Raw genomic sequence first — 449,262 nt, forward strand, 5'->3', positions numbered from 1 at the left:
CATAGCGGGTGACAGCCCCGTATAGGAAGCTTTGATGGACGTATTAAGTAGGGCGGAACACGTGAAATTCTGTCTGAAGATCGGAGGACCACCTTCGAAGGCTAAGTACTCCTTGCTGACCGATAGCGAACCAGTACCGTGAGGGAAAGGTGAAAAGCACCCCGACGAGGGGAGTGAAACAGTACCTGAAACCGAACGCCTACAATCAGTCGGAGGCTCCTTGCGAGCTGACGGCGTACCTTTTGTATAATGGGTCATCGACTTGGTCTCACGAGCAAGCTTAAGCCGTTAGGTGTAGGCGTAGCGAAAGCGAGTCTTAATAGGGCGCATGAGTTCGTGGGATCAGACCCGAAACCGAGTGATCTAGGCATGGCCAGGTTGAAGGTAAGGTAACACTTACTGGAGGACCGAACCCACATCCGTTGAAAAGGATCGGGATGAGCTGTGCCTAGGGGTGAAAGGCCAATCAAACTCGGAGATAGCTGGTTCTCTGCGAAATCTATTTAGGTAGAGCGTCATCCGAATACCCCGGGGGGTAGAGCACTGGATGGGTAATGGGGCCCCACAGGCTTACTGATCCTAACCAAACTCCGAATACCCGGGAGTACTAGATGGCAGACACACTGCGGATGCTAACGTCCGTAGTGGAGAGGGAAACAACCCTGACCTACGACTAAGGCCCCCAATTCATGGCTAAGTGGGAAAGCAGGTGGGACGACCAAAACAACCAGGAGGTTGGCTTAGAAGCAGCCATCCTTTAAAGATAGCGTAACAGCTCACTGGTCTAAATAAGTTGTCCTGCGGCGAAGATGTAACGGGGCTCAAGCCATGAGCCGAAGTCTAGGGATGCGTAAGCATCGGTAGCAGAGCGTAGTGTGACATAGCACTTATCTTGTATTATCGCCGGTCATTTGGTGCGAGCAATCGCGCTCAAGTAGCCGAATAGGCGGTAGCGCAAGATAAAGTGCTTTCGATGAAGCCGGGGCGTGAGCCATCCGGTGGAGAGATCACTAGTGAGAATGATGACATGAGTAGCGACAAAGAGTGTGAGAGACACTCTCGCCGAAAGTCCAAGGGTTCCTGCTTAAAGCTAATCTGAGCAGGGTAAGCCGGCCCCTAAGCCGAGGCCGAAAGGCGTAGGCGATGGGAACTAGGTTAATATTCCTAGGCCAGGAGGATGTGACGGATCACAGGTGTAGTTCAATCTTATCGGATTGATTGGGCTGCTGAGTGGTTCCTGGAAATAGCCCTCCATCAGACCGTACCCTAAACCGACACAGGTGGACTGGTAGAGCATACCAAGGCGCTTGAGAGAACGATGTTGAAGGAACTCGGCAAAATACCTCCGTAAGTTCGCGAGAAGGAGGCCCGGTTCCTAGGCAACTAGGGGCTGGGGGCACAAACCAGGGGGTGGCGACTGTTTATTAAAAACACAGGGCTCTGCGAAGTCGCAAGACGACGTATAGGGTCTGACGCCTGCCCGGTGCCTGAAGGTTAAAAGGAGAGGTGAGAGCCTTGAATTGAAGCCCAGGTAAACGGCGGCCGTAACTATAACGGTCCTAAGGTAGCGAAATTCCTTGTCGGGTAAGTTCCGACCTGCACGAATGGCGTAACGACTTCCCCGCTGTCTCCAACATCGACTCAGCGAAATTGAATTGCCTGTCAAGATGCAGGCTTCCCGCGGTTAGACGGAAAGACCCCGTGCACCTTTACTACAGCTTCGCACTGGCATCAGGATTGTGATGTGCAGGATAGGTGGTAGGCTTTGAAGCAGGAACGCAAGTACCTGTGGAGCCTCCCTTGAGATACCACCCTTCGCACTCTTGATGTCTAACCGCGGTCCGTTATCCGGATCCGGGACCCTGCGTGGCGGGTAGTTTGACTGGGGCGGTCGCCTCCTAAAGCGTAACGGAGGCGCGCGAAGGTTGGCTCAGAGCGGTCGGAAATCGCTCGTTGAGTGCAATGGCAGAAGCCAGCCTGACTGCAAGACTGACAAGTCGAGCAGAGTCGAAAGACGGCCATAGTGATCCGGTGGTCCCGAGTGGAAGGGCCATCGCTCAACGGATAAAAGGTACGCCGGGGATAACAGGCTGATACTGCCCAAGAGTCCATATCGACGGCAGTGTTTGGCACCTCGATGTCGGCTCATCTCATCCTGGGGCTGGAGCAGGTCCCAAGGGTACGGCTGTTCGCCGTTTAAAGAGGTACGTGAGCTGGGTTTAGAACGTCGTGAGACAGTTCGGTCCCTATCTGCCGTGGGTGTAGGAGACTTGAGAGGAGTTGCCCCTAGTACGAGAGGACCGGGGTGAACGATCCACTGGTGGACCAGTTGTCGTGCCAACGGCAGTGCTGGGTAGCTATGATCGGACAGGATAACCGCTGAAGGCATCTAAGCGGGAAGCCCCCCTCAAAACAAGGTCTCCCTGAGGGCCGTGGAAGACCACCACGTCAATAGGCCGGAGATGTAAGCGCAGTAATGCGTTCAGTTGACCGGTACTAATCGCCCGATAGGCTTGATTTGATCCAGTAATGGAAAGACAAGACCAAAGCATACACCAACCTTGACAATGGATAACACTGATTGATGTGAAACCCCGTAAGGGGTGACATAACAACCGAGTGGCACCGCGCATTTGCATGCAAATACGCTGCCTGCCACCCGTCGCTTTTGCTCCGCAAAAGTCGACGTGGGGATTTTCCTCGGTTTGGTGGTCATAGCGCAAGTGAAACACCCGGTCCCATACCGAACCCGGAAGTTAAGCACTGCCGCGCCAATGGTACTTGGGCTTAAGCCCCGGGAGAGTAGGTCACCGCCAAACCTAGAAAAATCCCCAATCTCTCTAATACGATATCAAAATTACCGACCCTGGCCTCAAGCAGCGTAAGCGATAGGCCAACAATGGTCTCAAGTAGCCGAATAGGCGGTAGACCAACGCAAAGTGTCGCGGGATGGAGCAGCCCGGTAGCTCGTCAGGCTCATAACCTGAAGGTCGCAGGTTCAAATCCTGCTCCCGCAACCAATCTTTAACGAACTTTCGTTAGCATCACCGCGCTCCGACAAAAGACGCTTGCGCGCAGACACGCCGCGCCAGCCTTCTCTGTCAAAGCAGACATTCGGGATTAAGCAAGGCGCAGCAGAGTCATTATATAAAGAACTCTACGATCTGCAGGGACACGAAAACAATCTTGCATCAATATGACTAAAATATCGTAATAATGACGACCATCACGCGCTTTTCGTCAAGATATACCCTGCATACCGAACAAACTGGGCTTCATACTCGGAAGAAACAAAGTATGGAGGCGTGTTTTGGGTTGGAATGTTTGCGTAGTCGGAGCGGGGAAGATCGGTCAGATGATCGCGGCCTTGCTGAAATCCTCGGCTCATTATTCGGTGACGGTAGCGGATCACGATCTGGCTGCATTGGCGGCTTTCAAGTCGTTCGGTATTCCCACAAGACAGATTGATGCGACTGATCAAAAGGCGCTTGAGCATGGTCTTTCAGGATTTGATGCCATCATCTCGGCCGCCCCGTTTTTTCTTACACCGGCTATTGCGGGCGCTGCCAAAATCGTCGGTGCGCACTACTTTGACTTGACCGAGGATGTTGCGGCAACAAATGCCGTGCGCGAACTGGCGCGGGACAGTGAAACGGCGTTCATGCCGCAATGTGGATTGGCCCCCGGCTTCGTGGGTATAGCGGGTGCGGCGCTTGCGGCTGAGTTTGATGAGATCGACAGCCTGCATATGCGGGTGGGGGCTCTGCCGCTCTATCCGACAAATGCGCTGAAATACAATCTCACCTGGTCGACGGACGGGCTGATCAACGAATACTGTAATCCGTGCGATGCGATCGTGAACGGGGAAGGTACGAAGACTGCACCGCTCGAGGATTATGAACTGATCGGCCATGATGGTGTCGAATATGAGTGTTTCAACACCTCCGGCGGGCTGGGCACTTTGCCGGAAACGTTGGAAGGTAAAGCGCGCGCGGTCTCCTATCGTTCGATCCGGTATCCCGGGCATCGGGATATTCTGCGCCTGCTTCTGAACGATCTCGGGCTGGAGCGCCGTCGCGATCTGCTGAAGGAAATCTTCGAGACCGCACTGCCGCGCACCGACCAGGATGTGGTGCTGGTATATTGCACCGCCAGGGGTATGGTTGATGGGACACTGCGCGAGAAATCCCTGATCAACAAATCCTTCTCCCGCACAATCGATGGACAGGTCTGGAGCGCGATTCAGGTCACGACCGCCGCAGGTGTGTTGGGCGTCGTCGATCTGATGCGGGCTGGCGTTTTGCCTGCGAAAGGTTTTGTTCGGCAAGAGCAAGTGAAGCTTGCCGACTTCCTGAGCACCGAATTTGGCCGGCTCTATCGCGCCGGTGATGTCACTGAACAGAACAAGGCAGCCTGAGATATGAAAGACGTTGTGATGACTGCGGAAGCGACACTTGCGAAACTGGATCTGTCGGCGGCAGAGCTGACCGGCGGCACGTTGCGTGTGACCTCTCCGATAGACGGCAGCCTGTTGGCCGAGGTGCATGAGACACCGGTGTCAGAGATGGACGCCATCTTTGCCCGCGCGAAAGCGGCGTTCAAAGCGTGGCGCGTGGTGCCTGCACCGCACCGGGGTGAGTTGATCCGCCTGCTTGGCGAGGAACTGCGTGCCGCCAAAGATGATTTGGGCGCGCTGGTCAGTTGGGAGGCCGGCAAGATCACCTCGGAAGGTCTGGGCGAAGTGCAGGAGATGATCGATATCTGCGACTTTGCCGTGGGCTTGTCGCGCCAACTTTATGGTCTGACCATAGCATCGGAACGCCCCGGCCATCGGATGATGGAGACATGGCATCCGGCGGGTCCGGTTGGTGTGATCTCGGCCTTCAACTTCCCCGTGGCGGTTTGGTCGTGGAACGCGGCGCTAGCGTTGGTCTGCGGCGATCCGGTGATCTGGAAACCGTCCGAGAAAACACCGCTGACAGCGATGGCCTGTCAGAAGATATTCGAGCGGGCGCTGGCCCGGTTCGGCGATGCGCCCGAGGGTCTGTTGCAGACCCTGATCGGTGGTGCCGCACTGGGTGAGGCTCTGGTTGCCAGCGAGGATGTGCCGGTGATTTCAGCCACCGGGTCTACCCGGATGGGTCGCGCGGTTGCACCGATCGTGGCACAACGCTTCGGCAAGTGCATTCTTGAACTGGGCGGCAACAATGCGATGATCGTTGGTCCCTCGGCCGATCTGGAAATGGCGGTACGTGCGATTGTGTTCTCGGCTGTTGGTACGGCTGGTCAGCGCTGCACCACGTTGCGTCGATTAATTGTGCATAATTCGATCCGCGAAGAGCTGGTTGCGCGCCTGAAGAAAGCCTATGCAGGTCTGTCCATCGGCAACCCACTGACCGAGGGCACATTGATCGGCCCGTTGGTGGATGAGGCATCCGGCAAAGCGATGATAGCAGCCCTTGAAGCCGCCGAGGCCGAAGGCGGTGCGGTGTTCGGTGGCAATCGCATGACCGAGGGTGTGCCGGGTGGCGTCTATATGGAACCCGCTATTGTCGAGATGCCGGGTCAGACCAAGACGGTGAAGACCGAGACCTTTGCGCCGATCCTCTATGTCATGGGCTACGACGATTTTGCCGAGGCGATCGATCTCCAGAACGACGTGCCGCAGGGTCTGTCGTCCTGTGTGTTCACACTGAATATGCGTGAGGCCGAACAGTTCCTGACCGCTGCCGGATCGGATTGCGGCATCGCCAATGTCAATATCGGCCCGTCGGGGGCCGAGATCGGCGGGGCGTTTGGCGGTGAAAAGGAAACCGGCGGCGGGCGTGAGAGCGGCTCGGACGCGTGGAAGTCCTATATGCGGCGTCAGACCAACACCGTGAACTATTCCGCCGAATTACCGCTGGCGCAGGGCGTCAAGTTCGATATCTGAGTTCAAATCCGGCGGCGTTCGGTACGTCGCCGGACTCAGTCCGCGAACAGATATTCCAGTCGCATCACAGCGCGGGCCTGATCAGGCGCGAGGTCCAGAAATTTGCTGATGGCAACTTCGTTTGCCGCACGGTCTGCGGCCTCGCGCAGATGGAACAGGCCGTCATTCCGGGTGCCCCGGATCAATTCGGATTCGTAGGCCAACGCATTGCGCAAGGCTGGCAGCAGCCGCGCGATGGCGGCGTCCGAGTTGGTCTGCCCGGCCAGTCCAACACGATGGGCGTGGCCTTTCAGATAGTCGTCGGAATAGTCGCACTCGATTTCCAGAATGCGCGTGATGGCCTGATCGGCGCAGAAATCCTGGATGACATCCAGATTGGCAGGATCAAGGCACAGCACCAGTCTGCTGTCCCCGAAATGGTCGAACAGCATGCGCAGAACGGCCCGCCGGTGGCGTGTGCGTTTCTTCAACGTTGTTTCGATGCCGCCGAGGTCAGGCAGCGGCGTGTCCTGTTCGTCGAAGATGTATTCGATGCACGGTGTATCGGTTTCGGACGCGATCTGATCGACCAGCCGTTTGGCAACGTGCCATTTCTTGCAAACGATCAGACACACCTCGCGGTTTGGGCCCAGAGTATTCCCGGCCTCCCAAAACCGCTGCGCAAAGCGCCGCCCGACCCGTCCGCGGCTCGTCAGAAAGTGATAGAGGTTGCGCCCTTCGCCCGAGATATCGAATGAGACCCCTTCGCTGGCATAAAGCTGCCCCAGCCGCTGTTTCAATTCATGCGCTTCGGGGCTGATCTTGCGCGCGAACAGGTAATCCTGCCCCAGCAGCATGTCGTAGTGATCGTTGTAGAAAGTCACTGGCATGCCGTAGTCGGAAAACATCAGGAATGTCAGTGTGCGGTTATCGATCTCCTGCCTGGGGATCAGGTGGCGGACCAGGGTTTGAAAGAAGGTCTCGTCCGGTATCCAGGTGGTCGAGAAAAACCGGATCACATCGCGGCGCTGGCGCAGAAAATCCAGAATCATCTCGACCGTGCGGCGACGCAGACACCACCACTGGCTTCCAATCATGATCTGCAGGTTAGCGGGGATATCCCGCGTCAGGCCAAATCGCTTTTGGGTTTCATAAGAGCTGTAGAACAGGCGCGCTTGCGTGCGTTCGTTGAAATAGTGGCGATAGATCAGCCGGTCCTCTTTCATACCGGTCTTGATCCAGTCGCTTTCAAAGAAATCGTGGCTTTCGATGAAATCCATGTCGCGTTCATCGAGAAAGCGATGCGCGTATTCCGCTGTCTTGATCGCCATGCAATCGCCCGAAAGCATGTAAAAATGCGTGGCTCGCGGAAAGGCTTCCGCTGCGGCCTGCAGCGCATTCAGCGTGGCCTGAACCAGCGACCATTCTCCCCAGCCGCATTTGATCCGTTTGCGGGCAAAGGTGACGTTCGGGTTGTCCTTCAACGCGTCGCGGATGCGCGTATAGGCTGCCTCGCTGGCGCGGGCGTCGAAATGGATCGCCATGCAATCCCCCGCCGCCGTCAGCTGCCCGGCCTGATCAATGATCGCGTCAGGGTCTTTGTGACACAGCAGGATATAGGCAATCTTTGCCATCAGCTTTTCGCTATTCCCCGTTTCTACCGTTCGCGACCGTGATACTGAGGATGAGCGATTGAATAAACAGAATATTTTTGGTTCTTTGAGCCAAGACGTCCAGGTATCACTCCGATATCCGGCCAAGGAGGCGCAGCAGATGGGTTTTCCCGGAACATGGATGACCGAAAGCCAGAGCATGGTGTACCGGGTGGTGCCGAAATGCGCCTGCTCGACCATTGGGCAGATCATGTATTACTCGGATCATGGCCGGTTTTTCGATGGCGACATCCATGACGCAAAGGACGGAATGCACAAATGGGCCTTCGGTGCCAGCCAGGATCCGATTTCCCGCAACGTGCGATCACACGAGTCCTATACGTTCACCTGTGTGCGCAATCCTTACACACGCATCCTGAGTTCGTTTTTTGACAAGATCTGCGGCATCCAGCGCAATGGCAAACGCTATCGCGGCAATCTGGTACCGACACTGGTTTATAATTACGGCATCGAAGTGGGCGGCGAGGACGGTAAGGGTGAGTTCGACCAGATCGCCAGTTTCCGCCGCTTTCTGTTGTTCGCGCGTGATACCATCCGCTGGCGGCGCCCGATGGACCCGGATATCCATTGGTCGGCCATGTCCGGCCATGTCTCGACCCTGATCGCAAATGGCGGTCGCTATGATCGAGTTTTCTGGACCGAGAAGTTCAACGATGGGATGCAGGGCGTTCTGGATCACCTCGAAACCGCCCATCCTGTGACCCTATCCGAAATTCCGCGCTTCAACGAATCCGAAGGCCATGGCCCCAAACGCGCACATCCGGTCGAGGATTACTTCGACGATCTGTCGATGCATCTGGTTTATGAGATCTACAAGCAGGACTTTGAACTGTTCAGGTATGATTTCGAAAACCCCGCAAACAAGATGCCGATTGGCGAAATCGATCTGGATGAGATTCACGCCAAACTGGGTGACTGATCCGCAGCGGGGTGCTCCCGCCCATCGTCAATGTTTCTTGCGAAACATCTCCTCTGGTTGGGCCCGGCGCCGCGCAATGCGCGGCGCCGGCCCAAGACCGTAAGGGGTATCGGCGAAGCCGATGGCACGCAGCGGGCGCGGGAGTGCCCCGCCCGCTTGAACCTCAGACCTGACGCACAGCACCCTTGGCCGCACTGGTCGCCAGTTTGGCATAAGCTTTCAGGGCGGTAGACACCTTGCGCTTGCGCGGTGCGGCGGGTTCCCAGCCTTTTTCGTCCTGCGCTTCGCGTCGGGCAGCCAGTTCTTCGTCGGATACCGCCAGATGGATCGAGCGGTTGGGGATGTCGATCTCGATCCTGTCGCCGTTCCGCACCAGCCCGATCTCGCCACCCTCGGCCGCTTCGGGTGAGACATGGCCGATCGACAAACCGGACGTACCGCCCGAGAAGCGCCCATCGGTCAGCAATGCGCAGGCTTTGCCCAGCCCTTTGGATTTCAAATACGAGGTCGGATACAGCATCTCCTGCATCCCCGGTCCGCCGCGCGGACCCTCATAGCGGATCACCACCACGTCGCCTTCTTTTACCTTGCCGGTCAGGATGTCGTTGACCGCCTGATCCTGGCTTTCGCAGACATAGGCCGAGCCGGTAAATTGCAGGATATTCGCATCCACACCCGCTGTTTTCACGATACAGCCGTCCCGAGCGATGTTCCCGAACAGCACCGCCAGACCGCCATCCTGACTGAACGCGTGTTCCTTCGACCGGATCACGCCGCCTTCGCGGTCGGTATCCAGTTCCTTGAATCGGTTCGACTGGCTGAACGCTTGTGTGGTGCGCACACCGCCCGGCGCGGCTTTGAACAGTTCCTGCGCTTTGGGGTTGTTGGCGACCTTGATGTCCCAGTTGGCAATCGCTTCGCCCATTGTGCCGGAATGCACGGTACTGCAGCCCTCGTGCAGCAGGCCTGCGCGGCTGAGCTCGCCCAGGATCGAGAAGATGCCACCGGCGCGGTGGACGTCTTCCATATGTACATTCTCGGTATTGGGCGCGACCTTGCACAGGCAAGGCACGCGACGGCTGAGGCGATCCATATCGGACATGGTGAAATCAACCTCGCCCTCATGCGCGATGGCCAGCAGGTGCAGAACCGTATTGGTCGATCCGCCCATGGCGATGTCCAGCGACATGGCGTTCTCGAACGCGTCGAACGTGGCGATCTCGCGCGGCAGGAAGCCTTTTTCATCCAGATCGTAATGCCGTTTGGTGATCTCGACGATGCGGCGACCGGCTTCAAGGAACAGTTCCTTGCGGTCCGCATGTGTCGCCAGTGTCGAGCCGTTGCCCGGCAGTGCCAGACCCAGCGCCTCGGCCAGACAGTTCATTGAGTTGGCGGTGAACATGCCCGAACACGAGCCGCAGGTGGGGCAGGCGTTTTCCTCGATATGCTGGACCTGTTCGTCGGTGAACTTGTCATCGGCTGCGGCAACCATCGCATCCACAAGGTCGATCTTCTTGGCGTCCAGATCGGCGATATCGATCTTGCCGGCCTCCATCGGACCACCCGAGACGAAGATGGCGGGGATGTTCAGGCGCATCGCGGCCATCAGCATACCTGGGGTGATCTTGTCGCAGTTCGAGATACAGACCATCGCGTCGGCGCAATGGGCGTTGACCATGTATTCCACCGAATCCGCGATCACCTCGCGCGAAGGCAGCGAATACAGCATCCCGTCATGACCCATGGCGATGCCGTCATCCACCGCGATGGTATTGAACTCTTTCGCAACGCCACCCGCGGCCTCGACCTCGCGCGCGACCATCTGGCCAAGATCCTTCAGGTGGACGTGACCGGGCACGAACTGGGTGAACGAGTTAACGATGGCGATGATCGGCTTGCCGAAATCATCGTCACCCATACCGGTGGCGCGCCACAGGCCGCGGGCACCGGCCATGTTGCGGCCATGGGTTGAGGTTCTGGATCGGTACAATGGCATGATGCTGTTTCCCTATTGCCTCGGGTTGCATGTCTTGGGGTTCGTACGTTATAGCGCACGTAGCATATGTGCGTTATAACGTACAAGACAATTTGCAGGGCGCAGGCATGGACGCGGACAACATAACGCTGAAGCTTCGGGACGTACGGGCCGCATCCGGGCTGAGCCTGTCGAAAGTCGCCGAGTTGACGGGCGTCAGCAAGGCGATGCTGGGCCAGATTGAGCGGGGCGAATCCAGCCCGACCATCGCCACCCTGTGGAAGATCGCCAAAGGGTTCCAACTGCCGCTTAGCGCATTGATCAACAGCGGCGCGGATGACCGGGCCGTATTCCAGACGGTCACGTTCCCCGGCAGTATCGAGGTCAAGATCGTCTTTCCCTTCGATCCGGCGCTGGGGGCGGAGACCTTTCATGTCAACCTGAACCCGAACCAGAGCCACGAATCCCCCGCCCATGCCGCAGGAGTGACCGAAGAGGTGTTTGTCCTCAGCGGCACGCTCGAGATTCTGCGAAGCGAAGACTGGGTGCCTTTGCAGGCCGGGCAGGGGTTGCGCTTTGCCGCAGATCTGCCACATGGCTATCGCGCCGGAGCGCAGGGGGCGGCGTTCCTGAACATGCATCACTATGCGACGCACACCGAATTTTCCCTGAACGGCAAGGCCCCCTCATGACCGCATTTTTCAACACACTGACCATCGCAGATGCCATCGGATCTATGGGCGCTCTGGTGGTGGTTGCCGCCTATTTCGCCACCCAGATGCGGATGATGAATTCCGACGATCTGGCCTTTCCGGTGATCAACCTTCTGGGTTCGGTGCTGATCGCCTATTCCCTGATGCACAATTTCAATCTGGCCTCGGTGCTGATCGAAGGGTTCTGGATAGTGATCAGCCTGATCGGCATTATCCAGTATTTCCGCCTGCGCAGGGCCCGGTAAATCCTTTCGTTCAGGGGCGCTAGCGCTATCCAGCCTTGAACCCCTATGCTGCCGGGTATAGGGAAAATCCAAGCTCGCTTAGGGGAGGCTTTGATGCAGGACGATCCAAAAACCCTCGTATCCACTGACTGGCTGGCCGCGCATATCAAGGACCCGGATCTGCGGATTCTGGACGGGTCGTGGTATCTGCCCGCGCAGAACCGTGATGCCAGGGCGGAATATGACACAGGCCACATCCCCGGTGCGCGGTTCTTCGATATCGATGAGATATCTGACCACCGCTCGGACCTGCCGCATATGGCCCCCCCGGTCGAGAAATTCATGTCGCGCCTGCGGGCGATGGGCGTGGGCGACGGCCATCAGGTGGTGGTCTATGACGGCGCCGGGCTGATGTCGGCAGCGCGTGTCTGGTGGCTGTTCCGGCTGATGGGGCAGGAAAACATCGCCGTTCTGGATGGCGGCTTGCCGAAATGGCAGGCCGAGGGCCACGAGGTCGAGGACCTGCCCCCCGTCATCCGCGACCGTCACATGACGGTGCGTGTGCAGAACCATCTGGTGCGCGATGTCACGCAGGTGTCGGCTGCCGCCAAACTGGCCGATCACGAAATCATCGACGCCCGTTCCGCCCCCCGGTTCGCCGGGGCCGAGGCCGAGCCGCGCGAAGGTCTTCGTTCGGGTCACATTCCGGGCTCGCGCAACGTGCCTTTTGGTCAGTTGCTGAACAGGAACGGCACCATGAAATCACCCGAAGAATGCCGCGCCATATTCGAGGCCGCCGGTGTCGATCTGTCGAAGCCCGCTATAACCTCGTGCGGGTCGGGCGTGACCGCCGCGATCCTCAGCCTTGCGCTTGAGCGCATGGGCAAGAAAGACCACTCGCTTTATGACGGCTCCTGGGCTGAATGGGGTGCCTTCCCGACCCTGCCCGTCGCAACCGGAGAGAACTGATGTTCGAGAACCTCAAACCGCAGCCTGCCGACAAAATTCTGGCGCTGATGCAGATGTATAAAGACGACCCGCGCGATCAGAAGATCGATCTGGGCGTTGGCGTCTACAAGAACGCCGAAGGTGTGACGCCCGTCATGCGCGCCGTTAAGGCTGCCGAGCAGCGCATCTGGGAAGAGCAGCAGAGCAAGGCTTATACCGGGCTGGCCGGTGATCCGGCCTTTGCGGATGCGATGATCGGTCTGATTCTCGGCACCTCGGTTGAACGCGGCAACATCGCCGCCGTGGCAACGCCGGGCGGCACAGGTGCCTGTCGGCAGGCGTTCGAGATGATCCGCATGGCCAACCCCTCGGCCCGTGTGTTCGTGTCGAACCCGACCTGGCCGAACCACCTGTCGATCCTGAACTATCTGGGGATGGAGACGGTGCAGTACCGTTATTTCGACAGCGAGACTCGCGGCGTCGATTTTGACGGTATGATCGCGGACCTGAAAACCGCCAATGCGGGCGACGTGGTGCTGCTGCACGGTTGCTGTCACAACCCGACCGGTGCCAACCTGAACATGGTGCAATGGCAGGAGGTTGTTGACCTGATCAACGCGCGCGGCCTCGTGGCGATGATCGACATTGCCTATCAGGGCTTTGGCGACGGTCTGGAGGAAGATGCGCAGGGCGCGCGGCTGGTGGCGTCTTCGGTCAAGGAGTGCCTGATTGCGGCGTCCTGCTCGAAGAATTTCGGCGTTTATCGTGAACGCACCGGGTTGCTGATGGCGATCAGTGCGGATGCGGGGCAGACGGCCTTGAACCAAGGTACACTGGCGTTCCTGAACCGCCAGAACTATTCCTTCCCGCCCGATCACGGCGCGCGGGTGGTGACCACGATCCTGACCGATGACGCGCTGCGCGCCGACTGGTCCGCCGAGTTGGAAGAGGTCCGCCGGTCCATGCTGGGCCTGCGCCAGCAATTGGCCGACGAGCTGCAACGCCTCAGTGGCTCTGACCGCTTCGGCTTCATCGCCCAGCATCGCGGCATGTTCTCGCGCCTTGGCGCGGCACCGGAACTGGTCGAGAAACTGCGCAACGATCACGGCATCTACATGGTCGGCGACAGCCGCCTGAACATCGCCGGTCTGAACGCGACGACGGTGCCGATCTTGGCCAAAGCGATTGTCGACGTCGGCGTTTGATCCCGATGCCAACAAAAAACCCGGGCAATTTGCCCGGGTTTTCTTTTTCAAGAGGCGACGATCAGCCCTTTGAGAATTCGGGGTAAGCTTCCATCCCCAACTCGCCCATATCCAAGCCATTGATCTCTTCTTCCTCGCCAACCCGCAGGCCAACGGTGGCCTTGAGGATCGAGAACAGTACAAAGCTGACCACGAAGACGAAGATGCCGATGGCGGCGAAGCCTATGATCTGGGTGACGAAACTGGCATCGCCATTGGTCCACGCAACGATGAAGGTGCCCCAAAAACCGGCGATCAGGTGAACCGGGATGGCGCCGACCACGTCGTCGATCTTCATGCGGTCCAGCATCGGCACGGCGAACACCACGATCACGCCGCCGATAGCCCCGATGATCAGCGCCTGAAACAGCGACGGTGCCAACGGTTCGGCTGTGATCGAGACCAGCCCGGCCAAGGCGCCGTTCAGCACCATGGTCAGGTCGACCTTGCCAAACATCACCTGCGTCAGGATCAGCGCGGCGACGGCTCCGGCGGCGGCGGCCATGTTGGTGTTGGCAAAGATGCGGCTGATATCGGCGATGTCACCGATGGTGCCCATGGCCAGTTGCGAGCCGCCGTTGAAGCCGAACCAGCCCAGCCACAGGATAAACGTCCCCAGCGTGGCCAGCGCAAGATTGGAGCCGGGGATCGGCACGACCTTGCCGTCCTTGTTGTACTTGCCGATGCGCGGACCCAGCACGATGGCCCCGGCCAGCGCCGCGAATCCCCCTGCGGCGTGTACCAAAGTCGAGCCTGCAAAATCGCTAAACCCCAGTTCGGACAGCCAGCCGCCGCCCCACTGCCAGGACGCCTCGATCGGATAGATGATGCCGGTCAGGACGATCACGAAGATGAAGAATGGCCACAGCTTGATCCGCTCGGCCACGGTACCCGACACGATGGAGGCGGTGGTGGCGCAGAACATAAGCTGGAAGAAGAAGTCCGAACCAACCGTCGCATAAGACAGATCGGCGTTCACGCCATCCAGCCCGACCGGTTCGAGCGCGGCAGGAGAGATCGCCCCCAGCACGCCGGTGATCATCCAGCCATCGCCGGGATACATCAGCCCGTAGCCGACCAGCCAGTACATGATCGCCGCGAAGGAAAATAGCCCCATGTTCTTGACCAGTTGCATGGCCACGTTTTTGGAGCGCACCAGCCCGGCCTCGAGCATGGCAAAGCCTGCGGCCATCCAGAACACCAGAAAGCCGCCGACCAGAAACAGCAGCGAGGTCAGAATAAATTGCGTATGCTGCGCGGTCTCGCCGACGGCGGCCTCTTGCGCAACGCCCATTTGCGGCAATGCGGCAAGCGCTGCGGCAGGGATAAGAGATTTCATCAGGTTCATCTGTTTTCCTCGAATGATTGGAATGGGCGCGCTTAAAGCGCCTCTTCGTTGGTTTCCCCGGTGCGCACGCGCATTGCCTGCTCGACATCGAGGACGAAAACCTTGCCGTCACCGATCTTGCCGGTCTTGGCGGTTGTGGTGATGGTCTCGACGATCTGGTCGGCCATCGTGGCGGGCACCACGATCTCAAGCTTGATCTTGGGCACGAAGTTCACCGCATATTCGGCCCCACGATAAATTTCCGTGTGTCCCGATTGCGAGCCGAAGCCCTTGATCTCGGTCACCATCATGCCGCGCACGCCGGCCTCGGTCAGTGCCTCGCGCACCTCCTCAAGCTTGAACGGCTTGATTGTTGCAATGATCAGTTTCACGTCTTTCCCCTCTGATTTCCCGGACGGGCCGGTATTTCGCACCTGCAGAAAAATGCGCGACCTGAGGCTTTAGGGAACGCTTTCCGAGGGTGAAGGGGTGGGGAAAATTGGAAATATTGCACATTTTTTGCACAATTCACGGCGTTTGGTGAAATTATGGGCAGGCTTGAGAGGGGAAATACCGGAATTTCACACCTCTACATGGCCGTGCAGCCGGGGTATGGTGCCGCAAAAGCATAAACGGGCAGAGTTTGAGCATGACTGAGTCCAAGCGCCGCAAACCGACATTGGTCGCGGATAAGAGATACCCGTCCAAGGGCCGCAAGCCCTCGGCAACCAAGCGGGCTGCGAAGCCGGCGGGCAAGAAATCAACCGCGCGCAAGACAGCGACGCGCCGGACGGCACGCAAGAAAACGCGTCGCAGTTCCGGTGGCAAGGGCGGAGGCATTTTCCGCCGCCTGTTCCGCTGGATCTGGCGCCTGTTCTGGGGAATCACCTGGCGCGTGGGCGCAATTGCGGGCCTGCTTCTGGCGCTGGCGGTTGGCGTCGTCTACAGCTCATTGCCCGAGGTCGATGCACTGCTGGATGGGCGGGCAAAGGGATCGGTGACCCTGCTGGATCGCGATGGCAAGGTCTTTGCCTGGCGCGGGGATCAGTTCGGTGGGGTGATCACGGCGGATACAGTATCGCCCCATCTCAGGAACGCGGTGATCGCGACCGAGGACAAACGGTTCTATCGTCATTTCGGCGTCAGCCCGCGCGGTGTGGCCAGCGCCGTACGCATCAACCTCAGCGAAGGGCGCGGACCGCTGTCGGGCCATGGCGGCTCGACCATCACGCAGCAGACGGCGAAACTGCTATGTCTGGGCGTGCCCTTTGATCCAACCGCGTGGGAGTCCGAGGCCGCGTATGAGGCGGATTGCCGACAGGGGTCGCTGTGGCGCAAGGCCAAAGAGGCCGTCTACGCCATTGCGATGGAGGTGAAATACTCCAAGGACGAGATCCTGACCATCTATCTGAACCGCGCATTCCTGGGTGCAGGTGCACGCGGGTTCGAAGCGGCCAGCCAGCGGTATTTCGGTATTTCGGCGGCCGAGATCAGCCCGTCCGAGGCCGCCATGCTGGCCGGACTTCTTGTCGCTCCGACGCGCTATGCGCCCACCAACAATTTGCAACGTTCGCAGGATCGGGCGCGGCTGGTTGTCGGTCTTATGGAAGATCAGGGCTATCTGAGCCAGGCGCAGGCCAGCGAAGCGCGCAGCCGCCCTGCCGAGCTGTCCGAGGCTGCTGCGGCGCGTGCAGGTGGGTATTTTGCCGATTGGGTCATGGCCAGTGGACCCGAGTTCTTTACCCGCAACACCACCGAGGATGTGGTGATCCGCACGACGCTGGATCAACGATTGCAGAAATCGGCGGAAGAGGCCCTGCAGTTCATCTTTCAGGAAAAGGTGCGCGAAGGATCAAAGGCGCAGGCAGCGATTGTGGTGATGTCTGCAGATGGGGCGGTGCGCGCCATGGTCGGCGGGCGCAAGACTCGTGTGTCGGGTGCGTTCAACCGGGCCACGCAGGCATTGCGGCAGACCGGATCGTCATTCAAACCCTTCGTCTACGCCACCGCGCTGGAGCTTGGGTATTCACCACTGGATACGGTGATGGACGAACCCTATTGCGTGGACATCCCCGGTTCGGGCCGGTGGTGCCCCAAAAACTACACAAACAAGTTCTATGGCCGGGTGACGTTGGCGGATGCGTTGAAGAACTCGCTGAATATCCCCGCCGTGAAGGTGGCCGAGATTTCGGGGCTGGAAAACGTCCGCACCGTGGCCAGCGGTTTTGGCATCACCAGCGATCTGGCGCAGGGTCCGGCACTGGCGCTGGGCGCGTCGGAAAGCACGCTGATCGAGATGACCGGCGCTTATGCGGGTATTCTGAATGGTGGCTCGTCGGTGGAACCGTATGGCCTGACCGAGCTGAAGCTGCTGGGCGAAACCGAGCCGGTGATGGTGACAACCACCGGCATTGGTGAACGGGTGATCAACGACAAGGCCGCAAAGCAGCTGACCTGGATGATGGAGCGTGTGGTGTCGGAAGGCACCGGTGCGCGCGCGCAACTGCCGGGCTGGCAGGTGGCGGGCAAGACCGGAACGACTCAGGCCGCACGGGATGCGTGGTTCATCGGATTCACGGCGGATTATGTGACCGGTGTCTGGATGGGGTATGACGACAACACCCCCCTGTCTGGCGTCACCGGAGGCGGGTTGCCTGCGGAAATCTGGCAGGAAACCATGGCGCGCGTGACCGAAGGGATGACGCCCACCCCGTTGCCGATGCTGGCACCCGATCCGCCGGTGCGAACGGAACAGCCCAGAAAGCAGCGCCGCAAAAGCAACAACTTTGAAAATGCGATCAACAACCTGCTGAACAACATTTTCGGGAACTGAGGGATCAAAGAAAAAGGCGGTGCACCCGACACCGCCTTTTTTGTCTCAGACGCTGGCGTCCAGTGCGGCGACAATCGCGTCGCCCATTTCCGAGGTCGACACCGGCTGCACACCTTCGTCGGCCAGCAGATCACCGGTGCGGACACCATCGGCCAGAACCTTCTCGATCGCCGCTTCCAGACGATCTGCCTCGGCACCCTGATCAAAGCTGTAGCGTAGCGCCATGGCGAAGCTGAGGATACAGGCAATCGGGTTAGCCTTACCCTGGCCCGTGATATCGGGGGCCGAGCCATGGACGGGTTCGTACATCGCCTTGGGGCGGCCATTGGCCATCGGTGCACCCAAAGAGGCAGACGGCAGCATCCCCAGCGAACCGGTCAGCATCGCGGCACAGTCCGACAGAATGTCGCCGAACAGGTTGTCGGTCAGGATAACATCGAATTGCTTGGGTGCACGTACCAGCTGCATCGCACCGTTGTCGGCATACATGTGCGACAGCTCAACCTCGGGATAGTCCTTGGCCACCCGCTCGACAACTTCGCGCCACAGGATGCCCGATTCCATCACGTTGGCCTTTTCCATCGAGCACAGCTTCTTGTTCCGGCGCATCGCCAGTTCAAAGGCCGAGCGCGCGGCGCGTTCGATCTCGGATTCAGTGTAACGCTGGGTGTTGATGCCGACGCGTTCGTTGCCTTCCTCGAAGATGCCGCGCGGCTCGCCGAAATAGACGCCCGAGGTCAGCTCGCGCACGATCATGATATCCAGACCGGCAACGATGTCCTTTTTCAGCGACGAGAAATCGGCCAGCGCGTCAAAGCACTGCGCGGGGCGCAGGTTGGAATACAGGTCCATTTCCTTGCGCAGGCGCAGCAGCCCGCGCTCGGGCTTGAGGCTGAAATCCAGATCGTCGTATTTCGGGCCGCCAACCGCACCCAGCAGAACCGCGTCGACCTCTTGCGCCTTGGCCATGGTCTCGTCCGACAGGGGCTTGCCGTGGGCATCATAGGCCGCACCGCCCACCAGATCCTCGCTCACGTCAAAGTGAAGGCCGCGATTGGTGCCGAACCAATCGATGATTTTGCGCACTTCGGCCATAACTTCCGGGCCAATTCCGTCTCCGGGCAGGATGAGGAGCGAGGGGTTGGACATCGACAGTCTCCTTGCGTTTTGTCGCACAGGCCCTAGCGTTTGCGGCGCATCGGGTCAATGAGACGATCCCGCCTAAATCTAAGGAAAAGACATGCTGACACCCGGAAACCCGGCCCCATCACTGAAAATCGAAACCGTGGCCCATGGCAGCTTTGATCTTGAGCGCGACACGGGTGAAAACGGAACGCTGGTGATTCAGTATCGTGGCCTGCATTGCCCGATCTGCATTCGCCAGATGAGCGAGGTCGAAGCCGCGCTGGATGATTTTGCCGAACTGGGGGTCGAGGTGATCATGATCACCACGGATACCGGCGACCGTGCTGCTGAGGCAGTCGAGAAAGCCAGGGTCTCGAATTTGCGCGTGGGTTATGGCCTGCCCATGGCCGATGCGCGCGACAGCTGGGGGCTGGATATTTCGGTGGCGCGGGAAGGCAGCGCCGAGCCCGCACTGTTCGCCGAGCCGGGGCATTTCTACATTAAGCCCGATCAGACCGTGTACTACGTGTGGCAGCAGACCACGCCCTTTGCGCGGCCCGCTATGTCGGACATTGTCGGCGGTTTGAAATTCACCCTCGCCAATGATTACCCAGCGCGCGGGACCTACACGGGCGCGCTGTAGCGGGTTTCACAATCTAGCCTTCAAGCCATCAGCCAACATATCCCAGACCCTGCGGATGCGCGGGGTCTGACGCATGGCCTGCGGGGCCGCCAGCCAGACCGGCAGCACCGGTATCTCGGCTTCAATATCCAGCACTTCAACATCCGGGTCGGACTGCGCGATACTGAGCTGGCTGAATCCGACACCGCAGCCCGCGCGGATCAGCTCCCAATAGGCGGTCTGGTTGTCGCAGCGGGTGGCAAAGCTGTCACGGCTGGCAGGCCAGCCCTTGTTGCGCATGGCGGTGATGATGTCCGGGTTGCTGTCAAACCCCACCAGATCGTGCTGCATCAACTCCGCCGGGCTGGTCGGGCGGCCGGCACGGTCCAGATAGGATCGGGCGGCGCAGAAACACAGCGGGACCTCTCCGATATGTTTGGCCACGATGTCGACCTGTTCGGGCCTGTACATGCGCACGGCGATGTCGGCCTCGCGAAACAGCAGGTTCTCGCTGGCGTCCGATGCAACCAGTTCAAGCTGAATTGCGGGCTCTGCCTGACGGATCGTGGCCAAAATTGGCGGCAGCAGATGATGAGACACAAAGACCGAGGCGGTAATCCTGACCGACCCCTCAAGCTGCTGCGCCTGCCCGGCGGCGGTGAGCCCAAGCGCGTTGACCGCGCTGTACATCTGCTGCGCCATCGGCAGCACCTGTTGCCCTACCTCGCTGAGCGTCAATCCACGCGCATGACGGTCGAACAGCGGCACGCCAAGCTCTTCCTCAAGCGCGTGTACCTGCCGCCCGAGCGTCGGTTGACTGCGCCCCAACTGCCGCGCGGCAGCAGAAAGAGACCCGGTTTCGGCCACCGCCAGAAAACTTTGAATCAGGGACCAGTCGGAAAGTTGCAAGGAATTTCCCATTCAAAAATGAATACATCATCTGTGTTTATTGGCAATTCATCAATGCGTGCGAATGAATAAATTGAGGCCAACAGGAGGGACAGATGCAACAGACAGCACTTATCCTTGGGGCCTCGGGGCGATTTGGCCGCAACGCGGCAACCGCGCTTTTCGATGCGGGCTGGGCGGTACGCCGCTTCTGCCGCGCCTCGGACAATCTGGAGACTGCGGCGCGTGACGCGGACGTCATTGTTTACGCCTGGAACCCGGCCTATCCGGACTGGGCGCGCACGGTGCCGGTGTTGCACCGCAAGGTGATTGCAGCAGCGGAAAACAGCGGGGCGACGGTGATCGTGCCGGGCAATGTCTATGTCTTCGGCCCGGGCGCGCCCGGCCCTTGGTCGGCTGAGACGCCGCATCTGGCCCGCAATCCACTGGGGCGCATTCGGGTCGAGATGGAGGCCGCCTACCGGGCCTCATCGGCGCAAGTGATCCTGCTGCGAGCGGGGGATTTCATCGACACCACTGCGTCGGGGAATTGGTTTGATCAGGTGATGATCAGGCACCTGCACCGTGATCGTTTCGTCTATCCCGGCGACCCGGATGCTCCGCACGCCTGGGCCTATCTGCCTGACCTGACGCGTGCCGCCGTAGCCCTGGCCGAGAAGCGCGCGGAACTACCGCGATACAGTGACATTCCGTTCGCCGGGTACACGCTGACGGGCAATGATCTGGTACAGGCGCTGTCGCAGGTCACCGGGCGAGAGCTTGAGTTGCGGCAGATGGCGTGGTGGCCGCTGCAACTGGCCCGCCCGGCCTGGCGGCTGGCACCGCATCTGCTTGAAATGCGGTATTTGTGGAACACGCCACATCGTCTGGATGGCGCGCGTTTTGAAGCTTTGTTGCCGGGATTTGCACAGACCGATCTAGGCGCAGCGTTGCAAACCGCCATTCCGGAAAAGGCCTTTCAGCGAATCACAGATGCGGATGGCGCGCCCCTTCGGACGTAGCGACCTCTGTGGATCGTGGGGCAGTTATTCGTCCAGCAGATCGACCCAAACCAGTCGATGGCGGCTGGCCGTCTCCGCAATAGTCCGTTCCGGAGCCGGCGGCCAGTACACGCCCGCATCCTGAACCTGCCAGTCCGCCGAGGGCAGTACGTAATCGACCCGCATCTCGCTCACGCCTTTCCAGTGAACCGTTGCCGCAGACCCTTCCGCATCTGTGGGTATTGGATCCTGCAGCTGCGGGTGCGCAAGAAGGTCCCGGATGGCCTGCCTGTGCCCTTCGCTGCGATCCGGGTCGAGATTTGCATCCCCTGCAATGACGAACCGGTTGGCCGGGGCAGGCCCCAATTCCTTGTCCATCAGCAGCGACCAGAATCGAATCTCGTCCCTGTTGCGCAGCCCGTTGCGGTCTTCCGGGCCGTCAAAGACCGGCGGGCTGGCATGAAAAGTCATCAGGTCTAGGCGACCGTTCGGAGTGTCGATCGGAACGATCCAATGTGCGGTGTAAGAAAGACGTTGAATGGCCTGCGCTTCCTTGGAAGGATATGGCGCGCCTTCGGCGCTGGGCAGGGTTGCGCCCGGAAGGTCGCGCCACAGCAGGGAGGTGTAAGATTGAACCTGATCCGTCGCGATGGGATAGCGTGACAACACGGCCAAGCCGCTTTGACCCGTGAACCGGCCCCAGCCCTGTGCATCGCCCGACCCGCCCGTTTTGCCATCTCCATTCAGATCGACTGTAGTTTCGACCCCGGAATTGGGTTGTGCTGAAAAGCTGTGGTCGAGGTCCAGCCCCGCATCGCTCAGCGCCTGCTGAAACGCGGACAGAGCGAGCCTTTCCAGATCCCAGTCGACCCCTTGCAACGCCACAATGTCAGGTCGCGTTGCCGTCAGCACAGCGATCACCGCATCAACCTGCGGATCGCCACGTCGGATATCACGCAGCAAAAGGCCCGGCCCATCGCGGCTGAGGTCTGCGTTATAGGTGGCGACGCGTAATGTCTCTGCCTGCGCCGCGAAGGGCAGCAGAAGTAGCACCAAAAGGGCGCGGATCATGCGATCTGCGTGGCCTCGGATGTGGAATAGGCGCGGCGTTTTTCGACGATCAGCCCGGCGATTCGCAGTGTCGCGATGCCGCGCATGATCATGCTTGCGGGCAGGAAAGCCCAGGCGCAGAGCGTCCAGATCAGTGTCTGGGGATTGCTGAGCGCAATCGGCGTTGCAAAGGTGGCCAGAAATTTGATCAACGCCGGGATCAGGAACGGCAACAGCGCCCCGATGGTGATGTTCAGCCGCCCGTCGCGCTGCAGGCGGGTGACGACATCTCCGCCCTTGGTCGGATCGAACAGCGGCAGGTTGGTCCAGACATTGAACGCGCCGTTACCAGTGGGCCAGCCCCGCAGTTTGACCGCATAGACAAAACTGCCAATCGTCACCAAAGCGGCGACATAGGCGATGCTGGCGGAAATGCGCACAAGTTCGATCAACGGCTGGCTGGCATTGCTGGGCAGCATCAGAACGACAAGGCGTACCGGCGAATAAGGAAAATCCGCCACATTCGCGACCATCAGGCCGGTCGAATAGAACAGGCTGGTGGTCTGAGTCGGCGCATAGACGTTTTTGCAGATCATCGTCAGGAACGTGACCATCGAGACCAAGCCCACAAACCGCAAACGGTTCACCGGCGGTGCATCGCGGAATTCGATAAAGCTGGGAAAGGCGGAATTGTATTCGGAAAACGTCAACAGGAACGCCAGAATGGCGAGAAATACGACAATCTCTGTCCCATTTGTCGTCGAAGCTGGCAGATACAACGCGGGGGTGAGCACCATCAGTGCTACCAATATCCCACGTATCGCCGCTCCTGTTGTGCGTGCAATCACAATCCGAACCCTTTTTTCAAACCAGAGTGGCCGATCTGAAGTCGGCTTCACTTCCAACTTGTGCTCACCGTTCGTTTGATGACGGTTACCTCGTTATCGCAAAGATTGACGATAAGCGGTATTTCGCTCAAGCCGATGTGCAGAAAACACGCAATTTCGGGCAAAATGATGGCGCAACTGGTGCGGGATTGCATCATTTTTGACGCAAATCCGACGTGTATCTCAAAATGAGACCTATATGTGGTAGTTTCGGGATTTGCAACCCCAAGAATGCGAACGGGGCCGCTCTTGCGACCCCGTCAGGTTGAGTATCCACAGATTCTCCACAGAATCACACCCAGGGGCGTGCCTGGCTCGCGTGGTCCTCGAATTTGTCGATGTGGTGGTCTTTTTCCATCGTCAGGCCGATATCGTCCAGACCGTTCAGCAGGCAGTGTTTGCGGTGCGGATCGATGTCGAACGCGATCTCGACGCCATCTGAAGTAGTGATCTTCTGATCCTCCAGATGCACGGTCATGCGGGCGTTTTCACCTTTATGCGCGTCATCCATCAGGATCGCGTGATGTTCTTCTTCGACCACGATGGGCAGGATGCCGTTCTTGAAGCAGTTGTTGAAGAAGATGTCGGCAAAGCTGGTCGAGATCACAACCTTGATGCCGAAATCCTTGATCGCCCATGGTGCGTGTTCGCGCGACGAGCCGCAGCCGAAATTGTCGCCGGCCACCAGAATCTCAGTTTGGCGATAGGCGGGTTTGTTCAGGACGAACTCTTCATTCTCCTGCCCGTCATCGTGATAGCGCATCTCGTCAAACAGCACGACACCAAGGCCAGACCGTTTGATGGTTTTCAGGTGGACTTTGGGAATGATCATATCGGTGTCGATATTGATCAGCGGCATCGGGGCGGCCACCCCGTGGACTTTTTCGAACTTTTCCATGTCTACACTCCTGCGGGAGAGGGTCGCGCCCATGCCCCGCGATTAAGCCTCTTTTGTTTCGTCTTTGGGTGCGTTCCTGACAAAGAACGCCATGAAGACCAATCCAAGCCCGTTGAACAGCATCTCGATGCCCAGCAGGATGCCCAGCAATTGAAGCAGCACGGCAGGGTCCGTGGCCGCAAAGCGCCAGATCAGGATCGCCAGAACGATCGACATAATCCCCGAGATCAGTGTCGCCCAGAAATACTGTGTGCCCTTCATCTGGAACGACAGGATGACCCGGGCAATGCCGCCGGCCATGAACAGGATCAGCATCACGGTAGCCAGCGTCAGCGTGCCCTGCAGCGGGTGATCCAGAAAGGACCAGCCCAGGAACAGCATCACCGCACCCATGATGAGTGAGAGGATCTTGTTGCCGAGGCCTTCAACGGTAAACCCGCCGACGACTTGCAACGCGCCCGAGATCAGCAGCAACACGCCTGTCACGACGGTCACGGCAATTGACGCCACTGCTGGCGCGCCCAGCACAAAGATGCCAAACGCTATGGACAGAAGCCCCAGCAAAAGCCATTTGATCCAGTCACTCATGTTTTCAATCCCTCAAATATCTAGATATGAGGACACCTTACATCAGTTCGCGAACGTCTGTCAGCCGTCCCGTGATTGCCGCAGCGGCAGCCATCGCGGGGCTCAGCAGATGGGTGCGCCCGCCACGTCCCTGACGGCCTTCAAAGTTGCGGTTCGAGGTCGCGGCACAGCGCTCGCCCGGTTGCAACTGGTCGGGGTTCATCGCCAGACACATCGAACATCCCGCCAGACGCCATTCGAAACCGGCCTCTTTGAAGATATCCGCCAGACCTTCTTCTTCGGCCTGAGCGCGGACCAGACCCGAGCCGGGCACGACCATGGCGCGCATCCCGTCCTTGATCCTCTTGCCTTTCAGGATCTCGGCCGCGGCGCGCAGGTCCTCGATACGGCCGTTGGTGCAGGATCCGATAAAGACCGTGTCGATTTCAACATCGCTCAGCTTTTGACCGGCTTCCAGACCCATGTATTCGATAGACCGGCGGGCGGCATCGACCTTGCCGCCTTCGAAATCTTCGGGGTGCGGAACGGTTGCGGTGATCGGCAGCACGTCCTCGGGGCTGGTGCCCCAGGTGACGACCGGGGCGATGTCTTCGCCGCGCAGGGTGATGATCTTGTCGTAATGCGCACCTTCGTCGGTGTAGAGCGTTTTCCACCAGTCCATGGCCGCTTCCCATTGCGCGCCTTTCGGGGCGTGGGGGCGGCCTTTGACATATTCAAAGGTGGTTTCGTCCGGCGCGATCAGGCCCGCACGGGCGCCGCCTTCGATCGCCATGTTGCAGACAGTCATGCGGCCTTCCATCGACAGATCGCGGATCGCTTCGCCGCAATATTCGATGACATAGCCGGTGCCGCCGGCGGTGCCGGTCTCACCGATCACGGCCAGAGTGATGTCCTTGGCGGTCACGCCCGGCTGCAATTTGCCGGTGATTTCCACCTTCATGTTCTTGGATTTCTTCTGGATCAGGGTCTGCGTGGCCAGAACATGCTCGACCTCAGACGTACCAATGCCGTGGGCCAGTGCGCCAAACGCGCCGTGGGTGGCGGTGTGGCTGTCGCCGCAGACAACGGTCATGCCAGGCAGGGTCCAGCCCTGTTCCGGGCCGACGATGTGGACGATGCCCTGACGGACGTCATGCACGGGATAGTAGTGAATGCCGAAATCCTTGGCGTTTTTGTCCAGCGCTTCGACCTGAATGCGCGATTCCGGGTTTTCGATCCCGTTTACGCGGTCCGGCGTGGTGGGGACGTTGTGGTCCGGCACGGCGATGGTCTTTTCCGGCGCGCGCACCTTGCGGCCCGCCATGCGCAGGCCTTCGAACGCCTGCGGGCTAGTCACTTCGTGCACCAGATGGCGGTCGATATACAAAAGGCAGGTGCCATCATCGGCTTCGTGCGCGACATGGGCATCCCAGATCTTGTCATAGAGTGTTTTGGGGGACATGTGTCCTCTCCCCGTATGTAGATGAGAAATAGCTGGCGAGTTGGCTCAGGCGACGGGTAGGCGCGCCAGAACCGTGCGGGCCGCCCCAAAGAACCGTTCGCGCAGGCGCGCGCGGTCTTCCAGATTCTGGATTTGGGCTACGGTGAGTCTCATGTGCTCCAGATATATCGGGCTTTCGCGTCAATCAAGGTTCAATAGGCGCGGTCTTGCATCGATGCGCGCAGATGGCCAAGCTGACAGTCATGAACCAGGACCTGCTACCGGAAACGCTTTCCGAGCTTTATGCCAATATGACGGCGGCGTTTTCGTCGCAGTTTGAAAATCTGATCGAGCTGATTGTGACCCCGGGCTGGCGACAGTACCAGCTGGTCATCATCGTGGTTCTGTGGGTGCTGGCCTATCTGCTGCGGCTGCTGACGCAATCCCGATGGGAGGCATGGGCCCGGGCGCGCAGCGGCTGGCCGAAATGGCGGTTGCGGACACTGATCCAGCTGATGCGCCGCCTGACCCTGGTCTATTTCGTGCTGCTGTCCTGGGGCCTGTATCTGCTGATGCAGCACCTCACATGGCCTTCGCGCAGTTACATTATCGGAGTGTTCGCCACCCTTGCCGCCGCATGGCTGGCGATTGCGCTGGTGTCACGGCTGGTGCGCAACCGGACGCTGCGGCAGATCTTCAAGTGGTCGATGTGGGTCTATGCAACGCTGATTGCCCTGGCTCTGACCGATGACGTGGCCGGGTTTCTGGACGGGGTGGCGATTTCTATCGGTGATCTGCACATCTCGGCACTGGGGATCATCAAGGCTGTTCTGCTGATCGGAGTGCTGCTGACACTGGCCCGCGTCGGCACCCGTGCGGCCGAACGCGGGTTGAAAAGCAATGACGACATCACGCCCTCGATGCAGGTGCTGCTGGCCAAGGGCATTCAGGTGCTGCTCTATGGTGCTGTCTTCATGGCTGCAATCCGTACGCTTGGGTTCGATCTGACCGGCATTGCGCTGCTGTCCGGTGCAATTGGTGTGGGGATCGGGTTCGGGCTGCAAAAAGTGGTGTCGAACCTGATCTCGGGCATCATCATCCTGATGGACCGGTCGATCAAGCCAGGCGATGTGATCTCGCTAGGCGACACCTTCGGCTGGATCAATGCGCTGGGCGCGCGCTATGTCTCGGTGGTGACGCGGGACGGACGGGAATACTTGATCCCGAACGAAGACCTGATCACCAATCAGGTGGTGAACTGGTCGCATTCCGACAAATTCGTGCGGCTGGATCTGGAGTTCGGCACCAGCTACGGCGATGACCCGCACAAGGTACGCGCCACGGCGATCCGGGCCGTGAAAACGGTTGGCCGGGTGCTGAGCGGAGGATCCCATGAACCCGTCTGCCACATCACCGGTTTTGGCGACAGCAGCGTGGATTATGTGTTGCGGTTCTGGATCAGCGATCCGACCAAGGGGCTGACCAATATCCGGGGCAATGTCTATCTCGCGTTATGGGACGCATTTCAGGCCGAAGGTATTCAATTGCCCTTCCCGCAGCGCGAGGTGCGCCTGCTGCCGGACGACGCAGACGCGCAACAGCTCGCCAAAGAGTGAGCTTGCGTCACTACCTGAAACAGCCCGTTCATTGAAATGTTGCATTCCCCTTGTTACCTTATTAGTACCCCAGCGCCGGGGATTTGGCGGCGCGCAGCAAAGGAGGACTATGTCCTGTCTCTACATACACAGGCGGGTTTGCCCGCCGAAGATGGGGCCGGTGTAATGGCCCACTCTCAGTCAATCAGCGACAAGCTGCTTGAACGTATCCTTTCCTCACTTTCCGATGACAAGGCCGAAGACGTCGTGCAGATCAACCTGCAAGGCAAATCTTCTGTTGCGGATCACATGGTGATTGCCTCGGGTCGGTCGACCCGTCAGGTCTCGGCCATGGCGGAAAAGCTGACGGATCGCATCAAGCAGGAATTCGGTTTCACCTCGAAGGTCGAAGGCAAGGATGCCGGCGACTGGGTGCTGATCGATACGGGCGACGTGATCGTCCATATCTTCCGCCCCGAAGTGCGTGAATTCTATCAGCTGGAAAAGATGTGGCTGCCTCAGGGCGGCAGCGCCTCGGCGAATTGAGGCGCCATCCCGGCCCGTATTGAGGGGCCGGAGGCGAGAGAGATATGCGTATCAGCATAGTTGCGGTCGGGCGATTGCGTGCCGGACCGGAGAAATCCCTGCTTGACGATTACCTGACCCGGTTTGACCGGACTGGCCGTAGCCTGGGCCTTGGTCCCGCGCGGGTGATCGAGGTTGAGGACAAGAAAAACGCCGGCATGGGGGCCGAGGCCGCGCTGCTGCGCAAGGCGCTGCCCAAGGGCGCGGTGATTTGCACGTTGGATGAACGTGGGCGGGTGATGTCTTCGCCGGATTTCGCGCAGAAGCTGGGTAGCTGGCGCGATGCCGGGCGGCAGGATTTGGCACTGATCATTGGCGGCGCGGATGGAATAGACCCTGATCTGCGCGCCGAGGCTGACTTTTCGCTTTCATTTGGCGCAATGGTCTGGCCGCACATGCTGGTTCGTGTGATGCTGGCGGAACAGTTATACCGGGCCGCAACCATCCTGTCTGGCGGCCCTTATCACCGGGTCTGACATGGCGCAGCTTCTGATCGTCTATCACTCGCGCACCGGCGGTGCCCGGCAAATGGCTGAGGCCGCTGCGGACGCGGCACGTGATGAGGCGGAGGTCGTTCTGAAGTTCGCTGATCAGGCCGGGCCTGAAGATCTGCTGAAGGCGGATGGCTACATCTTCTGCGCACCCGAGAATCTGGCGGCGATTTCGGGTCTGATGAAAGAGTTTTTTGACCGCAGTTATTATCCGGTGCTGGGTGGGATCGAAGGTCGCCCCTATGCGCAGATGATCTGCGCCGGGTCCGATGGCCAGAATGCCGCCCGTCAGATTGCCCGCATCGCCACCGGCTGGCGGCTGAAAGAGGTTCAACCACCGTTGATCGTTAATACCCGTGCGCAAACGCCCGAGGCTATTCTGGCCGAAAAAACCATCCCGCAAGATCAACTGAACCAGTGCCGCGAGATCGGTGCGGCGCTGGGTGCGGGGCTGCAGTTGGGCGTGTTCTGAACGTTAGTTCAGCGGGACAATTGTGGTCTCGTCCCCCCAGCCATCGACATTGCAGCGCGCCTGTATCTGCACCTGCGTAGCGCCATCGGGGATGGAAACGCCCGAGAGTGATCGTGTGAACGGCTGCTCAGTTTCATGCGGGTGGTGCAATACGCGCATCCCCAGCTCGTTGCCGTCCATATCCAGCACGCGCCAGCCATCGGCATAGTGATCCCATCCTGTGTCGGGGTGCCGGATGGTGACGTCGAAACGCCAGCTGTCTCCGCTGGGTGTGGCCCGGACCTGTTCGATCATTGATGGGTCGGCAAGGGCGGGGCAGGCCAGAAGGGCGCTGAGAATCACATATCGCATGGCCTGAATGTACGGTGTGGCGGCTGTCATTGGTATCACGTCTGTGTGTGGCAGGCTCGGGCGCAACAGCCGTTTGGGGATGATACTTGCCAGCACATGAAATTGGTAATAATATTTTACCAAACGGAGGATCAGCCATGGAAATGCCCCAGCCAAATCCGGATGTGCTTGCCCGCAAAACCACGGTGCTGGCGCGGTTGCGCCAGGTCCTGCCCCCCGATGCAATCATTCATGATGAGGTCGAAACGCGTGCCTATGAATGCGACGCGCTGACCGCTTATAGATGCCCGCCCATGTTGGCCGTGTTGCCATCTTCAACGCAGGAGGTCTCGGACATTCTGCGCATCTGTCATGATGAAGGCGTCCCGGTGGTGCCGCGCGGTGCGGGCACCTCGCTGGCGGGCGGAGCCTTGCCGACGGCGGATTGCGTGATCCTTGGCGTTGCACGCATGAATGAGGTGCTGGAGACGGACTATGACAACCGCTTCATCAGGGTGCAGACCGGACGTACCAATCTAAGCGTCACCGGCGCGGTTGAGGAAGAGGATTTCTTCTATGCCCCCGATCCGTCCTCGCAGCTCGCCTGCGCGATTGCGGGCAATATCGCAATGAATTCCGGCGGCGCGCATTGTCTGAAATACGGGGTGACCACAAACAACCTGCTGGGCGTGACCATGGTGATGATGGATGGCCGCGTGGTCGAGATCGGCGGTGCACATCTGGATGCGGGTGGGCTTGATCTGTTGGGTGTGATCTGCGGGTCCGAAGGGCAGTTGGGTGTCGTGACCGAAGCGACCCTGCGCATCCTGCGCAAACCCGAAGGCGCGCGACCCGTGTTGATGGGGTTCGATGACAACGCGGTGGCCGGTCAATGTGTCTCTGACATTATCAAATCGGGCATTTTACCGGTGGCTATCGAATTCATGGATCGGTTGTGCATTCAGGCCTGCGAGAACTTTGCCCATGCCGGATATCCCGACTGCGAAGCGCTGTTGATTGTCGAGGTTGAAGGCTCGGAAGCCGAGATAGATTTTCAGCTGTCGAAGATTATCGAGATCGCCAGGCGTCACAACCCGGTCGAGCTGCGTGAAAGCCAGTCTGCCGAGGAAAGCGCAAAAATCTGGCTGGGACGGAAATCGGCTTTCGGCGCCATGGGGCAGATGAACGATTATATGTGTCTGGACGGGACCATCCCGGTTTCTTCCCTGCCTGCGGTTCTGCGCCGGATCGGTGAATTGAGCGAGCAGTTTGGTCTGCCCGTTGGCAACGTTTTTCATGCGGGTGATGGGAACATGCACCCGCTGATTTTGTTCGACGCCAACAAACCCGGTGATCTTGAGAAATGCGAGGCCTTCGGGGCCGAGATACTGAAGCTCTGCGTTGATGAGGGCGGATGTCTGACGGGGGAACACGGGGTGGGGATCGAAAAGCGTGATTTGATGCACCATCAATATACCCGGATCGATCTTGAGGCGCAGATGGCGGTAAAGGATGTGTTCGACCCCGTGTGGTTGCTGAACCCGGCGAAGGTTTTTCCTTTGGACACGTCCGAGGGACGGCGGATAGCGGCGGAATAGGGGGCTCTGCCCCCGTCGCGTAAAACGCGACACCCCCGGAGTATTTTTGAAAAGATGAAGAGCATGAAACCTGAGACAGAGGCCGATCTGGCTGAGATGGTGGCAGGGCTGAGCGGCCCGGTGCGAATTGTGGGCGGTGGAACGCGTGGGGTGACCGGGGCGGCACCTGTGCTGAGTACTGCCGGTCTGAGGGGCATTACCCTGTACGAACCCGGTGCCTTGACCCTTGTGGCCCGGGCGGGAACGCCTTTGGCCGAGGTTGAGGCGGCATTGGATGCCGAAGGGCAGCAACTGGCCTTCGAGCCGATGGATCATCGCGGGTTGCTGGGCGTCGAAGGCACGCCGACCATTGGCGGCGTTGTGGCGGCGAATGTTTCAGGCCCTCGTCGAATCCAGGCGGGGGCGTGTCGGGATTTTCTGCTTGGTGTGCGCTATGTCGACGGGCTTCGGCAGGTGGTCAAGAATGGTGGTCGGGTGATGAAGAACGTCACCGGCTATGATCTGGTCAAGTTGATGGCCGGATCCTGGGGCACTTTGGGGGTGTTGACCGAGGTCTCTCTGAAAGTGCTGCCCAAGCCGGATCGGGTGGCGACCTTGTCGATCTCGGTTACGGATGCTGAAGCCGGGGTGCGGGTGCTCTCGGCTGCGTTGAGGTCTCCGTTCGAGGTAACGGGTGCAGCTTATGATCCGGATGCTGGAAAAGCCTTGATTAGGGTCGAAGGTTTTGCGGATTCGGTCGCTTATCGGGCCGAAAGACTGACATCGAAGCTGGGCCATTTCGGACCTGTGTCAGAAGAGGCTGATCCGGTGTCGATATGGTGTGCCATTCGCGATGTTCAGGCGTTTCACGGTAAAGCGGGGGATGTCTGGCGTTTGTCCATCAAGCCCGGCGATGCGCCACAGATTGCGGCCCGGATCGGAGCCGATCAGTTGCTGTTCGATTGGGGCGGCGGGCTGATCTGGGTGCGCGTACCGAGTGATACCGATCTGAGAGAACGGTTGGGCGCGTTTTCGGGCCATGCAACGCTGGTGCGCGCCGATCATGGGACGTTTGAAAGACTGGGGCGGTTCCAGCCAGAAGGTGCAGTTATTACGGCTCTAACAAAGGGAATTCGGGCTAGATTTGATCCACGCGGCGTGTTCAATCCGGGGCTGATGGGGTAGGCAATGCAGACGACTTTCACCGAAAAGCAGTTGCAGGATCCGGCCATCCAGCGATCAAACGAGATCCTGCGCAGCTGCGTGCACTGCGGGTTCTGCACGGCAACCTGTCCGACTTATCAGGTGTTGGGGGATGAATTGGATAGTCCGCGTGGGCGGATTTATCTGATCAAGGACATGCTAGAGAATGCGCGTGTTCCGGATGAGAAAACGGTTAAGCATATCGACCGGTGCCTGTCTTGTCTGGCCTGTATGACCACCTGCCCATCGGGGGTGCATTACATGCATCTGGTTGATCACGCCCGGGAATATATCGAAGCGAATTACAAGCGTCCACTGACAGATCAGATGCTGCGCTGGGTACTGGCGCGTATTCTGCCTTATCCGATGCGGTTTCGTTGGGCCCTGATCGGGGCCAAACTGGGCCGTCCACTCAGGTTTCTGATGCCCGGCGCGCGGTTGCGGGCGATGCTGGAGATGGCGCCGAAACATATCCCTCCTGTCAGTCGCAACGATAATCCGCAGAGTTTTGCGCCAGAGGGCCCACGGAAAAAGCGGGTGGCGCTGATGACCGGCTGTGCGCAGAAGGCACTGAACACCGATATCAATGACGCCACGATTCGGTTGCTGACCCGGTTGGGCTGTGAGGTGGTGGTGGCCGAAGGGGCAGGTTGCTGCGGTGCGTTGACCCATCACATGGGAAAGACCACCGAAAGCCACCGCGCCGCCGCCGCCAACATTCGCGCCTGGGTGCATGAGATGGATGCGGGCGGGCTGGACGCGATCGTCATCAACACATCCGGGTGTGGTACGACGGTGAAAGACTATGGCCACATGTTCCGCAACGACCCGCTGGCACAGGACGCCGCTCGTGTCTCAGAGATCGCGGTGGATATCAGCGAGGTGTTGGTACAACTCGACCTGCCGCAGTCGGCAGGCAGAGATCTGGTGGTCGCCTATCATGCGGCATGTTCGCTTCAGCATGGCCAGCAGATCAAATCGCATCCAAAAGAACTGCTGAAACGAGCCGGATATACTGTGTTAGAGCCTGTTGACAGCCATTTGTGCTGTGGCAGTGCCGGGACATATAACCTGATGCAGCCCGAGATTTCGACGCAACTGAAACAGCGCAAGATACGCACGCTTGAGGCGAAGAAACCGGATGTGATCGCGGCGGGGAATATCGGCTGCATGATGCAGATCGGTTCCGGTACCGAGACACCTGTGGTGCATACGGTTGAGCTCTTGGACTGGGCGACCGGTGGGCCGCGTCCGCGCGCCATGAACTCAGGACAGCAGGAGATACCAGTTCTGCGCTGATCCCAACGGATCAACATCGCGCCTAAAGACCAGCAGATCCGCGCCGGACTGAGACTGCCCTAATTTTGCCGCACCTCGCGCGTAGGACTCGGGGCCGGACCCAATGACCGGAGACCCACGTGCGCAACTGGATCACGGCCCTTGCTCTCAGCCTGCTTCCCTTGGCCACGCAGGCGCAGGATACCGGGCTGGAACGCCTTGAGACCTCGCATGCCGGGCGGGCTTGGATGGCTGTGGGACGTCTGGATATTGATGGAACCGGGTTTTGCACCGGGGCGTTGATTTCCCCCACCTTGGTGCTGACCGCGGCGCATTGCCTGTTCGACAAGGTAACGAAGCAACCGATTGATCCGGCGAAGATCGAGTTTCTGGCCGGTTGGCGACTGGGCCACGCCCTTGCCTATCGTGCCGCGCAGCGCACCGTTGTGCATCCCGATTATGAATATGATGGCGGATCCTCGGTGACCCGGGTGCGCCATGACATTGCCCTGATCGAACTGCGGCAGCCAATCCGGAACACCGCCGTCATCCCATTTGAAACGGGTCAACGCCCCTCGCATGGCGAGGATGTGGGTGTGGTGTCATATGCCCATGACCGGGCCGAAGCACCGTCATTACAAGAGATTTGTTCGGTCATGGCGCGGCAAGCCGGCATTCTGGTGATGTCCTGTGATGTCGATTTCGGGGCGTCCGGCGCGCCGATATTCTCGTTTGAAGGGGATCGTCCGCGCATCGTTTCGGTGGTGGCAGCCAAGGCCGAGATGGATGGCAAACGCGTGGCGCTGGGCACCGCTTTGGAACAATCGCTGGAGCTGCTTCAGGCGGAACTGTCGCAAGGGCGCGGCCTGAACGCGTCAGCCGTCAACGGCTCAAAAAATCTTGGAGCGAAATTTCTGAAACCATGACCCGATCCTTTGTTGTTTTTGCATTGATTTTTTCCTTTCTTTTCACAGCCGCGCAGGCGCAGAACAGCGGCAAGCGCCGTCTGACCGACCGGGATGATCTGTATGGCTGGGAGGCGGTAGGTAGGCTGGATATCGGCAAGAGCGGCTTTTGCACCGGTACCCTGATCGCAAAGGACATGGTGCTGACGGCGGCCCATTGCGCGTTGGACAAGTCAACAGGCAAACCCTATGCCCCCGGCGAAGTGACATTCCGGGCGGGGCTGAGCGATGGCGAAGCGCTGGCCGAGCGCAAGGTGATCCAGATCGCGGCCCATCCGGATTTTGTTGCCAACGCTCCGGTGTCCATCCCGCGCATCCGCGTTGATGTGGCTCTGATGCGGCTGGAAGAGCCTATCCCTTATGCCATCGCCGACCCGTTTGCCTTGTATAGCGGCGGCGCGAACGGCGGTGAGATCAGCGTCGCCTCTTACGGGCGCGGTCGGGCCGAGGCGATCACGCGACAGCGGTCGTGCCAGATTCTGCAGCGGGGACAGGGTCTGATCAGTTTCGATTGTGATATCACTTTCGGTTCATCCGGTTCCGCCATTCTGGCCAAGAACGGGCCGCGCTGGCAGATTCTGTCGGTTGTGTCTGCGGGCGCTTCTGACGGCCGTCGCAAGATCGGATATGGGATGGAGCTTGCGGGCGTGGTCTCGGAGCTCAAGGCCCTGATGCGCCGCGATGCCCCCCGCCCCACGGCGACGATCCGCAGGCTTCAGCCCGGGTCTGACAAATCGAGCTCGGGCGCGAAGTTTATCAGCGCAGGCGGGTCTTGAACCCCGCCAATCCTCTTCCCATCTGAAATGTATCGGGTCGCCTGAACAGGGGCCCGTCGCAAACCAGCGCCCGTCCGAAACGGAGGGCAGATTCGCAAATCGCTCAGTGAAGAGGATATGACACATGCGTACATTTGATTTTGCACCGCTGCACCGCGCAACCATCGGTTTTGACCGCGTCGCAGACATGATGGACCGCGTTTTGACCAACGACGTGGCCCAGCCCAGCTATCCACCTTACAACATCGAAAAGACCGAGGCCGACACCTATCGCATTTCGGTGGCCGTCGCCGGTTTTTCCGAGGCCGATCTGTCGGTCGAGGTGAAAGAGAATTCCCTGGTCGTCTCGGGCAAGAAAGCCGCCGAAGACAAGGACCGCAGCTATCTGCACCGTGGCATCGCCACCCGCGCGTTCGAGCGCCGCTTTGCGCTGGCCGACCATGTCCGTGTCACCGGCGCCAGCCATGAGGATGGCATGCTGAACATCGACCTCAAGCGCGAGGTGCCCGAGGCCCTGAAACCGCGCCGGATCGAGATCGCTTCGGCCAAGGCCATTGAAAAGGATGTGGTTGACGCAAAAGCCGTCAACTGACGCCTCTGAAAACCCTGCGGCACTCTACGTTCCTCCCAGAGTGTCGCGACACTCGCCTCGCGTTCCTCCAGACGCGGGGCGATGTTTTTTTTGGGGGGGGTCTTGCCTTGACCGCTGTCAGTGATCCTGATGCGTTGCACCGGGAACGCGCACAAAGCTTTCTGTACATCGCAGGGTTGTCCTGCCTATCTTTTCACGCCTGAGTTTGCGAAACTTCGCAGGATTTTGGTGCTCAGGGGGATGTAAAATGGCGTAACATTCCCTATCTTATTGGGTAGATAAGAAAAAAAGGAATAGGACAGATGTCGAACCAGCAATTCGAAGCTTTGATTCAGGAAACGCAGACCAAGGTGCGCGAAAGTCAGTCGCAAATCGAAGGGCTGACGTCACGGATCGAGGCCGCCCGAGCCAAGATCGGCACCGCCGAGGCGGATATCGACATCGAAAATGCCACGCTCGAAGACGTGCACGCCCATACCGAGGTGATGAACGCGAACATTGCCGAGCTGATCATGGGGCTGGACGACGTCACCAATGCGTTTTCCAAGGATTTCGACGAGATGCGTTCGAAAACCGGGTGGGAGTCGTTTGTGGGCATCTTCGCCAAAGCCAAATCCGAGTCGATGCGGCAGGAGCGGATGCGCACAGCAAATATCGACGACAAGCTGCAGGACCTGATCGCCAAATCCGACGTGATCGTGAAGCTGCTGGAGGGGCAGTTGTCGGTGCTGGAAGAGCAGCGTGTGAAGGTCGAAGATAACCTGAGTGGCACTTTGGACGACCGCGAAGCCACGGTGGCCGAACTGGAGGCTCTGCGCGCCGAGATTCAGGGCATGGACCCGACGATCATCACGCTGGAAAACAAGATCAGCGTCGAACAGGACGCCGCCGCGCGGACCCAGTTAGAGACTGAATTGGCCGAGCTGAATAAGCAGTACAACGCCAAGGTTCAGGAAGAGCAGGTCAAGCTGGCCAAGTCGCAAACGCTGGAGCGTTACATCGAAAAGGGCAAAACCTGGGTCGATTCCCTGCAGAACCAGGCGGCGACGCAGATGGTGCTGATCAACAAGCTGCAGACAGACACCCAACAGCGCGTGGTGCTGTATGACGCCCTGACCAAATCGCTGAAAACCGCGCAGCAACAGGACGTGGCCCACCGCATCAACGAGATCGGCGTGCAAACCGACCAGGAGGCGCAGACGGCCATGGCCGCCATCGGCACCGCGACCAACCAGAAAATGGCCGACATGCTTGAGGCGCACGAAGACCACATGGTCTTTGCCCGCGACGTGCTGGAGAAAAAGGCCAAGGCGGATGAACGCTTTGCCCGTCGGTTTGCCTCGATTGTCGAGAAGCATGATAAGAATTTGTATGGCGGATGAGTTTTCGTGTCCGATCTTACCTATTTGTCATGATTGGTCTTGGACTTGGGATTTACGCCTATCACCTTGATCCGTGTGCATTTGGCAATGGTCCGTGCCCTTCAAACGCAAGGCCCGTTGGCTTTATCTCATTCGTTTTCATCATCTTTCTAGGGATAGGGCAGCTGTTGAATAGGTTCATTTGGAAGGCAACCAAGATGTCTGCCAACGAATACCAGATGGTTAAATGGAAATGTAAATGTGAGGGGCCGATGGGTGGACTTCTGATGTGGTGGTCAGGAATTCGAGAGGACGGAAGCACTAAGGAATGACTGATCCAACCCAAGACCATGTCGGCCTGACCGACACCTTCGCCTCGCGCCGCTATTTCCGCAAATTCGAGGTGATCACCGTCCACCTCCTGCGCGTGGCGGCGACGATGGAGGCGGAAGGGGCGATCAGCAAACAAGAGGTGCGGATCGTGTCGCGTTACCTCTCGGGGCTGCTCTACACCTTCCGCGCGCTCAGCATGAAATACCTGCTGGTCGGGCGCGATACGGGGCGGTTCTTTGGCAGCCTCGCCATGGACAAGCGCGACAGCGGGTTTCCGGTGGCGGCCGAGTTGCTGACTATGGCCAATGATGCGCAGCAGGCGCAGGTGCATCTGGCGAATATGCCGTCCGAAGATGACCTGAAAACCGACATGGTGCGCACGATTATTGGCGACCGGGCAATCCCCACCAAGCTGCAATTCGCGCTGTCGCAAAGGCTCTATTACGAGGAATTGCTGAAAGGTCAGCTGTTCTGGGCCCGCAACGATCCCGAATGCCACTGGATCGGGAATGAGGGCGAGCGGCGCAAGTTCATGATCCACTGGGCGGTCTATGACAGTCAGATCAACCTGCCGGTCATCTATCTAATGCAGCTTGAGGACAGCGGCAAAACCGCCCTGCCCAAGGATCAGCGCCGCTGGCCAGAAGTGCAGGCGCATCTGATGGCGCAGTCGCTTGGCGGTTTGAAACTGGTGACCATTGCCAAAGGCTTCGATCAGGATTTCGACGACCTGCACCCCAAACACCTGCGCCGTATCCATGTGGGGCCGATGTATTCCTCGGCCTATACCGAGCAGTCCGGCCCCCTGCGGCAGGTGCTGGAGGATGCGCAGGCACCCGAGGGTCAGGACTGGGCACTGGCCTGGACCACCGAAGAGTTGCAAAGCGAACAAGTCATCGAGGAGCGCGCCGGTTGGTTCTCGACCGTTGAGCGCGAGGTCTTTGCGCTGGACCCGTTCGCCGGGCAGGGGGCTGAGACCGGGGCGACGCACACGCAGCGCTCGATCATCCTGCCCCAACGCCCGTTTCAGGTGCTGGCCGAACGCAACCCGCCGGGTTTCGCCGATGTACGCAAGTTCGTGGTCAGCAAGGCGGGGCAGGTGTTGCGCTATTGAGTTTTTCGCCTTCGGCGACCGTATTTTGAACGAGAAGAAGCAGGGTTGAGCAAATGTCTTTGACGTCGGATCAGATGGAATTGCGCGAGGCGGATATTCGAAAGCACTATCCGGCAGCGACCGCTTTGCTGAACGGGTTCGAGCATGCGCCGAGGATCGCAAAACCGGCCGAGGCCGCAGTTGAGCGATCTCCGGGCGTGTCGACCGGACGGCGATTTCGGTCCACCACACCGGGGTTGGTGACGCGGCGCACCGTGCGCGCGGACGGGGTACATCTGGTCGAGCGGATTGAGGCGTCTGATGATGGCGATACGCTGGTCTCTCCTCCGCAGGCGACTGTGCAGCAAGCTATTCGGCGCGCCATTGCAATCGCTCTGACCGTGGCTGAGGCTTATGCGGAACAGACCCCGCTGGCCGATCTGAAACGCGCCAATCTGGCCGGAGACCTGCCTGCCGCACGCAAGACCGAATTCTCGGAACTGCTGACGGCTGAGGCTCTGATCACGTCGCACGTGTTCGGCAATGCACTGGCTTACCTCTTGTCCTCGCATCTGGGCGAAACCACCGTTGATCTCGGCGAGATCGAAGAGGTTCTGACCGACAACGGCCAACTCGCCTTGCACGGCGCGCTGTGGGAACTGGACCAGACGCTGGCCAAACACGCCCCAGATGATGCCCACCTGATCGCCGCCACCAGCGCCTATGCCGAACAGTTGATGGAAAAGGCCGCTCTGCGCGCCCAATCCGCAGGCCATCTGGCCCCGTTCCAGAACGCCGCCTGGCATATCGAAGCCGATGACCTGACCATTCGTGGCTTTGAACCGGCCTCCAAGGCGAAATCAACAACCCTCACCATGACGTTCAAAAAACCGAACGAAGTGGTCGGCAACCATATCGCCAAATATCAGGCGATGAAGCTGGCCAAGATGGTCATGGCCTATGACTTTGACCGTCGTCTGAACCCGTTCGCGGAACTTGGCGGGTTTATCTTTACCTTCATGGGCGACGGCAAACCGGGCACTGGTAAGACCACTCTGATTCAGATGATGGCCGGGCTGATCAACGATTACTGCCATAACGCGGGCTATCCGTTCCGCTATCAGAACCTGAGCACCGACAATATCGACAGCTATCAGGGCAAATCCGGCCAGAACGCCAAGGCCTTTATCAACACGATCATCGACCCCTCGGTTATCGGTTTCGGCACCATCGACGATATCGACCAACTGGCGGGCAAGCGCGGCGACCGGCAGTCCTCAGCCGGGCAACTGGAAATCACCGCCGTGCTGATGGAGAGTTTTGCGGGTGCCAACACCGTCGTGCGCGGCAACTGCACCTTTGGCATGTTTTCGAACTACCCTGAGAATGTGGACGACGCCCTGCGCCAGCGGGCGGGCGCGCGGTTTCTGGTGGACGGGCCGCAGACGCGCGAGGATTACATCGACATCCTGCACCTGCTGATGGGCCGCAACCACGACATCCCGCTGGGCGAGCACGAAGCCTATGCCGCGCAGGAAATCAAGAAGGCCGTCGCCGCCAGTTTTGAAAGCCACTCGCGCCCGCATGAGGATGCTTTGCTGCAGGTCTATGAGCGTGTTTCTGGTGAGACCGGCCAGATGGACACGATCGCCAAGCTGGGCACCTACCTCAAGGCGATCCAGCAGGCGGATGAGCGTTTTACCGGCCGCGCGATCAAGAACATCACCGACGCGGTCAAGGTCCGCGCGATGGATTTCGAACTGCCCGACGAATGGATGGAGAACCCAGACCTATTCCTGTTCCGCGACTACGATACCAAGAAGGCGATGATCGAGGACCTGCGCCAGCCGATCACGGTCGAGATGGTGATGCAGGAGATCAACCGCTACGCCGACAGCGAGTTCCGCTATGCCGACAAGAGCGACGAGGTCGCCATCGAGAATGCAGTGCGTGAGATGGGCCGGATGGAAGAGGCCAAGCGGCGGTATCTGGAGGGGAAGGGATAATGCTCGTCTACGCGATTTCCGGTTTTGCGCTCGTAATGGGCCTGATCCTGCCCCTGCGCTGGGGTGTCGTCGGATTTCTGGGCGCTGTGACGGTTCTGTTCCTGACCCAGTTCGGCGTGAACGCGGGCAGCGGGTTCGAGGGCACCTCTTGGGAAGAGTCTCTGATCCTGTTTGAGGGAAGTGTAGTGTCTTACATCGGGTTCAACCTGCAGATCACGGCTCGGGCGTTTGCGTTGCCGTTGTTGGTGTTGGCGGTAGTTTATGTTGGTCGAATTCGCAGGAGTGTAAGCTGAGTGGAGCACAATCTCGAACCGAAAAGAGGGACCGTCTGAGTGCTTGATATCCTATTCCTGATAGCTTGTGCGCTACTGGCTTATGCTGGTACCAAATTTGTCCTTTGGGTGATCCGCCGCAGTTTGCCTGTTCCCTTAGGCGGGTTCATGTGGCTGAGGTTCTTGTTCTGGTGGATAGCCAGTTTATTCGCCGCAGTCGTTGTGTTTTTTGGTTTGGTTACGGCGTCTGGCATTTTTGTTTTTGATGTCTGGGGGCTGGGTGAAAGGCTAGACCCTTCCATTGTGCTGATCGGAAGCCTCATCTTGTCTGCACCTTATTGGATTGGTTTGATCAAGGGGATAGATATTCAAGTCAAGCATAGGTGGTCCGAATGATCCGCCTCATCGAAAAAGGCCTGATGTTCGGCAACCTCGTCCACATCTCCAGCCCGGCTCTGGTCGAGCGGTATAACCGCGCGTTGCAGCATCTGGCGGGCAAGACCACGGCGCTGACGGACTTCCATGTCGATATCTCGGGCTATTCGCCGGAGGTGGGGATTGAGCTGGAGGATGAGCTCTACCTCAATCCAAACGGGGTCAACCGGCAGTTCATCCTGCTGACGACCGAGCAGAAACGCGCACCGCTGCTGAACGTCAAATTCTCGACCTCGCGCGATATCCTGCGCGAGTTCATCGAAATGAACGAGGCGCAGCTGTTCGCCCTCACCGCCACTGATGCGGTGGCCGGAGAGCTGGTGAACTCGGTCATCAAACTCACCACCCCCCGCGACCTGTTCAACCTGCGCAAGATCGAGATTGAGGCCGACACCGCAGGCGGCACCTTGCGCAAGGCCCAGCAGCTAGCGGGCATGGTCGAACGCTTTAAAACCGAAGAGGACGCCTGGTTCGACGACGTGCTGATCGCCAAGATGATCGAGACAGCCAAGGAAACCGGCGACGTCACCCGCAACCCAGTCCGCCTGCGCCATACCGCGTTCGAGCAGCGCAATTTCTGGACAGCGCATTTCGGTGGACTCTATCTGTTCCCGGATGTGGACCATCCGGCGGCGATTTGCATGAGCGACAGGCCGGGTGATCTGCCGATCAAGTACATTTTTGACCAGTCGCAGCGAAACCAGATTGCAAAGTTCCTCGAATACAACGATCTGGCCGAACCCATCGTCAAAGCGCGTGGCGTCGATGCTGCCGCGATCCTGCAGCAGAAGATGGATTTCCTGACCATCGCCGCCGCCGCAGATGCCGATGTCGACCTGACCGGGTTGGATCGCAGCGATATGCGACGGCTGGCGCGCAACCATGCGAATCATCTGCCCGAGGCCTATCATGGATTGGCGCAACTGATGCGCTGGGCGACCGATGGCGGGCCCTGGCCGCGTATATCCTCGGACCACCCGGCCTATTTCTATACGTTGCGTGCGGCCAATACACCGCATCGCGATCTGGTGAACATGCTGCTGGCCGAACTGGCACCGCTGGACCCGCGCCAGATGTTCATCTGCCACAAGGAATTGTTCTACGCGACCTACGCCAGATGGCCCGAAAGCAAAAAGGCCTATGTTGCCGACTTCCTTGCGCGCGAGTATCAGGTGGATAAGGCCGGTGCGCGCGCCGCCTTGTTCGGGCATGAGCCAGATATGAGTGGCGACGACGGCATCACGGATGACCTGATCAAACGGGTCGGGCCGTGGGGCTCGGTCAGGAAGGGTTGAGATGTTCGGAGCGTTACGCCTTGTTTTGATCCTGCTGGTCCTGCAGACGGTTGCCTATGTCGCGCTGTCTTTGTATTCGCGCGGCGTCCGGCGGCGAAAGCTGGAAAGCTGGTGGGACGAGAAGGGCAAAACCGGCGACAAGGCGGCATTTGTCGCGCGCGGCCTGCACGTCTATGACAATTCGTTCCGGCGTAAATTGATACTGGGCGTCTATATTGTGCCATGGATCGCAATCGGCGCGCTGATCTATATTGTGAATTACATGTGAGGGATATGGCATGGCCTATCTGAAATGGGCGTTCATTCTGGTTTTCTGGATCACTCTGGGAACGATCCTGCAATATTCGCTGCCGCAACACGATATCGTGCGGATCGTAAACACCTACGAAGAACGTCAGGACCTGACCGACTGGACCCGGATTTTCTGGTCCGAGCCCGAGGATCAGTCGACCAGCCTGTCGAACCGGGACGTTCAATTCATCCAGGCCGTGCGCGCCAATGGCAAACCCATCGTGTACCGCAACGAGGATACCGGCTGGGGCTGGCCACCCTACTTCAAGTTCGACACCGCGAACCTCTATACCGAAGCCAATGATGCCAAATCGACCAAAGACAACCCCGAGTGGGTCGTCGTCACCCATTATGGATGGCGTAATGAATTCATGTCGATTTTCCCCAATGCCATCCTGCTTCGACCTGTCGAGGGGCCGGATGTGCGCATCATCCCGTGGTTCAACATCATCTTCCTGACCCTGTTCGCCGCCATTGTCTGGGCGCTCTGGGTCCGGTGGCGCCGCTTCCGGCAAAAACGGATCGATCCGGTTCTGGAAAACATGGAAGACGGCCTGTATGCCGCAGGTGATGCCATTGATGAAAAGCGCCAGGGCTTTCGCCGGTGGTTGGATAGCTGGAAATCCAAATAAGTCTGAGGCGGTGAGCGCGGCCCATTTGAGGCCGCCGCTTACCGGACGATAAACTCTGCATGAAGCGCCCCTGCCGCTTTGATCGTTTTCAAAATGTCGATCATGTCACGCGGCGATACCCCCAGCGCGTTCAGGCCCGCGACAACTTCTGACAGCGTTGTTGCCTCGGGTATTTCGGCTAGACCGGTGCCTTCTTCCTCTTCGATACCGGCGAAAGTGCGCGGGACCACCACCGTTTCACCCCGCGCGAACGGGTTGGGTTGTACGGCAATCGGCGCCTCTTCGACGGTCAGCGTCAGGTTACCTTGTGAGACGGCCACCCGAGATATCCTGACATCCTGACCCATGACAATGGTGCCGGATCGCTGGTCGACAACAACGCGCGCTTTGCCTTCTGGTTCGACCAGAATGTTCTCGATCCGGCCAATCGCATGCGCGGTTGAGATTGCCTGCGTCGCCGCAACGCTGAGTTCAACCGTGCCGGAATCCCGCATGATTGCGACGGTTCGGTTGAACTCCGCATTGATCGCCGCTTCGATGCGACCGGCGGTGGTAAAATCCGGTTCCCGCAACGCCAATCGGAGCTGCGTCAGATCGGAGAGTTCAAAATCAATCTCGCGTTCAACCCGAGCACCCGAGGGGATCACGCCCGATGTCGGCACTCCGCGCGTGACAGTGGCCGCTTCGCCCTCGGCAACTGCGCCGCCGGCCAGAACCGTGCCCTGCGCCACCGCATAAATCTGGCCATCCGCTGCGTTGAGCGGGGTCATTACCAGCGTTCCGCCCAGAAGGCTCTTGGAATCTCCGATCGCAGAGACCGTGACATCAATCTGCCCCCCGACACGCGCGAACGGAGGCAGGCTGGCCGTGACCAGCACGGCGGCTACGTTTTTGGGGCGAAAGTCTTCACCGTTCACGTTGACGCCAAGCCGTTCGAGGATGTTCGACATGATCTCTTCGGTAAAAGGCGAATTGCGCAGGCCATCACCGGAGCCGTTCAACCCGACAACCAGGCCATAGCCCACCAGATCGTTGCCGCGTACGCCGTCAAAATTCACCAGATCCTTGAGGCGGATCGCCCCGGCAGTGGCAAGGCCGGGCAGCAGCAGAAGAAGGAATACAAGAATCTTCATCTCAGGAAATTCACCAGTGACAGATTGGCGTTGCGAACCGTAACGGAATAGAGGTTATCCAGTTGAAATTGCACGGTTTGCAACCGCGCCGCAGTCTCGTAAGGATCAGCCGAGATCAATTCGTTCCGTGCGCTCTGTGTACTGATTCTGGCGGCGGCGTTGCGCGTTTCAGCCTGCTCGATCCGCGCTTCGGCAGCCCCCACTTCGGCGCGCAGATTTACCGTGCCATTTTGCGTGTTCGCAAGCTCGACCCCTAGTTGGGTGAACATCGACGTACGCAGTTCGAGTGTCCAGTTCAGCGCATCGTCCGAGGCCAGTGCAGCCAGAGCAACATCGCGCATGGCAGCTTTCAAAGTGGGGTCGGTTGCGGTAATCGGCAGGTCGATCCGCTCTGAATCCGAGATTTGTATCGGCGACAGTGGCGTGGCGTTGCCCTGATAGATCGCGGCGTCAAAACCGGCGGGATCATTGAACCAATCCTCGGCGGCCTGTTTGACATCCGTCGTGGTTACCAGGCCGGTCAGTTCCGCCTGCAACGCGCCCAGCAACGCGTCGGCCGACAACAGCGGTGCGGCATCCGTCGCGGTGCCGGAAAACAGGCTGCGCCCACCCGCCCGTCCGTTCAATGCCGAAATCATCGTATCCAGTTCATTGCGCGCCTGCGCGGATGCCTGTTCATGGGTCACCGTCTGATTGGATGTTCCAAAGGACAGCAGGGACGATGATACCTCGGTCACCGACTCGCTGAACGTCGTCAGGCTTAACTGCATTGAATCAGTGAAAAGGCGCGCCTCGGCTGTGGCGACCGAAAAAGCATCAAGCCGTTCGATGTTGCGTTCCAGATCCAGCAGATGAGAATAATCGCCAGCCAGTCGGCCCGAAATGTCCTGCACTTTGCCCGAGGACATTTCGTAGGACAGCGTTTCGATCTGCGATTTGATCTCGGTGCTGCGGGTTCGAAGGGTCAATCCTCGGGCAAGGTCACCGATAGAAGTCAGGGTCATGTTCAGAGCCTCAGCAATGTGTTCATCAGTTCATCAACGACTGCCACGATGCGGGCATTGGCGGCATAGGCCTGCTCGATCTGCATCAGGTTCTGCAACTCGGTATCGCTGTCGACGCCCTGTTCGGCCACCAGTTGCTGCATCTCTTGCTGCGCGTTTGCCGCAAAAGTGGTGCGCGTGTCTGCGGCATGGGCATTTGCACCGGCCTCCGCAAGAAGCGCTTCGGCGAGTTCAGCGGCACGCATGTCACCGGTGCCGAAACTTGCCCCGGCTACAGGCTGTGCTTCGGTCAATATGGCGCCGAAGGCCTGCAACTGGCGCGCCTCTCCTGCGGCGCCGGGCGTGGTGGCGCCGAGGCCTGCGCGCAACCTCCAGCTGTCGCCACCCTCTAGGGGATCGACAACTGTGTTGAGTGATATTCGCGAGGCCAGACCCGTTTGTGCGACAGGGTCAAAGCGGTTGCCTTCATCCGTGAACAGGCCCGGGTCGGTCGCGGCCATAGTCGGGTCAAGGCCTGTTGTTTCAAACCGTTCGATCAAATCACGCGCAACCGTATCGAGATCAGCCTGCGCCTCGACCGCCAGAGTATCGCGAATTTCGAACTGGGCCTGCAGCGCACCGCCGCGAATTTGCGCGTAATCTCCGGTAAGGCGCACGGGCTGGCCATTGAATTCCAGCCCCGACAGCAGCCCGTTGCCGAGTGTCATATGCGGCATGGTCTCACCCGTTGTGGAAAACGAGAATTCGGCGGCACGCCCTTCCAGCAGGATCAGACCACCGTCGGAATAGAGCGACACCTGATCATTATCACGCGCGATGGCATTCACGGGGACCAGTTCGTTCACCTGATCGATCAGAATCTGACGCTGGTCCAGAAGTGCGTTGATGTCGCCGCCCGAGTTCCGAATCGACGGAATGCGCGCGTTCAGCTGTTCGATATCCCGTAGCGCCTGATTCAGGGTATTGACCTGTTTCCCGATTGTCCGGTCCGCGTCCGACCGCATGTTCCGCACACCCTCGGACGCCTGATTCAGCTTGGTGGCCAAATCGCGCGCGGATTGTGCGACCTGATCCAGTCGCTGGGCCGAACCGGGAAGGCTGGCCGCAGTGGTGAGGCTGTTCTCAAATCCTGTCAGCCGGGCCGCGATCGACGTTGAATCGTCAGCAGTGCCCACAAGATTTTCGAAACCGGAGTGGAAAGCGGATAACGCCTTGTTGGCGGCAAGATCCGCATCGGTGGCGCGGCGATTGGCCAGCAGAACCGGATCCTGATGCCGGGTGATCCCAGCCACGCGCACCCCATTGCCCGAGATTGCGCTGGTGGCCAGCTCAAGCGACCTGCGGGCATAGCCGGGGGTCAAGGCGTTCGCGATATTTCCCGAGACCACCGCAGCGCCGCGACTTGCTGCGCCGAGCCCGCCGATGGCGTTGTTCAGTGCTGTGGACATACTCATCAGGCCATTCCCATTGCTTGGCTAATCACCGGATCAGCGTTTGATATTGGTGGTTTCCTGCAGCATCTCATCCACCGTCTGAATGACCTTCGCGCTTGAGGAATACGCCCGCTGGGTTTTGATCATCGAAGTCAGCTCGGTTGCGACATCGGTGGTCGATTCCTCGCGTGCGAAGGACACAAGATCACCCGTTGGGCCTTCGCCGGCGTTCCACAGGAAGAAAGTTCCGCTTTCGCGCGACGGTGCATAGGTCTGGCTGTCCAATGCGGTAAGACCATTCGGGTTCGGCACGTCAGCCAGCGGAATCTGGAACATGCGGCGGCTTATGCCAGTGTCGTAGAATGCGTAGACATATCCGCTCTCATCGACCTGAACGCTGGTCATTGTTCCCACGGCCGAGCCATCGCGTGTGATGGACACCGGCGCAAACGTATCCGACAATTGAGTGATTCCGTCCGCATCACCGATCTGGCCGATATTGACCTCCATCGGGCCACCCGCCACGTTGACGACAACGCTGCCCGTTGCGGGGTCATACGCTCCGCCGGACACCGCCGTGACGCTGGCCAGAGTTCCCCCTGCGGTCCGGCTGTCAGTGAAGGTCAGAGTGTATTCCCCGATCACAGCGCCGCCCGATGCCGAATCGCGCAGCGTCATGGTCCATTCATTGCTGGATCCGGTTGCCGGGACGGTGGGCACCAATTCAATATCCACGCTTTCGGATTTACCCAGATTGTCGAAATATTCGACCGACAGAGGCTGTGTGTCGCCCGGAGCTCCAGCATCGGTCGCGGTGGCGGGCAGGTTCATCCGCAGATTCATTGCGGTCGTCGGTGCACCGGACAGTTGATTGACGCTCAACTGTATGGGTTCCAGCGCGGCCGGTGTGTCCCGCGGCACGCTGGGGATCGAGCCGTCCGGATTTGCACGCCACCCCAGCAGGACAAGGCCGGATTCGGTGACCAGATACCCTTCTTCGTTTGTGCGGAACGATCCGGTCGTGGTCAGCAACATCTCGTTCGAGCTTGCGCCGATCTGAGAGCTTGGCCGCACCGGCAGCATGCCCCGTCCACGAACGGCAAGGTCGGTGGAGTTGTTGGTGGTCACCAGCGCCCCGCCCTGATCGATCATGCGCTGGCTGGTGGTGCGAACGCCGCCGGCAGAATAGCTGCCACCCTGACCCGAGGTGACCATCGAGTGAAAGTCGGTCTCAACCCGCTTGTAACCAAAGGTCGAAGAGTTGGCGATGTTGTCGGAGATCGTGGCCAGCCTGTTGGCATTGGCCTTCAACGCCGCCACACCGGCATTCAGCGAAGAGGAAATGGTCATCGGCACGCCCTTTTATTGCATCGGTCCTTGATGCAACACGTACCGCACCGGCTCTTAACAGCGCGCTAACAGCTAAAATGCGCCCTATCCTTTCCGGGTCAGGGAGAGCGCAGAAAGATGATTTCGATCCGGTTATTGCGCAGCGCCATCGGGTTTTTGACCGTCAGGTGCCGGTCGGCATGGCCCGTCACCCGATCCAGACGCAATGGCCTGACACCCTTGTCCTGAAGCAGTTGGCGCGTGATTTGTGCGCGCGCGGTCGACAGATCCCAGACCGGGTTGTCCGCCAGCACGATGGGCGAAGACCGCACATGCCCCTCAACCGCGATGGCGTTGGTGACCAGATCCGATGAGCGTGCAACCAACAGCGCCAGAGCCCGCATCATCTGCGTCGGCTTGTCGGTGCCTGATTCGAACAGAGGCTGTTCTTCGGTCGCGAACAGTTCCACCACCAGCCCCTCGTCGGTGACGCGGGTCACGATGTGCTTTAGCATCTTGTCCGAAACCAGGCTTTCCCCGCTTCGGCCCAAAAGCTGCGCTTCGAGTGATGAGAAATCCTCGAACGCGCCCTTGCCGCCGCCTTGGGCATCGACACCGGTCGAACCGCGCGCCTGTTTTGCCTCGGTCGGGTTGCGATTGCTGGCGCCCGAGCCATCCATGACCAAGGTCTTTTCCGAGAACATGTTGTCACCGCCAAACGCGCCATCGCCGCCGCCTGAAACCGGATTGACCGGAATCGTCGGCGAGAAGTAATCTGCCAGCCCTTTGCGCTGTTTTTCGGTCGTTGCATTCAGCAGCCACATCAACATGAAGAAGGCCATCATGGCCGTCACGAAGTCCGCATACGCGACCTTCCACGCGCCACCGTGATGGCCATCGCCACCCGAAACGCGTTTCTTCTTGATGATGATTGGCGCCGCATTGGTTTGCGCACCCATCTCCACCACCTTTATATCACCCGATTACCGGGGTAGCAGGGCAGGTCTTAAGGCGGGCTTAACACATGAAACTGTCTCGAAATCCCTAGCGTGGCAGGTTGGCTCCGGCCCGGCGCAGGATCAGTTGCAGGCGGTTGAAACTGTTGGCAACGCTGTCGGTTTCGGCTTTTCCGAAGAACGCATCAAGGTCCTCATGCACCCGCACGGCCTGATCCAGAAGCGGGTCAGAGCCTTCGGAGTAGAGCCCGGCCTTGATCATGACCTCTGATTGCTCATAGCTGCCGACAAGTTTTCGGGTTTCCGCAATCAACTGATTTTCCTCGGCGCTTGCGGCACCGGGCAGGCTGCGCGACACCGAGCGGCTGAGATCGATGGCGGGAAAGCGGCCACGCTCGGCAATCTCGCGGCTCAGCACGATATGTCCGTCGAGCACGCCGCGCAGGATGTCGGCTACGGGCTCATCCATGTCTGAACCTGCAACCAGCACGCTGAATACGGCGGTGATGTCGCCCTGTTCGGCGGTGCCGGGTCCGGCGCGTTCGCACAGATTGGCGATCAGCGGAGTGACCGAGGGCGGGAATCCACGCAGCGACGCGGCTTCGCCCATGGCGACGGCAATCTCGCGATGCGCTTCAGCGAAACGTGTCACCGAATCGGCCAGGAACAGGACATTGAGCCCTTCGTCCCGCAGGGATTCGGCCACTGACATCGCCGACCAGGCGCAGCGCCTGCGGGCCAGGGCGGACTGATCCGATGTGGCCGCCACCACGACCGACCGTTTCATCCCTTCCGCACCCAGCGCGGTTTCGACGAACTCATTCACCTCGCGCCCGCGTTCGCCGATCAGCGCGACCACCACCGCATCGGCCTGCATGGACCGGGCGAGCGTGGCCAGCAGGGTTGATTTGCCGACGCCCGAACCCGCAAACAGCCCCACACGCTGGCCCTGCACAATGGGCAGAAGCGTATTGAGCATGGCCAGCCCGGTCTCCATCCGCTGTCCCAGCGGTTTGCGTGCGACGGCGGCGGGCGGGGGCTGCATCAGATCGCGTTCCTCGACCCCCGGCAGCAGCGGCTTGCCGTCCAGAGGGTGCCCGAACGGGTCGATCACCCGGCCCAGCCAATGCCGCCCCGGGGCAAATACCGGCATCGGTTCCAGTATCACCTGATCCCCCAGACACACGCCATCGGGCGCTGAACCGGGCATCATGTGGATCAGATCAGTTTCGACATGCAGCACTTCTCCGGTCAGATCAGGGCCAGTGCTGCGGCGGAGTGTCAGGTGATCGCCGATTCGGGCCTGCCCGGCCAGACCTTCGATTTCGATCACACCGCGCGCAACGCCGGTGACGCGCCCCATATGACGGTGCGCCGATATCCTGTCGAAAACGGTTTTCAGACGTGCCGGATCGAGATCAGCCATCGCGGGCCCTCCAAATTGGTTTCTCGAAAACGGTTTCTAAAGGAATCGGGGTTAAGCCTTGATTGAAATAGATCGAGGGAGAAGCCCCGATGTTCACTGACCTGAACGTCTTTAAGACAGCGTACGCAATGGCAACGCATGCCGGACAACGGCAGGCGGTCATCGCGCGCAACATGGCGAATGCGGATACGCCCGGCTATCAGCCCCGCGATATCGAAGCCTTCAAAACAGCTTTTGAAAAGACCGGCGGTGAGGTGGCGATGACCGCCACTCGCACGGGCCATCTGCATGGCGCTACGGGCGGTCAGCCCTGGGCGGAATATGAGGCCGATCCATCTGGCGACCCCAATGGTAACGGTGTTTCGTTGGAAGAAGAGATGCTGAAGGCGGTTGACGTCAAGCGGCAGCATGAGCGGGCGCTGGCGATCTATCGCTCTTCGATCGGCATTCTGCGCACCTCATTGGGCCGGGCATAGGGGCTGGGGTATGAGCGATTTTTCCCATTCTCTCACGGCGTCTGCCAGTGCGCTCAGGGCGCAGGCCGCGCGGCTGCGGCATGTGTCCGAGAATATCTCGAACGCCGATACGCCCGGATACCGGCGCAAGACGATTCCCTTTGAGGCGGTCGACAAGGGCGGTCAGCAGATGGTGCAGGCGGGCCGGGTCAAGTTGGATCGCCGCGATCTGACCCGCATCTATGATCCGGGCCATCCGATGGCGGATGAAACCGGGCATTATCGCGGCTCGAATGTCGATCTGATGATCGAAATCGCCGACGCGCGCGAGGCACAGCGCAGCTACGAAGCCAATTTGAAAATGTTCGATCAGACCCGGCAGATGTCGTCGAGCCTGATGGATTTACTCCGCAAATAAAGGAAAGCCAGAATGGATATCCGATCTCTTACCGCTGCGCAGAACTATGCCGGCGCCCGCCCGGCCACGCAGGCCGACCCTGATCATCAAGGTGCCGGGAAAGGGCTGCAATCCACCTTTCGGGATTTTGCGGCAACGCTGAAAAACAGCGAGCAGGTGGCGCAATCCTCGATGGTGGGGCAGGCCGATCCTCACGCGCTGGTGCAGGCGCTGGCACAGACAGAACTGGCGGTGGAAACCGCGGTGATCGTCCGTAACAAGGTGGTCGAGGCCTATCAGGAAATCCTGCGGATGCCGGTCTGACACGATGCTGAGCGAAGGGTTGTTCTATGACATCGTACGCCAGGCGCTGTGGGTCGCGGTAATCACCTCGGTCCCGATCCTCGCGGTGGCGCTGATCTCGAGTCTCACAGTAGGTCTGTTTCAAGCGCTGACCTCGGTGCAGGAAATGACGTTGACTTTCGTGCCCAAGCTGATCGCCATCGTCATCGTGTTCTGGATCTCGATGGGCTTCATGACCCAGACCCTTGTCACTTTTTTCACCGGGACGCTGATCCCCCTTGTTGCAGGAGGTCGCTGATGGACACGGCCTATGTCACCCTGTCCCGCCAGTCGGGTCTGATGAACGAAATGCGGCTGGTGGCCAACAATATCGCCAACGCCAACACCACCGGCTATCGCCAGCAGGGGCTTGTGTTTTCGGAGTTCGTTCGCGACATGCCGGGCGGCCCTTCGATGTCGCTCAGCCGGGCGCAGGTGCGAAATACCTCATTGCAGCAGGGTGTGCTGACCGAAACCGGTGGATCGTTTGACTTTGCCATCGAAGGTGATGGGTTTTTCATGATCGAGACGCCTGCTGGCAACCGCCTGACCCGCGCCGGAAGCTTTTCGCCAAGCGTCGACGGCGATCTGGTCACAATGGATGGCCACCGGGTTCTGGACAGCAACGGTGCCCCGGTCTTTGTCCCGCCCGATGCCGCCACGATTGACGTCGGCAGCGATGGCACACTCAGCGTTGATGGCCAGCTTTTAGGGCAGATCGGTGTCTATTCGGTTGCCGATCCCGAAAATCTGGTGCGCGGGGGCAGCACTCATTTCCGACCCGGAGGACAGGTCGACCCGGTGGATGAGCCGGTTGTGCTGCACCGGTTCCTTGAAGGCTCGAACGTGAATGCCATCGGACAGGTTACGCGAATGATCGAGATCCAGCGTGCCTATGAACTGGGACAGAGCTTTATGGATGCCGAGGACGAACGGGTGCGTGGCGCCCTCAAGGCGCTGATGCGCTGATCTGAACAGGAGAAACTGACATGCGGGCCTTGAAAATCGCGGCGACGGGCATGACGGCACAGCAGATGCGGGTCGAGACCATCTCGAACAACCTCGCAAACATGAACACCACGGGCTATGACGCGCGCCGGGCCGAGTTCGCCGATCTGCACTACCAGCAGATGGCGCGGGCGGGGGCTGTGAATGCCTCGGACGGAACGGTTCTGCCGACAGGCATTCAATTGGGGCTGGGCGTGCGCCCCGCTGCGGTGACCGTGCAACTGGAGCAGGGCGGGTTGTCGGCAACCGGCAGCGATCTGGATGTGGCGATTGAAGGGCGCGGCTATCTCGAGGTGACGCTGCCCAACGGTCAGTCCGCCTTTACGCGGGACGGCAGTCTGAAACGGTCTGCGGAAGGCCTGATCGTCACCTCGGACGGCTTCGCCGTCGCCCCCGAGATCACCATCCCCGATGACGCCAGGTCGATCTCGATCAACGCCGCGGGCGAGGTTTATGCCTATTTCGATGACACGGCCGAAGGCCAACTGCTGGGTGAGTTCACCCTGGCGAGTTTCTCGAATGCAAAGGGGCTGGAGGCGGTAGGCAGCAATCTGTTCAAAGAAACCGAAGCCTCGGGGGCACCGGTGGTCGGAACACCCGGCGAGACTGGTCTGGGCACTCTGCGGCAAGGCTATCTCGAGGACAGCTCGGTCGATGCGGTGCGCGAGGTGACGGAACTGATCGAGGCGCAGCGCGGATATGAGATGAACGCCAAGGTCATATCGGCGGTGGACCAGATGATGGGCGCCACGACGCAGGTGCGGTGATGCGTGTTCTGATTTACCTTCTCGCGCTGATTCCCAGCGCCGCTTTCGCCGAGATCGTTGTGCCAACCAGAACGATCCGCGCGAAAGAGGTGATCTCCGCCTCGGATATTGAACTCAAACCGACAAATGCGGCTGGTGCCGTAACGCAGCTGTCCGATCTGGTCGGGCAAGAGGCACGGGTGGCGCTTTATCCGGGCAGGCCGATCCGTTCGTCGGATATCGGCCCGCCCGCGATCGTGGACCGGAACGATCTGGTGACGCTGGTATTCGGCAACGTCACGCTTTCGATAACCGCCGAGGGCCGCGCATTGGGTCGCGGCGCGGCGGGTGAGCGTATCCGGGTGATGAACCTTTCGTCGCGCACAACGGTAACGGGCGTGATTCGCCCCGATGGTCAAATCGAGGTCAAGTGATGTCAAACCTATCGAAACTGCTGCTTTTCACGGTGTTGGCCGTCGCGGCCTGTGGTCGGCTGGATCACCTGGGCAAACCGCCCAGTCTGACGCCCAATACAGAATCGCCCGAACATGTGGCGATGCTGTGGCCCGGTTTGCCGCTGTACAGCCAGCCGCAGCGCTCCGTCGACCGTGCCTCGCTGTGGAGCGGTGGACAGCACTCCTTGCTTGGGGATCAGCGGGCAATGAAAAAGGGCGATATTCTGACCGTCGTGATAGAACTGGATGAAAAGGCCGAGATATCGAACGACACCAACCGCTCTCGTACGGGATCCGAAAGTCTGTCGGTCCCCGGCCTGTTCGGGTTGCCGCAACGTGCGGCTGAACGGTTGCCGGTCGGGGCCTCGCTGGATGAGGCGGTATCGATCGATTCAGCGTCGAACAGCAAGGGCAAGGGTTCGGTCAAACGCAAAGAGAAACTGACCCTTCGCGTGGCGGCGACGGTTGTCGATGTGCTGCCCAACGGCGTGCTGTCGATCAGCGGCTCGCAGGAACTGCGGGTGAATTTCGAACTCCGAGAGCTGTTGGTCGCCGGATATGTCCGGCCCGAGGATATCTCGCGCCAGAACGAAATCACCTATGACAAGATTGCGTCGGCACGCGTGTCTTATGGCGGTCGCGGCCAGATCACGGATGTGCAGCAACCGCGATACGGTCAGCAGATCCTCGATACCGTATTGCCGTTCTAAGATGGGCGCATGATGGGAAAACTATTGCCAATCATTTGCCTGGCGGTGGGTCTGGCTGCAGGCGTTGGGGCCGGGATCATTCTGGCCCCTGAGGGGAAAGCCAAGGATCAGGCTGAAGGCGCAGCAGCCAAGCCAAAGCCTGAACAGGAAAAGGCCGGGTCGTATGAATCCGGCACTAAAAAGAAAGACGGTGAGAAATCACAAGAATACTTGAAGCTTACCAAGCAGTTCGTGGTTCCAGTTGTGGCGGAGGATGAGATTTCGGCCCTTGTCACGATGTCCCTCAGCCTTGAGGTGCGACCGGGGATCGAGGATTTTTTCTATGAGATTGAGCCGAAGCTACGGGACAGGTTCCTGCAGGTGTTGTTCGACCATGCCAATAGTGGCGGGTTCGATGGGGCGTTCACGCGATCGGATAACCTTGAGGTGTTGCGCAACGCGCTGCTTGAAGTCGCGCAGAAAGACCTGGGCGAGGATGTCTCGAAAGTGCTGATCATGAGTGTCAGCCGGCAGGACACCTGAACCCAGCCTACTCGTTTGGTCTGCGGCGCCTAGCTTGTTGTAGGCGCTGCGACACCTCCGCAATGGCCTGTTTGCGCCCAAAGGCCTGGAGCAGGTCCTCCATTGCCGAGAGCTTCTGGGATCTCAGGCGCGCCAGGTCCGTATTCAGCTGCCTTCGCGTGGCGGATTCCCAGCTGTGCCACAACAGATCGGTGCCGGTCACCCGGTATCCTTTGGTTGCTGTACTGTCTGTCTTCACCTCGCTCAACTGGCTATCCAGCAGTGCCAGTTGCTTCAAAATCCGTGCCTCCTGCTGCAAGAGCGGGCGCAGTTTCTGATGTTCGCGCTGATAGACGGCTTCGGTCACGGTCATAAGGTCTGAAACCCGTTTGCGCATCACGTGACCTGCCCCTTGGCGCGCTTGCGCATGGCTTCGGCAAAGCGGATGGCCGCCGCTACCGGGCGATAATACTCTTCGCTGATCTCCTGGCCGATTTCGACCGTTGCATGAAGTGCTCGCGCGGTTGGCGGGTCGGAATGTATGGGCACACCGGCCTCACCCGCTGTGGTTCGGATGGTTGCGGCGACCTCGTCCACCCCCTTGGCGACACAGACCGGTGCCGATCCGCTGGCGCGCGACCATTGCAACGCGACCGCGTAATGCGTCGGATTGACGATCACCACATCGGCCTTGGGGACGTCGGCCATCATCTGATTGGTGGCGATATCTTGTGCGCGTTGGCGGCGCTGCTGTTTGACATGCGGATCGCCCTCGGAATCCTTTGTCTCATCCTGGATTTCCTTGCGCGACATCCGGTTCTTGCGCAGATGCTCGGCATGTTGCCAGAGGAAGTCGATGACGCCGATGGCCAGAGCAATTGTTATGACGATGAACATGAAGCGGAACAGCAGGTTCATCATCAGCACAACAGACGCGCGTGCGGGTGCTGCGCTGGCCGACAGAATCTCGGGCAGGTTGGCGTAAAGAAACAGGGCCAGGCAGGTGCCGTATATCAGCAGCTTCACGAAGCTCTTGGCAAATTCAAACAGACCGCCGCGTCCAAATTTGTTTTTTGCATTGGAGACCAGCGAAATACGCGAAGGTTTGGGTTTCAGCTTCTCAGGCGCAAAGACCAGAGCACGCTGCGCAATCAGGCTGAGGATCACTGCCGCGGCGGGTACCACGAACAAAGCAGCCACCGGCACGAGTGTGGCCCGCAGGATGCCGGTCACCGGTGCGGTGGCGGGGCCCGTTGTCAGCAACCCGGGCAGGCGATCAGATTGATCAATCAGAACCACAAGCAAAGTCCCGAGATGCTGCGCCGTGTATTGCCCTGCCAACACGAGCGCGATCAGCAGTCCAGCATAGGCGGCCACTGCCGACAGATCGTTGGACTTGGCGACCTCACCCTTCTTGCGCGCCTTTTCCAGCTTTTGAGGGGTGGCCTCAAATGACTTGTCGCTGTCATCGTCCTGTGCGCTCATCTGGGTCCTCCGAGGGGATCGCCAAGAAAAGCAAACAGGGCGTCTGACCAGACGGACAGGATCAGCGGCGCGCCTGCGAACAGCAGAAACAGGCCAGCGAACGTGATCGCGGGGGCACCGACGAAAGCGACCATCAGCTGGGGCATGGCGCGGTTGATGACACCCAGCGCGAGGTTATAGATGAGCGAGGCGATGACGAAGGGCATCGCCAGGGCAAAGGCGAGCCCGAAGCTGCGCGATATCTGCGCGACACCCCAGCGCGTCAGGTCCGGGGCAAGCGGCAAGCTGCCCATCGGAAACAATGAATAGCTATGGATCATGAATTGAGCGGCCCGGATATGCAGGCCCAGCAAGGCTGCCAGGGCCAGCCCGGCCAGCGTCAGAAGATAGCCCATCGCGGGCACGGGCTCGACGGCCGCTCCACCCAATATCTGCGACAGCGAAGTGGCTTGAGCCGCGATTGAGCCAGCGGTTTGCAAGGCCAGCACAAACAGACGCAACCCGATCCCCAGCGCCAGTCCGGTTGCAATCTCTGTTCCGGTCAGAACGACCATTCGTCCAAAGCCTGGCGCTATGTCAGTGACCGGAACTGCCGGGGCTACGATCAGCGAAAAGGCGACGGCAAGCCCCAGCTTGACCCGCGTCGGGATGCTGTGCTCACCAAAGGCAGGCAGCAGAGAGACGATGGTCGAAATGCGCAGGAAAACAACGAAGAGATGCCACAGATTCTGACCCAGATGCGGCAACAGCTCGGGTGGCAGGGCGATCACGCGGCCACCGTTCCCACCAGCGCGGGCCGCGCCTCGAGCCCGATTTCCTCGAAGGACAGAACCGGATTGGCGATGCCCCGCGCATGCATGATGGTGCGCAGCAATCGCCGCCGCCGGGTCGAGGTCACCACCGCCGGGAACAGCCCGTGATCGGCGGATCTGGCGACGCTGTCATGCACCCCGTCCGCAAGCTTATTGAACAGGTTCGGCGGCAGTGCCACGTCCAGACCGGCATTGGGCGCGTCGATCTGATAGCTGGCAAAGGTGTCCTCCCATTCCGGGGCCAGTTGGATCAGCGGGATCGAGCCGTCTTCGCGTTTCATGTCGGCCACCAGTTGAAAGCCCAGCCGCTGACGGACCAGTTCGCAAATCCCTTCGGGCTGGGTGGTGGTCAGCCGCGCCTCGGCCACGCTTTCCAGTATCAGCGCCATGTTGCGGATCGAGACCCTTTCTTCCAGCAGCAGGCGCAGCACCGCGTGCAGCGTGTCGATTGGCACCTTGTCGGGGATCAGCTCGTCCAGCAGCTTGCGGTTGGCCTCGGCCCGTACCGGATCGCTGAGGCGGGTCATTTCGGTCAGCAGGCGGCGCAGCGATTTCAGCGTCAGCAGGCGCGAGAAATTCTGTTTGATGATTTCAAGCAGATGGGTCGCCAGAATCTCGGGCGGGGTGACGATGGTGGCGCCGTTCATGGCCGCCGCCTCCTGATCCTTGGGCAGAATCCAGCGTGCGGGGGCACCATAGACCGGTTCGGTCACATCGGTGCCGTCGGGCAGCAGATCCTGCCCCTCCTGTACCAGCGCCAGCACCAGTTCCGAGTTCAGAACACCGCGCGCCTGTTCCACCCCCTGTACCTTGATGACATAGGTCCCGGTGGGCAGATCGGCGCGGTCGGTCAGGCGGATCTCGGGCAGGATCAGACCGAAGCTTGAGGCTACATAGGTGCGCATATTGGCGATCCGCGCATCGAGCCCGGTGCCGGGGTTCAGCACCATGCTGACCAGATCGGGGGCGAATTCCAGATGCACGTCGTCCAGGTCAAGCACATCGCCGATGGCTTGTGAGACGGGGGTGTCCGCCTCGGTCGTGGCAACCTCGGTCCGGGTCTCTTCGGCCTTTCGTTTCTTCAGACCAGCGTAGGCGGCATAGCCCAACGCGGCCGCACCGAGAATGAAGGGCAGGAACGGCAGACCGGGCACCAGCGCGAACAGCACCATCAGAACCGCAACGGTCGCCAATGCCGCCGGATGCCGCCCGAGTTGCGAGAAAATTGCGCTATCGGTGGCGCCCTGCGTGCCGCCGCGTGCCAGCAGCAAGGCTGAAGCAATTGAGATGATCACCGCCGGAATCTGCGACACCAGCCCGTCGCCGACGGTCAGGATCGCATAGGTTTCAAACGCGGAGGAGACCGGCATTCCGTGCACGATCACACCCATCACCAAACCCATCACCAGATTCAGCAAGGTAATCAGCAGACCGGCAATCGCATCGCCTTTGACGAATTTCGACGCCCCGTCGAGCGAGCCGAAGAACGTCGTCTCCTGCTGCTCGCGCTCGCGCCGTTCCTTTGCCTGCTGGTGGTCGATGGCCCCGGCGGACATGTCGCTGTCAATGGCCAGCTGTTTGCCGGGCATCCCGTCCAGCGCAAAACGCGCGCCGACTTCGGCCATGCGGGCGGCGCCTTTGGTGATGACCATGAAGTTGACGATCAGCAGAACGCCGAACACCACGAGGCCCAGAAAGATACTGCCGCTCATGACAAACTGAGCAAACCCCTCGATCACATCACCCGCCGCATTCGTGCCGGTATGCCCCTGACCAATGATCAGCTTGGTTGACGACACGTTCAGTGACAGGCGCAACATCAGCGAGGCCAGAAGGATGGTCGGGAAAGACGAGAAATCCAGCGGCCGTTCGATGAACAGGGTCAGGGTGAAGATCAGGATCGCCAGTGCGAAGGACGCGGCAAGGCCCACGTCCAGCACCCATGCGGGCATCGGCAGGATCATCATCACGATGACCGTCATCAGCGCCAGTGCCAGCAGGACGGTCGGAGAAAACAGGGTGCGGATATCGATCCTGGGCACGGGGACCTCTTAGTTGAACGGGATGAACGCGGTGACGGCGGCGGATTGTGGGACCAACGAGCCCAGCGCAGTGCGCGCGGCAGGTTCCGGGGACCCGGGGATCAACGGCGACACCGAGGTGGTGAAGGGATCGCTGTCCACAAGCGGGTCCTCCATCCGGGCCAGAACTGCCTGAAAGCGGCTGGAATAGGCAGCAGCGAGGTGTTCGGTGCGCGAATGATAAGCTCCGGCGGCAGCGGGCCAAGAGCCAAGCTCGGCGTACAGTTGGTTCAGGAACCGGGCGGCGTAGGTGGCGTTTTCGTCCGGGTCGAACATCGCCTCGATCGAGCGGAAGGCCTTGCCGTGCCAGCGGTAATTGATCTGGAAACAGCCGACATCAAAGCTGCGGACACCGGTTTTGAAGATGTTGAACACATAGGATTTGGCCTCGGTCGCCGAGGCAAACCAATATCCCTGCCCCTCGCGGTTGACGGTCCAGGGCCACGGGTGCAACGCACCGTCGACAGTGCGCCCTGTCTCGACCCGCGCGATGGCCCTGAGCACCGCCAGCGGTACGCCTTCGGCGCGTGCGGCCCGTTGAGCGGCCTGATCGCAAAGGGCCGCCGTCTCAACCCCCGGCGCGGCGCGGCCGGGTTTTGTCAGAGCGATAAGCGCCATACACAGCGCAAACAGGATTTCACGATAGGGCATTCTGCCGGTCCGGGATTCTGATCAATCCGGGCCAAGCTAGTCCGCCTTCGGTTTACATAGGGTTAGCGCGCCTCAGCTGCGGTCGATTCTGCGCCCAAAAACCACGCTGGTATTTGTGCGCAACACGCCGGGGATACGGGCCAGTTCATCCACCAGGATATCAAGGTCCTCGATCCGGGGCGCTTCGGCGGACAGAAGCAGGTCAAACTCACCGTTGATCGACAGGCAAAGTTTGACCTCGGGATAGGCCTCAAGCCGTTTTATGATCCGCGTGGTTTCCTTTTGCTGTACTTCCAGCAGGACAACGACCTGAACGCGGGGCGTATCCTCGGTTTCGCGCAGGACGACAGAATAGCCCGCGATAATACCGCGCTCTTCCATTCGGTTGATGCGTTCATGCACCGTGGTCCGGGCGACGCCCAGCGTTGCCGCGATATGGGTGGTCGACGCGCGTGCGTTATGATGCAGGGCGGCGATGATGCGGCGGTCAAGTTGATCCATGCGGGCTCCGGACATCTTTTGGGCGTGTCCCGGTTTACGGCAGTTTGCGTTGCAGGCTCAAGACTGGCGCGGGATGTGAGGGTGCAGCTCGTCGATCACGATGGGGTGGGCGTGCGGGCCGGACCCGGCGAGATGCGGGTGATCTGCCGGCAGGTCGGGGTGACTGTGTTCGACCGCTGCGCGGCTGTCGCGTGGCCAGAGTCTGATTGCCAGCGCCAGGCCCAGAACCGCTGCGGACGCCATTACCGCCAAGACGACCGTCGCTCCGAACCGGGTCATCAACCAGCCGGCCAGCGGGTAGAGGACCAGCCAGCAAGCGTGCGACAGGGTGAATTGCGCGGCAAACAGGGCAGGGCGGTCTTCAGGATGAGCAGAGCGGGTCAAAAGACGGCCCGATGGGGTCAAAGTGGCGGAATAACCAAAGCCCACCATCGCCCAGATCACGGTCAGCAGCCCCAGCGTCATGGGTACCGTTGCGGACAGCACTGCGGCGATGGCCATGGAACCCGTTGCCAGCGCTGCGCCACAGAGCATTACGGGACGGTCTGGCAGACGTTCTAGCAATCGGGGCAATGCGAAGGCCGCCAGCATCGATCCGCCGCCAAAACCCGCCAGGGCGATGGCCACAGCGCTTTCGGACAGGCCCAGATCGGCGCGCACGATCACCACGGTGTTAACGATCACCATCGCGCTCAGCGCCGCGGCGCTCCAATTCAGTGCCAGCAGGCCATGCAGGCGAGGGGTTTTCAGATAGATGCGAATCCCGCGTGTGGTCCGGTCATAAATGCCACGTCGCGCCGTCGGTTTGGGCGAGGGCAACGCAACGGAAACCACCAGCACCGCCGAGGCGGCGAACCCAATGCCAGTGCCCAGAAACAGGGTATCGAAGCTGACCAGCAGCAACAGGACCGCGGCCAGCATCGGGCTCAGCAAGCTTTCAAGATCATAGGCAAGCCGCGATAGCGACAAGGCCTTGGTATAGTCCTGTTCTTCGGTCAGAACATCAGGGATGGTGGCCTGAAAGGTCGGCGTAAACCCGGCAGAGGCCGATTGCAGCACGAAAATCAGCACATAGACCTGCCAGATCTCGGTCACGAACGGCAGGCAGAGCGCGACTATGGCGCGGACCAGATCCAGAGCCACCAACATCCGCCGACGATCCAGCCGCTCGGCAAAGGCGGCGGCCAGAGGCGCGATGGTGACATAGGCCACCATCTTGATGGTCAGCGCGGTGCCCAGCACCATCCCGGCGGCCTCTCCGGCCAGATCGAAGGCCAGAAGGCCCAGTGCCACGGTGGCCAGCCCGGTTCCGGTCAGCGCGACGACCTGCGCGGCCAGAAGATGTCGGTAGGTACGGTTTTTCAGGACGCTTAGCATGGGTCAGAGGTACTTTGTGATGGTTTTGAAGTCTTCGGCGCTCTGGCCGTCGGCGTTGTTCGAGAGACAGTGGTCGACATGGTCGTGAATCAACGCGCGCTTGGCGTTGGTGATGGCTCTTTCCACGGCGAAAAGCTGCTGAGCGATATCTGTGCAGGGGGCTTGCCCTTCAAGCATCTCGATAACTTTGGCCAAATGCCCATGCGCGCGTTTGAGGCGCGCAGCGATCTGCGGATGCGATTGATGGGTGTGAGTCGACATGACTTATCCTTATCCTCCCCTAGGGGATATATGAGGCTTGGCAGAGTTGCAAGAGCAACCCCGCACGTGATGACGTTGAGTTTGGATGCGAAACCTCCTATTTCGGGGTGGAAAGCGCACAAAGGACATCTCCGTGGCGAACCACTTGTATAAAAATGACCTGCCGGACGGGCTGGATCTGGGCCCGGTTGTGGCCATTGACTGTGAAACCATGGGGCTGAACCCGCATCGGGATCGCCTGTGTGTGATCCAGATGTCCGGCGGGGACGGCAACAGCCATATCGTGCAGGTCGAGAAGGGGCAGACGCAGGCTCCGAATCTGTGCGCGATGCTGGAAAATCCGAATGTTCTGAAGCTGTTCCACTTTGGCCGTTTCGATGTCGCCGCGATGTATCACAGCTTTGGCGCGCTGGCGGCACCGGTCTATTGCACCAAGATCGCCAGCCGTCTGGTGCGCACCTATACCGACCGGCACGGGCTTAAAAACCTGTGTCAGGAACTGATCGGCGTCGATATCTCGAAACAGCAGCAGATGAGCGATTGGGGCGCCGAGACCCTGACCGAGGCGCAGCTGGAGTATGCGGCATCGGACGTCCTCTATTTACACCGCCTGCGCGACGCGCTGAACGGGCGTCTGGCCCGCGAAGGCCGCACCGAGATGGCGCAGGCCTGTTTTGATTTCCTGCCGATGCGTGCGAAGCTTGACCTCGCCGGTTGGCCCGAAACGGATATCTTTGCGCACTCATGACCGATACCGAAGCATTCCTGAGAACCGCCCGACAGGTTGTCACCGACGAAGCCCGCGCGCTGGACGTGCTGGCCGACAGCCTGAACGAAGACTTTGCCGAAGCGGTACAACTGATCCTGCAGGCCACAGGCCGCATTATCATCAGCGGTATCGGCAAGTCGGGCCATATCGGTCACAAGATCGCGGCCACATTGGCCAGCACCGGCACGCCCGCCTATTTCGTCCACCCGGCCGAGGCCAGCCATGGTGATCTGGGCATGGTGTCGAAATGCGATGTGGTTCTGGCGATCTCGAACTCGGGCGAAGCACCGGAACTGGCCAACCTGCTGGCCTTTACGCGCCGCTTCGGCATTCCGCTGATCGGACTGTCCAGCAAGCCGGAAAGCACGCTGATGAAGCAGGCCGACGTGCATCTGTTGATCCCGTCGCTGGGCGAGGCCTGCGGTTTTGGCATGGTGCCCTCGATCTCGACCACGCTGACACTGGCGATGGGCGATGCGCTGGCGATTGCGCTGATGAAATACCGCAATTTCAAGCCCGAGGATTTCCGCGCCTATCACCCCGGCGGTAAGCTGGGGGCGCAACTGTCCACCGTGCGTGATTTGATGCACGAAGATCTGCCGTTGGTCATCGCAGGCACCCCGATGAGCGAAGCGTTGCTGGTCATGAGCCAGAAGAGCTTTGGTGTTGTTGGCGTCACCGATGAGGCGGGCCGTCTGCTGGGCATCGTGACAGATGGCGACCTGCGTCGGAACATGGATGGATTGCTGGACAAAAGCACCGAAGAGGTCATGACCGAAAACCCTCTGACCATCGCACCGAATGCCATGGCAGAAGAAGCGGTTTCCATCATGAATGATCGCAAGATCACCTCGCTTTTTGTGGTGGATCCCGAAACCGGGGGCGCGGCCCAGGGCCTGCTGCACATCCACGACTGCCTGCGCGTCGGTCTGGGTTAAGGAGGCCGCCGGTGGACCGTCATTCCCGATGGGTGCAGTTTCTGAAGGTGGTGTTGCCTCTGGCCGCCATCTTGCTGCTGTCCACCGTGTTCCTTCTGTCCCGCAGCATCGACACCAATGTTTCGGTCCCGTTCAGCGGTCAGGAGATTGACGAGCGTCTGACCGATCAGGTCATCACCCGGCCGGATTACAAAGGGGTCACCCGCAAAGGCGAAGAAATTCGTGTCGAAGCGCGGCGCGCCAGTCAGGTTGGCGAGGGTGACAACCCCACTGCCGCCGAGGTGCAGGGCAGGTTCGCTCTGAGCAACGGGGGCGAGATCACGCTGGAATCCAACACCGGTATGATCCGGCCCGACAAGGGCACCGCCACTTTCTCGGGCAATGTGATCATCACCACCGCCGATGGCATTCAGGTCACCACCGACCTCTTGAACACATCGCTGGAAGAAATACGTGGTGATAGCCCGGGTCAGATTGACGGCACCGGTCCGATTGGTGACTTTACAGCCGGGGGAATGACTTTTGGAACGGAAAAAACGGACGGCCCGGTCCATATTCTTTTTACAGATGGCGTGAAGCTGATATACGAGCCGCAAAAAGCTGAAAGATAACCCGTGTTTGATTTTCGTGTCGCCTTTGTGTGTTTTGCTCTGATCGTAGGAGCCCTGCCTGTTTCGGCGCAAGAAGCGCAAGTCGCGTTTGGTGCTGTCAAAGCCGACCCCTCCCTGCCGGTCGAGGTGACCTCGGAAACGCTGAACGTGAATCAGGAAGACGGTTCGGCCGAGTTTCTGGGCAATGTGATCGTCATCCAAGGCGAAATGCGCCTGACCGCCGAACGGGTGCTGGTGATCTACAATCAGGAACGCTCGGCCATCGAACGGATGGAGGCCACCGAAAACGTGGTTCTGGTCAGCCCGCCGGATGCGGCCGAGGGTGACTGGGCCGAATACACCATCGATACCGGCGTGATCGAGATGAAGGGCAATGTGCTGCTGACGCAGGGCCCCAGCATCATCAGCGGCGATCAGATGATTGCAAATCTGACCTCGGGCACGGCAACGATGACGGGACGGGTCAAGACCATCCTGCAGCAGGGTCAGAATTGATGAACCGCCCGAACCTGTCTGTCGCTGAAGGCACCTCCGGTCTGAAGATCGAGAAGCTGCGCAAATCCTACCGCAAGAAGACGGTGATCCGGGATGTCTCGATGACTCTGGACCGGTCCGAGGTGGTGGCGCTGTTGGGGCCGAACGGCTCGGGCAAGACCACAACCTTCTATTCGGTTGCCGGGCTTGTCTTTCCCGAAGCAGGCAGTGTGACGATCGACGGCCAGAACGTGACCACCTTGCCAATGTATCGCCGCGCGCGGCTGGGGATCGGTTATCTGCCGCAGGAAATGTCGATTTTCCGTGGCATGAGCGTTGAAGACAACATCGCCGCGGTGCTGGATATCACTGTCAAACATGCCCATCGCCGTAAGGAACGGCTGGAAGAGCTGTTGTCGGATTTCTCGATCGAACACCTGCGCCGTGCGCCCGCACTGGCCTTGTCCGGCGGTGAACGGCGCCGGGTTGAAATCGCGCGCTGTCTGGCTGCGGACCCGAAATATCTGTTGCTGGACGAACCCTTTGCCGGGGTTGATCCGATCAGTGTGGGCGATATCCGCTTGTTGGTGGCAGATCTGAAAAAGCGCGGCATCGGCGTTCTGATCACCGACCATAACGTGCGTGAAACGCTCGAGATTGTGGATCGCGCCTATATCCTGCATGACGGTCAGGTTCTGATGTCCGGATCGCCCGACGAAGTGGTGGAAAACGAAAACGTGCGCCGAGTTTATCTGGGAGAAAACTTCCGTATTTCATGAACTTGCGCGGGATTGCGCCGAGTGCATGCCGGAAATCTGGTATATACACACCTGTTTTGATTGACTCTTCCGCCGTCTCTTGCCTCAATTGGGGCATGGCAAGTCCTCGGTTCCAGTCTGGATCGCGATGCCCCTTCTTGGAAGGGCTGGATCAGCGGCAACCGCAGACTCTGCCGCGACCCCCCACCCGATAAAAACAGGTCAGCCGTGCATCGCGGCGTCAGAATGGGTGTGAATTGTGAAGGAGATCACATGCGTTACCAAATCAGCGGAAAACAGATCGACATCGGTGCGGCCCTGCAGACACACGTGCAGACCGAACTGGGCGAGGTCGTGGGCAAATATGCCCAGCGGCCGACGGACGCCAACGTCGTCTTTTCCCGTTCGGCGCATGAATATGTATGCGAAACCACCGTGCATCTGTCGACGGGTCTGACCGCTCAGGCGAAGGCACATGCGACCGAAATTTATGCAGCATTCGAAGGTTGCTGCGACAAGATGGAAACACAGCTGCGCCGCTACAAGCGCCGGTTGAAAGACCATCACAAGGATCGGTCCGAGCCGGTTGAACTCTTTGGTGCGTCCTCTTATATCCTCGCCTCTGACGAGTCGGATACGGCTGACGAACCCGAATCGCTGCAGCCTATGATTGTGGCTGAGATGGAGACCAAGATCCCTTCGCTGAGCGTTGGTGAAGCCGTGATGCAGATGGAACTCGCCGGGGCGCCGGTTCTGGTGTTCCGGAATGAGAACAAGGACGGATTGAATGTCGTTTATCGGCGCGATGACGGCAATATCGGATGGATCGATCCGTAACAGGCAAGAACAATTGGCCTGCCCCCGGTTCCGGGGGCACGGTCTGGGAGCAAGATCATGGAGCTTTCGAGCATTCTGAAGCCCGAAGCCGTACGTGTGCTGTCAGCCGCGTCCAGCAAGAAGCGTTTGTTTCAGGAAATTGGCGATGTTGCGGCTGCGACCCTTGGGTTGGACGCGCAGACCGTCGTCGACAACCTTCTAGAACGCGAAAGCCTGGGTCCGACAGGCGTGGGCCATGGCGTGGCGTTGCCACATGCGCGCCTGTCCGAGCTGGAGGCGGTTTCAGGTGTCTTCGTGATGTTGGAAAAACCCATCGATTTCGGCTCGGTCGACCGTCAGCCGGTTGATCTGGCGTTTTCGCTGTTTGCGCCGGAAGAAGCGGGTGTGGAACACCTGAAAGCACTTGCACTGGTGTCGCGCACACTGCGCGAACAGACCGTCTGCGCCAAGCTGCGGGCCAATCCCGATCCGGTCAAACTCTATGCGATATTGACGGAAGCTCAGTCAATGCAGGCCGCATAAAGGGCTGACCGGACATAAAAAAGCCCCCGTAGATCGGGGGCTTTGTCGTCTCTGGAAGGTTGTTCAGCCGCCGGCTCCCATTTCCAGCGTCCACCAGATTTTGCCGCCGCCCTCCTGGTGCCAGGAAAACCCCATCTGCGTTGCTTTGGGGTCCATGATGACTGCGCGCGATCCCGGTTCCTGCATCCAGGCGGCCAGCGTTTCGGTTTCCGTCTCATAGGTTTCCGAGATCGCTTCGCCAAGGAACGTGCCAAGATATCCGACCCGCGCGGCCCGGTCGATGGGCGAGGACCCGTCCGATCCGAAATGCCAGGGGCGGTTCTGGCGCGCCATGTCCTTGGAATGTGTTGCCGCGGCCGCGTTCAACTGCGCGTTCAGCTGTACCGATTGCAGCCCCGAGGCCTGCCGCAGCGCATTGACCGAATCCAACATGCGGAACTGCAGCTTTTCCGGGTTGCCACGGATCTTGTAGACCGAGGGCAGTGGTCGGCCATCGGCCCCGATTGCCGAGGTTCCCGAATCGGTGCATGCCGCCAGCGCGACGAGACAAATTGCCAGAAGAGAAAGAATACGTGTCATGATCAGCCTGAATTCTGTGTTTCAACGGAAATATCGCGCTTGAAGGCCGGGAGCAAACCTACAATGGCCATAGTTTGCGTGAATCTGCCGGTTTGATTTGCGACTGAAGCATTCTGGCCATAAAATGTGCCGGAATTTGCATGTTCTATTAGCAAAGGACCGCTCGACATGGTCAAGAAGCCCCTAATTACCGCGACACGTCGCGGATTTTTGGCAGGCGCAACTGCCAGCCTCGCCTCGCCTGCACTGGCCCAATACATACCCGGCGACCCGCTGCGCCCCGCGCCTGAACCCGAAGCTCCGGTGCGCCGCAACGTCTCGGGATTCCGGGCGCTGGATTGGCAGCCTTATTTCTCGAATACGAGAAACGGCGCCATTTTGGTCGATACGGTGTCGCGGGCGCTGCATTATTGGTCAGATGATCAAACAGTGTACAAACTCTACCCGTCTTCGGTGCCGCTGACCGAAGAATTGACCCGCCGTGGGCGCACCAGCGTCATCCGGAAGGTCGAAGGGCCAAGCTGGTCGCCGACGCCGTCGATGAAAAAGCGCAACCCGGAATGGCCGGATTATATCCCGCCGGGCCCCGATAACCCATTGGGAACGCACGCTTTGTATCTGAGCTGGAAGTATTATCGCATCCACGGCACCCATGATACGCGCAAAATCGGGCGTCGGTCGTCCAACGGCTGCATCGGTCTGTTCAACGAAGACATCGCCGAGCTGTTCTCGATGGCCAAGGTTGGCACGCAAGTGTTGCTAATTTGACGACATTTTCGCGCACGAACCCGCTTGCGGCGTAAGTTGCAATTGCATTCCGCTGGTATAGCTGATTAGAAAAAACTACGAGGTAAGTCTTAGATGCGTGGTTTCGCTATTGGGAATCGCGCAAATTCTGGAGGTTAATATGAAGAAACTCGTTCTCGCTGCTGCTCTGACTGCTGCTGCTTCGACCGCATATGCTGGCAACCTGGAAGAGCCGGTTGTTGAAGCACCTGTTGTTGTCGAAGAAACCCAAGGTTCGTCGCAGGGCATCATCCTGCCGCTGATCCTGCTGGTTGTTGTTGCTGCAGCTGTTGCCGCAAGCTAATTCGACGAGCATTATCTGAAGAAAAGGCGGTGGAGCTTTCCACCGCCTTTTTTTGTGCCTGATTTTCAGTCGCCGGTCACTCCAGCCAGCCGCGCAGATTGTCCTCGATCACTTTGCCCAATGCCGCGATATGCGCGTCCTCATCGTTGAGGCAGGGGATATAGGTGAATGATTCGCCACCAGCCTCTTCAAAGCTTTCCTTGATCTCTTCGTTGATCTCTTCCAGCGTTTCGATGCAATCGGCGGAAAATGCCGGTGCGATGACGGCGATGTTCTTTTTGCCCTGACGGGCCAGATCGGCCACGTGATCGACGGTATAGGGTTTTAGCCACTCCTCAGGCCCAAAGCGGGACTGGAAGGTCGAGACCAGTTGATCATCCGACCAGCCCAGCCGCTCCTTCAGCAGTCTTGAGGTTTTGACGCATTGGCAGTGATAGGGATCGCCCTGCTGCAAATAGCGTTCGGGCATGCCGTGGTAGGAGCAGACCAGAATGTCGGGTTTGGTTTCCATTGCCGCATAGGCGCGCTCGACCGACCCGGCCAGCGCATCGATATAGGCCGGTTCGTCGAAATAGGCAGGTACCGTGCGGCTGGCCGGTTGCCAAGCTTCCTGCATCAGCGCGCGGAAAAACTGATCATTGGCGGTGGCCGTCGTGGCCCCTGCATATTGGGGATAAAGGGGGAAGAACAGGATCCGATCGCAGCCTTCGGCAACCATTTGCCGGACCTTGGACGTGGTCGAGGGGTTGCCATAGCGCATGCAGAAATCGACCATCACCCGATCGCCATAGCGCGCCTGCATCGCCTCGCGCAGCTTGGCAGTCTGGTCCTTGGTGATCGTCATCAGCGGGCTTTCGCCCTTGTCGTGGTTCCAGATCGACCTGTAAGCCTCGCCCGAGCTGAAGGGCCGCTTGGTCAGGATGATCCCTTGCAGGATCGGCTGCCATTTCCACGCCGGATAGTCGATCACTCGCTTGTCCGAAAGGAATTCGTTCAGATAGCGGCGCATCGGCCAATAGGTGTAATCATCCGGTGTGCCCAGATTGGCCAGCAGGACACCAACGCGTCCCATCTTGACCTTGGGGTGGTCGGCCGGTGCATGGGTGGGGCGAGTGGCATCAAACATTTGAAGCTTCCTGAGTTTTCGTGTTCCGGCCTGAGATAAAGGGAATTGTCCGGTCGTCAATCGGGCAGTTTGCCCTCTTCCGTCTTCAATGCGTCCGCCAGACGCATTTGCGCCGATCCCGGGCGCAGCGGTTTGGGTTGGCTGGCATCGGGGGACCAGCCGGTCAGGCACACCAGTTCGAACGTGGCAGCCAGACGGCCCGAGGGCGTCGAGAAGTGGTCCGCATAGATCCGCTGTGCGGCCTCGAAAACCGCGCGTTGCGTCGGGCGTTTCAGCCGCCCGCTGAGCGCGTTGGCCTCGCCCATACCCCTCAGGTCTCGCATCAGGTGCCAGATATCGCGGTATTCCGCCGTCAGTGGCACGGCATCCGCCACCGGCAAGGCCAGCCCGGCCCGTTGCAGCAGCGCCCCCAGATCGCGCAGCTCACCCATGGGTGCGATTCGCGGGCTGAGGCCGCCGGTCACCTCGATCTCGGCCTGCCCAAGGGCTGTGCGCAATTCATGCAGGGTTTCTCCGCCCAGGCAGACCACCAGCAGCAGCCCATCGGGCTGTAGTGCGCGATGGCATTGGATCAACTGCCCGACCGGATCATTGGCGCAATGCAGCGCCATGGCGTGAATCACCAGATCATGCGCACCGGGCTGCAGCGGTAACAGGTCTTCATCCTCCACCATCGTCGCATCTGGCAGAACATCTGACCATAGATGTGGAAACGGGCTTACAATCGCTGGCGTCGTAAAGGTTTTGTTAACCATGGAGAGCCGATCCTGCACCTCATCAACTGCAGCGTGGTGCAGGAACAGCGCGTCTTCCTGCGCGCGGGCGCGATGCAGCCGGATAGCGGCGCGGTCAAACAACGAGGGTGCAGTGGACTCGGGCAGTTTCATAGCTCGCAATTATCGCATGGCGCAGCGGATTCAAACCGCTATCGAGCTGATCTATCCGCCGCGTTGCATGAGCTGTGGAGAGCTGACGGACGCCGATTTCGGCCTGTGCGGTCCCTGTTGGCGTGACACGCCCTTCATCGGCGGCACGGTCTGTGACAGCTGCGGTGTGCCGGTCATTGGTGATCGCGATGGGTTCCGAATCGAATGTGACGACTGCCTCAAACGATCGCCACCGTGGCAAGCCGGGCGCGCGGCGATGTTGTATCAAGGCAAGGCGCGGTCACTGATTTTGGCGCTGAAACATGGCGACCGCCCCGAACTGGCCCACCCGGCGGCGCGCTGGATGGCGCTGGCGGGGCGCGAATTGCTGCGACCCGATATGCTGATCGCACCGGTGCCGCTGCATTGGACGCGTCTGCTGAAGCGACGCTATAACCAGTCGGCCCTGCTGGCGCAGCATTTGGGTCGCCAGATCGGTCTGGACTGCATACCTGACCTTCTGCAGCGCACCCGACGTACCCCGGTGCTGGACGGCAAAACCGCACAAGAACGGACAGGTATCCTTAGGGATGCAATCTCGGTCCATCCTCGGCGGGTGCAGCATTTGCAGGGACGGGACGTTCTGCTTGTCGATGATGTCATGACCTCGGGCGCGACCCTTTCGGCCTGTACCCGTGTGTGTCAGGCCGCAGGGGCAAATCATGTTTTCGTGTTGGCTCTGGCGCGCGTTGCCAAGGATGCCTAATTCGCCCAAGATTGCGCGAAACCCAAAGGGAACGGAATATGAAACCGGTAGAAATCTACACCTCGCCGCTGTGCGGCTTTTGCCACGCGGCCAAACGGCTGCTGAAACAGAAGGGCGTCGAGTTCAAGGAGGTGGACGTTCTGATGCACCCCAAACGCAAGCCCGAGATGATCAAGCGCGCGGGCGGCAAGCGCACGGTACCGCAAATCTTTATTGGTACGCAGCACGTGGGCGGCTGTGACGATCTGTACGAGCTGGAACGGCAGGGCAAGCTGGATCGCCTGCTGGCGGCCTGATGAAAACCGCACTGCTGCAGATCACCGCGTCGGACGACCCGGCGCAAAATCTGGACCTGGTGCGCGCGATGATGGCCGAGGCCGCCGCCGAAGGTGCGCGTTTTATCCTGACGCCCGAAGTGACCAACTGCGTCTCGACCAGCACCACGCGGCAGCGCGCGGTTCTGCAGCACGAAGAGGATGATATCACACTGGCCGGTCTGCGCGCGCAGGCCGCCGAATTGGGTGTTTGGCTGCTGATCGGCTCTCTGGCGATCAAGACCCATGACGCGGACGGGCGTTTTGCCAACCGATGTTTCATGATCGACCCGCAGGGGCAGATCGTGGCGCGGTACGACAAGATTCATATGTTCGACGTGCAGGTGACCGATTCTGAGACCTTCCGCGAATCTAAAAACTACCGCCCCGGCGATAAAGCCGTGATTGCCGAGACCGATTTCGGCAAGGTCGGCCTGACCATCTGCTATGACATCCGCTTTCCGCATCTCTACGCGGCGCTGGCGCAGGCTGGGGCGCGAATACTGACCGTCCCGGCGGCGTTTTCACCGGTCACCGGTGCCGCGCATTGGCAATCGCTGTTGCGCGCACGGGCGATTGAGACAGGCTGCTGGGTACTGGCACCGGCGCAGACGGGTGAGCACCCGAAAACGCGCGGCAAGACCCGGTACACCTATGGCCACAGCATGGTTGTCGCCCCGTGGGGAGAGGTGCTGATCGACGCAGGTACCGATCCGGGCATTCACATTTTTGATTTGCATGATAGTTCTGTGACAGAGGCGCGCCGCCGCGTGCCTTCCTTGACTCATGTGCGGCCTTTCGACGGGCCCTGATCCAGAACCGAACCATGACGGACGAGAAAAATGCCCTGGCGGTCACGCTGTTCAGCGAGATCCTGACCGCCGATCAGCTATTGCGCAACCGGCTGAGCCGGGTGCTGCCCAAGGGCATGGAAATCTCGCATTTCTCGGTGCTGAACCATCTGGTGTTTGTGGGGGACGAGCGCAGCCCGGCGCAACTGGCCAGCACCTTCCATGTGACACGCGGGGCGATGACCAACACCTTGGCCAAGCTGGAATGGGCCGGATACATCCACATCCGCCCCGACTGGGACGACGCCCGCCGCAAGATGGTCGCCATCAGCCCCGCCGGTCGCCGCGCCCGCGATCAGGCGATTTCCTCGATAGCGCCGCTGATCAACCGCGTGGTCGGAGAACTTGGGCTGGAGCGGGTGAGGAGCACGCTTCCGGTGCTGCGGGATTTGCGTTTGCAGTTGGAGGGGGAGTAGGGGCATCGATCCGTTGCCCTAAGTCAGATCGAAGACTGGCGCGGTCGAACATAGGCAGACGTGGTGCCCAGAAACCTAAGTAGTTTTCAGACGTCTTGCGATCTAGAGGGTCGCTGCGCACCTTGTATTTTTGGATTTGGAAGCATGCCTGTTTTCGCAGCGTGAAATACTTCTAGGCACCTGTTTGTATATTCATCTCAATCCTAAGATCATTGAATCAAGGAGCTGCCGTAAATCACGGGGATCCAAAGCTGGAAAATCAGCTAACCAAATTCCGGCCGAAGCCGCCGCCGCAAAAAGAAGGCAAGATTCAATTCCTTCTTTGCCCTCATATTGGCCACCATGGACTAGCCATATTAAATAGTCCCCTTTTTCATCTTCATTCGTGGAGCTTATTTTTCCGATGTTGCATCCTTCGTCAGAGAGTTTGTGTTTAGAAAATGGTTCTGTCATCTCCTCCGTCAGTTCTAAATCGACTGGTTTCACAAACTTGCCATGCGAAACTATCTCGGGGTCAATAAAGACGAAAAAATACAACGCCCTTACCAGATCATAGTTGTTCGAGTTCGAACCCAAGTACCGATCTGCTATTTCCTGAACCGCCTCAGAGACTTCAGGATCGCTAATGTAGCCAAGAAGCGGAACGCCTTCATGTTCGTACACGAACACGCCCGCATTCTCTTCTGCTGTGGCTAGCGTGTTATTGAACAAGGTCGCAGCGGAAATTGCCGCACCAAAAAATACCGCGCGCCACGGCGCGTAACTTAAAGATCGAATCAAAAAACCTACCTCACCCCGGCTTCACACTCGCCGTCACATAATTCACGCTCAAATCCCGGTCCGAGATCGACCAGCTCCACAGGATCGGGTTGAACACGAACCCCTTGCGGTCCACCGGCTCCAGCCCGGCCTGGCGCAGCAGGTCGAACAGCTCATCGGGGGTGATAAACTTGTTCCATTCATGCGTGCCGCGTGGCAGCCAGCGCATGACGACCTCGGCCCCAAAAATGGCCATCGCATAGGATTTCGGGTTTCGGTTGATGGTCGAGCAGATCAGCAACCCCCCCGGTTTCAGCAAGTGCTGCGATGCGGTCAGGAACCCCAACGGATCGGCGACGTGTTCGACCACTTCCATGTTCAGCACCACGTCGAACTGTTCGCCTGCGGCGACCATGTCCTCGGCAGTGGTGTGGCGGTAGTCGATTTGCAGCCCTGATTGTTCGGCATGGATACGCGCGACGGGCAGGTTGCCCCCGGCGGCGTCGGCGCCCACGACCTCGGCCCCAAGGCGCGCCATGGGCTCACTCAGCAACCCTCCGCCACAGCCGATATCCAGCAGGCGCAGGCCCTCGAAGGGATTCGCCAACTTCAGGTCGCGGTCAAACTCCCCCGCGATCTGCTGTGTGATATAATCCAGACGGCACGGATTCAGCATGTGCAGAGGTTTGAATTTCCCATGCGGGTCCCACCATTCTGCGGCCATCGCCTCGAATTTTGCGATCTCGGACGGGTCGACCGTGTTCGGATGCGCTTGCATTCCTGTCTCCGTGTGCTCTTTTACGCTTAAGGACTATATAGGGCCGTAATGGATAAGTACCCGGACCAAAAGCGCGCAGTTCAATATCTGTACCCGCCGATCGATCCTTTCGATCAGCGCGTGGTCGATATGGGCGATGGGCATCGCATTTATGTGGAACAATGCGGTAATCCCAATGGGATACCCGTGGTGATTCTGCATGGCGGGCCGGGCGGTGGCTGCAGCCCTGCGATGCGGCGGTATTTCGACCCGCAGGCGTATCGGGTGATTCTGTTTGACCAGCGCGGGTGTGGACGGTCGCGTCCCACCGCCTCGGTCGAAAACAACACGACCTGGCATCTGGTGGCGGATATCGAGCGTCTGCGTAAACTGTTCGATATCGAAGACTGGATCGTCTTTGGCGGCAGCTGGGGCGCGACGCTGGCGCTGGTTTATGCCCAGGCGCATCCCGAGCGGGCCAACCGTTTGGTGCTGCGCGGCGTGTTTCTGGCCACCGAGGCCGAACTGGACTGGTTCTATGGCGGCGGCGCGGGCAAGTTCTGGCCCGAGCAATGGGCCAAGTTCACCTCGCTCTTGCCCGAGCATGAGGTGCAAGATGCCATCGCCGCCTATAACAAACGCCTGTTTTCGGGCGACCGCGCGACCGAGATCCTGTATGCCCGCGCCTGGTCGCATTGGGAAAACGCTCTGGCCTCGATCCACACCAACGGGTCGGTGGGCGAAAGCCCGGGTGAGTATGCGCGGACCTTTGCGCGGCTGGAAAACCACTATTTCGTCAACAAAGCGTTTCTTGAGAAAGACGGCCAGATTCTGGATCAGATGGATCGGATCGCGCATATCCCCGGCCATATCGTGCAGGGACGCTATGACATGATCTGCCCACCGCAGGCCGCGTGGAACCTGTCGGAACGCTGGCCCAATGCTGAACTCAAGATGGTGCGGCAGGCGGGTCATGCTTTGTCTGAGCCCGGGATCAGCGCGGAACTGGTTCGGATCATGGATCGCGTGGCGGAGGGGACGGCATGACCCGAATCGATCGCCGTGCATTATTTGCCTCGGGTGCCGCAGCTGCGTTGCTGGCGGCGACGGGGGCGTCTTTGGCCGATACGCCGAAACAGGGTGGTACGCTGCGGCTGGCGGTGCCGCGCGACAACAGCCTTGAACAGGTGGCGCGCGGGGCGGTCTTCGACACCCTGACCGAGATCGCGCCCGACGGCACGCTGCGCGGAGAGTTGGCGACCGGTTGGCAGACCGACGCCGAAGCGCGCGTCTGGAGCTTTGATCTGCGTGACGATGTCGTGTTTCACGACGGCACTGAACTGGACGTGAATGATGTTCTGGCCGTTCTTGGTGAGGTTGGGCAGGTCGAGGCTGTCGCCTCGCGCCGTGTGCGGCTGCAACTGGCCGAGGGCAACCCGGGCCTGCCGTTCCTGCTGGCGGAGTCCCGTTTTGTTATCACCCGCGACGGCGAAGGTGTGACGCCTCTGGCACAGGCCAACGGTACCGGATGCTACCGGGTCGAACGGGCCGAGGATGAACGCCATTTCCTGGCGCACCGTATACCGGATCACTACAAGAGCGGCACAGCAGGCTGGGCCGACGCGATTGAGATCATCGTGATCCCGGACGCCAGGGTACGGGCCGAAGCATTGCGCGATGGTTTTGTGGACGTTGCCGCTCTGCCAGCCGGCGAGGACCTGATCGCGCAACGCGGACTACGATATCATCCGTCACAGGCCGAAATGGCGCTGGCGGTGGCCGCGCATGTCGGTATGCCGCGCCAGATCAGCAGGGCCGCGTTGGATGATGGGCGCATTGCCGAACGGTGGTGGTTGGCGTAAATCCGATCACGATGTGCGCCGGGGGTTGCAGACTCGGGAAACCCTGCGTATATGCAGTTGCAACAGCGGCGCGTTGGACTTCTGGTCCAAGGCTCCACCGGAAAATTCGACGGGCCGCGCGCCCGTTTTTTTGTGCCCGATGACAGGGTAGAGAACCTGATGACAAACGACCTGATAGCCAAAGCGGCGATTGACCGGCGACTGGCCGAGATCATCACCCCCGTGATCGAGGATCTGGGGTATGAGCTGGTCCGCATCCGCCTGATGAGCGGCAAGCAGACCACGCTGCAGATCATGGCCGACAAGCCCGATGGCGGTATCGAGGTGGATGATTGCGCCGAGATTTCCAACGCGGTCAGCGCCACGTTGGATGTCGAGGACCCGATCCTCGACGCCTATACGCTGGAAGTGTCCAGCCCGGGCATCGACCGGCCTCTGACCCGTCTCAAGGATTTCGAGACCTTCGAAGGATATGAGGCCAAGATCGAGACCGGGGAACTGATCGACGGCCGCCGCCGCTTTAAGGGTGAACTGGCCGGGATCGAAGGGGATGAGGTACTGATCAATATCCCCGAAGGGGACGAGACGATCACCATCGGTCTGCAATTCGACTGGCTGAGCGACGCCAAGCTGGTCCTGACTGATGAACTGATCAAGGAAATGCTGCGCCAGCGCAAAGACGCCGGTGCCCTGAACGAAAACGCTTTCGACGAGATAGAGACCGAAGGGTCCGAAGAGGAGACGAACTGATGGCAATCACCTCAGCCAACCAGCTGGAGCTGCTGCAGACCGCCGAGGCCGTGGCCCGCGAAAAGATGATCGACCCCGGTCTGGTTGTCGAAGCGATGGAGGAATCGCTCGCCCGTGCCGCCAAGAGCCGCTACGGCGCGGAAATGGATATCCGCGTGTCGATCGATCGCAAAACCGGCAAGGCGACCTTTACCCGCGTCCGTACCGTGGTTGAAGATGAAGAACTTGAGAACTATCAGGCTGAGTTCACCGTTGAGCAGGCCAAACAATATATGGAAAACCCTGAGGTCGGTGATGTCTTCGTTGAAGAGGTTCCGCCGGTTGAGATGGGCCGTATCGCGGCACAATCCGCCAAGCAGGTGATCTTGCAGAAGGTCCGCGAAGCAGAGCGCGACCGTCAGTACGAAGAATTCAAGGATCGCGCGGGCACCATTATCAACGGTGCCGTCAAGCGCGAGGAATTCGGCAACGTCATCGTCGATCTGGGCGGTGCCGAAGCCGTTCTGCGTCGCAATGATAAGATCGGCCGCGAAAGCTATCGCCCTAATGACCGTGTGCGCGCCTATATCAAGGAAGTCCGCCGTGAGGTGCGTGGTCACCAGATCTTCCTGTCGCGCACCGCGCCGGAATTCATGGCTGAGCTGTTCAAGATGGAAGTGCCCGAAATCTATGATGGCATCATTGAGGTCAAGGCCGTGGCTCGTGACCCCGGCTCGCGCGCCAAGATCGCTGTGATCTCGTATGACGGCTCGATTGATCCCGTGGGTGCCTGCGTTGGTATGCGCGGCAGCCGCGTGCAGGCCGTTGTGAACGAGCTGCAGGGTGAAAAGATCGACATCATCCCGTGGAACGAAGATCAGCCGACCTTCTTGGTGAACGCTCTGCAGCCTGCAGAGGTTTCCAAGGTGGTTCTGGACGAAGAAGCCGGTAAGATCGAAGTGGTTGTACCCGAAGAGCAGCTTTCGCTGGCCATCGGTCGCCGCGGTCAGAACGTGCGTCTGGCCAGCCAGTTGACCAATCTGGACATCGACATCATGACCGAAGCCGAAGAATCGGCCCGCCGTCAGAAAGAGTTCGAAGCCCGTACACAGCTGTTCATGGAAACGCTGGATTTGGACGAGTTCTTCGCGCAACTTCTGGTTTCGGAAGGATTTACCAACCTCGAAGAGGTGGCCTATGTCGAAATTGAGGAACTGCTGGTCATCGACGGTGTTGACGAAGGCACCGCGCAAGAACTGCAGACCCGTGCGCGCGAATTCCTGGAAGCACAGGCCAAGGCCGCGCTGGATGCGGCGCGTGCGCTGGGCGCCGAGGACAGCCTTATTGAATTCGAAGGCCTGACACCCCAGATGGTAGAGGCGCTGGCCAAGGACGATGTGAAGACGCTGGAAGACTTCGCAACCTGTGCCGACTGGGAACTGGCAGGTGGCTGGACCACGGTCGATGGAGAGCGCATCAAGGATGATGGTGTGCTCGAGCCCTTTGGCGTAACCCTCGAAGAGGCGCAGGATCTGGTCATGACGGCCCGCATCATGCTGGGCTGGGTTGATCCGGCCGAGCTGGAACAGGCCGAAGAAGACGACGATGTAGCGGAAGAGGAGGCCGAGGCCTGATCTCAGGGCCTCGGGTGGCTGACATGGGTCGCGGTGGCGTCCATAAGGATCGGTCTGACGGACCTGAACGCAAGTGCATTGCCACAGGCGAGGTACAGCCTAAATATGGCTTGATCCGCTTCGTGACCGGCCCGGACGGTCAGGTTTTTCCGGATGTCGCGTCAAAATTGCCGGGGCGCGGGGTCTATGTGGCGGCGGATCGCGCCGCTTTGGACAAGGCCGTAGGCAAGAAACTGTTCTCGCGCGGGTTCAAGGCGCAGGTGAGTGCACCGAAGGACCTGACCGATGAGGTCGAAAAACAGGTGGCGCGGCGGGTGATCGAGTTGATCAGCCTGGCGCGCAAGTCCGGCGATGCGGTCGCCGGGTACGAAAAGGTCAAGTCCTGGCTGGACCGGGAAGAGGCTCAGGTGCTGATTCAGGCCTCGGACGGATCGGGGCGCGGCAAGTCGAAACTCAGCACGCCGCATTTCGGCAAATACATCGGCTGGCTGACTGCGGACGAACTTGGGCAGGCATTTGGGCGCCAAACCGTGATTCATGCGGCCTTGGCCTCTGGCGGACTCGCCAAACGTGTTGTAGAGGAAGCGCAGCGCCTGCGTGGCTTGCGCGAAACGGATGACGGCGGCAAGGGCCGCGCGGAAGGGTAAGAAGCTTTATGAGCGATAGTGACGGCAAAAAGACATTGGGTCTTCGTGGCGGGGCACGCCCCGGAAATGTGAAACAGAGTTTCAGCCACGGACGCACCAAGAATGTCGTGGTGGAGACCAAACGCAAACGCGTGGTCGTACCCAAGCCGGGCGCGACCAAACCAAGTGGTGGTGCGGCACCCTCGGGTGATCCTTCGCGTCGTCCGGCGGGCATTTCCGATGCGGAAATGGCGCGTCGCATGAAAGCGTTGCAGGCCGCCAAGGCGCGTGAGGCCGAAGAGGTCGCCGCCCGCGAGGCACAGGAAAAGGCGCGCGAAGAAGAACGCGCACGCCGCCGGGCCGAACAGGAAGCCAAGGAACGCGAGCAGCGCGAAGCCGAAGAAAAGGCACGTGCCAAGGCCGAAGAGGAAGAGCGCAAGCGCAAAGAGGCGGAAGAAGCCGCCAAGCGCGCTGCTGCGGCACCCGCGGAAGAACCCAAACCCGCACGCAGCCCGGCCAGCAAACCGGCCCCCGCAGCCGCCCCGCGCAAACAGGAACGTGAACGCGAACAGCGTGGCCGTGGCAAAGGCCGCGATGACAACCGCCGTTCGGGCAAGCTGACATTGGGTCAGGCCACTGGTGGCGAAGGAAACCGTCAACGCTCGATGGCGGCGATGAAGCGCAAGCAGGAGCGCGCGCGTCAGAAAGCCATGGGTGGCCCGGTCGAGCGGGAGAAGGTGATCCGCGACGTACAGCTGCCCGAGGCGATCATGGTCTCGGAACTGGCCAACCGTATGGCCGAGCGTGTGGCTGACGTTGTCAAATCGCTGATGCAGATGGGCATGATGGTCACGCAGAACCAGACCATCGACGCCGACACCGCGGAACTGATCATCGAAGAGTTTGGCCACAAGGTCACTCGCGTGTCCGACTCGGATGTTGAAGACGTCATCAAAGAGGTCGAAGACAGCGATGACGATCTGCAGCCGCGTCCTCCGGTCATCACCATCATGGGTCACGTCGACCACGGCAAGACCTCGCTGCTGGATGCGATCCGCGACGCGCGCGTTGTGGCTGGTGAGGCCGGTGGCATCACCCAGCATATCGGCGCCTATCAGGTGAAAACCGATGGCGGCACCACGCTGACCTTCCTGGATACGCCGGGTCACGCGGCCTTTACCTCGATGCGTTCGCGCGGGGCTCAGGTCACGGATATCGTTGTGCTGGTTGTGGCCGCCGACGATGCGGTGATGCCGCAGACCGTCGAGGCGATCAACCACGCCAAAGCCGCTGAAGTGCCGATGATCGTGGCGATCAACAAGGTCGACAAGCCGGGCGCAAACCCGGACAAGGTCCGCACCGATCTGCTGCAGCACGAAGTCATTGTCGAGAAGATGTCGGGTGAGGTTCAGGACGTCGAAGTGTCAGCCATCACCGGTCAGGGTCTGGACGAACTGCTGGAAGCCATCGCGCTGCAGGCCGAGATTCTGGAACTGAAAGCCAACCCCGACCGCGCCGCTCAGGGTGCCGTGATCGAGGCGCAGCTGGACGTGGGCCGCGGCCCCGTGGCCACTGTTCTGGTTCAGAACGGCACGCTGCGTCAGGGCGATATCTTCGTTGTGGGTGAGCAATACGGTAAGGTCCGTGCACTGATCAACGACAAGGGCGACCGCGTCAAGGAAGCCGGTCCCTCGGTTCCGGTTGAGGTTCTGGGTCTCAACGGTACGCCCGAAGCGGGCGACGTTCTGAACGTGACCGAGACTGAAGCGCAGGCCCGTGAAATCGCCGCCTATCGTGAGCAGGCCGCCAAGGACAAACGCGCCGCCGCCGGTGCCGCGACCACCCTTGAGCAACTGATGCAGAAGGCCAAGGAAGACGAGAACGTGGCCGAGTTGCCGATCCTCGTCAAAGCCGACGTACAGGGTTCTGCCGAGGCCATCGTTCAGGCGATGGAAAAGATCGGCAACGACGAAGTGCGCGTGCGCGTGCTGCATTCGGGTGTTGGTGCGATCACCGAAACGGATGTCGGTCTGGCCGAAGCCTCGGGCGCGCCGGTCATGGGCTTTAACGTCCGTGCCAACGCCTCGGCCCGGAATACTGCGAACCAGAAGGGCGTGGAGATCCGTTATTACTCGGTGATCTATGACCTGGTGGATGACGTGAAAGCAGCCGCATCGGGCTTGCTGAGCGCCGAGATCCGCGAGAAGTTCATCGGCTATGCCGAGATCCGCGAAGTCTTCAAGGTTACCGGTGTTGGCAAGGTTGCCGGCTGTCTGGTCACCGAAGGCGTGGCGCGCCGGTCCGCAGGCGTCCGCCTGCTGCGCGACAACGTGGTGATCCACGAAGGCACGCTGAAGACACTGAAGCGCTTCAAGGACGAAGTGGCCGAGGTTCAGTCGGGTCAGGAATGCGGTATGGCGTTCGAGAACTACGACGATATCCGCGCAGGTGACGTGATCGAGATTTTCGAGCGCGAGGAAGTCACCCGGACGCTCGACTAAGTTCGGCAAAATCGAATACCAAAACAGCGGCCCCTCGGGCCGCTGTTTTCATTTTGGGGTCACTCGCTGCGTGACGACAAGAACGTGCCCGAAGGCATGATGATGTCGAAATGGTGTTTGCCCCGCTGCAAATCGAAACTGACCGAATGTCCCGCTTTGCGCAGCAATTCCGCATAATCCCGGCTCTGACGGATGAACTCGGGCGTATCCCGCTCCGCCACCGTCACCCTGTAACGCGGCCCCGGTGCGGGCAGGTTGAGGCAGGGGGAAAGGTCGTGAATTTCCACCTTGGTCAGTTGCAGGGGATCATTCACCGGGGTCAGGCTGATCGGCTCAAGATCGTACACCCCGCTGATCAGAATGACATTGCGCACCCGCAGACCTGCCTGTGCAAACGTATTGGAAGAGGTCGCCATCACCATCGCCGCCAGATGCGCGCCCGCGCTGTGGCCGGATAGAATGATATTCGATGGGTCAAAGCCCAGCGCCCGGGATTGTGACGCCAGCCACAGCAGAGCGTTGCGGCATTCCTCGACCATCTGCCCCATCCGCGCGCCGGGAGCGAGCGTATAGTTCAAAGTCGCAAAGGCCTGCCCGTTTTCGTGCAGCACCGGCGCCATCAGGGCAGACTCGCGCTGGCTGAGCGCCTGCCAGTACCCGCCATGGATGAAGATATGCAAAGGCGCGTCCGCACCAGCCGCCGGGAAGAAATCCAGAACCTGCGCCGGGCTGTCACCATAGGCGAGGTCTTCTTGAACCTCCAGCTCGGCCCGCGCCTGCGCGCTGAGCGCCGCATAGCTGGTCAGGTACGGCGTCAGATCGCCGCCGATCATCGAGCTCGGCGCGTATTCCTGTTCCAGTTCAGCCTGTGAAAAACCGCGATACAGCATCAATCCCCCGCATACATCAGCTCGGTCCGCACATCATAGAGGTCATGGAAGAACCGTAATTCCAGCGCCTTGCGCAGAAACGCCACGCCGCTCGAGCCTCCGGTGCCGGGCTGCATCCCGATCACCCGTTCCACCGCCGTGGCATGATCGAAACGCCAGCGCTGGAACAGGCTTTCCACATCCATCAGCTTTTCGGCCAGCGCATAGAGGTCCCAGTATTTGTCGGTGTTGCGGAACACTTCGACCCAGATTTTGACGATGCGCGGATCGCCAGAATAGGGATGGGCAAAATCCCGGTCCAGCAGGTCCTGCGGCACGTCAAACCCCTGCCGGGCCAGCATGTACAGCACTTCATCGTAAAGCGAGGGTTTGGTCAGGGCTGCGTTCAGCATCTCCATCACTTCCGCGTCATGTTCATGCACCTTCAGGGTCGAGGCGTCCTTGTTGCCCAGAATGAACTCGATCTGCCGGTAGCCATAACTCTGAAATCCCGAGGAATTGCCCAAGGCCTGACGGAAGGTCATGTAATCGGCAGGCGTCATGGTCAGCAGCGTTTCCCACGCCGCGATCAACTGCCGCTGGATCGCTTTCACCCGGTCGAGGTTCTTCATCGCGGGGCCGAAATTATCCTGTTGCAGGAAACGGCGCACCTCGACCAGTTGGTGATGCATCAGTTTCAGCCACAGCTCGCTGACCTGATGGATGATGATGAACAGCATCTCGTCCGGCTGCGCGGGGTCTTGAAAGGTCTTTTGCAAGTTTAACAGCGTCTTGAGCTGCAGGAAATCGCCATAGCTTTTGCGATGGGTCTGCGCGAAATCGGTGACCAATGTCTCTTCGATTCCGCGTTCCAGAAACCGTTTGTCCTTGTCGCTCATGTGCCTCTCCAAACGCCTGTTTCAGATCCTGTTTAGGCTCTGAGACAGGCGTTTGCCAAGGCGTCAGGTCCAGTCCAACACAACCTTGCCGGACTGCCCGGACTTCATCGCCGCGAATCCTTGCGCGAAATCGTCAACGGCAAAGTGGTGGGTGATCACGCGACTGACATCCAGCCCGTTCTGCAACATGGCGATCATCTTATACCAGGTCTCGAACATCTCGCGCCCATAGACGCCCTTGATGGTGATGGCTTTGAACACGATGCGCGACCAGTCGACCGGAGACTTGCCGGGTGGAATACCCAGCAGGGCGATCTTGCCGCCCATCACTAGCGCCTCGACCATCTGGTCCAGCGCCGCTTGCGAGCCCGACATTTCAAGGCCCACATCAAAGCCCTGGGTCATGCCCAGTTCGGAAATGACATCCTGCAGGTCCTCGCTGGACACATCGACGGTGCGCACCGTCGGCACCACATGTTCGGCCAGATTCAGGCGGTCGGGATTGATATCGGTGATCACCACCTGCCGGGCACCGGCATGTCGGGCGACGGCGGCGGCCATGATGCCGATGGGACCCGCGCCGGTGATCAGCACATCCTCGCCCAGCAGATCGAAACTCAGAGCCGTATGCACCGCATTGCCCAGCGGGTCGAGGATGGCGCCGATCTCGTCGGGCACATCGTCGGGTAGGGGGACAACGTTGAAGGCGGGCAGTTTCAGGTATTGTGCAAACGCGCCCTGTTCGTTCACACCGATCCCGCGCGTGCCGGGGTCCAGATGAAACTTGCCCGCGCGGCTCTGGCGGCTGTCGGTGGTGATCAGATGCCCCTCGCCCGAGCAGCGCTGACCGATCTCAAGCCCCGTCACGTTGCGCCCGATTTCAACGATTTCCCCGGCGAATTCGTGGCCGGTGATCATCGGGTAAGGCACCGTGGCGGCGGCCCAGTCATCCCAGTTCCAGATATGAATGTCGGTGCCGCAGATGCCGGTCTTGTTGATGCGGATCAGAACCTCGTCCGGGCCGATTTCAGGCACCGGGGCCTGTACCATCCACAACCCCTCCTGAGGTTTTGATTTTTCCAGCGCTTTCATTGTGTTGGGTCGCATCAGGCTCACTCCCACAGATCGGTGGATAGGTATTTCAGGCCGCTGTCGCACATGACGATGGCGATGCAGCCGCCCTTTTCGGGGCCGTTCAGCAGATCGATCGCTGCGGCAAGATTGGCACCCGCAGAATAGCCGGCGAAAATGCCCTCGGTCCGGGCCAGAAGCCGGGCGCAATCGCGCGCGGCCTCGCTGGAAACCGTCAGATGTCCGGCCAGCAGGGTGCCATTCAGGTGAACCAGATCATCCATGGCATAACCGCCGCCTTGAATCGGGTGATCCGGGTTCGATACTGTCTCTCCGGCTAGTGCGCGCGCGCCCATCGGTTCAACGGCGTAACACCGCACATCGTGGCGGTTCAGAAACGCGGCGGCCCCGGCCAATGTGCCGCCGGAACCGGCAAAGTCGCAAAACGCCGTTACGGTGCCATCGGACTGGGCCCAGATTTCCGGCCCGGTCCCGGTTTCATGCGCCGTGGGGTTACCCGAATGCCCGAACTGATCGGCGCGATAAGCCCCGCGTTCTGCTGTGAGACGTCGGGCCTCGATATCGACCAGCTCAAGATCGGCGCCCGAGACCTCACCGGGTTTGCTGCCCTCGGCCTGAGGGACAATGACAACTTCGGCCCCCAATGCCCGCATCATGCGCGCGCGTTCGACCGAGTTTCCCGCGCTCATCACAGCGACAAACGGATGCCCAAGGATGCCGCAGACAATCGCCAGCCCTGTGCCCATATTGCCCGATGTCAGCTCGACCACCGTCTGCCCCGGTGTCAGCGTGCCGTCGGCGCGGGCCAGTTCGATGATCGATCTGGCCGCGCGGTCCTTTTTCGAGAACCCCGGCAGCAGATAGTCCAGCTTGGCCACGATGCGGCCGTCCAGTTTCAACTGCGCGCACAGGCGCGACAGCTCAACCAAAGGCGTGTCGCCGATGGCGTCGATCACCGAGGGAAGGATCATGCGATGATCCCCAGCTCTCTGCCGACTTTGCCAAAGGCGGCCAGCGCGCGGTCCAACTCGTCCCTGGTCAGAGCCGCATTCATTTGCGTTCTGATCCGCGCCTGCCCGCGCGGAACCACGGGGAAGAAGAAGCCCGAGACATAGACGCCCTCGTCAAACAGCTTCGCTGCCATTTCTTGCGCCAGCGTTGCCTCACCCAACATGACCGGGATGATCGGATGTTCGCCGGGCAGCAGGTCAAAGCCCAGCTTTTCCAGCCCCGCGCGCCAGTATTTGGCGTTGCCGAACAATTGCGCGCGCAGCATGTCGCCGTCTTCGACCAGACGGATCGCTTCCAGACCGGCGGCGACGATGGAGGGCGGCAGCGAGTTCGAGAACAGATAGGGCCGCGCCCGCTGCCGCAGCAGGTCGATCACTGGCTGCGGCCCGGCGATATAACCGCCGATTGCCCCCCCAAGTGCCTTGCCCAAGGTTCCCGTCAGAATGTCGACGTCGACGCCGTAGTGATCCGGTGTTCCTGCGCCGTTCGGCCCCATGAAGCCAGTGGCGTGGCAGTCATCGACCATTACGATGGCATCGTACTTGTAGGCCAGTTCGCGAATCTTCGGCAGGTTGGCAAGATAGCCGTCCATCGAGAACACGCCGTCCGTGGCGATCATGATATGCCGCGCCCCGTCCTCGCGCGCCTGCTTCAGCCAGGCTTCGAGGTCGTTCATGTCATTATTCATGTAACGATAGCGCTTGGCCTTGCACAGCCGCACCCCGTCGATGATCGAGGCATGGTTCAGGCTGTCCGAGATGATTGCGTCCTCAGGCCCTAACAGGGGCTCAAACAGCCCTCCGTTCGCATCGAAACAGGCGGCGAACAGAATGGCGTCGTCCTTGTTCAGAAACTTTGCCAGCCGCTGCTCCAGCTCGCGGTGAATGTCCTGCGTGCCGCAGATGAACCGGACCGAGGCCATGCCGAACCCCTTGGGTTCCATCGCGTCCTTGGCAGCCTCGATCAGCGCAGGGTGATCGGCCAGACCTAGGTAATTGTTGGCGCACAGATTGATCACCTGCTTGCCGCCAACTGTAATCTCACCGCCCTGAGGCGAAGTGATCATGCGTTCGCGCTTATACAGCCCTTCCGCTTCGATCTGCGCGAGGGTGTCCGTGATATGGGACAGGAATGCATCAGCCATGGCGATCTCCGTTCAACTGAGTCGCACATCTAACATAGCGGATAGAATTCCCAAATAGGGGAATTACAGTATGCAGGAAAAAGATCCGTGAAGATGGAATTTCATCCGTTCAGGCGTTTTTTACGATCAGGAAAACCCGGGCCGGGCCTTTGGCACTTATCGAATGGGCGATATCGGCGGCATATCGGGCGGTATCCCCCTGTTTCAGATCGCTGACCGCCGTGCCCGAGGTGACACGAACCACGCCTTCCAGCACCGTCAGTTGCTCGCGCGCACCCCGTGCATGAGGCTGGCTGTTCAGGCTCCCATCGGCCTGAAACTGAATGTCATACACCTCGTGCCCGCCCGCTTCTTCCGGGGGGGACAGGATGCGAATCCGGCATTTCTCGCCCATGTTGTCGATGCTGGGCACTTCTGCCTGACGCAGGACTTCGATCTGGTCGGTGGTTTTGGCGTCTTCCAGCAGGCCGGCGAAATCCACCTGCAAGGCGCGCGTCAGGTTCCACAGGGTCGAGATTGTGGGGCTGCTTTCGCCACGCTCGATCTGGCTGACCATGGACCGGGATACGCCGCTGAGATTGGCGACCGCCTCAAGCGACAGACCCTTGGCGCGGCGCGCCTCTTTCAGGCGGGCGGGCAGGCGTGTCAGGATATCGTCTGTGTTTTCCGTCATGACGGAATCTCATGCGCGTTGCGCAACGTAATGTCAATTCCGGGCGTGACAGTGAGTCTAATATGAAGATCATGCTGCAAGTGCATAATGCGCGCGGGATTTGGAGGAGAGAACATGACGGACATTGTAATTCTGGACGGTGCGCGCACGGCCATCGGGACCTTTGGCGGTGCGTTGGCCTCGACCGCACCGATTGATCTGGCGACGGTTGCAACCGAAGCGGCGATGGAGCGGTCGGGCGTTGAGGGCGCGCAGATTGATCATGTCGTCTTTGGTCATGTGATCAACACAGAACCGCGCGACATGTACCTGTCACGGGTTGCCGCGATGCAGGCGGGTATTCCGAACGGGACCCCGGCGATGAATGTGAACCGGCTGTGCGGGTCGGGAGCTCAGGCGATTGTGTCGGCGGTGCAGGCGCTGATGCTGGGCGATGCCGAGTTTGCGGTGGCAGGTGGCGCCGAGAGCATGTCACGCAGCCCCTATGTCGTGCCGCAGGCCCGTTGGGGGGCCAAGATGGGGGATGTCAAATCGCTCGACATGATGCTGGGCGCGCTGAACTGTCCGTTCGGCACCGGGCATATGGGTGTGACCGCCGAGAATGTGGCGGATGAACACCAGATCAGCCGCGAACAGATGGATGAATTTGCGCTGACCAGCCAGACCCGTGCGGCGGCAGCGATCGAGGCCGGGCATTTCGACAGCCAGATCACGCCAGTGCAGGTCAAGGTCAAGCGGGACATGGTTGACTTCAAGGTCGATGAACATCCCAAAGCTACCACCGCCGAGGCATTGGCCGGATTGCGCCCGGTGTTCCAGAAGGATGGGCGGGTGACGGCGGGCAATGCCTCGGGCATCAATGACGGCGCGGCGGCGATGGTGCTGGCGACGGCGGATGCAGCGGCGAAAGCGGGTCTGAAACCCAAGGCGCGCGTGATCGGCTATGCCCATGCCGGGGTGCGGCCCGAGGTGATGGGCATCGGCCCTGTCCCGGCGGTGCAGAACCTGTTCAAGAAGACCGGTCTGTCGGCGGATGATTTCGATGTGATCGAAAGCAATGAGGCGTTTGCCGCGCAGGCTTTGGCCGTCAATCAGGAATTGGGTCTGGACGCCGCAAAGGTGAACCCGAACGGCGGCGCGATTGCGCTGGGTCATCCGGTGGGTGCCACCGGGGCGATTATCACGCTCAAGGCACTGTATGAGTTGGAGCGTGTCGGCGGATCGAAAGGTCTGATCACTATGTGCATCGGCGGCGGTCAGGGGATTGCCATCGCCATCGAGCGGCTCTGATCGGAGGTCGGGCAGGGGGGCTATCTGCCCCCCATCGCGCGGGGCGCGATTCCCCCCGAGGATATTTTCGGCCAGATGAAGCGGGCGGGTTGGTCTAGCTGAGCGCGAAGATCACCAGCGTCGCAGCTATGCCTGCGGCCGCGCCGATCGCTGCCGGCAACAGATTTGCGATGAAGCCCGGGGTCTTTGGGTCGTCTTTTTGGGTCTGGGCAATCAGGGCATTTTCCACCAGTCCCGGCAGGCGGGGGCCGAACCGGGCCAGCACCAGGGCGGTTTTGCCGAAATCGCGCAGGGCAGCGCGGGGGCCAATGGATTGTTTGATGTAATCCTCGACCACCGGGCGGGCGACCTCCCAGATGTTCATGTGATCATCAAGCGAGCGGGCGACGCCTTCGACCACCACCATGGTGCGCTGCAGCAGGATCAGCTCGGTGCGGGTTTCCATGCCGAACCGTTCGGTGACTTCGAACAGGTAGCTCAGCAACCGGCCCATCGAGATATGGGTGGCGTCCATGCCGAAGATCGGCTCGCCCACGGCGCGCAGGGCGCGGGCGAATTCGTCGACGTCCTGATTGGCCGGAACATAGCCCGCTTCGAAATGCACCTCGGCCACGCGTTTATAGTCGCGACGGATGAAGCCGAACAGGATCTCGGCATAGACCCGGCGGGTGTATTCGTCGATATGGCCCATGATGCCGTAATCATAGGCGATGATATCGCCGTTGGCGGCGACCTTCAGATTGCCCTGATGCATGTCTGCGTGGAAATAGCCATCACGCAGGGCGTGCAACAGAAACATGCGCAGGACGCGTTCGGCCAGATCGCGGCGGTTGTGACCGGCAGCGTCCAGCGCGTCATTGTCGCCCAGCGGGATGCCATCCGCCCAACTGAGCGTCATCACCCGGCGCGCGGACAGAGACCACACGACGGGCGGCAGCCAGAATCCGGCGTCGTCCTTGGTGTTGGCGGCGTATTCCGAGGCGGCGGCGCTTTCCAGACGCAGGTCAAGCTCACCGCGCACCACGCCGTCGAAATGCTCGATCACCTCCATCGGGCGCAAGCGGCGCGCGCCGGGCGCGAACAGCTGCACGATGCGGGCGGCGAAATAGAAGGCATCCACATCCTTGCGGAAGGCGCGTTCGATCGCCGGGCGCAGCACCTTGACGGCGACATCTTCACCGGTGCTGACCAGTTTGGCCTTGTGGACCTGCGCGATGGATGCGGCGGCGATGGGCTCGCTGAAATCGCTGAACATCTCGGCGACGGGCTGGCCCAGTTCCTTTTCCACCTCGGCCATCGCTTCGGCCTTCGAGAATGGCGGCAGCTTGTCCTGCAGCACGCGCAGCTGCTCGGCCAGTTCGTTGCCGACCACGTCAGGGCGGGTCGAAAGTACCTGACCGAACTTGATGTAAGCCGGACCCAGCGCGGTCAGCGCCCGCGTGGCAGGCGGCATGTCGGGATCGCCCTTGTAGCCCAGCCATTGGAACGGCTTGCCCAGCGTATGCGCCAGGATACGAATGGCGCGCGGCGCTTCGAACGCGTCCAGCACCACATTCATGGCGCCCGTACGCTCCAGCGTGGCGCCCGTGCGGATCAGGCGGATGATGTTATGGGGACCGCGCATCTAGATCTTCCAGCCGGAATGCAGCGCGGCGATGCCCATGCTCAGATTGCGGTACTTGGCGTTTTCGAACCCGGCGGCGCGAACCATGGCCAGAAACGTTTCCTGATCGGGGAATTTGCGGATCGACTCGACCAGATACTGATAGCTGTCATAGTCATTGGCGATCAGTTTGCCCATGCGCGGGATGACGTTGAAGCTGTAGAGGTCATAGAGCTTCTGCAACCCGTCATTGGGCAACTGGCTGAACTCCAGCACCATAAGGCGGCCACCAGGTTTCAGCACGCGGAACGCCTCGTTCAGCGCCTCTTGCGGGCGGGTGACGTTCCGGATGCCGAACGAGATGGTGTAGACGTCGAAGGTGTTGTCCTCGAAGGGCAGGGACATCGCGTCGCCCACCACCCAGTTCAGGCTGTCGGACATCTGATCGGCCTCGGCGCGCTGGCGGCCTTCGATCAGCATCGGTTCGGTCAGGTCCAGAACGGTGGCATGGCCGTGGCCTGCGCGTTTCAGGAAGCGGAACGAGATATCGCCGGTGCCGCCCGCCACATCCAGCAGCCGCTGACCGGGGCGCGGGGCCAGCCAGTCCATCATCGCGTCTTTCCAGACCCGGTGGATGCCCATCGACATCACGTCGTTCATCACATCGTATTTCGAGGCGACCGAGTTGAACACGCCCTGCACGCGCCCGGCCTTGTCGGCCTCGCGCACGGTTTCGAACCCGAAATGAGTGGTCTTGTCGTTGGTGTCGGACATTTGCCTTGCCGTTCGTCGAATTTCGCCTCTGTTATAGGGCGATAAGAGGCGGGCACAATGCGGCCCTTTGGAATAGGAGCCATGTAATGCCTGAATTGCCCGAGGTCGAGACAGTAAGACGCGGCCTGAGCCCTGCGATGGAGGGCGTGGTGATCGAAAAGGCCGATGTGAACCGCCCCGATCTGCGCTGGCCCTTCCCCGACCGGATGGCCGAGCGTCTGACGGGCCAACGGGTGGAGCGGATGCGTCGGCGGTCGAAATACATCCTCGCCGATCTCAGCAGCGGTGAGACGCTGTTGATTCATCTGGGCATGTCGGGGCGGATGACGGTGTCGGGTGACCCGCTGGGGCAGTATGCGCATGAACATCCGATGGCGCAAAAACATGATCATGTGGTGTTTCACATGGCCAATGGCGCGCGCGTCACCTTCAACGATCCACGCCGGTTCGGGGCGATGGATCTGCTGCCCACGGCGACGGCAGAGCAGCACAAGCTGCTGTCGGTTCTGGGGCCGGAACCTTTGGGCAATGATTTCCACGAACAGCACCTGATCGACGCGTTCAAGGGCAAGAACAGCCCGGTCAAATCGGCGCTTCTGGATCAGGGAATCGTTGCCGGATTGGGCAATATCTATGTTTGTGAGGCGCTTTATCGCGGCCGAGTGTCGCCACGTCGCAAAGCCGGACAGATTTCTGCACCCCGGGTTGCGGCGCTGGTTCCGATCATCCGTCAGGTGCTGCGGGACGCTATCGAAGCGGGTGGATCATCGCTTCGCGATTTCCGCCAAGCCGATGGAGAACTTGGATATTTTCAGCACAGCTTTGATGTCTACGGGCGCGAAAACGAACCCTGTCGCACCGATGGATGCGGTGCGCCAATTCGCAGAATCACCCAGTCCGGTCGCTCATCCTTCTATTGCGCGCAATGCCAAAGATAACTTGATCCAGCGAAATCGCGTGGTAAGGAATCGTACCTGAACGGAACAACCGAAAGCTCAGACCTCATGGCTTTTGAGACGATCATCGTCGAAATCGAAGACCACGTCGCCCTTATCAAGCTCAACCGCCCTGACGCGATGAACGCGCTGAACACCCAGCTGCTGAGCGAGCTGTGCGAGGCGCTGGAAGACGCGGATGGCAATGACAAGGTGCGCTGCATCGTCATCACCGGATCGGAGAAAGCCTTCGCCGCCGGAGCGGACATCAAGGAGATGTCCGAGATGAGCTTCGTTGATGTATTCAACGTCAACCTGTTTGCCGACGCCAATGATCGTGTCTCGGCCATCCGCAAACCGATTATCGCCGCCGTTGCCGGTTACGCGCTGGGCGGCGGGTGTGAACTGGCGATGCTGTGCGATTTCATCATCGCGGCGGATACAGCCAAATTCGGCCAGCCCGAGATCAATCTGGGTGTTATCGCAGGCCTTGGTGGCAGCCAGCGTCTGACGCGCTTTGTCGGCAAGTCCAAGTCGATGGACATGAACCTGACGGGCCGCTTCATGGACGCGGAAGAGGCCGAGCGGGCCGGGCTGGTCAGTCGTGTGGTTCCGGCCAAGAAACTGATCGAAGAGGCCACCGGGGCGGCGCAGAAGATCGCCGAGAAATCTCAGATCACCGCGCTGGCGGCCAAAGAAGCGGTCAATCGCAGCTATGAGATGCCGCTGAGCGAAGGCATGCTGTTTGAGCGCCGGGTGTTCCATTCGATGTTTGCAACAGAAGATCAGAAAGAGGGCATGGCCGCCTTCCTTGAAAAACGCGCGGCCCAGTTCCGCGATAAGTAAATCTCATTGCGGTTTCGGGATCAGGCGGGCGTGGCCCGCCTTTTTCATACCTGCCATGCGGGACGGAAGAATCGGCTTGGCAAACCCCGACAACTTGGATAGTAAGCGCCGCTATACATGCGCGTGCGGCCCGCCTGGCCCGACTCACACTCGTGATTTCTGATCCGGTGCGGACAATTCCGTGGCGCGCAACCCAAGATAACCGTACCGAACACGAAGGTCAGAGACACATGGCAAATTCGCCCCAGGCAAAAAAGCGCGCCCGTCAGAACGAAAAGCGTTTCGCCGTAAACAAAGCACGCCGTTCGCGCATCCGCACCTATCTGCGCAAAGTTGAAGAAGCGATCGCATCCGGTGACAAGGACGCGGCCACCGCAGCCCTGCGCGCCGCTCAGCCCGAGCTGATGCGCGGCGTCACCAAAGGCGTCTTCCACAAGAACACCGCATCGCGCAAGATGTCGCGCCTGTCGGCACGCGTCAAAGCGCTGGGCTGATTCTGTGGGAAAACGCGTCAAGCGTTGATCTGTAAAAAAGGCGCCGCTCATTGCGGCGCCTTTTTCATTGTTGCCGGAAAGCCGCGCCTTCACGAAACCGAGAGATTCTTTCGGTGTGAACCGCGAGTCAATATCAGAGTTTCGTTGCCCGCCCCCATCGCCTGTTGTTACCACTGTATCAGCGATTCACTCGCTTGGGGGGACAGGCTGTTCCATTGATCTGACCGACGGGCATCGGTGGGATCAGGGGACGAATGTTCGAAAACCGGCTGCGGTCGGGTGGACGATCTGCTCTGGATATCGGGTTTCCCGGCTATCCTAGCCCTGTCGAAAAATTGGAATGTCATGCACATCCCGGGCACAGGGTGTGCTCCCTTTTTGGGGATGATGCGTATTGGTTTACGCTGATGTTCAACTTTACCCGCCAAACCATGCGGTTTGGTGCAGGGTACCCGTGTGTGTGAGCGCCATAAGACCGGAAGACCGGGACATATCAATAAGGCCGGAAGGCCAATAAAGATGGGATGCGTGAGGCGCCGAATGACACAAGAGAAGTGGGGACAGCTGCGAAACAAGTTGATGAAGGTTGTTGGTAAGAACAACTTCACCACCTGGATCGAGCCTCTGAAGTTTGAAGAGCTGCAGGACGGTGTGGCGGTTTTTTCGGCACCGACCAATTTCATGGGCAATTACGTCAGCCAGAATTTCGCCGACCTCATTCTGTATGAGCTGAACACCGCGGGCGAGTCTGTGCAACGTCTGGCCTTCCGCACTGCGGCCAATTCTCCGGCGCGCCCAGCGCAGACCGAAGCCCCTCAGCCCGAGACCGCCCCGCGCCCCGCGATGGTCGATACGTCAAATGATGCGCTTGAGGCGCTGCAGGCCGCGCCGCTGGATGCGCGCTTTACCTTTGACAGTTTCGTTGTCGGCAAACCCAACGAACTGGCCCATGCCGCCGCGCGCCGCGTCTCCGAAGGTGGCCCCGTCACCTTCAACCCGCTGGTTCTGTATGGCGGCGTTGGGCTGGGTAAGACCCACCTGATGCACGCCATTGCGTGGGAGCTGAAGACCAAACACCCCGAACTGAACGTGCTCTACCTGTCTGCCGAACAGTTCATGTACCGCTTTGTCCAGGCCCTGCGCGAACGCCGGATGATGGATTTCAAACATCTGTTCCGTTCTGTCGATGTGCTGATGGTCGATGACGTGCAGTTCATCGCAGGCAAGGATTCGACGCAGGAAGAGTTCTTTCACACGTTCAACGCGCTGGTGGATCAGAACAAGCAGATCATCATCTCGGCCGACCGTGCGCCGGGTGAGATCAAGGACCTTGAGGATCGCGTGAAATCGCGCCTGCAATGCGGGCTGGTCGTCGACCTGCATCCCACCGATTACGAATTGCGTCTGGGCATTCTGCAGAACAAGGTGCAGCAATACAGCACCACCTATCCCGATCTGACCATCTCGGACGGGGTGCTGGAATTCCTTGCCCATCGTATCTCGACCAATGTGCGGGTGCTTGAGGGGGCGCTGACCCGTCTGTTTGCCTTCGCTTCGCTGGTTGGGCGCGAAATCGACATGGAGCTGACGCAGGATTGTCTGGCCGACGTGCTGCGCGCGTCCGAGCGCAAGATCACCGTCGAAGAGATCCAGCGCAAGGTGTCCGAATATTACAACATCCGCATGTCCGACATCATCGGCCCCAAACGCCTGCGGTCCTATGCCCGCCCGCGTCAGGTGGCGATGTACCTGTGCAAGCAACTGACCAGCCGCTCGCTGCCGGAAATCGGCCGCCGCTTTGGCGGGCGCGATCACACCACGGTCATGCATGGCGTCAAGCGCATCGAAGAGCTGAAGACAACCGATGGCCAGATCGCCGAAGATGTCGAGATGCTGCGCCGGTCGCTCGAAGCCTGATCCGCGCCACTTTCCAGAAAACGCCCCGGATACTCACGCCCGGGGCGTTTTCTTGTGCGCCATAATCCACGGTTGGCCCCGAACTGACGTCTTGCGGGCACGCGCCCCTTGACGCTGTGGGTAATCCGACCCAGAAATCCATAAAAAATCCTTGTGCCTCAGGGCTGAGACGCTAACGTGCCAGTCCCGCCCATGTTGCACGCAAGTCAGAGGAATTGAGGGTATGAAGATCAGCATCGAACGCGGCACCCTTCTCAAGGCCGTTTCGCAGGCCCAATCCGTGGTGGAGCGTCGCAATACCATCCCGATCCTGGCCAATGTGCTGATCGAGGCCGAAGGCGATCAGGTACAGTTCCGCGCCACCGATCTGGATATCGAAGTGGTCGACAAGGCCCCCGCGCAGGTCGAAAAGGCGGGCGCAACCACGGTGGCCGCCACCACGCTGCATGAGATCGTGCGCAAACTGCCCGACGGCGCGCTGGTGACCCTGACCGCAGACAGCGCCGCAGGGCGTCTGACGGTTGAGGCAGGGCGGTCGAATTTCTCTCTGGCGACGTTGCCAAAAGAGGATTTCCCGGTCATGGCGTCCTCGGAATATGCGTCCAACTTCACCGCCTCGGCAGCGCTGTTGCGGCGGCTGTTCGACAAATCGAAATTCGCCATCTCGACGGAAGAGACGCGGTACTATCTGAACGGTGTCTATATGCATGTCACCGATGGCCCCGAAGGCGGCAAGGTGCTGCGCTGCGTGGCCACCGATGGTCACCGTCTGGCCCGCATCGACGCCGATTGCCCCGAGGGTGCGGCGGATATGCCCGGCGTCATCGTGCCGCGCAAGACCGTAGGCGAGCTGCGCAAGCTGCTGGACGATGACGAGATGGACATCGCCGTATCGGTCAGCGAAACCAAGGTGCGCTTTGCCACGCCCGATATCACCCTGACCTCGAAAGTGATCGACGGCACCTTCCCCGACTACACCCGTGTCATTCCGCAGGGCAACACCCGCAAGCTGGAAGTGGACGCCGCTGAGTTTGCGCAAGCCGTGGATCGGGTGGCGACGGTTTCTTCGGAACGCTCGCGCGCGGTGAAGCTGCAACTGGATGGCGACAAGCTGGTGCTGTCGGTGAATGCTCCGGACAGCGGCGCGGCTGAGGAAGAGCTGGCCGTAGCCTATGGCGATGAGCGGCTGGAGATCGGGTTCAACGCCAAATATCTGCTGGAGATTGCATCTCAGGTAGATCGTGAGAACGCGGTGTTCATGTTCAACTCGGCCGGTGATCCGACGCTGATGCGTGAGGGCAATGACCAGAGCGCGGTTTACGTTGTCATGCCGATGCGCGTCTGATCGCGCTGGCGCGCGATGCCTCCGGCGGGAGTATTTTTGAAAAGATGAAGGGAGGGGTCATGGGATTGGCCCTGACCGAGCTTACGGTCTCGCATTTTCGGTCTCACAAGCTGGCGCGGTTATCTTTAGATGGGCGGCCGGTGGCGATTCATGGGCCGAACGGGGCGGGTAAGACCAATATTCTGGAAGCGGTGTCTTTGTTTTCGCCGGGGCGCGGGATGCGGCGGGCAAGTGCGGCCGAGATGACGCGACGCCCCGAGGCGCTGGGATGGAAGCTGTCCGGGCTGTTGCAGGCGCAGGGGCAGCAATACGAGATCGAGACCTGGTCCGAAGGTGGCGCAGCGCGTCAGGTGCGCATTGACGACAAGGCCGCCAGCCAGATTGATCTGGGCAAGCTGGCGCGGGTGGTTTGGCTGATGCCATCGATGGACCGGCTGTGGATCGAAGGCGCGGAAGGGCGGCGGCGGTTTCTGGACCGGATTGCGCTGAGTTTCGATCCCTCGCACGCCGAGGCCTCTCTGACCTATGAAAAGGCCATGCGCGAACGCAATCGGCTGCTGAAAGAACAGATTCGGGATGCCCATTGGTATGCCGCCCTGGAAGGGCAGATGGCCGAGACAGGGCACCGGATACACGCGGCGCGGTTGGCCGCACTGGATCATCTGCGAGCGGCGCAGGAACAGGCCGAGACCGCGTTTCCATCGGCGGAGTTGGAACTGATACTGACCGAAGGCGCGATGCCAGCGACGCCGGAGGATTTGCGCGAGGCGCTGAACGAAAGCCGGTTTCGCGATCTGGCGGCGGGGCGCACTTTGGTCGGGCCGCATCGGTCGGATTTGTATGGTGTGTTTGCCGCAAAGGGCGTGCCTGCCAAGGATTGTTCGACCGGCGAGCAGAAGGCGCTGCTGGTTTCGCTGATCCTGTCCAACGCGCGGGCGCTGGCCGGGATGGTGGGGGCACCTCCGATCGTGTTGCTGGATGAGGTCGCCGCGCATCTGGATGCCGGGCGGCGCGCGGCGTTGTTTGACGAGATCTGCGCGCTGGGCGCTCAGGCCTGGATGACGGGCACCGGGCCTGAGCTGTTTGCGGAACTGGGTGACCGGGCCCAGACGCTGGTTGTCACCGAAGGCGACGCGGGCTCGGTCGTGGCCGCTTAGGCGGGTTCGCCGACTTTGCGTTCCCACAGGAAGCCGCGCATCACCTCATCAACCGGGGTTTTGGCCATGTGGTTGACGTAGTTCGACATGGTTTTCTGCGCTAGGCCCAAGACCACATCCAGCACCGCGCGGTGCGAATAGCCGGCATCGAAAAAGGCCTGCATCTGTTCGTCGGTGACGTTGCCGCGGGTTTCAATCATCTGCAGGGTGAAGGTCCGCAATGCTTCAAGCTTTGCCGACGGCAGCGGGGTTTCGTTGCGCAGCGCTTCGGTGATGTCGTCCGAGACCTTCATCATCTTGGCAATGCCGGTATGGGCGGGCACGCAATAGTGGCATTCGTTTTTCACGTTGATGGTCTGCCAGACAACGGTTTTTTCGTCATTGTCGAAATCAGTCTGCAGGAACAGGTGGTGCAGAACCTGATAGCCTTCCAGATGCTGGGGGCTTTCGGCCATCACCTTGTGCAGGCCGGGCAGGCGGCCAAAGGCAGCCTGCGACTTTTCCAGCAGCGGTTTTGAACCTTCAGGTGCAGTGGTCAGATCGTGCGAAGGGAAGTTGGCCATGTCGGAACTCCTGATTTTTTGGGTAACAGGTCGTATCTAGGGTTTCTTGAGTGATCACTCAAGTATATATTTGAGCGAGCGTTCAAGAATTGGTGCCAGCAATGCCCCGCAAACCTTCCTATGACCGAGACGTGCTGATCGCGCAGGCCCGAGATCTGTTCTGGCGTCATGGCTGGGCCGGGACGTCGCTGAAAGATCTGGAAAGAGAGTTGAAGCTGAGGCCCGGCAGCTTCTATGCGGCGTTTGGATCGAAAGATGCGCTCTACGCGCTGGCGCTGGAACGCTATGTGCTGGATGGGGTGGCGCGCTTGACGGCGCTGGCGGATGAGTTGGGGCCAAAGGCCGCGCTGCAGGCCCAGCCGCGCCGGGTGATCGAGGATACAACCTCGCCAACGCGGGCCTGCATGCTGGCCAAGACCTATGCCGAACTTCAGGCCAAAGACCATGCGCTGGCGGCAAAGGCCAGCGCCTCTCTGGGGCAGATGAAAGCGTGTTTTGCCGACCTGTTCCGCCGGGCGCAGAAGGCAGGCGAAATTGGTGCGGATCACGACCCTGAGCGCCTTGCAGCGCGGTATCAGTCCGACCTGCTGGGCCTGCGCTTGTCGGCGGAACGCAGCGATGTGGATGCGCAGGCGATTGCGGCGGATATCGCGGCGGATATCGACCGTTTGTGACGCGCGGATTTTCCTCCGAAACAACCACAAAATATTGGGGTACCACGTGACATTCCCCACCAGAAAACGTATAAATTACCAAAATAATATAGGTACTGACTGAATGTCCGAAGACGCACAGGCCCCACAAGAATACGGCGCAGATTCCATCAAAGTTCTCAAAGGGTTGGAGGCGGTCCGCAAACGCCCCGGCATGTATATCGGGGACACCGACGATGGCTCGGGCCTGCACCATATGGTGTATGAAGTTGTCGACAACGGAATTGACGAGGCGCTGGCCGGTCACGCCGACCATGTGACAGTGAAAATCCACGCCGATTCCAGCGTTTCGGTCAGTGACAACGGGCGTGGAATTCCGGTCGATATCCACCCCGAAGAGGGCGTTTCGGCGGCCGAGGTCATCATGACCCAGCTGCATGCGGGCGGGAAGTTCGACAGCAACTCGTACAAAGTGTCGGGCGGTCTGCACGGTGTGGGCGTTTCGGTGGTGAACGCCCTGTCGAATTGGCTGGAGCTGCGCATCTGGCGCGCGGGTAAGGAACATGTCGCACGCTTTGAGGGTGGAGAAACGGCAGAGCATCTGAAAGTTGTCGGGGAATGCGGCGACCGGACCGGGACCGAGGTGCGGTTTCTGGCCTCGACCGATACGTTTTCGAACCTCGAATACTCGTTCGAGACGCTGGAAAAGCGCCTGCGCGAACTGGCCTTCCTGAATTCGGGCGTCCGCATCATCCTGATCGACGAACGCCCGGCGGAACGGCTTGAGACCGAGCTGTTCTATGAAGGAGGCGTCAAGGAATTCGTCAAATACCTCGACCGGTCGAAAACCCCGGCCATGCCCGAACCGATCTACATCAAGGGCGAGCGTGACGATATCGGCGTCGAAATCGCCATGTGGTGGAATGACAGCTATCACGAGACGGTGCTGCCCTTCACCAACAACATCCCCCAGCGCGATGGCGGTACACATGTGGCGGGTTTTAGGGGTGCGTTGACCCGGACGATTAATAACTACGCCCAATCAAGCGGGATCGCGAAAAAAGAAAAAGTCAGCTTTACCGGCGACGACGCGCGGGAAGGTCTGACCTGCGTGTTGTCCGTCAAAGTGCCAGATCCTAAATTCTCGTCCCAGACCAAAGACAAGCTGGTCAGTTCCGAAGTCCGCCCGGCGGTTGAAGGGCTGATGAATGAAAAACTGGCCGAGTGGTTCGAGGAAAACCCGAACGAGGCCAAGGCAATTGTCGGCAAGATCATCGAGGCCGCGCTGGCTCGTGAGGCTGCCCGCAAGGCCCGTGAACTGACCCGCCGCAAGACGGCTATGGATGTGAACTATCTGGCCGGCAAGCTGAAGGATTGTTCCGAGAAGGACCCATCCAAGACCGAAGTCTTTCTGGTCGAGGGGGACTCGGCCGGTGGTTCCGCCCAGACCGGCCGCGACCGACTGACTCAGGCGGTTCTGCCCCTGCGCGGGAAGATTCTGAACGTGGAACGGGCGCGGTTCGACCGGATGCTGTCGTCTCAGGAAATCGGCAATCTGGTGATGGCGCTGGGCACCGGCATTGGCCGCGATGAGTTCAACATCGAAAAACTGCGTTACCACAAGATCGTCATCATGACTGACGCCGATGTGGATGGCGCACACATTCGCACCCTGCTGCTGACCTTCTTCTACCGGCAGATGCCGGAACTGATCGAGGGCGGCTATCTCTATATCGCCCAACCGCCGCTGTATAAAGTTTCCCGTGGCAAATCAGAGGTTTACCTGAAGGATCAGGCCGCGCTGGATGATTATCTGATCAACCAAGGCGTCGAGGGCGCGGTGCTGAAACTGGGCTCGGGCGAGGAAATCATCGGGCAGGACCTGACCCGCGTGGTCGACGAAGCGCGTCAGCTAAAGCGCGTGCTGGACGCCTTCCCGACGCATTACCCACGCCACATTCTGGAACAGGCCGCCGTTGCCGGGGCTTTCGTGCCCGGCGCGGTCGATGCCGACCTGCAAGGCGTGGCCGACAAGGTCGCCACCCGTCTCGACCTGATCGCGCTGGAATACGAACGCGGCTGGCAGGGTCGGATCACTCAGGATCACGGCATCCGTCTCGCCCGCATCCTGCGCGGCGTCGAAGAGGTGCGCACGCTGGATGGCCCCATGCTGCGCTCGGGCGAAGCGCGCAAGACCGGCAGTTTCACCCAAAGCCTGCAAGAGGTCTACAACACCCCCGCAACACTGATCCGTCGCGACCGATCTCAGGTTATCCACGGCCCGCTGGACCTGCTGCGCGCCATTCTGGACGAGGGTGAAAAGGGTCTGTCGCTGCAGCGCTACAAGGGTCTGGGCGAGATGAATCCCGATCAGCTGTGGGAAACCACGCTGGACCCCGATGCGCGCACCCTGCTGCAGGTGCGGGTGGACGACATGGTCGAGGCCGACGATCTGTTCACCAAGCTGATGGGCGACGTTGTTGAACCGCGACGGGAGTTCATTCAGCAAAACGCATTGAGCGTCGAGAATTTGGATTTTTAGGAGATTGTAGGTGCGCCCATAGCTTTGCATTTCGCCCAAAGAATTGCATTTTTGGCCCAAAACTTTGGGCGCATTAACCTTCAACTTTCTTGGTTCGAGGCTCCATATCTTCGGGTCTCATTCTTTGCTTGTTTCGCGCCATCGCCGTATTGCCGGGGAAGGTTTTCGGATGGCCGCTTCCAGCCCACTGCGGACATCCTCAACTAGAAGATCGGGCGGCAAGCGGGAGTTCGCTGCGGATAGCATGGAGGTCTCCTTTCCCATCGATTGCTCCCCGCGAAGGGCTCGCCGGTTCATGCATCTCTTCGGCATTACCATTGGCGACCGAGGTTCCAAGAGATTGCGGTAGTCGAGAAGTCGCAGCGGGGTCAGGCTAATCTGCAGGCGCTCCGGCAATTTGGGCCTCTTGTGCCTCCTTATTGCGCCAATCTTTCGGGGATATGCCGAAGTTCCGCGTGAAGGCTCGGGTGAGTGCCGATGTTTCGGACAAGCCGACCAATTGGGCGATCTCCTTGATCGAATGATCAGATGTGGTGAGCAGTTCGGAGGCCTTTTCCATCCGCAGCCGGTTGATCACCTTGGACGCCGTTGTTCCGTAGGAGGACAAGCGCTTGTTCAGCACCTTGGTGGTGATGCTGCACATCCGGGCGGCCTCGCTCACCGTCAGCGCCGGATCGGACAGCCTTGATCGCACGAGAATTTCGAAGCCTTCGAGGTAGTCCAGGGGCACATCGACCTGAACCGGTTCTTCGATATCATTGTCGTGGTTCACGAGGAGTTCGGGGTTGATTGGAAGCGACAGCCAGGCCGCCGGAAAGCGGATGGAGAATCCCCTGTTGTTGCACTTGATGCCCCGCACGCCATGAAACTGCTCCGGCAGCAGGGTCGGATCGCAGAGGCGCAGAACAACCTGGGTTGGATCCCATCGGAAATCGAGAACACGGTGCAGCAGGGAGATCCAGATCCCGACGAGAAAGGCGTCCGAATGGCCCGGCGACACCTCGGGTTCGAAATTGCGACTGGTGGTGAAGTAGGCGTGTTCCTCCTCGATCAGGAGCCGGAAGGACACCGCGTTGCTTTCCTTCGAGACGATCTGGGTGAACCGGGTGAAGAAATCGCCAAGGGTCACCGACTGGCCGAGGAGCGCCCCACGCGGCAGGAACTTCAACAGGTCTGTCTGTTGTCCCGCCAAGGCGCAGATATCCGGCCGGGTGATGTCGGCGATGGAGGCCAGCGCCGCATAGACCGTGTCATGCGGGATGAACTCGGCCGGGTTCAGGACCTGTTCCTCGCTCAATCCATGCAGCCCGAGCGCAAAGGCCGGATCCGCATCGAGCCGCCGCATCATCGCTACGACGGGGCCGAGGACCGTAGCACGTACGAGGGACAAACCGTCCTTTTGTTCTCCTTGCGGCATCCACATCACCCTTTCGCTCTCCGACACGCTACGGGCGCGGGCGCCTGACGGCCAAGCAGAAATTGGCTGAAATTGACCGGATCGGGTCAGAAAAATGCACCACGGGATCAGCGGGTCAAAAGAATCTCGGGGCACATGTGCATAGTGGGAGGATCGGTCCGCAGGAAGACCGACCCCTGGGAGGACACCGAATGACAACACTCAACCTGAAGGCGTTGCTGCCGGCCATGTCAATGGCAATTGCGCTCACGACGCCTGCCATTGCGCAGGATATCCCCAACATTCCCTCGGAGGTCACGCTGTTCAAGAACGTGATGGTCTTCGACGGGGTGAATGACGGCTTGAAAGATGTCGACGTGCTCGTCGTCAAGAACAAGATTCACAAGATTGCAGAGGACATTCCCGAATCCGGCACGTGGGAAGTCGAAGTTCGAACGGGCGGAAGCAAGCGCCTGCCCGATCCTGTTGGCGGTATCGACGGCTATTCTTTCACCATCCAGACCGAACGCGGTATCGAGACCAAAGAGGTCGAGGTCAATGTGATCGACGGCGGCGGACGCACCTTGATGCCGGGACTGATCGACAGCCATGTGCATGTGAATATGTACAAGGATGGCACGATCCCGGGCCTTCAGGACACGACATGGGAGGAGATCGGCGCACGTTCTGCGGCCTTTGCGCAGGAAATGCTGGCGATGGGCTTCACAACCGTGCGCGACATGTGCGGTGCACATGGTGGACTTCGTGCGGTAATCGACGAGGGTTCGCTTCCGGGCCCGCGGATATACTCGTCCGGCGCCTGCCTCAGCCAGACCGGTGGTCATGGCGACTGGGGGATCGCCGGGCAACGCAAGAACGAAAGCAATCTTGAACGGCTGGAGATCACGCGGCTTGTCGACGGCCCTGCCGAAGTGCTCCACGGCGCGCGGCGGAACTTTGCGCTTGGGGCCAACTACCTCAAGATCATGGTCAGTGGTGGTGTGACCTCCATCAAGGACCCGATCTACCAGTCCGCCTTTACAGACGAAGAAATCGCCGCTGCCGTCGAGGTGGCCGGGGACATGGATTCCTATGTCGCCATGCATGTCTTCATGGATAGCGACCTGTCGCGCGCGCTCGATCTCGGGGTCAAAGTGGTGGATCACGGCCTGACCATAACGGAACCGACGATGCAGAAGCTGGTAGAGAAGGAAGCGTTCTTCTCGCCCAACCTGACCGCGTTGGCGCCCGAGGCGCTTGAGCATCCGATGCACCAGGACCCGACCTTCCCGCCGACGGCGAAGTTCCTCTGGTTGCGGAAAAACAGCGAGCAGTTGTTTGATCTGGTGCGGAAGTACAAGCCGAAGATGGTGTTCGATTCCGACTACGTGCTGCTGACCGGTGTGCCGTACCGCCAGTCGATGGACTTCACCAAGGCTTTCATGGCGCGTGAGTTCGGCAACCTCTGGGCCTTGCAGATGATGACCTCGAATGGCGGCGAACTGGCCGCACTGACGGGGCGCGGAAACCCCTATCCCGAAGGCAAGCTCGGCGTGATCGAGGAAGGTGCCTATGCCGATATCCTCATCGTTGACGGAAACCCGCTCGAAGACATCACTGCCATCGGCGCTGTCGATACATGGTTCGATGCCGAGCCACGCGGGCAGGACGTGCCGAGCATTCGCGTCATCATGAAGGACGGCAAGTTCTACAAGAACACGTTGAACTGAACTTTCGGCGGGGCGCTGGCCCCGCCGTCAACATTGCGGAAGGGCAAACTTATGAAGCATCTTTTCAAGTCCACATTACTGGCGGGCGTGGTGTCGCTCGCTGCCGGCATGTCCTCTGCGCAGGACGAAGCGCTGCCGCAGACCCTGTTCACCAATGTCCATGTTTTTGACGGCGTGAACGAGGCGCGGATCGAAAACGCCAGCGTTCTGGTCGAAGGCAACCTGATCAAGGAAATTTCGACGGACGGGATCGAAGCGCCCAACGCAACCATGATTGACGGCGGCGGGCGCACGCTCATGCCGGGGATGCATGACCAGCACGTGCATTTGCTGGTGTTCAACCCGCTCAGTGACGGGTTGCGCCAGAACATCACGCCCTTCCATCTTGGTGGCGTTGCAACGATCCGGTCCGAGCGCATCCTGATGAACGGGTTCACGACGGTTCGTGACCTCGGCGGACCGGCAAAGTCCATCGCGCGGATCATCGATACCGGTATGTTCCCCGGCCCGAGGATCTATTCCTCGGAGGCCTTCATCACGCAGACATCGGGCCATGCCGATTTCCGCAAGCTGAACGACCGTCATCCAACCCTGTCGGGGCAAGGCCCATCGCATTGGGTCGACACGGACATGAGCTTCATCGCGGATGGCCCGGAGCAGATCCGCATGGCGGTGCGCGAGAACCTGCGGCGCGGGGCAACCCAGATCAAGGTCATGGTCAGCGGTGGGGTCACGTCCGAGTTCGACCCGCTGCATTCGCTTCAGTACCAGGCGGACGAGATCCAGATGGCGGTCAAGACCGCCGAGCAATGGGGCACCTACGTCACCTGCCACGTGTTCACCGAGCAGGCGATCCGCAACTGTATCGACAACGGTGCAAAGACCGTTGAGCACATCCCGTTCCTGACCAAGGAGGCCGCCGAGATCATGGTCGAAAAGCAGATCATGTTCGCGACGGCGGTAGCCCCGGTCTACTCGGTGACGACCGAACAGGCGGAAGCCTTCTACACGCCAGCCTCGTTCGCCAAATGGAAGAGTGTCCGTGACGCCGCCGCCAACATGATCGAGGTGATCCAGACGACACCGGGCATGATCGACCTCTACACTCTGGGCACCGATCTCATCAACAACTGGGACCAGACGCTTGAGCAGGACAAGAAGATGAACGACGAGTTCAAATACCTGCACGAGGCCAAGTTCAAACCCTTCGACATTCTGCGCATGGCCACATCGAACGGCGCCCGCATGAACCGGCTTACGGGCTTGAACAATCCGTATCAAGACGGCCCGCTCGGCGTGGTCGAGGAAGGCGCTTACGCGGATCTCCTGCTGGTCGATGGCAACCCGCTCGAAGACATCCTTCTTCTGGCCGATCCTGATCCCAACCTGAAGGTCATCATGAAGGACGGCGTGATCTACAAGAACACGCTGGACTGAGGAGAGCGCGGGGCGGTCTCCCTCGTCCGCCCCGCGTTTTTTTGCCCGACGCAATCATCCCGGAAGGACTGACCGTGAAACACCTCACTCTTGCCACTCTCATGGCCCTCTGCAGTTCGATGGCGGTTGCTCAGGAGTGCGACGTCGCGCTTCTCAACGGCCGCGTCATGGACCCGGAAACCAATCTTGATGCCGTGCGCAATGTCTGCGTGACCGGCGACAGGATCACCGCGATCACCGAAGATGCCTTGACGGGCAAGCGCGAGATCGACGTTTCCGGGCATGTAGTCGCGCCGGGATTCATCAACACCCATTCGCATTCCTTTGGCGGCTTCGATCAGAAGATGATGGCCCATGATGGCACGACGACGATCCTCGATACCGAGAGCGGCGTGGCGGATGCCGACCTGTTCTACGACAAGTACGAGGGCAATTCCTTTCTCAACTTCGGTTCCGGGATGGGGCACGAGGAGATCCGGCGTGTCGTGATGGATGGGGTTTCAGTCGAGCTGGCATCCGATCCGACCTACATCCTCAAGTCACGCGGTGCAGCCGAGGAAGAAGACGGACATGCCAGCTGGGCGCTGGATATTCCGACTGCGGATCAGCTCGTCGAAGTCATGACCATGTATGAAAAGGGTCTTCGCGCCGGGGCGATCACCGTCAACACGACGGTGGGATACATGGGATACAACACCTATCCGAAGGAGATTTTCGCGCTTCAGAAAATGGCGAAGAAGTATGACCGCTTCTTTGGCGCCCATACCCGTTTCGGTCCGACCGAGAGCCTGCCGCTCTACTATTCCCTGGGCGCAAACGAGGTGATCGCAAACGCCGTTGCGCTCGACGGGGCCCTGATCCTTTCCCACATCCAGAACCAGGGGTGGGAAGAAATCTACGAGCTTGCGCGCCGCCTGCAAATGCGCGGAATGACCATCTTCGCGGAATACTACCCGGCCATCACCGGCAATCCGAACATCGCGACACCGCAACTGCTGCCGGACAAGATCGAGGCGAACAATATCGTTCCGACCCGCGATATCTTCGATACCAGCACCGGCGAACTCTACGAGTCCGACGAGGAGTTCTTCCGGCAGCAGAAGGAGGATCCGAGCAAGCCGATTTTCATCACAGTCCGCCCCGAAGCAGACCTGGAGCGCTGGATCCACATGAAGGATATTGCGATCGCCAACGACATCGTCGGCTTCACCGTCGATGGCGAACCGCTGCCGATCGAGGCCGATTTCACGGAGTACGGGGGGCACCCGCGCAATGCCGGCACCTATGGCATCGTGTTCCGCGAGGCCCGTGAACAGGGCATCGCGCTGATGGAGATGGTGAACAACGCCTCCTACATTCCCGCGAAGTACTTTTCCAAGGTGGGCCTGAAGGCGATGCAGGAACGCGGCCGGATGCAGGAAGGCATGATCGCGGATATCACGATCTTCGACCCCGACACGATCACCGAAACATCATCGATGAAGAAGGGCATGAACGGCTCCTTCACCAAGGGAATCCCCTACGTTCTGGTGAGCGGGCAGGTCATTATCGACGACGGTGTCGCTAATATCGACCTGCGGCCCGGGCAGCCGATCCGTTACCCGGTCATCGAAGGGGGCGAGTTCGATCTGGACCTCGGGGACAAGGAATTCACCTGGCACGCCGACATCGAAACGCCAGAGGATGAGCATTCCGAGTTCCCGCTCCGCCCTGCCGAGCTGGAACACTCCATTCCCGGAGCTCCGGGGCATTGAACCCACAAGAACGGTCAGGGCAGCCATGCTGTACTGACCACAACATCGAAGCAATTCCGGGTGGCAAGATGAACAGGATCCTTCTTTCGACAGCCCTTTGCGTCTCTGCGACAGTTGCAGCGGCGCAGGACACAAAAGACATGCGCACCTTCCTGTTTATCGGCGCATCCAACAGCGCCGCCTGGGAGATGCAGATCGCCAATCCCGGGGACCGCGCGGCCTCGGTGAAGGGTGGGATCGAGGCGCTCGGCGGCGAGCTTTTGAGCTACTATTGGGGGCTTGGGAACGGGAAGAATTACATCACCGTCGCCCTGCCGGACGACCCCACCTTCATCCAGGCCTTCTATGTCAGCCGTCTCGGTGACGGGTTGCTGGAGGATTACCAGATGATCGAGTTGATGAGCAGCGCCGACATGGCCGAAGCCTTCGCCCGTGTGCCGGAGATCAAGGCGCAGGACGATCTCAAGTAACCGGACTGCACACTCGGGACGATCCAGAAGGGAACATCAAATGAACTTCAGCCCTGTGTGTGTCGGCGGAGTCGTATTATGCAAATAGTTGCCATTGGCCTGCTGTCCGCCTTCTTTCTCTTCGCCAGTTCGATCAAGATCCTTGGCTGGCAGAAGCTCATCTTCGAAACGCAACTGGCGATGTTCGTCAAATACGGGCTGAACCGTCAGATCATGGCGCTTGTCGGTGGTGTCGAGCTTTTCGGGGCGGTGGCGATCTGGTTTCAAGGCAGCTTGCTCGGGCCGCTCGGGGCCGCTGCCCTTCTGGGCACGTCGCTTGGCGCAATCGGTTGTCATCTGATCTGGGACACTTGGAAAGACGGTGTGCCTGCCATGATCACGGCTACGCTTTCGGCCTTCGTCCTCTGGACGGGCCGGGATGTCGTACTGGCGATACTTGCATGAGCGGGCCGAAGAAGAATCAAGAGCAACAAGAGAGACCTCATATGGGACAGGCAAGGCTTCTCGGTACGGTCATCGTCGCTGGCTTCTGGTTATCAACCGGAGCCTTGGCGCAGGAAAGCCGGCCAACGTCCGCCCTGGAGGCCGCCGCAGCGGTCTCGCTCGGTGGCCCGGCATCCACGCAGGCCCAACTGGAACAAGACCGAGTGCGGCGGTTGCAGGACTCTCGCTGGCCGGGGCTGGATGCGGCATTGGACCCCTTGGAGGCATCGCGGCAACGCTTTGCCGAACGCACCGGCCTGAACCTCTCCTTCGACTACCAGGCCTATTACCAGTCCGCGACCGAGAGCCTGACCGATATCGACGAGGCCGCCTTGGGCCAGGCGCGCATTCTGGGCCAGTGGACGCTGCTCAATCGCGGCGGCGAAAATCCCGGGCAATTGGTCTTCACATTGGAGAACCGCCATCTGCTCGGCACGGACATCGCGCCAAGCGGGCTTGCCGGGGAAATCGGCTATGCGGGCGTCACCGCAACGACATTCAGTGACACCGACACGACCCTCTCCGTCGCCTACTGGTCCCAGACGCTCGCTGGCGGGAAGGCCGGTTTCGTGGCCGGCCGGATCGATCCGGGAGACTACTCGGACATCCTCGGCTACGTGAACCCACGCACGACTTTCTCCAATTTCTCGATCCTGTTCAGCCCGGTCCTGCCGATCCCCGATCCCGGCTTCGGCATTGCGGGGGGCGGTTTCCTGACCGACCAGATCTATGCCCTCGGTGTCCTGTCGGATGCAAACGGCTCGCTGACCGATGTCGAGTGGTTTCCCGGTGGCCCCGAGTTCTACAAATACGCCGAGATCGGATGGACGCCCGAACGCTCGAAGCGCTTTCTAACCAACGTTCACCTCGGGGTATTTCACGTCGATGAACGCACCGAGGCAGGCGTGCCGGAGAGCTACGGGGCGATCCTGTCTGCCAACCACACGATCAACGAGGAATTCATGATCTACGGACGCCTCGGCTGGTCGGAGGGTGAGGCGCCGATCGCCCGACGCGCAGCCAACGCTGGACTTCTATGGCGGCCGGGCCTCTATGACGACCTCTTTGGGTTTGGCGCGACCGTTGCGGACCCGGTAGATGAAACGCTCGACACCCAGACCACAATGGAGGCCTTCTATCGGTTGGACCTGTCGGACAATGTCGCCCTGACGGCGGACGTCCAGCACATGATCAACCCGGGCTTCAACGATCAGGACACGACCGTTTTCGGCTTGAGGCTGCGGATCAATCTTTGACCTGAGTAGCGGCGGATAGAATGCCGTCTGGTTGGGAGTGTCGTGCCTGCGCCGGAACGGCCCATGCAGCCATCGCGGCCAAGGAGGCGACCCCTTGGATGATTGGCATTGCGTCAGGCGAAAGTCTTGACGGCAGAACAACCGTCGAATTTGGCTTGTTGCTCTGCAATGTCAGCCATTCCAATGAAGCTGTCGGATGCTCTCAAGCGGGGGCATGGCGGTTCGCTTAGATCTTTCCACAGAAGGCGGCCACGGAGGTCGCCACCGTCAGAAAGGTTGGAACCGATGACAAACACCCTCAAGAACACCGTATTCGCCGCCCTTGCCGCCTCACTCGCCCTCGCTGCCCCGATGGCCGCCAATGCCGGTGACATCGGTGAGAAAGCCCTCAAGGGCGCTGTGGCCGGCGCCGTGCTGACCGAAATCACCGGCGGCGACGCCAAGGACGGCCTGGCCCTCGGCGCAGCCGCCGGTGCGCTCGGTGGCAAGATCGCCGAAGACCGGGATCGTCAAGATCGCAAGGACGATCGCAAGAAGGGTGGCAACAAGCACAAGCGCTGATCCCGCAACGAGACAACCGGAACGGTTTACCCCTTCCAACCGACGCTGGAGAGATCCGGCATCTGCTTCAAACCCGTTAGGCCTCATGCCTGCCGGGTTTGTTGCGTCAGGGTGGTTCAGGAAGACGGAGAAACGTGAAAGTGCGGGCCTATGATCCGAGCAGTCCGGCCTCTACTCAGATCGTTCGCCCTATGCCAGGGGCGCTTCTGTTGCTGGCTGCTCCCTGAAGTCGCTGGGGGGCTGTCCGTACCATCTTCGGAATGCCGTGCTGAAGGTACTGGCGTCGCTATATCCGAGAAGATAGGCGATCTCGGTGAGCGGAAGCGTGCTGTTGAGCAGATAGTCCCGGGCCAGTGCCTTTCGCAGATTGGCGACGACCGCTGCGAAGCTCGTGCCCTCGTCGGTCAGTCGGCGGGCCAGCGTTCGGGCGCTCATCCCAAGTTCCGCCGCAATTGCGTCCTGCTGGGCCGTGCCGGCTGCAAGACGCGCTGTGATCTGCCTCTCAACAACCCGGGCCACACTGTTGGGTGTCTGCGGCATCCGAGCCAGCGTGTTCTCGCAAATGACCGAAAGCGTCCGCTGCAAGTTGTCGTCGGCCGTCAACAGCGGCACATCCATATCAGCCGCCTTGAAGGCAATGCTGTTCTCCGCGGCACCAAACAGGACATTGCAGCCAAAGAACCTGTCGAGGGCCTCGGTGCCGGTCAGCCGCTGATGCGCGAACCGAACATGCGTCGGACGGATTTGCCGATTGGAGTAGTCCCGCAGGGCGAAGACCGTGCCAACGGCTCCAAACTCGGCATATTGCCCGGTCGGAATGCTTGCTGGCACATCGTAGTGCCAGGTCAGCCGGGTGGCTTCCGGGCCTTCTTCCATGGCCGTCTTGCTCGCGTCACCGATCACGCGCTGAAAACGGGTGATGTTTCGAAGGTAACCGCCAACGGTAGGTGCCGAAACGCCGACATAGGCGAGCAACCCGGCCTTCCTGACCAGGTCCGGCGACTGTGCCAGGCGGTATCCGACAAGGTCGTCCCTGGTCAAAGCGCTCGCCTTTTCAAACAACCAGGCAGTCTTGTCGAAGGACCAGCGAGCATCCGGGTCTTCGAGTTGAGATCTGGTTATCCCGAACTCCTTTCGGATATCCCGCTCGGAAAGGCCTGTTTTCTTCAACTCACCGACAATGATCTGTCCCCAGATTGCGCTGTGTTTTGGAATCTCGGATTTCATTTCTGGTCCGTAGTCTCGGTGTCTGACGTGTTGCGCCACGTTAAGGCCCGTCTGACCTTCTTGCCAGTTGCCAAAGCCAACGTTCGAACAACGCAACGCCCGTTTCGTTCAATACCCGCAGTGCCTTTCACACACTCGCCACCAAGGTAGGCGCGACGTCGGTCGCGAGTAACTCGAGATCCGTGCGGTGTGACACACCGAGTAGCGGCGCACATCGTCCGGGTTGGGCAGCTTGCTTGTTCGCTGTGGCTTTCGAAGCCGCCATTCTCGGCGCGCTACTTAAAAGTCCGCTCTGGGCCGTCCGCAAGACTTTGCAAAGACCGCTTTCTGCGCATTGCAGACCTTCGCGCACGGCATAACACCCAACATTAGAGAGTGCATCATCCCAGAACTTTTAGATCTTTTGGTGCGAGCCGACTTTTCTCCGGCAATGTCCCAAATTTAATTCCTTCGATTTCGAGTTTGTCTCGTATCGCTACAAGTTCACCCAGTTTGTACTCAGATTGCTCAGGAACAACGTATAGTACTTGAGGAACCTTTCTCAAAAGAAGTGCTGCTCTTGCCAGTTGGTCAATCAAGTAGCCAGGATCAATTCTATTCCTCGGGCCTTTGATCTCAATCGCCGCAAAAGGCTCCGAGCCTTTGTATACGATTAAGTCTGTGGCAAGAGGCTCGAACGTTCTGCCTTCTCGAACAGTCAAATTTTCCACATTGAAGATGTCACTAGTGTTCTGTTTGAAAAGCATTTTTGCGTTTACTTCGAAGTCTCGGGCTCTTCGCTGGCCGCCAAAACCACCTCTAGCAATCACGACCGCAGGCTTCTCCGCCAATCGAACTTCATCAAGAATAGACTTAGTTTCCGCCTGAGATAACTCCCCTGAAAGAACGGCATCAGCTATCTCTTTGGATTTCCTAGGGTCATACCGATCTATCCTTGAAAGCAAAATAACTTGCATCATGGCCAGCCAGTCGGGCTTTGATTCAAAAAGATCTGGTCGGTTCTGTTCTAACCATTTCGCCGCGGACATCGGATTGCGAAGGCTTGCAGGCTTTGTGCCTCTAATAGCGGCAACGCTTTGGAGTGCATCGTCCGGAAACGCGTACCCGCAGGCTTGGCTGTCTTGGACAACGCGATTCAGCCACGCTCCGAGGGCAATCCAGTTTTCAGTTTTGGCCAAATCTTGAAATTCGTCTTCAGTCATCATCGGTCGCAATCATTTTATTCGCATCGAGCCCATTGCCAATGCGAATGGATGCATGTATAGAGCCCGTATGAGGATGGATCGACACGCACCCCCGACGGCCCGACGCGTTCACAAGCGCGGAATGAAAAAACGCGCTGGCAAAATGTCTGGCGTCAAGTTCCCAGGCGTCATTCAGCTCGAAAGCCAAATGGAAGCAGCACTGGTTCGTTGCATGCAGGTCGACCCTCGTGTGGTCTCGCTTAAGCCACAGCCTTGCACAATCGACATGGGAACCGGAAGAGCATTTGCAAACAAAGAAGCGGCGCTAGTGGCTTATGAAGGGCGTCGGTACAGGCCTAAGCTTTATACACCAGACCTAGAAGTTAAACTTGTCGACGGCCGTTTGTTCTACTTGGACGCCAAACACAGCGCTCACATAGATAAGAAACCTGAGTACCTGGACTATCCTTCACTTCTTGCCGAAGTCGGAATCTCGCTTGTCATTGTAACTGAGTCCTTATTGCAGGGGCCGATTGATCGAAATGCTTGGCTGCTATTGCAAGGGCAAGCCGAAGAGACCGCCCCTAAACTTGCAAGCAAAATAGCGTGTCTCAAACAGCAACGTGTGACGTTCAAAGAACTAAGAGAGAATATTGGCATCCCCCAAGCGAAGATTCTTCGCCTTATTCTTGATGGCTATCTGGTGTTCGATTTTTCATGTGAAGCTCTTGGGCCATCCACGAACCTGAAGACTGCAAACCGCGACCGAAGACATCTGGAGGTAATCGAATTTTGAAGCAGATTGTCAAAAGGCGGCACCAGAGAACCATTAAATATAGGGGAGAAACCTATGCTGTCGATGGAGCGATAGCTGGGCGGGATGCATATCAGATATCGAACTCCCAAGTTGATCCTTTTGAGATATCTGGACAAGAATATCGTGACCATGTGCACGATGGGCTAGTGAAGGAAGAAGGCTTCGACAAACGTCCTCGTAATGTAACCGCTAAAGATGCACGTGAAGCTCAGCTCAGACTACGCATTGTGGAAAATGCACTAAAGCTTGGGGAGGAAGGCGTTCATTGGGCAAAACGCATACCGATACTTCAACGCGAGTTCGCCGAAGAACCCACCTTCAAAATCAAGGGTAACCGTTTTCCGAGGCAATCGACTGTTCAGAATTGGGTCAAATTGTATCGGCGCGGCGGGCCGGACGCGCTTTTGCCCAAGCACAGCAATTCAGGAAATCGTATGCCAAGGTTTGACAGCGTTTTCCACGAGATAGTGCTCGATCTATTGGAAATGCAATATACGTCGTCGGACAGACAAAATCTAACAAGTCTGTCTAGCGACGCTTATAATCAATACCAGTTGGTTTGCCATGAGAATGGCATAAAACCTGGGTGCTGCGGACGCAAGGCAGTCGAAGCGATTGTGCACACAATCCCTCATTTTGACGTTCTAAAGTGGCAACTGGGCAGTAACGAGGCGCGCCAACACATGCGAATTGCCCAAAAATACTATGATATAACAGCACCTTATGATCAAATAGAATTGGACTGCACAAAAGCTGACATAATGCTGGTTGATGATAGCGGGGAGGTAATAGGTCGGCCGTGGATTTGTGCAGCGATTGACTGTGCTACTAGTTGGATTGTCGCATTTCAGATCTTCCTACCAGATCCATCATCAGAACATGTGGCCAAAGCTCTAAAGGAGATGATTAGCTACCCAGAGGAAGACTTTTTCGAACAGCACGAAATTGTAAACAGGAAAAAAATCGCCGCACTGCCGAAAGTGGTTGTAATGGATCAGGGTTCAGAGAACGTGGGCGAACCCATCGATGCTTTTATCGAAGTTGCTGGTGTCCATGGCCATTGGGCGCAACCTCGAAAACCCCAGGAAAAGCCGTTTATCGAAAACTTGTTCGGGGCAGTTCGAAGCAAAGTCAGCCAGCTTCCGGGTGCGACTAAGTCAAAGGCATATCCCGACCGGGATCGAACCAAAAAAGCAATGGATGAAGCCCGTCTGACGCTAAGAGTGTTCAATTCAATAATGCAACGCTGGCGCTACGACGAATATGGAAGAACTCCGAGGAGAAAAGTCCAAGACATCTTTAAACGGGGTGAAACACCTAGCGCCGCTTGGGACAGATTGGCAGATGAACACATAGTGCCAGAACCCCCGTCTTTGGACGAGCATCACGCAGCGCTGATGATCCAATCCGAATCTCGAACTCTGTGGCACTACGGTATCGAATTCGAGAGTATGCAATACAACTCTGAAGACTTGGCAAGGCTGTACCGACGACTAGGCCCGCGCCAGCGTGTTGAAATACGCTATGCTCCACTTGATGCTAGGGAAATTTTGGTCGTGGATCCGCATACAGGCGAGTTGGTGCGCGCGTCCAACAAAGCAAAAGACTTGGCAGCACTTTCTTATCGTGAGCTAAGAGAATGCCGGTCACCCAAGGCGAAACACAACGGACCAATCAAAACGGCTTTGGAGATCCACAAAGATATCCAAGCGCGCAGGACGTATAAGCAGGGCAAAAAAACTAAACTGCAAAGGAACCGCTCTGCGGAAATCGACAAGTTGCGGGCCGCTGATATGCAGAACAGAAGTTTGAAAGAACCACAACTAATTGACCAAATACGGTCAGAGGTTGGTCACAACAAGCTCGCAGTTACGAGATCAAAGAACTTGCCAAGGGTCGAAAGAAAAGATGCTGGACCAAACAACTAGTAGAGCTCTGCAAGGTGCATTCATCCGACATAGCCGCCACGAATGGGCTGTCTCGGAGATAAAACGTCTTTTGAATATTGCAGCAACCGAGGGTGGACGGATCATACCAATCTTGGGGCCGACGAGATGTGGAAAGACAGAACTGACAAAGGACTTGAAGGCACAAGTTGAAAATGACCGCCACGGCCCAAGTGCTATTCTGGTATCTTCAGATGTCATTCTGGGCCGACTTGCGCCACGGCCTTCCGAGCGGGATTATTACGGTTCCTGCTTGCGAAGCATGGGCTTTGATTTCGTAGAACGAGAGCGACCTGCCCAAATTCGAGAACGTCTCTTTCGGCTCGTAGCTGAGCACGGCATTCAAACAATCATTATCGACGAAGTGAACCATTGCGCCGAAACTCTGACTAGGCACTCGCGTCGACAAGCCGCTGATCACTTCAAGACTATTGTTGATGAAACCTCAGTCACTCTGATTTTAGCTGGGTTGCCAATGTTCGAAGCGGTTATGGACAGCAACGAGCAGTTTGCGGGACGCTGTTTGAACACCATTCGAATGAACCCCTATTGGTGGAGCGTTGAGGCTGATCGTATCGCGTTCTGCGATGCAATCTTTGCTGCCTTCTATTGTCTTGAGGAGTCCGGCATCCTTTTGGAATTTGACCAAGACGATATGGTACGGCGATTGTACGGTGTTTCCGGCGGACGTGTGCCAGTGGCGTTGGAAGTGCTGCGCGCGCCCCTGGCATTGGGTGCCCAAAATTCAAAATACAGCACCAAAACGATTGCCAGGGCAGCGACGGATTCAGGCCTGGAGCGAGATCCGTATCAGTCGTTTTTTCAAGAAGAACCACCATCGGATACTGAGCTGATCAGGTCATACATCAGAGTCATGGCAGATGCTGGTCTCGAAGTAGAGCCTATGACGTCGCATGAGCTTGCGATTATGCGAGGTGTATGAGGTGCCGGGTTTGTTTGCAGTACCACCATTGAAAGGCGAGAGCCTTATCGGATACTTGCGTCGTCTAGCCCATGTAAATGGATACAGAGATGTCTCTGAATTTTTGACACGGTTCCGGCGGAAGTATGGGCGAATTCTAGTCGAGAACATCGAGCACTTTGAGCAAGAGATGGGCTTAGAGAAAGGTTTGTTGGTTGCTATCTCCCCTTCTGCCAAACCTGAGTCACCCAGCTTAAACTGGCGTTTCGAGCGGCATCATAGCGATCCGATTTGCCCTTCATGTCTTGCCGATGGCTTCCCCTTTCAACAAACTTGGCGTCATTACTTGGTGACAGCCTGTCACCATCACAAAACGCGTCTTCAAGATGTTTGCCCTGTCTGCAAAACCACATTGCGTCCGACGTCCGGCGGCTTTGATAAATGCAGATGTGGCTTTAGCTACTCCAATTTCCCACGGGTGGCAGCAAAGGACCACGAAGTGATCATCTCCGCCTTGATTGCGGGAGATTCAACGGTTGGCAAGCGGTTTCTTGACCTTGCAGGAGGGCGTCAGGTCCCAAAAGACATTGGCGCTTTTATTAATTTCCTAGCGAGTGGTTTCGCTCAGAACCGCACGGGCAAGTCTGGGAAAACACAAACACCCAAAAGCGTTGCAGATTCGTTGGAACTGATTGAGCCGTTGGCAACTGTATTTGACCATTGGCCAAATGGGTTCGAAGAACACGTTCGAGGGTTGATACTGGCAGGAAATTCAGAATCCAACTCTGTGCCGTCCATGCTCGGAAGCTGGTATCAAAGACTTATGAAGTTCGAAGATGATGCGTACCAGCCTTTCAGAGATGCAGTGTCGCGTGCTGCTTCAACCGAGTTCAAGGGAACCTACCTGGGAAAGCTAACGCCGTTGCAAGCTCGGGAATGGGTCTCGGCTAAACAAGCGGCCAAGGAACTGGGAATTTCTGCACAGCGCTTGGTGGCTGAGGTTCAGTCAGGTCAAATTGCCGGAAAGCAAGCCCGTAGCGGGTATGGGCACCGGCATACGATGATTCCACGCTTCGAAATTTCGAACATCTATCTGGATAGGAAGCGGTATTGGGATGGGTTGCAGGCCAGAGACTACCTTGGTGTTACAAGAAAGCAATTTGATCTGCTTCGCGCGTCAGAATTGATCCACGAGGTTGCTGCTGAATACCGTCCTCCACTTGTTGATGGCTGCATTGACGGTGAAAGCCTTAAAGAGCTCACAACAAACATTCGAAACTGCACTAAAGTTCAAGCGGGAGAAACTATTCCGTTCAATCAGCTCAACCTGAGGCGCACAACTGATCGAGCTGCTTTGATGCATGTTCTTCAGAAAATCTCCACAGGCGTTATCAAACCTGTTGTTGCGGAAGAAAACATGCGACTTGGTGAGTTTCATTTTTCAGTTTCCGACATCGACCGCGAACTTGGGACGCAGCGGTTGTCAAAAGACTGGACCGCAAATGATGTCGCGAAGTTAACGGGTTGGAAGGCTCAGGCGGTGACACATTGGTGCAAGCTGGGCCTGCTCGGATCTCACAAAGTTCCGCACGGCCCAAGCGAGTCTTTCTTGGTCAGACCACAGCACCTTGCGATCTTTCAAAGCGAGTACATGCCCGTCGCGACACTGGCGAGGTCAAGAGGTACAACATCCCGAAAGCTACTGTCCGATTTTGAGAGCAAAGGGATTGAGACACATGGCGCGCAAATTGAAGGTAAGACGACGCGAGGGCACCTAGTAAAGCTAAGTGACCTGGCTTCGCTGCTGTCTGAGGCCGCCTAGTGCTCGCCTGCACCATCCGAAAAGAACACCACTGAAATGCGTTGTCCAATTGCGGGTTCGTGGTCGCGTGATACCTGCTCGGCTTCTTCGATGACCCGGACCATCTTTTCATGGATCTCAGCGGACGCCGGATGATCGCTTTCGAGCTTTTCCAAGATAACCTGAAGCGCGATGTACCCCTTGGGAAGATCCTCATAGGCGAAGCTGTCACGCACTTCGTGTTTCGCTTGTTCCCAGAAGGGATCAAGCTCACGGCTCCACGCCTCGCACACCATTTCCACGGCAGGCAGTGACAGATGGCCAAACCACTCTTGATCACTGAGTTCTACACCACCTTTGCGTCCCATGAACTCGGCGCAAGCTTTCATGAGGCTCTCAACGCGAGCGGGGCGCAAGTCCCACTCGGTCAGCTTGCCGATCTGCTCTGAAATCGTCTCTAGCGCTTCGGAGAGATCTTCCAGAGACATGTGGGCGTGTTCCATGCCCAGGCTTCTGGTCCGTTCGTATGCAGTCTCCAGAGATTGGACGCAGGCCAGCTGGTCGCGTTCCAATATCAGGCCTGGCGCAGTATCCTTTAGAAGCAGCAGGCGTGGCGGAAAGAAGCTATTGCTCTTGCTAAGTCCTTTGAGATGTAGCGCCGTGAATTTCTCACGGGCCGATAGGAGCGCCAACTCCGCGCCCCAGGTTCCCTGGATTTTGGCTTTGTCGATGAGTTTGTAGCGGTCTTCGGGGATTGTTTGTTTGGTGCGTTCCAGAACGTCGTGAAAGTTGTTGTCGCGAAGCTGCCTTGGGGATCGCAGATACTCAACAACACTTGCAAGGATCACTTCTGCGTCTTCCCTACTTTCTTCCAGGACAGCATCGATTAACGCTTCCCCAGCCAATGTCTTATAGTTCTCTATGCGCTGGGCGATTTTTTCGTCAGATGCAAACTGACCTACTGGCACATCAACAAGGTGGTAATTGACGACCCCGAACTCACTATCGATCCTGTCGATCCTACCCAGACCTTGGATGAGCTCTTTCAGGTTCGAGGTCAGACCAAGCAACACCAGCGTGTCTGACGACTGAAGGTTGATGCCTTCAGCCATCTTGTAAGTCAGAAAAACCGATGCGGATCCTTTTGGTTCGTTCTTTCCTCCAGGTCGGAAGTAAGACTCCACGGACTTGCCCTGTTTGATACGCTTGAAACTGTCGGGGCCATCTCCAAAGATCGCCTTCACGGCGCGATCTTCACCCTTGGTTTGGTTTCCCACGACATAGTTGGTGTGGTGACCTCTGCGCGAAAGCGCTTCTGCAAAAATCTCGAGTGTGTCCGTCCGTTCTGCGAGAAAGACGACCCTGTCTTTTTCATTTTGTATTCTCAGGCACGCCTCATACCGCTTCTCATCAAGCTCCTTGAGAACACTGAGACCCAGTTTTTGGTTTAGAGCGTCGCATTTCTTTGTGGGTTCAGGCGCTTCTATTCCCAGTGCTGCGAACATGTCGGACTGGTCGCGGTGGGATACCTTTTTCTTCGATTTTCCACCACGCTCGAAGTCGCGAAGCGATTTGCCAATAGCTCCTTGAGACATCTCCCAATGGGCTTGGGCGGCACTCACGCGCAGAATGTTCAAAAGGTTTCGGATGTGGAGCTGATCCTGCGTGCTTTGTTGCGTGCTGACGTGTCCGAAGCGGCTTTTCTCGACTGCGGTCACCCGACCGCCAGGCGCAAGTTCTTTGCAGAGAGCAACAATCTCATCCAGGCGCGTTTGCTGAGGCTTTGTCACCTTAAGTTTCTTCGGGCGCCCGTGGTTTTCTAGTCTTGGATAACTGTGCTTGGTCGGATCTTCGTCCTCGCCAATGCATTTCCGTTGTCTGCGTGTCAAAAACGGCGAAACCAACTGAGCGAGTGCGTTGCGAGCCTCTCGCGTGAGCGTCGTGTCAGGCTCCGATAGGACGGCCAGTTGCGCATCCTGGTTGAAGATATCCTTAGGAACTTGGGTTTCGCGCTCGAACAACTCGCCCATGGCCTGAATGAAAGTCGGCGTCATGAAAATGGACGCGCGTTTCTCCTGCATATGGGTCAACCAATCGACATCGCGGTTCCCAAGTAGGGTTGCGGACAGGCAAACATTCCAGCTCGGCGGGGCAAGCTCAATAGCGGATGCCATTTGAGATGCCTGCTCAAAGCCCGGTGTAACAGTATGGCTCTCATCAATGATCAGAATGCCATATTGTTCGAGCCTGAGCCCGGGTTCCTTGTCATCCCCAGCGCCTCGCAGGTTCTGTTTTGCCAACTTGGTATTCGGCTTCGCGTCCAGAGATGGAGTTGAGTATTTTTCCCAACTTGGGATGACCTTAGGGGGTGCAATCACCACCGCATTATTGCGCGCGACACCATGCACCGGAGAGCTGGGCACGACCTTTGAGTAGGTCTTCGTCAAAGCTTCTCCCAAGTGACATCCGATCTCGGTTTTGCCCGAGCCGGTTGGCGCTTCTACGAAAGCGATACCATGGTCATAGACGATGGAACACGCCTCATAGGTCAGGTCCTGTTGATACCCAAACAGGGTATGACCCGTGATCTCTTTTCGATCACCGGTGAGCCAGGGTTCAAACCCCTTTTGCTCCGAGATCGTACGCGCCATCGCGTCTTCGGCGGTCACCGGTTTGATAAGCTTTTCGAGTATCTCCAGCGCTTCGGTATTCCAATCGACAGATACATCCCAAGCCTGCTCAGCGGCTTCTGTGCGTTCGACCTGAAGTTCATGAGTGCCCGCATCCAGGTCATCGGCATACTCGATGTTTCTGTAGAGCCCTGAGTAGGAAAAGTTTGCGGATCCGGCGACGGCACCTTTTGGCGAGCTGACGATTTTTGAGTGTAGCCGCCGATCCCCAGATATCCCCAACTTGCGTTTTGCGAGTTCCGGATCGAAGACACGCAAATCTATTTTCCCGCTTTTGATGGCGTGTTTTGCCAGCACCGCGATAAGATCGTGGTCCTCTTCCACTTGAAGCCCGGAGCGCTCCAGCCAGTAGAGTTTCATTTCTTCGGTGACTGGTTTGGGGTTGGTCAGCCTTTTGGTATTCGCTGTGTCGATCCCGAACGATATCCGTATCCGGATATCGCTGTCGTTTTCCAGAACCCGCAGTTCGGGCAATTCTTTCATCAAAATCGACAGCGAAGACAAGAAATCCTGATACCCAGTGACAATCAGACAATCCCCGGAGGTGATATGGGGTCGATAAAGATTGATGACCGGCCGGTCGATATTGGTGCCGACCTTCGCAACCGGTTCGGCATCAAGCTCGCTTGCGGGCTTTTGATTTGCTTCGGTGAGCTGCTGTGGCTTGGAACGCAGCCAATCAGGGAGTGAAAACAATGAACAAGACTTGGTTTTAGGACGCTTAGTCTAATAGTGATACTGCGCACATCGTCCTTCAAGACATCACCGGAAGAAACATTCGTTTTCCTGAAACTGTCGAAAACGCGCACCGGTTTTGTGGCAGAAAGCCGGGAGTTCGAGATTTAACATAAGTCGCAATTATAGAGCGTTTGGGCTCTCGTCGGCCAACCACCGCCGCACGAGAAAAACGGCCAGTCGTGAGTACACTTTCAGTGGTTACCTTGAGCCCAAGGTACAAAATGTTTCACCGGAAACTAAGGTCAGCTATGCGCAGAAACCAGACTTTGCAAACTTTGGCCGACGAGCCAATGCGGACAATCAACACCTTTCTTGGTTGTTGCGGTTGCGGCCCCGCTTATCCACAACGGCAGTCACCTAACTGTATTGGCGGGCACGGGACAGTTGCGTAGGAACAAAAAACACAGCAATCGCCTTCTAACGGTTTCAAGACTGCCTTGCACGATTTGCATTCATAAAACCACTGGCACGAGTCAGTTGGCATTTTCTCGGTTTCAACGTGTCCACACCGAGGACAGGTCAAAGTGCTATCCAGCACCACAGTTTGTTTTGTCATTGTCTCACATCTGCATGATTAGATAATCGTTGATTTGAGCCTCATTGAACACGATGACCCATGCCAACGCGGTAATCGCCGTGCTTCCAACAAGCCACCATTTCAGATTTGCCAACGTCCTGTTTCGAAGCACGACGAACCACGAAACCGCGATCAGCGCTGTTGAGATGGCGAGAACATAGTAGCTCGCTTCCGCTATTTTTCCGAATATCGCCAACCAACTGCCACCCAAGCCGAGCAACATCATGGCCATTGGAAGAATACAGCATGCCGCTACCCCCAGAGCGGAAACCGATCCCAGGTAGCTGAGTGTCACATACTTCTTCATCTCTCGCTCCTTGGGTAAATGACCAGTTTAGTGGGAACTAACCCCGTCACCCTTCAACTCGTCATCAGGTTCGAGGTGAATGACAAAGACGGAACCCGGATACAAACGATCCAATTCTTCCTCGATGTCATTGCATATATCGTGCGCCGCGTTGACTGGCATTGTGCCGTCCACAACAAGGTGAAACTCCACGAAAATAACATTTGCGGACCTGCGCCCTTTGAGGTCGTGGTATTCTAAGGCTGCGCCGAGGTTTGCTTCGATTGCTTTAGAAACGGTCTGCAAGTCATGCTCCGACAGTGTCACATCCATCAGACCATCGACGGAATCCCGAATAACTTTCCATCCCTCCCACAAGATGTTCAGCGCAACAAGAATTGCTAGGATTGGGTCGAGGATCAACCAGCCGGTGACAAGCGCCAGTACCAGACCTGCGATGACACCAACTGAAGTCATGACATCTGTAAAAATGTGCCGGGAGCTTGCCTCCAATGCAGGCGAACCCTCGCGCCTGCCGATTTTGAGCAATAGGTAAGCCCATGCGCCATTCACACCAGTTGCAATGACATTGACGACGATTCCAAGAAGTGGCGCATCCTCAAGATGCGGGTTCGGGAGTGCCAGCACAGCTTCTCTGATGATCAAGAACGCCGCCAGCACAATCAGCACGCCCTCGACGACGGCGGAAAGATACTCGGCTTTTTTGTGACCAAAGGGGTGGTTTTCGTCAGGGGGTTTATTGGCAACCCGAACAGCGAAGTATGCCAGCAACGCCGCAACGACATTCACGGTAGATTCCAGTGCGTCTGACAACAACGCCACCGAGCCGGTCAGCCACCAGGCCAGCAGTTTCAGGGCCAGTACCGCAATGGATATCGGTATGGACCAAAGAGCGATTTTTCGTGTCATTCGGTCACGACCCTCAGTCAATCGTTACAAGAGATCCTGGGAACAGATGAGCTATCGTGCTTAACACGTAAGACAGGATTAGGGTAAAGATAAACAGGGCCACAGGGTTGGTCATGCTCGACCGGCTGTAGTGAATGGCGCTGGCACCACAGTGTCATACATCTGTTACTCGGATGGACCCGATTGTTACATACGGCTAGCATCAGTGATCACATAGCACGAAGGGAGACATATATGTTGAAGTTCACCGACAAAACAACTGTTCATGGAGTTGCTGCACTTCTAACCTTCTGTTTCGCGGCGACCGCACAGGCACAATAGGCAGGCGAGGAGATGTCATTTTTCATCACTAGCGTGGGCAAGGGGGATGGTGCCAATCTAGGCGGCCTCGAAGGTGCCGATGCTCATTGCAATGCACTTGCTTCCGCGGCCGGTTCTTCCAAAACTTTTGCGGCCTATCTGAGCACCTCAATGTCCATTGATCGCAGCACCGACCCGATGACAATCACCAATGGCATTTCTGCGCGCGACCGGATCGGGTCGGGTCCTTGGTACAATGCCAATGGAGAGCTCATCGCCAATAATGTTGAGGAGCTGCACAGTGACGGCGTGAATATTAACCTTCAGACCGCGCTCGACGAAAATGGTAACCCTGTCAATGGGCGTGGCAGTCAACCGAACAAACATGACATTTTGACGGGCTCCGATTCCGCCGGGCATTTCTCAACGGCAGGTGGTGACACAACATGCAGCAACTGGACTTCGAATAGTGAAGACGGGTCTGCGATTGTTGGGCACCATGACCGTGTAGGTCTCAACGATGCCCGAAACATGTTGTCCTGGAACTCATCGCACGGCTCGCGCGGTTGCGGAGAGGAACATCTGCCACGTTCTGGCGGGGCGGGTTTGTTTTATTGCTTCGCAGCGGACTAATCGGGCAGCATTGGGACGCGTGTCACCCGCATTGAACCTGATATTGCCAAGTCAGTTCTGGGGATTGCGCTGTGGACGCGGGCTTTGGGCGGAAATAGTCTAAATTCAGCTTCGTTGCGAGTTTACTAAACTGCAAAACTTGGTTGAAAAGGTCCGCTTCGGGCTGCCTCCAGTCAATAGTGCGAATAATGGCGAACGCGACTTAGATCCTAACGCTGCTTATTCGCTGGAGCGGCAAACTCTCTATTCCGAAGTTGTATTGGGCCGCAGCCAGCGGTGATGCCGCCACGGCCCGCGTGGTAAAACGTCAATTCGTTGGGGTCACATCGACCAACGTGGGTTCGCGATCACCGCTAGTTTCAAAGCTGATCATCTCGTCTCCCATAGCTTCGAAGTCAATCTGCTTCATATCAACCATGTGCACCGTTCTGTCGTACATCGTGTGATAGTAGTAGACGAGGTTCAGAGAGTCCGCAGCGGTCGTGATCTGTGTTGCGCTATAAAGCAGGTCATCCGATTGTACGTCGTCTTGGGCACCCTCAGCGGCATCGGCAGGAATGTTGAAGTTGTCCAGAATACGGAACGCCTCGCGCACGGTGTCATAGCCACCTTGCGTTTCCCGCGCTGTCTGTGAAAAGGCGACTGCACGGACAAAGCGGGATGGGGGTGTGAAGTCACCAGGCAGCCCTATCATGCCGCTCCCGGCGCCAAGGGGCGCGAAGGTCACGCCGCTTGCCTCAACTTCCGGAAGCCCGAGTGCTGACAGGTTTACGTAGTTGTTTAGGTTGGTCATGTGCCAATCGTAGTTTGGCGAATTGGTGATCACCCCAAGCGGAGCATCGAAAATCGTCAGTTCGCCATCAATGTACTCTACAACGATCCTTCCGCCGAACCGGTCAGCAACCAACATATGAAATGGGAAGGGAAAACCGAGAGTCTCATCCACGACCCCGACCACACGGACATTCGCCAACCCGGTGGCAGCCTCTTCAACTGTCTCAAATTGGGAAAGGACATAGCTGGCTAGCAAATCGCCGGGAATCGTGTTGCCGGAAAGGTCAGGGTCGTACTCCTGATACTCGGTGAAGCCGGGCAGATAAAACAACCCGGCGGTCAACCCAGCTTCGTTGATCCCATCTGCGGGAGCCCCATGATCCAACATGCTGATACCGACCATTCCAAATCGGCCGGTCCAGTTTGCTCCGTCTCGCTCATCTGGCATTTCGCCTGCGGTATAAGTGAAACCTCGCGGAATAATGTTGATCTTTGTCTCAAGATCGAACGGCCCCCATTCGGCGGTCCTTGCGCGAACGATGCTTCCATCCTGCCCTGTCAACATGATGCCAGTGCATCCCCAGGCCATCGATACTGAAGCCACAAAGGCTATGGTCGCTTTTGGTAATATCCGAAATAGCTCGATATGACGCATGGTCGTACTCCAATTGGACTGATCTGATCTCATGAACTCGCTCGACCAAGCTACCACACCGGTTCTCAAGTTGAATGAAGTTTGCATGATCTTCAAATAGGCAAGAAAGTCCGCCTATTCCTTCCGTCGGACTTTGCAAAGTCCGACTCTGAATGTCTGGTTTGGGCTGGAAACAGTCGTCGCCGATTGAAGCAATGAGCGATTGCTTAGAACCTTTCGAGGACATTGCGCTAAAATTGGATTGGCCCTTGGCACGATTTGTCTGCGATAGTTTCGAGCTTTGGCATCCTGACCAACTCTACGGCTTAACACCAGCTTTCTTCAAGCCTTCGACCAAAAGCGCATTGTGTTCGGGTAGACGGAAGAGGATCAAAGCTCCGGAGACAATGCTGTCTAGGAACGCTGGGGCGAAATCCGCCAGCGCCTGCTCATGTGGCAGGCCTGCTTCGGCGCGCCCGAGGTGGGCGGCACTGGCGATCATAAGAGCCCGGCGGATCGGCGCACGCGGCGTCATCTGAATGGCGTGCTCACCCCAACGCATTGCGTCTTCAAAATCAGCGTCGGCGAAGGCAGCTTGGGCGAGCGCCAGATAGGCGTCTCCTACCCAGAGGTCAGTGTCGCGTGGGGAAAGCTGGAGGGCAAGGTGGGCATGTTCGCGCGCCTGTGTGGTTCGGCCGACCAAAGATTCATGCCAGGCCATGAAGAAGATGTTCCGGGCAAAGTTCGGGTTCAGTGTGAAGCCCAAACTGAAGTCGGCGTTGGCCCCGTCAAAATCTCCACGGAAATGACGAACCATACCGCGAACGCATAAGGCGCGCGGGTCGAGTTGACCACCAAGAAACAGAGGTTCAACGCTTTTATCAGCTAGGCCCAGGTTTTCGGTGGGGTCCTCATCGAACTGGTATAGATAACGCATCAGGTAGGCAAACGCTTTGATCCAATGGGCCTGGACGTTGCGCGGGTCGAGATCAATGGCGCGATCAGAGACCGATATGACCTCATCGAACTTATCCTGAGAGTAGAAGCCTCCCGCGTAGAAGATCGCCATTGCACGTAGCGAGAGGTCGTAGGAGTTGAAGTCGATATCTCGAGCCACAGACGCGCGATCTATTTCGGCAATGGATATCTGGGGGGCGATGGCGCCGACCACGCTGCGTGTAATCTCATCCTGTAACGCGAAGATGTCGTCTAGCGTGCGGTCGTAGCGCTCGGCCCAAACATGGGCTCCATTTGTGCAGTCGATGAGTTGGGCAGTAATGCGTACGCGGTTTTGGGCTCGACGGAGGCTACCCTCTAGCATGTAGCGAACACCGAGTTCTCGAGCGATATCTATATGGGTGACGGGGCGACCCCTGAACGAAAATGAGGAGTTGCGGGCGATGACGAAAAGCTCGGGAAAGCGCGAGAGCTCTGTGATGATGTCTTCGGAAACGCCGTCACAGAAGTATTCCTGTTCTGGATCATTGGACATGTTCTGGAAGGGCAAGACAGCGATGGAGGGTTTGTCAGTGGGTTGAGATTGGTTTTGCGTGGAATCTGATTTGCCCTCCATCGCCAATTTGTAGGCGCGAACTGGCTCGGAGATGTTTTTGAGCGCTACTTCGCCAAGGTCTATGATGTCGTGTTCGATTTTGCCTCGAACCTGCCGGCATGCGTCGTCAGACAGTATGACACCGCCTGGGTCAGCGATGCCTTCGAGTCTTGCGGCAAGATTAACACCCTCGCCATATATGTCGCCCTCGTCCAAGATTACGTCTCCAATGTGCAAGCCTATTCGGAAGCTGATCCGGCTTTCGGTGGGGCTCTCGGCTTCGGCGGCGTGCAGCGCCTTCTGGAGCGTCGCTGCGGCCTCAACGGCAGAAACGACCGAGCTAAAAAGTGCAAACAGGCCATCACCGGTAAGCTTGATAATCTCACCTCCGGCACTTTCGATACTTGGATTGATGATGTCCCGTCGTAGGTCTTTGAGACGAGCAAGTGTTCCCGCCTCGTTAGCCGCCATAAGCCGTGAGTAGCCGACCATATCGGCGGCAAGTATGGCGGCAAGTCGGCGTGTCATGCGCATTTCCCAATAGCAACCTTTTTTTGAATCTATCAAGTTCGGCAGTAGTGTGCCAACTTTCGAGAATGTCCGCTTCGGGCTGCCACCGGTCATTAATGTGAAAAGTAACGAAAGGCGACAACAAGCCCAATGCGGGCTTTGCCAACCTTTCAAATCAGCATCATCCCCGACCATTTCAGTTCGAGTTTCAATCCCTAGCGGGCAAGGCAACCTCGCCTTCCCAGTCAGAAATACGGTGCGGTAGCGCCAGGAATTTTGACGCCACACGTGTTTTGGTCGTTCCACTTCCAGTCATCCCCGAATATTTGCCGGTGGAGGAAACAATCCGCCAGTTGTTGACGCCGAAGGCAACAACCTCCCATCTCATGGTGAACGTGTCCTCTTCTTCACCATAAACACAGACGCCACCGCCGCTGACACCGCTGGGTCCGCCGAAACCCGAGCCCACGCACCGGACAAAACCAGGATCGATTGGTCCCTCGTCAACGGTATAAGTCCCATAGTTGTCCTCTTTCCAGAACACGTCCTCGCCCGCGGAAATTTGCTCTTGGTTGACGACATAGAAGTTCGTTGCCGACACTTTCTCTGCAGCAGTCAGACAATGAGGCGCAAAGAGAACTGCGGGGATAAGCATTGAACGCAACATGTTGTTTCCTTCGACAGTGGGGCAAAACCAGCATGATAGAGACTACGAAATTTATTGCTAGGAAAGGAACGCATAGCCGGACCTGAAAAGTCAGCTTCGTCCCGCATCTCAGAGATTGCAAAGCTTAGTGATGAAGGTCCGCTTTGGGCTGGTTGCGGTCAACCATACTCATAGTAGAGACTGGTGGTACATAGTTCCGCAGAGCAGTGCTGGCGAAGTGCTTATCTGGGGCGCTTTGGTTCCTAGCAGGAGAGGAGCTTAGAAGAAGCACGCACTACTACGACGACAGTCGCCATAGACTTCTTATGTCAAATATTGGTTAAGAGCGGCAGGTAAGCTGTACTAGCGGTCTGGGTATGTATCGAGTTTGCCCCAGAGATCATCAACCAGATCTGAGAAGCCATCATTCGAGGCCTCCTTGTGCAGTAGACCAGCTCTTCGCCGGCGTTCGACCTCGGCCATTAGTTCTTCCTGTGTGGCTGTCTCAACCACATCACATCGAAGAGCTTCAATCTCGTCCGCTGTCCACGACTCAAATTTGTCAGCGTAGAAGCCCAGGGAATACGGCTCGTCATCAGAAATCTGCTTGATCACAGCATTCCAGTCTTCGCTCTGGTTCGATGCCTTTTCGATCCTCTCGTCTGGTTCGCGAATGGACTCACGGATCAACGGCAGCAGCTTTGCCTGAGCGCTTTCTTCACCAGCACCAGTCCCTGCAAGCCAAAGGTCTGCGATCTTGCGAACAAGCGACCAAACAGTTTGATTTCGTGGGTGGTCTTCGATTCTGCCGCCAAGGCCTCGTTCTTCAACACCGAGCTGTTCAGATGCCCTCTCATTCATGCGGATATCGTAATTAGACACGTCAGCCAGATCTGAAGCGTTCTCAGCCACAGCTCGGGCGACCTCTTGATCACCAACATAGACAACCACCTTCAACATCCCGCTACCTCTTCCTTCGCCGGTTCATCACTCGGTCCAGGTGGCTGTAGTCTAGATCTCGCATTATCCTTTGAACTCGCTTTGGATCGACTTCGCGATCTTTTCCGGCAGTTTGGACGATGTGTCTGACGTAGATCGTCAACGCGACAATGATCACGGCGGATAAGATCAAGCTGATATGCTCCGCCCCCATCACTAAGTCTTCTTCCTTGGGTCTTCGATCCCGAGGTCGTCGAACACGTTGCCGCTACCATCAGTGATCTCGACATCATCGTCGTCAGTCACTAGATCCCAGGTGTTCTCTTTGACCCATTCATCCCGCCATTTGGGCGCATCGGCCGGACGCTGTGCAAAATCGGCGATTTGCTCGAAAATCATTTTGCGCAATGCAAGCCAGACCTCCGGACCCTCTTTGCGACGAGCTTGCAACTCTGCGATCAAGTCATCCAGAGGAACATCCTGTAACGGGCGCCCGAAGATCTCGTCTTCTGAAAAATCATCTGTCATCGCTCAACATCCTCGACACTGATCGCCAAGACTAAGATCTTGTTTGGTTTTACAGTGATTTCTTTTCCTTCAATCTCTCGAAGTTTGCCGTTCACCAAAGTCTCGCAGATTACGAAAATTGGGATTTCCTCTTCTGAAGTCTCGTCACTCATCTGGCTTACCCTCCGGATCAGGCACCTTTCGCGACCGGATCTCATCCGAGGTAATCGGCTTGGTAAGTTTTGCTCGACCGGCCGCAATTTCAGCCTCCCGAAGCCTAAGCAAACGCAAGGTTTGTTCATCCAGCTCAACGTCGTCGTCATCACCCACCAGACTTCTCCCGAGTACAGTAACAGTGAGAACAGAGCACTTGAGACCTGTCGGCTGTCCGAACGATGTCACCAACGTGGCCACACTCTTCACACGTCACACCGCATCGAAATTCCATCCAGTCAGCGTACTCCTGAATGAGATCGTGGTATCGACTGAAACCGATGGAAATCTGGCCATCCTGGCCTTTCTTAATATCCGAGATCTGAATAGTTCCAGGGTCCAGTGCCCTGAAATCCTGACTGAAGGAAAGCTTGTGGAGTGCTTGCGAAATCATCACGAGCCAGCCCTTTCCGACAGCAGGAACAAGAGATGCGCAATCCGGAGAAACGAGGTCTGGATAGTTTTTCACAATGTCCAGCCTCAGGCTGTCGGGCCAGGATTCTTCGGCGCCCTCAAATCGCCGCCGCAGAGCATCATTGTAGCACCAGCTGCAAAGCGTCGTCACAAACCCAAGGATGGTCTGGCGTTGGGCAGAATTAGAACAACCTTCACAGGTTTGCTCAATCTGAGCGACACGCCATTGAATCTCTTCACTCGTAGCCTGGTTGCAGCCTGGGCCCTCATAGACGCGCATGCCTCCCAATTTCTGTTTGATCTGAACGATGGACGGGTGTTCATCACCAAACAGGTCGGGCTGCTCGTCGATCAACCTCTTCACTTTCTCAAGTGCAAGCGTAAGCTGCTCCACCCACCCGGCACGATACTCACCAAGCTGCTTGAAGACGCTTCCATGAATATCATTCCAGTCGACAACACTGCCCATCACTGACCTCCGGGCCCGCGCCTCTTTGAGATCGTGTGAAACCTCCGCCATAGCATTCATCATACGGTCGACCACTTCGCGGTCTTCACACTCGACATGCAGACACTCCGCCGACCATGTGACGTCAGAGACGTGCGGAGCTGGGTAGTTGTGCGCCATCACCAAACGCATCTCTTCGGCGTACCAGGCGTCAAATGAGCGGAGATCATCTGGAGCTCCATGCTCCTCGATCACACCTCGAACCTTTTCCCGGAATTCCTTCCAACTCTTTTCGACATCATCCATCAGTCACATTCTCCAGAACTTGGTCTTGTTGAGATGGAAGACCCCTCTCGAGATCTGGCAAAGGGCAATCAGCGGGACATGACCGGTGGCCAGTGAGCCCGTATTCATGAGCTTCCGGGCGTAGTTCTCATCATCGTAGTCTTCCATAATCTTATTGAAGGTCACTTGTTGTTGGGCGGTCATCACCATTCCTTCTTCACGCACGCAGGGCACCGATTACGGTCATCCGTTCGGTCGATCTGACCGAAATAACCACAAACTGAGCAGGTCATTCGATCTCGAGCAGGCTTTTTTCGAACGCCAAAAAGCCTCTTCCTTTTAGGGTGGCGCTTGCTCGCGACATCATGCGCGCACCAGCAACAAAGTGTCTTGTACCAGCCGTCCAGAAGTTGGGTCTCGGCACTATTCCCGCATCGTTCACAGCTGTGATTTGCACGCGCAATCGTCGCAGCGATCATCGACTGAATTTGTCGATCATCACACCGGTGGTAGATGCGGAGCTCGCCGATTTTCTCTTTGATCTGAAGGACAAAGGGGTAGGTGGCACCCTTCAGATCGCAGTATTCCTTAACCTCTGTGAAGAGCACCGTGACCAAGCCGGACCAGCCTTCGGGTGTGCTTCCGAGGTTCTCCTCGACCGATTGCTTGATGTCGTTGAAATCAATTGCGTTCGTGACGTCGTCCGCCATGTTGGACACCTCCTGAGAATGGTAGGAGGCGTCGGAATCGAACCGACTCGTGCACTCTAATCTGGAGCAATTACAAGGATATAAGCCTCGCCCGCATACCAATGCTGCCTCCCACGGATTTTGCGTGGGTTATCGACCTCAGGCCGATATTCGATGGCAGTGGATGCGTGTGAACGTCATGTCCGCAAGCTGAACCAGTTCGTATAACCATGTCAAGACGGAGCGTGCTGTACTTAGAAATTCACCGCGTAGTTCTGGGAACCTTCTAGCTTAGCGTGTGCCCGATACACTGATGCATGTTATTTTGCGGGTCAGTACAGCATCGAGTAGCTCTCAGACAGCGAAGCGATTCGATACCCTGTGATCCGGAATCGAACTCAGAAACTCCGTCGATAGTTCGCTCTGAACCGACGCGCGTCTTTTTATCTGCGTCTAATGCGCTCCGTTCTGGAGAAATACAAAAGTCTTGATCTGACCAAACCTCAGCGGCGGCATTGACCTGCATCTTTCGAAAATGGAGATCCCGGTTGCAAGACCTTGTAAGTCTCATTCCATTTAGCGTCTCGAGTCATTTGTGATGATACGTTCCTCACCTGAACTGCTGGCAGTTTCGAGGCGTTGGTATGAAATACTCAGAACCAAGAAGAATACTGACGAGTTGCAGGATTTTCTGTCGAAAGCAGATGAACTACGGTTCGTTGGGACAGGAGAAGGTGAGTTTTGGAGCGGGCAAGCAGTTCGCGATGGGGTTAGCGGCTTTTTCGCGGAGATCCCGGCACCAGTCGTTTTCGAAGAAGTTGAAGCTGAGGCCTTCGAAAACGGAGAGACGGGATGGTCATCCTTCGTCCACAAGATTCAGTTTGTCGGCTTTGATGAAGCCGTCTTTTACCGCACCGTTCTGATTTTTGTCCTGGAGGGAGCAGCCTGGAAGATCATCAATCGCCACGCTTCAGTGCCAACTCCAAATATTGAACTCGTGGGTAAAGAGCAGCTGGCCATCCAAAAACTGGTTGATGCTGCGCGCGAAGATGGACCCGAGCTGATCCAAACCGAAGGTTTGGCTTCGGTACTTTTCACTGATGTGGAGGGCAGTACAACGTTGGCGGAGGCGTTGGGCGATCAGCGTTGGTCGGTGCTGATCGAAAACCACTTCCAAATCTTGGCGGCGATCATTGAAAAGTATCATGGCCAGTTCGTGAAATCCCTTGGAGACGGAACGTTGTCCGTCTTTCCGTCCGCGAAAGAAGCACTAACGGCCGCTATCAAGATTCAGGGGGCCATTGCATCGGCATCCGCGGAGCCATCTTTCGGTGTTCGGATTGGGATTCACACTGGTGATGTCGTGCAATCTCGAGGAGATTTTTTCGGTACGGTGGTCAACAAAGCGTCACGCATAACGACCGTTGGTGCGGCGGGGGAGATACTCGTTTCAGATGCGACTCGCGCCATGGTCGGAGGACGAACTGATTTCTCTTTTTCTGAAATAGAACCCAGACTCCTGAAAGGTCTACGCGGTCGCCACGTTTTGTATCGGCTGGATTGGCAAGATTAAGTGTTGGGGGCGCCGTAACTCCGGTAAATCGCCTAGTCTCCTTGGGGAGCAGCACCGCAAGTTGTTTTGAGGTTAGCACCATAGCTCACATCGCCAGCAATTCCCGATGAATGGCGACCATTGCCCAAGTGTCGCGCGTACAATACGCAACGAGATCAGAATAGACCTTCTCGCGCTCTGGATCATCCGGTTCGGTCAGTGTTACGTCCTTCCAAAGGCGAGACGCGCTCGCCCCCTCTTTTATGTCCAGATCATCGTATGAAAGTTCTGGCAAAAACGCTGGAAGAACGGCCTTGATAGAGGCGCTTCCCTTGAACGCGGGATCGTTGATCACTTCATCTGCAAACGGCTTCATAAGATCTACAACGCGGACGTTTAGGCCTTCCAGGAACTCTGCATGCTCTGGATAAGTTTCCGCCATTTCCGTATTGCGCGATTTCTCGAACGGAGCATACCAAACCACAACGGAGCCAACGTCTCCCATGTCCTCACGAAGCCTTTTCAGCAAGGCTGGCATTGGGTTACTGGCGTCTCGGTGGAGATACTTCCTGTGCTCAATTTCTCCGCCGGGCTCATGCTGGATATGCAAGGAATACTGGAAAGCCACTTGCTGATAGGGACGCGTTCCGTCCCAGGGTGGCAGCAAACTCTGAGACGTCTCGTAGTCAAAGTAATAAACCGGATACACAATCTCGCTCAGAAACCTGCTTAAGTCTTGATGATCGATTGTGCGTTCACCGTTCGCCAGAGCTCTCAAGTAGCGCTGTGTCGACTTGCCTAACACAGATGGATCACTGATCTCGTCAATCTTTGTGATCCCATTTGCGATGAGTCCCGAGGCTTTTTCCGCATTCATGAACGGAATGCGGTGGATACTGTCCTGCGCGAGAGGTGGGTCGAGTTTTTCGCGGATCTCCAGCCATTCACCATAGGAATTAAGGCGCGCACGTTCGGGGGACGGATCAGGCATCGTACCGCTGGCAACGACGCTCAATGCCTGATCGATACGCGTGCGTGTTTTTTCGAGCTGCTCAGTCACCGCATCCGTGATGTCAGAGATGCTGACAAGCTCTTGCGGATTGATTTCGCCGTTTCTGACGTAATCACGGTTCACATGTGCCACTTCGCAGCGCGCAATGGGGAACCCGGCCGCCTCAAGCACGACACGCTGGAACGCGAGATCAAAAATGTGCTCGGGCTTTGCAGAAGTCCCGCTCTTGATCTCTTTCAGAACGTACCCATCGTCACTGCGGCTCACGATGTCGGAGATGCAAGTTATGGTTCCATCTTCATAGCGTCCCTGCGCCACTGCGTTTGCACCGTTTCTCCAAGCCTCCAAAGTACGCGCGGGCAGAGCCTGGTATTCTGAAAAATCTGAAAAACCGAGGCGAACGAGATCACCAAATAGCTCCTCAGCATAAGGCTCAAACGCGTGCCCCTCGTCAAAACGCGCTTGCAATGAGGGGTCAATTGGCGGCAACAGATGCCTGGCGTGTTTCTTGATCCATAGCCAGGCAGGGTGCCTAAGAAACATCATGTAATCTGATTTGGATAGCATCGTTTAATTTGCATCCCAGAATTGATGAAACCAGTGGAAGACCATCATGGTCAGCTATTGAGAGCAACATTTCTTTGGTGCAGTCGGCGTCACCACTCTACCAAAGCCTCATGTAAATCGTACCGAGAGCTCGGTGTTCATCACGCCACCAAAACCAGCTGACCATTCTTCACCCGGAGACACTGGCCATGCGTCTGTCAAAGTACCGGTTGTAACCAGCTCGCCTGCCTGAAGCTGGTCGGCTTGTGAGAGTAGAGACACAAGATGAGCCAGGACTTCAATTGGGCCTCCAAGCGCGTTTTCACCTTTGCCGGACTCGATGGCCTCGGCGCCCTTAAACAATACTAGTGGCACTTCGGCTAAGCCGGTCAAGACATCATGCGTAGCCGCGATTTTGTCGCCAAGAATAAGGCAGCCGTGCAATCCTTGTGCTGCGATTGAGTCTTCGACCGAGAATTTCCAGTTGGGATAAATCGATTGAACAATTTCAAATCCCGGGGCAACCCAATCCACGCAACCTGCCAACTGCTCATTGTTCATTTCAGCCGTCGGCGCATCGCCGAGGCCAAGTACGATTTCTGGCTCGATTCTCGGTTCTGAATACCTTGCCAAGTTTACCGGCTGATCAGTCGAAAACAGCCCATCTGAGTGAACCTCTCCCCAAATGGGTTGATCTACACCATAAACAGGCCAAATCGCGCGGTTCGTGAAGCCGACTTTTCTACCAACTCTCTTTTTGCCCTGAAGCTTTCGGACGCGTCTTGCAATCGAATAAGCGTCATCCAGCGTTAGCTGTTCTGCCTCTGAAGACAGTTTAGATATCTGCTGGGCAGAGGTCAGGGCATCAGCGATTTTCTGAGCGTTTGCTTCAACATCTCTTGTCATATTCGCATTATACGGACCAAGGGCTGGATTACGATGCAATCCAGATTTTGAAGGTCTATAATCGAAAACTCAAAGGTTAGCACTGAAAGTGTCGATACCTTCTGCATCAAATGGGCAAGTCCAAGGCGTTCTGGCGACAAAAAACTCCACCCGTTGCTGCACCCTAAAAATTATGCACCCCAACTGGTACTAACAGTTCAATTGCAACTTAGAGCGACGAGATGGAATTGATCACTGCTTCTCTGCTCTGAACAGCGCCGGTTTGTAGATACTCCATAGCTTTGAGAGCAGCTTCATGGGCTTGGAAAGATGACCCGCCAACGCAATCTTCTACAACGCGGCAGAAGTAGTCTGATTGGTGGCCATCGACGAATGTGTAGTGCACACAAACATCTGTCAGCCCGCCGCACAACAAAAGTGTGTCCACCTTTAAACCGCGCAGCAGGATTTCGAAATCGGTTCCAAAAAACGCAGAATACCGTCGCTTCGAGACGATGTAGTCACCTTTGCGATATCCCATCTCATCTTTTGCAACTTCCGTACGTGGATCACCTTCGAGACAGTGTATGTCTTCGTCACCATCCAGTTCCCTGCCGAAGTCGATCTGATCGGGACGATGGACTTCCTGAACGAAGATGACGGGCACATTGTTGTCATGCGCAGCGTCAACCAAATCGCGCGCAGCGATCATGCGCTCTTTGTAGCCCGGCATGTTATCGATGGAGCGTACTTCGCTGTCATCAATAAACGTGCTCTTTTGAATGTCGATTACGATCAGGGCAGGTCTACCTTCGATCAGTTTCCTGGCTTGTTTGGTTTTAGTTGTCATGTTCGACCTCTAATTTGCCAGGTCGTCCTGAAAAAACGCCCTTGCTTGGCCGGGCCGTCCCAGCGGGCAGATCAATTTTGACTAAATGTGCAACTAAGTATGGTCAAGGCTGTGCTGCGTTGTTTTGGAATGAATACTGTATACTCGCGCCCAGGGCAACATTGCCCGCAAATTGCCGTTAGGGTTTAAGTGTAGAGATGGTCTGTACCCAGCCCAGAATGGGCAGCTAAATACGGAATATAGCAATTCAGAAAAATTGTGACTTCCAACCAGCGGCTACTCAATTGCAGTGCGAAATGTTGAGGTAAGCCGTTTGTTCAAACCGTAATGAGGTTCGGCTGAAGAACCGTAGTGCAATTCCGCCAAGGCAGCGATGTCATTGAAAATCACTACGGAGCCGCCTTCTTCATTCGCGTAAACTAGTAGTTTTTGGCAAAAGGCATCCAAACCAATTGCCGGAAAGCCCGCCATAGCTACGCCACCGGGTGCTGGTCCGCCGAACAGTAAAAGTACCGCCTCCGGCAGGTCCACCCCCAGTTGGGACGCTTCGGTCGCAAAATCGATTTCCCCAAACCACACAGTATCGTCCTGCCCCATCACAGCTGTCCTGAGACGTTCGACTGCCTCTGGTACGCTGAGCAGAGTTTGCAGTTCGATGACCCCATAGTCGGCAAACAATCCGCTGGTTGGCGCTGGTGTTGCATCCAAGTCGTTTAGAACTTCGAGCATCTTGCTCTCAAATGCATTTAACGCTTGGGTGTCATTCAGACCATGCCGCACTTTGAGAAATTGAGAGTCTGTGTAAGCGATCTGTGGGTTACCATCCTGATCGAAGGAAAGTACGCGAAAAGGAAGGTCCAGACCTGCTCGCACGGTCTCTTCCAGAATTGGCGTGTTTATCTCAGGATCAGAAAAAATGAGTACACGAGACGCTGGCATTTCTACGCCTTCGGCTTTGGCCAGTCGCGCGTGATCTATCGATGCGATTGGAGTATCTCCCGCTTTGGCAACGACAGTCTCAACCGCTAAGAAGTTTTCGTCCACCGCAGTCTGGATGGTTGACGATTGTGCCAGAGCGGATGTCGACACAGATGAAGTCGCAACCATCGAGAGAACGAAGAAAAACCTCAGCATTTTACCACTTCCTGTTTCATCGTACTTTTTTCAGCGAAACCGCCGCCAGAGCTGCAAAAGCTATCTCGGCCGCAAGATAAAATAGAAGTATCCCGTTCGGAACTCCATCGATAAGAATGCTTAGTATGCGTCCAACGGCCAGTCCCGACATAAACAAAAATAGAACCCACAGCGCGGGGCGTTGTAATTCTGGTTTCGAAGCGGCCGCCAACCAGAACAATGCGTTTGCCAGGTAAAGACCCATAATCGCTCGGAACACGTGGGTTTGGTTCGTCCCTTCCACCGGAAATCCCAGCAAAACTGGGATCGAACTGCCGGGCATCAGACCGTATGACAACGCAATTGGCACGAGGCCAACGGCAGCAAGCAGAAGGACCAATCTAGCACTCATGGAGGACTCCTTCTCGTAGAGGTTTCGCTTTTTTGCGAAATTCCTAGTCGGTTTTTTGGGGCATCCGATGATCCGAGCCGGATGCCCAAACAGCACTCAGAAAGGCATATTTTATGCCTCATTAACCTTCTGAGCGATGACACCTTCGGTTGATGTCTATTCTTCAGCTTAACCTTGGTCGGAAACCAGCTTCCCACTCGGAAGAATTCCTCTAAGGTTTCAAGATGTGCCTTTACCAGACTGGCGCTACTGCTGCTTTCGTTTGACCGAAATAATGCAGCCAGAGTGTTTTGGATGTCGTGCCGGTACATCGCGTGCCATTGCGTCCACGTTTCCGAGGTGCCGCAACGCTCCGTTGTTCAGCAACACGCCTCGCCCAGCATCATACCGGCGCTGTCCAAATCCGCTGGCAACGCATTCCCAGTCTTCCTTGGCCGCCGCGTTGCGGAACCTCGGTAGGTCGTGCGGGTCATGTCGTCCAGGTGTTGCTGCGACGTGATCGTGTTTCTTCGCATTACTTTGGTGGGTTAAATGGTGGGTCACTTGTGTTGTGCCAGGTTGTTGGACAGTACCGGTTGTCGGCCTCGGCTTTGGGCGCATGATTGTCACGACGCCTTGTGGTTTCGGATGTCCTGGGACGGCCACGTGAGTTGCCGTCGGTTTTGGTGTCAACTGTGGAACCTGGCCAGGAACCGCCGTTGGAACCTGATTGGGGGTTGCGGTTGGGACAAGCGGTGGTGTCGCCGTAGTACCGCTGGGTTGCGGAACACGGCCGGGCACTGCGACCGGAATCTGGTTTGGTGTTGCAGTCGGGACGAGCGGTGGCACAGCAGTTTGTCCAGTGGGCTGAGGTGGGACCTGACCAGGAACTGCGACTGGTATTTGGTTTGGTGTTGCGGTGGGCACAAGTGGCGGCACCGCTGTCGGGCCGGTGGGTTGAGGCGGAACCTGGCCAGGGGTAGCGACCGGAACTTGATTGGGAGTTGCAGTCGGAACTTGCGGGGGCACCGCGGTGGGACCAGTAGCCAATGGCGGAACCTGATTTGGAACAGCTGTCGGAACCCGGTTTGGTGTCGCGTTTGGTGCCAGAGGCGGAGTTAGGGTCGGCGCTACTACCGGCGTGGGAACCTGACCAGGAACCGCTATCGGTGTCGCAATAGGAACCTGACCGGGAATTGCGTTCGGGACCGCGCCCGGCGCAAGGACTGGAACAGTAACGGACGTGGGCGTTTGCTGCGTTCCCTTAGGCGGCAATTGATTTGCCACCGGCTGAGTTGGACCAGTAACTTGATTACCTGCCCCTTGCCCGCCAGCCTGCCCGCACCCTTGGCTCGACTGGTGTGGGTTCCCTACGCCTCGGCACCACCCGTAGTGATTTCCGCGGGCAAAGACCTGAGTAGCGGCCAGTTCTGCAATTAGACAAGTTGCGGTAAGTACAGCAATTCGGTTCAGTTTCATAACATCCTCACCAACTTGTTGTCAGAGCAAGATACGCGCCAGGATCGCCAGAGTCGGTCAAAGGGCCGTCTCTCAAAGGGACACCGACATATCCGGACAGGAATAGATTTTGCTTAAACTCAATGTCCAAACCCAGACCTGTCGACGCCAGTGTAGCATTATCAACTTCGAAACTCGCAGGGTCATTGTTCGAGATGTAACCCACGTCGAAAAAGGCAAAGGGCGTTAAGCGATGTATGCTCTGGGAACTGGGGAAGTAGGAATGAGACACTTCGAAAATCGCTGAAATCCCGGAATCACCATCCACTTCGTCAAAACGATATCCGCGCAAAGCGTAGCGATCACCAAGGAAGTACTCTTCGACAGAGGGCAGCCGGTCTGTTGTGTACTGCCCCCAGATCTCGGTGCGCCAAGCTGTGTTGGGCGACAAGCCCGTTAGTGGGCTTTCGTATCCGATGCCGCCTCGTAGATGCCAGAACGAAGAGTCCCCGTCGTCAAAATTCGCATCTGTCGTTTCATTGTCATTATCGCCAAAAGATAAGGTTAGCCCCGCTTCCAGAGCTTGTCCCTTTGGATAGTTTTGCCCGTAAAGATAAGTAAGGCCAACGACACTCGCGTCACTGGATAATGGAACGCCGCCACTGACTGAGTCCGCTTTTGAAAGGCGATAATCCAGCAGAAAGTATCCATATCGGGCTACATCTCGGATTACGGGGTAACCCATCGCGACGGTGAAGTTCTCGCCGTCAATATCTGTTCTCGCAAAATTTCCTGAGAGGTCACGTTTTGCGTTTATGTTCCCGTAGAAGATCTCACCGTACAGACCATTACTGTTCAGCGGGGTGCGATAGGTAAGAGCGCCCCATAAAGAGTGTTCATCGTCTTTGTCCCAATTGTAATTGCCTGAACCCTCAAATCGCAGCAGATCCCCAACGGTCAGTGTCGAATAAAACTCTTGTACGACATAGAAACTGAGCGCTTCCCCAAGCTCACGCGGAGGGTTGTCTAGTGTCGCACTACCGGCTTGTTTGCGCAGAGGTTCTCCCAATACTCTCAGCCGAGCACCAGCCTGATCCGGGTAATCAAGTTCGGTCGACACGTCCAAATCGGGTATGTCCTCGGCTAGCATAACCGCCCGCTCAAATCGTTTGAGAGTTATTGGATATGCGGTGGTGAGGGGCTGAAAAATCTTCTCTAGTGTTTGGAACGTGCGAGTATCTACGCCTTCAATTTCGATGGTTTGAATGCGCCCTTCATCAACAATTATGCTCTGCCCATCGGGACCGGGCCAGGCCTCAGCCAAGAAGTAACCGTCTTCTCGGTAGATCTGAGTAATCGTTGATGCGACCTCCACCGCTGTGATGCGCCCAGACCGATTGAAGGCCAATTGACCGGCAAAAGTTAACAGCTCATCCGCATCATACACCGTTACGCCGCTGACCGAGTGCTGGGACGCGATGTCCCAGGTTTGGGCAATGCTGCTTCTTGGAACTGATGCAGTGGCCACAAGAGTGCAAATGATCGCAAAAACAACTGAGCTGAATATGCGCATTTTTGACAACCTTAAAGTGACTGAGCATGTTGAAGTCCAATGTTATTATGTGGTTCGCATGTGTGAACCTGACGCTACTCGAATGTATTGATGGGTGATGTTTTTAAGAAACACAGTGAACAGAACGCGGATTTACTTAATATGCCGCACATACGACGGCGCTCAATTACACAACCCGGCTTTTCAACAAGTTAGAGTAGAGAACTAGTAGAACAGTCCTCACAATTCCGGTTGCTCAAAAACATAAAGCCGCGATTTCTTGGCATCGTCTGTCAGGATATAGAGAAGCCCTCTGGTCTCATCGAGGGCGATCCCTTCGGGATGTTTAACTTCTTTTTGTTTTCCATCTTCTGTGAACGTCAAACTGATAGACTTTACGGACTTGGACTCTGGATTGTAGACGAAGATCTGACGGCTTTTGTCACTCACAATCCAAAGAGAACGCGAGGACCGGGACCATGCCAGGCCACTCAAATCCAGTTCATCATCATCTATACGCTCGGAGATAAAACCTGCATCGCGGGCTAAAGGAATGATCTCAATAATTTCGTCTAGCTCTGGCGATAACACCATTAACAACCTTGGTTGTCCCTCAATGCCAACGAAGACCCGCCCGGATTCCGGGTCAACGGCGATGCCTTCGGGTCCCTTGTTCAATGGGTTGCCGACGAGTAATGCAGCGGCGGTCGGGTAACCTTTAAGAGATGCGAGAGGTATTGTCGTCAGTTGAATGGGGTCAGTTGGGTGAACGACTAGGATTGATCGGTCAGTTTCTTGAAGCACCAAAACAGACCCATCCTTTCGAGGTGCAACACCCTCCAAATCTGATCCTGCCAATGCTGGCAACTTGAAAGAGTTTCCTAATACCCCGTCGACTCCGAGTAGGTGCAGTTTAGGTTCGGCATCACTTACAGACCACAAGAAGCCTTCAGCGTTAGACATTGCCAAACCGGAAGGCTCTGAAAATCCCTCTGATTTGTCTGCCACCTTGAATTTATCGACCAGAACCAAACCAGCACTTTCGGCGTAGGCAAAATCGGTCCAAGGCAAGAAGGCTTCCGCAACCAAGCTGGCCGTAAAAGCGAATCGTCTAAGTTTGCAGAAACACCGGGAAATTTCAGCTTTTGACGAAAACACTCTGTTTTCTGTCATTGGATTCTCTCGCGCTTGGACCACATCCCTGTATCAGCGTTCGTATCACAGTCCGGATACGATGTCCGAAGAATGCACTGTAATCTCTTTACCTGATCCCGCCTGTTGCGATTGAATTGAATAGGGCACGATGTGCTTTTGTTAAGCGTAAGCCTTTGGCTTGAGCAGGAAGGAAGACAAGTTGAATACGACCCTCACACTTGTGACCGTGTTGTTGATGCTGCTGTTGCCAGGTGCTGCGGTGTCACAAGTCGACCCTGCGACGATGCTGGCCGGGGCTTCGGGGTCAGAAATCGTTATCGAACGCCGGTGGACGCAGTTTCGTGGCAAACAGGAACTGTATTTCTTTACTCTCGATGTGATCGTCACGATCATTCTGGCTGGCTTGATCGTCTATCATCCGGTGAGACGTAAAGCCCGTAGAAGCGTCCGCGACATAGTTATGCCAAGGCTTTTCTTCCTGTATGCGCTTATCGGCATGGCGGTTGGTTTTCTGGTGGTTCAGCACGGGTCAATGATCGGTTTTGTCATATTTGGAATCGGAGCGTTGCTCAGGTTCCGCTCCAATCTCGATGATCCGGTGGACACTGTCGAAATGATAATCGTGACTGTTCTTGGTCTTGCGGTCGGTTTGGGCTTGCCGCTGATGGCCACACTGGTGGCGGTTGTATGTTGGTGTTTCATTTGGCTCGGTGGACGAAACAAGGGTGTGGAAATTTCGCTCAAAGCTTCAGACGAAGAACACTCATTGAACGTCAGCGGGGCCATTGAAGCTATGGCCGCAGACGCTGGCTGGAAGCTGGTCAGAAAACACCACGTCCCCGGAAAGTCTCGCGTCTCATTGCTTTTCATCACCTCGGGAGGGCTTTCAGAAGCCCGGATAGAAGAGATGATAAACGATCTGGTCCCTGATAAAGTTGAGCTGAAACTCAACCTCTAGTCATTTAACAAGGTCCAAACGTTTCAACACCGCGTTCGGGGATCTGATCTCTTTCGGAAGCGACTTGAAGTTTACCGACCTTTCGAAATCGGGTCCTCGATATACTGCTATCCCAAACTCTCCGTTCGGCTGGAACGTAACATGAGTGAAGCTGTGAGGTGATCTGGCGCTATCGCCAATAAGCCGCCGCGGACCACCTCCCAAACAAGCTTGAGAGACATAAGCCACACCGTCTTTCCAACCGGGATAGAAGGCATGATGGTGGCCTGACAGATGCAGAACGACACCGCTTTCCAAATAGATTTTTTCAAGTGTCGGATCACCGATGATTTCGCGCTCGCGCTGGATCGCGAAGGGCCAAAGTGGGAGGTGACTGAAAGTGACAATCGGGTCCCCGTCTGCACCCAGTTCCTGTAGCCGGTCCTGCTGATCACCGGATAGCGGGCCCAGGGTCGTTGCATCCAGAGACGCAAACGTAATGCCCTGCATCTCAAATGCGTAGAAGAACGGGTAGTCATCCGAAACCAGGAAGTCGACGCTTGGTTTTCTCGGAGTCCATTCCTCTGCGTATATTTTTCTTTCACGCTCGAACCCTCGGTAGGCGGAGGCATCATGGTTTCCTGGTGTGACCGCAAATGGAATGCCGGCAGCCTCTAAAGGATCTGATACGGCCTCGTGAAACGCCTTCCACATCTCTCTGACCTGTTTGTCTGACAAGTTGGGAATGCGCTGTCCCGCGACCATATCGCCCGTCGAAATCACCAGATCTGGATCAATCTCGACTATCCGCTTAATCGCCTTGTCGACGCGGGCATCGTATTTCACCGAACCATAGCTGCCGTTCAGATCCGATATGACGATAACATCCAATGCCGCCGCTTTGCAGGCGATCAGAGTGGTCCAAATGAACGCCGCGAAAAGCGTAGAAAGCCTACGGGTCATTACAATCCACTGTCTCTACCTCGGTGTTGTTTCTCAAAAAGAATGCGACAGGATCCAAGTCGAACATCAAATCGCCATTTGAGCAATTGTCCTGGAGAATGGACGTTGCCAGCTCGGTGTTTTTTACAACTTGTGCAATCTGCCTGTCTGACAACCCAAGGCTTTGCGATAGCCAGCCGTAGACGGGACCTTGAGATTGAAGATCACTATTCAAAGCGACCAAGCGCCGATACACGCTTGGAGAGAAGTGCCGCATTTTCTCCAGCATTTGAGTGGATTTCGCGAAGTTGGCATACTCGACACGCCCGCCAGCATCGTTGTCGTTTAGATTGCTGCGACGGATCAATAACGCGTCGGCGGGAACGTCTCCATCGTTTGGCTCATGGTGCTTGGCTTTCTTATGCTTCAGCTTTCCGTCTTCGACCCAATACCAATAGGGTGTGAAGTCTATGTTTCCTACGCGGTCCTGCTGGCTAAAGATGAAATCGAGGAGTACAATCTCGGTAAGTTCTTGCATCCAAAATGCCATCTGTTGGTCGCTGACATCGGGACCGAGATCCTTGTTGATCATCCGGTCTCTTCGACCTTCTCCGACGCCCACTACAATGGCCTCTGGCAAGGGTTTTGAAGAACGCAAAGCCAAGAAAGCAGGAGTTTCCTGAAAATCGCGGTTCTGACCTTTTCCCCAACCAGATTTACGGGTGCCGTTGATTTCCGAGCCGTATCGATGCCCAGGGCTATCAAGCAGCACACCGAATATTTGCGTTCGATCTGCGGTGAACAGATCGTCGGTTGGCTGGTATGAGTTCGGGTCAGCATCCGCAGCTGCGAAGACCCGCCAGCCTTCGTGGTTCATGCGCCCGCCATGAGAGCCACCAGAAATCGCAAGGCCAGGCTCGGCGACCTCGGAAAAATGCGCCTGGGCGTCCATGCTACGCCAAACGGCGACTGGAACTTTTACAGTCGCGTCGAAATATCTGGAGAAATGATAGTAAAGCAGTGAAGACGTGGAAAAGGTTCCACTGGTGCCTTTTTGGTTCATGGTGGACTTGAATTTAGCCACCCTGTCCTTAGCCAGATCTTTTGCCGCCTTCCCCTCTTTGCAAGCGTTTCTCTCGAATTCAGAACGGTTCCCCACGTAAGGTCCTTCCGAAATATCGTAGACTGCCATTCCTGGGCTGGTGCTCCAGGTTTTTGGGCAAATAGCAATTTCGGAGGCATAGAAATCGATCTCGCAATAGGCCGTTTCTTCCTCAAGATCGCTTTTCTTATACTCGCCCGATGGAACTTTTTCGATCCGAATACAGCGTTCAGTAACGCCGTTGGGACTATCAAATGTCGTGGCTTCACCGAGAACATCGTCGTTCGCCCACAAGACAGTGGGTGCAATTAAAGCAAGTGACCCCAGAAGATTGAACTTCATTTGGATAGTCCTCCCAATATCATTTGGGGCAAATCGCTGCCTGTTGCTCGTTGGAGATCTTCAATTTTGGGTCGACACTGAAGTTGGAAAATTTTGAGTCAATCCACTGGTCGCACCCGCCTGAACAAGGGGCTCCGTTTCGGGCATCATTCCAATATTCCTTGGCCCTTTCTTCTGTCCAACCGCAAAACTGAACGAGCGCCATCGCCGACAATGCACCTGAGGAATGAACGCCCCACATGCAGTGCACCAGAACAGGGCCCTTTCCAGGGTTTTTAATCACCTCGTGTATGGACGCCATGACAGCATCGGGTCGAGAGGATCTGGCGCTCTGATAGTCAAAGGATCCGTTTCCGCAGCTGGTGCGACCGTATTCAGTGTTTTTGCCGAAGTCGGCATAAAACCCGGTTGAAAACCCTTCGCCGCACAGAGTTTCGCGTTGACCTTCACTTAGGCCAGTTCGATCCTTGTCGCCGCCCTTGAAACCGGATCGATACAACACTCCGCTTAAGACTGGGCGAAAGAAAGCGACACCATCAATGCCTCCGTCACCACCCTTTGAAAGCATTTGACTGTTGCTTGGACCGCCATTTCGACTGGTCACGTCAGAATTCGCAGCGGTTGCGAGAACACCAATGAATATGAGGGACGCCAAAAACCGCATGCCAAATCCTTTCTATTCTTGAACCTTTAATGCTCAAACTCTTGCGACCTGATAGTCTCTCGGAAAGGCTAGTTCATGACAACCATATCAAGTGGGCAAATAGCTTTCCGCTGTGAAACTTTAGATGGGCCACACGAGATTGATGATAACGACGACTACGAAGTAGGCTAGAACAACTTTCCAGTTCCATTGGTGCTTGTTTTCTTCGTTGATCACGCCAGCCGATTTCAATACCAGGTTAGTGATGATTAAGGCGACAACGATGACCGCCGCGTGTGCCAGGTCGAATTGCAAGTTTGGGCTCCTTCTCTTGGATTTGGGATTGATGGAAATTTGTCAGCAGTCACCTGATGGCAGCATAGCTACATCTGAGTACCTTCCCTCAGACGTCGTGATCTGAGCACATGCACCTGTATCCTTGTTAAACCAGTACGAGGTCAGCCCTTCGCTTCGGATGAGTTCAAATCCGAGACTTTGGATGCCCATTTCAGCTTGGCCCGCTCTTGCCCCTTCAAATGGCGAAAGATCGCTAGAGCTGCCCACAGTTGGTGCACTTGAATCCACCGATCCGCCACTCTCTTCGCATGCTGCAAGTGCAGAAATACATACCGCGCCGATCACCATTAGGACATTGGTTCTCATGTGTTTTTCCTGGCTGTTTTGGGAACGTGTTCAAGGGCTTCTCGTCGATCACCTATTCAATTCCGAAAATTACGTTGTAGCCGACGGAAGAGTTGCTGCGATTGATAACCTCCACAACATGATCACCAGATTGCCAAAGCTGCCCTCGATACTCCTTGTCCGCCGACATTAATCCCAACAGTTCAGAACCATCGGGGTTACGAATAACGTAGTCTAAGGAGCCATTTCGCGGAGCAACGCGGACGTAAAGAAACTGTTCGTTTTTTGCCCCGAGAACATATTGCTGTGACGCTCCGGGCGCGAGTTCACCAACGAGTTCGGCGCCGGTGGAACCAGCATCGAATTTGACACGTTGGCTACCAGTAGACCCGGCGGCGCCTGCCATGGCTCCACCGCCATCATCCATCGCTTCGACAACCGACATCTCGCCGATGCTACCATCCTTGTACGCGATGCAGCGCCAAAGTGTTCCGCCTGCGTCTCGTAGCATGACGAGCGTGCCCGCTTCTGAGAACTCTGAGCTTTCAATCGTACCTGATTGACCGTCTGGTCCTCCAACCTGTCGCAAATGATCGATACACGCGTCGTCTGCTTCAGACATTGCAAAAGAAGCCGTGCCTGCGATTGCGAACATCGGTGCGAGGAATTTGAGTACAGCGAATTTCATCAGATGGTCCCTTGCTGGCTGATCCTTAGAGTTTTGTTCCGTGCAAAGCGGAACCTCACTTCGTTTCTCGTAACTTTGACAGAAACTCGTCGCATGCCTGTGCGCTGCCGACGATCTCGCCTGTCGTTTCAATTCCTTGCAGAGATGCCATCTCGGAATTTACGCGATTGAGGATTTGATCCGCTTGCTCGGCGGTGATCAGGTTCTCGGCTTGTGCTCCTTTCAATGTGGTGCAAACACCGGCGGACAAGCCTGTCGCAACGCCGACACCTATCGCGGCACCGCCACCCATGGTCATCGCCCCAACCACGCCGAGGGCGAGCCCGATCACGATACCCAAGATCACTTTTCCCAAGTTTTCCTCCCTTTTGGTGAGAAAGAGTTCAGCCTTCACTGCTGGCGCAAACCGCGTGCCCACCTGCAAATCAAAACCAGCGCCAACAGGTTGAGCACCGGTGCAATCGCCGCGAACCATGGTTTGGCCGACTCAAAGACCAAGTCCGCTACAAGTATCCAAGGTAGTCCCAACGGCAAAAGGAACACCCCGGACAAAGGGTCTCTTTCTTGCCCCAGCCAACCAAATGTACCCGTCAAGAATGCAAACAAGGCCAGCAGGTAAAGGATGGCGAATACGATGGTGGTTATTCTACAAACCAAGTCGAACTATCCGAAGAGTGAGCCAGTGCTGCGTAGCCGTATTCAGCTACGCACCAAACAGGTCACAATGCGCCTTCGTCGCCAAGGAACTCGATACCAGCTGTCGCGCCATCACTGTAAGCAATGCAATTCCAAGGAGCACGATCCTCGCCAACGCCGACTGTGACCTGTGTTCCCGCCTCGCTAAACGCGGATGAGAGCACCACGACTTGCGAATTGTTCGTCGTGTTAGCTACATCTCGCAAACACGCCTGCTGAGCCGGCGTGAGCTCGGCGGACGCGCTTGATGTACTCGTGTCGTCGCAGGCCGCAAGCAGTGCGAAACATGTCGCGCCTGCAATCATCACCATCTTGTTAGACATTTTCTTCTCCCTCTGGTTCCCTTGAAATTAGTGAAATTGGATGCGCTTGTTTGAAGCTCTCGCGTCTGAGTACCCAACAGAACATGCTTCCATCCTGTGACTGTCTTACCCAAAACTTGCCGCGGAGGGCTTGGTCGGCGGAACGATTTTTCGTTGACTATCGAGACCGCCAACAACGCGTGATGGCAGAATGGCGTCACTGCAAAAAGCTAGAGCGAACTCTGGAGGGAGGGCTAGTTCGTTGAGTCTAAGCATGGCGTCCTCCCAAGGCTCAATCATTGTAAAGTGCCTTCCGACCGCCAGCACTCACTCTAGCAGTCGGAAGGGCCCGACACATCGGGCGACAGCGACAACAACGGAGGTAAAATAAAGCTGTGTCGAATTCGCATGTTTGAATCTAATTTTTAATAAATCAACATTTTTTCCGCGCGTGAACTTCTTTACGCTCTCATGCGATAGGCTTCTACTTTCAAACAAAAAGGTAAGTGGGAGCATCCGTAGGGGCGAGTGCGTTCTCCTGAGCGGCAAAGCGTTTGAGGCCGCACAGAAATTAAGAAAGGATTGAAAAATGGGATTTGGTGAAGCCGTTAAATCGTGTTTCTCGAAATACTTCCAGTTCTCCGGTCGGGCGATACGCTCAGAATACTGGTGGTTCTTCTTGTTTGTGGTTCTCGTGAGTGCTGCTTTGGCTGTGTTGGATACAATCATATTCGGGACCGACCCCGAAACAGGGCAAGGATCTCGGGTTCTGTCCTCTGTTTTCCAACTGGCCGTTATCATACCTATGCTGGCCGCCGGTTGGCGGCGGCTGCATGATACGGGACGACCTGGTTGGTACTTGCTGCTGCCGATGGCGCTCAGCATTATAACGCTTTTTGTTATGCTGGGTGGGGTAGCGTTCTTTTCGGTATTGGAGCAAGGGACCGAAAACCCCGATGCGTTGCGAGGACCGGCGGCAGTCCTGGGCGTAACCGGTTTTGTTGTTGTCTCAATTCTTCAATTGGTTCTGTCCATCCTTATGATCTGGTGGCTGACGCGCCCTTCGGTAGAAGGAGCGAACGAGTACGGTGCACCTGTTTCCTGACCTGGTTGCCCGGGCAACGGCCGGAATCTCTGCTGAATGAAAGTGCGAACCGCAACACCATGGAGAGAGAAAATGAGTTTCAAGACGATTTCCATTGGAACGCTTATGATGGCAATGGCGACCACTGCATCGGCTGAGTGGTCCTTCAGTTCCGGTTCCAGTCCCAATGCATTTATTCAGACCGGAAACATGACGCTGGAGCTTCAGTGCAACCGTATCCGCTTTGCTCCGGCTGGATACGAGGACAGCCAGGACATTGTGCAGAAGCAAGGGCTTTCCATTCGGTTTTTTAAGAGCGGCACCACCGAAGTTGGGGCTTTTCAGGTTGGCGCAGAAAACGCTGCTTTGCAGATCGTCGACAACTATCCCGTCGAGGCCAGTTTCAACAGTCAGCAGGATTATGATTTTGTACTGGACCAGCTTGCAGCAAATGCATCGGTTAATCTGTCCATGATTGATCAAGACGTCAGCTATGGAATCTTTGACTTGAAGGGTTCCAGCGCGGCAATTCGATCCCTTCGTTCTGCGTGCAACTCGAATGTTAGCCAGGAGGCCTCCTACGAAGCACCCGAAGGCATCGTCTATTGTGGTGGCGGAGCGATAAAACGCGTGATCGAACCCGTAATTTTGGAGAACCCGGACGGAGAGTGGGACGCGCGAGTAACGGTTAACGGCGAGACGATCAGAGCCATGACGGCCTACAGTTACTTCGGAAACTCTGAGCCGCCGGCCGGATTTGTCGTTGCCCTGCTTGGGGAAGACAGGTCCGAGTTTTTGATTTTTAGCGAAGGCTCGGCAAACTGGCTGGAGTACGGGGACTATAGGTATGATCAATGTAACTGACGCCACCCTCCAACCTGCTTCCCCAAAAGTGCGCCTGTTGAAAGGGCTGGCATCAGGGATTGTGCTGGTTTCGGGCCTATTTTGGACCTCACCAGCTGTCGCTGCTGATGTTTCACAACTTCCGCCCGGTTTTCAGGCGAAGGTTGATCTGGCGGCACAGGCTTGCGCGGAGTTCAACGACGGTCAGTTTGATTTAGATTGGGGTGCGGTCGAGAGAGTGGATCTCGACGGGGATCTACAACGCGACTGGGTTCTGAACGAATCTGGTTTCGCGTGCTCGAGCGCCGCATCTCTTTTTTGCGGAACTGGCGGATGCATGTCGCACTTCTTGATTGAAGAGGAGGTTCACTCCTTGCTTAACCGAGGCTGGACGGTCGTTGACTTCGGGCGTCAACGCATTGTCCTTGCGGATGTCCACGGAAGCAATTGTGACGGAATAAACCCGACGCCTTGCGCATCAGCCAGTGTTTGGGATGCGGACGCTAAGACGTGGCGCTCGTCTGCTGGCGATTGGGAATAAGTTGCATTTGAGAATTGCAGATAAGCCATAGGAGCTGGTTTGTTCGATGGGTTCTCTGTGGCACGCAAACTTATGGGCAAATCGTGCAATGTTATGCGCAAATACCGCGCAGAGTTATGGGCAATCTTCCAAGATTTTCTTCAATGAAATCAATGTTGGGAGTGCAGCGTTATGAGCGCACCTACAGAGATTTGTAGGGACGCGCACAAACCTTCACGCACCCCATAAGTTTGCACGATTTGCCCATAAGTTTGCACTGTTTCACGACAATAGTGCAGAGGAGATCAAGTAAATCGCCTTATGCGGGTGTCGAAGGATAGGTTTCAGTTGCTCAAGTATTGAACACCTGATCGCGATACCAGATCAGGTTCTCCTTGTGCCCAGCAGTTTGACCAGAGATCTGCTTGGAATGTCCAGAAAACGAGCTCATTGCCGGTGCGGACAATTTACTCGAAAACCTAGGTGTCCCGTCGTCCTTGAAAGTCACCAGACCCTTGTCAAATGCTGTATCCCATGATGCTGACAGCAAGTAGCTTTATTCGGATACCCTAAGGTCTGTAGCTCGTTCAGCTCTCTTTTCGGGCAGTGTCGCAAAGCGAATACCCTTTAGGAAGAGTTTGTCGCGCAAATCATTCATCCGACGCAAGTCATATGCGCTTCCTTCGGGCACGATCATGAGAATTTCTGGCACAAGCTTTTCGATAAGGGCCAAGTGCCCCAGTGTACCGATGATATCGCGGCGGTTTACTTGACTACGATATGCTTTTGTTTCGATTGCAAACCGGCGTCCGTCTGCGCAATCCACGACTAGATCGGGGCTGACCGGTTCTATAACTTTGCCTGAACGAATGGTGACATGACTTGTGTTGAACAACTGCACCCCAAAGCGTTCGAAGTAGTTGGTCACGATGTTATCGAACTGCTGAGCTCTTTCTGGTGCAGAAATCGCAGCACTGGTAACTGAATTAGACGCCTGCTTTCTCTTTTTTCGTAGTTCGTCATACTTTTTCTTGAGCGCAACCTGACCGGAATGGCCCGCAAAGACTTCGGCGGCCGATTTTTTGGCTTCCGAAGGGTCCAATTCATTCATTTTCATCAGGAACATCACCAGGGTCATGCCGAGCCATGGAGGTCTCGCGGCAAAGATATCCGGGTAATTTTGCTTTAACCAAGCGCTTACATTCATAGTTTTCTTTAAGCTATCCGATTGTTTTCCTTTGATATTAGCAACACTTTGGAGAACTTCACTCGAAGTTCCGAGCCCGTAGAGTTCTGGTTGGCTCATTGCCTCTGAAAGAGCTTCGCCAAGCTCGATCCAGTTTTCTCTTTTTGCCACGCCTTCGAGGCTGCCGGATTTTTCCGCCATTTTTTTCCTTGTATTCTGTGTCCGAATATCCGGCTGTCCTACTATGGCGGCAATCTGGTTGGAAACCTGCATGGTCATCACGGCTGGGAAGATCGCAGCTATTTCCCTGAACTATCGGATGCGGACCCTCGTTTTGATGCGGGGCTTGAGTTGCTGGAGCAGGATCACTCCGATCTGGATAAGGTGCTGAGTGACTTCACCGGCACTGCGAACCGTGTGATCAAGCTATCCGCACTTGATGAGGCGCAAGCTTACGACGAAGCCGGACAGCTTCATGCGACGAGCGATACGATTGAAGCGTTCCTGAAACGGCATCTCAGCGATGAAGAGGAATTGGCCGTGCCAATCGTCTTGCATCACCGGCTCAGAGGATGATGCTGAAGTCATGACGGACACATCTACCGAAGAAGACCAGACCGATATCAATAAGCGCCGCGCACGGGGTGAATTCGTGCGCGGCGTTAGCGGCTTTCGCCACGCCATTGGCGATCCAGTGTTTCCGGCAGAACCTGATCGCTATCACCTGTTCGTAGCACTGAATTGCCCGTGGTGTCACAGAGTGACGCTGGCGCGAAATGTGTTGGGCCTTCAAAACAGCATCACGATGGACGTTGCATTTCCAAACCGCACCGGTGACGACGATCCGGAGGCGCCAAACCTATGGGAGTTTGCACCTGATCGGATTGCATCTCTCACAGGTGAGACTTTGCCAGAATGCACGAGCGAGACCGGCACCGGCACAGGATTTCGCCTTGCCAAAGAGATCTATCGTGCCGAAGGCTCTGAAGAGCAATCCCTTCCAATCCTGTATGACAAGATACAAGGGCGCATTGTTAACAACGAAAGCGCTGAAATTGTCCGAATGCTGGACGCTGCAGCGGATTCACTTGGCAGCACAATCCCGGCAGCTGAACGCGTTAGGCTTTACCCAGACGAAGTGCCGCGTCACGAAATTCACGACCTGAACGAACGGATTTATACTGCGATTAACAATGGTGCCTACAAGGCCGGGTTTTCGTCTGATCAAAGGATCTATGAAACAGCCTTTGACGCCTATTTTGAGACACTCGAATATTTGGAGGAGCATCTCTCAGATGGTAGGCCCTATTTGACAGGCAAACACTTTTCAGAAGTAGATCTTCGCCTGTTTCCAACTCTCTATCGCCACGATCCCGTCTACTATGTGAGAATGAAGCTTAATGGTGCGAGAATTCTAGATTACCCATACTTGTGGCGGTGGCTGTGCCGTGTATACGCGTTGCCCGGAATTGCCGAGGCAGGTTCTCTTGTACACTGCCGCCAGGGTTATTTCGGACGCAGTTGGAATAGCGTTGTGCCCAATGGGCCTTTCAAGCCAATGTCGTATCCAGAGGCCTATCGCCACCCTGACCTCGCAACACTGTAGGCCTCGTCAAGGTGTATTGCCTTCGCAGCATATGCTTTTTTCGCCCAAGATGACGAAAGTGAGCTTCCTGGCCAAGTCGTTCGGACACTTCGCAATACCGCTAGTTCGTTTGGTTGAGCATCTCAGCCCGAAGCGGAACTGGAAACTTTCAGCGTCAACTTGGTGGGAGTGTGTTTAGGTAAGCATCTCGAAGTTTGGCACTTCGACGCCCAACAATTGAATTGGCTACATCCGAGCAATGCAAAGTCCAGACCCCGAAACCAGTGTATCTCTGGTGAGCTCCAAGAAACTTGAGGCCAAGATCCTCACACAATTGCCTGCCAAGACTGTTCACTGAGATTGCCCCAATCTCACGAATAAAGATCTCTCTTTCGAGAAGCTCTTCCAGCTCTGAAACAAAACCTGAGAGGAGCAAGCGAGTTGCATTCTCATGTCCACGCGCAACATAAATCGCTGGGCAATATGCGAAGTAGTCCCCTGGTAGCAAAGGACGTTTCAGATGATCCGGTGTAAGCTCCGCTTCATCGAACAGCAGTTCAAAGAAACGTTTTTCGGGATCAGACTTTGGAAATATCAAGCCAACGTGTCCAACGATTTTCGACCCAAGCATTACATAGGGTCCAGACAAAAGGCCCGATTTTTGTATGTCACGCCATACCGTATCAGCGGCTGAAAACCCACTGGGTAAGCGATCTCCATGGTCCACCTCCATGCATGCCACAGATTGTGTTACCGCAGATGAGGAGCCACCGAATTCGTTAAGCACTTCCTGATTGTTTAACAAACGATAGGCAGACCCTGAATGTTGTGGTCGCCCGGCCTCCCAATCCGCTCGGCAAGCAACCACATCCTCTAAGCTCCAACCGAGCTTTTCTTGCAGTTGGTACTCAAGATCACCACGAATATACGACAGCGACCGCTCATATTTGCTAATGGCGTCAACACTTACGTTGAGTATCATCGCCAGTTCCTCTTGCGTCATACGGCCATGGCGACCGCTGCCAATTCGATGGGAACGTAGTTTCTGAGCAAAAAGAGACGTCCAATTTTTCATTTTGGTATTGGTAACTGCTGGGTTCAACAGCACCAGCATGCCAAAAGTCTTCGCTTTGCCCAAGCTTCTTACGGGTTTCTTACAGGTTTCTACGGTTGTGGTCCGTGGGTTTCGGCCACGGGCTCGGGCAGCGTGAGCATCGTCGACCTTTGTTATGGAGAAAGACTATGCCCTACTGGACGATACCCTTTGCGTCACTTTTTGAAATGCTATGCTTTGCGGGACCGCGTGGTCGAAAAGGTCATGGACGACGAGCAAAAGAGGCAAGAAAATAGAACTAATAGGCAGTCGATCATGATATCGGGGCTCAGCAAAAACGTTCAGCTTGCAATGCCCTTATGACCCGCATTGCTCGCAACACTTGAATTGCAAAGTTGGATATTAAAGGTCCGCTTTGGGCTGCCACCTGTCATTAATGTCAAAAGTAACGAAAGGCGACAACGAGCCCAATGTGACCGATGCTTCATGGCAAACAATTTTCGGAGTGGGTGAAAGGACGAAGCCGCTATCGCGGCAATGGCGCCTTTGGCCAGCGTTGAGCGCTGATCCGGCCGTTTTGGGATTTGGCGGACCTGTCTGACGATTGAGGTTTCTCAATTTGACGACAGGAGATTCCAATGAAGGAAAAGAAGACGACCCCGCTGCGTGAGCGGATGATCGAGGACATGCGCATTCGTGGCATGTCGCCGAAGACCCAGCAGGCTCATATCCGGGCGGTCAGGTATTTTGCCGAGTTCATCGGGCGGTCCCCTGACACAGCAACGCCGGACGAGCTGCGCGCGTATCAGCTTCACATGACCGACACCGGGGTCTCGACCGGCGTGTTCAATGCCAGGATCGTGTCTTTGCGGTTCTTCTTCGGCATGACCTGCGGTCGTGAGGAGATGAAGCGATACATGCAGTTCCGGCGCAAGCCGAAGAAGTTGCCCGTTGTTTTGAGTGTCGAAGAAGTGGGCGATCTGCTGGCGGCGGTTCCAGGGCCGGGGCTCAAATATCGTGCGGCTTTAGGCATCAGCTATGGTGCTGGGCTGAGGGCATCCGAGGTCTGCAATCTCAAGGTCTCGGACATCGACAGCGACCGGATGTTGATCCATGTGGATGAAGGTAAGAATGACAAGGACCGCAAGGCCATGTTGTCGCCTGCATTGCTTGATTTGCTCCGCGACTATTGGCGGGAAGCGCGGCCTGAGGGATGGTTGTTTCCGGGCAAACCCAAGATCATGGCTTTGTCACCGCGTCAGCTGAACCGTGCGTTCACGTCGGCCAAACACATGGCCGGTATCAACAAACCCGCTACGCTGCATACCCTGCGCCACAGCTTTGCAACGCACCTGCTCGAGGCCGGAACGGATGTTCGAGTGATCCAGGTGCTTTTGGGACATTCCAAGCTCAGCACGACGGCGCGCTATACGCATGTCGCGACCAAAACCATTCGCGGCACCGTCAGTCCCTATGAGATGTTGGAGAAACTGCAGGATCACACCGTCAGGCGAGGACTGGAGTAGCGGCGCGGGTGGATGCCGCGCCCACGGCTGGAGATCGCAGATATCTTTCGGAACTATGGGCCTGCGTATCGGCAGGCCAATGCCGGGCATGTCAGCTTCGGTCAACTGAAGGTGATGTCGGCGATTGAGGCTTGCCGAACCGAAGCGCTTGGCGGGCATGTGGCGGGATGCGCCAAATGCGGCCACCACCACATCGCCTATAACTCTTGTAAGAACCGGCATTGTCCGAAGTGCCAGGGCCCCGCCGCGCGAGACTGGATGGAGGCGCGTGCTGAAGACCTGCTGCCCGTCGAATACTTCCACGTCGTCTTCACGATGCCCGCCGAGATTGCACGCATCGCCTTTTGGAACCAGAAGGCGGTCTACGGCCTGCTGTTCCGCGCATCAGCGCAAACGGTGATGACCATCGCAGCCGATCCAAAGCGACTGGGGGCGAAGGTCGGCATGACCAGCGTTCTTCACACCTGGGGATCCGCGCTGACGCACCATCCGCACATCCACATGATCGTCCCAGGTGGCGGCTTGTCACCGGACGGCACCAAATGGGTGGCCTGCAAGCCCGGGTTCTTCCTGCATGTTCGGGTGCTGGCACTGCTGTTTAGACGCCTGTTCCTGAAAGGGCTGATGGAGTTGCATCGAGCGGGGGCCCTTGTGTTCTTCGGTGACCGCGCAGGACTGGCGGATGCTGCTGCCTTCACCAATTGGATTGCCCCGTTCCGCAGGTCCGAATGGGTGGTCTACGCCAAACCGCCCTTGGGTGGCCCTGAAGCAGTTCTGGCCTATCTCAGCCGCTATACTCATCGGGTTGCAATCTCGAACCATCGACTGGTCAGTATGGATGCCGAGACCGTAGCTTTCCGCTGGAAGGATTACCGGATCAAATGTGGTGACCGCCAAAAGGTCATGCGCTTGGCTACACCCGAGTTCATCCGCCGCTTCCTGATCCACGTTCTGCCTGACGGGTTCCACCGCATCCGCCACTACGGCCTGCTGGCCAGTTCAGCGCGCAAGACGAACATCAAGAAGATCCGGACGTTGCTTGGTGTTCAACGCACCGACGAAATCACCGAGCCAGAGCAGGAGTCCGAGGTCACCCCGCTCACTTTGCGCGAGCCATGCCCCTGCTGCGGCGGTCCAATGCGCATCATCGAGATCTTCCGGCGTGGTCAGACACCGATGTCGCGTGCGCCACCACGGGAGCAGGCCGCATGATCCGATGCTTGACCACACACTTCGATATGCTCCGTTCGTCTTTGGCTGATCGGTCAAATCCACTTGCGGTCATCACTCAGAATGAATGCTGTGACTCACAGCACATGGGCTCAATCGGCAAAATGCCCGCGACCAAGGTGGCAGAAAATGACCGCAGCTGGCGCATCAAACACCGTCAGCTGCGCGTCTGTGGCAAAGTCAGCCTCATCCGTCTGCGCTCTTTCCCCATAGCATGATCCCAACCACCGCGGCTTCCTCCTTCCGAGGTTTGTCAACGCGGGCCGCCGAAAGCTCCTGACGGCAAAGTTGCACCTCGGCCCGCATCGAAAAACCTTCAGAAATGCAGACGTTCGCTACACTTTGTCATCTCCCAGCAAAGCGGGACAAACTGGTCGCCATCCGAATTCAGCTCAATCTTTCAATGTTGCGAGATATGCAATGATATCCACGCGATCTTTTTCATTTTCAATTCCGAGCATCACTTTGGTCGTCCCGGGTAAAAACTGATATGGGCTAGCGAGATAGCTATTCAGTGTATCTGCATCCCACACCAAACCTAATTCGCGCAAATAACTTGAATAAGAAAACTCGGGATCGGACGCAGTGGGTCGTTCGAATACTCCCCAAAAGTTGGGCCCATTATCACCTGTTATCCCCGTCGACGAAGGTTTGCCGTGGCAGACTTCGCACCCCTTGGCTAGAAACTCTCCATTTGAAACATTGGCACCTTGCAACTTATCGGCAATCGGTTGGCTCTCTACTCGCTGTGGCGCTCCCGCTTCGATGAGCACCTCGGCGATTTCTATGTGCCCCGCTCTCAGCGCCTGATGCAAAGGAGTTGAGATATATGGTTCATAGCTGGCTGGATCCGCCCCAGCCTCAATGAGCACTTTTACTACTTCGATATGACCATACCCGGCCGCATGGTGGAGAGCGGTTCCAACCGTATAAATATCATTTCCCTGATAGAAAAAAATTGTGGGATCGGCACCTCGCTCAAGAAGAAGTACAACCAACTCAGTATGGCCGAATTTTGCCGCAACAAAAAGCGGTGTAACGCCCGGTGCACTTGTCATGTTCGTACTGCGAAGTTCGAGCGGCACACCCTTTTCTAGCTCCGCGAGAACGCCCTCAATATTTCCACGTTTGGCGTGAAGATGGATGATTTCCGCCAATGCCTTCTCAAACGGAAAGATGAACAGCGACAGAGTAACTATAATTAGTCGAAACATATGCGCCTCCGAATTCAACGGCTTAAGCCAATCATAAGCAGATTGAGTCGTTGTACCAAATTCTACGGAAGAAATGGGTTCCTGTGCGACGTTCGCGCCAGTTCGTCAGCTTTGTGGTCGCTCGCAAAAGAAGTATTACCACCATCGCAACGCATGATGGCTAAGCGGGCTGCATCCGCAGCAATTGAGTCAATTTATGGATGTCGGCTCGGGGTCAATTTCGAGGGCCTGCTGCTTCGCACAGAACGACAGCATTTTCCGCACTGCGGTCGTTGAGTGGAATTCACTCAAAGTCTCCACTGAGCCCAAAGTACCGGATACTGCGCAACGATCACTTGGCGGGTTCTGCACCGTAGTCCGCCTCCGATCGGTCTCAGGTCGAAGGTGCAACATTTTTGGTGCATACTTCCCTGCCTGTTTGCATTTGCGCGCGCTTACATCGCCGTGTGCTAGCTACAACTGCGTGACACCGGCACCCGGCTCTGTTTATCCGTCGAGCATCGCGAGCACGGCGTCGCGTTCGGACAGGACCAACAGCAAGGCAAGATCACCCGGTTCCAGCTTTTCCAATATCATCGAGGCAGCTAGAGAGGGCGAAGATGCTCTCAGGACTTGTTGCGCGTCATATCCCTGTTCTAAGGCGGATTTTTTGATCAGGTCCGGGATTTCTCCCAATTCGCGACCTCTTAAATACCCTTCCAGTTCGGCTGCGACGACCACGTCGGGCTGGAAATTTAACGCCGTCGCGGTAACGTCCCGAATATCCTGATCCGACCGATCGCCAGCATGGCTGAGCATAATGTAACGCCGTTTCGCCGGTAGGCTTGACAGCGCATCGCAAACGGCCGAAATTGAGTGCGGGTTATGCGCAAAATCCACAAAAACACGCGCATTATTGTAACTAAACTCGTTGCAGCGTCCGGGGTTGTCCTTGGCGTCGGGTTTGAACCCGGCCAACCCATCCCGAGCCCCCTGAACGGGCAAGTCCAGAGCCAAGGCAAGGCACAGGGCCGCCAGCGCGTTCAGGATATTGTATTTCGCAGCGCCGCCCATGGTCAGCGGAACATCGGAAACTGCAATGACTACCTGTTCGACCGCACCGTCGAAAAAGACGATATCTCCCTCCTGCACATAGGCGCAGCACTTGCCCGCATCACGCGCCTGACGGACAAGGTTGTTCTGCGCATCCAGCGAGAACCACCAGATATTTGCGGATGTATTTTCCGCTTCTGCGCGGACATACAAGTCATCGGCATTCAGTGCCAGCACGCCACCCTCGGCCAGCGTGCGATGCACGGCGAATTTGGCCTGAGCCAGTTCTGGCACCGTGTTGACCCCGTATTGCCCCAGATGGTCGTTTGCCACATTGGTGACCGCCGCTGCCGTTGCCGCGCGGGTCGGCAGACCCCGGCGCAGGATACCTCCGCGCGCGACTTCCAGACAGGCGACCTCCAGCCTTTTGTCACGCAACAGCATTCGCCCGCCGCCGGGGCCGGAATAATCGCCACGGTCGAGAATGTCGTCTCCCACCCGCACAAATTCGGTCGAGGTCAGCCCGGCAACCTTGCCCGAAGCGCGGGCGATCGCCTCAAGTAAACGGGTTGTGGTTGTTTTGCCGTTGGTTCCGGTTATGAAGGCCACCGGGATATTGTGCAGAGCCGACCAGTCCAAGTCATCGGGGGTAGGCAGCGCATCGACCGGCCAGGTCTGACTGCCAGTACCGTGCCCGATCGACACTTCGTCATCATCGCACAGGATATCCACACCATGCGCTTCTGCTGCCGCAATCAGGGCGATCAGCGCGGGATTGGCTTCCTTCTCCATAACGCTTTTGACATCCGCAACCATCTGATCGAAATCGCCGGGCTCGGATGCCAACAGTTCGGCAGCACAGAAATGCCAGACGGTTTGCACCGCGAAGATAGCGGAATAGAGCTGATCCATCGGTGCTGAAATCGCCAGATTGACGCCACCGGTGAAACTGCGGTGGGTTACGTCCTGATCCTGCCAGCCAAGTGCGTCCAGCACGCGGCGCGCGTGTTTTTCCCACAAAGCAGTGACCTGCGCGGTGCCGGTATCGGTGAAAAACACATCCATCACCGCGCCGGGGCGGTTCCACAACAGTCCCGGCCCGGTCAAGCGTCGGGCATCGTCTACCCGGATATGATCGGCGTACGCGCTTTCAATTGTCAGCGCGTTTTCAAGCTCTTCGATCCGGTCCATTCCGGTACCCCCGCTTAATCCGCGTCTTCGCTGATGTCGCGGGCCAGGCGCACGCCGCGCGCATCCCGGATCAGGTTCTGGTCGCTTTCGAACATGTCCTCGAACGAGGTGTCGATGGGGCTTGCCACCGGCGCAGCCTCTGTGACCGGCGCTTCGCTATCGGAGTTGAAATAGATGATCTGCTTCCAGCAGCGCGTTGTGTCATCACCGAAAATCACCAGCAGATCGCCCGGTGCGGCCTGTTCCAACGCTGCAGTCACCGCTTCGACCTCATCCGGGATGATCGTGATCGCGGCATCATCGACGCCGTTGTCGATCAGGGCCTGCCGCATCATTTGCGGTACTTCGTCGTGTCCACGGCCCCGGCGGCGGTCATCTGCCTTGCAGATGAAATGATCAAAATGCCCGGCCAATGCGGCGGCCCCGTCGATGATATCCTCATCGCGCCGGTCGCCGGGCATCGCAACAACGCACAGCCTTCGGCCCTTGACCTCCAACTGATCGGCCAGAGCCGCCATCGCCTTGAGCGCGGCAGGGTTGTGGCCATAGTCGAGGATCACCTTGAAGGGATGCTCGTCATAGACATTCATCCGCCCGGGTGCCTGGAAATAGCTGGTGTCGAAGGTGCGCAGCCCATGGCGGATATTGTCCAGATCCACTCCGAAACTATAGGCCATCGCGGCGGCGAACATCGCGTTCTGGACGTTGAAAATGGCCTTGCCTTCCAATGCCGCTGGGATCAGATGCGACCACAGCACCGGGATATGAAGACCGTTGTCATAAATGGTCAGCATGTCACCATTCATGCCCTTTTCAAGCACAATTGCCTTGCCGCCTGCCTTGATATGTTCCTTGACCAGGCTGTGCCCCGGATTGGTGGTGACATAAAAGATCTGATCCGCACCGGCATAGTCGGCCATTTTCAAACAGTTGATGTCATCGGCATTCAGAACTGCGGTGTCGGTGGCGCTTTCCACCACCACGCGTTTGACAACGGCCAGTTCCTCAACCGTGTTGATGCCGCCAAGACCCAGATGATCTGCCGAGACGTTCAGGCAGGCCGCTACGTTCGAGCGCTGATAGCCCAGACCCGAGCGCACAAGTCCGCCGCGTGCGGTTTCCATCACGGCGAAATCGACCGCAGGATCACGCAGCACGATCTGTGCCGACTTAGGCCCGGTCATGTCGCCCTTGACGCTCAGCTTGCCGTCCACATAGACACCATCGGTCGAGGTCATGCCAACGGTCTTGCCGCTGGTTTTCATGATGTGCCCCAACATCCTTGAAGTGGTCGTCTTGCCGTTGGTTCCGGTGATTGCCGCGATGGGAATGCGGGTTTCCTCCGTGGCCGGAAACAGCATGTCGATCACTTTGCCCGCCACGTCGCGCGGCTGACCTTCGGACGGTGCCACGTGCATCCGGAAACCAGGGGCGGCGTTCACCTCGACAATCGCGCCGCCGATATCCTTGTAGGATTTGGTGATGTCGTCGATCAGGAAATCGACGCCGCCCACATCCAGCCCGACGGCCATGATGGCACGCTCGGCCATGTCACGGTTGTCAGGGTGCACCACATCCGTCAGATCAATGGCCGTGCCGCCAGTCGACAGGTTCGCCGTCGAACGGAGATAGAAAACTTCGCCATCCGGCAAAACGGTCTCTTCGTTAACGCCCGCATTCTCCATCAGGCGGTTGGCTTGATTGTCAATCTCAAGCATGGTCAACACTTTTTCGTGCCCGATGCCACGGCGCGGGTCCTGGTTCACGATGTCAACCAGTTCGGAAATCGTGTGCGTGCCATCGCCTACCACATGGCCCGGCACGCGCTTGGCTACAGCGACCAGCTTGTTGTTCACCACCAGCATCCGGTGATCGAACCCGGTGATGAAGCTTTCCACCAGAATGGCGCGGCTGCGGGAATGTTCCTTGGCTTCGGCAAAGCCTGCCTCGACCTCTTCATCCGAGTTCAGGTTGATCGAAACACCACGCCCATGATTGGCATCGAGCGGTTTGACCACCACCGGGTGCCCGATCCGTGCGGCGGCGCGCACGGCTTCACGCGCGGAATAAACCATGCGTTGCTGCGGCACAGGCAGGCCCAGATCGTTCAGCAGATTGTGGGTGTCTTCCTTGTCGCAGGAAATCTCGACCGAGATATGCTTGGTCTCAGAGGTTATGGTTGCCTGAATGCGTTTCTGGTATTTGCCGTGCCCGAACTGAACCAGTGACCCAGAATTCAGCCTGATCCAAGGGATGTCACGCTCTTGCGCGGCCTTAACCAATGAGCCGGTAGAGGGACCAAACTCCTTGCGCTGCGCTCGCAGCACAAAGCTACGCAACTCGTCATCCCAGTTGAATTCCGGGTCGAAGTCGTAGTCCACCTGTTCCTTGAGGGATTGCGGCAATAGATGCATCAGCAGCCGCATTGCCAGCTTGCCTGCGTCCAAACCAACATCGCGCTGGCGATATTCGTAAACCATGTTGTATTGGCCGGGTTCGCCTGTGCCGCGCGTGCGGCCAAAGGTTACATCCGAACCGGCCACGTTCTGCACTTCGATGGCACAATGTTCCAAAACATGACCAAGCCAAGTGCCTTCATCTTCGCGCAATCGGCGGATGAAACCACCGGGTTCGCGGTAGGAACAGCCATGTTCCGCCAGACCGGGAAGGGCCTGGGTCAATGCATCAATAAACTCGGAACCAATTTTGGCCGAAGGCCAATCTTCCAGAACGCCCAGATCAATGACGTGGCGAATGACCGGAAAACTTGCCCAGACATTCGGGCCGACAAAGACATTGGTCGAGATTATTTTCATGAGGCTCCCCGTTGGTTAGCTTATTGTTTCCCCCCGCTGGCGGCCTCATCCTCGGACAGATCCGGCAATGTGCAGAACGCCATATGCTCATCCGGCGGAAAAGCCTGGCGAGCCGTCAGATCATAACGGCACCCTTCACCCAGAACGTCAAGCCGAAGTCCAAGAAGGCTGAGTGCTTCGCCGCGACGGGCATCCCACATCGAAGAATGGGTCAAATGGCTGGCATCCACCACGGTAACCGTTCCGCTGCCGATTACTTCAAAGACGTTATCGGGCCCAATGAAGGCCGCCGTGTCTTCGTCAACGCCCAATCCGATTAGAAAAGGGTTAAAAGATGAAGCGGTTAGCAATCGACCCAGGCGGTTGCGTTGGGTGAAGTGCTGATCAATGATGACGGCGTTGGTCAGACCCATACCGGGAGCCAGCGTGATGTTACCTTCGGCTGGACCAGAGTTGCTGCTGCCACCTGCTACCATATGCTCGGACATGATCGAAGCACCGGCCGATGTTCCTGCAACCGGCACCCCTGCCGCGTTTCGGCGCCGGATTTTCTGGGCGACCAGCGTGCCTCCAAGAATCGCTGACAGGCGCAACTGGTTCCCACCGGTCATAAAAATTCCGGTAGCACGATCCAGCATCCCCGCGTAATCCGGGTTGTCGCAATCGGCGCGGCGCGAGATAGGCAGGAATTCAACCTTGCCTGCACCAAGCTCGGAAAAGATGCGGTTATAGTCCGGTCCGGTTTCTTCCAGCATCGAGGCTGTTGGGATTACGATGATATCAGCGTCGGCACCGCCGGACAGTTCTACGAACTTTCGGTGAATCTGCATTTCCTTGACGCGGTCTTCACCGCCGCCGATCGGAATGATGAACCCGCGCGGGGTTTCTGCATCAACGGGTGCAGGGCACATATCTTAACTACCTTCCGGTGCTATAGCGGGCAGCCGCCGGGGACCGCGCGGACGCTCAAACCTGTTCATACATGCCGCGTCGGGCTATCTGGCCGTCGCGTACATGCCATTCCCCCCGGGCCATCACATGCCGCACGGCAGTGTTTTCGTCAAGAACGACCAAATCAGCGTCCATACCCACGTTCAGACGACCTTTTTGGTGCAGCTTCAGCAGGTCGGCGACATTTGAGGTCAGCGGAGCCAGAGCTTCGGGCATTGGTACTCCTTTGTTGGTGAGTTCGCGCAGCGTGTCCGGCAAAGTGTCCGACAAACCCACACCAAACCGTGTCAGATTGCCTTCATGGTCAAAGGCGGGCAGGCAGCCACCACCGTCAGAGCTGATGGTGAACCGGTCGGCGTGACCGCCCAAATCGCGAAACTGAATGTAGGCCTCAGTAGCAGAGATGCCCGGCTCGACATGTCCGCAGGGGAATGCGGTAGCGTCGATGTAACATCCGTGCCGTGCTAGCGCCACGGCCTGTTCGAAGAGTGGTTTGTTGCGATTGACATGGGTTGGATTGAAGACGCGTGCGGGGATTTCGCAGGTCGCGATAGCTTGTTCCAACATTGACAGCCCTCGCTCGCCATCTCCCATATGGCAATGCACAATCCCCGCCTTGCCAGTCATCAGGCCTGCGACATGCGCTTCGCTTGCGATCCGCAGAAACTCGTCCAATGTCGGTTGGCTCGACCGGTGATCACTGATCGCCAGTTCCCCAACACCGATGACCGGATCAAGGAACACAATGTCTCCACGGGCTGAACCGGTGAGGGTGGTCAGTGGGACGTGATAGCCACCGGTGTGACACCAGGCTGAAAGTCCTTCTTCGCGCAACCCATAGGCCTGTTGCACCAGCGTCTGCGTGTTGCGGGTCAGATCGTCCGTGCCCAATACTCCAACGACTGAAGTGACACCGGCACGCGTGAAAGAGGACAGGACAAGCGGCGGCACCCGACTGGCTGGTCCGGTTTCACCGCCACCGCCAGTTATATGCGCATGCCCATCAATAAAACCCGGAACAACCGCTGCGCCTTCGACGTCAATGATCTCTGCCTGAAGCTGTACAGGCAATTCGGGTTTATTGCTGCCGAGGTAAATGATGCGTTCACCCGCAGTGAGAATATGGCCCAAACCAACAGGTTCAGGTGAATAGAGGCGCGCATTCTTGATGAGCTTCAACACGTTGCAAATCCGTCAGTAGGAGCGAAGACGTCCTTCTTTGCACCAAATGGCAGCAGAAGAACCATCCCCTTTTTCGGGGAAAGCGTAGATGTCGGTCGTACGCCACTAGCAGACAATGAGAAAAATGAAGCGGATGGCAAGGTTGTCCGCGAAGTAGTCGTGTTTAAGGGTTGCGGCGAACGGTTGCTCCGAGCCCAATCTGTCTTATGCTGCGGAACAGCCGAATGTCCGCTTTTCTCCCGGGCGACCATCACGGTACGCGCCATCGCAATGACCTTAAGCCAGCGTGGAATAAACCTCGGCAACTCGCTGAAAGGTCCAATAGCAGGCGATAGCCGCACATCGTATACCGTTTGGGATCCGAGAACGTCTAGGGTGAATTCCAAATCCGGATTCCTGGACCCAAAACAATTGAGATTGTAGAAAAATTACGTCGCTTTCAGCCTCTTAGCTCGAAAACAGCGTAGCGCCATCTGTGCGTTTTGGCAAAATCCAGTTCCAATCAAAAATGGTGTACAGAATGCTGGAAGTTCATTCGATTCCCGGTGCATTTACCGCGCGGGAATGTGAGCAGATTGTTGCTGCATCACAAAAAGCCCCGGCGAACGAGGCTCTGCTTGTCGGGCAAAACAAGGATCATAATCTGCGCAGAGCGGATGTGACCTGGCTGGACGACGTCGAAGGCTCTGATTGGGTGATGTCACGCCTGATCAATGTTGTCCGTCGCTCCAACACCGACAAGTTTGGCTTTGATCTGAGCGAGTTCGCCGAAAGTCCGCAGATTGCCTGCTATAAAGCATCAGATGGTGGTCATTTTGCGTGGCATTCCGATATCGGCGACGGGCCTGTTGCCCGAAAAAGAAAGCTGTCGCTGGTGGTTCAACTCAGCAAACCCGGAATGTACGACGGCGGAGACTTGGAGATAATGCCGGGCGCTTATGCTGTAACGGCCAGCCGACATCAGGGCAGCGCGACCATCTTTCCCAGCTTCTTGTTGCATCAGGTGACACCGGTTGAGAATGGTGATCGGTATTCGTTGACGGTCTGGGCGCATGGCCCGACGTTTCGGTGATGATTTCCGTACTCGTTTGATTAAGAGTCCGAGACTACAAGGCTAACGGTTCCTTTCGTGTAGGAAACAGAGTCGAAAGAGTTAAGCTTGCCTTTAACACATTCGCTGAAATGGCATTTCTTGTAGTCCAACGTCTCTACTAAATCCTAGAAGCTGCACGGTACTGACGCCTGAGTTGCTTTGGTCACTCAATGGCTGGCTTCTATTATGTATCAGTCGGTAAGCGACTGGCGACTGATTTCTCATGGACTAAGTTTGGCAGGCTCACCATATCAGAAGCAACTTTGCCTGCTTCCTTTGAAGTACTTTCGACAGATATGCGTGTCTGGCCCAACCGGGGTGCAGCTTACGAGCCAGAACCCACGTCCAAAGCAAACCTGCGCCACCCGCAGCGAACACGCCAGAGAGCGGTGCAGCGAGAAGAACCAGCCAGGCGGCACCAGGTGTAATAATACCCGAAACGTCGCGAAAGCTCGAGTATATTGCTGACATCTCAGTTCGTTCGGAAGGTTTGACTGCGAGAAGGAACGGCAAACCAGCGGAAACATCGAGCAAGATCAGGAAAATCGAGCCCATCATTAAGAATGCGATTGTGACTTCAGGGATTCCGAATGGAAATCCAGCAAAAAGAAACAGCAGCCCGGACATGAGGAATCCGGTTCTGACTGCTGCGCGTACCGAACTGCGCTGCATGAAACGAAGCATCAGTGGAGTGCAAAACAGGGCGGCATTGGAAATCGATAAAGCAATCCCTCCAAGCTGGCTGCCTAGCCCGTTCTGAACCGCATAGATGGGCAGGTATACGACATAAATCCACCACCCACAGGAACGAACGACTGCGAATACCCATCCGGCAACCAATCGCGGTTGCGCAAAAAACCTCCCGAAATAGGCGAACGGATTTGCGGGAGCGCTTTGGCTTCTGGTGATGAGCCTGCCGTTTCCGAGGCGCATAACAAGAAAGATGAGCAGCATGACAATCGCCGCACCGGCTGCAATCAGGAACGGCGCAGGTCGCCACCATTCGTACAATATCGCGCCAAGTGCAGGCCCAGCCGTCCAACCCAGCGCGCTGTAAAAAAGCCGCGATGTCTCAAAACGTCCCAGTTCAATCCTGGCAACATGGTCGAGTACATAGGCGTTGAAGCACACAAATGTCGTCACAACGGCGAAAGTTGTGAGTGCGAGCCCCGCAATAACGGCAGCAGGGGTCGCAACGGTCGTCACAACCGCACCCGCGACGTACGAAAGAGTGCCGAACACATAGACCCATCTCCGTGGGACAAACCGGATCAGGTAGGGAACCAGAAGACCGATCAAGAGTGATACCGCGCCAATGGCGAAATAAATTTCGGATACAAATCGCGCATCCTTCAGCGCGTTGTACATCGCTACCGGAAAGACAGAGATCAAAATACCCCTGGCAATCGCCTCCGTTCCCGCCAGAATGGCGAATCCCCGCACGCTGGGTGCTGGCGCATGGCGAAGCCATTCTGGTATTCGACGTTCGTGCATGAGAAGTGCTCAATGGACTGGGAACTAGTCAAACCTGTTTCCTCATTTTATCTTTCCTGCCAGCGACCCGATGTCGTTTTTGCTAATCGTGCAAGTTACAAAAATTCAAAAACGGAATTTCGTTTTCTCTTTTTGGGAGCCCGCTTCGCTGGCGTTCAATTTTCAACGCTGATTACACCGAAAGGATAGCTTGAACTCGGGCTGGATTAGCCCAGCAGAATGGCCGCATACCGGAAATCATTGCTCAACCGAAAAATCTACCGCTGCGGATGCAAGCACTTTCAGTATGAGCAATAGTCGTGGCTACAAAAGTCGGTTTTGTCCGCATAGTGGTCAGTTAAAGTCGGGAGTGCGATACCCGCCCGATCCAGGTATGGATGAAAGCCTTTGTGGCGCGCGGTCAGAGTGGCCTGGCAAGGTCACCAATATCCCAGAAAAGACCGGCCATTGCCCGCAATGCATCACGCGACACCGACTTCAACACGTGTTCGTTTGGCGCGTGCTGTGAACAGCCACGATAGGAATGAGGCACCCAAATCGTTGGGAGGCCGAGCACATCGGAAAAGACCTCATTGGGCAGGGAACCGGCGAGATTTGGCAGAATATGTGGCCGCTTTCCAGACGTTTCTTCCAGCGAACGCGCGACAAACGACACCCAAGGATGCTCCGGCGATGTCCGCGTCGCATCGAAAAATCCGCGGTCGTGAGGTTTGATCTTAACGATCTGAAATCCTCTTGCATCAAGGTGGCGACGAAGGGCCGACAGGATACCGGCTTGATCGGTGCCAACAACGAAGCGGAGCTGACAGGCGGCCTTGGCATATCCCGAGATCGCGTTAACCGGCTCTTCGGGGACACCGCTTTTCATTGCGAGGATCGCAAAGCTGTTCCAGCCAAAGACCCGTTCGGCCGGTGTCAGACTTTCTTCGCCCCAGTCTTCGTCAATCTTCGGACCGCCATCTCCGCCTACCGGCAAATTGCGCAGGGTATGCCGGATGTCTTCGGTTAGGCTGGTCGGCCGCCACTCTGGTATTTGGATTTGGCCCCTCACATCGGTGATCGTCGAGAGGGCTTGCGCAAGGATCATCGCGGGGTCGGCAAGCAAACCGCCCCAGTTACCGGAATGATGCGCGCCGTCTCGAAGGTCAACGATGAGGTCGAACGAATTGCCGCCCCGTGCACCCATGAACATCGTCGGCGTGTCTGACTGAAGGCGTGGTCCGTCCGATGCGATCAGGACATCCGCGGCAAGGTTTTCTTTGTGCGTGGCGCAAAACTCCGACAGCCCCGGCGACCCCATCTCCTCACCCATTTCAATAAGGATTCGAATGTTGAAGCCGAGTGATCCACGAGCGTCGATGACGGAGCTCAACGCAGCCAAGTTGATGAGGTGTTGTCCCTTGTTGTCAGCGGTACCGCGTCCGAAGAGGCAATCGCCCTCATCCACAAGACGAAACGGGTAAAGCCCGTTGCGCCACTGATCGGTTTGGGCGCGGATCACGTCGCCATGCCCATAGGACAGGATCGTTGGGCCTGTGTCGTCCTCGATGCGTTCAGCGACAAGGATCGGACCTGCATCCGGCACAGGGTTCGGGTGGATTGCACAGGAGAACCCAAGACTGCGCAGGCGCGGAACGAGGGCTTCTTCAAGATAGCGCGGAAGTTCCGTGGCTTTCTCTGGTGTCTGGCTCTCTGTCTCATGGGCAACCAGTTCGCTAAGATCGGTTGCAAATCGACCGCTGTCAAAATATTCGGCGGCGTTGTCTATAGCAGCAGCGCGGGTCATGGTCACTTTCCCTCAGACAGGTGGGCGCACGTCTGCAGGGATCGGACATGTGTACGGTGTTTCGCCCAGATGGTCTTGATGCGTCGCGCGTGCAGCTTCAATGCGTGAGGGATCCTCAACCAGTCGACACACAGTCGCGGCCATTGCTTTTGCCGCGTAGACCATGCCTTTGTGAGCCGCGGGTGCCTTGCCTTGAGCAACTGTTTGCCACGTATGAAACGGCGTTCCTATGGCACAGGTGGCAACTCGTGCCTGAACTGTCGGAACTGCCCAACTCACATCCCCTACATCTGTTGAGCCTTCGCCACCATCGCTGTGGCGATCAAGAGGTGCGATGAAGTCGCAGAGTGCGAGATCCTTTTTGGGCTTGGCTCCGATCCGCTTGAAGGTCGTGTTGATGTCAGCCTTGGTCAACGTAGTCTGAATCTCACGGGCAAAGCTGAGGTCTGACTCGTCAAAGGCGACGGGTCCGAGTTTCTCTAGCTCATGCTGCATGGTTTCTTCCAAAGGACGGTTTCCAAGCAGGTTTGAAACGCCGGAAAAGACCTGACTTGTGACCTGCGTTCCGGTCATCAGCGCCGCACCATCTGCAATCTTTCTGACACGCGTAACCAGATCGGCGAGGTCGGGTAGCGAACTGGCGCGGACGAGCTGGCGCACCGTGGCCTTGGCCTGCACCACGTTCGGTGCAACGCCACCCGCATCGAGATAGGCGTAGTGCACCCGGGCGCTGTCGGGCATGTGCTCGCGCAGGTAATTTACACCGATATTCATCAGTTCAACCGCATCAAGCGCCGACCTACCCAATTCCGGTGCGCCAGCGGCATGGGCAGCTTTTCCATGAAAAGTGAAGTCGATCCGGGTGTTCGCGAGCGATCTGGCCTCATTCACGCCTGTGAAGGTCGCTGGATGCCACGAGATGGCCGCGTCGACATCATCGAACAGTCCTTCGCGCACCATGTAAGTCTTGGCCGCGCCCCCTTCTTCAGCGGGGCAGCCATAGTACCGCACACGGCCCTTGATGCCGTTTTCGGCCAGCCAGTCTTTCACCGCCGTCGCGGCCAAGAGTGCGGCGGCGCCCAGCAGATTGTGACCACACCCATGCCCGTTGCCGCCCTCTTCAAGTGGCTGATGTTCAGCCACACCTGGCGCTTGGCTCAGATATGGCAGCGCATCGAACTCGCCGAGGATGGCGATCACCGGACCCTCGTCTCCCGCTTCGCCAATCACGGCCGTAGGAATGCCAGCTGCATTCTCTGTTATCTTGAACCCCTGAGCGCGTAACATCTGCACATGCTCAGCGACGGACTTGTACTCGGTGTAAAGCGTTTCGGGCGTGTCAAAGACGCGATCAGACAATGCGATAAAATCATCACGATGGCGGTCAACGTGGTCCCAGATCGGATCGGCGTTTTTCAAGGGGCTCTCCAGCTTCTCGTTCAAACGGTTTCTGCGTGTTCCAGCAGGCAGGCTGTTTCGCGCCCGCCGCGCCCGGCTTTCAGTTCAGGAACGGTGGTGCGACACTCAGCTGTCGCCACCGGGCAACGTGGATGAAAGGTACATCCCGGCGGCGGATCGAGCGGCGACGGAATTTCACCCTCGATCGGCGCAAACTCGCGGCGCCGCTGATCAAGGCGTGGAGCCTCTGCAAGCAACGCTTTTGTGTAGGGATGGCGTGGGTCAGAAAAAATGTCCTCAGTCGAGGCACTCTCGACTATGCGGCCCAGATACATGATCGCCACGCGGTCGGCGATGTGTTCGACGACGCTCAGGTCATGGCTGATAAACAAATATGTCAGACCCAGTTCCTCGCGCAGGTCCATGAACAGGTTGATAACCTGCGCCTGGATCGATACGTCCAGCGCAGCGATGGCCTCGTCGCAAACAAGGAACTTCGGCTTCACGGCGAGCGCACGCGCGATCCCGATCCGCTGCCTTTGCCCGCCGGAAAACTGATGTGCGTAGCGCCGCTTGAGCGACGGGTCGAGGCCGACCTTACGCATCACGTCGTCTACGTAGTCAGCACTCTCCGCCTTGCTGACAATCCCGTGCATGCGCGGCGCTTCACCGATGATATCTTCGACACGCATACGCGGGTTGAGGCTGGCAAAGGGGTCCTGAAAAATCATCTGAATTGCGAGGGTCGCCGCGCGTTTATCGGCGCCGCTCAATGTCATGACATCTTTGCCTTCATAGAACATCTGCCCATCGCTAGCGGCGTGAATGCCGGCCACAACACGTCCCAGCGTGGACTTGCCGCAGCCAGACTCGCCGACCAATCCCAGAACCTCGCCCTTTTGGATCGACAGGTTTACATTATCCACCGCATGGACTGTTTCTTCACGGATGTTTGCGCCAAGTCGCTGCGCGATTTTCCCCGCTACGTCCAAACGCTTGGTGAAGCGCTTCGAAACGCCTCGGATTTCAACGAACGGCTCAGTCATAGCGTCGTCTCCTCGGTGCTTTGCGGGTGGAAACAGCGAAGGCGGCGGCCATCAACGTCCTTTATCGGGGGGTGTTCGGAACAAGCTGCCGTCCGGGCCTGACAGCGTGGACCAAAGGCGCACCCTTCAGGCAGGGCGAGCATGTTTGGCGTCATTCCTTCGATCTGGAACAAACGCTGCCCACGCCGGTTTGCGGTCGGAACCGATCCAAGAAGCCCAACCGTATAGGGATGCAACGGACGGTCGATAACATCGTCGATACCGCCTTGCTCAACGATCCGTCCTGCGTACATCACCGAAATCCGGTCCGCGAGCCCTGCCACAACGGCAAGGTCATGCGTGATCCAGATCATCGCGGTTCCCGTGCGTTTCGTCAGCTTCTGTGCCTCGTGGATGATCTGCGCCTGAATTGTCACGTCGAGCGCTGTCGTCGGCTCGTCGGCAATAATGAGGTCCGGCTGGTTCAAGAAGGCTGTCGCAATCGCCACGCGCTGCCGCATCCCACCGGAAAGCTGATGCGGATAGGCTTGCAATCGCTCTTCCGGCGATGGGATGCCAACCAAACCAAGCGCATCACGGCTTCTTTCCCAGGCGGTTTGGCGGCTTACGTTTTCATGGGCGAGAATGGCCTCGATCATCTGCGTATCGACGCGCAGGACCGGGTTGAGCGTCATCATCGGATCCTGAAAGATCATCGAGATTCGGTTGCCACGCAAGGTCTTGAGTCGCTCTTCCGGTGCGTTCGCGATCTCGTCACCATTAAAACGGATTGACCCATCGACGATGCGCCCGGGAGGATCGATCAGCCCAAGGATGGAAAACCCGGTGATCGACTTGCCCGACCCGGACTCACCCACCAGACCCATTACCTCGCCCTTGGAGACGGTGAAATCCACACCGTCTACGGCCTTGACCACACCCGCGTGCGTGAAGAAGTGGGTCTTCAGCCCGCTGACTTCGAGTACTTCCGTCATCTCTTCAACCTCGGGTTCAGAACATCGCGCAAATGGTCGCCAACAAGGTTGATGGACACCACTGTCATTAACAGCGCGACGCCGGGAAACACGGAAATCCAGTAGCGTCCTGAAAGCATGTACTCGAATCCATTTGCGATCAGCACCCCAATCGACGGCTCAGTCTGTGGAAGGCCTACGCCAAGGAACGAAAGCGTCGCTTCCAATGAGATCGCACTGGCGGTTTGTACCGTGCCAACGACAATCAGAGGCGCCATGCAATTCGGGAGAATATGCCGAAAAACGATCCGCGAACGCGAAATGCCGAGACATTGTGCGGCTTCAACATATTCCTTTCCACGCTCGACAAGCGCGGTCGCGCGCACCGTTCGGGCGTAGTAGGCCCATTGCGCAATTACGAGGGCAAGAATGATCTTGTCGACACCCTTACCAAGTGCCGCAACCATCATCAGCGCAACCAGCGATGCCGGGAACGACAGTTGAAGATCCACGATGCGCATAATGAACGCTTCGGTCCGGCCACCAGCGTAGGCCGCGACCAGACCGATCGCCATACCGATCAGAAGGGCAATCACTCCAGATGCAAGCCCAACGGTCAAAGAGATACGCAAACCATAGAGAATTGCCGAGTAGAGATCGCGCCCAGACCCGTCCGAGCCGAGCCACATTGTGTATCCGTCGAAGGCTTCGGAACCTGGCGGCAAGCGCCCATCCATGACGCTGACCTGACCAAGATCGTAGGGGTTCTGCGGTGTGATCCAGGGTGCCAGGATGGCCAAAAGAACGATGATCAGGAATATGCCGAGCGCCGCTGTCGCGATCCTGCTTTCGAAGAACTCGGCCCGAAATCGCTGGAACGGCGTCTCGACCTTCGGGGATTTGGCGGTGGTCAGCGAATGATCTGTGACGGTGTCGGTCATGCGCCCTGATCCTGCAAACGAACCCTCGGATCGAGGATCGAGTAAAGTATGTCGACGATCAGATTGATCAGCACGAAGAACAGTACGATGATCATCAGATAGGCGACGACGACAGGCCGATCCAATTGCAGTATTGCGTCGATCAGCAGTTTGCCCATTCCCGGCCACGCGAAGATCGATTCAGTCACCACCGAGAACCCGATCAAACTGCCGAATTCGAGGCCCATGACAGTCACTACCGGGATCATGATGTTCTTCATTACATGCACCAGAATGATGCGTCGGGTCGAAAGCCCTTTGGCCCGGGCATATTTCACGTAATCCTGCCCCATCGCTTCCCGGACACCCGCTCGGGTGAGACGGATTGCCAGCGAAATCTTAAGAAGCGCCAGGTTGAGAGCAGGCAGGAAGATGTGGCTCAATCCATCGAGCGTAAAAAGGCTGCTGTGAATCCCAAGAAACGAGCCGATATCGCCGCGCCCTGTCGCTGGGAGCCATCTAAGTTCTACGGCAAACAGCATGATGAGCATAAGCCCGACCCAGAAGGTCGGCAGCGAAAACCCGAGGATTGAGCCAGCCATGATGCCCTTGGACAGCGGGCTATCAGGATAGAGCCCGGCATAAAGCCCCAATGGAATACCAATCAGGATGGCAAGAAAGAGTGCACTGAAGGCCAGTTCCATCGTGGCAGGCATATGGTGCAGGATCAGTTTGAGCGCGGGCTCACCGAAGACGAAGCTATCGCCGAGGTCACCCTGTGCCGCACCTTTGAGGAACAACCAGTACTGTTCCCAAATAGGCCGATCCAATCCAAGCCGTCGAATGGCCGCTTCGATGTCAGCCTGATCCGCGTCGGGGCTTACCAGCATGTAGACCGGGTCACCAACGATGTTGACGCCAAAAAAGACAATCACCGACATCAGGAAGACAACAAGCATTGCTTGCAGCAATCGGCGAATGACAAAAACGGTCATGAGGACATTCCCTGGGCAAAGGCTGCGGGCCGCTGCGAAGGCGGCCCGGATGCATTGCGGTTACTCTTTCACGACGCCTGTCGCGAGAGTGTATTCGTCGGTCCGAGGGATGTAGCTCAGACCTTTTTTGGCCGCCCAGGTGTTGACCTGGAAGTGCGTCGGAATGATCGCCACGTTCTCGATCGCGCGCTCTGTTGCCGCAGCGAGCAGTTCCTGCCGCTTTGCGTCATCGACTGTTCGCAGGGCTTCTTCGATCAACGCGTCGGTTTCAGCATCCGAGTGTCGGCCACGGTTTGATGATCCAAAGCCCGCATCCTTGTCATGGGTGTGGATCAGCGATTTGAGAGGCGAAGACGCTTCGCCGGACCCTGCGCCCCATCCGACGAGGATAAAGCTGAACTCCGGCAGACCCTCTGGGCTGCCTTTGGAAGCGCGCCCAAAATATACCGAACGCGGCATGGTTTCGACGGCTGTCTTGATGCCAACACGGGTCAACATTTGCGCAATTGCCTCGGCAATTTTGGCGTCGTTGATGTAACGGTCATTCGGCCCATGGATTGTCATTTCAAATCCATCGGGATAACCGGCTTCAGCCAGAAGCGCTTTAGCACCGTCTGGATCATAGGCCACGACGTCCAAATTGTCAGACACGCCAAAGAACCCCTCGGGCAGAAGCTGACCGGCGGGCAGGGCAACCCCTTCCATGACACGCTCAACGATTGCATCGCGGTTGATCGCCATGCTGATCGCCTTACGGACGCGGACGTCCATGAGGGGGTTCTTGATATCGCCGCCACCGTTGGCCTTCACAAAGGGTGAATCCTCGCGGAATTGGTCCATGTGAAGATAGATCACTCGGTTGGACACGCCCTGGCTCAACTGGATACCGTCATTGCCCTGAAGTGTTGTGATATCGGTCGTTGGTACGCCCGATATCATGTCCACGTCACCGGCAAGAAGCGATGCAACACGGCTCGGACCGGACGTGATTGGGCGGAATTCCACCTCGGACCAGATCGGTGCATCACCCCAGTAGTCGTCGTTCCGTACCAGCACGATGCTTTCACCCGGCGTGTAACTTTGGAACTTGAACGGCCCTGTGCCGATGGCGGCCGTACCCGCGTTGAAGTCTTCCGTCGTTGCTTCGCAGCCCACTTCTGAGATCACAGGGATCGTGGAAATGTCGTTGCCCATTAACGGATAAGGTGCGGCCGTTTTGAAATGCACCGTGTAGTCATCGATTTTGACGACTTCCTTACCCTTGAGATAGGTGCCGTATCCCGATGGAGAGTTCGGTACGTCCGGCGCGCGCGCCATGGTGCAGACTACATCGTCTGCCGTAAAGTCACTTCCGTCGTGAAACTTTACGCCCTCACGCAGCTTGAACTCCCAAGTCAATTCATCAATCGGCTCCCATGACACGGCAAGACCCGGCGATAGGCGCTGCTTCTCATCTTGCGCGATCAGCCGGTCAAAGATGTGCACGGACATCGCGTTGTTCGGACCCAGGTTGTGAAAATGCGGATCGAGTGACGTCGGCTCCGAAGCGAGGCCGATCGTTAGTTTTTCGGCCGAAACAGCACTGGCGCCGAAAGCCAAAATGCTGACAGCGACGGCTGTCGCAGATGTGAGTTTCCTCATCAAAAAGACTCCCTGTTTGTTTGGCGCTTGTGAATGGGCGAATCTTTGGCCGATCCCGCGCCCTATTAAAAAAGGCTAGCTACCGCAAAAATCATTGCCAATACTTATTGCTATGCGTCTTTGCATAGACCAATCCAAGAGTTTGGATGTTCAGCCGCTCGTACCGGGGGAGTAATGTAGCATGACAGAACACAGACACAGACTGCGCGAGTTCGAGTCGCTAAGAGCCGTGATCACGACTGGGACAACCATCGGCGCCGCGCGGCGTCTCGGGATTTCGCAGTCTGCCGTGAGCCGGTCCTTATCACAACTCGAGGCCCGTGTTGGGCGATCGCTCTTTCTCCGGCGATCGGGACGTATCGACCCAACAGACGAAGCCTTGCGTCTCAACGAAAAACTGGACCCAATTTTCGAGACGCTGGCGGACATTGAGGGCGCAGAATGGGCTACTCCGGATAACGAGCCGTTACGCCTGATCGTGCCGCCGACTCTGGCACATCACTTTGTCATCTCCAGGGTGGCCAGTTTTCTCAAGAAGAATGAAGGAAAGCAGCTTCAATTGGATATTCAGGCCACGGACGTGCTGGTCGCCGGCATTCTCGACCTCCGCTATGATCTTGGTTTGACGAGTGCGATGATCCAAAGAACTGGTGTTCATCTCATGCCTTGGCGCCGCAGTCAGGTGGTCTGCGCCATGCCGAGCAACCATCCGCTATCGGAAAAACGAGTGGTGACGCCGCACGACCTTGAAGGCGTCGCGCTGATCGAGTTTCTGCGAAGGCTGGGGACGCGAGCGATCACAGAAAAGATCTTTGCGCGCGCTGGAATTCGGCCGAAACAAGTCGCAGAAACGGCAACGAACATGGCCGCACTGGAGCTCGTCCGCGAGGGTTTGGGCGTGACGCTGATCAATCCCTTCCCGTTGTTGTCGTCAGGGATGGAAGGTGTCGTCGTCAGGCCATTTGACGCCGCCATTTTTTATGACACGAGCTTTGTACTTCCATCAGGCAGGCCACCTTCTCAGCTTGCCCGCCAGTTCATGCAATTTGTCAAGTTGACGACGCCGCAGGACAAATACTCAGAGCCCGTCTAGCGCAGCATCTTAGCCGACCACGAGGTGTCGACGTCCATCGGAAAGTTCGGTCGTGGCAAATTCGCAAACGGCCAGCGGTCGTGAACTGGCGACGTAAGCCCGCCCGTGTCGACCTCAAATACCTGGTTTGGCCCAAACCAGTTGGAAAACCCGGCCCGAAAGTGGCCTCTGGATTTCACAACAACAGTCCGGGCAGACGCAATATCCAGCCCGAACATATGAAAGAACACGGGGTCGGCAGTCTGTGTGCGATCGGTGATCACCACCACGGTGATACCACCAATACGAAGCGCAGCGGATGGCCCTAGGGCCAATCTCCGACCTGCCGTCATGCCCAGTTCACCTACCACATCTCCATTATGGAGACCCAAGACCTCTGCATCCGCCTCAAAAGGCACATCCCATTGCGCCCAGAAAGCGCTGGAATCGGAAGACCGGTTGAATCGTGCCCTGAATTTGCCGCCGACACCGATGCCATGGGCTTCGTTCGCAAGTTCCGGATCACAAAAGGAACCGAATAGGCATTCTTCGACTTTTGCCGCATGAAGAGCGGCTAACAGTTCCGTCGTCCTGCCACTGCCGCCGCCACCAGGATTGTCACCGGCATCGGAGAAAATCACAGGCGTGCGCGCTTGGTCAGCGGAAATTGAGATCGCTTCCGTCACGGATGTCAGTTTCCGAACGAAATCCTTCCTCAATGACCAGGCCATGTCTGCCAATTCTTCCGCCAGTGCATTGGCCGCCTTCTGGTCCTCACGCGCGGTGACAACGATGCTCAGACCGTTGTCGGGTGTGTCGGAGAAAAGGAAATTACCGAAGATCGATACGTTTAGAATCTCACCTCGACCTTCGGCTTGTCGTCGCTGACCATGGTCGATCAGCGTGCCATACGGGTGCTCGGCACTTAGCAGGGTCACGGATGCCGGAACAAGAGGCAGTTTGACATGCGCGGTTTGGGGCCGAACGCCCGACGCCAAAACCCGGCGCAGCGAAAAGGCGGCTTCCTCGCCACGTTCTATCTGATCGACGTGAGGATTGGTCCGATAGCCGACGATCAGGTCACAGGCATTGACCATCCGTTGTGAGATATTTGCATGCAGATCGAGTGTCGCAATGACAGGTATGTCCGGTCCTACAACTCCCCGAATGCGTGACATCAACAAACCGTCGGGGTCGTGGTCATGCTCGGCAACCATCGCGCCATGGTTGCAGATGTAGACTGCGTCAACAGGGCCAGCTGAGCGCAGCATGTCTTCCGAAGTCGCTATGACCTCTTCGATTACAGATTTTCGTACTGGACCCGCCGGGTGGCTGGCTGCCAAGATACAGGGTACCGGCGTCCAGTCGCCCGTGGCATCCATCGCCCTGACAAAGGCTGCAAATTCTATTGCCAGCTTTGGTGTCGCGGATCTCGCTTCAGACATCAAAGCATCGCCTGAAAGCCATGTCAGAGACTTAAAGTCCGACAAATCAGCCGGCGGTGCAAAACGATTTGACTCGAGAATTGCGCCAAGGAGGGCGATCTTTGGAACCTTCATGCGAGAGGCCTTTGGAAATGCAACGCAATACGAGGAAACATGAGTAGGTGATTTCAATCAAGGTATCATGCGTCTTCTCTTTTCTAGGAAAACCCCTGCCGCCCTGCGTCTTTCCTATAGCGCGACGCGCAAACGATCAGTGCCACCCATTATGCTGACAGAAGTTTCCGGAGAATTCGTAAAAATTGTTTGGGCCGATGACCCAGACGTTCACCTCATGCGCGGCGCACCGGATCGCCCACCTGCCCGGTTCAATCGCCGGGGGCAGGACGCTTTGTATCTGAGCCCTGATGTCGAAAGCGCAAAAGTCGCTATTGGGCAGGACGTCAGGAAGGATGATCGCCCGCGGGTTGTGCTGACCTTCGAAGTGGAACGATGTGCGTTGTTCGATTTGCGCAGCCCCGAAGCCGCAGATATCTATGCGCTTGCCAGTCAACCCTGGCGCAAACTCGTAGCTGCCGGTAGGGATCCGTCCTCATGGTTCGCTGCTGATCGGATCAGAGCAGACGGGCATATCGGATTGATTGATCCCTCACGAAGGCGCCCGGGCCTTTGGCACATCACTCTTTTTCGATGGAACGAGGCGAGCGCACCTGGCGTATTTCGGCGTAGTGAAGTGAAACCGGTTACCGTCCTGCCGGACTATCGATGACTTTTCGCTTTGCTTTTTCCTGTCGCAGCGAATGGCGGCTTTGCGGATTGCGACCGCAGTAATGCTAAAGGCTGCTGATAATCCGTTAAGGGCCTATTTTGTTGAAAAACTCCTGTTTTGCGCAGTTCCGAGTGAAAAATTGCCCGTACAGGCCCGGAAGAATTTTTCAGCTGAGGGGTCGGCCAACATCTGATGCTGGCGGCCAGCGGCCGTCTCAAAGCCCGCCAATGATGGTGGCAGTGGACTTTCTCGATTGATCGCCGTTTCGCGAAAGTCGCCGCTTTCTGTATTTTGGAGTTTTTCAACAGTATCGGCCGTTTGTTGACGTTGAGGCTTGCGACCCGACTGTCTTGTTCGTCCCGCGCCTTTCGAGTTCATGACCCGCGCAGCGAAGGTCGGGAATGCCTTATGATACGATTCCGCCCCCTACCGGATCAGACCCCAAGAGGGGAAAAGAGCCCAAAGCGGACACATACGCATATTGAATTTCTTGGCCGTATCTACGGAAACCACAACCCATTGGGTGAATGATCACCAGCGCGATCGTCGCTTGGACTCTCCACTTCGCCTGAAAACTAGCCAACGAGAAATGCGGCGTGACGCCAAGGCAAAACAATCAACATCAATCTGGATCAATTTATGCAGTTCTGGATTTCATCACGCAGGCAAGATATTGTGGTTTACCCTGAACAAGTTGGTTGGGTCGTATGTGCCCTTGATTCTAGAAAGCTTCTCACCATTGTCACCATATGCACCTGCCATGTGGTCCGCTTCGTCTTCGGGCATAAAGTTGACATACGCACTTCCGGTCGCGTGCGGTTGCATCTGGTCGTAAAGATCTCGCGCCCAAGCAATACATTCGGCATCCTTGCTGGGATCCTCCCAACGCGTGTGAACGTTCATGATGAAGTGAGCAGATCTTTGGGGATAAGCGGTTGAACCGGCCTCGACGCGCGCCATTGCTCCGCCCACATGGGCAATAAAAACTTCACAAGCCGGGTCAGGAAGGCTGGAAATCGCTTCCAAGAGTCCTGAGATTGCATCCGAAGAAAGTGCATCGAAATCATGGCTCTTCCAGTAATTCCTGGCGCCTGGCGTCAACAAAGGATCAAAAGCGGCTTGCCAGTCTACGAACTTGTGGGGAGATATCACATCGGCGATTGGTTCACCTAGCGCGCGTAATGCCGCCATAGCTTTTTCACCTTCTTCCATCGGCCCGCTGTAGCAGGCTGCAAAAATCAGCACCTCCCGCCCATGCCACTCAGTTGGCAGGAACGGTAGAGGAGGCGCTTTTCGTATCACGCTCCAGACGGTCAGCTCATCCGGGGAATTGTCTGCAATCTTGGCAAATTCAGCGAGGAGCTCTAGCGCATTTTCTATCGGATGAACAATGAGGCCCGACAGCACATCGGGTCCCAGCTCATGCAGTTGGAATTCAAATGAGGTGACGACACCAAAGTTTCCACCCCCACCGCGGATAGCCCAGAAAAGTTCTGGGTGGCTTGTAGGAGATGCAGTTACAATGGCTCCGTCCGCAGTCACGACTTCCGCAGAGAGCAGGTTGTCGATCGTCATGCCAAATTTCCGGGTGGTCCATCCAAAGCCACCGCCAAGGGTAAGGCCTGCGATGCCCGTGGTCGAGTTGATGCCAACGGGAACGGCAAGTCCATGTGCCTGGGTTTCAAGATCCACATCTCCAAGCAGTGCTCCCGGTGCAACCCGAGCAGTCTTGTTAACAGGGTCTACGTGAACCGACCGCATCTGGGACAGATCGAGCATAACTGTTTCATCTGCGACAGCGTGCCCTGCAATCTGATGCCCACCTGACCGTACTGACATTACGATACCGGTATCCCGTACGAAGTTCACTGCCTTCTGTACATCGCTTGCCCCCAGAGCGCGGATCACGAAACCTGGGTAACGCTCAAACATGCTGTTCCACGTTGTTCTTGCGTCTTCGTATTCCGGAGTGCCTTTCTGGTAGACCCCGCCGCGAAGAGATGCATCAAGAGCGTCCAAAGTGTCTTGAGTCACAATAGCTGTACTTCCGTCGAGTGCTTTCAGATCGAACATGCGTAAGCCTCCCAATAGTCAGGTCAGGCTTCTTGCAGGGCTGCCTCAGCTAATTGCTATTTCCGTCGCGTTGTCTCGCGAAGTTGTTTCATTGAGTTTGGTATAAATGGCTGCTGGTTAGGCGAATATTCCCGGATCAATCTGATCCACGGGCGTTATGACATCGGCAGGAATATTCAAGCGCTCAGCCGCCTTCCGGAGGCTCTCTTCATCAGGGGCTTCGTACAAGCAGTATGTTTTGCGCTTATCTGCACTGAGAAACGAAAAAATCCATTCGACGCCGACTTCGTCATTGATTTCTTTGATGTGAATTTTGTCGTCATCGCTAACATTTAGCTGCTCGGCAAAGTTTCTTTCAATTATGTACCTAGGCATAAAGTCCCCCACAAAATTCAAGTACCTTAACTCGCTACTCCTTCGAGCTTTGACCTTAGGGAAACCATACCCAATTTCTGCGAAATTGCCAACGCTTCACCTTCCAGTTGAAACGCCTGTTCCACATCATTCGGGCGTCCTCGTCGCCTCAATGCAGTCGCATACGCCGCCTTGCTATGCGCAATCCACGGCGGGCATTTCATGCGGGTGTCTATTTCTATGGCCTTCTGGAACATTGCCTCAGCGGCATCCCAGTCTTTCAATACCATGCCCAGACTGCCTAAGCGTCGCGCAGCTGCGCCCGTACAAACTGTGGTTGCCCCTGCGGTGATCGTCAGTTCTTCGTAGGGAGCAAGTATTTCATATAGAGTCTCGGCGTAGTCCTGATGCTCAATAGCGACACATATGTCAGCCAGATATGACACTGTCGTTGAATACATGGCGTCGGGTGGAAGATCGAAGCCGTTGGCGGCCATTTCATTCAGTATGCGTTCAGCAGGATCTTTGTATCCAAGCTCGGCAGCGATAAGACCAAAACCCGGCTTCCAAGAAATGTCTTCGGGGCTGTCTGTCATCAGTTGCTTAATTACGGGCGCGACCTCGTGCAGTCGGTTTTGCTCACGGCGGATGGTAAACATCTGAACCCCGAAGACGCCCTCAACATGATCCCCATGGGTTTTTCGACCAATCTTTACCGCCTCCGTAGCGTGTTTCTCGGCTTGCTCAAAATCGCCGTCCATAATTGCAACCATGGCGCGTGCGTGCTTTTGCACCCAATAGAGTTGCAGATGATTGTCCTTTTCCGAAATCTCAGTGAGTAAACTCAGAGAATGATCCATCAACTCCCGGTCGGCCATCTCGGCGCCCACAAACAAGCTCAGAGTTCGGTCCCGCCCTTGATCGATACTGCCAAGATGCTCAGCCACACCGTGCATGGCCTCCAGATTTTCGCGCCAATGGTGGGCTTCTTTTCCCTTCCGCGCAACAAATGGGGCCCCAAAATGCATCATCATTACTGAGAACTGGGATTTATAGTCGCCTAATTTTGCGGCCAGTTCCATGGATTGCTGGCCGTAACGCGCACCTTCGGAAAACTGACCTACGAACATATGCGCGCGCGCAAGTTGGCTCATCAATCTGCACCGACGGACTTCATCATCATCGGGCAAATCTTTCAGTGCGTTATCGCAGAGTTCGATCGCCTCGCTGTGCCTTTCGCTGGACATCATGCATGAGTCAGCGAAGTGATTGGCCGCGTCAGCCGCTAGCTCCACGTTGCGCACCACCCGGGCAGCATTGGAAGCGTCCTTCAGAACTGCTATCCCTTCTGGCAATTGTCCCAGACTGTCATGGCTGCGGCCGACCAGAATCTTGCCTTTGATCAATTCTGTATTGGAGTCTGAGCCAAGTTTTTCGGCAGCTCTTAAAGTTTCCTTGGCGTTCGTCATCGCTTCTTGGCTCGCGGATCGCACCAACGCCATTTCTGTCGCAATCTGCCATTTCTCAAACGCGGCACTCCAGTCCTCAGCCTCTGAAAGGTGGCGCGCGACCAGTTCAGGGCGACGCTCGATCTCAGATGACCTTATCCGCATCAAAGCACGCGCCACGTCTGCGTGCTGTTGTCTCCGAGTTGTACTCAACATGGATTGATAGGCGGTATCGCGAATAAGGGCATGGCGGAAAACGAAGTGCCCGCGATTGTGTCCGCTTTCAAAGATCAAGCCTGTTTGAGAAAGCTCTTCGAGACATTTGTTGATATCGGATTCTTCAAGGCCCTTCGCGGCACATAATATGCTCGGCTCAAACTCCCGGCCAATAACCGATCCAGTAAGGGCGACCTGTTTTGCCTCTGACGAAACTGCGTCGAGCCGCGCCATCAACGCGCCTTTCAATGAGGATGGTATGTAGCCTTGCCCCTGCTCGCCGGATTCGACAATGGCTCGGGTCACTTCTTCCACGAACAATGGAACACCATCTGTTTTTTCAATTATTGTGGTGATCAGCGTATCGTCCGGTCTCTTGCCTGTAATGTTTTCGACAAGGTTTGAGACATGCACAGAATCGAAACGGCGCAAAATCAGAGACTGAACGTGTGTGTCCCCATCATCACGGGCCAATTCCCACCCGGGTCTATGGGTTATCAGGATCATGAGAGGAAGATCGGTGCATATCGTCTTAAACCGCTCCAACAATGCTTGTGTGGAAGGATCGATCCAATGAGCATCTTCTACGCACAGCATAACCGGACGTACGCTTGACCGCACCTGCACCGTGTGGATCAATGTTTGGATTGTTATGTCGCGCTGCTCCTGCGGTGACATCTCGAGCACCTTTTGGGCAAGGGCACTACGAGGTGCGACCAACGCCGCAAAGACGGGCAGAACTTGTTCCCAGTCCAACCCTTGCCGTCCTTCAAGCATCTTTCTGACATGCTCAAGGATCATATTGTCATCAAAGTCCGGTTCAACACCCGCATCCTGGGATATTCGTTGGGCTACTGGATGAAATGGGCTGCTGCTGAGATAGGGGGAACAGTTCAGCCTTATGACGTCGACTTGGTCATTCTCAGTGATTTCTGTAAGGATTTCCTCTGTAAGCCGTGATTTTCCAATCCCGGCTTCACCGGAGAGCAGTACAACATCTCCGTGACCATTCTGAGCACGTTGCCATGATTGCAGTAGGATACCCTTTTCGTAGTCCCGGCCAATCATGACGCTGTCTACATCGTCTCGATGTGAGGCGCGAAACCGGCTTTCCGCGCTGCGTTCCGACACCACTTTCTGCAGAATACGTGGTTTAGCAAACCCCTTTAACTCAGCCTGCCCAAGAGATTCAAACTCGAATATCTGATGTAAGGCTGTCTCGGTTTCCTCTACTGACAAAACGACTGAGTTTGGCTCTGCATGTTCTTGAATTCGCGCTGCAAGGTTGACGATCGGACCAGTCATCGCCCCCTCTTCATAAGTGTTTTCGCCAATGGTATCGCCGACCACAACATCACCGCTCGCAACTCCCAGTCTGACTGACAAAGGCTCTCCGTCAGGCGTTTTGAGTTCTTTAACACGGTGAACAGCCTCAAGACTGGCTTTTACCGCCCGAATCGCGTGATCTTCGTAAGCCCGCGGCCATCCGAAAAACACGAGAAGACCATCGCCCAAGTACTTGGCAACGTAGCCACCATATCGGCTTACGGCTCCTGCGACGGCATCTTGATAGTTCTGTAGCAAGTCCCGCATGTCTTCGGGATCAAAGCGATTGGTGAGTTCAGTCGAACCTACAAGATCGGCAAACAAAACAGTTACGTGACGCCTCTCTGCAGTAGGCGGTTCAATATGCTTTTGTTTGCGCAGATCATCACTTTGTGAATTGTCTGAGGTGGGCGCTTGTTCGCCATCGGGCATTTGTTCACGAACTGCTTGTGACGGCGAGGTTGCGTGCTGTTGGTCGACTAGCTCGTGAATTGCAGCGAGGATGATTTTGCGATGACCAAGGCTTACTCCGAGCTCTTTTAAGTCGTCGCCAGATAGTAGTGGCAGAACACGCGCATCAATATCGTTTTCCGCAAAAACATCTGCGTACTGACTCAGGTCGAGATCGTTTAACCATTTGTCTATTCCAGCCGACATCTTTGGATCATGCTGAGATACGCGACACTAATCAAGAAAACGCTTTCAAAATGAACTAACTATTCAATGAATGGCGTCTGCTTTCATTTTTCTTCAGGTCACTTTACAATTCCGGTTCTTGCCACCGCGTTCTAGATTTACACGACTGGCTGATTGGCTGCACGCGTTTGATGTTTTGCCTTTGAAGGCGACTTGTCCGCAGAGAAGTCATTCATGCTTGGTGCAGCGAATTTCTACTTCGAGCCCATTTTCCCGGATGCTGCACCAACCTCGAAAGACAGCTTTCGCGTTTGGAGGCAAAGTCGCACGAGCTACGTTGGCCTTTACTTGACATTCATCGTGTAGGAACACGTCGCAGTACAAACTCACCGAAACAGCCATTCGTCGCGCCAGCGAGACCGACAAGACGCCCGAGGTGTACGGAGCGGACCAAGCCGCCACTCGTTACAGAGCCGCTCTGAAACAACCGGGTCTGACAAGCCGGCGCGATTTCGAGACAGCCTCCAAGTGCGAATGATCCACTGATTGGCACTAGATCGGCCATGTTACCAAAATCCAAAGAGCCGTTTTATCAATATTCGGCCAGATCTTCCGAGATCTCGACGCTGCCAGAAAATTTGGCCGAAATTCTGGTGACATATTTGGCATCTTCACTGGCACTTTTCGCCAGAAACGGAATGTGAGTTGCCACCAATTGCTTGGCGCCCGCGCGTGACGCGAGTTCGCCCAGATCCTCGGGCGTGAGGTGATGTTCGGTGAAATGCTGGCGCATCATTTCCAACGACTGATCCGACATGTCCGGGTCTTTGGAACGCAGGCGATTAACGATACTATCGGCGTCGATCAGTTCACCCACCAAAAGGTCGGCTCCCCTGGCCATATCTTCGAGCGCCCGGCAGGGTCCGGTATCGCCCGTGAACACCATTGACCTGTCGGGCGCGTCAAACCTGTAGGACAGCGATATAGGTCCCTCCTGACCAAATTGATCCTCGGGGCGGTAATGCGTGTTCTCGCAGCAGGAGATGCGGATTGCGCCTATGTCGACGACATCGCCCGGCCGTATGTCACGGCTGGCAACAAAGTCACGCGGGTGTGGCAAAGTCTGGCCCGGCACACCAAAGCCAATCGCCTGAGGAATATCGCAGGCGGCGATCAGGTGGCTTAGAATTTCGCGTGTTCCCGGTGGTCCATAGATATTTAATGGCTGATCCCGGTGCATCATCATGTTGAGACCAAGACCGGCGAAGAGGCTGCCGATATGGTCAAAATGATGATGCGTGATGAAAAGTTCACGCACCTTTCTGAGGTCAAAGCCCGCGCGCGCCAGCTGTTGAAAGGCGCCTTCACCGCAATCCACAAGAATTGTGCCGCCATCGTAGGAAATTGCATGTGCAGGGGGCATGCGGTTCGGTTTCGGGGTCGGCCCGCCCGCGGTTCCGAGCGTTATAAATTTGGTCTTGAGCATTGATCTATTCCGGCAAATAATTGTCATGGCACACTGCGAACAGTTTCCTCACAGATCCAGCGTAATCTCCTGGCATCCTTCCGCGGCGCGGGATTGGCAGGTGATGATCCCGGTCTCGCGCTGCTTCTTTGACAGTACAAAGTCACGGTGTTCGACCTCACCTGCAAGGATGCCGCATTTGCAGACGCCACAGATACCGTCGGAACATTTCACGTCGACGGGTATGCCGTTTTCCTGCAGCACATCCGAGATGGATTTATCCTCCGGAACCAGCAATTCTTTGCCCGATCCCGCAAGTTTGACAGTGAACGCTTGATTTACGTAGTCGGGTTGTTCGGGAACCGAGAAATACTCTAGATGTCGCGCCTCTTCGGGGAAGCCCTGCCGCTCTGCCGCCTGCATCACCCCGTCCATGAACCGATCAGGTCCGCAGGTATAGACATGCCAGCCAGACTGGTAGCCAGACAGGACCTCGTCCAGATCAGCACGGGTTCCCTGATCGGAGAAGTGGTAGCGTACCCGGTCAGCCCAGGGCATTTCCGCTAAGTCATCGAGGAACCCGGCATCTGCCTTGCGGCTGGCCGAGTAGTGCAGTTCGAATTCCGCGGCAAGGGCGTGCAATCGATGCGCAAAAGCGATCATCGGGGTGATGCCGATGCCGCCGCCCATCAGTAAGGTCCTGGTGGCGCCCTCGTCCAGCTCGAAATGGTTGATGGGTTTGGAGATAAAGACCCGACGACCTTCGGTGAAGATCCGGTGCAACATCTTCGAGCCGCCCCTGCCTTCATCCTCACGAAGGACACCGATCTGATATTTGGATGTATCGGCCGGATTACCGGACATTGAGTATTGCCGCAGGAATCCGGGCGTCACCACCACATCGAGATGCGCGCCAGCAGTCCAGTCTGGCAGGGGTGCGCCGTCCCAGGTGGAGAACTCGTACTTGGTGACGCCCACGCTCATTTTGTCGACCTTGGAAACGCGCGCCATGATTACCGGGGCGTCGCCGAAATCTGGGCGCTCATGCGCCAAGCCGTCTGTCTGACCGCGCGCCAGTCGCGCCTTGTATTCCAAGGCCGTAATCATCTTCTCGTAGGCATTGATGCCGGCTTCCCGATCCATTGGAAACGGGTATGGCCAGGGCCATGGCGCGAGGTTCGCCGGGTAAACTGCCAGTGTCTGGTCTTCATATTTCAGGTCGAGATCAAGCTGCAGTTCGCGACGGTTCACCGGCTCGGCTGGTTCCTTGTAGCCGCCGTCGTCTTTCAGCTCCAAATCCCACCACCATTTCTTGACGTCGTTCAGACCGCCATGTCCCAGCTTATCGTCAAGCTTCGCCAGCACCGGCGCGGCGGCGGGCACATTCGAGGCGAGCCAGCGGAAGGGTTTTTCGGCAAAAAGTCCCTCAAGGTTCCATGGGCAGGTCTTCATGCAACGTCCGCACATTGCCCCGCCCTCTGTGGTGACGCGGTAAGTGGTGCATTTCTGGCTATCCGACTTCCAGATCTCATAGCCGTTGAACATCAGCTTCGGCCCGGCCGAGATTGCGCCCGAAGGACATTCGCGCGCGCATTTGTTGCAGCTTTCGCAGAATTTCTGCAGGCCGAAATCAATGGGCTCATCATGCGCCAGCGGCATGTCTGTGGTCACCACACCGGATTTCAGCCGCGGCCCGAGCAGCGGGTTCAAAATCACCTCGCCAATGCGGCTAACCTCGCCTAACCCGGACAGCAGCAGTAAGGGCGGCTGCAGCACTTCGCCATCGCGCGAGGTATGTGCCTTGGCCGAGTAACCCATATTGCGGATCTGCTTGGCAATCACACCACCCAGAAGTGAGAACCTCAGATAGGCGCGCATCGATTGTGCCACGGCAATCCAGTCGTCACCAGAGGCCCCCTCCATCGTCTCGAACCCCTGATCGATGATCATCGAAATCGCCTGATCATGGCGCGGGATCAGTTCGGCGCCTGTGGCGTCGTGGCTGTACCAGACCCAGTCCGGGCAACGGGAAATGCCGACAGCATCGACACCCAGAAAATACCCCGCCGCCTTCACATTGGCGGCATTACGCTCTGCCTCGGTCGGTTTCTCCGCCACTTTTGCCGGCTCGCCGTCCTGAAGCAAGACGAAAGCGCTCAACATGCGACGTTGGGCGAAGGACGGGGCGCATTTTTTGGCAAACCAGCCGCCAGCGGCTGATGCCTGCACTTTTGGTCCGAGGTCGCCGAACTGGGAGCGCGCGAACATGTCCGCGCGTTTGGGCACGCGCGCAACCCGCTCTTCATCAATGTATGTTGTCGGTTTGTCGACGCGCTTAACCGTCTCGAATGGATATGCGCCGTTCACATAGTCGCGACGTGCATAGGGATCACGATTGAGCGCGCTCTTCGAAGATCCCGTGCCGAGCCACCACGCAGGACCCTTGGTCTTGAACCAAGGCTGTTCCGAACCCGGCGCAAGTGGCTGGTCCGGTGCCAGCTCCATATCCGTGGTAACGACGGTCAGACCGAATCTCTCACCCAGATAAGGCGCCAACAACCGGCCATCCTCGACGGAGCAAACCCCTGCAGCCACCGCGAGCTTGTTCAGGTCGACATCCGAACTTGTCGCTGAATGGGCGCGGGCGCGATAGCCCAACAGGTGCAGGTAACTGGACAGGATCACCGCGGCTTCCGTCGCGCGCAACGCCGCACGGTGGGCTTCTGCCCCAAGTATCCACTCTGCTCCGGGCTCATCAGGCCGTGCCGGACGGTTCTGCTCAAAGAGAATGACAATCGCGTGGGTCTGACCCTCGATCGAGGTCTGGGGTGTGTCGATGGATTCCCTCAACGACGCCATGATCTCATCGATTCCAGAGGCGAGGGTCTTGGTCTGCTTGGTGCGAATGTCATGCGCCAACCGGTCGATATCGGGGTTGCGCGTCGGCGTCTCAAGCAGCGCCCCGTCAGGTACTTTACAGATGCCCATCATGGAGGCGTCCTGAAAATACCCGAATGATTTCAGGTGCCTGCTACGCTCCTCCGGCTCGGTTGGCGCCGCCGCTAGTTCCGGATTCACGAGACCGTCGCGGATCACATCCATCATCGCCTGATACTCGCCCATCGCATTCACCAGCGAATGCGGCGTATCGAGCTGGCGGAAATCAAGCGTTTGCATGGCCGGAACCCGCGACAGGTCGGGCGCCTGCGCGACCCGCTTCAGCCGCTCCAGCGGATAGGGGCCAAGATGAAATGGCCGATCCTTGGTCGAAAAAAATCGTTGGCCCATGATTTCGATCCTTCAAGCGGAGTTTCTTCCGACCGTATCCGGTCTTTTTCGCGACGGCTGAGACTGATCTGCAAAGCGTTGTCGGAGGGCAAGAATGGCGCGGGCGCGGGCCACGATTGGCGCGTCAATCATCTGGCCGTTTCGGGCTGCGATGGCATCGCCGCCTTCACTGGCCTGATCTGCCAGCGCGACAATCTCCTGCGCTGCGCGAAACGCGTCATCGCTTGGTACGAAGACTCTGTTCAAAACCTCGATTTGCCCCGGGTGGATCGCGAAACCGCCCGAAGCCCCCATTGCGCGCGCTCTAAGTGCAGCCGCCTCAAACCGTGCCAGGTCCGCGTAATCTGCAATCGTGTCAGGAACTATCAGGGGCGCACACCCCGCGGCGCGGGCAGCCTGAATCACCTGGAATGCCGCCGGGATCAGGAGTTCGGGCGTGGGTGGGGCACCCATCTCGGTTGCGTAGTCTTCAACGCCAAGGCCCAAACCGACAACGCTTGGTGCCGCTTCTGCAATGGCAAGCGCATCAATCACGCCGCGCGGAGACTCGATCAGGGGAATAACCGGTGCGCCGCCCGCCAGATCAGCAGCTTTTCGGGCCGAGGCGGTTGTCGCTTGAGGCAGCACGATCAGATCAGCGCCCGCCTCGAAGGCCGCAGCTATGTCTTCGACGCCTTCCGCCGAGAGCGGGTTCACCCGGACGGCAACGTCCAGCCGGTCTGATTTCAGACCGGCAACAATTCCAGCCAGACCAGCGCGCGCTTCCTCTTTCCGCTCCTGCGGGACCGCAGCCTCCAGATCAAGAACAACCGCATCCGCGCCGCGCCTTGCCGCGCCTTCGACCAATCGGTCGTTCAGAACCGGTACAAAGAGAAGTGAGCGCCACATCAGACGATCCCTTTATCTCTTAGTGCGGTGATTTGATCCGCGCTAAGACCAATCTCGGCCAGCACTTCGTCGCTGTGCTGCCCCTGCTCGGGTGCGGGCGCCCGAACTGTCGCGGGTGTCTCGGAAAGCCGGGGAAAGGGCGCGTGCATTGGCAAAGTCCCATGGTCCGGGTCGGCGTAGGTTTTGATCACCCCGCGCCCTAGGGTGTAGGGGTGCGCTATCAGATCAGAGATGTCGCAGATAGGCCCAACGGTGATCCCGCGTTCCTCGAAATAGGCGAGGTTCTCTGCCGCTGTCCGCCGTGTAAAGAACGCGCTCACAATGGCCTCAAGCTCAGCGCGATTCTGCACCCTATCTGGGTTGGTCAGGAACCGCGGGTCTTCGACCAATTCGGGTTGCCCAATCGCCTCAGCCAGCTTCTCCCACATCGACTGCATCGTGGCCGACATCGCGACATAGCCGCCATCCGCGCATTCGTAGACGCTGCGCGGCGCGGCCACATCACCCCAATTGCCGCTGCGCTTCGGGACAGAGCTGTCGATGGCGTAAGCAGTCGCGGTAGGACCGATCACGCTGAAAAGCGGTTCAAAAAGCGACAGATCCACAATCTGTCCGCGCGCCAGACCTTGATCGCGCGCCCGCAGCGCCGCCAGCACCGCGCCATACCCCGCCAGCCCCGCGATCATATCCGCAAGCGCCAGGGGCGGCAGCAACGGCTCGCGATCCGCAAAGCCCGTCATGGCGGCAAAACCGGACATGCCCTCAATCAGGCTGCCGAACCCAGGCTTAAGCGCGTAGGGGCCGGTTTGCCCCCAGCCAGAGACACGAACAACCACCAGATCAGGGTTCCTTGACATCAACACATCTGGCCCGATGCCCCATTTCTCCAGCGTACCGGGAACGAAGTTTTCGACGAAGACATCGGCTGTCTCAACCAGCTTCAGCAGGATCTCCTGCCCTTCTTCAGAGCGGGGGTTCAGCGACAGCGACCGTTTCGAACGGCTGTATTCCTTCCACCAGCTCTCGTGCTTGCCAAACCGACGCAGGTCATCGCCTACGCCCGGACGCTCGACCTTGATCACATCCGCGCCGAAATCTGCGAGCATATGCGTCAGCATATTCCCGGCAGCAAGCCGCGTGAGGTCCAGCACGCGCAGCCCAGAAAGTGGCGAACGAGAGCCATCGTCAAATGGTGTGGGTTCGGTCACCTGTTCATCCCTTCCGCGAACGCGCGTGCTTGATCCAGGTAGGCTTGTTCCGCTGCGCGTTGCTGAGGTAACCCGACGAGGTCGGTATAGGCCTCAAAGCCCAGACCGTGGTGCATCGCGTCGCGCAGATCACCGTTTTTCATCAGATCGCCATAGAACCCCTGAAGCGCTTTCATGACAGCATGGGTGGCCGTGACGGGCATAGCAGAAGCTGCGTAACCCAAGTCCTGCGCTTCGGCAGCGGACAAAATCGGGGTCGCGCCGCCATCAATCTGATTGACCATGCAAGGGCCGTCAAGCTCCTTGGGGATCCGGCGCAACTGGTCGAGATCGGTCGGGGCCTCGACAAAAAGAATGTCCGCGCCGATCTCGCGGTAGAGTGCCATGCGGTCCATTGCCTCCTGGAACCCGTCCGTCGCGATGGCATCCGTGCGCGCCATGATCATCGTGTCACCCTGGCGCGCGTCCAGTGCGGCCTTCAGCTTGCCTGCCATCTCTTCGACGCCAACGATGGCCTTGCCTGCCATATGGCCGCAGCGTTTGGGAAACACCTGATCTTCGATGAAGAACCCTCCGACGCCCGCGCGCTCCAAAACTTTCACAGTGCGCCCCACGTTGGTGACATTGCCAAAGCCCGTGTCGCCATCGGCCAGCATCGGGATCTCCACCCGCTCCGCAATTCGGGCATAGTAGTCGCCCAACTCGGTGAGCGACAATTGCGAGCTGTCTGGCCGCCCGAGCAGGGACGCCGTCGCCGCGTATCCGCCCGCCGCGATGGCTTTCGCGCCGCAGCTTTGGGCGACCAGGGCGCTTAGGGTGTCATGAACGCCGGGCAAGATCGTGATCTCAGGGGCGTCAATGAGTGCGCGCAATTGCGCTCCGGCAGTTGTCATGTCTTGAACTCCATATTGTTATTGGCACGCGCCTTGCATCGCATGCGGTTTTTGTGGGCTGGATTGCAGTGTCGGTGGCACCACATCAGGTCGCTCGCCTTGAGGACGATGCGCGCGAAGGGCGAAGAAAGTAAAAGAGCGTCAAGCCCGAAAGCGCCAAAAGAACAATGGCGATGGGATATTCCACGATCCGGCTCCAATCTCCGCTCATAAGCGCGGTGCTCTGTGCCAGCGAAATCTCGAAACGGGGGCCAAGAAAGAATGCGATGATGAAGATGACGATGGAAAACCCGTATCGGGTCATGACGTAACCAAGGGCTGCGAAAATCAGCATGACCACCACGCTGAACAAACCGCCTTCCGAGATGGACACGCCGACAATGCAGAGCAGAATGGCTGAAACATAGATGAAAGATTGCGGCGCAGAGACGACCTTGACCCACAGCCTTAGTCCCAATTGCCCAATCCACAGGTTCAGGAAATTGGCCATGATCATGGCCCCGAACAGCCCGTAGATCAGACGCCCCTGGGTCTCAAACAACAGCGGTCCGGGCTGAATACCGTGAATCATGAAGGCGCTGATGATCAGCGCCGCACTCACACTGCCGGGAATCCCAAGGGTCAGAAGCGGGATCAGGTTGGACCCGACCACCGCCGAGTTCGCCGATTCCGTGGCAGCGATGCCGTGAATATTGCCTTTGCCAAAACTTTCGGGGTCCTTCGAGGCGGCCTTGGCCGAGGAATAGGACATGAACGCAGCTGCGGTGCTGCCGATCCCGGGCGTGGCACCCAAGAGCGTGCCGACGACGGCCCCCCGCAGCAATGTGTAGCGACACGCCCAGTATTCGGCCCAGCTGACCCGCTGGTCCGCAGGATCTCCGTCGCCCGACAGCTTGATTGCCGCGTCAACGTCGCCCTTGTGCCGCGCAAGCCGGGTCAGGATTTCGGATATGGCCAACATGCCTAGGGCCACGGAGGCGAGAGGCAGTCCGTCGTAAAGCTCGAAATTCCCGAAAATAAGACGCGGCGAATAGTTTTCGGGGTCTGCGCCGATCGTGGACACAAGCAGCCCAAGCGCCGCCGCAATCGCCCCTTTGATCAGGGATTTTCCAACCAGACCGGATATGACCGCAAATGCGAACACCATCAGCGCGAACACTTCGACAGGTCCCATTCTCAAGGCGAGGACCGCCAGTGGAGCGGAGACGGTGATCAGCACGATGTCGCTGAACGTGTCCCCGGTTACCGAGGAAAACAGCGCCATTTTCGTGGCCTTGAGCGGTTTGCCCTGGCGCGCAAGCGGGTGCCCGTCGAGCGCCGTCGCTGCGGAATCTGGTGTTCCCGGTGTGTTGATCAAAATCGCAGGAATGGCCCCACCAACCGTGCCCCCTTTGGCCACGCCAACCAGAAAGGCAATCGCCGGAAGTGGATCTAGCGCGAATGTAAAGGGAATGGCAATCGCGATTGCCATAACGGGGCCGATGCCGGGAATTGCGGCCACGAGCTGGCCCAATGCGACGCCGGAGATCACGAAAGCCAGGTTCCAAAATGTGAACGCATCACTGAATCCGGCAAGAATTGTGGCCAGGTCTACCATGAAGTCACCTCAGGGGAGCGGACGCTCGAGAATTTGTACGACCAGCAACCAAATGATCGCTGGCATTCCGACACAGCCCAATGCCAGCCAAAAAGGGCGCCGTTCGCCAAAGAGCAGCATGATTGCCAATGCCAGGACCGGGGAAACGATGACAAACCCGAAACGGGACATGGCAAAAAGCCCAAGCGCCATGACGACAATGTAAAGCAGCACCATCATCAATTCCTGAGGGTCTCGCGCAGACGACTCGCCGGGTTTGAGCGCCAACAAACCTCCGCAGATCACCAGAAACCCGGCAACGGCATTGGGGAGTGTGTCCGGCTGAATGGACCCGCCCTCGACGTCTTCGATCGCAATTGGAAAAATCACGAACAACAACATCAAGCCAAGGGTTGCAACGATCAGTCCCACAATTCTGTCTGTTTGGAATGTCATGTTGGCCCGCAAAACAAGGGCGCTCTGCTCACTTGGGCAAGCAGAGCGCGGTTTCATTACTTACCAACAAGCTTTTCGATGACCGGCAAACCGTCGATCATCATCGCTCTTGTTGCTTCCGGATCGTAGTCAAGGACCTTGGTTTTGGCCGCATTGCGCACGATTTCCACCACCTCATCGGATGCCAGCGCATTGCTGATAGCATTGCTCAAGGCGTCCTGGACGACCGGGTCGGTGCCTTTGGTGGTTGCAATATAGAAGTAAGGATCAAGGTAGACGTCATATTGTTCGGCGACGGTCATGACATCGGGCGCATAGTCGTGGCGCTCGGCATTGGCGACCGCGATCATTTTCACATCACCTGATTCAAGATAGGCGGCATGCGAACCGCCAGCGAACGAGACCTGTACCTGCCCGCCCAAAAGAAGCTTCATGCTTTCGGCTCCGCCTTTGGTCGAGACGAATTGGAACTCCGCACCAGTCTCTCGACCGACAGCACCCAACACCAGTTTGTGCGGGCTGGCGTTCATTGCGACCGCTACCGGGCCATTGGCTTTGGCATAGTCGACCAGGCTGTCGAGATCGTCAAAAGGAGCGTCCGTCTTTGCCACGATCGCAAGTTCGCCGCGTGCAACGCTGCTGAGATAGTCAAAGTCATCCGCCTTGAACGGCAGCTGATCGGGGCGCGTGACCAGTTGCAAAAGGATCGGCGTGCTGACGCCCATCCCGATCACCTGCCCGTTTGGTTTGGATTTGGAGATGCCTGTGAACATCGCCACGCCGCCGGCACCGGGTTTGTTCTCGACGACGACATTCCAACCGGTCTGTTCTTCCATCACTTTGGCGATGACACGGCCCATCGCATCGGTCGAGCCACCGGCCCCAAAACCAATCTGGAACATCAAGGGACCATCCGGGGCCCAATCTTCCGCGCTGGCTGCCCCGGCGAACGCTGTGACCGCGGCAAGCATAAGGCCCGCTAATTTGGATTTAAATTTCATTTGCTTCCTCCCATTGCCCCGGCGCACAAGGTTTTTCGCCCCTTGAGCCGAGTATTGTCTGTTGCATCACCAGCTTGGCACTTTTTCACCCATCTGAAAAATATATTGTGTGGATCGGAGCTATCTGCATTTAAGATAGGCTTTATGGATTACGATCTTCGTCAACTGCGCTACTTTGTAACAATCGCCGAAGCAGGCAGCTTTTCCAAAGCCGCTTTGCAGCTTGGAGTCGCCCAATCCGCGCTCAGTCATCACATCAGTCAGATGGAGGCCCGCCTTGGAGTCGCCTTGTTCTCGCGTAGCTCAAAGGGCGTTGAGAAAACCGAAAGCGGCACCAGATTTCTTGACCATGCCCGCGCTATCCTTGCCGCCGTGGACGCGGCAACCATTGATGTGCGCGACGACGCCAAAGAGCCGGGCGGACTTGTCCGGTTGGGCGCCACCCTGACCGTCGCGCCAATGCTGGTTGAGCCATTGATGGACAGGTTGTCCAAGGTTGCACCGCGCATTTCGTTACGTATCGAAGAACGCCTTAGCCCGCCACTGGTGCAAGCTGTCGCCAGCGGTGAACTTGATATCGCCGTGTGTTTCAACGCTGGCGAAGATCGGCGGATCGACGGTATACCTGTTTTGGAAGAAGAAATTTGCCTTGTCGGCGTGCCGGAGCTTGTGGGCGACACAGAAGACCCAATCAGATTTGAAGACGCGCTGTCCTTCCCGCTGCTGCTGCCCGGACGCGACCATATTCTGCGTGGGATGATTGATCGTGTCGCCCTGTTCCGAAATCGCCCGATTGAGGTGCGGCATGAGTGCCTGTCGCTGAATTCGCTGCTTGCCGGGTTGCGCCTTGGTCTGGGGGCCACGCTGATATCCCGGCTATCAGCACTTCCCCTCACTCGCAGCGGTGAAGTCCTGTGCCGCCCGATCAATGATCCGGTTGTGTCGCGTCAGCTCTTTATTGCGTCAAGTTCCGAACGGCCTAAAACAACAGCGCAACAGACTGTGGTCCGCGTGGTACAAGATCTTTTTCTCGAAAATCTTGCCTCTGGGAATTTGCCAGGGGCCAGAGCAACGACGCTCAGTCAATAAATAAAGTTGCAGGAGTCTAATTACTGCATCACCCTCACTCTGCGTCGCTTCACGATCAGTGATGTGGGATCCGAACCATCACGCAGTGGCGCGAAAGTGACACCGTTTTCATAACCAAGCGAATGTCGGCTTTCTGAAGGTTTTTCGATGCGGGCCGAGGTGCAACTTTGCCGTCAGGAGCTTTCGGCGGCCCGCGTTGACAAACCTCGGAAGGAGGAAGCCGCGGTGGTTGGGATCATGCTATGGGGAAAGAGCGCAGACGGATGAGGCTGACTTTGCCACAGACGCGCAGCTGACGGTGTTTGATGCGCCAGCTGCGGTCATTTTCTGCCACCTTGGTCGCGGGCATTTTGCCGATTGAGCCCATGTGCTGTGAGTCACAGCATTCATTCTGAGTGATGACCGCAAGTGGATTTGACCGATCAGCCAAAGACGAACGGAGCATATCGAAGTGTGTGGTCAAGCATCGGATCATGCGGCCTGCTCCCGTGGTGGCGCACGCGACATCGGTGTCTGACCACGCCGGAAGATCTCGATGATGCGCATTGGACCGCCGCAGCAGGGGCATGGCTCGCGCAAAGTGAGCGGGGTGACCTCGGACTCCTGCTCTGGCTCGGTGATTTCGTCGGTGCGTTGAACACCAAGCAACGTCCGGATCTTCTTGATGTTCGTCTTGCGCGCTGAACTGGCCAGCAGGCCGTAGTGGCGGATGCGGTGGAACCCGTCAGGCAGAACGTGGATCAGGAAGCGGCGGATGAACTCGGGTGTAGCCAAGCGCATGACCTTTTGGCGGTCACCACATTTGATCCGGTAATCCTTCCAGCGGAAAGCTACGGTCTCGGCATCCATACTGACCAGTCGATGGTTCGAGATTGCAACCCGATGAGTATAGCGGCTGAGATAGGCCAGAACTGCTTCAGGGCCACCCAAGGGCGGTTTGGCGTAGACCATCCATTCGGACCTGCGGAACGGGGCAATCCAATTGGTGAAGGCAGCAGCATCCGCCAGTCCTGCGCGGTCACCGAAGAACACAAGGGCCCCCGCTCGATGCAACTCCATCAGCCCTTTCAGGAACAGGCGTCTAAACAGCAGTGCCAGCACCCGAACATGCAGGAAGAACCCGGGCTTGCAGGCCACCCATTTGGTGCCGTCCGGTGACAAGCCGCCACCTGGGACGATCATGTGGATGTGCGGATGGTGCGTCAGCGCGGATCCCCAGGTGTGAAGAACGCTGGTCATGCCGACCTTCGCCCCCAGTCGCTTTGGATCGGCTGCGATGGTCATCACCGTTTGCGCTGATGCGCGGAACAGCAGGCCGTAGACCGCCTTCTGGTTCCAAAAGGCGATGCGTGCAATCTCGGCGGGCATCGTGAAGACGACGTGGAAGTATTCGACGGGCAGCAGGTCTTCAGCACGCGCCTCCATCCAGTCTCGCGCGGCGGGGCCCTGGCACTTCGGACAATGCCGGTTCTTACAAGAGTTATAGGCGATGTGGTGGTGGCCGCATTTGGCGCATCCCGCCACATGCCCGCCAAGCGCTTCGGTTCGGCAAGCCTCAATCGCCGACATCACCTTCAGTTGACCGAAGCTGACATGCCCGGCATTGGCCTGCCGATACGCAGGCCCATAGTTCCGAAAGATATCTGCGATCTCCAGCCGTGGGCGCGGCATCCACCCGCGCCGCTACTCCAGTCCTCGCCTGACGGTGTGATCCTGCAGTTTCTCCAACATCTCATAGGGACTGACGGTGCCGCGAATGGTTTTGGTCGCGACATGCGTATAGCGCGCCGTCGTGCTGAGCTTGGAATGTCCCAAAAGCACCTGGATCACTCGAACATCCGTTCCGGCCTCGAGCAGGTGCGTTGCAAAGCTGTGGCGCAGGGTATGCAGCGTAGCGGGTTTGTTGATACCGGCCATGTGTTTGGCCGACGTGAACGCACGGTTCAGCTGACGCGGTGACAAAGCCATGATCTTGGGTTTGCCCGGAAACAACCATCCCTCAGGCCGCGCTTCCCGCCAATAGTCGCGGAGCAAATCAAGCAATGCAGGCGACAACATGGCCTTGCGGTCCTTGTCATTCTTACCTTCATCCACATGGATCAACATCCGGTCGCTGTCGATGTCCGAGACCTTGAGATTGCAGACCTCGGATGCCCTCAGCCCAGCACCATAGCTGATGCCTAAAGCCGCACGATATTTGAGCCCCGGCCCTGGAACCGCCGCCAGCAGATCGCCCACTTCTTCGACACTCAAAACAACGGGCAACTTCTTCGGCTTGCGCCGGAACTGCATGTATCGCTTCATCTCCTCACGACCGCAGGTCATGCCGAAGAAGAACCGCAAAGACACGATCCTGGCATTGAACACGCCGGTCGAGACCCCGGTGTCGGTCATGTGAAGCTGATACGCGCGCAGCTCGTCCGGCGTTGCTGTGTCAGGGGACCGCCCGATGAACTCGGCAAAATACCTGACCGCCCGGATATGAGCCTGCTGGGTCTTCGGCGACATGCCACGAATGCGCATGTCCTCGATCATCCGCTCACGCAGCGGGGTCGTCTTCTTTTCCTTCATTGGAATCTCCTGTCGTCAAATTGAGAAACCTCAATCGTCAGACAGGTCCGCCAAATCCCAAAACGGCCGGATCAGCGCTCAACGCTGGCCAAAGGCGCCATTGCCGCGATAGCGGCTTCGTCCTTGCGCAGAAAACGGACTTTGCAAATTTCCGCTGTCGGCCCTTAGCGGACATTCAACACGGCACCAATATTCTGCGGGCGCAGCCCGCATTGCCGCCTTTCGCTGTAATTGCAAATTCTCGACGTCAGCGAATACACAGGATGCGGACTTTGCGACCATCCGCATTTTCACTCCAAAGGACCGAAGTACAGCCCAAAGCGGACACTTCAGATCTGCGGTTCCAATGGAGAGCCGAGCTTTGTTGCGCGCAAAGACCAAATAGAGCGCGGGCAAGTAAGCCGACATTCAAAGGGTGGCTGTTTCAAGATTTTAGCTGCGCTTCCGCAAGTCGGTTCTACATCCAATGCAAACAGAAATTAGAGAACTATCGATCGGGAGATTGATCGCAGAGAATATCGTAGACACTAGGAACTCAATGTTTGTGGAGCCAATATTGGCACCTGAAGCAAGCGAAAAGGCTATGTGGTTGCCTAGTCTTCGCTTGGCCTACAGTGTTGTTGGGAAACTCTCCAACCGAAAAAGGAGCACCTATGTCTCGACTTTCAGAACGCAGAGACTTTGCCACTGAAGTCTGCGAGGAGGCTGGGCGACTTGCCAAAAAGTTCTTTGCAGATCGGGTCAATCTTATAGTTGATCAAAAAGGCGCTCAGGACTGGGTGAGCGAGGCGGACAAGAACGTCGAGACTTTCATTCGTCAAAGGATCGCGGAGGCGTGGCCCAAAGATGGCGTATACGGTGAAGAGCATGGCGCGGTAGCGGGAGAGAGTGGCTTTGACTGGGTTATTGATCCAATTGATGGGACCACGAATTTCGTGAACGGTATTCCTGCGTGGACCATTGTTCTGGCTGGTGTCACTGAGGGCCAAACGGAGATTGGTGTGATCCACGATCCAAACGTGGATGAAACTTTTGCCGCAACTCGCGGAGAAACTGCGACACTTAACGGATCACCGATAAGCGTCGCGTTAGGAGTGCCGTTGCAAGATGGAACAGTGGCTGTGGGATACTCGAACCGGATTGAGAGCCGTCACGTCTTACCTGTTATTGAGGATCTGATCGAGCACGGGGCGATGTTTCACAGAAACGCCAGCGGAGCGCTTTCATTGGCTTACGTCGCTGCCGGGCGCCTTTTGGGTTACGTGGAGGAGCACATGAATGCATGGGATTGTCTGGCTGGGCAATTGCTGGTCTCGGAAGCGGGTGGCGTTGTCGAGGATCAGGACGCCGATGCGATGATCCGAGACGGCGGGCGCGTGATCGTGGGGACACCAGATGTGTTCGAGACGTTGCGTGAGATCGCAGAGAACGCTTGGAACGCTTAGCTCCTACGTCAAAGAGACCCAATATGAATCAGGCTTGAGCGTAGCTAAATCTGCCTGCCAGAAATGGCCTTGTGAGGGTTGGTCGTGCCTGCGGTCTATCGAACAATTCGAGAGTGCGCACCAAAGCAACGTGCCCACTGCTCCGTGCGTCACAATTGCAAGATCCCCGGCATCATGCGACCGGATAATCTTAGTGACTGTCCGATGAATGCGTATCTGTGCTTCGATCGCTGGTTCCCAACCGCGATAGCTACTTTCCGGCTGAGCAAAGAAAGCATCGGCCGCGGCTTCGAAATCTTTCAGCGGCAAGTAACCGGTTGCGCTGCGATCATTCTCACCGAGACCCAAGTTGCATTTCACGGATAGCTTTCGTGGTGCAGCAAGAATCTCGCCTGTTTCGCGGGCCTTCCGCTCGTCGCTGGTCCATATCTGAGTGACGTTGGACAAGATTCCACTGGATGCAAATTCAGTAGCGCGCTTACGGCCCACAGCATTCAAGCCCCACTCAGTTATAGGGACGGCCGGATCGATAGAGACCTCGGGGTGTGTGATGATAATGAGTTTCGGCATTTAATCCGGCAAAAGAACGGGCCCTTTGTCAGCAAAACCCATTCTGATTTCGGCTCCGGGATCAAGCGGCGCATCGACGTCATCGTGTACGGCAAAAACCTGACCGAATGCACCGATCAGTGTATATTCCATTCGAACGCCAACATAGGTCGCCTTCGCCACCTTGGCTGCTATGCCTTGGTCTGAGTCGATAACCAAACGTGAGGGTCGCACTGCAATGGTTGCGTTTCCTTCGGACAAACCGCGACGTGGCAGCGTGTGGCGGTAGCCTTCTATTTCTATCGTTGCCACGTCACCATTGATATCGACGATTTGGCAATCCAATAGGTTTGCCTCACCTATGAAATCGGCGACAAAACGATCGTTCGGGGCATCATAAAGCTGGCGCGGTGTGCCCATTTGGGCAATCGCTGCGTTGCGCATGACGACAATCTCATCCGAGACTGCCAGTGCCTCCTCCTGATCGTGGGTCACGTAAACAACTGTCAAACCAAGATCTTTCTGGATTGCCCGAATGTCCTCTCGCACCTGACGGCGAAGCTTGGCATCGAGATTGGACAGCGGCTCGTCGAACAGCAGAACCTGCGGCTCAAGAACCAGCGCGCGGGCGACGGCAACACGTTGTTGTTGGCCCCCTGACAGTTCCGAGGGAAGACGGTTGTCGAACCCCTGAAGACCGACCAGTTCCAATCCATACATAGCACGGCTGCGGGCTTCATCCTTTGCAAAACCCGAGAATGTGAGGCCATACATCACGTTTTCCAGCACGCTCATGTGAGGGAAAAGCGCGTATGACTGGAAAACCATGGATACGTCGCGGTCGGTGGCAGGCAATTTGGTCACGTCCCGATCACCAATTAGGATCTTGCCCGAGCTTGCCATTTCCAACCCGGCAATCATGCGCAGAGTCGTTGTTTTCCCACAGCCTGACGGACCAAGCAGTGTGACGAGTTTTCCTGCATCGACATGCAGGTTGATGTTGTCGACGGCGACGACGTCTTTACCGAATACTTTCGACACGTTCTCAAAGCGCACCGGGGCGGCCTTGGAACCGATTTTGGCGTCGGTCATCGCGATGCCTCCGTTCCGTGTTGCGTGCGCCGACCAATCTGGACCCGGCCAACGAGTAGTTGCAGTAAACCGACCGCTGCGAGCATCACAAAGATCAGCGTTGTCGAATAGGCGATCGCAAGGCCATAGTCGTTATTCTCGACCCGACCGATAATGTAGCTGGTCGCCATGTCATATTCTGCGCTGACCAGAAATATGACAGCCGAGATCGCCGTCATGGCACGGACAAAACTGTAAACAAGCGCAGCAAGTATCGCAGGGCGCAATAGCGGCAGGATGACGCTTCGGAACGTCTGCCACGAGTTTGCACCAAGGGTCAGCGAGGATTCATCAAGGCTGCGGTCAAGCTGCGACATGCTCGCGATCCCCGCACGAACGCCAACCGGCATATTACGGAAGATAAAGCTGACAACGAGAATGACACCAGTACCCGTGATTTCAATTGGCGGAACGTTGAAGGCTAGGATGTAGCTGACGCCTATCACTGTTCCGGGGATAGCGAAGGACAACATTGTTCCAAATTCGAAAGCGTTCTTGCCTGCAAAACTTTGCCTGGTCAGCAGATAAGCGGTCACCAGACCTACGGCGGCAGTCAATGGGGCAGCAATGGCCGCGATCGTTATGGTGGTCCAGAAACTGTCCCAAGCGGCTCCGGTCCAGCGAATGCTATCTTCTTCGAAACGTACGGAGAATGCGGTGACATAGTGTTTGATAGTTAGCGAGTTATCGACACCCCACAACTCGACGACACTGCCGTAAATGATCATCGCATAAACAACAATTGTGAACAGCGCCCAGCCCAGAGCGATGAGTAGCACCGGAACTGAAAGGCCAGTTGGCATCAGAGGATGAACGCCGGCATCCCCTTTGCCGGTGACGGTTGTGTAGCTTTTCTTCCCCAGCCAGACACGCTGCGCATAAAAGGCGGAAAGAGTAAAGAACAGCAGCACCATGGCCAGAACCGCGGCCCTGCCTTGATCGTATTGAGCACCAACGATTGCGAAGAATATCTCGGTCGACAGCACGTCGAAATTTCCGCCCAATACAAGCGGGTTTCCGAAATCAGCCATGCTTTCGATGAAGCTCAGAAGAAATGCGTTCGCAAGACCCGGTCGCATCAGGGGCAAGGAAACCGTCTTGAATGTCTGCCATCTGCTGGCGCGGAGCGTCTGCGCCGCTTCTTCCATCGATGGCGAGACGCCTTCAACCACGCCGATCAGAACAAGAAATGCAATTGGCGTAAACGCGAGTGTCTGCGCGATCAGGATGCCCGGCATTCCATAAAGCCAGCGTGTCGGCTGCGTGCCGAACATTTCGGCAAAAAAACGGGTGACAGACCCGGACAGGCCAAAAAGCAGGATCAGAGCCAGGCCGATCACGAATGGCGGGGTAATAATTGGCAGTACGGTCAAGGCCCGCAATGCGCGCTTGTAGCGAAAGCCCGAGCGCGTCACGACCAACGCGAAGCACAGACCCAGGACCGTGGTGATGACGCCGACAAGGATGGCGAGGAACAGTGAATTCCAGGCGGCACCGCAGCGCGCGCCCTTAAAGCACCCCAGACCCCACAGTCGATCATCAAAAAACTTTGAGAAGAAAACCGCGATGGAATACGCACCGTCTTCGGTGATGAAGGCTGCGAAAAGCATCTTGGCGATGGGGAAAAAGACAAACGCGGTGACAATTGTAATTACGCCACCGATAGCGCTGACAACAAAGACATCACCGTTAATGGCACCCCTTGCCGCGATCCCCTGAGTAAGCAGGAACAGAAAGCTCGAGGCACATATCATTGCACCATAGCCCATGCCGAACTGGCGATCGCCAAGTTCGCCAAACATCGCCTCCAACCAATCGAAGTTGAAGCCCCTGATACCGATGCTGAATCCCTGAGCGATCAGCCAGCCAAAGCCGAGCGCTCCGGACAGGATCAGCATGCGGGCATAAAGCGGGTCAGATTTGGTGCGCTTCAACACCAGAAGCGGGAGGGCGAGAGCGATTAGAAGCGGAGCGAGCCAAAGCTTTTCGCCCTGTCCGATCAGAAACGCAGCGGGGGCATAATCCTCATCGAACGGGTAGCCATCCAATAGCCACTCAAACGACCACAGGCCGCCGTCAACCATGTACCAGGGCAGTAGGCAGAATCCGACCCACCCGGCGATGATCCAAAAGATCAGGACCGGATGGGACGTTTTTGAAGTTTGGTCAGTCATTTACTGCGGCAGCGTCGAAACCTCTTCGTCCCATTTCTGCAGCAGACGCTTACGTTCGTCTGAGGAACCATACTTCTTGAAGTCATAGTCAATCAGCTTGATCTGACTCATGTCAGGCGCGCTTTCCGAAGTTTCCGCGCCCTTGTTCGATGGCACCTGAAACGCGTTGACTTGAAGGGCAAGGTTCTGAGCTTCGGGCGACAGGGCCCAGTCATAGAACTTCTTCGCCTCTTCTTCGTTGCGCGCTCCGTCAATAATCGACATTGAGCCAATTTCGTACCCGGTGCCTTCACAGGGTGCGACGACCTTGATCGGGAACCCGGAAACGGCCTGCTTCACGGCGTCATGCATGAAGACGATACCAATTGTGTTCTCGCCACGACCGGCGGCCTTGATCGGCGCCGAGCCTGACTTGGTATATTGGTTGATGTTCGAATGCAGGCCCTTCATGAACTCAAAGCCTTCATCCTCACCGAAAATCTGCACCATTGAGGCCAGCGTCGTATAGGCCGTGCCTGACGAGTTCGGGTTGGCCATCTGAACGTGCCCTTTGTATTCGGGCTTCAACAGGTCTTTCCAGCAGGCAGGTTCGGGCAGGTTGTTTGCCGCCACAAGATCGGCGTTGTAGCCATATCCAAGCGCGCCCGAATAGATGCCAATCGTCCTATTGCCAGCACTCTCGGCCTGAGAAATCGCCCAATCATGAAGCTGGTCGCGCATTGGCGATATATATTCCATTGTCAGACCTTCTTCAGCGGCCTGCAAATGCGGATCACCCGTGCCGCCCCACCAGACGTCTCCTTTCGGGTTCGAGCTTTCGGCGCGGATTTGTGCAAAGGTCTCACCTGACGATTTTCGCGTCATGTTGACGTCGATACCGGTCGCGTCTTCAAAGCTGCGCGCCATGAGTTGGCACCAATCTTCTTGCGCCGAACAATAGAGGGTCAGCTTCTCGGCCTGTGCTGCCGACAGTGACGCGGCAAGGGCAATCAGTGATCCGACCGCAGTGGATGTCAATTTTCTCATCTTTTCCTCCCTTTTGTGCTTAATGCATCCCGGCTTCCCGGTCTTTTATGTCTTTCCTCACGCAGCTTTTCGAAGCTTCTTCACGACAGATTTGACTTCTTGATCGTCGGTTAGATTCTTCAGCAATTGTGACAGGTCTCTTTCTTCGACCAGCTTTGCGGCTTTTGCCGGCGAAAACCAGTGACGCGTCCGCTCACCTTCTTCCTTCCAGCGTCGCTGCAGCTTTTCAACGACCATTGGATAAAGGGTGACGCGGCAACGAACGCTGCTTCGGCCTTCGTACCGCTTGTCGTAGAAAAAATGGCCGATTGACCGTTTCGAGATCGTACCGACTGCGCCCGCTTCTTCCTGAGCTTCTATTTCAGCGGCATGCCATGGCTTTTTGCCGTCCATCAGCCATCCCTTTGGGATAACCCACCGGCCAGTATCTCGTGAAGTGACCATCAAAACACGCAACTTACCAGCCTTGTCCCAGCGCATCGGAAGCGCCGCAATCTGATCTGCCGTTTCGCCGTCGCTCATACTGTCTCTCAATGCCACATGATCAAATCCCAAAGGGAAACTGTCTTATTCGCAACTTGGCTGGTTAAGACGTCCCTTCGATTTTCATTCTGAATTTGATCAGTCTGTGCATCTTTACTCTGTGCTTTGAAATATTTGGAACTTCTCGAACTCTCACAACCTTTCGTGGGTTATGCAACATAAATTATTGCAAAATGTCCGAAAGCCCACAAAAGTAGATTTCGAAACCTAGTCGGGTCGCCGGATGTCCAAAACCAAAACGCGCGGTAAAATGTCTGAAAAGAACCAGAGCCGGGTCAAGAAGTCCGACCGGCGCCAACAGATATTGTTGGAGTTGAAGCTGCGCCCGCACGTTCGCATCAACGAACTCGCACAACGGTTCAACGTCTCTAACGAGACGGTACGTAGGGATTTCGATGCCCTGTCGAATGACGGCTTGATCGCGCGCGCGCATGGGGGGGCATCAGCCCCTGCGCAAGGGCACTATCCGGGTTTGGATGAACGGACAAACGCGCAGGTTGAGGAACGCGAGCGGATAGGTGTTACGGCGGCAGAAATGATCCGAGCCGGTGAAACGGTCATGATCGATTCCGGCTCGACCACCATCGAGATGGCGCGTGCGCTGGCTTATCTCGGCACTCATTGCACGGTGATCACCAATTCAATTCCCGTTGCGATGACCCTCGGCCATGGGGCTGCGCAGGTCCTGTTGTGCCCGGGGGAATATCTGGCAACTGAATCTGCAACGATCGGAACAGAAACGCTGGAATTTCTGTCTCGTTTCAATGTCGACAGGTGCATGATCGGGTCCTCGGGCTTCTCAGCCGAAGGTCCGTCAGAGACAGTGCGGGGTTTTGCTGCAGTAAAGAGGATGATGCTGACGCGTGCCAAAAAGCGGCATCTTCTTATTGATTCCGGGAAGTTCGGCCGCAGGGGCCTCTCCCAAGTGGGAGATATCAACGGCCTGGATTCCATAGTTACCGACAAAAAACCAACAGGAGAATTGCGTAACGCTATTGAGGGCGCCGAGGTCGATGTTCTCGTCGCCGGGTAGGCAAGACATTATTCATTAACAGCGGATCGATAGAGGACCGCGAATGACTGGGAGGAAAATATGAAGATCGATATCAAACTGTTGATTGGGGCATCCGCAATCGCGCTCATGTCGCTGAGCGGGACAGCGTCGGCGCAGGATTGTCCGCGCGGTGACCTGGACGAGCGTTTTTGTGACGCAGACGGGGATTTGATTGCGGATATCCCCACCGATCCCTCTGAACAAATTGATCCTGACACCCTGATTTTTGCATATACACCGGTTGAAGACCCCGCCGTATACAAAACCGCCTGGTCTGATTTTCTTGACCATTTGAAAGCGGAAACCGGCAAGGACGTTGTCTTCTTTCCGGTTCAGAACAATGCGGCCCAGATCGAAGCGATGCGTTCGGGGCGTCTGCATATTGCGGGCTTCAACACCGGCTCTAACCCATTGGCGGTAAACTGCGCCGGGTTCCGGCCATTCACGATCATGGCTTCGAAAGACGGTAATTTCGGTTATGAAATGGAAATCATCACTTATCCGGGTTCGGGCATCGAAAAGGTCGAGGACATCAAGGGCAAGCAACTGGCCTTTACCTCACCCACATCCAACTCAGGCTTCAAAGCGCCCTCGGCAATCCTGAAAAGCGACTTTGATCTTTTGCCCGAGCGCGATTTCGAACCTGTCTACTCGGGCAAGCACGACAACTCGATCCTGGGTGTTGCCAACAAGGATTACCTGGCGGCCTCGATCGCGAACTCGGTAAAATCGCGGATGATCTTGCGTGACGTGATCAAGGAAGATGATGTCGTAACGATCTACAAGTCGCAGACCTTTCCAACCACCGGGTTTGGTACCGTCTACAACCTGACGCCCGAGCTGCAGGAGAAGATCCGCAACGCCTTCTTCAACTTTGACTGGGACGGCACGACCCTGGAAGCTGAGTTCTCGAAATCGAACGAAGGCCAGTTCCTTGAGATGACCTATCAGGAATTCTGGGATGTCATCCGTAAGATTGACGCAGCAAATGGCGTCTCCTACGCCTGCCAGTGATCTTTGGCTAATTCGGCGGGCCTGAAAGGGCCCGCTATTCACCCTAATCTGGGGCATTTTATGCTGCGTCTTCAAAAGCTGACGAAAACATACAAAACCGGAGATCAGGCCTTGAAGACCATTGATCTTGAGGTTCCAAAAGGACAGGTTCTTGCGTTGATTGGGCCCTCGGGGGCAGGCAAATCGACTATGATCCGCTGCATTAACCGGTTGGTTGAACCCACAAGCGGTGGCGTCCTTCTGGATGACGTGGACCTGACCAAACTCGGATCGGGCGCTCTGCGGAAAGCGCGCCGCGAAATGGGCATGATCTTTCAGGAATATGCCTTGGTCGAACGCCTTACGGTGATGGAAAACGTGTTGTCGGGACGGCTGGGATATGTAGGGTTCTGGCGCAGCTTTCTGCGGCGATATCCGCAATCGGATATCGACGAGGCCTTCCGCCTGCTTGATCGGGTGGGGCTTTTGCACATGGCGGATAAACGAGCGGATGAACTGTCGGGTGGTCAACGCCAAAGAGTCGGCATCTGCCGCGCCTTGATTCAAAACCCCAAACTGTTGCTGGTCGATGAGCCGACCGCGTCGCTGGATCCAAAGACCAGTCGCCAGATTATGCGCCTGATCACCGAGCTATGTCAGGAACGCGGACTGGCGGCCATTATCAATATCCATGATGTGGCGCTTGCCCAAATGTTCGTTCCGCGCGTCGTGGGCCTCCGCTTTGGCGAAATCGTTTATGATGGTCTTCCAACAGGTCTTACCCCCGAGAAGCTGACCGAAATCTATGGGGAAGAGGACTGGGAAGCGACCATCGAAAAAGTCGACGAAGATGAAGATGTCGAGGCTGCGGAATGAGCCATCGAGAATTAGACCACATGTTGGGAAAGGGTTGGCGTAAGCCTGCCTTTGTCAAAAACCCCTTGCTCCGCTGGGCATTGTTGCTGGGTTTTTTCGCCTACCTGATCGCGGCTTTCATGACAATCGAAGTTGATTGGGGCCGGGTCTATGAAGGACTGGACCGGGGGTGGGCATTTGTACTTGCGTTTACCAGCCCGGACTTCATTTCACGGTGGTCGGATATTTGGAGTGGCCTTCTGGAAAGTGTCATAATGACCGTGGCCGCGTCGGTCGTGGGCATCCTGATTTCGATCCCGATTGGATTGGGAGCGGCCCGCAATATCGCCCCACTGCCAATCTACATAATTTGCCGGGGCATTGTCGCGATAAGCCGGGCATTGCAAGAGATCATCGTCGCCATTTTGCTGGTGGCTATCTTCGGCTTTGGTCCGCTGGCAGGGTTTCTTACGCTTTCCTTCGCGACCATTGGGTTTCTCTCCAAACTTCTGGCCGAAGATATCGAAGCCATGGACAAGGTTCAGGCCGAGGCGATCAAGGCCTCCGGGGCACGCTGGCCACAATGGATCAACTATGGAGTTCAGCCGCAGGTGATGCCACGACTTGTGGGGCTTTCGATGTATCGCATCGACATTAATTTCCGGGAAAGCGCAATTCTTGGCCTCGTGGGGGCTGGCGGTATCGGTGCAACGTTGAACACAGCGTTTGATCGCTATGAATACGACACGGCAGCAGCCATTCTGATCCTCATCATCGGGATCGTCATGGCACTTGAATACCTTTCGGGAATTATTCGGGCGAGGGTTCAGTAATGCCGGTGCTTGAACGCGATGATGCGCAAATTTGGCGCAGGCGGACAACGGGTCAGAGCCTGGTGCGATGGTTCGGCTGGCTGCTGGGCGTGGCGGTCTTTGTTTACTGTTGGCAGCTGATTTCGGAATCCACGACCTGGTTTTTCGTCTGGGACGCGCCCCGTATCGCCAACGATATCTGGACCCGTGCAACGCCTCCCAAATGGGACTACATCACCCAACTGGGCCGCCCGATTTGGGATACTCTGAACATCGCCACCCTGGGTACAATCATCGCCCTGTGCATGGCGGTGCCGGTTGCCTTCTTGGCGGCCCGCAATACCACGCCATCTGCTCTTTTCATTCGACCCATCGCCCTGTTGATCATTGTCTCGACCCGCTCAATCAACTCGTTGATCTGGGCGCTTCTGCTAATCGCGATTATTGGTCCGGGTGTCTTTGCTGGTGTCATAGCAATCGCCATCCGTTCAATCGGGTTCTGTGCAAAGCTTCTTTATGAAGCAATCGAGGAAATTGATCACACTCAGGTCGAAGCCATCACGGCAACCGGAGCATCGCGTTGGCAGGTCATGGCTTACGGAATCGTTCCGCAAATTCTACCCGCTTTTGCAGGCATCGCTGTCTTCCGTTGGGATATCAACATCCGCGAGTCCACAGTGCTTGGGCTGGTCGGAGCCGGCGGCATCGGGTTGCAATTGTCAGCTTCACTCAACGTTCTGGCTTGGCCACAGGTCAGCCTGATCCTGATTGTAATTCTTGTCGCGGTCATGATCAGTGAATGGGTTTCGGCGAAAGTACGAGGGGCCATCATTTGACCGGTTTCTCTGCGCAAGAGGCTTTTGAAGCCTACGAGGCGGTACGACACCGCCTTCCGAAAACCAGCACAACTGAAGTGAACTATCGTCAGGTCGAGACGCTAGAGGATATCGCTTCTGAGTTCGACGTGTTCCTCCTCGATGCTTTCGGAGTTCTTAATATTGGCGATACGGCGATCCCGGAGACACCAGATCGGGTCAGGTCACTGCAAGCCGCCGGCAAGCGTGTTCTGGTCGTGTCGAATGCCGCGGGGTTTCCCCACGCAACTCTTTTGGAGAAATATACCAGGCTTGGCTATGACTTCGCACCACAGGATGTGATCACTAGCCGGGCCACATTGTTGTCTGAGCTAAACGGCCAAAGTGAATTGCACTGGGGATTGATGGCAACCCCCAGCACTGGTCTTCGAGATTTGGAGGGGCTGAAGCTATCCTACCTGGAAGATGACCCGACGCCCTACGAAACCGTCGACGGGTTTCTGATGATCGGGTCGGCAGTCTGGACCGAAGCGCGTCAGGCCATGTTGGAGGCCGCCTTGCTGGAGCGTCCCCGTCCGGTAATGGTCGGAAACCCCGATATTGTCGCTCCTCGTGAATACGGTTTTTCCCAAGAGCCCGGCCTTTTTGCGCACCGGCTGGCAGATCGGACAGGTGTCGTCCCTCAGTTCTTTGGCAAGCCTTTCGCCAACATCTATGACCTTGCGTTCCAACGCCTCGGGCACATAGACAAGTCCCGCGTTCTGATGGTTGGTGACAGCCTGCACACCGACGTTCTGGGCGCACGAAATGCAGGCATAGCTTCCGCACTCATCTCTGGATTCGGGTTCTTTGCAGGGCATGATGTTGAAGCAGCAATCACGAAGGCGGGGATAGTACCGAACTTTGTTGTAAGTCGGCCTTGATATTAGGGTGTTCCGCTTAGATACGCCTTTCTGCTAACTCGAGTGTCGGGTGAATCTGCGTTGAGAACATGCCGACCATGTGAACGAAGCGCCGTGTGTGAACGGCAGCTTTGGAGAACCCTCCGCAACAACTTACCTCTAAACTCACGTTCGGATTTAGCCGCACTCCGAACTTTGCAAAGCCCGCTTTCTGCGCATCGCTCATGCTGGTGTGATCCCGCAGTTCATGCAGCCGTATTGGTGGGACACTTCACAACACGGGTGAAGTCCATTCAGAACCGTCACCGAAATACCGGACCCCGCCATTCAAGGTCCCCAATTGAATGGCGGGTTCGTTCTGTGTGGTGAGAATTAGCGAGGCTCGCAATGGACGGCACGTCTGTCCGTTGTCAGATAATTTGGGTCAGTCGACGGTCTTGGCTAATGGAAAATTCCGACCATCTTGTTTCTGACTATGTGGCCTGGCTCGATTGTTCAATCGGCACTGGCCTTCGCCAACAAAATGGACCAGTGCAACTGCGTTCAGGACTTCCAAGCACACAACGTGGCCCCGCCATTTTGCCAGCAAGCACCATTGCGGTACAGCGTACCCAGATTATGGTTGGCTTTGCTTTCGCGATCACTCCACATCGCGGTCCCGATGCCAGCATCATCAAGATAGAAGTAAACGAATGCCAGCCTGTCGTCTTCGTCTGCGACAAAGAAGTCACCGCCGCCGATTGGATCGAAGATGCAGGGACCTTGCATCTCGATGACGCCGTCAATTTCCAGGTAGCAGATTTCTGCGCTGGCGACCGTGCTTGTAAGAAGAAAGGCAACTGCGGAAGCAATGGTGTTTTTCAAATCCAGTGTCCTTTAAAATGCTCGTTTCTCCCGCTAGTTGCACTCAGAATCTGACCAAATTTTGGCTGCTGGCACGCAATAACCATCCCCACTCAGGATCGGAAGAACGCGCTGCTTGATCTGATCGCCGAGCAAAGTGTGTGAGCAATACCGGGCTATCGTCGTGTCTTGAATGAAAGTCTACAAAGCGCATCAAATCTTACGCCGCTCTCTAAGATCTATGCCCGTTTTGCGGGCAAAGCGGACATCGTACTCCTCCAAAGACGGGCGCAAGGACGAAGCCGCTATCGCGGCAATGGCGCCTTTGGCCAGCGTTGAGCGCTGATCCGGCCGTTTTGGGATTTGGCGGACCTGTCTGACGATTGAGGTTTCTCAATTTGACGACAGGAGATTCCAATGAAGGAAAAGAAGACGACCCCGCTGCGTGAGCGGATGATCGAGGACATGCGCATTCGTGGCATGTCGCCGAAGACCCAGCAGGCTCATATCCGGGCGGTCAGGTATTTTGCCGAGTTCATCGGGCGGTCCCCTGACACAGCAACGCCGGACGAGCTGCGCGCGTATCAGCTTCACATGACCGACACCGGGGTCTCGACCGGCGTGTTCAATGCCAGGATCGTGTCTTTGCGGTTCTTCTTCGGCATGACCTGCGGTCGTGAGGAGATGAAGCGATACATGCAGTTCCGGCGCAAGCCGAAGAAGTTGCCCGTTGTTTTGAGTGTCGAAGAAGTGGGCGATCTGCTGGCGGCGGTTCCAGGGCCGGGGCTCAAATATCGTGCGGCTTTAGGCATCAGCTATGGTGCTGGGCTGAGGGCATCCGAGGTCTGCAATCTCAAGGTCTCGGACATCGACAGCGACCGGATGTTGATCCATGTGGATGAAGGTAAGAATGACAAGGACCGCAAGGCCATGTTGTCGCCTGCATTGCTTGATTTGCTCCGCGACTATTGGCGGGAAGCGCGGCCTGAGGGATGGTTGTTTCCGGGCAAACCCAAGATCATGGCTTTGTCACCGCGTCAGCTGAACCGTGCGTTCACGTCGGCCAAACACATGGCCGGTATCAACAAACCCGCTACGCTGCATACCCTGCGCCACAGCTTTGCAACGCACCTGCTCGAGGCCGGAACGGATGTTCGAGTGATCCAGGTGCTTTTGGGACATTCCAAGCTCAGCACGACGGCGCGCTATACGCATGTCGCGACCAAAACCATTCGCGGCACCGTCAGTCCCTATGAGATGTTGGAGAAACTGCAGGATCACACCGTCAGGCGAGGACTGGAGTAGCGGCGCGGGTGGATGCCGCGCCCACGGCTGGAGATCGCAGATATCTTTCGGAACTATGGGCCTGCGTATCGGCAGGCCAATGCCGGGCATGTCAGCTTCGGTCAACTGAAGGTGATGTCGGCGATTGAGGCTTGCCGAACCGAAGCGCTTGGCGGGCATGTGGCGGGATGCGCCAAATGCGGCCACCACCACATCGCCTATAACTCTTGTAAGAACCGGCATTGTCCGAAGTGCCAGGGCCCCGCCGCGCGAGACTGGATGGAGGCGCGTGCTGAAGACCTGCTGCCCGTCGAATACTTCCACGTCGTCTTCACGATGCCCGCCGAGATTGCACGCATCGCCTTTTGGAACCAGAAGGCGGTCTACGGCCTGCTGTTCCGCGCATCAGCGCAAACGGTGATGACCATCGCAGCCGATCCAAAGCGACTGGGGGCGAAGGTCGGCATGACCAGCGTTCTTCACACCTGGGGATCCGCGCTGACGCACCATCCGCACATCCACATGATCGTCCCAGGTGGCGGCTTGTCACCGGACGGCACCAAATGGGTGGCCTGCAAGCCCGGGTTCTTCCTGCATGTTCGGGTGCTGGCACTGCTGTTTAGACGCCTGTTCCTGAAAGGGCTGATGGAGTTGCATCGAGCGGGGGCCCTTGTGTTCTTCGGTGACCGCGCAGGACTGGCGGATGCTGCTGCCTTCACCAATTGGATTGCCCCGTTCCGCAGGTCCGAATGGATGGTCTACGCCAAACCGCCCTTGGGTGGCCCTGAAGCAGTTCTGGCCTATCTCAGCCGCTATACTCATCGGGTTGCAATCTCGAACCATCGACTGGTCAGTATGGATGCCGAGACCGTAGCTTTCCGCTGGAAGGATTACCGGATCAAATGTGGTGACCGCCAAAAGGTCATGCGCTTGGCTACACCCGAGTTCATCCGCCGCTTCCTGATCCACGTTCTGCCTGACGGGTTCCACCGCATCCGCCACTACGGCCTGCTGGCCAGTTCAGCGCGCAAGACGAACATCAAGAAGATCCGGACGTTGCTTGGTGTTCAACGCACCGACGAAATCACCGAGCCAGAGCAGGAGTCCGAGGTCACCCCGCTCACTTTGCGCGAGCCATGCCCCTGCTGCGGCGGTCCAATGCGCATCATCGAGATCTTCCGGCGTGGTCAGACACCGATGTCGCGTGCGCCACCACGGGAGCAGGCCGCATGATCCGATGCTTGACCACACACTTCGATATGCTCCGTTCGTCTTTGGCTGATCGGTCAAATCCACTTGCGGTCATCACTCAGAATGAATGCTGTGACTCACAGCACATGGGCTCAATCGGCAAAATGCCCGCGACCAAGGTGGCAGAAAATGACCGCAGCTGGCGCATCAAACACCGTCAGCTGCGCGTCTGTGGCAAAGTCAGCCTCATCCGTCTGCGCTCTTTCCCCATAGCATGATCCCAACCACCGCGGCTTCCTCCTTCCGAGGTTTGTCAACGCGGGCCGCCGAAAGCTCCTGACGGCAAAGTTGCACCTCGGCCCGCATCGAAAAACCTTCAGACAAGCGGAAGTTAGCTGCGGGTGCGAGATGGACAAACGCTCCAATGTGTAAGACAGGAGCAACCGGATGCGAATGTACTCAGCGAACTGCTGGCAGAAATCTCTGTGGAAATCTCCGAGATAACACAAACTGAGGCGGAAAATTTGAGGGCCAGTGACAGTGAAATTGAGGGGCACAAAGAGGACTCTTTGAATCCGGAAGTTAAGAAAGAAAAATTTTCTCAGATTCAGGTTTCTCCAGACCAAATGGAACGCAGTTTTCCACGGCTATGCTCAGAACTACGCTTTGCAAAAGATCAGCACCACTGTGATCGGCTTATGGATGATATCGCAGAGTATCTACGGCTTGGCCAAACCTGGTATGCAATGAAATCGACGTTTGGCCCAGCTATTCGCTTCATTGTTCTCGGATACATCTTTCAACGTGCTGAGAACATACGGTCTCCAGGGGCTTACCTGATTTCGTTGCTGGCTAAAATCGAAAAGGGAGAACTGTCCCCAAAGGCAATGCTGTCGCGGACCTCCAATGCTACGTAGATTTGGGAAACGGGACGAGATTTACCGTTTTCAGATTATACGCCAATCGATGAATGGATCGAAAGGCTTGAAAAGGTGAGCAATAGGATTGACCTCTATAAATCACATAACCATAAATAGTGAGCTATAGAAAAGGGGGCTTATACATCACGATGTGGAACTGGCAGAACCTTGATTGGCCGACTTTTCGTTACGATGCCGCAAGACTCGAACCCTACGAGCAACAGTTCATGTTGTCCGCAGGGGAAGTTCTTGGAGCGGTTCATCATGTGAACACATCGGATCGAGATCAATTGCGTATCGACCTGCTAAGCGAAGAAGCGATGAAGACCAGCGCGATCGAAGGTGAGATGCTGGATCGTCTCAGCGTGCAATCTTCCTTGCGTCGCCATCTTGGACTGACGCCAGACAGCTATCCATCCAAACCGCGCGAGCAGGGCGTTTCTGAAATGATGGTGGATGTTTATTCCAACTATTCGGACCCACTGTCACACGACACCTTGTTTCGGTGGCATGAAATGCTTCTGTCCCATGACAGGTATCTGGAAACGATTGGATCATACCGGAGCCATGAGGATGCGATGCAAATCGTTTCAGGCAGGCTCGACCGCCCAATTGTCCATTTCGAAGCGCCACCTTCACATCAGGTTCCGGTTGAAATGGACCAGTTCGTGACCTGGTTCAACCGGACCGCACCGGATGGTCCCGAACCCTTGCACGCGCTGATCCGAGCCGGATTGAGCCATCTGTATTTCGAGAGCATTCATCCCTTTGAAGACGGCAATGGCCGATTGGGCAGGGCGCTGGCTGAAAAGTCCCTGGCGCAAAACATTGGTCAGCCAAGCCTGATTGCTCTTGCTTTCACGATCGAGCGAGAGCGGAAGGCTTACTACGACCAACTCGAACGCCACCAAAAGACACTGGACGTCACACCATGGCTCGTTTGGTTTGCCGATACTGTCCTTACAGCGCAGCAGGTGACACTTGAGCGCGTCGGCTTCTTTATTGCCAAGACGCATTTCTACGACCGGTATCGTGATCAGTTCAACACCCGCCAAAGCAAGGTAATCGCCCGTTTGTTCAAGGCTGGACCAGACGGGTTCAAAGGGGGGCTCAGCGCGGAGAACTATATCTCGATCACGGGAACGTCGCGCGCCACCGCGACGCGGGATCTCCAGGATCTGGTGGAAAAGGGTGCTCTGACCCGAACAGGTGAACTCCGGTACACGCGATATTGGTTAAAGCTGAATCGGGACGGGTAGCGAGCTAAAACACGGCACGAAGGGCGGAAAGCTGCCTTTCGCTGCGACTGCAAAGCAGTTGTTTTGAAATGGAGTCAAAGACCGTTGGCTTGTGTGCTTCTTCGCTATCAAATGCGATAGAAGCGTTTTGACGTGCAATGGAACACGTCTTCTTGGATTGAGCTCGGAATGAGTTCCTGGTGCAGGGAAACAACCTCCTTGTAAGTTGAAGCGAGGCTATCGACCGGGAAATTCGATCCGAACATGCAGCGATCGGCGCCAAACTGGGACAAGCAGTTTGAAACGATAGGCGCGACACTTTCAGCGCTCCAGTTGTGATCGAACATTCCGAGGCCGGAAAGTTTGCAATAGATCTGCGGTAGGCTTGACAGTGCGGTCAACTCATCTGCCCACCTTCGCAAGCCTTGCGGAGTCCGGTCATGTGGCGAGCCTGCGTGGCACAGAGCAATCTGGGTTTCCGGAGCTTGCGCAAGAATATCTGCGGCTTGATCCATTAGTTCAGGCAGCAATTGAAGATCAAAGGAAAGGCCGCGAGTACCCAGTTGTTTCAGACCGGCCAAGAACATTGGGTCTTTAAGCAGTGAGTTCGTGCCAGTTGAGGTATCTTCGCCTGGGGCACGGCCAATAATCTGACGAACGCCGCGCACCGAAGGCAGGGTTTGAAGACGGTCGAGTTGTTCGTCGAGATTATCAGCGGTCAGATCGCAGAAAGCCACTTGCACCAACGGCCAGTCAAGGCTGTGGTCGGCAACGGATTGCACCCATTGAGCTTCGGCCCAGGGGTCAGCAGCACCGACCTGAATGTGTACCGAAGCGGCGAAGCCCATGGCCTCGGCATCTGCGCGAAATTCCGGCAGCAAATAGTCCCGCTGGATGGAAGTCGGGTCGCCAAAAAATCGAACGGTGCCTTTCTCCATGAGCCAGGGGTAGTTCACTGCAGAGAGATCCCACAGGTGGTGATGCGCATCTATCTTCATGGTGTTTCGATCCCTGTGGTGCGGGCCAAAATATTAACGCCTTGCCCCTTCCAGAAGTGGAGCAGGTCGATGAAAATCCAGTTTTCGGCCAGCTTGTCGCCAACGCGGCGATAGATGTCGATCACCCTAAACTCGCCGGGTTTATCAGTGGCAGGCATACCCATGAACCCTCCCGACGGAGTAGCCGTGAAGTTGGGCCAGCCGAAGAAGCCGCCATAACGCCCTTCGGCCAGTCGGCAGACATGTTCGGTCTTTGATCGGTCTTTGAAAGCCGCGCGGAACGGTCCAGAATGTTGCTTGGCATAGCGTTCTATCGTGTAGGTTGCGCCGATCCCCTCGGGTCCCCACCAGATCATGTCCTGATGCCAGGTTCGGGCTAATTCATCCTCAAGCGACACCCCACTGTCCCATTGGCCAAGATCCGAGATCATCGCATTGATGACCGCCAGCGTCTTCTTGCCTTCTTGAACGGGGTGTTCGTTCAATAGCAGGCCGTCATGGGGCATTGGTCCAGGTTGCACCAAATGCGCTGCCGTTTGTGGCGGAAACGGGTTCTGTCCGGCTTGCACCATAAGGTGAGGTATGTCGAAGTACATTGCTGTTTCGACAATCCTGTCACCGGCGACTTTGTGGAACGCGCAATATCGCAGGAATGTCAATTTACCGGTTGGGCGAATACCCAACCACGGACGGTCGAACAGCCCCATCAAATGCCCCATGGACACGACCCAGACATCGGCCTCGTCCCTCAGTGAGTTTAGCCCTGCAAACAAGATATCCACACGGTTCTGCATGTGGGTAAGGCTGAGCTTTAGCGGTTGCCAGAATTGTAGGGCAACCTGTTCGGCGCCGTTGATTTCGTTGAATGGATGAAAGCCGCGCCACTTCAGTTCTGGGGCGCAGAATTGGCTCATTACCTTCGGAGATTCTTGCTCTGTCGCGGAATCCAGGGCGGTGTGAAACGCGGAGACCAGTTTTTTTTCTGTCTGAAAGTTCACGGTGTTTACCATTGAAGTCAGGGTTTTACGAGAGGCGCGAGGCCAGAGTGAGTCGGATATCAACTGCATTTTTGCATACGTATGCAAAAAAGTCTTGCCTGATTTGATATATGCGAATTACAGTTTTGCAAACGTATGCAAAATGATTCCTTGCAGGGGGCACCATGGCGGAAATTCAATTGCGGAACGTCGGCAAACGATGGGGCTCATTCGTTGGGGTTCACAATTTCGATCTGACGATCGCGGATCGCGAGTTTCTGGTGCTGCTCGGCCCCTCAGGCTGCGGCAAGACCACCACGATGCGCATGATTGCCGGTCTCGAGGACGTGACCGAGGGTGAAATCCTGGTCGACGGCAAGGTGGTCAACGACCTTGAACCCAAAGACCGCGACGTGGCGATGGTGTTCCAGAGCTACGCGCTTTATCCCAACATGAACGTCTATGAGAACATCCGTTTCCCGCTAAAAGTGCGCGGCATCGACTCTTCGACGCATGACGACAAGGTGCGCCGTGCCAGCGCAATGGTCGAACTGGACGATTTCCTGCATCGGAAGCCTGCCGAATTGTCGGGTGGTCAGAGGCAACGTGTGGCACTCGCCCGTGCCATCGTGCGCGAGCCGAACGTGTTCCTGATGGATGAGCCGCTATCGAACCTAGATGCCAAGCTTCGGGTTTCGACGCGGGCGCAGATTAAGAACCTCAGCCACGAGCTGGCGGTGACCACCATCTACGTGACCCATGACCAGATCGAAGCCATGACGCTGGCCGACCGTGTCGTGGTGATGAAGCAGGGTGTGGTGCAGCAGGTCGGCAGCCCGACCGAAATCTATGACCGTCCAGCGAATACTTTCGTGGCCAGTTTCATCGGTTCACCTGCGATGAATTTGATGGATGGCGAGGTTTCGGGTGGCGTGTTCCGCGCCGAACATGTCGAGATTCCGGTCGATGCACCGGACGGGCCTATGACGCTGGGCTTCCGAGCAGAGGATGCCAGCCTTGCAACAGGGCGGGGCCAGATCACCGCACCGATCTACACGCTGGAATTGCTGGGCGACGCCACCATGATCTCAATCCGGGTCGGTGGCGCTCTGGTGTCAGTCAAAGCAGACAAAGCCTTTCGCGCCGAGATTGGCGAGCCGGTCTCGTTCTCGGTGCCAACAGAAATCTGTCACCTCTTTGAAGCTGAAAGCGGTGCGCGGATCGGGGAGCAACAACCCCACGAACAGCCCAAACGGGCTTAACACCGGTCCGGACGTCGACGACGGACCGATCCTGACAGGGAGAAACGCATGAAACTCAAGACGATCCTCATGGCAGGTGCCATGTCCATCGCCGCAGCTGGCGCGTGGGCTGATTGTGCCTTTGAAAACGAAGTACCGCTGAAATCGTTGTCCGCCGGGTTTGAAGCCTGGAAAGCGGTCACCGATGCGATGGCTGAATGCGGCAATTTCAGCGCCTCGCTTGACCAGGAATTCCGCGAGAAACAACCGGAAGCTTTTGCTGCCGATCCCGCGCTGTATCAAATCGGTGGGGTGTCCAATGCGACACTGGTACCATTGCTAAACGCCGGCACGATCCGCCCACTGGACGATCTGGTCGAGAAGTACGGCCAGGATTTGCTGCCCAACCAGTTGATCAAGGTGGACGGCAAAACCATGGCCATTGCGATGATGGTAAATGCTCAGCACCTGATGTATCGCGACGATGTTCTGGCGGAGCTGGGCATCGAAGAGCCCAAAACATATGGTGACGTTCTGGCTGCCGCTGCCAAGATCAAAGAAGCCGGAGTGATGGATTATCCGATCGGTGGGACTTTCAAGACCGGTTGGAACCTCGGACAGGAATTCGTCAACATGTATCTCGGCGAGGGCGGGGCGTTCTTTGGCGATGGCAACATGCCCGCAATCAACAATGAGCAGGGCGTTGCAGCGCTTGAGACCCTTAAAGCCATGACCGAGTACATGGATCCAGAATATCTGGTCTCAGACTCGACCTATGTTCAGCAGCAGTTCCAGCAGGGCAAGATCGCCATGGCGAACCTGTGGGCCAGCCGTGCAGCCGCGATGAACGATGAGGCCGAAAGCCAGGTCGTTGGCAAGGTTACCATGGCCGCAGCACCGATGGGTTCGGCTGTTCCCGCAACCACCGTCTGGTGGGACGGTATCGTTTTGGCCTCGAACATGAGCGACGAAGAGGCGGATGCGGCCTTCCGCGTAGCACTCGAGGGCATGGACAGCGACATGGTCAGCGCCAACAATGATGTCGCCGTTTGGTTGAGCCCGGCCTATTCAGCAGGTGCTTTGGCAGCGGGTGCTGCAGCTTCCGCTGAAGGGGGTGCAAAGGCCTACCCGGCATCTGGCCCGATGGGCATCATGCATACCGCTCTGGGTAACGGTCTGGCCGATTACCTGACTGGCGCCAAGGATGCGCAGACCACGCTGGCCGATATCGAGGCAGATTACATCACCGCAGCGAAAGAAGCTGGTCTGATCAGCAACTGATTCTTCCTGCGGGAGGGCTGCGGCCCTCCCGCCATTTTCCTTGAGAACCATGAGAAAGGCAGAGCCATGAATTTCCGGACATTTGCCGCCTTTGTTGGCCCCTCTGTCTTTATGATGCTTCTCTTCATCGCGTTTCCGCTTATCAGCGTGTTCAAACAAAGCTTCTACGTTACCCAGCCGATCTATGAGACGGTTGAAAAGGAAACCTGCACTCCGGGATTCCTGACCCAGACCTGTGTGACCGAGCAAGTGTCGCAGCCAATGCTGGATGAGCATGGTGAGATTATTACGCAAACCCAATATGTCGGGCTGCAAAGCTACCGTAACGTTCTGGAGCCCGAACGGGCATGGCGCGCCATAAGCGATGGCAGTTGGCATGTGCTTTCGACGATCAACTTTTGGAAGGCCCTTCGATTCACCCTGACCTTCACGCTGATCACCTTGCCATTGGTGGTAGGCTGCGGGCTTGGAATTGCGGTTCTGATCAACAATGCGGCACGGTCGATCCGGGGGCCGGTGATCTTTATCTCGTTGCTGCCGTTCATCATCACTCCGGTGATTGGTGTGCTGTCGATCAATTGGCTGTTCCGCGGCGACGGCATCCTGACCGCAATGATGGAATGGTGGCTGAACCGCGATATCGCCCTATTCGCGCAGGCGTGGACCATCGAGGTTCTGATGATGCTGTACCGTGTCTGGCACGTGGCCCCCTTCGCGGCGATCATCTTCTATGCCGGTCTGCAAACGGTCAATCAGGACAGTCTGGAAAGTGCTGTAATAGACGGGGCAACCCGCTGGCAGCGGCTGAAGTACATCGTCATTCCGCATCTGATGCCCTTGATCATCTTTGTGGCGATGATCCACTTGATGGACAGCTACCGCGTCTTCGAAGAGATCGTTGGTTTCTCAAGTCAGGGCTACGTCATCTCATTGCAATGGCTGACATTCGACTATCTGACCCCGGATCAGGCGGGCAACCGGTCGATCAGCCGGGCCTCGGCCAACTCGATGCTGACCATGATCGGTGTTGTCATCCTTCTTATCCTGCCTCTGCGCCGCACGTGGCGCGATCACAAAGGAGGTCACTAATATGTCCTCGCGCGCGCTTCGCCAGCCCCTTAGCCTGCGGCTGACCTCGAACGTCTTTCTGGCAATCTGGTGCCTGATCGCAGCCTTCCCCATCTTCTGGATCGTTGTGATGAGCTTCAAGTCACCGGTCGATGCCTTCGACAGCAATGCGTTGAACGTGATCTTTGGTCCTGCGACGCTGGGGGGCGGCAAAGGCCTTTCGCTGCTGGATATCATTCTGGGAATTGCTGTGATCTGGGGTGCGATCCTCGCGGCTACCAGGACACTACCTTCAATGGTGAATTCTTACACCAAACCCGGGCAAGAGTGGTTTGGTTGGCTGATCGGGGTATTGGCTTTGCTGGTGGGATTCCTGTTGGCCTTCTTTGTGATCCTGCCTGCGATCCTGAACGTGATGAATCCGCTCTTCGGCCCTCTTGGACGTGACGTACTTGGCCTGACAACAGAGCATTACAAGACTGTCTGGATCGACCGGGGCTTTACGAACAACTTTAAGAATTCTCTGATCGTGACGACTGGCGTGGTGACGGTATCACTAACCGTGGGCACGTTGGCAGGGTACGGTCTGGCGCGGTCGGGGTCGACTTTGGCTTTCTGGATTCTGATTGTCGCGTTGGTGTTCCGTGCATTGCCACATTCGGTGCTGGTTGCAGGTTATTTGCCGGTTTTCATCAACTCGGCCGAATGGCTCAGCCCCATTCTTGGGGAAAACGCACCGACGCTTTACGGCAAGCCCCTTGCGGTTATTGCGGTTTTGGTTGCGATTAATCAGCCATTCACCATCTGGATGCTGCGCTCGTTCTTCCAGAACATCCCCGCTGAACTGGACGAAGCCGCACGGGTGGATGGCTGCAGTCATTTCCAAGCCTTCCGTCGCGTGATCATGCCGGTGATGTGGCCAGGGGTGATCACCACAGGTCTGTTCAGCTTTTTGCTGGCCTATAACGACTTTCTTGTCACAGCATTGCTGTTGGACGCCCAAAACCAGACCATGGTGCCCGCCATCGTTGGGATGTTCAACCGCGAGACCACCACAACCGACCAGGTTGTTGCCGTGGCCGCCGCCGTGTCGATCACTGCGCCGCTGATCTTCCTTGTTCTGATCTTCCAGCGTCAGATCGTCAGCGGCCTTACTGCCGGGGCGGTCAAAGGCTAATGAGTAACCACGCCCGACATAACGCCATGTCGCGCCACCCGGCGTTGAACAGGATGCCAAGGGATTTTCTGAGCCTTGGGGTACCTGCCCTCAAACTCTTCCCTAAGCAACCTGAAAGGACATGAGACATGAAAGGTTCTCGCCCCGAACAAGCAGTACTGACCCGCGACACGGATCTCAGCAAAACTGAAGACACGCGCCGTGTGATTGAAACCATGGTGGATGGTCTGAATGACCATCGCATTGACGACATAGGTGAGTTCTTTGCCCAAGGTTTTCGCTGGATGGGCAATCAGGGCTGTGGCACCAAGACTGGCCTGAAAGAGTTTCAGGACAATTGGCAGCGCCCGTTTCAGGCTGCGTTCTCGGACAAGACCTGCATTGATGAAGCCCGCCTGTACATGGGCGAATGGGCCGCAGCGTTCGGTCGTCAAGAGGCAACCCATTCGGGTGAGTTTCTGGGCATCGCGCCCACCGGCAAACGGGTCGAGATCCGGTACATGGATTTCTGGAAAGTGGTCGATGGCAAAATTGTCGACAACTGGGTGAATGTCGACTTCGCGCATGTCGCGGCGCAGCTGGGCGTGGACCTGTTCAACGGCGAAGGCTGGGAAGCATTTGACCGGGGTGAAAAAGTAGCGCCCCGGCCCGAAAACTGAGGATTGGAAACATGACAATCGAGTATCTCAAACGCGGTAAATCCGATGCTGACCGGGCCGAAGACGACGCCAAAACCCGCGCTGTGGTCGAAGAAACCCTAAAAAACATCGAAACCCGTGGTGATGCGGCCGTGCGGGAGCTGAGCGAGAAGTTCGACAACTATTCGCCGCCTTCTTTCCGCCTGTCGCAGCAGGACATTGACGACCTCATCGGCCAACTGACCGATCGCGAATTGGCGGACATAAAATTCGCGCAGGAACAGGTGCGTAACTTTGCACAGGCGCAGCGTGATTCAATGCTGGATATCGAGGTTGAAACCCTGCCGGGTGTTATTCTGGGTCACAAGAACATCCCCGTGCAGTCGGTGGGTTGCTATGTACCCGGCGGCAAATTCCCGATGGTTGCATCGGCGCATATGTCGGTGGCGACAGCCTCGGTGGCGGGCGTGCCCCGCATCATCGCCTGTACGCCTCCGTTCAATGGCAAGACCAATGCGGCGGTGATTGCCGCGATGCATCTGGGCGGTGCGCATGAGATTTACGTCATGGGCGGCATTCAGGCCATTGGTGCGATGGCGCTGGGCACGGAAACGATTGACCCTGTGCATATGCTGGTCGGACCGGGCAACGCCTTTGTAGCCGAAGCCAAACGCCAGTTGTTTGGCCGTGTTGGCATCGACCTATTCGCAGGCCCGACTGAGACCATGGTTATCGCTGATGAAACCGCCGCCGATGCCGAGCTGTGCGCGACCGACCTGCTGGGTCAGGCCGAGCACGGTTACAACAGCCCCTGCGTGCTGCTGACCAACTCGCGCAAACTGGCCGAGGATACGATGGCCGAGGTCGACCGTCTGCTGGGTATCCTGCCCACGGCTGGCACCGCGAAAGTGTCGTGGGACGAATATGGCGAGGTGATCGTCTGCGACACCTATGACGAGATGCTGCAGGTCGCCGATGACATCGCGTCCGAACATGTTCAGGTGATGACGGACCGGGATGACTGGTTCCTTGATAACATGACCTGCTATGGTGCGCTGTTTCTTGGCCCGCGTACCAACGTCTCGAACGGCGATAAGGTGATCGGGACGAACCACACTTTGCCGACGAAGAAAGCCGGGCGCTATACCGGAGGTCTTTGGGTTGGGAAGTACCTGAAAACGCACAGTTATCAAAAGGTTCTGACTGATGAAGCGGCGACGCTGATCGGCGAATATGGGTCCCGCCTGTGCATGTTGGAGGGTTTTGTGGGTCACGCCGAACAATGCAATGTGCGGGTGCGCCGTTATGGTGGCATCAACGTGCCCTACGGCGAGCCCGCCCCATACCGGGATGCCGCTGAATGAGTGACAGGCACACACAGCACAAGGCTCTGATCGCTCTGCTCAGGGCCGCGATGTACGACTTTTCCGAGGCTGGTGTACGCAAGGCGCTGGCTGAGATGACGGTGTCAGACGCTGTATTTCATCTGTGCCATCCTTTTGGAGATAGCATCGGTAGTGATGTATTTTATGATTGCGCCTATAAGGACCTGTTGGATGCATGGCCCGATCTGGAACGCCGCGACTATATCGTCATGGCGGGGCCTGACGAGGATGGCGCGGATTGGGTCGGCTGCGGTGGTTATTATACCGGCACCTTTACCGGGCCGTGGCTGGATATACTGCCGACGGGCCATCAGGTGACAATGCGCTTTCACGAGTTCTTCCGCTTTGTGGACGGCAAAGTTGTTGAGGTTCAGGCGCTTTGGGACATCCCCGAGGTGATGATGCAGGCGGATGCCTGGCCAATGGTGCCCAGCCTTGGCCACGAATGGCATGTGCCTGGCCCGGCAACACAGGACGGGTTCGTGCCTGGTCCCTATGATGCAGCGAAGGGTAAGGCGACCTGCCAGCATATTATCGACATGCTGGAGCATCTGAAAAAACATCCGTCACAAGGTGGCCCCGAAGTGATGGAGATGGAACGGTTCTGGCACCCACGCATGAACTGGTACGGGCCGTCTGGTATCGGCACCGGGCGCGGGTATGCGGGTTTCCGCAACTGGCATCAGATTCCGTTCCTGAACGGGATGCCGGATCGCGGTCAATATGTGGACGACATCACCTATCACTTCTTCGGTGATGGCGAATACGCAGCCGTGACTGGCTGGCCCAACATGATCCAAACTGTGACCCACGACGGTTGGCTGGGGATCGCCCCTTCAGGCAAGAAAATCACCATGCGCAGCCTCGATTTCTGGCGGCTGGAAAACGGGCGCATCCGGGAAAACTGGGTTCTGGTCGATTTGCTGGACGCCTACCGGCAGCTTGGCGTTGACGTCTTTGCCCGTCTGCGGGAATTCAATAAGGCCCGAAACATGGGTCGCATTGAAATACCGGATGGAATGAGTTGATGACAGAATTGCCACGCACCCCTTCGTTTTCCCTGAACGGAAAATCTGCCCTCGTTACCGGAGCCTCCTCAGGCATCGGGCAGGGTTGCGCGGTGGCTTTGGCCGAGGCAGGCTCGCATGTCGTCTGCGCGGCCCGAGGTGCGGACCGGTTGAACGACACTGTCGCTGCACTGCAGGGACATGGCTGGTCAGCCGAGGCCCTTGTGTTGGATCAGGGCGATCTGAGTGCGTTAGAACAGCTATTCTTAACGCGCAGCTTTGACGTCGTGGTGAATTCGGCCGGGGTCGCACGGCACAGCGCCGCAATTGAGACAACGCCAGAGGATTTCGATGTTGTCACCAACGTCAATCTGCGCTCGGCCTATTTCCTCTCAAGCTATGCCGCCCGCGCTTTGATCGAGGCCGGTAAGCCCGGTTCGATCATCCACATCTCAAGTCAGATGGGACATGTTGGAGGTGTCGACCGAGCACTCTATTGTGCGACGAAACACGGGTTGGAGGGCATGGTCAAATCAATGGCCATCGAATGGGGCAAACGGGGCATCCGGATCAATACGGTCTGCCCGACGTTCATAAGAACGCCTCTGACCCAATCCACCTTTGACAATCCCGAACGCGCCGCATGGATCTTGGAAAAGATCAAGCTGGACCGGGTGGGAGAGGTCGAGGACATTATGGGCGCGGTCCGTTACCTCGCCTCGGACGCCTCTGCGCTGGTCACGGGCACTTCGATGTTGATTGACGGAGGTTGGACGGCAGACTGATGGCCGAGAAAGTAACATCACTCCAGGTCGCCCAGCTTGCAGGAGTCAGCCAGTCTGCGGTTAGCCGCGTCTTCACGCCCGGGGCTTCGGTCAGCAAGAAAACAGAAGAGAAAGTGCGAAAGGCAGCTACTGAATTGGGCTATCGCCCCAATGTGTTGGCACGTGCGATGGTGTCCGGCAAAAGTCGCATCATCGGTTTGGTGGTGGCCTATCTGGACAACTATTTCTACCCCGAAGCACTCGAGAAGTTGTCGAACGAGTTGCAGGAGCAGGGTTATCACGTCCTGATCTTCATGGCCTCCAGAACAGCCGGAAACATTGACGACGTGATGGAGGAAATCCTCGATTACCAGGTTGATGGTGTCATTCTGGCCTCGGTCGCGATGTCGTCTGATATCGCAACGCGGTGCCAACAGGCCGGTGTACCGGTGGTGCTTTTCAACCGTAGTCAGGACATAGACGGGATCACATCGGTCACGTCTGATAACTATGCGGGCGGTCGCAAAGTGGCCGAGTTCCTTATCGCGGCAGGTCACAGCCGCATCGCTTACATCGCCGGGTGGCAAGGTGCATCAACCCAGCGAGACCGCGAAGCTGGCTTCCGGGCAGCTCTGAGCGATGCGGGCCAGGACCTGTACGCTCATGAGATCGGAGAGTTTCACACCGAGAACGCGCGATTGGCGGCACGTCGTATGTTCGATGTCGAGCCGCACAAACGGCCCGACGCGGTTTTCGTCGCCAATGACCATATGGCTCTTGCCGTCATGGACGTTATCCGGTTCGAGCTGGGATTGCGTGTACCCGAAGACGTATCAGTCGTTGGGTATGATGACGTCCCACAGGCAGCTTGGCTTGCCTATAACCTCACCACCATTCGTCAGCGGGCCAACCTGATGGTTGCCGAGACCGTTGACTCCCTTTTGGACCATATTGAAAACCCGACAGCCGCCACGGCACGCAAGGTCGCGATTGATGGGCCGCTGATCGTGCGCACATCGGCACGGCTGCCCAAAGGCTGGACGCCGCAAAGGATGAAAACATGAAAGGCTTTGATCCCAAATTCCGGAACTTCCCCGACTATATCATCGGAATCACTAAAGAGATTTGGGAAGACCGGGGTATCGCGACCCTGCACGACTATTACAGCGAAGATATTGTCGTGCGCTCGCCCGGTTCGTTGGTACTCGGCAATCAGAATGTGATTGGCGCGACCATGGCGACGCTGGCCGAGTTTCCGGATCGGCAGTTGCTCGGCGAGGATGTGATCTGGTCCGGCACCCCCGAAGAAGGGATGCTGAGTTCGCATCGTATCCTGTCAACGGCTACGCATCTGGCCGAGGGCGTTTATGGCAAGCCAACGGGAACCAAGTTGCGCTATCGGATTCTGGCCGATTGTCACGCCATCGACAATCAGATCAATGACGAATGGCTGATCCGCGATCAGGGCGCCATCGTTCGCCAAATGGGATGGGATCCAAAGGATTATGCCGCCGATCTGATTACCCGCGAGGGTGGCCCGGAATCCTGTGTCAAACCCCTAACCCCCAAAATCGATCAGCCGGGACCATACAAGGCCCGTGGAAACGACAACGAGTGGGGCCAACGCTACGCCGACATTCTGACCCGGATCATGAATGCAGACATGGGTGCGATCGAGTCCGAGTATGACCGGGCCGTCCAGTCGGAATATGTGGGCGGCGTGACCGGACATGGCTGGGATTCGGTCGACCGTTTCTGGATGGGCCTGCGGGCGAGTTTCCCGAATGCCGAATTTAAGATTGAGCACCAGATTGGGCGCGACGATCCGGATATGCCACCCCGCGCCGCGATCCGTTGGAGCCTATGGGGCAAACATGACGGCTGGGGTGTGTTTGGTGTACCGTCGGGCGCACAGGTTTATGTCCTTGGCATCAGCCACGCGGAATTCGGTGCCCTGATTGGCGGCCAACCGCAGTTGCGCCGTGAATACACTCTGTTCGATGAAACCTCGGTCTGGAAGCAGATCCTGCTGCAAGGTGGTGAGGTCTAAGTGGCTCGTCCGGTCGCATATCGCATCCTTGTGGATGGCCTGAATGAGACCGGGACCATTCGGCGTCACCATATGCACCGGCAAAGCCTGCGCGCACGGCGTTTGAACCTGCGTCCGCCGGGATTGTGAGGACGTGTGCCGCATGGGCACTCGAACCAGCATTCCTGCAATCGTAATATCGGACCTTACAAAATGTCGAAATCAACCATCTCTTCCCGCATTGTTCGCTATGGTGAACTCCAGCCCTGCAAAACCGCATTTATTGACGCCCATACCCCGGGCAGCGATCAGAAAGAGAACTTTACAATCATCGGCGGTGGTGTCTCGGAATCCCCGGATCAACACGTGCACATCACTGACAAGGTCGGATTCAACATCGGTGCTGCGGGCCAACCCCCGAAGTGCCGGAACTCTCTGCACAGCCACACAACGGCCGAAGTCTTCTTTGTTGCCAAAGGACGTTGGCGGTTTTTTTGGGGTCGGTATGGCACCGCCGGTGAGTTCATTGCCGAGGAGGGCGATATCTTCAACATCCCCACCGGTATTTTCCGCGGTTTCGAAAACGTCGGTCAGGATTATGGGATGATCATGTCGATTTTGGGCGGTGACGATGCAGGCGGTGGAGTGACATGGGCACCTCAAGTCATTGAAGATGCGCAGGCTCACGGGCTGATGCTGGGCGACAATGGCGTGCTATACGATTCCAAAAAGGGGCAGGAACTACCTCATAACGTCCGACCAATGCCTTTGCTGTCCGAAGAGCAGTTGAAAGGCTACCCCGAGGTTCCGGTTGAGGATGTCGTTGGTAAATACGTCGCGCGGTATTGGGACCTGATGGCGTTGTCGGCCAACAAGCCCGCGCAGGTGATTGGCGAAAACGGAATGATCAAGGATAAACCCGGTTTCGAGGTTGATTTCCTTGGGCGAGGGTCCGCTGTGACCGAGCCGATCGCGGCAGAAAAACCTGTGGTTCTTATGCCGGCCAGCGGCCACTGGTGTGTTTCGATCGACGATCATGAAACCGCTTTGTCAACTGGCGACACGGCTTTGGTTCTGACCGGTGAATCCTATACCGTGCAACCTTCGATGACCGGGCAGGCGGGCCTGTACCGAATTACCGCAACCGATGACCCGGCAGGAGCGACCTGGACAGGATGAACGCTGACCCAAACGACACTCATGCCGTTTATCAGCGGCAGGCCACGGAATATGACAAGCGCCGCTCTAAGGCTCTGTTCGAAGCGCGCTGGCTGGCGCGCTTCACGGCCAGCCTCAAGCCAGGTGACCATGTGCTGGATCTGGGCTGCGGCACAGGCGATCCAATTGCACGTTGGTTTATGGCCGAAGGGTTTGACGTTACGGGTGTCGATTTTTCCGAGGCGATGCTGGCGATTGCCCGTGATCGCTGGCCCGATGGGGATTGGCGGCATGCCGATATGCGAGACTTTGAGCTGGATCGGCAGTTCGACGGCGTCATCGCCTGGAACAGCTTTTATCACCTGACGGCGGGTGAGCAAAAGAATTGTGTCGCCCGCATGGCGCGTCATTTGCGACCCGGCGGAATGCTCCTGCTGACCGTCGGACCTCGCGCCGGAGAGGACAGCGGTACAGTGGGGTTAGAGCTTGTCTATCACGCCTCGCTGTCACCGGCCAGTTACGCGGTGTGCCTTGAGGGAAACGGGCTACAAATGACCGGGTATCTGGCCGAAGACCCTGAAACCCAAAGCCACACGATCCTAATGGCGCGCAAAATTTAAGGAGGCTCTGATGACAATCAAAACCACGCATGTTGGGTCTTTGCCCCGAACGCAGGATGTTGTGGATTTCATATTCGCCCGCGAAAACGGTGAATCCTTCGACGCCGCCGCGTTTGACGCCTGCATGAGCAATGCGGTCTCTGAGACAGTGCGCAAACAGGTCGAAGCCGGTATCGACATTGTCAGCGATGGCGAAACCTCAAAGATTTCTTACGCGACCTATGTCAAGGATCGCTACACCGGGTTTTCGGGTGACAGTCCTCGCAATGCGCCGGCAGACCTGAAGATGTTCCCCAGCTTCTTGAAACGATTGGCCGATGACGGTGGTACGCCACAATACGCGCGACCGATGTGCACCGGAGAGGTGCGTTCCAAAGGGCAGGGCGAGTTGGAGAAAGACATTTCCAACCTCAAAGCCGCCATTGCCCAACATGGGGCAGAGCGCGGCTTCATGAATGCCGCGTCGCCCGGTGTGATCTCTTTGTTTTTGCAGAACGATTTCTATCCCAAGCGCGAGGCCTATCTGGCAGCATTGGCTGATGCCATGAAAGAGGAGTATGAAACCATCGTGGACGCGGGTTTAGATTTGCAACTGGATTGTCCCGATCTGGCTTTGTCGCGACATATGCTGTTCACCGATCTCTCGGACGACGAGTTCGTCAAGATTGCCAACATGCACGTTGAGGCCCTGAATCACGCGCTTCAGAATGTTCCACAGGATCGCGTGCGTGTGCATATCTGTTGGGGCAACTACGAGGGTCCGCATTGCTGTGATATTGCAATGGACAAGGTGTTTAGCACCCTTATGGCGACCAAATCACGGTATGTTCTGTTTGAAACCTCGAACCCGAGGCATGCCCACGAATGGACCGTTTTCCGCGACCGCAGGGCGGGAATACCCGATGACAAGATTCTGGTGCCCGGGGTAGTCGACACCACCACCAATTTCGTCGAGCACCCGGAACTTGTGGCCCAGCGAATCCAGCGCTTTACAGAGATTGTCGGCGCAGACCGAGTGATAGCGGGCAGCGATTGCGGCTTTGGCACTTTTGCGGGCTTTGGCGCGGTTGATCCGCAGATTGCCTATGCCAAGTTGTCCGCTCTGTCTGAAGGGGCAAATCTGGCCTCGACATGACACCCGTTATCTTCTTGCCCGGCATGATGTGCGATGCGCGCCTCTTTGGCCCGCAGATCAATGTTCTGTCGGGCAGCAGACCCGTGATGACGTTCCCATTGTCCCGGCACGATAGCGTGCAGGCTATGGCGAATGATGTCCTGCTAAATGCGCCGCCCGATTTCGCACTGGCGGGTTTGTCGATGGGCGGGATCGTAGCAATGGAAGTTCTGCGTCAGGCCCCTGAACGTGTCTCTCGACTGGCATTGCTCGACACAAATCCGCTCGCTGAAAATCCAGAAGTAAAAGCCCGTCGTGCGCCCCAAATGGCAGCCGTTCGCGACGGCAAACTGAGGTCGGTGATGCGGGACGAGATGAAACCCAATTACCTGGCCGACGGACCTACTCGGGGGGCTATCCTGGACCTTTGCATGGTGATGGCCACCGACCTGGGCCCAGACGTCTTCTTGCGCCAATCGCAGGCGCTGATGGACCGCCCGGACCAAAGCGCGACTCTGAGGGCTTGTACCGGGAAGGCTCTGGTCCTGTGCGGGCGAGAAGACAAGTTGTGCCCTGTTGAGCGCCACCAGTTTATGCATGATCTGTTGCCTCACTGCTCGCTGGAGATCATTGAGGGTGCAGGGCATCTCCCGACATTGGAACAACCACAAAAAACCACAGCGGCATTGATCCGCTGGTTGGAGGACACATGACGCCATCCCTATTGTCCCTGCTTCGCAAAGTTGACACGCCTACGGTTTGCAATGCCATCGAAGTGGCGCAGGGCAAGCGCGGGTTCGACAGGTTTACGCGCGGCACCATGCTGTGTTCCGCTCCTGAAGAGCCCGCGATCGTCGGCTATGCGCGCACGGCCAAGATCGCGGCAGTCAATCCACCGACTGAACCGTCCGACGTCATCAAAACCCGACGGATGGCTTACTACAAATACATGGCCGAAGCGCCCAACCCCTGTGTCGCTGTGATCGAGGATTTGGATTTTCCTGATTGCATCGGAGCGTATTGGGGTGAAATCAATACCTCTGTCCACAAGGGTTTCGGTATTTTCGGTGTCGTAACCAATGGTGTCATGCGCGATCTCGGGGACTTACCCGAAGGGTTTCCGGTTGTTGCCGGTTCTGTCGGTCCGAGCCACGGTTTCGTCCACATCCGCGAGATTGATACGCCGGTTTCAGTTTTTGGCCTGACGGTTAATCCAGGCGAATTGGTCCATGCCGACCGTCATGGTGCGCTGGTCGTGCCCGAGGATGTCGTCGATCGATTAGAAGCTGCAATACAAAAACTTTTGTCGACAGAACGTATTGTCTTGGACGCAACCCGCCATCCGGAGTTTAATTTCGAAGCATTCGAAGACGCTTGGATAGCCTTTGAAAAAGCCAGGATCTGATTTCGGGAAGCAATCAATATGAATGCCGGTTGAGTGGATAGAATATGTACACCTAAGGTGTGACTGTCTGCTCTTTTGTGCAACAATGAGAAACTCTGAAAATGGCAGGTCGGAATAAACCGCGTAGCAGAAACAAACTCAACTTCGAAAGTTCGGTTTGGGCCGCCCTTGCGAGCGACCCGTTAGCGTTAGATCTCTATCGCTTCAGCGATTGCTAGGGCATCCTCGAGTTCGACGCCGAGATACCGGACTGTACTGTCCATCTTAGTATGGCCAAGAAGAAGCTGAACCGCTCGAAGGTTTCCAGTCTTCTTGTAGATCTGAGTGACCTTGGTTCTCCTCATTGAATGGGTTCCGTAGGCGCTTGCTTCGAGGCCGATCGACGTGACCCAATCGCGTACAATCCGTGCATACTGGCGTGTCGAGATGTGCAGGCGTTCATGAAATCGGCCGGACCAAAGGTACTCCGAACCGACCATCAGCTCATCTTCCACCCACTTCTCAACAGAGACTCGTGTGCCTTCGGATATTTCAAAGCGCACGGGTTTCTGCGTCTTGCTTTGAAGGACCGAAGCCCGTTCCTTGATCTGACCCGATGACATGACATCGGCCACCTTCATCTTCGCCAGATCGCAGCCGCGGAGCTTACTGTCGATTGCCATTTTGAAGAGTGCAAGATCGCGATGGTTTTCGGCAAGTTCGAGGCGCACTCGGATCGCCCAGACATGTATTGGTTTCAGAGGGCGTTTTTGACCGACGATGCGACCTTTGTTCCAAGCGGGGCGAAGAGCACGAATGGCAGGTAAATTTGGGGTTTCCATGGCTGATCCTCCGATCCGCCATGCCCGCCCACAACGACAACCCGACGTTGACACGATACAATATCACAGGATGCTGCGTGCCGCTCGAATGACAGTGAAGCGCAGATAGAGAACTTTGCAAAGTCCGGTTGACCACATTGTCCACCAAAGGCGACAGTTCTGCTTCGCGACTGGGCTGTACATAGCCCTCAAAGCGTATTGTTTGCGGGACTTCAGTTGCACCGTTTTCCTGAGCGAGTAGGGCGCGTGCTGACGAAAAGGTAGCAAGCGCAAAAGAACAAGAAGGGCCTTTATCATCGTAGCGCCTCGGATCCGGGTTTTGAACTTGGGCCGGGGTTCACAAATGATCGCCCCGGCCAGCGTCAGGACAAACGAGGTAGTTCTTGCCCTGAAACATCGTACTTTCGCCTAATTTAGAAGATCACCGACGATGCCGACGGCATCGACCACTGTAGACAGGTCATTCGTAACTTCGAGGACTTCGTCATCGACCAGAATGTAGCGGTTTCCTTTGCCCGGCTCCCCAAGCTTCCATTTGGAAAGGTCCCCAATATCCTCGAACTCCAGGTCAGATGGGAGCTTGGCACCGCGCGTGTAGCGCTTGATCTGTCCAGGTGGTACAGCTTTTGGGCCTTTGCCGGGTTTGTCTTCTATCTGAATGCTGACATCATCGTTCTTGCCCCCCTTGTTCGGCTTTTTACCCTTGTTGTCTTTGGCATGGGCATCGCTGCCTCCAAGGATGAAAAACACAACTGCTAAGGCTGCAAGAATTCCGTATGCAATCTTCATAGATTGTTCCTTTGCTTCCCAACTTCATTCGACCGGCGTTGAAAAATCCGGCACGCGCTTGATCTCTCTTAGTTGCCCTTTGGCACACCCTTTAGTGACTGCCTTTACCCCGCATTAGAAAACGATCCGGGTTCTTAGACCGAACAGGGTAATCCGGTCCTGATCGGGATTTAGAAGCGGGTCGGAAATGAATTGTACCGATGGCGTGATCTGCAATCCGGGTGAGATTGAAAAGCGGTAGAAAGCTTCAAGCGTGAACTGATTGCCATCTATGCCTCTTGCTTCGGCCCAGTTTAGGCCCAGACCGGCCAAATCGGTGTTGCGACCATAGTAACCGAGACCGGCAGAAATCGACCGTTCATAAAGCGCTGCGGTCCCCTTCGAGGCCCCTGCACGGAAGAACGGCATCCACTTATTGTCAACAAACCATGCGGCAGAAAACGCAGCACCGTAATCTTCTAGACGGCTACCGTCGTCAGCCGCATCCGCATGCCAGAGGGTCAGATGGATATTGTCGAAGTAGATGCGATCAAAGCCGGACGTGTACCCAAGTTCGAGCGACTTGAAGAGATTGCCGTCGCTAAACACATCAAAGTTTGGATCGGACGGGTCGGCGTTTGCGTCTGATACGCTGGCAACGGCGTAGAGGTTCTCGCTCAGCTTTATCCCGCCAGCAATTCCAAGGCCTTGATTGGGCGCGTTGATTGTCGGATTGGTGTTGAAAGACAGGTTCTGAAAACCACTGTAGGGGCTCACCAACCCGTAGATATCCACAAAGTCCGTTACATCGATCTGCCCGACTTGCAGCGTCCACGAGCCGTCCTCGGCCCTTTGGGTCCAGAACAGGTTGGTCAGCAGCAAACCATTATCGTTGAAGGCTGTCCCCGTGATAGAAAGCGCTCCGCCATCCAGACCGAGAAATTGCGGGGCAACATCCGTGTAACTGTGCCGGTCTTCGATCTTGAATGTCAGAGAACCCTGTTCAGTTGCCTGCCAACTGCCGTAGAACCGCGCAATTCCGCTGGCTGCTTCGCCGGTTCCCAGATCAGCATCCGTGGTTTGGCCCAATGCCAGGTAGTCAATGTTGAACCGAAAACCACCCTCAGCCAGTCGGTCTTTCCACTGAAACCAACCCGGTGCGATGTTGCGTGGAAAATCGGAACGATATTGCGGATCGGTGAGCCCGTCTCCGGGCGCAAGATCAGCTTCGACTGAAGATGGCCCGGATAGTCCCTGAGCCGACGCTGCGCCAGCGAAGGCAATGCTCAATGCGGTAACCAAAAGTCTTATCATTCAGACGCCCTTGCCCCGCCGGTCTTGCGATTTCCCGCCGCCCGGATGCGATCAGCGGCACGCTGCTTCCATTCCAGCCTGTCCGCCTTGGTTTCCAGAGTTTCGACCCGTTCCGTCTCTAGCTGGAAGGTCGCATTCATAGGCATGAGACCATCCACAACCATCATATTCTGAACAGACGGATCTATGGTCAGCATGCCCGTCAGCCGAACGGGTTCATGGAAATAGCGGGGCGCCCAGTCCCCGTTCAACCGCACACGGATCATCTGGTTGGGCGGAGGTGGAGGCATATGACTGCACATCCCTCGTACGGGCACCAAATACGCCACAGGTTTTCCGTCAATATCGTTCGGAGCAGGTATGGCAAAACCCGCCAAGGTGACTGTCTGACCGTCGAGTTGCGGATTTCCGTTCGTACCAGCCTTTCTTCGACGCTCTGTCACGACCTCTCGCTGAGCAAGCAGCCAGTCAACGTCAATTCCATCTGCTGCCAAGGCATCTTCAGTCTCGGCCAAAAGTGCTTGCCAATTCTGCCTTTCATCAATGCTCCCAACGTCCTGATGTAGCCTGCCGCGCAGGCGCACGACAAACAAAACATCATCGAATTGTTTCGGGCTTAGGTCGCGATACGGGTCGTCAAAAACCTGTGCAGATGGGTCTGGAAGGTCGGTCCAGTCCAGCGCTGCGCCGGACGTTGCGACGGCAGATTGACCGCACCAGACCAACCCCGCAAGTACGACAAAGCGAAACCAGTGGCGCATGAACAGTCTCCGGCTAGGTTATCCAATCAATCCAGCGTGTTTTTGTATATCACACCGTCCTTCATAATCAGGCGTATCGTTTCAGGGCTATCTGGCCTCGGGTCAGCGCCAAACCATTGATCCCCCGTTCCGACGACCGAGAAGTCCTCGAGCGGGTTGCCGTCGATCAGCAGGATGTCGGCATAGGCGCCTTCTTCGATCACACCCAGTTTGCCTTCCGGATAGGGGTTCATGAAATCACCGCTGAGTGCCGCGATCTCGCCACCTACCGAAGTCAGGGTGACCATCGACGCGTAGGGGCCGAAGAAATGATTGTTCAGATGCTTCTCGTAGGCGATCTGGATGTTGCACGCCTCGACCGAACCCACGCAATCGGTTTGGAAACCACGCGGTGCCGGGCATTCTTTCATGCTGGGAATGTAGGCTTCGAATGTCGCCGAGGCCGATTTGGCCTTCCTCAAACTGTTGGGGTTGTTTTTCACGGACGGAACATCAAGTAGGCCTGGATCAAATGCTGTGATGTTCGTCGTGATGTACGCTCCTTTTTCTTTCATCAAAGCAGAAATCTCACAGTCAAAGTGAAATCCGTGTTCAATGGTTCTGACCCCTGCATTCAGGGCATTGATGATCGCTTCTTTGCGGTAGGAATGTGCCATGACATAGGTGCCGTACTCGTTGGCAACCTGAACAGCGGCCTCAATCTCTTCCTTCGAACCGGCGAGCAACTGCCATGGATCGAATGCCGAAATCACCCCACCCGATTGCATGAACTTCAGTTGCGTGGCACCCATGCGCAAGTTGTTGCGGCCATACATGTAAATTTCATCAACACCGTTGACCTGTTGGGCCATATTCAGAGTGCCAAAATTGGTCACCCCGCCCGGCGGAGATGTGAAGGATGCGAAATCGGCGTGACCACCACGTGTTCCGAGAAATGCCCCGGAAGGGTAAAAGCGGGGGCCGACGATCTGGCCGGCGTCTATTGCGCGCCGCAGCCCACCGCCAGCGCCCCCGGCATCGCGAACGGTCGTGAAGCCCTGCATCAGGTACATTTCGGCCATCCGTGTCCCGTGGATGGCGAAATCCTCCCAGGTCGAGTTGGTTTCCATCTCGGCAATCGATGGCCCCATGAGCATCAGATGCGCGTGATTCTCGATAAAGCCCGGTGTCAGAGTACGTCCGCCACCGTCGATAACCTTCGCACTCGGCGCATCAATGGCATCGGTTGAGACGGACTTGATCAGATTGCCCTCGACCAGAACGCTTGCATTTTCGATCCGCTGTTCATTGACGCCATCGAAGACATGCACGTTGGTAAACAGCGTTTGGGGTTCTTCTTGATCCTGAGCCTGCGCGGTCGTCGAAAAAGAAAGAACTGCCGCGACAATTGCCGTCGAGCAAAGAGACATTCGTAAGCCGGACATAAGTACTCCCTTCATATTCATGTTTTGCCAACTATAGTCTGGAATTCATTGGCTCGGTTGCCCCTTTTGAATTAGGATGTACGAATGTGACTGCAAAAATGGCCACTTCTTAAAGCTAATCCAAACAAGGGTTATGAGCTTGCCTTTCAACTCCGCCTCCCGAGAGCATAGCGAGGGCTTTGTTCGCCTCTCTTTAGCCGCTCCCTTTCTGCAATATCTCACCGAACGTAAGATCAATCCGCAACCAGCATTGGATCAGGTCGGCTTGAAAGCCGAACTGTTGACTAACCCATCCGTGTTCGTTCACTCCGAGTTGGTTTACGGCTTGGTAAATGCTTTCTCAGAAGTGTCAGGGGATCGATACCTTGGACTGAATGTAGGAGAGTCGTTTGACCTGCAAGAGTGGCCTCCGTTCGCTCAAGCCCTGCGAACCACAAAGACGCTGTTCGAGTTTTTTACCCGCTTTGTTGGGCTCGTACCTCAGGAGTCAAATTCTGTGCGGCACAGCCTTATCATTGAAGCGGACAAAGCGACTTATCGTGTCGATAGACAACAGGAGCCAACTGTCCCACCCGTTCAGGTAACCGGATTTGGTGCTGCAATCTATGTACGCCTATTGCAGACCGTCGTCGGCGATTCCTGGGACTCTTCGCGTGTGCGATGGGAAAGCAGATACATCAATGGTTTGCCTGTCAACTACAAAGGGATCGAGGTTGGCCTTGGAACCGATCCCGGAATGCAAATTAGTTTTCCTGTGGAATGGTTGTTTTTGCACCATGTCTCTGACGGCTCTGCCAAGCCGATGGCCTCACCGCGACAAGATGAAGAAGTAACTGTGGTGGCTGCTTTGCGCTCCGTGTTGCGCGGCAAACTGGATGAACCCGATTTGGGGCCGGAGATGGTGGCCGAGTTGCTGGGAATACAGCCGGAACGGTTCCTGAAAGCGCTTCATCAACAAGGCACAACGTTACCGCGCGAAATCAAACGGCTGCGTATCGATGTCGCCAAGGAGCACCTCAATGAAGACCAGATGGCAATTGCGGAGATTGGTCTGATGCTAGGCTATTCTGACAAGTCCCATTTCACTCGCTTTTTCCGAAGTCAGACCGGAATGACACCGACCAAGTTCCGAAGCAAGTAAATGTGGTCGAGCTAAACGAACGCTTCGAAGATTAGGTCCTCGTGGGATCAGTTCGGAGAAGTTGTAGTGCGACGTTGAACAGGTTAGTCGACGACATGAATGGTTGGTTGCCACCGCCGATACAACCTCTGCAACTGGCCGTTTCGTTGTGTATTTCGGAGTTAGCAAAGCTTGGTTGCGAAGGTCCGCTTCGGGCTGAGACCGGTCCTTAACAACCATTGAGCCTGCGGCAACTTTGTCCGTTCATCCGACCTCTGACACATCAAAGGTCCTTTGATGGCTGACGGAAGTTGTAAGATGACCGCTTTGAGCCCGTAGCGGCCATTGCTGAACCTCAGGCTAACTTCCGCTTGTCTGAAGGTTTTTCGATGCGGGCCGAGGTGCAACTTTGCCGTCAGGAGCTTTCGGCGGCCCGCGTTGACAAACCTCGGAAGGAGGAAGCCGCGGTGGTTGGGATCATGCTATGGGGAAAGAGCGCAGACGGATGAGGCTGACTTTGCCACAGACGCGCAGCTGACGGTGTTTGATGCGCCAGCTGCGGTCATTTTCTGCCACCTTGGTCGCGGGCATTTTGCCGATTGAGCCCATGTGCTGTGAGTCACAGCATTCATTCTGAGTGATGACCGCAAGTGGATTTGACCGATCAGCCAAAGACGAACGGAGCATATCGAAGTGTGTGGTCAAGCATCGGATCATGCGGCCTGCTCCCGTGGTGGCGCACGCGACATCGGTGTCTGACCACGCCGGAAGATCTCGATGATGCGCATTGGACCGCCGCAGCAGGGGCATGGCTCGCGCAAAGTGAGCGGGGTGACCTCGGACTCCTGCTCTGGCTCGGTGATTTCGTCGGTGCGTTGAACACCAAGCAACGTCCGGATCTTCTTGATGTTCGTCTTGCGCGCTGAACTGGCCAGCAGGCCGTAGTGGCGGATGCGGTGGAACCCGTCAGGCAGAACGTGGATCAGGAAGCGGCGGATGAACTCGGGTGTAGCCAAGCGCATGACCTTTTGGCGGTCACCACATTTGATCCGGTAATCCTTCCAGCGGAAAGCTACGGTCTCGGCATCCATACTGACCAGTCGATGGTTCGAGATTGCAACCCGATGAGTATAGCGGCTGAGATAGGCCAGAACTGCTTCAGGGCCACCCAAGGGCGGTTTGGCGTAGACCACCCATTCGGACCTGCGGAACGGGGCAATCCAATTGGTGAAGGCAGCAGCATCCGCCAGTCCTGCGCGGTCACCGAAGAACACAAGGGCCCCCGCTCGATGCAACTCCATCAGCCCTTTCAGGAACAGGCGTCTAAACAGCAGTGCCAGCACCCGAACATGCAGGAAGAACCCGGGCTTGCAGGCCACCCATTTGGTGCCGTCCGGTGACAAGCCGCCACCTGGGACGATCATGTGGATGTGCGGATGGTGCGTCAGCGCGGATCCCCAGGTGTGAAGAACGCTGGTCATGCCGACCTTCGCCCCCAGTCGCTTTGGATCGGCTGCGATGGTCATCACCGTTTGCGCTGATGCGCGGAACAGCAGGCCGTAGACCGCCTTCTGGTTCCAAAAGGCGATGCGTGCAATCTCGGCGGGCATCGTGAAGACGACGTGGAAGTATTCGACGGGCAGCAGGTCTTCAGCACGCGCCTCCATCCAGTCTCGCGCGGCGGGGCCCTGGCACTTCGGACAATGCCGGTTCTTACAAGAGTTATAGGCGATGTGGTGGTGGCCGCATTTGGCGCATCCCGCCACATGCCCGCCAAGCGCTTCGGTTCGGCAAGCCTCAATCGCCGACATCACCTTCAGTTGACCGAAGCTGACATGCCCGGCATTGGCCTGCCGATACGCAGGCCCATAGTTCCGAAAGATATCTGCGATCTCCAGCCGTGGGCGCGGCATCCACCCGCGCCGCTACTCCAGTCCTCGCCTGACGGTGTGATCCTGCAGTTTCTCCAACATCTCATAGGGACTGACGGTGCCGCGAATGGTTTTGGTCGCGACATGCGTATAGCGCGCCGTCGTGCTGAGCTTGGAATGTCCCAAAAGCACCTGGATCACTCGAACATCCGTTCCGGCCTCGAGCAGGTGCGTTGCAAAGCTGTGGCGCAGGGTATGCAGCGTAGCGGGTTTGTTGATACCGGCCATGTGTTTGGCCGACGTGAACGCACGGTTCAGCTGACGCGGTGACAAAGCCATGATCTTGGGTTTGCCCGGAAACAACCATCCCTCAGGCCGCGCTTCCCGCCAATAGTCGCGGAGCAAATCAAGCAATGCAGGCGACAACATGGCCTTGCGGTCCTTGTCATTCTTACCTTCATCCACATGGATCAACATCCGGTCGCTGTCGATGTCCGAGACCTTGAGATTGCAGACCTCGGATGCCCTCAGCCCAGCACCATAGCTGATGCCTAAAGCCGCACGATATTTGAGCCCCGGCCCTGGAACCGCCGCCAGCAGATCGCCCACTTCTTCGACACTCAAAACAACGGGCAACTTCTTCGGCTTGCGCCGGAACTGCATGTATCGCTTCATCTCCTCACGACCGCAGGTCATGCCGAAGAAGAACCGCAAAGACACGATCCTGGCATTGAACACGCCGGTCGAGACCCCGGTGTCGGTCATGTGAAGCTGATACGCGCGCAGCTCGTCCGGCGTTGCTGTGTCAGGGGACCGCCCGATGAACTCGGCAAAATACCTGACCGCCCGGATATGAGCCTGCTGGGTCTTCGGCGACATGCCACGAATGCGCATGTCCTCGATCATCCGCTCACGCAGCGGGGTCGTCTTCTTTTCCTTCATTGGAATCTCCTGTCGTCAAATTGAGAAACCTCAATCGTCAGACAGGTCCGCCAAATCCCAAAACGGCCGGATCAGCGCTCAACGCTGGCCAAAGGCGCCATTGCCGCGATAGCGGCTTCGTCCTTTCGGCAAGCAGGCAGAGACCATTGTATGACCTCTGCCCCATCACTTCATCTATTGAAGAACGACGGGCGCGTATCTCCTTGATTTTCTCCTTGTAGATCTCGCTGTCTCCAAAATCGAAATGGGGCTCATAGACACCAAGTTCGGTAAACGTCAGGCGGTCATCGTAAACCGCCACCTGTTCCTTCAACCGATCCAACAATTTGCGCTTTTCCGAATACGAGGTGCGTGTGTCTTGAATCTCGTTGTCCAACTCGGTCGCCTGCTTTTTAAGGCGTTCCACTTCGTCCTCGATGGAAATGATCGCCGAGTGTTTGGCTTTGACAGCGCTTACCGCCTCATCCCGTTCCTCGATTTCACAGGATGCTTTTTCAGTTTCTTGCGTGCCAGAAGCCAGAGGATGAGGAGGAGAGGTGCGCTCAAATGCCAGGCGAGCGCGGCAAGTGCAAAAGGGTCCATGAAACTTCCTGAAAGCTTTGAATTGAAAATGGGGTGCAGCGACACAACTCAAAGGGTATTCACACCATCCGCATGCTGCAAACAGAATTCTTGTTGGAAACCAATATCTTTGCCTTTGTGGGGATGCCCGGTTTGACCCGAATTAGGCATCCACTTCTCTGACCAGTTGGACGGCGTCCGGGACAACGCTTCCACTCATCTTAGATGATTTCGGATTTGTGCAGCATCTCTCGCGTACGGCATGTCACCAGACGATTGCGCTGGAATTGCCACCACGGCATCGCACTCCAAGCAAACAGCGATGAGAATGTCCTCAGCGATCTCGACACCTCCATCAAACGGAACATCGCGTTTTTGGAGCTCTGTCTCTCTCGCGTCGCGGCAGGTCTCGCAATTTGCTCGGTTTCTATCGCCAGTCCTGTGAACCGCTTGATCCTCGCAGACGAAAGTGAAGAGACCGTACCATTTTTTGTCAAGTCCCGACCAGCGGGATCGCGGCTGAGGTCACTCCACAAGTGTCTCAAAAACCTTACAAAATCATCTTTTCACGCCCTAACCTTTCGGGTATGAATCATAGGAAATGGGGCCGTTTGTGAGTCTCGCAAAACGTTTTTCTTTTGGGTTCTTGGGCGTTTGCGAGTGAAAACAGATTGCGAATTGTTTTGAGTAATCGTCGCGAATTTCTTTGGGTGACAACCGGTGAATTTTCTCAATGTTTCCGAAAGGGAGCGCGAACGTGTTCGCGGCGTACTACAGAGATTGCCCCAGTGCATCACCCAACATCCGCAGGGGTATCCATCGGAACAATAGGCAAAAGATGACCGAATGGTCAGGTTGGGCTTCGCGTGTGATCCAGGCATCGTTGTTGCCTGTGAATTCGATGTTTGTCCTAGGTATATTCCGGCAATCATTTGTTGCAGTGGGCACTGTTTATTTCGCGGCATCCTGCAGGAATTTGAGGAAAGAGCCAGAGCGTCAGTTATTAGTCGCTCTGCCAGCTTAGCGTGGGATCAACCCAGACCCCTTCGGGCGTAATACGGGTTCCGATGATCAGGCGCTCGATTTCTTCGGCGGCTTCATATGTTGCCGCATAGGCCGGGTCGATATCGGTCGCCAGCGCAAACCGGTCGCAATCGGTGCGTTGAACGAGATACAGCATCACCGCCCGGTGCCCCTGCGCCGCCATCGCCGCCAGTTCGCCCAGATGTTTGGTGCCGCGCGCGGTGACGCTGTCGGGAAACTCGGCCAGACCGGGCTGGCGCGACAGGGTGACGCTTTTGACCTCGACATAGGCATCGGGCAGGCCGGGTTGGGTGAGCAGGAAATCGATGCGGCTGTTCTCGCCATATCTGACCTCTGGTGTTACGGTTTCATAGGCCGCCAGTTCGGGGATCTCGCGCGCCTCCAGCGCGATCCGCAGCGCCCGGTTCGGGACCGAGGTATCGACGCCAGTGAAATGCCCGTTCTCGTGATCCACCAGTCGCCAACCGAATTTCAGCTTTTTCTTCGGATCGTCGTTGGGTTCCAGCCAGATTTTCTCGCCCGGTTCCGCCAGACCCATCATCGAGCCGGGATTGGCGCAATGGGCGGTGACCTCGCGCCCGTCCTCTAGCAGGCAATCGGCCAGAAAGCGTTTGTAGCGGCGGATTAGGCGGGCGGGGACAAGGGGGGTTTCAAATCGCATGGCCTAGGGCCTATACCTGCCCTAAGGGCCGATCAAGAGGGAGGGCGTGCCATGGCCAATCCAACCGCCGCAATGCTGGTGATCGGGGATGAGATCCTCTCGGGCCGCACCCGCGATGCCAACATGCATTACCTGGCCGGAGAGCTAGCAAAGCAGGGCATCGACCTGAAAGAGGTCCGTATCGTCAGCGATGATGCCCCGGCGATCGAGACCGCCGTCAAGGCCCTGTCCGAGGCCCATGACACCGTGTTCACCAGCGGCGGCATTGGCCCGACCCATGACGATATCACCGCCGATTGCATCGCCCGCGCCTTCGGGGCGCATATCGATGTCCGCGCCGACGCCCGCGCCCTGCTTGAGGCGCATTACGACAAATCGGGGCTGGAACTGAACGACGCCCGCCTGCGCATGGCGCGCATCCCGGACGGGGCGGAACTGATCGACAATCCGGTTTCGACTGCGCCGGGCTTCACGCTTGGGAACGTGCATGTCATGGCCGGTGTGCCGCTGGTTTTTCAGGCGATGGTTGCAAGTGTTTTGCCATCGCTCACCGGCGGCAGCCCGCTTTTGTCACAAACCCTGCGGGTGGATCGGGGCGAGGGCGATATCGCCGCAACACTGGGGCTGCTGGCGGAGGATTTCGACGATCTGTCCATCGGCTGCTATCCGTTTCAGATCAACGGTGTCTTTGGCGCCAATGTGGTGATCCGCGGCACTGAAGGCAGCCGCATCGACGCCGCCATCACCCGCCTCGCGAAAGAGCTTGAGCTTTGAGCGCCAACTGGTCCGCGATTGTCGACGCCACATGGCCCGCCGCGGGCTATGAGACGCTGGGGCCTTTTCGGCTGCGTCAGGGACAGGGCGGTGGGTCGCGCGTGTCTGCCGCCAGCCGGATCGGCGCGGTGACGGACGCAGATATCGACGCCGTCGAGGCCGCGATGCAGACCATGGGCCAGAAATGGATCTTTTGCCTGTGGCCGGGGGATGAGGTGCTGGACGCGCAGCTTGCCGCGCGTGGCTACGACATTCTCGATCCGGTCAATATCTACACCTGTCCTGTTGCGAATCTGACCGATATTCCGGTCCCACGCGTGACCGTGTTCAACATCTGGGAACCGCTGGCGATCATGCGCGAAATCTGGGCGCAGGGCGGCATCGGGCCGGAACGGCTGGCCGTCATGCACCGGGCGCAAGGATCGAAAACGGGCCTGTTGATACGCCGCAGCGATCAGCCCGCGGGTACCGGTTTCGTTGCCATTCATGATGGCATCGCCATGGTGCACGCGCTGGAAATCCTGCCCGAACATCGCCGCCACGGCATGGGTGCATGGGCCATGCGCGCCGCGGCTTTCTGGGCGCTGGACAATGGCGCTGAGACCCTTAGCGTGATCTGCACCAAAGCGAATGAAGGGGCCAACGCGCTCTACCGCGCGCTGGGGATGGAGATCGCCGGAGAATACCACTACCGGCAACGCGTATGAGGAGAGCGACGTGACCACACAGGATCAGCCCACCGCCCTGAATCTGCCTCAGCTGGACCCGCTGCCGCCAGAGACGCAGAAATACTTCGATATCTGTGTCGAAAAGCTGGGCATGGTGCCCAACGTGCTGCGCGCCTATGCCTTCGATATCGACAAGCTGAACGCGTTCACGGCGATGTATAACGATCTGATGCTGGCCGAAAGCGGGCTGTCCAAGCTGGAGCGTGAGATGATCGCCGTGGTCGTCTCTTCGATCAACAAATGTTTCTATTGCCTCGTGGCGCATGGCGCAGCGGTGCGGCAGCTTTCAGGCGACCCGCAACTGGGCGAGATGCTGGTGATGAACTACCGCGTCGCGCCGCTGGATGACCGTCAGCGCGCGATGCTGGATTTCGCCGCCCAGATGACCCATGCCAGTGCAACGGTCGAAGACGCAGACCGCCAGCGCCTGCGTGATGCTGGCTTTAGCGACCGCGATATCTGGGACATTGCCAATGTCACCGGCTTTTTCAACATGACCAACCGCGTGGCCAGCGCCACCGCGATGGTCCCGAACCCAGAATACCACGCCCAGTTCCGATGATCCTGCGCCTCTCTCTCAGCTTCATTCTGTTGGCTTGCCCCGCGCTGGCACAAGACCTGATCCTGCCGCCCAGCGCCCGTCAGGTCAGCGAACGGGTCAGTGCGCTTGGCAGCTATGATCTGCCGACCAGCGTGTTTGCCAACGGCGCGGTGCCGTCTCGCACGGTCGAGGGCCGGGTCGAACGCCTGACCTGGCGCTTGCAGACCGGCTCCAGTACCACGCTGCAGATTCTTGCGCCTCTGCGGGATCAGTTGCAGGCACAGGGCTATGACATCGCTTTCGAATGCGAGGCCCGCAGCTGCGGCGGCTTCGATTTTCGTTTTGGCACCGAGGTGGTGCCGACGCCCGACATGTATGTGGCGATCCACGATTACCGCTTTCTCGCTGCCACCAAGGGTGAGGATGCGCTGAGCTTGCTGGTCAGCCGCAACGAGCCTGAAGGCTATGTGCAGATGATCCGCGTCTCGCCGGTCGGATCCCAGCCGGCTCCACCGCTGGTGATTGAAGAAACGGTTGATGGCGCGGCGGGTCTTTTGAGCGAACTGAACCAGAACGGGCACGTGATTCTGGACGATCTGCATTTCCGTACCGGCGAGGTGGTGCTGGGCGAGGGGCCCTTTGCCTCGCTGACCTTGCTGGCGGGCTATCTGACCGACAATCCGCAGATGCGTCTGGCGCTGGTCGGGCACACAGACGACACCGGCGCCTTACAGGCCAATATTACTGTCAGTATGAAACGGGCCGAGGCAGTCCGAGCGCGCCTGATCGAAGCGCATGGTATCGCCCCTGACCGCATAGAGGCAGAGGGCGCAGGCTATCTCGCGCCTATCACGTCAAACGCAACACCCGAGGGTCGCGATATCAATCGCCGGGTTGAAGCGGTGCTGCTGATCAACTGAGACGACGCGCCGGAAACTTTGAAAGTTTCCGGACCGATTTCATTAAATGAAATCGGCAACTCTGATCAGAGGTGATGTGCCAAAAAAAAGACCCGTGCCTTTCAGCACGGGCCACCGAGGTACTTCAGGGAGAATTCTACCAATCCATCGGGCCTTTTTCGGCGTAAGACTCGACAAGAAAATCAATGAAGGCCCGCACCTTGGGCTGGGTGAACCGACCCGGCGGGTAAACCGCATAGACGCCCTGAACCTCGTCGGGCAGCGACGGCATGGCGTCGACCACCTCACCCGATTTCAGCGCGTCAGCGTACAGATAGCTGGGCAGATGCGCGATCCCCAACCCCGATATGGCGGCGTTCAGCAGCGACTGCCCGTCATTCACGCTCAGCCATCCGGCAGTGCGCACCTGACGCTTTTCACCCGACGGCGCGGTCAGTTTCCAAACACTGCCCGAAGACTGGCTGGAATAATGCAGCAGCTTGTGTTCGTTCAGATCGTCGATCTTTTGCGGGCGTCCGAACTGTTCGATGTATTTCGGCGATGCGACCAGACGTTTGACCGTCTCGGTCAGCTTGCGGGCGCGCAGGGTGCTGTCCTCCAGCTCTCCGATCCGCACGGCGACGTCGAACCCTTCGGAAATCAATTCGACATAGCGGTTGTTCAGCACCATGTTCACCGTAATTTCGGGAAACGCAGACAGGAATTCCGACAGGACCGGCGACAGGTGATTGACGCCGAAATCGGTGGCCACACTGATCCGCAGCAAACCAGAGGGTGCCGATTGCATCGAGGTTACCAGCGCGTCGGCCTCTCCCGCGTCATTCAGAACGCGACGGGCGCGATCGTAATAGGCCAGCCCAATCTCGGTCGGTGATACGCGGCGTGTGGTGCGGTTCAGCAGCCTTGCACCCAGCCGCGCCTCAAGGCTCGACACATGTTTGGACACGGCCGATTTGGAGATGCCCATTTTCTTGGCCGCGTCAGTGAAACCCCCTTGGTCCACCACGTTGGAAAAGGCCTCCATTTCGGTCAGTCGATCCATTCTCGTTCCCCAGGTCTTCCGTTCGTTGTCTCTTTATCGCGATCAATCTGGGCGAGAACTGGGCAGACATGGGATAATATCGGGGTTTTGATTCGGATCGTTTGCGACTGGGAAACGCCGGGCGTGCCGGGCAGCGCGCCATATGATTCAGCGCAAATCCCCGGTTTTTGGTCCTTTTCTTAATCGTGCTATGTTGAGAATGGCATTTTTGTGACCAAGGAGGAGATTATGAAAGTCCTTTTCACAGCCACCGCCCTGTGTCTGAGCGCAACGCTCGCCTGGGCCGGCGGAGAGACGCCCTCGAACCCCGACGCAACGGTCTATTTCGTCAACCTGTCTGACGGGGACACGGTGCAATCACCCGTTAAGATTGTGTTTGGTCTCAACGGCATGGGCGTTGCGCCCGCCGGGATCGAGAAAGAAAACACCGGCCATCACCACCTGCTGATCAACCGCCCGTCGCTGGGGCAGGGCGAAGATGGTGCGGATGAGCTGGCCTATGGCCTGCCCGCTGATGACAACCACATGCATTTCGGCGGCGGCCAGACCGAAGTAACACTGGACCTTGCGCCGGGCGAACACACGCTGCAACTGGTGCTGGGGGACGCAGGCCATGTACCGCACGCAACCCCGATTGTGTCCGATGTGATCACCATCACCGTCGAGTAGATTTCGCGGCGGTCCTGCCTGCCTCAGGCGGCGGCTGGCAACAGGAACACGCCGCGGGCGAGCGCCGAATTCAGCCGGTCGCTGGAATACCAGCTGCTCAACACGGATTTGGACATCAGATCCGGGTGGGCTGCAACAAAATCGTCAAAACTGCAGTCTGCTGAGTGCGCCATGCGCTCGGCGATCAGGCTCATGAAGGCGTAAGTGATGGTCAGGTTGAATTTGTCCGGCGCACCGGCTTTTGCGGCAAGGGCCCTGATCCCTTTGGCATAGATCGCCGCAGCATCGATAAAATCATACTTGCGCAACAGGTCGAAGGCCACCCGAACATGTTCGGCATGTCCGAATGTGGCGTTGTCGATCGCGTGTGCTTCAAAAGCGCGGGTGATGTCGGCGCATTGGATCGGTTTGCTCATTCGTCCTGCTCCTTGAATTTGTGGCTGTTCTCGGCTGTCCAGTCGAAATCGTAGACGGTTTTGAGCTGTTTGATCTTTTCCAGCGTGTCTGCGGAAAAGGGTGGCTTGTTCTCAAAACTGTACAGGACGATGCCTTCGATCAGATCGCCAACTGTCATATCCAGCGACTCGGCCAGCCCCTTCAGAACTTTCAGCAGCCGCTTTTCGATGCGGATTCCCGTTTGCGTGCGTTCAATTTTCGTATCCATGAGGTACATATGTACCTGTTTACCAAAAAGTCAAGCGCCACAAAAAAAGCCACGCCTTTCGGCGCAGCTTTCTGTCGCAAGTAAAATGGACCCGTTGGCTCAGAAGGTCGCCGCCAGCCGGGTGCCCTGATTGATTGCGCGTTTCGCATCCAGTTCGGCGGCCACATCCGCGCCGCCGATGACGTGACAGGCGATGCCGCGGTCGCCAAGCTCATCAGCCAGCGACCGGTCCGAGACCTGTCCCGCGCACAGCACGATTGTCTCTGCCGGGATTACGGTCGGATCTTCGCAGGCCTCGCCAAAGCTGACATGCAGGCCGTCTTCGTCGATGCGTTCGTAGTTCACGCCGCCCACGAAATTGACGTCCTTCATCTTCAGCGTGGCCCGGTGAATCCACCCGGTCGTCTTGCCCAGCCCTTTGCCATGCCGTTGCGCCTTGCGCTGCAACAACGTGACCTGACGGGCAGGGGCGGCGGGTTGTGGTCCTTCGGGCGCAAGGCCCGCACGGTGCTGTTCCGGATCACTCACGCCCCATTCCTTCATCCAGGCGGGCAGGTCGGTGGTGAGGCTATGCCCGTCCTCAAGCAGGAACTCGGACACGTCAAAGCCGATCCCGCCCGCGCCGATCACGGCGACGGATTTGCCGACTTCGGCCTCGCCGCGCAGCACGTCGATATAGCTGAGGACATTGCCCCGGTCCTGCCCCGGAATCTGCGGATCGCGCGGGGTAACGCCAGTGGCGATGACCACCTCGTCAAAGCCGGTCAGATCGTCGGCGCTGACCTCGCGGTTCAGCTCAACCTTGACGCCCAGATCGTCCATCATGGTGCGGTACCAGTCGACGAGGCCCCAGAACTCCTCTTTCCCCGGCACCTGCTTGGCCATGTTCAACTGACCGCCGATCTCGGATGCGCGGTCAAACAGGGTGACATCGTGCCCGCGCTGGGCCGCTGTCATCGCGGTGGACAGGCCCGCAGGGCCGGCACCGACAATGGCAACAGTCTTGCGATTCTCAGCCTCACCGATCACCAGTTCCGTCTCGTGACAAGCGCGTGGGTTCACCAGACACGAGGTCAGCTTGCCGCTGAATGTATGATCCAGACAGGCCTGATTGCAGGCGATGCAGGGCGCGATCTTGGCGGCCTCGCCCGCAATCGCCTTGCTGACGAAATCCGCATCCGCCAGCATCGGTCGCGCCAGCGAAACCATATCGGCGCACCCCGAGGACAGAACCTCTTCGGCCACCTCCGGTGTGTTGATCCGGTTCGAGGTGATCACCGGGATCGAAACCTTGCCCATCAGCTTTTTCGTCACCCAGGCAAAGGCCGCGCGCGGCACGCTGGTGGCGATGGTCGGTATCCGCGCCTCGTGCCAGCCGATACCCGTGTTGATGATCGTCGCCCCGGCCTGTTCGATCCTCTGCGCCAGCTCCACCACTTCCTCATGGGTCGAGCCGTTGGGCACCAGATCGATCATCGACAGGCGGTAGATGATGATGAAATCGGTGCCGACGGCCTCGCGCGTGCGGCGCACCACTTCGATGGGCAGGCGCATCCGGTTTTCGTAGGACCCGCCCCAGCGGTCGGTGCGCTTGTTGGTATGGGTCACCAGAAACTGGTTCAGGAAATACCCTTCGGACCCCATGATCTCGACCCCGTCATAGCCCGCCTTCTGGGCCAGCACGGCTGCATTCACAATATCGCTGATCTGTTTCTCGATCCCGTCCTCGTCCAGCTCATGTGGCGGGAACGGAGAGATCGGGGATTTCACCGGGCTGGGCGCCACGCATTTCGGCCCGTAGGCATAGCGCCCCGCATGCAGGATCTGCATCGCGATCTTGCCACCGGCCTCATGCACGCGCTGTGTTACGATGGAATGGTTCGCGACCTCGGTATCATTCGTCATCATCGAGGCCCCTGGCAGGACCGAGCCTTCAAGGTTCGGACCAATCCCGCCCGTCACCATCAGCGCCACGCCGCCGCGCGCGCGGTCGGCATAGAACTCGGCCACCCGGTTCCAGTCGCCAGTCTCTTCCAGCCCGGTATGCATCGACCCCATCAACACGCGGTTCTTCAGCGTGGTAAATCCCAGATCCAGCGGCGCCAGCATGTTTGGGTACGCAGTCATGGCGAACTCTCCCTCCCGAATTTGCGGGTTAGATTGACCTTCGCGTCACCTTTGTCACGCGAAACCTAACGTCATTCCCTTTGCCTTCGGCGCGCCACTTGCTAGAGACGCTGCAAAGCTTGTTGACGAGGCCGCGCATGACCCCTGACCAGATCGCCAGACTGCCCTATCGCCCTTGCGTGGGGCTGATGCTGATGAATGCCGAGGGCAAGATTTTTGTCGGTCAGCGCAATGACCGCCACAAGGACGCCTGGCAGATGCCTCAGGGCGGTGTGGACAAGGGCGAGGACCCGCGCGATGCCGCCCTGCGCGAGCTGTGGGAGGAAACCGGCGTGACCGCCGATCTGGTCGAGATCATCGCCGAAACCGACGGCTGGCTGCCCTATGATCTGCCCCACGACATCGTGCCGAAAATCTGGAAAGGCCGCTTCCGCGGGCAAGAGCAGAAATGGTACCTGATGCGCTTCACCGGCCGGGACGACCAGATCAATATCGCAACCGATCACCCCGAGTTCACCCATTGGAAATGGCAGGACCCCGCGCGCCTGACCGCCGAAATCGTGCCGTTCAAGCGTGCGGTCTATGAACAGGTGGTTGCCGCCTTTGCCGAACATCTGCGCTGAGCGCCCAGCTGCTTCAAAGCTTCAACGCAAAAACCCCTCTGGTTTGAAGCGAACATGCGCATCTGGACCCTTCGGATCCAAATCGTATAACCCTACGCGCTTGGCCAGATATCCCCGCCAGGTTTTTTCCGGGCGGGTACTGATCTTGATGTCATGATGCTTTCTCATGCGCACATTCAGGTCGGCAATCAGAATGCCTTGTCCGTTTTGGCTACTCGCAGCAATCACGTCCTTTATGTCCTGATCTAGTTGAGTGACACTGTGATCAGTTGGAGCTTTCTGCCTACCGCCTAGCTCGATGAACTCAGTACATTTCGCACGCACCGATAGTGGCGTTTTATTTTCACCGACGCCTAGTGCCACCAGCCCCAACTCACGTAAGCGACAGTGGAGATGAGAAAAATCACCATCTGAACTGCCGATAACGATGACGTCGATGGTGTTGCGCAACGCGAGTTCGATTGCATCGATCGCCAGCAGAATGTCAGTCGCGTTCTTACCTGTACCGCTATGAACAAGCCGAAAGGCAGATGCTTCATGCCAACCCGAACATTTCTGGGCGTTCATATAGACGCGCCCGATATCGATCTGCCCAGCGTTTTGGCCAATTCGTAGAATTTCGGCCTGATGGGTTGGGCTAACGTTGTCTCCATCAATCAGCACTGCGACACGTCTGATCATGCGCACCTCAATCCATAAACTCAATCAGGTCTGAGTAGTGTCATTTTGAGGCAAAACTTTGACCTGCTCCCTTCGATCACCTCAACCTCATGACCTGACAACTTGCCGTGAGTGGCATGGCGCTGGGCCACATGCCTCCCTAGCCTCTGAGGATGAAAGACAGCGCAAATCACCAAATTTCAAACGCCAACGGTACAGCCCCGGCAGGTCGCCGATTTCATGGGGCTGACCGCCGCGCGCCGCTGCGAGACGGGCTCTGGTCCGCTGGTGAATACGGCCCCGACCAGACGGCGGGCCGGTTCTATCCGATTGCCTGCGTCGCGCTTGAGGTAACGCAGCGCTGCAATCTGGATTGTTCGCTCTGTTATCTGTCGGACCGGGCCGAGATGACCTATGATCCCCCGCTCTCGGTCCTGTTCGCGCGGCTGGCGACGATCCGCAGCCACTATGGCCCCGGTGTCTCGGTCCAGCTGACGGGAGGCGATCCGACGCTGCGCAAGATCGAAGACCTTGAAGCGCTGTGCCGCGAGATCAGGCGTCTGGGCATGCGCTCGTGCCTGATGACCAACGGAATTCGCGCCAGCCGGGCCAAACTGACACGACTGGCCGCCGCCGGGCTGGACGACGTGGCCTTTCACGTCGACCTGACGCAGGAGCGTCGCGGGTTCGGGACCGAAGTTGAACTGAACACCGTCCGCAGTGCCTATATCCGTCGGGCCGAGGGGCTGGGGCTGCGCGTCCTGTTCAACACCACCGTGTTCGAGGGCAATTTTGCCGAATTGCCCGCGCTTGCGCGGTTCCTGCGCGACCAGCCTGAAGTTGCGTTCGTTTCCTTCCAGATGCAGGCCGATACCGGGCGCGGGGTGCTGCGCGAACGGCCCGACATGATCACGCAGCACAGTGTCATGCGCGCGGTGGAGCAGGGGTATGAAACCTCGCTGCATTTCGATACCGCCGCCGTGGGACATTCCCGCTGCAACCGCTATGCCAGCGTGATCGCGGCGGGCGGCAAGGCCTGGTCGATCCTGTCGAACCGCAAGCTTGTCCATCGCGTGATTGAGGCGCTGGAACAACAGGACCGATCGAAGGACGGGCATCTGGACATTCACGACAGCGTGCGACGTCTGGCGCTGCGCCACCCGCTGCTGGCGCTGCGCGTCGCCGCGCATTTGGTGGGCTGTACGCTGCGGCTTGGCACCGGTTTGCTGCGGGGGCCGGTGCGGCGGCAGGCGGTGTTCGTCCATAACTTCATGGCGGCTGATGCATTGGAGGAGGATCGCTGCGCCTCCTGCGTGTTCATGGTCGCCACGGCCAACGGCCCGCTGTCCATGTGTGTCCACAACGCTCAGCGCGATCTGCATCTCGCCGCGCCGGACCGAGTCGAGGCAGATGACGGGCCGCTTTGGTGGAATTCGGCCTCTCGCGATCTGACCGACACCCCCGATCTGCCCGACCTGCACGATCCGGAACTGGCACCGCTGAAAAAGCTCAAAGGTCAGTTGCGGGCGGCACGGTCACGCCGGAAAGAAATCTCATGAGAGCCTTCTTAGTCCTCTTGCTGCTGCCGCTGCTGGCTGCCTGCGCCAGCGTCGAGCGTCTGGCCTTGCCCTCGGCGGCACCCTTGCCGGATACCGCGCTGACCCGATCCGCCCCGCCGCCCGGAGACCATGTCGATCATCGGGACTGGAGCGCCTTTCTGTCCCGATATGTCACCACAGATGCGCAAGGCGTGAACCGTGTGGCCTATGGGCAGGTCTCACGGGCAGATCGAGCCCGGTTGGAGGATTATCTGAGCGATCTGCAATCGGTGGACCCCGGCGCGCTGACCCGGGATCAGCAACTGGCCTATTGGATCAATCTGTACAATGCGCTGACCGTTGATCTGATCCTTGAAAACTACCCCGTCGCTTCGATCCGGGACATCACAGATGGCGCGTTTTCCTTTGGCCCTTGGGACCGGCCTCTGGCGCAGGTTGCCGGGCGACGTCTGACGCTGAATGATATCGAGCATCGCATCATCCGGCCCGGCTTTGACGAGCCGCGCATCCACTATGCGCTGAACTGTGCGGCCGTGGGATGCCCCAATCTGATGGGCCGGGCGTGGCAGGCCGAAACGCTGGAGCGAGATTTGGCCACCGCCGAGCGCGCCTATGTCAACGACCGGCGCGGGGTGCGGTATGATGCGCGCGGGCGGCTGATCCTGTCCAAGATCTATATTTGGTTTCGCGAGGATTTCGGACCGAACGAGAAAGCGGTGATTGCCTATCTTGAAACGGCGGTAGAACCGGAATTGCGCGCGAGATTGCAAGACGCCCGGCGTGTGAACGCTTATGAATATAACTGGGCCCTGAACGACGCTGCTGGTGGTTCATAGCCGCGCGGAATCAAGGCCGCAGGCCGCCGCGGTCCCGACTCAGAGCAGCCCTTCTTCCCGCAACAACTCCTGCATATTCGCTTCCGGTCTCGGCCCGATATGGCTGATCACCTCACGGGCGCAGACATTGCCGATCTTGGCACAGGTCTCGTAATCGCGGCCCGTGGCCATGCCGTAGAGGAACCCGGCAGCGAACTGGTCGCCTGCGCCGGTGGCATCCACTGGCACCACCTTTTCAACGGGCACGTCAATGCGTTGACCGTCGTGCAGAACAGTCACGCCGTCGCCCGAGCGGGTACAGACGATCAAAGGGCAAATCTCGGCGGTTTTCACCAAGGCAACTTCCAGATCATCGGTTTCGAACAGCGACTTGATCTCGGCCTCATTGCCGATGACGAAATCCAGCTCGTTCTCGATCAGCAGAAGGAAATCGACCCGGTGCCGTTCCACGCAGAACGGATCGGAAATGGCGATCCCGGCCTTGCCACCGCCCTTGCGACAGGTACGCGCAGCCTCAAGGAACGCGGCTTTGCCCTTTTCCTTATCGAACAGATAACCCTCAAGGAACATGAGCTGGCTGCTGCCCGCCACATCGCCGGACACATCTTCGGACGACAATTCCGACGAAATCCCCAGATAGGTATTCATCGACCGCTCACCATCGGGCGAGACAAAGATCATCGAGCGTGAGGTCGGCAGCTCTCCGCCCGGCACCGGCGGGTTGACGAAATCCACCCCGTCCTCGTTCATCGCGTCCGCATAGAATCGGCCCAGGGCGTCGTCATGCACGCGTCCGATAAAGGCCGCATCCAGCCCCAGCGCACCTGCGCCCGCAATCGTGTTCGCGACCGAGCCACCCGGCGTCTGCACCCGGCTTTCCATCGAGGCGTAAAGCAGCTCGCCCCGCTCCTGCTCGATCAGTTGCATGATGCCCTTTTCGATGCCCATCAGTTCCAGAAAACTGTCATCGGCCTGGGAAATCACGTCCACGACGGCATTCCCGATGCCGGTCAGTTGGTAGGTCTTCATATGGTTTTGTCCTCGAATTTGCAGAGATCACGGATGATGCAGGTGGGGCATTGCGGCTTGCGCGCCTTGCAATGGTACCGGCCATGCAGGATCAGCCAGTGATGTGCATGCAGTTGAAAGTCGGCAGGGATGTTGTCTTCGATGGCCCGCTCGACCGCGTCCACGTCCTTTCCGGGACAGATGCCGGTGCGGTTGCCGACGCGGAAGATATGGGTGTCGACCGCCTGCGCCGGTTGCCGCCACCACATGTTCAGCACAACATTGGCGGTCTTGCGGCCCACCCCGGGCAGCGATTGCAGCGCGGCACGGGAATTGGGCACTTCGCCGCCGTAGTCGTCGACCAGAATGCGGCTCAGCTTGATCACGTTCTTGGCCTTCTGGCGGAACAGGCCGATGGTTTTGATGTGTTCGATCAGCCCCTCTTCGCCCAGATCCAGCATCTTTTGCGGCGTGTCGGCGATCTTGAACAGTTCGCGCGTGGCCTTGTTGACGCCCGTATCGGTCGCCTGCGCCGAAAGCGCTACGGCGACGACCAAAGTATAGACGTTCACATGTTCCAGCTCGCCCTTGGGTTCGGGGTCGGCGTTCTGAAAACGCGTAAAGATCTCGCGGATCGTATGGTAATCGAGTTGCATTGCCATCCGCGCCTTAATGCCGCCCGCCGGGCCGTGACACAAGCCCTAAGCCAATGCGCAAGTTCCGGGTCGCGGGGCCGTGACCCGCACGCTATGATCTGGTCAGAAAACGAGGTCTGCCATGAACATCCAGAACCATGAAAGCGGCTATCACTACAACGTCATGCGCCGGGCGATCGACCTGATCGATCAGGGCGGCGAAGCCCTCAGCCTCGAGGAACTGGCGCGCCAGATGGATATGAGCCCGGCGCATTTCCAGCGCCTGTTCTCGCGCTGGACCGGCGTGTCGCCGAAGCGCTATCAGCAATACCTGACACTGGGTCACGCCAAGGCGCTGCTGCGCGAACGGTTCACCACGCTGGAAACCGCCCATAACGTAGGCCTGTCGGGCAGTGGCCGTTTGCATGATCTGTTCCTGAAATGGGAATCTATGAGCCCCGGCGAATACGCCCGCAAGGGCCAAGGGCTGACGATCTATTGGGGCTGGTTTCCAAGCCCCTTTGGCCCGGCGCTGGTGATGGGCACCGACAAGGGCATTTGCGGCATCGCCTTCGGCTCCGAGACCAGCGAGGATGCGGCGATGGCGGATATGGTATCCCGCTGGCCGCAGGCGGAGTTTCTGGAAAACCCCGGTCGCCTGCACCTGTGGGTGCAAAGCGCCTTCGGGGCCGAACGGTCCGAGACACCGCTGCATCTCATCGGCTCCCCTTTGCAGATCAAGGTGTGGGAGGCGCTGATGCACATCCCATCGGGTCAGGTGACGACCTATTCCGAGATCGCCCAGCGTGTCGGCTCGCCACAAGCGGTGCGCGCCGTGGGCACGGCGGTGGGGCGCAACCCGGTCAGCTGGCTGATCCCCTGCCACCGCGCCTTGCGCAAATCCGGTGGTCTGGGCGGCTATCACTGGGGCCTGCCGGTGAAACGCGCCATGCTGGCCTATGAGGCCGCTCAGGCGGATGCCTGAGAAAACAGAGCGAGGCGCCCTTGGGCGCCTTACATCTTGATAGTTCCTTTTCGCGTTACTCTGTCGCCCAGCCGCCGACGGCCTTGACCTCAAGGAAATCCTCCAGACCCCAGACGCCGCCTTCGCGCCCGTTGCCGGATTGTTTCATGCCGCCAAAGGGCGAGCCTGCGCTGCGCGACTGACCGTTCATCTCGACCATGCCCGAGCGCAACGCGCGCGCCATGCGGTTGGCGCGGTCGCCATCCTGCGTCTGGACATAGTTGGTCAGCCCGTAGGGCGTGTCATTGGCGATCTTGATGGCCTCTTCCTCGGTATCAAACGGGATCATGGTCAGAACCGGGCCAAAGATCTCCTCGCGCGCGACAGTCATCTGGTTGTTGGCATCGGCAAACACCGTGGGACGCACGTAGTAGCCCTTGTTCAGCCCCTCGGGCCGACCGGTGCCGCCGGCAACCAGACGCGCGCCCTCGTCGATGCCCTTCTGGATCAGGTCCTGAATCTTGGTCCACTGAACCTCGTTCACCACCGGCCCGATATGACGGCCTTCCTCGGTGGCCGGACCGACCGCGACCTTGTTCGCCACCTCGGCGGCGGTCTCGACCGCTTGGTCATAGATCGGACGCTGCACCAGCATGCGACTGGGCGCGTTGCAGCTTTGGCCGGTGTTGTTCATCATGTGCAGAACGCCACGCTTCACGGCCTTTTCATCCGCATCGGCAAAGACCACATTCGCGCCCTTGCCGCCCAGCTCCAGATGCACCTTCTTCAGCGTATCCGCCGCGTTCTTCGAAATCGCCGTGCCTGCACGGGTCGAGCCGGTGAAGCTGACCATATCCACATCCGGATGGCCTGAGAGTTGCGAGCCAACACCCACGCCGTCGCCGTTCACCAGATTGAAGACGCCAGCCGGAAACCCGGCTTCATCCATCATCTCGGCAAAGATCATCGCGTTCAGAGGGCTCTGTTCCGAGGGTTTCAGAACCATCGTACAGCCCGCAATCGCCGCCGCGCCGACCTTCAGCGTGATCTGGTTCATCGGCCAGTTCCACGGCGTGATCAGGGCAGCCACGCCGACGGCCTCATAGATGATCCGGTCGTTCGGCGCATGATCGCCCAGCGGGCGTTCGAACTGAAACGCCTTTGCTGCGCGGATGAAGTTCTTCAGATGCCAGATCCCGGCCCCGACCTGCTGGCTGCGGGACATGTCGATGGGCGCACCCATTTCATGCGACATCGCCTGTGCCAGATCCTCGGTCCGGGTGCTGTAGACCTCGACCAGCTTTTCCACCAGCGCGATACGCTCTTCGACCGGTGTCGCCATCCAGCCGGGCAGGGCGGCCTTGGCCGCAGCAACGGCGGCATCCGTATCGGCGGCGCCGCCCAGCGAGATCACCGCGCAGGGTTCCTCGGTCGAAGGATCGATGACCTGAAAGTCATTGGCTGCCGCCGGTTGGATCCACTGGCCATTGATATAGAAATCGCGTTTTTCGATCATCTGAATCTCTCCGCATTGCGTTACATTCGACCGCACGGTCGGTTTTGCTGCACACTCTGTCATTGCTGTGCCGACGGAGCAAGGGAAAGCTTTGGCCGATGTTGTGATCTGCGAACTTACCCTGCGTCAGGGTAAAGAGGTTTAACCTGCCGCCAAAGTGATTAAGTTTGCACCAACCGACTCGGTTCACATACCAACAGAGGAGATGCCCCATGGGTTTACGCATCAATGACACCGTCCCGAATTTCACCGCAGAAACGGATCAGGGCACCATCCAGTTCCACGACTGGATCGGCGACAATTGGGCCATCCTGTTCTCGCACCCCAAGGACTTCACCCCTGTCTGCACCACCGAGTTCTCGGCGGTTGCGCAGTTGAACGATGAATGGGCTGCGCGGGGCACCAAGGTGATCGGCGTTTCGGTCGACGGGGTCGAAGACCACAAGAAGTGGAAGAAAGACATCGAGGCCTATGGCAACGCCAATCCCGGCTTCCCGATCATCGCCGATGATGGTCTGGCCGTGTCCAAAGCCTTCGATATGCTGCCCGCCGAGGCCTATCTGCCCGATGGCCGCACCCCGGCCGACAGCGCCACCGTGCGTTCCGTGTTTATCATCGGTCCTGACAAACAACTGAAACTGTCGATGACCTATCCGATGACCGTGGGTCGCAACTTTGCCGAGATCCTACGGGCGCTGGATGGATTGCAGATGTCGGCCAAGGGCGTGGCCACACCGGCGAACTGGGTGCCCGGAGAGGACGTGATCATTCCGCCCGCCGTGTCCAACGAAGATGCCAAGGAAAAGTTCGGCGAGTTCGAGACGATCTTCCCCTATCTGCGCAAGACCAAGGCCCCGTCCTGATTGGGACCGGGTCAGGGGGGCTGTCTGCCCCCCATCGCGCCGGTGCGCGATTCCCCCCGAGGATATTTCTGGCCAGATGAAGCGGGCGGGGGAGGCGTACTGTTTGCAGCACTAAAAAGCGTCAGGCCTTGATTGCCGACACGATCACCGATGGGGCTGGAACCCGGTAACCCTCGGTGTGGCGAACCCCCTCAGAGCGGGTACGGGTGGCAAGATCGGCGCGGATAGCGGCACGGTTTGCATCCGGTTGCCCACCCAGCAGCGAGGCCGCTCGGACGGCCCCGCGGTCGAACGCATCAAACAGGGCCTCGGGCTCGGTCAGGCCAAGTTCGGTTGCAATATTATCCGAGGTGGCGGCGGCAAAGCCTGCGTCAGTAACCATGGATGCGGCGACTCTGCTGTCAGCGAGCAGGTGGGCGTCTGGCCCTTCGGGCAGCGTCACAGTCGGATCACCCAGACGCCCGACCGCATCGAACAACCAGCCAAATGCGCCTTCGGATCCCTGACCCTGCCAGATCGAGAATGCCAGCCGCCCGCCCGGTTTCAGAACCCGCGCGGCCTCGGACAGGCCGCGTAGCGGGTCGGGGAAATGGGGAACCCCGAAGCCAATTGTAACAGCGTCAAAGCTGCGATCCTCAAAGCCCATGGCCATCGCGTCGCCCTGCAAGAATTTGGCCAAGGGGACGGCAGAGCGGGCCAGCGCGATCATGGGTTCGGAAAAATCGAGCCCAACAACCGAGGCTCCGCGCGCCACCAATGCGGACGCTACCACCCCATGCCCTGTGCACAGGTCCAGCACGCGGGTCTGCGGCCCGGCCTGCACTGCACTTGCCAACCGTTGCGCGACCTCGCGGGTGGCGACCGCAAAGCTGTCGGCATAGCCTTGGGCAATGGCCGGATCGGACCAGCCATTGAGTTCCATTTCCTCGAATGCGGTTCTGTCTGTCATGGTCGAGCCGGTCAATCTGATCCCGACCCTAGCACGTCAGCATGGCTCTGCGATAGATTTGGCGAGCGCAAGAAAAAAGACCCCGGCCAGAACCGGGGTCTTTCGTGTTTGCGATGAGGCGGCAGATTAGTCTGCGCTTTCCTCTTTCTTTTCTTTCTTCTCCGGCACGATCTCTTCGCCGGTTTCCTGATCGACGACTTTCATCGACAGGCGCACCTTGCCGCGATCATCAAAGCCCAGCAGCTTAACCTTCACTTCCTGACCTTCCTTCAGAACGTCCGACGGATGGTTCAGGCGGCGATTTTCGATCTGGGACACGTGCACCAGACCGTCGCGCTTGCCAAAGAAGTTCACGAAGGCACCGAAGTCGACGATCTTGACCACTTTACCGGTGTAGATCTGACCCTCTTCCGGCTCAGCAACGATCGAGTGGATCATCTCATAGGCCTTCTTGATCGATTCACCATCGGGCGAGGCGATCTTGATGACGCCATCGTCGTTGATGTCGACCTTGGCACCCGAAACTTCAACGATTTCGCGGATGACCTTACCGCCCGAACCGATCACTTCGCGGATCTTGTCGGTCGGGATGTTCATGGTTTCGATGCGCGGGGCGTGGACCGAGAATTCGTTGGTCTCGGACAGGGCTTTGCCCATCTCACCCAGAATGTGCATCCGGCCGTCCTTAGCTTGCGCCAGGGCTTTCTCCATGATCTCGGGCGTGATGCCTGCAACCTTGATGTCCATCTGCAGCGAGGTGATGCCGTTTTCGGTACCCGCAACCTTGAAGTCCATGTCGCCCAGGTGGTCTTCGTCACCCAGAATGTCCGACAGGATGGCATATTCGCCGTCATCTTCCAGGATCAGACCCATGGCCACACCGGCAACCGGTGCTTTCAGCGGAACACCCGCATCCATCATCGACAGCGAACCGCCGCAGACCGACGCCATCGAGCTGGAGCCGTTGGATTCCGTGATCTCCGACACGATACGGATCGTGTAGGGGAAGTCGGTCGCCGCAGGCAGAACCGCCTGCAGGGCGCGCCATGCCAGCTTGCCGTGGCCGATCTCACGACGGCCGGGGCCACCCACGCGGCCAACTTCACCAACCGAATACGGAGGGAAGTTGTAGTGCAGCAGGAAGTTCGATTTGAAGTTGCCGTGCAGCGCGTCGATGAACTGTTCGTCGTCACCGGTGCCCAGCGTGGTCACGGCCAGCGCCTGTGTTTCACCACGGGTGAACAGGGCGGAACCGTGGGTCCGCGGCAGCATCGAAGTTTCCGCAACGATCGAACGGATATCGGTGGTCGAACGACCGTCGATCCGCTTGCCGCCTTTGACGACGTCGCCGCGCAGGATGCCAGCTTCCAGCTTTTTCATCGCGGAACCGAGGTTGCCGTCTTCCAGCTGCTCTTCGGTCAGCGCTTCCTTGATCGCTTCACGGGCAGCGGCAACAGCGGCAGTGCGCTCTTGCTTGTCAGTGATCGCGAAGGCGGCGCGCATCTGCTCTTCACCGGCAGCCGAAACAGCGGCGGACAGCTCCGAGTAATCGGGCGCAACGAATTCAAACGGCTCTTTCGCGGCTTCTTCGGCCAGCGAGATGATCAGGTCGATCACGGGCTGAATCTGCTCATGCGCGAAGTTTACCGCGCCCAGCATTTCCGCCTCGGACAGTTCGTACGCTTCCGATTCCACCATCATCACGGCGTCTTTGGTGCCGGCAACAACCAGGTCCAGACGCTGTTCAGGGTTCAGGCGCAGGTCCTGCATGTCGTCGACGGTCGGGTTCAGAACGTATTCGCCATCCTCGAAACCAACGCGGGCACCGGCGATCGGACCCATGAACGGCGCGCCGGAAATGGTCAGAGCGGCGGAGGCCGCGATCATCGCGACGATGTCGGGATCGTTGACCAGATCGTGGCTCAGCACGGTGCACATCACCAGAACTTCGTTCTTGAAGCCGTCAACGAACAGCGGGCGGATCGGACGGTCGATCAGACGCGCGGTCAGCGTCTCTTTCTCGGTCGGGCGCGCCTCGCGTTTGAAGAAGCCACCCGGAACCTTACCGGCGGCATAGTATTTCTCTTGGTAATGTACGGTCAGCGGGAAAAAGTCCTGACCGGGTTTTTGCGCCCGCGCAAAGGTCACGTTTGCCATGACGCTGGTTTCGCCCAGCGTGGCAATCACGCTGCCGTCGGCCTGACGGGCAACCTTGCCGGTTTCCAGTGTGAGCGTCTCTTCGCCCCACTGCATCGATTTTTTCGTTACATCAAACATATGCGTATCCTAGAACGGAGCACTCCCGCCCCTGCGGGTCTCCGGTTTGCATGGCGGCCCCATTGCCGCCGACCCCACTTTATCTTCCATTCGAGTGCCGGGGTCAGGGCACAACGTCTCAGATGCAGCGCGCATACATGAGAATGCGTGGGAAGAAAAGGGGAAGTGCGCTTTGCCCCACCGGTCAGGAGCGGGTGTCAGCGACCGGCCTTACGGGGCGTGGGTCACGGGGTGCCTTCGGTTTGGGAAACACCCCGTGAAATCGTCGGTGCAAGGTCAGAAAGACGCCAGCACGCGGGCTTCGCGGGATTTCAGTAAGGGCCGGGTCGGAGGGTATGGCGTGTTGTTCTGCGCCTCCAGTTCCGGAAACAGGTCGAGGATTTCCGCGCGCAGGTCCTTGTCGAGGCTGTTCAGGCCAACATTGCCGGGCAGGAAACTCTCGGTCGCGGCACCGTTGCTGTAGATGATCTCGTGACGGTCAAAGAGGATGTGAAAATACTGAACCTCATCACAGGGCTGCAGGCGGATGGTGTCGTCATTTACCAGCGACTTGGCAGCGACCAGACATTCCGCTTCGCCAAACAGCATCTCGGCCTTCCACCCGGTCAACAAGACGCGGTGGTTTTGCGAGACGACAAGGTCACGATCATTGCCGATTGCGCCTGTGCGAAACACAATCGGCGCGCGGTTGCTGGTGCCGGGCACAGGGCGCCCGCCCAGCCAGCGGATCGGTTGCGCGCCATTGTCTTTGGTCAGCACCAGATCGCCCACACGAAGATCCTCAACCGCGACCGGCCCGGCCGGGGTTTCGATCAGAGTGCCGCGCGCAAAACACGGTGGCGGCGGCGGGACGTCGAAGGTGAAATCGCTGATCCCCGATCCACCGGTTGTCGAACCATCCGGCGCAGGGGTCGAGGTTATGACAACCTGTGACACCGGCCCGGCGGTCGAGAAAGTCAGACCGTTGGGAATTCCGGTGTCCGGGTCGATCAGGATATTGCCATTGGCATCCTGAGTGATGTTGATCGTTCCGCCCGAGCTTTGCGTGATCGTGATACTCGAAAGAGGGATCGGTTGCCCGTTCTCATCCAGAATAAGCACCCGATAGCCATCGTTGAACGATCCACTTGCATTCACCCCGTCCAGGCTGAAGGACAGATTGGTCACATCGTTGGAAAAGCTGAAATCAGCGGTGTTTTCACCTGTCGCGAAATTCGAGTTGATATCGTTCCCGGATCCACCCGGATCGTCCGTTACCCAACTGCCGGTGAAGTCTGCTGTGACGGTTGTCGAGTTTGCCCCATCCGCGACAACGGTACTGCCATCTTGTGCCGTGCCTGTGCCATCCAGCCATACAGCTTGATCCAGTGTCGCCATTGCGTGTACTCATTAACATTACAAAACCAGTGAATAACTGCACGAAATCCACGGCACTGGTCAACCGCAGAATTCACCAGAGTAAACAGGGGATTTAGGGCAAGTCTCTGTCTTAACGCGGGAAAAACAGGGGCCGGAACGAAAAAACGCCCACCATGTGGCGGGCGTCTGAAAGGGTCTTGTGGCGGGTCTGAAAACCCGCGCAATCCGTGCTTAGCGGCGGATGCCGAGGCGTTTGATCAGGTCCTGGTAACGCGCTTCTTCTTTGCCCTTCAGATAGTCCAGCAGCTTACGGCGCTGAGCAACCATCTTCAGCAGACCGCGACGACCGTGGTTGTCTTTTTTATGGGTCTTGAAGTGCTCGGTCAGGGTGTTGATGCGCGAGGTCAGGATGGCAACCTGGACTTCCGGCGAACCGGTGTCGCCGTCCTTGGTTGCGAATTCTTTCATGACGCGTGCTTTTTCAGCAGTTGTGATCGACATCGGGGTCTCCTTTAAAAGGTTAGAGTTGATGGCGCAGGCCGGGATGTCGTCCAGCTCAGGCCCATGGAGAAAACCGCACCGATTCCGATGCGGATGGGCGCGTATAGGCGCTTTTGGCGTGAATGGCAAAGGGATTCTGGTGGCTTAGCCGGTCGCGGTCATTTGCGCCAGATACGCCTCGGTTACCAGTTGAATATCGTCAACGGTTAACCCCTCGGCCCCGTAAAGCTGGGCAACCTCTTCCCCGTTCACGCGAACATGAGTCAGGTCATTGCTTTCACTGTCTTTTTCGATCTCGATATCGGGTTCCTCAGGACCTTCCCAGGTGACCAACAGCTTGTCCTGGCCCACCTGGAAATCCATGATCGTGACGCTGTCCTGTTCTGCTTCGGTCTGAACCACGACCTCGTCACTGCCTGCGCCACCCGTCACCACATCGCCGCCCTGCGCGATCAGGATGTCGTCTCCCGCCCCGCCATTGAGGAAATCGCGAGCCTCTTCGCCCGGCCCGTCGTCACCGGTCAGAACATCGTCGCCATCGCCCCCGAACAAAGCGTCTTCGCCCGCGCCCCCGGCCAGATAATCGGCGCCCTTGCCGCCTTGCAGTGCATCGTCGCCTTCGCCGCCCTCCAGCCTGTCGTCATCCTGACCGCCATAGAGGTTGTCATCGCCGTCACCACCCAGCAGGGTATCTGCACCGAAATGGCCATAAAGAGTGTCGTCACCGGACTGCCCGGACAAAACATCCGCGCCCGCGTCGCCGTGCAACACATCATTCCCGGTGTTGCCCATCAGCACGTCGTCACCTTCGCCGCCATGCAGATCATCGTTCCCCGTACCGCCATCGATCAGATCGTCGCCGCCATATCCGTTGATCTGATCGTCGCCCTCTTGCCCGGTCAAGGCGTCCGCGCCCTCATCGCCGGCGATGATCAAATCGCCTTCGTGGTCAGAGATTACCTCACCTTTGCCGACTTCCTCAGGATCAGCGGGTTGGTCGATGTTCTCGTCAGCGTCCAGCAGGTTGCCCGTGGGCACGTCTTCCGCGCCCGTGTCTTCGATGCGGTCGTCCTCATCCTCCTCCTCGGGGGCCAGGAGATCTCCCATCGCATAGGCTGCGCCGCCTATGGCGGCCAGTCCGAACAATCCGGCAAGAAACATGACACCCTCCGCAAGCACATCGCTTCGAGTGTGAAATATCCCATGCGATCAAGCGGTTGGTCAAAGCCAAGTTGGGGGTGTGGTTAACCCTTTGTCACCAGCGCTGAGGCTGCTGGGTATAGGCGATATAGAGCGGGTGTTTCGGATGCCCGCCCTTGGTCAGCCCCAGATGGAACAGTGGCTGTCCGGTGCCGCGCAGCAGGGTTTCCACCGCAGGGCCTCGCTCCAGATGCGCGCCATGAGTGCCCCAGGCGGCGATGACTTGATCTGCCCATTCCACGCCATCCAGAATGGTGGCGTCATTGGCAGGCCCCACCGGATCGGCAGCCGCTCGCATCTTGCGCGGGTCTGTGTCGCGCCATGCGAAGATGTTGGTTACCTGAAACGCCCCGAACCCCAAAGCGCGGGCGCGCCGTTCGCAGCGTTCAACCGTGGGGTCATTCTGCACCTCGGTCGCAGTCGACGGGTTCAGCATCACGAACAATGCCTTACGCCCCGCCGGGTCCCAGATGCGGGTCAGGCTATAGCGGTACTTTTCGCAATCGGAATAAACAGCGGTCGAGGGCGCGTCGCCCTTGGTATGGGAACGGGTGATCATGCCCTATCGCCTATCACGAGGTTCAGGCGACGAACACCCGGCTGGGATGCAATTCGCCGGATTTGTAGATGCCCACCGCCACGGCTTTGCCGTCCAGCGAGGCCCATGCTTCGTCGCCATATTCCACATCCGAAGCCAGAACCATGCCCGGATTGCCGTTGCGCAGGCGGGTGGCGCCTTCGGGGGTGCATTTCAGTTCGGGCAGGTCCGACAGGCCGGTTTCCAGTGGGTGCAGATACTCGTCCAGCGCAGTAGTCTTGGCCATCTCGTCGATCTGTTCGATGGACAGGCCGTCTTCGGCCTCGAACGGGCCGGACCAGATGCGGCGCAGTTCGCGAACATGGCCATGGCAGCCCAAAGCCGCGCCCAGATCGCGCGCGATCGAGCGGACATAGCCACCCTTGCCGCAGGTCATTTCCAGCACCACGTGGTCTTTGTCGGGGCGGTCGACCAGCACCAATTCCTCGACCCACAGGGGCCGCGCGGTCAGTTCCACATCCTCACCATCGCGGGCCAGTTTATAGGCGCGCTGACCGTCGATCTTCACCGCCGAGAACTTGGGTGGAACCTGCATGATGTCGCCCAGAAACGGGGTCAGCGCCTGTTTGATATCCTCATCTGACGGGCGCGCATCGCTTTCGGCAATCACCTCGCCTTCGGCATCGTCGGTGTTGGTGGCCTGACCCAGCCGGACGGTGAAGGTATAGGCTTTCAACGCGTCGGTGATATAGGGCACGGTCTTGGTCGCTTCGCCCAGCGCAACAGCCAGAACGCCGGTTGCCTCGGGGTCCAGCGTGCCCGCGTGGCCCGCCTTTTTGGCGTCCATCGCCCAGCGCACTTTGTTGACCACCGCGGTCGAGGTCATACCCGCAGGCTTGTCCACCACCAGCCAGCCCGAGATATCGCGGCCCTTGCGTTTGCGTCCCATCTTGCACCTTGCCCTTTGCTGAGGCGCGCCGGTTAGCGGATCACCCCGCCGCTGTCAATTTGTGGGGATGTCTTCCACGACACCCACGATCGGCCCCAGCGAAAAGCCCAGATCCGAACGCCCGCCCGCCCGGTCATACATGCGCGAGATATTGCCATCGAAGAACAGCGCATTCGGGGTCTGCAGCACATCGCGGAACAGACTGCCGAATTCGTGGAAGGTGACGTAATCCTCGGATATCGCGAACACCGCGCGGGTGCCGTCATTGCTGGTGCCCACCCCGTTGCGCACATAGCGCGAGGTCGAATCGGGCAGGAAACGCGGGTGCAATTCTCCGTCGATCACCAGCATCGGGCCAGACTGGCTGGCGAAACGGCAGTTGGGGGTCTCATCGACGTATTGCAACGTCTCGATCACATCGGCGCGGCCGTCGCGGATGCAGAAGACACCGTTGGGCAGCAGGCCGAAATTGCCGGGGCCGGGGTTGGCGATCACGCGCATGGCCTCCTGACCCTCTTCCACATAATGGCCGACAGGCGAGCGGTCGTCGTGATACATGCCCGCATTCATCGCAAAGGCCAGCCGCTTGCCGCCGGGTTCCAGCGCTTCGTTCACTGACGAAAAGTGCCCCAACACCTCGCCGTTTTCGTCAGCGAGGAACAGCCGCAGGTCTTCGCTGGCAGCATCCACCTCGCAGATGGTATAGCGCCTGTCTTCATGGGTGACCTTTTCACAGGTCACCGCCCCTGCCTGCGCGGCCCAAAGGACAGCGCCCAGTGTCAAAGCTGCGCGGATCACTCGTCCAGATCGCGGCGCACCGCGTCCTGTTCGAACATGCGGCGGGTGTCGTCCAGACGGTCGAACGTGTCATCCAGCCGGAATCGCAGATCGGGCGAGAATTTCAGGCCGACCTTCTTGCCTACCGCGCGTCGCAACTCGCCCTTGTTGCGGGCCAGAAGTTCGATCACGTCCTCTTGCCCCTTGCCGCCCAGTGGCAACACATAGGCGGTGGCGATCTTCAGATCGGGCGAGGTGCGCACCTCACCCACGGTGATCGACATACGGTTCAGGTCGGGGTCGTGGATATCTCCGCGCGCCAGAACCTCGGACAGGGTGCGGCGGATCAGTTCGCCGACACGCAGTTGCCGTTGGGACGGGCCGGGGCCATCGTGGAATTTGTTCTTTGCCATGTCTTCCGATCTAAGCGCAAAGCAGGGCTTTGCCAAGCGGGCGCGAACGGGGTAGGAGGCTTTGAGCCGACCAACGCAAAGGATAAGCGCAATGACCCATATTCCGGGGATCGTCATCACAGGGGCTTCGGGCCGTATGGGGCAGATGCTGATCAAGACCGTGTCCGACAGCGATCAGGCGCGTCTGGTCGGCGTGGTCGAGCGCAAGGGCCATGACTGGATCGGCCGGGATGTGGGCGAAGCCATGGGTGGTGCTGCGCTGGGCGTGACCGTGACCGACGACTCGCTGGAAGCGTTTGCGCAGGCACAGGCGGTGATCGACTTCACCGCGCCCGAAGCGACGCTGGAATTTGCCGCGCTGGCTGCACAGGCCCGCTGTGTCCACGTAATCGGCACCACCGGCATGAGCGACGAACAGATCGCCGCACTGGAGCCTGCGTCACGCCATGCGGTGATCGTGCGGGCGGGCAACATGAGCCTTGGCGTCAACCTGCTGGTGCAACTGACCAAAAAGGTCGCCGCCGCGCTGGATGAGGATTTCGACATCGAAGTCATCGAGGGCCATCACCACCACAAGGTCGACGCGCCCTCGGGCACCGCGCTGATGCTGGGCAAGGCCGCCGCCGAAGGGCGCGGCGTCAAGCTGGCAGAGGTTGCAGATCGCGGTCGCGACGGCATCACCGGCGCGCGTCAACGCGGCAATATCGGTTTTCACGCCATTCGCGGTGGCGACATCGTCGGCGAACACGACGTCCTGTTCGCCGCCCCCGGAGAACGCATCGTCCTGCGCCACCTGGCCACCGACCGCGCCATCTTTGCCCGTGGCGCGCTGAAGGCGGCGCTGTGGGGGCAGGGTAAGGCGCCGGGTCAGTACGATATGGTGGACGTTCTGGGGCTTTAAGCCATAGACGGATCGCCTGCCGACGTTAAGCTCAGGCCTATGCGAATGCTGAACTCCGGACTGGCAACTGCTGTATTGCTGGTGGTGTTTTACCTGACACTGCTGCCATTCGTGCTGCACGGGTTTGGCATGATCGGCATCGGGTTGTCCGAAAGCGCGGCTGAGCGAAGCTATCTGTTCGCGGACGGGCATAGCGTCGGCAACGCGGCCATGATGCTGCATATCCTGGCAGGATCGGTGCTGGTGGCGCTGGTTCCGCTGCAACTGATCCGCACCCTTCGTTACAGGCTCAACCGGTTTCATCGCGTATTGGGTGCGGTGCTGATCGCGCTGGCGTTGATCACCGGACTGGCCGGGATGGTTTATATTCCGCTGCGCGGAACGATCGGCGGGCCAGTGATGTCGGTTGCGTTTTTCATCTATGGGCTGTGTCTGTTCACGTCGGCGCTCATGCTGGCGCGAATGGCGCTGAGCGGCAACCGCCAGGGGCACTGGGCCTGGGGGCTGCGGCTGTTCTGGCTGGCTTTGGGCTCGTGGCTGTATCGGCTGCATTATACGCTGTGGTATCTGCTGACCGGTGGGCTGGGGTCCGAGCCCGATTTCTCGGGCCCGTTCGATCTGGTTCAGAACTTCGCGTTCTTCGTACCTTATCTGCTGGCGGTGCAGTTCTGGATCATTCGCAAGCGCCCAGCGCATCGAGGCGCGTTGGTTACACGTCCTTGATCTTGTCCGCGCGCAGTGGGCAAGCCAGATAGACGCCGAACTCTTTGCCGATATCGGCGCTGACCCGTGCGTGAACCTTTCCCTGACGGTCGAGGAAACGCTGACTGTCTTCGACCGGAAAAATCCCCTCGTGCCAGATGCCGGGATGGATATAGAGCCCGCGTGAGCCATCGCACCAGAACGCCACTACCTTTTCAGGTGTCAGGTTGTCGCCGGGCAGGGCGGCGGGAACGACGAAGGGCTTGTTGTCCAAAGGCCAGAACATCTGTCCGCCGTCGGGGTGGTAGTTCATGTGCCACAGCAGGACCTGATCGCGCGGCGCGGTTTGACGGTCTGTCTGCGCACTCTGCGGATCGGCAGACCAGCCGAGGACATAGTGGCCTTTGACCGCCTCGTTCTCGCCATAGAGCACGTCGCCCCGCCAGTCGCATTTGAACGTGCCCTCGACCCAGCCGCCCTCGTCACCGGTGCCTTCGTCGATGGGCCGCCAGCCTTGTTGCGGCCAGCGGGTGATCTCGATCTCGAATCCCTCAGGGTCATCGACGAGACAGCCATAGCCTTTGACTGTCTCGTCGGTGGCGCGGATCAGGGGCACCTCGTGCCAGGGCAGCGAGGGCTTGGTGCTGGCCTCGAAGATATATTCCGGTGCGTTCATGCTGCCCCCAGATGCCTGTCGACCATACGCTGCACCATCGGTGCGAAATGGGCGAAATCAGGGGTTTCCATATCTGCGCGTTTGCCCGCTTCGTCCAGATAGCGGACCTGAATGATCTCTTTCAGGTTCGGATTGGCTTCGAAGGCGGCAACCTCCTCGGCGCTCATCGGGCCGCCCTGCAGTTCCAGCGTGTGGACCGAGGCGGTCGACAGGCGGTTGAAATACTCGGGCTTGGTGGCGCAGAGATAGCGTTTCGCCGCCACGTGATAGCGGCAGCAATCGGTGATGACCGAGGGGAAGAACTGCTCCAGCACCTCGGCGCCCGCGTCCTCGTGGTGGCGGTCCTCGGTATCGTCGGGGTGATAGGTGCCGAACTCGGACGTGAAGTGACCGATATCGTGCAGCAGCGCGCCGACGATGATCTCTTCGGGCTGACCGTTCTGTTCGGCGATGGTTGCACCTTGCAGCATATGCTCGGCCATGGTGACGGGTTCGCCCAGATATTCCTCGCCGCCGCGGCGGTCGAAGATATCACCGATGAAAGCGACGATATTGTCGCGGTTCAGGCTTGAGAAATCGGGTTTCATTCCGCTGCCTCCGGCGTTGCGGCCTGCATGGCTGCCAGTGTCGACAGCAGACCGTCCTTGTCGGCATAGCAGCCCTGCAGCCAGCGCGAGCCTGCGCCCGAATAGCCAAGCCGCGCGTGCAGCACGCGGGTGTTGTCGACAATAAAGCTTTCGCCCGGTTCCAGTTTGAACGACACGCCCATTGCCGGATCGTCGATATATTCGCCCATCTGGCGGTAGGCGGCGTAATAGGCCTCCATCTGGTCGAACGGGATATCCACGAACGGCGCAGACGAGCGGTTGTTGAAGCGGATACCGATCAGTTCGCCATCCGGCGACAGTTCGATCATCGGGCGGCGCGACCGCAGGCAGACCCCGTCCGAGCCCTTGTATTCGAACCGCGCCGGGTAACCGGCCAACAGGGCAAAGCCTTCGGGGTTCTCGGCGCGCAGACGTTCGGCGGCGCGGAACCCGTCCACGACGATGGAATCGCCGCCTTCGGCTGAATTCTCCAGACAGTACAGAATTTGCAGCGTCGGCACCGGATCGCGGTACGGGTTGTCGGTATGCGCCTGCAGGCCCAGCCCGGTATAGGCGAGGTTGGTGGGATTCACCTCGGTCCGGACCTCGAAATAGGGGCCATAGTTTGTCTCGCGCACATAACCGAACAGATCGGCCACTTTCAGCAGCGATTCCGGTTCGGTCGGGCCACCGGTCAGCTTGGCAAAGCCGAACTCGGCGACGGCGGCCAGCCAGTCGCGCTTGGCGGCCGGGTTGGCGTGAACCTGCGCCCAATCCCTGCTGGGCGCATCAATGCCGCGTTCCCAAGTGGTGATGCCGGGGGCGATGCGCCCGATTTCAGCGGTCTGCGCACGATCATAGCTGTGATCGGCCAGCCAGGTGGCGGGGAACGTCACGGTCTTGTTCTCGGGCTGGAACGTGACGCTGAGATCACGGTTCACCACATCTGCGGCGCTGACCGAGATATCCGTGGGGATATCGCCGATTGTGATCAGGCGCTGACCATTGCCGGGGGCGCGGGTGTCAGGATCCAGCGCGTTGTCACGCAGCCAGATGGCGTGGAAACGGGACCGGGTGCCATCGGTAAATTCAACGGTGACCACGGAGGGGTCAAAAGTGGCAGAGCGCAGCATGGGGTCTCTCCTGTTCAGCGCGGGCTTTGCTTGAGCAGATACGCCCTTCATGGCATTACGACAATTAATCCTTATTGCGACTGAGGGGTGGAAAATCTTATGGCTAAGAAGAAGATCGGATTGCCCCCGCTGGACTGGCTGCGCGTGTTCGAAGCGGCTGGGCGGTTGGGCGGGTTTTCCGCCGCTGCGCGTGAATTCGGGCTGACGCAGGCCGCGGTCAGCCAGCGGATCGGCAACCTCGAGGCCTGGCTGGGCCGGTCGCTGTTCGTGCGCGAGGCGCGCGGTGTGTCGCTGACCATCGAGGGCGAAAGCTATCTGCCTCTGGTGCAGGACAGTCTGCAGGCGCTGGAGCGCAATACCGAAGACCTGTTCGGCAAATCCCCGCGCGAGTTGCGGGTGGCGGGGCTGTCGTCTCATATTCACGCGCTGGTACTGCCTGCTTTGCCCGCGTTTCTTGAAACGCGTCCCAAGGTACAGGTGTTGACGGATTCCATGGCCCGCCGCTCGTCGCTGGAGGAAGAGCGGACATGGCTGCAAATCCGGTATGGCCGTGGCGTTTGGCCCGGACGTCAGGCGCAGCTGATTGCGCCCGAGGTTCTGGTGCCGATGGCCGCGCCGGGCGTTGATTGGGGCGCGCCGCTGATAGACCTGCGCGGAGAACGCCCGGGCTGGCTGGACTGGGCGCGGAGTACAGAGGTCGAAGACTTGCCAACCGGTCGGATCAGTTTCGATTCCATTGGCCACGCGATTACCGCGGCGCGGCAGGGCATGGGGGTGGTGCTAGGATCGGTGCCGTTAGCCGCAGGTCCTTTGCAGGCCGGAGGGCTGTGCCGGTTGGATCAACCCGAGCTAAAGACAAAAGACGGATACTGGCTGACATGGCCCGAAGACCGGGTTCGGTCGAAACGCCAGCGGGGGTTGATCGACGACTTTCTGCAGGCGTTGCGGGATGCGACCTGATCAGAAGTCGATGGCGATGCCCTTCTTTTCCCAATCGCCGTAACGGGCGGGATCGGGACCGTCGCGGCCGCCCAGCTCTTTGGGACGCGCCTTTGCTTCGGCCTCGGCCTTCTTGCGACGATCCTCGGCCTCGGCGAGGGCGCGCTGGGCGGCGGGGGGCAGGTCTTTGCGCTCGTCACTCATGACATCGGGTTCCTTTCCGTTCTGCGCCTTGATATACGCCCTCGTCCGCCCAAGGCAATGCGGGCAAAGGTCACGAGGGACTCTCAGCATCATGTCAAATTCCGCAACAGCCGCGCGGCGCAGCGCAATCTATCTGCTGGACCAGATATTGGGCGAGGGGCGGCTGTTGCCTGAATGTCTGGCGGCAGGCGCACTGGATCGTCTGGCCCCCGAGGATCGCGCCCGGGCGCAACGGCTGACCATCGAGACCCTGCGCGGGCTGGAACGCGCCGACCGGTTGCTGGCCGATCATCTGCGGCAGACGCCCGCGCTGACCGTTCATAACGCCTTGCGGCTGGGCACGGTCGAGCTGTGTCAGGGTGAGGCCGCGCATGGGGTGGTCAATTCGATGGTCGAGATCGTCGGTCGCTCGCGCAAGCATCGTCGGCTGAAGGGGTTGGTGAACGCTGTTCTGCGCAAGATTGCCGCCGATGGGCCGGATGCGTGGCCCAAGATGCGCGTGCCCCGCCTGCCGGACTGGCTGCGCGATCCGCTGATCATGGCCTGGGGCGACGACGCGGTGAAGGGCATAGAGCAGGCCCATTTCAGCGGCGCGCCCTTGGACGTGACTCTGAAACCGGGGGCCGAGGCCCCGGGCGGAGACCTTTTGCCTACAGGTTCGGTCCGGTTGCAGGAGGCCGGGCAGGTGTCCGCTCTGCCGGGTTACAAGGCCGGGGGCTGGTGGGTGCAGGACGCGGCGGCGGCGCTGCCGGTTCGGGTTCTGGCCCCGAAAGCGGGGGAAAAGGTGCTGGACCTTTGCGCCGCGCCGGGTGGCAAGACGTTGCAACTGGCGGCTGCGGGCGCGGAAGTCACTGCGCTGGATATTTCTGAGGTGCGGCTTGCACGGGTGCGTGAAAATCTGGATCGCACCGCGTTGAAGGCCAAAGTGATTGCCGGCGACGCGCTGGAGCATCAGGGGCAGTACGACGCCATCCTGCTGGACGCGCCGTGTTCAGCAACGGGTACGATTCGCCGACATCCCGATCTGCCGTTCGCCAAGGACGGCTCGGAATTCGGTAGGCTGATCGAGCTGCAGGCACAGATGCTGGCCCATGCCTGGACCCTGCTGAAACCCGGCGGGCGATTGGTCTATTGCACCTGCTCGCTGCTGCCGGACGAGGGTGAAGTTCAGATCGAAGAGGCGCTGGATCAACATCCCGATATGCAGGTCGACCGCGCCGCGCTTGCGATTGCGGGGGTTGAGGCCGCCTGGATCACCGAAGAAGGAGGTCTGCGTCTGCGCCCCGATTATTGGCCTGATACCGGCGGAATGGACGGGTTCTATATCGCCTGTCTGAACAAATCCGCCTGAGGCGACGCTTTTCGATGACTTGACGAACGGACCGGTCTATCGTGTGGTCAAGCGCCCGCAGAGCGCAAGGGGCAGAATCGCAAGCGTCATGTCAAACTCGGACACAATGGCCAATCGCTGGACGCGGTTTCAGAACCGTCTTTACGCGCGTCTGAGCCAAAGGCAAAAACCCGTCGCCGGTTTCGTCGGTCAGCCCGAGCCGCGCACGGTTGGATCGTTTGCGCGCGGTCGGCAGCTGGGGGCCGGAAACCTGCTGTTTGCGGGTTTTCTGGTCGAGGCCGATGATACCGAACTGTGGGACGTGATTGCCCCCAGTACGGATTTCGATGCCGAACGTCATGGCTTTGCCTGGCTGGACGATCTGGCCGCTGTCGGAGATTTCCGGGCGCGCGAAAAAGCGCAGCGCTGGGTCTGGGGCTGGATCGCGGCGCATGGGCGCGGGCATGGCCCCGGCTGGGCCCCGGATTTGACGGGTCGCCGGGTGATGCGCTGGATCAATCACGCGCTGTTTCTGTTGCGGGGGATGGATGAGGCGCAAAGCAGGCTTTTTTTCCGGTCGCTGGCGCAACAAACGTGGTTCCTGTCCAAACGCTGGACTTCGGCAACGCCGGGTCTGCCCCGGTTCGAGGCGCTGGGCGGTCTTGTGCAGGCCGGACTGGCGCTGGAGGGGTTGGAACAGATGGCAGACCCTGCGCTCAAGGCTCTGGCGCGCGAATGCGAGCGTCAGATTGATGCCGAAGGCGGAATCCCGACCCGCAACCCCGAGGAATTGCTTGAGGTCTTCACGCTGTTGGCCTGGACCTCTGCCGCGCTCAGCGAAGTAGGCCGGGGTACCCCAGCGGCCCAGACCGAGGCGATCCGCCGTATCGCGCCGACCCTGCGCAATCTGCGTCATGCGGATGGCGCGCTGGCACGGTTCCATGGCGGTGGACGCGGGCTTGAGGGGCGGCTGGACCAGGCGTTGGCGCAGAGCGGGGTGAAACCGCAGGATCATTCGGACCTGTCGATGGGCTTTGCGCGGCTGGCGGCCTCGCGGACCACGGTGCTGGTGGATGCCAGTGCGCCGCCAAGAGGGGCTGCGTCCTATAACGCCCATGCCTCGACACTTGCGTTCGAGCTGACGTCGGGCCGCCGTCCGCTGATCGTGAATTGCGGTTCGGGCGGCAGCTTCGGGCAGGACTGGCGCCGGGCGGGCCGGGCCACGCCCTCGCATTCGACGCTGTGTGTTGATGGATATTCAAGCGCGCGCCTTGCCGCGCCGATGAAAGGCGCGGCGCATGAGGCAATGGTCGATGGCCCGCAGGATGTGCCGGTGGATTTCGAGGATGCCTTCGAAGGCACGCGGTTCATGGCGGGACATGACGGATATGCCAAAGTGTTTGGCCTGACTCATGCCCGAACCCTAGAGCTGCGCTTTGACGGGCGCGAGCTGATCGGCGAGGACATTCTGCTGACCGCCACCGACAAGGCCAAGCGGCAGTTCGACCGGGCGATGGACGCCGCCAACCTCAAGGGGATCGCGTTTGACCTTCGGTTTCATCTGCATCCGGACGTGGATGCGGCGCTGGATCTGGGCGGCGCGGCGGTGTCGATGGCGCTGAAAAGCGGTGAGATCTGGGTTTTCCGACATGACAACATCGGAAAATTGTCAGTTGAACCAAGCGTTTATCTTGAAAAAGGCCGTCTGAAGCCGCGCGCGACAAAACAGATCGTTCTATCTGGCCGCGCAATGGAGTATGCGACGCGCATCCGGTGGACGCTCAGCAAGGCTCAGGATACAGCCTATGCCGTGCGGGATACGCACCGGGACGAGCCCGTTTTCGACTGACGCCAAAAGGACCTTTGGACCCATGACCGATCTTCACCCCGTGCGCCGCGCGTTGCTTTCCGTTTCCGACAAGACCGGGCTGATCGAATTGGGAAAGGCGCTGGCCGAGCGCGGGGTTGAGCTGCTGTCGACGGGCGGCACCGCCCGCGCGCTGCGCGATGCGGGGCTGGACGTGAAGGATGTCAGCGAAGTGACCGGCTTCCCCGAGATGATGGATGGCCGCGTGAAGACGCTGCACCCGATGGTGCATGGCGGCCTTCTGGCGCTGCGCGACAACGACACCCATGTGGCCGCGATGGACGAACACGGCATCGGTGCCATCGACCTGCTCGTGGTGAACCTCTACCCGTTCGAGGCGACCGTCGCGAAAGGCGCGGACTATGACGAATGTGTCGAGAATATCGACATTGGCGGCCCGGCGATGATCCGCGCGGCGGCCAAGAACCATGCCTTCGTCAACGTGGTTGTGGATGTCGAGGATTATGAGAAGCTGCTGGGTGATATGGACCAGCACAACGGCGCGACCTGCCCGAAATTCCGCCGTAAGCTGGCGCAAAAGGCCTATGCCCGCACCGCTGCCTATGACACCGCCGTGTCCAACTGGCTGGCCGACGCGCTGGAGCTTGAGGCCCCGAAACGCCGCGCCTTTGCCGGTGAGCTGAAACAGACCCTGCGCTATGGCGAGAACAGCCACCAGTCGGCGGCGTTCTACGTGGATGGCTCGGGCCGTCCGGGCGTGGCGACGGCGGTGCAGCATCAGGGCAAGGAGCTGAGCTACAACAACATCAACGACACCGACGCCGCGTTCGAGCTGGTGGCCGAGTTCGACCCCGCCGAAGGGGCGGCCTGCGCCATCATCAAACACGCCAACCCCTGCGGTGTGGCCAAGGGCGCAACGTTGCTGGACGCATATAAAGCTGCGTTCGATTGCGACCGCACCTCGGCCTTCGGCGGCATCGTCGCGCTGAACCAGCTGCTGGACGCGGAAACTGCGCAGGAGATTACCGGCATCTTCACCGAAGTGGTGATCGCACCCGGCGCATCGGATGAGGCCAAGGCGATCTTTGCCGCCAAGAAGAACCTGCGCCTGTTGACCACCGATGCGCTGCCCGATGTGACCGCTGGTGGCAAGACCGTGCGTCAGGTGGCCGGTGGGTTGCTGGTGCAGGACAAGGATAACGGCTTTGTCGGCATGGATGACCTGAAAGTCGTCACCAAAAAGGCCCCCACCGAGGAACAGATGCGCGACCTGCTGTTCGCCTGGAAAGTCGCCAAACACGTGAAATCCAATGCCATCGTCTATGTCAAAGACGGCGCAACCGTGGGTGTTGGCGCCGGGCAGATGAGCCGCGTCGACTCGGCGCTGATTGCCGCCAAAAAGGCCGAACGCATGGCTGATACCCTGGGGTTGTCCCAACCGCTGACCATCGGCTCGGCTGTCGCCTCTGATGCATTCTTCCCCTTCCCCGACGGGCTGATGGAGGCGGCGCAGGCAGGCGCGACCAGCGTGATCCAGCCCGGTGGTTCGATGCGCGATGACGAGGTGATCGCCGCAGCGGATGAGGCCGGACTGGCCATGGTCTTCACCGGTATGCGGCATTTCCGGCACTGATGCGAAACGCGCTCCTCCTCTGGGCCGGTCTGGCCGCCTTCCTGATCGACCAGATCAGCAAATATCTGGTCGTTCACGTCCTGCGCGTGGCCGAAGGTCAGATCGACGTTTTGCCGCCGTTTCTGGTGTTCAGATACGGCGAGAATCGCGGCATCAATTTCGGCCTGTTTCAGGGCGACAGCGATGCCGCGCGCTGGGTGCTGATCGGAATATCTCTGGTCATCTGCGTCGGCGTTCTGATCTGGCTGGGACGTACTGCACCAACGAAATTCATGCTGCTCTGTGGTGGGCTGCTGATCGGCGGTGCGCTGGGAAATGTCGTAGACCGTGTGCTTTACGGCTATGTTCTGGATTTTCTGAACATGTCCTGCTGCGGCATCAACAACCCCTATGTGTTCAACCTAGCGGATGTGTTCATATTTGCGGGAGCATTGGGCCTAGTGCTGTTTGATGGTAAAAAGCGCTCGTGACCTGCCCGGAGATATGCGATAAAAGCGCCTGAAACTGGCTGGAGACACCCATGCGACTGCCGTGCGCCATTCTTGTCCTGACACTCGCGGTTGCGGGCTGTGCTGATGTTGGCTTGCGCCAACTGAAGGCTCCGGGGCAGGGGCCGGATGAATTCTCGGTTCTGCCGGTCAAGCCGCTGACCCAGCCCAAGGATTACGCGTTTCTGCCTGCTCCCACACCGGGTGGGGCGAATCTGACCGATCCCAACCCCAAAGCGGAAGCAGTGGTTGCGCTGGGCGGCAGTGAATCTGCCCTGAACCCCAACACTGCGGTGCCCTCGAGCGATGCCGCACTTGTGACAGCGTCCAGCCGGTATGGCGTTCCGGCCAACACCCGGCAAGTGGTTGCCGAAGAAGACGCCGCGTTCCGCAAGCGCAGAGGCCGCTGGACCCGTCTGCGCCTGTTCCCGGTCGACCGCTACGCACAGGTCTATGAAAGACAAGGCATCGACGCGAATGAGGTGAATGAGGCGGCGCGCACGCGCGGGCTTGAGACACCATCGGCCCCGCCGCAGTGATGAATAATTCTTAACTTTCCGTCATTGGCCTTGAACCCGCGCGGTGCCACCGTAGTTTGAACATCAGCAAACGAAACGGAGGACGCCCCATGGTTCGGGCCCTGGCATTGTCGGCAGCCCTGATCGCAGCCACCCCTCTTTGGGCGCAAGAGGGGCACGAGGCGGTCACAACTTTCATGCTGGATAACGGAATGGATGTCGTGGTGGTCGAGGACCATCGCGCGCCCGTCGTGCAGCATATGGTCTGGTATCGGGCCGGGTCGGCGGATGAGCCGGTCGGATCGTCCGGGGTGGCGCATTTTCTGGAACATCTGCTGTTCAAGGGCACCGATACGCTGGCCCCCGGTGAATTCTCGGCCACGGTGGCGGCCAATGGCGGCAATGACAACGCCTTTACGTCTTACGACTACACCGCCTATTTCCAGCGCGTCGCCGCCGACCGGCTGGAGCTGATGATGCGGATGGAAGCGGATCGGATGCGCAATATCCGCCTGACCGAAAACGATATCGCGACCGAGCGCGACGTGATTCTGGAAGAACGCAACCAGCGCACCGAAAACAGCCCGCGCGCCCTGTTCGGTGAACAGATGGGCGCGGCGCAGTATCTGAACCATCGCTATGGCGTGCCGATCATCGGCTGGCAGCACGAGATGGAGACGCTGGATATGGATGACGCGCTGTCCTTCTACCAGACCCATTATGCGCCCAATAACGCCATTCTGGTGGTCACAGGCGATGTCGACCCGGCCGAGGTCAAATCGCTGGCAGATCAGTATTACGGCGTGATCCCGGCCAATCCCGATCTGGGTGAACGCGAACGATCCCAGGAGCCACCCCAGACAGCCGAGCGTCGCCTGACCTTCAAGGACGCACGCGTGGCGCAGCCCTATGTGCAACGCAGCTATCTGGCGCCGGAACGCGATGCGGGTGCGCAGGAAAAGGCGGCCGCCCTGTTTTTGCTGGCGGAATTGCTGGGTGGTGGCACGACCTCGTATCTGAATGAAAAACTGCAGTTCGAGCAGCAGAAGGTGGTCTATGCCGGTGCGTTCTACCGTGGCGTATCGCTGGATGACACGACCTTCGACCTGCTCGTCGTTCCCGCCGAAGGCGTATCGCTGCAAGAGGCGGAAGAGGCGATGGACCAGACCGTGGCCGATTTCATCGCCGAAGGCGTCAATGAAGACGATCTTGACCGGATCAAGATGCAGCTGCGGGCCTCGCAGATCTATGCGCGTGACAATGTGGACGCCATCGGCAACCGCTACGGCCGGGCGCTGACCAGTGGCCTGACAGTCGAGGACGTGCAGGCCTGGCCCGATATCCTGCAGGCCGTGACCGGGGATGAGATCATTGCGGCAGCGCGCGAGGTTCTGCAGCCTGAGACCTCGGTCACCGGCTGGCTGATGCGTGACGATGAGGTGACCCAATGAAACGAATCTTCGCGACCCTGATCGCTTTCTTCATCGCCCTGCCTGCCTGGGCTGAGATTGATATCAAAGAAGTCACTTCCCCCGCCGGTATCAAGGCCTGGCTGGTCGAGGATCACGCGATCCCCTTCACCGCGCTCGAATTGCGGTTCCGTGGCGGGACCTCGCTGGATGATCCCGACAAGCGCGGTGCGGTCAATCTGATGAGCGGCCTGATCGAAGAAGGCGCAGGCGACATGGACGCCCGCACCTACGCGCGCGAGCTCGAGTCTCTGGCAGCCTCGTTCAGCTATCGCGCCACGGATGACACCGTTTCGATCTCGGCTCGGTTTCTGACCGAAAACCGGGATGAGGTGATCGACCTGCTGCGCACCACCATTCACGAGCCGCGGTTCGATCAGGATGCGATTGACCGGGTGCGCGCTCAGGTGATCTCGGGGCTGAGATCGGATCAGACCGATCCGAACGACATTGCCGGGCGCAGCTTTGCGCAGATGGCTTATGGCGACCACCCTTATGGATCGGATGGCAAGGGAACGATCGAAAGCGTCTCGGCACTGACGCGAGAGGATATAGTGACGGCCTATGACAATATCTTTGCCAAGGACCGGCTGTACGTCGGCGCGGTGGGCGACATTACGGCCGAAGAACTGGGCGTATTGCTGGATACTTTGCTGGTGGATCTGCCCGCCACCGGCAAACCCATTCCCGACCGGGCCGAAGTGACCATTCCCGGCGGCATCAGCGTGGTCGAGTTTGACACCCCGCAATCAGTGGCCCTGTTCGGCCATGCGGGGATCGACCGCGATGACCCGGATTTCTTTGCGGCGTTTGTCCTGAACCACATTCTGGGCGGTGGTGGGTTCGAAAGCCGCCTGATGCAGGAAGTGCGCGAGAAGCGTGGCCTGACCTATGGCGTCTCGACCTTCCTTGTGCCCAAGGATCTGGCCTCAGTCTATCTGGGGTCGGTGTCTTCGGCCAATGACCGCATTGCCGAGGCGGTCGAGGTGATCCGCGACGAATGGGCCCGCGCTGCAACCCAGGGTGTGACGCAGAAAGAACTGGACGACGCCAAGACCTATCTGACCGGAGCTTATCCGCTGCGTTTCGACGGCAATGGCCAGATCGCTGGGATCATGGTCGGGATGCAGATGGAAGACCTGCCGATCGACTATATCGCCACCCGCAATGACAAGGTGAACGCGGTGACCCTGGAAGATGTGAACCGCGTAGCGTCCGAGCTACTGGACCCGGACGGGCTGCATTTCACCGTGGTGGGCCAACCGGTGGGTCTTGAGACCACGAACTAAAGGCAGTGGGGTGAGCTGGGCTTACCCCTTTTTCATGCTGCGCAACATCTGCCCCATCATCTGACCGAACTTGCCCGAGCCGCGCTGATACAACGCGCCATCGACGGCCAGAACCGTACCGCTGATATAGCTGGCCATGTCGGAACTCAGGAACAGGCAGGCGTTGGCCACATCTTGCGGCTGACCCCAGCGGCCCAAGGGCACATCGCGGCGCAGCGCCTCGCCTGCATCCGGGGTGGGGGCCAGACGTTTCGCGCCTTCGGTGCCTTCGATGAAACCCGGCACGACCGAGTTCACGCGGATACCCTCGACACCCCATTCCATCGACAGCGTTCGGGTAATCTGATCGACCCCCGCCTTGGCGGCACAGACATGGGCCTGACCCTCGTATGGCAGATAGGATTGCGGGGCCGAGATGTTGATGATGCTCGCGCCCGGACGTTTCAGGTAAGGATACGCCCCTTTCATCACATGGATTGTGCCCATTAGGTCGATATCGATCACCGTTTTGAAGGCGTTGACCGACATCTCGGATGCCAGCGCCGGGAAGTTGCCCGCCGCGCCCGACACCAGAACGTCGAAGTCACCGAATGCCTCGTGGAATTGTTTCAATCCCGCCGCCACAGAGTCAGCATCGCGTACATCAAACGCCGCGCCGATGGCCTCCGCCGCGCCCGCAGCTTTCAACGCCACGACCGTGTCATCCACTTTCTCCTGCGAGCGGCTGGCAACGGCCAGCTTCGCGCCAGCCGCCGCAAACGTTTCGGCGATGCCCCGGTTGATACCGCTGGTGCCGCCGATGACGATGACGGTCTTGCCTGAAAAATCCATGTGGGCCTCCCTTAGTCGGGAGTCCTACTCGCCGTAGGGCACCCAGATGTTCTTCACTTCGGTCGAAGCCTGCAGGAAGCGGCGGGAATGGTCCATGCTCCAGTCAAATGCCGTCGCGTTATTGACCCAGGTGCGTTTGAGGTTCCCGGCGGAGACGGCTTCGATCTCTTTCGACAGATCGGTAGACGAGAACGACCAGACCGCATCCACGTTCAGATGCGAGGCCAGCGGTTTCGCCAGTTCCGCATGGCTACCGGTCAGGATGTTGACCACGCCTGCGGGGACGTCCGAGGTTTCGAGGATCTGGTAGAAATCGGTCGCGGCCAGTGGGTAGGGCTCGGAGGCCGCCAGAACCACCCGATTGCCCATCGCAATCGCCGGGGCCATGGCCGAGACCAGTCCTAGCAGCGGTGCTTCGTCAGCGCACAGCGCGCCGATAACGCCGACCGGTTCCTTCATGGCAATGGCGACGCCCCGGATCGGAACGCCATGCACCTGACCGTCATACTTGTCGGCCCAGGCGGCGGCGGTGAACAGGCGCTGGATCGAAGCTTCGACCTCTTTTGCGCCGTCCTTCTTACCGGTCATGGCGTCGATGCGGGCGGTGAATTCACCTGCACGGGCCGAGAGGTTTTCGCCGATGTAATACAGAATCTGCGCCCGCAGATGGCCGGTGGTGTTGGACCAGCCTTTGGCCCCCGCCGCAGCCTCGACCGCGTTGCGCACGTCCTTGCGATTCGCCAGACCCACATGACCCAACAGACCGGATTTGCCCCAAACAGGTTTCGAGTAGCCACTATCGGGCCGCGCCTGCTTGCCGCCGACATACATTTTGGCGGTGCGGTCAATCGGGTCGACCGGGGACCCTTCGCCCATTGTCGCTTCGACCTTCGCCAGCGGCTTGGCCTTGCCCTTGGGCTTGGTGTAGGCGGCCAGCCCTTCCCAACCGCCTTCGCGGCCGAAACCGCTCTCGCGCACGCCACCGAACCCGGCGGCTGCGTCGAACAGGTTGGTGGCATTCACCCAGACCACGCCCGCGACCAGCTTAGGCGCGATATCCAGCGCCAGGTTCACGTTCTCGGTCCAGACCGTCGCGGCCAGCCCATAACGGGTGTTGTTGGCCAGCTCGACCGCCTCCTCTGGTGTGCGGAATGTCGAAGAGACCAGTACGGGGCCAAAAATCTCTTCCTGCATCAACGGATCGGATGTCTCGAGACCCGAGATCAGCGTCGGCGGGTAAAAACAGCCATTCGCAGGCAGTTCGCAGGCGGCCTGATGCACGTGGCCAACCGTGTTGCTCTCGACCATCGCCTTGATGGTCTGCAATTGAACAGGGTCTACCACCGCGCCCACGTCGATGCATTTATCCAGCGGGTCGCCCAGACGCAGCTTATCCATCCGCGCGCGCAGCTTGTCGTGGAAGCGGTCGGCGATGCCTTCCTGCACCAGCAGGCGCGACCCGGCGCAGCAGACCTGACCCTGATTGAACCAGATCGCGTCAACCAGCCCCTCAATGGCGGAATCGATGTCGGCGTCGTCAAAGACGACATAGGCGGACTTGCCGCCCAGCTCCAATGTCAGCTCCTTGCCCGAACCGGCCGTCGCCTCTCGAATACGCCGCCCCACTACGGTCGAGCCGGTAAAGGCGATTTTGTCCACATCCGCGGCCACGATCATCTCACCCACCGCGCCATCGCCGGTGATGATGTTGACCACACCCTTCGGCAATCCAGCCTGCGAGCAGATGTCAGCGAACAGCAGCGCGGTCAGCGAGGTATATTCGGCCGGTTTCAGAACCACCGTGTTGCCCATCGCCAGTGCGGGCGCGATCTTCCACGCCAGCATCAGTAGCGGGAAGTTCCACGGGATGATCTGCCCGCACACACCCAAGGCCTCAGCGTCCGGCAACTCGCTTTCCATCAACTGCGCCATGCCAGCGTGATAATAGAAATGCCGCTGCGCCAGCGGGATGTCGATGTCCCGCGATTCCCGGATCGGCTTGCCGTTGTCGAGGCTCTCCAGCACCGCAAACAAGCGCGAGTGCTTTTGCAGCAGCCGTGCAATGGCATAAAGATACCGGGCACGACCCGCTCCGCCCAGACCCGCCCATTTCGGCTGTGCCTTGCGGGCGGCGGCAACGGCGGCGTCCACGTCGGCCTGCTTCGCCTGTGTCAGCTTGGCCAGAACCTCTCCGGTCGCGGGATTGCGACTGTCGAACCCTTTGCCGGGCTTGGTGAAGGCGCCGTCGATATAGTGGCCGAACTTGTCACCCTGATCGACCAGCCAGGCCAGAGCCTCGGCGGCGCTTTCGGGGGCGGGGCCGTAATCCATGGTTTCGAAAATCTCTTTGACTGTCATTTTAGTTTTCCCCGCAGTTGAGGGTGAGGAATCGAACTGTGGTCTGATCTTGGGGAATGCGTACAACTTTACGTGGTTTGGATTTCACATTTTCTGTGGAGTTTGTACGATTCAAGTAAGTGAAGTAGACTTCGCCGTTTCCCGCAAAGATTTGACCAAGTGGCGTTTCATCGACCATTGGAGCTTTGAACTCGACGTGTCCGTCGGTCCAAGTGAGTTGTTGATCGGTTATGTCGATACTCACGGTATTTCCGTTGCTTTTGCCATCAACGATCCACGGACTGCATTCCTTTGCCTCAGAATAGGCAGGGCTAAATTGCAATAGAAGAAACGAAGTGGTTGTGGCTAGTTTGAACATTGAAACTATTCAGCCCAAGGAGTGACGGTAGCCAGCCGAGTAAGACCCGGTGACATAGTGTTCCAACTGCCGCTCGATATCGCCCAGCAGCGACGACGCACCAAAGCGGAACAGGTCGGGTTCCAGCCAGCGGTCGCCCAGTTCGTCCTTGATCAGCGACAGGTAGACCAGCGCGTCCTTGGCCTTGGAAATCCCGCCCGCAGGCTTGTACCCAACGCGATAGCCGGTGCGGTCGTAATAATCCCGGATCGCGCGGATCATCACCAATGAGACGGGCAGAGTGGCGTTGACGCTTTCTTTCCCTGTCGAGGTCTTGATGAAATCCGCCCCCGCCATCATGCACACCAGCGAGGCGCGGGCGACGTTGCGCAGGCTGCCCAGCTCTCCGGTCGCCAGAATGGCCTTCACATGCGCATCACCGCAGGCGACGCGGAACGCCTTCATCTCGTCATACAACGCCTGCCAGTCGCCCGACAGCGCGTGACGGCGCGAGATGACGATGTCGATCTCCTCGGCCCCGGCCTTCACGCTTTCCTCGATCTCGGCCACACGCAAGTGGAACGGAGACAGCCCGGCAGGGAAACCAGTGGAGACCGCGGCAACCGGAATACCGGTGCCGGTCAACGCCTCAACAGCGGTTTCGATCATGTCGTGATAGACGCAGACCGCCCCGGTGGTGATCGCGGGCATATCCAGTGCCTGCAGGGTTGCGGGCGACACCGGCTGGCGCGCCTTGGCGCACAGACGGCGCACGCGGCCCACCGTGTCGTCGCCCGACAGGGTGGTCAGGTCGATCATGGTGATCGCCTTCAGCAGCCATGCGGCCTGATACTCCTTCTTCACCGACCGCCGCCCGGGCAGGGTCGCGGCGCGGCGTTCGATGGCCGAAGTGTTGGCCTGCACCGCGCGTACCCAATCCAGATCCAGATCCATCCCCGGATTCCGGGGCTCGGTCACTTGCGGCAGATGCGCGGTGCGCACGGGGCTTTCTGAGCTCTGCGTATCCATCTTCACGTCCTTTGGGAAGTTTGCGTCAAAATCGCACGGCACGCAGCCGAATGGAAGGCATGAGGGGCAAAGGATCGTCAATTTTTTGACCAAATGGAAAAATAAATCAAGTTTTGTTGAGAATAATTCTCAATAGCATTGACTAAGTTGCGAATGGTTCTCATATTCAATCGCAACAGGAAGCCTAATGTGAGGTCTGAACATGATTCGCCGCAGTTTTCTTGCTGCACTGGCTGTTGCCGCCTCGGTGCCGTTTGCCGCATGGGCAGAGGCGCCGCTGAAAGTGGTCGCCACCACCGGCATGATAGCGGACGCCGCGCGTCAGGTCGGCGGTGATCAGGTCGAGGTGAAGGGCCTGATGGGCCCGGGTGTCGACCCGCATGCCTATCGCCAGACCCGTACCGATATCGTGGCTATGACCCGCGCTGATGTCGTGCTGTGGCACGGGCTGTACCTTGAGGCCCAGATGGAAGAGTTCTTTCACGGGCTGGAGCGTAAGCGCACTGTGATCGCCGTGGCAGATGGTGTCGACAAGGCCAAGCTGCGGGCCCACGATGACTATGCCGACAAATACGACCCGCATCTGTGGATGAACCCGGTCTTGTGGCGCGATGTGGTGGTCGAGGTGCAAAAGGCACTGACCGAGGCGCGCCCCGAAGCCGCCGACCTGTTTGCCGCCAACACGCAGGCGTTTCTGGCCGAGATCGACCAGTTGGACGCGTATGGCAAGCAGATGCTGGCTGCCGTTCCGAAAAACAACCGCGTGCTGGTGACCGCGCATGATGCCTTTGGTTATTTCGGCGTCGAATATGGCTATGAAGTGCTGGGCATTCAGGGCATCTCGACCCAGTCCGAGGCAGGTTTGAACCGGATTGGTGAGATGGTCGATACATTGGTCGATCGCCAGCTGACCGCTGTTTTCGTCGAAAGCTCGGTCTCGGATCGCTCGATGCGCGCATTGATCGAAGGGGCGGCTGCCAGGGGGCATGAGGTCTCTGTCGGGGGCGAGCTGTTTTCTGATGCCATGGGCGAGCCTGGCACATACGAGGGCACCTATATCGGGATGCTGGATCACAACATCACTGTGATTGCCGGCGCATTGGGCGCAGATGTGCCCGCGCGTGGGCTGAACGGTAGATTGTCGGCAGGATTTTAAACCATGTTGGAACTTGCAGCAGTTCAGGGCGTCGCAATCGAAGAGCAGGGCGTTGAAACCAGCCCGCTGGCCGTTCGTGGCCTGACGGTCTCATACGGTCAGAAACCTGCCGTGTTCTCGGTGGATATGACCGTTCAAAGCGGCGCCATGACCGCCATCATCGGTCCGAACGGGGCCGGGAAATCCACCCTTCTGAAAGCGGCCCTTGGGATCGTGACGCCGCTGTCAGGCAGGGTGACCGTTTTCGGGGAACCGCTGGAGTCGCAACGGGCGCGGATCGCCTATGTGCCGCAGCGCGCAAGCGTCGATTGGGACTTTCCCACCCGAGTGATCGATGTGGTCCTGATGGGCCTGTCGCGGCAACTGGGCTTGCTGGGCCGTGTGCGTATGCGCCACAAGTCGGCGGCGATGGATTGTCTGAACCGGGTGGGGATGCGCGATTTTGCCGACCGCCAGATTGGTCAGTTGTCGGGCGGTCAGCAGCAGCGGGTGTTTCTGGCCCGGGCGCTGGCGCACGATGCGGATTTGTATCTGCTGGACGAACCCTTTGCCGGGGTCGATGCCGCGACGGAAAAGGCCATCATCGCGGTGCTGAAATCGCTGAAAGAGGCCGGCAAGACGGTCGTCGTCGTGCATCACGATCTGGCCACGGTCACCGACTATTTCGACCATGTGTTCCTGATCAACACCCGCAAGGTCGCCGAAGGCCCGGTCGCCGAAGCCTTCACCGCCGAGACCCTGCAATCCGCTTACGGAGGCCGTCTGGCCACTGCGCAAATCGACCAGATCTCGCGCGCGCTGGGGTAAAACATGCTTTGGGATGCTCTGACCCTTCAGCTTGGCTATAACGCCACGCTGGTCGCTATTGGTGCGAGCCTGCTGGGTATTTCGGCAGGTGTAACCGGTACTTTCCTGTTCCTGCGTAAACGCGCACTGGTCAGCGATGCGATCAGCCACGCGACGTTGCCCGGTGTTTGCCTGGCGTTCATGGTGCTTGTCGCCTTGGGCGGTGACGGGCGAAACCTGATCGGCCTGTTGGCGGGCTCGGCCCTGTCGGCCTGGGTTGGCCTTTTGTGCATGAATTGGCTGACGCGCCATACTCGGCTGGCCGAAGATGCGGCCATCGGTGCCGTTCTTTCGGTGTTCTTTGGTTTCGGTATTGTTCTGCTGACCGTCATTCAGACCATGAGTGTGGGTCGACAGGCCGGGCTTGAAGGGTTCCTGCTGGGCTCGACCGCCGGAATGCTCTGGGCGGATGCTCTGATCATCGCGATCGGAGGCGCTGCGACGCTGGTTCTGGTGATGATCATCAGACGTCCGATGATGATGGTGGCATTTGACCCGGAATATGCCGCGGCGCGCGGATTGCCAGTTTCCCGGATCGATCTTGCAATGATGGGGCTGGTGATGGCAGTGACCGTTGTTGGCCTGAAAATTGTCGGTCTGATCCTGATCGTAGCCCTGCTGATCATCCCGCCGGTAACCGCACGGTTCTGGTCAGACCGGTCGGACCGCGTGGTCTTGCTGGCGGGGCTGGCCGGAGGGTTGTCTGGCTATCTCGGCGCCGCTCTGTCGGCGTCAGCACCGAACCTGCCGACGGGTCCGATCATCGTACTTGTCAGCTTTGGTTTCTTCGCCTTGTCCCTGCTGCTGGCGCCGGTGCGTGGCGTGTTGGCGGCCATCCTGCGCCACTTGCGATTTCAACGCCGGGTTCATATCCGGCAAGGCCTGCTGGCATTGGCGCAAGGGCAGAAGATATATGAACCCTTGACGCTCCGCCTGCTGCGCCGGGCCGGGATCGTGCGCGCCGATGGTGTGGCGACCGAGGAAGGCAAGGCGCGCGCCGCCAAGGCCCTGCGCGACGAAAAACGATGGGAACTGGTCCGTGCCGATCAGGCGCATGAGGCGACAGCCGCGCTCTATGACGGGTTGCGCGACATCGAAACGGTTCTGACCCGCGACCAAATCGCTGAAATCGACCGCCGCATCGGCGGCCCACAAGGGGTGCCCTCATGAGTGGTGAAGAATTTGTCCCTCTGTCGCTGACACCCCTGTTGATCGGGACCTTTGCAGCAATTGCCTGCGCGCTGCCCGGGAACTTTCTGGTGCTGCGCAAACAGGCGCTGATCGGGGATGCGATCAGCCATGTGGTGCTGCCTGGCATCGTGGTGGCCTTCCTGCTGACCGGGGCCATTTCGACCTGGCCGATGATGCTGGGCGCCGCTGGCGCCGCCATCGTTGCCGTCGTGATGATCGAGGCCGTCCGTCGGCTGGGCCAGATAGAACCCGGTGCCGCGATGGGGGTCGTCTTTACTACCATGTTCGCGGGCGGCGTTCTGCTGCTGGAACAGACCGATACCTCAACCGTCCATCTGGACGTGGAACATGCGTTGTATGGCAATCTGGAAAGCCTGATCTGGCTGGATGCCACCGGCTGGTCGTCGCTGCTGGACCCGGTGGCGCTGGCAGGTCTGCCGCATGAGCTTCCGCGTATCGCATTGGCGCTGGTCGGGGTGATCCTGTTCACCTGGCTGCTCTGGCGTCCGCTGAAGATTTCCACCTTTGACGAAGGTTTTGCCCGCACCATCGGTATCCGGACGGGTGCGTTGGGATTGGCTCTGGTCATCACCGCTGCGATTGCAGCTGTGGCCGCCTTTGACGCGGTTGGTTCAATCATCGTGATCGCAATGTTCATCTGTCCGCCCGCTGCGGCGCGGATGATGACCAACCGGCTGGAAACCCAGATCGCGTGGAGCGTAGGGTTTGCTGCCCTTTCTGCTATCGCAGGCTATGTGCTGGCCGGGTACGGGCCGCTTTGGCTGGGGGCTGCGGATGCGGTCAGTGCGGCAGGCATGATCGCAACGGTTTCGGGTTTGATTCTGGCGCTGACGGCAGTGTTTGGACCATGCCGAACCCGCGCTGGCGCGCCGAGCACTGCTTGACTTGGCATGTTCGCGCCTGAGAATCCCCTGCGAGATCGGCGCATAATTGCCAAATGGAAACAATTGCGCAGTATTAACGAGATTTATTCCGAATCTGATGATACTTGACCTTTAAGTGTTAATTGGATGACCACCACTCACTTCGGTTTGTCCGGCCAGCTTTGACCAATGTCGCTACCCCCTTGTCGGCGCGGTCAAACTGGTCGGACACCTTATTTTCAGCCCTCTGAATTTTCGTCAAACCGGTGGCAGAATCGCGCGCATATATGCTAGGTCTAGCGGTATGGCGCAAACGAACCCCAATATCAGCGAAACCCGACCGGTGATCCGGCAGCTTGACGATGCCGCTATCAACCGGATCGCAGCAGGTGAAGTGGTGGAACGTCCGGCCTCGGCGGTGAAGGAACTGGTCGAGAACGCAATTGATGCCGGAGCCAGCCGCATCGCAATCGATATCGCAGATGGGGGCAAGACGCTGATTCGCGTCACGGATGATGGCTGCGGGATCGCGGCGCAGGATTTGCCCTTGGCGTTGTCCCGCCATGCGACATCGAAGATCGACGGTTCGGACTTGCTGAACATCCACACTTTCGGCTTCCGGGGCGAGGCGCTGCCGTCACTGGGTGCGGTGGGTCGCTTGACCATCACCAGCCGCGTTCCGGGGGGCGATGCGGCGCAGGTGCATGTAGCGGGGGGCAGGATGGAGGCGGTGAAACCCGCCGCCTTGCGTGCGGGCACGGTGGTTGAGCTGCGCGATCTGTTCTACGCCACGCCTGCGCGGTTGAAATTCATGCGCACCGACCGGGCCGAGGCGCAGGCGATCACCGATACGGTCAAACGTCTGGCCATGGCTGAACCGGCGATTACCCTTACCCTGCGCGATGTCTCAGGCGGGGGTGAGGGGCGCGTGACGTTCCGCGCCGACCGCGAGAACGGGGATCTGTTCGACGCGTTGCACGCCCGTCTGGCCCGCGTGATCGGGCGCGAGTTTGCCGAAAACGCCCTGCGGATCGACGCCGCGCGTGAGGGCATTCGTCTTTATGGCTATGCCGCCCTTCCGACCTATTCGCGCGGTGCGGCCGTGGCGCAATATCTGTTCGTCAATGGGCGCCCGGTGCGGGACAAGATGCTGACGGGGGCCCTGCGTGCGGCCTATTTCGATTTCCTCAGCCGCGACCGCCATCCGGCAGCAGCGCTGTTCATCGATTGCGATCCAACGCTGGTGGACGTGAACGTCCACCCCGCCAAATCCGAGGTTCGCTTTCGTGACCCGGGTGTGGCGCGCGGTCTGATCGTCTCGGCCCTGCGGCACGCGCTGGCCGAAGCCGGGCATCGGGCGGCGACCACCGTTGCCAATGCAACATTGGGTGCGATGCGGCCTGAACCGGCGCAACCGGCCCCTGCGCGGGTCTATCAGATGGGCAGGCCCTCGCCTGCGGCGCGTCAGGCCGCCTACCGGGCACAGGCGCCGGGCTTTGCAGAGCTGTCGCGGGATTATAGCGGCAGCGTTGTCGAGCCTGCTCCGGTCGCTCCGATCGCTGACGAAGACCCCGCACCACAGGACCTGCCCTTGGGTGCCGCGCGTGGGCAGGTGCATGAGAATTACATCATCGCCCAGACTGCCGATGGCATGGTGATCGTCGATCAACACGCAGCGCATGAGCGGCTGGTTTACGAAAAGCTGAAAACCCAGATGGCCGAGACCGGAATTGCCGCCCAGGCCCTGCTGATCCCCGAAATTGTCGAATTGTCCGAGGGCGATTGCACGCGGCTGATGGCGGTTGCGGATGAGCTGACGCGCTTTGGCCTGACCATCGAACCCTTCGGTGGAAGTGCCATCGCCGTGCGCGAAACCCCCGCCATTCTGGGCGAGGTCGACGCTCGCGCAATGATTCTGGATATCCTCGACGAGCTGGCTGATCAGGGCGAAAGCCAGATGGTGCAGGCCCGGATCGAGGCGATCCTGAGCCGGGTGGCCTGCCATGGCTCGGTCCGTTCGGGCCGCCGGATGCGGGCCGAAGAGATGAACGCCCTGCTGCGCGAGATGGAGGCGACACCCCATTCCGGTCAGTGCAACCACGGTCGGCCGACTTACGTGGAGCTGAAGCTGAGCGATATCGAACGCCTGTTTGGGCGCAGTTGATCCTGCGGCCCGGCTGGGCTAGAAAGAATAAAACAAGAACATCCGAGGCGACATGATCGAGATTGCAGGTACCCAATACGCGCTGAACGACCCCCTGATCCTGACTGTAGGCGGGGTGGTGGCGCTGATCCTGTTGCTGCTGTTCCTGTCGCTGCGCGCGGCCAACCGATCCGCCCGGATGGCGGAACCGCTGGCGCGGCAGATGGCGCATCTGGGCCAGCATGTGCAGCAATTGGGACAGGGGCAAGAGCAGTTGCGCGGTGGTTTGCAACATGTCTCGGACACGCAGGCCAATGCGCAGGTTCAGGTGATCCAGACGGTCGAATCCCGCCTGTCCTCGGTTCAGCAGCAGATGAATGACCGGCTGGCCGACAACGCGATGAAATCAGCGCGCGCGCTGGCCGAGATGCAAGAGCGGATGAAGGAAACGCTGCATGGGTCGTCCAAGCAGACCGCGACCTCTCTGACCCAATTGCAGGAGCGTCTGGCCGCCATCGACAAGGCGCAGGATAATATCACCAAACTGTCCGGCGATGTACTGTCGTTGCAGGACATTCTGTCGAACAAGCAAACGCGCGGCGCCTTTGGTGAGATCCAACTGAATGATATCGTCTCCAAGGCGTTGCCATCGGACAGTTTCCGGCTGCAGGCGACCCTGTCGAACGGGCGGCGGGCGGATTGTCTGATCAATCTGCCGAACCCTCCGGGGCCGATTGTGATCGACAGCAAGTTTCCGTTAGAGGCCTATGAGGCGCTGATCGGCTCAACCAATGATGCCGAGTTCAAGGCCGCCGTTCAGATGTTCCGCAGCACGGTGCGCAAGCATATCAACGACATTGCCGAGAAATACATTCTCGATGGTGAAACCGCCGATGGGGCGTTGATGTTCCTGCCGTCCGAGGCGGTCTATGCCGAGTTGCACGCCAAGTTCCCCGAACTGGTGCAGGAGAGTTTTTCCAAACGTGTCTGGATCGTCTCACCCACCACCTGCATGGCGACGCTGAACACGATGCGCGCGATCCTGAAGGATGCGCGGATGCGGGAACAGGCGGGGGCGATCCGCAAGGAACTGGGAATGCTGCACAAGGATGTCGAACGTCTGGGCGACCGTGTCTCGAACCTTGACCGTCATTTCGGGCAGGCGGCCAAGGATATCTCGGACATCAAGATCAGCGCCGAGAAAGCCGGGCGTCGGGCGCAGCGTCTGGACAATTTCGACTTTGAGGAACTGGCCCCCGATGACCACAGCAACGTGGTGCCGCTGGGCCAGTCCGAAGGCTAGGCCGGGTCAGATTCTCAGGAAGGGCTGGAACAGGCGCGGCATCAGCTTGCTGAACTTCAACGGCGCATCCGTAACCGCCAGACAGATACAATCTTCTGACATATCCGCTGTCGGAGTGTGATGCAGGTCTTCATCCGCAATCTCGACATCGCCGCGGGCAAAACGGTCAACCTCATCCGAGAAGGCGCCTTGCAGCACCATGGTCAGCTCGGTCCCGTGGTGACTGTGATCCGGCACCGCCACACCGGCGGGAATGAACAGCAGTCGGGCGGTCGCCTCGCGCGTCGTGGGCAGGATGGCCTGCTTGACGCCCATGCCGATGGGTTTCCATTTGATTGCGTTGACATCGCCGCCGACATAATCCTGAAGCGGGGTCGGCAGAACCGGGCATTTCGGCTGTGACGGCTTCGGTGTCGGGGCACCCTGTGCAATCAGAGCCATCGTCGCGGCCAGTGCGTCACTTCTCATTTGAGCCGGGGCAGTCTGATCGTCCAGAACGCAACCGCCAACGGCGTCAAAGCTTTCGGCCCGCGCGCGGCAATGGTCGCAGAGCGACAGATGCGTGGCGACCATAAGATCGAACGCTTCGGGCAACGTACCCGCGGCATAGGCCATAAGCAGATCGTCGGTCAGGTGATGTTTGATCTTGTGTTCCATCGTCTTCATCTCAGTTCATCGCGTGGCGCAAGCGGTCCAGCGCCAGCCGTATCCGTGATTTGATCGTGCCCAAAGGCAACCCGGTCTGAGATGCGATTTCTCGATGGCTCAGATCACCGAAGTAGGCCTTCTCGATCAGCTGTCTCTGCGCCTCAGGCAACGCCGCCATGGCGTCACGCAGCTGCGCGGTTTCCTGTTGCAGCGCCAGAACCTCCTCCTGTTCCGGCTCTGCCTCGGGGCCCCAGCCGAGGTCTTCGGGCTCGGGGCGGCGTTGTTTGCGCAACACGTCGATGCGCTTGTTCCGGGCGATCGTGAACACCCATGTGGCCACGGTCGCGCGGGTGGGATCGAACAGGTGCGCCTTATGCCACAAGGTCGCCATAACCTCTTGCGCGCATTCCTCTGCCATCGCGGCGTCGGCCCCTGATTTCATCAGGAACGCTTTGACCCGTGGCGCGAAGTGTTGAAACAGCTCGGCAAAGGCCGCCTGATCCTGCGCATCCCGGATGCGGGTGACGTGACTCACCCATTCGGTTCTGGTCTCACAACTGCCGTTCACTCGGTTCACCGGTCGACCCCTGATGCGTTTCTTCGCGCGCAAGGGTTTGATGGCAGGGCTATCGCCCACCGGCTCATCCAAGCTCGCGGTATCGATCTCGGTAAACATAACCACATTACGCAGTCAGCCCCAAGACGGATCACTTCGCACGAATATTTTAATCCATTGTGACGCCGGTTTCGTATTATCCATATGAAATGACCTTGGATTTGGGTGCTGTCCGAGCAGCGCAAAGGTCAGATGGATGAGCAGGATGGACCGGATCGACCATATTGCAGGGCATACCTATCACGGGCGAAAGGGCGCGATTGAAAACGCGTTCAGCTATTCCGTGGACTACATTCTGCTTGATCCCGAAATATCCGTTGCGACCCCGCTGCTGTTCTCGTTGAACAGGATCAACGTTACGAACTGGCGCAGCCGCGATCACGGGGGTGAGCCGGGCAACGGTCTCGGCGCGGTGTGGCTGCGCGATCAGTTTGACCAGATGGGTGTTGCACAGCCCGCAGACATTACCTTGCTGACGCAGCCCCGCGTGTTGGGACACGTATTCAACCCTGTCAGCTTCTGGTTCTGTTTCGATACCGAGCAACAGCTTTATGCGGTCGTGGCCGAGGTGACGAACACCTTTGGCACCCGCCACAGCTATCTGTGTCACAACGCCAATTTCGCGCCCATTCAGGCGACGGATCGTATCGTGGCGGACAAGCTGATGCATGTCTCGCCGTTCCAGAAGATCGAAGGGTCTTATACGTTCCGATTTGACTATCGTCCGGACCGGGTTGGCGTCTGGATTGACTATGGCCGAGAGGCCGGTGGCTTGATTGCAACACTGACCGGGCCGCGCGCGCGATTGACCAACGCGACCATCCTGTGGTCACTGCTGCGGCGACCCTTTGGGGCGCGGCGCACCTTTGCCTTGATTGTCTGGCAAGCGTTGAAGCTGAAACTGAAGAAAGCGACGTTCCGACCGTTCCGAACCGCGCCGGTGCCGGACCATCCCATTTCCCGCATTCGCGAGCCCTAAGCCGTGCCGGTTTGTTCAAGATCAAAGACTCGGCCACCCGAGAGTGGTTGTGGTAGTCTGAAACCGCGAACACGAGGAGTTGGGACATGCTGGAAATCTCGGCAAGAAAAATCGCTCAGGTCGCCATGATGGGGCGTGAACTGGACCGGGCAGAAGGCGAGTTGCGTGCGTTTATCGACCGCATGGGCGAGGATGAGCAGGCGGAACTGGTTGCCATCATGTGGATCGGGCGCGAGAGTTTCTTTGCCGAAGATCTGGCCGAGGCTATTGCAACCGCAAAGTCCGAGGCCTCGACCCCTTGCGCCGATTATCTGATCGGCACGCCGCATTTGTCGGATCATCTTGAAAACGGGCTGGATGCGCTGGGTATTTCGGCTGAGGATGTCGAGAACGATCTTATGTAGGCTTTGGCCCAGCAAAGAGTTTTCAAACAGAAAAAGAATGGAATGCGGCAGGCGCCGCGCCGGAATGGATGGCGCGGCGCATAGTGGTCAGGCGGTATGATCCACAACTTGCAGATGCTGCGCCAACCGGTCGATTTCGGCCATCCAAGCCTGAACCAGTTTTGGATCGTTGGGGGCTGCATGAACGCCCGCAGGAATGGCGCGGTTCAGCACCGCTTCGATCGCCAATGAGACGGGGATCGACACCAGCCGTGCCATGGCGGTGCCGCGTTCGTCACCCCAGGCGTCCATGACATAGGTTTTGTGCCAGACCGGCACGCCGTCCTTTTCCGCCTTCAGGCCAACACATAGCACGACGCGGTCAGGTTCACCCTCGTCATAGGCGTTTTCTGCCCAGAACTGGTCGGACATCTCTTTCAGGCGAGCATCGCCCTCCGGGCCGGACAGGGTTTCGATCTCGGTGAACACATCCGACCAGGCATCGGCCCAGCCGTTCAGGCGCAGCGTGCCGCGGACGAATTCCTTGACGGTCCAGTGGTCCTCGAACTGGTATTCCTGCATGAACGGCAGGGAATCCCGGTTAGGATAGACCTCGAAGCTCTCCGGGGCAGGCAGCGGGGCGATATAGCTGCTGATCGCGTCCCATGGGCGGGCGACGTCCAGCGGGGCGTAATCGCGGATCGATTTCGACGGGGAGCGCAGCGCTTTCAGCACACCCAAGGGCGACCAGCTGAACTTGTAGCGGAACGGGTTCGGGTGCTTGGGGATGCCACCGCAATAGGAAATAAAGCTAAGGTGGTTTTGCGCATCGAACGCGTCCGAGGCGCGGTAGTCGGCGACCAGCGCATGCGCCATCAGGTGGTCGATGCCCGGGTCCAGTCCGACCTCGTTGACCAGCGCCACGCCCGCCTCGCGGGCCTTGTCGTCCAGCGCGCGCATCTCGGGCGCGATGTAGGAAGACGAGACGAAGTTCGCCTCTTTCGAAATAGCCAGTTCCGCCAGCGGCACGTGCCAGTCGCCCGGTAGCATCGACACGATCACGTCGCCTTTGCCTAGCACCGCCGCCAGCGCGTCGATGTCGAAGGCGCGGATGTCATCGGTCAGGTCACCGACCTCGGCCTTGGCCTTTTCAACGGTCCGGTTCCAGACGGTGACCTTGTGCCCGCCCTCGATCAGGCGGCGCAGGCCAGGGATGGCCGACAGGCCGGTGCCACACCAGTGAATCGTCATCGCTCAGATCCCTTCGATATGAGTGTTAAAGGTTGCCGCTGCCCGGCCCCAGACACCGGATTCGATGTCGGTCAGGGTCAGCAATGTGGGAAGCAGTTGTGCTGCATAATCCTGCGAGCTTTCGACCGGCAGCATCGACGGCAGGTTGTCGATGGCCATCACATCCATCACCGGGTCGGTGGCCACACGCAGGGCGGGGGCGTCCCATGTGGTGGCGCGGTCATAAACGGGGACCGGGTTGTAATCGCTGTCCGGATCGCAGGCGACGTCGCCGATGGCGGTCAGCTTGCGCGGCGCGGTCAGCGCCGCGTGCGGCACAAAGACCGGGGTGCCGGGGCGGGCGAAGATGCAGTTCAGGAACAGATCGTGATCAAGGATTTCCGGGAAGGGCCCACCGCTGGCGGTTTCGGCCATGTCCCATTTGGTGACGCTGACACCCATCGCCTCGCACAGGTCAGCCGCCCCGGTACCCACACGACCCAAAGCGCCGATGACGATGGCGCTGGGGCGGGTGGCGCCCGTGGCGTCCAGCTCTGCCAGCAGCTCGGCAATCAGGGCGTCCTTGCCCGCATAAACTCCGACGGGCGGGCATTCCTGCCGCCGCTGTTGCGCGGCCCACGTTTTCAACGTGACCGCCGCCCCGGCATAGCCAGCCCAATAGCCAAAGGCGGCAACCCGGCGGCCATCCTCGTCCACCAGATATTCCAGATCGTACAGCGTGCCGCCCCCGGCCTTGAACCGCTGCAACAGCGCCCGGCCCGAGTGCTGGCCCTTATAGGCATGACCGAACATGATGTGGCGGTGGGGCAGAGGCGTGCCGTCCTCAGGCAGTTCCTTGAGGCCAAAGATGATCGCGTCCAGCGGCGCGTCGGGCCAGGAATTTTCAGCCGCGATTTCACAGCCTGCGGCTTTGTAGCCGTCCAGTGGGATGGCGCGGACATGGCTTTCCTCGACCGTCACGCGGATACCGGCGGCGATCAGCGCCGCGGCGCCTTCAGGGGTCAACCCCACCCGTTCCTCGTTGGGGCGTTGTTCGGCCCGGACCCAGAGATGTGTCATGCGTTGTCCTTTTGTCAGAGCATTCCGGCGGCGCGCACCGCCTGAACCGAAGGCCGTGCCTCCATCGCTTCGCGGAAGGCGATGATCTTGGGAAAGACCGAGACATCGACGCCGTCGCCCTCAAGCCAGCTGCAAACCACAAAAAGATAGCAATCGGCAAGGCTGATCCGGTCACCCAATACGAATGGTCCGCGCAGGCCTGCCGTCTCGACATACCTGCACGAGGCGGTCATGGTTTGCGGCATCTTCTCTTTCATGTCCTTCCAGCTGGCCTTCTTGTCCGCCCAGCGAGGGCCGCGCCGTCCATGGGCATGGTTCACATGCATGGTCGAGGCCAGATAGAACATCACTTCGCGCATGCGGGCGGCCATCACCGGATCATCGGGCACCAGCCCGGCCTGCGGGGCCTTGGCCGCGATATATTCCAGCAATGCGCCGGTTTCGGTCAGGATGCCGCCTTCGACCGCCAATGCCGGAACCCGGCCCTTGGGGTTGATCTGCTTGTAGGCAGGCTTGGTCTGCTCTCCTGTGGCAAAGTCCAGCCGGATCGCCTCGTACTCCAGCCCGGCCTCTTCCAGCGCGATGGCAACAGCGACCGAGATGGTGCGGGGGGCGTAATAGAGTTGCATGCGGACCTCCTTACAGATGCGTTTGCGCGAACTGCCGTTCGGGCGCTTCCAGATGCGGAACGGCGTTGAACAGAACCGGGCTCAGTTGCGTGCCAACCGGGCGCAGACGGTGCATCGACGTGTTCATGATGGCAAGGGCCACCCGCGCCATCGACGGAATGTCCAGCCCCATCGCCTGCCGCACCACCATCGAGATCAACCCGCCCGAGGTCACCACGATGGCCGGGCCACCCTCGGTGCCGATGTCGCGCAACGCATCGCGGACGCGGGTTTCGAATTCTTCAAAGGTCTCGGGTGTGTTTTCCAGGTCGCCATTGGCCCAGGCAGTGAAGGTCCGCGGCAGATGGTCGACAAAGCCCTCGCGATCCGTGGGGATGGCTACGCCGTGTTGATCCTGAAACAGTTGGGCGAGGGTGAAATACTCGATCTCGTTCAGCCGTGCGTCGCGCACCGGTGCGGGCAGGCCCATACTGGCGGCGGTTTCCGCGTGCCGGACCAGCGTGCCGCAATAGACGCGCGGATGATGCGCGCGGGTGTCCTGCAAATGCGCGCCCAGCCAGCGCGCCTGCTGATGGCCCAGCTCGCTGAGCTTGTCATAGTTCTTTTCGTCCCGCGCCGCCGTGTTGGCCTGCCCGTGACGTACCAGCGTGATATGCGACATGTCCGTCCTCTTCGCGCCAAGTCTTAGGGCAGGTTCGGGGCCGGGGCCAGAGGGGTTTCCGCGCGTTCTGAAAAATTCCTGCCACGGCGGCGGTTTGCGGCTATGGTCGCCCTGACCATCACGGCGGAGGACCTCATGACTGTCGATCACACACGATTTCTGTCCGACCTGCACAAGCTGCGCGAATTCGGAGCCGCAGGCGTCGGCAAAGGTGTCGTGCGGCCCGCGTATTCGCAGGCTGATATCGCCGCGCGGAAATGGCTGGCCGGACGGATGGCCGAGGCCGGGCTAACGCCGCATTTCGATCCCGTGGGCAATCTGTTTGGCCTGGCCGACGGTCCTTCGCTGCTGATGGGGTCGCATTCCGACAGCCAGCCAGAGGGCGGTTGGCTGGATGGTGCCCTGGGTGTAATCGCCGCGCTGGAAATCGCGCGAGCCAGCGAGCACCCCATCTCGGTCGTCAGCTTTCAGGATGAGGAGGGGCGGTTCGGTGTCACCACCGGTTCGGCGGTCTGGTCGGGCGGATTACCCTTGGACAAAGCGGACGTTCTGACCGACGGAACCGGCGTCAGCTTTGGCGATGCCCGATCCGTGATGGCCGATCTGGCGCAGGGCTTTGTCGACCCCGCCCGGTTCAGCGGCTTCATCGAGATGCATATCGAACAGGGTCCCGCGCTGGATGCGGCGGGCGAACAGATCGGAGTGGTCACCGACATCGTTGGCATCCGCGACATGGTTATGACATTTGAGGGCCAGCAGAACCACGCAGGCACCACGCCCATGCATCTGCGCCGCGATGCGTTTCAGGCGCTGTCCCTGTTCAACGCGCGGCTCAACGACCGGTTCCGCAATGTGGTGACGCCGCAGACTGTCTGGACCATCGGGCGCGTCGATCTGCATCCCAATGCCTCTTCCATCGTGCCCGGACGGGTGCGGTTTTCGATGCAGTGGCGCGATGGCGATGCGGATCGGTTGGTGCGGATGGAGGAAATTATCCGGTCCACCGCGCAAGAAGTGGCGGAACAGCAGGGTATGGCGCTGGACTACGGCCCGATGTTGGGGCTGGAACCTGTTAGCATGGATAAAAGATTGCGTCAGGCTCTGGAGCAGGGCGCCGAGCGGATCGCGTCGGGCAAGTGGCGTAAAATGCCTTCGGGCGCGTTGCATGATGCCACCAACGTCTCTCGCCTGATGCCGGTTGCGATGCTGTTTGTGCCTTCCATCAATGGAATCAGCCATGATTTCGCCGAGGATACAGCCGTGGATGACCTGATCGCCGGCCTGCATGTGCTGGATCAGGCCGTTCGGGCTCTGGGAAGCTCAGGGAAATAAGTCGTGGGGAAAATACAAGTTTTCCAGCGTATTGGCTGACGGTAAAGAGAACAGGCTATCGGTACTTCTCTGAATCCAGACACTGATCTTCAGGGGTCAGAACAACGAGTGTTGCCTAACGGAAAAAAGTTTCCTATAGGAACATTATTGATGCATGCGCCCGTATACAGACCTGCCGCGATCAAGGTGTGCCGCCAAATTCAAAGGCTGAATCGTTGCAAAATACGCAGCTTGGGTCAGACTGACGGACATGCGCTTTGACCATTAGATACGAAAAGGTATCCGCTATGACCGACACACCGAAACGCACGCCTCTCTACGATTTGCATGTTGAGTTGGGTGGAAAGTTGGTTGATTTTGCGGGTTGGGAGATGCCTGTTCAGTATCCTTTGGGGATTATGGGAGAGCATAAGCAGTGCCGTGAGAAGGCGGCGGTGTTTGATGTGAGCCATATGGGTCAGGTGATCCTGCGGGGTGAGAATGTGGGCGAGAAGCTGGAGGCTCTGTGCCCGCAGGCTTATGCGACGCTGAAAGAGGGCAAGGCGCGGTACGGGTTCTTTACCAATGCCGAAGGCGGGATCATGGATGATTTGATCGTGTCGAATGCGGGGGATCATTACTTTGTGGTGGTGAACGCGGCGCTGCGGCATCAGGACATTCCGCATATGCGCGACAACCTCGAAGGCGTCGAGGTGACCGAGATCTTCGACCGCGCGCTTGTGGCGGTTCAGGGGCCTGCGGCGGAAAATGTGGTGGGCGAACTCTGCCCCGCAGCGCGAGATCTGAAGTTCATGGAAACCACCGTTGCCGACATCCTGGGCGTCGAATGCCGCATCTCGCGACTGGGCTATACCGGCGAGGACGGATACGAGATCTCGATCCCCGAGGACAAGGCGATCGAGATCACGAAGGCCTTCCTGGCGCATGAGGATTGCGAACCGGCGGGTCTGGGCGCGCGCGACAGCCTGCGGCTGGAGGCGGGGCTGTGCCTTTATGGCAATGACATCGACCAGAGCACCTCGCCGATTGAGGCCAGCCTCGGCTGGGCCATTCAGAAACGCCGCAAGGAAGAGGGCGGCTTTCCGGGTGCCGAGCGGGTGCAAAAGGAGCTGGCCGAAGGCGCGGCGCGCAAGCTGGTGGGCATCCAGCCCGATGGCCGCGCACCGGCGCGTCAGGGCGTTGAGATCCAGTGCAGCAATGGCAACAGCATTGGCCAGATCACCTCGGGCAGTTTTGGCCCCACGGTCGGCGGCCCGGTGGCGATGGGCTATGTGTCCGCAGGCCATGGCGAGCCGGGCGAGAAGGTCAATCTGATCATCCGGGGCAAGGCGCAACCGGCACAGATCGTGGCGCTGCCCTTCGTCAAACAGAATTACAAGCGTTGAAGTCAGGAGAGTAACACTATGGCAACCTATTATTCCGAAGAGCATGAATGGCTGACCGTCGAAGGCGACATTGCCACGCTGGGCATCACCAAACACGCCGCCGAGCAGCTGGGTGAGGTGGTCTTCGTCGAACAGCAGGAAGCGGGTGACGAGTTCGAGAAGGATGGCGAGATCGGCGTGATCGATCCGTCAAGGCCGCGTCCGAGCTTTATGCCCCGGTCGATGGCGAGATTGTCGAAGTGAACGAAGCGCTGGCCGACAACCCCGGCGCGCTGAACGAAGACCCCGAAGGCGAGGCGTGGATCTACAAGATCAAGATCAGCGATGCCGCGCAGCTCGAAGACCTGATGGACGAGGCCGGCTACAAGGCCTTCATCGGGTAAACGCATCGGCGGATCCCCGTGCGGATCCGTCCCCTTCTTTCACTCGGAGCCGCTGATTTGGGGCTCCGCCCGTTCGGGCCTGAAGCTGTCCACTGGACAGCTTCCAAGACGGCCCTCACCCCACGCCGGAGGCATCTGCCAGAGCGGCTGGGCGAGACATTCCCTGAGGAGCGCAACACATGGCCTTCAAACTGACCGATTACGAAGCCTATGACTTCGCCAACCGCCGCCATATCGGGCCCAGCCCGACCGAGATGCGCGACATGCTCAAGGTGATCGGCTTCAGGACACTGGACGAGCTGATCGACGCCACCGTCCCGCCTGCGATCCGGCAGACCGAACCGCTGGACTGGGGTCCGGCGATGACCGAGCGCGACGCGCTGTTCCACATGAAAGAGGTGGCGAGCAAGAACAAGGTCCTGACCTCGCTGATCGGTCAGGGCTATTACGGCACCACCACGCCCGCGCCGATCCTGCGCAACATTCTGGAAAACCCGGCCTGGTACACCGCCTATACGCCGTATCAGCCGGAAATCTCTCAGGGCCGTCTTGAAGCGCTGTTGAACTTCCAGACCATGGTCAGCGACCTGACCGGGCTGGACGTGGCCAACGCCTCGCTGCTGGACGAAGCCACCGCTGCCGCCGAGGCGATGGCGATGGCCAAGCGCGGCGGCCGGTCCAAGGCCAACAACGCGGCCTTCTTCGTCGACAAGAACTGCCACCCGCAGACCATCGCGGTCATTAAAACCCGCGCCGAGCCTCTGGGCATCGAGGTGCAGGTGGCCGATCCGGACACGCTGGATGCGGGCGCGGTCTTTGGCGCCATCTTCCAGTATCCCGGCACCCACGGCCATGTGCGCGACTTCACCAAGGAGATCGCGGCGCTGCATGAACATAAAGCGATTGCCATCGTGGCCGCCGACATCCTGTCGCTGGCGCTGCTGAAGTCACCGGGCGAGATGGGCGCGGATATCGCCATCGGCTCGACCCAGCGTTTTGGCGTGCCGATGGGCTATGGCGGCCCGCACGCTGCCTATATGGCGACCACCGACAAGCTGAAGCGTTCGATGCCGGGCCGGATCATCGGTGTTTCCATCGACAGCCGCGGCAACAAGGCCTACCGCCTGGCGCTGCAGACCCGCGAACAGCATATCCGGCGTGAGAAAGCCAACTCGAACGTCTGCACCGCGCAGGCGCTGCTGGCCGTCATCGCCTCGATGTATGCCGTGTACCACGGCCCCGACGGCATCAAGGCCATCGCGCAATCGGTGCACCGCAAGACCTCGCGCCTGGCCGCCGGCCTGGAAGAGGCAGGCTTTGCGGTGGAACCGGAAGTGTTCTTCGACACCATTACGGTCGAGGTCGGCCATCTGCAGAACGTGGTGATGGAGGCCGCCGTGGCGCGCGGTGTGAACCTGCGCAAGGTGGGCGACACGAAAGTGGGCATCAGCCTGGACGAACAGACCCGCCCCGAGACCATCGAGGCGGTCTGGGGCGCCTTTGGCATCGATCGCAAGGATGACAGCTCGAACAAGCAATACCGCCTGCCGGATTATGCGCTGCGTGAAAGCGAATACCTGACCCACCCGATCTTCCACAAGAACCGGGCCGAGGCGGAAATCACCCGCTATATGCGCCGTCTGGCCGACCGCGATCTGGCGCTGGACCGGGCGATGATCCCGCTGGGCTCGTGCACCATGAAGCTGAACGCCACGATCGAGATGATCCCGGTCACCTGGCCCGAGTTCGGCAATCTGCACCCGTTCTGCCCGCAAGATCAGGCGCAGGGCTACACCCAAATGATCGACGATCTGAACGACAAGCTGTGCCAGATCACCGGCTATGACGCGATCTCGCAGCAGCCCAACTCGGGCGCGCAGGGGGAATATGCGGGCCTCTTGACCATCCGCAACTACCACTTCGCCCGTGGGCAGGGGCAGCGCAATGTCTGCCTGATCCCGACCTCGGCGCATGGCACCAACCCGGCCTCGGCGCAGATGGTGGGCTGGCAGGTTGTGCCGGTGCAGGCGGATGAGAACGGCAATATCGACCTGAACGACTTCCGCGCCAAGGCGGAAAAGCACAGCGATCATCTGGCCGCCTGCATGATCACCTATCCGTCCACCCATGGCGTGTTCGAGGAAACCGTGCAGGAGGTCTGCCAGATCACCCATGACCACGGCGGTCAGGTCTATATCGACGGGGCCAACATGAACGCCATGGTCGGTCTGGCGCAGCCGGGCAAGATCGGCGGCGATGTCAGCCACCTGAACCTGCACAAGACCTTCTGCATCCCGCATGGCGGCGGCGGCCCCGGCATGGGTCCGATCGGCGTCAAGGCGCATCTGGAGGAGCACCTGCCCGGCCACCCGGAATACGGCACCGCCGTGGGCCCGGTCTCGGCGGCGCCCTTTGGGTCTCCGTCGATCCTGCCGGTCAGCTGGGCCTATGTGCTGCTGATGGGTGGCGCCGGTCTGACCCAGGCGACCAAAGTGGCGATCTTGAACGCCAACTATATCGCGGCGCGGCTCAAGGATGCCTATCCGATCCTCTACACGTCCGAGACGGGCCGTGTGGCGCATGAATGCATCCTCGACACCCGTCCGCTGGCGGATGAAGGCAATGTCAGCGTCGATGACGTGGCCAAACGTCTGGTCGACTCAGGCTTCCACGCGCCCACCATGTCCTGGCCGGTGGCCGGCACGCTGATGGTGGAACCCACGGAATCCGAACCCAAGGACGAGCTGGATCGCTTCTGCGACGCCATGCTGTCCATCCGGGCCGAGGCGCAGGACATCATCGACGGCAAGATCGACGCGGAAAACAACCCGCTGAAAAACGCCCCCCACACGGTGCGCGATCTGGTCGGCGACTGGGACCGGCCTTACTCGCGCGAACAGGCCTGCTTCCCGCCGGGCTCCATGGGCGTCGACAAATACTGGTCCCCCGTCAACCGCGTCGACAACGCTTACGGAGACCGAAACCTCATCTGCACATGCCCGCCCATGTCAGAATACGAAGACGCCGCAGAGTAATACACAGAACCCCGCCCAATAATGGGCGGGGTTTTCGCCAATCGGAAACTCCTGTTCTGATTTGACCCCCTTCCGCGTGTCGTTTTTATCCAAAGAAGCGTCTTTTCTGCTTGCTGCGGCTGCAAACGCCCCATACCCCTGTGCGTGGGACACCCCTCCCCAACGAGGGGCGTGTATCTGGAAGGGTAATACAGATGAACACTAATACACCGGCGACGCGGCCGGCGAATCCGCGTTTTTCCTCGGGCCCCTGCGCCAAACCCCCTACATTTGAGCTGTCTAAACTGGCCGATGCCGCATTGGGTCGGTCGCACCGGGCCGCCGTTGGCAAGGACAAGTTGAAGGCGGCCATCGAAGGCACGCGTGAGGTTCTTGGTATTCCGGCAGATTACAAGATCGGCATCGTTCCCGCCTCGGATACCGGCGCGGTCGAGATGGCGCTGTGGTCGCTGCTGGGCGCGCGCAAGGTCGAGATGCTGGCATGGGAAAGCTTTGGCGCGGGCTGGGTGACCGATGTGGTCAAGCAACTGAAGATCGATGCCGAAGTGAAAACTGCCGATTATGGGCAGATCGTTGATCTTACCTCGGTCGATTTCGCCAATGATGTGGTGTTTACGTGGAACGGCACCACTTCGGGTGTGCGGGTTCCGAATGGCGATTGGATCGCCGACGACCGTCAGGGGCTGACAATCTGCGACGCGACCTCGGCGGCTTTTGCGATGGACCTGCCGTGGGACAAGTTGGATGTAACCACGTTTAGCTGGCAGAAGGTGCTGGGTGGCGAAGCGGCCCACGGGATGCTGATCCTTAGCCCGCGTGCTGTGGAACGGTTGGAGAGCTACACCCCCGCATGGCCGCTGCCGAAGATTTTCCGCCTGACCAAGGGCGGCAAGCTGATCAAGGGCATCTTTACCGGGGCTACGATCAACACGCCCTCTATGCTGGCAGTTGAGGATTACCTGTTCGCGCTGGACTGGGCGCGCTCGGTCGGCGGCCTGCAGGGGCTGATCGCCCGCGCGGATGCCAATGCCGGTGCGGTGCATGCGTTTTGCGACCAGAACGACTGGATCGCCAATCTGGCCGAAGACGCGGCGACTCGGTCGAATACATCCGTCTGCCTGAAATTCACCGACGCACGCATTCAGGATGGCGCAGCATTCGCCAAGGCCGTCGCCAAACGACTGGAGGCCGAGAATATCGCGCTGGATATCGGTGCCTATCGCGACGCGCCTGCGGGCCTGCGGATATGGTGCGGCGGCACGGTCGAGACCTCGGATATCGAGGCGATGCTGCCCTGGCTGGCCTGGGCCTTTGAGGCCGAGCTTGCGGCGCAAACCGAAGCCGCCTGACCTTTTCACCGGGCCGCGACACAGGCCCGGACCTTCCATATAATTCAAGGACCACAAATATGGCCCCCAAAGTACTCGTATCCGACAAGCTCAGCGAAACCGCCGTGCAGATTTTCCGCGACCGAGGCATCGACGTGGATTTCATGCCCGATCTGGGCAAGGACAAAGACAAACTGGCCGAGGTGATCGGTCAATATGACGGCCTCGCCATCCGCTCGGCCACCAAGGTGACGCCGACCATTCTGGAGAAAGCCGACAAGCTGAAGGTCATTGGCCGCGCCGGGATTGGCACTGACAATATCGACAAGGAAGCGGCCTCGAAAAAAGGTGTGATCGTGATGAACACGCCGTTCGGCAACATGATCACCACCGCTGAGCACGCGATTGCAATGATGTTCGCCGTGGCGCGGCAAATCCCCGAGGCCAGTGCCTCGACCCATGCGGGCAAGTGGGAAAAGTCCAAGTTCATGGGGATCGAACTGACCAACAAGACGCTGGGCGTCATCGGTGCCGGGAACATCGGCGGCATCGTTTGTGAACGTGCTTTGGGTCTGAAGATGAAAGTCATCGCCTATGACCCCTATCTGGGCGAAGAGAAAGCCGCCAAGATGGGCGTGGAAAAGGTCGAACTGGACGAGTTGCTGGCGCGCGCCGATTTCATCACCCTGCACGTGCCGCTGACCGATCAGACCCGCAACATCCTCAGCCGCGAAAATCTGGCGAAAACCAAGAAAGGCGTGCGCATTATCAACTGCGCCCGTGGTGGTCTGGTTGATGAAGACGCATTGGCCGAAGCGCTGCAATCGGGTCAGATTGCGGGTGCGGCCTTTGACGTGTTCAGCGAAGAACCGGCCAAAGATAACGCGCTATTCAACCTGCCCAACGTGGTCTGCACCCCGCATCTGGGCGCCGCGACGACCGAGGCGCAGGAAAACGTGGCGCTGCAGGTGGCCGAGCAGATCTCAAACTACCTGCTGACCGGAGCGGTCGAGAATGCGCTGAACATGCCCAGCGTGACGGCGGAAGAGGCCAAGGTGATGGGGCCTTGGATCAAGCTGGCCGGTCATTTGGGCAGCTTCATCGGTCAGATGACCGATGAGCCGGTGCAGGCGATCAATATCCTCTATGACGGGGTCGCCGCCGAGATGAACCTGGCCGCGCTGAACTGCGCGGTGGTCGCGGGGATCATGAAAAAGTTCAACCCCGAGGTGAACATGGTTTCGGCTCCGGTGGTTGCCAAGGAACGTGGGATCAAAATCTCGACCACCAATCAGGATAAATCCGGCGCGTTCGAGGGCTATATCAAGGTGACCGTGGTCACCAGCAAACGCGAACGGTCAATCGGGGGCACGGTGTTCAGCGATGGCAAGCCGCGTTTCATCCAGATCAAGGGCATCAACATCGATGCCGAGATCGGGGCGCATATGCTCTATACCACCAACGAGGACGTGCCAGGCATCATCGGCGCACTAGGTCAGACTATGGGTGAAAATGACGTGAACATCGCCAACTTCACCCTTGGCCGGTCCGAGGCGGGCGGTGAAGCGATAGCGCTGCTTTATGTTGACGAACCGGTCCCCGCCGAGGCGCGCGCGAAACTGGCCGAGACCGGGTTGTTCACCCAGATCAAACCGCTGGAATTTGACGTCGCCTGACAGCGGCGACTCATTTTCTGACATCTGCTCATGCCCGCGCCGGAGACAGCGCGGGCATATCCAACTGAGCCAGATATCGTTTCGGAGTGCGCGTAACCCGAAGGTCTGTGGTCAGAATTGCGTGGTCATCCGATATCCGGCGGCAAAATACATCTTGGCGAAAGTGACGGGACGGCCCTGCAACCAGGTGATACGCTCGGCGGTGAAGACCGGCTCCCCTTCCGGTAAATCGAGGAAACCGGCGACCGATATGTCGGCGCGACTGGCCAGAAAGGTAAGTTCAACATTGGTGAACGGGACTGTCTGAACCAGCCAGTCATTGGGCCCGATTTCAGAGAAATCGGCCTGCTCGACCTGCGGAACACTCTCGACCACGATCCAGCGGTCCTCGTACTGGAACGGAGCATTGCCCGAATAATGCATGCAGCGCACATGCATCACGCGGTCGCCCGCATGCAGGGCCAGTCGGGCGCGCAGCCAGTCGGGGGCGGGCTGTATCTCGGCTGAGACCAGCGCATAGCGATAAGTGCCACCCAGGGCCTCAACCTCATCCCGGACCAGCGGAATGGTGAAGCGCGCTTGCCTTAGCGGCGCGCTCAGGACCCGGGTACCGGCTTTGCGGCGGCGTTCCAGAAAACCCTCATCCGCCAGTTCGCGCAATGCGCGGTTCACCGTTGTGCGGGTGCAGGAGAATTCGACCGCGAGTTCCTGCTCGTTGGGCAGCAAGCTGTCCGGCCGCCACTCGCCCGAGCGAATGCGGCGCAGAACCGTCTGCTTGATGTCCTTGTAACTGGTGGTGTCGTTGCTTTGGGTCATTTCGGCTCTGATACAGGGGTTTATGACTAAATGTCAGCCAGAAGGTCGGTCATTGCTGCGCGATATGCAGACAGGATCGCAGCGCGGGCGACATGTCGACCGGCGCGCACCTGATGGCGTCCCGCCGACCACAGATCGGTCACTGTGCCGTCCGGTGCAGTGAAACACAGGCCATCGAGCAGCTGGTCATCCCGCAAGGTGCACAACGTCGGGTGGGTCCGGTCGATTGCCACCAGATCAGCCAGCTTGCCCACGGCGATCTCACCGGCATCGCGCCCCAGCGCCTGCGCCCCGCCCCGTGCCGCACCGGTATAAAGCGCATGGCCCACAGATCCTTCACCCCGCACCAGCACCGTTCGGGCCTTGTCGCGAAGTCGTTGCGAATACTCCAGTGTCCGCAACTCTTCGGGCAGGGAAATACGCACGTTCGAATCGGACCCGACGCCAAACGCGCCGCCGTTTTCGACATATACCGCGCCGTTGAAGATGCCATCGCCCAGATTGGCCTCGGTGATCGGGCACAATCCGGCGACGGCCCCGGACTGCGCCAGTCTGCGGGTTTCATCATCGGTCATGTGGGTGGCGTGAATCAGGCACCAGCGTGCATCGACTTCGGTATTGTCCAGCAACCACGCAACCGGGCGCTGGCCCAGTGCGGTTTCGACATCTGCGACTTCCTGCAACTGTTCCGAGATGTGGATATGAACCGGGCCTTGCGGTGATTGGGCCAGCACCTGTTTCAGATCATCCGGCGCCGTGGCCCGCAGGGAATGGGGTGCGATGCCGACACGGCTGTCGGCATGAGGCAGATCGGTTCGGCAGTCGTCCACCAGACGCAGGAACCGTTCGACGTCATTGCCAAAGCGCAACTGCCCTCCGGCCAATGCCTCTTGCCGGACGCCGCCGTAGGTATAGAGCACAGGCAGATGCGTCAGGCCGATTCCGGTCTGGTCGGCGGCTGCGAATATGCGCTGGCTCAGCTCGGACAGTTGCGCATAGGGCGCCCCGCCTGGCTGATGATGGACATAGTGGAATTCTCCGACCGAGGCATATCCGGCTTCCTGCATCTCCATGAAAACCAGTGCTGCGATGGCTTCGATCTGCTCGGGCGTCAGGCGGTCCAGAAAGCGATACATCAGGGTGCGCCAGGTCCAGAAGCTTTCGCGCCCGGCGGCACGAACCTCGGTCATTCCGGCCATCGCGCGTTGGAATGCATGGCTGTGCAAGTTTCCAAGCGCGGGCAGCAGGACGTCGACGCAGGCATCCTGTGGCTGCGCGGGCGCCTGGGCTGCAAGCGAGGATATCCGCCCGTCCGTGATCTCGACCCGCACATCACGCACCCAGTTTGAGCCTAACAAGGCGGTTTTTGCATGAACCGTCATGGCACTTCCAATTTGTGTAGACTTTAATTTAATACACGTATACGAAAAATCCAAACGCAGGGGGAGCCCAAAAGAATCGCCATGACGAAAAAAACCGTTCTTCGCGGCAAACACATCGCAACCATGCAAACCGGTCACCCTTATGGGTTGATCGAAGATGGCGCGGTGGTCGTCGAGGGGGAAGAGATTGCCTGGGTCGGGCGATGGTCCACGCTGCCGCAGGCATTTGCCGATGTGCCCTGTACCGATTTCGGCGACCGCCTGATCACTCCGGCCCTGATTGATGCCCATACGCATGTGGTCTTTGGCGGCAATCGCGCCGCCGAGTTCGAGATGCGATTGAACGGTGCAACCTACGAAGAGGTCGCGCGCGCAGGGGGTGGCATTCTGTCGACGGTCAATGCGACTCGTGCGGCGTCGGAAGAGGCTTTGCTGTCAGACGCCCTGCCGCGTGTGGATGCCTTGTTGGCCGAGGGCGTGTCCTGCATCGAGGTCAAGTCCGGTTACGGGCTCGATTCCGAGACCGAATTGCGCATGCTGCGTACCGCACGGAGAATCGCACAAGAGAGGCCGGTCCGGGTGCGGACCAGCTTTCTGGGCGCACATGCGATCCCGCCGGAATATGCCGGACGCGGCGATGTCTATATCGATGAGGTCTGTATCCCGACCCTGCGCGCGGCGCATTCCGAAGGCCTGGTGGATGCCGTCGACGGGTTTTGCGAAGGTATCGCCTTCAACCCATCGCAGATCGAGCGTGTCTTCAAGGTCGCGCAAGAATTGGATCTGCCGGTCAAGCTGCATGCCGAACAATTGTCCAATCTGGGAGGCGCAAAGTTGGCGGCCTCATTCGGGGCCCTGTCCGCCGATCATATCGAATATCTCGATGCGGATGGGGTTGCTGCCATGGCGCAGGCGGGCACTGCTGCGGTACTGCTGCCCGGAGCCTTCTATACGTTGCACGAGACTCAACTGCCTCCGATCGAGGCGCTGCGCGAGCAGGGTGTTCCGATGGCGCTGGCCACCGATTGCAATCCGGGTTCGTCTCCGCTGACGTCGCTGCTGTTGACGATGAACATGGGATGCACCCTGTTCCGCCTCACCCCGCACGAGGCACTTGCAGGTGTAACCTGTTACGCGGCGCACGCTCTGGGGCTGACGGATACCGGGACAATCGCCGCCGGTCTGCGTGCCGATCTGGCGGTCTGGGATGTGGCGCACCCTGCTGAGTTGTCTTACCGAATTGGCTTTAACCCCCTTCACGCACGTATTTTCGGAGGTCTGCAATGACGCCCATGTCCCTCGTTCCGGGTCAGGTTTCACTGGCCCAGCTTGAGGAAATCTATTGGTCCGAGGTTCCGATCTCGCTGGATGCATCGTGCCGACCAAAGGCCGAGGCCGCAGCGGCGCGCATCGCGCAGGCGGCGCAGGGGGCCGAGCCGGTTTACGGTGTAAACACCGGGTTCGGCAAACTGGCCAGCCACAAGATCGCGGCCGAGGATACCTCGACCCTGCAACGCAACCTGATCCTCAGCCATTGCTGCGGGGTTGGTCCTGCCGTACCACGCCGTCTGGCGCGGCTTATGATGTCGCTGAAACTGCTCTCATTCGGACGCGGGGCCTCCGGTGTGCGCTGGGAATTGGTGGAGCTTCTACAGCAGATGCTGGTTCGCGGCGTGACGCCTGTGATCCCGGCACAGGGATCGGTCGGGGCGTCCGGCGATCTGGCCCCATTGGCGCATATGACGGCGGTTGTTATCGGGGAAGGACAGGCCAAGGTGAATGGCGCGGTGCTGCCGGGGGCAGAAGCGCTCAAATCCGTCGGGTTAGAGCCGATACAACTGGGCCCCAAGGAAGGGCTGGCCTTTATCAACGGCACCCAGTTTTCGACAGCCTATGCGCTGGCGGGGCTGTTCGAAGGTTGGCGTGCGGCGCAGAATGCGTTGGTGGTCTCGGCGGTTTCGACCGATGCGATCATGGGCTCGACCGCGCCTTTGCAACCCGAAATCCACGCGTTGCGTGGTCATCGCGGCCAGATCGAGGCCGCCGCCGCCATGCGCGCCGCGCTGGACGGGTCCGAGATTCGCGAAAGCCATCGCGATGGCGATACCCGCGTGCAGGACCCCTATTGCATCCGCTGCCAGCCCCAGGTGACCGGCGCGGCGATGGACGTGATCCGGCAGGCCGCCACGACGCTTGAGATTGAGGCGAACGCAGCCACCGACAACCCACTGGTCCTGACCGACCCCGAGGCAATTGTCTCGGGCGGGAATTTCCATGCCGAGCCTGTGGGTTTTGCCGCCGACATGATCGCGCTGGCCCTGTCCGAGATCGGCGCGATCGCGCAGCGGCGCATTGCCCTGATGGTGGACCCGGCGCTCAGCTTTGATCTGCCGCCGTTCCTGACGCCGCAACCGGGGCTGAACTCGGGCCTGATGATCGCCGAGGTTACTGCCGCCGCGCTGATGAGCGAGAACAAGCATCTGGCCAACCCTTGTGTGACCGACAGCACGCCTACGTCGGCCAATCAGGAAGACCACGTCTCGATGGCGGCCCATGGGGCACGGCGATTGGCGCGGATGGTCGAGAACCTGAACTATATTCTGGGGATCGAGCTGCTTTGCGCCGCGCAGGGTGTCGAATTCCGCGCCCCTCTCCAAACCAGCGCACCATTGCAGTGGGCGATTGATCGCCTGCGCGCCGATATCCCCGCGCTGGCCGAGGATCGGTACCTTGCGCCTGAACTGGAACAGGTACGCACCCTGATCGCGGACGGTTCTGTTCTGCAAGCCATCGATGTGCCAATGCCGGGGCTGACCTGATGCAGGTGTTCGACGTTCAGCACGGCGACGGCCCCATCGTTCTGGGCCAGCCACATGGCGGAACTTATGTGCCGCCGGATATTGCGGGTCGTTTGAATGCGACCGGGCAGTCCCTGAAAGACACGGATTGGTACATAAACAGGCTCTATGATGGACTTTTGCCGGGTGCCACCGTCGTGCAATCGCATGTCCACCGCTATGTGATTGACTGCAACCGCGACCCGTCAGGCGTGTCTTTGTATCCCGGGCAAAACACGACAACTTTGGTGCCTTTGACCGATTTCGATGGACAAACGATCTGGCAGCAGGGGCAGGAGCCGTCTGTCGACGAAATCGAAGCCCGCCGCCAAGCCTATCACGCGCCCTATCATGCGGCGTTGGAGGAAGAGTTGCACCGGGTCAAAGCCAGGCATGGTTTTGCGGTTCTGTTTGATTGCCATTCTATTCGCAGCCGTATCCCGTTTCTGTTCGACGGTACCCTGCCTGAACTGAATATCGGAACAGATGGCGGCGTGACCTGCGCGCCCGAAATCGAGTCTATTACAAATGAATTCGCCGCATCTTCGCCCTTTAGCACGGTTCTGAACGGCCGTTTCAGAGGGGGCTGGACCACCCGCCACTATGGCCGCCCCGCCGAGGGGCTGCACGCAATTCAAATGGAGTTGGCGCAATCGACCTATCTGACCACGGAAGCTGCGCCTTGGGCTTTTGACAACAAAAAGGCGGCGCGTCTGCGCCGCTGGCTATTCGACATTCTGGACGCCATCCAGGACACTGCATTGGAGCTTGCACAATGACCAACCCTCGCAAGAATACCCGCGATATTTTCCCGCCGACCGGCCCCGAGTTGAACGCCAAAAGCTGGGTGACCGAGGCGCCGCTGCGGATGCTGATGAACAACCTGCACCCGGATGTGGCCGAGAACCCGCATGAGCTGGTGGTCTATGGCGGTATCGGCCGTGCGGCGCGTACGTGGAAGGATTTCGACACTATTGTTGCCGGTTTGAAGGATTTGGAGGAGGACGAGACCCTGATCGTCCAGTCCGGCAAGCCCATCGCGATCATCCGGACGCATAGGGATGCGCCGCGCGTGTTGATCGCCAATTCCAACCTCGTGCCGCATTGGGCGACCTGGGATCACTTTAACGAGCTCGATAAGAAGGGCCTGATGATGTATGGCCAGATGACCGCTGGTTCGTGGATCTATATCGGCACACAGGGCATCGTTCAGGGCACTTATGAGACCTTTGCCGAGGCTGGCCGTCAGCACTATGACGGCGACCTGACCGGCAAGTGGATTCTGACCGGAGGTCTGGGCGGTATGGGCGGCGCGCAGCCGCTGGCCGCTGTCTTCGCCGGGGCCAGCTGTCTGGCAGTGGAGTGCAACCCGGACAGCATCGATTTCCGTCTGCGCACCAAATACCTCGACGAGAAGGCCGAGACGCTGGACGAAGCGCTTGAGATGATCGACCGCTGGACCAAAGCGGGTGAGGCGAAATCGGTTGGCCTGCTGGGCAATGCGGCCGAGGTTTTCCCTGAAATCTATCGCCGCATGGCTGAGGGCGGAATGCGCCCGGATATCGTGACCGATCAGACCAGCGCGCATGACCCGATCAACGGCTACCTGCCGCTGGGATGGACCATGGGTGAGTGGCGCGAGAAGCGCGAAACAGACCCTAAAGCGGTGGAAAAGGCGGCGCGCGCCTCGATGAAGCAGCATGTCGCGGCGATGGTCGATTTCTGGAATGCGGGCGTACCTACGCTGGATTATGGCAACAACATCCGCCAGGTTGCGCAGGATGAAGGGCTTGAGAACGCCTTTGCCTTCCCTGGTTTTGTTCCTGCCTATATCCGTCCGTTGTTCTGTAAAGGGATCGGTCCGTTCCGTTGGTGCGCCCTGTCCGGTGACCCCGAGGATATTTACAAGACCGATGCGAAGATGAAGGAGTTGTTTCCCGAAAACGAACACCTGCATCGCTGGCTGGATATGGCGCAGGACCGCATCGCGTTTCAGGGTCTGCCTGCCCGTATCTGTTGGATCGGGCTGGGGGATCGGCACCGCGCCGGGCTGGCATTCAACGAGATGGTGGCCAATGGCGAGCTGAAAGCGCCGGTCGTCATCGGGCGCGACCATCTGGACAGCGGCTCGGTCGCCAGCCCCAACCGCGAGACCGAGGCGATGCTGGATGGCTCGGACGCGGTTTCGGACTGGCCCTTGCTGAACGCCTTGATCAACACCGCCAGTGGCGCGACCTGGGTGTCGTTGCATCACGGTGGCGGGGTCGGCATGGGCTTCAGTCAGCACGCAGGCGTAGTAATCTGTGCCGACGGGACCGAGGATGCCGCGCGGAGGTTGGAGCGGGTGCTGTGGAACGACCCGGCCTCGGGCGTGTGGCGGCACGCGGATGCAGGGTATGAGATCGCCAAAGACTGTGCCCGTGAACACGGGCTGCGGCTGCCGGGCATTCTGGGCTAGGTCAAACTGTCTCTGGTGAAACGGCGACCCCTGCGATATCTCGCAGGGGAACTTGCCGGAGACCCGATATGTACGTAGCCACCCTGTTGACCAATCCGAATGCGCCGACGCTCGAGCAGGCATTGCTTGAGTCTCTGCGCAATGCCTGGGGCGGGGGCGATGGGATCTGGCTGAGCCCCGGCGAGGCAGCCGAGTTTTCCATACCCGAGGTGCCTGAGAACCGGTGGGATGTCTGGGCAGAGCTGCAGCAGGTCGGCGTGGATCTGATCGTTCAGCCGTCGGAAGGCCGGCGCAAGAAAATGCTGCTGGCGGATATGGACAGCACCATGATCCAGCAGGAATGCATTGACGAACTGGCCGATGAAGCAGGCGTCGGTGACCGGGTCAAGGACATCACCGCACGCGCGATGAATGGTGAACTGGATTTCGAAGGCGCACTGACCGAACGTGTCGGCTTGCTGAAGGGTTTGGACGAAAGCGTCATCACCAAAGTTCTGAGTGAACGGATCGTATTGATGCCGGGCGGCAAAACGCTGTTGGCGACGATGCGCGCAAACGGGGCTTATGCCGCGCTGGTGTCTGGTGGTTTTACGGCCTTTACCGCGCGCGTGGCCGAACTGCTGGGCTTTGACGAGAACCGCGCCAACACCCTTCTGGCCGAAGACGGCAAGCTGACCGGAGATGTGCAGCGGCCCATTCTGGGGCGGCAGGCCAAGATCGAGGCGCTTGAGCAGATTTCCACCCGTCTCGGGATCGCTGAGACGGAAGTGATCGCCGTGGGGGACGGGGCCAATGATCTGGGTATGTTGGGGCGCGCCGGAACGGGTGTGGCGCTGCATGCCAAGCCGTCGGTCGCCGCGGAATGCGATATTCGGATCAATCATGGGGACCTGACGGCGCTGCTGTACCTGCAGGGATATGGGCGTTCTGAATTCGTATCGCCCTGAAGGGGTTTTCTTAATTTAACATTTGTGTTAAATAATGGTCATGAACACGCTTCTGACCAGTTTTTCCGCTTTGTCCGATGCCACCCGGTTCTCGATTGTCGAGCAACTGATGGATCACGGAGAGCTGCCCGCCGGTGATCTGATCGAAGGGCGCGGCATGTCCGGCGCCGCGATCTCGCGCCATCTGAAAGTGCTGCGCGAGGCTGGTCTGGTGCAGCAACGCGTGCAAGGCGCGCAGCGGATCTATTCGATCCGGCCCGAGGGTCTGCGCGCCATCGCTGACTGGACCATTTCCAGGCGGCAATTCTGGGAAAACAGCCTCGACCGTCTCAGCGACATTATCGAAAGGGAAAATTCATGGCCGACCTGAAACTGGAGCGGGAGTTTCCCGTCAGTCCCGAAGACCTGTTTGCGTGGATCAGCGATGAGGCCAGGCTGTTGCAATGGTGGGGTCCCGAAGGGATGCATGTGCCCGAACACGATCTGGATTTTTCGCGCACGGGTCCCTGGTATTCGGTGATGCAGAACAGTGAAGGCCAGCAATACAAGGTTTCGGGTCACGTGACCCATGTCGATCCGCCGAAATCGGTGGGGTTCACATGGGGCTGGCATGACGATCAGGATCAGCGCGGGGTGGAAAGTCACGTGACCTTTTCGGTGGTGGCCACTGAAACCGGATCACGTCTGACGCTGGATCACCGCGAACTGGCCGATGCCGAGGCCGCAGCGAACCACAATCAGGGCTGGACCTCTTCGCTGCGCAAGCTGGAGGCGAAGGCAAAATAAGTTTTCATCAGGGAGGAGCGATATGCCCCAATATTTGTTTGTCTATCACGGGGGACATACCCCAACGGACCCCGCCGAGATCGAAGCCACGATGGCCGCCTGGGGGGCCTGGTTTCAGGACATGGGCCCAGCGCTGGACATCCCCGGCAATCCGGTGGGCCAGTCCTATACGGTCAGTTCCGGCGGCGTGGCTGACAATGGCGGCGCGAACCCGGCATCGGGCTTTACGGTGATCAAGGCCGACAGCATTGATGCCGCGACCGAGATGGCCAAGGGCTGCCCGATGGTGGTTAACGGATCAGGCTCGGTCGAGGTGGCCGAGGTGCATGAGATCGAAATGTAAACCTTAGCCGGGAAAGCCCGGCGCGGGCTTGATCACGCCACATTCCAGCCCGCGTCGGCTGTATTGCGTGGCGTTCAGGAATTTGCGGGTGGCCGGGTGATCGGCCTCCAGCACACCCAGGCTGACCAGAAGGGCGGCAATCGCGCATTCGCTGGCGCGGGTGGTGCCATCGGTGATCTTCAGCGCGATGCCCATGCGTTTTTCGGGGATGATGGCCACGAAGACGGCCTCGGCCCCGGTTTTGATCGCGGCGCGGCCATTCATGGCACGCATCATCTCGGTGCAGGCGCGGGTCTCTCCGGCGACCAGTTCAGGGTGTTTCATCATCGCGGCCGTCAACTGCTGCGCCGCATCACTGGCCCGGTCCGACCGATCCGCCGCCGAGGCGAACCACGCCATCGATCGCGCCAGACCCACCAGAGACGTGGCAAAGTTCGGGGCCGAGCATCCGTCGATCCCATAGCAAGGGCTGGTCTCGCCCGTGGTCTCTTCGAAGGCCGACAGGCATGCCTGTTGAACCGGGTGGTCGATCTCAAGATATTCCGGTCCGGCGCCCATATGCTGGGCGACCGTTAGGAAGCCGCAGTGTTTGCCGGAACAGTTATTGTGAATTTGACACGGGGTATCATCCGCCAAAATCAATCCGTCGCGCGCAGCCATATCCTGCGGCTCCTGCGGGCCGCAGCGCAGATCGGGCTCGGTCAGGCCAAGGTGATCCAGCCAGGCACTCACCCGATCCGTATGGATATGCGCACCGTTGTGCGAGGCGCAGGCAAGCGCCAGATGCTCGGATGTCAGGCCGTATTTCGCGGCGGCGCCCGAGGTGATCAGGGGCAGTGCCTGGATCATCTTGGCTGAGGACCGGGGATAGATCACCGTCTGCGGATCGCCCCAGCTCTGCACGATCTGACCGCTGCCATCACAGACCACCGCGTGCCCCAGATGCAGGCTTTCCAACAGCGGCCCGCGCCACAGCTCTGTCATCGCTATCGGTTGTGTCATCCAGGGCCTCCGATTCATGCGCAAAAAACTGCCAATCGCCCTTTCGCCTGTGGCGAAACCTGCGTTAGTGTGTGTATGTCGACAATCATCGGGATACGCAACTGATCAAGGACGAGCCGGGCAGAGCTCGCGAGCCGATTCCGATGGGTATGAGGTATAGGTCGGGCCAGGAGGCTGGAAAGATGGGATCAAAGCTCGTCCGCGTGATTGCGGGCCTGTGTATGGCAGGGATGGCGACAACGGCGGTTGCGCAGCAGGCAACAAGCACCAACCGTGTTGCAGCGAAAACCGATTGGAGCGTTTTCGTCGAAGAAGACCCCACCGAATGCTGGAGCGTTTCGGCGCCCAAGGAAACGGTGAACACGCGCGGCGGACGAGTCGTGTCGGTGCGGCGCAGCGATATATTGCTGTTCGTGTTCTATCGCCCCAACGCAGAGGTTAAAGGTCAGGTTACCTTTACCGGTGGCTATCCTTTTGCCCCTGGATCAACCGTCAATCTGGTTGTCGATGGCAGTGAGTTTGAGCTGTTCACCGATGGCGAATGGGCATGGCCTGCGACCGCATCTGACGATGCCAAGATCGTCACCGCGATGAAACGCGGCAGCGAGGCGGTGCTGACCGCCCGTTCGGAACGCGGAACGCAGACCAAAGACACGTTCTCGCTGCTGGGCTTTACGGCGGCCATCGAAGACGCCGAAACGCGCTGCACGAACTAAGCGACATTCGGAAGTGATCTCATGACCCCGCCGCATGGCGGGGTTTTGCGTTTGTGTTCTTTCTTGGGGGTTTACGCCACGTCGGGGCGGATATCTTGATCCGGATCAAAGCCACGCGCCGCGTTTTCTGAACTCTTTGGTTCAGACAGTACCGTGGGAGAGCACAATGACCTTGAGACCCTACCTCGCCGCGCTTTTGGTGGCATCAGCGCTGTTGGCTGGCTGCGAAAAGGGATCGGACACCTATCCGATCACGGGTGAGCAATGCGCGCCGGAAGACCCGGTAAAAACGCTGGATGCAGAGGATTGCTATATCCCACCCGCAGTGAATTGATCTGACAAGGCCGCAGGGGAACTGGTCTCCTGCGGTCGTTTTTGTTCTGATCCGCGCTCTGTGTTAGGCAGTGATGAGTTGTAGCCGCCACCAGAGAGGTCACCCAATGCGCTGGATCCTGATCCTGTTTCCCTTTGCCGCGATGGCAGACCCGACGATGGAATGCACGGATGCGGGGTCTCAGGTCGAAATCGGGTCCTGTGTCTCGGAGATGGAAGAGCGCGTGAATGCTGCAGTGGACAGCAGCTATGCCCTTGCGATGCAGGCGGTGACGGAATTGGATGAGGTCACCGGGCGCGTCGTCGCGCAGCCAGCGCTGGAAGCAGCGCAGAATGCATGGGCTACCTATCGGGACATGCAATGCGATGCCGTGGGTGCTTCGTTCGGGGGTGGGTCGGGCACGGGTATCGCCATCACGGCCTGTCGGGTCGATCTGGGCCGGGCACGTGTTGACGAATTGCTGCGCTTTGCGAATTGACGCACGAATTCTTTTGATCTTTGCGCACGTTCCTATATAGAGGCGCATCCCAAGCCAGAATCCACCGAGATACGCCAATGTCGCCGAAAGCGCCGATCACTCAAGACGTCATGACCATCCCCCGCAAACTGCCCGAGGGGAAGGTGAATCTTGTCGGCCTGTCCCGCGATCGCCTGCGGGAGGTTCTGATCGAACATGGCACGCCAGAGAAGCAGGCCAAGATGCGCACCGGGCAGATCTGGCAGTGGATCTATCAATGGGGCGTGCGCGATTTTGCCGAGATGACCAATCTGGCCAAAGCCTATCGCGCGCAACTGGCCGAGCATTTCGTCATCGAAATCCCCGAGGTGGTGACACGTCAGGTATCCGAGGACGGCACCCGCAAATATCTGTGCCGCATCGCGGGCGGACATGAGGTCGAGGTTGTCTATATCCCTGAAGAGGATCGCGGCACGCTGTGCATCTCGTCTCAGGTGGGGTGTACGCTGACCTGTTCGTTCTGCCACACCGGAACGCAGAAGTTGGTGCGCAACCTGACGGCGGCGGAAATCGTCGGTCAGGTGATGATGGCGCGCGATGATCTTGACGAATGGCCCACCCCTGGCGCGCCCAAGGACGAAACCCGGCTGCTGTCGAATATCGTTCTGATGGGCATGGGCGAGCCGCTTTACAATTTCGAAAACGTCCGCGATGCGATGAAGATCGCCATGGACCCCGAAGGTATTTCCCTGTCGCGCCGCCGGATCACCCTGTCGACCTCGGGCGTGGTGCCGGAGATTGCGCGCACGGCCGAGGAAATCGGCTGTCTGCTGGCGATCTCGTTCCACGCCACCACTGATGAAACCCGCGACGTTCTGGTGCCGATCAACAAGCGCTGGAATATCGAGGAGCTGTTGCAGGCGCTGGCCAGCTATCCCAATGTCTCGAATTCCGAGCGTATCACCTTTGAATATGTGATGCTGGATGGCGTGAACGACAGCGATGAAGACGCGCATCGTCTGATTGACCACATCAAGCGCCACAATATCCCGGCCAAGATCAACCTGATCCCGTTCAACGAATGGCCCGGCGCGCCGTATAAGCGCAGCTCGAACAATCGTATCCGGGCGTTTGCGAACATCATTTATCAGGCGGGCTATGCCTCGCCCATCCGCAAGACGCGGGGCGAGGATATCATGGCCGCCTGTGGTCAGTTGAAATCGGCCACCGAGCGTGCCCGTAAATCGCGCAAGCAAATTGAATCCGAGGCCGGATTGGGCTGATTTTTCAGATTTAATGTGAACATTGCGCCCTGATTTGGTATGATTGTCTCTGTACTGGCGGGGATGGATGCTCACCAATACACACAAGACGGTGAGCCCATGACCCGGCTCATGGTAAGTTGACGTGACCGCGCTAACTTTTATTACAAAGCTTAGCGCAGCGTTCAGGCATAACCGTTTATCGGATGGGCCATGAAAAATGTTTGAGAAGTTCGAGTACCTTATTGGCACAGCGTTCCTGGTGTCCGTACTGACGACTGGCGCATTGGCGCAGAGCACGGATCAAGAGGCGCATTTGGCGATTGAGAATCCTGCTGATCTGTCAAAATCCGAGGCGCAGGCACATTACCGGTCCCTGACCCGCCGCATGGCGCGCGGTTATGCGGCGGCACAGCTTGATCTGATCCGCAATTATCAAAGCTGGCCGTTGTTCAACGACGCGCCATATATCTCGGCCACGCATGGACAGCGCTATGTGAACAGCTATGCCAATCGCATGGCCCACAACTATGGCACGATGCAGGAGGGTGACCTGCTGCCGGCAGGATCGGTTCTGGCCAAGGACAGCGTGACGGTGACAGACGAAGGCGCGGTTCATCCCGGCGCTTTGTTCGTGATGGAGAAGCTGCCTGAGGGCGCGAACCCGGAGACCGCGGATTGGCGCTATATCATGGTGATGCCGGATGGGTCGCTCTTTGGTGACACGATGGGCAATCGCGCAGCGGCAATGGCCTATTGTCATGAATGCCACGAAGCCGTCGCAGACCGGGATTACACCTTCTATGTCCCCGAGGAGTACCGCGTCGATCAGTGAGGGTCAGAACTCGTTGTCCAGTTTTGTTTAGCGACGCTGGAACCGCGCTGTCCCGATGATTTCGACCAGTTGCTGGCGGACCGGTTCTGGCTGCGCTTCGACCGCGTTCAGCACCTCGCGCAGCTCGGCGCGCAGCCCGTGCATCTGATCGATCAGAGACATCATCATCGACAGCGCATCCGCCTCCATCTCGTATTGCTCGTGCAACTCGCAGGCCAGTTCCAGCCGGGCAACATCGATGCTGTGATAGACCAGCCCCTGATCCGATTGCTCGGGGATCACGATCTCGGCCGCCAGATATTCGGTCAGCCGGTCCGAGGTCAGGCGGGTGACGGTTTCAATCAGCTGCTTCTCGCTCAGGGTCATGACGGCATTCCTTTCCGCGGATCATAGCGATGCGTTTCGCGCCATGTTTCCATGAATTGCTTCAGGTCATCATCCACCGTGTCGGGCAGGGCAACGGTCAGTTCGATCAACTGATCCCCGCGTTCGCCTGAGCCGCGTTTCTTCACACCCTTGCCGCGCAGGCGCAGGGTCTTGCCGCTGCTTGTGCCCGCAGGCACGGAAACGTTGACGCCGCCGTCGATGGTGGGGGCGGGGACCTTGCCGCCCAGAATGGCCTCGTCAATGGTGATGGGCAGTGTGATATGGATGTCGTCGCCCTGACGGTCAAACACCGGGTGTTTCGCGACCGAGACCGTCACCAGGGCGTCACCCGCAGGACCTTCGCCATAGCCCGGCGCGCCTTTGCCGCGCAGCCGGATGGTCTGGCCATCGGTGATGCCGGCGGGGATCTTGACCTCAATCCGGTCCCCATCCGGCAGAGTCAGCTTCTGGCTGGCCCCGAACACCGCATCCAGAAAACTGATCTGCAGAGAATAGTTCAGGTTGTGTCCCGGCGCATGAAACTCCTGGGTGCGCTGGCCGCCAAAGCCACCGCGCCCGCGCATGAACTCGGCGAAGATGTCGGACATGTCATCGGGGTCCTCCTGACGCCCGCGATAGGGGTTCCCGGCAGCCTCGGCATAATCGCGGTAAAACTGTTGCTGCGGGCGTTCCTGCCCCGAGGCATCGATCTCGCCATTGTCATAGCGTGTGCGCTTGTCCGGGTCTTTCAGCAGGTCATAAGCAGCCGCTGCGGCCTTGAACCTGGCTTCGGCCTCGGCGTCGCCCGGTTTCAGGTCCGGGTGACAGTCCTTGGCGATGCGCCGATAGGCTTTCTTGATATCGGCAGCGCTGGCATCTTTGGCGACACCGAGAATGGAATAGGGATCGTCGCTCATCTCACCTCTCGTGGATATGGGTGGGGCTGATCTTGATGAAGGTATTTTATCATGTGATTTCAACAGGTCAAAACGCAAGCGGCGCTGAATTGCCTCGCAAAATACGATTGCCCTGCTAATATCTGCATGTTTCGAACTATTATTTGCCGGAGATCACCTCATGTCGCGCAGAATAAAGTCCATCCTCGCCCTGCTGGCCGGGAATGCCATCGGGTTGCTGCTGGCCTCGCTGCTGCTGGCGGGCTTCGCGATCAAGCCGATCTCATTCATCGTCGTGGTGATTGTCTTCACCCTGGTTCAGGTGGTGGCAGAGCCGCTAATCCTGAAACTGGGGGAAAAGAAAGCCCCGGCGCTGAAGGGCGGTATCGCGCTGATCGTCACCTTTGTCGGCCTGCTTGTGACCGATCTGATCACCGCGGGGCTGACGGTTGGCGGCATCTCGAACCTGCTGGCCGCAACGTTGCTGGTGTGGCTGGGCGCGTTGATCGCCAGCATCGTGCTGCCGATCTATGTATTTACCGAACTGCGCGAACCCAAAAAGAAATCATAACGCATTCAGGCTGGTCTCGATCGCCTGCCACAGTTCCTCGACCGGTTCGCAGCCGACCGACAGGCGAATGAAAGCAGGATCAACAGCGTCGCCCCAGCGCGCGCGCCGCTCGGCCGAGCTGTGGACGCCGCCGAAGGACGTGGCGGGGCGCAGAAGGGGGCAGGTGTTGATGAAGGCCTCGGCCTTGTCTTCATTGTCCAGCGTCAGTGACAGCAGGAACCCGAACCGCGCGGTCTGCGCCTTGGCCAGCGCATGCGATGGATCGTCTGGCAGACCGGGATAGCGCACCTGACGCACGGCGGGATGCGCAGCCAACCGTTCCGCCAGCACCTGCGCAGAGGTACACATACGGTCGAACCGGACATCCAGCGTTTCCAGCCCGCGATGCAGCAGCCACGCCTCATGCGGGCCGGGGATCGCGCCGGAAACTTTCCGCCATTCCTCGACCCGCTCCATGATCGCTGTATTGCGGCTGGCCACATGGCCCATCAGCATGTCGGAATGTCCGCCCATCGCTTTGGTGTCCGACGACACCACAACGTCGATGCCCAGATCCAGCGGGCGCTGGCCCAACGGGGTCAGCGTCGTGTTGTCGGCAATCGTGATGCCGCCAGCAGCACGGACCTGTTCAGCCACCGTCTTCAGGTCGATCATGTCCAGCCCGGGGTTCGAGGGGCTTTCGACAAACACCACGTCGAACCTGTCAAATCCACCCTCGGCGAATCCAGTGGTCGGGCGTTCTTCGACCACCACGCCCAGACGTGACAGGAACCGATCCGCCAGCAAGCGGGTCACGTAGTATCCATCTGACGGGATCAGCAGGCGCGACCCGGCCTGCACAGTAGCAAACAGTGCCGCCGAGATGGCCGCCATGCCTGACGGAAAGCTGAGGCAGGGCGCGTCTTCCAGATGCGACAGCACATGTTCCAGATGCACCCAGGTCGGATTGTCGACGCGGCCATAGGTGGCGTGCCCATCCGGCGCACCCGGCAAGTGGTACATGCTGCTTTGTGTCAGCGGCAATGCCACCGGCTCGCCCTTATCCAGCGCATTGCCGCGCAGGTGAAGCATCTCTCCGGTTTTGACCACCATGAGTCAGCGCCCCGGAATTTCGTCGCGCGGGGGGGCAGGTTCCCAGTTCTCGATGATATCGACCGCCTCTTGCGCTGTGTCGACAAAGCGGAACAGGTCCAGATCCTCGTCCGAGATGGTGCCCGCATCCGCCAGCGCCTCCCAGTTGATGACCTTTTCCCAGAACGCGCGCCCGAACAGCAGGAACGGCACGCGATCCATGCGACCGGTCTGGATCAGGGTGAGGGATTCGAACAGTTCGTCCATCGTGCCGAACCCGCCGGGAAAGATGGTGATGGCGCGGGCGCGCATCAGGAAATGCATCTTGCGGATGGCAAAATAGTGGAAATTGAAGCTGAGCTCGGGGGTGACATATTCGTTCGGTGCCTGTTCGTGCGGCAGCACGATGTTCAGGCCGATGGAACAGCCACCCGCATCCTGCGCCCCCCGGTTGCCGGCCTCCATCACACCGGGGCCGCCGCCGGTGACGATCACGTTTTCGCGGCATCCGGTCTGGTTCGATTTCTCGGTCATCAAGCGGGCGAACTCGCGCGCCTCGTCATAATATTCGGACAGCCCGGCCAGCGTTTCCGTGCGCGCAGTGTGTTTCTGCGCCGGTTCCGGGATACGCGCGCCGCCGAACATGACGATGGTCGAGGTGATCTCACGCTCGGTCATGATCATCTCGGGTTTCAGCAATTCAAGTTGCAGGCGCACCGGGCGCAGCTCATCCCGGCAGAGGAATTCGTCATCGGCAAAGGCAAGGCGATAGGCGGGTGAGCGCGTCTGCGGCGTGTCCGGAACCTCGCTTGCTGTCGAGCGGTCGGTCTGCGCGTCGCGGAACGGGCTGTGGCGGTCTTCTCTCATCGGTGATCGATCCCTGCTTGCGTGTTCATGAAACAGCTATAGGGTTCGCGGGCAGAGTGCCAGTCACGGAAGAACAAGAATGGATTGGAAGAGTGAAATATCCGCAGCGCGGGATCGCATCGCAGGATACGCGCAAGTTACACCGGTGATGGAAAGCCATATGCTGGGCTATCCGATTGAGATGAAGCTGGAGCATATGCAGCACACTGGCAGCTTCAAGGCGCGCGGGGCGTTCAATACGTTGCTAAGTATGGATGTGCCCGATGCGGGCGTTGTGGCTGCATCCGGTGGCAACCATGGGGCCGCTGCCGCCTATGCGGCGCAAACTCTGGGCTATCCGGCCAAGATATTTGTGCCCGAACTGGCGGGCCCGTCGAAAATTGCCCTGATTGAACAGACGGGTGCGGATCTGAGCGTTGTGTCCGGCGAATACGCAAACGCATTGATGGGTGCGCAGGCGCATGAGACGGAAACCGGGGCGATGCAGATCCACGCCTATGACGCGCCCGCAACCGTGGCCGGGCAGGGCACCTGTTTTGCCGAATGGGAGGCACAAGGCCTTCAGGCCGATACCGTTCTGATTGCCGTGGGCGGGGGCGGCCTGATCGCGGGCGCGCTGGCCTGGTTGCAGGGCGCGCGTAAGATCGTGGCGGTCGAGCCGGAAACCTCCTGCGCGTTGAACGCAGCCTTGCAGGCGGGCGCGCCGGTGGACGTCACCGTCTCGGGCATTGCAGCCAACGCGCTGGGCGCGCGGCGGATCGGGTCGATCTGTTTTGAACTGGCGCAGGGTATGACATCGGTGCTTGTCACCGACGAGGCCATTGCCAGCGCTCAGAAAGCGTTGTGGCAATCGCACCGGATTCTGGTGGAGCCGGCAGGTGCAACCGCACTGGCGGCGCTCAGGTCGGGGGCATACACGCCGGAACCGGACGAGCGTGTGGCGGTGCTGATTTGCGGCGGAAACATCTCTCCGGCACCATTGAGTGCCTGACACGGCCATAATCGGGCGCATATGGTGCGTTCCACGTCGCATTGCGCCGCGTGGTCCACTTGCGTATAGGCCAGACATACGTGAACAGATTCTGCAAGGAGCCCACCTATGTCCAACGCGCAGCTCGAAGCCGCCATCGAAGCCGCCTGGGAGGCGCGCGACACCATCACTCCCGCCACCACCGGCGAGACGCGCGAAGCGATCGAAGATACGCTGAACGCACTGGACAGCGGGTCGCTGCGCGTGGCCGAGAAGCTGGAGAGCGGTGACTGGCATGTGAACCAGTGGGCCAAGAAAGCGGTTCTGCTGGGCTTCCGTATCAAGGGTATGGAGATCCACAATGGCGGCCCGCAGGCCGGTGGCTGGTGGGACAAGGTCGACAGCAAGTTCGCCGGTTGGGGCGAAAACCAGTGGCGTTCGGCCGGGTTCCGCGCCGTGCCGAACTGTGTGGTCCGCAAATCTGCCTATATTGCGCCGGGTGTTGTGCTGATGCCGTCCTTCGTGAACCTTGGCGCATATGTCGATGAAGGCACCATGGTCGACACCTGGGCCACTGTCGGATCCTGTGCACAGATCGGCAAGAACGTACATCTGTCGGGCGGCGTCGGTATCGGCGGCGTGCTCGAGCCGATGCAGGCTGGCCCGACCATCATCGAAGACAACTGCTTTATCGGCGCCCGTTCCGAAGTGGTCGAGGGCTGTATCGTCCGCGAAGGTTCGGTTCTGGGCATGGGCGTGTTCATCGGCAAGTCCACCAAGATCGTCGACCGGGAAACCGGCGAGGTCATGTACGGCGAGGTCCCGCCCTATTCGGTGGTGGTCGCCGGTTCGATGCCGTCGAAGAACAATGTCAGCCTGTACTGCGCAGTCATCGTGAAACGGGTCGACGAAAAAACCCGCTCGAAGACCGGCATCAACGAACTGCTGCGCGACTGATCGTCATGGTCTTGTCAAATAGAAACGGACCGCGATGAGCGTTGTCGCGGTCTGTTTCGTTTTGGTATTTCTCTTGAGCCCGAACTCAATCTTGATTGACGTCTGAAAGTAGCTTTTTCTGTCAATCAGTCACGATCAAATTGACAACGATATTCTTGTTTGGCCTCTCGTTAGCGAAGCTCTGCTTCGATCGCTCCGTCGACCGGGATCAGGGCGCCTTGTTCTTGAGCGTTCAGAAAATCCAAAATCCGTGGATCATATCCTAGCCAAGGATGCGTGTCGATGGCATCAATCACAATAGGCAAGCCAGGGGTTAGTCTATTCACAAAGTCGCCCCAAGTCTCACTCGCCTCATAGTAGGGCGTGAACTTGGGCTCTACAACAAACAGGTCGGGCCTTAAATAGCGCATGTGTCGATCCCCGAAGGCGACTACAGTGCCTGGAGCAATGTCGCTGTACCTTTCCAATCGAGCTTTGGTCTGTGCAAAGTAGCCTGGATCGTTGGCCTGCCACAAAGCCTCGCGAGCAACCCATCCGCTAGAGAAAAGCCCAAGAAGGCACAATGAGAGAAACACGGGGTTCAAGATACCTGGTCTCTTTTGCAGCAAGAAATTCAATACGAAAATATATAGCAACAAAACGCCGGGATTGAGCAGCCGATAACTAAACGAATCAAAATGGGTCCGCCAGCGTAGAAAAACTATTGCAGCCAAATACCCCAGACCGACCAATAAGAACCCGCTGGCCAAACCAGATCTGAAACCGGTTCCGGGTTCTTCTGGAAGCTTCAGATAAACAATAGTGACCCAAAGGAACAAGACACACTGAAGTCCAACGCCGATCCAGAATAAGCGGCCGTAATAGTTTGTAGTCATTGGAAGCAGCAGCTCATCGCGTAACGACGTTATAAGCGCCCAAGCCAGCTCAGCGTTACTTTCGGGTGCAGGAATTCTGTCTGGGCCGGTAGCGAAACCGGTTTCGGAAATGTTGAATTGCAGATGTAAGATGCAAATGCTCAGTGCGACAAGGGCTGCAAGTGAAAGAAGAAGGGAGGACTTTAGAGAATAACGTATGTTAATTGCGGCTGCCGCGAGGAGGACACATACTGCGAATATCCCGACATATCTTATTTCGAACAGCATTATTGAGAGGCAAATCGGAATGGCGAAATGGCGCAGAATACTTGGGTTTGTATCTTCGATTGCGCGGGTCATCGAGACTGAAAGCAATAACAAACCCAGAATAAATGGTCCTTCGCTCCAACTGAATGAGAAGATCGTTAGTGTGCTCGCATTAATCAATAGGAGAGAAATGGGCGCGCCGCGCTCGTCAAAAAACCAGAAAATCAAAGCCGCGCTGGACAAAAAACAAATTAGCGAGACGAGTTTCGAGGCCATGAACGCATCAACAGACAGTGATTTTACAAGCGCAGATACCGCCAAAGGATACCCTGGTGGCCAGGTTGCAATATAAGATCGAGCCCCACTTTCCTGCGTCGGGTCTGGTAGCCAAACCCAGTTTCCTTGTGAAATCTCGTAAGCAATCCGCAGGTAATTGGTACTGTCTGCTGACAATCGACCATCCGCATCGAGAAGAACGCGGGCGGTTACGACAACAACGCATAGTACCAGAACCGAAATTGCTCCAAATGTCCGCCAGTTCCCTCTCAGCAATTGTTAATCCTCATACTCGCAAACTGAATTCAAGAGTTAGTCAATTTGCACAATCGGAGTCCAAGTGGTTTTTCATAAGATAAACTACTCGAAATTATTGCTTTTCGTAAATGTAAGCAAAGCAAAAATGATAGCGTGCTCTGCCATCTTTGCTGTGGGAGTTATGCGTTGTCAATACATGCCCCAGAAGACCAATTCGCGCTTATTAAGTCCTGGATTCAAGCGGCGCGTTGTGGTTTCGAGTGACTGTGTCTACTCGAATGGGATATCAACTTGACCAAAGAAATGTGGACCGATAAGGCCATTTCCATGAATAAGCTGAAAAAACCCTCACGCCAGCAGGTCTATACACTATTGGTTCAGATCGGTCGCAAAGATGGCGACGGGCTGCCCGAAGGCGCGACCGGGGCGGCATTGATGTGCTTTGCCAGCGGAGTGGATGAGGCCGAGGCGGTACGCGAGACGGTGGCGATCCTGAAACAGGCCGACACCGCGCCTCTGGATGTCACCGGCTATGGCACCCTGGCCGAGCGCGAGGCGCAGGGGCACGATATCGAGCCGGATGAGCGGGCATTGATGCAGCGGGCGCTGGACGAAAACGCTGTTATCGTGGCGCAGATAACGCCGTTCTTCGGAGATGAGGAAACCGCCTAGTTCCGCGACCCGAACCACTTGCGGTAGATTTCATCATAGGTGCCATCTTCCCGCAGTGACAGCAGCGCCTGGTTGACGTCTTCGACCAGGGGCGAACCGGTCGGGAAGGCGATCCCGTAGTTTTCGCGCAGAAAGATGCCGCCGGTCATTGTGGCAATGCGGCGCCCTTCGTGCGAAGCATAGTAGGACAGGATCGGGGCATCGAAGACGACCGCATTCAACTCTTCGTTCTCAAAGGCCGTCAGCATCTCCTGCAGGCCGGGATAGCCGGTGAACTCGATATCGCGCCGGTTCAGGAAACTTGCCGCGGTTGAATCAGTGATGGTGCCAACCTCTTTGCCATAAAGATCATTCACCGAATTCACACTGCCGGTGATAGCATCCACCGTCATGACCGAAGTGATGCGCGCCGTGAAGACCGACACGATAAACAGTGACGAGACCACCAGAACGACGCCCAGCAGACGGCCAAAAGGAGTGCGCGGCATCCGTTCTTCGAAGCCGCCATTGACCACGAGGTTGAGCGCCCACCAGAACGACGGGAACCAGGCCTCGTTCAGCTTGCGGTCAAAATAGGGTTGTGCGCGGCGCTCGAAGCTCCACATCAGCATGCCGCCACCCAGAAGGATCGCAAAAGCCAGCCCGATGGCAATGAACAGTTCGCGCGATAGCAGCGCCTGCAGCAGTGACGGCCTGCGTGCTGCCTCGGACGGCACCATGATTTGCAGGCCGGCCTCGAAAATCGGCTGGCTGAAATCCATCTTCGTCTCGCGCATCGCGGTGATCGAGATATTCGCAATCGCGAGATCGGCCGAGCCGTCCTGAACCGCGCCCAGCATTTCGCTGAACCCCTCAACCCGGTTGGTTGAGTATTCCCACCCAAGCGACTCGGCCAGTGCCGCCAGCAGATCCATCGAGAATCCGGTCTGCGCGCCATCCTCGACAAACGAGAACGGGGCACGGGTCACCGTGGTAACCGTAAGGGTCTGGGCCTGGCTCTGCTGCGCGAAGACGGCGAAAGTCAGGCAGATCAATGCGAATAGTGCGCGTTTCATGGTCAATTCACCTGTTTCGCGGCCCTCTACCGTAATATGTTGCAGCGCGGCAAGATCGCCGCTGGGTCAAGGCCCATGTTTTATTAGAGTGTCATGGTCAATTTCCGGCCAGAGTGTTCGGGGATTTTACCGCTTCGGGGTTGGCATTCCGGTCAATTCGTTGAATCTGTGCAGGAACACCGGCGCCTACAGAGATGAAAGACCTATCATGACCGATCCCGTTCAGCTGACCGCAGATCTGATCCGTTGCCCATCGGTCACACCTGAGGAAGGCGGCGCGCTGGAATTGCTGGACCGAACCCTGTCAGTGGCGGGCTTCGAGTGTACCCGCGTGGATCGCGGCGGTGTCTGCAACCTGTTCGCGCGGTGGGGGCGTAAAGGGCACGTCAGAAGCTTTGGGTTCAACGGTCACACGGATGTCGTTCCGGTGGGGGACGAAGCGGCATGGACCAGACATCCGTTCGGGGCCGAAGTGCATGACGGGGTGATGTATGGCCGCGGTACCACCGATATGAAATCGGGGGTGGCGGCCTTTGCAGCAGCAGCCATAGATTTCGTGCGCGATACGCCGCCGGATGGGGCCATCATCCTGACCATCACCGGTGATGAAGAAGGCGACGCGGTGGATGGCACAACTGCGCTGCTGGATCACATGGACGCTGCGGGTGAGCAGATGTCGGTCTGTCTGGTGGGGGAACCCACTTGTCCGAACCGCATGGGCGAAATGATCAAGATTGGTCGGCGTGGTTCGATGACGGCATGGTTCACGGTGACAGGCGTGCAGGGCCACTCCGCCTATCCGCATCGGGCGAAGAATCCTCTGCCCGCGATGGCGCGGCTGATGGATCGGCTGGCCAGTCACGAACTGGACAATGGCACCGACCATTTCGACGCTTCGACGCTGGCGGTCGTCACCATCGATACCGGGAATGCCGCGACAAATGTCATCCCCGCGCAATGCAGCGGCACCGTCAACATTCGCTTTAATGACCTGCATTCCGGCGCGGGCCTGAGCGAGTGGCTCAGGGCCGAGGCCGCGCGTGTGGCCGAAGAGTTTGGTGTCGAGGTCGAGACAAGAATCAAAATCTCGGGCGAAAGCTTTCTGACCCCGCCGGGCCCTCTGTCTGATCTGGTGGCACAGGCGGTTGAGGCCGAAACTGGTGTGCAGCCTGAACTGTCGACGACCGGTGGCACCTCGGACGCGCGGTTCGTCAAGAACCACTGCCCGGTGGTTGAATTCGGCCTTGTAGGCCGCACCATGCATCAGGTGGATGAATGCGTTGAGGTGGCGCAGATCGAACAGCTCAAGGCGATCTATTCCCGCATTCTGACGGATTATTTTGCCTGACCCATGCAGCGCACCTTGGTGATCATGGTGAAAGAGCCGCGCCCGGGCCGTGTCAAAACGCGGCTGGGCCGCGATATCGGTATGGTCGGCGCGGCCTGGTGGTTCCGGCACCAGACCCGATCCCTGATCCGGCGCTTGCGTGACCCGCGCTGGCAGATCGTGCTGGCGGTCTCGCCGGATCGCGAGGGGTTGAGCAGCCGCATCTGGCCTGCAGACCTGCCGCGCGCGCCGCAGGGGCGCGGCGATCTGGGCGACCGCATGGGCAGGATGCTGCGCGGGATGCCGAAAGGGCCGGTTTGCCTGATCGGGGCGGATATTCCCGGCATCACCCGCAGCCATATCGCGCAGGCTTTCACCTCGCTGGGCCGGTCGCAGATGGTGTTCGGTCCAGCGCCGGATGGCGGATACTGGCTCGTCGGCGCGCAGCGCTATGGTGCGTTGCCGTTGGGTTTGTTCAAAAAAGTCCGCTGGTCGACCGAACATGCACTGGCCGATACGCTGGCCTCGATCCCCGGTTGCCGCGTAGAGCTGCTGGACCATCTGCGCGACGTTGACACAGTGGCCGATCTGACCCCCTGAGCGCTTTTTGGTCATGACGCGGTCGCATACCCATGCTAGGCCGAAGATATGACTCGCATCCCCACCAAGCAGGAGGTCCTGGACTGGATCTCGGCGAACCCCACCCTGACCTCGAAACGCGATATCGCCAAGGCCTTTGGCATCAAGGGTGCGGATCGGATTGATCTGAAGCGTATCCTTAAGGAACTTGAGGCCGAAGGACATCTGGAAAAGCGCAAGCGCAGCTATCGTGACCCGGATCGTTTGCCGCCGGTCAGTGTGCTGCAAGTGAAGGCGCCGAACGCCGATGGCGACCTGTTCGCCCGCCCGCTGGAATGGCATGGCGAGGGGGTCGAGCCCGCCGTCCTGATCGTCGCCCGCGCCAGCGATCCTGCGCTGGGTGAGGGCGACCGCATTCTGGCCCGCCTGACTGTGGTGCATGAAGAAGACCACAATTACGAGGCCCGCCTGATCCGCCGCATCGGCACCAACCCGCGCAAGATCGTCGGTATCTTCCGCAAAGGGGCCGAGGGCGGGCGGATTGTGCCCATCGACAAGGCCGGGTCCACCGAATGGCTGGTCGCGGACGGGGCCGTTCTGGGCGCCAAAGACGGCGAGCTGGTCGAGGCCGAACAGGCCGGACCGAAGAACCGCATGGGCCTGCCGCGCGCGCGTATTGTCGAACGGCTGGGTGATCCGACCGCGCCCAAGGCGGTCTCGCTGATTGCGATCCACCAGCACGGCATCCCCGACGACTTCCCCGACAAGGTGATTGACGAGGCCGACAAGGCCAAACCCGTTGGTCTGAAAGGGCGCGAAGACCTGCGGGACATGCCGCTGCTGACCATCGACCCGTCCGATGCGCGCGATCATGACGATGCCTGCTATGCTCATGCGGATGACGATCCCAAGAACCCTGGCGGCCATGTGATCTGGGTCGCCATCGCCGATGTCGCCGCCTATGTACAGCCCGGCACCGCACTGGACCGTGAGGCGCGTAAGCGGGGCAATTCCAGCTATTTCCCCGACCGCGTGGTGCCGATGCTGCCGGATCGTCTGTCGGGTGACCTTTGCTCGTTGCACGAAGGCGTTCCGCGCGCCTGTATCGCTGTCCGAATGCAGATCGACTCAGAGGGCAACAAGATCGGCCATCGTTTTGTGCGTGGCCTGATGCGCTCTGCCGCGTCGCTGAACTATGCCGAGGTGCAGGAGGCCATCAACGGCACGCCCAACGACCGCACCGGGCCTTTGCTGGAGACGGTGCTGAAACCGCTCTACGCAGCCTACGCCGCGCTGAAAAAGGCGCGCGCGGTGCGGCAGCCGCTGGAGTTGGACCTGCCCGAACGCAAGATCGTGCTGTCCGACACCGGTGAAGTGACCAGTGTCGCCTTCCGCGACCGGCTGGATGCGCATAAGCTGATTGAGGAGTTCATGATCCTTGCCAATGTCGCCGCCGCCGAAACCTTGATCGCCAAACGCCGCCCGCTGCTGTTCCGCGTGCACGAAGAACCCGCGCCCGAGAAGCTGGAAAGCCTGCGGGAAACGGCGCAGGCGGCAGGGCTGAATCTGGCCAAGGGGCAGGTGTTGCAGACCCGGCACCTGAACGCGCTGCTGAACGCCGCCGCCGGGACCGAGGATGCGGAACTGATCAACCTGACCACCCTGCGGTCGATGGCGCAGGCCTATTACAACCCCGAAAATTTCGGCCATTTCGGTCTGGCGCTGCGAAACTATGCGCATTTCACCTCGCCCATCCGGCGCTATGCCGACCTGATCGTGCATCGCGCTCTGATCTCGGCCCATGGCTGGGGCAAGGACGGGCTGACCGAGGATGAAATCGCGCGGTTGGAGGAAACCGCCACCCATATCTCGGATACGGAGCGCCGCTCGATGATGGCCGAGCGTGACACCACCGACCGCTATCTGGCTGCGTATCTCAGCGAGCGGGTGGGCAATGAATTCTCGGGCCGGATCAGCGGCATCGCCCGGTTTGGCGCCTTCGTGAAGATGGACGAAACCGGCGCGGATGGGCTGGTGCCCGTGCGATCTCTGGGGCGGGAATTCTTCCATTTCGACCGCGAGGCGGGAACGCTGATGGGCTCGGACACGGGCCTGATCATTGCCATCGGTCAGCGTGTCACCGTGCGGCTGACCGAGGCGACACCGGTCACCGGCGGGCTGGAACTTGAGCTGCTGTCCATCGACGATCAGGCGCTTCCACGCGGGCGCGGCCCCGCCAAGCGGAGCTCGCGGCGCAAGGCTGTCAGCACCAAGCGCAAGAAGGACAAGATCAAGCGAAAGATCGAGCGTAAGCGCCGTCAGAGGTGATAGGTCAGGGCCCGGGCAATCAGCCAGCCATGACGGGTCGGGTCGATCTGCGCAGAGTCGTCAAACAGCACCGCGCGGTTTCCGTCAATCCGGTCCTCACCCGGAAAGGCCGAGGTGAAATCGCCCATCAGGCGGCTCTGGCAGTGCACGAACAGGGCGAAGGACGCAGATTTGTGGCCGCCCAACCGGATCGTTGAACCTTTGGGTGCCAGATAGGCGGGCTGGCCCCAGCGCAGTTCCTCGCTCAGCGGTTGGGCGCGGGGCAGGGATGCGGCGGTCTCGAAGATGAGCGCGCGCAGGGTCAAAGCACCTGCGCGGCTGTCCTCCGGCAGCGCGTCAAAGGCGGCGGCCACTTTGGGGTCGTCAAACGGCGTCATAGCGGGATCGCCTGCTCCATCCGGTCTACATAGCTGTTCAGCAGCTTATCCTGTTTGATCCGTCGGGTCAGCGGGGTGTCGGCTGGCGTGGCGCGCATTGCCGCCAGCATGGGGCCGACGCTCATATCCGCCGAGGTCGGCGCGTCGCTCATCAGATAGGGGGATTGCCACAGATAGGCCGAGATCGCTTCGAGGTCGCGCTCCAGCCTGTCTTGCCGTTCGGCGGGTGAAAATCGGGAAACGCCCTGAAAGGACAACCCTTTGAGGACCGACTTGCGGATCGAATTTGAAACGGGCTTGCGGATCAGCGCCGGGATCGTGGTGAAAAACGTGTCCCGCAGGATCGGCCAGACCTGATCGTTGGCCCAGCGGTCCTGCACGATATGGAAATACAGATGCTCTTCGGCCAGCCGGATCAGCGCGCGGGACTGCGCCTTTTGTACGTCACTGAGGCCAGTGTCGAAATCGATCCCCTGCGCCTCAAGCCAGTCGCGGATCAGGTCGCTGTCGGGCACCAAACGCTCGGGCGTGCGCAGAACCGGCAGCTTCTGATGCGGCATCTTGCGGGGGTCCAGCATGTCGGACCGCGCCCAGCGTTGCCCCGAGCGTTGCAGCATGAGCGCGGTTTTCACACAGAACGGGCTGGCGCTGAACTGGCCAAAGGCGGAAGGGAAGGTGAGTAGGGTCAGCATGGTGATCTCCATCTTGCGTCACGTGATGGATACGATCCCCTGATGACAGATTTCGTCATCAGGGTTAGGTTAACTCTCACCATGTCCCGTACCGCCCGTCTGTTCCAATTGATGCAAGCTTTGCGATCTGGCCCGTCGCCCAGAACGTCCGTCCAGTTGGCGCAGGATCTGGGTGTCTCAGCGCGCACCATCCATCGCGATATCGACGCTCTGCGCGCTTTGGGTGCGGTGATTGACGGTGAGGCTGGGTTTGGCTTTACCCTGATAGAAGACGCCACCCTGCCACCGCTGGGGTTCACAAATGACGAGCTTGAAGCGCTGGTTCTGGGCCTGCGCGAGGTGCAACTGATCGGCGACCCGGCGCTGTCCGATGCCGCCAGTGAGGCGCTGCGCAAGCTGCAAGGGCGCTTGCCACAGCGCCAGTCGCATCGGCTGAGCCACGCTGTTCTGACCGCCACGCGGTTTGACCGACCGGCCATCCCAACAATTGAGGTCGCCGCCTTGCGTCAGGCCGCATGGGACGAGCGCGCGGTCGAGTTCGCCTATACGGATGCGAAGGGCGATGACACCCGCCGCCGGGTCAATCCGCTGAGCATCGTTTACATGGATCGCGCCAGTGTTCTGCTGTCGTGGTGCCATCTGCGGCAGGATTTCCGGGTGTTCCGGCTGGACCGGATGCAGGACATGACCGTGACCGAAGAGAGCTTTCGCCCCAACCGGGTGCCATTGCTGCGGGACGCCATCGCCCGCATCCGCGCCCAGCATGAGGCAAAGGATCACGAAACCGGGTCCTGAGCACTTTGTGAAACGCCCATTCTGCGCTATCATCAGCACCGAGCAGTAATCAGGAAAAACGGAATGCATAAATGCATAGGTGGCGTCATGACCGCCGCATTATGGGCATCCATAGTGCAGGCGGATATATCAGACAATTCAACATGGCCTTTGGCCCGACCTCAGGTCGAAAACATGCAGCTGGCCTCGGCGGATGTGATGGTTTCAATCCGGCCGGTGGTGCGGCCCGAAGCAAAGGTTCAACCCGTGTCGGCTGAGGGCAACGCGCGGTTTCAGGCATGGCTGGGTGCGTTTCGCGAACGGGCGATGGCACAGGGTATCTCGGACGCGACACTGGATCAGGCATTTGCGGGCCTCAGCTATGACAAGGAGGTCATTCGGCGCGACCGCAATCAGGCCGAGTTTTCCAAGCCGATCTGGGAGTATCTGGATGCCGCCGTCTCGGACACGCGGGTCTCAAACGGGCGCGCGGGGCTGGAGCGGCACCGGGACACACTGACCCGGATCGAGGTGCAATATGGCGTCGAAAAAGAGGTGGTGACCGCGATTTGGGGGCTGGAAACGTCCTTTGGAACATTTCGGGGCAGCAATCAGACGATCCGGTCGCTGGCAACGCTGGCCTTTGACGGAAGGCGGGCGACCTTTTTCGAAACGCAACTGATTGCGGCGCTGCAGATCGTGCAAGCCGGAGATGTCCGCCCGGAAAACATGATTGGAAGCTGGGCCGGGGCGATGGGGCATACGCAGTTCATGCCGACCTCGTTTCTGGATTATGCGGTCGATTTCGATGGCGACAGACGCCGTGATATCTGGTCGGACGACCCAACCGACGCGCTGGCCTCGGCCGCCGCCTATCTGGCGCGGCATGGCTGGACCAAAGGGCAGCCATGGGGCGTCGAGGTCCGGTTGCCGGATGGTTTCGATTACGCGCTGGCGCGGCGGGATCATAAGGCCTTGCCATCGGATTGGGCAGAATTGGGTGTCGTGGCCCGCGATGGCGTTGCGGTACCGGATCACGGCCCGGGATCGATCCTGTTGCCTGCGGGTGGGCGCGGCGTGGCCCTGATGATCTTCGACAATTTCAAGGTGATCGAGGCCTATAACGGCGCCGATGCCTATGTGATCGGCATCGGTCACCTGTCCGACCGGCTGGCGGGTGGCGCGCCGTTTCAGGCGGGGTGGCCGCGCGGCGACCGGGTGCTGAGCTTTACCGAACGCAAGGAACTGCAAAAGCGCCTGACCAAAGCCGGGTTCGACACGCAGGGCATCGATGGACGCACCGGCCCCAACACGATCAACGCGGTGCGGGCCTTTCAGATGGCGCAGGGGCTGGTGCCGGATGGCTACCCCTCGCTAAGCTTGCTGGAGCGGATGCGGTGAAGACCCGGGCGGCCAAGGAGGCCGCCCGAACACCTTAGGACGCGGCTTTCATCAAGCCTTTTTCGGTGATCTCCACCAGAGCCTCATCAAGCGATTTATGGATGCGCACGAACATCTCGTCGATATCCTCGGGCGTCATGACCAGAGGCGGAGAGATGATCATGCGGTCGCCGACATGACGCATGATCAGATTGTTGGCAAAGCAGTGGTCACGGCAGATGTAGCCGACCGTGCCGGACTCGGACGCGAATTTGGCGCGGCTCGCCTTGTCGGGGGTCAGCGCGATCGAGCCCATCATGCCCACGATTTTTGCCTCACCCACCAACGGATGATCGGTCAGCGCCTCCCATTTCTCTTTCAGATAGGGGGCGGCCACATCGCGTACATGATCGATGATCTTCTCTTCTTCCAGAATGCGCAGATTCTCGAGCGCCACCGCTGCCGCGACAGGGTGGCCCGAATAGGTATAGCCATGGTTGAACTCGGTGGCGCTGATGACCTTGGCCACTTCATCACACACAATCGACCCGCCAATCGGCGCATAGCCCGAGCTGAGGCCCTTGGCGATGGTCATGATATGCGGCTTGATTCCAACAGTTTGCGAGCCGAACCAGTTGCCGGTGCGGCCAAAACCGCAGATCACCTCATCCGCGATTAGCAGGATATCATACTTGTCGCAGATGCGCTGAATCTCGGGCCAGTAGGTGTCGGGCGCCACGATGACGCCGCCTGCACCCTGTACCGGTTCCGCGATGAAGGCGGCAACGCGATCCTCGCCCAGTTCCTGAATCGCTTCTTCCAGTTCACGCGCACGGGCTAGACCGAACTCTTCCGGGTTCACGTCGCCGCCTTCGGACCACCAGTTCGGCTGGTTGATGTGATGGATGTTCGGGATCGGAATGCCGCCCTGCGCATGCATTCCGGCCATACCGCCCAGCGAGGCCGAGCCGACGGTTGAGCCGTGATAGGCGTTGTGGCGGCTGATGATGATGTTCTTGTCCGGCTGGCCCTTTTCGGCCCAATAGGTGCGGACAAGACGGATGTTGGTGTCATTCGCCTCGGACCCGCCCCCGGCGAAAAACACATGGTTCAGATCCCCCGGCGCAAGCTCGGCCAGTTTCGCGGCCAGAGCGATTGCAGGCACATGGGTGGTCTTGAAGAACGTGTTGTAGAACGGAAGTTCGCGCATCTGGCGCGCGGCGACATTGGCCAGTTCATCACGGCCATAGCCGATATTGACGCACCACAGCCCGGCCATTCCGTCCAGAATGTCGTGCCCTTCGCTGTCAGTCAGATAGACGCCTTTGGCGCGGGTGATCACGCGCACCCCTTCGGTTTCCAGATCGCTATTGGTCGAAAACGGATGCAGATGGTGTGCCGCATCCAACGCCTGTAGCGCGGCAGTTGGCATGTGATTGGTGATGGTGGACATCCGGGATTCTCCTGCAAGCGGGGTCGCCGTACAGAATATGATCAAATTTTTCGCTGTCAATCGAATCACCGTTCTCTAAACGGATTTCAGGGCATCCCCCATCATCATCATGCCTTGTTCGATGTCCTGCGCGGTCGCAATAGCGGCTTGTTCCGCATTGCGTTCACGCAGCGCAGTGATGATGTCCTTGTGCCTGTCCGGCAGGCTCTGCGTTCCGAAACGTCCGCAAACGATGCGCAAGGAAGGCCCGAATCGAAGCCATAGCCGTTCCGCCAGATCGACAAGGATCGGGGCCTCGGCATGATCATAAAGCGCCTGGTGAAATGCGTGGTTCAGCCGGAGATACCCGCCGACATCGCCATCCGCTATCATGCGGTCCAATCGTTGGTCTATGCGTTCCAGTTGGTCGATCTCTGCTGTAGGAATCTTGTCGGCCGCACGTCTGGAAAGCTCTGTTTCTATTGATATTCTGGCGAATATCATCTGCTCGATATCACCTGAGGTCAACAGTGGGACACTGACGCGCCGATTGCCCTGGAAGATCAATGCACCGTCCGAGATCAACCGCCTGATCGCCTCGCGTACCGGGGTCATGCCGACGCCCAGCGAATCAGTGAGTCCCTGGATCGTAACCGGCTGTCCGGGCACCATGTCGCCAAACAGGATCTGTGATTTCAGTGTGTGATAGACCTGCTCATGCGCAGGGCGCTTTTCGCTGTCTGAAAGAACTGCATTTGCTTTATTTTTGATCAAATCCAAAAGGTTTGCCCCGATCCGCGTGCCTGCGGCTTGCCACAATATTTGCCTACTGAGACTATAAGTCAGACGGGGACAAAACGCAAAACTTGATCAAATCCAAAAAAACGGGAAAATAGCCGCATACTTTCAGGGAGAGAACTATGAAACTGAAAACGCTGGGGATGACAGCGATCGTCGCATTGGTAACAACGGCGGCATTTGCTGAGGAAGTGCGTGTCTATAACTGGTCAGACTATATCGACGAAGAACTGCTGACCAAATTCGAAGAAGAAACAGGGCTGACCCTGATCTATGACGTGTTCGACAGCAATGAGGTTCTGGAAACCAAGATGCTGGCCGGCGGGTCGGGTTATGATGTTGTGGTGCCATCGGGCACATTCCTGCAGCGTCAGATTCAGGCCGGAGCTTTTCAGCAACTGGACCAGTCGGCGCTGACCAACGCCGGGAATCTGTGGGACGTCATACAGGAACGCACAGTTGGTTATGACCCGGACAATGCCTATTCGATCAACTATATGTGGGGCACAACGGGTCTTGGTGTGAATGTCGACAAGGTCAAAGAGGTGCTGGGCGATGATGCTGCGCTGAACAGCATGGACCTGGTTCTGAAGCCCGAGAATATGGAAAAGCTGGCTGCCTGTGGTGTGCATTTCCTGGACGCACCATCCGAGATCATCCCGATGGTATTGCAGTACATCGGTGAGAACCCGGACAGCCACGACAAGGATGTGATTGCCAAAACCGAAGAGGTGCTGACAGCTGTGCGTCCGCACATCCAGAAATTCCACAGTTCGGAATACATCAACGCTCTGGCAAACGGTGATATCTGTGTGGCGGTCGGATGGTCCGGTGACATTCTGCAGGCCCGCGATCGTGCGGCCGAAGCGGATAACGGCGTGGAGATTGAATATCATCCGTTCGCCGAGGGCTCTTTGATGTGGTTCGACCAGATGGCAATTCCTGCGGATGCGCCGAACCCGGAAGGGGCGCACCAGTTCCTGAACTTCATCATGGATGCCAACAACATGGCTGCTGCGTCGAATTATGTGTACTACGCCAATGGCAACAAGGCCTCGCAAGAGTTTCTTGAGGAAGACGTGATCGGCGACCCGGCAATTTATCCGGACGCGGCGACCATGGAGAACACCTATATCACCACGCCATATCCGCCAAAGACGCAACGGGTCGTGACCCGACTGTGGACCAAAGTGAAATCAGGCACCTGATCTGACGACAGCGCAAGACGGAGGCACCGTCTTGCGCCCTTTTCTGTCCAGTCCGACAAACGGGGGCCGCTTTGAACTCTGACGTTTTTGAGCCGTGGGATGACCCGCAGGCGAAACCTCTGATCCAGTTCCAGAACGTGACCAAGCGCTTTGGCGCGTTCACCGCAATCGACAATCTGTCGCTGGATATCTACGAACGGGAATTTTTTGCCCTGCTCGGCCCGTCGGGCTGTGGCAAGACCACGATGATGCGAATGCTCGCCGGGTTTGAAACCCCGACCGAGGGTCATATCCTTTTGGGTGGGCAGGATATCGACCCGATTCCGCCGAACAAGCGTGCGGTGAACATGATGTTCCAGTCCTACGCGCTGTTCCCTCATCTGAGCATCTGGGAAAACATCGCCTTTGGACTGCGCCGCGATAAAATGCCTAAACAGGACCTCAACGACCGGGTCGAAGAGATGCTGCGCCTGACCCGGCTGGAACAATTCGCGCGGCGCAAGCCCCACCAGATCTCAGGCGGGCAGAGACAGCGTGTGGCACTGGCCCGGTCTCTGGCCAAGGCCCCGAAACTGTTGCTGCTGGACGAGCCGCTGGGTGCGTTGGACAAGAAACTGCGGCAGGATACGCAGTTCGAATTGATGGACATTCAGGAAAAGACCGGCACCACCTTCGTGATCGTAACCCATGATCAGGAAGAGGCCATGACCGTCGCCAGCCGCGTCGCCGTCATGGATCAGGGCAAGCTGATGCAAGTGGCGACGCCGGACCGAATCTATGAAACCCCAAACTCGGTCTACGTGGCTGATTTCATAGGAGATGTGAATATCATCGAAGGCCGTGCAACCGCGCAGGGTGATGAGAGTTATCAGATCGACTGGGCCGAGGGGCAACCACCGTTGACGGCGACCTCTGCAACCAGCCTGACAAATGGTCAAGGCTGCCATCTGGCCATCCGGCCCGAGAAGGTGGCCATATCCGCCGAACGCCCGGCGGATGCAATCAACGCCATTCAGGGCAAGGTGCATGACATCGCCTATCTGGGCAATCTGTCCACCTATCATGTCGAATTGCCCAATGGCACGATCATCAAGGCGCAAACGGCGAATACCCGTCGTATCTCGCGCCGGTCCTTTACCTGGGAAGACCCGGTCTGGCTGTCCTGGACGGCCACCGCCGCGGTTCTGCTGCAAAACTGATGCGCCGCGCCGTCCTGATTGCCATTCCCTATGTCTGGCTGCTGGCACTGTTTCTGGTGCCGTTCCTGATCGTTCTCAAGATATCGCTGTCGGACACCGCTCTGGCGATCCCGCCCTATACCCCGACACTGGATTTGTCTGCGGGCTGGGCAGGGGTCAAAGAGTTCTTCGGCCAGCTTGATCTGGAGAATTTCGTCTGGTTGACCGAGGATGATCTGTATTGGAAGGCCTATCTGTCCAGCGTCAAGATCGCCCTGATTTCAACCATCCTGACCCTTCTGGTCGGTTATCCCATCGCCTACGCGATGGCGCGTGCACCGGAAGAGTGGCGGCCCACGCTGATGATGCTGGTGATCCTGCCGTTCTGGACCTCGTTCCTGATCCGTGTCTATGCGTGGATGGGTATCCTCAGCAACGAAGGATATCTGAACCAGATCCTGCTATGGACCGGCATTATCTCGACCCCGCTGACCATCCTGAACACAAATACCGCAGTCTATATCGGCATTGTTTATACCTATCTGCCTTTCATGATCCTGCCGATCTACTCGGCGCTCGAACGGATGGATGGATCGCTGATCGAAGCGGCCGAGGATCTGGGTTGTTCCCGCCTGATGGCCTTCTGGCTGATCACCATCCCGCTGTCGCGCCCCGGTATCATCGCGGGCTGTTTTCTGGTGATGATCCCGGTGATCGGTGAATTCGTGATCCCCTCGCTGCTCGGCGGCTCGGGCACGCTGATGATCGGTAAGGTGTTGTGGGAAGAGTTCTTCTCGAACCGCGACTGGCCCGTGGCCAGCGCCGTGGCCGTAGTGCTGCTGCTGATCCTCGTCATTCCGATTGTGCTGTTCCAGCGCAATCAGCAGAAACAGGCGGAGGCGGATCAATGAACAGGCTGAGCTGGTTCAACGCGGTCTCGCTGACTCTGGGCTTTGCGTTCCTCTATATCCCGATGATCATCCTGATCATTTTCAGTTTCAACGAAAGCAAGCTGGTGACGGTCTGGGCCGGATTTTCGACCAAATGGTACGGAGAACTGGTGCAGAATCAGGCTTTCCTTGATGCGGCATGGGTCACCATACGGGTGGCGGTGTTCTCATCCACTCTGGCTACCATTCTGGGCACGGCAGCAGCCTATGTTCTGGTGCGCGGCGGGCGGTTCTTTGGCCGGACGTTGTTTTCCGGCATGATCTATGCCCCGCTGGTGATGCCCGAGGTGATCACCGGTCTGTCGCTGCTGCTGCTGTTTATCGGTATCGGGCTAGACCGGGGCATTCTGACAATCGTGTTGGCGCATACCACCTTTTCGATGTGCTTTGTCTCGGTCGTCGTATCCTCGCGCCTCGTGACATTCGATCAATCGCTGGAAGAAGCGGCGCTGGATCTGGGTTGCTCACCAGCACAGGCATTCCGATTGGTAACACTGCCGATCATTGCGCCTGCGGTGATTTCGGGCTGGTTGCTGGCCTTCACCCTGTCGCTGGACGATCTGGTGATTGCGTCCTTCACCTCGGGACCTTCGGCGACGACCCTGCCGATCAAGATATTCTCGGCGGTTCGGTTGGGTGTCAGCCCAGAGATCAACGCGCTGTCGACGCTGATGATCGCGGTCGTCACGGTAGGGGTCATCACCGCCTCACTGGTCACGAAACGGGCGATGATGCGTCAAAAGCAGGAAGAAATGGCCGCTGCGCGGGCTGAATGAAACGGATATTTCCTGAATATGCCTACGGCCCCGCGCCCCGCGCGGGGTGTTGGTGGGATGAAACCACAGCTGCCCCGGACTGGCCTGTTCTGGATGGTGATCTTGGCGTCGATGTCGCAATCATCGGCGGCGGCTTCACCGGTCTTTCGGCGGCATTGCATCTGGCCGAGGCGGGCGTCTCGGTCGCCGTTCTCGAAGCAGAAAACCCCGGTTGGGGCGCTTCGGGTCGTAATGGCGGGTTTTGCTGTTTAGGCGGTTCGAAGCTGAGCAACGCGGCCTTGTCCCGCCGGTACGGAGCCACCGAAGCGCAGGCCTATCACCAAGCGGAAACAGACGCCGTGTCACTGGTGGCTGACCTGTTGTCGCGACTTGATATTGAGGCCGATACGCATTCCAACGGCGAAACCCGTCTGGCCCATTCACCTCGCGCGATGGAGAAGTTGCGGCGTGAAGATGACGGGACCGGTCAGTTGCACGAGCGGGATGAACTGACGGCTCTCGGGCTTGGGGGGCGGTTCTTCGGCGGCTATACAAGCCCGATCGGCTTTGGTCTCAATCCGCGAAAATACCTGTTCGGTCTGGCGGCGGCGGCGCATCAGGCCGGTGCAAACCTGTATCAACACAGCCCGGTCCTGCGGATTGAGAAAACCGCAAACGGTCATCACCTGACGACCCGATCCGGTGTCGTGCGTGCCGCCAGCGTACTGATCTGCACCAACGGGTATTCCAGCGACGACCTGCCGCCCTGGATGGCTGCGCGCTATATGCCTGCGCAATCCACGGTGTTGGTGACGCGCGCCCTGTCCGAGGCTGAGTTGCAGGCACAGGGATGGTGTTCGGGTCAGATGGCCTATGACACGCGCAATTTGCTGCACTATTTCCGCCTGATGCCGGATCGGCGTTTCTTGTTTGGAATGCGTGGCGGGTTGCTGTCCTCCCCCCGGGCCGAAGCGGTCATCCGACAAAAGCTGTTGCGTGATTTCAGAAAGATTTTTCCGGCTTGGGCAGGCGTCGAGGCCACGCATGTGTGGTCCGGCATGGTATGTCTGTCCCGCGATCTCGTCCCTTTTGCCGGGCCGGTGCCGGGGCATCCCGGGCTTTACGCCGGATTTGCCTATCACGGCAATGGCGTCGCTATGGGCACCTATTGCGGGCGCGCGCTGGCCCGGATGGTTTTGGGGCAGGGGCCCGGTTTGCCCGGTCCGATGGCTCGTATTCCCCGCCGCTTTCCTTTCGGTCGGTGGCGCCGTGCGGTGATGCCGCCGGCCTATGCTTTGTTGGGGCTGGCAGATCTATAAAGTTGCGATTTCCAGTTCGTACCCTCTGGCGTAATCCGGAGCTCCGTTCTCGGCGCGCCAAAGGCAATAAGCCGCCATGCGCCAGGCGTACCAAGGTTGCAGTGTGCGATAACGCCGGATGATGTGCGGGTCGCCATAAGCCGCAAGGAACTGCGCCTCTTCCGTCGGCGCCAGAGGTGCCCCGCGATATAGCTGCTGCATCGCGGGTGACAGAAACATGGCCAGATCCTCGCACGGGTCACCCCAGGCGGGGCACTGCCAGTCGATCAGGGTCATGCCGTTATCGGCTTGCAGAATATTGCCAGCGACCGGATCGCCATGGATCAGAGATCGTTTGGGCAGGGGGGCGACGTCTTGCCAAGGGCGCATGGCCCGCAATCGGTCCGCTTTGTCTGAGAGGCACTGGGCCAGTATTTGTTGAGCATGCCGATCCAGATCGTCGCTTCCGTTACAGCCCGGCGGAGCGTCCAGTTTGACAGATCGCTGGTGCAGGTGCTGCAGCAATCGAGCAACCCCTTCGACTCCATCACGCCACGGAGAGCCCGGGGCGTGGTCATAATAGACCCAGTTTGACGGGCCGAACGCACCGGTGGCCCGCAGTTTTGGAACGAACCCGGTATCCCCGAGCGCCTGCAGGCAGGCGGCCTCGAGCTTCGCATCATTGCGAAAAAGCGGATTGCGGAATTGCGCGCGATAAAGCTTGAGCACCGCACCGGTGTCACCGGACAGCACTTTCCAAACCTGATTGGTGCGCCCACCATAAAGCACTTCGAACCGGTCATCCGGCTCGATCAGCTTGCGGGCGATGAGCTGTTTCACAAGCTCGGATGGTGGGGCGGTGTGATCAGACAGGAGCGTTACCAGTTCTTCGGGCGAATCGCGGTGCGCCCAGCTTTGGCGCGCCCGAAGGATCAGATCAAGCGCCTGTGCGGATTTGCGAAACCGTTTCGACTGCAACCTCGGCGCCGCTGTCCAGTTTCAACATGATGCCGCCGTCGTTGATCTGCGCCTCGACCACCCGGCTGAAGGCGGCGGCGGGGGTGCTGCTGAGCCTTCGTCCGTCCTTGAAGCTTTCGAGCGCGGCCGAATAATTGCCCGCCGGGAAGGGGTTTCCAGTGCTGTCCACACCGGCCCATACGAACTCGGTCCGGTCGAGCGGGACAGCGACACGGTCGACCACTGCGCCCTGTCCGTCCTGGATGACCAACTCTGCACGATCCGCTGTGGCCTCGGCCCGCGCTGAAAGTGTGACGGGTGCGGCCTCAAATCGAAACGGGGCGGTTGTCTGTACATCCATTCCGACCCAACTGCCGAGTTGCTCCAGATTGACGGATCCCAGCGACTGGGCCAGCGCCGACAAAAGCTCATTCGCTTTGACCTGTTGTTCCACCATCGAAAACTGGGCCAATTGCGAGGCGTATTCTGACGAATCCAACGGCTCCAGCGGGTCTTGATTGCGCGCTTGTGCCGTCAACATGCGCAGGAAAGTCTCGAAATCCGACGTCAGCGTAGAGTTTTGCGAGGGGATTCCGGTCGCTGCCGGAGAGGTGGTTGTCGCGTTTAAGGCTGGGATCATGGGTCAGACTCTCATATCTAGGCCCTGATCGGGGCCAATCTGTATCGGGCGCGCGGTGGAATCACTGCCGCTTGCGGGTTCAGTTGTGTTGAAAAACGGCTCAGAATCCGGCTGTTCGCGCTCGGTCGAGGTGTCGCCGGACGATCCAAAATCCAGAGATAACCCGTCATATCCCAGCTTTTCGAACTCGGCTGACAGAATCGCGATATGGCGGCGCATAAGGTCGAGCGTTTCCGGCCGTTCGGCCATGATCATCATATGCATCCCGTCGTCGCGGCCATTGAGCGTGATCGAGACGCGCCCAAGTTCTTCGGGGTTCAGCGCGATTTCCACCCCGCCTGCGCCGGGTTTCGCGGATATGACCGCCGCCATCTGACTGGCAATCGCTCGGGCGGTCTCGGTCCGCGCGGGAGGCAGGGGCATGGCGGGTGTGCTATCGCGCAATGCGTGAGAGACCGCAGCCTCGCGCAAAGGTGGAAGATCGAGGAGGTCAGCCTCCGGACCAACGGATTCTTCTGCTCCGTTCAACTTGGGCAAGGCGACCTGCGGAACGGGGACGGATGTGGACGGCATTGCAGCTTGCATCGGCTGGTTCGAGGGCAATGCCGTGGGCTCAGCGATGGGTGTCTTGAGTAAAGGCTCTTGCTGACGATTCCGGGTGATTGCTTCCATGACCGAGACAACAATCTGAGGCTGCGCTGCTACGCTTTGTTCTGCTTTCGGTTGGTGTCTTGTGACATCATTTTCGACGGGTTCGGCGGGCTTTGATCCGTCCGCCTGCGACGCCGCTTTCGGTGGATCAGGCGGCAAAACGGTGGCGCCCCGCGTTGAAGCGAGCTGTGAATCTGCGCGTACCGATTCACCGGGCAGGACCCTATCGGGGACCCGCTCAGAATGTTCGACTTCAACGCCAACCGGCACGTCGGGTGTTCGAATCAACCCAATCTCTGGCGGATCCGTATTCTCTTCAGCGGGCACCTGAGGATCGGAAGGGCGTGCGGCTTCTTGGACGTCGCCGTCAGACGGATCGGGAAGCGCAACCTGATCTGTGACCGTGATCTCGGCTTCCTTGTCCACATCCTGCAGCCCGGCCTCTTCTTCCATCGCTTTCTCAAAAGCGAAGCCAATTTTCGACTCGGCATCTTTCCCCCGGGGGGCATCCGGTTTGGCACCGCTTGAGGATGCCGTTGTAATCAGGGTCAGCGGGTTGGGCATGTGGCTGCGACTCCGTTTATCTGTCCGGCAGCTTGCCCTCAGGAAGTTACGTTTATTTTAACCGCTTTCCTCTTTGATCGGGAAAGTTCGAAGCAATTTTCGGAGAATCCGATGACGATTCCAGTGAGCGCACCCAAGGTGGGAAACACGGCGATTTCACAAAAACTCAGGGCTGCATCTGTTGAGCTTGAGGCGGCATTTCTGACTGAGATGCTGAAATCAGCGGGCCTGGGCGAAGCGCGCCAGAGCTTTGGTGGCGGTGCCGGCGAGGATCAATTCGCCTCGTTCCTTGTTCAGCAGCAAGCACAACAAATGGCGCGGTCCGGTGGCTTCGGCCTGTCCGAGATTCTGTTCAACGCAATGATGGAGAAAACGGATGGGCAATGACCCGATCAAGGCACTCGAAGACCTGCTGGAAACCGAACGCGCCGCGCTGGCGCAGGGAAATCTGGACGCACTGGACCAGTTGACGCCCGAAAAGGAGCAACTGATCGGTGTCATCAACGATCTGAAAGTTTTCGAAACCGAAGATCTGATCCGGGTTCAGAGGAAGGTCGAGCGCAATCAGGCCCTTCTCAACAGCGCGGCTGAGGGGATTCGCGCGGTGGCTGACCGGATGTCTGAATTGCGGCGCGTACGGCAGGAATTCAGCACTTACGACGCCTCGGGTCAGCGTAACGGATTCGCCGTTCGCGCCCGCGCGAAGCTGGAGAAACGCGCGTAAGAACCGGTTTGATTCAAATCCTAGGTTTTGGGGGCGGGTGTCTTAGCACTCCGTTAGGGGATCACGGTCAAAGGTGGCGTTGCACCTGATCAGCAGGTGGCGCGCAGGCCGCAGGGCACGACGCACAGGTCAGAACGACAGAATGCCCGTCGATGAGGCGGGAAAGCAGCGGCGCGAAACGCGCCCGAACATAAAAAGGATGACAAATATGTCCAGCATTCTGACGAACAATGGCGCGATGGTTGCGCTGCAAACCCTGAAGTCAGTCAACAAGAACCTGGAAATGACCCAGAACGCGATCTCGACCGGTAAGGATGTCGCGACCGCCAAGGATAATTCGGCCGTCTGGGCGATTTCCAAAGTCATGGAGTCGGACGTCAAGGGCTTCAAGGCCATCAAGGACAGCCTTGCACTGGGTGAATCGACCGTTGCGGTTGCACGAAACGCCTCGGAAACCGTGACTGATCTGCTGACGCAGATGAAGGAAAAGATCGTTGCGGCGCAGGAAGACAACGTTGACCGGTCCAAGATCAACGATGACGTTACTGCGCTTCGCGACCAGATCGCATCTGTTGTTGGCGCTGCGCAGTTCAATGGTCTGAACCTGGTTGATGGCACCGCGGGTACCGTCTCGGTCCTGTCCTCGTTGGATCGCGACAACACGGGTGCGGTGAACGCGTCGTCGATTTCTGTTGCCAGCCAGGATCTGTCCATTGGCGGCTATACCGCGAAAGGCGTCCTTGCCGGGTCGGACAACGCGACAACGGACAACGATGTCGCCGGATTCACTCTGAACCGCACAACGGGCACCGGGGACATCGTCATCGACAGCTCCACCGACAACTTCGAGGTGGGTGACAGCGTGTCGATCCGGGTTGGTGATCAAGAGGTGTCTTACACCATTCAGGACAGCGATCTGGATCCGTCGGGTACGTATGACGAAAACTACACCGATGCTCTGGTTGCGGTCGGCCTCAAGAACCAGATTGATGCGCTTGGGATCACTGGCCTTGCGGCTGACTATGACTCTTCCGGCGCACCGAATACCATCTCGTTTGCTACCGGTACCGCCGCTGCGGGTGCTGACGCGGATCAGGATATTTCGATCTCGGCACAGTTTACCAATGCCGGTTCGGGTGGTCTTGGCGCGCTGAGCTCGATCGACGTCTCCTCGGATGCCGGTGCAGCCGCTGCGCTGGGCACCATTGAAACGCTGATCGACACTTCGATCGATGCGGCCGCGGCCTTTGGTTCGGTGCAGGGTCGGATCGAAACGCAGCAGGACTTTGTGTCGAAACTGACCGACTCGTTCAAATCCGGCATCGGCTCTCTGGTTGACGCCGATATGGAAGAGACTTCGGCCCGTTTGCAGGCGCTGCAGGTGCAGCAGCAATTGGCGACGCAATCGCTGTCGATTGCGAACCAGGCGCCGCAATCCATCCTGTCGCTGTTCCGTTAACCCGGAACCTATCCGGGGCGCGCTTGACGCGCCCAGGATCTGATCGCCCCAGAAGGACAATTGGAAGGATTTCAAGTGACCCCGCAAATGCTCGCCCAACATGCCTACGCGCAATCAGCAGCACCAACCCGCACCCCTCGGGATACGGAATACGAGGCGATATCAAAGATCACGCATCGCCTGAAGGCGGCGGCATCGCGCAAGGGCGCGGATTTTAGCGGTTTTGTTCAGGCTTTGCATGAAAACCGGCGTTTGTGGACCGTGTTGGCGACCGGTGTTTCAGACACGGACAATGCGCTGCCGAATGAACTGCGCGCACGGATATTCTATCTGGCGGAATTCACCGAACATCACAGCAGCCAGGTTCTGGGGAACAAGGCAGGGGTGGAACCCTTGCTCGAGATCAACATGGCCGTGCTGCGCGGGCTGCGCCAGATGAGGGGCAGCTGATGAGCGGTCTGGTTCTGAAACTTGCCCCGAAGGAACGCGTTCTGATCAACGGGGTGGTGATCGAAAACGGTGATCGCCGCAGCCGGTTCTCGATCATGACACCTGAGGCCAATGTCTTGCGTTTGCGGGATGCGATTCACCCGGAAGAGGCCAACACCCCGGTACGCCGCGTCTGCTATGCCGCGCAGTTGGTGTTGTCCGGTGACAGTGAACCCGATCAGGCGCGCCAGCAGCTGCTGCGCCGGGTAGAAGAGTTGAGCCAGGTGTTTACCGACACCGACAGCCGTCGTGTGCTGGCAGATGCGACCGAAGCACTGGTGTCCGAGCAATATTATAGGTGTCTCAAGTCGCTTCGCTCTTTGCTGCCGCGCGAAGAACGACTGATGGCGTATCAACAATGATCTTTCAGCCGGTCGTGCCAACAGGAGGGGTCGTTGGGTGGCGCTTTTTGCAGCGCACCTACGAGGCGCAGCTTGAAAGCTACTCTGCTTCCGCGGTGAATGAGAGGGATACGAAGTACTTTCTCGAAAACATCGGCAACATGCGTTCCGCTGAAGACTTGGTATCGGACAGGCGGCTGTTGCAGGTGGCCCTTGGGGCTTTTGGCCTGGAGGGTGATCTGGACAATCGGTATTTCATCCAGAAGGTTCTGTCCGATGGGACCCGGGCAGACGATGCGCTGTCCAATCGTCTGGCCGACAAAAGGTACCGCGATATGGCCGATGCCTTCGGGTTTGGGCCCGGGGAAGTTCCGAAAACGAACCTTATTAACAACATGCGTAAGATTGCCGAGGTCAATCTGGTGGCCAGCTTCGAAATCTCGGTTGGGCAGCAAGATGATACCATGCGCATTGCACTCTACATCCAGCATGCATTACCCGAAATCGCAGGGACCGACAGCAGCGAAGATACAAAATGGTTTGACCTGATGGGATCACCACCCTTGCGGAGCATGATGGAGACCACGCTTGGGTTGCCGTCGAGTTTCGCCCAACTAGATATCGATCGACAGTTGGACGTGTTCAAAGACGGTCTGCAGCGTGCCACCGGATCATCGAACCTGTCCCAATTCTCAGACGCTGAGGCGGTCGAGACGCTGACCGACACCTACCTGGCGCGGACCCAGATTGCAGCGCTGCAAAACACGATTTCGCCCGCTCAGACTGCTTTGATCCTGCTTGGCGGCGGGTGATCCGGCCAGCGGCGTCGGTCAGGCATCCAATAGGGCATCCGCGGGACTGCGCAGCGCGAAGGATTCGACCGGTTGCGACACGTTATGCAGTTTCACCGCACCCAACGGGACAGCGTGCTGACATGCGGGTTCGATATCCTGTGACACCACGATCCGATGGCCGACGGTCTTGCCAAATTCGCCCAAACGTGCGGCGACATTGGCGGCCTGCCCGATCACGGTGAAATCCAAACGCTCACGCGAGCCGACATTGCCATAGGTCACCCGACCATAGGCAACGCCGATCGAGCAATCGCAATGATGATCCCGCTCTTCATTGCGAAGCGCGGCCAGTTTCCCGACGATTTCGACCGCTGATTGCTGCGCATTTGCACGGGCGCGGGCCGGGTTGTCGCCGGCGGGGAATACGGCGAGGACCGCGTCGCCGATGAATTTCAGAACCTCCCCGTCATGGTCATGCACGATGCCGGACACGGTTTCGAAAAAAGAGTTCAGAATGGTGATATATCGGCTGCGGCCCAGCTGCTCTTCCAGCGTTGTCGAGTTTCGCAGGTCGCAGAACATGATCGCGGCATCAATGTCATCTCCATCACCGCGACGGATTTCACCGCCCAGTACCCGCGCGCCCGTGCGCTTGCCCACATAGGTCTCCAGCAGAACCTGCGCATTTTCGCGCTGCATGAAGACTTCATAAAACCGGGCGATGACCGAGGAACACTCGAAGACCAGCCCCAGATTCTCCGTGGTGAACCCATCCGGGTGATCGCAGGTCAACGTCAGAACGTTGATCCGCCCGTCCGAAAAGGGCAGCGGCATGGCGACATAATCCGTGGCCCCTTTGGCCCGCAAGTCTTCGATGATCGGAAAACTGTTATGCGGGTTGTCGTTGTTCAGGCGCTGGCGCACCCCGCCCAATCCGTTCGAGACGTGGCGCAGCGGGCTGTTGGTAAAGGCCGGATGGTCGTGGATTTCATAGGTCGGGGTATGGGTCGATATCTCGGCCGCATCCTTTTCCCAGATATAGTGTTTGCCCGCAATCAGCGGGTGCAGCGACCAGACCAGAATGCTGAGACGCTGAATGGCGATGCCATGTTCCAGCATTTTCTCAGCCAGCGCTTTGGTAAACCCGTCGGGCGTATCCAACTCGGAGGCGCCGCGCATCAGCCAGTCAATCAAAGGCCCGCTGATGTTGCCGTCATCGGGGTGGCGCAGTTGGTTGGCGCCAAGATCGATCCTCGTGGCCGTATCCGGCATAAACCCGATATGGCCCTGAATGGCCGCACTTTCCGGAAAGGCGTCCTCATAGGCCCAGATCGAGTTGTTCAGCCGCTCTTCGGGCAGGCTGATGTCGTGATAGGTTGCGGTGCCTTTGAAGGGGCAAAAGGTCTGCAACTCGGTCTCGGGGCCAAGCTCAATACACAGGTCGTCGCGCGGGATGTATATCGCCGGCGGTAGCCGTGTTTCGTACATCACCTTGGCATTGTGACTTTCGGCCAAAAGGATATCGCCGCGGTAAATCGCGATCCGCCCCTGCAGGGGTTCGACGGAAATCCCATAGCCTTTGACATCTGGAGTGGCGTGGACGTTCATCTGTAACCTCCCTTGGCCAGTTCCTATAGGATGGGCCTTGGCGGGTAGATTTCCAAGGGGCGGGAGCCGTATTTCCGCACCCCTCTGGCCTCAGACCATCTGAATCACGTCTTTTTCTATCGACAGCATATAGCCTTTTTTGGCGATGTTCTTCACCAGCAGCTCACTGACCATCTGATTGCCCAGGGCATCACGCAGTCGTTTGATCCGGGTGGCGCCTGCGGCTTCGTCGCAATCGGCGGCATTCTTGCCCGAGATCATCGCCTCGATTTGCACCCCGGACAGAACTTCATCATCCAACCGGGATTCGGCCAGAACCGACAGCGTCTCCATCGCGGCCGGGGTCAGTTTGAAGTCCATGTTGTTGAGGTAGACCGTGTTCTCCTCACGACTGATCAGAAGCGATGTGACCTGAATTCCGGTCCGCTCGATCTGGGCCATGCGGCGGTTGAACAGGACGAGCATCACCAGAAAAATCAGCGCCGCGATCAGCATGGCGCTGGCAAAGACGAGCAGCACGAAGATTACCATGCGATAACTGGATAGCGTGTCGGCAAAGGCGGTGCCGGACTGGGCCAGAATCTCAAGCAACCGGATTTCGGATTGCGAGGTCAGGTCGGCCTCGACAAACAAGCGTTCGACCCGGGCGTTGAAGGCGTTGGCATCGGGCAGTGTCCAGAACAGGAAAACCGCAGCCGTCACCAGGATCACTACAATTGCTGCGATCCCCAGACCAACCAGACGAACCCCCGTGCGACGCGCTTCAGTAACGGAGATAGAATTTTCCGGCATTGGCCTTCCTTCGATCCAACCCGTCCGCCTCAAACACGGACATGACATTCAACAGGGTCCAGCCGTTTGACTTCAGCCGCTTCGCGACCTCTTTCCGGGCCGGCCCCTTTTTGCAGTTCGAGACTTCCATAACACCATAATGCAGCCGCAAGGGATTATCCTTTTTGGCTTTGTAATCGGCGTAGCAGTCTGCCGCGATGGCCTGCGACCCCACCGATATCAGGGCCGTCAGAACCAGAGAAGAGAGGATCTGTTTCATGGGCTGCATCCTGCGCATGGGTTGTACGGATATTCAATAACCTCAGGGGGTTTGAGGTCGTGATATCCGATAACAGGGTGCCGTTATTGCTTGTCTGAAGGGGGTGGCCGCACTGTCGGGGCATCAAATACGCGGTCCGTCACGGGCCTGCCTCATCATCCGAAAGGACACGCATCATGCATCGTAAATTCATCGCTTTGATCGTCGCCACCGCCATCGCCATCACCGGAGTTTCCGCGTCTCAGGCGCGGGCGGCGGATACCGGAGATATCATTGGCGGCCTTGCCGCGCTCGCCATCATCGGTGCGGCGGTCAACCACTATCAAAAACAAAATCGTAAGCAGGTTGAGGTGCGCAGGCATCAGTACAAGCCGAAGCCGCAATACGTGTATCCCAATGTCAGGAAGCCCGTGAACAAACATCACGTCCGCCCGCTGCCCAAGCGCGTTGCGCGTTATGATTTGCCGCAGCGCTGCCTGCGCACCTTTGACGGCTATTCGAAAAAGCGTCCGCTGCTTGGGCCGAATTGCCTTAAGAAGCACTACAAACATGCAAATAGCCTGCCCTACCAGTGCAAGGTTGGTTTCTGGAATGGTAAGACGGTAATACGGGCCTACGAACCCACTTGCCTGCGCCAGAAAGGATACCGTGTCGTTTACCAGTAATCGGTTTCGAGCAGGAGTGGTGCCAAAGAAGCGCCACATGGAAGAGGGTGGCGCAAGCTGCCCTCTTCTTTTTTCTTGCGCCCGTGGCGGAAACGCGGTTTGCCAAGAGGATGTCGATACCTGATTATGAACTTGAAAAGGCCCTGCAGGCGCGCGGATATCTTCGCATTGCCGGGGTGGACGAGGTTGGGCGCGGGCCACTTGCCGGACCGGTTGTTGCCGCAGCGGTAGTTTTGAACCCGGACGACATTCCCGATGGGTTGAATGATTCCAAGAAGCTGACGGCCAAGCGTCGCGTCAGTCTGGACGACGCGTTGCGCGCGCGCGCCGATGTGGCGATTGCCGAGGCCACCGTGGCCGAGATCGATGAGCACAACATCCTGCGCGCCTCTCATCTGGCGATGGAGCGTGCGGTGGCCGCGCTGAACCCGGCGCCGGATTATCTGCTGATCGACGGCAACTTGATTCCACGTTGTTTGACGATATTGGCCGAGGCGGTGGTCAAAGGCGATGCGCGGTCGGTGTCAATTGCGGCGGCTTCGATCCTGGCCAAGAACTGGCGCGATCGGCTGATGGTGGATTTGGCGCAACAGCATCCCGGCTATGGATGGGAGGCAAATGCCGGTTATCCGACGAAACAGCACCGCGACGCGTTGCGAAATCTTGGCGTGACCCCACACCATAGACGTTCGTTCAAACCCGTCCACAATATCTTGTATCAAGAGTAAATCGTAAGTTGCTGATTCAAAAAAGAAATTGACGGCGATTCGTCTTTGACTCATCCTAGTCTCAACCAAATGAGCGCAAAAGCGCCGTGGAACTGAGGCAGTGATATGACCACAATCAAGACAAAGGGCGCAGCCGCGCTCCCTTTAAACACGATTCTATCCGGAGACTGCATCGAGGTGATGAACAGTCTGCCCGAGGCGTCGGTTGACCTGATCTTTGCAGATCCCCCGTATAACCTGCAACTGAAAGGACAGTTGCACCGGCCCGATAACTCTCAGGTGGATGCGGTCGATGATCACTGGGATCAGTTTTCCAGCTTTGGGGCCTATGACCAGTTCACGCGCGACTGGCTGAAGGCGGCGCATCGGTTGCTGAAACCCAATGGCGCGATCTGGGTGATTGGCTCGTATCACAATATCTTCCGCGTGGGGTCTGCCCTGCAGGATGCGGGCTATTGGATTCTGAATGACGTGGTGTGGCGCAAATCGAACCCGATGCCGAATTTCCGCGGCAAGCGGTTCACCAACGCGCATGAGACGATGATCTGGGCCTCCAAGCGCGAAGGTGCGAAATACACTTTCAATTATGAGGCGCTGAAGGCGCTGAACGAAGGTGTGCAGATGCGCAGCGACTGGGTGCTGCCGATCTGCACCGGACATGAGCGTCTGAAGGATGAAAACGGCGACAAGGCGCATCCGACGCAGAAGCCGGAATCGCTGTTGCATCGGGTTCTGATTGGTTCCACCAATCCGGGCGACGTGATCCTTGACCCGTTCTTCGGCACCGGCACCACCGGCGCCGTCGCCAAGATGCTGGGTCGCGAATTCATTGGCATTGAGCGCGAGGAAAGCTATCGCAAGGTGGCCGAGAAACGCATCGCCAAGGTGCGCAAATTCGACCGCGAAGCGTTGGAAGTCAGCGCCAGCAAGCGTGCCGAGCCACGCGTACCCTTTGGCCAGTTGGTCGAACGCGGCATGTTGCGCCCGGGCGAGGAGCTGTATTCCATGAACCAGCGCCACAAGGCCAAGGTGCGCGCCGATGGCACGCTGGTGGGCGACAACGTCAAAGGCTCGATCCATCAGGTGGGGGCACATCTGGAAAACGCGCCCTCCTGCAACGGCTGGACCTACTGGTGTTTTAAACGCGATGGCAAAATCGTGCCCATCGACGTGCTGCGCCAGCAGATCAGGGCCGAGATGCACAGCTGATATTACCAATACCGCCGGTGCCTGTGGCCTGACACAAGGCACTACGCCTTGCCCCGCCGATGTTACGGCGGGGTCTTTTGTTTTTGCCCCAACAGTGATTGCATGGGGCAGCCCCTATTTGTCGCAAGAAAGTTCACGGCCATGACCGAGACCACCGCGCGCAGACCCCGCAGCCTGTTCTTCACGCAGCCCGATACATTCGATCTGGATAACAAATATACCGAGGCCGCGCTGGAACGGCACAAGCGTGAAGGGCTGGAATTGGCTGTGCGCGCCCGCTGGGTGGCGATGGGGCTGACCGCGCTGCTGTTGATCTATCTGAACCCCCAGTGGGAGGTGCTCTGGTATCATTTCATCCTGCTTCTGATCTGTGCCAATGGCTGGTTTATCCGGCGTGCGGGTCGGGTGGGGCAGTCCCGGACCGAACTGCTTTTGATCTTCGTGGACCTGCTGATCATGACATTGGGCATGATCGCCCCCAACCCGTTCAGCGACGATGTACGGCCGCTGGCGATGCAGTATCGGTTCGACAATTTCCAGTATTTCTTCATCATTCTGGCCGCAGGTACGTTGGCCTATTCCTGGCGCACGGTGATCGCCATCGGCACCTGGACCGCGGGGATGTGGACAGCGGGCTGGATCATCGCCTGGTGGGTATCCACGCCCATTCCGGAGATCAGTGAGCGCATCGCGGAAGCTCTGTCAGGCTACCCGGATGTGGCCGAGATGCTGGATCCCAACAGTTTCATGCCGACCCTGCGGGTCCAGCAGGTAATCGTGTTCGTTATGGTTGCCGTCACGCTGGGCGTCTCGATGCGCCGCCTGAATCATCTGTTGATGAGCAACGCAGGGTTGGAGCGTGAGAGGGCCAACCTGTCGCGTTATTTCTCGCCCAATGTCGTGGACGAGTTGAGCCAGAACGACGAGCCATTGAAACAGATACGCAAAGAGGATGTTGCGGTTCTGTTCATCGATATTGTCGGGTTCACCAAATACGCGGCAGGGCGCGATCCTTACGAGGTGATCGAGGTCTTGCGCGGTTTTCACGCCCGGATGGAGACCGAGGTGTTCCGTCATCACGGGACGTTGGACAAATATCTGGGGGATGGGTTGATGGCCACCTTCGGCACGCCGGTGCCAACGCCCATGGATGCGAGCAACGCGTTGGGCTGTGCCCGCGCGATGGCTGAGGTGATCGATCGCTGGAACCTCGATCGCCGCCGGGCAGGTGAGCCGGAGATTCATGTCGGGATCGGTGTGCATTACGGTTCGGTCGTGTTGGGGGATATCGGCGCGAACCGTCTGGAATTTGCGGTGATCGGAGATGCGGTGAATGTCGCCGCCAAGCTTGAGGCGCTGACCCGGGATTTCAAAGCCCGCATCATTGTAAGCGATGCCGTACGGGCGCGGGCTGTAGAAGAGAACCCAATCGCACCGGACGTTATGGCCGGATTTGAAGCCAGGCACCAACAGGCCGTGCGCGGGGTCGAGGCGCCGATGGATGTCTGGGTGATGGCGGGCTGAGGTGCTCCCGCCCGTCAGAGCAGCATCGAAGATGCAGCCCGGACGGTTGGGCCGGGCAGCGCGCTGATGCGCGCTGCGGTCATGCCCCGGGCTTGGGGTTTTGCGCCTTGTTATAGGGCTGCCAGTTGGTGATCTCGGGGTAGTATTGCCGCCGCCATGCCCTAACGCGCGGGTTCATGATCCGTCGCCAAAGGGGCGGTACCATCGCGGCAACGGTCATCACGGGATAGCCGTAGGGCAATTGCGGTGCCGCGTCCTGCGAATGGTGCTGCAGCAGTGGAAACCGGCGGTTTGGTTTGTAGTGGTGATCTGAGTGCCGTTGCAGGTTGATCAGCAACCAGTTCGACGCCATTTGCGAGGCATTCCAGGAATGGCGGGGCCGGACATGCTCGTATTTTCCATCGCCCAGATATTTGCGCGTCAGACCGTAGTGCTCGACATAGTTGGCCAGTTCGAGCTGCCAGATCGCTGTTCCCGCCTGTAGCAGGAAGAGGGCTAAACCAGACCAACCGCCAACCAGGAAAGCCAGCAGCAGCATTGCGCCCTGAAGTGCCCAGTAGCGCCAGAAGGGGTTGGCGGAATCATTCCACCGGCGGCCCTTGCGGGCGAGCTTTTCGCGTTCGGCCCGGAAGGCCGAGATCAGGCTTTGGCGCAGCACGCGGGGGTAGAAGCGGTGGAATCCTTCGTTGTAACGCGCGGTGACCGGATCGCGCGGTGTGCCGACATAACGGTGATGCACCAGAAGATGCTCGGACCGGAAATGGGAATAGAGCACCATGGCCAGAAGGATATCGCCCAGCCAACGTTCAAGGCGACCTGTCTGGTGCATCAGCTCGTGGCTGTAGTTGATCCCGATCGTGCCCGAAATCACGCCCATGCCGAAGAAAATGCCGATCTTTTCCAGCGTCGATAGGTCCGAGCGGGTGACATACCAGATCAGGCCAAACAGTGTCAGAAATTGTATCGGAGCCCAAATCCTGGTCAGCAGGATGTACCAGCGCAAACCAGTATCGGGTGTATCGGGATCGGCATTTTCAAGGTTCAACCCGGTCAACCGGTCCAACACAGCGAAAGCCCACCAGGTCGACAGGGGGACCAGAAGAAACCACCAGCCACCTGCCAGCGTTGCGGCCCAGATCAGCGGGATCAACAGGATCGATATCCAGAAAGGCAGGGCGGATTGCCAGCGGGACAGGGTGTCTTGTTCGATCATATCGGTGCTCGGGTTTGGTGTCGTCACCTAGCCATGTTCGCGCATGATTCACAACGCGCTATTGGCCGCGCCATAGCGCATGGGCCTTGCGCATCACCGTTGGCAGGTCGCTGGGGCGAAAAGCGTGCTTGCCGATCAGGATCAGATTGCCGGTTGGCGTTCCGTCGGGCAGATCAGCGGTCCAGACGCGCAGGATCAGGTGAAAATGTGTGAAGGTGTGGCGCACCTCGCCCGGCAGAAGCTGCCAATTGGCGAGGAACGGAGGGGCCTCGGGCGGGGTGTCCGACCAGTCCGAGCCGGGCCAGCCGAGCATGCCGCCCAGCAGGCCTTTGTCGGGGCGGCGTTCCAGCAGCAGCGCTCCATCAGCGTCTTGGGCGATGTAGATGTGGCCGTAACGCGTGGGTTTGGGCTGTTTCGGCGTTTTGCGGGGAAGTTCGGCCTGCGTTCCGGCAATCCGGGCCCGGCACGGCTCGCGTAGCGGGCAGATACCGCAGGCAGGCGATTTGGGCGTGCAGATGGTGGCCCCAAGGTCCATCACCGCCTGCGCGTAATCGCCGGGCCGAAACGCAGGGGTCAGCGCGGTCGCCTTGTCCTTCAGCAAAGGTTTGGACCCCGGCAGTGGGTCGTGAATATCGAAAAGCCGCGCCATCACCCGTTCGACATTGCCATCCAACACCGTTTCCGGCTGGTCGAAGGCGATGGCCGAGATTGCGGCGGCGGTATAAGGACCGATGCCCGGCAGTTTCAGCAGGGCGTCATGGCTGCCGGGGAACTGTCCCCCGAAATCCTGCGCAACCACACGGGCGCATTTCAGCAGGTTGCGGGCGCGGGCGTAATAGCCCAGCCCGGCCCATTCCGCCATCACCTGATCATCTGGCGCGGCGGCCAGAGCCTGTACGTTTGGCCAGCGTGCGGTGAAACGTGTGAAATAATCGCGCACGGCCGCGACGGTGGTTTGCTGCAGCATCACCTCGGACAGCCAGATGCGATAGGGGTCGGGCTGCACACCTTCCGCGCGCTGCGCAGGGCCGATGCGCCATGGCATTTCGCGGGCGTGGCGGTCATACCAGTCCAACAACGCAGCGCTCACGGTAAATTCAGCGGAATCGCGCAAGTTTTATTCATCTCCCTGTCGGGTTTTGCTGGTACCCGGTTTCCTGCCCATTACAATAGCGGCACAGGAGTTGGAAACCAGATGCAGCGCAAACGGTCCACGACCCGCGGGTTCAAACGCACCGCGACTTTGTTGAACGATCAGATCAGGCGCGCCGGGGAAAGCCGGGGTTTCGCCGTGTCGCGTCTGTTGACCCATTGGGCCGAGATCGTCGGACAGGACATTGCCGCGATCGCCCAGCCAGTGAAGGTGGGCTATGCCAAAGGTGGGTTCGGGGCCACGTTGACGGTTCTGACCACCGGACCTCAGGCCGCGATGCTGGACATGCAGCGCGAGCAATTGCGCGACAAGGTGAACGCGGTTTACGGATTCAACGCGATCAGCCGTGTGCGCATCACCCAGACCGCTCCGACCGGATTTGCCGAGGGGCAGGCCAGCTTCGACCACAAGCCGAAAGCAGCCAAACCCGCGATTTCACCCGAGATTGTCGCTGAGGCGGACAAAGTGTCACGTGATGTAAATGATGAAGATTTGCGTGCGGCCCTTGAACGTCTCGCGCGCAACGTTTTATCCAGACAGAAACACTAAGAAAGGGCTGAGCATGAGCCGTATCGCAACCGTAATCTGTGCGGCCGTCGCCGTGGCCGCAGGCGGCTACTGGCTGTCGCTGTCAAATTCTTCGACCCCCGCCTATCCGCTGGTCAGCGCAGCAGAGGCGCAAGAGGCCGATCTGGACACCTCGACCATTGTCGAGATGGTGCAAGGGGCTGAGGACGCGCCGGTCGAGATCATCGAATATGCCTCGTACACCTGCCCGCATTGCGCGAATTTCCATAAGGGTGCCTATAAGCAGTTGAAGAAGGATTTCATCGATACCGGCAAGGTGAAGTTCACCTATCGCGAGGTCTACTTTGACCGTTATGGTCTGTGGGCTTCGATGGTGGCGCGCTGCGCGGGTCCCGAGAAGTTCTTTGGCATCACCGACTTGATCTATGAGACCCAATCGGAATGGACCAGCGCAGGTGGCCCGGCCGAGATCGTGGACGAGCTGCGCAAGATCGGTCGTCTGGCCGGTATCGACAATGATCAGCTTGAGGCCTGCCTGCAGGATGGCGCCCGTGCCCAGACGCTGGTCGCCTGGTATCAGGAAAACGCCGAACGGGACGGTATTCAGGCGACGCCGTCATTCGTTGTGAATGGCAAGAAGGTCGACAACCAGTCTTACGAAGATTTCAAAAAGCTGATCGAAGACGAACTCGGCAACTAATTCTCAACAGGCCAGCCCACCACGGGCTGGCCTGCGTTTCAGGGGGATGGGGCGACCTGCGCCAGCGTCTCTTTGATCTTGTCATCCTGATCGATTTGCAAACGAACCGGCAGCGTCAGCACCTTGTTCCGGAACGAGGCAGGAAGACGCACGGCGTCTTTTTCGGTGGTGACCAATTGGGCACCCAGCGCTCGGGATTCACTCTCAAGCCGTGCCATAAGGGCCGAGGTCAGCGGCTGGTGGTCATCCAGCGCCTCGGATCGCAACAGCCGGGCGCCCTGCTGGCGTAAGGTGGTAAAGAACTTTTCGGGATGGCCGATGCCCGCGAAGGCCAGCACCGGGGTTTCTGCCCAGTCCATTCCGGTCTGCAACGGGCGCACTTCGCCTTTCGCATGGGGAACGGTCAGCGCCGGACCCCAGCGCTTGGCGAACGAGGCTTGCGCATCGTCAGCGCCCAGCGACAACACCAGATCGGCGCGTTTCAGGCCGGAGGCGACGGGCTCTCGTAGAGGGCCAGCGGGCAGACACAGCCCGTTGCCAAAGCCCCGCTCGGCGTCAACAACGATGACCGAGAAATCCTTGGCGACTGCGGGGTTCTGAAACCCGTCATCCAGCACGATGGCCGTCGCGCCGTCTTCTGCGGCAGCCTGCGCTCCGGCTGCGCGATCCTTGGCGACCCAGACATCTGCGAAGGCGGCCAGCAGCAGGGGTTCATCCCCGACCTGCGCGGCGGTGTGTTTGCGCGGTTCAACCTTGACGGGCCCTTCCAACGATCCGCCGTGGCCGCGCGTGACCACATGCGGCTGGTGCCAATTGTCGCGCAGGCGTTCCAGCATCCAGATCACCGTTGGCGTCTTGCCAGTGCCGCCAGCGTTCAGATTGCCGACGCAGATGACCGGTACGCCAAGTTTAAACCCGGGCCCTTCCGCCACACGGCGCGCAGTAGCCGCCGCATAAAGGCGACCAAGCGGAGCCAGCAATCGGGCGCGCAGACCAAGCTGGTCGGGGGCGGTGTTCCAGAACTCAGGCGCGCGCATCTTCAGCCCTCCGACGATCCAGTGTGTCTTGAACCAGATCGATCAGATGATCGGCCTGCGGAGCACCTTCGGTCACCATTTTCCATCCCGCCAACGCCATGTCAGCGGTACGGTCCGGTGCCAGCAATTCCACAACACCATCCCCCAGCTCGGTCGCAGATTTGACGCTCATCGCGGCCCGTACTTGCCCCAGTTGGTCATAGATATTCCGGTACTTGCCGACATGAGGTCCGTGGACCACCGCCGACCCCAGGGCAACTGCGATCAGCGGATCGTATCCACCGGCACCGCGTTCCAGCGAACTGCCCATGAACGTAACCGAAGAAACGCGATGCCACAGGCCCAGATCCTCGGCGTCAGAAGAAAGGATGACCTGAGTGGTATCTTCGATCGGGTGGCCTTCATCCCAGTTGGCGCAGCGCAGATCCATCGCCTCCAGCCGTTTGTACAGGGGTGCGGCCTCGGACATATCGGCCACATGCAGCACCAGTGCCAGACGTGGCAACATCCGCAACGCCTGACGGTGGGCGCTGAGGACCGAGATGAACTCTTTGTCCTGCACCCAAGCGGCCAGCCAGACGGGGCGCCCAGCCAGCGCGTGATTGGTTTTGATCAGCTCATCCTCGGGCCATGGATGGGGATTCGGGCTGATATGCAGCGGCGGCGCGACGGAAATCTTGGACGAGTTTATGCCAAGACGCCGGATTTGGCGGGCCGTTTCTTCCGTCGGTGTGATGATCGAGGTGAAGCAATCAAAGGTGTAACGGGTGATATCCGGCAGCCAGCGTCCACCACGCGCGGCTTTCACGTCCACGGTTGCTTCGATAAGGACCAGTGGCGTGGCTCGCTCCTGCGCGCGGGTGATGAAGTTGGGCATCAGCCCCCCGCCGAACCACAGAACCATGTCCGGTTGCCAATGATCCAGAAAGGCACGCGCCGCACCGGTCTGTTCTGCAGGCAAAGAGACAATCGGAAAGCTGCATTTGCCCCATTCGGACAGTTCGGCATCGGGCGGCGCGGTCATCAGAATGGACAAGCCGGGCCGTGCAGGCAGCAGGCGGCGGCACAGATCGTCGATGGCCTGCAACCGGTCGGGTGTGCTGACATGAACCCACAGCAACTCACCTTCGGGGCGCGGGGTGTCGTTGAAATCCCCGCTATGAGGAACACCCCAGGACAGCACCCGATAAGCCGCAAGGCTCAGTGATCCCGATTTGCTCATGCGGAAATTCCGGTACCGTTCGGGTCAAGCCTGGCATGAAGTTCGGAATGCAAGGCGGTTCCGGCAGCAACAACGCCATTGAGGCGCGGATGGGCATTGTTAAAGCGCAGAGGCTGGGCCATGCGGTCCGAACACAGCCCCCCCGCTTCGCGCAGGATCAGGTCCCCGGCGGCGATATCCCATTCCCAACTCGGGCGCAAAGTCAGCATCCCGTCGAACCGCCCCTGCGCGACCAGCGCCATCCGGTATGCCAGTGAGGGGCGATAGACGCGCTGGAACGCGGGGGCCGTACCCGACAGCCAGTGCCGAGCATCAAGATTGGGTTTGGCCGCCAAAATCTCGGCTTCGGACAAGTGTATCTGTCCCGAAACCCGGATCGGGGCGCCATTCAATGTCGCCCCTTGCCCGCGCGCCGCCGCATAAAGCAGATCACGCATCGGCAGATAGATCACCGCTGCCGTAATCTCTCCTCGTTCGGCCACGGCCAGCGAATGCGCCCAGGTGCGCGAGCCTTCGGCAAAGCTGCGGGTGCCGTCGATCGGGTCGATGATGAACGTGCGCTCGCAAGTCAGGCGGTCCGCCGAGTCTTCGGTTTCTTCGCTCAGCCAGCCATAGCCCGGGCGGGCGGCTTGCAGGTCGCGCTCCAGCATGGCGTTGACGGCCAGATCGGCCTCGGTCACCGGCCCCGCGCCATCGGGCTTGTCCCAGCGCTGCGCTTGCGGCCCGGTATAGCGGGTGGCGATCTTTCCGGCCTCAAGCGCGGCATCGATCAGAAGTGACAGGTCAGTTGCCGGCAAGTGTCATCCCTTCAATCAGCAATGACGGCACCACGCGCGACAGGTATGGCCGCGCATCATTGGCCGGGATGATCCGCATCAGCATGTCCCGCAGGTTGCCCGCGATGGTGCATTCATTGACCGGATGCGTGATTTCACCGTTTTCCACCCAGAACCCCGAAGCCCCGCGGGAATAATCGCCGGTATTGGGGTTGATGGTCGACCCGATCATCGAGGTCACCAGCAAACCCGTTCCCATATCGCTTAGTAGATCGGCGCGGCTGCACTCGCCCTGCGTCAGGCTGAGGTTCCAGTTGCTGGGCGACGGAGGGCCTGATACGCCACGCGCGGCGTTCCCGGTCGACTGCATCCCCAGCTTGCGCGCGCTGGACAGGTCCAGCGTCCAGCCGGTCAGTACGCCATCCTCGACGATGGCCCGGCGTTCCGTTGCCAGACCTTCGGCATCAAACGGGCGCGAGCCTGAGATGCGCGGGCGGTGAGGGTCTTCGATCAATGACAGATGCGCGGGCAGCACCTGCTGCCCGAGGCATTCTTTCAGCCATGAAGCCCCGCGTGCAATAGCGGCACCATTGCTGGCGGCCAGCAGATGCCCGATCAGCGAGGATGAGATGCGTTCGTCAAACACAACCGGAAAGTTGCCGGTTTGCGGCTTGCGCGCGCCCACCAGCGCAACCGCCCGTTCACCGGCCGAGCGGCCGATTTCGGACGGGCTGCGCAGGTCGGCCTGAAAGCTTCGGCTGTCGCCGTCATAGTCGCGCTCCATCCCGGTGCCTTCGCCCGAGATCGCGACGCAGGATGTGGACCGGCTGCTGCGTGCATAGCCACCGGAAAACCCGTTGGTTGCAGCAAGGTGAACGCGAAAGGTGTCATAGGCTGCCGCCGCATCCGAAACCTGCGTAACCCCGTCAACCTCAAGCGCTGTGGCCTCGGCGGTCAGCGCATCCTGCATTAAGGCATCGGCACCGGGCTCGGGCGTCGGGTCGAACAATTCCAGCGCGTCCACATCCCAATCGCCGATCAGTTGATCGGGGTCGGCAAGGCCGGTGAACGGGTCCTCGGGCGCTTCGCGGGCCATGGCAACGGCGCGCTCCGCCATCGCGGTCAGCGTTTCGGGGCGGCTGTCCGAGCTTGAGACGATGGCCTGCCGTTTCCCCAGAAAGACACGCAGACCCAGATCGGTGGCCTCGGACCGTTCCGCATGTTCCAGCGCGCCGCCGCGCACCTCGACCGATACGGAAGAGCCATCGATAACAATGGCATCCGCTGCCTCGGCCCCCGCCTTGCGCGCCGCATCCAGCAAGTCCTGGCTGATGTCTTGAGGTGTTCTGTTCATGAGGCCTCCGGGGTCTTGATGTCTTGGACCTAGCCTCGGAGCGTGCGTCCCGCAAGGGCTGCGGCCCAATTGTGGGGACTGCCTGAGACGGGGAAGGCCGCACAGGCGGCCTGACCCGGTATCGGGATTACTTGATCCGTTGACCATTGGCCAGAATCTGGCCGTCTTCGGCGAACTCGATGGTCGAATTCAGCGTATCGGGCTCTTCGCCCGGAACCGCCATCAGGCCCATCATCATCCGAGCGCCCAGCGCATCGTTTTCGGACACAAAACCCATGTTGATCAGCGTATCCAGCAAGGCGTTGGCACCTACGAGTTTCAGATTGGCCACACCCGATGGTGCAGGCATGCCGTCAAACGCCTCTGTGTTGGAGTTGTCGAACGCGAAATCGCCGTCACCGGTCAGTTCCGCACCGACCAGAGAAACCAGCAATTGGTTGATCTTCAACGAGTGCAGCTCACCCGGTGCCGCGTCCGAGGTTTCGAGCGCTTCTACCGCCTCGGGGTCCATGAAATCGACAAGCACTTTGGCGGTGCCGGTCGCATCCAGCGCAATCGTCGCCGGGTCGCGAGGCAGTGCGCCTGCCGGATCAAACAGGCCCCACAACACGTCGGACATGGTGAAATTCGTCAGATTCAGTTCAAATCCGAAGGGTTTGATTTCTTCCGAGGCTTCGATCGGCAGTTCGAATTTCAGCCCGGCATTGGCCATCGCAATCTCGATGGGGAAGGGCAGATCAGCCGTTGTGACCGCCAGTTTGGTGCTGTTTTGCGCAAGATCATACACAAGGCGCTGCGCATCGATACTGCCAGCGAACTGACCGCCTTCGGAACTGCTGCTCAGCGAGAATGCCTCACCCTCGGCGGTTCCTGCCATCTCGGTGCTGCCCGAGCCATAGGTGAACGTGCCCGAGGCCGCAAACCCGGCACCATAAAAATCCTGCACATTGGACGCATCAAATTCCGTAGGGATGGTGGTATCGCCCTCGAACGCCAGATCGTCCAGCTTGCCGCTGATCCGGCCGGTGTCGTCACTGTCCGGTTCGTCAAAGGCCACGTCATAGGATAGGCTGCTTGCGGTGAATTTCTGGGCTATGTCGCGCAGTTCGCCGATTTTCATCAATGACGAGCCTGCGACCCGATTCATTGCGATGTTCAGGTCCAGCACGTCCTTGGAGACGGTTTCGTCGCCGAACTTCATCGAATCCAGCGCCAGCGCCAGGCTGTTTGCTGAATAGTCATAGGTCATTTCTTCGGGCGTGCCCGAGACCACCATGTTCAGGGCGTCCTGAGTGTACAGCAGGTCGGCCGAAAACGCCTCGCCCTCGGATTCGCCCGAGATCGACACCGGGAAGCTGTCGGGGAACCCGATATTGACGGTGCCGTCGCCGTTTTCGGCCAGGGTCATTTCCGGGATGACAACGTTGAACTGGTCTTCGGTGTCAGGCAGCACGACGGCCATGGTCATGTTCGCGATGGTGGTGACGTTGCCAGATGTGCTCTGGTCGCCTGTCACCTCATAGCCCATGCCGCCCAGATAGGCCTGCCAATCGGCCCAGACATCATCGGCGGTCACTTCTGCAAACGCGCCCTGAGTTGCAACGGCATAAGCCAGCGCCGCGCCGCAGCACTGGCGAAGGAAAACAGTCATAAGAGAACCCTTCTTTATCAATTTTGCGCGCATCGTCGTGCCTGTCGCGGCCAGCGTCAAGGGGCAAGGGGTGGACCAATTCCCCATTTCCACTGTACGACTTTACTCAATTTCAAAAGCAGGGATTTAAACGATGCAAATGCAAGGGAAAACCGTACTGATAACGGGGGCAAGCCGGGGCATCGGTGCCGAGGCCGGGCGCGTTTTTGCCGCAGCCGGGGCCAATGTCGTGCTGGTTGCGCGCAGCCGCGATCAGATCGAGGCACTGGCGGCGGCACTTGGCGAAAATGTGATTGCGCTGGCTTGCGATGTCAGCGACTTTGCACAGGTTGAACAGGTGGTGGCCGATTGCGTCGACCGGTTCGGCTCGCTGGATGTTCTGGTGGGAAATGCCGGAGTGATTGATCCGATCTTTCACATGTCCAACGCTGATGTTTCGGCCTGGAGCGCGGCGATTGATATCAACCTCAAGGGCGTGTTCTACGGCATGCGGGCGGCTTTGCCGATCATGCGCGCCGCGGGTGGGGGCACGGTGCTGACGGTCTCATCCGGTGCCGCCTCGAACCCGGTTGAGGCGTGGAGCCATTACTGTGCGTCGAAGGCGGGTGCGAAGATGCTGACCGAATGTCTGCATCTGGAAGAGGCCCATCATGGCATTCGCGCCATGGGCCTGTCGCCGGGCACCGTGGCCACCGACATGCAGCGGGTGATCAAGGCCAGCGGCATCAACCCGGTCAGCCAATTGGATTGGGACGATCACATCCCGGCCGACTGGCCTGCGCGGGCGCTGTTGTGGATGTGTTCGGCGGACACAGATGACTATCTGGGCGCCGAGATTTCCCTGCGCAATGAAGATATCCGCAAAAGGATCGGACTTACGTGATTGATCTGACGAAAGAAGATGGTCTGTGGACCGTCACGCTGAACAACCCATCCAAGGCCAACGCCCTGACAGCGACGATGCTGACCGAACTGGTCCGGATCGCCGAGGCCGCCACCGAAGCGCGCGCCCTGATCCTGACCGGCGCGGGGCGTGTGTTCAGTGCCGGGGCCGATCTGGAGGAGGCGCGTGCCGGGCTAGCCACCTCTGATCTGTGGGAGAAGCTGTCGGGGGCCATCGCCGCACTGCCCTGTCTGACCGTGGCCGCGCTGAATGGTACGCTGGCCGGTGGGGCCAACGGGATGGTGCTGGCCTGTGATCTGCGCATCGCGGTGCCGTCGGCCAAGTTTTTCTATCCTGTGATGAAGCTGGGCTTTTTGCCGCAACCTTCCGATCCGAAACGCATGGCCACGCTGATCGGTCCGGCGCGCACCAAGCTGATCCTGATGTCGGGACAGAAGATCACAGCGGATGAGGCTTATGCGTTCGGGTTGGTCGACCGTGTGGTCGAGCCGGATTTGTTGATGCCAACGGCGCGTGAACTTGTTGCCGACTCGCTGGCCGCCGATCCCGCGATTGCCGCCGGGATTGCCGGGTTGTGTCCATGAGGATTGCCGCCCTGCGCCTGCGGGTTGCCGACCCGGACCGCCTCGCCGCATTTTACAGCGACGCACTTGGCATGAGTGTTCAGATCGAGGGGCCGAACCGTCGTCTCAGCTATCGGGGGCCGGGGGCCGATCTGCTGCTGATGCCGGGTGGGGGCGGCTATGCCCATGATCAGGGACAGCGATACTGGAAGATTGGCATCACGCTACCCGATGTCGATCTGGCCGCCGATTTCCTGCGCCAGAAGGGCATTCCCGTCAGCGCGCCGCGTCAATTCATTGATATCGGCTATATGTGCCACCTGAGCGATCCCGAAGGGTTCGGGATTGAACTTCTGCAGCATGACTTCGAGGGCAACCGGCCCGATGATGCCGCAGAGGCGGATGCCCCCTTTGATAAGGCCTGCATCGGCCAGATCACCCTGCGGACGGGCGATATCGCTGCCGAAGATGTCGTTTGCCGCAAGTTGGGAATGCGCCTGCTGTCGATGCAGGATGTGGCACCTTACGGGTTCGATCTGCATTTCTATGCGTTCACTGACGAGACCCCGCCCAATCCAGATATCTGGTCCGTAGAAAATCGCGAATGGCTGTGGAAACGCCCTTATACGACGCTGGAATTTCAGCATATTGCAGGGGCGCAATTCGCGCCGGTGCCCGACTATCGCGGGCTCGAAATCGAAGGGCTGGAGGCCCGTCAGCAAGACGCGTTCGGCGATCTGATCCTGCCCGCCTGATCAGCGCCCCCGCCGCTTGCCCGGCACCCTGGATCGAAACCCGGGCGGGCGTTTGCGGACCCAGTTCAGGAATTTCTCAAGCCTCGGATGTGTGCGCAGCGCCTCGACCGAGTTGAAATTGCGCGCCAGTTCGGCCTCGGTCAGGGTCGCATGAACCTCTTTATGGCAGATCTGATGCAGCAGAACGGTCGGCCCGCCCTTGCCTCCTTTGAGTTTTGGGATCAGATGGTGCAGGCTGCCAACCCCGTCGGGGATCGGGCGGTCGCAGAGCGGGCAGATCGGATCGGTGTTCGCCATAACGCAATCTCGCGCTGATGCGCGGGCAGGGCAAGAGGGGCGCGATGGCGCAAGCAGTTGTGATCGGTGCAGGCCCCGCAGGGCTGATGGCGGCTGAGCAATTGGCCAGCGCCGGGCATCAGGTGCTGGTCGCCGAGGCAAAGCCGTCGGTTGCGCGCAAATTCCTGATGGCCGGGAAGTCGGGTCTGAACCTGACCAAGGATGAGCCGTTCGATACCTTGATCGAAGCATATGGCGAAGCCGAGGCTTGGCTACGGCCGATGATCCGTGCCTTTGACGCGCAGGCTGTATCCCGCTGGGCGCAGGATCTGGGGCAAGAGATGTTTACCGGCTCGACCGGGCGCGTGTTTCCGAAGGTGATGAAAGCCTCACCATTGCTGCGCGCCTGGTTGGCGCGGTTGGATGAGGCCGGTGTACAGGTGCAGACCCGCTGGCGCTGGCTCGGCTGGCACGAGGGAGCACTGGAGTTCGACACATCGGAAGGGACCCAATGCCTGACCCCCGATGTGACGATACTGGCGCTGGGCGGGGCCAGCTGGGCGCGGCTGGGCTCTGACGGAGAATGGGCTTCGGTCGTATCGGATAAGGGTGTTGAACTGACACCCTTCGCCCCGTCGAATTCGGCGCTGTCGGTAGAGTGGAGCCCTTATATGCAGCCGCATTTCGGGGCGGCCTTGAAATCGGTGCGTTGGGTGGCCGGTGAGCTGACAAGCCGGGGTGAGGCTGCCATTTCAGTCAGGGGGCTTGAAGGTGGCGGGCTTTATTCCCTGACGCCCGCGCTGCGTGAAGGCGCACCGCTGTTCGTCGATCTGGTGCCCGACGTTACTGTCGCAGCATTGCGATCACGGCTGGCAGCCAAGAAACCCAAGGCGACCCTGTCGCACTGGCTTCGAAACAGCTTACGCTTGCCGCCACAAAAGATCGCGCTGTTTCATGAGATGGCTAAGGACCATGCGCTGACGCAGCCGGACTGGGTTGCGACGTTGAAACACTTGCCCGTCCGACATTCTGGTCTGAGACCGATGGATGAGGCGATTTCAACCGCCGGAGGCGTGGCACGCAATGCCCTGGATGACGGCTTGATGCTGAAAGCCTTGCCCGGGGTGTTCTGCGCCGGAGAAATGCTGGACTGGGAAGCGCCAACCGGGGGTTATCTGCTGACAGCCTGTCTGGCCACGGGTCGTTGGGCAGGCCGTGCTGCCGCAGAATACCTCAAGTCGCACCCGAAAGGTTAAGATTTCACCGCCAGCCCGGCCATTTTCAGATAGGCGGGACGCTGGCGCATCTCCTTGCCGTAGGCGCTCAGAACTGCGGAGTTCAGCGGGAAACTGGCGTTTTTTGCCCAGCTCATGCAATGAATCAGCAGAATATCGGCGATGGTCATCTTGTCCCCCATCAGGAACGGCCCTTTGAAGCGCTTTTCAAGCCGCTGAAAGTTGCGGTCGAACTCCCACCTGAGCGACTCACGAATTGCCGGAACCCGTTTCTCCTCGGGTAGGATGAATGTGTGCCGCGCCGCGACCCACAGAACCGCATCAATCTCGTCTAGAATTGTGTAGAACAGCGCGTCCTGCTCAGCCCGCTCGATGGTACCGGCAGGATAGGTCAGAGCCCCATGCTTGTCCGCCAGATAGGTCATGATGGCCGAGCTGTCGTTGATGGCGCGGTCCCCATCTGCCAGCACCGGAACCTTGCCGGAGGGGTTCAGCCCCCAAATCTCTGGCGAGCGTGGGGCGACCGGCTCAAGCTCATAGGCCTCACCCATTTCCTCCAACATCCAGATCACCCGTGATGTGCGGGTCATGACGGGGCCGTAAAGCTTGTACATGCTCATATCCTGTTGGTTTAGATACGTCGAAAGTGGGCCAGCGGCCGGACAAGGGTCAAGCAAAACCCTTGATCAACGTGACCGTGCCAGCATTGCCAGGCGGATCATGGCACGTTCCACCAGCGCCATCGCAGGCGCAGTCTGTCCGGCCGAGCGCAGGGACAAGTCGGTATCCGTCAGCACCGTCAGCGCCGTCTGCAGCTTGGCAGCTCCCCAGCCTTGCGCCTGACGCAGAATGCGATCACGCCGTTTGCCATAGACCGGCGGACGTAGCTTGCCGATGCCTTGTGCCGCACCGCCCGGATCCGCCGCGCAGGCGTAGAGGGTTCGGAAATGCCGGGTTGCCGCGATACACAATGTCACCCCGTTGGTGCCCTGCGCCTGCAGCCGCTGGATCAGCGGCCCGATCTCGCCGGTGCGGCCTTCGGCGACCACGTTCAGCACATCGTCCAGCGCCGCTTCGGTCGAGCGTGGGGCGCAGGCCTCGATATCCTCAATGCTCAGCTCTGACGCATCGCCCCGCTTGTAAAGCGACAATTTCTCAACGGTTTGCGTGAAATCACCAGGGCTGAGCGCCAATGCCAGTTCGCTGAGCGCCGACATCGAATCGCGCGGAATGTTTTGCAGCCCGGCATGCGAGAGGATGCGTTCAACCTCTGCCCGGGACGGCGGATCGTCATAGATTCCCACTGCGTAGGTAGCCGGGTGCGCCTCGAACGCCTTGCGGATTTTCGAGCTGGGCTTGAGCTGGCCCGCCGTGACGATGATCTGGGCATCCCCTGCGGCCCAGTCCTCGAGCGCGGCGAGAATAGCGGGGGCGGCTGTCTCGGTGGCTTCATCGACGAATACTGCGCGGGGGCCGGGGAAAAAGCCGACAGCTTTGACCGCATCGAGTAACAAGGCCGGATCGCCGCGCAGGTCGGATCCGGGAATACGGGTCAGGCGCATTTCTTCTTCCGCGCCGGGGCCCAAGAGGGCCGCAAGGACCTGCTGTCGTTTCAGCGCAACGCGCATCGCGTCGGCGCCGTAGATCAGCAGCCCGGCCTTGTCCGCGTCCGGCTTGGCGAAATAGCCCTCTGCCTCGCGCGGGCTCAGCTTCATGTGGTCAGGCCCGGCGCAGCGTAAAGGCGATTGACGATCTGATCGGACAGGATCACCATCAGCCTTTCTCTCGCGTCGCGTTCATCTGCCAATGTCGATACGGTTGATCCGGCGGCAGAGTACCCGACGAAATCCACAACTGTGCCAGAGGCCAGAATTTTTCCGGAGCTGTTGGATTTCAGCGCGTAGGTCGCGCGTCCATCAATCGTATAACGGTCAGTTTCGTTGGATGTGGTGATCGCCGCGCGGCGGGTGACGGTCGAGACCTCAACATTCAGTGCAAAATCCTTGCTTGACGCGGCGCTGCGCCCCAGTTTGCGTTCAAGGCTCTGTACCAACAGGAAGCTGTCGACCGTGTTGGGGGCCGAAACAGCCACTTTTCCGTCCAGCGCGGTGCCTGCGCCGCCCGGCGCATAGACCGGTTCAAAGCCGCAGGCGGCCAGCGCCAGCGGCATCAAGAGCAGGGTTCTGCGGTCAAACGACGACATTCACAATCCGTCCGGGAACTACGATCACTTTCTTCGGCGCATTGCCATCCAGCGCCTTTTGCACAGCTTCGGTGCTAAGCGCGATTTTTTCAACCTCGTCCTTGGCCATATCCTTGGGAACGCTGATTTCCGCGCGCCGCTTGCCGTTGATCTGGATCGGCAGGGTGACGGTGTCATCGACCAGCATCGCCGCATCCGCGACGGGCCATGCAGCGGTGGCCACCAGACCTTCGCCGCCCAGCATCTGCCACAACTCTTCGGACAGGTGCGGCGTCATCGGCGACATCAGCTGCGCCAGTGTCTTGGCGGCCTGACGCTTGGCGTCGGTGCCCGCCTTGGATTTGGCCAGCGTGTTGGTGAAGGCATAAAGCTTGGCGATCGAGGCGTTGAAGCCAAAGGATTCGACGCCACCGGACACATCATGAATCGCCTTGTGCATCTCGCGCAACAGAGTTTCGTCTTCGGCATTGGCCGGAACGTCCGAGTCTGCGATTTCCGAGGCGATGCGGTGTACACGGCTGAGGTGTTTGAACGCGGCCTCAGCCCCAGACGCGGTCCATTCCACGTCGCGCTCGGGCGGCGAATCGGACAGCACGAACCAGCGTGCGGTGTCAGCGCCGAAGGCCGAGATGATGCTGACCGGATCGACCACGTTTTTCTTGGACTTCGACATCTTGGCCGAGGGGATGATTTCGACCTCGGTGCCGTCGGCCAGTTTGCCGTCGATCACATCCTCGGGCAGGTGATAGACCGGACGGCCATTGGCGTCACGGGTCTGGTAAATCTCATGCGTCACCATGCCTTGCGTGAACAGCGCATCGAAGGGTTCGATGGCTTTTTTTGGCAGGTGCCCGGTGATCTGCATCGCCCGCGCGAAGAAGCGCGAATACAGCAGGTGCAGAATCGCGTGTTCGATGCCGCCGATATACTGGTCGACATTCATCCAGTATTCGGCCTCGGCCTGATCGGTGGGCGTTTCCGCGCACGGCGCTGTGAAGCGGGCGAAATACCACGACGAATCGACGAACGTGTCCATCGTGTCGGTTTCCCGCTTGGCAGGTGCTCCGCAGGACGGGCATTCGCAATCACGCCAGGTCGGGTGACGGTCCAGCGGGTTGCCCGGCTTGTCGAAGGTCACGTCATCGGGCAGGCGGACGGGCAGGTTTTCTTTCTTCTCGGGCACCACGCCGCAGCTATCGCAATGGACGACAGGAATCGGGCAACCCCAATAGCGCTGCCGGGAAAGGCCCCAATCGCGCAGGCGGTATTTGGTGACACCTTCGCCCCAACCGGCCTTCTCGGCGAAATCGACGGTGGCGTTGATAGCTTCGTCGCCCGTCGCCTCAGACAGACCCGCGAAATGGTTCACCCAGCGGACCTTCTCGGTTTTTGGCGGCACGAAGGCGATCTTGTCGACCGGCGAGTCGTCATCCAGCGCAAAGAATGTGTCGACCACCGGCAGGCCATATTTGCGGCAGAAATCCAGGTCACGCTGGTCATGGGCCGGGCAGGCGAAAATCGCGCCGGTGCCGTAATCCATCAGGATGAAGTTGGCGATCCAGACCGGCAGTTCCCAATTCGGGTCCAGCGGATGTTTGACCTTGATGCCGGTGTCATAGCCCAGCTTCTCGGCGGTCTCGATGGCTTCTTCAGTGGTGCCGCCCTTGCGGCATTCCGCAACAAATTCAGCCACTTCCGGGTTTTCGGCTTCAAGCTGCTTGGCAATCGGGTGGTCCGGCGAGATGCCGACGAAGGACGCCCCCAGCAACGTGTCGGGGCGGGTTGTATAGACGGTGATCGGCTCACCGCCATCGGTGCGTTCGAATCCGAATTGCAGGCCGCGCGACTTGCCGATCCAGTTCTCCTGCATCAGGCGCACCTTGGCGGGCCAGTTCTCCAGCGTGTCCAGCGCGTCGAGCAGTTCCTCGGAATAATCCGATATCTTGAAGAACCATTGAGTCAGCTCGCGCCGCTCAACCAACGCGCCCGAGCGCCAGCCGCGGCCGTTTTCGACCTGTTCATTGGCCAGAACGGTCATGTCGACTGGATCCCAGTTCACCACCGCGTTCTTGCGGTAAACCAGCCCGGCTTCGAGCATGTCCAGGAACAGAGCCTGTTGTTGGCCATAATATTCCGGGTCACAGGTGGCGAATTCACGAGACCAATCTATCGACAGGCCCAGCGGTTTCATCTGCCCGCGCATGTCGGCGATGTTGCCATAAGTCCAGTCCTTGGGATGGCCGCCGATGGCCATCGCGGCGTTTTCGGCGGGCATCCCGAACGCGTCCCAGCCCATCGGATGCAGTACATTGTGACCGGTCGCCAGCTTGTGCCGCGCGATCACGTCACCCATCGTATAGTTGCGCACATGCCCCATATGGATTCGGCCCGACGGATAGGGGAACATCTCGAGCACATAGTATTTCGGCTTGTCCGCCTTGTGGTCGGCGGTGAAGATACCGGCCTTGTCCCAGGCCTCTTGCCATTTTGCTTCGATTTCGGTGGCCGAGTAGCGCGACATTGTGCGGTCCTTCATGAATGAAAACGCCGGGTAGGAACCCGGCGTGGTCATAGAGTGATTTTCAGCGGGATTCTAGAACTTGTTGTCTGCAATGCGCAGCTGGCGCGCCCGGGACAGGATCGCATCCTCTACCGCACGGCTGGTCGCGGCGCTGACAGGAGAGCCGCCGCTGGTTTGCAGAGACACCGACAACGAACGCGCAGCAAGTGCCGGATCGCTGATATGTACCGTGGCGCGATACTGACGCCCTCCGCCCGGCGGTGTGCCATAGCCGGTCACGATCACACCGGTAAACGGATCAACCTCCTGGATCGGCAGGAAATTCAGAACATCCAGAGACGCAGACCAAAGATAGCGGTTCACATTTGTGACCTGTTCCGAGTTGTCGGGGCCAAACACATCCCAGATCGTCGAGCGATTCGGGTCATTCAGTTCACGTTCTTCGGTTGAGCTGCCATCCGCGGTCAAAATGGATGCGTCACCCGGAGGCGGCCGTCCGCAGGCCGACACGGCGGCCGTCACTATGATCATCCCCAGAATCGTCAGCAGGCGCATCGTTAATAGACCCCGTACCACTATAATTGCACTGTCGGGTGATACTCCTAGACAAGGTCCCGTGAAGCAACAAGCCTATTCTTTACATATGGGCGTGAGCGGAGGGCGCGATCCGGCGGAATTGCGACTGTGGCATCCTTGCACCAATCTGGGCCGAATGACGGTGGGGCGCTTATGCCAAGCTTGCGCAAAGGGGGCAAAAAAAGCGAAACGGTGTCCGTGCTGAGACGCGTGCTTTGCATGTGTCGAGTAGAAAAATCTTTGAAACCGAGGGAAACAAGATGAAAAAAGTTCTCTTCGCATCGACCGCTCTGATCGCAACCGCAAGTGTTGCAGCGGCCGACGTTAAGTTCAGCGGTTATGGCCGCTTTGGTATTGGTTACCTGGAAGACCGTACCGGCACCGTTGATTCGATTGATGGCGGCACCGCTTCTGGCGTTGACACCGACAACACAATCCTGATCTCCCGTTTCCGTCTGAACATCGACGGCACCGCAGAAACCGACGGTGGTGTTGAGTTCTCGGCTCGTGTTCGTCTGCAAGCTGACGAAAACGCCGGCAACGGCGAAGCAGGCACAGCTCAGCTGAGCGGCGCGCGCTTCTCGGCAATCTACGGCGGTCTGCGTGTTGACGCGGGCAACGTATCGGGTGCCTTCGACAACCTGGCAAACTACTACGGTAACGAGCCTGGCCTTGAATTCTTCATCGGTCAGTATGCCGGTGTTAACTACGACTTCCTGGCATTCTCGTCGACCGGCGCAGGTTCGAACGCGGTGTTCTTCCAGTACGCAGTTGGCGATTTCGCCTTCGGCGCGTCGTATGACCAGGCGACCTTTGCTGAAACCGCAACTGCCGGCGCAGACACCGACAGCGGCGACCGCTGGGATATCAGTGCAACTTACACCTTCGGCAACATCACAGCCGCTCTGGCCTATGGTCAGACCGACCGTCCGTTCGGTGGTGAGAAAGACACTCTGACCGTTCTGACCCTGGGTGGTGACTTCGGTGATCTGAACGCAACACTGTTCGTCGCAGACGATGACGTTGCAGCAGAAAACCTGAACGGCACTGCATATGGTTTCTCGCTGGCCTACAACTTGGGCGCGGCAACCACTCTGACCGCAGCTTACGGTGACGGTAGCGCAGACGACGACACCCAGCAGTACGGCATTGGCTTCATCCATGACCTGGGTGGCGGTGTGTCGCTGAAAGGTGGTCTGGGCAACACCAAAGTTGGTGACGGCGACAGCCGCGTTCGCGCAGACTTCGGTGTCAACTTCAACTTCTAAGTTGATTTGAACCGCAAGGTTTAAGGGCAGGTCTTCGGACCTGCCCTTTTCTTTTGTGCCCACATGGTGTTTTTCTGCGGCAAGCATGAAAGTGAGAGGCCCCATGTCGCTGCAAGAAATCTCCGACCGAATTGCCAAAGCGGAAGCAGCCGCCGGGCGTACCAATGGATCGGTTCAGCTGATCGCCGTTTCCAAGGTTCAGCCGGACGAGCGAGTCGAAGCCGTTCTAAATCAGGGCCACCGCTGTTTTGGCGAGAATCGGGTGCAGGAAGCGGCTGGTAAGTGGCCCGCGTTTCGGGAGCGGTTCTCGGATGTTCAACTCCACCTGATCGGCCCGTTGCAGACCAACAAGGCGCGGCAGGCGATGGAGCTTTGCGATGCCATCCACTCGGTCGATCGTCCCAAACTGGCAAAAACGCTGGCCCGGCTTGCGCAAGAAATCGGCGCCTGTCCGGATCTGTTCATTCAGGTCAATACAGGCGAAGAAGAGCAGAAGGCCGGTATCCTGCCTGCCGATGCCGATGCGTTTGTGGCCGAGTGCAGGGCGTTGGACCTGCCGGTACGCGGGCTGATGTGCCTGCCGCCGGTCGAAGATGAACCGGCGCTGCATTTTGCCCTGCTTGCGAAGATCGCGGAACGCAATGGTCTGGAAGGGCTGTCCATGGGGATGAGCGGCGATTTCGAATCTGCCATCGCTTTGGGCGCGACACATGTGCGTGTCGGCTCGGCCATCTTTGGCGAACGGGTCAAACCTCAGGAATGATTAAGCGCGTACCGGGAGCGATCCGGCGGGCAATCCATCTCAGGTGATCGCGGCGAAAGGCGATGCAGCCCTCGGTCGAATATCGCGGGCGACGCCATTGATGCAAGAAAATGGCAGAGCCGCGCCCGGGAACCGCGTTGGGCCAGTTCCAGTCCGTGATCAGGACCAGATCATATAGCGGATCGGCACGGCGCAGCTTTTCATGACTGAAGGCGTAAGGCACCCGGACGAGGTGGTTATACGAGCCATCCCGCCCGTCATCCGACCACAGATCACCAGGCCCGATGGGTCGCGCCCAGGGGGCGGGGCGGGCAATGCGATCGGCACGATAGAGCATTCCGACAACATGGTGAGTGCCCACAGGTGTCGCGCCATCGCCTTCGCGCTTGACGGTGCGCAGCCCGCCCTTGCCTATGGCGCAGGGAAAGACGCGCCCCGCATACCGGATGCCGCGTGGTGTCAGGACCAGATCATCGGGTGTCACAACAGATGGCCTGACTTGGCCGCTTTGGTCGCCAGATATCCGCGATTGTGCGCAGTCTCACCAACTTTCAGCGGAACGCGTTCGGTGACGGCAATCCCAGTCCGCTCCATCATTGCGATCTTGGCGGGGTTGTTGGTCAGCAGACGCACAGAATTGAAGCCAAGCGATTTCAGGATGTCCGAACCCAACCGGAAATCCCGCTCGTCATCTTCGAACCCCAGCCGGTGGTTGGCTTCAACCGTGTCAAAACCCTGATCCTGCAGGAAATAGGCGCGCATCTTGTTGGCCAGCCCGATCCCGCGCCCCTCTTGATTGAGATAGAGCAGAACGCCAGAGCCCTCTGCCCCCATTTGGGCCAGAGCACCGCGCAATTGCGGGCCGCAATCGCATTTCAGGCTGCCCATCAGATCGCCGGTGAAACAGGCCGAATGCAGCCGGGCCAGAACAGGCTTGTCGCGGTCGGGGCGGCCGATCTCGATAGCATAGTGCTCTTCACCGCCATCCTCGGGGCGGAAGACGTGCAGACGGCCAGCCTCAGAGACTTCCATCGGCAGGCGCGCTGCCACAACCGCATGCAGGGCACTGCGATCGGCCAGATGGGGCGCGGCATTTGTGTGGTCAATACAGGTCAGACCGTGGGTCACCGCAAATGCACGACCGTCCTCGACGGGCACAACAACGGCTGCGGGCAACAAATGGGCCGATTTTGTCAGCGAAATCGCGATGCGGTGCAGATTGGCATTGCCATGTCTTTCGGTCATCAGCGGGCCCTTCATGGGCGCGTTCAGATCGTCCGAGGGGTCGGCCACCGCCTGCACCCAGCCCAGATCGACATCCGCCGGAATCAGAACCCGCGCCAGATCACCGTCATAGGCGCGGGCCTTCAACGTCTCGGCCCGCCTGACAGTTATCGCCACGACCGGTTCGCCGCCCAAACCCCGCAGATCCGCCAGCCGTTGCGGGCTGAGCGTTTCCGTGGCCAGCGCCAGAACACTGTAACCGCCGTCGTCGGTCAGGACGACGGGAACGCCCATGCGCAGATCAGCCCGCGCCCGTGCCAGCAGTTCGGTGATGCCAGGAAAGAGACTCATGCATGTTACCCTATAACGATCAGGCTCTTGTCCTACCCTGATCAACCGAGAATGTGAAACATTTCCTCCGCCTCAGACACGAGGGCGTGAAGCGATTGCAGCAAATCTTGCTGATTGCATCTTTGATGCGCAAGTGGTGGAAAAGGCTTAGGAGGACCGCAGATGGCACAGCTTAAAAAAATCCTGCTGGTGGATGACGATGAAGACCTGCGCGAAGCTTTGAGTGAGCAGCTCGTGATGACCGAAGACTTTGACGTGTTCGAAGCGTCAGACGGTGCATCTGCGATGGAACGCGCGCGCGAAGCGATTTACGACTTGGTCATTCTGGATGTCGGCCTGCCGGATACCGATGGGCGCGAGCTGTGCCGCCTGATGCGCAAACAGGGCGTCAAAAGCCCGATCCTGATGCTGACCGGTCATGACAGCGATGCCGATACCATCCTGGGTTTGGATGCCGGTGCGAATGACTATGTCCCTAAGCCGTTCAAATTCCCGGTACTTCTGGCGCGCATCCGTGCCCAGCTGCGTCAGCACGAGCAATCCGAAGACGCGGTCTTTGTTCTCGGTCCCTACACGTTCAAACCGGCCATGAAGATGCTGATGACCGAGGATGACCGCAAGATCCGCCTGACCGAGAAAGAGACGAACATTCTCAAGTTCCTCTACCGTTCGACCGATGGCGTGGTGGCGCGCGATGTGCTGCTGCACGAGGTCTGGGGCTATAACGCCGGTGTGACCACTCACACGCTGGAAACCCACATCTATCGCCTGCGTCAGAAGATCGAGCCCGATCCGTCGAATGCGCGCCTTTTGGTCACAGAATCGGGCGGATATCGTCTTGTCGCTTGATCTTGCTGGATTGACTTGGATCAAAGTGATACTCTTGAGGCATATTTAGATTACTCCCATCCCGTGCATGTCCGGGTTATGACATGTACCTCCCTGTTGGACTGCCGGGCCTGATGGCCCGGCCTTTTTTTGTCGTGGTACTGCGGGCATACCCACGCTAGGGTGCGCCAACCCCGACAAAGGAAACGCGCCTCATGCCCTTCACTCTTGCCACATGGAACATCAACTCGGTCCGCCTGCGTGAGCCTATCGTGCTGAAATTGCTGCAGGAAGAGGCTCCGGATGTGCTGTGTTTGCAGGAATGCAAATCACCGGTCGAGAAGATTCCGACCGAAGGGTTCGCAGAGCTGGGATATACGCACATGATTGCGCGGGGGCAGAAGGGCTATAACGGTGTGGCCATACTGTCCCGAATGCCGCTGGAGGAAGTGGGTGACAAGGATTTCGCCGGTCTTGGCCATGCGCGCCACATCGCGGGGCGGTTGGAAAATGGCGTGACCATCCACAATTTCTATGTCCCTGCGGGTGGGGATGTTCCCGACCGCGAGGTGAATGAGAAATTCGGCCAGAAGCTGGATTACCTTACCGATATGCGCGATTGGTTCCATGCCGAGACGCCGCAGAAATCCATTCTGGTCGGTGATCTGAACATTGCCCCGCGCGAAGATGATGTCTGGTCGCACAAGCAATTGCTCAAGGTGGTGTCACATACACCGATCGAGGTTGAGGCATTGGCCGAAACACAGGATGCGGGCGGTTGGGTCGATATCACCCGGCAGGATATCCCCGAAGGCCAGCTATACAGTTGGTGGTCCTACCGCGCGCGCGATTGGGATGCGGCGGACAAGGGGCGGCGGCTGGATCACGTCTGGGCCACACCCGATATCTCGAACGCGGGCCATTCCAGCCGGGTGCTGCGCGATGCGCGCGGATGGGAAAAGCCCAGCGACCATGCGCCGGTATTCGCGACATTCGACGTCTGATTGATGCAAAAACGCCCGACTCAGCCCTTGGTTTCCGGACCGGGCGGCGGCATATAGGGCGCAAATACGAACCAGAGAGAAAAAGCCATGGACCTTCTGAACGGCGCAGCCGGCTCTGACACCACCGATCTGATCAAGGACGGGACCGAGGCCACCTTCATGGCCGACGTGATCGAAGCCTCGCAAGAGACACCGGTCATCGTCGATTTCTGGGCACCCTGGTGCGGGCCGTGCAAAACGCTGGGCCCCGCGCTGGAAGAGGCCGTGACTGCCGCCAAAGGTGCGGTCAAGATGGTCAAGATCAACGTGGATGAGGCGCAGATGATCGCGGGTCAAATGCGCGTCCAGTCCATCCCGACCGTCTATGCGTTTTACAAGGGTCAGCCGGTTGACGGGTTTCAGGGCGCGCTGCCCGGTTCCGAGATCAAGGCTTTTATCGACCGCGTGATCGAAGCCGCAGGTGGCGAAAGCCCCGGTGGTCAGTTAGAGGACGCAGCTCAGGCCGCCGAAGAAATGCTGACCGAAGGGGCCGCTGTAGACGCGGCGCAAACCTTTGCCGCTATTCTGGGTGAAGACCCCAACCATGCCGCCGCCTATGGCGGGCTGGTGCGCGCCCATATTGCGCTGGGCGATCTGGATCAGGCCGAGGCGATCCTCAACGGTGCCCCGGCCGAGATTTCGACCTCGCCCGAGGTTGAGGCGGCCCATGCGCAGCTGGAGTTGGCGAAACAGGCCGCCGATGCGGGGCCGGTGGGTGAACTGACTGCAACGGTCGAGGCCGAGCCTGACAACCATCAGGCCCGTTTCGATCTGGCGCAGGCCCTGCATGCCAATGGCGATGTCGAAGAAGCGGTCGCTCAATTGCTGGAACTGTTCCGCCGGGATCGCGAGTGGAATGAGGGCGCGGCAAAGGCGCAGCTATTCACGATTTTTGATGCGCTCAAGCCCAATGATCCGATTGTGCTGAACGGTCGGCGCAAGCTCAGCTCGATGATATTTGCCTAAATCCCGATCAGGGCTACACTCGACTGTATGATGCATCCCGCTGATCTGCCGGAAACGGTATCCGTGTTTCCACTGCCCGGAGCGCTTTTGCTGCCCCGGTCCCGTCTGCCACTGCATATATTCGAGCCGCGCTATCTGCAGATGCTGGATGACGCGTTGAAAACCTCTGAGCGGCTGATCGGGATGGTTCAGCCCAACACCTGTCAGGGGGATGAGACCAAGCTGCATCAGATCGGCTGCGCCGGTCGTATTACGCAGTTTTCCGAGACAGAAGACGGGCGCTATCTGATCACGCTGACCGGGATATCCCGGTTTCGGGTCCGGACTGAGCTGGACAGTTTTACCCCCTATCGGCGCGCGTCGGTGTCCTGGGACGGTTTCGACCGTGATCTCGGCAAAGCCGAAGAGGATAATGGCTTTGATCGAAACAGATTCCTGAGGCTGCTGGAGCGGTTCTTCTCGTCCCGTCAGCTGTCGACGGACTGGGACACGATGAAGGACGCCGATGATGAGCTTTTGGTCAACTCTCTGTCGATGATGCTGGAATTCGACCCCGAGGATAAACAGGCCCTGCTGGAGGCTCCCTGCCTGCGCACAAGGCGCGAAACCCTGGTGACATTGATTGAATTCGCCATGCGCGGCGGATCGAATGAGGAAAAACTGCAATGAGCACGCCTGAACACGCCTTTGACCGTCACATGCTTGAGGCGCTGATCTGTCCGCAGACGCACACGCCCCTGCATTATGACGCCGAGCGGCAGGAACTGGTATCCAAAGCCGCTGGTCTGGCCTTCCCCATTCGAAACGGCATCCCGGTGATGTTGGTGGACGAGGCGCGCGCGCTGGACTAGATCGCACGCCCCTGCAGTAGTTTCGGCAAATCGCCGGTCAGGCCAGCAGCCTCGCGCACAAAGCCCCGGCGCAGTCCGGGCAGCGATCCGACGATGCCCATGCCGATATCGCGGCCTATCCGTAGCAAGGGATTGTCGTTCGAAAACAGCTTGTTGAACACATCCGTCGCTATCGCAAGCGATGCCGTGTCGAAGCGACGCCATTCCTGATAGCGCTCCAGCACCAGTGGTGAGCCGATATCTTCGCCGCGTCGACCGGCAAGGGTCAGAACTTCGGCCAAAGCCCCCACATCCCGCAGACCGGCATTCAGACCTTGCCCGGCGATGGGGTGCATGCCGTGGGCGGCGTCCCCGACCAGCACAAGCCGGTCAGCGATGAAGGAATTGGCGATGGTCAGGTTCAGCGGATAGGTAAACCGGTCACCTTGCAGGCGGATATCGCCGAGGAAATCGCCAAAGCGCGGACGCAGAACCTGCAGGTAGTCAACCTCGGGCAGGGCGTTGATCTGCTTCGCTGCCTCGGTGCGTTCGCTCCACACGATGGAGCTGCGGTTGCCGGTCAGCGGCAGAATCGCCAACGGGCCGGGGGGCATGAAGAACTGATGGGCGATACCGTGATGGGGCAGCTCATGTTCGATGGCACAGACCAACGCGGTCTGGCCATAATCCCAACCGGTGCGCTTGATCCCGGCACGCATTGCGGTGCCGCTGCGGCGACCATCGCAGCCGACCAAAAGACTACCGGACAGGGTGGCCCCGTCATCCAGAGTCAGCGTCGCCTCATTTGCCGAGATGTCCTGTGACACAACCGTCTTGCCGCTGATCTCGGTGATCTCGTCTTGTTCGGCCATTGCATCCAGAAAGGCCCGTCGCAGGTGGCGATCTTCGACCATATAGCCCATCGGCCCTTCTTCGATCTCGGCATGGTCGAAATGCATGAAGAACGGGGAAGGTCCGGCACCGGCATGACCATCCGATACCTTGATTTCCAGCATCGGCTGAGCGTGTTCTTCCACCCGTTCCCACACGCCAATCGCATCCAGCAGGCGTTGCGAGGCCAGCGCCAGCGCATACGCGCGCCCGTCAAAGGCGGCGTTTTTGCGCACCTTCTCGGCCAGAGCGTCAACAACCGTGACGGAATGCCCGGTCTGGGCCAGCGCCAGCGCAAGGGCGGGGCCGTTCAGGCCGCCACCAACGATCAGGATGTCGGATCTGTGTTCCATGTGCTGCAATATGCGCGCCCTTTCGGGATTGTCCATGTGCGGTCCTGTCGCTACCGTCCGATCACGGACATTTTCGGGAGGGGCGGGATGCAAGACTGGCTGACCATGACGGCATGTGATTTAGGCCGTGGCATCGGAATGGGACAGATCGATCCGGTTGAGCTGGCCGAAACCTATCTGACTGCGATCGACGCCCACCCGCATCGGGATCGGATCTATGCCCGCGTCACCCATGATCGCGCCCGCGCCGAGGCCCTTGCGGCGCAAGAACGGTCCCGACTCGGCCTGCGCCGGTCATTACTGGATGGCGTTCCGATCAGCTGGAAAGACCTGTTTGACACGGTCGGCATTGGAACCGAGTCCGGCTCGGCCTTGTTGAAAGGCCGCGTGCCCGAGGCCGACGCGCAGGTGCTGCGCAATGCAACCGCGATGGGCACGGTCTGTCTGGGCAAAACGCATATGAGCGAGCTCGCCTTCTCGGGCCTGGGCCTCAATCCGGTGACGGCCACACCGCCTTGTGTGAATGACGAAGACGCTGTGCCGGGCGGGTCGTCCTCGGGGGCGGGGGCGTCGGTGGCGTGGGGGCTGGCGGCGGGTGGTATCGGCTCGGATACGGGCGGGTCAGTGCGTATCCCCGCGGCCTGGAACGATCTGGTCGGGCTGAAAACAACGGCGGGGCGTCTTAGCCTTGAGGGCGTCGTGCCGCTGTGCCTGAAATTCGATACAGTCGGGCCGCTGGCACGATCGGTTGAGGATGCCGCCCATTTGCTGGCGGCGCTTGAGGGCACATCCCCTGCTGACTTGCGCGGAGTTACACTGAAAGGCCGCCGCTTTGCGGATTTGCAGAACGTGGCCAAAGACGATCTGCGCGATGCGCCAGCCAAGGCCTATGACGACGCACTGCTACGCCTAAAAGATGCGGGGGCCGAGATCGTACCGCTTGAAGTGCCCGAGTTAAACGACGCAATGAGTCTGTCTGGCGTGCTCTATACAACCGAGGCCTATGGCCTGTGGCGCGATGTGATCGAAGCGAACCCCGAAGCGATGTATCCCGAAATCCTGGAACGGTTCCGCATGGGCAAGGCCTATTCCGGCCCTGATTACGTGGCCGCATGGTCGAAACTTGTCGCGTGCCGACGGGCCTGGGACGCGGCGACCGCCGGGTTTGATGCCGTGCTTGCGCCGACGGCCCCGATTCTGCCGCCCAATCTGGACCGGTTGCTGAGCGATCATGACTACTATGTCACCGAGAATCTTCTTGCCTTGCGCAACACGCGGATCGGGAATCTGATGGGGCTTGCGGCGCTGACCCTGCCCACGGGAACGCCCGGTTGCGGGCTGATGATGCTGGGGTATCCGGGGTCGGAAGAGGCGCTGCTGAGGCTGGGATCGGCCGCCGAAACCGCTTTGACCTGAATGCCACAATCCCCTGATTCGGCACCTCTTTGTCTGGACGAAGCCCGGGTCGATCTGTAATCTGCCAGAAAACGGGGCGCAAAATGACCCCGAAATTGAGGCAGTATCATGAATTTCCCCGAGCGGTTTTCGAACCTACCGGAATATGCATTCCCGCGTCTGCGCGCCCTGTTGGATCATCATCAGCCGGGCGGCGATGTTGTTCATATGACGATTGGCGAACCCAAGCACGATTTTCCGTCTTGGGTGACCGATGTGATCATGGAAAACGCCGCCGGGTTTCAGGGCTATCCTCCGAACGAAGGCTCGCCCGCTTTGCGTGTGGCGATCACGGATTGGGTGAATCGCCGGTATGGTGTGTCGATGGATGCAGATGCCAATGTGATGGCGCTGAACGGCACACGTGAAGGGCTGTATAATGCCGCTATGGCGCTGTGCCCCGAACAGAAGAACGGGCAACGACCAATCGTCCTGTGCCCGAATCCGTTTTATCAGGTCTACATGGTCGCCTCGATCTCGGTCGGGGCAGAGCCGTATTTTGTGCCCGCAGCCGCAGCAACCGGCCATCTGCCGGATTATGCAAGCCTGCCCGAAGAGGTGCTGAACCGCACCGCCGTGGCCTATATCTGCTCGCCCGCGAACCCTCAGGGGGCGGTTGCGTCGCGCGACTACTGGGCGGAACTGATCCGGTTGGCCGAAAAATACGATTTCCGCATATTTGCGGACGAATGCTATTCCGAAATCTACCGAGACACAGCGCCGGTTGGCGCGCTGACCGTTGCGCAGGAACTGGGCGCTGATCCTGAGCGGGTCACGCTGTTCAACTCTCTGTCCAAACGCTCAAATCTGGCCGGGTTGCGGTCGGGCCTGATCGCGGGCGGGCCTGAGACGATCAAACGGGTCAAACTGCTGCGCAGCTATGCGGGCGCGCCGCTGCCGGCACCTTTGCAAGCCGCCGCCGCCAAGGTCTGGGCCGATGAGGCGCATGTGCAGGAAAACCGCGCGTTGTATCAGGAAAAATACGCCGTCGCGGATGAGGTGTTTGCGGGCGTGCAGGGGTACATGCCGCCCGAGGCGGGGTTCTTCCTGTGGCTGCCGGTCGAAAACGGCGAAGAAACTGCATTGAAGCTTTGGCAGGAAACCGGCGTTCGGGTTCTGCCGGGGGCATATCTTTCTCAAGGTGATCCGGGGCAAAACCCGGGCGAGCAATTTATCCGGGTCGCCATGGTGGCCCCAAAAACAGAGATGAAGCGCGGGCTGATCACGCTCCGCGACTGCATCTATTCGTGAGGTACGAGGGCAAAATGGCATCATTGAACGCGCGCAACCGTGACCCGCTGCTGGACAGCACCACCCAGGCCGCCATCGAGCGGCGCAGTAAGGAACTGATCGGAATCGCTCTGATCCTGCTCGGGCTCGCCGCTGCTGCGATGGTCTGGTCCTATACGCCGGACGATCCGAACTGGATGGTGTCGACCGACGCGCCGGTGCAGAACTGGATGGGGCGTGTGGGGGCCTCGATCGCGGCGCCCTTGTTCATGATTGTGGGCTGGGGCAGCTTCGGCGTGGCGCTGGTTCTGATCACATGGGGCCTGCGTTTTGCCGGTCATTTTGGCGAAGAACGCGCCATTGCCCGTTTGATTTTCGCTCCGATCTGGATCGCCGTTCTGGCGGTCTATGCCGCCACCCTGGTGCCGGGTGCCGAATGGCGCGCGACGCACAGCTATGGGCTGGGCGGTCTTTTTGGCGACACGGTGATGGGGGCGCTGCTGACGCTGCTGCCGATCTCTTCTCATTTTCTGGTCAAGCTGATGTCGCTGGCCATGGCAGTCGGGATGCTGGCGCTGGGTGTGTTCGTGCTGGGCTTTACCAAAGCGGATGTGCGCAAAGGGTTCCGTGCCTTCCTGCTGGGTCTTGTCATGGCCTATGACCTGCTGATGAACGCTCTGGGCCGCGGTGCCTCGGCCACGGCGCAAGCGGCGCGGGATCGTCGGACGCAATGGGCCGAACGCCGGGCCGAACGCGCCGTGCCGGTGCAGGCTGGTTTTGACGATGATCTGGCCTATGCTGACCCGATTTTTGAAGAGCCCGAGTTGGAAGTCCCCGAGCCTGAGCCAAAACCGGGCCTTCTGGCGCGGATGCCGTCGCTGATCCGTCGGCCCGATCCGATGCCCGATCCGGAGCTGATCGATCCCGTCGCGGTCGAGGGTTACTATGACATGCCCAAAGAGGATCGCATCCGGTCAAAAATCTCTGCCGCTGTGCGTAACCGTAAAGTGGCCGCAGGACAGATGGCGCCCGAGCCTGATCCGAACCTGCCGCTGACCAAAGGACGCGGTCGCGGACCTGATCCGCTGATCCTGAATGCAGGGTCGATGGATGAATTGCCGCCGGAACCGCCCGTGACCACTGCCACGCTGCCGTCCGAACCGCCGCTGACCGCGACCGCTGACCGCGAATGGCAGGCGCAGCAGGATTATGTGGCCGAACCGGATTATGATGATGACGAGGCGGTGTTTGAAGAGCCTGCGCCGCAATCGCGTCAGGCCGTCAAAATCCCGGTCGCCGAACCGCGCAAGCCGGTTGTCGCGCAGCCCGTGCGCCGTGCACCGCCGCCGTCGCGCCGCGCGCAGGCCGAGGCGCAGCCAACCCTGTCCTTTGAGGAAAAGCACAGCGATTTCGAGCTGCCCCCGCTGGGCTTACTGTCCAACCCGGCCAGCATTCAGCGCCATCACCTGAGCGATGAGGCGCTGGAGGAAAACGCGCGGATGCTGGAAAACGTGCTGGATGATTACGGCGTCAAGGGTGAGATCGTCAGCGTTCGCCCCGGCCCCGTGGTCACCATGTACGAACTCGAACCTGCACCCGGTCTGAAAGCCAGCCGCGTTATTGGTCTGGCCGATGATATCGCGCGGTCGATGTCGGCCCTGTCGGCACGGGTTTCGACCCTGCCGGGCCGTTCGGTCATCGGGATCGAACTGCCCAACGAAAACCGCGAGATGGTGGTCCTGCGCGAAATCCTCGCCAGCCGTGATTTCGGCGATGGCAACCACGCGCTGCCGCTGGCTTTGGGTAAGGATATCGGCGGTGAATCCGTCGTGGCCAACCTGGCCAAGATGCCACACCTGCTGATCGCGGGGACCACCGGTTCCGGTAAGTCGGTGGCGATCAACACGATGATCCTGTCGCTGCTGTACAAGCTGAGCCCGGACGAATGCCGCCTGATCATGATCGACCCGAAGATGCTGGAACTGTCGGTCTATGATGGCATCCCGCATCTGCTCTCACCCGTTGTAACTGATCCGAAAAAGGCGGTTGTGGCCCTGAAATGGGTCGTGGGCGAGATGGAGGATCGCTACCGCAAGATGTCCAAAATGGGCGTGCGCAATATCGCAGGCTACAATGGCCGCGTGAAGGATGCGCTGGCCAAGGGCGAGATGTTCAGCCGTACGGTCCAAACCGGCTTTGACGATGAAACCGGCGAGCCGATGTTCGAGACCGAGGAATTCGCGCCCGAAGCGATGCCCTATATTGTCGTCATCGTTGACGAGATGGCTGACCTTATGATGGTCGCGGGCAAAGAGATCGAAGCCTGCATCCAGCGTCTCGCGCAGATGGCGCGGGCCTCGGGCATTCACCTGATCATGGCCACGCAGCGCCCCTCGGTTGACGTAATCACCGGGACGATCAAGGCGAACTTCCCCACCCGGATCTCGTTCCAGGTGACGTCTAAAGTTGACAGCCGCACCATTCTGGGCGAGATGGGTGCCGAGCAGCTGCTGGGGCAAGGCGACATGCTGTATATGGCGGGCGGCGCCAAGATCACCCGCTGCCACGGTCCCTTCGTCTCGGACGAAGAAGTCGAGGAAATCGTTAACCACCTGAAACAGTTCGGACCGCCGGATTACATGAGCGGCGTGGTCGATGGCCCGGCCGAGGAAAAGGCCGACAATATCGACGCCGTTCTGGGCCTGAACACGGGTGGCAACACCAATGGCGAGGATGCTCTCTACGACCAGGCAGTGGCGATTGTGATCAAGGATCGCAAATGCTCGACCTCATATATTCAGCGGAAACTCGCCATCGGCTACAACAAGGCCGCGCGGCTTGTTGAGCAGATGGAGGAGGAAGGCGTTGTTTCCGGGGCAAATCATGTTGGGAAACGCGAAATCCTCGTCCCCGAGCAGTAGGATATTTAATAACAAGGGCAGAACGCTTATCTGGGTCTCATGAAACAGATTGCTTTTGCCCTTGCTCTGACATTGGCCGCGCCTGCGGCCTGGGCAGCTGAAAAGCTGCCGCTGTCACAGATCTCCAACTATCTGAACCAGATGAAAACGGTTCAGACCACGTTCACGCAGGTGAATGACGACGGCTCGCTCAGCACAGGAAAGCTGTGGTTGCAGCGCCCCGGCAAGATGCGGTTTGAATATGACCCGCCCAACAGTGCGGTGGTTCTGGCGCGGGCAGGGACGGTGCAGATATTCGACCCCAAATCGAACCAACCGCCCGAGCAGTATCCCCTGAAACGCACGCCGCTGTCGCTGGTTTTGGCGCGCAACGTGAACCTGTCGCAGGCCAATATGGTTGTGGGGCATGATTTTGACGGTACTGCGACGGTGGTAACGGCTCAGGATCCGAAGAACCCCGAAAGCGGACGGATTGAGCTGATGTTTACATCAGATCCCGTCGAGCTGCGCAAATGGGTGATCCACGACAATGCGGGCAGTCAGACAACTGTCTTGCTGGGGCCTCTGACCGAAGGTGGAAACCTCGATCAGAGTGTGTTTTCCAAGAAAACCCGGATCGGGTCAGGCGATCGCTGACCCGACAGGTTCAGTAACGGCAGTTTGCCAATTGGGCCTGATACCGCTGCGCGCGGGCGTCCACATCATTTGCCACGTTCAGCAGCCATGATTTTCTGTTGTGGCTGCCGCGCGCAAATCCGGCATGGCCTTCGTGGTAGGCCAGATACTGGTTGCGCGTGTCGCTGGGATGGATGCCGTTGCGTTCGTAGCTTTTGTTCATGTACCAGCCGATGAAATCTGACGCATCGCGGATACGATCCCGCTTGGCGCGGCGTTTGCCGGTTTCGCGCTGGTACTGCTCCCACGTGCCATCCAACGCCTGACCATAGCCGTAGGCGCTGCTTTGGCGCCCCATGGGTATCACGCCCAGCACATATTTGTGCGGCGTGCGTGCATCAGCACGGTATCTGCTTTCCTGATAGATCGTGGCCATCTGAACGTGCACGGGGACGCCCCATTTACGCTCGGTGCTCTTGAAAGCTTTGATATAGTCGGGTTTCTCGCGCGCAATGCTGCACGCGTCATTCAATCTGCTGGGCGGTTGCTTTGAGCCACCGCCACAGGATGCCAAAAGAAGCACCCCGAAGAGTACGAAAAGAATTCTGCTCATGTGCCTCGTGCCTTTTTTCTTTATTCTAGCGCAGATTGTGCTTTTAGGAAATCACAATCGTTACAGAATAATAGCAAGAATTAGAGGCAGTGCCGCGACGGACAACACGGTCGAGACCATGACCATGCCTGCAACGGCGTCGGAATCCGCTTCGAACCGTTCCGCCAGCAGGTATGAGGTGACGGCGACAGGGGTACACATCTGCAAAACCAGCACCCCGAAGGCGACGGGCCCCAGATCAAACCCGACGGCGATACCCCAGCCCAGCCCGAAACAGACGGCCAGTTTCAGCAGCGACAGCCAGATTGCCTGTTGCAGCTTCTGGGTGGTCAGACGCGCGATGGCCACGCCAACCGTGATCAGCATCATCGGCACCGCCATCTGGCCCAGCAAATCCAGCGTATTGGTCAGAAACAGTGGCGTTTCCCAGCCGCGCCACAGGAACAGGGCGCCCAGCAGCGTGGCCCAGACCATCGGTTCGCGCAGGACCTTGCCAAAAGCGCCGCGCCCGGCGACCAGATAGATGCCGTATGTGAAAGAAAACAGGGCCGTCACGGCCAGAAAAATCACCGCATAGCCCAGCCCGGCCTGACCGAAGGCAAAGATGCACAGGGGCAGGCCCAGATTGCCGGTATTGCCAAAGATAAGCGGGGCCAGATAGGTGCGCTGTTCCAGTCCGGTGATGCGAACAAAGACCCAGAACACCACTGCCAATGCAACATGCGAGGCAATCGCGGCCAGTGTGAAAAGGGTTAATTCTCCGCCTGGGATATCGGTTTGCATCAGGGCCACAAAGATCAGGCTGGGCACCGCCAGCGTCACCGCAAGGCGTGTGACGAACTGCAGCCGATACTCAAACCCCAGCTTTACCCAGGTGAATCCAATGCCTGATAGCAGGAACACCGGGGCCACGATTTCGAACACTGTCAGTAGAAGGTTCACAGACTGTTTCCCCGAATTTCAGTTCAATGATTGGCATTTCCGCCCGAAAAGATGTACTAAACTCATTGGGGGCCGAAACAATGTTAAAGACACAAGCCAAGTACCGCCTGGGACAGGTGGTTCGACACCGTAGACACCCTTTTCGAGGGGTGATTTTTGATGTCGATCCGGAATTTTCAAACTCTGAGGAATGGTATCAGGCCATTCCGGAAGACAGTCGTCCGCTGAAGGATCAGCCGTTCTATCACCTTCTGGCAGAGAACGACCAATCCTTCTATGTCGCTTATGTTTCAGAACAAAATCTGGTTGAGGACCAGTCGGGAGAGCCCGTGGATCATCCCGATATCCCAAATATGTTCGGACCGTTTCAGGACGGATCCTATCCGCTGCATTTCCAGTTGAACTGATTTTAGCCACAAGGTTTTCCGGCTCAGTAGCCAAGCGCACATCCGTCCTTTCTGGGATCGCTGCCGCCCTCCAAAACACCGGTTTCTAAGATTCGAATGGCTTGCGCTCCGCCCAGTGGAGTTTCCGGTGTTTCGACAATATGACCAAGGTCAGCCAATTGTTGCCGAACCTCGTCTGAATAGCCGCGTTCCAGTTTCAGCACGCCACCGTCAGCGAAAGCGCGCGGCGTGTCTATGGCGGTTTGAAGCCCCATTTCATAGTCCAGCAGGTTCGAAATCAGGCGGGTGTGGCCGGTTGGCTGATAGGCTCCGCCCATCACGCCAAAGGGCATGAGGACCTGACCGTTTTGCCGCAACATGCCGGGGATGATCGTGTGCATCGGGCGTTTGCCGCCGCCCAGCTCGTTCGGATGTCCCGGTTCAAGCGTGAAACCAGCGCCGCGATTTTGCAGCAAAATGCCAAATTTCTCTGACGCAATGCCCGAGCCGAACCCATGATAGATCGAATAGATCAGCGAAACCGCCATGCGATCGCGGTCGACCACGGTGATATAGACGGTGTCCTTATGCACGTTTTCAGTCAGCGGCGCGGCGGCGGGCATGGCGCTGTCCAGCCTGATCAGTGCTGCCAGTTTGGCGGCGGTTTCGGGGGCCAGAAAGTGATCCATCCGGTTCGCGTGATCAGGATCGGCAATGAACCGGTTGCGCGCGTCATAGGCCAGTTTGCTTGCTTCGGCCTCGATATGCACACGCGCGGCGCTGTTGGGGTCCAGCGCTGACAGGTCGAAATGCTTCAGGATATTCAGCAGCAAAATGGCCGTGGCCCCTTGACCGTTCGGCGGATGCTCGAACAGTTCGAGGTCACCATAGATGCCGCTGACGGGCTCGGTCTGCTCACTGCGCGCCGTTTCGAAGTCCGCGATGGTGTGGGTGCCGCCGCGGTTTGTGAGCGCGGCCAGCATATCCTCGGCAATCTCACCCGAATAAAATGCGTCGCGACCGTTTTTGGCGATCCGTCGTAACACTTCGGCCTGACCGGGTGATCGAAAGATCTGCCCGGTTTTCAAAGGTTTGCCATCGGTCAAATAGTGTTGACGCGCCGCGCCCTGCAGCGTTGCAGCGGCGGTCTTCCAGTCGAACGCCACCCGGGCTGCCACCGGCACACCCGCTTCGGCATAGTGAATTGCGGGCTGAAGGATTGAATCCAGACCAAGCCGCCCTTCGGTTTCTGCCAAATGACAGAAGGCATCGACCGCACAGGGAAGCGTCACCGCATCCGGACTGTCCAGCGGCACGGTGTCCAATCCCCGGTCTCGCAGAACTTGCGCATCAGCACCCGCCGGCGCGCGGCCAGAACCGTTCAGCGCGCGAACAGAATTCTCTCCGGCTCGGTTGTATAAGACAAAGCAATCGCCGCCCAATCCGGTCATCTGGGGTTCGCAAATGCCCAAAAGCACCGCACCGGCAATCGCGGCGTCCATGGCATTGCCACCGCGCTGGAGAATATCCAGCGCCACTTTGGCGGCCAATGGATGGGATGTTGCGCACATCCCTTCAGTCGCCAAAACTTCCGAGCGGCCCGCCTTGTGAAAATCGCGCATGGTTCAATCCTTCTGCAAACACGCAGACACTAGGCCGTAGCCAATAATTGTCCAATGCTATCCGGGAAGGAGGTCCTCGGCGCCGTTCACTGGGTGGGGGCTGTGACACAAGGCGCCGAGGGAAGCTATCTGAGCTACACTGACTGTATGCCCCTTGTTTGCGGCGCGACAATGGTTCGATTGGGGCGTTATTGTGGCTATTTGCAATCCATTATGGTGTGTCGACGAAATCAAACTGCAAAAGCAGCAGGTTGCGTCCCCCCTTACGCTCATAGCGAATGTCGCTGGCTAACTGATGGATCAGGAACCAGCCGAACCCGCCTTCGGGCAAGTCCTGAAGCGATGTCTCAACCGAGGCCGGAATGCCCTCGGGCAGGCGCAAATTGGGCATGGGTTTGCCCGAATCTGCAATCTGAATCACCAGCCGGTTCCGGCACAGGCTGCAATCGATCCGGATATCGGCGGGGGCGATCCCTGCATAGGCGTGTTCGACAACATTGTTGATCGCTTCGGCCAGTGCGATTTTGACGTCATTGGCCTTCCCTCCGGGAAGCCCATGCGCTGTCAGCCGGGTACAAAGCGCCGCGATTCCCGTGCTCGCCTGCACTTCGGTCGCCGGAAAGCTCAGCTCCAGACAATCCTGTTCACGATCAGAGGTCACGCCCTCCCCTCCTGCCGTCAGCTGTTGCCAGCAGTCATCGCGTTTTCCAGCGATGTAAACAGGCGAAAGACGGTGTCCATGCGGGTCAGGCGAAAGACTTTCTCGACAATCGGATGCAGCCCCGCAAGATCCAGCCGCCGCCCCGGTCCAAGTTGCTTCATCGAGGCGACGATTGCGCCCAGACCACTGGAATCGATGAATTCAACCGACGACAGGTCCAGCACGACCCGGACAGTATCCGTTTGGGTCAGGGCACGCATGTCTTCCTTGAATTGAATCGCCATTGCCGCGTCTATGCGGTCGCAATGAACTGAAATCACCTGTGTGTTGCCGGTCGTGCTGCTGCTGAGCCCCATGATCAACCGCCCTTTGCATTGCAATAAGATCGTAGAAATACGCTAGACGGGAATTCTTACCATTCGGTATCCATGGGCGGGAAAGCACAAGGAGAGGCGTCAGATGAAAGAAGTTGTGATCGCAGGGGCCGCGCGTACGCCGATGGGCGGGTTTCAGGGCATGTTCGATGGCGTTTCCGCCGCTGATCTGGGCGGCGCTGCGATCAAGGCAGCTTTGCAGGGCGCGGGTGCTGCAACCGTGGATGAGGTTCTGATGGGCTGCGTTCTGCCCGCAGGTCAGGGTCAGGCCCCGGCGCGTCAGGCCGGATTTGCGGCAGGGCTGGGCGAAGAGGTGCCTGCCACGACGCTCAACAAGATGTGCGGTTCGGGGATGAAGGCCGCAATGATGGCCTTTGACCAGATCGCGCTGGGCCACGCTGATTCCATGGTCGCAGGTGGGATGGAGAGCATGACGAACGCCCCCTACCTGCTGCCAAAAATGCGGGGCGGCGCGCGGATCGGCCATGGTCAGGTGGTGGATCACATGTTTCTGGACGGGCTCGAGGATGCCTATGACAAGGGCCGGCTGATGGGTACATTCGCCGAAGATTGCGCCGAATCCTTCCAGTTCACCCGCGAAGCACAAGATGAATATGCGCTGCAATCGCTGTCGAACGCATTGGCCGCACAGGACAGTGATGCGTTTGACCAAGAGATCACCCCGGTCACCATCCAGACCCGCAAGGGCGCCGTTGTGCTCGAGGCCGATGAGCAGCCGAAATCCGCGCGGCCAGGGAAAATCCCGACCCTGAAACCAGCCTTCCGCAAGGATGGGACGGTGACGGCGGCTAATTCTTCCTCGATCTCGGACGGTGCGGCTGCGCTGGTCCTGGCCTCGGCCGATGCGGCAGAGGCGCAGGGCCTGACCGTCCGCGCACGTATCCTCGGCCATGCCAGCCACGCTCAGGCGCCGGGTCTGTTCACCACCGCTCCGGTTCCGGCGGCGCAAAAGCTGCTCGACCGTCTGGGCTGGAGCAAAGACGATGTCGATCTGTGGGAGGTGAACGAAGCCTTCGCCGTTGTGCCGATGGCCTTCATGCATGAAATGGGCTTGCCGCGCGACAAGGTCAACGTCAACGGCGGCGCCTGTGCGCTGGGTCACCCGATCGGCGCCTCTGGTGCCCGGATCATGGTCACCCTCCTGAACGCCCTCGAGAAGCGGAACCTCAAACGTGGCATCGCGGCGATCTGCATCGGCGGCGGAGAAGGCACAGCCATCGCCATAGAACGCGTTTGACGCTTCATCTTTTTGCAAATACTCCGGGGGTGAATTGAGCCAAGGGCTCAAGAGGGGGCAGCGCCCCCATCCCTGAGATATCAAAAAGCGCAACCATGACAGTCGATTACGCAAGCCTCGCCAAAACCATCTCTGCCCTGACCGAAGGTGAAACCGACCAGATCGCCCTGATGGCTACGGTCGCCTGCGAGGTGCATCATTCCGACGCGCGCTTTGACTGGACCGGTTTCTATCGCGTCACCGAGCCTGAACTGCTGAAAATCGGCCCCTATCAGGGGGGTCACGGCTGCCTCGTGATCCCGTTCAGCCGGGGCGTCTGTGGTGCAGCTGCACGCACGGGTGAAACGCAACTGGTCCCGGATGTGGACGCCTTTCCGGGTCACATCGCCTGTGCCTCGTCCACCCGGTCCGAACTGGTTTTGCCGGTCTGCAACGCGGCAGGCGAGGTGATAGCGGTGTTCGATATCGACAGCGATCAGCCGGATGCGTTTCGCGAAGACGATGCCGTCGCGCTTGAGGCGATCTTGACGGAAGTGTTCGCGCGCTAGTCAGGGGCGCTACCAAAGAGCCACGCCAAGGTTCCGGGATAAGGCCCAGTAGCATAGCGCTGCCTGCGCCAGCAGAATTGCAAACAGCCACGCGCTGAATCGGCGCTTGCGGGTTTTGTGCCCGAAGATCCAGCGCCCCAGTATCGCGCAGGGGCTGCCTCCGATGGCTGCAAGCCACAACAGGCGGCGCTCGGGGATGCGCCGTTTTCTCCGGCGCGCACTCATCTTGTCCCAGCCAAAGGCCAGTAAAGTCAGGGCGTTGATCGCCCACAGGTAAAGCACTGCAATCCACATCCCGCCTGCATACCCAAGCCTATCTGAACACCCAAGTGAAAAAACGCTTGGAAATTTCACCGACTCGGGGCATCGTGAAATTCAGGACCATTTTTTCACGCATGACGGAGTGCATCTTGAACAGCCAGGCCCCGCAAAGCGCCTCACTCGGAGCGGACCTGCGCGCCCTGCGCAAGGCGCGGGGTTTGACGCTGACCGAGATTGCATCGCGGCTGGATCGCTCGGTCGGATGGCTCAGCCAGGTTGAACGGGACATGTCCGAACCATCGATTTCGGACCTGCGTCTGATTGCGGAATGTCTGGGCGTGCCCATGTCGATGTTGTTCGGTCAATCCACCGCGCCGGTGGACGAACAAGGCTATGTGGTGCGCGCCGGCTCACGCCGGTCAATGGGGTCGGGCGAAGAAGGGTTGATCGAGGAACTGCTCTCACCCGATCTGACCGATGATTTCGAAATGGTGCACTCCACCTTCCGACCCCATTCCAGCATGCAGACCCCGGCCATGCGTCCGACGCAAGAGGTGGGTTATATCGTCTCGGGCCGGTTGGATCTGAGCATCGGCGGCCATGCCTTCACCGTCGGACCCGGAGACAGCTTTCGCATCAAGCATGAACCCTATCAATGGGCCAATCCCTATGATGAGCCTGCCGTGGCCATCTGGGTCATCGCCCCGCCGGTGTATTGATGAGCTTCGAGGCCTGGACCATATTTGCGCTGTTCTGGGCGGTGTTCGTCACCACTCCCGGGCCGAATGCGGTGAACTGTATCTCGAACGGGATGAGCCTGCCGTTTCCCAAGGCCATGCTGGGCGTTCTGGCGATCCTGACACAGGCAAGCGCGTTTCTTGTCCTGTCGGCACTGGGCATCACCGCCCTGATCGCTGCCTCACCAACCGGGTTCTTCATCGCCAAGCTGGTGGGGGCTGGGTTCCTGATCTGGCTGGGCATTCGCGGTTGGATGAACGCGACCAAACCCGCGCCAACCTCGGAACGCCCCGCACGGCACGTCTATCTGCACGCGTTGGCCATCGCCACCATCAATCCCAAAAGCGTCGCCGGATACCTCGCCGCGTTTTCGCAGTTCGTGCAACCCGATGTACCGATCTGGCAGCAGATGGGGGTGATCATGCCCACTGCGCTGATCCTCACCACGCTCAGCTATACCGGGTTCACCCTGCTGGGCGCGGTGATGGGCAAGGCGGCCTTGGGGGCTGTGTTCAATACTTGGGTGCGCCGCGTGATGGCGGCCTGTTTCATCATCTATGGCGTGTTGCTGGGCACCAGCACGACGCCCACAGCAAGGGGGTAACGACATGCACACCGGTTCCTGCCTCTGCGGCAAGGTCGCCTTCACCATTGACGGAGACCTCGATCCTCCCAGCGCCTGCCACTGCGGACAATGCCGCAAGCAGTCGGGGCATCTTTGGGCCTCCAGCGCGACGCATCAGGACAATCTCAGCTTTACCAGCAGCGAGACGCTAAGCTGGTATCGCGCCTCGGACATCGCCCGGCGCGGCTTTTGCAGCGCCTGTGGCTCGTTTCTGTTCTGGCAGCACAATGACGAAGACTCGATTGCGGTTTCCGTCGGCTCATTGGACGAGCCGACCGGGTTGAAACTCGCCCAGCACATCTTTGTGGCGGACAAGGGCGACTACTATGACATCACGGACGATCTGCCCCAACGGGCACACTAACAGGGATCAAGACACATGAGCGATTTTCCGACAAAAACCCGCGTGGTTATCATCGGTGGCGGTGTGGTGGGGGCATCCTCGCTGTATCATCTGGCCAAGAAAGGCTGGACCGATTGCGTTCTGCTGGAAAAGAACGAGTTGACGGCCGGGTCCACTTGGCACGCGGCGGGGAATGTGCCGACCTTTTCGACCTCATGGGCGATCATGAACATGCAGCGCTATTCGACCGAGCTGTATGCGCGGCTGGCGGATGAGGTCGATTATCCGATGAACTATCACGTTTCGGGCTCGATCCGTCTGGCGCACAGCAAGGAGCGGATGCAGGAGTTCGAGCGCGCCTGCGCGATGGGCCGCTATCAGGGCATCGCGATGGAGATGTGGACGCCGGAAGAGGCGAAAGAACGCTATCCGTTCCTTGAGACCCACGATCTGGAAGGTGTCCTCTATGACCCGACCGATGGCGACATCGACCCGGCGCAGTTGACGCAGGCGCTGGCCAAGGGCGCGCGCGATCTAGGTCAGAAGATCATCCGGTTCTGCCCGGCGACCGGTGTGACGCAGCATGACGATGGCACATGGACAGTGCATACTGATAAAGGCGAAATCGCCTGTGATTATGTGGTCAACGCCGCCGGTTATTACGCGCAGCGTGTGGGGGAATGGTTCAAGCCCTTTGGCGGCCGTACCGTGCCCGCGATGGTGATGAGCCACCAGTACCTGCTGACCGATGAAATCCCCGAGATCGAAGCCTGGTCCAAGGAAAACGGCGGCAAGCTGCCGCTGTTGCGCGATGTGGATGTGTCCTATTACCTGCGGCAGGAAAAGAACGGCTTCAACCTCGGCCCGTACGAGCCCAACTGCAAGGGCCACTGGATGACCGAAGATGACCCGATGCCCGAGGATTTCAGCTTCCAGCTCTGGAACGACGATCTGGACCGGATCGAGGATATCGTCACCGATGCGATGGAGCGGGTGCCGCTGATGGCAAGCTCGGGCGTGGGGCGTGTGATCAACGGGCCGATCCCCTATGCGCCGGACGGGTTGCCTCTGATCGGTCCGATGCCCGGCGTGCGGAACGCGTTCGAGGCGCATACCTTTACCTTCGGCATCGCGCAGGGCGGCGGCGCCGGCAAGGTGCTGGCCGAATGGATCGTCGATGGCGCGACCGAATGGGATATGTGGGCCGTCGACCCGCGCCGGTACACCGACTACACCGATCAGGATTATTGCAACCAGAAGGGTCTGGAGGTCTATGGCAACGAATACGCCATGCATTTCCCCCACCACGAGTGGCCCGCCGCGCGCGACAAGAAGGTTTCGCCAGTCCACGACAAGGTCAAATCGCTGGGTGGGGTGATGGGCGTCTATGGCGGCTGGGAGCGTGCCAACTGGTTCGCGCAGCCGGGTGACGATACCTCGCTTGAGGCGACGCACACATGGGGCCGCTCGGGCCCGTGGGAGCAGCGGATCAAGGAAGAATGCGAAGCCGTGCGCGACCATTGCGGCGTGCTGGACCTGCCGGGTTTCTCGCGCTTTATGGTCAAGGGCGAAGGCGCGGCCGAAGCGTTGCGTGGCCTGGTCGCTGGCGGGTTGCCCAAGGTCGGGCGCATGAATCTTGTCTATATCTCGGATGACCGGGGCCGTATCCTGACCGAGATGTCCTGCCTGCGTCTGGGCGAGGATGAGTTCGTTATGATCACAGCCGCCGCTGCGCAGTGGCACGACCGCGATATCCTGACGGCCGCAATGCCCGCCGGTGTCAGCGTTGCAGACGTCACCACGACCCGCGACACATTGATCGTGACCGGGCCAAAATCGCGCGAAATCCTGTCCGGGCTGACGGATGCCGACCTCTCGCAAGGCTGGCTGACGCATCAGTCGGCAACCGTGGCCGGGCAGCCTGCTCATCTGATCCGCGTCTCCTTCGCCGGAGAGCTGGGTTGGGAAGTTCATGCCATGAACGAACATATGCCCGCGATCTATGACGCGATCATCGATGCCGGTGCCAAGCCGTTCGGGATGTATGCGCTGAACTCGCTGCGCATCGAAAAGGGATACCGCGCGTGGAAGGGCGATCTGTCGACCGACTATTCGCTGCTGGAAGGCGGGCTGGAGCGGTTCGTCAAGCTGGACAAACCACAGGACTTCCCCGGCAAGGCCGCGATCCTGAGCGAGAAACAGCAGGGCGTGAAGAAGTCCTTCGTGACCCTGACTGTGGATGCGGGTGATTGCGATGCGCCTTACATGTCCTGCATCTGGCACAATGGCGAGATCGTGGGCGAGACCACTTCGGGTGCGTGGGGCTATCGCGTGGGCAAGTCCATTGCGTTGGGCATGATCAAGCCCGAGCTGGCGAACCCGGGCACCGCCTTAGAGGTCGAAATCTATGGCCAGAAATGCGCAGCGGTGGTGCAAGAGGATCAACCCCTCTGGGATCCGGCCAACGAACGGCTGCGGGCCTGATCAATGGGCGTTCTCAGCGTTATGCAAGGTGTCTATCTGACCCGCCACGGCGGGCCGGAAGCGCTGGAGTGGCGCGAGGATATTCCCGTGCCAATGCCCGGACCCGGACAGGTGCTGGTCCGGGTTGCGGCGGCTGGGGTGAACAACACCGATATCAACACGCGGGTCGGATGGTATTCTTCCGAGGTGACCGGCGCGACCGATGCAGTCGATCTGGACGTGGATGCCGGGGGCTGGGGCGGCGCGCTGCACTTCCCGCGCATTCAGGGTGGTGATCTGTGCGGCATCGTTGAACTGGCGGGCGCTGAGACCGGTTTCCAACCCGGTCAACGTGTGACCTGCCCCATCAATCTGCCGCGCCCCAGCCCGGGCAACCCGACCGGGTTCATCGCGCTCGGCTCTGAGATTGATGGCGCCTTTGCGCAGTTTTGTGTGGTCGAGGCAGCCGATCTGTACGACGTCTCAGCCTCGCCGCTGTCGGATGTCGAAATCGCCGCCATCCCCTGCGCCTTTGGCACGGCGGAAAACCTGTTGACCCGCGCCGGAGTGTCGGCAGGCCACAAGGTACTGATCACCGGTGCCTCGGGCGGCGTTGGTCTTGCCGCAGTGCAACTGGCCGCGATCCGGGGTGCGAGCGTTTATGGCGTGACCAGCCCCGCCAAAGCGGATGTGGTCAAAAATCAAGGGGCCATCGGCACGTATGACCGGGATGCGCCCTTGCCCAAGGATATGTTCGACGTGGTGATCGACGTCGTGGGCGGTCCGGCATGGCCAGGGCTGATTCTGGCGCTGAAACCCGGTGGTCATTATGCGGTCTCGGGTGCCATCGCCGGACCCATGGTCGAGGCCGATCTGCGCGACATCTACCTGCGCGACATCACCATCCACGGCTGCACCCATCAGGCGTTTGAGGTTTTTGGCCGCTTGGTTGGTCTGATGAACGCAGGCCGGATCAGGCCCCTGATCTCGAAGACCTACGCGCTGAAAGACATCGCCCGCGCGCAAGAGGATTTTCAATCGAAAACGCTGCCCGGAAAACTGGTGCTTATCCCGTAAGGAAGACGAATATGGCTGACATCACATTGCTGGATGGCTCAATCGGGCAGGAACTGGTCAAGCGCAGTGGCGACAGGCCGACACCTCTCTGGTCGACGCGTGTAATGATCGACAGGCCCGAGATTCTGACCGAAGTGCATGACGCCTATTTTCGTGCCGGGGCCACGGTTGCGACCACAAACACTTATGCCATCCACCGTTCGCGCCTTGTGCGCGAAGGGATCGAGGATCAGCTGCCGGCCCTGATCGACGCGGCCCTTTCTGAAGCTGAACAGGCGCGGGTAAAAAACGGTGGGCGGATTGCAGGATCTCTGGGTCCGCTTTTCGCCTCATATCGTCCTGATCTGAACCCGGACCCGGATGAGGCTGCCGAGAAGTTCGGGGAACTGGCTGCGTTGATGTCGAATCGCGTCGATCTGTTCCTGATCGAGACCGTATCTTCGGTTCAGGAGGCCGAGGGTGCTTTAAGAGGCACCGAAGGGCGCGGAAAACCGGTCTGGATTGCCTTTTCGGTCAAGGATGAAGACGGCACGCGCTTGCGTTCAGGCGAACCGCTTGGGGACATAGCGCCGCTGCTCGCCCGGTTCCGTCCCGAGGCTGTTCTGATCAACTGCTCGCGCCCCGAGGCGATCCCGGCCGCAATGAACATACTCGCCCCTATGGGCTTGCCGTTTGGCGCTTATGCAAACGGGTTCACTGGCATCACCGAGGGTTTTCTGGAAGAGGCCCCGACCGTCGACGCACTGGAACAGCGCACCGATCTGGGGCCCGCGGCCTATGCAAAACATGCAATGGGATGGGTCGGTCAAGGCGCCACGATCATAGGCGGCTGCTGCGAAGTTGGCCCCGATCACATCGCCGCCCTCGCGCAACAGCTTGACGAAGCCGGTCACCGGATCGTCTGACACGTAACTTCGAAAGACAGGAAAAGGCACCCAAATGGTTGATCTTCCCAACAAGGCCCGTGTGGTCATTATCGGCGGCGGCGTCATTGGATGCTCGGTCGCGTATCACCTGACCAAGAAAGGTTGGAAAGATGTTGTTTTGCTCGAACGCAAACAGCTGACCAGCGGCACCACCTGGCACGCGGCTGGCCTGATCGCGCAGCTGCGCGCGACGGCGAACATGACCAAATTGGCCAAGTATAGCCAGGAACTTTATGGATCGCTGGAAGAAGAAACCGGCGTCGCCACCGGGTTCAAACGCTGCGGCTCGATCACCGTTGCCCTGACCGAAGAGCGCAAGGAAGAAATCTATCGCCAGGCCGCCATGGCCCGCGCTTTCGGGGTCGAGGTCGAGGAGATTTCGAACGAGCGCGTCAAAGAGATGTATCCGCATCTGAATGTCGAGGATGTCAAAGGCGCCGTCTACCTGCCGCTGGATGGGCAGGGTGATCCTGCGAATATCGCTCTGGCTTTGGCGAAGGGCGCGCGCCAGCGCGGCGGCATCGTCAAGGAGCGCGTCAAGGTCACCGGCATCGTCAAGCAGGGTCGCGCGGTCACAGGTGTGGACTGGGTCGCCGATGACGGCAGCGCATCGGGGCACATCGAATGCGACATGGTGGTGAACTGTGCGGGCATGTGGGGCCACGAAGTTGGTCGCATGGCAGGCGTGAACGTCCCGCTGCATGCCTGCGAACATTTTTACATCGTCACCGAGGGCATTGACGGGCTGACCCAATTGCCGGTTCTGCGCGTTCCGGACGAATGCGCCTATTACAAGGAAGACGCGGGCAAAATCCTGCTGGGCGCGTTTGAACCCAACGCCAAACCCTGGGCGATGAACGGCATCCCCGACAGCTTTGAATTTGACCAGCTGCCCGAGGATTTCGACCATTTCGAACCGATCCTCGAGGCTGCGGTCAACCGGATGCCGATGCTGGCCGAGGCGGGGATTCACACTTTCTTCAACGGGCCGGAATCCTTTACACCCGACGACGCCTATCATCTGGGGCTTGCCCCCGAGATGGACAATTACTGGGTGGCCGCCGGGTTCAACTCGATCGGTATCCAATCCGCCGGAGGCGCGGGCATGGCGCTGGCCGAGTGGATGGATACGGGCGAGAAACCGTTCGATCTGGGTGATGTTGATATCAGCCGCATGCAGCCGTTTCAGGGCAACAAACAGTACCTGTTTGAACGCTCGAAAGAAACGTTGGGTCTGCTTTATGCCGACCACTATCCCTATCGCCAGAAGGCCACCGCCCGCGGTGTACGGCGCACCCCGTTCCATCACCACCTCAAGGAACAGGGTGCCGTTTTTGGCGAACTGGCCGGATGGGAGCGCGCGAACTGGTTCGCCAATGCAGGGCAGGAGCGTGAATACCAGTACAGCTGGAAACGCCAGAACTGGTTCGAAAACTCGGCCGCCGAACACCGCGCTGTGCGCGAGAATGTGGGCATGTACGATATGTCTTCCTTCGGCAAAATCCGCGTCGAAGGCCCGGACGCCGAAAAGTTCATGAACTATATCGGCGGCGGCGACTACTCGGTTCCAACTGGCAAGATCGTCTATACTCAGTTCCTGAACCGCACTGGCGGGATCGAGGCTGACGTGACTGTCACCCGCCTGACCGAAACCGCTTATCTGGTTGTCACCCCCGCCGCCACGCGGCTGGCCGATCAGACCTGGATGCAGCGCCACGCTGATGGGTTCAAAGTGGTGATAACGGACGTGACCGCAGGCGAAGGCGTTCTGGCCGTCATGGGCCCGAATGCGCGTGCCCTGCTTCAGAAAGTGTCGTCAAACGACTTTTCAAATGCGACGAACCCGTTCGGTACGGCCCAGGAGATCGAGATCGGCATGGGCCTCGCCCGCGCCCACCGTGTGACCTATGTGGGCGAGCTAGGCTGGGAGATCTATGTGTCCTCCGACATGGCGGGCCATGTGTTCGAAACGCTGCACGAGGCAGGGCAGGACATGGGGCTGAAACTTTGCGGTATGCATATGATGGATAGCTGCCGGATCGAGAAAGGCTTCCGCCATTTCGGTCACGACATCACTTGCGAGGATCACGTCGTCGATGCCGGGTTGGGCTTTGCGGTCAAAGTGGACAAAGGGTGCGATTTCATCGGACGCGAAGCGGTCATGGCACGCAAGGAAAGCGGGCCGAAGAACCGGTTGGTGCAATTCCGCCTGACCGATCCCGAACCGCTGTTGTTCCACAATGAACCCATCGTTAGAGACGGTGAATATGTGGGCTATCTGAGTTCGGGTAATTACGGCCATACCCTCGGCGGCGCGATTGGAATGGGTTACGTCCCCTGCGAAGGCGAAAGCGCTTCGGATGTGCTGGCATCGTCATATGAAATCGATGTTTGTGGCGTGAAGGTTAAAGCCGAAGTTTCGCTGAAGCCGATGTATGACCCCAAATCCGAGCGTGTGAAAGCCTGAGACCGGGCAAGGGGGCTCTGCCCCCGCCGCGGCAAGCCGCGACTCCCCCGGGATATTTGGGGCCAGATGAAGTTAGGATCCCCTGCTTCATCTGGCTAAAAACATCCCGGAGCGCGAGGCAGAGCCTCGCAACCAACGTTTCGGTCCCATGGGCGCCGGAGAATTCGCCGATTCATCAGCAATCGTGATGGCTGATCCAACAGAATTGGTGGTTTTCTGAGGCACCGCCTTGCCCTAGACAAAGGCGTTGGCTTTCGGAGACCAGTATGACTGCCCGCGACACGACTGACCAAAATACGGACACATCCAAGGGCCTGGTTCTTGCGGTGACGGCGTATGTTTTGTGGGGGTTTCTTCCGCTGTACATGAAGGCAATGGCGCATGTCGGGCCGGTGGAAATCGTGGCGCATCGGGTCATCTGGTCGGTGCCCGTTGCAGGGTTGTTGCTGATTGCTTTGGGGCGCACGGCTGATCTGAAGGCTGCGCTGCGCAATCCGAGGATGCTGGGGATGGCGGCGCTGACGGCGGCGCTGATTTCAGTGAACTGGGCGATATATGTCTGGGCGATTGCCAGCGGTCATGCGTTGGATGCCGCTTTGGGATATTACATCAATCCGCTGTTCAGTATCGCTTTGGGTGCGGTGCTGTTGCGCGAGCCGCTGAGCCGGATGCAGATGCTGGCCGTTGGTTTGGCGGCGTTGGGTGTGCTTGTGCTGGTGGTGCAGGCCGGGAGCCTGCCTTGGGCGGCCCTTGGACTTATGGTGACCTGGGGGTTTTATGCCTTTTTCAAGCGTTCGCTTCCAATCGGGCCCAATCAGGGATTTTTGCTTGAGGTTCTGATCCTGCTTATCCCGGCTTTGGCCTATGTGACATGGCTGGGGGCAACGGGCGAAGGGTACTTCGGGGGTGCAATGTCTGATACGATGTTGCTGGCGGGTGCGGGTATCGTGACCGCGGTGCCATTGCTGGTTTATGCCAACGGGGCGAAGCTGGTGCGCCTGTCAACCATGGGCATCCTGCAATACATCGCGCCCACGATGATCTTCATCACCGCCATCACTCTGTTTGGAGAGCAGATCGACAGCGGCCGCATGATTGCCTTTCCCCTGATCTGGGCCGGGTTGGTTGTGTATTCGATACCGATGATCCGGCAGATCAGATCTCAGGCCTGAGTGATCAGCCGCGCGGCCTCTTCGGCCCAAATGGAATAGGCCCTGGGGCTGGGGTGGTACCCGTCTAAGGCCGCCAGTGCAGGGTCGTCCGGCAGGTTCAGCGTCAGGTGCCGGGCCTGCGGAAAACAGGATGCAACCTTCTGTAATCCATGGTCCAGACGTTTGGCCTGTTGCCCCAAAACCCAGGCCAGAGGCTGGGGCAGGGCGGGGAAACGGTGCATTTGGGGCACTGCAGTCAGGATCACTTTGCGCGCGCCCAACTTTTTCGTGACAAGGGTCAACAGCTGGGTCTGATGTGCCTCGAATTGACGGCGGGTAACTGCCCGGGTGACATCGTTCACGCCAAGGGCTGTGACGACCACATCAAATTGCTGGTCAAGCTTGCCGAGCCGATTGAGGGTGTCTTGTGTGGTGTGGCCGGTGGTGGCCTCCAGCCGCCATTCGACGGCGTTCTGTTTGCCCAATCGGCGGACCAACTGACCCGCAAGCGCCTGATGCTGCGTGCCTGCGCCCACGCCAGCGGCCGAGCTGTCTCCGGCAATGAGAAGACGCAGGCGGGGGCCGCGCCCTTCGCGCCCTTCGCGGGGGCCGGTGGGTTCGGGCAGCATTTGTGCATTGCGCCGAACCGAAAGGCCCTGCAATGCCAGTATCGGCAACAGGGGCACGCGCGCAATCTGATCTGCGGCCAGCGGCATGATCAGCTCAGCGCTGTTTTGAATTCCAGAAACCGGGCGTCCTGCATGACGCGTGCCATCATCGCCTCACGCAGGGCGCCGATGGTTTTGTAAGGGCGCATGACGACCTCGAATTCCTGAATTTGGCCATCATCGTTCAGAGTGATCAGATCGACCCCAACAGCGTCCAGATCGCCGACCTTGCACTGGAATTCAAGCGCCCAGTCCTGGCCCGCCCCCATGACCCGACGATAACGGAAATCCGAGAACACCTGACCCACATGTCCCAACACCGCCGCAACCGGTGCGCGCCCTGTCCAGGTGCTGTAATAGGTCGGCGGTGAAAACCGTACGTCCTCGGCCAGCAAGTCGTGGATCAGGCTTTCATCGCCTTTGGCGACAACCTCTTGCATGCGTTCGATTGTGGGGTGCATGGGGTCTCCTTCCGGTTGCTGTCAGAGTGGCTGAACCGGACTGCATCACGCAAGGACGACGTTGCGGGAGGTCGCGGGCTGGGATAGGCAGGCGCGCATGAGCGAGACCTATGATCCCCCGCAGACACCTTTGGACGTGCTGCATGAAGATGCGCAGCTGATCGTGGTGAACAAGCCCTCGGGCCTGTTGTCGGTGCCAGGCCGTGGCGAACACCTGTCCGATTGTCTTCTGTCACGCGTGCAGGCGGCGTTTCCGCAGGCCTTGCTGGTCCATCGGTTGGACCGGGATACATCGGGAGTGATGGTCTTTGCCCAGACGCCGCACGCGCAGCGGCATCTGGGATTGCAGTTCGAGAACCGCCAGACCCGCAAGACCTATGTCGCGCGGGTCTGGGGACTGGTTGAGCCAAAGGCGGGGACTGTAGACCTGCCGCTGATCGTCGACTGGCCCAACCGCCCGCGCCAGATGGTGTGTCACGAGACCGGCAAGCCTGCCGTTACCGACTGGCGCGTGGTCAAACATGAGGGCGAAACATCACGGTTGCGCCTTTTCCCAAAGACGGGCCGGTCGCACCAGTTGCGTGTGCACATGCTGGCGCTGGGCCACCCGATTCTGGGTGACCCGTTCTATGCTGAAGGCGCGGCGCGGGACTTCCCCCGTCTGATGCTGCATTCCGAGGAATTGCGATTGAAGAACCCCGAAGGCGGCGTCTCGATGAAATTTCGCGCCAAGGCGGATTTCTAGGCGGTACGGGTCCAGAACACCTTGAGATTGCCCAGAGAAAACCGCCGTGCACGTCGCACAGGGGCGCAAGGCTGACGAGCGGCCATGATCTCGCGCTCGATCTCGAAGGCGCGCAGGGTGTGGTCTTGCGCCCAGCGGTCCAATTTCAGGGTCATCAGGACGTGGTTGTCTCGGCTTGGCATGATGGGTCTCCTTATTCCTGTTTGACCCAAACTGGCGCAGCACTCCTGACACCACCTTGTCAGGGGGGTGTGCTAGAGTGTCAGCAGAGTGCAAGGAGACTCAGATGCGCCGTTCGACCCGTTTGTTCGAAATCATCCAGATATTGCGCGCGGCCCAGACGCCGGTGACGGCGGATGCGCTGGCAGAAAAGCTCGAAGTGTCAGTACGCACGGTCTATCGCGATATCGCCGCCTTGCAGGCGCAGCGCACGCCGATTGAAGGGGAGGCGGGTGTCGGGTATCTGATGCGGCGTGGATATGACCTGCCGCCGCTGAACTTTGACGCAGAAGAGGTCGAGGCGTTGTGGGTCGGTCTTTCGATGCTGGCGCGCACCGGTGATAGCACGCTGCAACAGGCCGCCGACCGGGTTTGTCGCAAGATCGAAGCCCTGCGCGCGCCTGCCGACTGGTTGCAGGTCGCGCCTTGGGGCGCGCCTGCGGATGATCCTGAAAAAGGCTGCGTTCCGGTGGTGAATTACCGCGAGGCGATCCGGGCAGAGCGCAAGATTCGCATCACTTATGAAGATTCTGACGGTGAAAAGACCGAGCGCACAGTGCGGCCCGTCGCGCTGATCTACCACATCGAATGCACCATGCTGGCCGCATGGTGCGAATTGCGCAATGGTTTCAGCCACTTTCGCACCGATCGCATCTGGGCTTGTGAGCTGACCGAAGATCATTTCTGTGGCCAAGGCGAGCCCCTGCGCGCGATATGGCAGGAACAAAACCGCTGGGACGGACCCGCGCCGACGCATTGAACGGCACGTTACTGCCAATTCACCCGATTGTTGCTTGAGCCGGGCTGCATACGGCGCAATATAATGGGCCAAAGAACGGTGTCCGGCCAAAACGGGTGCCAGAGCAGAAGGTTGAATCCATGACGATTTCCAAGTTTTTTGTTGCAGCCGGGCTCAGCTCGGTTTTGGTTTTGGGGGCCTGTACGGATCCGGGCACACTGAACTTGCCCTCTGATCCCAACCAGAACGCCAAGCAAGGCGCGCTTCTGGGTGGTCTGATCGGTGCCGGTGTTGGCGCGATAGCAAATGATTCCGACCCGTTGCTGGGGGCGCTGGCCGGGGGTGCCATTGGGGCTGCCGGGGGCGGAGTGATCGGCAACCAACTGGACCGGCAGGCGGCAGAACTGCGCCAGCAACTGGCCAATGATGGCATCACCATCACCAATGCCGGGGATCGTCTGATCGTCACCGTGCCGAATGACATCACCTTTGCCACCGACAGTTCGACCGTGAACCCAGCGCTGCGGGCCGATCTGGTGCGGGTGGGGCAGAACCTCGTGCGCTATCCCAACTCGAGCGTACAGGTTATCGGCCATACCGACAGCGATGGCGAAGCATCATATAATCAGGGCCTGTCCGAACGGCGTGCCCGTTCGGTTGCGGATATCCTGCAGGCCAATGGCGTGAACGGCGCACGCATCACAACGATTGGTCTGGGCGAAAGCCGGCCCGCCGCCTCGAACCTGACGCCGGAAGGCAAGGCTCGGAACCGTCGGGTGGATATCGAGATCATCCCCAGCGGAAACGCCTGACATTCAGGGGCACCTGCGGGTGCCCCATTTCCCGCACAGTGACTGCGCGTCACCGGGGCTTTGGTCCGGTGCGATCTCGGGCTAACAATTGGGGACACACCTTAATGGAGGTCCCCAATGTCCGATCCGATCCTTCTTGGCCTGTCTGGTTCACTGCGGCAGGGCGCGACCAATCGCAAGCTGCTGCGTGAGGCAGCGCGCCTGTTCGAGCCCGGCACGTTTATCGAGGCGGACCTGAACCTGCCTCTTTATGATGGGGATGCAGAGACCCAACAGGGTATTCCCGAAGCGGTGCAGGTCTTGGCGGATCAGATTGCGCAAGCGCATGCGGTGATCATCTCGACCCCGGAATACAACAAGGGGCCGTCGGGTGTGTTGAAGAATGCGCTGGATTGGGTCAGCCGGACCAGCGGCAAACCATGGATGGACAAGCCAGTGGCAGTGATGTCCGCCGCCGCAGGTCGCGCCGGAGGCGAGCGCGCGCAGATGATCCTGCGGTCCTTCATGGTGCCATTTCAGCCTCGGATTCTTCAAGGTCCCGAGATTCATCTGGCTGACAGTTCCAAGGAATTCGACGCCGAAGGGCGTTTGATCAGTGACCGATATGAACATTCCCTTCAGACGCTGATGAACAAGCTGCGGGCCGAGGCCGGGCTCTGATCCGCGAGGGCGTGATGGACGCAGAGATCGTCGCAGACCTGATCGACCCGTCGCGGGCCAACGCGTTGCAGGTGGCGCTGGGACAGCAGCCGTCGATCGACGCCGGATCGCGCCTGCCGCCGTTTTTCCACCAGCTCTATTTCTGGTCGCCCTTGCCGCCCGTTGATCTGGGGCGGGATGGGCACCCGAAAGTGGGCCTTGGCCTGATCCCGGATATGGGGCTTCCCCGGCGAATGTGGGCCGGTGGTCGGTTGGAGTTCCATGCGCCTTTGGTCGCAGGCACCCAAGCCGAACGCCGGACCGTTCGGGAGAGTTCGGTGAAGAAGACCGGGCGCAGCGGTCCGCTGGCGTTTGTCACCCTACGCCATGAGGTCTGGCAGCAGGACACGCATTGTCTGACTGAATGGCAGGACCTTGTCTATCGCGAGGACCCATCGCCTGACGCGGCGGCTCCCCGGCGCCCCGAGGCCCGAAGGGATGAGACCAACCTGCGCGAGATCCGGTTCGATACAACCCTGCTGTTTCGCTATTCAGCGCTGACCTTCAACGGGCACCGTATCCACTATGATCTGGATTATGCGCGGGCGGTCGAAGGCTATGACGGGCTGGTTGTGCACGGCCCCCTGCTGGCACAGCTTTTGATGCTGTATGCGACCGAATTGATGGGCCCACTGACCCGGTTTTCGTTTCGCGCCACGGCCCCGCTGATGCACTTTGAGGCTGCGAGTTTGTGCCGGAATGATCAGGCGCTCTGGGTGCGTGGCCCCGACGGGCGGGAATGCATGCGGGCTGAGGCCTCAGCCTAGGTTCTTTTGCATGATGATCGAGGTGGTGCGGTCATAGCCCGGATGGGCCATCTCTGCGGTTTTCTCAAAACCCATGCGGGCAAAGGCGGCGTGGTTCTCGGCAAGCTCGATTCGTGTGCGAAGTTCCAGCACCGGCAGCCCCAGCGCTTTTGCGCGTGTCTCGGCCAGCACCATCAACCGGCGCGCAAGGCCCCGACAGCGTTGATCATGGGCGACGGCAAGCTTGCTCAGATACAATCGCCCCGGCTTTGGCGTCAGAAAAATCACCGCATCCGGACGATCGCCGATGATCCAGATCTCACCGTCTCGCATCTGATCCCACAGCGCATCCAGCGACAGGTGATGCATTGATGAGGGTGGATCGATGCGCCCCTCCATATAGGCAAAGCTTTCGCGGATAAGGGTCAGTATATCGGGCAGTCTTGGATCGGCTTGGGTCAGGCGCTCAGGTGTGTCGCCAAGGTCGCTCATAAGGAAGCCTCGGGCCGGAAATCTTCCGGGATTTGGTCTTTCCCGTCCAACATCAGGTCAGTCATGACCTCGGCCACTTTCGGAGCCATGCCGAAACCGATTTTGAAGCCTCCGTTCGCGATGAACTGTTCGTGGTGCAATGGATGCGCGCCCAGCATCGGGGCGCGGCTCTTGCTACGCGGGCGCACACCGGCCCAACGCTCGATCACCTCGGCGCCGTGCAGCAGGGGCAGGGCGCGCGAGGCGCGGTCCAGAACGTCGTCCAGCGCCGCATCGGTGCTGTTGGGGTCATCATACTCCCGCTCTGACGTCGAGCCGATGGCCAGTGTGCCATCCACGTGCGGCACGATATGGATTGCATCAGCAAACAGCTGCGGCACCGATCCCGCGTCAAAGCGCAGCAAAGCGGCCTGTCCTTTGACGCCGTTGCCAACCGTCTTGCCAAAGGCCTGGCTGAGCTCTTCCAATCCGGCCAGGCCCGTGGCGTGGACGACCTGACCCTTGTCAGGGGCTTCTGCCACCACCTCGACCCCCATTACACCCAAGGCGGCAACCAGCGCGGCGCAGGCGCGTCTGGGATGCATGCGGGCGCTGAGCGTGTCGTGGATGACAAAACCGGTTGGGCTGGGCGGGCACCAGGCACCGACCTCTGCGACCGGCAGCACTGTCCAACTGGCGCGCCCCTGCCAGAGCGTCTGGGCCGTTGTTGCCCGCGCATGGGCAAGATCCAGACCGCGCTGGTCCGCGATGGGCTGCAACCGGCCAAGACGTCCATACCCGGAGGAGACGCCTCCCGTTGCCTCAACCTGCTGCCAGAAGGGTTCGGCCATGATCAGGCTGTCGAATTGAAAAGCCTTTTTGGCGTTCCAGTTTTCGGGCACATGCGGCGCAAGCGCGCCGACGAGACCACCGCTGGATCCTGCGCCGGGGCCGAAAGGATCAACCACCTGCACCCGGGCGCCACGCCGGGCGCAGACCCAGGCGATGGACAGGCCGAATATCCCTGCGCCGCGCACCGTCACATCGACCATTGCCAATCCCCTTTTCCTTGTTCAGTGTCGCGCAGCCTAGCTACAGGATAACCCGATGGCAGACCAGCGTGCCGAATTGACATGGACCGAGGATCAGATCCCGGTTTCGGACCGTTTCGACGATCCCTATTACTCGTTGCAAAACGGGTTGGAAGAGACGCGCCACGTGTTCCTGGCAGGCAATGATCTGCCCGCGCGGTTTGCACCCGGGTTTCACATTGCCGAACTGGGGTTCGGCACCGGCTTGAACATGTTGACGGTCTGGTCTGCGTGGGAAGACGCGGGCCAGACGACCCCGCTGCGTTTCACCAGCTTCGAGGCGTTTCCGATGTCCCCCGACGAAATGGCGCGGGCGCTGGCCGCGTTTCCCGAACTGTCGCCCCGTGTCGAGCGATTTCTGGGTGTCTGGACGGGTCGGACCTGCAGGCTGGATACGTTGCATCTTGAGGTCATCCACGGCGATGCACGCCAGACTGTGCCGCAGTGGAACGGCGTTGCGGATGCATGGTTTCTGGACGGGTTCTCGCCCGCGAAGAACCCCGAGCTTTGGGGCGCAGACCTGATGCAGCAGGTGGCGGATCACACGGCCCATGGCGGCACTGCGGCGACCTATACAGCCGCCGGTTTCGTGCGCCGGGGGTTGTCCGATGCGGGGTTCGACGTGACCCGGACACCCGGCTTTGGACGCAAGCGACATATGACCCGGGCGGCGAAGTCATGAGCCAGAAGAACAACGTCAATGCGGGCATTGTGCTGATGATCGGTGCAACGATTGTGTTCGCGTTGCAGGACGGTATCTCGCGCCATCTGGCAGGCACCTACAACACCTACATGGTGGTGATGATCCGATATTGGTTCTTTGCCTCCTTTGTGATCGCGGTGGCCGCAAGATCGCCCGGAGGTCTGCGGGCAGCGGCACAAACCAGTCAGCTTGGCTTGCAGATCTTTCGGGGCCTGTTGCTGGCCGGCGAGGTTTGTGTGGCCGTTTTCAGCTTTACCATCCTCGGGTTGATCGAAAGTCAGGCGGTGTTCATCTGCTATCCGCTGCTGATCGCCGCGCTCAGCGGGCCGGTTCTGGGCGAGAAGGTTGGCTGGCGTCGCTGGGCCGCCATCGGGGTTGGTTGCATTGGTGTGCTGATCATCCTTCAGCCCGGCGCGGGCGTGTTCAACCCCTGGGCCGTGATCCCGCTGATTTCGGCGCTGATGTTCGCGGTCTACGGGCTTCTGACCCGCTACGCCGCGCGGCGCGACAGCACCGCAACCAGCTTTTTCTGGACCGGTGTGGCCGGTGCGGTCGCAATGACCAGCGTCGGAATATGGTTCTGGGAACCCATGGCCAGCAGCGACTGGTTGTGGATGGGATTGCTGTGCATCACCGGCGTGCTGGGGCACTGGCTGCTGATCAAATGCTATGAAATGGCCGAAGCCAGCGCCGTCCAGCCTTTTGCCTATTTCCACCTGATGTGGAGCGCCATTCTGGGCATCACCATCTTCAATGAGGCGCTGCGCCCCGCGCTGGTTCTGGGTGTCGGTCTGGTCATTGCGGCAGGTCTGTTCACCCTATGGCGCGAACGACGCAAGGGTTGATCCGGCCAGTTCTTGCGAGAATGGCACCGGCAGCGGTGGCTGGCCCAGACGCGCGCGATAGACAGGCAGGCTTTCAGCCACCCGCATGACGTAGTTTCGGGTTTCCTTGAACGGGATGGTCTCGATCCAGTCGATCACGTCCACCTCGCCCCTGCGCGGGTCGCCATAACGTTTCATCCACGAATCCGGTCTGCGCGGTCCGGCGTTATATCCAGCGGCCATCATCACCACATTGCCGTTGAAATCCTCAGCGAGGCTGGACAGATAATTCGCGCCCAGCTTGGCGTTGTACTGCCAATCCGAGGTCAGCCGTCCGGTCTGGTACCCGCTGAGAATGCCCAGATCCTGTGCAACCAGCTTTGCCGTTGCGGGCATCACCTGCATCAGGCCGCGCGCGCCTGCGCCGCTGATCACCACCGGATCGAACTCGCTTTCGCGGCGGGCGATTGCCAGCGTCATCTCTTTCGCCATCGGCAGGCCCATATCGGCCACCGGATGCACGGGATAATAGGCAGCGGGCAGGACGGTGCCTGTGGTCGCTGCGCGTTTTGCGATCATGACGGCCAGATGCGGCTCGTTCAGTTCGATCGCCAGATCACCCAGCTGAGCGGCCTGCGTCTGATCAAGACTTTCCACCAGATGGGTCAGGAAACGTTCGGACAGATTGCCCTCACCTGCGCGCAGCAGCAGCAGCCCGGCCTCAAGCACGCTTGAATCGGCAAATGCGGCCTGTTTCCAATGCGGCGCGCGGCGCGGATTGGCCAGCTCGCTGTCGAACGGGCGACCGATCCGCTCGGCTGCCAACAATCCGTAGAACGAGGTCTGATAGTCCGCCCCCGCCGAATAAGCCTCATACGCTTTGTCGGCATCGCCCAATGCCGCGTAGGCACGGCCCAGCCAGTAGCCGCCGCGGCCTTTCGAAATCGGTGATCGCACCGCCCCCGAAAAGTTCTGGAAATGGCGCACGGCCGTGGCCGGATCGTTCAGCTTGCGCAGGGCAAGGAACCCGGCCAGCCACTCAAGATCGGCATAGGCATAGCCCATATCCGGTGTCATGTGGTGATTGGCGGCAATGGCATAGGCACGCTCGGCGCTGCCCGTACGCATTTCAAGCCGCGCCAGCCTGCGCCGTCCTTCGGCCCATTTGTCGGGTTCACCCAGTGCGTCCGGTCCGGTCGAACGTGCCAGCATCAGATCGATGGCGCTGTCATCCAATTCCTTCCGGTCGCGCCAGACGAACCGGTCAAAGGCCAGGCCCGGCGCATCGGCCAAGGAACTCGGGACCGCAGCAACCTTGCCATCCACACCATTCTGGCGTTTCTGCAAGGCAATCCGCGCCTCAGCCAGCTTGCGCTGATCCGCACTGACCAAAGGCAACATTTGCCCGGCGCTAACCAGTTGCCCGTCCCACAGCATTCGATCCAGACGCGCGCCGTGATGGGGTTTCAGCAACGCGCTGAAATTCTCCAGATAGGTCTTCTGCAGACCGGCCCCCATCGGCATCGTCCGCCATGCGGTCACGACATCAGCTTCGGCCTCGCCATGACGCCCCTTGCTCATCAGGGCGACAGCATAGTTCAGCGCCCCTTCGGCAGTTTGCGGCGGCATTCCGTCATAGAATTTCAGCACCCGATCCGCGTCTGTATTGGTGAACGACGGTTCGCTCTTGCGCCGCAGCCAGGCCAGTCCCGGCCAATCGGGGCGCCGCTCAAGAAACACCAGCACATCGCCCGAGCTGCCGAATCCTTCGCGCAGCCAATGCCAGACGATGATGTCCCGTGACACTGATCCCCGCTGGCCGGACACACGCAACGCCGCGTTCCAGTCTCCCTTACGCATCTCGTAAAGGCCCGCGCGCAGGTCGCCCACGGCCTCGGCCCGCGCCTGCCCCAAAGATCCCAGAATCACCGCCACCAAAAGCGCCAGAACGCGTGTCATGCCTTGCATTTCCCAACCAACCAAGGATAGAGCCATTCAGGATAAACCTTGCGCCGCCGGGATCAACTCACATCGTGATGATTGTGACCGCGTCAGGCGCAAAAATTGCTAACTGCACCTTAAGGAGCGTGTCATGTTCAAAGGCTCGATGCCAGCCCTCGTCACCCCGTTTTCAAACGGCGCGTTGGACCTGGATACGCTCAAACGCTTGGTGGAGTGGCAGATAAAGGAAGGTTCGACCGGGCTGGTTCCGGTGGGCACGACCGGCGAAAGCCCGACGCTCAGCCATGAAGAGCATGAAACGGTTGTGGCAGAGGTTGTCAAAGCCGCAGCAGGCCGCGTTCCTGTTATTGCAGGTGCCGGTTCGAACAACACGGTCGAGGCCATTCGTTTCGTCCAGTTCGCCAAGAACGCCGGTGCCGATGCTGCGCTGGTTGTGACGCCCTATTACAACAAGCCGACGCAAAAAGGCCTGCTCGCGCATTTCCGCGCGCTGCACGACTGCGCCGATATTCCGATCATCATCTACAATATCCCGGGCCGTTCTGTCATCGACATGACTCCCGAGACGATGGGAGAACTGGCCAAACTGCCGCGAATCGTAGGCGTCAAGGACGCAACCGGCGATCTGGCCCGCGTCAGCCAGCAACGCGCGAGCTGCGGACCCGATTTCTGCCAGCTTTCGGGTGAGGACGCCACGGCGCTGGGCTTTAACGCCCATGGCGGCGTCGGATGCATCTCGGTCACGGCAAACGTTGCGCCGAAACTCTGCACCGAATTCCAACAGGCCACTCTGTCGGGCGATTATGCAAAAGCTCTGGAGTATCAGGACCGCCTGATGCCCCTGCACGAAGCGATCTTCATCGAGCCCGGGCTTGTCGGCGCCAAATACGCGCTCAGCAAACTGGGGCTGTGCAGCACCGAGGTCCGCTCGCCCCTGACCGAGCTGGAAGACAGCACCAAATCCGCCATCGAAGCGGCGATGGCGCATGCTGGCCTGATCTAGCTTACGTTCGATACAAAAACAGGGCGGCCTCGAACCCCGAGCGCCGCCCTTTTCATTTTGACGGATCCAGACTTCATCTGGCCCAAAATATCCCGGGGGAGTCGCGGCTTGCCGCAGCGGGGGCAGAGCCCCCTCTACCGTTTCCCGTAATACAACCCGACGACATGTTCGGCCTGTGCGAAGAACAGCCAGCGGGACACTACGACCCCCGCCAGATGAGACAGCACGGCCAGCAGGGCAAAAAGATGCTTGATCACGACGCCCGAGACCGGGATCAGGATCAACAGCAAAGGCAGTACAAACGCCAGACCAAAGGAAATCATCCGCAGCTTCTGTGCGTGCTTGCGCCCGACCACGTGGACGAATTCGCGCAGCAGATAGTTGGTTCCTGTGTGCGGTGGCTCAAAGGCGCGCACGGCACCCCGGACACCCAGCCCAGTGGCGGTGCCCAATGTGGTGCCAGATCTCGCGAACGCGCCGTCGCCTTTGGCCCAGTAAGCAAGCTGCACCGCACCAGCGATGGCAAGCAGCCAGGGGGCCAGCGCTTCGGCTCCGGACAGCAGCGAGCCACCTGCCAGGCTGAAGGACAGGAACATGGCCGGTGTCAGCTCCATGTTCCAGCGCGGGATGGTCTTGAGCTGGGTGTAGATCATCGAAGTGGTGAACACGGTGGCAAGGCTGAGGATCGCGCCGATCCAGCCTAACAAGGTCCAGTGGCTTTGCAGGAAGACTGCGCCAAAGGCATAAAGCCCCATGACGACAAGGGCGGCGACGGCACATACCCCTTCACGGCTGAGCCAGCTGGATTTCCATTGGCTGAAGGCTTTCCAGGCGCGCTCGGGATGACCCAAATGGAAGGTCGAGGCCAACAGGCCACCCACCGCAAGCGCATAGGCGATGGCGTAGAAAACGAATGCCACAAAGCCGGTCACGGCAGGCTGACCGAGCCCGAGGAAAAACAGCAGACCAAAACCCAGACCGGACAGGGTGGTGAAGAGGATGACGGAAGGTGCGGGATGCATCAGAGCTTCTCCAACGTCTTGTCGAGCCAACCAAGTAAGCCCTTGGGCTCTTCGGCCACCGGGGCCAGAAGCGGGGCCAGAATGTCGATCTGGTCCTCGACCGTGTCCTTCGGGCGGGGCGGCAGGTATTTGTTGACCGGTTTGGTGCCCATCTCAGGCATCAGATCCATGCCCTCGCGTTCGGCAACCAGTTTGCTGACATCGCTGTCGGGATCACCCAGATCGCCAAAATGCCGCGCGCCCGCCGGGCAGGTGCGCACGCATGAGGGGATGCGATCCACTTCGGGCAGGTTCTCGTTATAGATACGATCAACGCAGAGCGTGCATTTCTTCATCACACCCTCGGCCATGTCCAGCTCGCGCGCGCCATAAGGGCAGGACCAGGCGCACAGGCCGCAACCGATGCAGTCACTTTCATTGACCAGCACGATGCCGTCCTCGACCCGCTTATAGCTCGCACCGGTCGGGCAGACGGTGACGCAGGGCGCATCTTCGCAATGCAGGCAGGATTTGGGGAAGTGGATCAGCTGGGCGTGACCATCAGCAGGCTGCACCTCGTAAGAATGCACACGGTTCAGGAAGGTGCCCGACGGACTGCCGCCATAGGCATCCTGATCGGATAGTGGCGCGCCGTAGTTTTCGGTGTTCCAGCCTTTGCAGGAGATCACGCAGGCATGGCAGCCAACGCAGGTGTCCAGGTCGATGACCAGACCCATTTTGCGCTCGGTGGACGTGGGTAGCTGGGTCATTGCAGCATGCCTCCGCGTGTGTGGTGAGGGCAGGAGCGAGGGGCCAGCCCCTCGCGCTCCCCGGGATATTTTTGGCCAGATGAAGGACGGATACGCGTCATTTGCCCACCTTCCATGCCAAATCCTTGGGGCCGGTGCCGACGGGGGATTTGATCGGATCGAATTCCGGCTGGCTCTGGACGTCGGCGGGGGCGTCGGCCTTTTCGATCTTGACCTTGAGGTCGAACCAGGCGGCCTGGCCTGTCACCGGGTCGGAATTGGCCCATCGCATGCCATCCCCTTTGGCGGGCAGCAATTCGTGGATCAGGTGGTTGAGCAGGAAGCCCTTGGTGGCTTCGGGCGCGTCCTCTTGCAGGGCCCAGGCGCCTTTGCGTTTGCCGATGGCGTTCCAGGTCCAGACGGTATTGTCGTTCAGCGCCGCCATTTCCATCACGGGCACGGTGATTTCTCCGTGCGGAGAGCTGACCTTGGCCCAATCGCCATCCTGCAACCCATGTTCCCGCATCAGCTTTGTGGGCACGTAAAGCGGGTTGCGCCCGTGCAACTGGCGCAGCCAGGCGTTTTGCGTGCCCCAGCTGTGATACATCGCCATCGGGCGCTGGGTCAGAGCGTTGATGGTGAAGCCCTCGTTGCCCTGCTGATCGGTTTCGTACCAGATCGGCAGCGGGTCCATCTTGTCTTTGATGCGCTGGCGCAGATGTTCCGGCGGCTTGCGGTCGCCAAAGCCTTCGGCGGCGAGCTGGAATTTGCGCATCGGCTCGGAATAGAGCTGGAACAGATAGGGTTGTGGGCTGTCATAAAGGCCCATGCCCACGGCCCAGTCCTGATAGGCTGCGTTCCACGGTTTGTAGTAATCCGCGCCTTCGGGGATATGCGCGACATAGAAGCCGCCGTTGTCGATATAGCGGTTCAACTGCTCGGGGTTGACCTCTCCGCGCCCTTCCTTGTCGCCGTCTTCGCCCCGGAAACCGGCCAGCGGGCCAATGCCCGGACGGCGTTCGTGGTTGACGATATAATCGGCATAGTCCTTCCACTTGGCGCTGCCGTCTTCGTTGGTGAAGCCCGGCAGGCTCATGCGGTTGGCCAGTTCGATCAGCACCGACTGGAAACCGCGCACATCGCGGTCGGGCTCGACCACCGGCCAGCGGATGGCGTCGGCGGCGGCATCAGCCTCGCAGATCGGGCGGTCGAGCAGAGAGATACAGTCGTGCCGCTCCAGATAGGTGGTGTCGGGCAGAATCAGGTCGGCATAGGCCACCATTTCCGAGGAATAGGCGTCAGAATAGATGATGTTCGGGATGACGTAGTTGCCGTCGTCATCCTTGGCCGTCAACATCTCCATCACGCCCTTGGTGTTCATGGACGAGTTCCACGACATGTTCGCCATGTACATGAACAGCGTGTCGATCTTGTAGGGATCGCCTGCAGCAGCGTTCGAGATCACCATATGCATCAGCCCGTGGGCCGACATCGGGTTTTCCCATGTGAACGCCTTGTCGATGCGAATGGGGCTGCCGTCATCGTCCAGCAACAGATCGTCGGGACCGCGCGGAAAGCCCAGATGCGGCCCGTTCAGCGGGCGGCCCGGGCGGCGGTCGCCATGCGGGGTCGGATGTGCCTCGACCGGTTTGGGATAGGGCGGTTTGAAACGGAAGCCGCCGGGGACCTCGACGGTGCCCAACAGGATTTGCAGCACGTGCAGGGCGCGGCAGGTCTGGAACCCGTTGGCATGGGCCGAGATGCCGCGCATCGAGTGGAAGCTGACCGGGCGGCCTGTCATTTTCGAATGTGTTTCGCCCCGGAAGTCGGTCCATTCGTGATCCAGCTCGATGGCTTCGTCAAAGGCCACGCGAGCGATTTCGGCAGCAATGGCGCGGATGCGTTTGGCGGGGATGCCGCAGCGCTCGGCGACGGCCTCGGGGGCGTGGTCGTCGCTGAGGTATTTCTCGGCCATCAGGTGGAAGACCGGGCGGTGGGTGACACCGTCCTGTTCATAGGTCGCCGACAGGTCCGGGCGTACGCCGGGCTTGTCAAAGGCGGTCAGTTCGCCGGTCACCCGGTCGATTACCAGCGGTTTGCCGTCTTCATCGCGCAGGAACAGGCCTTTTTCCGGGCCTTCCGCGGCATTCACCAGAACCGGCGCGTTGGTATAGCGGCTGAGATAGTCCAGATCGATCTTGCCCGCTTTCATCAGCACATGGATCAGCGACAGGATGAACAACCCATCGGTGCCCGGCGTGATCCCGACCCAGTCGTCTGCCACAGCGTTATAGCCCGAGCGGATCGGGTTCACCCCGATCACCCGCGCGCCACGCGCCTTGATCTTGCCGATGCCCATCTTGATCGGATTGCTGTCATGATCCTCGGCCACACCGAACAACATGAACAATTTGGTGTGGTCCCAGTCGGGCTGGCCGAATTCCCAGAACGCGCCACCCATCGTGTAGATGCCGCCCGCAGCCATGTTGACCGAGCAGAAGCCGCCATGGGCCGCATAGTTCGGAGTGCCGAAATTCTGTGCCCAGAAGGAGGTGAAGCTCTGGCTTTGGTCACGGCCGGTGAAGAAGGCCAGTTTTTGCGGTGCGGTTTCGTGCAGTTCGTTCAGCCAGCCAACGGCGGTGCTGATCGCTTCGTCCCACTCGATCTCGCGAAATTCGCCCGATCCGCGCGGGCCGACACGGCGCAGCGGTTTGCGCAGGCGCGAGGGGGCGTTGACCTGCATGATCCCGGCGGAACCCTTGGCGCAGAGCACGCCCTTGTTGACCGGATGATCCCGGTTGCCCTCGATATAGGCGACCTTGCCGTCTTTCATGTGGACGTTGATGCCGCAGCGGCAGGCGCACATGTAACAGGTGGTGCGCCGGACCTCGTCCGAGACTTTGGGCGACAGGTCGATCCTGGGCTGTTGCGTCACGTCAATTCTCTCCCTATGGCCGGTTGCCTTGGTACCTGAACGTGCTGGCCATTCTGAGAATTTTGCTGCCGGGCTCAAGCATTTGCGGACGTTTTTCCCAGTGACGTGGGAAAGATGCCCCGGACTGTGGCCGGACCTTGGTGGTCCGGCCACATGTATGGCTTATTGCGGACGCATGTCGTTGATGTCGATGCCAGCTACTTCGACCGGCTTCTTCATCGCGTCACGGCGGAATGGCTCACCCAGTTCCTGGTTGATCATCGCTTCGATCAGGGTGGTGATACCGTTCTTCTGATCTTTGATCGCCTGATCCAGGGCCGCGGTAAGCTCGTCCTGAGTGCGGGCGACAACGCCTTTTAGACCACAGGCGTTGGCGATACCGGCGTAAGACACCTGCGTGTCCAGCTCGGTGCCGACGAAGTTGTCGTCGAACCACAGGGTCGAGTTACGCTTTTCCGCGCCCCACTGGTAGTTGCGGAAGACAACCTGAGTGACAGCGGGCCATTCTTCGCGACCAATGGCGGTCAGTTCGGTCACGGCGATGCCGAAGGCACCGTCACCCGAGAAACCAACAACCGGAACGTCCGGGCAGCCGATCTTGGCGCCGATCACCGACGGCAGGCCGTAGCCACAGGGGCCGAACAGGCCGGGGGCCAGATACTTGCGGCCTTCCTCGAACGAAGGATAGGCGTTGCCGATGGCGCAGTTGTTGCCGATGTCGGACGAGATGATTGCCTCTTTCGGCAGGGCCTTCTGGATGGCACGCCATGCTTTCCGGGGGCTCAGCCAGTCCGGCTTGGCGGCGCGGGCGCGTTCGTTCCAGGTGGTGCCCGGATCGTCCTGCTCGTGATCCATCGAGGTCAGTTCCTGTGCCCAACGGGATTTGGTTTCGGCGATTTTCGCCTTGCGCTCGTCGCGGCCTTCGTCACCTGCGGTGTCCGACAGCTGCGCCAGGATGTTGGTCGCAACGGTGGCCGCGTCGCCAACTATGCCGACCGAGACCTTCTTGGTCAGGCCGATGCGATCCGGGTTGATGTCGACCTGAATGATCTTCGCATTTGCGGGCCAGTATTCCAGACCGTAGCCCGGCAGGGTCGAGAACGGGTTCAGGCGGGTGCCGAGGCACAGAACCACGTCAGCTTCCTTGATCAGCTCCATACCGGCTTTCGAGCCGTTATAGCCCAGCGGGCCAGCAAACAGCGGGTGCGAGCCGGGGAAGGCGTCGTTGTGCTGGTAGCCAACGCAGACGGGCGCGTCCAGACGCTCGGCCAGGGCTTTCGAGGCTTCGATGCCGCCTTTGGACAGAACCGTACCGGCCCCGTTCAGGATAACGGGGTTTTTGGCGCTCGACAGCAGCGCAGCAGCTTCGGTTACAGCTGCAGCACCACCCTGAGGCAGTTCGAATTCAACAACGGCAGGCAGTTCGATGTCGACGACCTGAGTGAAGAAGTCGCGTGGCACGTTGATCTGCGCTGGTGCGGATGCATGCTTGGCTTTCATGATCACGCGGCTCAGAACCTCGGCCATGCGGCTGGGGTCACGTACTTCTTCCTGATAGCAGACGCAGTCGGCGAACATGCGCATCTGCTCCATCTCCTGGAAACCGCCCTGACCCATGGTCTTGTTGGCGGCCTGCGGGGTGACCAGCAGCAGCGGCGTGTGGTTCCAGTAGGCGGTTTTGACGGCGGTCACAAAATTGGTGATGCCGGGGCCGTTCTGGGCGATCATCATCGACATCTTGCCGGTGGCGCGGGTGTAGCCGTCGGCCATCATGCCGCCGGAGCCTTCATGCGCGCAGTCCCAGAAAGTGATGCCGGCTTTCCCAAAGATGTCAGAGATCGGCATCATGGCCGATCCGATAATACCGAACGCATGCTCGATACCGTGCATTTGCAGAACCTTAACAAAGGCCTCTTCGGTGGTCATTTTCATCTGCGTACTCTCCGATCGTGAATGGCTGTGACGGGGTCTGTCGCCCCGGATTTCTATTCGGTTTTGACCCAAGGGTGTCTGCGGCGTTAGGGCCAGAATAGACGTCGGATTAGGTCCAGTGTCGCCGATCAGGCCTGTCTGATGGCTTCGGCGATTTGTGCGATTCCCGGTCCGATCCGGTCGGATGTGATCGAGGAATACCCGAGCCGGTAGTAGTTCTTTGGCCGGTCCAGGCCGGAAAAGAAGGTCTCGCCGGGTTCGATATGCACGCCTTTGTCCTGCAGCTGCCTCGCAAGCCGGGTCGTATCCACATCCTCGGGGGCCTGCATCCAGATCGATGACCCGCCCAGCATCCCGCGACCCGCGACCGTCAGGCCAGAATGCCGGATTGCATCGTCGATGATTTCGCGCCGAATCTGCAGCGCTTTGGACATCCGCCGAATCTGCGCATCATAGTGCCCAAGAGACAGGAAATAGGCAGCCGTGCGTTGTACATGACCCGGCGGATGCCGCAGGACCAGCGACCGCAATGCACGCGCTTCGCGGATGAAATTTTCGGAACCCACCATGTAACCCAGCCGCAGACCCGGAAACAGTGACTTGGAAAAGCTGCCGACATAGATCACCCGCCCATCCGTATCCAGCGACCGCAAAGCGGGCGAGGGTGCGCCCAGAAAGGACATCTCGAACTCGTAATCATCTTCGACGATCATCGCGTCCAGTTCCCGGGCGCGCTGCAGCAAAGCGTGGCGGCGTGCGATGGGCATCGTGGCGGTGGTGGGGCATTGGTGGCTGGGGGTGGTGAAAATGACATCGGTGTCATCGGGGATCGCCTCGGGCGGCAGGCCATCCCGGTCAACGCGCAAAGGGGCCAGTTTGCATTCGGAGTGGATCAGCAAATCGCGCAGCGCATAATAGCACGGGTCCTCAATGGCCGCTTTGCGATCTCGGTTGAGCAGCACGCGTGAGGCCAGCCACAGCGCGTTCTGGGCCCCCAGCGTAATGAGTATCTCTTCGGGGCGCGCTGCGATCCCGCGCCGGGGTAGGGTGTGGCGGGCGATGAATTCGATCAACAGCGGATCGTCGCGATCCACATAGTCGCCGGTCAGCGTGTCGAAATCCTTGTGCCCCAGGGCCCGTACGGCGCAAAGACGCCAGTTCGCATGATCGAACAGCTTCCGGTCGACCTGACCATAGATGAAAGGATAGCGGTACTCGCGCCAGTTGCTGGGTTTCTGCAGAATGTCTCCGCCCGAGAACCTGCGTGCAAAGGCGCGGTTCCAGTCCACGGTCTCGGTCTCGCGGCGCAGCGGCGTGTAGGTCGGTGGCACCGGCGCATTGTCGGATACATAATAGCCCGAGCGCCCTTTGGCCGTGAGATAATCACTGGCCAGCAATTCCGTATAGGCCAGGGTGACCGTAATCCGGCTGACACCCAGATGTGCGGCCAGTTTACGGGAAGAGGGCAGTTTCTCACCCACATGAAAGCGGCCCGACAGGATGCCTTCGGCAATCATCTGTTGGATCTGCGCCTGCAGGGTGCCCTGTGCGTTGCGTTCCAGAAAGAAGGTATCGACCGAGATGCTCATAGGGTGGTTATAGGTTGGACTTACGGCAAGGGCAATCTGGACTTATCGCCTGAGGTGATTGACACCGTATGTCGAAAGAACTAAATAACCAGAAATCTAGTTTAATGGAGATCGAATATGTGGGAATCAGCCGCTGCCGGGTTCTCGGCCATGGGGTCCGAAGCCCGACTGAAGGTCCTGAAGACGCTGGTGCGGGCCGGGCAGACCGGATTGACGGTCGGTGAGATCCAGAACCGTACTGGCATTGCGCCTTCGACCCTGGCCCATCACCTGCGCTTTCTGGCTGCCGGTGGCGTGGTCGAGCAGGAAAAAATCGGACGCAGCACGATCAACCGGGCGTGTTTCGATGAATTGAGAAACCTTGCGCAGTTCATTCTCAGCGAATGCTGCGCGGACGAAGTGGGAAAGGCCGCGAATGATGGCTGAGCTGACACAAAACCCCAAACCTCTGGCACGCAACGTGATCGATCTGATCAAGACGCCATGGGCCGTGATCGCGGCCCTCCTGATTGCCGTCGCCCTGCTTGATCCGGGCAACTGGACCGAGGTTGTGACATTCGCGGCCAAAGCGTTGGCTCATACCGGGCAATACATCCTGTTCGCTGTGCTGTTGCTGTCCTACCTCAAGGCGACCGGGGCCGAGGTGATGGTCGCCCGCGCCTTTGAGGGGCGCGAGACGCGGATGATCTTTCTGGCCGCGCTGTTCGGGGGGCTCGCGCCCTTCTGTTCCTGCGAAGTGATCCCCTTTATCGCCGGGCTTCTGGCGCTGGGCGCGCCTTTGTCGGCGGTCATGGCGTTCTGGCTCAGCTCGCCGCTGATCGACCCGCCAACCCTGTTGATCACTGCGGGTGCATTGGGCTGGCCCTTTGCCATTGGCAAGGCGGTCGCGGCTGTCGCTCTGGGTCTGTTCGGAGGCTTTGCCATCCGCGCGCTGACACGTGGCGGCGCTTTCGCCCAACCCTTGCGGGAATACAAACCCGCAGGCTGCTGCGGTTGCGGGCCGAAGAAAGACGACAAACCGGTATGGAAATTCTGGCAGGAGCCCGAGCGTCGCGTGCGGTTCCGGTCCGAGTTTGTCCATAACGGCCTGTTCCTGTTGAAATGGCTGGCGCTGGCCTATGTGCTCGAAGCGTTGCTGGTCAGCTATGTCCCGGCGGACCTGATCGCACGCGTTGTCGGGGGTGAGGGCGTGCTGCCCATCGTCACCGCTGCGCTGGTCGGGATGCCCGCCTATCTGAACTCCTACGTGGCACCGCCGCTGCTGGCGGGGCTGATGGAGCAGGGGATGACGGCAGGCGCTGCCATGGCGTTCATGATTGCAGGGGCCGTCAGTTCGATCCCGGCGATGGCGGCAGTTTGGTCGCTGGTCACGCCGCGCGTCTTTGCCGCCTATCTGGTGTTGGGGGTCAGCGGAGCCGTGGTTGCTGGCGTCCTGTTTCAGATGATCTGAAGGAAAAACCGCCCGGTGGTCACACCGGGCGGTTTTGCTTACTAGCTTGCCTCGCAATAGCGAGGCAGTTTGAAACGATATCTCGGCTCGCCACTGTCCACGTAAACGCGTTTCTCGATGCAGGCGCTGGCGCCGACGGTTTGCGAGATCGGGGCCTCGGTGGAGGTAATCGAGGTTGCGGAACCATCGGGCAGCCGAACCGACGCGATCACACCGTTCTTCAGATCGCCGTTGATCGGAGTCGCCGACAGGACCGGAACAGTGATGAACGAGTGATGCTCGTGCTCGCCGCTGTCGTTCAGCAAAAGCAACGCGGCGGCAACCGCGACCACACCGATCCCGCCAGCGATGGCAAGGCCTTTGGTTTTCACGAAGGCATAGATCGAAACAGCGCGGTGCGGGCCGAAAATTGCGGACAGAATGCTTAGCATTTCATTCCCCAAAGAAACAGGCCCCAACCGTCGACGGTCGGGGCCGCGTGCGCATCAGGGGCGCAGATCGTCCTCATCTTCATCGCTGCCACCTTTGGGCAGGTTGAAGAAGCTGTCGGCGTCGACGATAACGTCATCGTCTTCCTTCTCTTCAGAATCATCCGACAACGAGAAGGTCTCCAGACCCTCAATCGCGGTCGGAATCTTCGGAGCCGAATCCATTTCAAGCGATTGTTCGGTCGACACCAGCTTGCGACGCTCATCATCGCTCATGACACCACCTTCGGCGGCTTTCTTGGCAGCGGCCTTTTGTACGATGGCATCCAGTTCGGACTGCTTGCACAGACCCAACGCAACCGGATCGATGGGTTGCATGTTGGCGATGTTCCAGTGGGTGCGCTCGCGGATCGACTGGATGGTCGGCTTGGTGGTGCCCACCAGCTTGGCGATCTGGCCATCGCTGAGTTCGGGGTGGAACTTGACCAGCCACAGGATCGAGTTCGGACGGTCCTGGCGCTTGGACAGCGGCGTATAGCGCGGGCCACGGCGCTTTTCCTCGCCCGACGCGGCCGGGTTGAACTTGAGCTTCAGCTTGTGCAGCGGGTTGTTCTGCGCTGTGTCGATCTCTTCCTGAGTCAGCTGGTTGTTGGCGATCGGGTCGAACCCTTTGACGCCAGCGGCCACATCGCCATCGGCGATGCCCTGCACTTCCAGCTCGTGCATGCCTACGAAATCCGCGATCTGCTTGAAGCTGATCGTGGTGTTGTCCACCAGCCATACGGCTGTTGCCTTGGCCATAAGCGGTTTTGCCATCAGCCCGTCTCCTATAAATACATCTGTCCCGTCGCCGGAATTCGGCGGCCCCGTGGTCTTGGGGCAGGTTTCCGTTGTCGGGGAACTTGCGGCCTATATAGTCGCGGCAAGGCAAGAAGGGAAGAGGCGAATGCGCTGGGTTATTTTGTGGGTGTTCAGCGCGATGGCCGCCATGGCCGAGGGCGAGAAGGCCGGAGCGTTCGACTATTATGTTCTGTCGCTCAGCTGGTCGCCCAATTGGTGCGCGCGCGAAGGGGATGCGCGCGGCTCGGATCAATGCGATGCGCGCCATGATCACGGGTGGATATTGCACGGTCTCTGGCCGCAATTTCACCAGGGCTGGCCGTCGTTCTGCCGCACGCCCGAGGCGCCGCCGTCCCGCCGCATGACCCGGGAAATGGAGGATATTCAGGGCTCATCCGGTCTGGCCTGGCACCAATGGAAGAAGCATGGCACATGCTCGGGCCTGTCTGCGCCGGACTATTTCGCCCTGTCGCGGCAAGCTTTTGGGACGGTCACCCGCCCCGAGGTCTTCCGAAAACTGGATGCTCCGATCAAATTGCCTGCCGCGGTGGTGGAAGAGGCGTTCCTGAAGGCCAATCCCGCGCTTGAGCCTGATATGATCACAATCACCTGCAAGCAGGGCTATATAGAAGAGGTCCGCCTGTGCCTGTCCCGCGATCTTGACCCCGTGCCCTGCGGCCGCGATGTGATCCGCGACTGCACTGCGAAGGACGCGCTGTTCGATCCGATTCGCTAGAGCTTTTTGTTCTGACAATCGCGCGCGTATTCCAGCGCTTTGGCAGTGCCTTTCAGATCAATCGCCATGACGGTCTGACCTTCGGGGTTGTAGACGGTCATCGTCTTGTTCTGGGCAATCGCGGCGACGAAGCTGCGGTCGGTGAAGAACACCGTCGCACCCGGCACGCGGTCCTGTTTGAACCCGATGGCAGTGGCGTCAAAGCTCTTGCCGTCCAACTCGAACCGGATCGGATAGCTCTGCCCCGGCTCAATATCGCCCCATGCCTTGTTGTAGACGGTGAAATACCCGCGATTGTCCAGCGCGTCATAGCCCAGCCGCACCACCGAGAGATCCTGATATACCGTCTGGATAAGACACCCATTGCCAAGCGCGGGGTCCATCATGATGTTCCAGCCTTCGACGAAACCCTTGTCGATCAGTTCCTGCGACAGGGCTGCGGTTGCGGTGAAGGCGGCGAAGGTGAGGGCGAGAAATCGGGTCATCTTAGAGTTTCAACAAGCTTGTTAGTTTGTAGAGTAGAGGGCCCAGTCATAAGCGGCACGGGCAATCTGGGCAATCACCATCTCTTTGGCAGCGATTGATCCGGGATTGTTGGTGTAAATGGCGATGACAAGATCGCGCCCATCAGGCAGTCGGATATAACCCGCATCGTTGATCACATTGTGGCCGGTGCCCGTTTTGTGGCCGACAACTGTGCCAGGTGGCAGCATCCCTTTGATCCGCCCGGCACCTGTGCGTGTCTGTTCCATAATAGACTTTAGGACTTTGGTTTCCTGAGGTGGCAGGACTTCTCCGGACAGGAAGCGAGACAATAGTTTGGCCATGCCATCTGGTGTAGTCGTATCACGGGGATCTGTGAGCAGCGGGCTTTCGATTGGTGCCACAAAGAACCCCATAATTCCCCCGGGCTCTTTTGCCTTTTGGTCCATCAGAGCTTCGACTGCATCGAAATCTGGGACCTGATAGGCGTCAATGAACAAACCATTGATGTTCCGGTTGACGTTGATACCGCTGACACCTTGCTTTTCGACGAATTCTTTGACCCCTTCAGGGCCGTCCATGATCCGCATCATAGTGTTGGGTGCAGTGTTGTCGCTGTCGACGATGGCTGTCCAGATCAGATTGTAGAGCGATGTAGTCGTCGGTCCGACCGGAAAGGTCAGATTAAGAGGTGACATGACCGACAGATCGTCTTCTGTCACTGTGACTTGCGTATCCAGCGCTAGTTCACCCGTTGCAACCTTGCCGAGGGCCTGCATTGAAACCAATGTTTTCACGGTACTCATCATTGGGAAGGAGCCTTCGCCATTGATGAGCGAGATCGGTTCTTCGCCTGCAAAAGCGATACTGGCGCCTACATCCCCATCAATTACCGAAGCGATGCGTTTCACTTCGGACCTGAGGACATCAATACTTTCAGCAATAGCTGTGGTGCCGAGAACGATTGACACAAGCGCGGCAGTTATAAAACGAGCTAAAGGCATTGAGGCATCCGATTATTAGAAGAAGATGCTTTTAGACTATCAACGTGATGTTGTCAGTAAAGTGTCGTTTTGACATTTCACTTTCGTAACCGGGTGTCAAAGAATGTCGTGTGATAGCTTTTCAAATCTCCCTCCTCGCCCGCAACGCCGCCGTAATCGTCCCATCATCCAAATAATCCAGCTCACCGCCGATCGGTACACCCTGCGCTAGCGAGGTCAGGCGGACCTGCCCTTCCAACTGGTCCGCGATGTAATGAGCGGTGGTCTGGCCGTCGACGGTGGCGTTCAGCGCCAGGATGATCTCGGTGATCCCTTCTGCTGTCACCCGATCCTTCAACCTTGGAATGCGCAGTTCGTCCGGGCCGACCCCATCCAATGCCGACAGCGTACCGCCCAGAACGTGATAGCGGCCTTTGAAAACGCCCGCGCGCTCCATCGCCCAGAGGTCGGCGACGTCTTCGACCACGCACAGCTCTCCGGTCGCACGGGCCTCACTGTCACAGATGTCACAAATATCGGTGGTGCCCACGTTGCCGCAGTTCAGGCATTCGCGGGCGGTGACGGCCACCTGCTGTATGGCGTCCGAAAGCGGCGTCAGCAGCAGGGCCCGTTTGCGGATCAGATGCAGGACAGCGCGGCGGGCCGAGCGGGGGCCGAGGCCCGGCAGCTTGGCCATCAGGTCGATCAGATTGTCGATGTCGCTGTTTGAGCTCACGGCCTGTCCTGTATGGCGCCGGAGGGAGCCTCCGGCGGGAGTATTTTTGAAAAGATGAAGATCAGAACGGCAGTTTGATATCTGCCGGCAGGCCCATGCTTTCGGTCAGTTTCGCCATTTCGGCCTGCGACCGTTCGGTGGCCTTGGTCTGCGCGTCTTTGATCGCCGCCAGGATCAGATCTTCGACAACTTCCTTGTCGTCGCCGTTGAAGATCGAGGGATCGATATCGAGACCTTTGAGCTCACCTTTGGCCGTCGCGGTGGCTTTGACCAGACCCGCGCCGGATTCGCCGACAACCATCAGGTTGTTCAGATCTTCCTGCATCTCGGTCATCTTGGTCTGCAGGTCCTGTGCGGATTTCATCATCTTGGCCATGTCGCCCAGACCGCCAAGCCCACCTAGTCCTTTGAGCATCGAAGTTCTCCTGTGAATACGTTTGATGTCTAAATACGGGGGCCATCGGTGCGACACAAGGGGCGAGGCGGCTCCTGCCGGGCCCAAGGCCGCTCAGGCGTATCGGCGCAGCCGATGGCCGTGGCGGGCGCGGGAGGATTTGCGCTATCGGGGCTGGGCTGTATCAGTCTTCCTCAAACGGGTCCCATTCGTCTTCGACCTCTGGCAGGGCTTCAGTTTCGACCTTGGCGGCGCGTTCTTCCGGGGTTTCGATCCGGGTGATTTTTGCCTTGGGAAACTGGGCCAGAACGGCCTGCACCAGCGGATGGGTCTCGGCCTCGGCCTTCAGCGCCAGGGCGGCGGCGTCGCGGGTCTCGCCGATTGTTGGCGCTGTCCCCTCGGACACGAGTGTCACCGCCCAACGGTTTCCGGTCCAGCGCTGCAGGGATGATCCGAGCCGGGCGGCAAGGTCAGCCGGGGCCTGTTCCGTCGGAGTGAACTCGATCCGGCCCGGCTGGTACGAGGCCAGCCGCACGCCATTTTCCACTTCGACCAGAAGCTTGACGTCGCGGTTGGAGCGGATCAGTTCGACCACGTGATCGAAACTGGGATAGTGGGCCAGAGCGGTCGCCACATCCTGCGCCAGCGCCGCTGATGGTGCCCCGGTCGGGCCTCGGGTGGTGGCATAGGTTGTTTGCGTGGCGACAGGGGCGGATGCACCGCCTTGCGTGGCTATCGGCAGGCCGCCACCCGGTCCGTTGGTCGGCGGGGGGACGGGCGCATCCTGCAGCCGTTTGATCAACTCTTCCGGGCTGGGTAGATCGGCCACATGGGTCAGGCGGATCACCGCCATTTCGGCCGCCATCATCGCGTTGGGCGCGGCGGCAATCTCCTCCAGCGCCTTGAGCAGCATCTGCCACATGCGGGTCAGAACACGCATCGGCAAGGCCTCGGCCATTTGCTGGCCACGGGCGCGTTCGTCGGGCGATACCGTCGGATCTTCGGCGGCATCCGGGGTGATCTTGACCACCGAGACCCAATGGGTGATCTCGGCCAGATCGCGCAATACCGCCAGCGGGTCGGCGCCTTCGGCATATTGGGCGCTCAGCTCTGTCAGTGCTCCGGCTGCATCGCCGCGCAGGATCATGTCGATCAGGTCGAGAACCCTGCCGCGATCCGCCAGACCCAGCATCGCGCGCACCTGATCGGCGCTGGTCTCGCCTGCCCCGTGGCTGATTGCCTGATCTAGCAGCGAGGTCGCATCACGGGCCGAGCCCTCGGCGGCGCGGGTGATCAGCGCCAACGCGTCCTCGGCGATCTGCGCGCTTTCGGCATCGGCAATCTTGCGCAGCAGGCCGATCATGACTTCGGGCTCGATCCGGCGTAGATCGAAGCGCTGACAGCGGGACAGGACGGTGACCGGGACCTTGCGGATCTCGGTGGTGGCAAAGATGAACTTCACGTGCTCGGGCGGTTCCTCAAGCGTCTTGAGCAGCGCGTTGAAAGCGCTGGTCGAGAGCATGTGGACCTCGTCGATGATGTAGATCTTATAGCGCGCGCTGGCGGCGCGATAGCGAACGCTGTCGATGATCTCGCGGATGTCATTGACGCCGGTGCGGCTGGCGGCGTCCATCTCCATCACATCGACATGGCGGCCTTCCATGATGGCGACGCAATGTTCACACTGGCCGCAGGGTTCCGTGGTGGGTTTGCCTTCGCCATCGGGGCCGATGCAGTTCATGCCCTTGGCGATGATCCGGGCGGTGGTGGTTTTGCCGGTGCCGCGGATGCCGGTCATGATGAAGGCCTGCGCGATCCGGTCCGCCTCGAACGCATTTTTCAGCGTGCGGACCATGGCGTCCTGACCGACCAGATCGGCAAAGGTTTCCGGGCGGTATTTGCGGGCAAGCACCTGATAGGCGGGGCTGGGCGTGTCGGTCATGTCTGCTTTCGCGGATTCGAGTTCTGCCGCAGCGTAGAGGCCGCCGCTGCCCGCGTCCACCGCCCGCCCGGATGATTTTCATTTTGGAAAGCGACCCGATGCGGCTTACACTGGTCGGACAGATTTCAAAGACCAGTTTTTATAGGTTTGTTTGATGGGGGGTTTTATGTCGCAACTGGTGATATACGCCTTGCAGGTTGGCGGGGGCACGCTGGCCCTGACGTCGATGCCGGGGCGCGGAGGGGATTATGACGGCGATCTGGACCTGATCGCGGGCTGGAAGCCGGGTCTGGTCCTGTCGATGACCACCGAAGTTGAGATGCTGCAGGATGGCGCGCGCAATTTCGGGACCGACATACAGGCCCGGGCGAGCCGCTGGGTCCATCTTCCGATCGAGGATTTCGGCGCCCCGCCCGAAGCTGTCGAGGAGCGTTGGCCGCAGGTCAGCGCGGCCGCCCGGCAGGCCCTGTCCGGCGGAGGCCGGGTTCTGGTGCATTGCCGAGGCGGTTGCGGCCGCTCGGGTATGGTTGTGCTGCGTCTGATGGTCGAATGCGGCGAGCGTCCCGAAACAGCGCTGGAGCGTCTGCGGGCGCTGCGCCCCTGCGCGGTCGAAACCGACGGACAGATGGCCTGGGCCGCTACGCCGGCCCGGGTCCCGTTGCAACGTTAGATCAGGCGCAGGCCATATGCTGCGGCTCGGCCTGAGGGCGCGGGGCCAGCACCGACGCTTCAAGCATGGCGCAGGGCGGGTTCGCCAGCAGCCCTGCGGGTAGGGTGGCGAATGAGGTGCCGAACATCATGTCCGCATAACCGTCCAGCATCTCGGTCTCGATCCCGGGAACGGTTCCGCAGAACACGCGCACCTGATCAGGGCAGGCGCGAAAACGGGCGGTGCAGCCTTCCGCGCAATGGGTCAGTTCGCTGCTGCCTTCCACCTGAAACTCGGATGTGGTCACTGGCCGCGCGGTCGAGACGGCCTGCGTCAGCGCCCGCGCCATACGCGCCAGAGCCGGGCAGGGTTTGCCGGTCCGTTGGCACACGGTCGCCGCGAATTCATGTGTGTCGGTCTTCCAGATCATAGATGCGCCCTCCGCGCGCAGGGCGAGGGCGTGAAACAGGTAGGACGGCGCTGTGACGTCAGGACCTGCCCGGACACCCCGCCCGAGATTCAGTTTCGATTCCGATGGCAGGTCTCCTGACTTGCGGGTCGTCGCTTTGCCGACCTTCCCAGCCATATGGCCAGTGGTCTTCCGGCATTGCTCACCGCTTACAGTTGCGGGGGCAGTCGCGGATTTGGTTCGTTCCGGCAGCTTCCGGTCAGAACCGCACCGTGTTCCCTTTTCATCCCGGCCCCGGATTGGGGGCGCGAGAACCATCACGCCATCGCTAGCGGTTCGCCGCATTCCGAGTCAAGCGGATTGAAAGTCGCAGGCTGACCTTTGGTCCAGCCACGTCAACCTTGACTTGGTATTGATCAAATGAACTGATCAGTTCAGGTGATGCGCGACGCCAAGAGGTTCACATGCTGGACACGCAACAGACCATCATGACAGAGGATTTCCGGTTTCCCGCCGGACCCGCGATGCTGTCCGCCCGTCTGTACCTGCCCGCGTCTCAGCCGGAAACGGTGGTGGTGATCAACGGCGCCACCGGCGTGCCCCGCGATTATTACCAGCATTTCGCGCGCTGGCTGGTGGCGGAACGCGGCATGGCCTGCCTGACATATGACTACCGGGATTTCGGCCATTCACTGACCGGGGCGCAAAAGGCGTCGACAGTGACGATGGCGGACTGGGCGCTGGTCGACATCCCCGCCGCGCGGGCGGAGATGCGGCGGCGTTTTCCGGGTGCTCAACTGTGGAGCATTGGCCACTCGCTCGGATCTATGTTGGGGCCGGTGCAATCGGATATCGAGCAGATCGACCGGATGATCTGTGTCTGTTCGGGCCTGGTGACGCTCGGGGATCATCCGTGGCTCTATCGCGCGCTGGCGGCGTTGTTCTGGTATGGCCATGCGCCATTGATGGTCCGGGCGCTGGGATATCTGCCGGGCAAGGCGGTCGGTTTTGGCGAAGACCTGCCCGCGCCGGTCTATTGGCAGTGGCGCAAATGGTGCACCGCGCCCGAAAGCTATCTGCCCGAGATCGGAGAGACACTGCCACAGGCGCGCTGGGCCACTGCAGGCGGACGCGTCGATCTGTTTGCCTTTGCTGATGACCAGATGGTGCCGCCCGAAGCCGTATGGCGGCTTGCCGATCTCTATGGCCCGAAGGCCTGCCGTCACCTTTTGTCACCGCAGGAGTTCGGGTTGCCGAAGGTCGGGCATATCGGTGCCTTTGCCCGACGCAACGCGGCTGTCTGGCCCCGCCTGATTGATTGAACAGACGGGACCAGTTGTGTCACAGCCCCTTGCGGGACTTTTTCTGCTGCATGACGCCGCGCACCATTTTCCCGAACGCTTTGTCCCGCGCGCGGGACTGGGCGATGGTTTCCGAGTTGCGCTGATCCTCGCGTCGCAACTTGCGCCATCGTTCCAGCCGCGATGGATCGAGCACACCGCTCTGGACCGCGGCCTGAACCGCACAGCCGGGTTCGGTGTCGTGCTGGCAGTCCGAGAACCGGCAGCCTTGGTTGAGCTTGATGAGGTCCGAGAAAACCTCATCCACCCCGTCCTGCGCATCCAGCAAACGCAAAGCGCGCATGCCCGGTGTGTCGATCAGCCAGCCACCGTTGCGCATCTGGTGCAAGGCCCGTGCCGTCGTGGTGTGACGGCCCCGCGCGTCATCCTCGCGAATGCCTGCCGTGGCTTGATCCTGCCCGGTCATGGCATTGGCCAGCGTGGTCTTGCCAACACCAGACGACCCGACCAATGCGCCGGTCTGACCCTTTGGGCACCACGCAAGAACCTGTTCGATCTGCGTTGGGTCCAGCGCATTGATCGCCAGCACCGTCAGAAACGGATCGATGGCCTGCGCTTGTTGCACAAAGGATTCTGGCGCGTCAGAGGTATCGGCCTTGGTCAGAACAACCACCGGATAGCACCCGGCCTGATGCGCCAATGCCAGATAACGCTCCAGCCTGGGCAGGCTGAATTCGGCATTGCACGAACTGACGATGAACAGCACATCGACATTTGCGGCGATCAGTTGTGCCGAGGCACCTGTGCCCGCGGCCCGGCGCTGCAGCAGGCTGCGCCGGGCCAGCAGGTGCCGCACGCTGGCGTCATCGTCCGTAAGAACCCAATCGCCGACCGCATATTCGCCGGTCGGGTGGTCGGGGCTGAGTAACGGGACTTCGCCCTTCGGGCCAAGCCCGATCAGCCGGTCACGGTGAACGGCGCTAATGCGAAACGGGGTGTATGTGGGTTTGGCCGCGTGTTGTGCGGCAAAGTGAGAGGACCATCCAAGATCCGATAGTGAAAGAGTCATTGGTCTGCCTGTGGTCAGAAACAGAGTATCCGACGGATGGCAATCGCGCACCCGTTGGTCATGTGTTCAGGCAGTCAGAAAATCGCGCTGGATCAGAACCGGGCTGCCCGAAGGGTCTTTGCTACAATCATAAAGCCCTCCTGCGGCTGATAGGTTGGTTCAAGTGAGAGGCTGGACATCGACCCAAGCGGGACTCGTTGTGGCTGCTTCCTTCCGGACCTGACCAGGTTGGCGAGGCGCTCGCCCGCGCCAACCTCTCGACCCTTCATATAGGCGCGTCGGATGGTATTGGCAACCCGTCAGAGGGTCAGTTGAATGGGCAGAAACCCATCGCAATCCACGGGCAGAACCTGCGGATCGTATTCGGCCAGCTCATGCAGATAGGCTTGCGCGGCGGGGCCGGTGGTCAGAATGACCTCCGCCCCGTTCATCGGGGTCAGAGAGAAGGGACGTGGAGCCTGTTCCAGCGGGTCCCGGGGCAGTTTGCCCGCCAGATAATCGCGCAGCACATGGTGAATGAGCCGCGCGGGCAAAGCGATAGGGCAAACCTGCGCGGCGATTGGGAAGTGACCCCCGCCATTGGCACGGTAATTGTTGGTCGCGACGATAAATTCCTGCTCGGGCGTCACCAGCCGTCCGTTGACCTTCAGGGATCGAATGCGCGAATGCGCTGAATCCTTCAGACGTCCGGCTGCATCGAACCGGGCCGGTTGTGACAGGTCGATCTGATAGGTCGCCCCATGCAGACTGTCGAAATTGAATCCTGCGCGCCTTGGGTTGATCAGATGAGTGGGCCGATGGGTCGAAAGCTGATTGAACACACCAGCGGACATCTCGAGCCAATCGTGCAGCTGCGCACCCGTTACTCGCACTGCCCGCAGTTCATTGGGGAAGACATGCAAGTCGGCCACGTGGCGGATTGAAACATCGCCCGCAGGAACATGCGTGTAATAACGAGGACCGGCGCGGCCTCCGAATTTGGCGGGGGCCGTGGCTGCGAGGATGGTTAGACCCTCCCACTCGGTACCGGCAATGTGGGATCGCACCGCAGCGGCCTGAGCCGCCGCCAGCAACGCCAGCCCCCGATCGGGGGCACAGAATGAAAAATAGCTGTGCAGCGTAACGGGCACTGACCCCACGGGTGCAGAGACACGTTTGCGCGTTTCCTCGTGACCCTTGGCAAACAGCCGTTTGATCTCGGGGTCTTCAGGGACAGGCCCGTTCGCCGTATTGATCGGGGTTGCCTTGGCCCGGCTGTCGATGACGCGCCAGTGCTGCCCGGCGTCTTGTTCCAGCGTCAAATCGATCACGCCCAGATGCGAGCCGCCCCAGCCTGGCATCACCACCGGTTTGCCATGCACCAGCCCTTGTGCATGGTCGACATCAGGCATGTCTTCATGTGCCGTGCCGGGCAGAACCAGATGCGTGTGCCCAGCAACAATCACATCAATATTATCCAGCGCGGCCAGCGGGATGACCGCGTTTTCCATCCCGGCCTCGGCCTCCGCCTGATCCAGCCCCGAATGCGCCAACGCCACGACAAGGTCGCAGCCCTGTTGGCGAAGAAATGCTGCAGTCTGCTCTGCCGCGGTCAGAATGTCGGTGACCTCTGCCTTGCCCTGCAGCATATGCGCCTCCCACTGCATCGTCTGGGGTGGCAAGACCGATAGGATGCCGATGCGAATCGGAACCTGTTTCCCGTTTGCCAAAACCATCCGCTGCAGGGTCGCATGAGGCACCCAGCCCTGAGGCCCTTGCGTTGTGCGCAGGTTGCTGCACACCACGGGACAGGCGGTTTGTGCGGTGATCCGGTTCACCAGATCCAGTCCGAACCCGAAATCATGATTGCCTAACCCGACCGCATCAAAGCCCATAGCGTTGAACGCTTGTGACAATGGGTGCGCATCCGTAGTGACCTCTGCGGCCCATTCGCCAAACGGCGTACCCTGCAGCGCATCACCATTGTCGAACAGCAATACCAAAGCACTGTCGCGCTCCGCCTGATCGCGGGCCCTACGGATCAGGCTGGCGGTCCGGGTCAGGCCCCGGTCGGCATCCGGAGTGTCGGCGTAATAATCAAATGACATCAAGTGCATATGCAGGTCGGATGTCGCCAGTATCCGGACTTTTGCTTTGGAAGGGCGCACCCACGCCCGGCGCGCCAAACTATCGTGTTTCAAAATTTCAACTT

General features: G+C 58.8%; 442 protein-coding genes, 2 tRNA genes, 2 rRNA genes, 1 other RNA gene, 1 pseudogene and 1 riboswitch (1 of these 449 only partly in view). Of the genes and pseudogenes, 233 read left to right on the forward strand and 215 right to left on the reverse strand.

The annotated features are described in order from the left end of the window. From ACR3E4_RS08735 to amaB, 5 genes are all read left to right on the forward strand, one after another. Positions 1 to 2,521, forward strand: a 23S ribosomal RNA gene (locus tag ACR3E4_RS08735); it begins 345 nt to the left of the window's first position. A gap of 183 nt (positions 2,522 to 2,704) precedes the next feature. Continuing rightward, positions 2,705 to 2,819, forward strand: a 5S ribosomal RNA gene (gene rrf / locus ACR3E4_RS08740). Positions 2,820 to 2,943: 124 nt separating this feature from the next. Next, positions 2,944 to 3,020, forward strand: a tRNA-Met gene (locus ACR3E4_RS08745). Positions 3,021 to 3,310: 290 nt separating this feature from the next. Then, the gene (locus tag ACR3E4_RS08750) at positions 3,311 to 4,417 is read left to right on the forward strand and encodes a saccharopine dehydrogenase family protein (protein WP_480536634.1); all 1,107 of its coding nucleotides are present in this window, start codon (positions 3,311 to 3,313) and stop codon (positions 4,415 to 4,417) included. Positions 4,418 to 4,435: 18 nt separating this feature from the next. After that, positions 4,436 to 5,932, forward strand: a complete 1,497-nt coding sequence (amaB, locus tag ACR3E4_RS08755) for an L-piperidine-6-carboxylate dehydrogenase (RefSeq protein WP_480536636.1) — start codon at positions 4,436 to 4,438, stop codon at positions 5,930 to 5,932. A gap of 35 nt (positions 5,933 to 5,967) precedes the next feature. Here amaB and ACR3E4_RS08760 read toward each other — a convergent pair whose 3' ends face one another. Next, entirely contained in the window at positions 5,968 to 7,545 is a 1,578-nt protein-coding gene (locus tag ACR3E4_RS08760) for a DUF5928 domain-containing protein (protein WP_480536638.1), read from the reverse strand. A 139-nt stretch (positions 7,546 to 7,684) separates the two neighbouring features. Here ACR3E4_RS08760 and ACR3E4_RS08765 point away from each other — a divergent pair, with 139 nt between their 5' ends. Continuing rightward, entirely contained in the window at positions 7,685 to 8,503 is an 819-nt protein-coding gene (locus ACR3E4_RS08765) for a sulfotransferase family protein (protein ID WP_480536640.1), read from the forward strand. A 163-nt stretch (positions 8,504 to 8,666) separates the two neighbouring features. Here ACR3E4_RS08765 and ilvD read toward each other — a convergent pair whose 3' ends face one another. Continuing rightward, the gene (gene ilvD / locus ACR3E4_RS08770; RefSeq protein ID WP_480535434.1) at positions 8,667 to 10,499 is read right to left on the reverse strand and encodes a dihydroxy-acid dehydratase; all 1,833 of its coding nucleotides are present in this window, start codon (positions 10,497 to 10,499) and stop codon (positions 8,667 to 8,669) included. A 107-nt stretch (positions 10,500 to 10,606) separates the two neighbouring features. Between ilvD and ACR3E4_RS08775 the strand changes: the two genes are divergently transcribed. The 4 genes from ACR3E4_RS08775 to ACR3E4_RS08790 all read left to right on the forward strand — a co-directional run bounded on the left by ACR3E4_RS08775 (position 10,607) and on the right by ACR3E4_RS08790 (position 13,568). Then, on the forward strand, positions 10,607 to 11,170 hold the full coding sequence (locus ACR3E4_RS08775; protein ID WP_480535433.1) for a helix-turn-helix domain-containing protein: 564 nt from the start codon (positions 10,607 to 10,609) through the stop codon (positions 11,168 to 11,170). Beyond that, positions 11,167 to 11,436 carry a CBU_0592 family membrane protein gene (locus ACR3E4_RS08780; protein WP_480535431.1) on the forward strand — a complete coding sequence of 90 codons (270 nt, stop codon included), beginning with the start codon at positions 11,167 to 11,169 and terminating at the stop codon, positions 11,434 to 11,436. Before ACR3E4_RS08775 ends, ACR3E4_RS08780 begins: the two co-directional genes overlap by 4 nt. Before the next feature lie 93 nt (positions 11,437 to 11,529). Continuing rightward, entirely contained in the window at positions 11,530 to 12,384 is an 855-nt protein-coding gene (gene sseA, locus ACR3E4_RS08785; RefSeq protein WP_480535430.1) for a 3-mercaptopyruvate sulfurtransferase, read from the forward strand. Beyond that, entirely contained in the window at positions 12,384 to 13,568 is a 1,185-nt protein-coding gene (locus ACR3E4_RS08790) for an amino acid aminotransferase (RefSeq protein ID WP_480535429.1), read from the forward strand. Before sseA ends, ACR3E4_RS08790 begins: the two co-directional genes overlap by 1 nt. Before the next feature lie 61 nt (positions 13,569 to 13,629). Here the strand turns inward: ACR3E4_RS08790 and ACR3E4_RS08795 are convergent, their stop codons facing one another. Together ACR3E4_RS08795 and ACR3E4_RS08800 are read right to left on the reverse strand one after the other, a co-directional pair. Continuing rightward, positions 13,630 to 14,955: an ammonium transporter gene (locus ACR3E4_RS08795; RefSeq protein WP_480535428.1), complete on the reverse strand. Its 1,326-nt coding sequence runs from the start codon at positions 14,953 to 14,955 to the stop codon at positions 13,630 to 13,632. 32 nt (positions 14,956 to 14,987) lie between these two features. Then, positions 14,988 to 15,326, reverse strand: a complete 339-nt coding sequence (locus ACR3E4_RS08800; protein ID WP_480535427.1) for a P-II family nitrogen regulator — start codon at positions 15,324 to 15,326, stop codon at positions 14,988 to 14,990. 257 nt (positions 15,327 to 15,583) lie between these two features. Here ACR3E4_RS08800 and ACR3E4_RS08805 point away from each other — a divergent pair, with 257 nt between their 5' ends. After that, entirely contained in the window at positions 15,584 to 17,767 is a 2,184-nt protein-coding gene (locus ACR3E4_RS08805) for a transglycosylase domain-containing protein (protein ID WP_480535425.1), read from the forward strand. 45 nt (positions 17,768 to 17,812) lie between these two features. Here ACR3E4_RS08805 and leuB read toward each other — a convergent pair whose 3' ends face one another. After that, positions 17,813 to 18,916, reverse strand: a complete 1,104-nt coding sequence (leuB, locus tag ACR3E4_RS08810) for a 3-isopropylmalate dehydrogenase (RefSeq protein WP_480535424.1) — start codon at positions 18,914 to 18,916, stop codon at positions 17,813 to 17,815. A 91-nt stretch (positions 18,917 to 19,007) separates the two neighbouring features. Here leuB and ACR3E4_RS08815 point away from each other — a divergent pair, with 91 nt between their 5' ends. Continuing rightward, positions 19,008 to 19,535, forward strand: a complete 528-nt coding sequence (locus ACR3E4_RS08815; protein WP_480535422.1) for a redoxin domain-containing protein — start codon at positions 19,008 to 19,010, stop codon at positions 19,533 to 19,535. Between the two features lie 6 nt (positions 19,536 to 19,541). Here ACR3E4_RS08815 and ACR3E4_RS08820 read toward each other — a convergent pair whose 3' ends face one another. Beyond that, positions 19,542 to 20,435: a LysR family transcriptional regulator gene (locus ACR3E4_RS08820; RefSeq protein WP_480535421.1), complete on the reverse strand. Its 894-nt coding sequence runs from the start codon at positions 20,433 to 20,435 to the stop codon at positions 19,542 to 19,544. Between the two features lie 83 nt (positions 20,436 to 20,518). Here ACR3E4_RS08820 and ACR3E4_RS08825 point away from each other — a divergent pair, with 83 nt between their 5' ends. Next, positions 20,519 to 21,424 (forward strand): Rossmann-fold NAD(P)-binding domain-containing protein, encoded by a 906-nt coding sequence (locus ACR3E4_RS08825; protein ID WP_480535419.1) that lies wholly within the window; start codon positions 20,519 to 20,521, stop codon positions 21,422 to 21,424. 24 nt (positions 21,425 to 21,448) lie between these two features. On the opposite strand, the gene ACR3E4_RS08830 is transcribed toward ACR3E4_RS08825, so the two are convergent. After that, positions 21,449 to 22,474, reverse strand: a complete 1,026-nt coding sequence (locus ACR3E4_RS08830; protein ID WP_480535418.1) for an endonuclease/exonuclease/phosphatase family protein — start codon at positions 22,472 to 22,474, stop codon at positions 21,449 to 21,451. Then, positions 22,471 to 23,250 carry a hypothetical protein gene (locus ACR3E4_RS08835; RefSeq protein ID WP_480535417.1) on the reverse strand — a complete coding sequence of 260 codons (780 nt, stop codon included), beginning with the start codon at positions 23,248 to 23,250 and terminating at the stop codon, positions 22,471 to 22,473. Before ACR3E4_RS08835 ends, ACR3E4_RS08830 begins: the two co-directional genes overlap by 4 nt. 77 nt (positions 23,251 to 23,327) lie before the next feature. Here ACR3E4_RS08835 and ACR3E4_RS08840 point away from each other — a divergent pair, with 77 nt between their 5' ends. Then, positions 23,328 to 23,504, forward strand: coding sequence for a hypothetical protein (locus ACR3E4_RS08840; RefSeq protein ID WP_480567075.1), 177 nt, complete (start codon positions 23,328 to 23,330; stop codon positions 23,502 to 23,504). A gap of 128 nt (positions 23,505 to 23,632) precedes the next feature. Here ACR3E4_RS08840 and leuD read toward each other — a convergent pair whose 3' ends face one another. Genes leuD through ACR3E4_RS08860 form a run of 4 tightly spaced genes read right to left on the reverse strand, consistent with a single transcriptional unit; the run spans position 23,633 to position 26,420 of the window. Beyond that, positions 23,633 to 24,238 (reverse strand): 3-isopropylmalate dehydratase small subunit, encoded by a 606-nt coding sequence (leuD, locus tag ACR3E4_RS08845; RefSeq protein WP_480535415.1) that lies wholly within the window; start codon positions 24,236 to 24,238, stop codon positions 23,633 to 23,635. A 42-nt stretch (positions 24,239 to 24,280) separates the two neighbouring features. After that, positions 24,281 to 24,826, reverse strand: coding sequence for an HdeD family acid-resistance protein (locus tag ACR3E4_RS08850; RefSeq protein WP_480535413.1), 546 nt, complete (start codon positions 24,824 to 24,826; stop codon positions 24,281 to 24,283). Positions 24,827 to 24,863: 37 nt separating this feature from the next. Then, a complete protein-coding gene (gene leuC, locus ACR3E4_RS08855) occupies positions 24,864 to 26,267 on the reverse strand; it encodes a 3-isopropylmalate dehydratase large subunit (RefSeq protein WP_480535411.1) in 1,404 nt (467 codons plus the stop codon). A 45-nt stretch (positions 26,268 to 26,312) separates the two neighbouring features. Continuing rightward, positions 26,313 to 26,420, reverse strand: coding sequence for an isopropylmalate isomerase (locus ACR3E4_RS08860; RefSeq protein ID WP_480535410.1), 108 nt, complete (start codon positions 26,418 to 26,420; stop codon positions 26,313 to 26,315). Positions 26,421 to 26,491: 71 nt separating this feature from the next. Here ACR3E4_RS08860 and ACR3E4_RS08865 point away from each other — a divergent pair, with 71 nt between their 5' ends. The 4 genes from ACR3E4_RS08865 to ACR3E4_RS08880 all read left to right on the forward strand — a co-directional run bounded on the left by ACR3E4_RS08865 (position 26,492) and on the right by ACR3E4_RS08880 (position 29,389). Continuing rightward, positions 26,492 to 27,862: a mechanosensitive ion channel family protein gene (locus tag ACR3E4_RS08865; protein WP_480535409.1), complete on the forward strand. Its 1,371-nt coding sequence runs from the start codon at positions 26,492 to 26,494 to the stop codon at positions 27,860 to 27,862. 165 nt (positions 27,863 to 28,027) lie between these two features. Continuing rightward, positions 28,028 to 28,387 carry a ribosome silencing factor gene (gene rsfS / locus ACR3E4_RS08870; RefSeq protein WP_058276550.1) on the forward strand — a complete coding sequence of 120 codons (360 nt, stop codon included), beginning with the start codon at positions 28,028 to 28,030 and terminating at the stop codon, positions 28,385 to 28,387. Between the two features lie 44 nt (positions 28,388 to 28,431). Next, on the forward strand, positions 28,432 to 28,902 hold the full coding sequence (rlmH, locus tag ACR3E4_RS08875; protein ID WP_480535407.1) for a 23S rRNA (pseudouridine(1915)-N(3))-methyltransferase RlmH: 471 nt from the start codon (positions 28,432 to 28,434) through the stop codon (positions 28,900 to 28,902). 1 nt (position 28,903) lies between these two features. Continuing rightward, a complete protein-coding gene (locus tag ACR3E4_RS08880; RefSeq protein WP_480535405.1) occupies positions 28,904 to 29,389 on the forward strand; it encodes a flavodoxin family protein in 486 nt (161 codons plus the stop codon). A 3-nt stretch (positions 29,390 to 29,392) separates the two neighbouring features. Here the strand turns inward: ACR3E4_RS08880 and ACR3E4_RS08885 are convergent, their stop codons facing one another. Next, a complete protein-coding gene (locus ACR3E4_RS08885) occupies positions 29,393 to 29,770 on the reverse strand; it encodes a hypothetical protein (RefSeq protein WP_480535404.1) in 378 nt (125 codons plus the stop codon). Positions 29,771 to 29,877: 107 nt separating this feature from the next. Here ACR3E4_RS08885 and ACR3E4_RS08890 point away from each other — a divergent pair, with 107 nt between their 5' ends. The 14 genes from ACR3E4_RS08890 (at position 29,878) to ACR3E4_RS08955 (ending at position 43,828) form a co-directional block, all read left to right on the forward strand. Further along, positions 29,878 to 31,317, forward strand: a complete 1,440-nt coding sequence (locus ACR3E4_RS08890) for an FAD-linked oxidase C-terminal domain-containing protein (RefSeq protein ID WP_480535402.1) — start codon at positions 29,878 to 29,880, stop codon at positions 31,315 to 31,317. Between the two features lie 63 nt (positions 31,318 to 31,380). Next, on the forward strand, positions 31,381 to 32,481 hold the full coding sequence (locus ACR3E4_RS08895) for an FAD-binding protein (RefSeq protein WP_480535401.1): 1,101 nt from the start codon (positions 31,381 to 31,383) through the stop codon (positions 32,479 to 32,481). Positions 32,482 to 32,484: 3 nt separating this feature from the next. Beyond that, on the forward strand, positions 32,485 to 33,798 hold the full coding sequence (glcF, locus tag ACR3E4_RS08900) for a glycolate oxidase subunit GlcF (RefSeq protein WP_480535400.1): 1,314 nt from the start codon (positions 32,485 to 32,487) through the stop codon (positions 33,796 to 33,798). A gap of 119 nt (positions 33,799 to 33,917) precedes the next feature. Next, complete coding sequence (locus ACR3E4_RS08905; protein ID WP_480535398.1) at positions 33,918 to 34,703, forward strand: trypsin-like serine peptidase; 786 nt, start codon at positions 33,918 to 33,920, stop codon at positions 34,701 to 34,703. Further along, the gene (locus ACR3E4_RS08910) at positions 34,700 to 35,518 is read left to right on the forward strand and encodes a trypsin-like serine peptidase (protein WP_480535397.1); all 819 of its coding nucleotides are present in this window, start codon (positions 34,700 to 34,702) and stop codon (positions 35,516 to 35,518) included. The genes ACR3E4_RS08905 and ACR3E4_RS08910 overlap by 4 nt, the downstream gene beginning before the upstream one ends. Before the next feature lie 124 nt (positions 35,519 to 35,642). Further along, positions 35,643 to 36,110: an Hsp20 family protein gene (locus ACR3E4_RS08915; protein ID WP_480535395.1), complete on the forward strand. Its 468-nt coding sequence runs from the start codon at positions 35,643 to 35,645 to the stop codon at positions 36,108 to 36,110. A 302-nt stretch (positions 36,111 to 36,412) separates the two neighbouring features. Beyond that, complete coding sequence (locus ACR3E4_RS08920) at positions 36,413 to 37,492, forward strand: coiled-coil domain-containing protein (RefSeq protein WP_421596968.1); 1,080 nt, start codon at positions 36,413 to 36,415, stop codon at positions 37,490 to 37,492. 307 nt (positions 37,493 to 37,799) lie between these two features. Continuing rightward, entirely contained in the window at positions 37,800 to 38,918 is a 1,119-nt protein-coding gene (locus ACR3E4_RS08925; protein WP_480535393.1) for a hypothetical protein, read from the forward strand. Positions 38,919 to 38,971: 53 nt separating this feature from the next. Then, positions 38,972 to 40,903, forward strand: coding sequence for an AAA family ATPase (locus ACR3E4_RS08930; RefSeq protein ID WP_480535392.1), 1,932 nt, complete (start codon positions 38,972 to 38,974; stop codon positions 40,901 to 40,903). Beyond that, the gene (locus ACR3E4_RS08935) at positions 40,903 to 41,196 is read left to right on the forward strand and encodes a hypothetical protein (RefSeq protein WP_480535390.1); all 294 of its coding nucleotides are present in this window, start codon (positions 40,903 to 40,905) and stop codon (positions 41,194 to 41,196) included. The genes ACR3E4_RS08930 and ACR3E4_RS08935 overlap by 1 nt, the downstream gene beginning before the upstream one ends. Before the next feature lie 39 nt (positions 41,197 to 41,235). Next, positions 41,236 to 41,571 (forward strand): hypothetical protein, encoded by a 336-nt coding sequence (locus tag ACR3E4_RS08940; protein ID WP_480535388.1) that lies wholly within the window; start codon positions 41,236 to 41,238, stop codon positions 41,569 to 41,571. Continuing rightward, the gene (locus ACR3E4_RS08945) at positions 41,568 to 42,905 is read left to right on the forward strand and encodes a DUF6638 family protein (RefSeq protein ID WP_480535387.1); all 1,338 of its coding nucleotides are present in this window, start codon (positions 41,568 to 41,570) and stop codon (positions 42,903 to 42,905) included. The genes ACR3E4_RS08940 and ACR3E4_RS08945 overlap by 4 nt, the downstream gene beginning before the upstream one ends. Position 42,906: 1 nt before the next feature. Further along, on the forward strand, positions 42,907 to 43,173 hold the full coding sequence (locus ACR3E4_RS08950) for a hypothetical protein (protein WP_480535386.1): 267 nt from the start codon (positions 42,907 to 42,909) through the stop codon (positions 43,171 to 43,173). A 10-nt stretch (positions 43,174 to 43,183) separates the two neighbouring features. Continuing rightward, the gene (locus tag ACR3E4_RS08955; protein WP_480535384.1) at positions 43,184 to 43,828 is read left to right on the forward strand and encodes a DUF1523 family protein; all 645 of its coding nucleotides are present in this window, start codon (positions 43,184 to 43,186) and stop codon (positions 43,826 to 43,828) included. 38 nt (positions 43,829 to 43,866) lie between these two features. On the opposite strand, the gene ACR3E4_RS08960 is transcribed toward ACR3E4_RS08955, so the two are convergent. The 6 genes from ACR3E4_RS08960 to ACR3E4_RS08985 form a co-directional block, all read right to left on the reverse strand. Further along, entirely contained in the window at positions 43,867 to 44,961 is a 1,095-nt protein-coding gene (locus ACR3E4_RS08960; protein ID WP_480535383.1) for a flagellar basal body P-ring protein FlgI, read from the reverse strand. Beyond that, a complete protein-coding gene (locus tag ACR3E4_RS08965; protein WP_480535381.1) occupies positions 44,958 to 45,965 on the reverse strand; it encodes a flagellin in 1,008 nt (335 codons plus the stop codon). Before ACR3E4_RS08965 ends, ACR3E4_RS08960 begins: the two co-directional genes overlap by 4 nt. Positions 45,966 to 45,967: 2 nt before the next feature. Beyond that, the gene (gene flgK / locus ACR3E4_RS08970; protein WP_480535380.1) at positions 45,968 to 47,419 is read right to left on the reverse strand and encodes a flagellar hook-associated protein FlgK; all 1,452 of its coding nucleotides are present in this window, start codon (positions 47,417 to 47,419) and stop codon (positions 45,968 to 45,970) included. A 33-nt stretch (positions 47,420 to 47,452) separates the two neighbouring features. After that, complete coding sequence (locus ACR3E4_RS08975; RefSeq protein ID WP_480535379.1) at positions 47,453 to 48,748, reverse strand: flagellar hook protein FlgE; 1,296 nt, start codon at positions 48,746 to 48,748, stop codon at positions 47,453 to 47,455. A gap of 98 nt (positions 48,749 to 48,846) precedes the next feature. Continuing rightward, entirely contained in the window at positions 48,847 to 49,686 is an 840-nt protein-coding gene (locus ACR3E4_RS08980) for a flagellar motor protein MotB (protein ID WP_480535377.1), read from the reverse strand. Between the two features lie 85 nt (positions 49,687 to 49,771). Beyond that, entirely contained in the window at positions 49,772 to 51,109 is a 1,338-nt protein-coding gene (locus tag ACR3E4_RS08985; protein WP_480535376.1) for a FliI/YscN family ATPase, read from the reverse strand. 89 nt (positions 51,110 to 51,198) lie between these two features. Between ACR3E4_RS08985 and ACR3E4_RS08990 the strand changes: the two genes are divergently transcribed. Genes ACR3E4_RS08990 through ACR3E4_RS09030 form a run of 9 tightly spaced genes read left to right on the forward strand, consistent with a single transcriptional unit; the run spans position 51,199 to position 55,744 of the window. Further along, positions 51,199 to 51,585, forward strand: coding sequence for a FlgB family protein (locus ACR3E4_RS08990; protein ID WP_480535374.1), 387 nt, complete (start codon positions 51,199 to 51,201; stop codon positions 51,583 to 51,585). Between the two features lie 10 nt (positions 51,586 to 51,595). Then, positions 51,596 to 51,982 carry a flagellar basal body rod protein FlgC gene (gene flgC / locus ACR3E4_RS08995; RefSeq protein WP_480535373.1) on the forward strand — a complete coding sequence of 129 codons (387 nt, stop codon included), beginning with the start codon at positions 51,596 to 51,598 and terminating at the stop codon, positions 51,980 to 51,982. A 12-nt stretch (positions 51,983 to 51,994) separates the two neighbouring features. Next, on the forward strand, positions 51,995 to 52,285 hold the full coding sequence (gene fliE / locus ACR3E4_RS09000; protein ID WP_480535372.1) for a flagellar hook-basal body complex protein FliE: 291 nt from the start codon (positions 51,995 to 51,997) through the stop codon (positions 52,283 to 52,285). Between the two features lie 4 nt (positions 52,286 to 52,289). Continuing rightward, complete coding sequence (locus ACR3E4_RS09005) at positions 52,290 to 52,562, forward strand: flagellar biosynthetic protein FliQ (RefSeq protein ID WP_480535371.1); 273 nt, start codon at positions 52,290 to 52,292, stop codon at positions 52,560 to 52,562. After that, positions 52,562 to 53,272 carry a flagellar hook-basal body complex protein gene (locus tag ACR3E4_RS09010; RefSeq protein WP_480535370.1) on the forward strand — a complete coding sequence of 237 codons (711 nt, stop codon included), beginning with the start codon at positions 52,562 to 52,564 and terminating at the stop codon, positions 53,270 to 53,272. Before ACR3E4_RS09005 ends, ACR3E4_RS09010 begins: the two co-directional genes overlap by 1 nt. A 20-nt stretch (positions 53,273 to 53,292) precedes the next feature. Further along, positions 53,293 to 54,078, forward strand: a complete 786-nt coding sequence (flgG, locus tag ACR3E4_RS09015) for a flagellar basal-body rod protein FlgG (protein ID WP_480535369.1) — start codon at positions 53,293 to 53,295, stop codon at positions 54,076 to 54,078. After that, positions 54,078 to 54,491: a flagellar basal body P-ring formation chaperone FlgA gene (gene flgA, locus ACR3E4_RS09020; RefSeq protein ID WP_480535368.1), complete on the forward strand. Its 414-nt coding sequence runs from the start codon at positions 54,078 to 54,080 to the stop codon at positions 54,489 to 54,491. The genes flgG and flgA overlap by 1 nt, the downstream gene beginning before the upstream one ends. Then, positions 54,491 to 55,222, forward strand: a complete 732-nt coding sequence (flgH, locus tag ACR3E4_RS09025) for a flagellar basal body L-ring protein FlgH (protein WP_480535366.1) — start codon at positions 54,491 to 54,493, stop codon at positions 55,220 to 55,222. Before flgA ends, flgH begins: the two co-directional genes overlap by 1 nt. 9 nt (positions 55,223 to 55,231) lie before the next feature. Further along, the gene (locus ACR3E4_RS09030; protein WP_480535365.1) at positions 55,232 to 55,744 is read left to right on the forward strand and encodes a flagellar basal body-associated FliL family protein; all 513 of its coding nucleotides are present in this window, start codon (positions 55,232 to 55,234) and stop codon (positions 55,742 to 55,744) included. Positions 55,745 to 55,751: 7 nt separating this feature from the next. Here the strand turns inward: ACR3E4_RS09030 and ACR3E4_RS09035 are convergent, their stop codons facing one another. The 8 genes from ACR3E4_RS09035 to ACR3E4_RS09070 all read right to left on the reverse strand — a co-directional run bounded on the left by ACR3E4_RS09035 (position 55,752) and on the right by ACR3E4_RS09070 (position 62,891). Continuing rightward, positions 55,752 to 56,096: a hypothetical protein gene (locus tag ACR3E4_RS09035; protein WP_480535363.1), complete on the reverse strand. Its 345-nt coding sequence runs from the start codon at positions 56,094 to 56,096 to the stop codon at positions 55,752 to 55,754. 23 nt (positions 56,097 to 56,119) lie between these two features. Continuing rightward, a complete protein-coding gene (flhB, locus tag ACR3E4_RS09040; RefSeq protein WP_480535361.1) occupies positions 56,120 to 57,208 on the reverse strand; it encodes a flagellar type III secretion system protein FlhB in 1,089 nt (362 codons plus the stop codon). Next, positions 57,205 to 57,978, reverse strand: coding sequence for a flagellar biosynthetic protein FliR (locus tag ACR3E4_RS09045; protein WP_480535359.1), 774 nt, complete (start codon positions 57,976 to 57,978; stop codon positions 57,205 to 57,207). The genes flhB and ACR3E4_RS09045 overlap by 4 nt, the downstream gene beginning before the upstream one ends. Continuing rightward, the gene (flhA, locus tag ACR3E4_RS09050; protein WP_480535357.1) at positions 57,975 to 60,062 is read right to left on the reverse strand and encodes a flagellar biosynthesis protein FlhA; all 2,088 of its coding nucleotides are present in this window, start codon (positions 60,060 to 60,062) and stop codon (positions 57,975 to 57,977) included. Before flhA ends, ACR3E4_RS09045 begins: the two co-directional genes overlap by 4 nt. A 9-nt stretch (positions 60,063 to 60,071) precedes the next feature. Then, entirely contained in the window at positions 60,072 to 60,752 is a 681-nt protein-coding gene (locus ACR3E4_RS09055; protein WP_480535355.1) for a lytic transglycosylase domain-containing protein, read from the reverse strand. Between the two features lie 72 nt (positions 60,753 to 60,824). Next, positions 60,825 to 61,253 carry an Lrp/AsnC family transcriptional regulator gene (locus ACR3E4_RS09060; RefSeq protein ID WP_480535353.1) on the reverse strand — a complete coding sequence of 143 codons (429 nt, stop codon included), beginning with the start codon at positions 61,251 to 61,253 and terminating at the stop codon, positions 60,825 to 60,827. A gap of 57 nt (positions 61,254 to 61,310) precedes the next feature. Continuing rightward, the gene (locus ACR3E4_RS09065; RefSeq protein ID WP_480535351.1) at positions 61,311 to 62,630 is read right to left on the reverse strand and encodes an MFS transporter; all 1,320 of its coding nucleotides are present in this window, start codon (positions 62,628 to 62,630) and stop codon (positions 61,311 to 61,313) included. 3 nt (positions 62,631 to 62,633) lie between these two features. Beyond that, on the reverse strand, positions 62,634 to 62,891 hold the full coding sequence (locus ACR3E4_RS09070) for a metal-sensing transcriptional repressor (RefSeq protein WP_480535349.1): 258 nt from the start codon (positions 62,889 to 62,891) through the stop codon (positions 62,634 to 62,636). A gap of 133 nt (positions 62,892 to 63,024) precedes the next feature. Here ACR3E4_RS09070 and ACR3E4_RS09075 point away from each other — a divergent pair, with 133 nt between their 5' ends. The 7 genes from ACR3E4_RS09075 to ACR3E4_RS09105 all read left to right on the forward strand — a co-directional run bounded on the left by ACR3E4_RS09075 (position 63,025) and on the right by ACR3E4_RS09105 (position 67,800). Next, entirely contained in the window at positions 63,025 to 63,639 is a 615-nt protein-coding gene (locus ACR3E4_RS09075) for a ribonuclease D (RefSeq protein ID WP_480535348.1), read from the forward strand. Then, complete coding sequence (locus tag ACR3E4_RS09080) at positions 63,636 to 64,598, forward strand: KpsF/GutQ family sugar-phosphate isomerase (protein ID WP_480535346.1); 963 nt, start codon at positions 63,636 to 63,638, stop codon at positions 64,596 to 64,598. The genes ACR3E4_RS09075 and ACR3E4_RS09080 overlap by 4 nt, the downstream gene beginning before the upstream one ends. 11 nt (positions 64,599 to 64,609) lie before the next feature. After that, a complete protein-coding gene (gene lptC / locus ACR3E4_RS09085) occupies positions 64,610 to 65,209 on the forward strand; it encodes an LPS export ABC transporter periplasmic protein LptC (RefSeq protein WP_480535345.1) in 600 nt (199 codons plus the stop codon). 3 nt (positions 65,210 to 65,212) lie between these two features. After that, complete coding sequence (locus ACR3E4_RS09090; protein WP_480535344.1) at positions 65,213 to 65,704, forward strand: LptA/OstA family protein; 492 nt, start codon at positions 65,213 to 65,215, stop codon at positions 65,702 to 65,704. After that, a complete protein-coding gene (gene lptB, locus ACR3E4_RS09095; RefSeq protein ID WP_480535342.1) occupies positions 65,704 to 66,462 on the forward strand; it encodes an LPS export ABC transporter ATP-binding protein in 759 nt (252 codons plus the stop codon). Before ACR3E4_RS09090 ends, lptB begins: the two co-directional genes overlap by 1 nt. 252 nt (positions 66,463 to 66,714) lie before the next feature. Next, positions 66,715 to 67,278, forward strand: coding sequence for a ribosome hibernation-promoting factor, HPF/YfiA family (gene hpf / locus ACR3E4_RS09100; protein ID WP_480535340.1), 564 nt, complete (start codon positions 66,715 to 66,717; stop codon positions 67,276 to 67,278). 57 nt (positions 67,279 to 67,335) lie between these two features. After that, positions 67,336 to 67,800 (forward strand): PTS sugar transporter subunit IIA, encoded by a 465-nt coding sequence (locus ACR3E4_RS09105; RefSeq protein ID WP_480535339.1) that lies wholly within the window; start codon positions 67,336 to 67,338, stop codon positions 67,798 to 67,800. A gap of 63 nt (positions 67,801 to 67,863) precedes the next feature. Here ACR3E4_RS09105 and dalA read toward each other — a convergent pair whose 3' ends face one another. Next, positions 67,864 to 68,379: a divisome-associated lipoprotein DalA gene (gene dalA / locus ACR3E4_RS09110; RefSeq protein WP_480535337.1), complete on the reverse strand. Its 516-nt coding sequence runs from the start codon at positions 68,377 to 68,379 to the stop codon at positions 67,864 to 67,866. 168 nt (positions 68,380 to 68,547) lie between these two features. On the opposite strand from dalA, the gene ACR3E4_RS09115 reads away from it, so the two are divergent. Further along, positions 68,548 to 69,147 (forward strand): L,D-transpeptidase, encoded by a 600-nt coding sequence (locus ACR3E4_RS09115; RefSeq protein WP_480535336.1) that lies wholly within the window; start codon positions 68,548 to 68,550, stop codon positions 69,145 to 69,147. A gap of 139 nt (positions 69,148 to 69,286) precedes the next feature. Further along, positions 69,287 to 69,469, forward strand: a complete 183-nt coding sequence (locus ACR3E4_RS09120) for a hypothetical protein (RefSeq protein WP_010442520.1) — start codon at positions 69,287 to 69,289, stop codon at positions 69,467 to 69,469. A gap of 76 nt (positions 69,470 to 69,545) precedes the next feature. On the opposite strand, the gene hemH is transcribed toward ACR3E4_RS09120, so the two are convergent. Both hemH and ACR3E4_RS09130 read right to left on the reverse strand, forming a co-directional pair. Next, positions 69,546 to 70,595 carry a ferrochelatase gene (gene hemH, locus ACR3E4_RS09125; RefSeq protein ID WP_480535335.1) on the reverse strand — a complete coding sequence of 350 codons (1,050 nt, stop codon included), beginning with the start codon at positions 70,593 to 70,595 and terminating at the stop codon, positions 69,546 to 69,548. Between the two features lie 56 nt (positions 70,596 to 70,651). Next, positions 70,652 to 71,482, reverse strand: coding sequence for a class I SAM-dependent methyltransferase (locus ACR3E4_RS09130; RefSeq protein WP_480535333.1), 831 nt, complete (start codon positions 71,480 to 71,482; stop codon positions 70,652 to 70,654). Positions 71,483 to 71,498: 16 nt separating this feature from the next. Between ACR3E4_RS09130 and ACR3E4_RS09135 the strand changes: the two genes are divergently transcribed. Genes ACR3E4_RS09135 through ACR3E4_RS09150 form a run of 4 tightly spaced genes read left to right on the forward strand, consistent with a single transcriptional unit; the run spans position 71,499 to position 73,808 of the window. Further along, complete coding sequence (locus ACR3E4_RS09135; RefSeq protein ID WP_480535332.1) at positions 71,499 to 72,227, forward strand: double zinc ribbon domain-containing protein; 729 nt, start codon at positions 71,499 to 71,501, stop codon at positions 72,225 to 72,227. A gap of 38 nt (positions 72,228 to 72,265) precedes the next feature. Then, complete coding sequence (gene grxC / locus ACR3E4_RS09140; RefSeq protein ID WP_171181132.1) at positions 72,266 to 72,523, forward strand: glutaredoxin 3; 258 nt, start codon at positions 72,266 to 72,268, stop codon at positions 72,521 to 72,523. After that, positions 72,523 to 73,353 carry a carbon-nitrogen hydrolase family protein gene (locus tag ACR3E4_RS09145; RefSeq protein WP_480535331.1) on the forward strand — a complete coding sequence of 277 codons (831 nt, stop codon included), beginning with the start codon at positions 72,523 to 72,525 and terminating at the stop codon, positions 73,351 to 73,353. The genes grxC and ACR3E4_RS09145 overlap by 1 nt, the downstream gene beginning before the upstream one ends. 14 nt (positions 73,354 to 73,367) lie before the next feature. After that, on the forward strand, positions 73,368 to 73,808 hold the full coding sequence (locus tag ACR3E4_RS09150) for a MarR family winged helix-turn-helix transcriptional regulator (RefSeq protein ID WP_074738479.1): 441 nt from the start codon (positions 73,368 to 73,370) through the stop codon (positions 73,806 to 73,808). Between the two features lie 192 nt (positions 73,809 to 74,000). Here the strand turns inward: ACR3E4_RS09150 and ACR3E4_RS09155 are convergent, their stop codons facing one another. Together ACR3E4_RS09155 and ubiG are read right to left on the reverse strand one after the other, a co-directional pair. Further along, on the reverse strand, positions 74,001 to 74,588 hold the full coding sequence (locus ACR3E4_RS09155; RefSeq protein WP_480535329.1) for a hypothetical protein: 588 nt from the start codon (positions 74,586 to 74,588) through the stop codon (positions 74,001 to 74,003). 10 nt (positions 74,589 to 74,598) lie between these two features. Next, complete coding sequence (ubiG, locus tag ACR3E4_RS09160; RefSeq protein WP_480535328.1) at positions 74,599 to 75,345, reverse strand: bifunctional 2-polyprenyl-6-hydroxyphenol methylase/3-demethylubiquinol 3-O-methyltransferase UbiG; 747 nt, start codon at positions 75,343 to 75,345, stop codon at positions 74,599 to 74,601. Between the two features lie 48 nt (positions 75,346 to 75,393). On the opposite strand from ubiG, the gene pip reads away from it, so the two are divergent. The 6 genes from pip to infB all read left to right on the forward strand — a co-directional run bounded on the left by pip (position 75,394) and on the right by infB (position 82,676). Continuing rightward, positions 75,394 to 76,371 carry a prolyl aminopeptidase gene (gene pip, locus ACR3E4_RS09165; protein ID WP_480535327.1) on the forward strand — a complete coding sequence of 326 codons (978 nt, stop codon included), beginning with the start codon at positions 75,394 to 75,396 and terminating at the stop codon, positions 76,369 to 76,371. Then, positions 76,368 to 77,186, forward strand: a complete 819-nt coding sequence (locus ACR3E4_RS09170; RefSeq protein WP_480535326.1) for an ABC transporter substrate-binding protein — start codon at positions 76,368 to 76,370, stop codon at positions 77,184 to 77,186. Before pip ends, ACR3E4_RS09170 begins: the two co-directional genes overlap by 4 nt. Positions 77,187 to 77,345: 159 nt before the next feature. After that, entirely contained in the window at positions 77,346 to 77,936 is a 591-nt protein-coding gene (gene rimP / locus ACR3E4_RS09175) for a ribosome maturation factor RimP (protein ID WP_480535324.1), read from the forward strand. Further along, positions 77,936 to 79,549, forward strand: a complete 1,614-nt coding sequence (gene nusA / locus ACR3E4_RS09180) for a transcription termination factor NusA (protein ID WP_480535322.1) — start codon at positions 77,936 to 77,938, stop codon at positions 79,547 to 79,549. The genes rimP and nusA overlap by 1 nt, the downstream gene beginning before the upstream one ends. A 23-nt stretch (positions 79,550 to 79,572) precedes the next feature. Beyond that, entirely contained in the window at positions 79,573 to 80,196 is a 624-nt protein-coding gene (locus tag ACR3E4_RS09185; protein WP_480535320.1) for an RNA-binding protein, read from the forward strand. An 8-nt stretch (positions 80,197 to 80,204) separates the two neighbouring features. Continuing rightward, positions 80,205 to 82,676, forward strand: a complete 2,472-nt coding sequence (gene infB, locus ACR3E4_RS09190) for a translation initiation factor IF-2 (protein ID WP_480535319.1) — start codon at positions 80,205 to 80,207, stop codon at positions 82,674 to 82,676. A 59-nt stretch (positions 82,677 to 82,735) separates the two neighbouring features. Here infB and ACR3E4_RS09195 read toward each other — a convergent pair whose 3' ends face one another. From ACR3E4_RS09195 to ACR3E4_RS09220, 6 genes are all read right to left on the reverse strand, one after another. After that, positions 82,736 to 83,566 (reverse strand): alpha/beta hydrolase, encoded by an 831-nt coding sequence (locus ACR3E4_RS09195; protein ID WP_480535317.1) that lies wholly within the window; start codon positions 83,564 to 83,566, stop codon positions 82,736 to 82,738. Further along, positions 83,566 to 84,444 carry a tryptophan 2,3-dioxygenase gene (locus tag ACR3E4_RS09200; protein WP_480535316.1) on the reverse strand — a complete coding sequence of 293 codons (879 nt, stop codon included), beginning with the start codon at positions 84,442 to 84,444 and terminating at the stop codon, positions 83,566 to 83,568. The genes ACR3E4_RS09195 and ACR3E4_RS09200 overlap by 1 nt, the downstream gene beginning before the upstream one ends. A gap of 63 nt (positions 84,445 to 84,507) precedes the next feature. Then, positions 84,508 to 85,536 (reverse strand): L-threonine 3-dehydrogenase, encoded by a 1,029-nt coding sequence (tdh, locus tag ACR3E4_RS09205; protein ID WP_480535436.1) that lies wholly within the window; start codon positions 85,534 to 85,536, stop codon positions 84,508 to 84,510. A 20-nt stretch (positions 85,537 to 85,556) separates the two neighbouring features. Continuing rightward, a complete protein-coding gene (locus ACR3E4_RS09210; protein WP_480535314.1) occupies positions 85,557 to 86,507 on the reverse strand; it encodes a PLP-dependent cysteine synthase family protein in 951 nt (316 codons plus the stop codon). Then, complete coding sequence (locus tag ACR3E4_RS09215; RefSeq protein WP_480535312.1) at positions 86,504 to 87,691, reverse strand: glycine C-acetyltransferase; 1,188 nt, start codon at positions 87,689 to 87,691, stop codon at positions 86,504 to 86,506. The genes ACR3E4_RS09210 and ACR3E4_RS09215 overlap by 4 nt, the downstream gene beginning before the upstream one ends. Before the next feature lie 109 nt (positions 87,692 to 87,800). After that, entirely contained in the window at positions 87,801 to 88,364 is a 564-nt protein-coding gene (locus tag ACR3E4_RS09220; protein WP_480535310.1) for a helix-turn-helix domain-containing protein, read from the reverse strand. Between the two features lie 114 nt (positions 88,365 to 88,478). Here ACR3E4_RS09220 and ACR3E4_RS09225 point away from each other — a divergent pair, with 114 nt between their 5' ends. Beyond that, positions 88,479 to 89,654, forward strand: coding sequence for an acetyl-CoA C-acyltransferase family protein (locus ACR3E4_RS09225; RefSeq protein WP_480535309.1), 1,176 nt, complete (start codon positions 88,479 to 88,481; stop codon positions 89,652 to 89,654). Between the two features lie 94 nt (positions 89,655 to 89,748). Here ACR3E4_RS09225 and ubiB read toward each other — a convergent pair whose 3' ends face one another. Next, positions 89,749 to 91,278, reverse strand: coding sequence for a 2-polyprenylphenol 6-hydroxylase (gene ubiB / locus ACR3E4_RS09230; protein WP_480535308.1), 1,530 nt, complete (start codon positions 91,276 to 91,278; stop codon positions 89,749 to 89,751). Then, positions 91,279 to 92,031 (reverse strand): bifunctional demethylmenaquinone methyltransferase/2-methoxy-6-polyprenyl-1,4-benzoquinol methylase UbiE, encoded by a 753-nt coding sequence (gene ubiE / locus ACR3E4_RS09235; protein WP_480535306.1) that lies wholly within the window; start codon positions 92,029 to 92,031, stop codon positions 91,279 to 91,281. An 86-nt stretch (positions 92,032 to 92,117) separates the two neighbouring features. Between ubiE and mutM the strand changes: the two genes are divergently transcribed. The 6 genes from mutM (at position 92,118) to recF (ending at position 98,725) form a co-directional block, all read left to right on the forward strand. After that, positions 92,118 to 92,969, forward strand: a complete 852-nt coding sequence (mutM, locus tag ACR3E4_RS09240) for a bifunctional DNA-formamidopyrimidine glycosylase/DNA-(apurinic or apyrimidinic site) lyase (RefSeq protein ID WP_480535304.1) — start codon at positions 92,118 to 92,120, stop codon at positions 92,967 to 92,969. A 66-nt stretch (positions 92,970 to 93,035) separates the two neighbouring features. Then, a complete protein-coding gene (locus ACR3E4_RS09245; protein WP_480535303.1) occupies positions 93,036 to 93,812 on the forward strand; it encodes an enoyl-CoA hydratase in 777 nt (258 codons plus the stop codon). 230 nt (positions 93,813 to 94,042) lie between these two features. Further along, entirely contained in the window at positions 94,043 to 94,306 is a 264-nt protein-coding gene (gene rpsT, locus ACR3E4_RS09250) for a 30S ribosomal protein S20 (RefSeq protein ID WP_142638226.1), read from the forward strand. 540 nt (positions 94,307 to 94,846) lie between these two features. Continuing rightward, the gene (gene dnaA / locus ACR3E4_RS09255; protein WP_480535302.1) at positions 94,847 to 96,223 is read left to right on the forward strand and encodes a chromosomal replication initiator protein DnaA; all 1,377 of its coding nucleotides are present in this window, start codon (positions 94,847 to 94,849) and stop codon (positions 96,221 to 96,223) included. A gap of 223 nt (positions 96,224 to 96,446) precedes the next feature. Then, entirely contained in the window at positions 96,447 to 97,568 is a 1,122-nt protein-coding gene (gene dnaN, locus ACR3E4_RS09260; protein ID WP_480535301.1) for a DNA polymerase III subunit beta, read from the forward strand. 59 nt (positions 97,569 to 97,627) lie between these two features. Continuing rightward, the gene (recF, locus tag ACR3E4_RS09265) at positions 97,628 to 98,725 is read left to right on the forward strand and encodes a DNA replication/repair protein RecF (RefSeq protein ID WP_480535300.1); all 1,098 of its coding nucleotides are present in this window, start codon (positions 97,628 to 97,630) and stop codon (positions 98,723 to 98,725) included. On the opposite strand, the gene ACR3E4_RS09270 is transcribed toward recF, so the two are convergent. Continuing rightward, entirely contained in the window at positions 98,722 to 99,288 is a 567-nt protein-coding gene (locus tag ACR3E4_RS09270) for a carboxymuconolactone decarboxylase family protein (RefSeq protein WP_480535299.1), read from the reverse strand. The two genes, recF and ACR3E4_RS09270, sit on opposite strands and share 4 nt — an antisense overlap. A gap of 101 nt (positions 99,289 to 99,389) precedes the next feature. Here ACR3E4_RS09270 and ACR3E4_RS09275 point away from each other — a divergent pair, with 101 nt between their 5' ends. Together ACR3E4_RS09275 and gyrB are read left to right on the forward strand one after the other, a co-directional pair. After that, a complete protein-coding gene (locus ACR3E4_RS09275; protein ID WP_480535298.1) occupies positions 99,390 to 99,962 on the forward strand; it encodes a TetR/AcrR family transcriptional regulator in 573 nt (190 codons plus the stop codon). Between the two features lie 103 nt (positions 99,963 to 100,065). Beyond that, complete coding sequence (gene gyrB / locus ACR3E4_RS09280) at positions 100,066 to 102,483, forward strand: DNA topoisomerase (ATP-hydrolyzing) subunit B (protein WP_480535297.1); 2,418 nt, start codon at positions 100,066 to 100,068, stop codon at positions 102,481 to 102,483. 373 nt (positions 102,484 to 102,856) lie between these two features. Here gyrB and ACR3E4_RS09285 read toward each other — a convergent pair whose 3' ends face one another. Further along, positions 102,857 to 103,900: a helix-turn-helix domain-containing protein gene (locus tag ACR3E4_RS09285; RefSeq protein ID WP_170357385.1), complete on the reverse strand. Its 1,044-nt coding sequence runs from the start codon at positions 103,898 to 103,900 to the stop codon at positions 102,857 to 102,859. 191 nt (positions 103,901 to 104,091) lie between these two features. Between ACR3E4_RS09285 and ACR3E4_RS09290 the strand changes: the two genes are divergently transcribed. From ACR3E4_RS09290 to ACR3E4_RS09320, 7 genes are all read left to right on the forward strand, one after another. Next, positions 104,092 to 105,609 (forward strand): metal-dependent hydrolase family protein, encoded by a 1,518-nt coding sequence (locus tag ACR3E4_RS09290; RefSeq protein ID WP_170343540.1) that lies wholly within the window; start codon positions 104,092 to 104,094, stop codon positions 105,607 to 105,609. 51 nt (positions 105,610 to 105,660) lie between these two features. Next, on the forward strand, positions 105,661 to 107,046 hold the full coding sequence (locus ACR3E4_RS09295) for a metal-dependent hydrolase family protein (protein ID WP_170342821.1): 1,386 nt from the start codon (positions 105,661 to 105,663) through the stop codon (positions 107,044 to 107,046). Positions 107,047 to 107,120: 74 nt separating this feature from the next. Next, positions 107,121 to 108,800 carry an amidohydrolase family protein gene (locus ACR3E4_RS09300; RefSeq protein WP_480535296.1) on the forward strand — a complete coding sequence of 560 codons (1,680 nt, stop codon included), beginning with the start codon at positions 107,121 to 107,123 and terminating at the stop codon, positions 108,798 to 108,800. A 68-nt stretch (positions 108,801 to 108,868) separates the two neighbouring features. Then, positions 108,869 to 109,270, forward strand: a complete 402-nt coding sequence (locus tag ACR3E4_RS09305) for a hypothetical protein (RefSeq protein WP_480535295.1) — start codon at positions 108,869 to 108,871, stop codon at positions 109,268 to 109,270. A gap of 78 nt (positions 109,271 to 109,348) precedes the next feature. Further along, positions 109,349 to 109,714 carry a DoxX family protein gene (locus ACR3E4_RS09310; protein WP_170342826.1) on the forward strand — a complete coding sequence of 122 codons (366 nt, stop codon included), beginning with the start codon at positions 109,349 to 109,351 and terminating at the stop codon, positions 109,712 to 109,714. Further along, positions 109,711 to 111,009 (forward strand): carbohydrate porin, encoded by a 1,299-nt coding sequence (locus ACR3E4_RS09315; RefSeq protein ID WP_170364430.1) that lies wholly within the window; start codon positions 109,711 to 109,713, stop codon positions 111,007 to 111,009. The genes ACR3E4_RS09310 and ACR3E4_RS09315 overlap by 4 nt, the downstream gene beginning before the upstream one ends. Before the next feature lie 285 nt (positions 111,010 to 111,294). After that, the gene (locus ACR3E4_RS09320) at positions 111,295 to 111,570 is read left to right on the forward strand and encodes a glycine zipper domain-containing protein (protein ID WP_170343544.1); all 276 of its coding nucleotides are present in this window, start codon (positions 111,295 to 111,297) and stop codon (positions 111,568 to 111,570) included. 189 nt (positions 111,571 to 111,759) lie between these two features. Here ACR3E4_RS09320 and ACR3E4_RS09325 read toward each other — a convergent pair whose 3' ends face one another. Then, positions 111,760 to 112,797 carry an AraC family transcriptional regulator gene (locus tag ACR3E4_RS09325; RefSeq protein WP_480535294.1) on the reverse strand — a complete coding sequence of 346 codons (1,038 nt, stop codon included), beginning with the start codon at positions 112,795 to 112,797 and terminating at the stop codon, positions 111,760 to 111,762. Positions 112,798 to 113,177: 380 nt separating this feature from the next. Continuing rightward, positions 113,178 to 114,002: a hypothetical protein gene (locus ACR3E4_RS09330; RefSeq protein ID WP_170408651.1), complete on the reverse strand. Its 825-nt coding sequence runs from the start codon at positions 114,000 to 114,002 to the stop codon at positions 113,178 to 113,180. A gap of 121 nt (positions 114,003 to 114,123) precedes the next feature. On the opposite strand from ACR3E4_RS09330, the gene ACR3E4_RS09335 reads away from it, so the two are divergent. From ACR3E4_RS09335 to ACR3E4_RS09350, 4 genes are read left to right on the forward strand one after another with little or no spacing between them, the layout of a single operon-like run. Next, entirely contained in the window at positions 114,124 to 114,777 is a 654-nt protein-coding gene (locus ACR3E4_RS09335; RefSeq protein ID WP_480535293.1) for a hypothetical protein, read from the forward strand. Then, positions 114,774 to 116,726 (forward strand): transposase family protein, encoded by a 1,953-nt coding sequence (locus tag ACR3E4_RS09340; protein WP_480535292.1) that lies wholly within the window; start codon positions 114,774 to 114,776, stop codon positions 116,724 to 116,726. The genes ACR3E4_RS09335 and ACR3E4_RS09340 overlap by 4 nt, the downstream gene beginning before the upstream one ends. After that, the gene (locus ACR3E4_RS09345; RefSeq protein ID WP_480535291.1) at positions 116,707 to 117,687 is read left to right on the forward strand and encodes a TniB family NTP-binding protein; all 981 of its coding nucleotides are present in this window, start codon (positions 116,707 to 116,709) and stop codon (positions 117,685 to 117,687) included. The genes ACR3E4_RS09340 and ACR3E4_RS09345 overlap by 20 nt, the downstream gene beginning before the upstream one ends. Further along, on the forward strand, positions 117,659 to 119,488 hold the full coding sequence (locus ACR3E4_RS09350; RefSeq protein ID WP_170408647.1) for a TniQ family protein: 1,830 nt from the start codon (positions 117,659 to 117,661) through the stop codon (positions 119,486 to 119,488). Before ACR3E4_RS09345 ends, ACR3E4_RS09350 begins: the two co-directional genes overlap by 29 nt. On the opposite strand, the gene ACR3E4_RS09355 is transcribed toward ACR3E4_RS09350, so the two are convergent. From ACR3E4_RS09355 to ACR3E4_RS09370, 4 genes are all read right to left on the reverse strand, one after another. Beyond that, positions 119,485 to 122,853, reverse strand: coding sequence for a DEAD/DEAH box helicase family protein (locus ACR3E4_RS09355; RefSeq protein ID WP_480535290.1), 3,369 nt, complete (start codon positions 122,851 to 122,853; stop codon positions 119,485 to 119,487). The genes ACR3E4_RS09350 and ACR3E4_RS09355 overlap by 4 nt on opposite strands. A gap of 379 nt (positions 122,854 to 123,232) precedes the next feature. Then, a complete protein-coding gene (locus ACR3E4_RS09360) occupies positions 123,233 to 123,451 on the reverse strand; it encodes a GDCCVxC domain-containing (seleno)protein (protein ID WP_480535289.1) in 219 nt (72 codons plus the stop codon). A gap of 4 nt (positions 123,452 to 123,455) precedes the next feature. Continuing rightward, on the reverse strand, positions 123,456 to 123,779 hold the full coding sequence (locus tag ACR3E4_RS09365; RefSeq protein ID WP_480535288.1) for a hypothetical protein: 324 nt from the start codon (positions 123,777 to 123,779) through the stop codon (positions 123,456 to 123,458). Positions 123,780 to 123,806: 27 nt separating this feature from the next. Next, complete coding sequence (locus ACR3E4_RS09370) at positions 123,807 to 124,688, reverse strand: cation diffusion facilitator family transporter (RefSeq protein WP_480535287.1); 882 nt, start codon at positions 124,686 to 124,688, stop codon at positions 123,807 to 123,809. 333 nt (positions 124,689 to 125,021) lie between these two features. On the opposite strand from ACR3E4_RS09370, the gene ACR3E4_RS09375 reads away from it, so the two are divergent. Then, on the forward strand, positions 125,022 to 125,621 hold the full coding sequence (locus ACR3E4_RS09375) for a hypothetical protein (protein ID WP_480535286.1): 600 nt from the start codon (positions 125,022 to 125,024) through the stop codon (positions 125,619 to 125,621). A 307-nt stretch (positions 125,622 to 125,928) separates the two neighbouring features. Here the strand turns inward: ACR3E4_RS09375 and ACR3E4_RS09380 are convergent, their stop codons facing one another. From ACR3E4_RS09380 to ACR3E4_RS09430, 11 genes are all read right to left on the reverse strand, one after another. Continuing rightward, the gene (locus tag ACR3E4_RS09380; protein ID WP_480535285.1) at positions 125,929 to 127,050 is read right to left on the reverse strand and encodes a linear amide C-N hydrolase; all 1,122 of its coding nucleotides are present in this window, start codon (positions 127,048 to 127,050) and stop codon (positions 125,929 to 125,931) included. A 298-nt stretch (positions 127,051 to 127,348) separates the two neighbouring features. Further along, a complete protein-coding gene (locus ACR3E4_RS09385) occupies positions 127,349 to 129,109 on the reverse strand; it encodes an adenylate/guanylate cyclase domain-containing protein (protein ID WP_170556818.1) in 1,761 nt (586 codons plus the stop codon). Positions 129,110 to 129,299: 190 nt separating this feature from the next. Further along, entirely contained in the window at positions 129,300 to 129,758 is a 459-nt protein-coding gene (locus tag ACR3E4_RS09390) for a hypothetical protein (protein WP_170337121.1), read from the reverse strand. Positions 129,759 to 130,100: 342 nt separating this feature from the next. Beyond that, a complete protein-coding gene (locus ACR3E4_RS09395; protein ID WP_170603680.1) occupies positions 130,101 to 130,697 on the reverse strand; it encodes a hypothetical protein in 597 nt (198 codons plus the stop codon). A 195-nt stretch (positions 130,698 to 130,892) separates the two neighbouring features. Next, the gene (locus tag ACR3E4_RS09400; RefSeq protein ID WP_170603678.1) at positions 130,893 to 131,204 is read right to left on the reverse strand and encodes a hypothetical protein; all 312 of its coding nucleotides are present in this window, start codon (positions 131,202 to 131,204) and stop codon (positions 130,893 to 130,895) included. Beyond that, complete coding sequence (locus tag ACR3E4_RS09405; RefSeq protein WP_170603676.1) at positions 131,201 to 131,356, reverse strand: hypothetical protein; 156 nt, start codon at positions 131,354 to 131,356, stop codon at positions 131,201 to 131,203. Before ACR3E4_RS09405 ends, ACR3E4_RS09400 begins: the two co-directional genes overlap by 4 nt. Further along, positions 131,349 to 131,513, reverse strand: a complete 165-nt coding sequence (locus ACR3E4_RS09410) for a hypothetical protein (protein WP_170603674.1) — start codon at positions 131,511 to 131,513, stop codon at positions 131,349 to 131,351. Before ACR3E4_RS09410 ends, ACR3E4_RS09405 begins: the two co-directional genes overlap by 8 nt. Then, positions 131,506 to 132,564: a hypothetical protein gene (locus tag ACR3E4_RS09415; protein WP_480536382.1), complete on the reverse strand. Its 1,059-nt coding sequence runs from the start codon at positions 132,562 to 132,564 to the stop codon at positions 131,506 to 131,508. Before ACR3E4_RS09415 ends, ACR3E4_RS09410 begins: the two co-directional genes overlap by 8 nt. 3 nt (positions 132,565 to 132,567) lie before the next feature. Beyond that, on the reverse strand, positions 132,568 to 132,747 hold the full coding sequence (locus ACR3E4_RS09420; protein WP_170770860.1) for a hypothetical protein: 180 nt from the start codon (positions 132,745 to 132,747) through the stop codon (positions 132,568 to 132,570). After that, complete coding sequence (locus tag ACR3E4_RS09425) at positions 132,747 to 133,253, reverse strand: eukaryotic translation initiation factor 4 gamma (protein WP_170408636.1); 507 nt, start codon at positions 133,251 to 133,253, stop codon at positions 132,747 to 132,749. The genes ACR3E4_RS09420 and ACR3E4_RS09425 overlap by 1 nt, the downstream gene beginning before the upstream one ends. 19 nt (positions 133,254 to 133,272) lie before the next feature. Beyond that, positions 133,273 to 133,366: transfer RNA gene (locus ACR3E4_RS09430), tRNA-OTHER, on the reverse strand. A 464-nt stretch (positions 133,367 to 133,830) separates the two neighbouring features. On the opposite strand from ACR3E4_RS09430, the gene ACR3E4_RS09435 reads away from it, so the two are divergent. Next, positions 133,831 to 134,805 carry an adenylate/guanylate cyclase domain-containing protein gene (locus ACR3E4_RS09435; protein ID WP_480536384.1) on the forward strand — a complete coding sequence of 325 codons (975 nt, stop codon included), beginning with the start codon at positions 133,831 to 133,833 and terminating at the stop codon, positions 134,803 to 134,805. A gap of 85 nt (positions 134,806 to 134,890) precedes the next feature. On the opposite strand, the gene ACR3E4_RS09440 is transcribed toward ACR3E4_RS09435, so the two are convergent. The 7 genes from ACR3E4_RS09440 to ACR3E4_RS09470 all read right to left on the reverse strand — a co-directional run bounded on the left by ACR3E4_RS09440 (position 134,891) and on the right by ACR3E4_RS09470 (position 143,764). Next, entirely contained in the window at positions 134,891 to 136,363 is a 1,473-nt protein-coding gene (locus ACR3E4_RS09440) for a DUF2779 domain-containing protein (RefSeq protein ID WP_480536385.1), read from the reverse strand. A 108-nt stretch (positions 136,364 to 136,471) separates the two neighbouring features. Further along, positions 136,472 to 137,248, reverse strand: coding sequence for a 2-keto-4-pentenoate hydratase (locus tag ACR3E4_RS09445; protein WP_480536386.1), 777 nt, complete (start codon positions 137,246 to 137,248; stop codon positions 136,472 to 136,474). A gap of 208 nt (positions 137,249 to 137,456) precedes the next feature. Continuing rightward, entirely contained in the window at positions 137,457 to 138,077 is a 621-nt protein-coding gene (locus ACR3E4_RS09450; protein WP_171106045.1) for a cysteine hydrolase family protein, read from the reverse strand. 276 nt (positions 138,078 to 138,353) lie between these two features. Next, positions 138,354 to 139,211 carry a DUF302 domain-containing protein gene (locus ACR3E4_RS09455; RefSeq protein ID WP_170520090.1) on the reverse strand — a complete coding sequence of 286 codons (858 nt, stop codon included), beginning with the start codon at positions 139,209 to 139,211 and terminating at the stop codon, positions 138,354 to 138,356. A 16-nt stretch (positions 139,212 to 139,227) separates the two neighbouring features. Continuing rightward, positions 139,228 to 139,602, reverse strand: a complete 375-nt coding sequence (locus ACR3E4_RS09460; RefSeq protein WP_109311468.1) for a DUF4345 domain-containing protein — start codon at positions 139,600 to 139,602, stop codon at positions 139,228 to 139,230. A gap of 1,465 nt (positions 139,603 to 141,067) precedes the next feature. Further along, positions 141,068 to 142,612: a ShlB/FhaC/HecB family hemolysin secretion/activation protein gene (locus ACR3E4_RS09465; RefSeq protein ID WP_171644783.1), complete on the reverse strand. Its 1,545-nt coding sequence runs from the start codon at positions 142,610 to 142,612 to the stop codon at positions 141,068 to 141,070. Positions 142,613 to 142,831: 219 nt separating this feature from the next. Continuing rightward, positions 142,832 to 143,764, reverse strand: a complete 933-nt coding sequence (locus ACR3E4_RS09470; RefSeq protein WP_480536388.1) for an SdiA-regulated domain-containing protein — start codon at positions 143,762 to 143,764, stop codon at positions 142,832 to 142,834. A 181-nt stretch (positions 143,765 to 143,945) separates the two neighbouring features. Between ACR3E4_RS09470 and ACR3E4_RS09475 the strand changes: the two genes are divergently transcribed. Then, positions 143,946 to 144,704, forward strand: a complete 759-nt coding sequence (locus ACR3E4_RS09475; RefSeq protein ID WP_170520100.1) for a DUF4956 domain-containing protein — start codon at positions 143,946 to 143,948, stop codon at positions 144,702 to 144,704. Here the strand turns inward: ACR3E4_RS09475 and ACR3E4_RS09480 are convergent, their stop codons facing one another. The 8 genes from ACR3E4_RS09480 to ACR3E4_RS09515 form a co-directional block, all read right to left on the reverse strand. After that, positions 144,705 to 145,646 carry a metallophosphoesterase family protein gene (locus ACR3E4_RS09480; protein ID WP_170520103.1) on the reverse strand — a complete coding sequence of 314 codons (942 nt, stop codon included), beginning with the start codon at positions 145,644 to 145,646 and terminating at the stop codon, positions 144,705 to 144,707. Further along, complete coding sequence (locus tag ACR3E4_RS09485; RefSeq protein ID WP_480536390.1) at positions 145,636 to 147,069, reverse strand: hypothetical protein; 1,434 nt, start codon at positions 147,067 to 147,069, stop codon at positions 145,636 to 145,638. The genes ACR3E4_RS09480 and ACR3E4_RS09485 overlap by 11 nt, the downstream gene beginning before the upstream one ends. Positions 147,070 to 147,088: 19 nt before the next feature. Continuing rightward, on the reverse strand, positions 147,089 to 147,733 hold the full coding sequence (locus ACR3E4_RS09490) for a protein-tyrosine phosphatase family protein (protein WP_170418739.1): 645 nt from the start codon (positions 147,731 to 147,733) through the stop codon (positions 147,089 to 147,091). A gap of 120 nt (positions 147,734 to 147,853) precedes the next feature. Beyond that, positions 147,854 to 148,027, reverse strand: coding sequence for a hypothetical protein (locus ACR3E4_RS09495; RefSeq protein ID WP_170470490.1), 174 nt, complete (start codon positions 148,025 to 148,027; stop codon positions 147,854 to 147,856). Between the two features lie 42 nt (positions 148,028 to 148,069). After that, the gene (locus ACR3E4_RS09500; protein WP_170470487.1) at positions 148,070 to 148,375 is read right to left on the reverse strand and encodes a hypothetical protein; all 306 of its coding nucleotides are present in this window, start codon (positions 148,373 to 148,375) and stop codon (positions 148,070 to 148,072) included. Positions 148,376 to 148,427: 52 nt separating this feature from the next. Next, positions 148,428 to 149,042, reverse strand: coding sequence for a hypothetical protein (locus tag ACR3E4_RS09505; RefSeq protein WP_170408626.1), 615 nt, complete (start codon positions 149,040 to 149,042; stop codon positions 148,428 to 148,430). Between the two features lie 55 nt (positions 149,043 to 149,097). Then, entirely contained in the window at positions 149,098 to 149,517 is a 420-nt protein-coding gene (locus ACR3E4_RS09510; RefSeq protein WP_271952805.1) for a hypothetical protein, read from the reverse strand. Between the two features lie 244 nt (positions 149,518 to 149,761). After that, complete coding sequence (locus tag ACR3E4_RS09515) at positions 149,762 to 150,061, reverse strand: hypothetical protein (RefSeq protein ID WP_170337109.1); 300 nt, start codon at positions 150,059 to 150,061, stop codon at positions 149,762 to 149,764. A gap of 568 nt (positions 150,062 to 150,629) precedes the next feature. On the opposite strand from ACR3E4_RS09515, the gene ACR3E4_RS09520 reads away from it, so the two are divergent. The 3 genes from ACR3E4_RS09520 to ACR3E4_RS09530 all read left to right on the forward strand — a co-directional run bounded on the left by ACR3E4_RS09520 (position 150,630) and on the right by ACR3E4_RS09530 (position 152,508). Next, entirely contained in the window at positions 150,630 to 151,145 is a 516-nt protein-coding gene (locus tag ACR3E4_RS09520) for a DUF805 domain-containing protein (protein ID WP_480536391.1), read from the forward strand. Positions 151,146 to 151,217: 72 nt separating this feature from the next. Then, complete coding sequence (locus ACR3E4_RS09525; protein ID WP_480536392.1) at positions 151,218 to 151,988, forward strand: hypothetical protein; 771 nt, start codon at positions 151,218 to 151,220, stop codon at positions 151,986 to 151,988. Continuing rightward, positions 151,972 to 152,508, forward strand: coding sequence for a hypothetical protein (locus ACR3E4_RS09530; protein ID WP_480536394.1), 537 nt, complete (start codon positions 151,972 to 151,974; stop codon positions 152,506 to 152,508). Before ACR3E4_RS09525 ends, ACR3E4_RS09530 begins: the two co-directional genes overlap by 17 nt. Before the next feature lie 535 nt (positions 152,509 to 153,043). On the opposite strand, the gene ACR3E4_RS09535 is transcribed toward ACR3E4_RS09530, so the two are convergent. Then, positions 153,044 to 153,946, reverse strand: coding sequence for a hypothetical protein (locus ACR3E4_RS09535; protein WP_480567076.1), 903 nt, complete (start codon positions 153,944 to 153,946; stop codon positions 153,044 to 153,046). Here ACR3E4_RS09535 and ACR3E4_RS09540 point away from each other — a divergent pair. Next, the gene (locus ACR3E4_RS09540) at positions 153,941 to 154,249 is read left to right on the forward strand and encodes a hemerythrin domain-containing protein (protein ID WP_480536401.1); all 309 of its coding nucleotides are present in this window, start codon (positions 153,941 to 153,943) and stop codon (positions 154,247 to 154,249) included. The two genes, ACR3E4_RS09535 and ACR3E4_RS09540, sit on opposite strands and share 6 nt — an antisense overlap. A gap of 10 nt (positions 154,250 to 154,259) precedes the next feature. Further along, positions 154,260 to 155,279 (forward strand): glutathione S-transferase C-terminal domain-containing protein, encoded by a 1,020-nt coding sequence (locus tag ACR3E4_RS09545; protein ID WP_480536397.1) that lies wholly within the window; start codon positions 154,260 to 154,262, stop codon positions 155,277 to 155,279. 154 nt (positions 155,280 to 155,433) lie between these two features. Here ACR3E4_RS09545 and ACR3E4_RS09550 read toward each other — a convergent pair whose 3' ends face one another. Further along, positions 155,434 to 156,372 (reverse strand): helix-turn-helix domain-containing protein, encoded by a 939-nt coding sequence (locus ACR3E4_RS09550; protein ID WP_480536399.1) that lies wholly within the window; start codon positions 156,370 to 156,372, stop codon positions 155,434 to 155,436. Between the two features lie 578 nt (positions 156,373 to 156,950). On the opposite strand from ACR3E4_RS09550, the gene ACR3E4_RS09555 reads away from it, so the two are divergent. Both ACR3E4_RS09555 and ACR3E4_RS09560 read left to right on the forward strand, forming a co-directional pair. Beyond that, positions 156,951 to 157,838: a tyrosine-type recombinase/integrase gene (locus ACR3E4_RS09555; protein ID WP_480536669.1), complete on the forward strand. Its 888-nt coding sequence runs from the start codon at positions 156,951 to 156,953 to the stop codon at positions 157,836 to 157,838. A 12-nt stretch (positions 157,839 to 157,850) separates the two neighbouring features. After that, positions 157,851 to 159,050, forward strand: a complete 1,200-nt coding sequence (locus tag ACR3E4_RS09560; protein ID WP_480536667.1) for an IS91 family transposase — start codon at positions 157,851 to 157,853, stop codon at positions 159,048 to 159,050. A 410-nt stretch (positions 159,051 to 159,460) separates the two neighbouring features. On the opposite strand, the gene ACR3E4_RS09565 is transcribed toward ACR3E4_RS09560, so the two are convergent. The 5 genes from ACR3E4_RS09565 to iadA all read right to left on the reverse strand — a co-directional run bounded on the left by ACR3E4_RS09565 (position 159,461) and on the right by iadA (position 167,454). Further along, positions 159,461 to 160,282 carry an ankyrin repeat domain-containing protein gene (locus ACR3E4_RS09565; protein WP_480536212.1) on the reverse strand — a complete coding sequence of 274 codons (822 nt, stop codon included), beginning with the start codon at positions 160,280 to 160,282 and terminating at the stop codon, positions 159,461 to 159,463. A gap of 486 nt (positions 160,283 to 160,768) precedes the next feature. Beyond that, the gene (locus tag ACR3E4_RS09570) at positions 160,769 to 162,505 is read right to left on the reverse strand and encodes a Mur ligase family protein (protein ID WP_480536214.1); all 1,737 of its coding nucleotides are present in this window, start codon (positions 162,503 to 162,505) and stop codon (positions 160,769 to 160,771) included. Positions 162,506 to 162,519: 14 nt separating this feature from the next. After that, positions 162,520 to 165,321 carry a cyanophycin synthetase gene (cphA, locus tag ACR3E4_RS09575; RefSeq protein ID WP_480536216.1) on the reverse strand — a complete coding sequence of 934 codons (2,802 nt, stop codon included), beginning with the start codon at positions 165,319 to 165,321 and terminating at the stop codon, positions 162,520 to 162,522. A 20-nt stretch (positions 165,322 to 165,341) separates the two neighbouring features. Further along, positions 165,342 to 166,232 (reverse strand): cyanophycinase, encoded by an 891-nt coding sequence (locus ACR3E4_RS09580; RefSeq protein WP_170608805.1) that lies wholly within the window; start codon positions 166,230 to 166,232, stop codon positions 165,342 to 165,344. A gap of 55 nt (positions 166,233 to 166,287) precedes the next feature. Further along, positions 166,288 to 167,454, reverse strand: a complete 1,167-nt coding sequence (iadA, locus tag ACR3E4_RS09585; RefSeq protein ID WP_480536218.1) for a beta-aspartyl-peptidase — start codon at positions 167,452 to 167,454, stop codon at positions 166,288 to 166,290. Between the two features lie 520 nt (positions 167,455 to 167,974). On the opposite strand from iadA, the gene ACR3E4_RS09590 reads away from it, so the two are divergent. Beyond that, a complete protein-coding gene (locus tag ACR3E4_RS09590) occupies positions 167,975 to 168,526 on the forward strand; it encodes a 2OG-Fe(II) oxygenase (protein ID WP_170387162.1) in 552 nt (183 codons plus the stop codon). Between the two features lie 264 nt (positions 168,527 to 168,790). On the opposite strand, the gene ACR3E4_RS09595 is transcribed toward ACR3E4_RS09590, so the two are convergent. The 8 genes from ACR3E4_RS09595 to ACR3E4_RS09630 form a co-directional block, all read right to left on the reverse strand. Beyond that, a complete protein-coding gene (locus ACR3E4_RS09595) occupies positions 168,791 to 170,041 on the reverse strand; it encodes an MFS transporter (protein ID WP_480536220.1) in 1,251 nt (416 codons plus the stop codon). A gap of 400 nt (positions 170,042 to 170,441) precedes the next feature. Beyond that, positions 170,442 to 171,827, reverse strand: coding sequence for a M20 family metallopeptidase (locus tag ACR3E4_RS09600; protein ID WP_480536221.1), 1,386 nt, complete (start codon positions 171,825 to 171,827; stop codon positions 170,442 to 170,444). 12 nt (positions 171,828 to 171,839) lie between these two features. After that, complete coding sequence (locus ACR3E4_RS09605) at positions 171,840 to 173,246, reverse strand: amidohydrolase (RefSeq protein WP_480536222.1); 1,407 nt, start codon at positions 173,244 to 173,246, stop codon at positions 171,840 to 171,842. A gap of 20 nt (positions 173,247 to 173,266) precedes the next feature. Next, positions 173,267 to 174,271, reverse strand: a complete 1,005-nt coding sequence (locus ACR3E4_RS09610) for an ABC transporter ATP-binding protein (RefSeq protein WP_480536223.1) — start codon at positions 174,269 to 174,271, stop codon at positions 173,267 to 173,269. Beyond that, positions 174,268 to 175,245 (reverse strand): ABC transporter ATP-binding protein, encoded by a 978-nt coding sequence (locus ACR3E4_RS09615; RefSeq protein ID WP_480536225.1) that lies wholly within the window; start codon positions 175,243 to 175,245, stop codon positions 174,268 to 174,270. The genes ACR3E4_RS09610 and ACR3E4_RS09615 overlap by 4 nt, the downstream gene beginning before the upstream one ends. Beyond that, the gene (locus ACR3E4_RS09620) at positions 175,242 to 176,165 is read right to left on the reverse strand and encodes an ABC transporter permease (RefSeq protein WP_170387150.1); all 924 of its coding nucleotides are present in this window, start codon (positions 176,163 to 176,165) and stop codon (positions 175,242 to 175,244) included. Before ACR3E4_RS09620 ends, ACR3E4_RS09615 begins: the two co-directional genes overlap by 4 nt. Continuing rightward, positions 176,162 to 177,139 carry an ABC transporter permease gene (locus tag ACR3E4_RS09625; RefSeq protein ID WP_480536226.1) on the reverse strand — a complete coding sequence of 326 codons (978 nt, stop codon included), beginning with the start codon at positions 177,137 to 177,139 and terminating at the stop codon, positions 176,162 to 176,164. Before ACR3E4_RS09625 ends, ACR3E4_RS09620 begins: the two co-directional genes overlap by 4 nt. Before the next feature lie 60 nt (positions 177,140 to 177,199). Next, positions 177,200 to 178,780 carry an ABC transporter substrate-binding protein gene (locus ACR3E4_RS09630; protein ID WP_480536228.1) on the reverse strand — a complete coding sequence of 527 codons (1,581 nt, stop codon included), beginning with the start codon at positions 178,778 to 178,780 and terminating at the stop codon, positions 177,200 to 177,202. A gap of 181 nt (positions 178,781 to 178,961) precedes the next feature. Here ACR3E4_RS09630 and ACR3E4_RS09635 point away from each other — a divergent pair, with 181 nt between their 5' ends. After that, positions 178,962 to 179,873, forward strand: coding sequence for a LysR family transcriptional regulator (locus ACR3E4_RS09635; RefSeq protein ID WP_170387145.1), 912 nt, complete (start codon positions 178,962 to 178,964; stop codon positions 179,871 to 179,873). On the opposite strand, the gene ACR3E4_RS09640 is transcribed toward ACR3E4_RS09635, so the two are convergent. Then, positions 179,870 to 181,411 carry a M81 family metallopeptidase gene (locus ACR3E4_RS09640; protein WP_480536230.1) on the reverse strand — a complete coding sequence of 514 codons (1,542 nt, stop codon included), beginning with the start codon at positions 181,409 to 181,411 and terminating at the stop codon, positions 179,870 to 179,872. The two genes, ACR3E4_RS09635 and ACR3E4_RS09640, sit on opposite strands and share 4 nt — an antisense overlap. Before the next feature lie 217 nt (positions 181,412 to 181,628). On the opposite strand from ACR3E4_RS09640, the gene ACR3E4_RS09645 reads away from it, so the two are divergent. Further along, on the forward strand, positions 181,629 to 182,063 hold the full coding sequence (locus ACR3E4_RS09645) for an RES family NAD+ phosphorylase (RefSeq protein ID WP_480536249.1): 435 nt from the start codon (positions 181,629 to 181,631) through the stop codon (positions 182,061 to 182,063). A gap of 93 nt (positions 182,064 to 182,156) precedes the next feature. Here ACR3E4_RS09645 and ACR3E4_RS09650 read toward each other — a convergent pair whose 3' ends face one another. The 12 genes from ACR3E4_RS09650 to ACR3E4_RS09705 form a co-directional block, all read right to left on the reverse strand. Further along, complete coding sequence (locus ACR3E4_RS09650) at positions 182,157 to 182,441, reverse strand: hypothetical protein (protein WP_480536231.1); 285 nt, start codon at positions 182,439 to 182,441, stop codon at positions 182,157 to 182,159. Positions 182,442 to 182,720: 279 nt separating this feature from the next. Beyond that, positions 182,721 to 184,136 carry an FAD-binding oxidoreductase gene (locus ACR3E4_RS09655; RefSeq protein WP_480536232.1) on the reverse strand — a complete coding sequence of 472 codons (1,416 nt, stop codon included), beginning with the start codon at positions 184,134 to 184,136 and terminating at the stop codon, positions 182,721 to 182,723. 117 nt (positions 184,137 to 184,253) lie between these two features. Continuing rightward, entirely contained in the window at positions 184,254 to 184,511 is a 258-nt protein-coding gene (locus tag ACR3E4_RS09660; protein ID WP_058274660.1) for a DUF4242 domain-containing protein, read from the reverse strand. Between the two features lie 26 nt (positions 184,512 to 184,537). Continuing rightward, the gene (locus ACR3E4_RS09665) at positions 184,538 to 188,137 is read right to left on the reverse strand and encodes an adenylate/guanylate cyclase domain-containing protein (protein WP_480536234.1); all 3,600 of its coding nucleotides are present in this window, start codon (positions 188,135 to 188,137) and stop codon (positions 184,538 to 184,540) included. A 571-nt stretch (positions 188,138 to 188,708) separates the two neighbouring features. After that, on the reverse strand, positions 188,709 to 189,602 hold the full coding sequence (locus ACR3E4_RS09670) for an MBL fold metallo-hydrolase (protein WP_480536236.1): 894 nt from the start codon (positions 189,600 to 189,602) through the stop codon (positions 188,709 to 188,711). Positions 189,603 to 189,650: 48 nt separating this feature from the next. Continuing rightward, positions 189,651 to 192,869 (reverse strand): reductive dehalogenase, encoded by a 3,219-nt coding sequence (locus tag ACR3E4_RS09675; RefSeq protein ID WP_480536237.1) that lies wholly within the window; start codon positions 192,867 to 192,869, stop codon positions 189,651 to 189,653. A 12-nt stretch (positions 192,870 to 192,881) separates the two neighbouring features. Beyond that, a complete protein-coding gene (locus tag ACR3E4_RS09680; RefSeq protein ID WP_480536239.1) occupies positions 192,882 to 193,757 on the reverse strand; it encodes an HpcH/HpaI aldolase/citrate lyase family protein in 876 nt (291 codons plus the stop codon). After that, positions 193,757 to 194,965 (reverse strand): CaiB/BaiF CoA transferase family protein, encoded by a 1,209-nt coding sequence (locus tag ACR3E4_RS09685; RefSeq protein WP_480536240.1) that lies wholly within the window; start codon positions 194,963 to 194,965, stop codon positions 193,757 to 193,759. The genes ACR3E4_RS09680 and ACR3E4_RS09685 overlap by 1 nt, the downstream gene beginning before the upstream one ends. Then, positions 194,962 to 195,858, reverse strand: coding sequence for an isocitrate lyase/PEP mutase family protein (locus tag ACR3E4_RS09690; protein ID WP_480536242.1), 897 nt, complete (start codon positions 195,856 to 195,858; stop codon positions 194,962 to 194,964). The genes ACR3E4_RS09685 and ACR3E4_RS09690 overlap by 4 nt, the downstream gene beginning before the upstream one ends. An 85-nt stretch (positions 195,859 to 195,943) precedes the next feature. Further along, the gene (locus ACR3E4_RS09695) at positions 195,944 to 197,455 is read right to left on the reverse strand and encodes a tripartite tricarboxylate transporter permease (protein WP_480536244.1); all 1,512 of its coding nucleotides are present in this window, start codon (positions 197,453 to 197,455) and stop codon (positions 195,944 to 195,946) included. Positions 197,456 to 197,464: 9 nt separating this feature from the next. After that, a complete protein-coding gene (locus ACR3E4_RS09700) occupies positions 197,465 to 197,947 on the reverse strand; it encodes a tripartite tricarboxylate transporter TctB family protein (RefSeq protein ID WP_480536246.1) in 483 nt (160 codons plus the stop codon). After that, a complete protein-coding gene (locus ACR3E4_RS09705; RefSeq protein ID WP_480536247.1) occupies positions 197,947 to 198,891 on the reverse strand; it encodes a tripartite tricarboxylate transporter substrate binding protein in 945 nt (314 codons plus the stop codon). Before ACR3E4_RS09705 ends, ACR3E4_RS09700 begins: the two co-directional genes overlap by 1 nt. Before the next feature lie 42 nt (positions 198,892 to 198,933). Between ACR3E4_RS09705 and ACR3E4_RS09710 the strand changes: the two genes are divergently transcribed. Then, positions 198,934 to 199,980: a LysR family transcriptional regulator gene (locus tag ACR3E4_RS09710; protein ID WP_480536248.1), complete on the forward strand. Its 1,047-nt coding sequence runs from the start codon at positions 198,934 to 198,936 to the stop codon at positions 199,978 to 199,980. A gap of 471 nt (positions 199,981 to 200,451) precedes the next feature. On the opposite strand, the gene ACR3E4_RS09715 is transcribed toward ACR3E4_RS09710, so the two are convergent. Together ACR3E4_RS09715 and ACR3E4_RS09720 are read right to left on the reverse strand one after the other, a co-directional pair. Further along, the gene (locus tag ACR3E4_RS09715; RefSeq protein ID WP_480567077.1) at positions 200,452 to 201,651 is read right to left on the reverse strand and encodes an IS91 family transposase; all 1,200 of its coding nucleotides are present in this window, start codon (positions 201,649 to 201,651) and stop codon (positions 200,452 to 200,454) included. A 12-nt stretch (positions 201,652 to 201,663) separates the two neighbouring features. Then, a complete protein-coding gene (locus ACR3E4_RS09720) occupies positions 201,664 to 202,551 on the reverse strand; it encodes a tyrosine-type recombinase/integrase (protein WP_480536669.1) in 888 nt (295 codons plus the stop codon). A 653-nt stretch (positions 202,552 to 203,204) separates the two neighbouring features. Between ACR3E4_RS09720 and ACR3E4_RS09725 the strand changes: the two genes are divergently transcribed. Continuing rightward, positions 203,205 to 203,996, forward strand: a complete 792-nt coding sequence (locus ACR3E4_RS09725) for an inositol monophosphatase family protein (RefSeq protein WP_480536587.1) — start codon at positions 203,205 to 203,207, stop codon at positions 203,994 to 203,996. Positions 203,997 to 203,999: 3 nt separating this feature from the next. Here ACR3E4_RS09725 and ACR3E4_RS09730 read toward each other — a convergent pair whose 3' ends face one another. The 5 genes from ACR3E4_RS09730 to ACR3E4_RS09750 are packed head-to-tail and all read right to left on the reverse strand — an operon-like array spanning position 204,000 to position 209,398. After that, positions 204,000 to 204,566, reverse strand: coding sequence for a histidine phosphatase family protein (locus ACR3E4_RS09730; protein ID WP_480536586.1), 567 nt, complete (start codon positions 204,564 to 204,566; stop codon positions 204,000 to 204,002). Continuing rightward, complete coding sequence (locus ACR3E4_RS09735) at positions 204,567 to 205,637, reverse strand: ABC transporter ATP-binding protein (protein ID WP_480536585.1); 1,071 nt, start codon at positions 205,635 to 205,637, stop codon at positions 204,567 to 204,569. Then, positions 205,634 to 207,850, reverse strand: coding sequence for an ABC transporter permease (locus ACR3E4_RS09740; protein ID WP_480536583.1), 2,217 nt, complete (start codon positions 207,848 to 207,850; stop codon positions 205,634 to 205,636). The genes ACR3E4_RS09735 and ACR3E4_RS09740 overlap by 4 nt, the downstream gene beginning before the upstream one ends. After that, positions 207,851 to 208,876 (reverse strand): ABC transporter substrate-binding protein, encoded by a 1,026-nt coding sequence (locus ACR3E4_RS09745; protein WP_480536582.1) that lies wholly within the window; start codon positions 208,874 to 208,876, stop codon positions 207,851 to 207,853. It lies immediately after the preceding gene. 57 nt (positions 208,877 to 208,933) lie between these two features. Then, positions 208,934 to 209,398 carry an NUDIX hydrolase gene (locus ACR3E4_RS09750; RefSeq protein ID WP_480536580.1) on the reverse strand — a complete coding sequence of 155 codons (465 nt, stop codon included), beginning with the start codon at positions 209,396 to 209,398 and terminating at the stop codon, positions 208,934 to 208,936. A 244-nt stretch (positions 209,399 to 209,642) separates the two neighbouring features. On the opposite strand from ACR3E4_RS09750, the gene ACR3E4_RS09755 reads away from it, so the two are divergent. Genes ACR3E4_RS09755 through ACR3E4_RS09780 form a run of 6 tightly spaced genes read left to right on the forward strand, consistent with a single transcriptional unit; the run spans position 209,643 to position 214,871 of the window. Then, a complete protein-coding gene (locus ACR3E4_RS09755; RefSeq protein WP_480536578.1) occupies positions 209,643 to 210,452 on the forward strand; it encodes a DeoR/GlpR family DNA-binding transcription regulator in 810 nt (269 codons plus the stop codon). Positions 210,453 to 210,512: 60 nt separating this feature from the next. Next, positions 210,513 to 211,487 (forward strand): phosphate/phosphite/phosphonate ABC transporter substrate-binding protein, encoded by a 975-nt coding sequence (gene phnD / locus ACR3E4_RS09760; protein WP_480469231.1) that lies wholly within the window; start codon positions 210,513 to 210,515, stop codon positions 211,485 to 211,487. A 60-nt stretch (positions 211,488 to 211,547) separates the two neighbouring features. Then, positions 211,548 to 212,342 (forward strand): phosphonate ABC transporter ATP-binding protein, encoded by a 795-nt coding sequence (gene phnC / locus ACR3E4_RS09765; protein WP_480536576.1) that lies wholly within the window; start codon positions 211,548 to 211,550, stop codon positions 212,340 to 212,342. Continuing rightward, on the forward strand, positions 212,339 to 213,154 hold the full coding sequence (gene phnE / locus ACR3E4_RS09770) for a phosphonate ABC transporter, permease protein PhnE (protein WP_480536575.1): 816 nt from the start codon (positions 212,339 to 212,341) through the stop codon (positions 213,152 to 213,154). The genes phnC and phnE (ACR3E4_RS09770) overlap by 4 nt, the downstream gene beginning before the upstream one ends. After that, a complete protein-coding gene (gene phnE / locus ACR3E4_RS09775; RefSeq protein ID WP_480536574.1) occupies positions 213,154 to 213,969 on the forward strand; it encodes a phosphonate ABC transporter, permease protein PhnE in 816 nt (271 codons plus the stop codon). Before phnE (ACR3E4_RS09770) ends, phnE (ACR3E4_RS09775) begins: the two co-directional genes overlap by 1 nt. Further along, on the forward strand, positions 213,933 to 214,871 hold the full coding sequence (locus ACR3E4_RS09780) for an HAD-IIA family hydrolase (RefSeq protein ID WP_480536572.1): 939 nt from the start codon (positions 213,933 to 213,935) through the stop codon (positions 214,869 to 214,871). The genes phnE (ACR3E4_RS09775) and ACR3E4_RS09780 overlap by 37 nt, the downstream gene beginning before the upstream one ends. A 522-nt stretch (positions 214,872 to 215,393) precedes the next feature. On the opposite strand, the gene ACR3E4_RS09785 is transcribed toward ACR3E4_RS09780, so the two are convergent. Next, positions 215,394 to 215,714: a hypothetical protein gene (locus ACR3E4_RS09785; RefSeq protein ID WP_480536571.1), complete on the reverse strand. Its 321-nt coding sequence runs from the start codon at positions 215,712 to 215,714 to the stop codon at positions 215,394 to 215,396. Positions 215,715 to 216,110: 396 nt separating this feature from the next. On the opposite strand from ACR3E4_RS09785, the gene ACR3E4_RS09790 reads away from it, so the two are divergent. From ACR3E4_RS09790 to ACR3E4_RS09805, 4 genes are all read left to right on the forward strand, one after another. Continuing rightward, positions 216,111 to 216,998, forward strand: coding sequence for a tyrosine-type recombinase/integrase (locus ACR3E4_RS09790; RefSeq protein ID WP_480536669.1), 888 nt, complete (start codon positions 216,111 to 216,113; stop codon positions 216,996 to 216,998). Between the two features lie 12 nt (positions 216,999 to 217,010). Next, positions 217,011 to 218,210 carry an IS91 family transposase gene (locus ACR3E4_RS09795; protein ID WP_480567077.1) on the forward strand — a complete coding sequence of 400 codons (1,200 nt, stop codon included), beginning with the start codon at positions 217,011 to 217,013 and terminating at the stop codon, positions 218,208 to 218,210. 359 nt (positions 218,211 to 218,569) lie between these two features. Next, positions 218,570 to 219,085, forward strand: coding sequence for a hypothetical protein (locus tag ACR3E4_RS09800; RefSeq protein ID WP_480536431.1), 516 nt, complete (start codon positions 218,570 to 218,572; stop codon positions 219,083 to 219,085). Between the two features lie 152 nt (positions 219,086 to 219,237). Then, positions 219,238 to 220,347 carry a DUF4172 domain-containing protein gene (locus ACR3E4_RS09805; RefSeq protein WP_480536434.1) on the forward strand — a complete coding sequence of 370 codons (1,110 nt, stop codon included), beginning with the start codon at positions 219,238 to 219,240 and terminating at the stop codon, positions 220,345 to 220,347. A 107-nt stretch (positions 220,348 to 220,454) separates the two neighbouring features. Here the strand turns inward: ACR3E4_RS09805 and ACR3E4_RS09810 are convergent, their stop codons facing one another. Together ACR3E4_RS09810 and ACR3E4_RS09815 are read right to left on the reverse strand one after the other, a co-directional pair. After that, positions 220,455 to 221,324 carry an amidohydrolase family protein gene (locus tag ACR3E4_RS09810; protein WP_480536430.1) on the reverse strand — a complete coding sequence of 290 codons (870 nt, stop codon included), beginning with the start codon at positions 221,322 to 221,324 and terminating at the stop codon, positions 220,455 to 220,457. Further along, the gene (locus ACR3E4_RS09815) at positions 221,321 to 222,334 is read right to left on the reverse strand and encodes a nuclear transport factor 2 family protein (RefSeq protein WP_480536433.1); all 1,014 of its coding nucleotides are present in this window, start codon (positions 222,332 to 222,334) and stop codon (positions 221,321 to 221,323) included. Before ACR3E4_RS09815 ends, ACR3E4_RS09810 begins: the two co-directional genes overlap by 4 nt. A 152-nt stretch (positions 222,335 to 222,486) precedes the next feature. Here ACR3E4_RS09815 and ACR3E4_RS09820 point away from each other — a divergent pair, with 152 nt between their 5' ends. The 15 genes from ACR3E4_RS09820 to ACR3E4_RS09890 all read left to right on the forward strand — a co-directional run bounded on the left by ACR3E4_RS09820 (position 222,487) and on the right by ACR3E4_RS09890 (position 237,188). Continuing rightward, entirely contained in the window at positions 222,487 to 223,563 is a 1,077-nt protein-coding gene (locus ACR3E4_RS09820; RefSeq protein ID WP_480536428.1) for an ABC transporter ATP-binding protein, read from the forward strand. 48 nt (positions 223,564 to 223,611) lie between these two features. After that, complete coding sequence (locus tag ACR3E4_RS09825) at positions 223,612 to 224,823, forward strand: ABC transporter substrate-binding protein (protein ID WP_480536426.1); 1,212 nt, start codon at positions 223,612 to 223,614, stop codon at positions 224,821 to 224,823. Between the two features lie 66 nt (positions 224,824 to 224,889). Continuing rightward, a complete protein-coding gene (locus ACR3E4_RS09830; RefSeq protein ID WP_480536425.1) occupies positions 224,890 to 225,912 on the forward strand; it encodes a carbohydrate ABC transporter permease in 1,023 nt (340 codons plus the stop codon). 1 nt (position 225,913) lies between these two features. Then, positions 225,914 to 227,068: a carbohydrate ABC transporter permease gene (locus tag ACR3E4_RS09835; RefSeq protein WP_480536424.1), complete on the forward strand. Its 1,155-nt coding sequence runs from the start codon at positions 225,914 to 225,916 to the stop codon at positions 227,066 to 227,068. A gap of 128 nt (positions 227,069 to 227,196) precedes the next feature. Then, positions 227,197 to 227,727: an ester cyclase gene (locus tag ACR3E4_RS09840; RefSeq protein ID WP_480536423.1), complete on the forward strand. Its 531-nt coding sequence runs from the start codon at positions 227,197 to 227,199 to the stop codon at positions 227,725 to 227,727. Between the two features lie 11 nt (positions 227,728 to 227,738). Then, positions 227,739 to 229,070: a histidinol dehydrogenase gene (hisD, locus tag ACR3E4_RS09845; protein ID WP_480536421.1), complete on the forward strand. Its 1,332-nt coding sequence runs from the start codon at positions 227,739 to 227,741 to the stop codon at positions 229,068 to 229,070. Beyond that, entirely contained in the window at positions 229,067 to 230,119 is a 1,053-nt protein-coding gene (locus ACR3E4_RS09850) for an ester cyclase (protein WP_480536420.1), read from the forward strand. The genes hisD and ACR3E4_RS09850 overlap by 4 nt, the downstream gene beginning before the upstream one ends. Continuing rightward, the gene (locus tag ACR3E4_RS09855) at positions 230,119 to 230,883 is read left to right on the forward strand and encodes an SDR family NAD(P)-dependent oxidoreductase (RefSeq protein WP_480536419.1); all 765 of its coding nucleotides are present in this window, start codon (positions 230,119 to 230,121) and stop codon (positions 230,881 to 230,883) included. Before ACR3E4_RS09850 ends, ACR3E4_RS09855 begins: the two co-directional genes overlap by 1 nt. Next, on the forward strand, positions 230,883 to 231,926 hold the full coding sequence (locus ACR3E4_RS09860; RefSeq protein ID WP_480536417.1) for a LacI family DNA-binding transcriptional regulator: 1,044 nt from the start codon (positions 230,883 to 230,885) through the stop codon (positions 231,924 to 231,926). Before ACR3E4_RS09855 ends, ACR3E4_RS09860 begins: the two co-directional genes overlap by 1 nt. Beyond that, the gene (locus ACR3E4_RS09865) at positions 231,923 to 232,912 is read left to right on the forward strand and encodes a nuclear transport factor 2 family protein (RefSeq protein ID WP_480536415.1); all 990 of its coding nucleotides are present in this window, start codon (positions 231,923 to 231,925) and stop codon (positions 232,910 to 232,912) included. Before ACR3E4_RS09860 ends, ACR3E4_RS09865 begins: the two co-directional genes overlap by 4 nt. 192 nt (positions 232,913 to 233,104) lie before the next feature. Further along, entirely contained in the window at positions 233,105 to 234,070 is a 966-nt protein-coding gene (locus tag ACR3E4_RS09870; protein ID WP_480536414.1) for a cupin domain-containing protein, read from the forward strand. Next, on the forward strand, positions 234,067 to 234,669 hold the full coding sequence (locus ACR3E4_RS09875; protein WP_480536412.1) for a class I SAM-dependent methyltransferase: 603 nt from the start codon (positions 234,067 to 234,069) through the stop codon (positions 234,667 to 234,669). Before ACR3E4_RS09870 ends, ACR3E4_RS09875 begins: the two co-directional genes overlap by 4 nt. Before the next feature lie 10 nt (positions 234,670 to 234,679). Further along, positions 234,680 to 235,804: a cobalamin-independent methionine synthase II family protein gene (locus ACR3E4_RS09880; protein ID WP_480536411.1), complete on the forward strand. Its 1,125-nt coding sequence runs from the start codon at positions 234,680 to 234,682 to the stop codon at positions 235,802 to 235,804. Continuing rightward, the gene (locus ACR3E4_RS09885; RefSeq protein ID WP_480536410.1) at positions 235,801 to 236,496 is read left to right on the forward strand and encodes an alpha/beta fold hydrolase; all 696 of its coding nucleotides are present in this window, start codon (positions 235,801 to 235,803) and stop codon (positions 236,494 to 236,496) included. The genes ACR3E4_RS09880 and ACR3E4_RS09885 overlap by 4 nt, the downstream gene beginning before the upstream one ends. Continuing rightward, on the forward strand, positions 236,493 to 237,188 hold the full coding sequence (locus ACR3E4_RS09890) for an RraA family protein (protein WP_480536409.1): 696 nt from the start codon (positions 236,493 to 236,495) through the stop codon (positions 237,186 to 237,188). The genes ACR3E4_RS09885 and ACR3E4_RS09890 overlap by 4 nt, the downstream gene beginning before the upstream one ends. Positions 237,189 to 237,376: 188 nt before the next feature. Here the strand turns inward: ACR3E4_RS09890 and ACR3E4_RS09895 are convergent, their stop codons facing one another. The 5 genes from ACR3E4_RS09895 to ACR3E4_RS09915 all read right to left on the reverse strand — a co-directional run bounded on the left by ACR3E4_RS09895 (position 237,377) and on the right by ACR3E4_RS09915 (position 242,276). Continuing rightward, the gene (locus ACR3E4_RS09895) at positions 237,377 to 238,009 is read right to left on the reverse strand and encodes a tyrosine-type recombinase/integrase (RefSeq protein ID WP_480536407.1); all 633 of its coding nucleotides are present in this window, start codon (positions 238,007 to 238,009) and stop codon (positions 237,377 to 237,379) included. Positions 238,010 to 238,417: 408 nt separating this feature from the next. Continuing rightward, on the reverse strand, positions 238,418 to 238,798 hold the full coding sequence (locus ACR3E4_RS09900) for a hypothetical protein (RefSeq protein ID WP_480536406.1): 381 nt from the start codon (positions 238,796 to 238,798) through the stop codon (positions 238,418 to 238,420). 114 nt (positions 238,799 to 238,912) lie between these two features. Beyond that, positions 238,913 to 240,091, reverse strand: coding sequence for a carbohydrate porin (locus tag ACR3E4_RS09905; RefSeq protein WP_480536404.1), 1,179 nt, complete (start codon positions 240,089 to 240,091; stop codon positions 238,913 to 238,915). After that, the gene (locus ACR3E4_RS09910) at positions 240,088 to 240,852 is read right to left on the reverse strand and encodes a DUF3299 domain-containing protein (RefSeq protein ID WP_480536403.1); all 765 of its coding nucleotides are present in this window, start codon (positions 240,850 to 240,852) and stop codon (positions 240,088 to 240,090) included. Before ACR3E4_RS09910 ends, ACR3E4_RS09905 begins: the two co-directional genes overlap by 4 nt. Before the next feature lie 26 nt (positions 240,853 to 240,878). Further along, positions 240,879 to 242,276: an amidohydrolase family protein gene (locus ACR3E4_RS09915; RefSeq protein WP_170367314.1), complete on the reverse strand. Its 1,398-nt coding sequence runs from the start codon at positions 242,274 to 242,276 to the stop codon at positions 240,879 to 240,881. Between the two features lie 133 nt (positions 242,277 to 242,409). Between ACR3E4_RS09915 and ACR3E4_RS09920 the strand changes: the two genes are divergently transcribed. Beyond that, positions 242,410 to 243,417 carry an AraC family transcriptional regulator gene (locus tag ACR3E4_RS09920; protein ID WP_480536402.1) on the forward strand — a complete coding sequence of 336 codons (1,008 nt, stop codon included), beginning with the start codon at positions 242,410 to 242,412 and terminating at the stop codon, positions 243,415 to 243,417. Between the two features lie 692 nt (positions 243,418 to 244,109). Here the strand turns inward: ACR3E4_RS09920 and ACR3E4_RS09925 are convergent. From ACR3E4_RS09925 to sfsA, 4 genes are all read right to left on the reverse strand, one after another. Further along, positions 244,110 to 245,309, reverse strand: coding sequence for an IS91 family transposase (locus ACR3E4_RS09925; protein ID WP_480536667.1), 1,200 nt, complete (start codon positions 245,307 to 245,309; stop codon positions 244,110 to 244,112). Between the two features lie 12 nt (positions 245,310 to 245,321). Beyond that, entirely contained in the window at positions 245,322 to 246,209 is an 888-nt protein-coding gene (locus ACR3E4_RS09930; protein WP_480536669.1) for a tyrosine-type recombinase/integrase, read from the reverse strand. A 37-nt stretch (positions 246,210 to 246,246) separates the two neighbouring features. Further along, positions 246,247 to 246,843, reverse strand: coding sequence for a hypothetical protein (locus ACR3E4_RS09935; protein WP_480535775.1), 597 nt, complete (start codon positions 246,841 to 246,843; stop codon positions 246,247 to 246,249). Between the two features lie 930 nt (positions 246,844 to 247,773). Then, the gene (sfsA, locus tag ACR3E4_RS09940; protein WP_480535776.1) at positions 247,774 to 248,475 is read right to left on the reverse strand and encodes a DNA/RNA nuclease SfsA; all 702 of its coding nucleotides are present in this window, start codon (positions 248,473 to 248,475) and stop codon (positions 247,774 to 247,776) included. A 51-nt stretch (positions 248,476 to 248,526) separates the two neighbouring features. Here sfsA and ACR3E4_RS09945 point away from each other — a divergent pair, with 51 nt between their 5' ends. The 4 genes from ACR3E4_RS09945 to ACR3E4_RS09960 are packed head-to-tail and all read left to right on the forward strand — an operon-like array spanning position 248,527 to position 251,438. Continuing rightward, positions 248,527 to 249,249, forward strand: coding sequence for a competence/damage-inducible protein A (locus tag ACR3E4_RS09945; RefSeq protein WP_480535778.1), 723 nt, complete (start codon positions 248,527 to 248,529; stop codon positions 249,247 to 249,249). After that, positions 249,246 to 249,956 carry a GNAT family N-acetyltransferase gene (locus ACR3E4_RS09950; RefSeq protein ID WP_480535779.1) on the forward strand — a complete coding sequence of 237 codons (711 nt, stop codon included), beginning with the start codon at positions 249,246 to 249,248 and terminating at the stop codon, positions 249,954 to 249,956. Before ACR3E4_RS09945 ends, ACR3E4_RS09950 begins: the two co-directional genes overlap by 4 nt. A 10-nt stretch (positions 249,957 to 249,966) precedes the next feature. Further along, positions 249,967 to 250,539, forward strand: coding sequence for a peroxidase-related enzyme (locus ACR3E4_RS09955; protein ID WP_480535781.1), 573 nt, complete (start codon positions 249,967 to 249,969; stop codon positions 250,537 to 250,539). Then, positions 250,536 to 251,438, forward strand: coding sequence for an OmpA family protein (locus ACR3E4_RS09960; protein ID WP_480535782.1), 903 nt, complete (start codon positions 250,536 to 250,538; stop codon positions 251,436 to 251,438). The genes ACR3E4_RS09955 and ACR3E4_RS09960 overlap by 4 nt, the downstream gene beginning before the upstream one ends. Before the next feature lie 136 nt (positions 251,439 to 251,574). Here the strand turns inward: ACR3E4_RS09960 and ACR3E4_RS09965 are convergent, their stop codons facing one another. Continuing rightward, the gene (locus ACR3E4_RS09965; protein ID WP_480535783.1) at positions 251,575 to 252,480 is read right to left on the reverse strand and encodes a LysR family transcriptional regulator; all 906 of its coding nucleotides are present in this window, start codon (positions 252,478 to 252,480) and stop codon (positions 251,575 to 251,577) included. A gap of 228 nt (positions 252,481 to 252,708) precedes the next feature. Here ACR3E4_RS09965 and ACR3E4_RS09970 point away from each other — a divergent pair, with 228 nt between their 5' ends. Beyond that, the gene (locus ACR3E4_RS09970; RefSeq protein WP_480535784.1) at positions 252,709 to 253,149 is read left to right on the forward strand and encodes a DUF4399 domain-containing protein; all 441 of its coding nucleotides are present in this window, start codon (positions 252,709 to 252,711) and stop codon (positions 253,147 to 253,149) included. Between the two features lie 23 nt (positions 253,150 to 253,172). Here ACR3E4_RS09970 and ACR3E4_RS09975 read toward each other — a convergent pair whose 3' ends face one another. The 3 genes from ACR3E4_RS09975 to ACR3E4_RS09985 all read right to left on the reverse strand — a co-directional run bounded on the left by ACR3E4_RS09975 (position 253,173) and on the right by ACR3E4_RS09985 (position 255,940). Continuing rightward, a complete protein-coding gene (locus ACR3E4_RS09975) occupies positions 253,173 to 253,565 on the reverse strand; it encodes a hypothetical protein (RefSeq protein WP_480535786.1) in 393 nt (130 codons plus the stop codon). Further along, on the reverse strand, positions 253,562 to 253,813 hold the full coding sequence (locus ACR3E4_RS09980; RefSeq protein WP_480535787.1) for a hypothetical protein: 252 nt from the start codon (positions 253,811 to 253,813) through the stop codon (positions 253,562 to 253,564). The genes ACR3E4_RS09975 and ACR3E4_RS09980 overlap by 4 nt, the downstream gene beginning before the upstream one ends. 99 nt (positions 253,814 to 253,912) lie before the next feature. Then, positions 253,913 to 255,940, reverse strand: a complete 2,028-nt coding sequence (locus ACR3E4_RS09985; RefSeq protein WP_480535789.1) for an FAD-dependent oxidoreductase — start codon at positions 255,938 to 255,940, stop codon at positions 253,913 to 253,915. Positions 255,941 to 256,077: 137 nt separating this feature from the next. On the opposite strand from ACR3E4_RS09985, the gene ACR3E4_RS09990 reads away from it, so the two are divergent. Further along, complete coding sequence (locus ACR3E4_RS09990; RefSeq protein WP_480535791.1) at positions 256,078 to 256,563, forward strand: RNA pyrophosphohydrolase; 486 nt, start codon at positions 256,078 to 256,080, stop codon at positions 256,561 to 256,563. 21 nt (positions 256,564 to 256,584) lie between these two features. Here ACR3E4_RS09990 and ACR3E4_RS09995 read toward each other — a convergent pair whose 3' ends face one another. Further along, entirely contained in the window at positions 256,585 to 257,244 is a 660-nt protein-coding gene (locus tag ACR3E4_RS09995) for an NYN domain-containing protein (RefSeq protein WP_480535792.1), read from the reverse strand. Between the two features lie 152 nt (positions 257,245 to 257,396). On the opposite strand from ACR3E4_RS09995, the gene ACR3E4_RS10000 reads away from it, so the two are divergent. Both ACR3E4_RS10000 and ACR3E4_RS10005 read left to right on the forward strand, forming a co-directional pair. Beyond that, positions 257,397 to 258,782 carry a radical SAM protein gene (locus tag ACR3E4_RS10000; RefSeq protein ID WP_480535793.1) on the forward strand — a complete coding sequence of 462 codons (1,386 nt, stop codon included), beginning with the start codon at positions 257,397 to 257,399 and terminating at the stop codon, positions 258,780 to 258,782. Then, positions 258,779 to 259,618 carry a DUF547 domain-containing protein gene (locus ACR3E4_RS10005; RefSeq protein WP_480535795.1) on the forward strand — a complete coding sequence of 280 codons (840 nt, stop codon included), beginning with the start codon at positions 258,779 to 258,781 and terminating at the stop codon, positions 259,616 to 259,618. Before ACR3E4_RS10000 ends, ACR3E4_RS10005 begins: the two co-directional genes overlap by 4 nt. Positions 259,619 to 259,657: 39 nt before the next feature. Here the strand turns inward: ACR3E4_RS10005 and ACR3E4_RS10010 are convergent, their stop codons facing one another. Continuing rightward, complete coding sequence (locus tag ACR3E4_RS10010; protein ID WP_480535796.1) at positions 259,658 to 260,647, reverse strand: adenosine kinase; 990 nt, start codon at positions 260,645 to 260,647, stop codon at positions 259,658 to 259,660. Beyond that, on the reverse strand, positions 260,644 to 261,288 hold the full coding sequence (gene nth / locus ACR3E4_RS10015; protein ID WP_480535798.1) for an endonuclease III: 645 nt from the start codon (positions 261,286 to 261,288) through the stop codon (positions 260,644 to 260,646). The genes ACR3E4_RS10010 and nth overlap by 4 nt, the downstream gene beginning before the upstream one ends. 115 nt (positions 261,289 to 261,403) lie before the next feature. On the opposite strand from nth, the gene ACR3E4_RS10020 reads away from it, so the two are divergent. Continuing rightward, the gene (locus tag ACR3E4_RS10020) at positions 261,404 to 262,246 is read left to right on the forward strand and encodes a methylated-DNA--[protein]-cysteine S-methyltransferase (protein WP_480535800.1); all 843 of its coding nucleotides are present in this window, start codon (positions 261,404 to 261,406) and stop codon (positions 262,244 to 262,246) included. A gap of 55 nt (positions 262,247 to 262,301) precedes the next feature. Here ACR3E4_RS10020 and ACR3E4_RS10025 read toward each other — a convergent pair whose 3' ends face one another. Further along, positions 262,302 to 263,741 carry an aldehyde dehydrogenase family protein gene (locus ACR3E4_RS10025; protein WP_480535802.1) on the reverse strand — a complete coding sequence of 480 codons (1,440 nt, stop codon included), beginning with the start codon at positions 263,739 to 263,741 and terminating at the stop codon, positions 262,302 to 262,304. A 212-nt stretch (positions 263,742 to 263,953) separates the two neighbouring features. Between ACR3E4_RS10025 and ACR3E4_RS10030 the strand changes: the two genes are divergently transcribed. Further along, positions 263,954 to 264,604, forward strand: a complete 651-nt coding sequence (locus tag ACR3E4_RS10030; protein ID WP_480535804.1) for a peroxiredoxin — start codon at positions 263,954 to 263,956, stop codon at positions 264,602 to 264,604. A 121-nt stretch (positions 264,605 to 264,725) separates the two neighbouring features. Here ACR3E4_RS10030 and ACR3E4_RS10035 read toward each other — a convergent pair whose 3' ends face one another. From ACR3E4_RS10035 to rbfA, 9 genes are all read right to left on the reverse strand, one after another. Next, entirely contained in the window at positions 264,726 to 265,553 is an 828-nt protein-coding gene (locus tag ACR3E4_RS10035) for a class I SAM-dependent methyltransferase (RefSeq protein ID WP_480535806.1), read from the reverse strand. 126 nt (positions 265,554 to 265,679) lie between these two features. Continuing rightward, entirely contained in the window at positions 265,680 to 267,830 is a 2,151-nt protein-coding gene (gene pnp / locus ACR3E4_RS10040; protein WP_480535808.1) for a polyribonucleotide nucleotidyltransferase, read from the reverse strand. A 276-nt stretch (positions 267,831 to 268,106) separates the two neighbouring features. Continuing rightward, a complete protein-coding gene (locus ACR3E4_RS10045; RefSeq protein ID WP_480535810.1) occupies positions 268,107 to 269,207 on the reverse strand; it encodes a Hint domain-containing protein in 1,101 nt (366 codons plus the stop codon). Between the two features lie 213 nt (positions 269,208 to 269,420). Further along, entirely contained in the window at positions 269,421 to 269,690 is a 270-nt protein-coding gene (gene rpsO, locus ACR3E4_RS10050; RefSeq protein WP_480535812.1) for a 30S ribosomal protein S15, read from the reverse strand. A gap of 144 nt (positions 269,691 to 269,834) precedes the next feature. Beyond that, positions 269,835 to 270,851 carry a calcium-binding protein gene (locus tag ACR3E4_RS10055; RefSeq protein ID WP_480535814.1) on the reverse strand — a complete coding sequence of 339 codons (1,017 nt, stop codon included), beginning with the start codon at positions 270,849 to 270,851 and terminating at the stop codon, positions 269,835 to 269,837. A gap of 94 nt (positions 270,852 to 270,945) precedes the next feature. Next, the gene (locus ACR3E4_RS10060) at positions 270,946 to 271,449 is read right to left on the reverse strand and encodes a DUF1643 domain-containing protein (RefSeq protein WP_480535816.1); all 504 of its coding nucleotides are present in this window, start codon (positions 271,447 to 271,449) and stop codon (positions 270,946 to 270,948) included. A gap of 22 nt (positions 271,450 to 271,471) precedes the next feature. After that, entirely contained in the window at positions 271,472 to 272,377 is a 906-nt protein-coding gene (truB, locus tag ACR3E4_RS10065) for a tRNA pseudouridine(55) synthase TruB (RefSeq protein ID WP_480535818.1), read from the reverse strand. Positions 272,378 to 272,431: 54 nt separating this feature from the next. Continuing rightward, entirely contained in the window at positions 272,432 to 273,175 is a 744-nt protein-coding gene (locus ACR3E4_RS10070; RefSeq protein ID WP_480535820.1) for a phosphodiester glycosidase family protein, read from the reverse strand. Beyond that, the gene (rbfA, locus tag ACR3E4_RS10075) at positions 273,172 to 273,567 is read right to left on the reverse strand and encodes a 30S ribosome-binding factor RbfA (protein WP_480535822.1); all 396 of its coding nucleotides are present in this window, start codon (positions 273,565 to 273,567) and stop codon (positions 273,172 to 273,174) included. The genes ACR3E4_RS10070 and rbfA overlap by 4 nt, the downstream gene beginning before the upstream one ends. 91 nt (positions 273,568 to 273,658) lie before the next feature. Between rbfA and dapB the strand changes: the two genes are divergently transcribed. Next, positions 273,659 to 274,468, forward strand: coding sequence for a 4-hydroxy-tetrahydrodipicolinate reductase (gene dapB / locus ACR3E4_RS10080; RefSeq protein ID WP_480535824.1), 810 nt, complete (start codon positions 273,659 to 273,661; stop codon positions 274,466 to 274,468). A gap of 45 nt (positions 274,469 to 274,513) precedes the next feature. After that, positions 274,514 to 275,191 (forward strand): DUF2306 domain-containing protein, encoded by a 678-nt coding sequence (locus ACR3E4_RS10085; protein ID WP_480535826.1) that lies wholly within the window; start codon positions 274,514 to 274,516, stop codon positions 275,189 to 275,191. Here ACR3E4_RS10085 and ACR3E4_RS10090 read toward each other — a convergent pair. Genes ACR3E4_RS10090 through tmpA form a run of 3 tightly spaced genes read right to left on the reverse strand, consistent with a single transcriptional unit; the run spans position 275,178 to position 277,566 of the window. After that, on the reverse strand, positions 275,178 to 275,846 hold the full coding sequence (locus ACR3E4_RS10090; protein WP_480535828.1) for an ureidoglycolate lyase: 669 nt from the start codon (positions 275,844 to 275,846) through the stop codon (positions 275,178 to 275,180). The genes ACR3E4_RS10085 and ACR3E4_RS10090 overlap by 14 nt on opposite strands. Beyond that, the gene (tmpB, locus tag ACR3E4_RS10095) at positions 275,843 to 276,433 is read right to left on the reverse strand and encodes a (R)-1-hydroxy-2-trimethylaminoethylphosphonate oxygenase (protein ID WP_480535830.1); all 591 of its coding nucleotides are present in this window, start codon (positions 276,431 to 276,433) and stop codon (positions 275,843 to 275,845) included. Before tmpB ends, ACR3E4_RS10090 begins: the two co-directional genes overlap by 4 nt. After that, positions 276,430 to 277,566: a 2-trimethylaminoethylphosphonate dioxygenase gene (gene tmpA, locus ACR3E4_RS10100; protein WP_480535832.1), complete on the reverse strand. Its 1,137-nt coding sequence runs from the start codon at positions 277,564 to 277,566 to the stop codon at positions 276,430 to 276,432. The genes tmpB and tmpA overlap by 4 nt, the downstream gene beginning before the upstream one ends. Positions 277,567 to 277,665: 99 nt before the next feature. Between tmpA and ACR3E4_RS10105 the strand changes: the two genes are divergently transcribed. Next, a complete protein-coding gene (locus tag ACR3E4_RS10105; protein WP_480535834.1) occupies positions 277,666 to 278,526 on the forward strand; it encodes a LysR family transcriptional regulator in 861 nt (286 codons plus the stop codon). Here the strand turns inward: ACR3E4_RS10105 and ACR3E4_RS10110 are convergent, their stop codons facing one another. Beyond that, positions 278,527 to 278,709: a DUF1674 domain-containing protein gene (locus ACR3E4_RS10110; RefSeq protein ID WP_480535836.1), complete on the reverse strand. Its 183-nt coding sequence runs from the start codon at positions 278,707 to 278,709 to the stop codon at positions 278,527 to 278,529. Positions 278,710 to 278,800: 91 nt separating this feature from the next. Here ACR3E4_RS10110 and ACR3E4_RS10115 point away from each other — a divergent pair, with 91 nt between their 5' ends. The 7 genes from ACR3E4_RS10115 (at position 278,801) to ACR3E4_RS10145 (ending at position 287,264) form a co-directional block, all read left to right on the forward strand. Continuing rightward, on the forward strand, positions 278,801 to 280,060 hold the full coding sequence (locus ACR3E4_RS10115) for an RsmB/NOP family class I SAM-dependent RNA methyltransferase (RefSeq protein ID WP_480535838.1): 1,260 nt from the start codon (positions 278,801 to 278,803) through the stop codon (positions 280,058 to 280,060). Positions 280,061 to 280,148: 88 nt separating this feature from the next. Continuing rightward, positions 280,149 to 281,888: a heparinase II/III family protein gene (locus tag ACR3E4_RS10120; RefSeq protein WP_480535840.1), complete on the forward strand. Its 1,740-nt coding sequence runs from the start codon at positions 280,149 to 280,151 to the stop codon at positions 281,886 to 281,888. A gap of 22 nt (positions 281,889 to 281,910) precedes the next feature. After that, entirely contained in the window at positions 281,911 to 283,500 is a 1,590-nt protein-coding gene (gene purH / locus ACR3E4_RS10125) for a bifunctional phosphoribosylaminoimidazolecarboxamide formyltransferase/IMP cyclohydrolase (protein ID WP_480535842.1), read from the forward strand. Beyond that, a complete protein-coding gene (lspA, locus tag ACR3E4_RS10130) occupies positions 283,500 to 283,970 on the forward strand; it encodes a signal peptidase II (RefSeq protein WP_480535844.1) in 471 nt (156 codons plus the stop codon). The genes purH and lspA overlap by 1 nt, the downstream gene beginning before the upstream one ends. A gap of 50 nt (positions 283,971 to 284,020) precedes the next feature. Next, the gene (locus ACR3E4_RS10135; protein ID WP_480535846.1) at positions 284,021 to 284,527 is read left to right on the forward strand and encodes a DUF3035 domain-containing protein; all 507 of its coding nucleotides are present in this window, start codon (positions 284,021 to 284,023) and stop codon (positions 284,525 to 284,527) included. Positions 284,528 to 284,616: 89 nt separating this feature from the next. Next, positions 284,617 to 285,957, forward strand: coding sequence for a M16 family metallopeptidase (locus ACR3E4_RS10140; protein WP_480535848.1), 1,341 nt, complete (start codon positions 284,617 to 284,619; stop codon positions 285,955 to 285,957). Continuing rightward, positions 285,954 to 287,264: a M16 family metallopeptidase gene (locus ACR3E4_RS10145; protein WP_480535850.1), complete on the forward strand. Its 1,311-nt coding sequence runs from the start codon at positions 285,954 to 285,956 to the stop codon at positions 287,262 to 287,264. The genes ACR3E4_RS10140 and ACR3E4_RS10145 overlap by 4 nt, the downstream gene beginning before the upstream one ends. Before the next feature lie 21 nt (positions 287,265 to 287,285). On the opposite strand, the gene ACR3E4_RS10150 is transcribed toward ACR3E4_RS10145, so the two are convergent. From ACR3E4_RS10150 to deoC, 4 genes are read right to left on the reverse strand one after another with little or no spacing between them, the layout of a single operon-like run. Further along, positions 287,286 to 288,095 carry an SDR family oxidoreductase gene (locus ACR3E4_RS10150; protein ID WP_480535852.1) on the reverse strand — a complete coding sequence of 270 codons (810 nt, stop codon included), beginning with the start codon at positions 288,093 to 288,095 and terminating at the stop codon, positions 287,286 to 287,288. Positions 288,096 to 288,119: 24 nt separating this feature from the next. Next, positions 288,120 to 290,453, reverse strand: a complete 2,334-nt coding sequence (locus ACR3E4_RS10155) for an aldehyde dehydrogenase family protein (protein ID WP_480535853.1) — start codon at positions 290,451 to 290,453, stop codon at positions 288,120 to 288,122. A 1-nt stretch (position 290,454) separates the two neighbouring features. Continuing rightward, the gene (locus ACR3E4_RS10160; protein WP_480535854.1) at positions 290,455 to 290,811 is read right to left on the reverse strand and encodes a hypothetical protein; all 357 of its coding nucleotides are present in this window, start codon (positions 290,809 to 290,811) and stop codon (positions 290,455 to 290,457) included. 9 nt (positions 290,812 to 290,820) lie between these two features. Further along, positions 290,821 to 291,819, reverse strand: coding sequence for a deoxyribose-phosphate aldolase (gene deoC, locus ACR3E4_RS10165; RefSeq protein WP_480535856.1), 999 nt, complete (start codon positions 291,817 to 291,819; stop codon positions 290,821 to 290,823). A gap of 202 nt (positions 291,820 to 292,021) precedes the next feature. On the opposite strand from deoC, the gene ACR3E4_RS10170 reads away from it, so the two are divergent. From ACR3E4_RS10170 to ACR3E4_RS10195, 6 genes are all read left to right on the forward strand, one after another. Beyond that, positions 292,022 to 292,975 carry a metal ABC transporter solute-binding protein, Zn/Mn family gene (locus tag ACR3E4_RS10170; RefSeq protein ID WP_480535857.1) on the forward strand — a complete coding sequence of 318 codons (954 nt, stop codon included), beginning with the start codon at positions 292,022 to 292,024 and terminating at the stop codon, positions 292,973 to 292,975. A 3-nt stretch (positions 292,976 to 292,978) separates the two neighbouring features. Continuing rightward, entirely contained in the window at positions 292,979 to 293,782 is an 804-nt protein-coding gene (locus ACR3E4_RS10175; protein WP_480535858.1) for a metal ABC transporter ATP-binding protein, read from the forward strand. A 3-nt stretch (positions 293,783 to 293,785) separates the two neighbouring features. Further along, on the forward strand, positions 293,786 to 294,991 hold the full coding sequence (locus ACR3E4_RS10180; protein WP_480535860.1) for a metal ABC transporter permease: 1,206 nt from the start codon (positions 293,786 to 293,788) through the stop codon (positions 294,989 to 294,991). Beyond that, complete coding sequence (locus ACR3E4_RS10185) at positions 294,988 to 295,917, forward strand: metal ABC transporter permease (RefSeq protein WP_480535861.1); 930 nt, start codon at positions 294,988 to 294,990, stop codon at positions 295,915 to 295,917. Before ACR3E4_RS10180 ends, ACR3E4_RS10185 begins: the two co-directional genes overlap by 4 nt. 283 nt (positions 295,918 to 296,200) lie before the next feature. Further along, positions 296,201 to 298,060, forward strand: coding sequence for a DNA mismatch repair endonuclease MutL (gene mutL, locus ACR3E4_RS10190; RefSeq protein WP_480535862.1), 1,860 nt, complete (start codon positions 296,201 to 296,203; stop codon positions 298,058 to 298,060). 52 nt (positions 298,061 to 298,112) lie between these two features. Further along, complete coding sequence (locus ACR3E4_RS10195; protein ID WP_480535864.1) at positions 298,113 to 299,342, forward strand: DNA recombination protein RmuC; 1,230 nt, start codon at positions 298,113 to 298,115, stop codon at positions 299,340 to 299,342. A gap of 6 nt (positions 299,343 to 299,348) precedes the next feature. On the opposite strand, the gene ACR3E4_RS10200 is transcribed toward ACR3E4_RS10195, so the two are convergent. Together ACR3E4_RS10200 and ACR3E4_RS10205 are read right to left on the reverse strand one after the other, a co-directional pair. Beyond that, entirely contained in the window at positions 299,349 to 299,999 is a 651-nt protein-coding gene (locus ACR3E4_RS10200) for a ChrR family anti-sigma-E factor (RefSeq protein WP_480535865.1), read from the reverse strand. Between the two features lie 10 nt (positions 300,000 to 300,009). Continuing rightward, positions 300,010 to 300,666: a sigma-70 family RNA polymerase sigma factor gene (locus tag ACR3E4_RS10205; RefSeq protein ID WP_480535866.1), complete on the reverse strand. Its 657-nt coding sequence runs from the start codon at positions 300,664 to 300,666 to the stop codon at positions 300,010 to 300,012. A 145-nt stretch (positions 300,667 to 300,811) separates the two neighbouring features. Here ACR3E4_RS10205 and ACR3E4_RS10210 point away from each other — a divergent pair, with 145 nt between their 5' ends. Both ACR3E4_RS10210 and ACR3E4_RS10215 read left to right on the forward strand, forming a co-directional pair. Further along, complete coding sequence (locus tag ACR3E4_RS10210; RefSeq protein ID WP_480535878.1) at positions 300,812 to 301,585, forward strand: DUF1365 domain-containing protein; 774 nt, start codon at positions 300,812 to 300,814, stop codon at positions 301,583 to 301,585. Between the two features lie 86 nt (positions 301,586 to 301,671). After that, positions 301,672 to 301,989 (forward strand): DUF3775 domain-containing protein, encoded by a 318-nt coding sequence (locus tag ACR3E4_RS10215; protein ID WP_480535868.1) that lies wholly within the window; start codon positions 301,672 to 301,674, stop codon positions 301,987 to 301,989. An 87-nt stretch (positions 301,990 to 302,076) separates the two neighbouring features. Here the strand turns inward: ACR3E4_RS10215 and ACR3E4_RS10220 are convergent, their stop codons facing one another. The 4 genes from ACR3E4_RS10220 to ACR3E4_RS10235 are packed head-to-tail and all read right to left on the reverse strand — an operon-like array spanning position 302,077 to position 305,568. Beyond that, a complete protein-coding gene (locus ACR3E4_RS10220) occupies positions 302,077 to 303,219 on the reverse strand; it encodes a saccharopine dehydrogenase family protein (RefSeq protein ID WP_480535870.1) in 1,143 nt (380 codons plus the stop codon). A 3-nt stretch (positions 303,220 to 303,222) separates the two neighbouring features. Beyond that, positions 303,223 to 304,278 carry a saccharopine dehydrogenase gene (locus ACR3E4_RS10225; RefSeq protein WP_480535872.1) on the reverse strand — a complete coding sequence of 352 codons (1,056 nt, stop codon included), beginning with the start codon at positions 304,276 to 304,278 and terminating at the stop codon, positions 303,223 to 303,225. 14 nt (positions 304,279 to 304,292) lie between these two features. Then, a complete protein-coding gene (locus ACR3E4_RS10230) occupies positions 304,293 to 304,907 on the reverse strand; it encodes a glutathione S-transferase family protein (protein ID WP_480535874.1) in 615 nt (204 codons plus the stop codon). A 10-nt stretch (positions 304,908 to 304,917) separates the two neighbouring features. After that, positions 304,918 to 305,568, reverse strand: a complete 651-nt coding sequence (locus tag ACR3E4_RS10235) for a histidine phosphatase family protein (protein ID WP_480535875.1) — start codon at positions 305,566 to 305,568, stop codon at positions 304,918 to 304,920. A 135-nt stretch (positions 305,569 to 305,703) separates the two neighbouring features. Between ACR3E4_RS10235 and ACR3E4_RS10240 the strand changes: the two genes are divergently transcribed. From ACR3E4_RS10240 to serA, 6 genes and pseudogenes are all read left to right on the forward strand, one after another. Continuing rightward, positions 305,704 to 306,900 (forward strand): Zn-dependent hydrolase, encoded by a 1,197-nt coding sequence (locus tag ACR3E4_RS10240; protein WP_480535877.1) that lies wholly within the window; start codon positions 305,704 to 305,706, stop codon positions 306,898 to 306,900. A 287-nt stretch (positions 306,901 to 307,187) separates the two neighbouring features. Continuing rightward, positions 307,188 to 308,285 (forward strand): glycine cleavage system aminomethyltransferase GcvT, encoded by a 1,098-nt coding sequence (gcvT, locus tag ACR3E4_RS10245; RefSeq protein ID WP_480567078.1) that lies wholly within the window; start codon positions 307,188 to 307,190, stop codon positions 308,283 to 308,285. Positions 308,286 to 308,303: 18 nt separating this feature from the next. Then, positions 308,304 to 308,668, forward strand: a pseudogene (gene gcvH / locus ACR3E4_RS10250) (glycine cleavage system protein GcvH). Positions 308,669 to 308,847: 179 nt separating this feature from the next. After that, on the forward strand, positions 308,848 to 311,703 hold the full coding sequence (gcvP, locus tag ACR3E4_RS10255) for an aminomethyl-transferring glycine dehydrogenase (protein WP_480567079.1): 2,856 nt from the start codon (positions 308,848 to 308,850) through the stop codon (positions 311,701 to 311,703). Positions 311,704 to 311,897: 194 nt separating this feature from the next. Beyond that, the gene (locus ACR3E4_RS10260; RefSeq protein WP_480534498.1) at positions 311,898 to 313,052 is read left to right on the forward strand and encodes a phosphoserine transaminase; all 1,155 of its coding nucleotides are present in this window, start codon (positions 311,898 to 311,900) and stop codon (positions 313,050 to 313,052) included. Between the two features lie 59 nt (positions 313,053 to 313,111). Beyond that, entirely contained in the window at positions 313,112 to 314,707 is a 1,596-nt protein-coding gene (gene serA, locus ACR3E4_RS10265) for a phosphoglycerate dehydrogenase (protein WP_480534496.1), read from the forward strand. Positions 314,708 to 314,818: 111 nt separating this feature from the next. Here the strand turns inward: serA and ACR3E4_RS10270 are convergent, their stop codons facing one another. Together ACR3E4_RS10270 and ACR3E4_RS10275 are read right to left on the reverse strand one after the other, a co-directional pair. After that, a complete protein-coding gene (locus tag ACR3E4_RS10270; RefSeq protein WP_480534494.1) occupies positions 314,819 to 315,523 on the reverse strand; it encodes a GntR family transcriptional regulator in 705 nt (234 codons plus the stop codon). A gap of 26 nt (positions 315,524 to 315,549) precedes the next feature. Next, positions 315,550 to 316,905 carry a formimidoylglutamate deiminase gene (locus tag ACR3E4_RS10275; protein WP_480534492.1) on the reverse strand — a complete coding sequence of 452 codons (1,356 nt, stop codon included), beginning with the start codon at positions 316,903 to 316,905 and terminating at the stop codon, positions 315,550 to 315,552. 81 nt (positions 316,906 to 316,986) lie between these two features. Here ACR3E4_RS10275 and hutI point away from each other — a divergent pair, with 81 nt between their 5' ends. The 8 genes from hutI (at position 316,987) to ACR3E4_RS10315 (ending at position 324,276) form a co-directional block, all read left to right on the forward strand. Further along, positions 316,987 to 318,192, forward strand: coding sequence for an imidazolonepropionase (gene hutI, locus ACR3E4_RS10280; RefSeq protein ID WP_480534490.1), 1,206 nt, complete (start codon positions 316,987 to 316,989; stop codon positions 318,190 to 318,192). Then, positions 318,189 to 319,724, forward strand: coding sequence for a histidine ammonia-lyase (gene hutH, locus ACR3E4_RS10285; RefSeq protein ID WP_480534488.1), 1,536 nt, complete (start codon positions 318,189 to 318,191; stop codon positions 319,722 to 319,724). The genes hutI and hutH overlap by 4 nt, the downstream gene beginning before the upstream one ends. Next, positions 319,724 to 320,521, forward strand: coding sequence for an N-formylglutamate deformylase (gene hutG / locus ACR3E4_RS10290; RefSeq protein ID WP_480534486.1), 798 nt, complete (start codon positions 319,724 to 319,726; stop codon positions 320,519 to 320,521). The genes hutH and hutG overlap by 1 nt, the downstream gene beginning before the upstream one ends. Then, positions 320,518 to 322,200, forward strand: coding sequence for a urocanate hydratase (hutU, locus tag ACR3E4_RS10295; protein WP_480534484.1), 1,683 nt, complete (start codon positions 320,518 to 320,520; stop codon positions 322,198 to 322,200). Before hutG ends, hutU begins: the two co-directional genes overlap by 4 nt. Before the next feature lie 68 nt (positions 322,201 to 322,268). After that, positions 322,269 to 323,147 (forward strand): phosphoserine phosphatase SerB, encoded by an 879-nt coding sequence (gene serB, locus ACR3E4_RS10300; protein WP_480534482.1) that lies wholly within the window; start codon positions 322,269 to 322,271, stop codon positions 323,145 to 323,147. Between the two features lie 40 nt (positions 323,148 to 323,187). Beyond that, positions 323,188 to 323,517 carry an ArsR/SmtB family transcription factor gene (locus ACR3E4_RS10305; protein WP_480534480.1) on the forward strand — a complete coding sequence of 110 codons (330 nt, stop codon included), beginning with the start codon at positions 323,188 to 323,190 and terminating at the stop codon, positions 323,515 to 323,517. After that, positions 323,505 to 323,933, forward strand: coding sequence for an SRPBCC family protein (locus ACR3E4_RS10310; protein WP_480534478.1), 429 nt, complete (start codon positions 323,505 to 323,507; stop codon positions 323,931 to 323,933). Before ACR3E4_RS10305 ends, ACR3E4_RS10310 begins: the two co-directional genes overlap by 13 nt. A gap of 22 nt (positions 323,934 to 323,955) precedes the next feature. Continuing rightward, positions 323,956 to 324,276 carry a YciI family protein gene (locus ACR3E4_RS10315; RefSeq protein WP_480534476.1) on the forward strand — a complete coding sequence of 107 codons (321 nt, stop codon included), beginning with the start codon at positions 323,956 to 323,958 and terminating at the stop codon, positions 324,274 to 324,276. Between the two features lie 3 nt (positions 324,277 to 324,279). Here ACR3E4_RS10315 and ACR3E4_RS10320 read toward each other — a convergent pair whose 3' ends face one another. Beyond that, complete coding sequence (locus tag ACR3E4_RS10320; RefSeq protein WP_480534475.1) at positions 324,280 to 325,278, reverse strand: asparaginase; 999 nt, start codon at positions 325,276 to 325,278, stop codon at positions 324,280 to 324,282. A 182-nt stretch (positions 325,279 to 325,460) separates the two neighbouring features. On the opposite strand from ACR3E4_RS10320, the gene ACR3E4_RS10325 reads away from it, so the two are divergent. The 5 genes from ACR3E4_RS10325 to ACR3E4_RS10345 all read left to right on the forward strand — a co-directional run bounded on the left by ACR3E4_RS10325 (position 325,461) and on the right by ACR3E4_RS10345 (position 328,882). Further along, entirely contained in the window at positions 325,461 to 325,994 is a 534-nt protein-coding gene (locus ACR3E4_RS10325; protein WP_480534473.1) for an invasion associated locus B family protein, read from the forward strand. Positions 325,995 to 326,160: 166 nt separating this feature from the next. Further along, on the forward strand, positions 326,161 to 326,328 hold the full coding sequence (locus tag ACR3E4_RS10330; protein WP_480534471.1) for a hypothetical protein: 168 nt from the start codon (positions 326,161 to 326,163) through the stop codon (positions 326,326 to 326,328). Positions 326,329 to 326,434: 106 nt separating this feature from the next. Further along, a complete protein-coding gene (locus ACR3E4_RS10335) occupies positions 326,435 to 326,806 on the forward strand; it encodes a lysozyme inhibitor LprI family protein (RefSeq protein WP_480534469.1) in 372 nt (123 codons plus the stop codon). A gap of 77 nt (positions 326,807 to 326,883) precedes the next feature. Continuing rightward, positions 326,884 to 328,068: a dual-specificity RNA methyltransferase RlmN gene (gene rlmN / locus ACR3E4_RS10340; RefSeq protein ID WP_480534467.1), complete on the forward strand. Its 1,185-nt coding sequence runs from the start codon at positions 326,884 to 326,886 to the stop codon at positions 328,066 to 328,068. A 199-nt stretch (positions 328,069 to 328,267) separates the two neighbouring features. Next, positions 328,268 to 328,882, forward strand: coding sequence for a cytochrome P460 family protein (locus tag ACR3E4_RS10345; RefSeq protein WP_480534465.1), 615 nt, complete (start codon positions 328,268 to 328,270; stop codon positions 328,880 to 328,882). 27 nt (positions 328,883 to 328,909) lie between these two features. On the opposite strand, the gene ACR3E4_RS10350 is transcribed toward ACR3E4_RS10345, so the two are convergent. Further along, a complete protein-coding gene (locus tag ACR3E4_RS10350; RefSeq protein WP_480534463.1) occupies positions 328,910 to 329,248 on the reverse strand; it encodes a hypothetical protein in 339 nt (112 codons plus the stop codon). Then, entirely contained in the window at positions 329,245 to 330,165 is a 921-nt protein-coding gene (locus ACR3E4_RS10355; RefSeq protein WP_480534461.1) for a DnaJ C-terminal domain-containing protein, read from the reverse strand. Before ACR3E4_RS10355 ends, ACR3E4_RS10350 begins: the two co-directional genes overlap by 4 nt. A gap of 160 nt (positions 330,166 to 330,325) precedes the next feature. Between ACR3E4_RS10355 and ACR3E4_RS10360 the strand changes: the two genes are divergently transcribed. Continuing rightward, the gene (locus ACR3E4_RS10360; RefSeq protein ID WP_480534459.1) at positions 330,326 to 330,715 is read left to right on the forward strand and encodes a hypothetical protein; all 390 of its coding nucleotides are present in this window, start codon (positions 330,326 to 330,328) and stop codon (positions 330,713 to 330,715) included. On the opposite strand, the gene ACR3E4_RS10365 is transcribed toward ACR3E4_RS10360, so the two are convergent. After that, positions 330,710 to 331,807 (reverse strand): cystathionine gamma-lyase, encoded by a 1,098-nt coding sequence (locus tag ACR3E4_RS10365; protein WP_480534457.1) that lies wholly within the window; start codon positions 331,805 to 331,807, stop codon positions 330,710 to 330,712. The two genes, ACR3E4_RS10360 and ACR3E4_RS10365, sit on opposite strands and share 6 nt — an antisense overlap. A gap of 3 nt (positions 331,808 to 331,810) precedes the next feature. After that, positions 331,811 to 332,653 carry an LOG family protein gene (locus tag ACR3E4_RS10370; protein WP_480534455.1) on the reverse strand — a complete coding sequence of 281 codons (843 nt, stop codon included), beginning with the start codon at positions 332,651 to 332,653 and terminating at the stop codon, positions 331,811 to 331,813. Between the two features lie 79 nt (positions 332,654 to 332,732). On the opposite strand from ACR3E4_RS10370, the gene ACR3E4_RS10375 reads away from it, so the two are divergent. Continuing rightward, entirely contained in the window at positions 332,733 to 333,644 is a 912-nt protein-coding gene (locus tag ACR3E4_RS10375) for a threonine/serine dehydratase (RefSeq protein ID WP_480534453.1), read from the forward strand. A gap of 108 nt (positions 333,645 to 333,752) precedes the next feature. Then, positions 333,753 to 334,580 (forward strand): 2,3,4,5-tetrahydropyridine-2,6-dicarboxylate N-succinyltransferase, encoded by an 828-nt coding sequence (gene dapD / locus ACR3E4_RS10380; RefSeq protein ID WP_480534451.1) that lies wholly within the window; start codon positions 333,753 to 333,755, stop codon positions 334,578 to 334,580. 170 nt (positions 334,581 to 334,750) lie between these two features. Here the strand turns inward: dapD and ACR3E4_RS10385 are convergent, their stop codons facing one another. Beyond that, positions 334,751 to 336,253: a hypothetical protein gene (locus ACR3E4_RS10385; protein ID WP_480534449.1), complete on the reverse strand. Its 1,503-nt coding sequence runs from the start codon at positions 336,251 to 336,253 to the stop codon at positions 334,751 to 334,753. Positions 336,254 to 336,562: 309 nt separating this feature from the next. Between ACR3E4_RS10385 and ACR3E4_RS10390 the strand changes: the two genes are divergently transcribed. Continuing rightward, complete coding sequence (locus ACR3E4_RS10390) at positions 336,563 to 336,907, forward strand: hypothetical protein (RefSeq protein WP_480534447.1); 345 nt, start codon at positions 336,563 to 336,565, stop codon at positions 336,905 to 336,907. On the opposite strand, the gene ACR3E4_RS10395 is transcribed toward ACR3E4_RS10390, so the two are convergent. Next, positions 336,904 to 337,962 carry a transporter substrate-binding domain-containing protein gene (locus ACR3E4_RS10395; RefSeq protein ID WP_480534445.1) on the reverse strand — a complete coding sequence of 353 codons (1,059 nt, stop codon included), beginning with the start codon at positions 337,960 to 337,962 and terminating at the stop codon, positions 336,904 to 336,906. The genes ACR3E4_RS10390 and ACR3E4_RS10395 overlap by 4 nt on opposite strands. A 208-nt stretch (positions 337,963 to 338,170) precedes the next feature. Here ACR3E4_RS10395 and dapE point away from each other — a divergent pair, with 208 nt between their 5' ends. The 3 genes from dapE to rnr are packed head-to-tail and all read left to right on the forward strand — an operon-like array spanning position 338,171 to position 342,196. Continuing rightward, a complete protein-coding gene (gene dapE / locus ACR3E4_RS10400; RefSeq protein WP_480534443.1) occupies positions 338,171 to 339,310 on the forward strand; it encodes a succinyl-diaminopimelate desuccinylase in 1,140 nt (379 codons plus the stop codon). Between the two features lie 3 nt (positions 339,311 to 339,313). After that, positions 339,314 to 339,889 (forward strand): TIGR04282 family arsenosugar biosynthesis glycosyltransferase, encoded by a 576-nt coding sequence (locus ACR3E4_RS10405; protein ID WP_480534441.1) that lies wholly within the window; start codon positions 339,314 to 339,316, stop codon positions 339,887 to 339,889. Between the two features lie 48 nt (positions 339,890 to 339,937). Continuing rightward, the gene (gene rnr, locus ACR3E4_RS10410) at positions 339,938 to 342,196 is read left to right on the forward strand and encodes a ribonuclease R (RefSeq protein ID WP_480534439.1); all 2,259 of its coding nucleotides are present in this window, start codon (positions 339,938 to 339,940) and stop codon (positions 342,194 to 342,196) included. Here rnr and ACR3E4_RS10415 read toward each other — a convergent pair. Together ACR3E4_RS10415 and ACR3E4_RS10420 are read right to left on the reverse strand one after the other, a co-directional pair. Further along, complete coding sequence (locus tag ACR3E4_RS10415; protein WP_480534437.1) at positions 342,187 to 342,573, reverse strand: DUF1801 domain-containing protein; 387 nt, start codon at positions 342,571 to 342,573, stop codon at positions 342,187 to 342,189. The two genes, rnr and ACR3E4_RS10415, sit on opposite strands and share 10 nt — an antisense overlap. Beyond that, positions 342,570 to 343,265: a glutathione S-transferase family protein gene (locus tag ACR3E4_RS10420; RefSeq protein WP_480534435.1), complete on the reverse strand. Its 696-nt coding sequence runs from the start codon at positions 343,263 to 343,265 to the stop codon at positions 342,570 to 342,572. The genes ACR3E4_RS10415 and ACR3E4_RS10420 overlap by 4 nt, the downstream gene beginning before the upstream one ends. A gap of 81 nt (positions 343,266 to 343,346) precedes the next feature. Here ACR3E4_RS10420 and ACR3E4_RS10425 point away from each other — a divergent pair, with 81 nt between their 5' ends. Both ACR3E4_RS10425 and ACR3E4_RS10430 read left to right on the forward strand, forming a co-directional pair. Then, positions 343,347 to 344,060 carry a helix-turn-helix transcriptional regulator gene (locus ACR3E4_RS10425; protein ID WP_480534433.1) on the forward strand — a complete coding sequence of 238 codons (714 nt, stop codon included), beginning with the start codon at positions 343,347 to 343,349 and terminating at the stop codon, positions 344,058 to 344,060. A gap of 63 nt (positions 344,061 to 344,123) precedes the next feature. Beyond that, positions 344,124 to 345,440, forward strand: coding sequence for a lytic murein transglycosylase (locus tag ACR3E4_RS10430; RefSeq protein WP_480534431.1), 1,317 nt, complete (start codon positions 344,124 to 344,126; stop codon positions 345,438 to 345,440). Between the two features lie 34 nt (positions 345,441 to 345,474). Here ACR3E4_RS10430 and ACR3E4_RS10435 read toward each other — a convergent pair whose 3' ends face one another. Together ACR3E4_RS10435 and ACR3E4_RS10440 are read right to left on the reverse strand one after the other, a co-directional pair. Further along, positions 345,475 to 346,872 (reverse strand): aspartate aminotransferase family protein, encoded by a 1,398-nt coding sequence (locus ACR3E4_RS10435; protein WP_480534429.1) that lies wholly within the window; start codon positions 346,870 to 346,872, stop codon positions 345,475 to 345,477. Between the two features lie 75 nt (positions 346,873 to 346,947). Continuing rightward, positions 346,948 to 347,631 (reverse strand): GntR family transcriptional regulator, encoded by a 684-nt coding sequence (locus tag ACR3E4_RS10440; protein ID WP_480534427.1) that lies wholly within the window; start codon positions 347,629 to 347,631, stop codon positions 346,948 to 346,950. Between the two features lie 140 nt (positions 347,632 to 347,771). On the opposite strand from ACR3E4_RS10440, the gene ACR3E4_RS10445 reads away from it, so the two are divergent. The 5 genes from ACR3E4_RS10445 (at position 347,772) to ACR3E4_RS10465 (ending at position 353,059) form a co-directional block, all read left to right on the forward strand. After that, positions 347,772 to 348,857: a polyamine ABC transporter substrate-binding protein gene (locus ACR3E4_RS10445; RefSeq protein WP_480534425.1), complete on the forward strand. Its 1,086-nt coding sequence runs from the start codon at positions 347,772 to 347,774 to the stop codon at positions 348,855 to 348,857. Positions 348,858 to 348,928: 71 nt separating this feature from the next. Then, positions 348,929 to 350,056, forward strand: a complete 1,128-nt coding sequence (locus ACR3E4_RS10450; RefSeq protein WP_480534423.1) for an ABC transporter ATP-binding protein — start codon at positions 348,929 to 348,931, stop codon at positions 350,054 to 350,056. Continuing rightward, positions 350,056 to 350,946, forward strand: a complete 891-nt coding sequence (locus ACR3E4_RS10455) for an ABC transporter permease subunit (RefSeq protein ID WP_480534421.1) — start codon at positions 350,056 to 350,058, stop codon at positions 350,944 to 350,946. The genes ACR3E4_RS10450 and ACR3E4_RS10455 overlap by 1 nt, the downstream gene beginning before the upstream one ends. Next, positions 350,943 to 351,761, forward strand: a complete 819-nt coding sequence (locus ACR3E4_RS10460) for an ABC transporter permease (RefSeq protein ID WP_480534419.1) — start codon at positions 350,943 to 350,945, stop codon at positions 351,759 to 351,761. The genes ACR3E4_RS10455 and ACR3E4_RS10460 overlap by 4 nt, the downstream gene beginning before the upstream one ends. Next, positions 351,758 to 353,059, forward strand: a complete 1,302-nt coding sequence (locus ACR3E4_RS10465; protein ID WP_480534417.1) for an NAD(P)/FAD-dependent oxidoreductase — start codon at positions 351,758 to 351,760, stop codon at positions 353,057 to 353,059. Before ACR3E4_RS10460 ends, ACR3E4_RS10465 begins: the two co-directional genes overlap by 4 nt. On the opposite strand, the gene ACR3E4_RS10470 is transcribed toward ACR3E4_RS10465, so the two are convergent. From ACR3E4_RS10470 to ACR3E4_RS10480, 3 genes are read right to left on the reverse strand one after another with little or no spacing between them, the layout of a single operon-like run. Then, complete coding sequence (locus ACR3E4_RS10470) at positions 353,054 to 354,016, reverse strand: phosphotransferase family protein (protein WP_480534415.1); 963 nt, start codon at positions 354,014 to 354,016, stop codon at positions 353,054 to 353,056. The genes ACR3E4_RS10465 and ACR3E4_RS10470 overlap by 6 nt on opposite strands. Beyond that, a complete protein-coding gene (locus ACR3E4_RS10475; RefSeq protein ID WP_480534413.1) occupies positions 353,976 to 354,635 on the reverse strand; it encodes a flagellar hook capping FlgD N-terminal domain-containing protein in 660 nt (219 codons plus the stop codon). The genes ACR3E4_RS10470 and ACR3E4_RS10475 overlap by 41 nt, the downstream gene beginning before the upstream one ends. Before the next feature lie 3 nt (positions 354,636 to 354,638). Beyond that, a complete protein-coding gene (locus ACR3E4_RS10480) occupies positions 354,639 to 355,850 on the reverse strand; it encodes a flagellar hook-length control protein FliK (protein ID WP_480534411.1) in 1,212 nt (403 codons plus the stop codon). Positions 355,851 to 355,961: 111 nt separating this feature from the next. Between ACR3E4_RS10480 and ACR3E4_RS10485 the strand changes: the two genes are divergently transcribed. The 6 genes from ACR3E4_RS10485 to ACR3E4_RS10510 all read left to right on the forward strand — a co-directional run bounded on the left by ACR3E4_RS10485 (position 355,962) and on the right by ACR3E4_RS10510 (position 359,675). Next, positions 355,962 to 356,237, forward strand: coding sequence for a rod-binding protein (locus tag ACR3E4_RS10485; protein WP_480534409.1), 276 nt, complete (start codon positions 355,962 to 355,964; stop codon positions 356,235 to 356,237). Further along, on the forward strand, positions 356,227 to 356,574 hold the full coding sequence (locus ACR3E4_RS10490; RefSeq protein ID WP_480534407.1) for a flagellar biosynthesis protein FlgN: 348 nt from the start codon (positions 356,227 to 356,229) through the stop codon (positions 356,572 to 356,574). The genes ACR3E4_RS10485 and ACR3E4_RS10490 overlap by 11 nt, the downstream gene beginning before the upstream one ends. A gap of 208 nt (positions 356,575 to 356,782) precedes the next feature. After that, positions 356,783 to 358,033, forward strand: a complete 1,251-nt coding sequence (locus ACR3E4_RS10495) for a flagellin N-terminal helical domain-containing protein (RefSeq protein ID WP_480534406.1) — start codon at positions 356,783 to 356,785, stop codon at positions 358,031 to 358,033. Between the two features lie 75 nt (positions 358,034 to 358,108). Then, a complete protein-coding gene (flaF, locus tag ACR3E4_RS10500) occupies positions 358,109 to 358,483 on the forward strand; it encodes a flagellar biosynthesis regulator FlaF (RefSeq protein ID WP_480534404.1) in 375 nt (124 codons plus the stop codon). Continuing rightward, positions 358,483 to 358,884: a flagellar biosynthesis repressor FlbT gene (gene flbT / locus ACR3E4_RS10505; RefSeq protein WP_480534402.1), complete on the forward strand. Its 402-nt coding sequence runs from the start codon at positions 358,483 to 358,485 to the stop codon at positions 358,882 to 358,884. Before flaF ends, flbT begins: the two co-directional genes overlap by 1 nt. 47 nt (positions 358,885 to 358,931) lie before the next feature. Next, positions 358,932 to 359,675, forward strand: coding sequence for a DUF1217 domain-containing protein (locus ACR3E4_RS10510; RefSeq protein ID WP_480534400.1), 744 nt, complete (start codon positions 358,932 to 358,934; stop codon positions 359,673 to 359,675). An 18-nt stretch (positions 359,676 to 359,693) separates the two neighbouring features. Here ACR3E4_RS10510 and ACR3E4_RS10515 read toward each other — a convergent pair whose 3' ends face one another. The 3 genes from ACR3E4_RS10515 to ACR3E4_RS10525 all read right to left on the reverse strand — a co-directional run bounded on the left by ACR3E4_RS10515 (position 359,694) and on the right by ACR3E4_RS10525 (position 362,316). After that, entirely contained in the window at positions 359,694 to 361,265 is a 1,572-nt protein-coding gene (locus ACR3E4_RS10515) for a DUF427 domain-containing protein (protein WP_480534398.1), read from the reverse strand. Between the two features lie 90 nt (positions 361,266 to 361,355). After that, positions 361,356 to 362,057, reverse strand: a complete 702-nt coding sequence (locus ACR3E4_RS10520) for a winged helix-turn-helix domain-containing protein (RefSeq protein WP_480534396.1) — start codon at positions 362,055 to 362,057, stop codon at positions 361,356 to 361,358. Continuing rightward, positions 362,029 to 362,316, reverse strand: coding sequence for a hypothetical protein (locus ACR3E4_RS10525; protein WP_480534394.1), 288 nt, complete (start codon positions 362,314 to 362,316; stop codon positions 362,029 to 362,031). The genes ACR3E4_RS10520 and ACR3E4_RS10525 overlap by 29 nt, the downstream gene beginning before the upstream one ends. Before the next feature lie 176 nt (positions 362,317 to 362,492). Here ACR3E4_RS10525 and ACR3E4_RS10530 point away from each other — a divergent pair, with 176 nt between their 5' ends. From ACR3E4_RS10530 to ACR3E4_RS10545, 4 genes are all read left to right on the forward strand, one after another. Beyond that, a complete protein-coding gene (locus ACR3E4_RS10530) occupies positions 362,493 to 362,981 on the forward strand; it encodes a hypothetical protein (protein WP_480534392.1) in 489 nt (162 codons plus the stop codon). Positions 362,982 to 363,091: 110 nt separating this feature from the next. Next, positions 363,092 to 363,709, forward strand: coding sequence for a ribonuclease HII (locus ACR3E4_RS10535; protein ID WP_480534390.1), 618 nt, complete (start codon positions 363,092 to 363,094; stop codon positions 363,707 to 363,709). 105 nt (positions 363,710 to 363,814) lie between these two features. After that, complete coding sequence (locus ACR3E4_RS10540) at positions 363,815 to 364,918, forward strand: DNA methyltransferase (protein WP_480534388.1); 1,104 nt, start codon at positions 363,815 to 363,817, stop codon at positions 364,916 to 364,918. A 141-nt stretch (positions 364,919 to 365,059) separates the two neighbouring features. Then, a complete protein-coding gene (locus ACR3E4_RS10545; protein WP_480534386.1) occupies positions 365,060 to 366,442 on the forward strand; it encodes an adenylate/guanylate cyclase domain-containing protein in 1,383 nt (460 codons plus the stop codon). A gap of 79 nt (positions 366,443 to 366,521) precedes the next feature. On the opposite strand, the gene ACR3E4_RS10550 is transcribed toward ACR3E4_RS10545, so the two are convergent. Together ACR3E4_RS10550 and mutY are read right to left on the reverse strand one after the other, a co-directional pair. Continuing rightward, the gene (locus tag ACR3E4_RS10550) at positions 366,522 to 367,655 is read right to left on the reverse strand and encodes an alkane 1-monooxygenase (RefSeq protein WP_480534384.1); all 1,134 of its coding nucleotides are present in this window, start codon (positions 367,653 to 367,655) and stop codon (positions 366,522 to 366,524) included. A 58-nt stretch (positions 367,656 to 367,713) separates the two neighbouring features. Then, a complete protein-coding gene (mutY, locus tag ACR3E4_RS10555) occupies positions 367,714 to 368,769 on the reverse strand; it encodes an A/G-specific adenine glycosylase (protein WP_480534382.1) in 1,056 nt (351 codons plus the stop codon). Between the two features lie 81 nt (positions 368,770 to 368,850). Here mutY and ACR3E4_RS10560 point away from each other — a divergent pair, with 81 nt between their 5' ends. Next, on the forward strand, positions 368,851 to 369,357 hold the full coding sequence (locus ACR3E4_RS10560; protein ID WP_480534380.1) for a DUF721 domain-containing protein: 507 nt from the start codon (positions 368,851 to 368,853) through the stop codon (positions 369,355 to 369,357). Between the two features lie 13 nt (positions 369,358 to 369,370). Further along, on the forward strand, positions 369,371 to 370,036 hold the full coding sequence (locus ACR3E4_RS10565) for a DsbA family protein (RefSeq protein ID WP_480534378.1): 666 nt from the start codon (positions 369,371 to 369,373) through the stop codon (positions 370,034 to 370,036). A 38-nt stretch (positions 370,037 to 370,074) separates the two neighbouring features. Here the strand turns inward: ACR3E4_RS10565 and lpxK are convergent, their stop codons facing one another. From lpxK to ACR3E4_RS10590, 5 genes are all read right to left on the reverse strand, one after another. Beyond that, positions 370,075 to 371,073 (reverse strand): tetraacyldisaccharide 4'-kinase, encoded by a 999-nt coding sequence (gene lpxK / locus ACR3E4_RS10570; protein ID WP_480534376.1) that lies wholly within the window; start codon positions 371,071 to 371,073, stop codon positions 370,075 to 370,077. Further along, complete coding sequence (locus tag ACR3E4_RS10575; RefSeq protein WP_480534374.1) at positions 371,060 to 372,295, reverse strand: 3-deoxy-D-manno-octulosonic acid transferase; 1,236 nt, start codon at positions 372,293 to 372,295, stop codon at positions 371,060 to 371,062. Before ACR3E4_RS10575 ends, lpxK begins: the two co-directional genes overlap by 14 nt. Further along, positions 372,292 to 373,092, reverse strand: coding sequence for an inositol monophosphatase family protein (locus ACR3E4_RS10580; protein WP_480534372.1), 801 nt, complete (start codon positions 373,090 to 373,092; stop codon positions 372,292 to 372,294). The genes ACR3E4_RS10575 and ACR3E4_RS10580 overlap by 4 nt, the downstream gene beginning before the upstream one ends. Continuing rightward, entirely contained in the window at positions 373,079 to 374,425 is a 1,347-nt protein-coding gene (locus tag ACR3E4_RS10585) for a TldD/PmbA family protein (protein ID WP_480534370.1), read from the reverse strand. Before ACR3E4_RS10585 ends, ACR3E4_RS10580 begins: the two co-directional genes overlap by 14 nt. A 127-nt stretch (positions 374,426 to 374,552) precedes the next feature. Further along, the gene (locus tag ACR3E4_RS10590; protein WP_480534368.1) at positions 374,553 to 376,076 is read right to left on the reverse strand and encodes a DUF2125 domain-containing protein; all 1,524 of its coding nucleotides are present in this window, start codon (positions 376,074 to 376,076) and stop codon (positions 374,553 to 374,555) included. Positions 376,077 to 376,209: 133 nt separating this feature from the next. Between ACR3E4_RS10590 and ACR3E4_RS10595 the strand changes: the two genes are divergently transcribed. Genes ACR3E4_RS10595 through ACR3E4_RS10605 form a run of 3 tightly spaced genes read left to right on the forward strand, consistent with a single transcriptional unit; the run spans position 376,210 to position 378,298 of the window. After that, a complete protein-coding gene (locus ACR3E4_RS10595) occupies positions 376,210 to 376,959 on the forward strand; it encodes an SDR family oxidoreductase (protein ID WP_480534366.1) in 750 nt (249 codons plus the stop codon). Continuing rightward, the gene (locus tag ACR3E4_RS10600; protein WP_480534364.1) at positions 376,956 to 377,564 is read left to right on the forward strand and encodes an enoyl-CoA hydratase/isomerase family protein; all 609 of its coding nucleotides are present in this window, start codon (positions 376,956 to 376,958) and stop codon (positions 377,562 to 377,564) included. The genes ACR3E4_RS10595 and ACR3E4_RS10600 overlap by 4 nt, the downstream gene beginning before the upstream one ends. After that, on the forward strand, positions 377,561 to 378,298 hold the full coding sequence (locus ACR3E4_RS10605; RefSeq protein ID WP_480534362.1) for a VOC family protein: 738 nt from the start codon (positions 377,561 to 377,563) through the stop codon (positions 378,296 to 378,298). The genes ACR3E4_RS10600 and ACR3E4_RS10605 overlap by 4 nt, the downstream gene beginning before the upstream one ends. Here the strand turns inward: ACR3E4_RS10605 and ACR3E4_RS10610 are convergent, their stop codons facing one another. After that, positions 378,299 to 378,595, reverse strand: coding sequence for an HNH endonuclease (locus ACR3E4_RS10610; RefSeq protein WP_480534360.1), 297 nt, complete (start codon positions 378,593 to 378,595; stop codon positions 378,299 to 378,301). A 44-nt stretch (positions 378,596 to 378,639) separates the two neighbouring features. Between ACR3E4_RS10610 and ACR3E4_RS10615 the strand changes: the two genes are divergently transcribed. Beyond that, positions 378,640 to 379,830 carry a TIGR03862 family flavoprotein gene (locus ACR3E4_RS10615; protein ID WP_480534358.1) on the forward strand — a complete coding sequence of 397 codons (1,191 nt, stop codon included), beginning with the start codon at positions 378,640 to 378,642 and terminating at the stop codon, positions 379,828 to 379,830. Here ACR3E4_RS10615 and ACR3E4_RS10620 read toward each other — a convergent pair. From ACR3E4_RS10620 to ACR3E4_RS10640, 5 genes are all read right to left on the reverse strand, one after another. Continuing rightward, positions 379,827 to 380,423 (reverse strand): glutathione S-transferase family protein, encoded by a 597-nt coding sequence (locus ACR3E4_RS10620; protein ID WP_480534356.1) that lies wholly within the window; start codon positions 380,421 to 380,423, stop codon positions 379,827 to 379,829. The two genes, ACR3E4_RS10615 and ACR3E4_RS10620, sit on opposite strands and share 4 nt — an antisense overlap. 72 nt (positions 380,424 to 380,495) lie before the next feature. Continuing rightward, a complete protein-coding gene (holA, locus tag ACR3E4_RS10625; protein WP_480534354.1) occupies positions 380,496 to 381,524 on the reverse strand; it encodes a DNA polymerase III subunit delta in 1,029 nt (342 codons plus the stop codon). Next, positions 381,521 to 382,012 carry an LPS assembly lipoprotein LptE gene (lptE, locus tag ACR3E4_RS10630; RefSeq protein WP_480534352.1) on the reverse strand — a complete coding sequence of 164 codons (492 nt, stop codon included), beginning with the start codon at positions 382,010 to 382,012 and terminating at the stop codon, positions 381,521 to 381,523. The genes holA and lptE overlap by 4 nt, the downstream gene beginning before the upstream one ends. Next, positions 381,999 to 384,533 (reverse strand): leucine--tRNA ligase, encoded by a 2,535-nt coding sequence (gene leuS / locus ACR3E4_RS10635; RefSeq protein WP_480534350.1) that lies wholly within the window; start codon positions 384,531 to 384,533, stop codon positions 381,999 to 382,001. Before leuS ends, lptE begins: the two co-directional genes overlap by 14 nt. A gap of 72 nt (positions 384,534 to 384,605) precedes the next feature. Continuing rightward, entirely contained in the window at positions 384,606 to 385,088 is a 483-nt protein-coding gene (locus ACR3E4_RS10640; protein ID WP_480534348.1) for a DUF3576 domain-containing protein, read from the reverse strand. Positions 385,089 to 385,369: 281 nt separating this feature from the next. On the opposite strand from ACR3E4_RS10640, the gene ACR3E4_RS10645 reads away from it, so the two are divergent. Next, positions 385,370 to 386,377 (forward strand): porin, encoded by a 1,008-nt coding sequence (locus ACR3E4_RS10645; protein WP_480534504.1) that lies wholly within the window; start codon positions 385,370 to 385,372, stop codon positions 386,375 to 386,377. Positions 386,378 to 386,480: 103 nt separating this feature from the next. Further along, positions 386,481 to 387,140 (forward strand): YggS family pyridoxal phosphate-dependent enzyme, encoded by a 660-nt coding sequence (locus tag ACR3E4_RS10650; protein ID WP_480534347.1) that lies wholly within the window; start codon positions 386,481 to 386,483, stop codon positions 387,138 to 387,140. On the opposite strand, the gene ACR3E4_RS10655 is transcribed toward ACR3E4_RS10650, so the two are convergent. Continuing rightward, complete coding sequence (locus ACR3E4_RS10655) at positions 387,124 to 387,624, reverse strand: L,D-transpeptidase family protein (protein ID WP_480534345.1); 501 nt, start codon at positions 387,622 to 387,624, stop codon at positions 387,124 to 387,126. The genes ACR3E4_RS10650 and ACR3E4_RS10655 overlap by 17 nt on opposite strands. Beyond that, the gene (ribA, locus tag ACR3E4_RS10660; RefSeq protein ID WP_480534343.1) at positions 387,621 to 388,715 is read right to left on the reverse strand and encodes a GTP cyclohydrolase II; all 1,095 of its coding nucleotides are present in this window, start codon (positions 388,713 to 388,715) and stop codon (positions 387,621 to 387,623) included. Before ribA ends, ACR3E4_RS10655 begins: the two co-directional genes overlap by 4 nt. Positions 388,716 to 388,877: 162 nt before the next feature. Between ribA and ACR3E4_RS10665 the strand changes: the two genes are divergently transcribed. The 5 genes from ACR3E4_RS10665 to ACR3E4_RS10685 all read left to right on the forward strand — a co-directional run bounded on the left by ACR3E4_RS10665 (position 388,878) and on the right by ACR3E4_RS10685 (position 392,403). Then, entirely contained in the window at positions 388,878 to 389,564 is a 687-nt protein-coding gene (locus ACR3E4_RS10665) for a response regulator transcription factor (protein ID WP_480534341.1), read from the forward strand. 194 nt (positions 389,565 to 389,758) lie between these two features. Next, the gene (locus ACR3E4_RS10670) at positions 389,759 to 390,547 is read left to right on the forward strand and encodes an exodeoxyribonuclease III (protein WP_480534338.1); all 789 of its coding nucleotides are present in this window, start codon (positions 389,759 to 389,761) and stop codon (positions 390,545 to 390,547) included. 87 nt (positions 390,548 to 390,634) lie between these two features. Next, entirely contained in the window at positions 390,635 to 391,552 is a 918-nt protein-coding gene (trxA, locus tag ACR3E4_RS10675) for a thioredoxin (RefSeq protein ID WP_480534336.1), read from the forward strand. Positions 391,553 to 391,579: 27 nt separating this feature from the next. Next, positions 391,580 to 392,221 (forward strand): LON peptidase substrate-binding domain-containing protein, encoded by a 642-nt coding sequence (locus ACR3E4_RS10680; protein ID WP_480534334.1) that lies wholly within the window; start codon positions 391,580 to 391,582, stop codon positions 392,219 to 392,221. Beyond that, complete coding sequence (locus ACR3E4_RS10685) at positions 392,218 to 392,403, forward strand: Trm112 family protein (protein ID WP_480534332.1); 186 nt, start codon at positions 392,218 to 392,220, stop codon at positions 392,401 to 392,403. Before ACR3E4_RS10680 ends, ACR3E4_RS10685 begins: the two co-directional genes overlap by 4 nt. On the opposite strand, the gene ACR3E4_RS10690 is transcribed toward ACR3E4_RS10685, so the two are convergent. Beyond that, positions 392,400 to 393,662 (reverse strand): FAD-dependent monooxygenase, encoded by a 1,263-nt coding sequence (locus ACR3E4_RS10690; protein WP_480534330.1) that lies wholly within the window; start codon positions 393,660 to 393,662, stop codon positions 392,400 to 392,402. The genes ACR3E4_RS10685 and ACR3E4_RS10690 overlap by 4 nt on opposite strands. Positions 393,663 to 393,713: 51 nt before the next feature. Here ACR3E4_RS10690 and ACR3E4_RS10695 point away from each other — a divergent pair, with 51 nt between their 5' ends. The 4 genes from ACR3E4_RS10695 (at position 393,714) to ACR3E4_RS10710 (ending at position 399,868) form a co-directional block, all read left to right on the forward strand. Continuing rightward, positions 393,714 to 395,042 carry an amidase gene (locus tag ACR3E4_RS10695; RefSeq protein WP_480534328.1) on the forward strand — a complete coding sequence of 443 codons (1,329 nt, stop codon included), beginning with the start codon at positions 393,714 to 393,716 and terminating at the stop codon, positions 395,040 to 395,042. 108 nt (positions 395,043 to 395,150) lie between these two features. After that, positions 395,151 to 396,332, forward strand: coding sequence for an aminotransferase class I/II-fold pyridoxal phosphate-dependent enzyme (locus ACR3E4_RS10700; protein ID WP_480534326.1), 1,182 nt, complete (start codon positions 395,151 to 395,153; stop codon positions 396,330 to 396,332). A 14-nt stretch (positions 396,333 to 396,346) separates the two neighbouring features. After that, complete coding sequence (locus ACR3E4_RS10705) at positions 396,347 to 399,232, forward strand: DNA translocase FtsK (RefSeq protein WP_480534324.1); 2,886 nt, start codon at positions 396,347 to 396,349, stop codon at positions 399,230 to 399,232. Between the two features lie 39 nt (positions 399,233 to 399,271). Then, positions 399,272 to 399,868, forward strand: coding sequence for a LolA family protein (locus tag ACR3E4_RS10710; protein WP_480534322.1), 597 nt, complete (start codon positions 399,272 to 399,274; stop codon positions 399,866 to 399,868). A gap of 10 nt (positions 399,869 to 399,878) precedes the next feature. Here ACR3E4_RS10710 and ACR3E4_RS10715 read toward each other — a convergent pair whose 3' ends face one another. Beyond that, positions 399,879 to 400,460: a transglycosylase SLT domain-containing protein gene (locus tag ACR3E4_RS10715; protein ID WP_480534320.1), complete on the reverse strand. Its 582-nt coding sequence runs from the start codon at positions 400,458 to 400,460 to the stop codon at positions 399,879 to 399,881. A gap of 60 nt (positions 400,461 to 400,520) precedes the next feature. After that, positions 400,521 to 401,402: an AEC family transporter gene (locus ACR3E4_RS10720; RefSeq protein WP_480534318.1), complete on the reverse strand. Its 882-nt coding sequence runs from the start codon at positions 401,400 to 401,402 to the stop codon at positions 400,521 to 400,523. 80 nt (positions 401,403 to 401,482) lie between these two features. Between ACR3E4_RS10720 and hspQ the strand changes: the two genes are divergently transcribed. Next, entirely contained in the window at positions 401,483 to 401,809 is a 327-nt protein-coding gene (gene hspQ, locus ACR3E4_RS10725) for a heat shock protein HspQ (RefSeq protein ID WP_170398818.1), read from the forward strand. A 23-nt stretch (positions 401,810 to 401,832) separates the two neighbouring features. Here the strand turns inward: hspQ and ggt are convergent, their stop codons facing one another. The 3 genes from ggt to ACR3E4_RS10740 all read right to left on the reverse strand — a co-directional run bounded on the left by ggt (position 401,833) and on the right by ACR3E4_RS10740 (position 404,427). After that, positions 401,833 to 403,410, reverse strand: a complete 1,578-nt coding sequence (gene ggt / locus ACR3E4_RS10730) for a gamma-glutamyltransferase (RefSeq protein WP_480534316.1) — start codon at positions 403,408 to 403,410, stop codon at positions 401,833 to 401,835. Between the two features lie 211 nt (positions 403,411 to 403,621). Beyond that, positions 403,622 to 404,071 (reverse strand): ATP-binding protein, encoded by a 450-nt coding sequence (locus ACR3E4_RS10735; protein ID WP_480534314.1) that lies wholly within the window; start codon positions 404,069 to 404,071, stop codon positions 403,622 to 403,624. Positions 404,072 to 404,088: 17 nt separating this feature from the next. Beyond that, positions 404,089 to 404,427, reverse strand: a complete 339-nt coding sequence (locus tag ACR3E4_RS10740; protein ID WP_480534312.1) for an STAS domain-containing protein — start codon at positions 404,425 to 404,427, stop codon at positions 404,089 to 404,091. A 103-nt stretch (positions 404,428 to 404,530) separates the two neighbouring features. Between ACR3E4_RS10740 and ACR3E4_RS10745 the strand changes: the two genes are divergently transcribed. Then, on the forward strand, positions 404,531 to 405,703 hold the full coding sequence (locus ACR3E4_RS10745; protein WP_480534310.1) for a thiolase family protein: 1,173 nt from the start codon (positions 404,531 to 404,533) through the stop codon (positions 405,701 to 405,703). Between the two features lie 95 nt (positions 405,704 to 405,798). Beyond that, complete coding sequence (locus ACR3E4_RS10750; protein WP_480534308.1) at positions 405,799 to 406,251, forward strand: GAF domain-containing protein; 453 nt, start codon at positions 405,799 to 405,801, stop codon at positions 406,249 to 406,251. 9 nt (positions 406,252 to 406,260) lie between these two features. Here the strand turns inward: ACR3E4_RS10750 and ACR3E4_RS10755 are convergent, their stop codons facing one another. Continuing rightward, positions 406,261 to 406,545, reverse strand: coding sequence for a DUF1294 domain-containing protein (locus ACR3E4_RS10755; protein WP_480534306.1), 285 nt, complete (start codon positions 406,543 to 406,545; stop codon positions 406,261 to 406,263). A 116-nt stretch (positions 406,546 to 406,661) separates the two neighbouring features. Here ACR3E4_RS10755 and ACR3E4_RS10760 point away from each other — a divergent pair, with 116 nt between their 5' ends. From ACR3E4_RS10760 to rarD, 8 genes are all read left to right on the forward strand, one after another. Next, a complete protein-coding gene (locus ACR3E4_RS10760; protein ID WP_480534304.1) occupies positions 406,662 to 407,231 on the forward strand; it encodes a helix-turn-helix domain-containing protein in 570 nt (189 codons plus the stop codon). Beyond that, entirely contained in the window at positions 407,231 to 407,854 is a 624-nt protein-coding gene (locus tag ACR3E4_RS10765) for a LysE family translocator (protein WP_480534302.1), read from the forward strand. The genes ACR3E4_RS10760 and ACR3E4_RS10765 overlap by 1 nt, the downstream gene beginning before the upstream one ends. 4 nt (positions 407,855 to 407,858) lie before the next feature. Then, positions 407,859 to 408,239 (forward strand): GFA family protein, encoded by a 381-nt coding sequence (locus tag ACR3E4_RS10770; RefSeq protein WP_480534300.1) that lies wholly within the window; start codon positions 407,859 to 407,861, stop codon positions 408,237 to 408,239. A 15-nt stretch (positions 408,240 to 408,254) separates the two neighbouring features. Next, on the forward strand, positions 408,255 to 410,702 hold the full coding sequence (locus ACR3E4_RS10775; RefSeq protein WP_480534298.1) for a GcvT family protein: 2,448 nt from the start codon (positions 408,255 to 408,257) through the stop codon (positions 410,700 to 410,702). Between the two features lie 3 nt (positions 410,703 to 410,705). Next, the gene (locus ACR3E4_RS10780) at positions 410,706 to 411,758 is read left to right on the forward strand and encodes an alcohol dehydrogenase family protein (protein ID WP_480534296.1); all 1,053 of its coding nucleotides are present in this window, start codon (positions 410,706 to 410,708) and stop codon (positions 411,756 to 411,758) included. Positions 411,759 to 411,769: 11 nt separating this feature from the next. Next, complete coding sequence (locus tag ACR3E4_RS10785; RefSeq protein ID WP_480534294.1) at positions 411,770 to 412,663, forward strand: homocysteine S-methyltransferase family protein; 894 nt, start codon at positions 411,770 to 411,772, stop codon at positions 412,661 to 412,663. Positions 412,664 to 412,697: 34 nt separating this feature from the next. Beyond that, positions 412,698 to 415,151: a GcvT family protein gene (locus ACR3E4_RS10790; RefSeq protein WP_480534292.1), complete on the forward strand. Its 2,454-nt coding sequence runs from the start codon at positions 412,698 to 412,700 to the stop codon at positions 415,149 to 415,151. A 266-nt stretch (positions 415,152 to 415,417) separates the two neighbouring features. Further along, positions 415,418 to 416,323 carry an EamA family transporter RarD gene (rarD, locus tag ACR3E4_RS10795; RefSeq protein WP_480534290.1) on the forward strand — a complete coding sequence of 302 codons (906 nt, stop codon included), beginning with the start codon at positions 415,418 to 415,420 and terminating at the stop codon, positions 416,321 to 416,323. Here rarD and ACR3E4_RS10800 read toward each other — a convergent pair. Beyond that, positions 416,314 to 417,018, reverse strand: coding sequence for an SGNH/GDSL hydrolase family protein (locus tag ACR3E4_RS10800; RefSeq protein ID WP_480534288.1), 705 nt, complete (start codon positions 417,016 to 417,018; stop codon positions 416,314 to 416,316). The genes rarD and ACR3E4_RS10800 overlap by 10 nt on opposite strands. Positions 417,019 to 417,020: 2 nt before the next feature. Further along, positions 417,021 to 417,431, reverse strand: a complete 411-nt coding sequence (locus tag ACR3E4_RS10805) for a nuclear transport factor 2 family protein (protein WP_480534286.1) — start codon at positions 417,429 to 417,431, stop codon at positions 417,021 to 417,023. 97 nt (positions 417,432 to 417,528) lie between these two features. Between ACR3E4_RS10805 and ACR3E4_RS10810 the strand changes: the two genes are divergently transcribed. After that, a complete protein-coding gene (locus tag ACR3E4_RS10810; RefSeq protein WP_480534284.1) occupies positions 417,529 to 418,176 on the forward strand; it encodes an RluA family pseudouridine synthase in 648 nt (215 codons plus the stop codon). Here ACR3E4_RS10810 and ACR3E4_RS10815 read toward each other — a convergent pair. After that, positions 418,173 to 418,358 carry a hypothetical protein gene (locus ACR3E4_RS10815; protein ID WP_480534281.1) on the reverse strand — a complete coding sequence of 62 codons (186 nt, stop codon included), beginning with the start codon at positions 418,356 to 418,358 and terminating at the stop codon, positions 418,173 to 418,175. The genes ACR3E4_RS10810 and ACR3E4_RS10815 overlap by 4 nt on opposite strands. Before the next feature lie 104 nt (positions 418,359 to 418,462). Between ACR3E4_RS10815 and ACR3E4_RS10820 the strand changes: the two genes are divergently transcribed. The 4 genes from ACR3E4_RS10820 to ACR3E4_RS10835 all read left to right on the forward strand — a co-directional run bounded on the left by ACR3E4_RS10820 (position 418,463) and on the right by ACR3E4_RS10835 (position 421,412). Continuing rightward, positions 418,463 to 419,155 (forward strand): helix-turn-helix transcriptional regulator, encoded by a 693-nt coding sequence (locus ACR3E4_RS10820; RefSeq protein WP_480534278.1) that lies wholly within the window; start codon positions 418,463 to 418,465, stop codon positions 419,153 to 419,155. Positions 419,156 to 419,274: 119 nt separating this feature from the next. Then, positions 419,275 to 419,946: a YiaD family glycine zipper/OmpA-like lipoprotein gene (locus tag ACR3E4_RS10825; RefSeq protein ID WP_480534276.1), complete on the forward strand. Its 672-nt coding sequence runs from the start codon at positions 419,275 to 419,277 to the stop codon at positions 419,944 to 419,946. A 117-nt stretch (positions 419,947 to 420,063) separates the two neighbouring features. Then, positions 420,064 to 420,606, forward strand: a complete 543-nt coding sequence (locus ACR3E4_RS10830; protein WP_480534274.1) for an NADPH-dependent FMN reductase — start codon at positions 420,064 to 420,066, stop codon at positions 420,604 to 420,606. A gap of 14 nt (positions 420,607 to 420,620) precedes the next feature. Beyond that, positions 420,621 to 421,412, forward strand: a complete 792-nt coding sequence (locus ACR3E4_RS10835; RefSeq protein ID WP_480534272.1) for an HTD2 family dehydratase — start codon at positions 420,621 to 420,623, stop codon at positions 421,410 to 421,412. On the opposite strand, the gene ACR3E4_RS10840 is transcribed toward ACR3E4_RS10835, so the two are convergent. Further along, a complete protein-coding gene (locus ACR3E4_RS10840) occupies positions 421,404 to 421,883 on the reverse strand; it encodes a GNAT family N-acetyltransferase (protein WP_480534270.1) in 480 nt (159 codons plus the stop codon). The two genes, ACR3E4_RS10835 and ACR3E4_RS10840, sit on opposite strands and share 9 nt — an antisense overlap. Next, a complete protein-coding gene (locus tag ACR3E4_RS10845; protein WP_480534268.1) occupies positions 421,880 to 422,914 on the reverse strand; it encodes an NAD(P)/FAD-dependent oxidoreductase in 1,035 nt (344 codons plus the stop codon). The genes ACR3E4_RS10840 and ACR3E4_RS10845 overlap by 4 nt, the downstream gene beginning before the upstream one ends. A gap of 55 nt (positions 422,915 to 422,969) precedes the next feature. On the opposite strand from ACR3E4_RS10845, the gene mnmC2 reads away from it, so the two are divergent. Then, positions 422,970 to 423,635, forward strand: coding sequence for a tRNA (5-methylaminomethyl-2-thiouridine)(34)-methyltransferase MnmC2 (gene mnmC2, locus ACR3E4_RS10850; protein WP_480534266.1), 666 nt, complete (start codon positions 422,970 to 422,972; stop codon positions 423,633 to 423,635). Beyond that, the gene (locus ACR3E4_RS10855) at positions 423,632 to 424,501 is read left to right on the forward strand and encodes a DMT family transporter (RefSeq protein WP_480534264.1); all 870 of its coding nucleotides are present in this window, start codon (positions 423,632 to 423,634) and stop codon (positions 424,499 to 424,501) included. Before mnmC2 ends, ACR3E4_RS10855 begins: the two co-directional genes overlap by 4 nt. Here ACR3E4_RS10855 and ACR3E4_RS10860 read toward each other — a convergent pair. Beyond that, positions 424,475 to 426,439 (reverse strand): lytic transglycosylase domain-containing protein, encoded by a 1,965-nt coding sequence (locus tag ACR3E4_RS10860; protein WP_480534262.1) that lies wholly within the window; start codon positions 426,437 to 426,439, stop codon positions 424,475 to 424,477. The two genes, ACR3E4_RS10855 and ACR3E4_RS10860, sit on opposite strands and share 27 nt — an antisense overlap. Positions 426,440 to 426,572: 133 nt before the next feature. Between ACR3E4_RS10860 and dapA the strand changes: the two genes are divergently transcribed. Continuing rightward, complete coding sequence (dapA, locus tag ACR3E4_RS10865) at positions 426,573 to 427,445, forward strand: 4-hydroxy-tetrahydrodipicolinate synthase (protein WP_480534260.1); 873 nt, start codon at positions 426,573 to 426,575, stop codon at positions 427,443 to 427,445. Positions 427,446 to 427,579: 134 nt separating this feature from the next. Here the strand turns inward: dapA and ACR3E4_RS10870 are convergent, their stop codons facing one another. The 5 genes from ACR3E4_RS10870 to pdxR all read right to left on the reverse strand — a co-directional run bounded on the left by ACR3E4_RS10870 (position 427,580) and on the right by pdxR (position 435,651). Further along, entirely contained in the window at positions 427,580 to 428,467 is an 888-nt protein-coding gene (locus ACR3E4_RS10870; protein WP_480534258.1) for a dimethyl sulfoxide reductase anchor subunit family protein, read from the reverse strand. Next, positions 428,467 to 429,216, reverse strand: coding sequence for a 4Fe-4S dicluster domain-containing protein (locus tag ACR3E4_RS10875; protein WP_480534256.1), 750 nt, complete (start codon positions 429,214 to 429,216; stop codon positions 428,467 to 428,469). Before ACR3E4_RS10875 ends, ACR3E4_RS10870 begins: the two co-directional genes overlap by 1 nt. Before the next feature lie 97 nt (positions 429,217 to 429,313). Continuing rightward, positions 429,314 to 432,130: a molybdopterin oxidoreductase family protein gene (locus ACR3E4_RS10880; RefSeq protein ID WP_480534254.1), complete on the reverse strand. Its 2,817-nt coding sequence runs from the start codon at positions 432,128 to 432,130 to the stop codon at positions 429,314 to 429,316. 162 nt (positions 432,131 to 432,292) lie between these two features. Continuing rightward, positions 432,293 to 434,062 carry a sulfoacetaldehyde acetyltransferase gene (xsc, locus tag ACR3E4_RS10885; protein WP_480534252.1) on the reverse strand — a complete coding sequence of 590 codons (1,770 nt, stop codon included), beginning with the start codon at positions 434,060 to 434,062 and terminating at the stop codon, positions 432,293 to 432,295. Positions 434,063 to 434,190: 128 nt separating this feature from the next. Next, a complete protein-coding gene (gene pdxR / locus ACR3E4_RS10890; protein ID WP_480534250.1) occupies positions 434,191 to 435,651 on the reverse strand; it encodes a MocR-like pyridoxine biosynthesis transcription factor PdxR in 1,461 nt (486 codons plus the stop codon). A gap of 117 nt (positions 435,652 to 435,768) precedes the next feature. On the opposite strand from pdxR, the gene ACR3E4_RS10895 reads away from it, so the two are divergent. Next, positions 435,769 to 436,077 (forward strand): ArsR/SmtB family transcription factor, encoded by a 309-nt coding sequence (locus ACR3E4_RS10895; RefSeq protein WP_480471948.1) that lies wholly within the window; start codon positions 435,769 to 435,771, stop codon positions 436,075 to 436,077. Beyond that, entirely contained in the window at positions 436,070 to 437,101 is a 1,032-nt protein-coding gene (locus ACR3E4_RS10900) for a permease (RefSeq protein WP_480534248.1), read from the forward strand. The genes ACR3E4_RS10895 and ACR3E4_RS10900 overlap by 8 nt, the downstream gene beginning before the upstream one ends. Positions 437,102 to 437,142: 41 nt before the next feature. On the opposite strand, the gene ACR3E4_RS10905 is transcribed toward ACR3E4_RS10900, so the two are convergent. Further along, positions 437,143 to 437,532, reverse strand: coding sequence for a hypothetical protein (locus ACR3E4_RS10905; protein WP_480534246.1), 390 nt, complete (start codon positions 437,530 to 437,532; stop codon positions 437,143 to 437,145). Between the two features lie 54 nt (positions 437,533 to 437,586). Next, the gene (locus ACR3E4_RS10910; RefSeq protein ID WP_480534244.1) at positions 437,587 to 438,345 is read right to left on the reverse strand and encodes a DUF1013 domain-containing protein; all 759 of its coding nucleotides are present in this window, start codon (positions 438,343 to 438,345) and stop codon (positions 437,587 to 437,589) included. A 130-nt stretch (positions 438,346 to 438,475) separates the two neighbouring features. On the opposite strand from ACR3E4_RS10910, the gene ACR3E4_RS10915 reads away from it, so the two are divergent. Beyond that, positions 438,476 to 439,105, forward strand: coding sequence for a ribonuclease T2 family protein (locus ACR3E4_RS10915; protein WP_480534242.1), 630 nt, complete (start codon positions 438,476 to 438,478; stop codon positions 439,103 to 439,105). On the opposite strand, the gene ACR3E4_RS10920 is transcribed toward ACR3E4_RS10915, so the two are convergent. From ACR3E4_RS10920 to ACR3E4_RS10940, 5 genes are all read right to left on the reverse strand, one after another. Beyond that, entirely contained in the window at positions 439,102 to 439,590 is a 489-nt protein-coding gene (locus ACR3E4_RS10920; RefSeq protein ID WP_480534240.1) for a hypothetical protein, read from the reverse strand. The genes ACR3E4_RS10915 and ACR3E4_RS10920 overlap by 4 nt on opposite strands. A gap of 21 nt (positions 439,591 to 439,611) precedes the next feature. Continuing rightward, positions 439,612 to 440,592: a class A beta-lactamase gene (gene bla, locus ACR3E4_RS10925; RefSeq protein WP_480534238.1), complete on the reverse strand. Its 981-nt coding sequence runs from the start codon at positions 440,590 to 440,592 to the stop codon at positions 439,612 to 439,614. A 121-nt stretch (positions 440,593 to 440,713) separates the two neighbouring features. Next, on the reverse strand, positions 440,714 to 441,307 hold the full coding sequence (gene recR / locus ACR3E4_RS10930; protein ID WP_480534236.1) for a recombination mediator RecR: 594 nt from the start codon (positions 441,305 to 441,307) through the stop codon (positions 440,714 to 440,716). Between the two features lie 61 nt (positions 441,308 to 441,368). Beyond that, positions 441,369 to 441,722, reverse strand: coding sequence for a YbaB/EbfC family nucleoid-associated protein (locus ACR3E4_RS10935; protein WP_480534234.1), 354 nt, complete (start codon positions 441,720 to 441,722; stop codon positions 441,369 to 441,371). A gap of 163 nt (positions 441,723 to 441,885) precedes the next feature. After that, the gene (locus tag ACR3E4_RS10940; protein ID WP_480534232.1) at positions 441,886 to 443,643 is read right to left on the reverse strand and encodes a DNA polymerase III subunit gamma/tau; all 1,758 of its coding nucleotides are present in this window, start codon (positions 443,641 to 443,643) and stop codon (positions 441,886 to 441,888) included. 166 nt (positions 443,644 to 443,809) lie between these two features. Between ACR3E4_RS10940 and ACR3E4_RS10945 the strand changes: the two genes are divergently transcribed. After that, complete coding sequence (locus ACR3E4_RS10945; protein ID WP_480534230.1) at positions 443,810 to 444,313, forward strand: protein-tyrosine phosphatase family protein; 504 nt, start codon at positions 443,810 to 443,812, stop codon at positions 444,311 to 444,313. Between the two features lies 1 nt (position 444,314). Here ACR3E4_RS10945 and ACR3E4_RS10950 read toward each other — a convergent pair whose 3' ends face one another. Continuing rightward, positions 444,315 to 444,722, reverse strand: a complete 408-nt coding sequence (locus ACR3E4_RS10950; protein ID WP_480534228.1) for a hypothetical protein — start codon at positions 444,720 to 444,722, stop codon at positions 444,315 to 444,317. An 89-nt stretch (positions 444,723 to 444,811) separates the two neighbouring features. Continuing rightward, a riboswitch (cobalamin riboswitch) is annotated at positions 444,812 to 445,037 on the reverse strand. 128 nt (positions 445,038 to 445,165) lie between these two features. On the opposite strand from ACR3E4_RS10950, the gene ACR3E4_RS10955 reads away from it, so the two are divergent. Next, positions 445,166 to 446,023: an alpha/beta hydrolase family protein gene (locus tag ACR3E4_RS10955; protein ID WP_480534226.1), complete on the forward strand. Its 858-nt coding sequence runs from the start codon at positions 445,166 to 445,168 to the stop codon at positions 446,021 to 446,023. A 19-nt stretch (positions 446,024 to 446,042) separates the two neighbouring features. Here the strand turns inward: ACR3E4_RS10955 and rsgA are convergent, their stop codons facing one another. From rsgA to ACR3E4_RS10970, 3 genes are all read right to left on the reverse strand, one after another. Continuing rightward, positions 446,043 to 447,071, reverse strand: coding sequence for a ribosome small subunit-dependent GTPase A (gene rsgA / locus ACR3E4_RS10960; protein ID WP_480534224.1), 1,029 nt, complete (start codon positions 447,069 to 447,071; stop codon positions 446,043 to 446,045). Between the two features lie 161 nt (positions 447,072 to 447,232). Further along, an RNA gene (ffs, locus tag ACR3E4_RS10965) (signal recognition particle sRNA small type) lies at positions 447,233 to 447,331 on the reverse strand. Between the two features lie 39 nt (positions 447,332 to 447,370). After that, positions 447,371 to 449,218, reverse strand: coding sequence for a bifunctional 2',3'-cyclic-nucleotide 2'-phosphodiesterase/3'-nucleotidase (locus ACR3E4_RS10970; protein WP_480534502.1), 1,848 nt, complete (start codon positions 449,216 to 449,218; stop codon positions 447,371 to 447,373). Positions 449,219 to 449,262: the final 44 nt, after the last annotated feature.

The sequence above is a fragment of the Ruegeria sp. AP11 genome (genome assembly GCF_056535865.1).

Bases quoted from the DNA above. Each gene is read 5' to 3' on its own strand.
- amaB (WP_480536636.1), top strand. From the start codon at position 4,436: ATGACTGCGGAAGCGACACTTGCGAAACTGGATCTGTCGGCGGCAGAG.
- ACR3E4_RS08760 (WP_480536638.1), bottom strand. From the start codon at position 7,545: ATGGCAAAGATTGCCTATATCCTGCTGTGTCACAAAGACCCTGACGCG.
- ACR3E4_RS08765 (WP_480536640.1), top strand. From the start codon at position 7,685: ATGGGTTTTCCCGGAACATGGATGACCGAAAGCCAGAGCATGGTGTAC.
- ilvD (WP_480535434.1), bottom strand. From the start codon at position 10,499: ATGCCATTGTACCGATCCAGAACCTCAACCCATGGCCGCAACATGGCC.
- ACR3E4_RS08775 (WP_480535433.1), top strand. From the start codon at position 10,607: ATGGACGCGGACAACATAACGCTGAAGCTTCGGGACGTACGGGCCGCA.
- ACR3E4_RS08780 (WP_480535431.1), top strand. From the start codon at position 11,167: ATGACCGCATTTTTCAACACACTGACCATCGCAGATGCCATCGGATCT.
- sseA (WP_480535430.1), top strand. From the start codon at position 11,530: ATGCAGGACGATCCAAAAACCCTCGTATCCACTGACTGGCTGGCCGCG.
- ACR3E4_RS08790 (WP_480535429.1), top strand. From the start codon at position 12,384: ATGTTCGAGAACCTCAAACCGCAGCCTGCCGACAAAATTCTGGCGCTG.
- ACR3E4_RS08795 (WP_480535428.1), bottom strand. From the start codon at position 14,955: ATGAACCTGATGAAATCTCTTATCCCTGCCGCAGCGCTTGCCGCATTG.
- ACR3E4_RS08805 (WP_480535425.1), top strand. From the start codon at position 15,584: ATGACTGAGTCCAAGCGCCGCAAACCGACATTGGTCGCGGATAAGAGA.
- leuB (WP_480535424.1), bottom strand. From the start codon at position 18,916: ATGTCCAACCCCTCGCTCCTCATCCTGCCCGGAGACGGAATTGGCCCG.
- ACR3E4_RS08815 (WP_480535422.1), top strand. From the start codon at position 19,008: ATGCTGACACCCGGAAACCCGGCCCCATCACTGAAAATCGAAACCGTG.
- ACR3E4_RS08820 (WP_480535421.1), bottom strand. From the start codon at position 20,435: ATGGGAAATTCCTTGCAACTTTCCGACTGGTCCCTGATTCAAAGTTTT.
- ACR3E4_RS08825 (WP_480535419.1), top strand. From the start codon at position 20,519: ATGCAACAGACAGCACTTATCCTTGGGGCCTCGGGGCGATTTGGCCGC.
- ACR3E4_RS08830 (WP_480535418.1), bottom strand. From the start codon at position 22,474: ATGATCCGCGCCCTTTTGGTGCTACTTCTGCTGCCCTTCGCGGCGCAG.
- ACR3E4_RS08835 (WP_480535417.1), bottom strand. From the start codon at position 23,250: ATGGTGCTCACCCCCGCGTTGTATCTGCCAGCTTCGACGACAAATGGG.
- leuD (WP_480535415.1), bottom strand. From the start codon at position 24,238: ATGGAAAAGTTCGAAAAAGTCCACGGGGTGGCCGCCCCGATGCCGCTG.
- ACR3E4_RS08850 (WP_480535413.1), bottom strand. From the start codon at position 24,826: ATGAGTGACTGGATCAAATGGCTTTTGCTGGGGCTTCTGTCCATAGCG.
- leuC (WP_480535411.1), bottom strand. From the start codon at position 26,267: ATGTCCCCCAAAACACTCTATGACAAGATCTGGGATGCCCATGTCGCG.
- ACR3E4_RS08860 (WP_480535410.1), bottom strand. From the start codon at position 26,420: ATGAGACTCACCGTAGCCCAAATCCAGAATCTGGAAGACCGCGCGCGC.
- ACR3E4_RS08865 (WP_480535409.1), top strand. From the start codon at position 26,492: ATGGCCAAGCTGACAGTCATGAACCAGGACCTGCTACCGGAAACGCTT.
- rsfS (WP_058276550.1), top strand. From the start codon at position 28,028: ATGGCCCACTCTCAGTCAATCAGCGACAAGCTGCTTGAACGTATCCTT.
- rlmH (WP_480535407.1), top strand. From the start codon at position 28,432: ATGCGTATCAGCATAGTTGCGGTCGGGCGATTGCGTGCCGGACCGGAG.
- ACR3E4_RS08880 (WP_480535405.1), top strand. From the start codon at position 28,904: ATGGCGCAGCTTCTGATCGTCTATCACTCGCGCACCGGCGGTGCCCGG.
- ACR3E4_RS08885 (WP_480535404.1), bottom strand. From the start codon at position 29,770: ATGACAGCCGCCACACCGTACATTCAGGCCATGCGATATGTGATTCTC.
- ACR3E4_RS08890 (WP_480535402.1), top strand. From the start codon at position 29,878: ATGGAAATGCCCCAGCCAAATCCGGATGTGCTTGCCCGCAAAACCACG.
- ACR3E4_RS08895 (WP_480535401.1), top strand. From the start codon at position 31,381: ATGAAACCTGAGACAGAGGCCGATCTGGCTGAGATGGTGGCAGGGCTG.
- glcF (WP_480535400.1), top strand. From the start codon at position 32,485: ATGCAGACGACTTTCACCGAAAAGCAGTTGCAGGATCCGGCCATCCAG.
- ACR3E4_RS08910 (WP_480535397.1), top strand. From the start codon at position 34,700: ATGACCCGATCCTTTGTTGTTTTTGCATTGATTTTTTCCTTTCTTTTC.
- ACR3E4_RS08915 (WP_480535395.1), top strand. From the start codon at position 35,643: ATGCGTACATTTGATTTTGCACCGCTGCACCGCGCAACCATCGGTTTT.
- ACR3E4_RS08920 (WP_421596968.1), top strand. From the start codon at position 36,413: ATGTCGAACCAGCAATTCGAAGCTTTGATTCAGGAAACGCAGACCAAG.
- ACR3E4_RS08925 (WP_480535393.1), top strand. From the start codon at position 37,800: ATGACTGATCCAACCCAAGACCATGTCGGCCTGACCGACACCTTCGCC.
- ACR3E4_RS08930 (WP_480535392.1), top strand. From the start codon at position 38,972: ATGTCTTTGACGTCGGATCAGATGGAATTGCGCGAGGCGGATATTCGA.
- ACR3E4_RS08935 (WP_480535390.1), top strand. From the start codon at position 40,903: ATGCTCGTCTACGCGATTTCCGGTTTTGCGCTCGTAATGGGCCTGATC.
- ACR3E4_RS08945 (WP_480535387.1), top strand. From the start codon at position 41,568: ATGATCCGCCTCATCGAAAAAGGCCTGATGTTCGGCAACCTCGTCCAC.
- ACR3E4_RS08950 (WP_480535386.1), top strand. From the start codon at position 42,907: ATGTTCGGAGCGTTACGCCTTGTTTTGATCCTGCTGGTCCTGCAGACG.
- ACR3E4_RS08955 (WP_480535384.1), top strand. From the start codon at position 43,184: ATGGCCTATCTGAAATGGGCGTTCATTCTGGTTTTCTGGATCACTCTG.
- ACR3E4_RS08960 (WP_480535383.1), bottom strand. From the start codon at position 44,961: ATGAAGATTCTTGTATTCCTTCTTCTGCTGCTGCCCGGCCTTGCCACT.
- ACR3E4_RS08965 (WP_480535381.1), bottom strand. From the start codon at position 45,965: ATGACCCTGACTTCTATCGGTGACCTTGCCCGAGGATTGACCCTTCGA.
- flgK (WP_480535380.1), bottom strand. From the start codon at position 47,419: ATGAGTATGTCCACAGCACTGAACAACGCCATCGGCGGGCTCGGCGCA.
- ACR3E4_RS08975 (WP_480535379.1), bottom strand. From the start codon at position 48,748: ATGACCATTTCCTCTTCGCTGAATGCCGGTGTGGCGGCGTTGAAGGCC.
- ACR3E4_RS08980 (WP_480535377.1), bottom strand. From the start codon at position 49,686: ATGGGTGCGCAAACCAATGCGGCGCCAATCATCATCAAGAAGAAACGC.
- ACR3E4_RS08985 (WP_480535376.1), bottom strand. From the start codon at position 51,109: ATGGCTGATCTCGATCCGGCACGTCTGAAAACCGTTTTCGACAGGATA.
- ACR3E4_RS08990 (WP_480535374.1), top strand. From the start codon at position 51,199: ATGTTCACTGACCTGAACGTCTTTAAGACAGCGTACGCAATGGCAACG.
- flgC (WP_480535373.1), top strand. From the start codon at position 51,596: ATGAGCGATTTTTCCCATTCTCTCACGGCGTCTGCCAGTGCGCTCAGG.
- fliE (WP_480535372.1), top strand. From the start codon at position 51,995: ATGGATATCCGATCTCTTACCGCTGCGCAGAACTATGCCGGCGCCCGC.
- ACR3E4_RS09005 (WP_480535371.1), top strand. From the start codon at position 52,290: ATGCTGAGCGAAGGGTTGTTCTATGACATCGTACGCCAGGCGCTGTGG.
- ACR3E4_RS09010 (WP_480535370.1), top strand. From the start codon at position 52,562: ATGGACACGGCCTATGTCACCCTGTCCCGCCAGTCGGGTCTGATGAAC.
- flgG (WP_480535369.1), top strand. From the start codon at position 53,293: ATGCGGGCCTTGAAAATCGCGGCGACGGGCATGACGGCACAGCAGATG.
- flgA (WP_480535368.1), top strand. From the start codon at position 54,078: ATGCGTGTTCTGATTTACCTTCTCGCGCTGATTCCCAGCGCCGCTTTC.
- flgH (WP_480535366.1), top strand. From the start codon at position 54,491: ATGTCAAACCTATCGAAACTGCTGCTTTTCACGGTGTTGGCCGTCGCG.
- ACR3E4_RS09030 (WP_480535365.1), top strand. From the start codon at position 55,232: ATGATGGGAAAACTATTGCCAATCATTTGCCTGGCGGTGGGTCTGGCT.
- ACR3E4_RS09035 (WP_480535363.1), bottom strand. From the start codon at position 56,096: ATGACCGTGACCGAAGCCGTCTATCAGCGCGAACATCAGAAACTGCGC.
- flhB (WP_480535361.1), bottom strand. From the start codon at position 57,208: ATGAGCGCACAGGACGATGACAGCGACAAGTCATTTGAGGCCACCCCT.
- ACR3E4_RS09055 (WP_480535355.1), bottom strand. From the start codon at position 60,752: ATGCCCTATCGTGAAATCCTGTTTGCGCTGTGTATGGCGCTTATCGCT.
- ACR3E4_RS09060 (WP_480535353.1), bottom strand. From the start codon at position 61,253: ATGGATCAACTTGACCGCCGCATCATCGCCGCCCTGCATCATAACGCA.
- ACR3E4_RS09065 (WP_480535351.1), bottom strand. From the start codon at position 62,630: ATGCTAAGCGTCCTGAAAAACCGTACCTACCGACATCTTCTGGCCGCG.
- ACR3E4_RS09070 (WP_480535349.1), bottom strand. From the start codon at position 62,891: ATGTCGACTCACACCCATCAATCGCATCCGCAGATCGCTGCGCGCCTC.
- ACR3E4_RS09080 (WP_480535346.1), top strand. From the start codon at position 63,636: ATGACCGATACCGAAGCATTCCTGAGAACCGCCCGACAGGTTGTCACC.
- lptB (WP_480535342.1), top strand. From the start codon at position 65,704: ATGAACCGCCCGAACCTGTCTGTCGCTGAAGGCACCTCCGGTCTGAAG.
- hpf (WP_480535340.1), top strand. From the start codon at position 66,715: ATGCGTTACCAAATCAGCGGAAAACAGATCGACATCGGTGCGGCCCTG.
- ACR3E4_RS09105 (WP_480535339.1), top strand. From the start codon at position 67,336: ATGGAGCTTTCGAGCATTCTGAAGCCCGAAGCCGTACGTGTGCTGTCA.
- dalA (WP_480535337.1), bottom strand. From the start codon at position 68,379: ATGACACGTATTCTTTCTCTTCTGGCAATTTGTCTCGTCGCGCTGGCG.
- ACR3E4_RS09115 (WP_480535336.1), top strand. From the start codon at position 68,548: ATGGTCAAGAAGCCCCTAATTACCGCGACACGTCGCGGATTTTTGGCA.
- ACR3E4_RS09120 (WP_010442520.1), top strand. From the start codon at position 69,287: ATGAAGAAACTCGTTCTCGCTGCTGCTCTGACTGCTGCTGCTTCGACC.
- hemH (WP_480535335.1), bottom strand. From the start codon at position 70,595: ATGTTTGATGCCACTCGCCCCACCCATGCACCGGCCGACCACCCCAAG.
- ACR3E4_RS09130 (WP_480535333.1), bottom strand. From the start codon at position 71,482: ATGAAACTGCCCGAGTCCACTGCACCCTCGTTGTTTGACCGCGCCGCT.
- ACR3E4_RS09135 (WP_480535332.1), top strand. From the start codon at position 71,499: ATGGCGCAGCGGATTCAAACCGCTATCGAGCTGATCTATCCGCCGCGT.
- grxC (WP_171181132.1), top strand. From the start codon at position 72,266: ATGAAACCGGTAGAAATCTACACCTCGCCGCTGTGCGGCTTTTGCCAC.
- ACR3E4_RS09145 (WP_480535331.1), top strand. From the start codon at position 72,523: ATGAAAACCGCACTGCTGCAGATCACCGCGTCGGACGACCCGGCGCAA.
- ACR3E4_RS09150 (WP_074738479.1), top strand. From the start codon at position 73,368: ATGACGGACGAGAAAAATGCCCTGGCGGTCACGCTGTTCAGCGAGATC.
- ubiG (WP_480535328.1), bottom strand. From the start codon at position 75,345: ATGCAAGCGCATCCGAACACGGTCGACCCGTCCGAGATCGCAAAATTC.
- pip (WP_480535327.1), top strand. From the start codon at position 75,394: ATGGATAAGTACCCGGACCAAAAGCGCGCAGTTCAATATCTGTACCCG.
- ACR3E4_RS09170 (WP_480535326.1), top strand. From the start codon at position 76,368: ATGACCCGAATCGATCGCCGTGCATTATTTGCCTCGGGTGCCGCAGCT.
- rimP (WP_480535324.1), top strand. From the start codon at position 77,346: ATGACAAACGACCTGATAGCCAAAGCGGCGATTGACCGGCGACTGGCC.
- nusA (WP_480535322.1), top strand. From the start codon at position 77,936: ATGGCAATCACCTCAGCCAACCAGCTGGAGCTGCTGCAGACCGCCGAG.
- ACR3E4_RS09185 (WP_480535320.1), top strand. From the start codon at position 79,573: ATGGGTCGCGGTGGCGTCCATAAGGATCGGTCTGACGGACCTGAACGC.
- infB (WP_480535319.1), top strand. From the start codon at position 80,205: ATGAGCGATAGTGACGGCAAAAAGACATTGGGTCTTCGTGGCGGGGCA.
- ACR3E4_RS09195 (WP_480535317.1), bottom strand. From the start codon at position 83,566: ATGCTGTATCGCGGTTTTTCACAGGCTGAACTGGAACAGGAATACGCG.
- ACR3E4_RS09200 (WP_480535316.1), bottom strand. From the start codon at position 84,444: ATGAGCGACAAGGACAAACGGTTTCTGGAACGCGGAATCGAAGAGACA.
- tdh (WP_480535436.1), bottom strand. From the start codon at position 85,536: ATGAAAGCGCTGGAAAAATCAAAACCTCAGGAGGGGTTGTGGATGGTA.
- ACR3E4_RS09210 (WP_480535314.1), bottom strand. From the start codon at position 86,507: ATGATCCTTCCCTCGGTGATCGACGCCATCGGCGACACGCCTTTGGTT.
- ACR3E4_RS09215 (WP_480535312.1), bottom strand. From the start codon at position 87,691: ATGGCTGATGCATTCCTGTCCCATATCACGGACACCCTCGCGCAGATC.
- ACR3E4_RS09220 (WP_480535310.1), bottom strand. From the start codon at position 88,364: ATGACGGAAAACACAGACGATATCCTGACACGCCTGCCCGCCCGCCTG.
- ACR3E4_RS09225 (WP_480535309.1), top strand. From the start codon at position 88,479: ATGACGGACATTGTAATTCTGGACGGTGCGCGCACGGCCATCGGGACC.
- ubiB (WP_480535308.1), bottom strand. From the start codon at position 91,278: ATGCGCGGTCCCCATAACATCATCCGCCTGATCCGCACGGGCGCCACG.
- ubiE (WP_480535306.1), bottom strand. From the start codon at position 92,031: ATGTCCGACACCAACGACAAGACCACTCATTTCGGGTTCGAAACCGTG.
- mutM (WP_480535304.1), top strand. From the start codon at position 92,118: ATGCCTGAATTGCCCGAGGTCGAGACAGTAAGACGCGGCCTGAGCCCT.
- ACR3E4_RS09245 (WP_480535303.1), top strand. From the start codon at position 93,036: ATGGCTTTTGAGACGATCATCGTCGAAATCGAAGACCACGTCGCCCTT.
- rpsT (WP_142638226.1), top strand. From the start codon at position 94,043: ATGGCAAATTCGCCCCAGGCAAAAAAGCGCGCCCGTCAGAACGAAAAG.
- dnaA (WP_480535302.1), top strand. From the start codon at position 94,847: ATGACACAAGAGAAGTGGGGACAGCTGCGAAACAAGTTGATGAAGGTT.
- dnaN (WP_480535301.1), top strand. From the start codon at position 96,447: ATGAAGATCAGCATCGAACGCGGCACCCTTCTCAAGGCCGTTTCGCAG.
- recF (WP_480535300.1), top strand. From the start codon at position 97,628: ATGGGATTGGCCCTGACCGAGCTTACGGTCTCGCATTTTCGGTCTCAC.
- ACR3E4_RS09270 (WP_480535299.1), bottom strand. From the start codon at position 99,288: ATGGCCAACTTCCCTTCGCACGATCTGACCACTGCACCTGAAGGTTCA.
- ACR3E4_RS09275 (WP_480535298.1), top strand. From the start codon at position 99,390: ATGCCCCGCAAACCTTCCTATGACCGAGACGTGCTGATCGCGCAGGCC.
- gyrB (WP_480535297.1), top strand. From the start codon at position 100,066: ATGTCCGAAGACGCACAGGCCCCACAAGAATACGGCGCAGATTCCATC.
- ACR3E4_RS09285 (WP_170357385.1), bottom strand. From the start codon at position 103,900: ATGCCGCAAGGAGAACAAAAGGACGGTTTGTCCCTCGTACGTGCTACG.
- ACR3E4_RS09290 (WP_170343540.1), top strand. From the start codon at position 104,092: ATGACAACACTCAACCTGAAGGCGTTGCTGCCGGCCATGTCAATGGCA.
- ACR3E4_RS09295 (WP_170342821.1), top strand. From the start codon at position 105,661: ATGAAGCATCTTTTCAAGTCCACATTACTGGCGGGCGTGGTGTCGCTC.
- ACR3E4_RS09305 (WP_480535295.1), top strand. From the start codon at position 108,869: ATGAACAGGATCCTTCTTTCGACAGCCCTTTGCGTCTCTGCGACAGTT.
- ACR3E4_RS09310 (WP_170342826.1), top strand. From the start codon at position 109,349: ATGCAAATAGTTGCCATTGGCCTGCTGTCCGCCTTCTTTCTCTTCGCC.
- ACR3E4_RS09315 (WP_170364430.1), top strand. From the start codon at position 109,711: ATGAGCGGGCCGAAGAAGAATCAAGAGCAACAAGAGAGACCTCATATG.
- ACR3E4_RS09320 (WP_170343544.1), top strand. From the start codon at position 111,295: ATGACAAACACCCTCAAGAACACCGTATTCGCCGCCCTTGCCGCCTCA.
- ACR3E4_RS09325 (WP_480535294.1), bottom strand. From the start codon at position 112,797: ATGAAATCCGAGATTCCAAAACACAGCGCAATCTGGGGACAGATCATT.
- ACR3E4_RS09330 (WP_170408651.1), bottom strand. From the start codon at position 114,002: ATGATGACTGAAGACGAATTTCAAGATTTGGCCAAAACTGAAAACTGG.
- ACR3E4_RS09335 (WP_480535293.1), top strand. From the start codon at position 114,124: ATGAAAAAACGCGCTGGCAAAATGTCTGGCGTCAAGTTCCCAGGCGTC.
- ACR3E4_RS09345 (WP_480535291.1), top strand. From the start codon at position 116,707: ATGCTGGACCAAACAACTAGTAGAGCTCTGCAAGGTGCATTCATCCGA.
- ACR3E4_RS09350 (WP_170408647.1), top strand. From the start codon at position 117,659: ATGAGCTTGCGATTATGCGAGGTGTATGAGGTGCCGGGTTTGTTTGCA.
- ACR3E4_RS09360 (WP_480535289.1), bottom strand. From the start codon at position 123,451: ATGACAAAACAAACTGTGGTGCTGGATAGCACTTTGACCTGTCCTCGG.
- ACR3E4_RS09365 (WP_480535288.1), bottom strand. From the start codon at position 123,779: ATGAAGAAGTATGTGACACTCAGCTACCTGGGATCGGTTTCCGCTCTG.
- ACR3E4_RS09370 (WP_480535287.1), bottom strand. From the start codon at position 124,688: ATGACACGAAAAATCGCTCTTTGGTCCATACCGATATCCATTGCGGTA.
- ACR3E4_RS09375 (WP_480535286.1), top strand. From the start codon at position 125,022: ATGTCATTTTTCATCACTAGCGTGGGCAAGGGGGATGGTGCCAATCTA.
- ACR3E4_RS09380 (WP_480535285.1), bottom strand. From the start codon at position 127,050: ATGCGTCATATCGAGCTATTTCGGATATTACCAAAAGCGACCATAGCC.
- ACR3E4_RS09385 (WP_170556818.1), bottom strand. From the start codon at position 129,109: ATGACACGCCGACTTGCCGCCATACTTGCCGCCGATATGGTCGGCTAC.
- ACR3E4_RS09390 (WP_170337121.1), bottom strand. From the start codon at position 129,758: ATGTTGCGTTCAATGCTTATCCCCGCAGTTCTCTTTGCGCCTCATTGT.
- ACR3E4_RS09395 (WP_170603680.1), bottom strand. From the start codon at position 130,697: ATGTTGAAGGTGGTTGTCTATGTTGGTGATCAAGAGGTCGCCCGAGCT.
- ACR3E4_RS09400 (WP_170603678.1), bottom strand. From the start codon at position 131,204: ATGACAGATGATTTTTCAGAAGACGAGATCTTCGGGCGCCCGTTACAG.
- ACR3E4_RS09405 (WP_170603676.1), bottom strand. From the start codon at position 131,356: ATGAGTGACGAGACTTCAGAAGAGGAAATCCCAATTTTCGTAATCTGC.
- ACR3E4_RS09415 (WP_480536382.1), bottom strand. From the start codon at position 132,564: ATGGATGATGTCGAAAAGAGTTGGAAGGAATTCCGGGAAAAGGTTCGA.
- ACR3E4_RS09420 (WP_170770860.1), bottom strand. From the start codon at position 132,747: ATGACCGCCCAACAACAAGTGACCTTCAATAAGATTATGGAAGACTAC.
- ACR3E4_RS09425 (WP_170408636.1), bottom strand. From the start codon at position 133,253: ATGGCGGACGACGTCACGAACGCAATTGATTTCAACGACATCAAGCAA.
- ACR3E4_RS09435 (WP_480536384.1), top strand. From the start codon at position 133,831: ATGATACGTTCCTCACCTGAACTGCTGGCAGTTTCGAGGCGTTGGTAT.
- ACR3E4_RS09440 (WP_480536385.1), bottom strand. From the start codon at position 136,363: ATGCTATCCAAATCAGATTACATGATGTTTCTTAGGCACCCTGCCTGG.
- ACR3E4_RS09445 (WP_480536386.1), bottom strand. From the start codon at position 137,248: ATGACAAGAGATGTTGAAGCAAACGCTCAGAAAATCGCTGATGCCCTG.
- ACR3E4_RS09450 (WP_171106045.1), bottom strand. From the start codon at position 138,077: ATGACAACTAAAACCAAACAAGCCAGGAAACTGATCGAAGGTAGACCT.
- ACR3E4_RS09455 (WP_170520090.1), bottom strand. From the start codon at position 139,211: ATGCTGAGGTTTTTCTTCGTTCTCTCGATGGTTGCGACTTCATCTGTG.
- ACR3E4_RS09460 (WP_109311468.1), bottom strand. From the start codon at position 139,602: ATGAGTGCTAGATTGGTCCTTCTGCTTGCTGCCGTTGGCCTCGTGCCA.
- ACR3E4_RS09465 (WP_171644783.1), bottom strand. From the start codon at position 142,612: ATGCGCATATTCAGCTCAGTTGTTTTTGCGATCATTTGCACTCTTGTG.
- ACR3E4_RS09470 (WP_480536388.1), bottom strand. From the start codon at position 143,764: ATGACAGAAAACAGAGTGTTTTCGTCAAAAGCTGAAATTTCCCGGTGT.
- ACR3E4_RS09480 (WP_170520103.1), bottom strand. From the start codon at position 145,646: ATGACCCGTAGGCTTTCTACGCTTTTCGCGGCGTTCATTTGGACCACT.
- ACR3E4_RS09485 (WP_480536390.1), bottom strand. From the start codon at position 147,069: ATGAAGTTCAATCTTCTGGGGTCACTTGCTTTAATTGCACCCACTGTC.
- ACR3E4_RS09490 (WP_170418739.1), bottom strand. From the start codon at position 147,733: ATGCGGTTTTTGGCGTCCCTCATATTCATTGGTGTTCTCGCAACCGCT.
- ACR3E4_RS09500 (WP_170470487.1), bottom strand. From the start codon at position 148,375: ATGAGAACCAATGTCCTAATGGTGATCGGCGCGGTATGTATTTCTGCA.
- ACR3E4_RS09505 (WP_170408626.1), bottom strand. From the start codon at position 149,042: ATGAAATTCGCTGTACTCAAATTCCTCGCACCGATGTTCGCAATCGCA.
- ACR3E4_RS09510 (WP_271952805.1), bottom strand. From the start codon at position 149,517: ATGGTTCGCGGCGATTGCACCGGTGCTCAACCTGTTGGCGCTGGTTTT.
- ACR3E4_RS09515 (WP_170337109.1), bottom strand. From the start codon at position 150,061: ATGTCTAACAAGATGGTGATGATTGCAGGCGCGACATGTTTCGCACTG.
- ACR3E4_RS09520 (WP_480536391.1), top strand. From the start codon at position 150,630: ATGGGATTTGGTGAAGCCGTTAAATCGTGTTTCTCGAAATACTTCCAG.
- ACR3E4_RS09525 (WP_480536392.1), top strand. From the start codon at position 151,218: ATGAGTTTCAAGACGATTTCCATTGGAACGCTTATGATGGCAATGGCG.
- ACR3E4_RS09530 (WP_480536394.1), top strand. From the start codon at position 151,972: ATGATCAATGTAACTGACGCCACCCTCCAACCTGCTTCCCCAAAAGTG.
- ACR3E4_RS09535 (WP_480567076.1), bottom strand. From the start codon at position 153,946: ATGCAGGTTTCCAACCAGATTGCCGCCATAGTAGGACAGCCGGATATT.
- ACR3E4_RS09545 (WP_480536397.1), top strand. From the start codon at position 154,260: ATGACGGACACATCTACCGAAGAAGACCAGACCGATATCAATAAGCGC.
- ACR3E4_RS09550 (WP_480536399.1), bottom strand. From the start codon at position 156,372: ATGCTGGTGCTGTTGAACCCAGCAGTTACCAATACCAAAATGAAAAAT.
- ACR3E4_RS09555 (WP_480536669.1), top strand. From the start codon at position 156,951: ATGAAGGAAAAGAAGACGACCCCGCTGCGTGAGCGGATGATCGAGGAC.
- ACR3E4_RS09560 (WP_480536667.1), top strand. From the start codon at position 157,851: ATGCCGCGCCCACGGCTGGAGATCGCAGATATCTTTCGGAACTATGGG.
- ACR3E4_RS09565 (WP_480536212.1), bottom strand. From the start codon at position 160,282: ATGTTTCGACTAATTATAGTTACTCTGTCGCTGTTCATCTTTCCGTTT.
- ACR3E4_RS09570 (WP_480536214.1), bottom strand. From the start codon at position 162,505: ATGGACCGGATCGAAGAGCTTGAAAACGCGCTGACAATTGAAAGCGCG.
- cphA (WP_480536216.1), bottom strand. From the start codon at position 165,321: ATGAAAATAATCTCGACCAATGTCTTTGTCGGCCCGAATGTCTGGGCA.
- ACR3E4_RS09580 (WP_170608805.1), bottom strand. From the start codon at position 166,232: ATGTGCCCTGCACCCGTTGATGCAGAAACCCCGCGCGGGTTCATCATT.
- ACR3E4_RS09590 (WP_170387162.1), top strand. From the start codon at position 167,975: ATGCTGGAAGTTCATTCGATTCCCGGTGCATTTACCGCGCGGGAATGT.
- ACR3E4_RS09595 (WP_480536220.1), bottom strand. From the start codon at position 170,041: ATGCACGAACGTCGAATACCAGAATGGCTTCGCCATGCGCCAGCACCC.
- ACR3E4_RS09600 (WP_480536221.1), bottom strand. From the start codon at position 171,827: ATGACCCGCGCTGCTGCTATAGACAACGCCGCCGAATATTTTGACAGC.
- ACR3E4_RS09610 (WP_480536223.1), bottom strand. From the start codon at position 174,271: ATGACTGAGCCGTTCGTTGAAATCCGAGGCGTTTCGAAGCGCTTCACC.
- ACR3E4_RS09615 (WP_480536225.1), bottom strand. From the start codon at position 175,245: ATGACGGAAGTACTCGAAGTCAGCGGGCTGAAGACCCACTTCTTCACG.
- ACR3E4_RS09620 (WP_170387150.1), bottom strand. From the start codon at position 176,165: ATGACCGACACCGTCACAGATCATTCGCTGACCACCGCCAAATCCCCG.
- ACR3E4_RS09625 (WP_480536226.1), bottom strand. From the start codon at position 177,139: ATGACCGTTTTTGTCATTCGCCGATTGCTGCAAGCAATGCTTGTTGTC.
- ACR3E4_RS09630 (WP_480536228.1), bottom strand. From the start codon at position 178,780: ATGAGGAAACTCACATCTGCGACAGCCGTCGCTGTCAGCATTTTGGCT.
- ACR3E4_RS09635 (WP_170387145.1), top strand. From the start codon at position 178,962: ATGACAGAACACAGACACAGACTGCGCGAGTTCGAGTCGCTAAGAGCC.
- ACR3E4_RS09640 (WP_480536230.1), bottom strand. From the start codon at position 181,411: ATGAAGGTTCCAAAGATCGCCCTCCTTGGCGCAATTCTCGAGTCAAAT.
- ACR3E4_RS09645 (WP_480536249.1), top strand. From the start codon at position 181,629: ATGCGCGGCGCACCGGATCGCCCACCTGCCCGGTTCAATCGCCGGGGG.
- ACR3E4_RS09650 (WP_480536231.1), bottom strand. From the start codon at position 182,441: ATGAACTCGAAAGGCGCGGGACGAACAAGACAGTCGGGTCGCAAGCCT.
- ACR3E4_RS09655 (WP_480536232.1), bottom strand. From the start codon at position 184,136: ATGTTCGATCTGAAAGCACTCGACGGAAGTACAGCTATTGTGACTCAA.
- ACR3E4_RS09660 (WP_058274660.1), bottom strand. From the start codon at position 184,511: ATGCCTAGGTACATAATTGAAAGAAACTTTGCCGAGCAGCTAAATGTT.
- ACR3E4_RS09665 (WP_480536234.1), bottom strand. From the start codon at position 188,137: ATGTCGGCTGGAATAGACAAATGGTTAAACGATCTCGACCTGAGTCAG.
- ACR3E4_RS09670 (WP_480536236.1), bottom strand. From the start codon at position 189,602: ATGCTCAAGACCAAATTTATAACGCTCGGAACCGCGGGCGGGCCGACC.
- ACR3E4_RS09675 (WP_480536237.1), bottom strand. From the start codon at position 192,869: ATGGGCCAACGATTTTTTTCGACCAAGGATCGGCCATTTCATCTTGGC.
- ACR3E4_RS09680 (WP_480536239.1), bottom strand. From the start codon at position 193,757: ATGTGGCGCTCACTTCTCTTTGTACCGGTTCTGAACGACCGATTGGTC.
- ACR3E4_RS09690 (WP_480536242.1), bottom strand. From the start codon at position 195,858: ATGACAACTGCCGGAGCGCAATTGCGCGCACTCATTGACGCCCCTGAG.
- ACR3E4_RS09695 (WP_480536244.1), bottom strand. From the start codon at position 197,455: ATGGTAGACCTGGCCACAATTCTTGCCGGATTCAGTGATGCGTTCACA.
- ACR3E4_RS09700 (WP_480536246.1), bottom strand. From the start codon at position 197,947: ATGAAACCGCGCTCTGCTTGCCCAAGTGAGCAGAGCGCCCTTGTTTTG.
- ACR3E4_RS09705 (WP_480536247.1), bottom strand. From the start codon at position 198,891: ATGAAATTTAAATCCAAATTAGCGGGCCTTATGCTTGCCGCGGTCACA.
- ACR3E4_RS09715 (WP_480567077.1), bottom strand. From the start codon at position 201,651: ATGCCGCGCCCACGGCTGGAGATCGCAGATATCTTTCGGAACTATGGG.
- ACR3E4_RS09720 (WP_480536669.1), bottom strand. From the start codon at position 202,551: ATGAAGGAAAAGAAGACGACCCCGCTGCGTGAGCGGATGATCGAGGAC.
- ACR3E4_RS09725 (WP_480536587.1), top strand. From the start codon at position 203,205: ATGTCTCGACTTTCAGAACGCAGAGACTTTGCCACTGAAGTCTGCGAG.
- ACR3E4_RS09730 (WP_480536586.1), bottom strand. From the start codon at position 204,566: ATGCCGAAACTCATTATCATCACACACCCCGAGGTCTCTATCGATCCG.
- ACR3E4_RS09735 (WP_480536585.1), bottom strand. From the start codon at position 205,637: ATGACCGACGCCAAAATCGGTTCCAAGGCCGCCCCGGTGCGCTTTGAG.
- ACR3E4_RS09740 (WP_480536583.1), bottom strand. From the start codon at position 207,850: ATGACTGACCAAACTTCAAAAACGTCCCATCCGGTCCTGATCTTTTGG.
- ACR3E4_RS09745 (WP_480536582.1), bottom strand. From the start codon at position 208,876: ATGAGAAAATTGACATCCACTGCGGTCGGATCACTGATTGCCCTTGCC.
- ACR3E4_RS09750 (WP_480536580.1), bottom strand. From the start codon at position 209,398: ATGAGCGACGGCGAAACGGCAGATCAGATTGCGGCGCTTCCGATGCGC.
- ACR3E4_RS09755 (WP_480536578.1), top strand. From the start codon at position 209,643: ATGTCCAAAACCAAAACGCGCGGTAAAATGTCTGAAAAGAACCAGAGC.
- phnD (WP_480469231.1), top strand. From the start codon at position 210,513: ATGAAGATCGATATCAAACTGTTGATTGGGGCATCCGCAATCGCGCTC.
- phnC (WP_480536576.1), top strand. From the start codon at position 211,548: ATGCTGCGTCTTCAAAAGCTGACGAAAACATACAAAACCGGAGATCAG.
- phnE (WP_480536575.1), top strand. From the start codon at position 212,339: ATGAGCCATCGAGAATTAGACCACATGTTGGGAAAGGGTTGGCGTAAG.
- phnE (WP_480536574.1), top strand. From the start codon at position 213,154: ATGCCGGTGCTTGAACGCGATGATGCGCAAATTTGGCGCAGGCGGACA.
- ACR3E4_RS09780 (WP_480536572.1), top strand. From the start codon at position 213,933: ATGGGTTTCGGCGAAAGTACGAGGGGCCATCATTTGACCGGTTTCTCT.
- ACR3E4_RS09790 (WP_480536669.1), top strand. From the start codon at position 216,111: ATGAAGGAAAAGAAGACGACCCCGCTGCGTGAGCGGATGATCGAGGAC.
- ACR3E4_RS09795 (WP_480567077.1), top strand. From the start codon at position 217,011: ATGCCGCGCCCACGGCTGGAGATCGCAGATATCTTTCGGAACTATGGG.
- ACR3E4_RS09805 (WP_480536434.1), top strand. From the start codon at position 219,238: ATGTGGAACTGGCAGAACCTTGATTGGCCGACTTTTCGTTACGATGCC.
- ACR3E4_RS09810 (WP_480536430.1), bottom strand. From the start codon at position 221,324: ATGAAGATAGATGCGCATCACCACCTGTGGGATCTCTCTGCAGTGAAC.
- ACR3E4_RS09815 (WP_480536433.1), bottom strand. From the start codon at position 222,334: ATGGTAAACACCGTGAACTTTCAGACAGAAAAAAAACTGGTCTCCGCG.
- ACR3E4_RS09820 (WP_480536428.1), top strand. From the start codon at position 222,487: ATGGCGGAAATTCAATTGCGGAACGTCGGCAAACGATGGGGCTCATTC.
- ACR3E4_RS09825 (WP_480536426.1), top strand. From the start codon at position 223,612: ATGAAACTCAAGACGATCCTCATGGCAGGTGCCATGTCCATCGCCGCA.
- ACR3E4_RS09830 (WP_480536425.1), top strand. From the start codon at position 224,890: ATGAATTTCCGGACATTTGCCGCCTTTGTTGGCCCCTCTGTCTTTATG.
- ACR3E4_RS09835 (WP_480536424.1), top strand. From the start codon at position 225,914: ATGTCCTCGCGCGCGCTTCGCCAGCCCCTTAGCCTGCGGCTGACCTCG.
- ACR3E4_RS09840 (WP_480536423.1), top strand. From the start codon at position 227,197: ATGAAAGGTTCTCGCCCCGAACAAGCAGTACTGACCCGCGACACGGAT.
- hisD (WP_480536421.1), top strand. From the start codon at position 227,739: ATGACAATCGAGTATCTCAAACGCGGTAAATCCGATGCTGACCGGGCC.
- ACR3E4_RS09850 (WP_480536420.1), top strand. From the start codon at position 229,067: ATGAGTGACAGGCACACACAGCACAAGGCTCTGATCGCTCTGCTCAGG.
- ACR3E4_RS09855 (WP_480536419.1), top strand. From the start codon at position 230,119: ATGACAGAATTGCCACGCACCCCTTCGTTTTCCCTGAACGGAAAATCT.
- ACR3E4_RS09860 (WP_480536417.1), top strand. From the start codon at position 230,883: ATGGCCGAGAAAGTAACATCACTCCAGGTCGCCCAGCTTGCAGGAGTC.
- ACR3E4_RS09865 (WP_480536415.1), top strand. From the start codon at position 231,923: ATGAAAGGCTTTGATCCCAAATTCCGGAACTTCCCCGACTATATCATC.
- ACR3E4_RS09870 (WP_480536414.1), top strand. From the start codon at position 233,105: ATGTCGAAATCAACCATCTCTTCCCGCATTGTTCGCTATGGTGAACTC.
- ACR3E4_RS09875 (WP_480536412.1), top strand. From the start codon at position 234,067: ATGAACGCTGACCCAAACGACACTCATGCCGTTTATCAGCGGCAGGCC.
- ACR3E4_RS09880 (WP_480536411.1), top strand. From the start codon at position 234,680: ATGACAATCAAAACCACGCATGTTGGGTCTTTGCCCCGAACGCAGGAT.
- ACR3E4_RS09885 (WP_480536410.1), top strand. From the start codon at position 235,801: ATGACACCCGTTATCTTCTTGCCCGGCATGATGTGCGATGCGCGCCTC.
- ACR3E4_RS09890 (WP_480536409.1), top strand. From the start codon at position 236,493: ATGACGCCATCCCTATTGTCCCTGCTTCGCAAAGTTGACACGCCTACG.
- ACR3E4_RS09895 (WP_480536407.1), bottom strand. From the start codon at position 238,009: ATGGAAACCCCAAATTTACCTGCCATTCGTGCTCTTCGCCCCGCTTGG.
- ACR3E4_RS09900 (WP_480536406.1), bottom strand. From the start codon at position 238,798: ATGAAGATTGCATACGGAATTCTTGCAGCCTTAGCAGTTGTGTTTTTC.
- ACR3E4_RS09905 (WP_480536404.1), bottom strand. From the start codon at position 240,091: ATGATAAGACTTTTGGTTACCGCATTGAGCATTGCCTTCGCTGGCGCA.
- ACR3E4_RS09910 (WP_480536403.1), bottom strand. From the start codon at position 240,852: ATGCGCCACTGGTTTCGCTTTGTCGTACTTGCGGGGTTGGTCTGGTGC.
- ACR3E4_RS09915 (WP_170367314.1), bottom strand. From the start codon at position 242,276: ATGTCCGGCTTACGAATGTCTCTTTGCTCGACGGCAATTGTCGCGGCA.
- ACR3E4_RS09920 (WP_480536402.1), top strand. From the start codon at position 242,410: ATGAGCTTGCCTTTCAACTCCGCCTCCCGAGAGCATAGCGAGGGCTTT.
- ACR3E4_RS09925 (WP_480536667.1), bottom strand. From the start codon at position 245,309: ATGCCGCGCCCACGGCTGGAGATCGCAGATATCTTTCGGAACTATGGG.
- ACR3E4_RS09930 (WP_480536669.1), bottom strand. From the start codon at position 246,209: ATGAAGGAAAAGAAGACGACCCCGCTGCGTGAGCGGATGATCGAGGAC.
- sfsA (WP_480535776.1), bottom strand. From the start codon at position 248,475: ATGCGATTTGAAACCCCCCTTGTCCCCGCCCGCCTAATCCGCCGCTAC.
- ACR3E4_RS09945 (WP_480535778.1), top strand. From the start codon at position 248,527: ATGGCCAATCCAACCGCCGCAATGCTGGTGATCGGGGATGAGATCCTC.
- ACR3E4_RS09960 (WP_480535782.1), top strand. From the start codon at position 250,536: ATGATCCTGCGCCTCTCTCTCAGCTTCATTCTGTTGGCTTGCCCCGCG.
- ACR3E4_RS09965 (WP_480535783.1), bottom strand. From the start codon at position 252,480: ATGGATCGACTGACCGAAATGGAGGCCTTTTCCAACGTGGTGGACCAA.
- ACR3E4_RS09970 (WP_480535784.1), top strand. From the start codon at position 252,709: ATGAAAGTCCTTTTCACAGCCACCGCCCTGTGTCTGAGCGCAACGCTC.
- ACR3E4_RS09975 (WP_480535786.1), bottom strand. From the start codon at position 253,565: ATGAGCAAACCGATCCAATGCGCCGACATCACCCGCGCTTTTGAAGCA.
- ACR3E4_RS09980 (WP_480535787.1), bottom strand. From the start codon at position 253,813: ATGGATACGAAAATTGAACGCACGCAAACGGGAATCCGCATCGAAAAG.
- ACR3E4_RS09985 (WP_480535789.1), bottom strand. From the start codon at position 255,940: ATGACTGCGTACCCAAACATGCTGGCGCCGCTGGATCTGGGATTTACC.
- ACR3E4_RS09990 (WP_480535791.1), top strand. From the start codon at position 256,078: ATGACCCCTGACCAGATCGCCAGACTGCCCTATCGCCCTTGCGTGGGG.
- ACR3E4_RS09995 (WP_480535792.1), bottom strand. From the start codon at position 257,244: ATGATCAGACGTGTCGCAGTGCTGATTGATGGAGACAACGTTAGCCCA.
- ACR3E4_RS10000 (WP_480535793.1), top strand. From the start codon at position 257,397: ATGAAAGACAGCGCAAATCACCAAATTTCAAACGCCAACGGTACAGCC.
- ACR3E4_RS10005 (WP_480535795.1), top strand. From the start codon at position 258,779: ATGAGAGCCTTCTTAGTCCTCTTGCTGCTGCCGCTGCTGGCTGCCTGC.
- ACR3E4_RS10010 (WP_480535796.1), bottom strand. From the start codon at position 260,647: ATGAAGACCTACCAACTGACCGGCATCGGGAATGCCGTCGTGGACGTG.
- nth (WP_480535798.1), bottom strand. From the start codon at position 261,288: ATGGCAATGCAACTCGATTACCATACGATCCGCGAGATCTTTACGCGT.
- ACR3E4_RS10020 (WP_480535800.1), top strand. From the start codon at position 261,404: ATGAACATCCAGAACCATGAAAGCGGCTATCACTACAACGTCATGCGC.
- ACR3E4_RS10025 (WP_480535802.1), bottom strand. From the start codon at position 263,741: ATGATCGAAAAACGCGATTTCTATATCAATGGCCAGTGGATCCAACCG.
- ACR3E4_RS10030 (WP_480535804.1), top strand. From the start codon at position 263,954: ATGGGTTTACGCATCAATGACACCGTCCCGAATTTCACCGCAGAAACG.
- ACR3E4_RS10035 (WP_480535806.1), bottom strand. From the start codon at position 265,553: ATGACAGACAGAACCGCATTCGAGGAAATGGAACTCAATGGCTGGTCC.
- pnp (WP_480535808.1), bottom strand. From the start codon at position 267,830: ATGTTTGATGTAACGAAAAAATCGATGCAGTGGGGCGAAGAGACGCTC.
- ACR3E4_RS10045 (WP_480535810.1), bottom strand. From the start codon at position 269,207: ATGGCGACACTGGATCAAGCTGTATGGCTGGATGGCACAGGCACGGCA.
- rpsO (WP_480535812.1), bottom strand. From the start codon at position 269,690: ATGTCGATCACAACTGCTGAAAAAGCACGCGTCATGAAAGAATTCGCA.
- ACR3E4_RS10055 (WP_480535814.1), bottom strand. From the start codon at position 270,851: ATGTTTCTTGCCGGATTGTTCGGACTGGCCGCCATAGGCGGCGCAGCC.
- ACR3E4_RS10060 (WP_480535816.1), bottom strand. From the start codon at position 271,449: ATGATCACCCGTTCCCATACCAAGGGCGACGCGCCCTCGACCGCTGTT.
- truB (WP_480535818.1), bottom strand. From the start codon at position 272,377: ATGGGACGCAAACGCAAGGGCCGCGATATCTCGGGCTGGCTGGTGGTG.
- rbfA (WP_480535822.1), bottom strand. From the start codon at position 273,567: ATGGCAAAGAACAAATTCCACGATGGCCCCGGCCCGTCCCAACGGCAA.
- dapB (WP_480535824.1), top strand. From the start codon at position 273,659: ATGACCCATATTCCGGGGATCGTCATCACAGGGGCTTCGGGCCGTATG.
- ACR3E4_RS10085 (WP_480535826.1), top strand. From the start codon at position 274,514: ATGCTGAACTCCGGACTGGCAACTGCTGTATTGCTGGTGGTGTTTTAC.
- ACR3E4_RS10090 (WP_480535828.1), bottom strand. From the start codon at position 275,846: ATGAACGCACCGGAATATATCTTCGAGGCCAGCACCAAGCCCTCGCTG.
- tmpB (WP_480535830.1), bottom strand. From the start codon at position 276,433: ATGAAACCCGATTTCTCAAGCCTGAACCGCGACAATATCGTCGCTTTC.
- tmpA (WP_480535832.1), bottom strand. From the start codon at position 277,566: ATGCTGCGCTCTGCCACTTTTGACCCCTCCGTGGTCACCGTTGAATTT.
- ACR3E4_RS10105 (WP_480535834.1), top strand. From the start codon at position 277,666: ATGGCTAAGAAGAAGATCGGATTGCCCCCGCTGGACTGGCTGCGCGTG.
- ACR3E4_RS10110 (WP_480535836.1), bottom strand. From the start codon at position 278,709: ATGAGTGACGAGCGCAAAGACCTGCCCCCCGCCGCCCAGCGCGCCCTC.
- ACR3E4_RS10115 (WP_480535838.1), top strand. From the start codon at position 278,801: ATGTCAAATTCCGCAACAGCCGCGCGGCGCAGCGCAATCTATCTGCTG.
- ACR3E4_RS10120 (WP_480535840.1), top strand. From the start codon at position 280,149: ATGTCAAACTCGGACACAATGGCCAATCGCTGGACGCGGTTTCAGAAC.
- purH (WP_480535842.1), top strand. From the start codon at position 281,911: ATGACCGATCTTCACCCCGTGCGCCGCGCGTTGCTTTCCGTTTCCGAC.
- lspA (WP_480535844.1), top strand. From the start codon at position 283,500: ATGCGAAACGCGCTCCTCCTCTGGGCCGGTCTGGCCGCCTTCCTGATC.
- ACR3E4_RS10135 (WP_480535846.1), top strand. From the start codon at position 284,021: ATGCGACTGCCGTGCGCCATTCTTGTCCTGACACTCGCGGTTGCGGGC.
- ACR3E4_RS10140 (WP_480535848.1), top strand. From the start codon at position 284,617: ATGGTTCGGGCCCTGGCATTGTCGGCAGCCCTGATCGCAGCCACCCCT.
- ACR3E4_RS10145 (WP_480535850.1), top strand. From the start codon at position 285,954: ATGAAACGAATCTTCGCGACCCTGATCGCTTTCTTCATCGCCCTGCCT.
- ACR3E4_RS10150 (WP_480535852.1), bottom strand. From the start codon at position 288,095: ATGGATTTTTCAGGCAAGACCGTCATCGTCATCGGCGGCACCAGCGGT.
- ACR3E4_RS10155 (WP_480535853.1), bottom strand. From the start codon at position 290,453: ATGACAGTCAAAGAGATTTTCGAAACCATGGATTACGGCCCCGCCCCC.
- ACR3E4_RS10160 (WP_480535854.1), bottom strand. From the start codon at position 290,811: ATGTTCAAACTAGCCACAACCACTTCGTTTCTTCTATTGCAATTTAGC.
- deoC (WP_480535856.1), bottom strand. From the start codon at position 291,819: ATGGATACGCAGAGCTCAGAAAGCCCCGTGCGCACCGCGCATCTGCCG.
- ACR3E4_RS10170 (WP_480535857.1), top strand. From the start codon at position 292,022: ATGATTCGCCGCAGTTTTCTTGCTGCACTGGCTGTTGCCGCCTCGGTG.
- ACR3E4_RS10175 (WP_480535858.1), top strand. From the start codon at position 292,979: ATGTTGGAACTTGCAGCAGTTCAGGGCGTCGCAATCGAAGAGCAGGGC.
- ACR3E4_RS10180 (WP_480535860.1), top strand. From the start codon at position 293,786: ATGCTTTGGGATGCTCTGACCCTTCAGCTTGGCTATAACGCCACGCTG.
- ACR3E4_RS10185 (WP_480535861.1), top strand. From the start codon at position 294,988: ATGAGTGGTGAAGAATTTGTCCCTCTGTCGCTGACACCCCTGTTGATC.
- mutL (WP_480535862.1), top strand. From the start codon at position 296,201: ATGGCGCAAACGAACCCCAATATCAGCGAAACCCGACCGGTGATCCGG.
- ACR3E4_RS10195 (WP_480535864.1), top strand. From the start codon at position 298,113: ATGATCGAGATTGCAGGTACCCAATACGCGCTGAACGACCCCCTGATC.
- ACR3E4_RS10200 (WP_480535865.1), bottom strand. From the start codon at position 299,999: ATGGAACACAAGATCAAACATCACCTGACCGACGATCTGCTTATGGCC.
- ACR3E4_RS10205 (WP_480535866.1), bottom strand. From the start codon at position 300,666: ATGTTTACCGAGATCGATACCGCGAGCTTGGATGAGCCGGTGGGCGAT.
- ACR3E4_RS10210 (WP_480535878.1), top strand. From the start codon at position 300,812: ATGGACCGGATCGACCATATTGCAGGGCATACCTATCACGGGCGAAAG.
- ACR3E4_RS10215 (WP_480535868.1), top strand. From the start codon at position 301,672: ATGCTGGAAATCTCGGCAAGAAAAATCGCTCAGGTCGCCATGATGGGG.
- ACR3E4_RS10220 (WP_480535870.1), bottom strand. From the start codon at position 303,219: ATGACGATTCACTGGTGTGGCACCGGCCTGTCGGCCATCCCTGGCCTG.
- ACR3E4_RS10225 (WP_480535872.1), bottom strand. From the start codon at position 304,278: ATGACACATCTCTGGGTCCGGGCCGAACAACGCCCCAACGAGGAACGG.
- ACR3E4_RS10230 (WP_480535874.1), bottom strand. From the start codon at position 304,907: ATGCAACTCTATTACGCCCCCCGCACCATCTCGGTCGCTGTTGCCATC.
- ACR3E4_RS10235 (WP_480535875.1), bottom strand. From the start codon at position 305,568: ATGTCGCATATCACGCTGGTACGTCACGGGCAGGCCAACACGGCGGCG.
- ACR3E4_RS10240 (WP_480535877.1), top strand. From the start codon at position 305,704: ATGACTGTCGATCACACACGATTTCTGTCCGACCTGCACAAGCTGCGC.
- gcvT (WP_480567078.1), top strand. From the start codon at position 307,188: ATGACCGACACACCGAAACGCACGCCTCTCTACGATTTGCATGTTGAG.
- gcvP (WP_480567079.1), top strand. From the start codon at position 308,848: ATGGCCTTCAAACTGACCGATTACGAAGCCTATGACTTCGCCAACCGC.
- ACR3E4_RS10260 (WP_480534498.1), top strand. From the start codon at position 311,898: ATGAACACTAATACACCGGCGACGCGGCCGGCGAATCCGCGTTTTTCC.
- serA (WP_480534496.1), top strand. From the start codon at position 313,112: ATGGCCCCCAAAGTACTCGTATCCGACAAGCTCAGCGAAACCGCCGTG.
- ACR3E4_RS10270 (WP_480534494.1), bottom strand. From the start codon at position 315,523: ATGACCCAAAGCAACGACACCACCAGTTACAAGGACATCAAGCAGACG.
- ACR3E4_RS10275 (WP_480534492.1), bottom strand. From the start codon at position 316,905: ATGACGGTTCATGCAAAAACCGCCTTGTTAGGCTCAAACTGGGTGCGT.
- hutI (WP_480534490.1), top strand. From the start codon at position 316,987: ATGACGAAAAAAACCGTTCTTCGCGGCAAACACATCGCAACCATGCAA.
- hutH (WP_480534488.1), top strand. From the start codon at position 318,189: ATGACGCCCATGTCCCTCGTTCCGGGTCAGGTTTCACTGGCCCAGCTT.
- hutG (WP_480534486.1), top strand. From the start codon at position 319,724: ATGCAGGTGTTCGACGTTCAGCACGGCGACGGCCCCATCGTTCTGGGC.
- hutU (WP_480534484.1), top strand. From the start codon at position 320,518: ATGACCAACCCTCGCAAGAATACCCGCGATATTTTCCCGCCGACCGGC.
- serB (WP_480534482.1), top strand. From the start codon at position 322,269: ATGTACGTAGCCACCCTGTTGACCAATCCGAATGCGCCGACGCTCGAG.
- ACR3E4_RS10305 (WP_480534480.1), top strand. From the start codon at position 323,188: ATGAACACGCTTCTGACCAGTTTTTCCGCTTTGTCCGATGCCACCCGG.
- ACR3E4_RS10310 (WP_480534478.1), top strand. From the start codon at position 323,505: ATGGCCGACCTGAAACTGGAGCGGGAGTTTCCCGTCAGTCCCGAAGAC.
- ACR3E4_RS10315 (WP_480534476.1), top strand. From the start codon at position 323,956: ATGCCCCAATATTTGTTTGTCTATCACGGGGGACATACCCCAACGGAC.
- ACR3E4_RS10320 (WP_480534475.1), bottom strand. From the start codon at position 325,278: ATGACACAACCGATAGCGATGACAGAGCTGTGGCGCGGGCCGCTGTTG.
- ACR3E4_RS10325 (WP_480534473.1), top strand. From the start codon at position 325,461: ATGGGATCAAAGCTCGTCCGCGTGATTGCGGGCCTGTGTATGGCAGGG.
- ACR3E4_RS10330 (WP_480534471.1), top strand. From the start codon at position 326,161: ATGACCTTGAGACCCTACCTCGCCGCGCTTTTGGTGGCATCAGCGCTG.
- ACR3E4_RS10335 (WP_480534469.1), top strand. From the start codon at position 326,435: ATGCGCTGGATCCTGATCCTGTTTCCCTTTGCCGCGATGGCAGACCCG.
- rlmN (WP_480534467.1), top strand. From the start codon at position 326,884: ATGTCGCCGAAAGCGCCGATCACTCAAGACGTCATGACCATCCCCCGC.
- ACR3E4_RS10345 (WP_480534465.1), top strand. From the start codon at position 328,268: ATGTTTGAGAAGTTCGAGTACCTTATTGGCACAGCGTTCCTGGTGTCC.
- ACR3E4_RS10350 (WP_480534463.1), bottom strand. From the start codon at position 329,248: ATGACCCTGAGCGAGAAGCAGCTGATTGAAACCGTCACCCGCCTGACC.
- ACR3E4_RS10355 (WP_480534461.1), bottom strand. From the start codon at position 330,165: ATGAGCGACGATCCCTATTCCATTCTCGGTGTCGCCAAAGATGCCAGC.
- ACR3E4_RS10360 (WP_480534459.1), top strand. From the start codon at position 330,326: ATGTCGCGCAGAATAAAGTCCATCCTCGCCCTGCTGGCCGGGAATGCC.
- ACR3E4_RS10365 (WP_480534457.1), bottom strand. From the start codon at position 331,807: ATGGTGGTCAAAACCGGAGAGATGCTTCACCTGCGCGGCAATGCGCTG.
- ACR3E4_RS10370 (WP_480534455.1), bottom strand. From the start codon at position 332,653: ATGAGAGAAGACCGCCACAGCCCGTTCCGCGACGCGCAGACCGACCGC.
- ACR3E4_RS10375 (WP_480534453.1), top strand. From the start codon at position 332,733: ATGGATTGGAAGAGTGAAATATCCGCAGCGCGGGATCGCATCGCAGGA.
- dapD (WP_480534451.1), top strand. From the start codon at position 333,753: ATGTCCAACGCGCAGCTCGAAGCCGCCATCGAAGCCGCCTGGGAGGCG.
- ACR3E4_RS10390 (WP_480534447.1), top strand. From the start codon at position 336,563: ATGAATAAGCTGAAAAAACCCTCACGCCAGCAGGTCTATACACTATTG.
- ACR3E4_RS10395 (WP_480534445.1), bottom strand. From the start codon at position 337,962: ATGAAACGCGCACTATTCGCATTGATCTGCCTGACTTTCGCCGTCTTC.
- dapE (WP_480534443.1), top strand. From the start codon at position 338,171: ATGACCGATCCCGTTCAGCTGACCGCAGATCTGATCCGTTGCCCATCG.
- ACR3E4_RS10405 (WP_480534441.1), top strand. From the start codon at position 339,314: ATGCAGCGCACCTTGGTGATCATGGTGAAAGAGCCGCGCCCGGGCCGT.
- rnr (WP_480534439.1), top strand. From the start codon at position 339,938: ATGACTCGCATCCCCACCAAGCAGGAGGTCCTGGACTGGATCTCGGCG.
- ACR3E4_RS10415 (WP_480534437.1), bottom strand. From the start codon at position 342,573: ATGACGCCGTTTGACGACCCCAAAGTGGCCGCCGCCTTTGACGCGCTG.
- ACR3E4_RS10420 (WP_480534435.1), bottom strand. From the start codon at position 343,265: ATGCTGACCCTACTCACCTTCCCTTCCGCCTTTGGCCAGTTCAGCGCC.
- ACR3E4_RS10425 (WP_480534433.1), top strand. From the start codon at position 343,347: ATGTCCCGTACCGCCCGTCTGTTCCAATTGATGCAAGCTTTGCGATCT.
- ACR3E4_RS10430 (WP_480534431.1), top strand. From the start codon at position 344,124: ATGCATAAATGCATAGGTGGCGTCATGACCGCCGCATTATGGGCATCC.
- ACR3E4_RS10435 (WP_480534429.1), bottom strand. From the start codon at position 346,872: ATGTCCACCATCACCAATCACATGCCAACTGCCGCGCTACAGGCGTTG.
- ACR3E4_RS10445 (WP_480534425.1), top strand. From the start codon at position 347,772: ATGAAACTGAAAACGCTGGGGATGACAGCGATCGTCGCATTGGTAACA.
- ACR3E4_RS10455 (WP_480534421.1), top strand. From the start codon at position 350,056: ATGCGCCGCGCCGTCCTGATTGCCATTCCCTATGTCTGGCTGCTGGCA.
- ACR3E4_RS10460 (WP_480534419.1), top strand. From the start codon at position 350,943: ATGAACAGGCTGAGCTGGTTCAACGCGGTCTCGCTGACTCTGGGCTTT.
- ACR3E4_RS10465 (WP_480534417.1), top strand. From the start codon at position 351,758: ATGAAACGGATATTTCCTGAATATGCCTACGGCCCCGCGCCCCGCGCG.
- ACR3E4_RS10475 (WP_480534413.1), bottom strand. From the start codon at position 354,635: ATGATCCCAGCCTTAAACGCGACAACCACCTCTCCGGCAGCGACCGGA.
- ACR3E4_RS10480 (WP_480534411.1), bottom strand. From the start codon at position 355,850: ATGCCCAACCCGCTGACCCTGATTACAACGGCATCCTCAAGCGGTGCC.
- ACR3E4_RS10485 (WP_480534409.1), top strand. From the start codon at position 355,962: ATGACGATTCCAGTGAGCGCACCCAAGGTGGGAAACACGGCGATTTCA.
- ACR3E4_RS10490 (WP_480534407.1), top strand. From the start codon at position 356,227: ATGGGCAATGACCCGATCAAGGCACTCGAAGACCTGCTGGAAACCGAA.
- ACR3E4_RS10495 (WP_480534406.1), top strand. From the start codon at position 356,783: ATGTCCAGCATTCTGACGAACAATGGCGCGATGGTTGCGCTGCAAACC.
- flbT (WP_480534402.1), top strand. From the start codon at position 358,483: ATGAGCGGTCTGGTTCTGAAACTTGCCCCGAAGGAACGCGTTCTGATC.
- ACR3E4_RS10515 (WP_480534398.1), bottom strand. From the start codon at position 361,265: ATGAACGTCCACGCCACTCCAGATGTCAAAGGCTATGGGATTTCCGTC.
- ACR3E4_RS10520 (WP_480534396.1), bottom strand. From the start codon at position 362,057: ATGCCGGAAAATTCTATCTCCGTTACTGAAGCGCGTCGCACGGGGGTT.
- ACR3E4_RS10525 (WP_480534394.1), bottom strand. From the start codon at position 362,316: ATGAAACAGATCCTCTCTTCTCTGGTTCTGACGGCCCTGATATCGGTG.
- ACR3E4_RS10530 (WP_480534392.1), top strand. From the start codon at position 362,493: ATGCATCGTAAATTCATCGCTTTGATCGTCGCCACCGCCATCGCCATC.
- ACR3E4_RS10535 (WP_480534390.1), top strand. From the start codon at position 363,092: ATGTCGATACCTGATTATGAACTTGAAAAGGCCCTGCAGGCGCGCGGA.
- ACR3E4_RS10540 (WP_480534388.1), top strand. From the start codon at position 363,815: ATGACCACAATCAAGACAAAGGGCGCAGCCGCGCTCCCTTTAAACACG.
- ACR3E4_RS10545 (WP_480534386.1), top strand. From the start codon at position 365,060: ATGACCGAGACCACCGCGCGCAGACCCCGCAGCCTGTTCTTCACGCAG.
- ACR3E4_RS10550 (WP_480534384.1), bottom strand. From the start codon at position 367,655: ATGATCGAACAAGACACCCTGTCCCGCTGGCAATCCGCCCTGCCTTTC.
- ACR3E4_RS10560 (WP_480534380.1), top strand. From the start codon at position 368,851: ATGCAGCGCAAACGGTCCACGACCCGCGGGTTCAAACGCACCGCGACT.
- ACR3E4_RS10565 (WP_480534378.1), top strand. From the start codon at position 369,371: ATGAGCCGTATCGCAACCGTAATCTGTGCGGCCGTCGCCGTGGCCGCA.
- lpxK (WP_480534376.1), bottom strand. From the start codon at position 371,073: ATGCGCGCGCCTGAGTTCTGGAACACCGCCCCCGACCAGCTTGGTCTG.
- ACR3E4_RS10575 (WP_480534374.1), bottom strand. From the start codon at position 372,295: ATGAGCAAATCGGGATCACTGAGCCTTGCGGCTTATCGGGTGCTGTCC.
- ACR3E4_RS10585 (WP_480534370.1), bottom strand. From the start codon at position 374,425: ATGAACAGAACACCTCAAGACATCAGCCAGGACTTGCTGGATGCGGCG.
- ACR3E4_RS10590 (WP_480534368.1), bottom strand. From the start codon at position 376,076: ATGACTGTTTTCCTTCGCCAGTGCTGCGGCGCGGCGCTGGCTTATGCC.
- ACR3E4_RS10595 (WP_480534366.1), top strand. From the start codon at position 376,210: ATGCAAATGCAAGGGAAAACCGTACTGATAACGGGGGCAAGCCGGGGC.
- ACR3E4_RS10605 (WP_480534362.1), top strand. From the start codon at position 377,561: ATGAGGATTGCCGCCCTGCGCCTGCGGGTTGCCGACCCGGACCGCCTC.
- ACR3E4_RS10610 (WP_480534360.1), bottom strand. From the start codon at position 378,595: ATGGCGAACACCGATCCGATCTGCCCGCTCTGCGACCGCCCGATCCCC.
- ACR3E4_RS10615 (WP_480534358.1), top strand. From the start codon at position 378,640: ATGGCGCAAGCAGTTGTGATCGGTGCAGGCCCCGCAGGGCTGATGGCG.
- ACR3E4_RS10620 (WP_480534356.1), bottom strand. From the start codon at position 380,423: ATGTACAAGCTTTACGGCCCCGTCATGACCCGCACATCACGGGTGATC.
- holA (WP_480534354.1), bottom strand. From the start codon at position 381,524: ATGAAGCTGAGCCCGCGCGAGGCAGAGGGCTATTTCGCCAAGCCGGAC.
- lptE (WP_480534352.1), bottom strand. From the start codon at position 382,012: ATGTCGTCGTTTGACCGCAGAACCCTGCTCTTGATGCCGCTGGCGCTG.
- leuS (WP_480534350.1), bottom strand. From the start codon at position 384,533: ATGTCGCGCTACTCGGCCACCGAAATCGAAGCAAAATGGCAAGAGGCC.
- ACR3E4_RS10640 (WP_480534348.1), bottom strand. From the start codon at position 385,088: ATGCGCCTGCTGACGATTCTGGGGATGATCATAGTGACGGCCGCCGTG.
- ACR3E4_RS10645 (WP_480534504.1), top strand. From the start codon at position 385,370: ATGAAAAAAGTTCTCTTCGCATCGACCGCTCTGATCGCAACCGCAAGT.
- ACR3E4_RS10650 (WP_480534347.1), top strand. From the start codon at position 386,481: ATGTCGCTGCAAGAAATCTCCGACCGAATTGCCAAAGCGGAAGCAGCC.
- ribA (WP_480534343.1), bottom strand. From the start codon at position 388,715: ATGAGTCTCTTTCCTGGCATCACCGAACTGCTGGCACGGGCGCGGGCT.
- ACR3E4_RS10665 (WP_480534341.1), top strand. From the start codon at position 388,878: ATGGCACAGCTTAAAAAAATCCTGCTGGTGGATGACGATGAAGACCTG.
- ACR3E4_RS10670 (WP_480534338.1), top strand. From the start codon at position 389,759: ATGCCCTTCACTCTTGCCACATGGAACATCAACTCGGTCCGCCTGCGT.
- trxA (WP_480534336.1), top strand. From the start codon at position 390,635: ATGGACCTTCTGAACGGCGCAGCCGGCTCTGACACCACCGATCTGATC.
- ACR3E4_RS10680 (WP_480534334.1), top strand. From the start codon at position 391,580: ATGATGCATCCCGCTGATCTGCCGGAAACGGTATCCGTGTTTCCACTG.
- ACR3E4_RS10685 (WP_480534332.1), top strand. From the start codon at position 392,218: ATGAGCACGCCTGAACACGCCTTTGACCGTCACATGCTTGAGGCGCTG.
- ACR3E4_RS10690 (WP_480534330.1), bottom strand. From the start codon at position 393,662: ATGGACAATCCCGAAAGGGCGCGCATATTGCAGCACATGGAACACAGA.
- ACR3E4_RS10695 (WP_480534328.1), top strand. From the start codon at position 393,714: ATGCAAGACTGGCTGACCATGACGGCATGTGATTTAGGCCGTGGCATC.
- ACR3E4_RS10700 (WP_480534326.1), top strand. From the start codon at position 395,151: ATGAATTTCCCCGAGCGGTTTTCGAACCTACCGGAATATGCATTCCCG.
- ACR3E4_RS10705 (WP_480534324.1), top strand. From the start codon at position 396,347: ATGGCATCATTGAACGCGCGCAACCGTGACCCGCTGCTGGACAGCACC.
- ACR3E4_RS10710 (WP_480534322.1), top strand. From the start codon at position 399,272: ATGAAACAGATTGCTTTTGCCCTTGCTCTGACATTGGCCGCGCCTGCG.
- ACR3E4_RS10715 (WP_480534320.1), bottom strand. From the start codon at position 400,460: ATGAGCAGAATTCTTTTCGTACTCTTCGGGGTGCTTCTTTTGGCATCC.
- hspQ (WP_170398818.1), top strand. From the start codon at position 401,483: ATGTTAAAGACACAAGCCAAGTACCGCCTGGGACAGGTGGTTCGACAC.
- ggt (WP_480534316.1), bottom strand. From the start codon at position 403,410: ATGCGCGATTTTCACAAGGCGGGCCGCTCGGAAGTTTTGGCGACTGAA.
- ACR3E4_RS10740 (WP_480534312.1), bottom strand. From the start codon at position 404,427: ATGGGGCTCAGCAGCAGCACGACCGGCAACACACAGGTGATTTCAGTT.
- ACR3E4_RS10745 (WP_480534310.1), top strand. From the start codon at position 404,531: ATGAAAGAAGTTGTGATCGCAGGGGCCGCGCGTACGCCGATGGGCGGG.
- ACR3E4_RS10750 (WP_480534308.1), top strand. From the start codon at position 405,799: ATGACAGTCGATTACGCAAGCCTCGCCAAAACCATCTCTGCCCTGACC.
- ACR3E4_RS10755 (WP_480534306.1), bottom strand. From the start codon at position 406,545: ATGTGGATTGCAGTGCTTTACCTGTGGGCGATCAACGCCCTGACTTTA.
- ACR3E4_RS10765 (WP_480534302.1), top strand. From the start codon at position 407,231: ATGAGCTTCGAGGCCTGGACCATATTTGCGCTGTTCTGGGCGGTGTTC.
- ACR3E4_RS10770 (WP_480534300.1), top strand. From the start codon at position 407,859: ATGCACACCGGTTCCTGCCTCTGCGGCAAGGTCGCCTTCACCATTGAC.
- ACR3E4_RS10775 (WP_480534298.1), top strand. From the start codon at position 408,255: ATGAGCGATTTTCCGACAAAAACCCGCGTGGTTATCATCGGTGGCGGT.
- ACR3E4_RS10780 (WP_480534296.1), top strand. From the start codon at position 410,706: ATGGGCGTTCTCAGCGTTATGCAAGGTGTCTATCTGACCCGCCACGGC.
- ACR3E4_RS10785 (WP_480534294.1), top strand. From the start codon at position 411,770: ATGGCTGACATCACATTGCTGGATGGCTCAATCGGGCAGGAACTGGTC.
- ACR3E4_RS10790 (WP_480534292.1), top strand. From the start codon at position 412,698: ATGGTTGATCTTCCCAACAAGGCCCGTGTGGTCATTATCGGCGGCGGC.
- rarD (WP_480534290.1), top strand. From the start codon at position 415,418: ATGACTGCCCGCGACACGACTGACCAAAATACGGACACATCCAAGGGC.
- ACR3E4_RS10800 (WP_480534288.1), bottom strand. From the start codon at position 417,018: ATGCCGCTGGCCGCAGATCAGATTGCGCGCGTGCCCCTGTTGCCGATA.
- ACR3E4_RS10805 (WP_480534286.1), bottom strand. From the start codon at position 417,431: ATGCACCCCACAATCGAACGCATGCAAGAGGTTGTCGCCAAAGGCGAT.
- ACR3E4_RS10810 (WP_480534284.1), top strand. From the start codon at position 417,529: ATGAGCGAGACCTATGATCCCCCGCAGACACCTTTGGACGTGCTGCAT.
- ACR3E4_RS10815 (WP_480534281.1), bottom strand. From the start codon at position 418,358: ATGCCAAGCCGAGACAACCACGTCCTGATGACCCTGAAATTGGACCGC.
- ACR3E4_RS10820 (WP_480534278.1), top strand. From the start codon at position 418,463: ATGCGCCGTTCGACCCGTTTGTTCGAAATCATCCAGATATTGCGCGCG.
- ACR3E4_RS10825 (WP_480534276.1), top strand. From the start codon at position 419,275: ATGACGATTTCCAAGTTTTTTGTTGCAGCCGGGCTCAGCTCGGTTTTG.
- ACR3E4_RS10830 (WP_480534274.1), top strand. From the start codon at position 420,064: ATGTCCGATCCGATCCTTCTTGGCCTGTCTGGTTCACTGCGGCAGGGC.
- ACR3E4_RS10835 (WP_480534272.1), top strand. From the start codon at position 420,621: ATGGACGCAGAGATCGTCGCAGACCTGATCGACCCGTCGCGGGCCAAC.
- ACR3E4_RS10840 (WP_480534270.1), bottom strand. From the start codon at position 421,883: ATGAGCGACCTTGGCGACACACCTGAGCGCCTGACCCAAGCCGATCCA.
- ACR3E4_RS10845 (WP_480534268.1), bottom strand. From the start codon at position 422,914: ATGGTCGATGTGACGGTGCGCGGCGCAGGGATATTCGGCCTGTCCATC.
- mnmC2 (WP_480534266.1), top strand. From the start codon at position 422,970: ATGGCAGACCAGCGTGCCGAATTGACATGGACCGAGGATCAGATCCCG.
- ACR3E4_RS10855 (WP_480534264.1), top strand. From the start codon at position 423,632: ATGAGCCAGAAGAACAACGTCAATGCGGGCATTGTGCTGATGATCGGT.
- ACR3E4_RS10860 (WP_480534262.1), bottom strand. From the start codon at position 426,439: ATGACACGCGTTCTGGCGCTTTTGGTGGCGGTGATTCTGGGATCTTTG.
- dapA (WP_480534260.1), top strand. From the start codon at position 426,573: ATGTTCAAAGGCTCGATGCCAGCCCTCGTCACCCCGTTTTCAAACGGC.
- ACR3E4_RS10870 (WP_480534258.1), bottom strand. From the start codon at position 428,467: ATGCATCCCGCACCTTCCGTCATCCTCTTCACCACCCTGTCCGGTCTG.
- ACR3E4_RS10875 (WP_480534256.1), bottom strand. From the start codon at position 429,216: ATGACCCAGCTACCCACGTCCACCGAGCGCAAAATGGGTCTGGTCATC.
- xsc (WP_480534252.1), bottom strand. From the start codon at position 434,062: ATGAAAATGACCACCGAAGAGGCCTTTGTTAAGGTTCTGCAAATGCAC.
- pdxR (WP_480534250.1), bottom strand. From the start codon at position 435,651: ATGAGCATCTCGGTCGATACCTTCTTTCTGGAACGCAACGCACAGGGC.
- ACR3E4_RS10895 (WP_480471948.1), top strand. From the start codon at position 435,769: ATGTGGGAATCAGCCGCTGCCGGGTTCTCGGCCATGGGGTCCGAAGCC.
- ACR3E4_RS10900 (WP_480534248.1), top strand. From the start codon at position 436,070: ATGGCTGAGCTGACACAAAACCCCAAACCTCTGGCACGCAACGTGATC.
- ACR3E4_RS10905 (WP_480534246.1), bottom strand. From the start codon at position 437,532: ATGCTAAGCATTCTGTCCGCAATTTTCGGCCCGCACCGCGCTGTTTCG.
- ACR3E4_RS10910 (WP_480534244.1), bottom strand. From the start codon at position 438,345: ATGGCAAAACCGCTTATGGCCAAGGCAACAGCCGTATGGCTGGTGGAC.
- ACR3E4_RS10915 (WP_480534242.1), top strand. From the start codon at position 438,476: ATGCGCTGGGTTATTTTGTGGGTGTTCAGCGCGATGGCCGCCATGGCC.
- ACR3E4_RS10920 (WP_480534240.1), bottom strand. From the start codon at position 439,590: ATGACCCGATTTCTCGCCCTCACCTTCGCCGCCTTCACCGCAACCGCA.
- bla (WP_480534238.1), bottom strand. From the start codon at position 440,592: ATGCCTTTAGCTCGTTTTATAACTGCCGCGCTTGTGTCAATCGTTCTC.
- ACR3E4_RS10935 (WP_480534234.1), bottom strand. From the start codon at position 441,722: ATGCTCAAAGGACTAGGTGGGCTTGGCGGTCTGGGCGACATGGCCAAG.
- ACR3E4_RS10940 (WP_480534232.1), bottom strand. From the start codon at position 443,643: ATGACCGACACGCCCAGCCCCGCCTATCAGGTGCTTGCCCGCAAATAC.
- ACR3E4_RS10945 (WP_480534230.1), top strand. From the start codon at position 443,810: ATGTCGCAACTGGTGATATACGCCTTGCAGGTTGGCGGGGGCACGCTG.
- ACR3E4_RS10950 (WP_480534228.1), bottom strand. From the start codon at position 444,722: ATGATCTGGAAGACCGACACACATGAATTCGCGGCGACCGTGTGCCAA.
- ACR3E4_RS10955 (WP_480534226.1), top strand. From the start codon at position 445,166: ATGCTGGACACGCAACAGACCATCATGACAGAGGATTTCCGGTTTCCC.
- rsgA (WP_480534224.1), bottom strand. From the start codon at position 447,071: ATGACTCTTTCACTATCGGATCTTGGATGGTCCTCTCACTTTGCCGCA.